The following is a 355,265-nucleotide window of genomic DNA, read 5'->3' as shown; positions in this document are numbered from 1 at the left end:
AACGCATCCGAGTACTCGGCCTCCGCATCGACCGCAAAATCACTGTCGTCCACCACCAGCCCAAGCGAGGCTCCGGTCGCGGTGACGCTGGGCACATCGTCGGTCACGTCGATCGTGATCGTGCCCTGCACCGTGTTCCCGTTCTCGTCGGTCGCGGTATAGGTGAAGGTCTCGATATTGTCGTAGACGTTCGCGCCGTTGTCGCCGCCCTGGCTGGGCGACAACGCGTCGCCGTCCACCGGCCCCGTCAGCGTATAGGTCCAATTGCCGTTCGCATCGATCGAGATCTGTCCGTAGGCCCCGGTCTGCCCGGGATCGAGCGCATAGGTGATCGTCCCCACGCCGCCGGTCACGGCCAGCGTGCCGCCGACCGTCTCGCTCGGCGAGGACGGGTTCGAGCCCACCACCGTGCCGGGCGCAAGATCGCCGGGATCCTGCACCAGATCGAGCGCCGCTTCGAACACCAGCGCATTGCGATCGTCGGCCACCAGCGTAACCTGGTTCACATCGATGGTCAGCGTCGCGGTCGCGATATCGCCATCGCCGTCGACGAAGGTGTAGACGAACACATCGCTTGCCGGATCGTCCGGGATGTCGCTGTTCGCGGTATAGCTGTAGGTGCCGTCGGCATAGAGCATCAGCGTGCCGTAATCGCCCGCGATCGCGGTACCGAGGCCGCCGGTGACGCTGCTGGTCGTATCCGCCGGATCGCCATCCGCACGAACGCCGACCACCCGGCCGATACCGTCCGCACCGCCCCGGTCGTTCGCCAGCACGCTCGCTTCGCTGCCGCGGGCGATCGCGCCGCCTTCGGTCACATCCGCGCTGTCGGCAACCGCCACCGGACTGTCGTCGTCGACCGTCACGGTCAGCGATCCGGTAGCCGTAACGCTGTCGCCATCGGCGTCGGTGCCGACCACGAGGCCGCCGAAGTCGATTGCGATGTCGTCCTCGGTGCCCGCCACGGTGTGGTCGAGCACGCCTTCAAGCGTAAACTGCCATGCGCCTGCTGCACTCAGCGTGAGCGTGAACACCGGAGCGCCGCCGGCGGTCGCCACGATCGAACCGGCGGTCACCGCATAGCTCAGCGGCACGCCGCCCGAGCTCAGGCCCAGCCCTTCCAGATAGGCCGTGCTCGAGGCCGCGGTCTCGAACGCGTAGCTCAGCGGGCTGTCCGCGCCGCTTGCGAACAGCGCTGCAACGCTGCCGCCCGTGGTCAGGCCCACCACGCCGATATCGCCCGGACCGCCCTCGATCCCGCCGCCCAGCGCATCCTCGTCCACCGAACCGGTCAGGCTCGCGCCCGGGGTCGCGGTCGGACTGTCGTCATCGACCGTCACGGTCAGCGAGCCGGTGGCCGTGACGCTGTCGCCATCGGCATCGGTGCCTACCACGAGGCCGCCGAAGTCGATTGCGATGTCGTCCTCGGTCCCGGCCACAGTGTGGTCGAGCACGCCTTCCAGCGTAAACTCCCATGCGCCCGCCGTGCTCAGCGTGAGCGTGAACACCGGAGCGCCGCCGGCGGTCGCCACGATCGAACCGGCGGTCACCGCATAGCTCAGCGCCACGCCGCCCGAGGTGAGCCCCAGTCCTTCCAGATAGGTCGTGCTCGAGGCTGCGGTCTCGAACGCATAGGTGAGCGGACTATCCGCACCGCTCGCGAACAGCGCCGCGACGCTGCCGCCCGTGGTCAGGCCCACTACGCCGATATCGCCCGGACCGCCCTCGATCCCGCCCGGCAGCTCATCCTCGTCCACCGAACCGGTCAGGCTCGTACCCGGAGTCGCGGTCGGCGTGTCGTCGTCGACATTGATCGTCAGCGTGCCGTCGGCCGTGTCGTTGTCGCCATCGGTCATCCGGTAGGTCAGCGTGAACGACGTATCGTTCTCCTCCCCGCCATCGGCATGCAGCACATTGGCGTTCTGCGTGACCGTATAGGCGCCCGTCGCCGCATCCAGCGTCACCGTCACCAACGTGACCCATGCTCCGCCCTGCCACTGCTGCACCAGGATATCGCTGCCGCTCGCCACATACTGGAAGCCGGCCGGCGCGCCGCCGGTCAAAAAGGCGATCGAGCCGCCGTCATTGCCGAAGTCGTGCGCCAGCGTGCCGATGGTGTTCGCCGTATCGGGATCGACATCGCCGATACCGCCCGCGATCCCGCCACCCAGCGTCTCGTCGTCGAGCTGGACATCGTCATTGGTCCCCGCCACCGGCGCATCGTCGCGGAACACGAGGTCGCCGCCGATCGCGATGGTCGCGCTGTCGGTATCGCCGTCGCCATCGGTCGCGGTCGCGGTCAGCGTGACGAGATCGCCGCTCGCAAGCCCGGTCGGCTCGTTGTCGGCATTCGGATTATCGTGCACCACCGAACGCCGCTGGTCGAGCGTCACCGTCCCGTCGCCATCCACTGACAACACGAACACGATCTCGCCGCCGGCACCGGCCCGGCCGACCACCTGGCCGCCCTCCAGGCTCAGTACCACCGCCGCGCCCGACAGCGTATCGGTCAGACCGCTCGCGCCCGCACCAAGCCCCAGCGCATAACTCTCGCCGCCACCTGCAGCCGCACCGTCCGCACCGAACGCAAACGCGAACGCATCCGAGTACTCGGCCTCCGCATCGACCGCAAAATCACTGTCGTCCACCACCAGCCCAAGCGAGGCTCCGGTCGGTTCGACCACCGGCCCGTCATCGGCGAAGCGAATGTTGCCGCCGAGGTCCAGCGACACCGTCTCGCTCGCGCGGTCGCCATCCCGGTCGACAATGGTTGCAGTACCCTCGAGCGACAGGATCCCTGTGCCCAGTATCGCGAACTGGTCGTCGTATGGGGCGCCGTTGGCGCCGGGCAAGGGATGATCGATTTCCTCATATTGGGTCAGTGTCACAACGCCGGTCGCAGGATCGACCGAGAGCCGGAAAACCTCGATTCCGTTGGCCGAGCCGACAACATCGCTACCGTCGAATGCCAGCGTCACAGCCGCGCCGTTGCTGATCAGGCCCGAGGCAGTGTTCTCGATCACCAGCGCATAGGTCCAGGAAACGGAGCCGGCGCCATCGGCACCATAGGCCTGACTGGCGACGGAAAATGCGCCGCCGAAATCGGCAGTAGTCGTATCGGTATCGAAGGCCGCGCCAATGGTATCGGCGTCCTGCGTGGTCAGCAGGATCGTATCGCCATCGACGGCGCTCGCGTCTATTGACGGTCCGTCGTCGCGGAAAGACAGCGCGTTACCGATCGCGACGGTTGCCGTGGCGGTGTCGCCGTCGCCGTCCGTAACGGTCGCCGAGAGAGTGATGAGACCAGCGTTCGCAAGCCCGGTCGCGTCGTCCGGATCGGAACCGTCGGCATGCACTACGGCGCGCTGCTGATCGAGCGTAACCGTGCCTGCCGCATCGACGGTCAGGACGAAGACGACATCGCCGCCGACTTCGGTTCTCCCGACGACCGCGCCATTCTCCAGCGACAGCACGACGGCTTCGCCCGACGCGGTATCGACGAGCCCTGTCGACCCGGCCGTAATGCCGAGCACGTAATCCGATACGCTACCTGGGCCATCGGCATTGAAGGAAGGAACGAACAGACCTGCGAAACCGGCAACGGCATCGATTGACAAGTCGCTCTCGTCGACTTCGAGCGAGCCGATTGCAGGAGACGTGGTGCCGAGGGTGGGAACATCGTCCGACACGCCGAGGGAGACAGAAGCACTCGCTCGATCTCCGTCGATATCCGTTGCTACGACGAGCACCGAACCGAGATTTGCAAGATCGTCGCCAAGCAACGGATGCGCCGCGTAATTATCGTTCAGGGTCATGGTGACGATAGCATTGTCGCCATCGACGGTCAGATCGAGCGTGACGATATCTTCGCCGCAGCTTCGCCCGACGATCTGCGTATCCGAAATACGCACCCAGGTGAGGCCGCCCCCGAGGTTGTCGAGCGCTCCGGCCGTGTCATCGAATGCGATGGCCACGATGGCGTCCGACCCCGGCGTAAAGGAGATCGTCGCACTATCGGTGACCGGCGTTGCCGGGTCGGAACCGTCCGGCAAATTCTCGTCGTCGACCACGAGCGATACCGGATCGCCGGCCGTGGGGCCGAGACCGTCCGTGATGGTGATCGGCTGCGTTGCCCTATCGAAATCGTCGTCGCCATCCGTCAGCGTGTAGGTGAACGAGGCATCGATCGGGCCATCGGATTGATCGAGACCCGCTGCGGGGTCGAAGGTCCAGTTGCCCGAGGCGTCGAACGTGTAGACACCGGTATCCGTCGTCACGGTCGTGATCCCGGTGGCAGCGACGACATAGTCGGTGCCGCCGATCGAGACCGAGGTAACGCTTGCACCGTCTGCGCCCTCGACATCGTTTGCCAGGACATTGCCCGCGAGGCCGGAGTTGGCGCCCTCGACGATCGACAGGGCAGCCTCGTCGACGGCATCGGGAACGTCATCGACGATATTGACCGCGATCGTACCCGATCCGACAAGATTGCCGGCCGTATCGTAGACTTCGTAGCCGAAGCTATCCGCCCCGTTCACGACATTGCGCGAATTTTCGCCAGTGTCGCTGTCGCTGAACGGTGCCGAGAGAGTATAGCTATAGGCACCCGTATCGCTGTCGAGCGTGAGCGTGCCGTAGGTTCCATCGGCCGGGCCGGTGAGCACATAGACGAATGGACCGGTGGCATCGGATACGACGATCTGCCCGCCTGCCGTCTCACTTCCCGATCCCGGATTGCTGCCCGTCGCAAGACCGGCTTCGTCGGCTGTCAGATCGGTATCATCGACTGTGCCTTCGATATTTGCGACATCGATCGTGAGCGTTGCGGTGGCCGTGTCACCGTCCCCGTCGACGATCGTATACGTGAAGACGTCGACCGCGTCGGCATTGGTCGAATTCGGCGCAGCGACATAGGTGTAGACGCCGGTCGCTGCATTGAGCGTGAGGGTACCGTATTGACCGACGAGCACGAGGTTGCCGTCGACCAGAGCAACCGTATCTGTCTGCTGGTTTTCGCTCGACAAGGCCACGATGCCGCCGAAACCGTCGGCCCCCGCGATGTCGTCCGTGCCGTCGGTCAGAACATTTCCGCCGATGGTGCCACCCTCGTCGGTGGACGCGACATTGTCGTAAGCGGTCGGCGCATCGTCGTCGAAGACGATGGTGAGCGTGGTTGTGACCTCGTCCCCGTCGCTGTCCGTGACGAGGAAAGAAACGACCGTGGACGCATCCACCGCTTCGGCATTCGGCCCGCCTTCGTGCAAGACGTTATCGACCAGCGTCACGCGATAGGCGCCGGTGGCGTCGTCCAGCAGCTCGACCGTGAACAGCACGCCGCGCGGACCGGTAGCGGTCAGCACATTGCCGGAGATGGAATACGTAACGGTTTCGGTACCGATTATCGCGGTGCTGCCATCCAGTGAGGCGTCGAAAGCGATATTCGCCGGAGCATCGCCGCCGACATCGAATTCAAGCGTACCGGTGAAGGTCGCCTCGCCGACGTCCGAAGGATCGTCGCCCTCATCCGCGTCGAGATCGCCTTCGTCCGATACCGGATTGCCGCGGGCAAGCCCGTCGTCGTCGACAGTGGCCGTCGTATCTCCACCGTCGGGCTGCGTATCGTCGACCAGGGTGAGCGTCGCTGTCGCGCGCGAGACATCGCCATCACCGTCGGTGATCGTATAATCGAAGGAAACCGTTCCTTCTTCGCCCGGAGCGGGGAAATAGGTGAATGTGCCGTCGCCGTTGTTGACCAGCAGACCCGCACCACTCAGCGTTCCTGCGACGAGCGCAACAGTGCCGATTGCAACACCGTCGGCCCCCGGAGTGTCGTTCGCGAAAACGTCGATGGTAACCGGTGCGCCTTCCGATGCCTGATCGGCTGCATCGTCCCGCGCGATCGGAGCGTCGTCGACTATGCGGATGTCCAGGCTGGCATCGGCAGTGTCGCCATCGAGGTCGGTCACGGTAACCGCGAAGCTGTCGACTTCGACTCCGATCGTGTTGTCGTTGAGGACGTACCGGTATTCGACCCGGCCTGCACCGATCGCGGTGATCGTCAGCGTGCCGTATTCGCCTTCGATCGTCTGGCCGACCCGGGTGATCTCGATACCGTTGATGCTGAGGGAAGCGAACCCGTCGGGCGTCGTGTAGACGATGCTTCCATTGGTGATTTCAGCGTCGCTCGCCGCTCGCGTGCCGGCAGGCTCGTCGCCGCGCGCCGGAAGCCCGGCCTCGTTTACCTCGTCGGTTGCATTCACGGCGCCGACCGGATTGTCGGGCGTGACGATCACGATGTCCGGATCGTCTTCGGCAAGGTTCGGAATGATCTCTTCTTCGCGCCGTTCGGGGAACGACAGTTCGGTATAGGGCAGGAGATCGCCCAGCGCGTAGGCATCCTGGATATCGCCGACATTCTGTCCGAAATTACCGCCCGAGCTCTGGGGCGCGCCGGCCGCCGGTTGAGGTTCGTTGCCCGTCAGCAACGCAGCGATGTTTTGCGGAGGGATCTGAACATCGCCGATCACGAATTGCGGGACGATGATCGCCCCGTCGGGCACGCGAATGACCGAACCGTCATCGAGAACGACAATCAGGTCGCTACCCTCGGCCCGCAACTCCTGGATAGCAGAGCCTGCCGGGAGGCGAATTACCTCGGTGCTCTTGATTTCGGATTGTGCGACATCGGAGACCGAGCCCGACCGACCGGCGTCCACCTGCTGGAGATCCGCAGGGTCCGCATCGGTCGAACGATCCATGAAACCATCCTGGCCGTGCCCTTCGAAATCAACCATCACGTCACCTCCGCTTTCGCAATCGAGCACTGGCTCGGCGAGGCCCGCGAAGCAGACGATGGAACGGCACTTGTTGCTCGAACCAGGCCCCCCGCAATCCAAATTGCGGAAGCTGCTTCGCGGCCCCTGTGTTTTGGCGAGACGAGTCGAGCCCGAATCGCGTTTAATTGAGTCCGTTCAAACATCGTTTCACAGGTTGTTGCAATTCAATTAACCTATTCTGGAAACGAAATGTTCGGTCGGGTAGAAAGACGAGATAGCCTTTCAACCCTTGGAATTCTCATCTTTTTTGAAGTGCAAGCCGATTGAACGCAACAGTCCCATTTCGGGATTTGACGAAAATGTAGAGCTTTCGGTTAACCCTGGTTGCAGGCAGAAAACGCCAATTCAGAAAAACCCGGCCAACGAATAGGCCTGGATCAGGAAGCCGCAGCAGATCGGAAGCCCGTATGGCAGCGTCCAGCTCCGCCTCTCCTTGCCCGCCGACATCTTGAAACCCCGATACCAGATCAGCATCGCGACAACGGCAACAAGACCTGAGATCGCTGTAAAAGCCAGCAAGCCCAAGGCCCCGGACAAAGGCACCCCGAAAGCGGCAGCGCTATAGAATTTGGCGTCTCCGCCCCCGATCGCGCGAAGGGCGAAAAGCGCCATTCCCGCGAGAAGAGCGATGAGCGCGTGCAAAGCCGCCGAACCAAGGGCCACCCAACCGAAACTGGCAAGTGTCGCCCCCGCTGCGGCAATGGCCAACGCAGCGACCAGGCGGTTGGGTATGCGACGGGATCGAACATCCAGCGCAGCGCCGATTACCGCGATAAGCGCGGCAGGCAGGAAAACGATTTCGGGCGTCATTGTGTAAACGAAACGAGTTTCTGCTTGCCTTCGTCTTCGCTGCCGAGGTCGGTTGCCGAGGTCTGCTCGTCCTGCAATTCCGGCTCGGCCTTCGTCTCGCGCTCGAGCGAAGGCTTTTCCAGGAACGCGACAGTCATCTTCGGACCTTCGCCCAATTGTTCACGCGTCGCGATCTTCACGATACCGTCGGAAATTCGATGGGGCCGCATGGCCAGAGGCGCCGAATCGGTTTTCGGCGCCGGCGCTGCAACCACTCTCTCCGCGGGCCAGGTCGCCTTGCGCGCGAGCATCACGTGGCGTTGCAGGCGCAGCAGGTTCGCCGTGAAGCGCATGTCCTGCGGGTCGCGAGCCACCGCGGCCCTGAAATACCGGTCCGCTATGTCGAACCGTCCCAGTTTTGCGTAGGCTACGCCGAGGCCGTTCTCCGCTGCGGCGGCGGTTGCCGGGTCGAGACGTGCCAGGCGCAGCGTCGCAACCGCGGCCGAGATATGGCCGTCGCGCAGTTGCGCTCGCCCTTCCTCGATGAGCTGGGCGCCGACGATCTCGGGCGGTGCTTCCGCAGCAGGCCGCTTGTTCTGCTTCTTGGCGAAACCCCAACCGGAAAACGGCGAGGACTGGCAGCCCGCCAACAGCATGGCAGCAACAGCAATCGTTCCGAATTTGGCGATCTTCGTCATCTCAACCCCCTCCCATCGCAGGTATCAATTCACGGAAGACCCGAATCATCCCGGGCATCATGAGTACGCCGATCATCGTGGGCAGCATGTTCACCACCAACGGGATCGATATCAGCACCGGCAGACGGTGCGCTTTTTCCTCTGCGCGCAGTCTGCGTTTCTCGCGCATCTCGGCCGAATAGACCCGCAAGGTATCGGCAACGCTGGTGCCGAGCTTGTCGGACTGGATCAGCAGCGTCGCGAAGCTTCTGATTTCGACGACGCCACTGCTTTCGCCCATCTTGCGAAGCGCGTCTTCGCGCCGCGCACCGGCACGCAATTGCAAGGTCACTTCGGACAGGATCTTGGCAATCAAGGGATGCGACTCGACCATCTCGCGACCGACCCGGTCCATCGCCGCTTCCATACCGAGGCCGGCCTCGACGCAGACGAGCATCAGGTCCAGACAATCCGGGAAGCCGTGCGTTACGGCCTCGCGCCGCCGGTCCGCCTTGGCGGTGACGACCAGGTTCGGGAGATACAATCCAAGCAGCGCACAGAACGCGGCGCCGAGGTAGAGGGTGAACGTCGAAAGTTCCGCATCGAGCAACCGCATATAGGCAAGGAATAGCAGCGGGACTGCGAAGACCAGGATGAAGCGCAGCAGGGTGAAGATTTTCGGCGCCGCTGCCGACTGATAGCCCGCCGCCCGCAGCTTGTCGCGCAACACGTCGCCCTTGGAATCGGCAAGGCTCAATCCCGCACGCTCGACCCGTTCCGCAAGTTCGGCCCAGGCATTGGTGCGCTTGTCCTGGAGCGTCTCGCGGCGACCAATCCCGCCTCCCGCAATCTCGCGGATGTTCTGCCGCGCCTCGACCCGGCGAGCGGACAGGCGGCCTACCGAGACGACGCCGATGATGACCACCGCGAAGATGAGAGCGAGAACCGCAAAGCGTGCCAGCTGGTTGGTGACGAGAAAATCGAACATGTCAGACCTTCAGATTGACCATTTTCTTGATCACGAAAACGCCGATCAGGAACCACACGATCATCGCCGGGAATCCGAACATGAAAATCGGATCGGTCGCGACCTCGAGGTAAAATTGCGGGTTCATGGAGAACAGGAGGACGAATGTAATGATCGGCAAGGCGGTCAGCAGCCAGCCCGTCATCCGCCCTTCCGAACTCAATGCCCGAACCTTGAGGTACAGGCTGGCGCGCTCCCGGATCACTTTCGACAGGCCGTCGAGTATCTCCGCCAGGTTGCCACCGGTTTCGTTCTGGACCGACAGCGAAACGGCAAACATCCGCATATCGTCGAGGTCCCAACGCTCCGCCATGTCTTCCAGCGCTTCGTTGAGATCGGCACCGTAAGCGATCTCGTCCGAAATCAGGCCGAATTCCGATCCGATCGGATCGGTCATTTCCTGGGTCAGCAGGTCGATCGCTGAGGCGACCGGATGGCCCGCACGCAACGCTCGCACGAATATGTCGAGCGCCACGGGAAACTGTTCCTGCATCTTCTTGCGGCGTCGCTGGGCGAGATAGCCGACCGCCAGCACTGGCAGACCGATGGCAACGGCCGCCGCGACTGCCACGATCAGCTGGATCACGCCGAATGATAGCGCGAAGCCGGACGATATGGCCAGCATGGTTACGGCCAGCACGACCAGGGCGAAAATCGCCGCCATGCCCAGGACGATCTGCGAAAAGTTGAACGGCACCGCCGCCATCATCAGGTTGCGACGGAAGCTGTTGTACGGTGCCGTGAGGAATCCAGCGCTGACGGGATTGCTGAGCGGATCGTGCTTGCGCAAGCTCCCGAGCACGTCTTCGCGGCGCTTGCCCGTTGCGATCAGCTTCAGGCGCTTGTTCACCGCACCGGCATGTTGGCGGTTTTCGATACCGAACCTCAACACGACCTGCGAGATCAGGAATATCGAGGCGAACACCGCCGACAGGACGAGAATTCGGGTAACCTCGGCGCTCAGCATCAGACCCTCCCCAGATCGAGGTTAGGCCGGAACAGTTCGGGCGAAAGGGCGATGCCGTGATCTGCAGCGGTATCGAGGAACTTTGGACGGATGCCGGTTGCCTCATGCCGCCCGAGCACGCTTCCGTCTTCGCCGCGGCCTTCCATCTTGAAGCGGAAGATTTCCTGCATCGTGATGGTCTGGCCTTCCATGCCGACGATCTCGGACAGGCTCAGCAGACGCCGCCTGCCGTCGGCCTGGCGCCCGATCTGCACGACGACATTAATCGCCGACGCGATCTGCGCACGGGCCGAAGTGGGCGAAATCTCGATCCCGCTCATGCCGATCATCTGCTCGACACGCGACAGGGCGTCGCGCGCGGTATTGGCGTGAACCGTCGTCATCGAGCCGTCGTGGCCCGTGTTCATCGCCTGGAGCATGTCGAATGCCTCGCCGGAGCGAACCTCGCCCACGATGATGCGATCGGGACGCATGCGCAGGGCGTTCTTCACGAGATCGCGCTGCGAGACCTCGCCCCGCCCTTCGATATTGGCAGGGCGGGTTTCCAGCCGGGCGACATGTTCCTGTTGAAGCTGCAGTTCTGCGGAATCCTCGATCGTGACGATCCGCTCCCGCCCGTCGATATTCGCGGAGAGGGCGTTCAGCAGCGTGGTCTTGCCCGAACCGGTACCCCCGGAAATCAGTACGTTGCGCCGCGATTTGACGATTGCGGCAAGGACGTCCGCGACCGCTTCCGGAACACTGCCGAGCTCGACCAGCTTGGCCATGTCGATCCGGGTCTTGGCGAATTTACGGATGGAGAGCAGCGAACCATCGATGGCCAGCGGTGCGACGATGGCGTTGACGCGCGAACCGTCCGCAAGGCGAGCATCGACGAAAGGCGAGGATTCGTCCACGCGCCGGCCGACGGCGCTGACGATCTTCTGGATAATCCGCAGCAGGTGCCGCTCGTCCTGGAAACGCACGGAGGCTCGTTCGAGCAGGCCGAATTTCTCGACGAAGACGTCGCGGTGGCCATTCACAAGAATATCCGTGACGGATTCATCGGCCAGCAGCGGCTCAAGCGGCCCCAACCCGAGCAGCTCGTCCAGCACCTCCCCGGTGAGCCGTTTGCGCTCGGCCCCGTTCAGCGCAGCGTCTTCCTCGAGCAATAGCGCCAGAATGATATCGCCGATCTCTTCCTCGATCTGCTCGCGAGACATCCGTTCGAGCAGCGAGAGGTTGATCCGGTCCAGCAGTTTGCGATGGATCGTGGTTTTCAGGTCGAGCAGCTTCTCGGCTTCCTTGTCGACCTCGAAAGTGGTTATGCGTTGCGGCGCGAAGCCTTCCTCTTCGATCTCGACTTCGGAGGCTGCGCCGTCCTGCGATCCGAACTGCCACTTCATTGCTCGCCTCCATCCATACGCGCGGTGATCGCATCTGCGAGCGCAGCGACATCGGCGACGAACGGGCTCTTGCGACGGATATGTCCGGCCAGCACACCGCGGTCTTGCGCAGCCTCCAGCGTCTGGGTGTCGCGCGCCAGTTTGGCAGTCACCGGCCGGCCGAGAGCTTCCTCCACGTCATCGATCCCGATCGATTTGAAGAGTTTCTTCTCCACCCGGTTGACAACGACAGAGACGAGCCGGTGATCGAGGCCGAGGTTTTTGAACAGATCCAGCCTGCGGCGCGCCTGACGCAGACTGGGAAGGGACTGCTCGACGAGCATCACGATGCTGTCGGCTTTCGCGAGGATTGCGAGGCCCCAATTGGTCAGGCCGGATGGCATGTCGAGAACCACGTAATCGTATTCGGCACGCGCCAGATCGAGAACCCGCGCGAGATCCTCGCTCTTCAGCGCCTCTATCGGGATGATTTCGTTGGGCGCTGCAATCAGGTCGACGCCGCATTCGTGACGTTCGGCAACCGTATCGAGCATCGATGCATCGAGCCTTGCGCCAGCTTCGAGCAGATCGGTCAGGGTCCGGCGCGGCGAAACGCCGAACACTTCGCAGATCCGCCCGGCCTGGATATCGAGGTCGAACAGGCAGACGGTCGGTTCGCCGGGTTCGTTCGCCAGTTCCGCTGCCAAATGGCTGGCAATCGTCGTCGCGCCGGCCCCGCCGATCGGCTTGGTGACCGCAATCAGCGGCGCGAGCGAAACGTCCTTCCCGACCGATCCCGCATGCGTTTCGAGCACGGCGATAACGGTTTGCAGGATTTCTTCGGCGTTGAAGGGCAGTTCGACGACATCGGCCACACCTTCGCGGATCAGTGTCCTCACCAAGCGCATGTCGACATCGCGCATGGCGACGATCTGCGGCATTTCCGGATACATCCGGCGAATATTGCGAATCCGGTCCATGCTGGCGGGGCTGGCCGGGTCGACTTCGAAAAGCACGACACCGGTTGCATCCAGCGCATTGCCCGGAATGGGCTCGTCCGGCTGCAACGAAATGAATTGCGCATCGCTTATCCAGCCTGCCCCGGAGGAAGAGCGTAAGTTCTCAAGCTGGCGTTCCGATGCGATCACCGTCAGCGGTGCGTTCAATTGCAACTCGGACCCCTTCCTTTGGCCGAATATCGTGTGGTCGCGGCCCATCAGTTCGACACCGTTCCTGCGCCGTCTTCCATCGTCAGCGTATAATCGAAGCCGGGAAAATCGACGGTCGAGCCGAAGAGAAGGATCGAAGTGAACTCCATGTTCGTCAGGCGAACGGTCACGAAAGGAGAAACATCCATCCCGTTGGGATTGCCTGCAAAGCCCAGACCGGAACCGGTGTATTCCACCGTGATGTCCTCGTCCGCCACATCGGGCCAGAATGCCTGTATCCGCTCTGCGAGCTTATCGAAGGCGTTGGAATTAACAGTCAGGGGGACGTCGTCGAGACAGAAGCCGGAAATACACTCACATTCCGTACTCGTGCAGCTGATCGTGCCGAGCGCATCGACCGGGATCCGGTCGCCCTGCCCCAGCTGGACGCCGCCGACTGTCCGGCCGGAGAAACTGTAGGTCGCCAGCTCCTGCACCAGCGGATCCGTAACCACGGCAAAGCGCGCGCCGACCTGGCTGGCTTTCTCTCCGCGGTTGAAATCATAGGCGTAGCGGCCCGCATCGATGATGCCGACCAGGAACAGCACGATCAGCGGCAGCACGAGTGCGAACTCCGCGGCCGAACCGCGCTGGTCCCGGCAGAACCGGGCGAGGAACGCCGCGCAGCTCATATGCCCATCACCGGCGATTGCTGGGTGGCATTCAGCGAATAGCTGTCGGTGATGATGCCGACGCCGTCGAACAGGCTCTGGTAATTCACATTCGCCGTCACGGTTACCACGGGCGCATTGGTCTGCCCGTCGTAAATGCCGGTGGTCACTGCCGTTGTCGGGCATGACACCGCCACGGTCACCTCCGCATTTTCCCAGCCCGGCACGCGGGTGGTGCCGCCCGAGGGGCGCCCCGTGCGGGTCACCTCTTGGATCGCCGTCTGGACGCCGCTGTCCATGGTGGCGCCGCTCTCGCAATTGATCGTGGCGAAGCTCTGCCGGCTGGCATAACGCGCGCCGTCGCGAACGCCCTTCACTACCTGGTGCTGGCTGTAGAAATAGTAGGCAACCTCGATCGCCCCGAACAGCATGCCAGCCAACAGTGGGAGCAGCAGTGCGAGCTCTGCGGCAGCGGCGCCCTGACGGCAGATCCAGAGATCGCGCAGTCGCATCACTTCACCAGGAACGGAACATCGCGCCGGATCACGGTGCCCGCCGTCTCCCCAGTGCCGCCGGCATCGGATTCGCCGATGATCTCGACGTAGATATCCTTCTTGTCGGTCCGGTCGGGGCGATTGAGGCTCGGCTCGACGAGGAAGATGTCGATGAAGCGACGGATGGCGTAGGGTCCGCTCTTCCCTCTCACGTTTTCGGCATGACAGTTGATGACCGCGACCGACATCCGGCGGCGATCCGCCACGGTGGATGAAGGCGTGGTTCCGCCGGCGCCGCCCTTGCTGGCGCTGCAGATCGGCTGGGCATAATTGCCGCGCGTCCCGTTGGTCCACTGGCCAAGGATCGTCGCTCCGTCGATGACGTTGCCCTTGTTCGCGATTTCCCACTGATACACTTCGTAGCGGGTCGGGCGGTCGGGGCGCGTACCGCTGGCGGTGAAGCCGGTGTTCGTCTGCCAGGCGGCGGAATCCCACCCGTAACGCGAGCGGAAATAGGCGTCGCGATCCCAGAACCCGTCACCGAAACGGCCGCAGGTATTGTCGTCCGGACCAAGCGAATGGCAGACGTCGCGCGGGTGCCCCATGGGCGACGGCGTGGTCGTCACCGGCAGCGCGGCATCGGTCGTCGGTGCGTAGGGATTGGCGGGGACCTGCCACCCGGCCGTCTCACCGTTATTGCTGAACTTGCACGCTTTTCCGTCAGAGATGTCCGGAACGCCCGCAGCGTCCGACTTGTGGGTCACGTCCTTGATAGAATTGATCGAGGCCGGGCACGTGCCTGGTGAAGTCCCGTCCTTGGGGCAGTTGTCGTAGATGTCGAAGCGGGTGTTGATGGCGTCGATGGTCGAAGTCTTGAGCCCGGGTTCGATCTCCACATCGATCACCTCGGGCCCGTTTACCGGCACGCAGTTCCCGGTCGGCGAAACCCAGGCGAGCGCTTCTTCCACGCCGTTCGCGCCCAGCCCCAGGTCTAGGAAGCCGAAAGCACCCGGATCCCACTTGCCCTGCTGCACCACCAGCAGCCCGTCGCCGATATAGTTGTTGGCGTTGAAATCGACCGTCGGATCGGTGTTGTTGAGCGGCTCGTCCGGATTGCAGATCATCAGCGGCGGGATGCGGCATACGGCCGATCCTATGCCCGCCACCGCTTCGGCATCGATGGTGTCGGAAATCGCCCCGGCGATCGGCGTGAGCGCGTAATTCGCCGTGCGCGTTTCCACCTGCACGCGAATGAAGCGCGCCTGCTCGTCGGCATCCGGTAGCAATCGATTGAGGTCTCTTTCAGCATCGTCAACGTTGGCGTAGAAATAGATCTGGCCGTCGGGGATGCCGACTGCCGCTTCGCCATCGTCATTAGCAAAGCGCGTATCGTTGATGACCAGGCTGCGCGCCTGTGCCGTGGCCCGCGCGATGGAGCCGGGCAGCTGGTCCAGCTGGGTCGCCCCGGCCAGCGCAGCCTGATCGGCCGCGTTCTGGAGTTCGGTATCCATGGAAACCAGGCGCGAATAATCGAAGCCGAGGCCGACCATTCCGACAAGTGCAGGCAGCGCGAGCGCATAGAGCGCCGCGCTGGCCCCGCTTTCGTCTCTTAGGAACTTGCCGAACTTACCCATCTTCGCCTCTTTCGACCCTCAATTCGGGCCTTCGCCCCCTTCGCCTACATCGGTCGTGCGGATCGATTCCGGCTGCTTGACCGCATCCTCGCGATAGCGCTCGACGGCATCGGCAGCGTGTTCGCCGCTGGTCACCAGCTCATCGGTATAGACCGGGTCCGGATTGACGACCTGCGCCATCATCGTCTGGCGGTTGGCCTCCCCGAAGGAGGCATCGCCGGGTGCTTCGAAGATCGACTTGTCGGCACAGCCTGCCAGCATCACCAGCGGGAAGGCGGCGAAAATCGCCAGCCGGGCGGATCGTTCAATATTCATAATCGCTGCCTTCCTCTATCGTCACGGGGGTTTGCGGCGCGGCCAGTTCGCTGGCCGGGACCGGATCGTAAGGTTCGCCCGTCAGCACGGTGCCCGCTGCTGTCGGATCGCGCACGCGATCGGTCGGCAGACGCACCTGGTCGGGGCGGATCGGCTTCACCAGTCGCGGCGTCACTACGATCAGCAGTTCGGTCTCGCCCTTCTGGAATTCGGTCGAGCGGAACAGCGCGCCGAGGATCGGGATATTGCCGAGCAGCGGCACCTGGTTGACCGTGGTCTGGAAATCCTGCTGCAGCAGCCCGGCGATGGCGAAGCTTTCGCCGTCGCGCAGTTCCAGCGTGGTGGAGGCGCGTCGGGTCTGCAGGCCGGGAATGGCGAGGCCATTGATCTGGATCGAGGCCGCCGGATCGATCTGGCTGACCTCAGGCTCCACCACCAGGTTGATGGTGTTGTCGCCCAGCACAGTGGGGGTGAAGCCCAGGCTGACGCCGAAGGGCTTGAATTCGACTGTTACCTGGCCAGCGACGTTTTCACCGCCTCCGCCTCCGCTCGACTGGACGACGGGGATGGGGAATTCCCCGCCGGCCAAGAACGATGCTCTTTCACCCGACAACGCTACGAGGGTCGGTTCAGCGAGCGTCTTGGCGAAGCCCTTCTCTTCCAGCGCGTTCAGGAAGACATCGAAATCGATGCCCAAGGCGCTGAAAGTGGCCCCTATCGCGCCAAAGCTGTTCTGAATTGCGGCTGCATCGAAGACGCCGCCCACCACTTCGGAACCCGGACCGAACACGCCGCGGAAATCGCCACCGCGATCGGTAAGAAATCCACGCGCGCCTACATCTTCGCCTATTGATCGGTTCACTTCCGCGAACTTGACTTCCAGCATCACCTGCTGGCTGCTGCCGAGCGCGATCATGTTGACCACCTTCTCACCTGCGTAGGTGCCGGCTAGCCGCACCGCCCGGTCGATCATGCCGACATCGGTGGCGAGGCCCGTCAGCACCAGCGAATCGCCGCTGATATGCGCGTCGATCTGGCCGCCGGGAATCAGGCGGGCCGCCTGGCTGCGGAAGGCTTCCGCATCGGGGCCGACGGCGATGTCCATCACCGACAGAACCCGGCCGCGCGCGTCGTAGAGCGTCAGGCTGGTGGTGCCCATGCCCTTGCCCAGCACGTAGATCGAATTTTCGGTGAGCGCGACGATATCGGCGATATCGGCATTGCCGACCAGCGCCTTGGCGATCGGCCGGTCGGCGGTGACCACCTGGCTCTTGTTGACCGGGATCTCCAGCGTGCCGGCATGGATCTCTCCGGCGGCCGCGAATTGCGCCTGCGCCGGGCTGGCGGCCATCAGGGCGATCGGAAGGGCCGCGGCAAGCGCACGGCGCATGAAATCAGTTCGTGCCACGGGACACCTCCTGGCGCGCACCGTCGGTGCCGCGATAGATCGTCATGGTCGGGCCCGAGAAGACGGGCGCGGATGGCTGGGATGTCCCTGCCGAAGCGGGCGCCGGGCGATAGGCGACTTGCTGGCGCGGTGCGGGCGCAGGGGCGGATCGCGCCGTGCTGCTGCGAGAGTCATAGCGCAGGCGGCCACCGGGCAGGTCGCGCGTGGTTACCACTTGTGCACTGCCGACAGACTGGTTCTCGACATTGCGCAGTGCCAGCGTCAGCCGCCCGCTCTGCGCCGCCAGCGCCAACCGCTGGGCATCGTATTGATTGGTCAGCAGCGTCGCCATTTTCAGTTCCTGCGGTTCGGTGCTGTCTTCCGAAGCGCGGCGGTCGATCGCGAGCACCTGCGCGTTCTCCAGCACGACCGATGTCATGAGGTCATCGTCCCCGCCGGGAATCTCGCGCGTCATCATCACGTCGACGACATCGCCGGGCGTCACGAAACCGGCCACGCCGGCGACGTCGTTTACGGGAATGGTCGTGGCGCGCATATCGTCGGGAATGTTTTCCGACAGGATGGCTCGCGCCGAAATGCGGGAGCGGAGGATCGGCTCACCCGCCGCAATTGGGCGAATGGCGACATTGCCGCCCGCGAAACTGTTGATGTCGTTGAAGGCGCCTGCGGGCACCGATTGCGCGGGCCAGTTGACCAGCCGGACGGTGTCGGTCGTCAGCGGTGCGCCGAACGGAAGATCCTGCGATGCGACCGCGACGCGAACGAGCTGCTGCTCTTCCGCGATCCGCTCCTGCTCTTCCTCGACGCCGGAAAAATAGGCGTTGGTCAGGTAAACGGCCAGCACGCCCAGAACCAGGGCCGCGCCGATGATGATGATATTGCGCCGCTCCATGCGCCGCTCCCCCCGAATAGCTCCTTACAAGCGCAGAAACCCCCGCTGCGCCGGGTAAAGTCCGGCCCCGGCACAAAGCCAGGGCCGGAAGGTGAATTAGTTGCCGCCAGTGCTGGTGCTACCGGGGCAAGTTCCAGTAGAGTCACCATCCGGATCAATACACTTGGAAGTGTCTTGAATGGCGTTACTAATTGAGCCCGAGAGCGTAGTCGCGGCCAATACGATTCCAAGGCCGACCACGACGAGTATCAGTGCGTATTCGGCAGCCGAAGCGCCGGATTCGTCGGCGGCGAAGTTCTTCAGGAAATTGGTCATGATGTTTCTACCCTAGTCCAAGCGGGGATCGTCCCCCCTTCATTCACATGAGGGCTCCGGCCTCTATTTCCGGCTCGCCCTGTCCGTGCGGGTAATGCTCTGGAACCGGCGCGACCTTGGTTTATGTTTTTCCGACGGTTACGCCGGATCAGACGCCTGTTCCCTCACGGAACGCCCTAAGAATCCATCTTATGGCAACCATAGTCAAGATTTTGGCAACCGCGAAAATTTCGGGTTGTTTTCCAAAGCGATAAGGCCGAAAAGCGTTAAGTGCGACGGTTAACGGCGAATAGATTGTATATTTTCGCCACGTATTCCGAATCAAAAATTTCAGTCCGATTCGCAATTTGTTAACTAAATTCTCGCAGATTTCCGGCGGTTTCGCGCAAAAGTTGCACCGTTCGAAACCCGATCTAGAGTTCGACGTTGGATTTGAACATGGTTCCAGAACGACACACAAAAGCAATAATTGCTGCGTTTTTACGCTATGCGGACGTGCTGGAAGCGAAATCCCGCGCCATCGTCGCGAACCTTCGCCCGTTCGTGGACCGCGCGATTCCATGGTGGATCGTCGGCTGGCTCGCGCTTGCCAGCCTGCGCATCGCACTCAGCCCTCCGCCCGTGACCGGTATCGCCGACTTCGCCAGCATCTTCCTGCCCTATGCCCTCATCGCGCTGGCCCCGCCGATGGCCTTCCGCCTCGCCGAAGCCGCGTTTCCGGAAAACGAAACCAAATGGGACAACCGGGTCAGCCTGGCCTTCGTCGGCCGCTGGACCAAGGTCGATCGCGAAGCTGCCCGCGGCCATCGCATGTTCGGGCCGGTGGGCTTCATGGCATCGCTGATCGTCGGCATGCTGCTCAACGTCGTAATCCGCAGCGCCGAGTTCCTGCTCGCGGTCCCGGCGATTACCGCCGCTGGTCCCGACTGGGCTCGCGCCATCTTCCTCGCCATGGCCTTCGAAGCCGTCGCGATGAACTTCCTCTATGTCGTCTGTTTCGTAATGGCCCTGCGGACGATCCCGCTGTTCCCGCGGATGCTGGCCCTTACCTGGGCCTTCGACATCGGCCTTCAGCTGACGACCGCGAGCGTCGTGAAAGCGCAGGCCGACCTGCCGCCCGAAGTCGGCGCCTCGCTCGCAGGATTGCTGGAGGGCAATATCACCAAGGTGCTCATCAGCATCATGATCTGGCTGCCCTATCTGCTGCTGTCGGACCGGGTGAACGTCACCTATCGCAGCCGCCTTCCCGGCTGAGCGAAGCCCCATCCCGATTCGCCTGGCGCGCGAAACGGTGTTACAGCGGCATCGCATTTCGGTGGGGCACGGGGAATGGACAGGGTTCGAAACAGGGGAGTGAAGTACCCTTTCGCAGTCGCGCTGGCTGCGGTGGTGGCCATCGCCGGCGTCTGGCTCGCGATCGACCGCGCGACCGCTACCGGCCCCGTCATGCGGGTGGCAGTACCTCACTTTACCCGGATAGAATTGCCCAAGACGACTGCGGCTCGTCCGGTCGGTAACGAGGCCCTCGCTGAACTGGACGCAGGCGATGCCGCCGACGCCGTCGTAGCCCTGATGCAGAACCCCGACGCAGCGCGGGACATGGCCGCCGCTTCCGAAGGCAATCGGATGGCTACCGGTCCGGCAATGACCGCAGAGGGCCTGATCCCGCTAAGGTTCGATCTGGTGCAGCCGGGGTCCTCCGGCGAGAGCGTCAGCGCCGATGCCGTCATCGTGCGCAAGCCGCTCAGGATCGGCGCGCGCGAAATCGGCAGCCTGCCCGTGCATATCGATGGCGATTCGCGCCTGCTGGTCGATGCCACGGACATCGTCCGCATGCTGGAACGCGCCGGCCGGCCGCGCACAGTGCGGAAACCGCGCAGGGCGGACAATCTGCTCACATTCACCGAGCTGCGAAACGACGGTGTCGACCTGCGCTACGACCCGAACAGCGACAGTCTCGTGATGACCGCCGGGTGATCCGGACGACCGACGCTTATCTCAAGGAAGCAGGATCGACGGGACGACCGTCCACCCGCGTTTCGTAATGGAGATGGGGTCCGGTCGAGCGCCCGGTGGAGCCGACATAACCGATCGTCTGCCCCGCCTGGACGCGATCGCCTGCCCTCACCGCAACGGCGGAAAGATGGGCATAGCGGGTTTCGACCGTCCCGCCGTGTGAAAGCCTGACGAGGATGCCGTAACCTCCGCGCCATCCTGCGGAGAGTACCACTCCGCTCGATGTCGCGGCCACCGGCGTGCCCGTTGCCGCGGCAAGGTCTATCCCGCCGTGAAAGCGTCTGCCGCCGAGCACGGGATGGCCCCGCATACCGAAGCCGCTGGTCAGTCGTCCCGCTGCGAGCGGCCGTCCCGACGGCATCGCACCCGCTTCGAAATCCGGCCCCCCCATGGCCGAAGACTCGGGCTCGATGTCAGCACCCATCAGATCGACGGCGCGACCGAATCGGACAGCGGGACGCGAGGGCGGCTGCAAGGGTTGCTGCTGGACTTGCGGAGCCCCGCTTGCGGCCCCTGCCTCGTCGCCCTCCTCCGCAAGGGCAGCGGGCGCGAACGGACCGTAGGTGATAGCGAGGCCGATCAGCCCGAAGGCGATACTTGCATTCCCCATGACAGCTTCCCCCTCGGATGCAGGGCCAGGCCAATACCATGGAAACCGCGGTTTCGCGAATCGCAACCGGCAGGCTGTCTTGTTTCGGGATCAGTCCCAGTCGATATCGATGGAAACTTGGGACTCTTCGGTTCCCGCGAGCCGTGCTATTTTCGCCCGGCTCTGCGAAATGACTTTCGCCAAGGTCTCGGTCGGGGCGTTCGTCGAAGCATTGCCAGGGGTTTGCGGCGAATGGCCGGCCTGCGGAGCGTCCAGAGCAACCGGTTTGCCATAAAGCAGTTCGGTCGGCGTCACTTCGAGCGCTGCGGCCAAGCGCTGCAAGGCGGCTTCACGCGGCCGGACCTTGTCGGTTTCCCATTTCCAAAGGGTCGGTTTCGTTACGCCTGCCTGCCGAGCCAGTTCGACCATGGAGAATTTCGACCGCGTCCGCAGCAGCTTCAGCCTCTCGCCGAAAGTTGCTTCCTCCTGACGTGGCGGCAACCGGCGGGGGCCTTCGGGCATCGAATAGGCGAGGCAGGCTGCTACCTCCGCGCTGTCGAGAGGCTCGGCAAAACGGCATCCGTAGAGATTTTCGGAATGCCAGACGATCGTCGCCAGCCTCTCCCCGATATCGGGCAGGACGACGGTGATGGGCTCGTCGAGGTCGAGAGTGCCGGACGTCCCGAGCAGAATTCCGGTTTCGGAGATGTTGAATACATCGACATCGCAACCGGCATCGGTCTGCGAAATGGCGGTGGCAAGATACAGGCGGCGGCGCGGCGAGGCGCGAGACCGGCCCTTCTCTGCCGAAACTTCTGACTTGTCTTCCAAACGCCCGAGCATGAGCAAACCGCCTTTCCCGTTCGGGAAGGAGTGAAACATTGCGACCTCTTTTCTCGTCCGGGTTAACCCGGCATCGTTAATTTTTGGTTTTGCCGACTTTCGTCGTTGCGTGGATAGGTAGACCTTAACCGGCGACGGTTAAAGCGAAATCACGGGGAAACCGCCCGACTAGGACACTTGAACTAGCGCCTGAACCTGTGTCCGGCTCGCCTCTTCAGACTGGGAAAATTCCCGTTTCCGCGCGCCACGCTTTCGCAAACGAAAGACTGCGCCTATCCGGGCCGGCTTCATGGCTTACGACCTGCCCCCCGAGCCCCTGTCGTCCGATCCGGGCACCGGCAGCGACGGCTGGCGCGACGAGATCCGCGCGACCTTCCGGCTGAGCTGGCCGCTGGCGGCTGCCAATCTGCTCCAGATGCTGACCTATGCCATCGACGTGATCTTCATTGCGCGGCTGGGAGAGGAACAGCTGGCCGCATCGGCGCTGGCGATCGCGCTGTTCGGGCTGGTCATGTGGGCACTGTCCGGCCTTACCGGAGCGGTCGCGCCCGTCGCGGCGGCGGAACTCGGCGAGCGCGCGCCGGCATTGCGGCCCGTCCGGCGCACGGTTCGCATGGCCCTGTGGCTGGCCGTTTTCTCGGGCCTCGGTGGCGTTGCTTTATGCCTGCTGCTCGGCCCGCTGATGCGGATGACCGGCCAAGAGCCGCGCATCATCGCGCTGGCGCTGGAGTACAACACCGTCCTCGTCATTTCGATGGTGCCGTTCCTGATCAACAACGTGTTGCGCAGCTTCGTCTCGACGCTCGACCGGCCGATCTTCGCGACGGCGATCACGGCGGGCGGCATCTTCGTCAACGCACTGGCGAATTATGCCTTTATCTTCGGTAATCTGGGCGCGCCCGAGCTGGGCCTGCGCGGCGCGGCGGTGGCGACGATCATCACCACGCTCGTGACGCTGCTCGCTTATGTGGTCGCGATCCGCATCGACCCGCGCCTCCACCGTTATCGCATTTTCGGACGCTGGTGGTCGCCGGACTGGCCGCGCTTCATGCAGATCGTGCGGGTGGGCACACCCATTGCGCTGACGATCACAGCGGAGGCCGGAATTTTCGGCGCGGCCGCCTTCCTGATGGGAAATATCGGCGCGACCCAACTGGCTGCACACACGGTCGCGCTGCAGATCGCCGCGCTCGCCTTCCAGGTGCCGTTCGGCGTAGGCCAGGCGGCAACTATCCGCGTCGGCTACTTCTACGGCGCGCGCGACACCGACGGCATGAAGCGCGCCGGGTGGAGCGCAATCGTGATCGGTACCGGCTTCATGCTGCTGACGGCGATTGCCATGGTCGCGATCCCCAAGCCGCTGTTGGCGATCTATATCGACCCGTGGGACCCGGCCAATGCGGAACTGGTGGGCTTCGCGCTTACCTACATCGTGGTCGCCGCGGCCTTCCAGCTGTTCGATGGGATGCAAGCGGTCGCTGCCGGGGCCCTGCGCGGGCTACAGGACACGCGCATCCCGATGTGGATTGCCGCCTTTGCCTATTGGGTGCCGGGGATCGGCACGGCGCTGGTGCTCGGCTTCGCCACACCGCTCGCTGGCATGGGCGTATGGATCGGACTTGCGACGGGGCTCACATTTGCCGCGCTGTTGCTCGGCTGGCGCTGGCACCGGCGCGATGCACTGGGCCTGACGGTCAGGCCTGTGGGCGTGCCGCCTATGCCGCCCGCTGCGTGATCTCGCGCTGCGGGAACGGGATCGAGATACCGACATCGTCGAAGCGCGCCTTGGCCGCTTCTGTGAGATCCCACCCCAATTTCAGATAATCGCCCGTGGCGCACCAGACGCGCATACCGATACCGACGGAACTGTCATCGAGCGACGCAACGAAGGTAACAGGGGCGGGATCGTCGATAATGCGCTCGTCCGCGGCGGCCAGCGCCAGCAATTCGGTACGTGCCTGCTCCATACTGTCGTCATAGCCGATTCCCACCACCAGCTCGAACCGGCGGATCGGGTGGCGATTGAAATTGACGATGGCTTGATTCCATAGCTCGGAATTCGGGACCATTACGAACAAGCCGTCGAACTGCTTGAGCTCCGTGGTAAAGAGGCCGATCTGCATGACGGTACCGGTAACCGAACCGGCAGTAATTCCCTCGCCCACCTTGAAGGGTTTTTGCACCAGGATCATCACCCCCGACGCGACATTGCTCAGCGTGCCTTGCAGGGCGAGGCCGATAGCCAGCGCCATGCCGCCAAGCGCGGCGAGAATGCTCGTGGTCTCGACGCCAAACTGGCCGAGTACAGTGATGAGGACCAGCGCCCACAGCGCATATTTGACGAGATTGGACAGGAAGTTCGCCACCGTCGGTTCGAAGCGCGGCGATTTCGTGAGGGCTTTTTCAACCCAGCCCGATAAGAGCTTGGCGACGATCAGGCCGATGACGAGCACGGCGAAGGCTCCGGCAATATCCATCATGTTGAGCCGCAGCCACAACAGGATCTGCTCGGGCACGGTCAGGGCGGATACGGTCTGATCGGTCGTCATATGAGGCGGTCTCGTCATTGAAAAACGTCGGATTTGCGCGGCCAATAAGGAATCCAAGGCCATTTGGCCACCCTCGGGCACGGCTCGTCCGGGCGAGCGAAAATTTTTACATGAACCCCCGTTGACTCGCCGAAGGCGCAACCCCAAATGCGCCGCGCTGGCACTCTCGCCGAGTGAGTGCCAACACCTGTTTCACACTCTACAGAAGAGGTCACACACATGGCATTTCGTCCGCTTCACGACCGCGTACTGGTCCGTCGCATCGAAGCCGATCAGAAGACCGCCGGCGGGATCATCATTCCCGACAGCGCCCAGGAAAAGCCGAGCGAAGGCGAAATCGTCGCCGTCGGCAACGGGGCCAAGGCGGATGACGGCAAGGTCACTCCGCTCGACGTCAGCGCCGGCGACCGTGTCCTGTTCGGCAAATGGTCGGGCACCGAAGTCAAGATCGACGGCGAAGACCTGCTGATCATGAAGGAAAGCGACATCATGGGGATCATCGGCTGATGAAGCCGTCAGCCCAGCGGAAGCTGGGGTCGCTGGCCGCTCTCGTCAGCATCCTCTGATCAAGAACAACCCGATCCCAGCCTTCGCTGGGATGACGCAAACGGAGAAACACCAATGGCAGCCAAGGACGTAAAGTTCAGCCGCGACGCGCGCGAAGGCATTCAGCGCGGCGTCGATACCCTCGCCAATGCCGTCAAGGTCACGCTCGGCCCCAAGGGCCGCAACGTCGTGATCGACAAGAGCTTCGGCGCACCGCGCATCACCAAGGACGGCGTCACCGTCGCCAAGGAAATCGAACTGAAGGACAAGTTCGAGAACATGGGCGCGCAGATGCTCAAGGAAGTGGCATCGAAGTCGAACGACGCCGCCGGTGACGGCACCACCACCGCCACCGTGCTCGCTCAGTCGATCGTGACCGAGGGCATGAAGTCGGTCGCCGCCGGCATGAACCCGATGGACCTCAAGCGCGGCATCGACCTCGCGGTCGAGAAGGTCGTCGCGGACCTCAAGGGCCGTTCGAAGGACGTGTCGGGCTCGGGCGAGATCGCCCAGGTCGGCATCATCTCCGCCAATGGCGACCGTGAAGTCGGCGAGAAGATCGCCGAAGCCATGGAAAAGGTCGGCAAGGAAGGCGTGATCACCGTCGACGAGAGCAAGGGCCTCGAATTCGAGCTCGAAACCGTCGAAGGCATGCAGTTCGATCGCGGCTACCTCAGCCCCTACTTCATCACCAACCCGGACAAGATGACGGTCGAGCTCGAGAACCCGTACATCCTGATCCACGAGAAGAAGCTGTCGAACCTGCAGTCGATGCTGCCGGTCCTCGAAGCGGCCGTCCAGTCGGGCCGTCCGCTGCTGATCATTGCCGAAGACATCGAAGGCGAAGCGCTGGCGACCCTCGTGGTCAACAAGCTGCGTGGCGGCCTCAAGGTCGCAGCGGTCAAGGCGCCGGGCTTCGGCGATCGTCGCAAGGCCATGCTGCAGGACATCGCGATCCTGACCAAGGGCGAGATGATCAGCGAAGATCTCGGCATCAAGCTGGAAAACGTCACGCTGGGCATGCTGGGCGAAGCCAAGCGCGTCACCATCGACAAGGACAACACCACCATCGTCGACGGTGCCGGTGACGAAGGCGACATCAAGGCTCGCGTTTCGGAAATCCGCACGCAGATCGACAACACCTCGTCGGATTACGACCGCGAGAAGCTGCAGGAACGCCTTGCCAAGCTCGCTGGCGGTGTTGCCGTCATCAAGGTCGGCGGGGCCACCGAAGTCGAAGTGAAGGAACGCAAGGACCGCGTCGACGACGCGCTGCACGCCACCCGCGCAGCCGTCGAAGAAGGCATCGTCCCGGGCGGCGGTACCGCGCTGCTCTACGCTTCGAAGGCCCTCGACGGCCTGACCGGCGTAAACGACGACCAGACCCGCGGCATCGACATCGTCCGCCGTGCGCTGGCCGCTCCGGTCCGCCAGATCGCCAGCAACGCCGGCCATGACGGCGCGGTGGTTGCCGGCAAGCTGACCGACGGCAATGACGAAAGCCTCGGCTTCAACGCCGCGACCGACAGCTACGAGAACCTCGTCAACGCCGGCGTGATCGACCCGACCAAGGTCGTGCGTACTGCGCTGCAGAACGCTGCCTCGGTTGCCGGCCTGCTGATCACGACCGAAGCCGCGATCGTCGACAAGCCGGAAGACAAGTCGGCTGCGCCTGCCATGCCCGATATGGGCGGCATGGGCGGCATGGGCGGCATGGGCTTCTAAGTCCAGCCATCCAGCCTACAGGCTTAAAACAGGAAGGCCCGGCGGAGCGATCCGCCGGGCCTTTCTTGTGTTACGTGCATGCTTAACCCGCCGGTAAGTCCGATGGGCTATCGAACCCTGTAACATGGGGAATTTCTTAATGATCCAATTGGCTTACAGCAGCGACGCACGCGGCGATCTTGCTTCGAACGAGGTTTTCGAAATCATCGAAACCTCGGCCAGAAACAACCTGCGCGACGATCTTACGGGAATGCTGATTTTCGCAAACGATCGGTTCTTCCAGATTATCGAAGGCGAACCCGCTGCGATCGACGGCCTGATGGCGCGTCTTCAGGCCGATCCCAGGCATCACTCGATCGAGGTCCTGCATCGGCAGGAAATCGGCGAGCGGAGCTTCCCGCGGTGGCGGATGGAGCGCGTGCAGATTGCGAACGGGTCCGTCCCCGAAGCGGCTTTGGCCAATGTCTCTTCCAATATGCGGGCACTGGTAAGGCAGTTCCTCGATGGTTCGGTCGCCAACGAGAAAGCCGCCTGATCTAGTGGACTTACCCTGAGGGCATAACTCTTTAGCTGTCGCCAGTCGGTAGAACGCTGCCCACATCGGCATCCTCCGACATCGGATCGACGCAGACCTTCGCCAGTACGGGCAGATGATCGGATCCGACATCCTCGCCGATCTCCAGTGTTTCGACCTTCACCCCCTCCTTCACGAAAATCTGATCGAGGGGCCAGCCGAACAGGGCGTAGTCCGCCGGAAAGGTCGCGAAACTTCCACGCCCAGCGCGCGGGTCGCTAAAGCCGCCGTCATGGACGAATTTCTGGGTGGTGCTCGACCAAGGCACATCGTTGAAATCGCCGATCGCCAGCACATTGGACAGCATGTCCGGCGTGCGCGACCCGGCGCGGGCGATATTGGCATCGCGTTGAGCGGTGCTCTCTCCGGGCAGGGGCGGGCGCGGGTGCAGGCCGATCAATTCGAACCGTGCGCCGTCGCCCATCCGCAGCGTTGCGTAGAGTGTGGGCGTATTCGAACTCGTGTTGGCCACCATTTCTGCGCGGTCGACTTGGAGCGTGGTCGCAAAGACCATGCCGTATTTGTTCTCCAGCGGCCGGGCCAGCGTATAGCCGTAGCGTGCGAGCTGGGGCTGGAGCGCGTCGAGCCACACCTGGTTCGTTTCCATCAGCAGCAGGATGTCGGGTCGTTCGGCCTCGATCAGCTTCGCCGTCGCATCGTGGCGGTCATTGGTCTGAAGCACATTGAACGACAGCACTTTGGCGCAGCTCATGCCATTTACTTCGTCTGGCAGCGGGACCTGCGCGGGAGCAAGGAAAGTGTACGGCCAGATGCGCCAGAGATTGATACCGATGGAGATAAGTCCGAGCGCCACAACAAGCGCCATCTTCGATCTCGCGACGAACAGCCCCAAGACGACGAGCGTCGCAGCGAGATAGATCGACGGTTCGCGCAATGTGTCGAGCAGGCGCACCGCGCCGCGGTTGGTACCCCATAGCGACACCAGTGCTGCTATCAGCAGCACAGCCAGCCCACCGATCACGATCTTCCCTGCGACGGATCGCATGGTCATTGGTCTTCCCCTGTTTTTGCCCCGGGCCCGAAAGAGAACGGGCCGCGGCACCATTACTGCCGCGGCCCGTCCATGTTCCGAATTCTACTCTGCTTGGTCAACCGCCCATGCGGCTCGCTTCCGCTGCGGCCACCACCTCGTCCGGCCAGGTCACCTGCGTCTGCGTTTGCGGATTGAACACGTCTCCTTCGTAGACGGCTGCTTCCGCCGCCGCGATCTCTTCCGCCGTCAGGAATTCGCTCGGCTCGAGCGCGAAGACGTCGAGCCCGCGGCTGATCTCGGTCGCGTAGATTCGGCCCTTATACCAATAGGCCGACCAATACCCGCCGGTGACCAGCTGGTCTTCGTCCACCGGACCGCGGTCGAAATAGGCGATTTCGAACGGATTGGTGGCATCGGTGAAATCGATGATCGACAACCCGCCCTGGTACCAGGCCTGCACGAAGATATCGCGCCCGGGCACCGGGATGATCGAGCCGTTGTGCGCGACGCAGTTCTCTTTGTCGCCCTGCGGCGCGGGCAGCTTGTACATGCCACGATATTCGAGCTTGCCGTTCTCGATCGCGTAGAAGGCATCGGCACCCCAGTTCATCGGATCGCCAGCCTGGCAGCGCGGCCGCCCGCCGCCGCCCCATTCGTCGGTGAACAGCACCTTGGTGCCGTCATTGTTGAAGGTGGCCGAGTGCCAGTAGGCGAAGCCCTTGTCGGTCACGTCGTCGATGCGCTGCGGCTTGAGCGGATTGGAAATGTCCATGATGATGCCATTGCCCGAGCATGCCCCGGCAGCGAGGTTCTTCGCCGGGAACACCGTGATATCGTGGCACTGGTTGGTGTCATTGGTTTCCTGCGTCCGGCTGCCGTCCGGGTTCAGGCCGTGGTCGCCGCCCCGCCACAGGCCGGCGATCTGCCCGTCCTTGGCGAAGACGCGCGGGCTGTCGACGATGCGGGCCTTGGAGGGATCCGCCAGCGGGATTTCGATCACGTCGATGCTGAAAAGCGCGGTTTCGTCGCCCGCCGTATCGAAACAGCCGGGCAGTTCCTCGGCATCGCGGACATAGCTGGTGCCCGAGTTATAGACGATCAGGCGCGTGTCGTCGGCGCTGACGATGGAGTGAGTGTGGCTGCCGCGGCAGGTCTGCACCTGGCCAATCTGGCGCGGGCGGGTGATGTCGGAAATGTCGAAGATGCGGATTCCGCGGAAGCGCTCTTCGCTGACATTGCCGGTGACCCCCTGCAACCCGCAATCGATCCGCGCGCGGCTGTCCTGAACGCTCATCACGAGAATATCGCCTGCGATGGAGACGTCGCCCTGACCGCCGGGGCAGACGGTCGAGCTGACCAGCGTCGGCACCCCGTCATCACCGAGGCGATAGGCGTTGAAGCCGTGATAATTGCCCGCGACCATGATGTCGCCGGAGAAGGCAATGTCGGTATTGGCGAAGCTCAGCAGCGAGCCGCGCTCGCCGAAGCGGGGCTCTTCTTCCTCTGCATCGGCATCGGCTTCGGCGCTGTCGGTCGGTTCTTCGACCTTCGTATCGGCGGCTTCCTCGTCTTCATCGTCTTCGATCAGCGGCTGGAGCTGGGCGGGATTGGCAGGATCGAAAAAGCCGGCAGGCTTGGGCTGCGCTGCAACGAGCCGCAGGTTCAGGATCGCCTCTTCGGCATCGCGGAAGCCTGCTGCGAGCGTCGCGCGCGGATCGGTGGAGAGGTTAGCCGCGACCGCGTTCATCCGGTCGATCTCCGCCTGCTGGTCGGTCACCACCTCGTTGGTGAACTCGAACATCACCGGCTCGTAAGCGCTGCCCGGCGCCTTGTGCAGTTCATCGACCATGTCGATCGCGCCGAGGTGGTGGGCGGTCATCAGCTGGAGGAACATGCGGTCGAATTCGGTGCCGTTGGCGGCAGCGAGCGCCTGCATCTGGCTGGGGGTTGCCATCCCCTTCATCAGGCTGTGCGCGCCGTGGCCCATGTGCATCGAATGCGGTCCCTCGAGCTTCTCTCCGCGCTCTTCGAGCCAGGTCGTCATGAACCCGATCTCGTCCTTCTGGCTCGCATTGATCCGCTCGGCGATCTTGACGATAGCGTCGTTGTTCGTGCGCCCTTCGACGAGGTCGGCCATGGCCACGGCCTGCCGGTGATGGACGATCATGCCCTGCATGAAGGCGACGTCGGCCGGCGAGTAGGCCGTCTTCGACAGGGCGATCGCCTCGTCCTCGCCGATAACGCGCGGCGCCTCGCCCGGTGCGCCGGGCAGCACGATGGGCACCTCTTGAGCCAGTGCGGCTGTGGAGGTCGTAAGCAGCAGGCCGGCGGCCAGCGCCCGGAACGAATGTGTCATGATGTGCAGTCCCCGAAGTATGAAAGTGCGATAAGCCCCCCGCGCGCCCGCGCGGTCAAGCGATTGTTCTACGAACGGCGCTCTCGCCCTGATAAAAACGGATGCAATCAACCGGATGCGAACTTGCCGCGCCGCGGGCCGAGATAGCCGAACAGATATGCGCCCACCTTGCGCATCTGGATTTCCTCGGCCCCCTCGGTGATGCGATAGCGGCGGTGGTGGCGGTAGATATGCTCGAACGGCTTGTGCCGCGAATAGCCGATACCGCCGTGCACCTGCATCGCGCGATCCGCCGCCTCGCACACCAGCCGGTTCGCCCAGTAATTGCACATGCTGACCTTGTCGGAGATCGTTTTCTCGATCTCCTCATGCGGCAAGTTGTCCATTTCCCAGGCCGTCTTGTAGATCAACAGGCGCAGCATCTCGCACTGGGTCGCCAGCTCGACCAGCGGGAACTGGATACCCTGGTTGCGCGCCAGCTCCTGCCCGAACGGCTTGCGTTCGCGGGCGTACTTAACGCTTTCCTCGACACAATACTGCGCCGCGCCGCAGCTGCTCGCGGCCTGGCGGATGCGGTTCTGGTGGACGAAGCTCTGTGCCAGCGAAAGGCCCCTGCCCTCGACGCCGAGGATGGCGCTGTCGGGCACCCAGACGTTCGTGACGCTGAGGCGCGGGTGGTCGGTGGGCATGTTGAAGGTCCACAGCCACTCCTCGATCTCCAGCCCCTCGGTCGGGTTGGGGACGAGGAAGCAGGTGATCCCGCTGGCATCGCCATCCTCGCCGGAGGTGCGGGCGAACATCGCGCAATGGGTGGCGACATGCATGCCGGTGATCCACATCTTCTCTCCGTCGATCCGCCAGCCTTCGACCCCGTCGCGCGTTTCGCGCACCGCCTTGGTCTCCATATGCGTGGCGTCGGAACCGTGATGCGGTTCAGTCAGGCCGAAAGCGACGCGGCGCTTGCCTTCGAACCCGCCGAGGATGAATTCCTGCTTCTGCTCCTCCGTGCCCCATTGTTCGAACATTTCGACGAAGGGGAAGTTGCCGACGATGCTGTGCTCGTTCTGCAGGTCGTTATGCAGTCCCAGGCCACGCTGGGCGAAGCGATCGCGGATTACCGCCATCCAGAGGTTCGAGCCATCCTTGCCGCCGTATTTCTTCGGCGCGCTGAAGCGCCAGTGGCCGGCGGCATCGGCACGCTTGCGGGCTTCGCGGAGCAGCTCTTCCCAATCCTCGCGCGGCAGGCCGCCCTTCTCGAAGTCGGTGCGTGCATATTCGCGGCGGTGGTCGAAGAAGCGGATGTTGTCGTCCTGCTGTTCGAGCGGGATGATTTCCGTCTCGATGAAGCCGACCAGCTCCTCGTAATACTTTTCGAGATCCTCGGGGATCGTGAAGTCCATCAGTCCTCTCCAGTCCATTTGGCGCGGGCTAGCGCGAGCATCGGGTATTTCGGCACGTCAGCCGCCAGCTTGTCCAGCGCGGAGCGGCGCAACAGCGCGAGCAGGCCGGGGGTCGCCAGCGAGCGTTCCCCGTCCAGAAGCTCCTGCGCCAGCAGATCGTCGGCGAATTCGACATCGACCCGGTCGCCGCGCGAAATCATGCCCAAAGCATTACGGGCGACAGCCAGCTGGAAACGGTTGTGCCCTTCCATGCGGTCCTTGATTGTGGCGAGCCATTCGGAAATCGCCTCAGCGATCTCGCCGACGCTCGCTTCGCCCATCGGATCGAGCTTCACATCGCTTGGCGGGAGCGGCCGAGCCTGTTCTTCCTCCGGCGCCTCGTCCTCCAGCAGCAGCAAAAGATCGAGCTCCTGTTCGCTGGTGCGACGCGAGATCACGACGCGCTCCAGCATCCGGTCTTCGCCGCTGCGCCAGAAATCGGCCATGCGGATGCAGCCGAGCGCCCACCACACGGTGCGGTAGACCAGCCAGAAGCGGAACCGGCCGGCATCCAGCGACACGCCGCTTTCCGCCTCATAGGCTTCGACATAGTCTTCGAGCGAGCCGAGACCCAGCGCCGGGCGATCGACCCTGGCGAAGCGCCAGACCGCCATGCAGCCGAAAGCGAGATCCTCGTGCCGGTCGCCGAAATGCGCGAGCTCCCAGTCGAGCACGCCGGTGAGGTGCGAATCCTCGGCCAGCAGATTGCCGAGGCGGAAATCACCATGATTGAGGACTGGCTCGACGCGCTCGGGCAGATTGTCGCGCAACCATTTGAGGCCCAGCGCGATGATCGGGCGGTCGCCGCCCACTTCTTCGAACTGCTCCGCCAGCCCTTCGACGGCCTCGGCATAGTCCATTTCGGGGACGTCGTCGGGGAGCGTCGCCGGATCGAGCGCATGGATGCGCGCCAGGTCGCGGGCCACTTCGCGCAGCAATTGCACGGGATCGTCCATCGCCAGGATCGCGCGGGGATCGGGCGTGCCGGGGAGAGCGCGCATCACGAAGCCGCTGCCTATCCCGTCATCCGGCTCGAGCACCAGGACGACTTCGGGTGCCGTGACCCCGGCCTCGAACGCCGCGCCGATGATCGCCGCTTCGCTGTCGTGACCGTAGGGCCGACCTTCCATGAACTCGAGGCTCGGCGCGCGGCGCAGGACGTAGTCTTCCCGGTCGCAAGCAAAACGCCAGCTTTCCATGGTTGCCCCGCCGGTTAGGCGCGCGAGCCCGCTGGCCTCCCCCATGTCCGCCCGCGCGAGCGCCTCGTTCAAGCCGCGCTCGATCGCGCTTCGGCTGCCATCCGTTCCCATGCAGTCGATGCTTGCAGGCAAACGCTTCGCCGCTCAAGCCCGGACCCCTCCAAGGCCTCGTTCGTTGATGGTGCAGAAACAGACACAGCAGGAGAAATCTGGATGAAACTTCCCAACAAGGCGCATGTCGCAATCGTGGACGGCGAGAACTTTACGGTGATGCGCAATTCGGGGCAGATGTTCGAACCCAAGCTGGAGGATGCCCAGAAGCCCGATCTGACGGCGACCAACTACAGCGCCGGTGTGAAGCACCAGGACGATATCGGTCAGGAGCATGGTCGGACCGATTTGGAAGAACTCGCCCACGGCGCGGCTGCCGCCAAATGGCTGAACGCCAAGGCCATCTCCGGGGAGATCAGCGACGTGCTCGTCATTGCCGACCCGAAGACGCTGGGCGAAATGCGGCGCCACTATCACGGCGAACTCGAGAAAAAGCTGGTCGGCGAGATCGACAAGACGATGACGGGGGAGCCTGTCGACCGCATCGAAAAGGCTATCGCCGACGCTTAACGTTCGCGCCGCATCCCGTTTGTTCCCGTTGTGACGAATCGATTGTCGTATTCGCGCCACTTTCTGTCGCTATATCCCTTGTTGCCGACGCTTGAGCTATCTTAAGCATCGGTAAACCACGTAAAGGGTAACAGGACGGGATGCGGACAGGACTTTTCGGAAAGATTATTGCGGCGGGGGCCATCGCCCTGGCATCTCCCGCTATTGCCAACAGCGATACGCAGGCGTTCGAATCAGCCTTCGACAGGACCCTCGGGACCGAAGTTCGCGAACCTTCGTCGATGGTCGCACGCTACGAGACCGACTTCGAGCGGCAGATTGCGCGTCTCGCAGAAGGTTCACGCGGGCGCATCGGCGTTTACGCCGTCGACCTGACGACGGGCCAGGAAGTCGGCGTTCTCGCCGACCAGCGCTTTCCGATGGCCAGCACCAGCAAGGTCGCGATCGCCGCGACCTATCTTGCCGGTGTCGATGCGGGCAAATGGAGCCTGACAAGCGAATGGCAGCTGCCACGTCCGGGCGGTGCCTATATGCCTGCGTCTCGTCACATCAGCCTGATGATCAGCAAGAGCTGCAACGATTGCACCGACGCCATGCTCAATGCCGTCGGTGGCCCTGCTGCGGTGAATGCGTGGATGCAGAAGGCCGGGATCGAGGGCTTTACGCTTTCGCGCGATATCAAGACGCTGATCCGCGAAGACGGACGAAGCGATCCGGCATCGTCGATCGACATCCGCGACAGCGCGACTCCGCGCGCGATGGGCCAGCTGCTCGCGGGGATATACCAGGGCCGTTGGCTGAGCGACAAATCACGCCGCGTTCTGGTCGATGCCATGCTGGAGACGACGACCGGCAAGCGGCGGATGCGCTCCGTCCTGCCGATGAGCGCCATGCTCGCTCACAAGACCGGGACGCTCAGCCGCACCGCAAGCGATATCGGGATATTCCATATGCCGGACGGACGCGCGATCGCGGCCGCGATATACGTAACCGGGCAGAGCCCTTCGATGGCGGTCGAGAACGGCAGCAGGGCGCAGAAGCTGGAAGCGCGGCGCTTGCGCGACGGGCGGATCTCCACGATCACCGATGCGCTGTATCGTGGGTTCGGGCGCGCAGCCAATGATGGCCGCGCCTGGGCCAATGCGGATTATGGCGGCGAGTAAGGCTCGCCAGGCCAGCTTACCGGACCTCTTCGACCAAGTGTGATGACAAAGGAAAAGGGCGGTGCCTTGCGGCACCGCCCTTTCCTGTTTCGAAACGATAAACCGTTCCGAAGCGCTGGCGCGATTAGTCGGCCTGTGCTTCAGCTTCGGTTTCGCCTTCGACTTCAGCTTCGACTTCAGCAGCGGCTGCGTCGGCGTCGGCGGCCATTTCTTCAGCACCGGCTTCCATTTCGGCGCCAGCAGCTTCCATGGAGTCGCCAGCGGCTTCCATGTTTGCTTCGGTGTCGGCAGCAGCCGAATCCATGGTGGTTTCAGCCGAGTCTTCGGTGGCTTCCGAGCAAGCGGCGAGCGAGAGAGCAGCGGCCGAAGCGGCAGCAACAAGAGCGATCTTACGCATAATATAATTCCTCAAACAGCGAGTTTGGAGCATCGGGGCGACCCTTGGCCGACCCTTTGCGCGAGTCCCAAATCAGGCCTCACGATGTCTAAATAAGGGCGACAATGTGGCAGCGCAAGCGATTAGCGACCAATTTCGCCTTTTTTCTGCCTTATTTTTTCGAAAATGCCGGATTTCTGCCATATTTTGGTAGGCGTGAAATTTCTCCCCATGCCGCAGTCACGCTGCTAAGTCGCCCCGATGGCCGCTCAACCGCACCTCTATCTCGTCGATGGCTCCGCCTACATATTTCGAGCCTACCATCGGCTGCCGCCGCTCACCGACCCGGAAGGCACTCCGGTCGGCGCTGTATACGGCTACACGACAATGTTGTGGAAGCTGGCCGAGGATCTCGACAAGGCCGACGGCCCGACGCATCTGGCGGTGGTCCTCGATAAATCGAGTTATTCCTTTCGCAACGAGATTTACGACCAGTACAAGGCCAATCGCCCCGATCCACCGGAGGACCTCGTCCCGCAATTCCCGCTGATCCGCGATGCCACCCGCGCCTTCAGCCTGCCCTGCATCGAGGAACCGGATGTCGAGGCGGACGACATGATCGCCTCCTACGCCCGCGCCGCGCAGGAGCAGGGCTGGAATGTAACGATCGTCAGTTCCGACAAGGATCTGATGCAGCTCGTCGGCGAGAAAGACGGCGCCAAAATCGACATGCTCGACACGATGAAGAGCGCGCGCATCTATATCGAGGAGGTCGAGGAGAAATTCGGCGTGCCCCCCGAAAAGGTGGGCGATGTCCTCGCGCTGATGGGCGATTCGGTCGACAACATTCCCGGCATCTTCGGCGTCGGACCGAAAACCGCGAGCAAGCTGATCGCGGAACATGGCGACCTCACGGCTGCACTCGATTCCGCCGAAGGCATGAAGAAGTCCAAGCTGAAGGAGCGGCTGATCGAGCATCGCGCGGATGCGCAACTCAGCCGGGTGCTCGTGACGCTGAAGGAAGATTGCGAACTGCCTGTCGCGCTCGACGACATGAAGCTGGATGGCGTACCGAGCGAACCTCTGGCCGCTTTCCTCGAAAAGCATGGCTTCACCAGCCTTCTGAAGCGCCTCGAAGCAGGCACCGGCAGCCCGACGCGCGCCAACAATCTCAATCCGGCTAAACAGGACACGAAAGGGGCGGAAGCGAGCAGCGACGGCAATCGCCAGCCGCTGCCGGACATGCCGGATGTCGACCGGTCCGCCTACGAATGCGTGCAGACGATGGAGCGGCTGGAGCACTGGATCGCGCGCGCCAAGGCCGCGCGGCTGGTGGCGGTGGACACGGAAACCAGCTCGCTCGACTGCATGCAATGCGATCTCGTCGGCATCAGCCTCGCGCTTGGTCCGAACGATGCCTGCTATATCCCGCTGCGGCACGGCGGAAGCGACATGTTCGCCGACAGGCCGGAGCAGATCGAGGTATCGGCAGCGCTGGATGCCCTACGCCCGTTGCTCTCCGACGACGCCGTGCTCAAGGTCTTCCACAATGGCAAATACGACCTCAATGTCCTCGCTCGCAACGACGTGGCGGTCCATCCGATCGACGATACCATGATCATCAGCTTCGATCTCGACGCCGGGCGCGCGCTCGACGGGATCGGCGGCGGGCACGGGATGGACGAGTTGGCCGAACGGCACCTCGGCCACAAATGCCTGACCTTCAAGGAGCTGTGCGGCACGGGCAAGAAGGCGATCCCCTTCGGCGAAGTCCCGCTCGACAAGGCGACCGAATATGCCGCCGAGGATGCCGACGTGACCTGGCGGTTGCACACCATGCTCAAACCGCGGCTGGCGACCGAAGGAGGTACGCGGGTTTACGAGCGGGTCGATCGCCCGCTGGTCCCGGTCGTCGCGCAGATGGAGCGCTATGGCATCAAGGTCGACCGTGCGCGGCTGGCCAGGCTGTCGGAGGAATTCGCCAAGGAAATCGGCCGGCTCGAAGGCGAAATCCACGAGATCGCCGGGACCGAATTCACCGTCGGCAGCCCCAAGCAGCTCGGCGAGGTGCTGTTCGATACGCTCGGCTACAAGGGCGGCAAGAAGGGCAAGAGCGGGCAGTATTCGACCGACCAGAGCGTGCTTGAGCGCCTGTCCGGCGAAGGGGCGGAGATCGCCGACAAGGTGCTCGAATGGCGCCAGCTGGCGAAGCTCAAATCGACCTATACCGACGCGCTGCAGGAAGCGATCAACCCTGATACAAGCCGCGTGCATACCAGCTACAGCCTGGTGGGCGCGCAGACCGGGCGGCTCTCCTCCACCGATCCGAACCTGCAGAACATCCCGATCCGCACCGAGATCGGCCGCCAGATTCGCGAAGCCTTCGTGGCCGAAGAAGGCAACGTGCTGCTTGCCGCCGACTATTCGCAGATCGAGCTGCGCCTCGCTGCCCACATGGCGGACGTGCCGAGCCTCAAGGAAGCTTTCGAGGAGGGCGAGGACATCCACTCGCGCACGGCGAAGGAGATGTTCGGCGAGGTCAATCGCGACACGCGCGGCCGGGCCAAGACGATCAACTTCGCCATCCTTTACGGCATCTCTCGCTGGGGCCTCGCAGGCCGTCTGGGCGTGGAGGCGGACGAGGCGCAGGACATGATCGACACCTATTTCCAGCGCTTTCCCGGCATCCAGCGCTACATCCTCGAAACCACCGAGCGGGTGCGCGAGTGCGGCTATTCGGAGACGCTGTTCGGCCGCAAGACGTGGTTTCCGCGGATCAATTCCAAGAACCCGAACGAGCGGCAGGGCAGCGAACGTGCCGCGATCAATGCGCCGATCCAGGGCACCAGCGCCGATATCATCAAGCGCGCAATGGCCCGCATGATGCCCGCGCTGGAAGAGGCGGGGCTCGGCCATGTCCGCATGCTGCTGCAGGTGCATGACGAACTCGTCTTCGAACTGCCCGAGAGCGATGTCGAGCAGGCCAGGCCGGTGATCGAGCGCGTGATGGCCGAGGCTGCGCAGCCTGCGGTCGAGCTCACCGTGCCGCTGGGCGTCGAGATCGGCACTGGCAAGAGCTGGGGCGCGGCGCATTGAGACAGCTTGCCAAGACCCTCAAGCGCACGCGGCGCTGGCCGAATGCGATCATTCTCCTGGTCCTCTTCGGGGCGATGGTCGGGCTAATCTACCTCGTATACCAGACCTTGGAGGCGGAGCGCCGCCAACGCGAGCAGGCGACGCAGACTGCCTCCGTGGTGCGGGTTCTGGAAGAGATCGACCGCGCCGCATTGCGGGCCGAAACCGGACAGCGCGGCTATATCATCACGCTCGATCGGCGATACCGATCTTCCTACGAGGAAGGCAGCGAGGAAATCGATCCGGCGCTCGATGAATTGCGGCGTCTGCTCGGGACCGAGATCACCCCGCGCCAGGAAGTGCTGGTCGACCAGATCGACATGCTTGCTCGCCTGAAATTCGACGAGATGGAAGAGACGGTCGGGCTGGTGCAGGAGGGCCGACTGCTGGACGCTCGCCGCGCGGTCCTGTCCGACGAGGGGCAGGAAGCGATGGAGCGCCTGCGCCGCTCGCTCGACGAGATGCGCGAGATCGAACGGCAGATCCTCGGCGAACAGGCTGCGGACACCGCGCGGCTGGAGGCCCGCGTGCTGCCGTTGCTTGCCGGGCTGATCTTGTTGATCCTCGTCGCCATCCTGTTCGGCATGCGGGTGGTGTCGCGCGCTGCCCTGGCCGAAGCCCAGGCTGCCCAGGCCGCCGCCATCGGCGAAGCGCGAGACCGGGCCGATCTCCTGGCGCGCGAACTCAACCACCGGGTCAAGAACCTGTTCGCCGTGGTCCTCGCCATCGTGCAGATGAGCGCACGCGACAAGCCGGAAGCGAAAGAAGTTACCGAGAGCATCGCCCAGCGCATTCGCGCGCTGCTGACCGCGCATGAAGTAAGCCAAGGCGAGTTGGAGCGCCCGGTAGCATCGCTTTACCAGCTCGTCGAAACCTCGCTCGCGCCCTATCGTTCGTCGTCTCAGATTGCCGAAATCGAAGGCGACGAAGTTCTACTGCCGGCCAAGCACGTCACCCCGCTCGGCCTGGTCCTGCACGAACTGACCACCAATGCCGTCAAATACGGCGCGTGGAGCGAAAAGGGCACGGTGCGGGTCAGTTGGGAGGAGCGCGACGGCCGCGTCTTCATTACCTGGCGAGAAACGGGCAAGGCCATCGAAGGCGAGCCCGACCGACGCGGCTTCGGCAGTATGCTGATGAACAGCGCGGCGCGCCAGTTCGGCGGTAGTGTCGAGCGCGAGTTCGGAGCCGACGGGCTTGTCGTCGATATCGACCTCCCGCTCGACGACGCCTGACCGGTCGGGGTTGTCAGCCCGCGCGGCGGGCCATAAGCGGTCGCCAAATGCTTGAACGCTTCGACCCGCGAAACTGGCCGATTTCCTACGAGGCCCTTCTCGAGCATCTGATCGTGCTCGGTGGGTCGGTGGCGATTGCGCTGCTGGTGCACTGGGTCGTGTTCGCCCTGCTTCGGCGAATAGTTCGCAAATCCTCGAGCCAGGTCGACGACATCGTCTTCGACACCGTCCGTCGCCCCTTGCGCTGGGCGATGGTCGGCTTCGCGATTTCCGTCGCCGCCGAGAACGATGCACTGGTCGGGCGCGGCTGGGACATCTTCGCATCTTTCATAGTTCCGGCGCTGGTCGGGTGGCTCGCGTTTGCCGCCGTAAAGGGCGCGGCGCTCGGCTACGAAAAGCAGTCGCTCGAAAGCGAAGACCCGGTTGCCCAGCGCGGGCGGATGACGCGCATCGCGATACTTTCGCGCACTCTGCGTGTCGCGATCATCATCATCACAATCTCGCTGATCATGCTGAACATTCCCGGAGTGCGGGACGTTGGCACGACCATGCTGGCCTCCGCCGGTCTCGCCGCTCTCGCGGTCGGTGCAGCCGCACAGCCCGCGCTCAAATCGCTGATCGCGGGCTTGCAGATGGCGCTGACCCAGCCGTTGCGGATCGGCGATCTCGTCAAGGTCGACGGGCAGGCCGGCCGGGTCGAGGAAATCCGCATGAGCTTCGTGACCGTGCGGACCTGGGACGAACGGGTCCTCGTCGTGCCGACCAGCCGCTTCCTCGACCAGAGTTTTGAAAACTGGTCGCGGGTCAGCGAGAAGCTGACCGCTCCGGTGATGCTTCATCTCGATCCGATTGCCGACATCACGCCGATCCGCGAGGAATTCGAGCGGTTCGTAACCGATCATCCGTTATGGGACGGGCGCAATCTCGCTTTGCAGATGACCGAAGCTTACCCCGAGAGCATCGAATTGCGCCTGGCAATGAGTTCGGCGACGATCGGCGATCTGTGGACGCTGCGCTGCGACGTGCGCGAGCACATGCTCGGCTGGCTCAAGGAAAACCAGCCCGAAGCGCTGATCCGCCACCGGCTCGAAGTCGAGGCGGCGAACCAGCGCGTCATGGGCGGTTAGTCTGCGGCGTTTTCGCTGCCGTCGGCATCGACCTCGACGCCATGCTTCCGGTCGCGCGTCGGCTCGACCATCCCTTCGTGGATGAAGCCGATGGGCTGGATGTCGGCGGCGCGTTTCTTCAGTTCACCGCGCATCTTCTTGTACTCCGCCTCCATCTTGCTGGTGACGGTCGCACGGCTGTCCTTCAGCGCCTCGGTGAAGTCGGCTGCGGTGACGTTCTGCACGTCCCCGCCCGCCCGCTGGAGCGCGTTGAGGCCAGCGCGACGGACGACATCTTCGAGGTCCGCCCCGGTAAAGCGCGCCGTCTCGCCAGCGACATCGGCAAGGCTGACATCGTCGGCGAGCGGCATGTCCTTGGTATGGATGCCGAGGATCTGCTCGCGCCCTGCCTTGTCGGGCGTACCGACATAGACGAGCTCGTCGAAGCGGCCCGGGCGTAGCAACGCCGGATCGACCAGCGTCGGCCGATTGGTGGCACCGATGACGACGACCGATTGCAGCTCTTCCAGCCCGTCCATTTCGGCAAGGATGGTGTTGACGACACGGCCGGTGACCTGCGGTTCGCCCTGCCCCGACCCGCGGGCGGGCACGAGGCTGTCGATCTCGTCGATGAAAACGACGCAGGGCGCAACGGCCCGCGCGCGCTTGAACATGCGGGCGATCTGCTGCTCGCTTTCGCCATACCATTTGCTGAGCAGGTCGGAGCTTTTCATCGAAATGAAGTTCGCTTCCGCTTCCTTGGCGACGGCCTTGGCCAGCAGGGTCTTGCCGGTGCCGGGAGGGCCATAGAGCAGGAAGCCCTTGGCCGGACGAATGCCGAGCCGGTGGAAGGCGTCCGGGTTCTTCATCGGAAGCTCGATACCTTCCTTCAGCTTCTCGATCGATTCGCCGACGCCGCCGATGTCGGACCAGCCGACATTGGGAACCTGCACCATCACCTCGCGCATGGCCGAGGGCTGGATGCGCTTCAGCGCGGAGAGGAAATCTTCGCGGCCGACGTAAAGCTCGTCGAGCACTTCGGGCGGAATGGTCCGCTCGTCGAGGTCGATCTTGGGCATGATCCGCCGCACCGCGTCGATCGCAGCCTCACGCGCCAGCGCGGCGATATCCGCGCCGACGAAGCCGTAAGTGCCCTTGGCCAGCTCGTTGAGATCCACCTTGTCGCCGAGCGGCATGCCGCGCGTGTGGATGCCGAGAATTTCGCGGCGACCTTTTTCGTCGGGTACGCCGATGATGATCTCGCGGTCGAAGCGGCCGGGACGGCGGAGCGCCTCGTCGATGGCATCCGGGCGGTTGGTCGCCGCGATGACCACGAGATTGGATCGCGCCTCCAGCCCATCCATCAGCGTGAGCAGCTGGGCTACGAGGCGCTTTTCCGCCTCACCCGGCACGCGGTCGCGCTTGGGAGCGATCGAATCGATCTCGTCGATAAAGACGATGGCGGGGGCGGACTTGCTCGCCTGTTCGAACACTTCGCGCAGCGCCTTCTCGCTTTCGCCATAGCCCGAACCCATGATTTCGGGGCCGTTGATGGTGAAGAAGTTGGCGTCGCTCTCGTTGGCGACCGCCTGCGCCAGCCGCGTCTTGCCGGTCCCCGGCGGGCCGTGCAGCAGCACGCCCTTGGGCGGATCGACGCCGAGGCGCGTGAACAGCTCGGGATAGCGCAGCGGCAGCTCGACCATCTCGCGAAGTTGCTGGATCGTATCGCCCATGCCGCCGACGTCGTCGTAATTGATGATCGCGCGGGCATCGCGCGGCTGCTCGAATTCGGCGCGCAGCTCGACCTCGGTATTCTCGTCGATATGGACGATACCCTTGGGCGTGGTCGACACGACGCTGAGGCGGATCTGGGTGAGCGCGTAGGCAGGCGCGTTGAACATGCGGCGCACTTCCTGCGGCATGTTCTGCACCGGCTGCTGCCCGGTCGTGGCGACGAGATCGCCCGCGACGAGCGGCTTGCGGAAAAAATTGCGCTTCAGCGCCTGGGCCGGGCCTTGCAGCCGCATCTCGCGCTGGGCGGGCGCAAATACTACGCGCGTCGCAGGGCGCGATTCCGCCACGGCGACCTTCACATGCTCGCCCGAGCCGACCTCGGCATTACCCCGCTGGAGGCCATCGAGACGGATGACCTCGAGGCTCTGGTCCTCGTCGTAGGCCGCCATGGCGACGGCGGCGGTCGTGCGCTTGCCGGTGATCTCGACGACATCGCCTTCGGTAATGCCCAGCGCCTGAAAGGTGGTTCGCGGCATGCGGGCGATGCCCTGTCCGCTTTCCTCGTTCCGCGCGGCTGCAACCTGCAACCTGACCGTCCTGTCCGCTACTGCGGCGTCCGCATCTGCCATGTGGGCAATTTCCCTTCGTCCATTGTCGTATCCGGCCCTAGCTGGGAACTGGACCTCTTCGATGCAATGAACGAGCCCCTGCGAGAGGTCCGCAGCAGCCAGAAAAAAGCCCGACTGGAAAACCAGCCGGGCTATGAAAGTCTTGGGAGAGGATGCCTAAAAGGCACGCTCTATGTGCACTGCAGCATCGATTTGTGCAAATGCGAAAAGAACAAGCTATGTTGCGCGGATTGCAACTGGTGACTCGATCGAATCTCCAATGTCAGCTTACTCGCAATCGACGACCCTACGGCATGCAGGTGACAGGGCTTCGCGAAGCGGTTAAGCGCTCGGCGCATGAACAAGCTCTATCCCGACGCCGCCGCCGCCCTCGATGGGCTTCTGAAGGACGACATGCTGATCGCCAGCGGAGGTTTCGGCCTCTGCGGCATCCCCGAACGCCTGTTGGAAGCGATCCGCGATTCGGGTGTGAAGAACCTGACCTTCGCCAGCAACAATGCCGGCATCGACAATGAAGGCATCGGAATGCTCCTGCGCACGCAGCAGGTAAAGAAGATGATCTCCAGCTATGTCGGCGAGAACAAGGAGTTCGAACGGCAATTCCTCTCCGGCGAGCTGGAAGTCGAATTCTGCCCCCAAGGCACGTTGGCCGAGCGCATGCGCGCCGGCGGTGCAGGCATCCCCGGTTTCTACACCAAGACCGGCGTCGGCACGCAGGTGGCCGAGGGGAAGGAGGTGAAGGAATTCGCCAACCGGGACGGGCAAATGGAGGAGTATATCCTCGAGCGGGGCATCTTCGCCGATCTTGCCATCGTCAAGGCGTGGAAGGCGGACGAGACCGGCAATCTCGTCTTCCGCAAGACCGCGCGCAACTTCAACCTGCCCGCCGCGACCTGCGGCAAGGCCTGCGTCGTCGAAGTCGAAGAAATCGTGCCGACCGGCAGCCTCGACCCGGACTGCATCCATTTGCCCGGCGTCTATGTCCAGCGCATGATCGTGGGCGCGCCCTACGACAAGAAGATCGAATTCGTCACCACGCGCGAGCGGGAGACGGCGTGATGCGGAGCCTGCTCGTCACGGCCGCGGCACTGGCGCTATCGGCCTGCGCCACGACGGTCGCGGACCCGGTCACGCCGCAAGTCGCGGCGGATGTCCCGCCCTCTCTCCCGGCAGGAGAACGCGCAGCGCCCGACGGCATGCGCTGGCTCTATGCCTCGGGCGAAGCGGCCGGTGCGTCGATCCAGACATGGCGGCAGCTGGCCGACTATGCGATCGCCGTCAGCCGCCAGCGCAAGGTCCCGCAATCGGTTCCGATGGGTCTGCCCGATGCGCAAGGCGGCATCGGCACCCCGTCCTGCGTCGCTGCCGACGGAACCATGAAGCCCTTCGCCGCCGTTTTCGATGTCGACGAGACGGTGCTGCTCAACAACGGCTACGAGTATTGGGCGGCCTATTCCGGTAAGCCTTTCGTGCCCGAGGAATGGGCACAATGGGCCGATGGCGGTGCCGGGATCGCCGCGCCGGTGCCGGGCGCCGTCACCGGCCTGCGCCGCCTGCGCGACGCCGGAATAACGGTAATCTTCAACACCAATCGCAATAGCGAGAATGCTACCGGGACCGCAGCCGCGATCGAGGCCGTCGGTGCCGGACCTGCCGTCCATCTCGACAACCTCTTCCTGCGCGGCGACGACGCCATGGGCGGGCGCAAGGACGGCCGCCGCGCGACCATCGCGGAGCGGTTCTGCGTCATCGCGCTGGCAGGCGACAATCTCGGCGACTTCGCCGACGTCTTCAATGCCGACGAGGATGCGATTCAGGCCCGCCGCGCCATGGTCGCGCGCGGAGAATACGCACAGCTCTGGGGCAATGGCTGGTTCCTCATGCCCAACCCCGTGTACGGCGCATGGCAGAAAGGCTCGCTGGACGAGGTCTTCCCGCCGGAAACGCGTTGGATGCCTTCCGACGCGAGCACCGCACCGAATATCATGAACGAAAGCGAATAAGCATGAGCGAGACCGCAGAAAAGACCGGCTGGGACCGCAACCAGATGGCCGCCCGCGCCGCGCAGGAGCTGGAAGACGGCTATTACGTCAATCTCGGCATCGGCATCCCGACGCTGGTCGCCAACCACATTCCCGACGGCATGCATGTCACGCTGCAGAGCGAGAACGGCATGCTCGGCATCGGCCCGTTCCCTTACGAGGGAGAAGAGGACGCCGACCTCATCAACGCCGGCAAGCAGACCATCAGCGAGCTCGACCACAGCGCCTATTTCGACAGTGCGGCAAGCTTCGCCATGATCCGCGGCGGGCATATCGACCTCACCGTGCTCGGCGCGATGGAAGTGGCCCAGAACGGCGACATCGCCAACTGGATGATCCCCGGCAAGATGATCAAGGGCATGGGCGGCGCGATGGACCTCGTCGCCGGGGTGAAGAAGATCATCGTGGTGATGGACCACACTGCAAAGGACGGCAGCCCGAAGTTCATTCCCGAATGCACCCTGCCGCTGACCGGCACCAACGTGGTCGACATGATCGTGACCAATCTCGCCGTGTTCCAGCGGCCCGATCACGATAGCCCCTTCAAGCTGATCGAGCTCGCTCCGGGCGTGACGGCAGACGAAGTGGCGGCGAAGACGACGGCGGAATACGTTTCGTAACGCAACGGGACTTGCCAGCCCCGGTCCGATCTCGCACTCTCCCTCCCGAGAAATAAGGAGAGAGATATGCCGATGAACCGCGTGTGCGAAATGACCGGGGCGGAGTTTCCGCTATTCGCTTTCAGCCATTGCCGGGATGTCGTGGCGGCGGTCAGCAAGGCGGGCGGGTTCGGCGTGTTCGGCGCGACGCGGTTCAGCCCCGACCAGCTGGAGGAAGAACTCGCCTGGATCGACGCGCATGTCGATGGCGCTCCTTACGGCGTCGATGTGCTGGTGCCGGAGGTCGTCGATGCCAGCGTGCGCGAACTGGCCGACAACAAGAGCCGCGCGGCGGCGATCGATCCGTCCTACCAGGGCTTCGTCAACCAGATGCTCGGCCAATACGGCATCGCGCCGGAAGCCGAAATGCCGATCCTGAAGGAGCGGATGGGGATCACGCCCGAGAACGGCCTGGCGCTGATGGAGGTGGCATTCCGCCACCCGATCAAGCTGATCGCCAACGCTCTCGGCATCGCCCCACCCGCGATGATAGAGGAGGGCAAGGCGCGCGGCGTGCCGGTCGCGGCATTGGTGGGCGCGAAAGAACATGCGATCCGGCAGGCCGAGGCAGGCGTCGATATTATCGTAGCCCAAGGCGGCGAGGCCGGTGGTCATTGCGGCGAAGTCTCGACTCTGGTGCTTATACCCGAGGTCGTCCGTGCGCTGTCACGGGCCGGCCATAACATCCCGGTGCTGGCGGCTGGCGGCATCATGACCGGCGGGCAGATGGCCGGGATGATGGCGGCGGGCGCGCAGGGCGCGTGGACCGGCTCGGTCTGGCTGGCGACGCCGGAAGCGGAAACCAGCGAAGCCTTCCGAGACAAAATGGTAGCCGCGCGCAGCCGCGACACAGTCCGCTCGCGCAGCCGCACCGGCAAGCCCGCGCGCCAGCTCAAGACCGCGTGGCACGATGCCTGGGACGCGAGCGACGGCCCCGGCACGCTGCCCATGCCGCTCATGGGGATGGTCTCCGAACCAGCCTTCGCCCGCATCGAGCGCGAGGCGGCAACCGGCAACGCGGAAGCCCGAGAGCTCGTCAGCTATTTCGTCGGCCAGGGCGTCGGCCTTGTCGAGCAGGTGCGGTCGAGCAGGCAGGTGGTGCAGGATTTCCGCGAGGAATTCCTCGACGCCGTCGGCTCGCTCGTCGCCAGCGTCGGCATGGAGTGACTTGACCGGGCGCGCGCAGCCCCGCACGGCACGCCCATGTGGCTCGATACCCCGCGTAATCCGAAAGCTCCGCTCGCCGGGCTGAAAGTCCTCGAACTCGCCCGCGTGCTGGCAGGGCCGTGGGCGGGACAAATACTCGCCGATCTCGGCGCGGACGTCATCAAGGTAGAAAGCCCCGATGGCGATGGCACCCGCAAATGGGGGCCGCCGTGGATCGAGCGTGACAATGGCGATCGCGAAGCGGCCTATTATCACGCGACCAATCGCGGCAAGCGCAGCATCGTCGCGGATTTCCGGGACGAGGGCGATCTCGATCGGGTCAGGGAATTGGCTGGCAGCGCCGACGTGGTGCTGGAAAATTTCAAGACCGGCGCGCTGGCCAAATTCGGGCTCGATTACGATAAGCTGGCGAAGGCCAATCCGCGGCTGGTCTACTGCTCCATTACCGGGTTCGGCCAGACTGGCCCGCGCGCGCAAGAGGCGGGCTACGATTTCGTCATTCAGGCGATGGGCGGCTTCATGTCGCTGACCGGAGAGCCCAACGGCCAACCGATGAAGATGGGAATCTCGATCTCGGACCTGACTTGTGGCCTCTATTCGGTGATCGGCATCCAGGCGGCCCTGGCGATGCGGGAGCGGACGGGGCGCGGGCAGCATGTCGACATGGCCCTGCTCGATTGTTCGGTCGGCCTGCTTGCCAGCCAGGCGACGCATTTCTTTAGCACCGGGGAAAACCCGCCGCGCATGGGCAATGAACATGCGCAGGTGAGCGCTTACGGGGTTTTCCCGACCGCCGATGGCGAGGTCGTGCTCGCGCCCGCGAACGACGGACTGTTCCGCAAGCTGCTCACCCTGCTCGGGCGGGACGACCTGCTGGGTGACTTGCGCTTCGCAACCAACGAGGCCCGGCTCGCCAATCGCACGGAACTCGACGAAATCATCGCTGCGGAAACGGCCAAGTGGGAAAGCGCCGAATTGCTGAGCGATTGCGCGGAAGACGGCATCCCGGCAGGGCCGATCAACGCCATCGATGCGGTCTTTGCCGACCCCCAGGTGCAGGCGCGGCAGATGCAGATCGAGCTCGGCGGGATCCCGGGCGTGCGCAGCCCCTTCACCTTCTCCGAGGCCGAACTGGCCCTAGACGCGCCGAGCCCACGCAAGGGACAGCACGGCTAGTTCAGCCTAGCGCTGCCTTCAGATCTTCGACGAGGTCGGTGCGCTCCCACGGGAAGCGATCGCCGTCGGCCTGCCGCCCGAAGTGGCCGTAGGCTGCGCTTTCGCGATAGATCGGCTTGTTTAGACCCAAATGCGTGCGAATGCCGCGCGGGGTCAGGCCGCCGAGCTTTTCGATTCCCCGGATCGCGTTCTCGAGAGCTTCGTCGGACACGCCATCGGCAGCAGTGCCGTGGGTATCGACATAGAGCGATAGCGGCTTCGACACGCCGATCGCATAGCTGAGCTGGATTGTGCAGCGCGTGGCAAGGCCGGCGGCGACGATGTTCTTGGCCAGATAGCGCGTGATATAGGCGGCCGAGCGGTCGACCTTGGTCGGGTCCTTGCCGCTGAACGCACCGCCGCCATGCGGGGCTGCGCCGCCATAGGTATCGACGATGATCTTGCGGCCTGTCAGGCCGGCGTCGCCATCGGGGCCGCCGATCTCGAAGGCGCCGGTGGGATTGATGTGCCATTCCGTGTCGCCGGAAATCCAGCCATCGGGCAGGATTTCGGTGACGACCTTCTGGACATAGGCCTTGAGCTCGGCCTCTTTCTCGCCCTCGTGATAGCCCTTGCCGTGCTGCGTCGAGACGACGATCGCGGTGCAGGCGACGGGCTTTCCGTCTTCATAGCGCAGCGAGAGCTGGCTCTTGGCATCGGGCTCAAGGAAGGGTGCCGCGCCGCTCTTGCGGTCGGCTGCGAGGCGTTCGAGAATCTTGTGGCTGTAATCGAGCGTCGCCGGCATGAGATCGGGCGTCTCGTCGCAGGCGAAGCCGAACATGATACCCTGGTCGCCCGCACCCTCGTCCTTGTTGCCGCTGGAATCGACGCCTTGGGCAATTTCCGAAGACTGACCGTGAAGGTGGTTTTCGAACGTCAGCGTCTTCCAGTGAAACCCGTCCTGCTCGTAGCCGATCTCGCGGACAGTCTGGCGCACCGCCTGCTCGATTTCGTCCTTCGCGCCGGGAGCCCAGCCGCCATTGTCGGCCCAGTCGGGATTGTTGTTGTCATACATCGGAGCGCAGCGAATTTCGCCGGACAGGATCACGCGCTGGGTCGTCGTCATCGTTTCGCAGGCCACGCGAGCTTCGGGATCCTTGCCGAGCATGAGATCGACGATGGCGTCAGAAATCTGGTCGGAAACCTTGTCGGGATGGCCTTCCGAAACGCTTTCCGAAGTAAAGAGATAACTTTTACGCATGCAGCCGATCGTCCCGATATAAAGATGTCTTTATGTGCTCGTGTCGACCTAGCCGCGCCGGTGCCGCATTACAACCAGCGATCCGGCACACAGCAGCAGCCCCCATGCAAGAGTCAGCCAATGGCCGAGCTGCGCAAACCAGGTAGGCTCGTGCGCGGGCGGCACCAGCGTATCGACCCGCGCGGCGATATTGCGCCCGATATGCTCGCGCACCACCCCGCGCGCGTCGATCACCGCGCTGATCCCGGTGGTGGTGGAGCGGAGCACGGGCAGCCCTTCCTCCGCCGCACGCATCCGCGCCTGGCCGAGATGCTGGGGTGGGCCCCAGGCGCCGAACCAGCCGTCGTTCGACGGGTTGAAGATATAGTCGGGCCGGTTGTCGCGATCGGTCACTTCGCCGGAGAAGACGATCTCGTAGCAGATCTGGATGCCAGCCTTGCCGTAGCTTCCGAGGTCGAGGCTCTGCGGCCCGGGCCCCGGCAGGAAATCGATCGTCCCTGCCACCAGTCGGGTCGCGCCGAGTGGCTCCAGCAGGGCCCGCATGGGGAGGTATTCGCCATAGGGCACGAGGTGCGACTTCGCTGCGCTGTCGATGATCTCTCCCTGTCCGTCGATTGCCAGAACGACATTGTAGGCGCCGGTGGCCCGCCGCAGGCCGCCCACCTCCTCGAGTTCGAGATCTTGCGCGCCGGTCAGCAAAAGCGAACCTTCGCCGATGGTGCTGCCAATGCGGGCACGGGCGAAAGCCGGGTTCGCGCCAGCCGTCATCCGGTCGTAATAGCGCTGCGGATAGCCGTCGCGCAGGTAGTCAGGGACGCCACTTTCGGGCCACAGAACAAGCCTTTGGCTGACCGGTCGCTGCGGCGTGCTGAGACCGGCGATGGTCTGGAACTGGCTTTCGTATTTCGATGCGTCGTCGATCTCTTCCTGCCGCAAATTCGGCTGGACGAGCGTCAGGGGAAGATAGCCCTCGCGCTCCTCACCGGCAGGTAGATACATTCCTGTGACCAACACCGCAGTTGCCGCAGCGAGCGGGACCCAGCGCTTCGCAACCACCAGCATCGCCAGCAGCGCGGCAGCACAGACCGCCATGCCCGAGAGGGCGTAAGTTCCCGCAAAGGGCAACAGCGCGCCAAATCCCGGGCGGTCCCACGGCCCCATCAGTGCAAGCGAGAACGGCCCCCAGGAATAGCCGGTGAAGACCCAGCTGCGCAGCCATTCGCCGAGGATCCAGCTGGCACCCAGTGCCAGCGCGAAGGCTGGACCCGAACCATTGCGAACCAACGCCTTCGCGAGACCGGCTGCGATCGCGGGATAAACCGCGAGGTAGAGCGACAGAAGCGGCACCGCGAGCCAGCCGAGCGTGGGCGGCATTTCGGCCTGATAGGTGAAGGCCGTCGCGATCCAGTTGTTGGTGACGGTGAAATGCGCGACGCCGAACAGCCAGCCGCGCTTTGCGGCGATGCCGATAGTCGCGCTGTCGGCAACAATCAGCGCGAAGGCCCCCATAGCGACAATAGCGACGGGCCACAGGCCGAGCGGCGGGTAGCCGAGCGCGGCCAGCGCGCCGAGCAGCAGCAGCGTTACATTGGGATGACGGCGGGCGAAACCGAGAAGCATATCCATCGGTCTCGCCCTATTCGATCGATCCCGCCGATCAAGCGCGATCAGGCGGCGTTGGCCTCTTCGTCGGCATCTTTCTTGCGGCGACGGCGCGGGGCAGGCTTGGCCTCGCCCTCGTCGGCGGCGCTGATCGAGGGCGGCAGCACGGTCGCGTCGATCTCGCCTTCGCTACCGGCCTGGCCTTCTTCATTCTTCTTGGCCTTGCGCGGAGCCCGGCGCTTCTTGGGCTGATCGTCCTCGTCGTCGCGGCGCACGAAGGGGTTCTCGTCGGGCTCGTAGGAATTGGAGTCGTCCTCGGCGTCCTTCTTGCGCGAGCGCTTGGGGGGCTTGTCCCCGCGATCCTTCCGGCCGCCCTCGTCGTGATCGTCACGACGCGAGCGCTGGCGGCGATTGTTGTCGCGGCGATCGTCATTGTCGTCGCCATCGTCGTCGTCCGACTGGTTCTGGCCGCGATCGTCCTGGCGCTTGGCCTTCTGCTCGTCCTGCCGTGCCTTGTTGTCGGCGATCACGCGGAAATAGTGGTCGGCGAACTGGAGATAATATTCCGCCTGCACCCGGTCGCCGTTGTGCTGGGCGTCCTGGGCAAGCTTCTTGTACTTGTCGAGCAGCTGGGGCGCATTGCCCCGCGCGCGACTGTCGATCCGGTTGGCCGAGTTGCCGCCGCCCTGGTTACGGTTGTTGCGACCGCGACGACGGTTATTGCGATTGTTGTTCAAGGGTAGGTAATCCTCATTCATGGCGCGGCGCGGACCCTCGGTCCGCCTATGGCCGCCTTGCCCCTTGCGCGCCCGCGCTTGTCGCATGGCGCGTGCCCCGTTTTCCTGCATGGTATGCGAGGCTTGAAAGGCCGCGCACCGGAACTGCATATGTCGGGGCTTAGGCCACCGGGTCGGACATGCCGCGCACCACTGGCCTGTGGCCAGAGGTAAAGTGTCGAATCGGCTTTGCCAACCCCTATCTGAGAATCAGTGCACGGGGGCGGCCCGCTAGGTCCCTGCGCAGCTCGGTTCCGAACCCCGATTCGCGGGCGATAGCCGACACCGCGTTCGCCTGCTTCCAGCCGATTTCGAGCACGGCGATGCCGTCCGGCAAAAAGAGCTTGCCAAGGTCCGGGACGATCGCGCGATAGTCGTCAAGCCCCTCGGGACCGGCGAACAAGGCGGAGGCTGGCTCGAAATCGCGCACATCGGGATCGAGCTGGGCATCGTCCTCGACATAAGGCGGGTTGCACAGGATCAGATCGAACTTGCCGAGATCGTCGGCCCAGCCATCGTCCAGCCAGCTTGTGACGCGGAATTCCGCTCGATCTTGAAGCCCGAGCGTTTCGCTGTTGCCCTGCGCCACGGCCAGCGCCGCACTTGAAATATCGATCCCGATACCCGTCGCGACCGGGCGCGCGGAGAGAAACGCCAGCAGCAACGCGCCGCTCCCGGTGCCCATGTCCAGCACCCGCGCATTGAGTCTCGCATGATCGAGAGCGGCCTGCACGATGGTCTCGCTGTCACCGCGCGGGATGAGCGTGTCTTTCGTGACGACGAAGTCGAGCCCGAAGAACTCCTGCCGCCCGAGAATATGAGCAACGGGTTCATTTGCCGAGCGCCGCTCGACATAACCACCGAAGCTGGCAGGCGCCTCGTCCCGCATATACTTCATCAGCAAGTCCGAGCGCGATGTACCGAGCGCATGCGCCATCAGCAGTTCGGCATCCAGCCGTGCGGTGTCGCTAGTGGCGGAGAGGCGCTGTGCGGCTTCGCGGATTGCCTGGTGGACGTTCAACTCCGCATACCCGGTGCCTGTCCTTCGACAAGCTCAGGACGAGCGGAAATGGTTCGCAATTTTCCCTCCACCCGCTCAGCCTGAGCCTGTCGAAGACCACGCGCAGCCGCCGGAAACACGCTCACTCCGCCATCGCCGCGAGGCGCTTGGCCTCGTCCTCGGCAATCAGCGCGTCGACCAGTTCGCCCAAGCCAGGCCCGGCGATGATCTGCGGCAGCTTCTGCAGCGTCAGGCCGATGCGGTGGTCGGTCACGCGCCCCTGAGGGAAGTTGTAGGTGCGGATGCGTTCGGAGCGGTCGCCGCTGCCGACCATCGCCTTGCGCGCCTCGGCCTCGGCACCCTGCGTCGCCTCGCGCTGCTGCTCGTAAAGCCGCGCGCGCAAGACCTGCATCGCCTTTTCCTTGTTCTTGTGCTGGCTGCGCCCGTCCTGGCAGGTGACCACCAGGCCGGTCGGCTCATGCGTGATGCGGATCGCGGAATCAGTGGTGTTGACGTGCTGGCCGCCCGCTCCGCTGGCGCGATAGGTGTCGATCTTGAGATCGCCCGGATCGATCTGCACATCGACCTCGTCCGGCTCCGGCAGCACCGCTACGGTCGCTGCCGAGGTGTGGATCCGCCCGCCGCTCTCGGTTTCGGGCACGCGCTGGACGCGATGGACGCCGCTTTCGAACTTGAGCTTGGCGAAGACCCCGCTGCCAGTGACGTTCGCCACAATTTCCTTGAAGCCGCCCACCTCGCTGGCGCTCATGCTGACCGGCTCCACCCTCCAGCCCTGCTCGGCAGCAAAGCGTTCGTACATGCGATAGAGATCGCCTGCGAACAGCGCCGCCTCGTCTCCGCCAGTGCCCGCGCGGATTTCGAGCATCGCAGGCTTGTTGTCGGCCGAATCGCGCGGCAGCATGGCCACGGCCAGTTCGCGCTCCGCCTCGGGCAGGCGCTTGCGGAGGGAGCCCAGCTCCTCCTCAGCCATCGCTTTCATTTCCGGATCGGCAAGCATCTCCTCGAGGCTCGCAATCTCCTCGCGCGCGGCCTTTACCTCGGCGGCGACCTTCGCCACCGGCTCCAGCTCGGCATAATCGCGCGATGCCTGGACGAACGCCTCCCCCTCGAGCTGGCCCGACGCCATGCGCGCCTCGAGCTCGGCGAAGCGATGGGCGATCTGGTCGAGACGTTCTGCTGGGATGGTCATGGGTCATTTCGGGCGACAGATGGGCGACAAAGGCGACAGTGTGTCGCCTGCGTGAGATTGAATTAAGTGACTATTCCAAAGAGCTTTTCATAGTCCAGAAGCGGGTTGACATACTGCGGGGGACCCCCCGCCCATGCCTTTCCCGGCAGCTACCGGGCTTCCCCTAGCGAATGACCCGGCCAGTAGGAAAGGCTTTCGAATACTCGTCCTCCCGGTCCCCAAGACGGGATCCCGCCTTTCTGCTAACGCCCCGCCGAAGCCGCTGGACCCCGGATCGAGTTCGGTGTGACGATAGGAAGTGAGGGTCAGTACTGCCTTATTGCCTTAAGAACGGACTCGTCAGAATTGTCATGCGAGACGCTGTGTCCACCTTCCGGCTGGAGGGAAAGAATGACTTTGGGAGAACGTTTTACCGCTTTATCATAGCGTTTCTTGCGTGAGCCACCGGACACCATTTCACCAGTGAAGCCTGCAGCGCGGATATCCTTGAGGACGCCGATCGCTTCCGAGATTCTCTCGTCGTCCTCTACAACCACGATCAAGTCGCACTCCGGTTCGCCCTTCTCTCCTACCAACATCGCCAGCCGCTCGATGCCGGCAGCCCAGCCGACAGCGGGCGTTGGCGATCCGCCGAGGCTTTCCATCAGCCCGTCGTAGCGGCCGCCGCCCAGGATGGTGCTCTGCGAGCCCAGTTTTCCCGCAGCCTCGCTGACCTCGTCGGGAATGAATTCGAACGCCGTGTGCCGGTAATAGTCGAGGCCGCGTACGAGGCTTGTCGCGCGCGTCCACTTCACGCCCGCAGCATCGAGGCCGCTCGTCACCGCATCGAAGAACGCGCGTGCATCGTCGGACAGGAACTGGTCGATCTTAGGCGCATCCGCCACGAACCGCTGGTCGCGGCGATCTTTGCTGTCGAGGATGCGGAGCGGGTTCTTCTCGAGCCGCTCCTGCGAATCCGCCGAAAGCTCGTCTTTCACCGCGCGGAAGTGCTCGACCAGCGCCGCGCGCCAGGCTTCGCGGCTGTCGCCGTCGCCCAGCGTGTTGAGGTGTAGCGTCACGCCCTCGATGCCGAGCTCCTTCAGCAGCTGATCGGCCATCGCAAGCAGTTCGACATCCGCTTGCGGCTCGGCCGCGCCGATGATCTCCGCGTCGATCTGGTGGAACTGGCGATAGCGGCCTTTCTGCGGCCGCTCGTAGCGGAACAGCGGGCCGTGCGTCGCGATCTTGAGCGGCGCGTGCTGCTGCCAGCCGTTCGAGAGGTAGGCGCGCGCGATCCCGGCAGTGAACTCGGGGCGCAGCGTCAGGCTGTCGCCGCCGCGATCCTCGAAGCTGTACATTTCCTTGGAGACCACATCGGTCGTCTCGCCGATCGCGCGGCTGAACACCTCGGTCTTCTCGAACACCGGCATCTCCACCCGGCGAAAGCGGTAGAGCTTGCGCACGCGCTCGAAGGTCTCGACGACGAAGGCGAAGGCTTCGGCATCGGGGCCGAAGATGTCCTGCGTACCGCGGATGGCTTGGGGTGTTTTCGACATGGCGCGCCTTTAGGTGCGTTGGCCGCCAGCAGCAAGTTGCTGGCTCGCACTGTTCCATTCCGCCCCCCTCTCGACCCCACGGAAGTATGCTCAACGGGTAGTCGGGAGGGGGAGCGGGTTGGAACAGTCAAAGGGAAGTGCGGATGCTCTTCACGCACGCAGTAAACAGACTGTTGCCGCAATATACACACGAGGCTAGAGGCCCCCGCGAAGTCTTTCTGGGGAGAGGGCCGGTGCGGCAACCTGTAAATAACGAGAGCATCAATGCGCATCGACATGATCCCCGTGGGCGACAATCCGCCCGAAAGCCTCAACGTCATCATCGAAGTGCCGACCGGGGGCGAACCGGTGAAGTACGAGTTCGACAAGGACAGCGGCGCGCTGTTCGTCGACCGGATCCTGCACACCCCGATGCGCTATCCGGCGAACTACGGCTTCGTGCCCCACACACTCAGCCCCGATGGCGACCCGCTCGATGCGCTGGTGATCGCCCGCTCGCCCTTCATTGCCGGCTGCGTCGTGCGCGCCCGGCCGATCGGCGTGCTGAACCTGGAAGACGAGCATGGCGGCGACGAGAAGCTGATCTGCGTGCCGGTCGACACGACCTTCCCTTATTATTCCGATGTCGGCGAGACCAAGGACCTGCCGAGCATCATCTTCCAGCAGATCGAGCACTTCTTCACCCACTACAAGGATCTCGAAAAAGAGAAGTGGGTCCGCATCGGTGCCTGGGGCGACGCCGCCGAAGCGCGTCGGATCGTGCTCGAAAGCATCGAGCGTTACGAAAACGAAAAATAGGCGTTACTCGACCGGGCGGCTTTGATCGAGCAAGTCCTTTTCCTGCTCGCTGCCGCCCTCGCGCCGCTCGGCGTCGACCATCTGCGCGATCTCGTCTGTCGGGCGGACGTCCTCGTCTGCTTCGGTCACGGTTATCTGGCGGACGGGTTTGGTTGGCTGCCCGTCGCGCGGCTTCGCCTCGGCCGATGCCGTTCCGCTCTCGAACGGTACGCTGGCGGAGCGCGGGTCGAAGCGAAGGCGATAGATCGGCTCGGGCAGGCCGAATCCGGCATCCTCGAGCGCGGTTTTTACCGCCGGGATCGCGATGGTTTGCGCCTTCCACCAATCTGTCTGGCCCTGGTCGATCCAGCCGAGGAAGCGGATCACCACGTTGGAATCGCCCACTTCGATGATCCGCGCTTCGGGCGGTGGATCGGCGAGCACGAAGTCCAGCCCCGCCAGCGTATCGCGGCCAAGCTTGCGCGCAGCCCGTGCATCATCGTCCGCATCGACGCCCAGGTCGAACTCGAAGCGGCGCTGCGGATTGCGGGTGTAGTTGGTGATGACCGCCTTGAATACCTGACCGTTCGGAATGCGCAGGTGATTGCCGTCGAGCGTCATCAGAACCGTTGCCCGGCTGGTCAGGCGGATGACGCGGCCTTCGAGATCGTCGATCAGCACGTGGTCGTTGGCGCGGAAGGGCTGGCGCAGGCTCAGCATCAGCGAGGCGACGTAGTTCTCGACCGTCTCGCGCATGGCGAAGCCCAATGCGAGGCCGATGACGCCCGCCCCGCCCAGCACTGCGCCGAGCAGCGCCGTCGCCCCGATCATGTCCAGCGCGATCACGAGACCGCCGACGACGGCAATGAAGCGGATGGCGCTCGCGATCAGTTCGGCAAGGAAGCCGTTGGGCGCGATCCGGTGCCAGAGCGATCCGAGGCCCGCGATCAGATAGCCGAGCAGCACGATCGCCGCCCACACCAGCAGCGCGACGGCAATCAGCGGCAGCATCCTGACCAGATCGCTCCACCGGTCAGCAAGGCTGGTCAAGCCCGCCGTGCCCGCAGCCAGCGAAACGTCGCGCTCCAGCCCGTTCTCGACCGTCACCACGCCTGCAACGCGCGATGCAATTTCCTCCGCGCGGGCGACATCGTCCTCCGCCGGCACGGTGCCCGCCAGAGAAACGACACCTTCGTTCACCTCGACCGACACCTGCTCGAAGGCTGGCAGCGCGGCGAAGATGCCGGAGATGCGGTTTGCAATTCGCTCGTCGTCGCCCGCGCCTTGCGTCGCGGCGATCGTTTGCGTCGGTGTGGGCTGCGGCTCCTCGCTCGGCGCAGGTTCTACGAGTTGCGCGGACAGCGGAGCGGCAATCAGCAGCGCAAGGAGGAAGATGAGCCGCACGATCACTCTCCCGCCACCGCCATGCCGTCGATGCGGAAGGTCGGCACATCGATGCCACGCTGCAATTCGAGGTCGTTCGCCGGGGTCAGCGCGCGGAACATCTCCGGCAGTGTACCGGCAATCGTGATCTCCGATACAGGACCGGCGATCTCCCCGCCCCGTATGCGAAAGCCGCTCGCCCCCCGGCTGTAATCGCCGGTCACGAGGTTGACCCCCTGGCCGAACAGCCCGGTGACATAAAGACCGTCTTCGATGTCGGCGATAAGCTCTTCGACCGAGACCGTGCCGGGATCGAGCACGATATTGCTGGCCGATACGCCCGGCGCCCCGCCTCCGCCGCGTCCGGCATGACCCGTCAGGTCGAGATCGAGCTGGTTGGCCGATGCGACATTGGTCAACCAGCCACCGATCTTCCCGTCCTCGACCAAGAGACGCTCGCTGCACGGCACGCCTTCGCCGTCGAAATGGCGCGAGCGCAGGCCACGCGTGCGGAACGGTTCCTCGCGTACGCGGATAGCGCTGTCGAACAATTGCTCGTCCTCGCGCCCGATCAGGAAGCTGGATTTGCGGGCGATCGCAGGTCCGCTCATCGCGGCGAGTAGGTGCCCGAGCACGCCATTGCCGACTCGCGGTTCGAACACGACCGGCATCTTGCGCGAGGGCATGGAGGTCGAGCCTGTCTTGCGCACCGCCCGCTCGCCCGCCTCGCGGCCGATTTCCTCCGCCCCGGGCAGGTCGGAGCGAAAGCGCTGCGTGCGGTAGGCGTAATCGGTTTCCATGCCGCCGCCCTCGCCCGCGACGACGCTTGCGGATAGCGTGTGCGATCCGCTGGCATAGCCGCGCGCAAAGCCGTTCGAAGTGGCGAGGCCGAATACGCTGCGCGAGGCACCGGCACTGCCCCCGTTGGAATTGGTTACGCCATTCACCGCGCGGGCGGCATCTTCTGCTGCCAATGCCGTAGCGCGCAACTCTTCGGGCGACGGATCGTCCGGATCGAGCAGCTCGAGATCGGGCGCCTCGCCGGTGAACAGCCGGTCTTCCGGGGCGAGCCCGCCATAGGGATCCTCCGGAGCCAGCCGCGCCATTTCCACCGCACGCTCGGCAAGGATGGCGAGGCCCTCGGGCGCGAAGTCGCTGGTCTGGATGGAGGACGATCGCCTGCCAACGAAAACCCGCAGGCTTATCTCCTCGCTTTCGGAGCGCTCGACCTCTTCCAGTTCCCCCAGTCGGACCGAGACGCTTTCCGATGCTCCGGCGCGACAGGCGGCGTCGGCAGCATCGGCACCGCGTGCCCGGGCGAGGTCGACGAGTTCCTGGCAGCGCGCAACCGCGGCGGCGCTATCGATCATTGCGAAGGCTTACGGATAATAGTCATCCGTTTGCAGGTAGGCACGGGCGGATGGCGTGGCAACTGCCAGCCAGCACGGAGCGATTGCCTCGCTCAGCCGAAAATGAGCCGGAAGAAGGCGGTCAGCGCCAGCGGCGTGACGATTGCCAGCGCCCACAGCGCGATCTGGTCGCGGCGAAAGGCGCCGGACAGTGCTGGGTCGTGCGCGTCCTCATCCGAAAGACGTGTCCAGCGATGCTCGAACTTGCGGCAGAATGGAATGATGCCGACAACAAGGGCAACGAGAAGAAGATACGGCGCGATCGAGCTCATGCCCTGCTTCATCGCATGGACGGTCACGAAAATCTGGAGGCCGGTATAGACCAGCAAAGCGAGCGCGACATTGTCGCTCATCGATTTGCGCCAGTCCCGCAGATACGCGCGGCGGCCGGTGTGTGCGTCGTGCTCGTCGTGTAGCGCCTTGTTCACGGCACTCTCCCCGAATGTCTCTACCCGAGTCGCATTGTTTCAAACTTATTGCGGGCTGGCAAGCGCACGCAATGAACGTGCGCAAATCCGTCCCGGATCGGCATGGAAGTCGTCCATGCAGGATTCCTGCCAATTCGTCGAAGAACACGCGCCCGAGGGTTTTCACCTGCGATCTGTCTGCGTATGGCGCGCAACATGGCCGATATCGATCCCGCCGCCGTCGCCGACCCGGTTCACGACGCTGCCCCGCCGATCCCGCAGGGCGGCCTCGAAGTCGTTTCCATTGCGAAGAGCTACGATAAGCGCGCCGTTCTGACCGACATTTCGCTGAGCGTCGGGAAGGGCGAGGTGCTCGGCCTGCTCGGTCCGAACGGGGCCGGCAAGACGACCTGCTTCTATTCGATCATGGGCCTCGTGCGCCCTGACGCCGGGCGCATCATGATGGATGGGCAGGACGTCACCAACCTGCCGATGTACCGCCGCGCGATCCTGGGCCTCGGCTACCTGCCACAGGAAACCAGCATTTTTCGCGGCATGACGGTGGAGCAGAATATCAACTGCGTGCTCGAAATGGTCGAGCCCGATGCAGATACGCGCGCTGCCGAACTCGAACGCCTGCTCGACGAATTCGGCCTGACGCGGCTGCGCACCAGCCCGGCCATGGCGCTGTCCGGCGGTGAGCGGCGCCGCTGCGAAATCGCCCGCGCGCTGGCCGCCAAGCCATCGATCATGCTGCTCGATGAGCCATTCGCCGGCATCGACCCGCTCTCGATCAGCGATATCCGCGATCTGGTGAAGGATCTGAAGACGCGCGGCATCGGCGTGCTGATCACCGACCACAATGTGCGTGAGACGCTGGAGATCGTGGACCGGGCCTGCATCATCTACGGTGGTCAGGTTCTGTTCGCGGGCACACCGCAGGCACTGGTGGCCGATGAGAACGTGAAGCGGCTGTATCTGGGCGAGAACTTCACGCTGTGAGTGCGGCAGGACCAGCGCGTGTGCTTCGACAGGCTCAGCATGAGCGGGTGCGGCACATGGAGGCCGCGAAAAGCCCGCTCAGCCTGAGCCTGTCGAAGGCCGCGCGCTAACCTGAGGACTTCCGATGGCGCTGACCCCTCGCCTCGACCTCCGGCAAACCCAGTCGCTGGTGATGACGCCGCAATTGCAGCAGGCGATCAAGCTGCTGGCGCTGTCGAATCTCGAGATCGAGACCTTCGTCGGCGAGGCGCTGGAATCCAATCCCCTGCTCGAAATGGGCGAAGTGCGGCGCGAGGCGGGCGAGGACGCTCCGCAGCGTCCGGACGAGCACGACAGCGCGCCGGACATGGGTGGCACCGAGGCGCTCGACGTTTCCGACCGCGCGCTCGACCCCGAAGCGGCCCCCGGCGACGGCGGGGACTGGGGCCGCGCCGCCAGCGCAGGAGCCTTGTCCGGCGACGAGCTGCCGGACCTCGAAAACCGCTCTTCCGACGGCCCGACGCTGGCCGAGCACCTTTCCGACCAGGTCGGCGCGGCGTCCTATTCGCAGGCCGAAGCACTGATCGCCCTGCGGATCATCGGCGAGCTCGACGAGGCAGGATACCTCCACACCGATCTGGGCAGGATCGCGCAGGAACTCGGCGCAAGCGAAGAGGACGTCGAAGATGCGCTACTGCTCGTCCAGTCGCTCGACCCGACCGGCGTCGGCGCACGCAGCCTGGCGGAATGCCTGACACTGCAGGCGAAGGAAGCCGATCGCTACGACCCTTGCATGGCGGCGCTGATCGAGAATCTCGATCGCCTCGCCGCTGGCGATGTTGCACGCCTCAAGCGCATCTGCGGCGTCGACGACGAGGACTTCGCCGATATGCTGGCCGAACTGCGCAGTTACGATCCCAAGCCCGGCTGCCGCTACGGCGGAGGGCGCGAGGCCGCGATCGTGCCGGATGTATTGCTCAATCCGAAAGGCGAAGGCTGGGACATCAGGCTCAACGAAGCGAGTCTGCCGCGCCTTGTCGTGAACCGCGAATATTATCTCGAGCTCAAGGCCGGTGCGCGCGACAAGGCTTCGACCGCATGGCTCAACGAGCAATTGGGCGAAGCCGACTGGCTCATCCGCGCGCTCGACCAGCGTCAGCGGACAATCCTGAAGACCGCCGCCGAAATCGTAAAACGACAGGAGGGCTTCTTTCGCCAAGGCGTCACCGCCATGCGGCCACTGACCTTGCGCGAAGTTGCCGAAGAAATTGAGATGCACGAAAGCACGGTCAGCCGCGTGACCAGCAACAAGTACCTCGCCTGCCCGCGCGGGACCTTCGAACTGAAGTATTTCTTCTCCAGCGGGGTGGCTGCGGCCGATGGCGAAGGCGCCAGCAGTGAAGCGATCAAGGCACGCATCAAGGCGCTGTGCGATGGCGAAGACCCGAAGAAGGTCCTGTCCGACCAGAAGCTCGCCGACACGCTCAACGAGGAAGGCTTCGACCTCGCCCGGCGCACGGTGGCCAAATACCGCGAAGCCATAGGAATCGGATCATCGGCACAGCGCCGGCGCCAAAAAAAGCTTAAGAATCTGTGACGCGTTAATGCCACAGCCAAAAAAGTTAACGCGCTTTACCCGCTGTTAACCTTTTCCCTTCAGACCTTGTGTGGTTAATACAGGTCAACACCTCTTAGCGAGGGGTTACCGGACACTAGGGACCAACGGGGGATTTCCCATGCGTGTACTGCTGATCGAAGACGAACCGACCACCGCCAAGGCGATCGAGCTCATGCTCACGACCGAAGGCTTCAATGTCTATTCGACCGATCTTGGCGAAGAAGGCCTCGATCTGGGCAAGCTGTATGATTACGATATCATCCTGCTCGATTTGAACCTGCCCGACATGCATGGTTACGATGTGCTCAAGAAGCTGCGCGTTGCCAAGGTGCAGACCCCGGTCCTGATCCTGTCCGGCATTGCCGAGATGGACAGCAAGATCCGCAGCTTCGGCTTCGGTGCCGACGATTACGTGACCAAGCCCTTCCACCGCGAAGAGCTTGTTGCCCGCATCCACGCCGTGGTGCGCCGTTCGAAGGGCCACAGCCAGTCGGTCATCCGTACCGGCAAGCTGGCCGTCAACCTCGACGCCAAGACCGTCGAAGTCGATGGCGCCCGCGTTCACCTCACCGGCAAGGAATACGCCATGCTGGAGCTGCTTTCGCTCCGCAAGGGCACCACGCTGACCAAGGAAATGTTCCTCAACCACCTTTATGGCGGCATGGACGAACCCGAACTCAAGATCATCGACGTCTTCATCTGCAAGCTGCGCAAGAAGCTCAGCCACGCATGCGGCGGCGAGAACTATATCGAGACCGTATGGGGCCGCGGCTATGTTCTGCGCGACCCGAACGAAGAGGCGGAAGCGGCTTAATTTGATTAGCCTCAAGCGCCGGCGGGGCCATCCGGCCCCTTAGGCTACCGCGCCAGCAGGCGCGACGGCCAGTCGGCCTTGCCGATCGCGAGCGATCGGAAACGAAGATTACTCTTGGACGGGAATAGCGAGGACGCCCGGCAGCCACTGGCCGCCGGGCGTTTTCGTATCTTGCATGCTGCGCAATCTATCTTGGCAGCCCTGATGTTCTCTGCGATTTGGCGCCGACAACATGCGAAGGTGCATCGGGCCGTATGGCGATTCTCTCGGATTACTCGGCCCAGATCGGCTGCTTGCTACTGGCCGCTACCTTTATCGCCTTCCTGCTCGAGCGCCAGCCGCCGGTCGTCATCGCCATCGCCTCGGCCGCGCTGATGATTGCGCTGGGCTATCTGCCGGCGAAAGACATGCTCGGCACATTCGCCAATTCCGCGCCGATCACGATTGCAGCGATGTTTATTCTCTCGGGCGCGCTGCTGCGGACCGGAACCCTCGAGTGGGTATCCGGCTGGGTCATCCGGCGCACATCGCGTAGTCCGAAGACGGCGGTAGCGGAGATCGGCGCGGGCACCCTGCTCGCCTCGGCCTTCATGAACAACACCCCGGTCGTCATCGTGATGATCCCCGTCGTGCGCAAGCTGGCACAGGTTCTGAAGGTGGCCGCAACCCGGTTGCTGATCCCGCTGTCCTACATCACCATTCTCGGCGGCACGATGACGCTGATCGGCACCTCGACCAACCTGCTGGTCGACGGCGTCGCGCAGGAAGCCGGTCAGCGCCCCTTCGGCATTTTCGAGATCACCGCAGTCGGTGCGGTGGCGCTCGTTTCCGGCCTTGCCACTCTCATAATACTCGGCCCTTTCCTGCTGCCCAATCGCGGGAAGCGGATCGAGGACGACGAACGGGAGAGCGATCTCTACCTCACCCACCTCATCCTGGAAGGCAAGAGCCGCTATGTCGGACGGCAGCTGGCAGAAACCGACATCGGCCGCCGGCCCCAGGTCAAGATCGTCGGCATTCGGCGCGGGTCGGAAATGCGACGCCACAATCTCGACGAACACGTGCTGCAGGCCGAGGACCAGCTGATCGTCAGCGCCAGCCCGGAGGAAATCAACTCCCTCGCCGAGGCACCCGACTTCCGCACCGGATTGGTGGGCGTGGGAGGCGGCGTCGCAACGTCCCGCACCGACCGGCCATCCGACCTTCGCATCGTCGAGGCCGTTATCTCTTCCTCGCATCCCATCGTCGGCAAACGGCTTGCGGATATCCCGCTCCTGTCGCGCCTGCGCGTACGCGTGCTAGGCCTCTCGCGTCCGCGCCATATTCCCGGTCCGACGCTGGCGGAAGCAAGGGTGCGCGCCGGCGACCGGCTCCTGATCGCCGCCGGCAGCGATGCGGCCCAGGCACTGCAGGGCAATATGCAGCTGACCCATGTGGGCGCGACCAGCGCCCGCTCGTTCCGGCGCGACAAGGCACCGATTGCCATCGCCACCATCGCCGCCGTCGTCGTCGGCGCGGCAGTGTTCGGCTTCCCGATCGAAGCGCTTGCCGTGTGCGGCGTGGCCGTCGTCCTCCTCACCCGCTGCGTCGAACCGAGCGACGCGTGGGGCAGTCTGGACGGCAATACGCTGGTCCTGATCTTCGCCATGCTGGCTTTCGGCAAAGGGCTGGAGAATGCCGGTTCGATCGAGCTGATCGTGGCCGCGATCGAGCCCTATCTCGGAGCAAGCTCACCCCTCGTCCTCATCCTGATCGTCTATGCGCTGACCAGCATCCTGACCGAAGTGGTGACCAACAACGCGATTGCGGTCATCATGACGCCGATCGCGATCGGTCTGGCGGAAAGTGCCGGAGTGGACGCGCGCGCTTTGATCGTGGCGGTTATGTTCGGCGCCAGCGCCAGCTTCGCGACCCCAATCGGTTACCAGACCAACACGCTGGTCTATGGCGCGGCGAATTACCGTTTCGCGGACTTCCTGAAAATCGGCGTTCCGATGAACATCGGTGTCGGCATCGCGACGTCCTTCGCGATCTGGGCGTTCTTCGCGTAGCGCACATCTGGACCGGCCCTGCCGACACCGCTAACGCGCGGCCCATGTCTGCATTCAAGGAAGGCGACCCGACCACGCTCAACCGGCTGTATGGCCGCAGCCAGGGCAAGCCTTTGCGCGCCAGCCAGCAAGAGCTGGTCGACAAGCTGCTGCCGCAGATCAGCCCCCCGGCGGAAGGACCGGTCACGTCCCAGACGCTGTTCGGCTTCGACCGCCCGCTGCATTTCGAGATCGGCTTCGGCGGCGGCGAGCACATGGCCGAGCGCGCCGACCTGCTCCCCGACCATGGCTTCATCGGTGCAGAGCCATTCCTCAACGGCGTGGCGCAAGCCCTGACCCATGTGCGTGAGCGGACGCTTGCCAATGTCCGCATCCATCACGGCGACGCGCTGGAGGTGTTGGGTCGCGTGCCCGATGGCGCGCTCACCATGCTTTACCTGCTGCACCCCGATCCCTGGCCCAAGAACAAGCATGCCAAACGCCGGATGATGAACGACGGGCCGGTGCGGATGTTTGCCGACAAGCTGAAACCGGGCGGCGAGTTCCGTTTCGGCACCGATCACCCGGTATACCTGCGTCATGCCCTGATGGTCATGCGTCGCTTCACCGATGAGTTCGAGTGGGTCGTCGAAGGACCCGGCAGCTGGCAGAACCGCCCCTCCGGCTGGCCCGAAACCCGCTATGAGCACAAGGCGCGCACGGTATACGGCCACGAGGTCTGGTATTTCCGCTTTCGCCGACGGTAGCGCGGAACGACACCGGGTAGGCGGCGATTGATAGGGCGAGACCTATCGGAGCCGCTCCCATGATTACGACTACCAACCCCGCGACCGGCGAGACCATCGGCGAATACGAAACGCTCGATGAAAACGGTATCGATGCGAAGCTCGAAGCCGCCAGCCGTACATATCGCGACTGGCGCATAAGCTCGCTCGACAAGCGAACCGAAGTGCTTTCGAGACTCGGCGATCTTTACGAGGCGAATAAAGACGAGCTGGCCAAGCTCGCCGTCACCGAGATGGGCAAGCCGATCACGCAAGCGCGCGCAGAGGTCGAGAAATGCGCGAGCCTCTTGCACTATTATGCCGAGCATGGCCCGCCGATGCTGGAGTCGAAATTCTGGGATCTGTCGGACGGCGGCCGGGCGGAAGGCCGTTGGCTGCCGCAGGGTCCGGTTCTCGCGGTGATGCCGTGGAACTTCCCCTATTGGCAGGTCATCCGGTTCCTCGCGCCGACGATCCTCGCCGGCAATGTCGGCGTGCTCAAACACGCAAGCATTGTGCAGGGCGTTGCTGCACGCATGGAGGAATTGGTGCTGGAAGCCGGTGGACCCGAAGGGCTGTTCCAGAACCTGTGCGTGTCCTCCGACCCGATCGGCTCGGTCATCGACGACGACCGCATCGTCGCCGCGACCCTGACCGGGAGCGAGGGCGCGGGTAGCGCCGTGGCCGAGCGGGCAGGCAAGAACCTGAAGAAAGTGGTGCTGGAACTGGGCGGCAGCGACCCCTTCATCGTCATGCCGTCTGCGGACATCGACAAGGCGGTAGAAGATGCCGTGACCGCCCGCATCCAGAACAACGGCCAGTCCTGCATCTGCGGCAAGCGAACCATCGTCCACGCGGACATCTATGACGATTTTGCGGAGCGCTTCATTGCGGCGCTGAAAGGTGCGAAGCTTGGCGATCCGATGAAGGAAGACACCGATCTCGGCCCGCTATCGAGCGAAAGCCAGCGCGACACTGTGCTGGAGCAGGTCGACAAGGCCAAGCAAGAGGGCTGCACCCTGCTGTTCGGCGCGGAGAAGATCGACCGGCCCGGCGCGTGGATGACTGCCGGTCTGCTGACCGAGGTGCCGCTCGCCAGCGAGACCGGGACCGACGAAATTTTCGGTCCGGTCGCCCAGCTCTACAAGGCGAAGGACATCGAGGAGGCGACGACCATCGCCAACGCCATTCCCTACGGCCTCGGCTCGGCGGTGTTCACGAATGACGACGACGAGAAGGAGCATTTCGCCAATGCCATCGAGGCAGGTATGACGACCTTCAACGCCGTCAACGGCTCGAAAATCGAAGCGCCCTTCGGCGGGATCAAGCGTTCGGGCCATGGGCGCGAGCTCGCAGAATTCGGGCTGCACGAATTCATGAACCTCAAGACGCTGGTCCACCCGGCATAGGAGATACGAAATGAGCAAGACCATCCTAATCGTCGGCGCATCGCGCGGCATCGGCCTCGGCCTCGCAAGGGAATTCACCTCGCGCGGATGGACCATTGTCGCGACCGAGCGATCGAAGAGCGACGAGCTCCATGGCGTCGATGGCGTCGAGATTGCCACGCTGGACGTTACCGATCCTTCCACCTTCGATAGTGTCGACGGGTCCTTCGATGCAGTGATCATCAACGCCGGCATCACCGGAGCGAAACATCAGGACAGCGCCCAAGCAACCCGCGACGAAGTGGCGGACGTGATGATGACCAATGCCTTCGGCCCTGCTCATCTGGCAAAAACACTGCTGCCGAAGATCGCCGAGGGCGGGACGCTGGCGTTCATGTCCTCGCTCATGGGCTCGATCGACGACAGTTCAGGCGGCTACGAGCTGTATCGCACCAGCAAGACCGCGCTCAACATGCTGGCGAAGGGCATTGCCGAACAGGATGCTGGGCCGCGCAATATCGAAGTTCTCGCGCTGCATCCCGGCTGGGTCCAGACCGACATGGGCGGACCGAATGCGACGCTGACGATAGATGAAAGCGTCAGCGGCCTGGCCGATGTGATCGAGGGCGCGGGCGGCGGCGGCTTCCGCTATGTCGATTACAGCGGGAAAGAACTCGCCTTCTAGCCGAGGCACTGCGCAAGCGTCGCAAGCAGTGCGTCGTGGTCGGCTTGCGTATTGTAGAGGTGCGGGGTCAACCGGAGCGATGCTGCGCGTAGCGACACATGCACGTGGTTGTCCGCCAGCCGCTCGGTGAGGCCGTCGGGTACGCCGTGCGGAAACTCAAGCGACAGGAAATGCGCTGCGCGGGTACCGATAGGGGCGGAGGTGAGGCCGAGCTTGGCCGCTGCTTCAGCGATTGCGCTCGTTCGCTCTGCCAACTCTTCGGCGATGCGGTCGACGCCGGATTCCATGAGGAAATCGATCCCGGCGCTCGCACCACGCAATAGCGGAGGATTGGACTTCTCGCCCATGTCGAAGCGCCGCGCGCCGGGCTGGAAATCGCTCCGGTAGTCGACCAGCCGGGAAAAATCTTCCGCTCCGCCGCGGTTGATCCAGTTGTGCTCGATCGGCTGCCCGTCATGATACTTCGGAGCAACATACAGCATGCCGATCCCATAGGGCCCCATCAGCCATTTGTAGCAGGCGGCGACGGCGAAATCGGGTTGTACCTGCGCGAAGTCGATCGGCATGGCGCCAAGCGACTGGGTGAGATCGAGCACCAGCGCAGCGCCATGCTCGCGGCATTTCTCGCCGACTGCGACAAGATCGACCACCCGCCCGTCGGCCCAATGGCAATTGGGCACGGAGACGATGGCGGTATCCGGTCCGATCGCGTCCAGCACTGCATCGGTCCAGCAGGATTGCGATGCTCGCCGCACGGCAAGCACTTCCGCGCCGGTCCTGCCGGCGAGGTCTTGCCATGCGTAGACGTTGGACGGAAACTGGTCGGCCAGCGTGACGATCTGCTGGCCCTTCGCGACCGGCAGGTTCTTTGCGGCCACTGCAAGGCCGTAGCTGACCGAAGGGACGATCGCGATATCGTCCACCGGCACGCCCGCCAGCCCGGCGGCATCAGAGCGAAAGTCCTCTGCCACGCTGAAGAAGTCCGCCGGGCGGAAATTCCACGGCTGCTCTTTCAGCCGCGCTGCCGCCACCATCGCTTCGCTCACCTCATGCGAGAGCGGCGCCATATAGGCGCAGTTGAGGTAATGAACCTCGTCGGGAATGCTGAAGCGATGGCGCTGCGAAGCTATCACCAGATCAGCCGACCACACCCGCGCTCGCCAGTACGGCCAGCGTCAGCACATCGGGCGCAATGGAGGTCATCGGCGCGATCTGAACCGGCTTTTCCATCCCGATCATCATTGGTCCGACCGTGGTCTCGCCCGCCAGCTCTCGCAGCAGCTTGGCCGAGAGGTTGGCCGACTGCAGGCCAGGCATGATCAGCACATTGGCGGGGCCCGACAGGCGGCTGAAGGGATAGAGCTTCATCACCGTCGGGTTGAGCGCGGAATCGGGCGCCATCTCGCCTTCGTATTCGAAGCCCGGCTCCTCGGCATCGAGGATCGCGACCGCATCGCGGATATTGTCGAGCCACTGGCCCGACGGGTTGCCGAAGGTAGAGTAGGACAGGAAGGCAACGCGCGGTTCGTGCCCCATGCGCCGCGCGACGGCTGCGGTTTCCCTGGCGATATGCGCCAACTGCTCTGACGTCGGACGCTCGTTTATCGTCGTATCGGCGAGGAAGACGGTCGAGTTCTTGCCGATCATCATGTGGATGCCGAAGGGTACCGCGCCCGGCTTGGGATCGAGCACCCGGCCCACCTCGCGCGCCGTCTGCGCGAATGTGCGCGTAAGGCCCGAGATCATTGCATCGCCATGGCCGAGGGCCACCAGCAGCGCGGCAAAGACATTACGCTCCTGATTGACCATCCGGCCCACGTCGCGCTCGGTATAGCCGCGGCGCTGCAGGCGCTTGTAGAGGAAGTCGACCATCGCCGGCACCTTGTCCGACACGTTCGAGTTCTCGATGATCCAGTCGTCGGGATCGTCCACCGCCAGTTCGCGTAGCTTTTCGAGCACCTTCTCGGTCCGCCCGACGAGGATCGGCTCGCCATAGCCGAATTCGCGATACTGGATCGCCGCGCGCAGGGCGACGTCTTCCTCGGCTTCGGCAAACACCATGCGTTTCGGATTGGCCTTGGCCTGCGCGTAGATGTTGGTGAGCGCTCCGGTCGTCGGATTGAGCCGCGCCTTCAACTGGTGGCGGTAAGTCTCGAAATCCTCGATCGGCGCCTGAGCGACGCCGCTGTCCATGGCTGCCTTCGCGACAGCACTCGAAACGACTTCCATAAGACGCGGATCGAAGGGCGCGGGGATGATGTATTCCTCGCCGAACTGGTGCGTCACGCCATAGGCCGCCGCGACTTCCTCGGGCACGCGTTCGCGGGCAAGCTCGGCAATGGCGCGGGCGGCGGCGACCTTCATTTCCTCGTTGATCGCCGTCGCCTGCACGTCGAGCGCCCCGCGAAAGATGAAGGGGAAGCCGAGCACGTTGTTGACCTGGTTCGGATAGTCGGACCGGCCCGTGGCGATGATCGCATCGGGGCGCACGGCCTTGGCATCTTCAGGCATGATTTCCGGGACCGGATTGGCCATGGCGAAAATGATCGGGCGTTCGGCCATCTTCTCGACCCATTCGGGCTTGAGCGCGCCAGCCGCCGACAGGCCGAGGAAAACGTCCGCCCCCTCCAGCGCTTCTTCCAGGCTACGCGCCTCGGTCTCAGTCGCGTGGGCGCTCTTCCACTGGTCCACGCCCTCGCGGCCCGGATAGATCGGGCCCGACCGGTCGCAGACGATGACGTTCTCCGGCCGCACGCCGACCGACTTGATCAGCGCGGTGCAGGCGAGTGCGGAAGCGCCCGCGCCATTCACCACCATCTTCACATCCTCGAGCTTGCGCCCGGTGAGGTGGCAGGCATTGATCAGTCCGGCGGCGGAGATGATGGCGGTGCCGTGCTGGTCGTCATGCATGACCGGGATGTTCATCCGCTCGCGCAGGGCCTGCTCGATGATGAAGCATTCGGGCGCGGCGATGTCTTCCAGATTGATACCGCCGAAACTCGGCTCCATCAGCGCGACCGCCTCGATGAACTTGTCCGGATCCTCGGTATCGAGTTCGAGATCGATGGAATCGACATCGGCGAAGCGCTTGAACAGCACTGCCTTGCCCTCCATCACCGGCTTCGATGCCAGCGCACCGAGATTGCCGAGGCCGAGGATGGCGGTGCCGTTGGAAATCACCGCGACGAGGTTGGAGCGAGCGGTATAGCGCGCGGCGTCCTTGGGATTTTCCGCAATCGCTTCCACCGGCGCGGCGACACCCGGCGAATAGGCGAGCGAGAGGTCGCGCTGCGTCGCCATCGGTTTCGAGGCGATAATCTCGATCTTACCCGGGCGGATCGTCTCGTGGTAAAACAGCGCTTCGCGCCGCTTGAATGCGCTCGTATCGTCTTCGGACATGCAGACCTCGTTGCCAGTTGCCCCGCCCCTAACCTGCTTGTCCGCCCAGCGGTAGGGGAAACCTGCCGCTCCGCCGCTTCCCGAATCGGAAGCGCACAAGCTACGGCATAGGGCATGTCCGGACAGCCGACCCCGATGATGCAGCAATATCTCGCGCTCAAGCGCGAGTCCGGCGATGCGCTGCTGTTCTATCGCATGGGCGATTTCTTCGAGCTGTTCTTCGAGGATGCCAAGATGGCGGCAAGCATCCTCGACATCGCCCTGACCAGCCGCGGCGAGCATGGCGGAGAACCGGTGCCGATGTGCGGCGTGCCTGTGCATTCGGCGGAAGGCTACCTTGCGCGGCTGATCAAGGGTGGCTGCCGCGTCGCCATCGCCGAGCAAACCGAAACGCCCGATGAGGCCAAGGCCCGCGCCAAGCGCGAAGGCACGCCGACGTCCAAGGCGCTGGTCGCGCGCGATATCGTGCGCTTCGTGACCGCGGGCACGTTGACCGAAGAAGCACTGCTCGAACCGCGTCGCGCGAACTTGTTGGTCGCGGTTGCTCCGGTGCGCGAGGGCGTGGGGCTGGCAAGCTGCGACATCTCGACCGGTCGCATGGAGCTGGAAGAATGCGAAGCCAATGCGCTCGATGCCGCTCTGGCGCGGCTGGGTGCTAGCGAAGTTGTGGCGCCGGAGGACTGGGAAGACGGCACCGGAGGCGTGATCGCCCGCCCGCGCGCCGACTTTCGCAGCGAGGACGGCGAAGCGCGGCTCAAGGACCTTCACGGGGTCGCGACGCTCGACGGGCTCGGAGACTTCACGCGTCCGATGCTGGCTGCCGCTGCGGGCCTGATCGCTTATCTCGACCATGCGGGACGCGGGGAGCTGCCATTCCTGCTTCCGCCCGTAGCGCGCGGATCGGGCGCGCATTTGGTGATGGACGCGGCAACCCGCGCGAGCCTCGAGATTCTCGAGGCGCAGGCCGGCGGGCGCGCCGGAAGCCTCATCTCCTGCATCGACCGCTGCGTCACCGGCGCGGGGGCGCGGCAGCTGGCGGAGGATCTGGCTGCGCCGCTGGCGGATCGCGGACAGATCGAGGCGCGGCATGCCGCTATCCATCATTTCCACATCGACCCGCTGCTGCGAGCCGATCTGCGCGCGCTGCTACGGCAAGCTCCCGATATTGGTCGCGCTCTGGGGCGGCTGGTGGCAGGACGCGGCAGCCCGCGCGATCTCGGCCAGATCCGCGATGGCCTGTCCGAAGCGCGCCGCGTGCGCGGGATGCTGGGAGCGAGCGCGGACCTGCCTGCCCTCCTCCGGGACGCGCTGACGGCCTTGGGCGGCCATTCGGCGCTCATCGACCATCTCGATCGCGCCCTCGTTCCCTCGCCACCGACGGAGCGCCAGCAGGGCGGCTACATCGCCAGCGGCTACGACCACGCGCTCGATGCGCTGCGCGAGACCAGCGGCAATGCGCGCAAGGCGATAGCCGCGCTGGAAGCCAGATATCGCGAGGAAACCGATACCGCCTCGCTCAAGATCAAGCACAACAAGGTGCTCGGCTATTTCATCGAAGTGCCTGCCAAGCACGGCGACAAGCTGATGGCGGCAGACAGCGGCTTCACCCATCGGCAGACCATGGCGGGCGCGGTGCGGTTCAACTCCATCGGCCTGCACGAGGAAGCGACCCGCATTGCGGAAGCCGGTGCGCATGCGCTGGCCGCGGAAGAAGCGCATTTCGAGGAACTGGTCGGAGAGGTCGTGACCGCGCGCGAGGCGATCGCCGCCACCGCCGCGGCGCTCGCCCGGATCGATGTTGCCGCAGGGCTGGCGGAACGCGCGGTCGAGAGCGACTGGGCGCGCCCGGAAATGCTCGACTCGCCCTGCCTCGAAGTTGTCGGTGGACGTCATCCCGTGGTGGAGCAGGCGCTAGCGAAATCCGGCGAACGCTTCGTCGCCAACGATTGCTCGCTGGGCCAGGACGACCGGCTCTGGCTGATCGGCGGCCCGAATATGGGCGGCAAATCGACCTTCCTGCGCCAGAACGCGCTGATCCTGCTGCTGGCGCAGGCGGGCAGCTATGTGCCGGCGAGCAGCGCGCGCATCGGTTTGGCGGACCGGTTGTTCAGCCGCGTCGGTGCGAGCGACAACCTTGCGCGCGGGCGCTCCACCTTCATGGTGGAGATGGTCGAGACCGCCGCGATCCTTTCGCAGGCCACGCAGCGCAGCTTCGTCATCCTCGACGAGGTCGGGCGTGGCACGTCGACCTATGACGGCATGGCGCTGGCATGGGCGGTGGTCGAGGCGGTGCACGAGCAATTGCGCTGCCGCTGCCTCTTCGCGACGCACTATCACGAACTCAGTCGCCTTGCCGACAGCTGCGATGCCCTTAGTCTGCATCACGTCCGAGCGCGCGAGTGGAAGGGCGACCTGGTGCTGTTACACGAACTTGCCGGAGGCGCCGCCGATCGCAGCTACGGCCTCGATGTCGCGCGTCTGGCGGGTGTGCCCAAACCCGTACTGAACCGCGCCAAGGCGGTTCTCGCCAAGCTGGAAAAGGGCCGCGCGGAGACCGGGGGGCTCGCCGCAGGGTTGGGGGAATTACCGCTGTTCGCCGCAAGCTTGCAGGCCGAGAACGAGCCGGACGATGCGCTGCGCGACGCGCTCGACGCGCTCGATATCGATACGCTCAGCCCGCGCGAGGCCTTGGACACGCTCTACGAACTCAAGGCGCTGGGAGGTTCAACCAAGCCTTAACTTCCTGGGCTGTAATGTTGCGCACGATGGAAGACGGTCTCCTCACGACGCACGGCAAGAAGTTGCTGATGATTGGCTTGTTCCTCTGGTTCGTCGCCGTAATGATCGGCGGGGAGGACGATCCGGGTCTGCTTGCTCAGCAGGTGGACGCTTCGGGGAATGGTCCTGCAAGTGCCGCCGCTTACGAGCCTGCTCCGCAAGACGCCATGAAAGTAACGCAGCCCCCATCTGTGGCACCCCGACCCGGCAGGCAAGACGATGCCGCGCTGGATGCATGGTATGCCGCGTCGGGTGCTGGGAGCGATCGGGGCACCCCGCCCGAACCGCAAGCGCCGCAAGTTGTGGTGCCGCGCCCTGTCGATGAAAGTCACCTGATCAACGACACACAGCCTCTGGTCGTTGCCGCTCCCGAAGTCCGCTAGCGGAACCTTGCTCGGCGTCTACCGCTTATACCGGCATGGCGCAGGACGACCCCCCCGCAAAACCCGACAAGAGCACCGAGTGGGCGGAATTCCGCACGGACCTCGCCGAAGATCGCAATATCATGGCGATGGAGCGCACTTTCGCCGGCTGGATGCGGACGGCGTTCGCCGCGATCGGGATCGGGCTCGGCTTCAGGGCGCTGTTCGGTGCATGGGACCCGTCATGGATGCCCAAGCTCATCGCGACGGTGTTCATTCTCGGTGGTGGGTGGGTTGCGGTAAAAGCAGAAAGGCGGGCATGCAAAACGCTGGCCCGCCTGGATACGCATAAATTCGAGGCCATCTCGACCGTGAACTTCCGCGCGATGGCCTATGCCGTGGCAACTGGCTCAATTGTCCTCAGCATCGGTCTTTGGGTGATGACCGACAACGGTTAGGTGCCGTCGCCCCGCAGGCCATCCGGCTTCTTGTCCTTGCCGTATTTATCGACATTGTCATCATGGTTCGGCTCGCCCTTGTAGGCATCCATGTCGATCCGGCCCGAGCTTTCCATGTCGCGCATGTGATCGATCGTGTCCTGTGTCGAATCGCCCATCAGGCCGGACTTGTTGTCGCCCTTGACGCTTTCGGTCGGCGAGGTGGTCTCGGTAGTGGTCGACTGCGCTTCCTCAGCGACTTCTTGCGCCTGGTTGCGGTGATCGTCCTGCTCGTCATTGTGCATCTCGGGCGCGAGATTGGCCATACGCGCCTCCTTGCTTTCGCCGACGGGGGTGTTGGTCTTGGTGGTATCGCTCATCGCGGGTGATCTCCTTTCCAGGGTCAACGGCGCGGCGGGGGCGGGGGTTCCGTGGTTTGTTGGGTGCGGGCCGGACATCCGTCCTGACCTTGCTATTCCGCCCCACGCCCCTCCCGGAGTTTTGTCGGGTGCGCCTTCGACATCCGTCGAAGGCTTGCGGCACCAGCCCACTCCCCCACCCGGCCACCCACGGCACTATACTGATTGGGTGGCCGGGTGGGGGAGTGGGCTGGTGCCGCCGCAAGGTCGGGACGGATGTCCCGACCGCACGCAAACCAAAATCACCTCGTCGCGACAGGGTCGTCGCCCGAGTAGTCGTAAAACCCACGTCCGGTCTTGCGGCCGAGCCAGCCGGCTTCGACATATTTCACCAGCAGCGGCGCGGGCCGGTATTTCGCGTCGCGGGTGGTCTTGTAGAGCACCATGATGATGTCGAGGCAGGTGTCCAGCCCGACGAAATCGGCCAGCTGGAGCGGCCCCATCGGGTGGTTGAGGCCGAGACGGCAGCCTTTGTCGATGTCTTCGATGCCCGCCGTCGACTGGCCGAGCACGAACACCGCTTCATTGATCATCGGCAACAGGATGCGGTTGACTACGAAGCCGGGCTCGTCCTGGCTCAGCACCACTTGCTTGCCCAGTCCTTCCGCGAAGGCGGTGATGCGGTCGGTGGTCGTCTGCGCAGTGGCGAGGCCGGGAATGACCTCGATCAGGCCCATCACCGGAACGGGATTGAAGAAGTGCAGGCCGATGAAGCGCGCCGGGTCGGGCGAATAGTTGGCCATGCGCGTGATGGGGATGGAACTGGTGTTCGAGGCCATGATCGCATCAGGCGCGAGCACGTCGCCCGCCTTTTCGAAGATGGCCTGCTTGATTTCTTCCTTCTCGGTCGCTGCCTCGATGATGATGTCTGCGTCGGACATTGGCGTGTAGTCGCCCACCGGAGTGATCCGCTTCAGCGTCGCTTCGGCGTCGGCAATCTCGATCTTGCCCTTGCCGACCAGCTTGCCGAGAGCCTTGTCGATCCCGGCATGGGCTTTCTCGGCGACTTCGAGGCCGACATCAGCCAGCAGCACCTGCATGCCATGCGCGGCAACCGTCTGGGCGATCCCCGACCCCATCTGTCCGGCGCCGATAATGCCGATCGTCTTGCTCATCGAAAATTCCTTCGCACTTGCAGCAAAGCGCTTGCACTAGCGAAGGCGACAAGGGCTGGCTAGCCGCGTTTCAGCGGTTCTGGCCGGGCACCCATTTGACGTCGTCCGCCCCGTCGCGATTGGCAACGCGAGCGAGCACGAAGAGATAGTCCGACAGGCGATTGATATAGGCGAGCGCCTGGGGATTGGTGCGGACCTCGGTGGCCATGGCCGTCATCGCCCGTTCCGCGCGGCGAACGGCGGCTCGCGCAACATGCAACCGCGCCGCGCCCTCGCTGCCGCCGGGAAGGACGAAACTCGTCAAGGGTTCCAGACGTTCGTTTGCAGCGTCGATCGCCTGTTCGAGCCAATCGACTTGTGAGGAGACGATCCGCAGCACCATCTCCGACGGTGTAAAATCGTCGTCATCGGGAGCCGGCGTCGCCAGATCGGCCCCAAGGTCGAACAGGTCGTTCTGGATACGGAACAGATCGTCGGCATGGCCGCTCTGCGCCAGCGCTACGGCTGCATGGCCGAGCGCGCTGTTGGCTTCGTCCACGACACCGATCGCCTCCATGCGCGCGTCGTGCTTGGGGAGGCGCGATCCATCGACGAGACCGGTTGTGCCGTCGTCGCCGGTACGCGTGTAGATCTTGTTGAGCTTGACCATGTCGCGAGGCCCTGACCGGGCTCAGTTCGCGATGGCAAGTATGATCGCGACCACAGCGATCGCCAGTGCCTGGTATTTCACACGGGCGAACATCGCGCGGTTCTGCGCCAGCTGCATCTCGGTCGCATCGACCTGCTCGCCGCTTTCGAGATCGACTTTCGTGCTTTTCAGGAACGCCACAATGCCGCGCACGAGGCTGACGACGACGAGGATCATGAGGACGACGAGGACGATGGCGAGGAATGTGTTCATAGTGCCCATGACTTAGGTGCTGGTGAGCGAAATACCAGCCGGAAAACGGTGCAAGCGCAGTTGCTCGGCAAGCAACGGTCCATCCTCCCCGCCCGTTCTGCGGTCCGCGAGAGATGGCGAGCCGCGCCGCTTGGCGAGTTTCTTGCCACTCTCGTCCATCAACAAGCCATGGTGGTGCCAACGCGGCACGGGCAGGCCTAGCAGCGCCTGAAGCAGGCGATGGATGTGGGTTGCAGGGAACAGGTCCTGACCGCGCGTGACCAGTGTCACGCCGTCCGCCGCATCGTCGAGCGTCGCGGCGAGATGATAGCTGGCGGGCGCGTCTTTACGTACAATCACTACATCGCCGGCTTCGCGCGGGTCGGCCGTCATGCGCCCGGCCAGTTCGTCTTCCCAGTCGAGATCGCCGGCGTGCGCCATCGCGCAGTCCACATCGAGGCGCAGCGCCGCCGGTTTAGCAGGATCGAGCAGGCGGCCCTTGCAGGTGCCCGGATACACGAGGCCTTCCGGTCCCAGCCGTGGTTTCAAGGCTTCGATTTCAGCCCGTGTGCAAGTGCATGGATAGAGCAGTCCTGCCTCCAGCAGCTCTCGAGCAGCCTCGTCGTAGCTCTCCAGCCGGGTCGATTGCGCGGGCACTTCATCCCATTCGAGCCCGAGCCATTCGAGGTCGCGGCGGAACTCGTCGCCGAGTTCGGGGCGGGAGCGCGCACCGTCGATATCCTCGACCCTCAGCAGGAATTTCCCATCCCGCTCCTTCGCCAGATCGTGCGCGACGATCGCCGAATACGCATGGCCGAGATGCAGCGGGCCGTTGGGACTGGGGGCGAAGCGGGTGACGGCCAAGGTGGCGATTCTCGGGACAAGTTTGTGGATAGCCTGTCTGTAACAGTCTTGACGCTTCCCGATGCAAGTGCATTTTCAGATCCATCGGGAGGAGCGTGTCGCATGTTCAGGGCCGAACTGCTGGAACGGGCCGCGAGGTTTCGAAGTAGTGCCGAGGATCCGACGCGCAATCTGCAGTCGTGTCCGTCCCTCGTCCTGAATGCCGATTACACTCCCCTATCCTACTACCCGCTCAGCCTGTGGCCCTGGCAGACTGCGATCAAGGCGATCTTCCTCGACCGGGTCGATGTGATCGCCAGCTACGAGCGGGAGGTCCATTCGCCCAATCTCGACATGAAGATCCCCAGCGTTATCGCGCTAAAGCAATATGTGAAGCCGAGCGAGTTTCCCGCCTTCACACGCTTCAACGTGTTCCTGCGCGATCGCTTCAGCTGCCAGTTCTGCGGCGACATGGGCAATCTGACCTTCGACCACGTGATCCCCCGGCGCCTCGGCGGCAAGACTACGTGGGAAAACATCGCCACCGCCTGCGCGCCCTGCAATCTCAAGAAAGGCGGGCGCACACCGCAGCAGGCGAATATGCAGCTCTATGCCAAGCCTATCCGGCCGACGCACTGGCAGTTGCAGCAGTACGGCAAGCAATTCCCGCCGAATTACCTGCACGAAACCTGGCGCGATTGGCTCTATTGGGACATCGAGCTGGAAGAGTGAGAAAGCGGGGACCGGTAGATAAAGGACGTGTCGCGCTCAAAGCGATTATCCTCGCAGGGACATTCCTCGGAACGATCTAAATTCTTTTGATGTTCCTGGCCGTAGAAGAGTGCCGAGCAGACTGGAACCCACTCGACTGCGACGATCTTGACCTCCGCACCGTCGTGCCTGCACCGAAAGCAAATTGAGTTTGGGGTGCCAATCGAGAACTTGAGCCGAGTATTAATTCATACACTGAAAAGCGGCGCCGGTCCGAAGACTGGCGCCGCCTGAATTCCCGATGGTAGTATTCCAGCAGGCCAGCCGATTACATGCCGGTTTCGTCCATCGCGCCTTCGTCGACGGCGTCTTCCGCTGCATCGCCGGCTTCGCCCATGGCATCGGCTTCGGCGTCGAGAGCTTCTTCAGCTGCTTCGTCGCCCTGTGCTTCGGCGAGGTCGGCCTGTTCTTCAAGCAGGTCTTCCTGCGATTCGGCCTGCTGTTCGACCAGATCTTCCTGAGCTTCCTGCTCGCTTTCGGCGCAGGCGCCTAGCGCTGCGAATGCGAAAGCCGAAGCGACGAGAGTTACGTGGTTGAATTTCATGAGGTATCCCCTTGATTCTGCCAAACGTGGCAGGTGGCGCAATTGTGGCGAAAATAAGGAGGTCGGTCAAATCCGAAATGCGCGATTGCGATAAAGCGAGGCCTTGCAGCTCAGGTGACAGCCGCCCGTTCGCGAAATTCCGCACGTTGCCATTCGCCGGTTTCGAGCACTTCCGCCAGATGCCGTACGGCTTCCGCCATGTCCGCGAACCGCAAATAGGCGGGCGCAAAGCCGAAGCGCAGGATGTCGGGATCGCGGAAATCGCCAATCACCCCTCGGGCGATCAGCGCCTGACATATGGCGTAGGCTTCCGGGTGGCGGAAGGATAGCTGGCTGCCGCGCTCCGCAGGATCGGTCGGGCTCACGAGATCCATATCGAGGTCCGCTTCGGCGAGACACTGCCGGAAAAACTCGGACAAGGCCTGTGACTTCGCATGAAGCCGCTCGATGCCGATCTCGGCAATCAGGTCTACCCCGACCTCCAGCGCCGCAAGGCCGAGGATGCCGGGCGTGCCGCAGAGGAGGCGGTCGACCCCCGGTGCGGGCTCGTAATCGTCGCTGAAGGCGAACGGACGGGCGTGCCCCATCCATCCGCTCAAGGGCTGGCGTACATCGCCGTGATGCCGCTCAGCGATAAAGGTATAGGCCGGTGCGCCGGGGCCGCCATTGAAGTATTTGTAACCACAGCCGACGGCGAAATCCGCTCCGCGCGCATTCAGATCGATCGGGAGGGCGCCGCCCGAATGCGACAGATCCCATAACACCAGCGCGCCCGCCTGCTGCGCGGCTTCGGTCAGCGCGGCCATGTCGAACAGTTCGCCGGTCTTGTAATGGGCATGGGTCAGCAGCAGCAGCGCGACGTCGTCGTTCAGCGCGTCAAACAGGTTCTCGCGCGATGCCAGCCGCCGCTCGGCCAATCCCTGCGCCTCCAGCCCTTCGATCATGTAGATGTCGGTCGGGAAATTGCCGGGCTCGCTCAGCACCACCTTGCGGCCGCGCCGCATCATCAGCGCTGCGCTGATTAGCTTGAACAGGTTCACCGAGACGCTGTCGGCGACGATCACTTCATGCGGCTGCGCGCCGATCAAAGGCGCGATCTTCGCGCCGACACGCTGGGGCAGGTCGATCCAGCCGGCGGCGTTCCAGCTGCGGATCAGCCCCTCGCCCCACTCATCCTGCACGACCTTGGCCAGCCGGCCGGGCGTCGCTTTCGGCAGGCAGCCGAGCGAATTGCCATCGAGATAGATCACGCCCTCGGGCAAGTGGAACCGATCGCGGTACTGGGCTAGCGGGTCGCCCGCGTCGAGGATGCGCGCGCGCTCGATCATTCGGCCAGCTCCCGCAGGATCGCGCGGCACAGGCCCGCATCGCCGCCCGCCACTTTCAGTGGCAGCGCGACCAGCTCGTAGCGCCCCTCCGGCACTTCATCGAGCACCAGCCCTTCGAGGATGCGCATGTCGTGGTCCAGCACCGCCTTGTGCGCAGCCATCGTCTTGCTGTCCTGCGGATCGACGCTCGGCGCGTCGGTCCCGATCAGCTTGACACCCTGCAGCGCGAGCCATTCGATGGTTTCGGCGGCAATCGCCGTGAAGCCGCTGTCCCAGTCGTCGTGCGGGAAGCGCGCGAAGGTGCGGAACAGTACGCGGTCTGCGCTTTCGATATGCGGCAGGTCGCCGACATCAACCTCGCCGCCGGTTACGGCGGTTGCGTCCACGACGAGGCATTCGCCGATATAGGGATCGAGCTCGACGCTAGCGATGTCCGGCGCATCGGTGGAATAATGTAGCGGCGCATCGCCATGCGTGCCCGAGTGGGTACTCATGGTCATCCGCCCGACGTTGACCGACGATCCGTCCTCCATTTTCCATGTCCGCTCGAAGGCGAAGTCGGTATCGCCGGGCCACACGGGCAATCCCGGGCGGAGCGTCTGCGAGATGTCCCAGATCCGCCGCTTGCTGCGCCACGAACTCATATCGCCGTCCTTACACTGAGCAGTTCCGGGAAGAAGGCAGCCTTCAGCACGCCTGCCAGATAGGGCACGCCGGGCGTCCCGCCGGTGCCCTTCTTGAAGCCGATAATGCGTTCGACCGTCTTCAGATGGCCGAAGCGCCAGCGCTGGAAGTGGTATTCGAGATCGACCAGCTTTTCGGCCAGCTCGTAAAGATCCCAGTGCTCCTGCGGATCGCGATAGATTTCCGCCCACGCGGCTTCGACCTCGCGAGAATGGTCCCACGCCTCGTCGACCGGCCGATCGAGTACGTTTTGTGGTATTTCGAAGCCTCGCCGCGCCAGCAGCGCCACAGCTTCGGCGTAGATGCTCTTGCGCGCCAGTTCCTCGCGCAGCTCCGCCGCGACCTCCGGCGTCGCTTCGTGCATAGTCACCATGTCGGGCTTCCGCCCGCCGAGCATGAATTCCATCATCCGGTACTGCGCGCTCTGGAAGCCGCTGGAACTGCCGAGATGCGGGCGGATGGTCGAATAGTCATGCGGCGTCATGGTGCTGAGCACGTCCCAGCTCTGGATCAGCTGCCCCTGTGCGCGCGCCACGCGGGCGAGCATCTTGAAAGCCGGGCGCAGCCGGTCTGCGATGATGCAGGCGCGCGCTTCCTCCAGTTCGTGAAGGCAGAGCTTCAGCCACAATTCGCTGGCTTGGTGGACGATGATGAACAGCATTTCGTCATGCGCATCGGAAGCGGGATGCTGCGCGGCCAGAATGCGGTCGAGATCGAGATAGCCGGAATAGGTAACGTCTTGCGCCATCCCTGCGCTCTAGCGCGCATTCGCGGCGTGCGAAACTGTGGGGGCGAAACTATGGCGGCGAAACTACCGGTCGATCACCATGGTGTGCGGATGGTGCTTGTCGAGATGCTTCTTCACGATTCGCAGGTTCCGTGTGTTCGACCGGAAGGCGAGGTCGAAGGCGTCGCCGACGAGGGGGACGGCACCCACCGCGCTGTCGAACGCGATATTGCCGGCCATGCGCCACAGCTTCCACTTCGGAATGCCGAGGTTGCGGGCTTCCCAGACGATGTAAGCCCCCATGGCAGCCGTGACCACGTCGCCGATGACCGGGACAAGTCCGATGATGGAGTCCAGTCCGACGGGGTATTTCGTGCCCGGGATGGTAAAGCTGCGTTCGAGCAGGTGTTCCATCGCTTCGATCCGCTTGCGGATCGACACGAGGTCGTTGCCCGTCGGCAGTTCGATGCCCATCGGGCGCAGGGGTTCAGGTCCATCGGCCATGCGTTCTAGATGGGAGCGCGCGTGAGCGGGAACAAGGGATGGACGTTCCAGCGGTTTTCCAGGAACCCGTCGACCTCACCGCGCACAAGGGACCACCGGATCGGCGCGCCGAGCGGGATGTAGGTGTTGGCCGCGAGCAACGCCGTCTCGGCTTCGGCGAGATAGGACTCCTCTTCAGCCAGATTGCGCGCATCGACACCCAGCCCGACGAGATAATCGACATCTTCGAGGCATACGGAGGCGGAAACCCGGCAGTTGAACTGGTTGAGGAACCAACGCGCTGCGCCGTAGCGAGCAACCCGGTCGCGCAGCGCAAGGTCCGCCTCGCGCCGGTTCGCGCTGCGCGAACTGGCCACTCCGATTGTCGCAAAATCGCGCGCCAACGCTTCGAACAGCAGGTCGGAGCCGGGGCCTTCCGGCAGCCAGATCGATACTGTCGGCACATCTGCTTCGCCAGCGCGCCATTGCTGGACGCGGGCGGACGCCGTTCCGCGTCGCTCGTCGATGGACTGCCCCTCCCAACGTTCCGGCACTGTCCCCGTATCGCCCGGCAGGTCCGGCGATACGATCCGCGTCGTCGGGATCCAGCCGCCGATATTGAAGGCGCTCATAAGGGTCGATCGGTCGATTGCCATGGCCAGCGCTTCGCGGTTTTCGGCCTCGGCAAGAAAGCCACTGCGACGCTGGACGTCGAGGCCGAACAGGCCGAGCGCCGCGTCGAGTCGGATCGTGCCGCGACTGAGCGGTCCGACATCCGCCAGCGGCAGCGAGGCCAGGTGCCCACCCAGAACCAGCTCGTAACGCCCCTCGGCGAAGCCTTGGGTCGCCGAGCGAGCATCGACGGCAGAAATTTTCACCGCCGCAAGCCCCTCGTCCCAATCCGGCTGGCTCGGGAGGCCGCGGCTTTCAGGCGGCATCGCCTCCAGCAGCACGCCGCCATCCTCGCCACGAACCGTCATCGGCCCTGCCTGCGCCCCGTCGAGCACCAAGCCCAGTTCCGGCTGGGCGAGGAGTTGCAACAGGTCCGGCATCGAGCCCCGGAGGCGGATTTCGATGACCCGCCCGGTCATCGCGCGCACTTCGCGGATTTTTGCAAGGTCGAGCCCGAGCGAGGTGCCTTCGAGCCGGCGCAGGGTCGAGGCGAGATTGTCGCGCACCGCCTGCGCGGTCAGGCGGGTTCCGTCGGGCAGGTCGAATTCGCGAATGCGGAAGATGTAGCTCGATCCGTCGTCGGTGACGATCCAGCGTTCGGCGATCGCCGGAATGACCGCCCCGTTGGCGGACAGGGTGACCAGGCCTTGCGATTGCGCAGCGCGAACATGTTGCGCGGCGGGCCCGAGCCGCAGCCCTTCGCCGTCCAGTTCCTCCTCGCTCGAAATGAATGCAACATCGACGACACCGTCATCGATCCCGCTCGAACAAGCCGCGAGAAGAATCGTCGCAAGGAGAGCCAAGGCGAAGCGCATGGCCTTCGCCTAGCAGGGAGAAATCATTGCGTCAGCCGCGAGTTTCGCGCGGCCTGATAGGAAGTAACGGACCCGCTCAGACGACCCGCATCGGACCTTCGCTATGTTTGGAAGCGGCGGCAATCGGCCGGGTAAACCGCGGACTGCTGGCTCCCTCCGCGCTACCGACGGGAGCGCGCGCGACGCGGGGATCGATTTCGGTATCGAAGGAGACCCCGAAACGGTCCCCCTGAACCCAGGCGATGGTGCCCTTTACCGCATCCAGATTGCGCAATTTGATAGTGAGCCGTTCGCCGCGAGCTGTCGAAATCGGGGCTTCTGCCATCATGCCACCGGCAGACAAATTACGCACTTTCACCCGGACAGAGTCGGCCCGGCCTTCGAATTCCAGTTCTGCAAAAAGAAACAGGCTGTCGCGGCCGACATTTCTAGTTTCCACCGATTGCATTGCTGGTTTCGACTCCGTTTTTGCGCTTGATCGCCGACATCGGATGCCGGTCGATGGTGGATAGGCGCCAACGGTTAACAGTCCGCAAAGAATTGGCCGCGAAACTCAGTCGTCGCGGGAAACTTTTTCGCGCCGTTCATGCGCTTCCTGCGCTTCGACGGTCATCGTTGCCACCGGGCGCGCAATCAGCCTTTTCAGGCCGATCGGGTCGCCGGTCACCGCGCAATAGCCATATTCGCCTGCGTCGATCAGCCGGAGGGCGGAATCGATCTTGGAGATCAGCTTGCGCTGGCGATCACGGGTTCGGAGTTCGATACCCCAGTCGGTCTCCGACGAGGCACGATCATTGAGATCGGGTTCGCGGATCGGGCCGTCCTGCAGCGACTGCAAGGTCTGACCGGCAGCATCGTGGATCGATTTCTTCCAGTCGAGCAGCAACACGCGGAAATAGTCGAGCTGGCGCTCGGACATGTATTCTTCGTCTTCGCTCGGCGTATAGTTTGCGCCGATCGCGGCCTTCGCTTCCGCGAGCCTTTTTTCCGTGTCGCTGTTAGCCAGTGAGGCCATTCGCTTTCTCACCCAAATACTGCACTCGGATCGCCGTCGTCCTGCAGGCCCGGATGTTTCCGGTGCCTCGCCGTCCCGATGGGCGCGGCCTATAGGCAAGCGCCCCTATGCACACAAGCAGCAATCCCGACGTATCCGCGGTTCGCCGTTTAGGCGGTGCAAAAGCGCACTCGTCGACTCGCGGCGCGCAGTTATTCGCGTGTCCGTTAACCTTTTATTGACCATAATTCGCGAACCCATGGAAACCGGCAGGGGGCCGGAGAAGAAATGGGGGAGTAACGATGGCACTGATCGAAATCGAAGGTGGCGCTGGCAGGATCGAACAGGGCGCGGAGGCGACGAGCCTGATCGCCCGCTCGCTCGAAGCCTATGTGAACGGAAAGATCGACGCGCTGTATGCGCTGGGAGTAGCTTTCTCGACCGGCAGCCACGGTTGCATCTGCGACATGATCGAGGCGCACAAATGGTTCAACATCGCCGCGTCGAAGGGTCATGAAGAGGCCGCCTGGTGCCGCGCCGATGTTTCGGACGAAATGACCGCACGCGAAATCGCCGAAGCGCAGCGCCGCGCCCGCGAGTGGCTGGCAGACGGCCAGCGGAAGGTCGCCTGACGCTCAGCCCTTCCTGAAGGGCGTGCGGGCCCGGAGATAATTGCGGTCCGCCGCGACGCCCGTCCGCTCCCGCTCCAGGAAATCGGCGACCGCCTCGCGGAATCCCGGATCGGCGAGCCAGTGGGCTGAAATAGTCTCGACCGGTTCGTAGCCCCGCGCCAGCTTGTGACCGCCCTGTGCGCCGGCTTCCACTCGCGAGAGGCCCAGTTCGATCGCCGCGTCGATCGCCTGGTAATAGCACAGCTCGAAATGCAGGAAGCGAATGTCGCGCGAGCAGCCCCAGTAGCGGCCGTAGAGCGCATCGCCGCCAATGAAATTCAACGCACCGGCGACCGGCTTACCCTCCTGCAGAGCCAGCACCAGCAAGAGACGGTCCCCCATTCGCTCGGAGAAAAGATCGAAGGCCTCGCGTGTCAGATAAGGCCGTCCCCATTTGCGCGCGCCGGTGTCCTGGTAGAAATACCAGAAGGCGTCCCAATGCTCGGGAGCGATCTCCTCGCCGAGTAAGCGAACGATCTCCACCTCGTTTTGCGCCGCTGCGCGTTCCTTGCGCAGATCCTTGCGCTTGCGCGAGGCGAGGCTGGCGAGGAAGTCGTCGAAATCTGCGAAGCCGCGATTGTGCCAGTGGAACTGGATATCCGATCGCAGCATCCAGCCGGCATCCTTGAAGAAAGCATGCTGGTCCGGCTCGACGAACGTCGCATGGGCGGAGGAAAAGCCGTTCTGAAGGCAGAGTTGCTCGGCGGCCGACAGTAGCGGCGCCGCAAGCGCGTCGTCCGCCAAGAGCAGACGGGGCCCGGTTGCGGGCGTGAATGGCGCGGCGATTTGGAGCTTGGGGTAATAGCTTCCGCCTGCCCGCTCGTAAGCATCGGCCCAGCTATGGTCGAAGACGTATTCGCCCTGGCTGTGGCTTTTCAGATAGGCGGGCATTGCAGCCAGCAACGGACCGCCTTCCGCCGAAACGATGATAGGCGCGCTCTGCCAGCCGGTGTTCGCACCGACGCTGCCCGAATCTTCCAGCGCGGTCAGGAATTCGTGACGGACGAAGGGATTGTCGCCGGCCAGCGCGTTCCATTCCGATTTGTCGAATGCCCCGACCGAGCCCGCAACGCGGGCGGCAAGCTCTGTATTTCCCTCGCTCACCCGATGCCCTCGCCTTCCGCGATCAGTAGATCGGCGTTGGCCTGCGCGCGCTCTGCCAGTGCCGGAGTGCTCACGGTCCATGTCGCTATCGGCAGGCCCGCTTCCCGCAAGGCCGACACCATCGGATTGGGGAGCGCCTCGACATGATAGGCGAGAAACTCGGGCCGCGCCGCCCATAGCGTCAAGCGCCGCTGCCAGGCTTTCTGCGTGTAGCCCTTGTCATCCTCGCGCATCACCAGCCCCTGCACTGTCTTCGGGCTGTGTTTGCGAAACCAGCGCGAGACGCGGGGATCGAAGCTCATCACGGCATGCAAGCCGTCATAGTTCTCAAGGCATTCGGCGACCGCCTCGCAGCTCCGCTCGACATCGTAGCCGCGCTTCGACTTGATCTCGACAAGGATCGGGACGCTTCCGGCGACCAGTTCGAGCAGGTCGGCCAAAGCGATCGGCGGCTCCTCGCCCTCCAGATAGCTCAGCGTCTTCCACTCTGCGGCGGTCAGGCTGGCGGATTTTTCCGGTCGCCCGATCAGGCGCGTGAAATCCCAGTCATGGAACACCATGGCGACATCGTCGGCGCTGCGCTGGATGTCGCATTCGATGCCGAAGCCTGCTGCGATTGCGGCGCGGAAGGCGCTGGCGGAATTTTCGATGCGGCCCGCGCCATGCAACCCGCGATGGGCATAGGTCCATTCGGCCAGCCAGCCGACCCGTCCCGGATCGAGCTGCGGGACGAAGCGCTGATCAAGCCTTGAGAGCAATGATCGCATCGACCTCGACTGCGGCATCGAGCGGGAGAACCGGCACGCCGACGGCGGCGCGGGCATGGCGACCGCAATCGCCGAAGACTTCGTACATCAGGTCGCTGGCGCCGTTCACCACCTGCGGCTGCTGGGTGAAGTCGGGCGTGCTGGCGACAAACCCACCGAGCTTCACCACCCGCTCCACCTTCTCGAGCAAATCGGCTTCGTTCAATTGGGCGAGGATCATCAGCCCGCAGGCTCGGGCCGCCTCGCGGCCTTTTTCCAGATCGATCTCGGCCCCCAGCTTCCCGGTCACGATCTTGCCAGAAACGAAGGGCAACTGGCCCGAGACGTATGCCATCCCGCCATGAACGACGAGCGGCTTGTAGCTGGCCACCGGAGCGGCAGCTTCCGGCAGTACGATCTTCAATTCCTCGAGGCGTTCGGCAATGCTCATGCAGGCTCCTTTCCCAGTCGTTCCATCAGCCAGGGCAGCGCGTGGTCCCACATATCGATCCGCGCGTCGGCATGGCCCGAGTTGTGCGCGCAGTCGATGTGCGGGGCGATCATCGGCTCGCCGCAGAGGTGAAGGGTCGTGATCTCGTCCAGCGTCTCGCGCGCCGAGCGGTGATGCTGCGCCAGGTCGTCGATGAAGATCGCCTTGCTCGGCCGGTATTCGTCGAGGATCGCTTGCAGCGCCGGCCCTTTGGGACCCTGGTTGGTAAACACCCGCGCTTCCAGACCATGATCGGCGAGCTGCTCGCGGCGCATCTCCTGCCGCTTGTCGACCAGATTGGTGAGCACCACGACATCGGCGTGGTCGGCCAGTGCGTTGAGGCCCTCGATCGCGCCGGGAATGGCGGTCTGGCGGTGCATCTCGGTATCGAAGAACCCGCCCAGCTTGCGCCAGATTTCTTCTTGCGGGAGCACTTCGCCGCTATCCTGCCAGCGCAGCGCGCTGCCGAAGTCGTTGCCCTCCATGCGGAATTCGACGCCCTGCGTCTCGGCCAGCCAGTCGCGGAAGGGCGAGACCATGTAGAGCAGGACCTCGTCGCAGTCGGAGATGATCAGCGGGCGGCTCATGCGGACAGCTCCCTATGGGCGGCAACGAGGGCTTCGGGCGTGGTCTGCAGATTGTCCGCCGCCAGCACGAGGTCGGGCTCGTGATTAGCGAGGAATTCCAGCACGGCGGCCTGCACGGCGCGGTCCTCAATCCCGTGGCGCAGATGCTCCGGCGTGAGACCGGTCAGGGAAAGCAGCCGGTCCGCCCGTGCTTCGTCCGCCAGCGCCCAGCCGAGCGCTTCCAGCGCCAGCACTTCGGGGGCGCGGGTTTCGCCGTGTCTGCTCGATGTCTCGCGAATGATTGTCACGTCCTGTCGTTTTCCATATGGCGCAGCCCCAAGGCAAGGAGGCATCGCCGCGTGGCTAAGAGAATTCTGGTTGTCGAGGACAACGATCTCAATCGCAAGTTGTTCTGCGATGTCCTCAAAGCCAACGGCTATGAAGTCGTTCCCGTTGCCGACGGCTCCAACGTGGTCGCGACGGCGAAGAAATTCACCCCCCATCTCGTCATCATGGACATCCAGCTGCCGAATATCAGCGGGGTCGATTTGATCGCCCAGCTGAAGCGCGACACGGCGATGGCGGAGGTCCCGATACTCGCCGTCACTGCCTATGCAGGCAAGGGCGACGAGGAACGCATTCGCGAAGCGGGGGCGGCGGATTACCTGGCGAAACCGGTCTCGATCACCCCGTTCATGGCCAAGGTGCGCAGCCTGATTGCGGATTGATCCGCGTCTTCCGGCGCGCGCGAAACCTTGACAAAGACCCCCTTAGACCGCTTTGCCGCGCGTCTATCTTGCAGCATTGATGCTGCCCACCAACAGAATTGGACCACCTGCATGGACCGCGCCGAAGTCGACACCAAAATCCGCTCGCTGATCGAGCCGTTCAACAAGAAGGGCATCGCGATCAAGGACGAGACGACTTTCCAAAACGATCTCGAATTCGACAGCCTGACGGTGATGGATTTCGTGGCCGAGATCGAGGACGAGTTCGATATCATCATCTCGATGAACCAGCAGGCCGAGATCGAGAATTATGGCCAGCTGGTCGACGCCGTGACCAAGCTGCAGGCCGACTGATGAGCGAGGGTATCAGCCAGCCGGACCAGCCGCAGGCGCTCGAGGGCGAAGGCAAGGACCTGTTCTCGAAGTTCGACGACGTCATCGCCCTGCGTGAAGGCTTGCTGTCGAGCGGGCAGGAAGACCCTTTCAACCTGGTCATGGAAAAGGTCCTGTCGCCCACCCGTGCGATCTGCAACGGGCGCGATACCATCTTGCTCGGCACCTACAACTACATGGGCATGACCTTCGACCCCGACGTGGTCGAAGCGGGCAAGCAGGCGCTGTCCGATTTCGGTACCGGGACCACCGGCAGCCGCGTGCTGAACGGAACGTACCAAGGCCACAAGGAAGTCGAGCAGGCGCTGATGGACTACTACGAGATGGACCATGCGATGGTCTTCTCGACCGGTTACCAGGCCAATCTCGGGATCATCAGCACCATCGCCGGCAAGGGCGACTACATCGTCCTCGACATCGACAGCCATGCCAGCATCTGGGACGGCTGCGCCCTGGGCCAGGCCGAAGTCGTGCCGTTCAAGCACAACGATATCGAGGCGATGGAAAAGCGCCTCAAGCGCATTCCCGAAGGCGCGGGCAAGCTGGTGATCCTGGAAGGCGTCTACTCGATGCTCGGCGATGTCGCGCCGCTGAAGGAAATGGTCGCGGTCGCCAAGAAATACGGCGCGATGGTGCTGGTCGACGAAGCGCATTCGATGGGTTTCATCGGCGAAAACGGCCGCGGCGTGGTCGAGGATGCGGGCGTGATCGACGATGTCGATTTCATCATCGGCACCTTCTCCAAGAGCGTTGGCACGGTCGGCGGCTTCTGCGTTTCGAACCATCCCAAGTTCGAGATCATGCGCCTCGTCTGTCGCCCCTATGTCTTCACTGCCTCGCTGCCGCCCAGCGTAGTGGCGACCGCCTGCACCTCGATCCGCAAGCTGATGCATGGATCGAACAAGCGCGCGCATCTGTGGGAGAATTCGAAGGCGCTGCACAAGGGCCTGAAGGATCTCGGCTTCAAGCTCGGCACCGAGGAACCGCAGAGCGCGATCATTGCGGTGATCATGCCCGACCTTCAGCAGGGCGCCGCGATGTGGGAGGCGCTGATCCAGGGCGGGCTCTACGTGAATCTCGCGAGGCCGCCGGCGACGCCTGCCAACATGACGCTGTTGCGCTGCTCGCTCTGCGCCGAGCATAGCGAGGAGGAGGTCGGAGAGATCCTCTCGATCTTCGAGAAAGCAGGCAAGCAAATCGGCATAATCTGAGCCGTTCGGCCCGCATGAACCCCGCCTGACCGCGGGTTCACAACGCGTTCAATGCCCACCCCCTAGACCGTCTCCAACGAATTCAGGAGATTACGGGATGGGACTATCCAAACGAACAGCGCTGGCGGTTGCCGCCGGCACCACATTGCTCGGCGCCTGCAGCGTCGGATCCTACGGCGGCTTGTCGGTCGGTAGCGCCGGATATTACGGCGACGGCTATTACGACGACCGCTATTACGGCTGGTACGACGACTTCTACTATCCGGGCACCGGCTACTACGTGTACGACCGGGACCGCCGTCGCCATCGCTGGAACGCGCGCCAGCAACGCTATTGGCTGGCCCGCCGTGCCCAGATCCGCGACCAGCGCCGCTTGCGCAGCAATTGGGACCGGTGGGAACGCCGCGCCGAACGTCGTGCGGATCGTAGGCGCGATTACCGGCAGGAGCGCAGGGCCGAACGTCGCCGCGAAGTCCGCCGCGAACGCCGTCAGGAAGCACGCAGGGATTATCGCCAGCAGCAACGCGCGGAACGCCGCCGCGAGGCACGCCAGGAAGCGCGGCAACGCGTGCGCCAGCAAGCAAGACAGCAGCAGCGTCAGCAAGCACGCCAGCGCGCCCGTCAGGAAGCGCGGCGCGAGGCTCGGCAGGACCGCCGACGAGACGCGAGGCGCGAAGCCCGGCGCGATCGCCGACAGGAAGCGCGCAGGGACCAGCGTCGCGACCGGCGCGAGAGGCGCAGGGATCGTCGCCGCGACGACGATTGATCGCACAACGCAAGAGGGCGGCCATCGCGGTCGCCCTTTTCTTTCGGCCGGTCTTCTAAATTGAAGGATGAAGGTTCGGATCATGATGTAGGAAGAGGCGGAACCCTCTCGCCTGCCGCTCGCTGGGGAGGCGAAAGGAGTTTCCCAATCATGACCATCACGAAACACGGCAGCGCCACTTACGAAGGCCTCGGCAAGGACGGCAAAGGCCACGTCTCGACCGGCTCCGGGGCCCTCGCCGCCCAACCCTACGGGTTCCAGACCCGCTTCGAGGACAAGGCCGGGACCAACCCGGAAGAACTCATCGCGGCGGCCCATGCCAGCTGCTTTACCATGGCCCTCTCGTTCAGGCTGGCGGAAGCCGGCCATACCGACGGCAGCGTCACCACCAGCGCCGAAGTCAGCCTGGAGAAGGACGGCGACGGGTTCACGGTGACCAAATCGGCGCTGTCCACCAAGGGCAAGGTCCCCGGAATGGATCAGGCGAAGTTCGAGGAATTGGCCGCCGATGCCAAGGCCAATTGTCCGATCTCGAAGCTGCTGAATGCCGAGATCACGCTGGAGACCAAGTTCGAAGGCTGATTGCTATGCGGCCCGGCCGGATGCGATATCTAGCCGGGCCCTTGGTCAGGCAGCCTCGGGTGCCGCCTCCTCTCCAACCGGTTCGCAGGTCTCGCCCTTGTTTTCCGGGATGATCGGCCACAGCAATTGCTGGCCGAGCGTCGCCGGAGCGAGGTTCTCCACGCCGTAGCTTTGCGGATAGGTGCGCGTGATCTTTGCGGTGCCGAACAGCACGTCCCAGAAGAACAGCAGATTTCCGTAATTGCCCTTGTACTGCACCGCCGGATCGTCCGCATGGCGACCGTGGTGGGCATGGTGCGTGGCGGGTGTCGAGATCGTCCGCTCCACCACCCACATGACGGGCGAGAGCCAGCCGATGCGGTAGAGCGGCTTGTCCCAGGCAACATCCGAATGCGCGCCGGTGATCACCAGCAGCTTCACCACGATATAGCCCGCATAGACCCAGCCCAGCCCCAGCCAGATCAGCACGCCCGACATCCACAGGCTCGGCATCAGCGCGTAATAGATCACGTTGTTCCGGTAGACGAGCCGCACGCTAATGTAGCGCGCGTTGTGATGGGCGCGGTGGAGGTTGTAGAGCCAGTGCGTCGAATGGCTCGCGCGGTGCCACCAATATTGCAGCATGTCGTCCGCCACCAGAAACAGCGCGATCGCCGCAAACACATTCAGTCCCGACAGCGCACCGGCATAGTGCGGAGCGATCATGTCGGCGATGGTGCCTGCCGAAAACAATACCGCAGGCTGGGTCACCGCCAGCAGCATGGTCATGCTGACTGCTTCGACGATCCCGTCGTCGCGGGTCTGCTCCGCCTTGCCGAAGAGGTTGGAGCGCCACAGTTCGAGCGCGGCATAACCGAAATAGATCGCGACGATCGCCAGGGTTGAGGTGGGCATTGCGGGTCTCCGACAAAATTGCGTGTGCTTGTCTATTCCCGGGTTAGCCTTTACCGAAGCGAAAGAATGTCGGGATTTTTACAATCTTCCGCCACTCGGCGATCGCTGGCTGCACCGATGCTGTTCGCCAGCCTCGATGCGGGGCTTCAGGCGCATTTGAAGCGCGGGGCACAGCTGCGACAATTCGCCGACGGACAGATCATCCAGCAGCGCGGGCAAGTGGCCGACGGCTTTTGGCTGATCGAAGAGGGCGCGGTCATGGTGGGCCAGTTCGGGCGCGACGGCGATTTTCGCGCAGTCGCCCTGCTCGGCCCGGGCGATTCCTATGGTGAGCTGGCAGTCTTCGCGCGGCGACCGCGGATCGTCGATGCGGTGTCGCGCGGGGAAAGTAGCTTGCGGCTGATCGGCGCGAAGACCTTCCTCGATGCGCTGGGCAATTACCCCGCCTCGATGCGCGCGCTGCTCGGCGCGCTGTCGGAGCAGTTGCAAGACACGCTCGGCCAGCTGGCCGGTATGCGGCGCGGCACCAATCCGGCGCGCATGGCGGGGCTGCTCGCCAATATGGCCGGTCCGGGCGACGGGCCTGCGAGCGTCGCCATCACCCAGCAGGAACTCGCCGAGCTGCTCGGCATCACCCGTGCCACCGCCAATGCGGCGCTGGGCGAATTGCAGCAACACAAGCTGGTGACGCGCGGCTACGGCAGCATCGCGATCCCCGACCGCGCGGCGCTGGGGCTGTTCGCGCTGGAGTAGATCGCCAGTTTCAAGCCACGCGCAGCGTCAGCGCTGCGCTTCATCGTCCAGCAGCGAGAAGAGCGTTTCGACCGGCTCGCCCAGCACCGCTGCAAATTTCAGCGCAACTGCCACGGAGGGCTGGAATACTCCGTTTTCGACAGTGTTCACCGTCTTGCGGCTGACCGCCATTCGCGCCGCCAGTTCGGCCTGGGTCAGCCCCGCTTCCTCGCGATAGCGGCGAATGCTGTTTTCAATCTCCAGCGGCATTGCCCAGCGCTTCCCTGAGACCGTAGGCAACGAAGGCGGTGCCGAGGCTGGTGGAAACGATCATGTTCGCGGCGCGCTGCGCATGAAGCGGCTCGAATGGCGAGATCGCCCAGACCAGCAAGCAGACCACCATCGCGACGATATAGCCCGTGACGATCGCGACCTGGCGATTGGCGCGCGAGACCTCGTCATCGGCGATGCGCCGCACGCGCGCAGGCAGGATCCACGCCCCGCCGGTAAGCAGCAGGGCCAGCATGACGATGGCGAAACCCAGCCACACGAAAATCTGCACCAGCGAATCGCTGCCCCAATCGAAGACATAGAGCGTGCCCTGCTGCGCCAGCAGCACCAGCAAGCCGAGGAAGGGCGCCGCCAGTGCGCGGCCATGCGAAAACCGCTCCGCTTTCTCGAAATCGTCGTTCATCGCCTGCTCCTTGTAACTTACAGGTTACATGTAACCTTGAGGTTACTCAGAAGTCAAGCGCGATTCTGCCGCACTACGACAGCCTAATCGTCAGAGGTTCGCGCCGCACGCCGGTTGCCCAGAAAGGTCAGGATCACGCCGGGGATCAGGAACACCAGCGTCCAGTTCCCGATCCGGTCCATGTCCAGAAACCACTTGGCCAGTGCCAACAGAAGACCGATCGCCACGAAGATGCGCCCGAAGGTGGTCATATCGAGGCGGTCGAAAATGTTCATTGGCGGACTCCGTTGGGCGACAGGGGAATGAGAGCACCGAGCTATCACGGCTATCCGCCACGGCATAGCGGGCGGCAGGGACATCGCCAGCGCCTCAGGGTCCGGCGCGCACCTCGCTCACATTCGCGCACGGCCCGCCGTCCTCGTCCTCGCTGCCGCCGAGCTGGGTCAGCACCAGGATGCCGCCGACCACCAGCAGCACGAACACCGTCGTCACCGTGCCGAGGTATTTGTCGATCACCCGCTTGATCGGTGCGCCGAAGACGCGGAACAATATGCCCACGGTCATGAAGATCAGCGCGCGGGCGAACAGGCTGGAGAGCACGAAGGTCACGAGGTTCATGCCGACGAAGCCGGCGGTGATCGTCAGCAGCTTGAACGGCACCGGCGTCGCGCCGGCGATCAGGATCGCCTCGAAATCGTACTCTCGCAGATGGCAGGCGGCGACAGGGAAGGCCTCGGTCAGGCCGAGCGTGCCGATCAGCCACACGCCGACCGTATCGTAAAGCCCCCAGCCGATCGCATAGCCGAGCAGCGCGCCCGCCACCGAGGACAGCGTGGCGATCACCGAGAAACGGATCGCCTTGTTCGGCTCCGCCAGGCACATCAGGCCGAGCAGCGGGTGCGGCGGGATCGGGAAGAAGCTCGATTCGACGAAGCAGAAGAACGCCAGCCACCATTCCGCATGGGGATGCGAGGCCTTTTCCATGGTCCATTCGTACAGACCGCGCAGCGGTTTCATGAGCATGATGTTGGCAGGACCCCAGGCGTTGAAGACTTTGCGAGGTAGGGCAAGGTCGGGCCATGGGCAACGGAGGAATCCTTGTTTTTCGTCCCCGCATCCGCGGGCGCGTCCTCGCTAGATGTACGGCAAGCCGTACCCTCTGCGGGCGGGCGTGCAGGTGGCCTTTGGCCAGCGCACCAAAGGTGCACTTCCGCCCTTGCCTCGCCTGCGGCTCGGAACACCTCGTTGGAAACGCCGATGCACGAACCTATTTGGCACTTTTTCATTGACATCGTCACGCTCTTTGGGTACATAACTGGAACATCGCGATAGTGTGATTCACCGGCCACCCGGCTGGAGCATGCGGCCCCCCTACCCCCTCGGTCGGCGGGCCGCTTTTGCGTTCCGCCATCGACAATCGGCCACATTCCGGGAGGGACGGATGACAAACGAACGTTCGGGCGATCGCCCCTGGTGGGAGGATAGCTTCATCGAAGGGCTCAAGCAGTTCGGCAAGGTGACCGCCGCCGCCAGGGCCGCCGGCATCACCACCGCCGGCCCCTATGCCCGCAAGAAGGTGTGCAGCAGCTTCAGCCGAGCCTGGGACGAGGCGCTGGAGATCTTCGCCCTCAGCGGGCGCAAGGCGAACACCCACAGCGCGGCCCGGCGCAAGGCGGACCGGTGGAAGACCGTGTTTCTCGAAGAACTGGCGGCCACCTCCAACGTCTCTGCCTCTGCCACGGTGGCCGGGGTCAAGCCGGGTGAGGTCTATCGCACCCGCCGCGCGGATAGCGGTTTTGCCGCTGCGTGGCGCGAGGCGCTGTTCGAAGGCTATGCCAATCTGGAAATGGAAGTGCTGGGGTACCTGCGCAATCCGTCTCCCGACCGCAAGATGGACGTCGCCGTGGCGCTGCGCCTGCTTGCCGCGCACAAGGAAACCATCGCGAAGGAGCGGGCCCAGCGCGCCAATGTCAGCGCCGCGCAGATCCGCGAAACCATCGATCGCAAGGTCGAGGAATTGCGCAGGAAGGTGGCTGGCCGGGACATCGCACCGGCATGAGCGATACCGTTTCGCGACCCGGCATATGGGCGCGCCTCACCCCGGTCGAGCGCGAGGTTTTCATCCACGGCCTGAGCGAGGAAGAACGCAACGCCTTCCACGGCGACTTCCGCAATCACGCACATGCAGGCCAGCTGCCGCGCGACGATCAATGGTTCGTCTGGCTGATCATGGCCGGGCGCGGGTTCGGCAAGACCCGCGCCGGGGCGGAGTGGGTACGCTTCGTCGCGGAGAAGAACCCCGAAGCGCGCATCGCGCTGGTGGCTGCCAATCTGGGCGAAGGCCGGGCCGTCATGGTCGAAGGCGAAAGCGGGCTGCTGGCCTGCTGCGCGGAAGCGGCGGGCGGCGCGCCGGTATTCGAACCTTCGCTACGGCGACTCAGCTGGCCGAACGGAGCGCAGGCCACGCTGTACTCCGCAGCCGAGCCGGAGGGTTTACGAGGCCCGCAGCACAGCCATGCCTGGTGCGACGAGATCGCGAAATGGCCGGCCAGTCACGACCGCGCCATCCGCACATGGGACAATCTCCTGATGGGCATGCGTCTTGGGGACGACCCGCGCATCACGGCGACGACGACGCCGCGCGTGGTTGCGCTGATCCGCCGCCTGCTCGATCCGGGCCGGACACAGGGACTTACGCTGACACGCGGCACGACGCACGACAATGCCGCCAATCTGCCCGCCAAGTTCCTCGTCACGATGGCCGCGGAATATGGCGACACCGCGCTGGGGCGGCAGGAACTGGGCGGGGAATTGCTGGAGGATGTCGAGGGCGCGCTGTGGTCGCGATCGCTGATCGAGCGGTGCCGCGATACGGACAGCGCCGTGCCGATGGCGCGCGTGGTGATGGGCGTCGATCCGCCCGCCAGCGAGCGCGGCGACGAATGCGGCATCGTGGTGTGCGGCGTGGGCGAGAACGGCGTGGCGCAGGTGCTGGCCGATTGCTCGCTCGCCCGCCCCTCGCCCGAGCGCTGGGCGCGGGCCGTGGCCGAGGCGGCGAACGCCTGGCAGGCCGACCGCGTAGTGGCCGAAGCGAACCAGGGCGGCCAGATGGTCGGCAGCGTATTGCGCGCCGCCGACCTCGCCCTGCCGCTGACGCTGGTCCACGCCAGCCGCGGCAAGGTCGCGCGCGCCGAGCCGATCGCCGCACTCTACGAAAGCGGACGGGTGCGGCACGCCGGCCTGTTCGCGAAGCTGGAGGACCAGCTGTGCGGGCTGATGACCGGCGGCGGCTACGAAGGACCGGGGCGAAGTCCGGACCGTGCCGACGCGCTGGTCTGGGCGCTGAGCGAGCTGATGCTGGGGCGGCGCGGTCGGCCCCGAATACGAAACGTCTGACTTAAGGAATTCCCATGTCCTTCCTCACCAGTATCGCCTCCGCCTTCAAGGGCGGGGGCCAGTCGCGCGTGCCTGTTTCGCGTGGCTTTATCTCCCCCTGGGCGACGGCGCTCGATGCGGGGCCGATGCCGTTCGATTATGCCAGCGCGGTGCGCGCGGGGTATCTCGCCAATCCGATCGCGCAGCGGTCCGTCAGGATCGTGGCCGAGGGGGTCGGCGGCGCGCCCATCGCCTGCGAGGACGAGCGGCTGGCGCAGCTGCTCGCCTGTTCCTGCGGGTCGCAGCCGCTGCTCGAGGTGCTGGCGGCGCAATTGACGCTGCACGGCAATGCCTATGTGCAGATCGTCAAGGACGGCGCAGGCGTGCCCATCGAGCTCTATCCGCTGCGGCCCGAGCGCGTGCAGGTGGTGGCGGGCGAGGATGGCTGGCCGAGCGCCTATCGCTACGTCCTCGCCGATCGCACGCTGACCATTCCGCTGGAGGACGAGGACGGATGGCCGAACGTCGTCCACCTCAAGGGCTTCCACCCGGCGGACGACCATTACGGCGCAGGCTGTCTCGCCGCCGCCGCTCCTGCCGTCGCAATCCACAATGCGGCGAGCGAGTGGAATCGCGCGCTGCTCGCCAATGCGGCGCGGCCGAGCGGCGCGCTGGTCTATGACGGCGGAGATGCGGCGGGGCTGACGAGCGAACAGTTCGACCGGCTCAAGGCCGAACTGCAGAGCGCCTTCCAGGGCCATGCCAATGCGGGGCGGCCGATGCTGCTCGAAGGCGGGCTCGACTGGAAGGCGATGAGTCTTTCGCCCGCCGACATGGATTTCGCCACGCTCAAGGCCGCGGCGACGCGCGACATCGCGCTGGCCTTCGGCGTGCCGCCCATGCTGCTCGGCCTGCCGGGCGACAACACATACGCCAACTACCGCGAGGCGAGCCGCGCGCTGTGGCGGCTCACGCTGCTGCCGCTGGCGGGCAAGATCCTGAACGGCCTCCACACCGGGATGAGCGACTGGTTCAAGACCGCGCCCAGCGTCGATCTCGACCGCGTGCCTGCGCTGGCGGAAGACCGCGAGAAGCTGTGGGAGAGGGTCAGCGCCGCCGATTTCCTCAGCGCCGAAGAAAAGCGCGCGATGCTGGGCATTGCGCCGCAGGAGACCATCCGATGACCAGAGAAGACATGCTCGCCCGCCTGATCGCGCAGGCGGCGACCGAATGGGGCGAGCTCATCACACTGCGCGCCATCGTGGAGGAGGCGAGCGAGCTCGGTGCGAACCGTGTGCTCGACCGGCTCGGCCTGTCGGACGCGCGGGCGCAGGACGATATCGACGAGCTGCGCGAGCTGCTCTCCGCCTGGCGCGATGCCAAGGCGAGTGCGTGGAAGGCGGCGGTCGAGTGGCTGGTCCGCGGGGTGCTGGCGCTGCTGCTGGTCGGCATCGCGGTGCGGCTGGGCGTCGGGGAGATGCTGTCGTGACGGCGCTCCAGAAGACTTTGCGCATCGCTGGCTATGCCGCCCTGTTCGACCGCGCCGATGGCGTGCGCGACACGATACGTCCCGGCGCTTTCCGCAGGACCCTCGCCGAGCGCCGCGCGCCCTTCCCGCTCTATTGGCAGCACCGCCCCGACCAGCGCATCGGCTGGGTCGAAACCGCGGGCGAAGACGAGCGCGGGCTGCGCATCGTCGCACAGATAGACAACCCCGATGGCCGCGCTGCGAAACTGCTCCGCGACCGCGCGGTGAACGGCCTCAGCTTCGGCTATCGCGCACGCGCCTATTGGCATACCGAGGCCGGGCGCGAGCTCGCCGATATCGAACTTTTCGAGGTCAGCGTCGTGACGCATCCGTTGCAACCGGATGCTCGCATTCATCTCACCACTTGAAACCGACCTACACCAGTTTCCCCCGCCGCCTTCCGGGCGGCTTTTTTGTGCCCAGAAGAAAGGCGAATACCTCTATGGATATTACCGTGACCCCCGCCGCGACGGCCGTGGCGACCGACCCCGCTGCGAGCCAGGCCGAGGCGAGCTTCGACATCGTCGCGCGCCAGGACAAGACCGAGGCCGACGTCTCTGCCCTGCGCTCCGATGTCGACGAGGTGAAGGCCCGCGTCGACAAGATCGCCCAGGCCGCAACGCGCCCCGCCCGCCCCGTCATCGGCGGTGCCGAGCAGGCCGCGCCCGAAGTGAAGGGCTTCGTGGACAGCTATCTGCGCCGCGGCGCGACGGCGGAATACAAGTCGATCAGCGGGGCCGTGCCGTCCGACGGCGGCTATGCCGTGCCGCGCCAGATCGATGCGATGATAGCTCGCGAGCTAACCGAGATCAGCCCGATCCGCGCCATCGCGCAGGTCGTGCAGACCGGCAGCGCGGGATATCGCAAGCTCGTCTCCACCGGCGGCACCGCCTCGGGCTGGGTCAGCGAAACCGATGGCCGTCCCGAAACCGACACGCCGAGCTTCAGCGAGATCGCACCGCCGACGGGCGAACTCTACGCCAATCCGGCGGCATCGCAGGCCATGCTCGACGATGCGGGCTTCGACCTCGAAAGCTGGCTGGCGAGCGAGATCGCGATGGAGTTCGCCCGCGCCGAAGGAGCCGCCTTCGTCAACGGCACCGGCTTCAACCAGCCCGAGGGCTTCCTCAATGCGCCGGTTTCGGCGCAGGCCGACGGCAGCCGCAATTTCGGCGCGCTGCAATATGTCGGGAGCGGCGATGCGGACGGGTTCGACACCAATCCCGATGCGAAGCTGATCGACCTCGTCCACACGCTGAAAGCCGGCCATCGCCAGGGCGCGAGCTTCGTGATGAATTCCGCGACGCTGGCCGAAGTCCGCAAGCTCAAGACCGCCGATGGCGTGTTCCTGTGGCAGCCGGGCCTGGTCGAAGGCCAGCCCGATCGCCTTCGGCAATTTCCGCCACGGCTATCTGATTGCCGAACGCAGCGCCACGCAGGTGCTGCGCGATCCCTTCACCAACAAGCCCTTCGTCCACTTCTACGCCACCAAGCGCGTGGGCGGGCAGGTGCTGGACAGCAATGCGATCAAGCTCCTGAAGATCGAGCTGTAAGGAGCTGGCAGACGGGCTCGGGGTCCCCTTTTCGGGCCCGTTTGTTTTTTGCTTTTCGCAGCCGCATCCGCGGCTGCGTCCTCGCTAGACGTGCAGCAAGCTGCACCCGCTGCGGGCGGGCGGTCGCCCTTGCCGGGCCTCCGCCGGCCCGGATCCAGCGCAGACATTTCCTCTCCCAGAGAACCGAGGCGAAGCCGAGGCAAGGCCGACTGGCCGCCCGCAGCGACGCGGACGCAGTCCGCATGAGCGAGGATAGCCAAGGCTGCGGATGCAGCCGCCGGCGCTTGAGGCCCAAACAAAGGACACCAATTCCATGCGCCAAATCGTGACGCAGGCCGAGTTCACCCAGCTCCCGCTTGCCGAGCTCAAGACCTGGCTGGCGATCGGGGGGACGCGGGACGATGCCGTTCTTGCGAACCTGCTCGATGCGGCCGGGGCGATGTGCGAAAATTTCACCAGGCTGGCGCCGCTCAAGATAACGGTGCGCGAGCGCGTGCCGGCCTCTCGCGAGTGGCAGACCCTGCATACGCGTCCCTTCGTGGGGCTCGGAACGGTCGAGGCCGTCGGATCGGGCGGTTCATCGCGGCTGCTTGACCCGTCCGACTTCGAGATCGGCAGCGAGACGGATACCACGCGCATCCGGCTCACCGGGAACATCGCCGAAACCTCTCTCGACGTCAGTTACACCGCCGGTCTGGCAGAGGACTGGGCGGCGCTCGATTCCGGCCTGCGCCATGGCATCGTGCGCTTCGCCGCCCATGCCTATCGCGAGCGCGATCAGGGCGGCGATACGGCCCTGCCCAGCGCCGTTGCAGCGCTCTGGCGGCCATGGCGCAGGATGAAGCTGTGAGCTTCGCCGCCGTGACTCGCGCCCTCACTCGCCGCGCCGCAAACATCGCCAAGGCCCGCGCCGAACTTCACCGTCGAAGCGATCCAGCCCGTTGGCGCCAGCCGCGCCTGCTGTGGCCCGACTTCACCCGGAGGCCCGAATGAGCATCCTAATGATGGAAAGCGCCCTGCGCCGCGCGCTGGTCGACTGGCTGCGTGCCGACAGCACGCTCGCCGGACTGCTCAATGCGGTCGAGGAGGAAGGGCCGGTCGCCGCCAGCCCACCTTCGCTTGCCATCGTCGCCTCCGCAGCGGCGGATCGCAGCCACAAGAGCGGCGCGGGCCGCGAAGTCCGCATCGCCTTCGAATTGGTCGACCGGACCGACGATCCGGCCGCAACCGCAGCCATTGCAGCGCAGATCGAACATCGCATTGCCACGCTCGCCCCCGGCCAGACCGGCTTCCGCGTGGCGACCACGCAATTCCTGCGCAGCCGCGTCGAACGCCGCGCCCGCAGCGCCCGCGCGGTGCTGCTCGAATATCGCTTCCTCATTTTCGCAACGGAGTAATTCGCCATGACAGCCCAGAAAGGCGCCGCCTTCCTCCTCAAGATCGGGGACGGCGGATCGCCGGAGACTTACGAGACCGTCGCCGGCCTGCGCACCACGCAGATGTCGATCAATGGCGACACCGTCGTCGTCACCACCAAGGAATCGGGCGGCTGGCGCGAGCTGTTGTCGGGCGCAGGAACGCGCTCGGTCTCGGTTTCGGCGAGCGGGATTTTCCTCGGCTCCGATGCCGAGGACCGGATGCGCGCCAACGCGCTCGCCGGAACGCTCGATGCCTATGAGCTGTCGTTCGAGGACGGCGCAAAGATGCGCGGCCAGTTCCTCGTCCAGCGGCTCGATTACGCGGGCGATTTCAACGGCGAGCGGACGTACTCGGTCCAGCTCGAAAGCTCGGGCCAGGTGGTGCCGCTATGAGCAATAAGGTTCGCGGCGAGGCGACGCTCAGTATTGGCGGAAAGGACCACCTCCTTCGCCCCAGCTTCGATGCGCTCGTCCGCGCCGAGGAAGAACTCGGCCCCCTATTTGCGCTGGTCGAGCGGGCGGGCGCGGGCAAGTTGCGCCTCGCCGAGATCGTCGCGCTGTTCTGGCATTGCCTTGCGGATCGCGAGCACATCGGGCGCGAGGCGGTGGGCGACGCAGTCATGGCGCAGGGCCTGGCCGCCAGCGCCAAACCGCTGCGCGTGCTGCTCGGCGAAATCCTGAAAGGGTCGGGATGAGCGAGCGCTTCGCGGACATGGCGCTGCGCTGTGCAGGGTTGGCCGCGAGCGCGCTTAGCTGGACGCCCGACACCTTCTGGAACGCGACCCCGGCGGAGCTGCTTGCCAGCCTCGCGCCGCCACAAGACAGCACGACCCCACCCAGCCGCGACCAGATCGCGCGGATGATCGAAAGGGACGACAATGGTTGACGATATCGACGAGCTAATCGTCTCTGTCCGGGCCGATACGCAGGCCTTTGCCGCCGACATGCAACAGATGCGCGGCACCTTCGACGGCACGCTGATGGACGGCTTCGATAAGGCCGGCGATGTGCTCGAACGCGGGCTGCTGAGCGCGCTCCGCAAAGGCAGCCTCGGCTTCGACGATCTGAAGCGGACCGCCACCGCGGCGCTCGACCAGATCGCGGCGCAGGCGCTGCAATTGGGGCTGGACTCGCTGTTCGGTGGCAAGGGCGGGCAGTCGGGCGGTTTCGGCGGCCTGTTCCAGGGCGCACTCGGCGCTCTGTTCGGCCTCCCCGGCCGTGCGACCGGCGGCCTCGTCGGCCCCGACAAGCCTTATCTCGTGGGCGAGCGCGGGCCCGAACTGTTCGTGCCCACCAGCGCGGGCCGCGTGGAGCCGAATACCGGCAGCAGCAGCAAAAGCACTGATGTGCGTGTCGCCATCAACCTCTCCACGCCGCGCGGCACCAGCGCACCGGTCGCCATGCAGCGCAGCTCGCGCCAAGTGGCAGCGGCAGTGCGGCGGGCGTTATCTGTTTAGCCTCAAGCGGGGTGTTTGTTTTTCGCACCGACATCCGTCGGCGCGTCCTCGCTAGACGTGCAGCAAGCTGCACCCGCTGCGGGCGGGCGGTCGCCCTTGCAGGGCCTCCGCCGGCCCGGATCCAGCACGTACTTCACCCCTCCCAGAGCACCGAGCCGAAGGCGAGGCAAGGCCGACCGGCCGCCCGCAGCGACGCGGACGCAGTCCGCATGAGCGAGGATAGCCAAGGCTGCGGATGCAGCCGCCGGCGCTTGAGGCCAACAAAAAGGAAAACTTATGCCCTTCTGGCTCGCTCGCAAACGCCACGGACAGCATAGCGACTGGATCACGCGGTTCGATCCGCGCTTCTGGACCGTCAATTTCCCCCGCCCGATGATGGCCAGCGTGGTCAGCACATCGCATGACGCGATGCGCATCGATTGCGAGTTCCATCACAAGGGCGAGCTGGCCGGGCTCATCTGGGACAGCGCGGACACGCTCGACCATCCGCTGCTCGCCTACGAGACCAGGCGCGACTATTCGCATTGCGTGCTGCGGTTCCGCTGGCGCAGCGACGGTATCCTGCCGCTCGACGTGCCGCACGGGCCGACGCTGACCATCGAGGGCCGCGATGCCGCGGGCAATCCGCACAGCTGGTATGTGCGCCTGTGGAACTATGCCAGCGGCACGCCGACCGATGCGCGGATCGAGCTGCGTTTCTCGGAGCTCGAATCCGGATACGGCCTGCCCGGCGAGCGGGTTCATCCCGGCGACATCGATCGCATGTTCATCAGCTTGGTGCCGCAGGGCTATGTCGAGGGCAGCAGCGCGCTCCTGCCCGCGCGCGTCGACGGCTGGGCCGAGATCACCAACATGGACTGCCAAGGCGAACGCGCGATGCTCGCGATCGGCGACGTACTGCTGCCCCCGCATGGCGAGCAGATTGCCACCGCTTATGACGACAGCTTCAACCAGACGCCGGCGCGCCTGGTGCGCTCGATCATCGGGCTCGGTTATCGTGGCCGGGTCATCCACTATGTCGGGATGAGCCACTACTTCCGGCTCAATCCCTTCGGCGACTCACTGCTGGTTGCGTTTGCAGGTCGGCTCTGCACCCCGGCCGAGCGCTGGCATGCCGCTTATTTCGAGGCTGCGGTCGAGGCCGAACTCGCGCCGATCGTTTCGCTGTCATACGAGTTGCTGGCAGACCACTGTCCCGACTGGTGGGCGCAGCGGGCATGGGACGGCAGCCCCGGACTGACCGGCTGGGATCCGCCGTCGATGCTCCTCTCGCCGGCGCATGCAAGTGCGATGCGGTTCCTGCAATCCATCGCCACGCAATTCGTCGCCCTGCTCGAAGCGGCCGGGGGGAAGCCCCTGTTTCAGATCGGGGAGCCATGGTGGTGGGTGCAGCCCGATACGGGTGCGCCCTGCCTTTACGACGCGAAAGCGAAAGCCGCGTTCGGAGGAGGGCCTCCGATCATTACCGATCTGCGCTTGCCACTGGACGACGGACAGAAGCAGCTGCTGGATCAGGCGGGTTCGCTGCTTGCCGCCAGCACGACGAGTCTCGCTCAGGCCGTGCGCGATCAGGCGCTTGGCGATGCCGAAATCCTGCTGCTGACCTTCACCCCCACCATCCTGTCCACCGATATGCCCGAACTCTACCGCGCTTCGCTGCCGAAAGAATGGGCCTGGCCGGCCTTCGATCGCCTGCAAGTCGAAGATTACGACTGGCTAACGGGCGGCCACGAAGGCGCGCGACGCGATGCCTATGCCTTTGTCGACGCGCATCTCGGCTATCCGGTAGAGGCGACCGACTACATGTCCGGCTTCGTCCTGCTGCCGGAAAATGCGGAAAGCTACTGGCCGATCATCGACCGCGCGCTCGACGAGGCGCGGGAACGCGGCATCTCCCAGCGCTTCGTCTGGGCGCTGCCGCAGGTCGCGCGCGACGGATACACCAGATTGCCCACCATGGAGGACGATGTGCAACCTTTCGACGATGTCTCCTACCCGCTCGCGCTGGGGCGCGACGCCACGGTCAGCCCCGAGTTTTCCACCACGGTCGCGGTGACGGCCTCGGGCCACGAGCGGCGCAACGCCCTGTGGTCCGACGCGCGGCTGCGTTACGATGTCGGGCCGGGTGTCCGCTCGGAAAAGGAGCTTGCTTCGCTGCTCGCCTTCTTCCGGGCGCGGCACGGGCCTGCGCGCGGCTTCCGCTTCCGCGAGCCCTACGACTTCAGCTCGAGGGGCATGACCGATGCGCCGGGCGCGGCGGACCAGCCGCTCGGCACCGGCGATGGCGGGACTACGCGGTTCCAGCTCGCCAAGCTCTACGACGAGCAGCGGCGTACCATCACCCGCCCGCGCGAGGCGACGATCCGCGTCAGCGTGGACGGTGCCGAGACGAGCGGATGGACGCATGACGGCAAGGGCTGGATCCGCTTCGATACAGCCCCGCCCGACGGCGCGGAGCTGCGCGCAGGGTTCGCATTCGACGTGCCCGTGCGCTTCGCCGAAGATCGCCTCGACGTGAGCGGTGCGGCCTTTGCAGCGGGTGAGGCACCATCCGTGCCTCTGATCGAAATTCGCGAGGACGCATGAGTAGGGTCTTCTTCGCCCGCGATCTTGATACGGCGGCCGCCTGGTGGCGGGTCTATCGCAAGGACGGGGTCGCGCTCGGCTTCACCACGCACGACCGCGATCTGTGGTTCGACGGCCTGCTCCACCGCGCCGCGCCGGGGATGCTGCCCAGCGCCGTGCGCCGCAGCATCGGCTTCGAAGACGACGAGAGCGAGGTCGAAGGGGCGCTCACCCACGATAGCATCCGGGCAGAGGATCTTGCCGCCGGCCTGTTCGACGAGGCGCGCGTAGTGAGCGGGATCGTGGATTGGGAGACGCTCGAGCGCGCGCAGCTCTATGGCGGCTCGATCGGATCCATCGCACAGGAGGCAGGAGGGTTCAGTGCGCAGCTGCGTTCGGCCAAGGCCGACCTCGATGTCGACCCGGTACCGGTTTCGAGCCCCACCTGCCGCGCGCGCTTCTGTGGGCCAGGCTGCGCGCTGTCGCCCGTCGCCTTCGAGCGGGAGGCACATGTCCAGGCCTTCGATGCGAGCCGCAATCGCCTGACGCTCGATATCGAAGATCATCGGCCTCATGCGCTCGGTGAACTGCGCCCGATGGAAGGGCCGCAGACCGGCTTGCCCATGCGGATCATCGCAGCGTCTGCCGATGGCATCACGCTCGACCGACCGCTCGATCCCGCCATCGCCATCGGCCTGCGCGTTCGCATTCGCGAGGGCTGCGACCGCACCATCGCGACCTGCGCTTCGCGCTTCGACAATGCCGCCAACTTTCGCGGCGAACCGTTCCTGCCGGGCAACGATCTGCTCGCCCAGTACCCGCAGCCACGATGAGTGCGCGTGCCGATGCTTTCGCCCGGGCGGCGGAGGCGCTCATCGGAACCCCCTTCGCGCTTCATGGCCGCTGCCCGCAGCATGGGCTCGATTGCGTGGGCCTTGTCGCCTGCGCGCTGGCGGACTGTGGCATCGCGCCGCGTATTCCCGAGGGCTACGGTCTGCGGAATGCGAATATCGCGCGCTTCCTCGTGCTGGCTCACGGCAACGGCTTCGATGCTGCAAGAACCCCCAAATCCGGCCAAATCACACGTGGCGACCTGCTTCTCGTCACCCCCGGACCAGCACAGAGCCACCTGCTCATAGCGCTCCGCCCGGATTATTTCGTGCACGCCCATGCCGGGCTGCGGCGCGTCGCGGTCCACAACGGTCCGCTCGGCTGGCCGATCGAGCACCACTGGCGCCTGCGCGCCTCCTGACAGGACAAACAACATGGCAACGCTTATCATCGGCGGCATCGGCACGCTTATCGGCGGCCCGCTGGGCGGCGCGATCGGCACGCTACTCGGTCGGCAAATCGACGGCGCGATCGCCGGCAGCCCCAAGCTGGAAAGCCCCCGCCTCAAGGAACTCGCAGTCTCGACCTCGAGCTACGGCCAACCGATCGCCCGCCACTACGGGCGCGTGCGCGCACCGGGCACGATCATCTGGGCGACCGACCTGGTCGAAAGTTCGGAAACCCAAGGCGGCGGCAAGGGTAGGCCGAAGACGACCGAGTACAGCTATAGCGTTTCGTTCGCAGTGGCGCTCTCCAGCCGCCCGATCGACGGCATCGGCCGCATCCGGGCGGACGGCAATCTGCTGCGCGGCGCGGCTGGCGACATGAAATCCGGCGGCACGCTGCGAATACACAAGGGCCATGCAGACCAGGACTGCGACCCGCTGTTGGCAGCCGCTCTCGGGGCCGAATGCCCCGCCCATCGCGGTTGTGCCTATGCAGTTTTCGAAGACCTGCAACTGGCCGATTTCGGCAACCGCATTCCGGCGCTGAGCTTCGAGGTGCTGGCGGGGTCCGGCAGCTCGCTGGTCGAGGCGCTGATAGAGGACGTTTCCGAAACCGCCAGCGCGGCTCCCATGCCCGTGCTCGAGGGGTTCGTTCACGACGGCGGGTCGGTTGCGCAAGTCCTCTCGCTGATTGATCGCTTCAACCCTCTTGCGCCCAAGCTGTCGGACGCGGGAGTAGAGGTTCTGCCGACCGTACGCGCAGACGAAACCATCCCCACACTGCCTGCCGCCGCGCGCTGGAGCGATGGGGATTTCGGACGCGAGGACGGTGTCGCGCAGGCACGAAAATCTGCTGGCGGCGCGGCGCTTTCGGCCCTGCGGTATTACGACCCGGCGCGCGATTACCAGCCGGGCCTGCAACGCTCGGAAAGCGCCTCGCCCACCGGGCGACGCGAGCAAGTCGAGTTCCCGGGCGTGCTTTCTGCCGAGAACGCTCGCGGCCTGCTGCGCGATGCAGCGGCGCGAGAGTCGATCGCACAGGAAACACTCTCGTGGCGCGTCGCCGAACTCGATCCGACGCTTCAGCCAGGTTCGCTGGTGCGCGCCCCTGGCGTGCCGGGCGAATGGCGCATCGCTTCGTGGGAATGGCGCGAGGCAGGGATCGAGTTGCAGCTCGTCCGCTCGCTCGACCTGCCGAGCGAATCGCTGCCTTCCGACCCCGGTTCGGGCTGGCATCCGCGCGACCTGCCGGCGCAGCCGAGCCGTCTGCGCGTGTTCGAATTGCCGTGGGACGGGTTCGGATCGCCCGATCGCGTGCGCGCGTTTGCTGCCGTCGGTGCGCCGAGCGGGCCATGGTCGGGCGCGGCGCTTTATACGCAGCAGGGGACATCGCTTGAGCCCGTCGGCGAAGCACCGCAGCGTCGCGCCATCGGCGGCAAGCTGGCGCAAACTCTCCCGCCCGGATCACTCTTCCGCTTGGATCCGGGGGCCAGTGCCCTCGTGCAGCTGGACGATACAGACGCGCGTCTCGCATCGGCGACGCCCGAGACGATTGCGCGCGGCGCCAACCGGCTGCTCGCCGGTTCGGAAATTATCCAGTTCGCAAGGGTCGAACCGCTTGGCGAAGGATTCTGGTGCATCTCCGGACTGCTTCGAGGTCGTGGCGCAACCGAGCATCACGCACGCGTGAGCCATCCTGCCGAAACGCCCGTTACACTACTCGACGAGCGCCTTCTTCCGCTGAGGGAGAGTGTCCTCCTCAAGGCCGACACCGGCAGCTTTGCTGCCATCGGCCTCGCCGATATGGCGCCTGTTTATGCGCAGCTAGAGAACGCGGGCAGCAGCAGGCGCCCGCCGTTCCCTTGCCATGGCTGGCTGCGCTTTGCAGACGGCGCGCTTTCCTGCGGCTGGACACGCCGCGCGCGTGGCGGGTGGACATGGCTGTACGATGCGGAAGTCCCGTTGATCGAACAGCAGGAAAGCTACGAGATCGGTATTGGCCCCATCGACGCCCCGCACCGCGTCTACACTTCGAAACAGCCCGGCTTCGCTCTGGACGCGACCGTCACGGTGGACTTGCAGACCCGGTTTGGCGGCGCGGCAGTCTGGGTCCGGCAGCAGGGCAGTTTCTCAAAGTCCGCCGCCCTCCGGCTCGGCACCCTACCACTCCTTTCCTGACAGGAGCGACCCATGATCCAACCGATCGTATTCGATGCCAAAACACCCAGGCATGCCATGCCTTATCTCGTTGCGGGACAAGCACAAAAAGAGCTGTTCGTGAACGAGAGCCTCGCGCTCATCGACATGCTGATGCACCCGGTGGTGACGGGCGCGGCGGCAACTCCGCCAAGCTCGCCGGCAGCAGGAGAGTGCTGGATCGTCGAGGCGGGGGCCGTCGATGCATGGGCGGGGCAAGACGATGGGATCGCCGGCTGGGATGGCGCGCAATGGACCTTCGCGAGCCCCCCGGATGGGCTCGCCGTCCATGACCTTTCCACCGGTGCGAAGCGCCACTTTTCCGGGGCTTGGACGAGCGCGCCGACGGTTGCCTCTCCGACCGGCGGGTCAGTGATCGATAGTGAAGCTCGTGCCGCCGTCGACTCATTGCTGGCGGCCGTTCGGCAAGCCGGCCTAATCGTCTGATCTGATCCGGGAACCCGGTGCGGTTTTCGGCGTTTCGGGGCGCATGAAGGGATCATCTTCTGTAAATTTGCACGGAGCAGTTCGTAAGAGCGGCATAAATGCAACAGTTTGCGGGCATTGCCCGCTTGCCACCTTTCGGGTGAAAAGTTAGAGATATTGCACTCGGTGGCTCTTATTCGCAAAAAGGGGAAACTATAATGCGGAAATTCGTCATAGGCATGGCGATGGCCTCTACGGCCCTTGCATCGCCTGCCCTCGCCAAGGACGACGCCTGGTACGTCGGCCTCGAAGGGGGCGCAATGATCGTCCAGGATGTCGATTTCGATCGCGACGGCGTGGCAAACAGCGATGTCGTCACGCTCGATCACGACGCTGGTTACGACTTCGGCGGTTTTGTTGGCTACGATTTCGGTGCGTTCCGTGCCGAAGCCGAAGTCAGCTATCGCGAAGCCGATCTCGACACCATCACCGTCGGCGCACTCGGCGGACTGCTCAGCAACGGCTTCACTGTCCCCGCTGGCCAGTACGAAGCTCCTGGTTCGACCAGCATCCTTTCGTTCATGCTCAACGGCCTGATCGACTTCGGTCCCGATGACGGCCTTCAGGGCTATGTCGGTGGTGGTGCCGGTGTGGCTCGCACCAGCGTCGACGTCGGCGGCTCGGGCCTCACGGCTCTAGACGATTCGGACAGCGGCTTCGCCTGGCAGGCTCTGGCCGGTGTGCGCGCTCCGCTGAGCGACAATTGGGACGTCGGCCTGCGCTATCGTTACTTCAACGCGACGGGCGTCGACCTCGTCGACCTGGCTGGCAACAGCCTCGACGACAAGGTTAGCACTCACTCGCTGATGGGCACGCTGACCTACAACTTCGGTGTGGCTCCGCCGCCGCCCCCGCCGCCGCCGCCCCCGCCGCCGCCGCCTCCTCCTCCGCCGCCGCCGCCCCCGCCGCCGGCTCCGGTTTGCGAGCAGGGTCCGTACATCGTCTTCTTCAACTGGGACGAATCGGACATCACTCCGGAAGCAGCGACGATCCTCGACAACGCAGTTTCGGCTTACGCCAACTGCGGTACGGCAGCAGTCATGCTGGCAGGTCACACCGACACCTCGGGTTCGGCGGCCTACAACATGGGCCTCGCCGAACGTCGTAACTCGTCGGTCCGTGACTACCTGACCAGCCGCGGCGTACCGGGTGGCCGGATCACCAGCGAAGCATTCGGTGAAAACCAGCTCCGCGTTCCGACCGCCGACGGTGTCCGCGAACTGCAGAACCGTCGCGTGGAAATCACCTACGGTCCGGGTTCGGGCATGTAAGGTTCGCGTTCCAAGCGAAAATGAACGAGGGGCCGGAGCAATCCGGCCCCTTTTTCGTTGCGTCATCGAAGTCTTTATTTTTGGAGGACAGCAATGATCGCACGCAACACAATGATGACCATCGGTACCGCTGCGCTTCTCGGTGCATGCAGCACGGTCGATTCCATTCCCGACGAACGCGTGGGTACGGCCACCTTGCAGACTGCGCAGGGCCTCCCGGCAGGTACGGCGCAATTGCTCAGGAACGGAAACACGGTCTCGGTCGCCATCGCCGCAGTGGGCCTTGCGCCCGGCGAGCATGGCTTCCACCTGCACACCACCGGTAGCTGTACCGCGCCCGATTTCACCAGCGCAGGCGGTCACCTCAATCCGGGCAACAACACCCATGGTTCGCTATCCGAAGGCGGTAAGCACCTCGGCGATCTTCCCAACCTCGTCGTCGGTGCCAATCGCACGGCCAGCGCCCAGGTGGATCTGGAAGGTAATGCCACGCAGGTCCTAGCCGACATCTTCGATGCCGATGGGACGGCGGTCGTAATCCATGCCGGTCCGGACGATTACGTCAGCAATCCGGCTGGAGACGCAGGCTCGCGAGTCGCCTGCGGCGTGATCGAACAGGCTTGAACTAGCTCGTCAAAAGGCCCACCGCACCAAGCGTCTTGAGACATCAATGCGGTGCGAGCAGGCTCCGGCCTGCTCGCACACACGTTTCCGTCGAAGTTTTGCGCCTCAAACCAGCTCGCCGGCCGCGCGTGCCCGTTCGATCACGGTTCGCTCTGCCGTTGGCACCGTCCGGTACGCTATCGCAAGCAGGATCAGGCCGATAGGCAGCGCTACGAGCAGGCTCAGCCCCCCGGTCGACAGGCTTCCCGTGATGCTGGACACCTGCCCGGCCATGTATGGGCCCAGCGCGAGCCCGACCAGCGTGGTTGCGAGAAAGAACGTCGCGGTCGCCGTCCCACGCATGCGCGGAAGAACCAGATCTTGCGTGGTCGCCGCTGCGCCGCCCAGAGCCGAACTGCCGAACAGTGACTGCATGAATGCAGCGATGTAAAACAGCGTCGGGTTCTGGGTGGTGAACATCAGGTAGAGGAACGGCGAGGCTGCGGCGAGACCGAAGGCAACCACGATGAGCCTTCCGGCAGGCAGGCGTTCCCTCAGCCAATCCGCCAGCCGGCCACCGAGAATGACGCCCAAGAACCCTGCGACTGCACCAGGTCCCCCGATCCACCAACCGGCGGTCGAGGGCGCCTCGCCCAAGATCCGGATCGCATAGGGTGCCGCCCAGAAGCTCGCCGCATAGGACATGAAGGCGACCATGCCGTAGCCGAGGATGGTCGTGAGGAACGCAGGGGTTCCCCAGATGAGCGAGAAGGTCGGCTCGTCCCGACGCTTCAATGTCGAGGCCCATGAAAAGATTGCGTAATAGCCGATCCCGACTGCGCCCCATTGCTGCGCGTTACCGGTAAAATCCGCCATTGCGAAGGCGATGCCGCCGATGACCGCGGCACCGAGCAGGTTGACGATTATCCCCCTTGCTCCTCCCTGCGCAGCGCCAATCAGCGTGAACGGCGGAATGACCGCGACGAGCTCTTTGAAGAAGCCACGAAAGGGATCTTTCGCCGGCGGGGTGACAATCCCTTCGCTCTGCCCGCGCACCGGCTCCCGTAGCGTGAAAACGAGAAGCGCGAGCAACAGCCCCGGGAGGCCGACGAGGATGAAGGCCGCCTGCCAACCGGCGAGGCCGAGCGGCGCATCGACTGGATACGCCTCGTTCCAGTTCTCGACGATGGCGCCGCCGATCAGCAGCGATATGCCACCGCCGATATACAGACCGGAGGAGTAGATCGCGAGCGCGGTGGCGCGCATTTTCTTCGGAAACCAGTCCGAGATCAGCGAGTAGGCGCTCGGGCTGGCAGTGGCTTCGCCGACACCCACGCCGATCCGTGCGATGCTGAGCGTCGTGAAGTTTTTGGCGAACCCCGAAAGAGCGGTGAAGGCGGACCAGATCGCGAGACCGGCCGTCATGAGCCTCACGCGATGCCAGCTATCGGCCAGCTTGCCCAAGGGGATGCCGAAGAGCGCATAGAACACGCCGAACGCCGTGCCGTAGAGGAAGCCGATTTGATCATCCCGAAGGCCAAGGTCGGCCTTGATGTCTTCTGCGAGGATCGAGATGATGTTCCGATCAACGAAATTCAGGACGTAGACGATCACCAATACGCCAAGCGCGTACCAGCTGTAGGCGGGGACCTTACCGGTCGCCTCGCTTGCGGTCTGGGCCTTGACTTCGGAAGCTGCGGTATTCTCGGTCAAATTCCTACTCCGTCACGCGAGGGGCATCCTCTGCGTAGACGGTGGTATCGACTAGCCCCGCTTCGGCAAAGCCCTTTCGGCGCAAACGGCACGAGTCGCATGCACCGCAGGCCTCGCCCGTCGGTGTCGGATCGTAGCAGGACCAGCTCCACGCCGGGTCGAGGCCGAGCCGGTCGCACTCGCGCGCGATGTCTGCTTTCGACATATTCTGAAGCGGCGCATGTATGGCAAAGGGTGCGCCTTCGACCCCCTGCTTCGTGCCGAGCCGCGCCGTTTCGGCAAAGCTCGCAATGAATTCGGGCCGACAGTCGGGATAGCCCGAATAGTCCAGCGCATTCACGCCGATAAAAATGTCACGCGACGCCGATGTCTCCGCGAAGGCTGTCGTCAGCGCGAGAAAGACGAGATTACGTGCGGGCACGTAGGTGACGGGAATATCGTCTCCGACGCCCGATTTCGGAACTGCGATGTCGTCGGTCAGCGCGGAGCCGCCGAATTTGCGCAAATCCAGGGGCAGTTCGACATGGCGGGCCACGCCCAGCTTCCCAACGATGGCCTTTGCCGACTGCAATTCGCGCACATGCCGTTGCCCGTAGTCGATCGTCAGCGCGTGAACCTCATATCCGCGCTCCGCGGCCAGTGCCGCGGTTACCATCGAGTCCAGTCCGCCCGAAAGCAGAACCACAGCGGGGACCTTCCCGCGATCGCTTGCAGATGTCGTCATGCGCCAAGCCGCTAGGACGCTTCAGCAGCGGCGGCAACCGTCAGTTGCAAGCCCCGGTGCGGCGCGCCTCTGCCGAGAATTCGAAGGGTTTGCCATCGGCAATGCCCTGGCTGTCGATCTGAACCAGGCTAGCTGTTTCCTTGCGGATGCTCGTCCGGCCATATCCGTTGCCGCGACAGGTGTATTGGATCGTCACTTCGCGCGCGCCATCTTCGACGACGAAGCGATTGCAGCCCGATCCGCGATGACGCAGCTGGATGAATTCGCGGCCGCTACGGACGCATACCTTGCGCACGGTGCTGCCATCACGAAAGCGCAGCTCCCAGCCTCCCTTGTCGAGCGATTCCAGCATGGCGAGTGAGGCCTGCGCAAGCGCCGGTGCCGCGACGACCGCGAGCGACGCACCGAGCGCGAGCATCAATCCATTCACCTTAGCCATGACATTCCTTTCGCGTGTCGGAAGAGACAAACGCGCCTGTGATTCGTGCAGCATACACCGAAACTGCGCCAAAGCGTTGTATAGTATCGACACACGTCATGCCGCGATGGCGAACTGCTTTGAGCAGAACGCGCAATCGACCAGGATCAGCCCTCGATCGTCGCGCATGTCCGCCCGGTCTGCTTCCGGAAAACGCGCGATCACGTCTTCGTAATGCTCGATCGAGCACCGGCAGCCACGCGCAATCTGCGCACCGCGCTGGATGCGAACTTCATCTTCCTCGTGGAACAGGCGCCACGCGATCGCTTCTAGCGAAAGCGCCGGGTCGAGAAGCTCATCGTGCCTGATCGATCCGGCCATAACGGCGACATGTTCCCACTCGGGGTGGTCGAGGCGCGCATGCAACCGTTCGCGCCCCTCCTCGCCATCGGGCAAATGCTGAACGAGCAATCCGGCTGCCGAGCAGGAATTGCCATCGCCGCGTACCGCGCAGCGTATCAACGTCGGCACCTGTTCCGACTGGAAGAAGTAATTCTCGCAGGCTTCGGAGAGACTATCGCCTTCGAGCGGGACGATCCCCTGGTACCGCCCGCGCCCGTCGGCCATATCGAAAGTAATCGCGAGATAGCCCTTGCCGAACAGCGCAAACAGCGACGGGTTCGCACCGAGTTCGGCAAGCCGAGCCTCATCGTAATCGACGTATCCCCGCAGATTACCGTCCTTGAAGTCGCACACCAGCAGATTGACCGCGCCCGCCTCGGTCTGGGCCTGCATCGTTACTTGCGATCCATCGTCCTTCAGCAGGCCGCCCATCAGGCTGGCGAGCACCAGCGCTTCCGCGAGGAGATGAGTGATCGGCGCGGGATAATCGTGCGCCGAAAGAATCTCGTCGAGCACGGAGTCGAGGCGAACGACGCGTCCCCGCGCGCTGCGCGACGGGATCGTGAAGCCGAGCAGTTGCCCGGCGTAGGTTTCATCGGAATGGGGGGTGGTTTGGTCCATCGCGCTCATATGGGTGGCGCGACAGGGATTAACAGAGGCGTATCACAACCGCCCGAAACACCAGAGCAGGATGGATTTCTGGGCGTGGATACGGTTTTCCGCCTCGTCGAAGACCACGGATTGCTCGCCCTCGAACACCTCCTCGCTAACCTCGTCGCCGACATGGGCGGGAAGACAATGGAGGAAACGGGCGTCCGGCTTGGCGTGCGCCATGAGTGCTGCATCGACCTGGAAGGGCAACATCGCCGCGAGCTTGTTGTGGACATGCTCCTGACCCATCGAGACCCACGTATCGGTGACCACGATGTCCGCGCCCCGCGCCGCTTGCGCTGCGTCCTGAGTCAGCGTCACCTGCGACCCCGCGGCGCGCGCCAATTCGACGAATTCCGCTTCGGGTTCGTAGCCTTGCGGCATGCCGACGCGGACGTTGAACTTGAACAGCGCCGCTGCCTCCAGGATAGAATGGAGGACATTGTTGCCATCGCCGAGCCAAGCAAGTTCAAGGCCGGGTAGCGCTTTGCCTTGCTCCACCATCGTGAGGAGGTCGGCGACGATCTGGCAGGGATGCGAGCGGTCGGTGAGGCCATTGATGACCGGCACGCTGGCGTGGTGGGCAAGTTCCTCGGCCTTGGCATGATCGTCGGTGCGGATCATGATCGCATCGACCATGCGGCTGAGTACCCGGGCTGTGTCGGCAATGCTTTCGCCGCGCCCAAGCTGGGTAGTGCCCGAGTCCAGTATCAGCGATGTGCCGCCGAGCTGGCGCATTCCAATATCGAAACTCACTCGCGTGCGCGTCGAATTCTTCTCGAAGATCATGCCAAGCACGTGCCCTGCGAGCGGCGCGTCCGCGTCGGCCCTGCCCTTGGGCCAATCGCGCCGGGCAGCCTTGCGGTCCTGGGCGTCGGCCAGCATCGCGGCGATCGCATCGCCGCCCGCGTCGGACAGGTCGAGAAAGTTGCGCGGGGCTGCAGTCGGCTCGGCCATCAGGCGGCCTCGGGCACCTGATAGCTCGCTGCACCGGCCGAGAGCTTGTCGAGGAATTCATCGAATTCCGCTTCGCCCGCCACCACCGGCGGCAGCACGCGCAGGGTGTTGTCGCCCGCGGCCACCGTCAGCAGCTGGTGATGATCGCGCAGGTGGACGAAGAACGGCCGGCTTTCGACCTTCATCTTGATGCCGAGCATCAGGCCTTTGCCGCGCACCAGTTCGAACAGGTCGGGATAATTACCGATGAACTGCTCGAGGCGCGCGCGCAGGCGCTCGCCCTTTTCGGTCACTTCGGCGAGGAATTCATCGTTCGCGACGGCTTCCATCACCGCCGTGCCCGCCGCCATCGCTAACGGATTGCCGCCATAGGTCGAACCGTGCGTACCGAAGCCCATGCCGCGCGCAGCCTTCTCCGTCGCCAGGCAGGCGCCCAGCGGGAAGCCGCCGCCGATGCCCTTGGCAGTGGCCATGATGTCCGGCTCCACGCCGTAGTGCTCATAGGCATAGAGCTTGCCGGTACGCGCAACGCCGCACTGCACCTCGTCGAACACCAGCATGAGATCGTGCTCGTCGCACAGGGCGCGCAGGCCGCTGATGAACTCCTGCGAGGCAGGACGAATGCCGCCCTCGCCCTGGATCGGTTCGACGAGGAAGCCGGCAGTCTTGTCGCTCACCAGCGCCTTCGCGCTCTCCAGATCGTCGAATTCCGCATATTGGAAGCCGGCCAGGAGCGGCATGAAGCCCTTGTGCATTTTCGCCTGGTTGGAGGCGCTGATCGTCGCCATCGTGCGCCCGTGGAAGGCATTGGTGAAAGTGATCAGCTCGGTGCGGTTCGCATCGCCTTCATCGTGCTGGTGATAGGCGCGCGCCGTCTTGATCGCGGCCTCGACAGCCTCGGCGCCCGAGTTGGTGAAGAACACCGTATCGGCGAAGGTTTTGTCGACGAGCCGCTGCGCCAGCGCTTCGCCTTGCGGGCTGCCGTAGAGATTGGAGACATGCATCAGCGTGGCTGCCTGCTGCTGGATGGCACCGATCAGCCCTTCGTGGCTGTGGCCGAGCAGGTTGACCGCAATGCCGCTCGCGAAGTCGAGATAGCGCGTACCGTCTTCGTCGATCAGATGGCAATGGTCGCCGCGAACGGGGCGAACGCCGCAGCGGGGATAGACGGGCATCAGCGGGGTAATCGACATGGGGCCTCCAGCGGGCATGGCTAAAATCGAAAGACAAATGGCGGCCCTTGCGGAACCGCCATCTGCGTGTTTGCCAGCGATCTATTGCCTCGCGCGGCCCGGGTCAAACCGGATCGCGGCAGGCGTTCGCACTCCTGCCCTTACTCTTGGACGGGAACGAGGTTGACCGCCGAATATTTGCCGCGTCGGTCGACTTCGAGGTCGAACTCGTAGCGCTCGCCCTCGTCGATACCCGACAGGCCCGAACGCTCGACAGCGCTGATGTGCACAAAGGCATCAGGCTGACCATCGTCGCGGGTCAGGAAACCGAAGCCCTTCATCGAGTTGAAGAACTTGACCGTACCCGTCGCTTTTTCGCCGGTGAGTTCACGGCGCGGAGCGGCGCTCTTCTGCTCGACCGCGATGACATCGCCGACGACCTGGAGGTCTTGCGCCGAAACCTTGCCGCCGCGATCGACGAGGTTGAATTCCAGCTCCTGCCCTTCGGCGAGGCCTTCGAGGCCGGCACGTTCGACGGCGCTGATATGGACGAAGACGTCCTCGCCGCCGGTTTCCTGCTGGATGAAGCCGAAGCCCTTCTGGCTATTGAAGAACTTCACCGTGCCTTTGCCGGTGCCGACGACCTGGGCGGGCATGCGGTTGAAACCGCCGCCACCACCACCGCCGCCGCCACGGTTGCCGCCGCCGAAGCCGCCACCACCGCCGCCGCCGCGATTGCCGCCACCAAAGCGGTCACCGCCGCCTCCGCCGCCGAAGCGATCGCCACCGCCGCGATTGTCGCGGAAAGAATCGTGTGGAGCAAAGTCCGCCGGCGGGCCGCCGAACGGATCGAAGCTATCCTCCCCAAAACCATCGCGCTTATCCCGTCCGCGACGGCGCCCTTTATCGTAACCCATAATTCGAACAGTACCTTCGTACAGCCAGTGTTCCTCAATCCCCGGCGCGTCGGCTGCCTTGCCACGCCGGACCGCGGAGGGTGCGCCCGCAGGGCAGCCCACCGCACATTTCGACACGCATAGCGCGAATCCGCGCGTCTTGCGAACGATTTAGCGTTTGGATGCCGTCTCGCGCAAAATTGTGACATTTTCGCATGCGCTTCTGCCACGTCGTTTCGCTTGCGCCCCCTCGGCCGACTTGGCATTGCGATGCCATGGAAATCATGGCCCTCCTATCCGACCCCGCTGCCTGGCTCGCGCTCCTGACGCTGATCGCGCTGGAAGTCGTGCTGGGCATCGATAATCTCATTTTCATCGCGATCCTCTCGAACAAGCTGCCCGAGCACCAGCAGCAGAAGGCGCGCCGCGTCGGCCTCGCGCTCGCGCTGATCCTGCGAATCGGCATGCTGATGCTGATCGGCTGGCTGGTGACGCTGCAGACCCCGATCTTCGATCTCGGCATCGTCGGACCGCCGGTCGAGGGCACGAACAAGGCCAGCTTCGAAACGGCGTTCTCCGGGCGCGACCTCATCCTGCTCGCAGGCGGCCTCTTCCTGCTGTGGAAGGCGACCAAGGAAATACATCACTCGATGGAGCCGGAGGACGACTCGGGCGATCTGCTGGACAAGACACCGGGCGTCGCCGCTGCTGCCACCGCGACTTTCGGGGCGGTCATCGTGCAGATCATCGCGATCGACTTGGTCTTCTCGGTCGATTCAATCCTCACCGCGGTCGGCATGACCGACGACATTCCGATCATGGTCGCCGCAGTGGTCATTACGGTCGGCATCATGATGGTTGCCGCCGATCCGCTGGCGAAATTCATCGAGAGCAACCCGACGCTGGTCATGCTGGCCTTGGCCTTCCTCGTTATGATCGGCCTGGTGCTGATTGCCGACGGCTTCGGCTTCCATGTGCCCAAGGGCTATATCTACGCAGCCATGGGCTTCTCGGTCGGCGTGGAAATCCTCAACATCGTCCAGCGCCGCCGCCGCGCAGGGCAACGTGCCGCAGCCAAGGGAGAAGCCGCATGACCGATTTCCGCAAGATCGACGAGGGGTTTTACGCCAGCCCGCAGATTTCCGTGGCCGACGTGTCGCAGGCAGCCGCCATGGGGATCGGCACCATCGTGAACAATCGTCCCGAAGGCGAGGCGGACGACCAGCCTGCAGGCAGCGACATCGAAGCGGCCACGAAAGCAGCCGGTCTGAACTATGTCGCGATCCCGATCGGCCATTCGGGTTTCAGCATGCCGCAGGTCGAAGCGATGTCGGAAGTTCTCGCCAAGGCCGACCGTCCCGTGCTCGGGTTCTGCCGCTCGGGCACGCGCTCGACCCTGCTCTGGTCGCTCGCTCAGGCAAAGCAGGGCCGAGATCCGGACGAGATTGCCGCAGCAGCGGAAGCCGGTGGCTATTCCATCGATCCCGTCCGCCCGACGGTGGACATGCTGGTGGGCAAATCCAGCGACTGATCAGCGGCGATAATCGAGCGGCGGGTCGCGGTCACCGAGGAGGGACTGGTATTCATACCCTTCGCCCCGCTCCGCGATGAATTCCGCCTTCGCCTGTTCGCGCAGCTGCGGATTGGTGTAGAGCTCTACCGCCGCCAAGATCATGGCCTTGGCCGCCTGCTGCGTGCCCTTCGCACCATAGCTGTGGCCGCTGGCGGCAACCGCCTGCCAGCTGTGCGCGGCGGTCCCCGGAACCCATGTAGCGGTGCGGACGCTGACGGTCGGCACCGCGCGCGACACGTCGCCGACGTCGGTCGAGCCGTAACCGGTCTTCACCTCGAATTGCTCGACCTCGCGCGCTTGCGACAGCTCGGGCGCGTCATCGCCGAAGGATTCGCGGATCTCGCGTGCCCAGGCGAGTTCTTCGGCGGTGTATTCGATCGGTTCGAGCTGGTTGAGCTTGTCCGTCATCATCCGCTGGAGCGATTCGAGCGGCAGGGTCGGATTGTTTCCGTGGATGATTTCCCAGTCGACATCCGTGCCGGTGCCCATCGCCGCGCCCTTGGCCGCCGCCTCCAGCCGTGGCCACAGCGCGCGGACTTCGTCGGCATCGGAATGGCGCACGTAATAGAACACTTCGGCGAAATCGGGGACCACGTTCGGGGCCGCGCCGCCTTCGGTAATGACGTAGTGGATGCGCGTATCCATGCTGGTGTGCTCGCGCATCATGTTGACCATCATGTTCATCGCCTCGACCCCGTCGAGCGCGCTACGCCCGCGCTCCGGCGCTCCGGCAGCATGGGCGGACACGCCACGGAAGCGGAACTTGCCCGACCGGTTGGCGAGGCTCATGCGCGAGGCAGCGGAATTGCGATCCGCCGGGTGCCAGTCGATCACGAAATCGGCATCGTCGAACAGGCCGGCGCGGGTCATATAGACCTTGCCCGAGCCGCCTTCTTCCGCCGGTGTCCCATAAAGGCGAACACGCCCCGGCGTGCCGGTCGCCTCCAGCCAGTTCCTGATCGCAATCGCGGCGGTGAGCGAACCTGCGCCGAACAAATTATGACCGCAGGCGTGCCCCGCATGCTTGCCCTCGATCGGATCACGATTGGGCGAGGTCGACTGGTTGATCCCCGGCAGTGCGTCGAATTCCGCGAGCAGTCCGATGACCGGCCCGCCACTGCCCCACTCGGCAACGAAGGCCGTCGGGATACCGGCAACGCCCGGCTGGATGGAGAATCCTTCCCGCTGCAATTCATCCACCAGCAGTCCGCTCGATTGCGTCTCGAGATAGCCGAGCTCCGCCAGCTCCCAGATTTCGCGGGCGACGCGGCTGGTGCGTTCGCTTTCGGCCTCTACTGCGGCGATGGGATCGGCCTCCTGCGCGGCTGCGGGCAGCGCGAACGTCATGGCGGTGGCGGCGAGTAGGACGGCGAATTTCATGCAGAATATCTCCCTGGTCGGCGCATGCTTGCCGTAAAATCCGCCCCATGCCAAATCGGCATTTGCATGACCCTGCCACCCGCCCTCCTGCAGTTTCTCGGTTCGCTTGCCGCAATCCTCGTGCTGGCCGCATTTGCGTGGCGGCTGAAGCTCGGCCCCGAGCCAAGGCTCGAGGATGAGAAGGCTGCATGTCGGGCCGCCGACGAGGCCGTCAGTGGGTTCGAACCCGTCGCAATCGGGCTGGACAGCGAGGGTCGCGGCGCCCTGTTACGCGATGTCGGGGGTCGGATCCTCCTGTTGCGGCCGCATGGCTCCCACTTCGCCGGTCGTTTGCTAACCGATCGGGCAGACGCACGGGTCGGAGATGGCGTGCTCTTCGTAGACACGGCTGAGAAGCGTTATGGCACCGCCCGGCTCGCGCTTGCCGACGCTTCAGCTTGGATGCAGGCGATCGAAGCGATAAAGAAGCGCTGATCATGCCCGATCTCTCGCCCACCGAACTCGCCGTGCCCGGCTTTGTCGCGCTGGTCCTGATCGAAATGATCTGGGCCTGGCGCAAGCGGCGCGAAGCCTATGAGCCGCGCGACACGCTGACCAGCCTCGCCTTCGGTCTCGGCAGCACGGTCAGCGGACTGATCTTCGGCGGGATGTTCTTCGCGCTGTTCCTGTGGGTGTGGCAGTTCCGCCTGTTCGACATCGGCTGGAGTTGGTGGGCGTTCGCGCTGTGCTTCGTGCTCGACGATCTCAAATACTATTGGGTCCACCGCTTCGGCCACCGCGTACGCTGGTTCTGGGCGAGCCATGTGAATCACCATTCGAGCCAGCATTACAATCTCAGCACCGCGCTCCGCCAGACCTGGACCGGCTTCATGACGCTGGGCTTCGCCTTCGCCCTGCCGCTGGTGCTGCTCGGCTTCCATCCGGGCATGATCGCGCTCGCAGGCGGGTTCAACCTGATCTACCAGTTCTGGATCCACACCGAGGCGATCGACAAGATGCCGCGCTGGTTCGAGGCGGTTATGAACACGCCGAGCCACCACCGGGTGCACCATGCGACCAATCCGCGCTATCTCGACCGCAATTACGCAGGCGTCTTCATCGTCTGGGACAAGCTGTTCGGCACTTTCGAGCCCGAAGTGAAAGACGAGAAAATCCGCTACGGGATCGTCAAGCAGCTCGGCAGCTTCAACCTGCTGTGGGCTGTATTCCACGAGTGGATCGGCATCGCGCAGGACATGTGGCGCGCGCCCTGGGGCAGCAAGCTGGGCTATCTGCTGCGCGAGCCCGGCTGGACGCATGACGGCAGCCGCGAGACCAGCGACCAGATCCGCGCTGCCTGGCTCGCGCGACAGGCGTCGGATGCGGAACCCGTTTCATCCGAAAACCCGATTGCGGGCGAGGCCGAGGCTGCCTAACCTCTCGAATCGAGAGGAGATATCATGGATGAATTCGACGTGGTCGTCGTGGGCGGCGGTAGCGGAGGCAGCGCGGTCGCGGGCCGGCTGGCAGAGGCCGGCAAGCGCGTGTGCCTGCTGGAGGCAGGAGGGCGCAACAATACTGCCCTGATCAAGACGCCGGGCTTCATGCCCTTCCTCACGGACAAGTCGAACTACCGCTACGAAACGGTGCCACAAAAGGGGCTGAACGGGCGCACCGGCTACCAGCCGCGCGGACGCGGGCTCGGCGGCTCCTCCGCGATCAACGCCATGGTCTATATCCGCGGCAATAGCTGGGATTACGACAATTGGGCCGCGCTCGGCTGCTCCGGCTGGAGCTATGATGACGTGCTCCCCTATTTCAAACGCGCCGAACACAATGTGCGGGGCGAGGACGAATTTCACGGCGACGATGGCCCGCTGTGGGTCAGCGACCAGAAATGGCCCAACCCAGGCAGCCTGGCATTCGTTGAGGCCGCCGCGCAGTTGCAGCTCCCGCGCAATACCGATTTCAACGGAGCCACCCAGGCAGGGTTCGGCCTCTACCAAGTGACGCAGAAGGATGGCGAACGCTGGTCCGCCGCGCGCGCCTATGTCGAGCCGAAGCGGAAGTCGAAAAACCTCGACATCCGCATCGGCGTCACTGTCCAGCGACTGGAGATCACCGACGGCCGTGTCACCGGGGTGACCTATTCGGTCGGCGGCAAGGAGCGTATGGTCTCAGCGCGCGGAGCCGTGGTGCTCTCCGCCGGAGCTTTCAACTCGCCGCAGATCCTGATGCTGTCCGGTGTCGGGCCGGCGGCGCACCTGCGCGAGCATGGGATCGAGGTGAAGCTGGACAAGCCCGCCGTCGGGTCGGACCTGCAGGACCATATCGACTACGTCTCCAGCTGGGAAACGCAGAGCAAGGACTTCATCGGCGACAGCCTCGCGGGCACCGTGCGCATGGCCAAGGCCATCGTCGAGCACCGGCGCAAGCGTACCGGCATCATGACCACGCCCTATGCCGAAGCCGGCGGGTTCTGGAAGGTCATGCCCGATGCACCTGCACCCGACATCCAGTGGCACTTCGTACCCGCCATGCTGGAGGATCACGGACGCGAGAAGGTGAAAGGCCACGGCTTTTCATTGCACGCCTGCGTGCTGCGGCCCGAGAGCCGGGGCACCGTGCGCCTCGACAGCCGCGAAGCGAGCCACGCTCCGCGCATCGACCCGAACTTCCTCGACGACGACCGCGATATGGCGACCTTGCGCGAAGGCGTGCGGCTGTCGCACCGGATTGCGTCCTCGCCGAGCCTTGCGCGCTACGAGCCGAAGGACCGCTACGCGATCGACCTCGACGACGATGCGCAGCTTGACGAACTGATCCGCAGCCGCGCCGACACCGTCTACCACCCGGTCGGTACGTGCCGCATGGGCGCAGATGCCGACGCGGTAGTCGATCCGACGCTGAAAGCGCGCGGGATCGACGGGCTCTACATCGCCGATGCCAGCATCATGCCACGTCTCGTCAGCGGCAATACCAATGCCCCGAGCATCATGATCGGCGAACGCTGCGCCGACTTTGTGAAGGACGCGTTGGCTGCATAGCAAAACAAAAAGAGGCGGGATCGAAGCCCGCCCCTCTAGTTTACTCGCGCCTCTTAAAACGACTGGCGCGCCGTTATGCCGAAGGTCCGCGGCGTGCTGACCCGATAGCCGAGACGCGCCCGGCCACCGCGCTCGCGGTCGAAGCTGAGCAGAGCATTCTCGTCGAGCAGATTGTTCACGTAGACAACCAGCGAGAAGCCCGAGTCGAAATCGACGCCTGCATTCAAGTTCACCAGATCGTAGGACGGCAGCAGCAGATCGACCGTGGTCGATGCGTCGGCCGGGGCTCCGCGGAACGGCAGGCCATGCACGAAGGTGCGCGGATTGTTCTCCTGGTCCGCCGGCTGCGTATAGCGATTGCCGACATGGCTGTAGGATGCCGCCACATAGGCATCCGCTGTGGCCGAAACCGGGAATTCGTAGCTGCCCGAGACCGAAAGCTGGAATTCCGGCACCGACGGAAGCCGGTTGCCCTCGCGAATGCCGGTGGCGGTGGCCAGCGGCTCGGGCAGGGTCGAATCGAATTCCGCTTCGATCAGGCTGCCTGAGAAGACGAAGTCCAGGCCCGGGGTGGGTGAGAAGCCGACTTCGGCTTCCACACCCGTCGAATGGGCATCCGGAACGTTGAACACCACGCGTGAAGAGCAACTGCCCGCATCGAGCGTAACCTGCAGGTCGCTGATGTCGTTATAGAAGCCCGCGACATTGGCATAGAGACCGCGCCCCTGCGCCTTTGCGCCGACTTCGTAGTTCCACAGGCTTTCGTCGTCATAGCTCTGGAACGAGCCGAACAGCGCTTCGTCGTCCGGCGAACAGAGCGTAACGTTGAGCGGATCGTTCACCCCACCGAGGCGGAAGCCCTTCGATGCCTGTGCGTTGAGCGTCAGCGTGTCGTTGACGTCGTAGCTGAGCAGAATACGCGGGCTCACGCCGTCGGATTTCGTGGTATCTGCCGCATTGTCGCCATTGGCGAACAGACCGCCCGAGATGAAGCGGCGGCTTTCCTCGAAGTCGTAATAACGCGCACCGACCGTCACATCGAAAGCATCGGTGATAGCGTAGGTCGCTTCCCCGAAAATGGCGATCTGCTCCAGTTCGTAGGGAATATCGGCATTGTAGGGCGAATCGAGGTTCGGGAAACCATTGGCGACTGCTGCCGAGGTTCCCGCGCCAAGCGTAGCATCGGTCGCCGCCGCGTAGCCCGGTGTCGGCAGGCGCTGGCGGTAGAAGCGATCGGTGCTCGAATAGAACCCGCCGACAACCCACTGGAACGGCCCGCTGCCATTGGACGACAGCCGCAGCTCCTGCGTGATCGCGTTTACATCGGTCGTATCGCGCAAGTTCGACGGCAGGTTGATCGCAGCGGTTGGATAGCCGAGATCGACCGAAACCGATCCGCTCAGCGCGCTGCCATCGCGGCTCACCAGGATATCGCGATTGGTGTAAGAGCTGACCGAGGTCAACGTGACCGCGCCGAGTTCCGCCTCGACCCCCAGGTCGGCGATCAGTGTTTCGTCCTCGAACGCCTCGCGCAGCTTCAGATATTGCTCGCGCTCGTCGAAGACGGTCGGATCGGCTTGGTCGGGGTTGGCGTAGAGGTTCCAGATCTCCTGCCGGTTGAAGCCGTCGGCGGTGATCTTCTGGTAGATGAAGCGCGGGGTGATGCTGAAGCCTTCGCCCGTGTCGATGGTCAGCGCCAGCCGGCCGCCATAGCGTTCGCCGCCATTGATGTCCTCGCCGCCAGCCGGGCCGATCGCATCGATGAAGCCACCATACTGCGTGTAATAACCGACGGCGCGGATGGCTGCACGTTCACCGAGCGGCAGGTTGACCATACCCTTGGCGTGCCAGCCTAGATCGTCCCCGTCGACGAGGTTCACATTGCCCTCGACAAGGCCTTCGGTCACACCGATCAGCGGCTGGTTGGTGATGTACCGGATTGTGCCGCCGACGCTGCCCGAGCCGAACAGCGTGCCTTGCGGACCGCGCAGCGTTTCGACGCGATTGAGATCGAACAGGTCGAGATCGGGCGTGAACAGCGAGAGCGAAATGACGCTTTCATCGAGATAGACACCGACCTGCTCCTTCACACCCGGCTGGTCGCGCACGACCTGGCCGGCGGAAACGCCGCGCACCGACACCTGGCTCTGGCCCGGCCCGAGGTTCTGGACCGAAAGCCCGGCGACGTTGCGCGACAGGTCCTCAAGATTGCCTGCGCCCGATTTCTGGATGTCTTCCTGCGTCTGCGCATTGATCGAAAACGGCACGTCCTGAATCGTGGAGTCGCGCTTGGTCGCAGTGACGATGATGACATCCTGGTCGCCTTCGACTTGCTCCGCGACCTGTGCGGTCGCCGGGCTCGCAATAGCGACGAGGCCGCAGCCTGCGAGCAGCGCCGCGGTGCGGCTCCTCCTGCGTGCGGGCGTTTTCAACCCTGCAACAACAAGCGGGATGAATCCGGGATGGAGACTTATCAATAGTTATAATATGCGAGCACTCATTTGACGGATACTGCGTAGCAATCGAGTCACATCGGCGTGGCGCGCAAAAAAGGGGCCGGAGAATGATCTCCGGCCCTTGAAGGCTCATGTTCGCAGGAGGAACATCGTTTGGCAGGGCCACCTCCGAGAGGAGAGGAGAGAGAAGAGGCGACCCCGCCTAACTCGTATGTTCGGGTCGCGTCGCGAAGGGCGAAAACCGGTGCCCACTTTTCGCGCGACGCTCCCGTATCAGTTGTAGGCCCGCTCCCCGTGTTCGGAGATGTCGAGGCCGTCGACTTCGGCTTCCTCGGTGACCCTGAGGCCGAGCAGCATCTTGACGACCAGTCCGACGACCAGGGTGCCGATACCGGCCCAGGCAATCGTCACTAGTACGCTGTAGATCTGGACCCAGAGCTGGGCGCCGAGTGCGGTCGAGCCGTCGCCAGGACCGGCAAGGAACGGCTGGTAGACCACCGCCGTGCCGATCGCGCCGACGATGCCGCCGATACCGTGGATGCCGAAGGCGTCGAGGCTGTCGTCGTAACCGAGCTTGGCCTTGATCTTCGCCACGAATACGTAGCAGACGGTCGAGCTGACGATGCCGAGCAGGATCGCGCCGAAGGGACCGCTGTTACCCGCTGCAGGCGTCACGGCGACGAGGCCGGCGATGACGCCCGAGCAGAAGCCGAGAGCCGAGCCCTTGTGCCCTGCCAGCTTCTCGATCACCATCCACGTCAGCGCACCTGCCGCCGTGGCGACGAAGGTATTAATCATGGCAAGTCCGGCCGAAGCATCCGCCTCGAGTGCCGAACCGGCGTTGAAGCCGAACCAGCCCACCCACAGGAGGCCCGTGCCGACCATGGTCAGCGTCAGGCTGTGCGGCGGCATCGGCTCAGCCGGATAGCCGCGACGCTTGCCGAGAAGGTAAGCAAGCACGAGGCCCGAGACACCGGCGTTGATGTGCACCACGGTACCGCCCGCAAAGTCGAGCGCGCCGTCTTCGAACAGCAGCCCGCCACCGGCCCAGACCATGTGGGCGATCGGGAAATAGACGATTGTCAGCCATAGCGGCACGAACAGCATGACGGCGCTGAATTTCATCCGCTCTGCCGTCGCGCCCAGGATGAGCGCCGCGGTAATAGCCGCGAAGGTCATCTGGAAACTGATGAACACGAACTCGCTGATCACCTCGTCGGTGAAGGTCGCGGCCGTGCTCGATGCGTCGGTCTGCGCCAGGAAGAGATTGCCCCAGCTGAAGAACGCATTGCCTTCCGGACCGAAGGCGGTGGAATAGCCCCACATCACCCAGACGAGCATCGCCAGCGAGGCGGTCGCGCCGATCTGGGTCATGGTAGAGAGCATGTTTTTGGAGCGGGTGAGGCCGCCGTAGAACAGCGCGAGGCCTGGCAGGATCATCAGCATGACCAAGACGGTCGCGGTCATCATCCAGGCATTGTTGCCGGGATTGGGCACGGCTGCCGCCGCTTCCGCGACTGCAACGGGCGCCTGGAGCCCCGGATCTTGCGCAAATGCCGCAACCGGCGCGAGGAACGCGAGGCCGACGGCGCTCACGCGGGAAAGAGTGCGAAGCATGGTTGGTTCCTTCATCGTCGTCACAGCGCAGTATCGCCGGTTTCGCCGGTGCGGATGCGGGTGGCGCTGGCGAGGTCGAAGACGAAGATCTTCCCGTCGCCGATCGCCTCGCTGCTGGCGGTTTGCTGGATGGTTTCGACCACTTGCGGCGCAAGGTCGTCGCTGGTCGCGATCTCCAGCTTCACCTTGGGCAGCATGTTGGTCGAATATTCGGCGCCGCGATAAATCTCGGTCTGCCCCTTCTGGCGCCCGAAGCCCTTGACCTCGGACACGGTCATTCCGGCCACACCCACCGCGCCGAGCGCTTCGCGCACTTCGTCGAGCTTGTATGGCTTGATGACGGCGATGATGAATTTCACGCGTTCACCCCCTGCTGGCTATCGGCCGGCCCCGATGCCGGCTCTCGCAGGTGCAGCATGAAGCGTGCCAAATTGAATTGTGAAGGCCACGGGCCCCAGGTCGGGGCCGAAAATCAGCCGGTCTGCCTAAATTATAATCGGCTGATCATTTTGTGTGCAGTTTCAGCCGCGCGACGATTGGGAGGTGATCCGATGCGATCGCAGCCAGGGAGGTGTGATGCACCTTCGTGTCGACGCATTCCCAGTGGCGCGTGGCGGCGATCCGGTCGAGCGTCGCAATCGGCTGGCGGCTCGGATAGCTGCGGCCCGGTGTGACCAGCTGCCAGCCCTTGCCGAATTCCCGCATGGCGCCGGTATGGCGGCCCCACTGATTGAAATCGCCGAGGATGACAGAGGGCAAATCGCGTTTGCAGGCCTCGACATAGGTCAGGAGCGAGCGAATCTGGTCGCGGCGACGCAGGCCGGAAAGGTCTAGATGCGTGCCGATCACGCGCAACAGCCTGCCCTCCACGGCGATCTCGCCGCACGCCGCGCCCCGCGGCTCGAGGGTCGGAATGTCGAGCGCGTGGCTCGCGACGATCTCCACATCCCGCCTGACCAGCAGCGCATTGCCGTGCCAGCCGATGCTGCGCGGCCGCCGCGCGACCTCGACCACCCGCCATCTGGTATCGTCGAGCGCAGCGCGCGGCAGCACCGTCGCCCGGTCGCCGATGCGCCGGTCCGCTTCCTGCAACGCGATGATATCAGCGTCCATCTCGTGCAGTACCGAGAGAATACGCTCGGGATCGCGCCGGCGATCGAGGCCCACTGCCTTATGTATGTTGTAGCTGGCGAAAGTGAGGTGCACCATCGATCAACGCAAACGGTGCTGCGATGGTGCCATCGTCAGAGGAAATCCTTGAGCGTCGCCATGAACCGGTCGAACTGGTCGTGGTGGAGCCAGTGCCCCGCATTCTCGAACTCGATCACCTCGGCGTTGGCGAAGTGGTCGAGCCGCCCGTCGCCTTCGGGGTTCGAGGCCCAGCTGTCGGCGCCGTAAAGCAACAGGGTGGGCGCGGTGATCGCGGCCCAGGTCTGGTGGAGGAACTCGTCGGCGATGTCCTCGACCGGCCAGACGTTAAGGTGCGGGTCGAACTTCCAGCTATAGGTGCCGTCCTCGTTGCGATTGACACCGTGGATGGTGAGGTGCCGGGCCTGTTCCTCGGTGAGGTAGCTGTTCTCCTCGATCATCCGCGCGAAGGCGGCTTCGATGCTCTCGTATTTGCGCGGGGATCGACCCGACGCGGCGCGCTTCTTGCCGATCCATTCGTTCAGCCGCTCGGGATAGGGCTTGGCGCGCATCTCTTCCTGCCGCTTGGGGCTGGGGCCGAGGCCTTCGATGGCGACGATCTTGGCGACCATGTCGGGAAAAGTCCCAGCATAGCGCAGTGAGACATTGCCGCCCATCGAGTGGCTGACGATAGTTACCGGGCCGACGCCGAGCTGGTGGATCAACTGCGCCAGATCATACACCATGTCGCTGGCAGAATAGTTGCCGTCCGAAACCCAGTCGGAGTCGCCATGGCCGCGGTGATCCATCGCGACCACGTGCCAGTCCTGACAAAGCTCTTCCGCCACCCAGTCCCAGCTGCGCGCATGGTCGCGCCCGCCATGGACCAGCACGAGCGGCGGCTTCCCCCGATTGCCCCAATCGAGATAGTTGAGGCGCAGGCGCTGCGAGATGAAGGTCTGGGAAGTCGGGCCGGGAATGGTCATGTGCGGGCTTTGCGACAAGCCCCGCGCAGTTTCAACCTCAACGCTCCTTCGTGGCGGAGAAGGTCAGGTCCGGGTTCTTTTCTTCCTGGTAGTTCACGTCCCACGGGCTCTTGGCCATGAACACCAGATCGCCATCGCGGTCGCGGGCAAGATTGGCGCGGTTGAATTTCTCGAATTCGTCCAGCGCCTTGTCGTCGCCCTTGACCCAGCGTGCCGTGGCGAAGGGCGAAGGCTCGAGATTGGCCTTTACCTTGTACTCTGCCTCCATGCGCGAGATCAGCACCTCCAGCTGCAGCTGGCCAACCACGCCGACGATATGCTGCGCGCCCAGCTCGGGATAGAAGACCTGGATCACGCCTTCCTCGGAAAGATCGTCGAGCGCCTTGCGTAGCTGCTTGGTCTTGGTGGGATCGGCCAGCACCACGCGGCGCAGGATTTCCGGCGCGAAGTTCGGCAGGCCGGTAAAGCGCACGTCGTTCTTCTCGGACAGCGTATCGCCGACGCGCAGCGTACCGTGGTTCGGAATGCCGATGATGTCGCCCGCGAAGGCCGTATCCGCGATCTCGCGATCCTGCGCAAAGAACAGGATCGGCGAGTGGACCGCGATCGGCTTGCCAAGCCCGCTCGGGGTCAGCTTCATGCCGCGTTTGAAGGTTCCAGACACCTGCCGCATGAAGGCGATCCGGTCGCGGTGGTTCGGGTCCATATTGGCCTGCACCTTGAAGATGAAGCCCGTGACCTCGTCGCGCTCCGGGCTGATCTCGTCCTCGCCGGCCGGCTGCGGGCGCGGCGGCGGGGCCCATTTGGCGATCGCTTCGATGAGCTCCTCGACCCCGAAATTCTTGAGTGCCGAGCCGAAGAACACCGGTGTAAGATCACCATTGCGATAGGCTTCGAGGTCGAATTCGGGATAGCCGATCTTCGTCAGCTCGATCTCTTCCTCGAGCTCCTCGGGCAGATCGCCCAGCGGCTCGCGCTTGCCGAGGAACTCCTTGCTACCACCTTCGGGCCGCGTGACCGTGTCGGTGGCGAAATCCAGCACGCCAGTGAACAGCCCGCCCATGCCGAGCGGAGCATTCTGCGGGCTGACATCGAGCGCCAGCGCATCGGCCACCTCGTCGAGGATCTCGAACAGCGGCCGCCCTTCGCGGTCCACCTTGTTGACGAAAGTGATGATCGGCACGTTCCGCAGACGGCAGACTTCGAACAGCTTACGCGTCTGGCTCTCGATCCCTTTGGCGACGTCGATCACCATGATGGCGGAATCGACCGCGGTCAGCGTACGGTAGGTGTCTTCGGAGAAATCCTCGTGCCCCGGCGTGTCAAGCAGATTGAAGGTGATGACTTCCCCGTCGATCTCTTTCTCGAAGGTCATCACGCTGGAAGTGACCGAGATGCCGCGCTGCTGCTCGATTTTCATCCAGTCCGACCGCGCCCGCCGCGCCGCACCGCGCGCCTTGACCTCGCCCGCGAGGTGGATCGCGCCGCCCTGCAGCAGCAGCTTTTCGGTGAGCGTCGTTTTACCCGCGTCGGGGTGCGAAATAATCGCAAAGGTGCGGCGATTTGAGGTCATCGGCTTTTCTTACTTGTCAAAATCGAACCCCGAACTGCTCATGCTGAGCCTGTCGAAGCATAGTCGCAGTGTTGCACCAAACCCCTCGACAGGCTCAGGGTGAGCGGGCCTTGGTGGCTAACTCTCCCGCGCCACGCGGAAGCCGGCGAAATCCTGGCTCACCGGCATCAGCTCGATACGGTTGATATTGAGGTGCGGGGGCAGCTCGGCGACCCACAGGATAGTGTTCGCGATGTCCTCGCCCGTCATCGGGTCGGAGCCGCGATAGAGATCGTCGCTGGCCTGCTGGCTGCCGGTGCGCACGAGCGTGAATTCGGTCTCGACCATGCCCGGTTCGATGCTGGTCACGCGCACGCCAGTGCCGTGCAGGTCGGCGCGCAGGGCGAGCGTGAAGTGGTTCGCAAAGGCCTTGGAGCCTGCATAGACATTGCCGCCCGGATAGACATAGCTCCCGGCGACCGAGCCGATCGCGATGATCGCGCCCTTGCGCTCGATCAGCACGGGCAGCAGTTTGCGCGTCAGCTTGACCATGGCCGTCACATTGGTGTCGATCATGGTCTGCCAGTCGTCGAGGTTCGCCTCCTGCGCGGGCGAGAGGCCCTGCGCGAGACCGGCATTGTTTACCAGCAGATCTATCCCGGTAAAGTCCTCGGGCAGGCTGGCAATTGCGGCATCCATCGCAGCCTCGTCGCGGACATCGAAGACGCAGGGAAGGACCTTGTCCGCCCCGAGTTCCGCAACCAGCGCTTCGAGCCGTTCCTTGCGGCGTCCCGTCGCCACGCAGCGCCAGCCCTTGTCGACCAGCGCACGGACGGTCGCCTCCCCAATTCCTGCGGTAGCTCCGGTAACGAAAGCAGTCCTGGTCATCCGCGTAGCTCCGCGCCCTGCTTGGCGGCGGCGGCTATCACCTTGTCCGAGATTGCCTTGATCTCCTCGTCGGTGAAGCTTTTCTCGCCCGGCTGGAGCACGACTTCGACCGCCACCGATTTCTTGCCTTCGGGGACGCCCTGCCCGGCGAAAACATCGAATACGCGCGCGGAGACGATCGCCTGCTTGTCCGCGCCCCTCACCGCACGTACGAGGTCGGCGGCGGCGAGATCGGCAGGGACGAGGAAGGCGAAGTCGCGCGTGATCGCTTGCAGCGCGGGCGGCGTATAGGTCGGGCGCGCGAAACCACTTCCGCCCTTCTTCGCCGGGATCGAATCGAGAAAAACCTCGACCGCGACCACCGGGCCGTCCACGTCGAAGGCCTTCAGCGTTTTCGGATGCAGCGCGCCGAAACGAGCCAACACGTTCTTCGGGCCGAGCCGCAACGTGGCGGACTGGCCGGGGTGGAACTGGTCGCCAGCCTCACTCATGACCATCAGATTGTCGACCGGCGCACCGGCAGCTTCGAGCAGGGCGAGCGCTTCGGCCTTGGCGTCAAAAGCGTCGAACTGACTTGCCTTGCCCTGCGCCCATCCCCGCGGTGTCTTCTCGCCTACGAGCACGACGCCCAGCGTCGGCTTCTCGTCGCTCGACCCATTCTTGCCCCGGAAATAACGTCGTCCGATTTCGAACAGGCGCGTGCCCGGCGCGCCGCGATCGGCATTGCGCTTGGCCGCGGCGAGCAGGCCCGGGATGAGCGAGGGGCGCATGGCCTTCATGTCCTCGCTGATCGGATTGTCGAGCACCCATAGCTGCGCGCCGTCCGCGAAATGCTCGGCGTCGGCGGTGGGAAGGAAGGACCAGGTTACCGCCTCGTTCAGCCCACGAGCGGCCGCCGCGCGGCGCAGTTTGCGCTCGAGCTTCTGTAGCGGCGAAGCGGTCGGTTGCGCGACCCCGTCGGCACGCGGCAGGGCGACGCTGGCGACCTTGTCGAGCCCGTGGATACGGACCACTTCCTCGACCAGATCGGCCGGGCCTTCGATGTCATGGCGACGCGGCGGGCAGGTGACCTGCCAGTCGGGGCCTACCTTGAAGTCGAGCTCGGTCAGGATGCGACGCTGCTCGTCCTCGGCCACGTCGACGCCGCCCAAGCGGCTCGTCAGTGCGGGATCGAACGGCACCACCATCGGCTCGACCGGCGGCTTTCCGGCGCGCGCCACTTCGGTGGGAGCGCCACCGCAGGTCTGAACTATCAGATCGGTGAGAAGCGCAAGACCGTCGTCCAGAAATGTCGGATCGACGCCGCGCTCGAATCGCGTACGCGCGTCCGATGCGAGGCCCAGTTTGCGACCCGTCACACCGATGCGCTCGGGATCGAAATAGGCGATCTCGAGCAATACGTCGGTCGTGCCCTCGGTCGCGCCCGAATGCTCGCCGCCCATGATCCCGCCGATGTCGTGCACGCCGGCATCGTCGGCGATAACCGTCATCGTGTCATCGAGCGTGTAGGTCTTCTCGTTCAGCGCCCCAATCGTCTCGCCATCTTGGGCGCGACGCGCGACGACAGGGCCGGACAGCTTGGCGACATCGTAAACGTGCGCGGGACGCCCGCAGGCGAGCATGAGGTAGTTCGTGCAATCCACCAGAGCGCTGATCGGTCGCTGACCCGCAGCCTTCAGGCCGCGCTGAATCCATTCCGGCGACGGCTTGGTGTTGTCGACTCCGCGGATGACGCGGCCATAAAACGCCGGGCAGCCCTCGGGATCGTCGGTGCGGATCTCGACCGGGCACGGGCCCTCGCCGTCGATGGTCGGGACCTCAACAGGTTTGAACGTGCCGAGCCCCCCGGCAGCGAGATCGCGCGCGATGCCCATCACGCCCATGCAGTCGGGGCGGTTGGGCGTGATCGCGACGTCGAACACCGGAGAGGCGTCGCTGTAATCTGCAAAGCTCTCCCCGACCGGCGCATCCTCGGGCAGTTCGATAATGCCGTCATGCTCGTCGCCGAGCTCGAGTTCGCGCACCGAGCACATCATGCCGTTGCTCTCGACGCCGCGGATGGCGCTCTTGCGCAATTCCATGCCGTTCGCGGGGACGACCGCGCCGGGCAGGCCGAGCACGCCCTTCATACCGCTGCGCGCATTGGGCGCGCCGCAGACGACCTGGAGCGGCTCGCCGTCACCGGTATCGACGCTGAGCACCTGCAGCTTGTCGGCGTCGGGGTGCTTTTCTGCCGTCAGCACCTTCGCAACGCGAAAGCCGGCGAGCTTGTCCGCCGGGTCCTCGATCCCCTCGACCTCATGGCCGATCCGGTTCAGCGCAGCCGCGATCTCCGCCAGCGAAGCGTCGGTGTCGAGGAAATGCTTCAGCCATTCGAGCGAGAACTTCATGCGCGCGCTCCTACGCCGGCAGACAGGGTGGGCTGATCGAAGGGCGAGAAGCCGTAATGCTCCGCCCAGCGATAATCGCCGTCGAAGAAGGCGCGCAGGTCGTCCATGCCGTATTTCAGCATGGCGAGCCGATCGACGCCGAGGCCCCAGGCGAAGCCCGAATAAACGTCCGGATCGACGCCTGCGAATTCCAGCACGCGGCGATTGACCATGCCGCTGCCGAGCAGCTCCATCCAGCCATGACCCGGCGCATCGCCGTCCCCGCCAAGCACGCGGCGACCATTCACATCTTGCCAGCCGACATCGACTTCGACCGACGGTTCGGTGAAGGGGAAATAGCTCGGGCGCAGGCGCAGCACGATATCGTCGCGCTCGAAGAAGGCCTTAAGGAAGGTTTCCAACGTCCACTTCAAGTGGCCGAGGTGGATGCCCTTGTCGATCACGAGACCTTCAACCTGGTGGAACATCGGTGTGTGCGTCGCATCGCTGTCACTGCGGTAGACGCGGCCCGGTGCGATGATGCGGATCGGCGCCCCCTGCTCGGCCATGGAGCGGATCTGGACGGGCGAGGTATGCGTGCGGAGAAGCATGCGACGGCCGTCGGTGTCCACATCCGGGAAATAGAACGTGTCGTGCATCGCGCGCGCGGGGTGCGTTTCCGCCATGTTGAGCGCGGTGAAATTGTGCCAATCGTCCTCGATCTCCGGCCCGGTGGCGACGGTGAAGCCGAGGTCCGCGAAAATCTCCGCCAGTTCGTCCATTACCTGGCTGACAGGGTGGACCGACCCCTTCGGCGTAGCGGGGGCAGGCAGCGTCAGGTCGAGCACCTCGCTCGCCAGTCTTGCTTCCAGCTCGGCCTCTTCGAGCTGCTCTTTCTTGGCAGCGATCGCGTCGGCCACGTCGCCGCGGAGGCTCTGGATCTTGGGCGCTTCGGTTTGGCGCTCTTCGGGCGTCATCTTGCCGAGCGTCTTCATGAGGCCCGAAATCGAGCCCTGCTTGCCGAGGAATTCCACGCGCAGAGCTTCGAGTGCAGCGGCATCGCCAGTATCATCAATACGTGCGAGCGCGGTGTCCCGCATATTTGCCAGATCGGTCATCTATTCCTCGGCTGTGTCCTGCGCGCTGCCTCTAGCGGCAACCGCCCGAATGCTAAAGCCCAGTTTGTGCCGCTTGCGCATGGTCCGGGTGATAGAGCGCCTGCATCGCTACACCGCCGCCTTGATGAATGACTGTCACTGCGGCGGTGACGATCGGATGCGGTCGCTTGGCATATTCACCCGGCGTCATGCCCATGGTCGCACGGAAGTCGCGAATGAAATGGGCCTGGTCCCAATAATGCGAGTCCAGCGAATTGATCCAGCGCATGGAAGGATCAAGCATGTATTGGCCGAGACTGCGCAGGAAGCGCTGCCGCCTGAGCAGGCTACGCGGCACGAACCCGAAGTGCCGCTGGCAGAAGCGGGCCAAAGTGCGCGGGTTCATGCCTGCTGCCTCGGCCAAAGGTGCCACCGCGTCATGGTCTTCGGAGACCAGCTGGCGATGGACAGCCTGGATTGCCTGCTCGTTCGCGGGGTCGGGTGTTAGCACGTCGCGCAGGGTTGCGTTGATCAGCTGGGCTGCACTCTCGAGATCGTCGCCTATGTCGCGAAGCTGGTGAAGCATCGGCGCCAAGGAAGGCGGCGCGTCCGAGGCGCTGATATCGACGAAGCGGTTGGCGCTTTTATGTGCCGGCAAACCGATCAGCCGCGACCATCCAGCCGGCGTGAGGCCGATGCCCCAGAACTTGCCGTGGGTGATCCGTAGCCGCGTCACCCGGTCCGTCGGCCCCGAGATGATCGCCGGCGGCACGTCGCGCATGTCCTCGTTTCCGATGGCGGCCTGATAATGCTCCGCCTCTCCTGTCCGCAGATTGGCTTCTTCGGGAGGCAGCCAGTCTTCGACCGTGGCACCCTCCGCCACCTCGGTGCGGTAGTAGCCCGAAAGATACGGAGCGAGATCGTTGGGCGGGGCGACCAGCCGCAGGCGCAACTTATCCGAGCTGAATTCCGTGATCGGCAACGATGGGCGCGACATGAAGTCCTTTCGATGCGACGGACGATTGGAGCAGCTTGAGACATCAACGCACAAGCTTCGCTATCGGGCCCGTGCACGCCGGATGTCAGTCTGCGGGCGGTTTGTGCAGCACCTGCATCGCTTCCCCCGCGATCGCCTTGCGGGCATGCGCGGCGGCTCCGAGTACGGGGTGAGGCTGTTTGGCATAGGCGCTCGGGCTCATGCCCATGAAACGCTTGAAGTCCCGCACGAAATGCGCCTGATCGTGATAGTGGCTGTCGAGCGTTTCGATCCATTTAAGCGAAGGGTCGAGCATGAACTGCGCGAGGCTGCGCAGGAATCGCTGACGTCGCAACAGCAGCTGCGGAGTGAAACCGAAGACGGATTTGGACAGGCGTTCGAGCGTACGAAGGCTCATGCCGGTATTCGCTGCAAGATGCGAAACCGTGTGCACGCTCTTGTCCACCAAGGCACGTTCCAACCCGACGATGTCGGTGTCGCGGGGCTGTGGGGAGAGCAACAGCGTTCGGATCGCGTCGGCGAGGCAATCCTTGAACGTTTGCGGATCGGACGGTTCGATCGCGAGACATGCGGTTATCGGCGCCAGCCGTTCGAGTGCGCGCTCCTGCGATAGATCGGCGAAACGATCGGCATACTCGTCTGCCGGCTGGTCGAGGATCCGCGCCCAACCGAGCGGCATCAGTCCGATGCCCCAGCTCTGCGCGGCCTCCGCGCGGAAGCGGGTTGCGCGGCTGGTCGGTCCGACAAGGATCGCTCGCGGCACGCGCTCCAGCCGCGCGTCACCGACCGAGGCTTCGATGTCGCCTTGGGTGATCAAGCGGATATTGGCCCACTCGGGATGCAGGGCATCCTCGATCGGTCCGGCCGGATCCGGGCTCACGTCGAGCCGGTAGATGGTAGTTACGAAAGGGCGCAGGTCTTCGGGTGGCAGGTAAAGGCGCACTTTGACCGCGCTGCCGAGCGCAGAGCCGCTCATGCGCGGGGCCCGCCCACGCGCAGGATCGATGGCGTTCGGATCAGCATCGGTACGGGCAGTAGCAAAATGCGACCGCTTTGCGAAAAACTATCCTCGCCTGTCCAAGGACTGGACGGGTGATCCCCAGACCCTGCGCCGTTCGGCAGCGAAGGCACCGAGCACGGGATGCGGCATCGCCACATACTCGCTCGGGCTCATACCAATGAAGGACTTGAATTCGTGAACGAAATGCGCCTGATCGTGATAGTGCCGATCGATCACCGAGGTCCATCTTCCGGGTTCGGTCAGGAAGGCACCCAATGTGCGTACCAAACGCTGCCGCCGCAGCAGCACGCGCGGACTAAAGCCGCAATGGCGTTTACACAGTCGCTCCAGCGTTCGTTTCGACAGGTTCAGCCTGTCAGAGAAATCCTCGACATGGGTAAGGTAGGGATCGGACATCGCCTCCTGTACGGCGATAATCCTATCGGCGTCTTTCGGCATGGGCGCTGCCGTTCGCAGGTGTTCGCACACTGACTCGAATTGCCGATCGAGGTCTCGCTCGGCGCCGCATAGCATTTCGCAAAGCGTGCTTAGCTTGGCGAACGCCTCTTCGGCCTCTCCATCGAAAACCAGGTTCACGAAGTCGGCCGCCTCCGCGCCCACATAGCGCGCCCAGCCCAGCGGACTGAGGCCCATGCCCCACACTCGGCTCCGCCCGATCTCGAAGCGGGTCGGCTGTGCGCTCGGCCCGGTTGCCTGGAAGCGTTGCGCCCCGGCGGACCGCAGCGCAGCCGAGTCCGGTCCTGCGACCGTATCGCTGAAAAAGCGCATGTTCGCCCACTCGGGCAGCAGCATATCGACCACTCGCTCGCCGGGCGGAAGATCGACAGTCATGAGATAGATAGTAGTAAAGCAGGGAGCGAGATCCGCCGGTGCGGCAAAGAATTGCACGTCGATCTGGCAATCGCTGGCCACTCGACACCTCCCTCCCTGTATCATTGTAGCGCCACGGAAGCATTCGACAAGTTGGAACAAAAAAGGGCGCCCGACCGGACGCCCTTTCTCATATAGACAATCGCTTGAGGCGAAGTTTACGCCGGCAGCGCTTTTTTGGCCTGTTCGATGATCGCCTTGAAGGCCGCGCCTTCGTTCATGGCGAGATCGGCCATGACTTTACGGTCGAGCTCGATACCGGCCAGCTTCGTGCCGTGCATGAACTGCGAATAGGTCAAGCCTTCGGCGCGGACCGCGGCGTTGATACGCTGGATCCACAGAGCGCGGAAGTTGCGCTTCTTAACCTTGCGGTCGCGATAGGCATACTGGCCGGCCTTTTCGACGGCCTGGCGCGCGACGCGGATGGTGTTCTTGCGGCGACCGCGATAGCCCTTGGCCTGGTCCAGAAGCCGCTTGTGCTTGGTGCGGGTGGTAACCCCGCGCTTGATACGTGGCATGCTGTTGTACTCCTAAAAAACGCAGACGGGCTTAGTCGAGGCCGTAGGGGGCCCACTTCTTCACCGCTTTCCAGTCGCTTTCGGACAGGACGGTGGTGCCGCGGTTCTGGCGGATGTACTTGGCATTGTGGCTCATCAGGCGGTGGCGCTTGCCGGCCACACCGTGCTTTACCTTGCCGGTCGCGGTGATCTTGAAGCGCTTCTTCACACCGCTCTTGGTCTTCAGCTTGGGCATTTTCATCTCCTTTGCAGAGACACGTCCGACCAGCCCTGGCAGCCCTTTCGGCCAGACCGGCGGTGATTCACGTGTCGGTGAAGGGCGCGCAGATAGCGATTCTGGGCGGAAATGCAAGCGCAGTTAGAAGTGGGTGACGTAACCGCCATCGACGATCAGCGTGTGGCCGGTGACGTAGGATCCGTCCTGTGAAACCAAGAATGCCACTGCGCCGGCAATTTCTTCGGGCTTGGCCCAACGGCCGAGCGAGGTGCGGCGCGCGAGATGGTCGGCGATTTCGCTCGATCCCTCGAACCACTCCGCATTCGCCTCGGTCAGCACGAAGCCCGGGGCGACTGCGTTGACCGTGATGCCATCGGGTCCGAGCTCCGCCGCGAGCGAGCGGGTCACGCCATCGAGCCCCGCTTTGCTCGCCGTATAGGACGCATCGCCGCGCGCGATCTCGCTGGCGATGGAGGTGACGTTGACGATGCGGCCATAGCCCCGCGCGCGCATCAGCGGCACCACGCGCCGCGCAAGATCGAACGGCGCGACGAGATTTGTGCGCAGCAGCCGTTCCATGTCGGCGCGTTCGATTTCGGCGAAACCGCGCCGGTCGCGCGCTCCGGCATTGTTAACAAGGATATCGAGCCCTGTGGCTCCCTCGATCTCGGCAAGAGCTGCGACACAGGCGGCTTCGTCGTCGATATCGAAGGCGAGCACCCGCGCCTCCCCGTCGATTGTAACTGTCACGTCTTCGAGCGCCGCCCGATCCCGACCACCGAGCCAAACGGTCGCCCCCTCGACTGCCAATCGCCGCACGATCTCAAGTCCCATGCCGCGCGCCGCGCCGGTCACCAGCGCGACCCTGCCGCGAAGTCTGCCCCCCAGATCCATGTCAGTCTTCGTAGATCATCTTGCGTGTCATGCCACCATCGACATTGAGGTGCTGGCCCGTGACGAAGCCCGCGCCATGCAAATATTCGACGGCCTCCGCGACGTCCTGCGGCGTGCCGACACGTCCGACAGGATGCTGGTCGCAGTCCTTTTCGCGGTGGTTAGCTTCGCGTCGTTCGCCGGTCTTCTGCCATGGTCCCGTCTCGATCCAGCCGGGCCGGATGGCATTGACGCGGATCTCGGGGCCGAGCGAGACTGCCATCGCATGGGTCAGCGCATCGAGCCCGCCCTTGGCCGAGGCGTAGGCGAAACATTCCGGCTCGCTCATCACCGCGCGCGTGCTGGAGATATTGACGATGCTCGCCCCGGTCTCGGCGCAGCGGAGCAGCGGCACAGCGGCCCGGCTGCACAGGAAGGCGGCAGTCAGGCTCGCATCGATCCACGCCTGCCAGTCGGACAACGCAAGGTCCTCCAGCGGCCCGCAATAGGGATCGGCGATGCCGGCATTGTTGACGAGGCAGTCGAGCGCCGCGCCATCGAGCCAATCCTCCATCCGCGCGAAGCTGCGCGTCACGTCGCCTTCCTTGCCGACATCGCAGGTCAGCAGCAGCGCAGTATCGCGCGGCAGGGCCGTTCGCAGTTCGGCCAGAGCTTCGGCATCCTTGTCGAGGCCGACCACCCGCCAGCCAGCTCCGTGAAAATGCATCAGGGTCGCCCGGCCGATGCCCGCGCCCGCTCCGGTTACGCAAATCGTTTTCATTGTGGCGGAACGTGCCGCGCCTCGCTCAGTGCCCGTCGTGATCATGGCTGTCGCTAGCGATACCGCCCATCGCTTCGAGCACGTCCTCGAGCCGGGCCGGCTCTCCCAGAGCCAGCACACGGCCATCGCTGTTCGCGTCGAGCGGATTGCCCTGCCAGTCGCTCATCGTTCCGCCGGCGCCCTCGACGACGGGCACCAGCGCGGCGAAATCATACAGCTTGAGCCCGCTTTCGATGACGATGTCGAGATGGCCCGCTGCAAGCAGGCCGTAATTGTAGCAGTCCCCGCCATATACCGGCCAAGGACGCTGCGGATAGGCTTTAGCCACCACCCGCAGATAGGCATCCACGTCGTCCTCGGCAAAAGCATGCGGGCTGGTGGTGGCGATCGACGCGCCTTGCAGGGCAAGGCATCGGCGCGTGCTGACAGCCTTGCCGTTGAGCGTCGTCGGTTGTCCGATGGCGCCCACCCAGCGTTCCCCCAGGATCGGCTGGTTGATGATGCCGAGGACCGGCCACCCGTCCTGCAGCAGGGCAATCAGCGTTCCGAAAATCGGCCGGCCGGCAACGAAGCTCTGCGTCCCGTCGATCGGGTCGAGCACCCATTGGCGCGCCGCGCCTTCGCGCACGCTGCCGTACTCCTCGCCAATTATGCCGTCATCCCGGCGTTCGACCTCCAGCAGGGAACGCATGGCTGCTTCGGCAGCGCGATCCGCTTCGGTCACGGCAGAGTGATCTTCTTTCTGCTCCGCCTGCCAATCCCCGCGAAAGAGCGGCCTGATCGCTTCGCCGGCAACCTCGGCGAGGCGCTGCGCGAGCGCTATGTCTTCTTGCATGTCCATGCCGCGCCTTTGCAATGCCCGCCACTGCGGTCAAGCAGCGCGTTCGGCATCAGTCGAACAGCGAGCTGACCGAACTTTCGTCGGCAATGCGGCGCACCGCTTCGCCGATCAGCGGCGCGATGGTGAGGATACGGATCCGGCTGGAATCCTGCGCCGCATCGGTCGCCCGGATCGTGTCGGTAATGACGAGTTCCTTCAGCGCCGAGCCGTCGACGCGGGCAACGGCCCCGCCCGAGAGGACGCCATGCGTGATATAGGCCGCGACCGAGCTTGCGCCCTGATCGAGTAGCGCCTGCGCGGCGTTGCAGAGTGTGCCGCCCGAATCGATGATGTCGTCGATCAGGATGCAGTGGTTGCCCTTCACGTCGCCGATGATGTTCATCACCTCGCTCTCGCCGGGGCGGTCGCGGCGCTTGTCGACGATGGCGAGCGGCGCATTATCGAGCCGCTTGGCCAGCGCGCGGGCGCGCACCACGCCGCCAACGTCGGGAGAGACCACCATCAGCGCTTGGTCGCCATAGCGCGCCTGGATATCGGCAGCCATGACGGGCGCGGCGTAGAGGTTGTCGGTCGGGATATCGAAGAAACCCTGGATCTGACCCGCGTGCAGGTCAACCGAGAGGACGCGGTCCGCTCCTGCCTCGGTTATCAGATTCGCCACCAGCTTGGCCGAAATCGGCGTGCGGGGGCCGGGCTTCCTGTCCTGCCGGGCATAGCCGAAGTAGGGCACCACCGCCGTGATCCGCCGCGCCGATGCACGCTTCAGCGCATCGATGCAGATCAGCAGCTCCATGAGATTGTCGTTCGCCGGATAGCTGGTCGACTGGACGACGAAGACATCCTCTCCGCGCACGTTCTCGTGGATTTCGACGAAGATTTCCTCGTCCGCAAAGCGGCGCACTTGCGCATCGACGAGCGGCATCTCGAGATAGGCTGCGATCGCGCGCGCGAGCGGCAAGTTCGAGTTGGCGGCCATGATTTTCATTGCTGGCGAATCCCCGTCGGCTGGCAGTGCCACTCGCCTAGCGACACGTCATGGGATTGCAACATGGGAAGGAGGGTTTTGAAGAGGAGCTGGTTGCTGGGGGCGGGAGTTTTGTATTTGTTTGGTGCGGGATATTTGTTGCGTGCGCCTTCGACATCCGTCGAAGGCTTACGGTACCGGCCCGCTCCCCCACCCGACCACCCATAGAATACCGTGCCGTGGGTGGTCGGGTGGGGGAGCGGGACGGCACAGCAAGGTCAGGACGGATGTCCTGACCGCACGCAACCAACTACCCTACCTTATGCTCGCCCTTGATCCAGCGCACCGTGCCGCTGCTGGCGCGCATCACCACGCTTTCGGTCGTCATCGTGCCGCCCCGGCGGTACTTCACGCCTTCGAGCAGGCTGCCGCTGGTCACGCCCGTCGCGGCGAAGATGCAATCGCCTTTGACGAGGTCGTCGCGCGTATAGATGCGGTCGAAATCCTCGATGCCCCATTTGCGGGCGCGAGCCTTCTCGTCCTCGTTGCGGAAGACGAGGCGGCCGTTGAACTGGCCGCCGACGCAGCGCAATGCGGCTGCAGCCAGCACGCCCTCTGGCGCGCCGCCCTGGCCCATATACATGTCGATCGTGGTGTCCTCGTCGGTCACCGCGATCACGCCTGCGACGTCGCCGTCACCGATCAGAACTACACCGCAGCCGATCGAGCGCAGTTCCGCGATGAGGTCCGCATGGCGCGGTCGGTCGAGCACGCAGACGATGATGTCGGCAGGCTCCACTCCCTTGGCGTCGGCCACTGCCGTGACGTTCTCGGTCGGCGTTTTCGCAAGGTCGATAATGCCGTCGGGATAGCCCGGCCCAACCGCGATCTTGTCCATATAGACGTCCGGCGCGTTGAGCAGGCAGCCCTCGGCGCTGGCGGCCAGCACGGCCAGCGAATTGGGGCCGGCCTTCGCGGTGATCGTCGTGCCTTCCAGCGGATCGAGCGCGATATCTATCTTCGGGCCTTCCCCAGGCGCACCGCCGACCTTCTCACCGATATAAAGCATTGGCGCTTCGTCGCGCTCGCCCTCGCCGATCACCACGGTGCCGTCCATGTAGAGCGTGTCGAACGCCTTGCGCATCGCTTCGACAGCGGCGGCGTCAGCAGCCTTTTCGTCGCCGCGACCGATCAGCTTCGACGCCGCGACTGCGGCCGCTTCGGTGACGCGGACCATTTCGAGCACGAGGATGCGGTCGAGCGGGTTGTCGGCAGGCGAATTCATAAGCGGTTCAGTCCCTCGTAGGTGTATCGGCCCCGGAAGTCGGGTGGCGCTTCGGTCATGCAATCGTATGCGCGAGCGCCCGATAGACAGGGAGCCATGCATTGTCGAGACGACTGGTCGTGCTGACCCCGGTCCTTGTCGTATTCGCTCCCGGAGCCGCGCAAGCGCAGGGGTCGACCTCCGAAGAGCTTTCTGCCGACGAGCGCGCGTGCCTGCGCAAACAGGAGGCCGCGCTTATCTCCGGCGAGATCGTCGTCTGCGGCGACCGGTCGGAGAACGATCGATACCGCCTCGGCCCGCTGGGCGAAGTGCGAAAGCGGTATGCCGAAGAGACGATGGATCGCGGCCTTGGCCTGGCCCCCGATTTCAAGCCGCCGCCGTGCCGACCCGGTCTGTTGACCTTGTGCCCCGAGCTGGGAGCCGCAGGTGAACGCCCGGTGACCGTGGATTTCGATGCCTTGCCCGATGCGCCCGAAGGCTCCGATGCGGACCGCATCGCGAAGGGCGAGACCCCGCAATGAGGTTCTCTTTGTTCGCAACTGTCCTTGTAGCAGCCGTCGCTTCACCGGTGGTAGCGCAGGACGCCGAAACTCCGCTACAGCCGCAGCAAGGCTCGCCTCCCGAACGGATCGATTTGCTTGCGGCAGCGCGCGAGGCCGACGAACCGCTCGAAGATTGTAGCGAAGAGCAGGAAGCGGCGCTTCTGTCCGGCGAGATCATCGTCTGCCGCCGCCGCAGCGACCTCGATGAGTATGGCTACGACAAGGAGCGGGCCGAACGTCGCTATGCCCGCGAGACGATGAACAAGGGCAACCCAAGCGCGCCCGATGTCTTCGGCATACCCGATCAAGGCGTGGTCGCGGCCCGCGGCTGCTTCATTCCGCCATGCCCGCCACCGCCGGCCTATATCATCGATTTCGAGAGCCTGCCGGACGCGCCGCCAGGATCCGACGCCGATCGCATCGCGCGGGGGTTGCCGCCGCTGGGGCGCGATGTCGCAACGCCCGAAGCCGCAGCAAGAGCGCGCGCCGAGCAACTCGGTCTTCCGGAGCCGGGGATTGGTGAGGTCAGTCCCCCAGAATCGGCATCACTAGAGGATCTGCCGCAAGACTAGGCGATCCTTCGAGCAATTCGAGCGCGGCGGTCACGCAGCGCTCGGGCCCCTCGTGCGTCACCATTGCGACCTGTACCTCGCCGCCGTCATGATCACGGCCGCGCTGGATGAGGCTTTCGATGGATACTCCCGCATCGCGCATCGCCGCAGTGATTTCTGCGAGTACGCCCGGCCGGTCGGCCACGGTAAAGCGGATGTAGTCACGACCCACGCGCTCGCCGGAATCGCCCTGCTCTGCCGTGGCCAGCTGGCTCACGGGCACTGAGAATGGCGCTCCGGCCTGCCCGCGTGCGATGTCGATCAGGTCGGCAACGACAGCGCTGGCCGTCGGCTTGTCGCCCGCGCCCGCGCCCTGAAAGAGCAGACGCCCGGAGAAATCGCCTTCCGCCACGACGGCATTGGTCGGTCCGGTCACCGCGGCAAGCGGGTGGCGGAAGGGGACGAGACACGGGCGCACGCGCTGGAGCAACCGTCCGGTCGCCTCGTCGCCGTTCTCCATGCTGGCGATCCCGACGAGCCTCACGACGTAACCGAGCGCATCGGCCTGCGCGATATCGGTCGCGCTGACCTGGGTGATGCCACTGCACCGTACCGCTTCGAAATCGATGCGCGTGCCGAAGCCGATTGCGGCGAGGATCGCCAGCTTGTGCGCAGCGTCCACGCCCTCGATGTCGAAGGTCGGATCGGCCTCGGCATAGCCCTTTTCCTGTGCCGCACTCAGCATCTCGCCGAAATCGGCACCGGTCCGCTCCATCTCCGACAGGATGTAATTGCAGGTGCCATTGAGGATGCCGTAGATGCGGGTAAGCGCATTGGCCGCCGTGCCTTCGCGCAGGCCCTTCACCACCGGAATGCCGCCCGCGACCGCCGCCTCGAAAGCGAAGGGCGCGGATTTGATCGCGGCCAGTTCGGCCAGCTCCATCCCGTGATGCGCCACCATCGCCTTGTTCGCGGTGACGAAGCCTTTGCCTGCATCGAGTGCGGAGCGGGCAAGCGTCAGCGCGGGTCCGTCCGATCCGCCGACCAGCTCGACCACCACATCGACATCGGCGCGGGTCGCCATGGCCTGCATATCGTCGACCCAGGCGAAGCGGGAGAGGTCGACGCCGCGATCCTTGCCGCGCTCTCGCGCATTGACTGCAACGACTTCGATCGCTCGCCCCGCGCGGCGCTCCACGACGTCGCGATTGGCTTCGAGCAGGCGGATGACGCCGGTGCCGACCGTACCGAGGCCGGCGATCGCAAGGCGCAGCGGCTCAGCCATGGGTCGGGTGCGCCACGGTCGGGAGTGGAAAATCGGAGTAGAAGCTCATGCGCTGGCGACTAGCCCAGCAGCGGGGCGCTTTGGAACCAGTTTGTCTTGCCCCGCGCCAAGGCGAAGCTGTCGGCCCTCAGCCCGGCGAACGTGTGCGCGGGCAGGTGCCCAATTGCTCGATAACCAGCGCGTAGTCCTGTTCCGCCAACTCACGGGCCCGCGGATCGCGCGAGATATTGGCCTCTCCCGGCAGGCCTGAAGGCAGGAAACAGGCAAGGCGATACCATTCGAGCGTGTCCCGCCGCGGCGGGCGGGCGGCCTGGTCGACGATTTCGGTCCATGAAACGCCCCAACGCGGTGCCTGGTTCGGCCGCCGCACGACGGTCACGGAAACCGGCCCGTCGTTCTCGGTATCGAGGAACAGCTGGGTTTCGGATTCGCCGACCAGCGTACCTTCGACTGCGAGCGCATCACGCACGCCGGTAACGCGTGGCGGGGCGTTTGGCGCAAGCAACGAAGCCAGAACCGACCGCAGGCTGGCGGCAAACGCGTCAGTATAGGGGAACTGTGCATCGGCCTCGACCAGCTGGATTTCGGCCGGACGTCCGGGCACGGTGCGCGCGAACAGGACGACGTCCTGCTTCTTCAGTTTCGGCGCCTTGCCTTTCTCGTCCAGCGGAAGATCAACGAGGTAGCGCAGCGATTCGCCAACCGGAACATTCCCGGCGATCAGAGCTGTAGTCTCCGCTTCGATGTAAAGCCGGACATGGCCCGGGGCGAGGCCCGGCGAGCGCTCCGGCTCGACCGTCGCCTGATCGCGGATTTTGGCACGAAGGACCAAGGGCGACTTGTCCGCCAGATCCACAATGTCAGCATAGGTCAGCTGCGTTTGCGGCGCAGGTTCCTGCGCAGCAAGCGGGGTTACTGCCAAAGCGGCAGCGAGCGCTATCGGGGTAAACAAGGTAGATCGGATCATGATGTTTCCAGCTGGGCGAATGCGAAATTACTCGTGCGGGCGACTCGGTCAATGGCGGGCGAGGCCCCGAGGTTCCCCAGCAGATTTCCGGGTAACGGACTGAATCGGTCCTTAACCGACAAAGGGTTTGCGGTGCGCGGGCATCGTGGGTAAGGGATGGGCGGGCCCAAGCGATGATACATTGTTGCTTGGGGGAGAGGTCTTGGGGTTCTTTCGGGAACTTCGGGTCTTCTGCATCGCTGTCGGCCTCAGGGTAAACACGATGTTCTGAATGAAAAACGAGGCAGCGGGTCGCATGCATGTTGCACCCTCCCGCATTAAGCCTCTCAATCCCGGCCTCGCACCGGGATGACCGATGGAGTGAAGCGACCGAATGGCATATGCTGACCAGGAGATGAGCGGCAATCGCATTGTCGCGATTATCATCGTTGCTCTCATCCATATCGCTCTCGGTTACGCTCTCATCACCGGCCTCGCATACAATGCGGTGCAGCAGGTGGTGGAACGCGTGACGACGATCGATATCGAAGAGCCGCCGCCGCCCGAGCCGGAGGACGAGCCTCCGCCGCCACCTGAACCCGATACGGCCCCGCCGCCGCCGGTGGCACCGCCGCCGCCGATCAGTATTGCGCCGGCCCCACCGCCGATCCGTACGCAGACGACGATTCCGCCGCCGGCACCCCCTGCGCTGCGTATTCCGCCGCCTGCACCGCCGGCGCCGCCGCCGCCTCCGCCCGCACCGCCCGCACCGTCCAAGGCTCGGGGCGCATCGCCCAAAGGCCAGGCCGGCTGGGCGCGTCGCATCCAGTCGAACTATCCCCGCCGCGCCGAGCGCGAGGGCACCGAAGGTAATGTCGGCGTCTCGGTCACCGTCGGTACGGACGGCCGCGTAGCCGGCTGCACGGTCACGAGTTCGAGCGGTTCGAGCGATCTCGACTCGGCTGCATGCGACGGTATGACCCGCTATGCGCGGTTCGACCCGGCGCTAGACCGCGCGGGCAACCCGATTACGGATACCTACCGGACGACGATCGTCTACCAGCTCAACTAGGCTTTCCCGTCGTCCCAGGCGGAACCCAATTACTCAAGAGGACTACTCGCTATGACCTTTCAAATCCTTGCTGCCGCCGGCGAAGCGGCCCCGCAGAACTCCTTCGGCTTCCTCGAAGCAATGGAACAGGGCGGCTTCGTCGCCTGGTTCATCCTCGGCGTCATGGTCATCATGTCGGTCGGCTCGTTCTACATCCTGTTCACCAAGCTGTTCGAACAGCGCAAGGTGATGAGCCAGTACGGCGCCGTCCGTAACCAGTTCTGGAAGCAGAGCAGCCTCAAGGAAGGCGCGACCAAGCTCGAGAAGAACAGCGCTTGGCGCCAGCTCGTCGATGATGCCCTCATGGCCGAAGACCAGCACTCGAAGATGACCGACAAGCTCGAAGCGCACGACTGGATGCACGGCTCCCTCGCGCGTTCGGAAGATGCGATCAACGCGAAGCTCGCCAGCGGCCTGCCGTTCCTCGCCACCGTCGGCGCGACTGCACCGTTCGTCGGCCTGCTCGGCACCGTGATCGGGATCTACCGCGCGCTGATCAACATCGGCATCGCCGGCTCGGCCTCGATCGACAAGGTTGCCGGCCCCGTCGGCGAAGCGCTCATCATGACCGCCATCGGCCTGCTGGTCGCGGTTCCGGCCGTGTTTGCCTATAACTGGCTGCAGAGCCGCAACCGCCGGATCGCCGAGATGCTCAACGGCTTCTCGACCGACCTGCTGGCGAACATCAACTCGAACGGCACCGTCAAGCCGGTCACCACGACGGCTTCGGCTCGTCCCGCAACGGCCAAGTCGGCCTCGGCAACCAAGACGACGACGACCACTGGCGCGAAGCCGGCCACGACCAACCCGGGCACCACCGGCGCGATCAAGAAGTAATTCGGTATCGGGCGGGAGCGCTGAGCGTTTCCGCCCATCCGCCGAATGAACCCAAGCTAGAACGATAGGATTTAAACCATGGCGATTTCGACAGGAGGGGGCGCTAATACGCCGATGTCGGACATCAACACCACGCCGCTCGTGGACGTGATGCTGGTGCTTCTCATCATCTTCCTCATCGCGGTCCCGGTCGCGATCCAGACGATCGAAAAGCTCGAGATTCCGGTTTTCGAATCGGTGGAATCGAAAGACAAGGTCGAGAATCTGCTTCTGACCGTAAGTACCACCGATAGTGCCGGCCGCAGTGCTGGGGAGCCTGGTTTCGAAGGTGCCTCGCGCAACGGCGATTGCCGCGTGTATTTCAACAATATCTCGCCGGTCACCTCGGAAGAGCTCTACGACCAGGCTTTCGAACGTCTCGATGCAATCGTGCAGCGCGCAGGCGGCCCGGAAGCCATCATGGACGATCCGGATGCCATTCCGCAGGTACACATCCGTGGTGATGTCAATGCGCCGTGGTCCTGCGTGGCCGGTGCCATCTACAACGTCCAGGCGGCCGGCTACCCGACCGTCGGCTTCATCTCGAACCCGGTCGACCCGAACGCGTAAAACCGGGTCCGGCAGAGAAGAACTAGGAGTAACCCACTATGGCAATGTCAGGCGGCAAGGATGATGGCGCCCCGATGATGGAAATGAACATGACGCCGTTGATCGACGTCCTGCTCGTGCTCCTCATCATGTTCATCATCACGATCCCGGTTGCGACCCACGCGGTCAATATCGACCTCCCGGCGCCGAGCCCGACCCCGCCCGACGTGATCGTCGAGCCGGAAAAGAACAAGCTCGTTCTCACCGCGACCGACGAGATCCTGTGGAACGGCAATACGATCAACGACGGCCAGTTGCGCACGCTCCTGGCACAGTCGACGCAGATGGCCGTCGAGCCCGAACTGCAGTTCGAACCTGAAGCGCTCGCCAGCTACGATCTGGCAGCGCGCGTGCTGCAGATCATCAAGGCCAGCGGCGTGACCAAGTTCGGCTTCGTCGGTAACGAGCGGTACCGGACCTTCGGCTCCGCCGGTTAATCCGAATAATCATCGATAATTGGGAAAGGGGCGGAGCGATCCGCCCCTTTTCTTTTGCGTGCAGTGACCGGAGCCCGGCACGTCAAAGCCCTCGGTGAGAGACAAACGCCAAACCGCTGCCTTTGACCGGATCGCTCATAGTCGAAGTCCGTGGCAAACACCACCGGCGCTTGCCATCCTGCCGTATCTGTGATGTTATCTCATTGCAACGAAGGAGAGCTTCCATGCCGTACCCTCACTCCCCTCGCAGTAGAGTCGGCCAGCCGATGTCCGAGATGAACATCACGCCGCTGATCGATGTCATGCTCGTCCTGCTGATAATGTTCATTATCGTGATCCCGATCGCAACGCATGCGCTCGCCATCCCGCTGCCCAATGGCAAAGGCATATTCCGGACCGAGGCCATTAATACGGTCCATATCGATGCGCGGCGCGACCGGCTGTTTTGGAATGGCCAGTCGCTCGATCGCCAGCAACTCCTGAACCAGCTCGCTGGAGCCGCGGCCCTCACCGATCAACCGCAAATCCGCTTCGATCCCGATCCCCGCGCCAGCTACGACCGTAGCGCACGCACGATCGCTCTCATCAAGGACTCGGGGATCGAGAAATTCGCCTTCGTCGGAAATGAACGGTATCGGGCTTTCGGTGCCCACTAAATGGGTCAACGGCCACGGCACCGCTATAGCCACGGCGAGCCGATCGGCAGGCCCGATAGCCTGCCGATCCTGCTCTTCGTCTTCACCCTCATTGCGGGCCTGCTCGCAATGTCCCCGCGCGCCACGCACATCCTAAAGGTGGACTTGCCGACGCCGTACCCGCCTGGTCATCTCGGTGTCCTGACGCCTAGCTATGACCGGATCGTAATCGACGCGAACGGTGCTGCCCGATGGAATTCGGTCCCGGTGAGTGATGAGCAACTTCACGCGATCCTCGATCAGTCCGCAATGCGTCCGCTGCAGCATAGCCTGCTTCTGACGCCGGACGGGCACGCTCCCTATCCGCGCGTTCTAGAGATACTCCGCCTCATCACAGCTACCGGCCTGAACGACCGTTGCTTCCGTTTTTCCGGCAACGCCCGCTTCGCGCGATATGACAGGTCCGAAACTTTCGATGACCTGGTCCCTGCCGAAACCGTCGAGTGCTTTCCCTCTTACGAGTAAGGCAGTTCGTCCACCCGCATCGCCGCGCCCGCCAGGCTCTCCGCCTCCAGCAGCAATTCATCGTCAACCGAGCCCTGCGGTGTCGCCTCGCGGCCGATCATGACCATCACCGGAACCGCCAGCGGGCTCACACGGTCGAGCTCGACATGCACCAGTTGCTCGGCCGAGCGATCGAGCAAGTCGCCCAGCCTGCCGACATCAGTCATTCGCGTGCGGGCGTCGGCCCAGGCGGCCTCCAGCAGCACGTGATCGGGCTCGTATTTGCGGAGCACGTCGTAGATCAGGTCGGTCGAGAAGGTGACCTGCTTGCCCGTCTTGCGCTTGCCCGGATGCTGCCGCTCTACCAGGCCGCCGATCACCGCGACCTCGCGGAAGGCCCGGCGCAGCAGGTGCGAATTCTGTACCCACTCGATGAATTCGTCCTGCAAGATATCCGGCGATAGCAGCGGCGCCGGGTCGGTCACCGGTTTCAAGCCCCACACCGCCAGCGAGTAATCGTTCGCCACGAAGCCGCCCGGCAGCAGCCCCATGTCTTCCATGCGCCGCGTGATCAGCATGCCAAGGCTCTGGTTCGCGTTCCACCCTTCGAACGTGTAATAGACGCTGTAGTGGCGCTTGGCGTGCGGGAAGCTTTCGACCAGCAGTTGGCCCGGCCCCGGCATCCGGCTGCGCCAGTCCTGCACCTCCAGCCATTCGCGCACGTCGTCCGGAAAACGCGCCCAGCCAGCGCGATCGACCAGCATTTCGCGCACCCGCTCGGCAAGGTGCGTGGTGAGCGGCATGCGCTGGCCGCCATAGCTCGGGATCATTACATTGGACGTCGCAGCCTTCACCAGCACTTCCATGTCCTGCAGCTTGATGACCTCCAGACTCATCCCGGCGAAGGCGAAGGTATCGCCGGGGGATAGCGAGGCGGCAAAGCGTTCCTCGATCTTGCCGAGGCTGCGCCCGCCCCGCCCACGCCCCGAATTGATCCGCACCTCCAGCATCTCGCTATCGATGATGATCCCGGCGTTCATCCGGTGCCGCTGGGCCTGCTCGGGATGAGTGAGCCGCCACACGCCCTGCCTGTCGCGCACGATGCGCTTGAACTTGTCATAGGCCTTGAGCGAATAGCCACCGGTCTCGACGAAAGAGAGCACCCGCTGCCAAGCCTCTTCGTCGACCCAGGCATAGGCGAGGCTGGAGCGTACTTCCGCGAGCAGCGCGTCTTCCTGAAACGGTGCTGCGCAGGCGCAGGCCATCACGTGCTGGGCGAGCACGTCGAGCCCGCCGGGGCGAAAATCCTCGCCGTCTCGCTGCCCCTCGTCCACCGCCTCGCGCGCTGCCGTCGCCTCGAGAAATTCGAAGCGGTTGCCCGGCACCAGCAGCGCGCGGCTTGGCTGGTCGAGCCGGTGATTGGCGCGACCGATGCGCTGCAGAAGGCGGCTCGATCCTTTCGGGGCGCCCATCTGTACGACGAGGTCGATATCGCCCCAGTCGACCCCGAGGTCGAGACTGGCCGTCGCCACAAGCGCACGCAGTTCGCCGCGCGCCATCGCGCCCTCCACCTTGCGCCGCGCCTCTTTCGAGAGGGAGCCGTGATGGACGCCGATGGGGAAGTTGTCCTCGTTGACGTCCCACAGGTGCTGGAAAATATACTCAGCAAGGAAGCGGGTGTTGGTGAAAATTAGCGAGGTGCGGTTGGTCTTGATCTGCTCGTAAAGCTGCGGGATCGCCCAGGTCGCGGCATGCCCGCCCCAAGGCACACGCTCCTCGTCGGGCAGGAGGATTTCGACCTCGGCGGGCGCGCCGGCCTCACCCTCGACGAGTTCGACCGTGTCGATGTCACCCCACGGCGCCAGCCATTCGCGAAACTTCTCCGGCTCGGCCACAGTGGCCGAGAGCGCGGCGCGTTGCAGGTCCGGGGCGATCGCTTGCAGGCGCGAGAGAGCCAGCGCCAGCAAATCACCACGCTTGCCGGTGGCGAAGGCATGCACCTCGTCGATGACGATGCGCTTGAGGCCGGCGAAGAGTTCGAAACTGTCGGGGTAGCTGAGCAGCAGCGACAGGCTTTCCGGCGTGGTCAGCAGCACATGCGGTGGCTTCGTGCGCTGGCGCTTCTTGCGATCCGACGGGGTATCGCCGCTGCGCGTCTCGACGCGGATCGGCAGGCCGATTTCCTCGATCGGCGTCAGCAGGTTGCGCTGAACGTCATGCGCCAGCGCCTTGAGCGGCGAGACATAGAGCGTGTGGAGGCCATCCGGAGGCGCGGCGCCATTCAGCCGCGAAGGCGCGAAATCGGCCAGAGTCGGCAGGAACCCGGCCAATGTCTTGCCAGCCCCGGTATCGGCCACCAGCAGTGCATGCCGCCCCGCATCGCTGGCGCCGAGCATCTCTGCCTGGTGTCGCCGAACGCGCCACTCGCGCGCCGCAAACCATTCGGCGATCTCGGGAGGGACGGCACCGGGCTTCATCAGGATACAGCGCTGGCGCAAGGCGAGCGTTCCCGTCAGATGGCGCGGAGCAGAGCAGTCGGCGCTTCGTCCGGATCGGCCAGCGCCGCCTCGACGACTGCGATGCGCGCGTCACAGGCGGCAGGATGGGTTTCGTCGCCGAGAGCCCGGGCGATTTCGGGCGCGCTCAAACCCGTTTCGGCAGCGACAACAGCTGCGATGTCTTCCGGTATGGTGTAGCCTTCCTCCTCTTGGAGCTGCGGCCGCAGCCACCCTCGATCGAGCAGGTCTCGCGCCACCTGCCGCTCGCGCTCGGTCGACTCGCCCGACAGCTGCGGTATGCCTTCGAAAAAGCTGCGACTGAGCACCTCGCGGCAGTTGCCATCGCCCGAAGCGCGCGCTGCGCGGAGCCAGTCGAAGTAGAGCGTATCGATGGCGACAAGCGTTTCCCGATCGGCAATGTCGCGCGCCGACAAGATTCCGACCCTCAGATCTTCGCGCAGTCTGAACTGCGGGTCGTTGCCGCGCATGATATTACCGAGCACTCCGGCAACCAGCCGTGCCTCTCGCTCGCCGACATAGGCCGCTGTCGCATTATCGCCGAAAACCTCGATCAGCAGACGGTCCGCCTCGGCAAGATTTCTCGGCGATACGCGGTCCTGCAAATCCTGGGCGACGCGCTCCGATGGGTCGGGTCTATCCGCCGCGTATTCGGCGAATTCGGTGAACGCGAAGACCGCCACAAGAAGGAGGACGAGCACGACGCAACCGGATAATGTCCGCTCCTTCGACGGGGTCCCGCTCGACTGCGCCACATTGTCCGGCCTCCCGACCACGAGCCGATTGTCCTGTTCGAAAGACGGATCGACATATTCGGCCGCTCGCACTTGGGAGACGGGCTGCGCTCTCGCTCCCGCCTCGGGTTCGGGAGCGGGAGCGGGAGCGGGAGCGGGAGCGGGAGCGGGAGCGGGAGCGGGAGCGGGAGCGGGAGCGGGAGCGGGCGGCTCTGTTTCGATAGGTGTCGCGTCAACCGGAGCGGGCCTGAAATCCTCCGGATCGAGTTCCTCGGCTTCGGGGAGGGCGATTTCGGGCGGAGCCGGGGGTGGTGCGAGATCCGCAATCGGCGGTGGCGCGACAACGCTCGGTCGCCCGGCAGGGCCACGATCTCCGCGCTCTGCCGCGCGGAGCATCTCCGATGCCAGGAACAGGGCCTTCTCGCGCGCCTCGGTCAGCCGCGCGAAGGCCGAGATCTGCATCGCCTTGTCGAGGTCGGCCTTCCGCGCTGCATAGGCCGCGCGGATTGCCTCCTTGTCGGAGGTTTCTGCGATTCCGAGGTCCGACCAGGGCCAGTCAGCCACGGCCTGTCAAATCCTCCCAGCGTTTCCCGAACACCGTGCCTCTACATTTCTTCCAGTTCGCCGTCGGCTTCGTCCATCGGTTTGGGTGGCTTGACCACGTCTTCCAATGCCGCTGCATCGACGCCCACCAATTCTGCCATCCTCGCTCGCTCTGCTTCGGTCAGATCGGCATAGCTACGCTCGGTCGGCAATGTTGCCATCGCCTCCGTCATTGCGGTCTCCATGTCCCCGAAACTGCCCATGATTGCGGGCAGTGCCTGCATGCTCGATTGCATGACCTGCGGATCGGCGAACAGCGCCATTTGCTCGCGCGCGTAGATCTCACCCGTCGGGGTCGCGAAAAACGCCGCAATGTCTGCCAACTGGTTCTCGTCGAACCGCGCCGCATAGGCCTTCGACAAGCCTTCCCGCATCGGTTCTTCCATTACCGAGAAGGCGCCGCCCATCTTGTCGGTCATTACGGTGATGATTGCATCGGCGCGTTCGGCATAAGCTGGATCGAGCAGGCCAGCGAGCTCGGCACGGCGTTCCTCGTCCAGTGCGTCGATCCGCTCTTGGTCGATCTCCAAGCGGCCCGCTAGGACGAACTTCGGCTGGGTGAACATCGACATCATCGGACGCATCATCTTGTCCATCATGTCGCTCATCATGGTGCCGTAGAACCTTTCCGGCATCATCGTGCCAACCAGCGCCTCGGCCTGCGGCAGCCGCGCCTCCTGCTCGTCAGTCAGTGGCTCGGTCTGAAAAATACCGCCCAACATCTTCGCGAAATCGGCCATGCCGTCGCCCGCCGGAATTTCGCTCGTAATCTCGGCTTCGTCCTGGGCCCAGGCCGGTGTCGTCATGGCTAGAGCCAGGCTAAAGATTGCCGTCTTCAGAACATTGCGCATTGTCGATCCCCCCGGTTGAATATCAGTGCCCCACGGTTTCACCGCGCTCCAGCCCGCTCAGCGCCAGTTGCTCGTCGATTTGGGCCATCAGGCGGGACAGCCCCGCCTGCGTTTCGCTTTCCGCGCGGGCGACGAGCACGTCCTGCGTGTTCGAGGCGCGTAGCAGCCACCAGCCATCGTCATTGGTCACGCGCACGCCGTCGGTCCCGTCGACCTCGTCCGAGCTGTCCTTCAGCCGCTCCTTGACCTCCTCGATCGCGGCGAACTTGCGGCTTTCATCGACCTGGAAGCGCATTTCGGGCGTGTTGATCATATCCGGCATCGCGCTGCGCAGATCGGTGACCGACTTGCCGAGCCGCGCCGATGCCGCGAGCAACCGCACCCCGGCATAAAGCGCGTCGTCGAAGCCGTAATATTCGTCGGCGAAGAACACGTGGCCGCTCATCTCACCCGCCAGCGGCGAACCCGTTTCCTTCATTTTGGATTTAATGAGCGAGTGGCCGGTCTTCCACATCAGCGGCTTGCCGCCGCAGACGGCGACGTGATCGTAAAGCGCACGGCTGGCCTTCACATCGGCGATAATCACGGGCGAATCATCGCGCCGCGCCAGCAGGTCCTCGGCATAGATCATCAGCAGCTGGTCGCCCCAGATGACCCGGCCCTGCCCGTCGATCGCCCCGATCCGGTCCCCGTCCCCGTCGAAAGCGACGCCGAAATCGAGCGACTTGTCCGCGACAAGCGCGCGCAGGTCTTCGAGATTGGCCTCCACGGTCGGATCGGGATGATGATTGGGGAAATTGCCATCGACTTCGGTAAACAGCAGGTGGTGTTCGCCGGGCAGCCGCTCGACGAGTTGCTCGAGCGCGGGACCGGCGGCGCCATTGCCCGCGTCCCACCCGACGCGCAGTTTTTCGAGCGCCGTTCCGTCGATATCGGCCAGCGCATCGACCATCTTGGCGATATAGGCGGCCATCACGTCGCGGGTTTCGACCTCGCCTCTCCCGTCGGCCCATTCGCCGGCGGCGGACCGGCGGCCCAGCTCCTGAATGTCCGCGCCGAAGAACGGACGCCCCTGGAATACCATCTTGAAGCCATTGTAATTGGCGGGGTTATGGCTGCCGGTTATCTGGATGCCGCCATCGATCTCCTCGTCCGATGCTTCGGCATAATATAACATCGGTGTCGGCCCCATGCCGACGCGGACCGCATCGCAGCCCGCCGCCGTCAGCCCTTCGACAAGCGCATGTTCCAGGATCGGCGAGGATACGCGTCCGTCGTAACCTACTGCAACGCGAGAGCCGCCCGCTTCGCGCAGTATCGATCCGAAGGTCCGCCCGATGGCACGCGCATCGTCCGGGCTAAGGGTTTCGCCGATGATTCCGCGAATGTCGTATTCGCGCAGCACGGTGGGGTCGAATTCATGGCTCATTCGGGTCGCTCCGGTGGTTCGTGGGGCATTTCGCCCAGAAGCAGGTCGCGCGCGGCGTTGAGGTCCTGCATTGCGGCATTTGTTCCGCCGCGATCCGGATGGATCATGGCGGTCATTCTTCTATGGGCGTCACGGATTTCCCGCGCATCGGCGCGCTTGCCCACTCCCAGCAATTTGCGTGCCTTGAACAGCGCTTGCGAGCGGGTGTCCGGGGCGCGAAGATATTCCCATGGCCAGCGCCCGAAAATCCACCGGCAGGCGACCGACAGCAGCACGGCCAGGGCGATCAGGCGAAGCATCAGGCGGCGCTTTCGGCAGGCGCGGCACTCGACGCACCGGGCAAGCGGAGATTGGCGATCAGCGTGCGCAGTTCCTGCCGTGCGACGAGGTGGCTGGTGCCGAGATCGCCCAGATGCCCCTTGTCCAGCAACGTCAGGCCCGAGGGGAACAGCTCGCGATAGATCACACGCTCGGACAGTCCCTTCGCGACGCGGAAGCCCACGCGTTTCGACATCTCTGACAGAGCCTGTTCGATGCGCGCCATGTTGCGCGCCTCGGTATAGCCGGTGCGGTTGCGCACGACGACCCAGTCCATCTCGCGCCGGTTCTGTTCGAGGCCTGCGCGGCTGCGCTTGATCCGCGCCTCCCAGATCAACTCGGCGTAGAAGGACAGTTTCTTGACCTTGAAGCTCTCGCCCTCGACCTGGCCGATGAGGTCGAAATCGACGAAGCTGTCGTTCATCGGGGTCACGAGCGTATCGGCCGTGGTCGCGGCATGGCGCGCCAGCGGATCGTCGCGGCCGGGCGTGTCGATCACGACGACGTCGGCACCCGCGGAATGCTCGCCGACGAAAGCCTCGAACTGGCTTTCGTCCATCCCTTCGGCGACGTGACATTCGGCGGTAGGCAACTCGATGCCCCGCCGTGCCATCGTATCGGCGCGGTTTTCGAAATAGCGGCACATCGTGCGCTGACGGTGGTCGAGGTCGAAAGCGACCACGCGGGCGCCGCGAAACGCCAGAGCGACGGCGACATGGACGGCGGTCGTCGACTTGCCCGTACCGCCCTTTTCATTGGCGAAAACAATACGGTGGGGGGCGGACGTCATCGAACGAGAATACCTGTAAAACGAGTTGTCGGCCTTTCCCCTATCCAACCCGCCGCCGGGCCGCAACGCACCGCAGCTGGCCGAACGAGGAATAATCGGGATTTGGCGTTGCTATACAAGCCTTCTGCATGAGACTGGCGTATCTCGAGCATCAGGGGCGCAATGGATCGGTGGTCGCGGCAAAAGCTGGCTGCCGTAAGATTGGAATGGGGGATACCTTACAATGAACAAGTTCGCAGTGGCGGCGTTGGCCGTGGTCGCGTCCTTCAGCATGGCAGCCGAGCCGGTCAATGCGCAGGGCCGCTCGTCCGGGCGCAAGGCGCAGGATCGCGCCACGATGGAAATCCCGCGTTGCACGCGCAATCTGGGCACGGTCGCGATCGTCGAGCCGGACAATCAATGGTGGCGCGAGTTCAATCTCGGCAGCCCCGAAGCGATCATCCGCGTGTTCGTACAACGGTCGGGATGCTTCACGCTCGTCAATCGCGGCCGGTCCATGCAGAGCCGCGCGATGGAGCGGGCGCTCGCCGACCAGGGTGAGTTGCAGGAAGGCTCGAACCTCGGCCGCGGCCAGGTGAAGGCCGCCGATTACTTCCTCCAGCCCGACATCGTTTCGGCCAATTCGAACTCCGGCGGCGGCGGCGGCGTCCTTGGCGGCGTGGTTGGCGGCCTGTTCGGGCGCACCGCAGGCGCACTGGCCGGCGGCATCCGGGTCAAGAAGGGCGAGGCCAATGTTACGCTCTCGATCGTCAATGCGCGCACCACGGTAGAGGAAGCGCTGGTCGAAGGCTATTTCCGCAAGAAGGACCTCGGCTGGGCGGCCGGTGGCGGCCTGTTCGGCGGCGGCGGCGGGGCCGCGGGCGGCTTCGGCAGCTATGAAAACACGGCGATCGGCCAGATCATCGTGCTTGCCTATCTCAATGCCTATAGCGACCTCGTCTACCAGCTGGGCGGATTGCCGGAAGATGCGGCTGCTGCGGCGCCAGAGGCCCGCTAGTCCAGCAGGTCAAGACGCGATAGAGGGGCGGTGCGGCTACGGTCGCGCCGCCCTTTGTCTATCCGCCGGAGAGATTGCCCTGGACACCATTACGACGCTCGCCGAGCTACGCTCCGCGACCGATACACTGCGAAGCGAGGGCACGCTGGCGCTGGTGCCTACGATGGGCGCGCTCCACGAAGGTCACCTCACTCTGGTGCGCGCGGCGAAAGCGGCAGCCGACCATGTGGCGGTATCGATCTTCGTCAATCCGCGGCAGTTCGGCGAAGGTGAGGATCTGGACGCCTATCCGCGTCAGCTCGCGCGAGATTCCGAACTGCTCGAAAATGAGGGCGTGGCGCTGCTGTGGGCGCCCCCACCGGCCGAGGTCTATCCGCCGGGCTATGCGACCAATATCACGGTGGCGGGCGTCAGCGAAGGGCTGTGCGGTGGCGACCGCCCGGGCCATTTCGACGGCGTGGCGACGGTGGTCTGCAAGCTGTTCAACCAGGTCGGGCCCGACATGGCCTTCTTCGGCGAAAAGGACTGGCAGCAACTGGCGGTTATCCGGCGGATGGCGCGCGACCTCGACCTAGTCCGGCCGCCCGTCGATGCCATCCATGGCATTCCAATCGTGCGCGAGAGCGACGGTCTCGCGATGAGCAGTCGCAATGCCTATCTATCGGCAGAGCAGCGGGAGGCCGCTGCGGCCCTACCCAGAGCGATGCGAGACGCGATTGCCGTCCTTGCGGAAGGTGGCGCTGCCGAAAGACCGCTCGGCAATCTGCGCGAGGTGCTGAACGTATCCGGCTTCGATTCGGTGGACTATGTCGAGCTACGCGATGCCGATAGCCTGGGCCCGCTGGACAGCGACAATGGCAATGCCCGGCTGTTCGTCGCGGCCCGTATCGGCGGCACTCGACTAATCGACAATATGGCGGTGGAATAAGGAGAGGATGGAGCGGGTAAGGGGAATCGAACCCCTCTAGCCAGCTTGGAAGGCTGGAGCATTACCACTATGCTATACCCGCCCGATCTCGGCGCGCATGACCTGTGCGACAGCAGCGCCCTTGCCACTGCTTCGGCCCTTTCGTCAACAAGGCTTCTTCGTCGGACTGCTATTGCGGAGAATCGTCCGCCTCGGCGGTCTCGGCTTCCAGTTCACCGGCCAGCGTTTCCGCAATAGTCGGCTCTTCCGGTGCGGCAGACGTTTCCTGGCCATCGGGCGCGGCGACGTAAATTTCGACGCGCCGGTTTCGGCGGCGCCCCTCTTCGTTGGGAGTTCCATCCGGCAGCGCGTTCGGAGCTACGGGATTCTGCTCGCCGAATGCAATAATCTCGATCCGGTCTTCAGCCACACCGCCATCGATCAGGAACGCCGCAATCGCTTCGGCTCGCTCCCGCGAAGCAGTCATGTTCGCCTCGTCGCTGCCGCCTGCGTCCGAATGCCCGCGCAGGACGATTTCCCCGCCTTGCGCGATCTGGGGCGAGCGCAGGATGGTCGCGAGTTCGGCCCGGGCCCCTTCGGTCAGCTCGGCTCCGTCCGGTAAGGCGATCGTCGTCTCGAGCGGGGCGATGAGCGGCGCGGTCTCGGCACCCTCGCCGGTTTCGCCATCGGTGAAGATGGAGCGCGGTTCCTCGCTCGGTTGCGGCGGCGGGGGCGGTTCGCTTTCACGGTCGCCGCACGCGACAAGCAGAGCCGACCCGGCGGCCAGCGAGAACATTGCTTTTAGAGTAATGATTGGCCTCACGCCGGTGCCTCCTTGCCACCTTCACGCGGCTTCTTCTTGCTTGCACGTTTCGCCGCGACGCCCCCCGGGCTGCGCTCCTGCGGCGGGGAGAAACTGATGATAGTGTCGCCGGCGCGCGGTTCGGGGCGCGCGGCATGGGTGAAGAAACGGATCGTCCCGTTCTCCCGCATCAACAGCAGCATATTGGCCGCTTCGGGCAACCGCTCCTGAGCTGCCTCGAAATCGAATTCGTCGGACAATTTGGTCTTGCGGAAGACCCAGCCTTGCGCCTGCCGTTCGTTTACGTCCTCGACGCCGAAACCGGATTCGAACAGCGCACGCCCGCGCAGACCGATCGGAAGCGCATGCTTGTCGTCCTCGTCGGCAGATTCGCCGAGTTGAAACACCTTGTCTCGCCCGATTTCATGCGCAAATTCATTGCAAACGAGCGTATTGTACGCCTCGTTTTCGGTTGCTGCGACGAGGTTCTGGTACGGCGCCAGCTCGAGATTGTGCTCGGTCGCCTCGTTGAGTATCTCGCCGTGATAGAACGGCAGGCCCTTCTGGCGCGCAAGGCCGAGGCGCTGCCAACTGGCATCGACGACCAGTACCGGCGCCTTAAGGTCGCGGATCTGTTCGGCCAAGGCAATCGTCCAAGGCGTGCTGCCGACGAACAGGATGCCGGGGCGGCTGGCTCCTTTCACGCCGAGCCATCGCGCAACGATGTCCACAGTGAAGCCATGGGCTACGATAGTCACGACGACGACGGCGAAGCTCAGCCCGATCAGCAGATTTCCGTCGCTGAAGCCCAGTTCAGACAGGCGCAGCGCGAACAGGCCGGAAATGGCGACCAACACGATCCCGCGCGGCGCGATCCAGGCGAGGAAGAGGCGCTCGTTCCAGGGGATCGAGCTGCCCAGCAGGCTCAGTATGATCGTCGCCGGCCGCACGACGAAGAGCAGCGCCAGCAGGAATGCAGCGATCGACCAGTTGAAATAGCGGACATCGGCCGGCTCCAGCGAGGCCGAGAGCAGGATGAATATGCCCGACACCAGCAGGACCGCGACATTTTCCTTGAAGGGATGAATGCTGCGTAGGCTGGAGACGTTCATATTTGCCAAAGCAACGCCCATGACAGTAACGGCGACGAGGCCGGCCTCATGCTCGATCAGGTTCGAGATCACGAAGACGCAGATCACCGTGGTCAGGAGCACTGGGACCTTGAGGTATTCCGGCACCGCCCCGCGCGGGAAGGCCCAAGCTATGGCTACGGCCGCGACATAACCGATGAGCCCTGCGATGATGGCTGCGATGATGAGCGGCGGGACGACTTCGAAGAGGCTGGCGCCTGGCGATTCGGCGACCTTGCGGAAGTATTCGTAAGCGATCACGGCGCAGAGCGCGCCGGTGGGATCGTTGACGATCGCCTCCCATTTGAGGATCGATGCGGGGCGCGCCTTGACCGAACTTTGCCGGAGCAGCGGAATGACCACGGTCGGGCCGGTGACCACCAGAATGCCGCCGAACAGGATCGCGACTTCGGGAGCGAGACCGGCGATATAGATCCCGGCCAGGGCGCCGAAGAGCCAGCCGAGAATGACGCCGATTGTCGCAAGGCGCATGACGGCGCTGCCGGTATGGCGGAGTTCTCGGAAATCGAGGCTCAGCCCACCTTCGAAAAGGATGAGGGCGACGCCGATAGCGACCATCGGTTCAAGCAGGCTGCCGAAAGCATGTTCTGGATCGAATACTCCCAAAACCGGCCCGGCAAGAAAACCTGCGGCGAGCATGAGGACGATGGCTGGCCAGCCGGTCCGCCAGGCGAGCCATTGGGCGCCGATGCCCAGTATGCCGACCATCGCAATGACTAGTGTCTGTTCCATGCCCCTCGCATTTATGGCTGAGCCTGCGAAAGGACTTCGCAGGTGCGTTCCTACGTCAATGCCCTAAGCCGAGGATATTTCCAAATTTCCGGCGAGGATCAGTCGCCTTCGAAATCCATCAGGGCGCGGACGGCTACGTCTTCTGCCTGCAGTCTGCTGCTGCCGCCCAGATCGGGAAGGTCGATCACGAATGCCGCGGTGGTGACCGCAGCCCCGGCCTCGCGCAACAGCTTCGTCGCGGCCCGCGCAGTCCCTCCCGTCGCCAAGAGGTCATCGACAATCGCAACGGATTGCCCGTCGCTCACCGATTGGGGATCGAGTTCGAGCCGGTCCATGCCATATTCGAGTTCGTAATCGACGCCGATGACCTCGCAAGGGAGCTTGCCGGGCTTGCGGATAGGAAGGAACGGCAGGCCGAGGCGCGCTGCCACCGCCGCTCCGAAGATAAAACCTCGCGCCTCCATGCCGGCGACCGCCTCGCTTCCCTCCACCTGCTCTGCGAGCCAGTCCACCGCAGCGGAGAAGCCCCGCCCGTGCCCGATGAGGGTCGTGATGTCGCGGAACTGGATGCCCTGCTTGGGAAAATCCGGAATGGTGCGCACCAGCGCTTTCAACTCAGCCGGGGTCATTTTCTTTCTCCCACAATCGAAAGCGCCCCTCGCATCCGGCTGGATGGAGGGGCGCCCGCTTGGCGATAATCGCGATGATCGGTCGGTCTACTTCTTCTTGGGCTTCACCGCGGCCCAGATCTGGTTCTTCGACAGATAGGCCAGCACGGTGGCGAACAGCAGGAAGATCAGTACCGGCCAGCCGGTCTGCTTGCGCTGCACCAGGGTCGGCTCGGCCGTCCAGGTCAGGAAGGCCGCCACATCGATCGACATCTGCTCAATGGTCGCTTCGGTGCCATCGTCATAGGTGACCTGTCCGGTCGACGTCAGGGGCGGAGCCATCGCCAGGTTGAGATTGGGGAAATAGGGATTGTGGTAGAGACCCGGGCTGGGTGCGGCCTCCGGATGCTCGGCCAGAAGCTCTGCACTCGGCTCCTGATAACCTGCAAGCAGCGAAGCGACGTAGTTCGTCCCGTCGCCACGCGCCTTTGTGATCAGCGAGAGGTCGGGCGGGATTGCGTTGTTGTTTGCCGCCGCAGCCGCAACTGCATTGGGATAGGGCGACGGGAAATAGTCGGTCGGCAGACCCGGACGCGTCGTGGCTTCGCCGGTGTTCGGATCAATGCCCGGGACCTGCTTGGAGGCGGCATAGGCTTTGACCTGGCCTTCATCGTAACCGATCTGCGAGAGGTTGCGGAAGGCGACGTATTTGAGGCTGTGGCAGGCCGAGCAGACCTCGTCATAAACCTTCAGGCCGCGTTGCAGCTGCTGCACGTCCCACTTGCCGGCAGGACCGTCGAAAGAAAAGGCAAAGTCGCGCGGTTCCTCGTACGGAAGGTGCGGGGCCGTTTCTTCGGTCAGGAAGGCGAAAGCGCCAACGACGAAGGAATAGAGCGCTACAAGCGCGAAGCCGAGCCCTGCGAGAATGGCAACGAGGCGGATGCTGAGAAGCTTGGTCATGTCTTTTCTCGTTACTCGCTTAGACGGCCGGCGAAGCGTTTTCGCCGAGCACTGCCTTCTTGTCCGATCCCAGCACGGCCTCCGTGATGGAATAGGGCAGCGGTTCAGGCTTCTCGATCTGGCCGACGATCGGCAGGATCACGAGGAAGTGAAGGAAGTAGTATGCCGTCGCCAGCTGGCTGAGCATGACATAGGGCTCTTCCGCCGGCGCGCCGCCGCAGATGAACAGGACGATCATCGCCGGAATCAGGCCGAACCAGAAGAATTTGCGGAACAGCGGGCGATAATGGCCGCTGCGCACCGGCGACCGGTCGAGCCACGGCAGGATGAACCACAGCAGGATCGAGCCGAACATCGCGATCACGCCCAGCAGCTTCGCCGGAATGAACAGGAAGTCGACCGTGAAGGCGCGCAGGATCGCGTAGAAGGGCCAGAAGTACCACTCCGGAACGATATGCGCCGGCGTCGAAAGCGGGTTCGCCTCGATATAGTTGTCCGGGTGACCGAGCGCGTTCGGGAGGAAGAAGACCATGGTCATGAACAGGATCAGAGCGACGCCGAGGCCGAAGCCGTCCTTCACCGTATAATACGGGTGGAAGGGCAGCGTGTCGCTCTCGCTCTTGATCTCGACGCCCGTAGGGTTCGAGGAGCCCGGGATATGCAGCGCCCAGATGTGCAGGATGACACAGCCCGCGGTCACGAAGGGCAGCAGGAAGTGAAGGCTGAAGAAGCGGTTCAGCGCGGCATTGTCGGGCGCGTAGCCGCCGAGCAACCAGATCTGGATCGGTTCGCCGACCAGCGGGATTGCGCCGAACAAGCCGGTGATGACCTTGGCGCCCCAGAAGCTCATCTGGCCCCAGGGCAGGACGTAGCCCATGAAGGCGGTCGCCATCATCAGCAGGAAGATCGTGACGCCGAGCAGCCAGATCATCTCGCGCGGGGCCTTGTACGAACTGTAGTAGAAGCCGCGGAAGATATGGAGGTAGACGACGATGAAGAAGAAGCTCGCCCCGTTTGCGTGGGCATAGCGCATCAGCCAGCCCCAGTTGACGTTGCGCATGATGTGCTCGGTCGTGGCAAAGGCAACCTGGGCGTTCGCGGCATAATGCATCGCGAGGATGATGCCGGTGACGATCTGCAGCACGAGGAAGAAGCCGGCGAGAACGCCGAAATTCCAGAAATAGCTGAGGTTGCGCGGCACCGGATAGCCGGCACCGACGGCATTGTAGACGAGGCGCGGCAATGGCAGCTTCTCGTCGAGGAACTTGGTGAAGCCGTTGGCCGGCGTATATTCCTTGGCCCAGGGAAAGCTCATGATCGTATCTCGCGTCTCTTGGCTCAGCCGACCTGGATGGTGGTGTCGGAGGTGAAGGTATATTCCGGCACTTCGAGGTTGGTCGGCGCCGGTCCCTTCCGGATGCGTCCGGCGGTATCGTAGTGCGATCCGTGGCAGGGGCAGAAATATCCGCCGAACTCGCCCTTGACCTCGCCCTCGGCAGCACCCAGCGGGACGCAGCCGAGGTGGGTGCAGACCCCCATGGTCACCAGCATGTCCTGATGCCCTTCCTGCGTACGCTCGGCGAGCGTCTGCGGATCGCGCAGCGCACCGACGGGCGTGGCGTTCGCTTCCTGGACTTCGGCAGGCGTCAGGCGGCGCACAAACAGCGGCTGCTTGCGGAACACGGCCTTGATCGCCTGCCCCGGCTGGATCGCCGAGACATCGACCTCGGTCGTGCTCGCAGCGAGCACGTCCTTCGACGGCGCCATCTGGCTGATGAGCGGATAGAGCACCGCCAGACCGCCGACGCCGGCGGCGCTCACGGCAGCGATGTCGATGAAATCGCGGCGACGGATGCCGTCGCCGGTTTCGCCTGTGGTTTCGGGTGTTGCGGTTGCAGCCGTGTCTGCCATCAGCGCTATGCCTTGCCTGCCTTGTCGATGCACCGGCGGGTCGCCCGCACAGTGCGTTTGCGATTGTTTCCGGCCCTGCGGAGAGCTCGATCGGCGCGCTTGTCAGAAACCTGCACGAAAGCCCCCGGCAAGCCGGTTTGGAGGGGCCTCTAGCGGGTCAGCGCTGCCTTGCCAACCGCGATTTTGGCAAGCTCCGTGGCACGTGGCGCAATCAGTGTGGCAGGCCGATGACACTGAGCTGTCGGCCTGTCGTATTCTCACCCCGATGGCTGGCCCGGCGAAACGAGTGGAAGCGATCGGGCTGGCAGTAGGTGTCCTCTTTCAGATCATCCACCTGCTTGACCCCCGCCAGAGCGAGACGATGGGCGGCAAAACCGGGCAGATCGAATTGCCAATGGCCCTTGCGCCCGGACACGAAGAATCGGTCGTCGGCCTCCGTGAAGTTCGCCCGGAACGCTTCATCTACCTCATAGCTGGCCTGCGCGATCGTCGGCCCGATTGCAGCGCGGATATCGGTCGGATCGCTTCCCAATCGCGCCATCGCCGCTACCGTATTTTCGAGTACGCCGGACACTGCACCGCGCCAGCCCGCATGAGCAGCTCCGACGACGCCCGCCTGTCCGTCCACCAGCAAGACCGGCGCGCAATCGGCGGTAACGATGCCGAGCAGCAAACCCGGCCGGTCTGTGACCAATGCATCGGCCTCGAGCGGTGCCGCCATGGCCTCCGTTACGAACACCACTTCCGGCGAATGGACTTGCTTCACACGCACAAGCACGCTGTCCGGCAGAATCTCCTGCAGATCGAGCGGCGCGCGTGCCGAAAAGGCGTGCGGGATCTCCTTCAGCAGGTTCGATCGAAGGGCCTCAGCCAAGCGAGCGGCTCACCTGCTCGTATGTGTCCCGCGACAACTTGGGTGCAGCGGCAATCCGCTCTAGCTGCTCGCGCATCAGCGCGGCGCGTCCGGGCTCGATCCGCCGCCAACGGCCAAGCGGCGGCACGAAACGCGCCGCCGTCTGCGGATTGATCGGATCGAGCGCGAGGATGAGGTCGGCGATGATGCGATAGCCTTCGCCATCTTCGGCATGAAACGCATGCGGATTGGCTGCGAACGCCATGTAGAGCGAGCGGACGCGGTTGGGGTTCTTCAGGGTGAAATCGAGATGGTCGGCCAGCGCCTTCACATGCTCGATCGCGTTCGGATGGAGCGACAAGGCCTGCAGCGCGAACCATTTGTCGATCACCAGCGCATTGCCCTGGAAGCGGTTGTAGAAATCGAGCAGCCGCGCCGTGCGCTCGGCGCTCTCGGTCCCGGCCAGCACCATCAGCGCGCCCTGCCGGTCGGTCATGTTGTCGGCGCGGTCGTATTGGTGCGCAGCCAATTCGACCGCTTTCGCCGGATCGCTGGCAGCGGCATAGGTCAGCAGCTGGGTCTTGACCTTGCGCGCGCCTCTCGCCGCCAGATCGAGCGAATAAGGTAGCTGCTCCGCCCGCTCGTAGAGCCGCTGCATTTCCCTTTTCAAGCGTTGGCCCAGCTCGCGTTTGAGCTCTTCGCGCTCTGCATGGATGCGAGCCGGATCGGCAACCAGCATTTGCTCGGCGAGATAGGTCTGGCTCGGCAGCAGCATCAGTTCGCCCCGCATCAGGTCGTCGAGCCTTTCGTCCACCAGCACAGCACGCATTGCCTCGGCGATATCGCCGACCGCTTCTTCGCGTTCTTGCTCCTCCAGTCCGCCGCCCGCTGCCGCGACCAGATGGCCGGTCATCAGCTCCTGCATAGCCTCGTAGCGAGCGAAGGGATCATCGTCATGAGCGGCGAGGAACACGAGATCCTCGCGCGGAATGTCGCGCTCGATCGTGACCGGCGCCGAGAAAGTGCGGTTGATCGAGAGGACCGGCGGGCTCTCGAAACCTTCGAACTCGAACTCCGCCTTCGCCGAATCGAGCACGAGCAGCTCCTCGCCCGAATGCATGCCCGTCTCGCGGTCGAACAACGCGATCTTGAGCGGGATCGGCATGGGCTGCTTGTCCGGCTGGCCAGGCGTCGGCGGCACAACCTGCGAGAGCGCAAGCTTGGCCGTCTGTCCCTCGTGCTGCAATTCGGCCGTGACCTTGGGCGTGCCGGCCTGCGAATACCACAGGCGAAACTGCTCGAGATCGAGGCCTGCGCCTTCCTCGATCGCGCTGACGAAATCTTCGCAGGTCGCAGCCTCCCCGTCGTGGCGCTCGAAATAAAGGTCGGTGCCCTGCCGGAAGCGCTCTTCGCCGGCCATCGTCCGCATCATGCGAATGACCTCGGCACCCTTGTTGTAGACAGTCGAGGTGTAGAAGTTGTTGATCTCACGATAGGAATCGGGCCGGATCGGGTGCGCCAACGGGCCGGAATCCTCGGGGAACTGCACGCTGCGCAGGATGCGCACATCCTCGATCCGCTTGACCGGCGCGCTGCCCATGTCGGCGCTGAACAGCTGGTCGCGCAACACGGTGAAGCCTTCCTTCAAGCTCAGCTGGAACCAGTCGCGGCAGGTGATGCGATTGCCGGACCAATTGTGAAAGTACTCGTGCCCGATGACGCCTTCGATGCCATCGAAGTCGCCGTCGGTCGCGGTTTCCGGGTCGGCGAGGACGTATTTTGTGTTGAAGACGTTGAGGCCCTTGTTCTCCATCGCACCCATGTTGAAATCGCTCACCGCGACGATGTTGAACAGGTCGAGGTCGTATTCGCGGCCGAACACCTCCTCATCCCACTTCATCGAGCGCTTGAGGCTCTCCATGGCATGCGCGGTGCGTTCCAGATCGCCGTCGCGGACATAGACGTTCAGCTCGACCTCGCGACCGCCCATGGTGGTGAAGCTGTCGGTCCGCGCCACCAGATCCCCGGCGACCAGCGCGAACAGATAGGACGGCTTGGGCCAGGGATCGTGCCATTCGGCCCAATGCTGCTCTCCATCTTCGCCGGTCTCGACGCGGTTGCCGTTGCACAGCAGGACGGGGAACTGCGCCTTCGGGCCGCGCATGCGGACGGTATAGGTACTGAGTACGTCGGGTCGGTCGGGGAAGAAGGTGATGCGGCGGAAGCCCTCGGCCTCGCATTGCGTGCAGAGCATGCCGTTCGAGGCGTACAGGCCCATAAGCTGCGAATTGGCCGAAGGATCGATCTCGGTGACGATCTCGATCGTGTGACTGCTGCCTTCGAGCGTGACCACCAGATCGTCGCCATCCATCGTGTGTCCAGCGCATTCGGCTCCGTCGCAGGACAGCGAAACCAGCTCCAGCCCGTCGCCGTTCAGGCGGATCGTGGGCGAGGCTTCGGCATCGGGATTGCGCTCAACCGAGAGGGTCGCGGTGACCCGGGTCCGTTCCAGCCCGAGCTCGAAATCGAGCCGCGTTTCGGTCACCAGCCAGGGGAACGGGGTGTAGTCCTGGCGCCGGATGGTCGCGGGCTCATGCGGCTCGGGCGCTGCATCGGCCATTGCGGCATTGCCTTCGGGCGTGGCGGGGCTGCGGGCGATATCCATGGAAATCCTGTGCTTTTGCGTGTCTTCGGGTAATACGCCCCGATGCCACAAATGTTCATCGTCGGGCTCGGCTACACGGCCAAACGGATCGCGCAAGCGCTGAGCACCGCCGGCTGGGCGGTCGAGGCTACCGGAAGCGACGGGACCATCGCTTTCGACGACGAGCCTGCCGTGCTTTCCGCACTGGCCGCTTCGAGCCATGTTTTGAGTTCCGTCCCGCCGTCCGATGGCAGCGATCCGGTGCTGGACCGCTATGGCGCGGCGCTCGGCGAGAAATGGCTGGGATACCTCTCCTCGACTGGCGTCTACGGCGACTGGCAAGGGGCGTGGGTGGACGAGGCAACCCCGACCGGCGGCGGGCGGCGCACCGCGCGCAGCGATTGCGATGCGCGCTGGCTGGAAATGGACGCGCGGGTCTTCCGCCTACCGGGAATCTACGGGCCGGGACGCAGTGCCTTTGACCGTATCCGAGAGGGCAAGGCCCACCGGATCGATCTGCCACAGCAGGTCTTCAGCCGCGTTCACGTGGACGATATCGTGAGCGGAGTGGTCGCCGCCGTCGAGGGCGACGTACCACCCGGCGCCTACAATCTCGCCGACGATCTGGCGACCAGCCAGAATGCGGTGATCGAGGAAGCGTGCCGCCTGCTCGGGGTCGAGCCCCCGCCGCTGCAAACGATGGACGAGGCCGAGCTGTCACCCATGGCGCGCGGTTTCTATGCCGAGAACCGCCGGGTGGCGAACGGCAAGGCGAAACGGGTGCTGGGTTGGCAGCCGGAATACCCGACTTTCCGAGAAGGTCTCGCTTCGATTATGGCGTCTAGTCGCGACTGACTTTGTCAGCCGCTGCGCCCTGTTCCATCCCACGCCCCCTCCCGGCCACCCATAGAATACCGTGCCGTGGGTGGCCGGGAGGGGGCGTGGGATGGAACAGCAAGGTCAGGACGGATGTCCTGACCGCACCCAGCAAATTACGGCTCGGGAGTAGCACGCCGGGGCGGCGGCGCGGCGCGGCCCCGCATGGCCACGACCATGCCGACCAGCGTGATTACGGCTCCCGCAGCCGGGAGTGGCCCCCACACGAAACCTTCGAACAAGGTCGACAAAATCATCGCGACAACCGGCACGATTACCGAGCTGTAGGCTGCTTTCCCCGCGCCGACCTTGCGAACGAGGCCGTAATAGAGCGGGAAAGTCACCACCGATCCGGCGAGGCCGAGATAGAGGATGCCGAGCGTATAGGCCGGACGCTGGTCGAACACCGGCGGTCCCGAGACGACCAGCGCGAACGCCGCATTGATGGCCACACCGACCAGCATCGCCCAGGCGAGCAGCGTGAGCAGCGGCTGTCGCTTGGCCCCCTCCATCGCCTGCACGATATTGGCAGCGCTTGCGGCGAGAATCCCGCCGATAGTCAGCGCCGCGCCGGTCAGCACTTCGCCGAGGGTCGCCGGAGAGGCACGATATTCCTGCGCGAACAGCATCGCTACTCCGACGGCAGCAATCGCCGAACCCAGCACGAATTCGCGGCTGATCGGCTGGCCGAGGAAGAGGCGCCCCAGCACCGCGTTCGGCACCACCAGCAGCGCGAACATTACCGCGACCAGCCCCGAAGTAATGAAGCGCTCCGCATTGTAGACGAAGCCGAAATTGAGCGAGAACTGGAACAGTGCCAGCGCGACAACCCAGCGCCAGCCGCCCGGCGCGACGCGCAGGCTTTCGCCGCGCAATTTCGCCAGCGCGAACATGCCGAGCGCGGCGACGATGAAGCGATAGGTGATGGACCAGGCAGGCGGGACGCTCGAGATCTGGTCGCGGATGACCAGCCAGGTCCCGCCCCAAATGACGCTGACGAGCAGGAAGGCCCCGAAGTTGCGCGGGGTGAACAGGCTCTCGCTTGACGTCATAGGTCGGCGATAGCCTTCGACAGTGCCCGCGCATCCTCTTCGCGCGTGTTCCAGGCGGTCACGAAGCGGGCGGCATCCGCGCCCCAGTCGTAGAAGCCGAAGCCCTGTCCGCGCAGTGCCTCGCGCTCGGCAGCGGTGCAGCGCACGAACAGTTCGTTCGCTTCGACCGGGTGCATCAGGCGCTCGCCGCACGCACCGGCGATCTCCGCCGCAGCCGCATTGGCTGAGCGTGCATTGGCGAGCCAGAGGTCGTCTTGAAGCATCGCATGGACCTGCGCGGCGAGGAAGCGGCCCTTGGACTGCAAATGGCCCGCCCGCTTCCGGCGATAGCGCGCCACATCGGCGGCCTGCATATCGAAGAATACGATGGCCTCGGCGCTCATGGCGCCGTTCTTCACGAAGCCGAAGCTGAGCGCGTCGACCGGGCCAGCGGCATCGGCGGCGCGGCAATCGAGGAAGGCCGCGGCATTGCCGAAGCGCGCGCCGTCCATATGCAGGCCGAGCCCGCGCTCCTTCGCCAGCGCGGCAATCGCGGCGACCTCGTCCGCACGATAGCTGCGGCCGTATTCGCTGGCCTGCGTAATCGAGATCGCATGCGGCTGTACCTGGTGCACATCGTCGCGAATCGGATCGATCACCGCGCGGATGCTTTCGGGCGTCAGCTTCGCGCCCTCGCCTTCCGCCAGGAGCAGCTTCGCACCGTGAAGGTAGAAACCGGGCGCGCCGCCTTCGTCCATCTCGATATGCGCCTCGCGGTGGCAGACCACCCCGCCATGCGGCTGCACCATGGTGGCGAGCGCGATGCAGTTGGCCGCCGTACCGGTTGCGACCCAAAGCCCAGCGCATTCGCGGCCGAACATTGCCGAGAGCTTCTCGTCGAGCGCGCCGCTCAGCGCATCCCCGTCGTAGGGGCTGTCCGGCTCGTCGGCAGCGCGCATCGCCTCCCACACGGCAGGGTGAACGCTGGCGGCATTGTCGGACAGGAACTGCATGGGAACGCGCATAACGAGGCAGGCATTGGTTGCACAGAAAGGAATTCATGCATGGGCCAGAGCAGCGAAATCACCGTCGAGAAGCAGGGAGACGAGAGCCGGGGTGCCTATACGGTCGACCTCGAGGGCGTCGAACGGAAGGCGGAACTGACCTGGGTTACGCGGAACGGCGTGCGCCATGCCAATCACACCTTCGTGCCGCCCGAGATGCGCGGCAAGGGGATTGCTGGAAAGCTGGTCGATGCGCTGATCGCCGACGCGCGCGAGCAGGGTTTCAAGATCGCGCCCGACTGCTCCTATGTCGAGGCCGCCTTCCGCCGCAATCCCGAATGGTCAGACCTGCGCGTCTGAGGGTTTGCGTTCGAGCATTTGCGAAAAATCGGTGGTGGCGATGCTGTCGAGGATCGCGCTGCGCCAGCGCTGCGCCTGTTCGACCGGCATCGCTTCGACCTCGAAGGTGCCGCCCGCAAGGCCGAGCTTCAGGACTGCATAACCACGTAGTTTCGCGAGCGGGCCCTGTTTGATCTCGACCGACTGAAAGCGGACTCTCGAGCCGATGGTGGTTTTCGGGGCCAGCCAGCCGTGGCGGGAATAGATAAAGCGGTCGCCGAGAGAATGACGGTCGAAGCGGTAGAGGTAATACTCGCGCACCGCGCCCAGCACGCCGATGCTGAGCGGCACCAGCGCGCTCCACCACAGCGGAGAGAACAGCCACACCGGTATGGCGATCGCGCCCGTGAAGGCAAGGTTGATCAGCGCGCCGTCGACGCTCGCCTTGGCGCTGCGCCTGTTCCAGCACATCTCACCGCTCGGCAGGGCGAAACCCGTGGTCGCTGCAATCGGCTCGATCTCCTGCATTCTAGCGAAAGGCGCAGCCTCGTGATTGGCGGATGCGCTGTCGCTCGCAAGACTGACGACCCCGAGCCCGTACCAGCCGAACAGCCGCCGCACGAAGCTTGTCTTGAGCCGCAGGGCCTGCACGCGGTGGATAGGCATCACGACATCGGTGCGCGTGACGAGGCCACGCCTGCGCCGCAGTCCGGTTTCGGTGCGCTCCAGCAGGAAGTTCCATTCGCGCAGGGCCGTGCGCACTATCCCTGTCGTGACTCCCACCGCGAGGAGCGCCGCGACCCCTGCCGCGATGCCGACGAACTGGGCGAGAGGGCCGAGTCCGGCGAGATATTGTTCCGGCCCTGCCAGCCGCTGCTGCCATTCGTCGATATCCCAAAGGTCGAAATCGATCAGGAAATCCAACTGCTGGACCGCGCCGAAAACCACGGCGACGACTGCCAGCGAAAACTCGAACAGGCCGAAGGTCAGCACGCGGCGGGGCGGCATGGCGAAAAGAACGTTGGCTTCGGCCCGCTCGACCTCGACCTCGACCGCTGCTTCCGAGACTTCGCGCCCCTCGCGCCGCGCCTTAACGGTGTCGCGCAGCCGGTCGCCTTCGGCCTCGGTGAGATAGGCGAGCTTGAGATCGTCGCCCCCGCCCGCGCCGGTTTCGAATTTCACCTCGACCAGGCCGAACAGGCGCGGGATCAGCTTCTGTTCGACGCTGACGTCCTGGATGCGCTCGTAGGGGACGGAGCGCGCGGCGCGCGACAGCAGGCCGCTTTCAACCCGGATGTCGCTCTCGCGCACCTCGTAGGTGAGGCGCGTCCATTGCAGGTAGGCGAGCACGAATTGAAGTCCGATCACGACCACGATCAGCGGCAGAAAATAGGTCAGCAGATCCGCCAGATCGCCGTCGTCGAGGATCGTGTAGCCGCCCACCACGATCGGGACGACCAGCTGCGTGAGCATGGTCGCCGCCTTGACTGCGAAGGTCTTCGGATGCGTGCGCTGCGGCCTAATTGCCGCTTCGAGGGTCATTGCGTGTCGCGCCGGATGGCAGCGCGGATTTCCTCGCGCATCGCGGCGGCGTCTTCCTGCGCGAGGCCGGGCAGTGACACAGACGCGTTGTGCGATCCGGCGGTATGCACGGTGAGCGTCGCAAGGTGGAACAGCCGCTCCAGCGGGCCCTGGTTCACGTCGATATGCTGCACGCGCCCAAAGGGCACGACCGTGTCCGAGCGGAACAATATCCCGCGCACCACGCGCAGCCGCTCTTCGGCCAGCGAGTATCCGCGCGCGGCATAGCGGCGCATCGGCATGCGGATCAGCAGCCAGAGCGAAAAGACGATGACCGGGATCCAGACCGCCCCGGTATAGCCCGGTATCGCGATTTCCGCCCCCGTCGCTCCGGCGAGCAGCACCAGCGCGACAATCGCGAATTGCAGGCGGAGCATGGAGGCATAGGCCGGGTCGAGCGGCGTGAGCGGTTGGTCTTCCATACCGTCATAGCTACGCAATACAGCGCGCGCTTTCAATTGTTTCCACTGCCCGACTCGTTAGGCTCCGCCAGCGAAGGAGAGAGACATGGAAATCGACAGACTGATGTTCCGCGACGGGCTGATGGAGGGGGAGCGCATCTTGGTGACCGGCGGCGGAACGGGCCTCGGCAAGGTAATGACCGAAGCCTTCCTCAAGCTGGGCGCGGAGGTCCACATATGCGGGCGGCGGCAGGGCAAGCTCGACGAAACCGCTCAGGCGCTGATGGACGCACACGGCGGCACGGTGATCGGCCATGCCTGCGACATTCGCGACGCCGATGCGATCAAGGCGATGGTCGATGCCATCTGGGAGCGCGGGCCGCTGACGGGCGTGGTCAACAATGCGGCGGGCAATTTCGTCAGCCGGACGGAGGATTTGTCGGTGAACGGCTTCAATGCGATTAGCGACATCGTCTTTCGCGGCACGTTCTACGTCACGCTGGAAGTCGGCAAGCGGTTGATCGCGGAAAAGCGCAAGGCAAGCTTCCTCTCGATCCTCACGACATGGGTCTGGAACGGCAGCGCTTTTGTTGTGCCTAGCGCGATGAGCAAGGCAGGTATCAATGCAATGACGCAGAGCCTGGCCGTCGAATGGGGCCGCTACGGCCTGCGTTTCAATGCGATCGCGCCCGGCCTCTTCCCGACCAAGGGCATGAGCGCGCGGCTTTCGCCCGGCGGACGCGGCGGCAATTCGAACGACGAGATGAACCCGATGGGCCGCCACGGCGAGATGCACGAACTGGCCAACCTCGCGACCTTCCTGATGGGGCCGGGTGCGGAATGGGTGAACGGCCAGACCATCGCTATCGACGGCGCTGGCTACCAGGCGACCGGCGGCACCTTCTGGGGCGCGCTCCACGGCCTCGGCGACGAGGAATGGAGCGCCATGCGCGACATGATTAAGGGGACGAATGCGCAGGATAAGGCTGAGCGGAGTACGTAGGTTTCGCTGCGCATTCTGACTTTTGGTTTTTCGCACCGACATCCGTCGGTCCGCCCTCGGCGCTGATCTTCCCTCGCTTCGCTCGGTCAGGCACCTGCGGGCGGGCGTGCAGGTGGCCTTTGGCCAGCGCACCATAGGTGCACTTCCGCCCTTGCCGGGCCTCCGCCGGCCCGGATTTTGCGCGAGCCCCCCCCCTCTTCGAGAGCACCGAGCGCAGCGAGGCAAGGCCGACCGGCCGCCCGCAGCGACGCGACCGCAGGTCGCGTGAGCGAGGATAGCCTAAGGCCGCGGATGCGGCCGCCGGCGCCTGAGGCTAAATCAACCCGGTATTACCGCGACCGCGGTCGCGCCGTCACCTTCGGGGGCGGCGATGATGTCGCGGGTGACCGAACCCTTGGCGACCGTCGCGGTGCCGGGATCGCCGACGCTGGAGCGGATGCCGGGTGCGGCTGCACCGGCGCGGTCGAGCACGCTGGTTTCCACGCTGGAGCGCGGGGCCGGGCCGCCGAACAGGGCGTCGAGCGCCTGTTCCGCCGTGGTGCCTTCGGCCGGGCGCGGAGCACCGGGTGCGGGCGGTTCGAGGTTGAAATCGGGCGGGACCACCAGCGGCGCCTGGCGCTGCACGGCGAATTCGTCGGGCCGGTCGCGATTGAGCAGGCCGCCGCTGCCGCAGGCTGCGGTCATGGTGCCGAGCCCGGCGATGAGGGCGATACGGGCGAATTTGGTCATCACTTGCTCTCCGCGGCATCGGCCGCCTTGGTGTTCATGAGGTCGTCGACCTCCTTGTCGTCATTGTCGCGCATGAAGAAGGCGCGCGCAAGGACGATGACAACGCCGATGGTAATGGCGGCATCGGCGACATTGAAGATCAGGAAGGGGCGGAAATCCCCGAAATGCAGATCAGCGAAATCGACCACATAGCCGAGTTCGTAGCGATCCTTGATATTGCCCAGCGCTCCGCCGAGGATGAAGGACAGGGCAATGATGTCGCCGAGCAGCTTCTCGCGCATCATCCACACCGTCACGACCAGCGCGATCAGGCCGGTGACCAGCACGAGGCCCCAGCGCATTTCCGGGCTGGTCGCCTCGAACATGCCGAGCGAGACGCCGAAATTGCGCGTGAAGCGCAGGTCGAAGATCGGCAGCAGCTCCATCGCCTTGCCGATCTCATTTATGCCGAGCGTCTTGGTGACGTAATTCTTCGACCACTGGTCGACCGCGAACAGCACCAGCGCGAAGACGCAGCCGATCAGGCGGTTCTTCATGACCGGATTCATGCGGCTGCGTCCTGCGTGGCCACGACGTCCTCGCAGCGGTCGCACAGCGCGCCGTCCTCGGCCACGCTGGGCAACAGGCGCCAGCAGCGCCCGCATTTGTTCTCGTTGGTCCGGCTCACACTCACTGCGTCGCCCTGCCCCCGCGTGACTGACGCGGTGATGAACAGTTCGGCGAGATCTTCGTCGCTGAAGCCGTCCGGCACCGCATCGGCAGGCACGGTGACATCGGCTTCGAGGCCGGAGCGGATCACCTTCTCGCGCCGCAGCGGCTCGATCGCTTCCATCACGTCTTCGCGCAAGTCGCGCAGCTTGGCCCACTTTGCACCATCGGCGGTGACGCCGGGCACCTGCGGCCATTCGAGCAAATGCACGCTGCCGCCATCCGGATAGCGCGTGCTCCAGACTTCTTCCGCCGTGAACACCAGCACCGGCGCGGCATAGCGGACGAGCGCGTGGAACAGCAGGTCGAGCACGGTGCGATAGGCGTTGCGCTTGGTGCTGTCCGGCCCGTCGCAATAGAGCACGTCCTTACGGATATCGAAGAAAAAGGCCGACAGGTCCTCGTTGCAGAAATCGACCAGCAGGCGCGTGTAGGCGTTGAAGTCGTAGTCATCGACTGCCTTGCGCAGCTTGCCGTCGAGATCGGCCAGCAGTGCGAGCACGTAAAGCTCCAGCTCCGGCACCTCGCCCGCATCGCCCATGTCGCCGACGAAACCGTCGAGCGCGCCGAGCAGGTAGCGGAAGGTGTTGCGCAGCTTGCGATACTGGTCGGCGACGCCCTTCAGGATCTCGTCACCGATACGGTGATCCTCGGTATAGTCGACCGAGAGGGCCCACAGCCGGATGATGTCCGCGCCGTATTGCTCCATCACCTTCAGCGGATCGATGGTGTTGCCGAGGCTCTTCGACATCTTCTTGCCCTTGGCATCCATGGTGAAGCCGTGGGTCAGGATCTGGTTATAGGGCGCACGGCCCCGCGTGGCGCAGCTTTCCAGCAGGGAGGACTGGAACCAGCCGCGATGCTGGTCGCTGCCTTCGAGATAGAGGTCCGCCGGCCACTGCATTTCCGGCCAGCGCCCGCTTTCGAGCACGAAGGCATGGGTGCAGCCCGAATCGAACCAGACGTCGAGAATGTCGGTGACCATCTCGTAATCGTCAGGGTTGTGGTCGGCCCCGAGAAATTCGGCCTTGCGGCTCTCGTCCCAGGCATCGACGCCCTGCTCGCGCACCGCCTCGACGACGCGCGCGTTGACGGCCGCGTCCTGCAGATACTCGCCGGTGCCGTTCTTGACGAACAGCGTGATCGGCACGCCCCACGCGCGCTGGCGGGAGAGCACCCAGTCGGGACGGCCTTCGACCATGGAACCGATGCGGTTGCGGCCTTTTTCGGGCACGAAACGCGTGTCGGCGATTGCCTTGAGGGCGCGATTACGGAGTGTCGAGGGCAGCGCGTGGCCTTCGACAGGCTCAGGCTGAGCGGATGTGGTGTTGTCCGCTTGCACCTCTCCCCGCTCATCCTGAGCTTGTCGAAGGATAGGCACATCGGGTTCGCCGAGAGGCTTGTCCATCGGCACGAACCATTGCGGTGTGCAGCGGTAGATGACCTTGGCCTTGGAGCGCCAGCTGTGCGGGTAGGAGTGCTGGTAGTCGTCGCTCGCCGAAAGCAGCGCGCCGGCTTCGCGCAGGTCGGAGCAGATCGGGCCGTCGGGCGAATTGAATGTTTTGTTGATCACCGCGCGGCGGCGGTCGTCGTCCCCGCCCAGCCACGGCCAGTCGTCGCGATAGCGCCCGTCGGCCATCACTGCGAATTGCGGCTCCAGCCCGTATTCGCGGCAAAGCAGGAAGTCGTCCTCGCCATGGTCGGGCGACATGTGGACGAGGCCCGTGCCGCTGTCGGTGGTGACGAAATCGCCGGGCAGGAAGGGCCGCGGTTTGGCGTAGAACCCGCCGAGTTGATGCATCGGGTGGCGCGCGACGGTTTCGGCGAGGTCGGAGCCTTTGCCGCGCCAACCGCCGAAATTTAGCGCTGCGCTATCTTCACTCTCAGATGCGCGGACAAAAAACTCGTCAACTAGCTCCTCAGCGACAAGATACTTTGACCCATCCGCGATGTCCTTCATCAAAGTGTATTCGATGTCAGGCCCATAAGCCAAAGCCTGGTTCACCGGGATCGTCCACGGCGTCGTTGTCCAGATCACCGCATATGCGCCGACCAGTTCCGAAATCCGACTCTCGGTGATCTCGAACGCTACGTCGATCTGGGTCGAGACGATGTCCTCGTATTCGACCTCTGCCTCGGCCAGTGCGGTTTCCTCGACCGGGCTCCACATCACCGGTTTCGAGCCGCGATAGAGATTGCCCGCTTCGGCGAATTTCATCAGCTCGGCCACGATGGTCGCCTCGCTGTCGAACTGCATGGTGAGATAGGGATTGTCCCAATCCGCCATCACGCCGAGGCGCTTCAATTGCTCGCGCTGCACGTCGACCCAGTGCTGCGCATAGGCGCGGCATTCGGCGCGGAATTCCGCCGGGGGGACGGCCTTCTTGTCGAGCTTCTTCTTGCGATACTGCTCCTCGACCTTCCATTCGATCGGCAGGCCGTGGCAATCCCAGCCGGGCACGTAAGGTGCATCCTTGCCCAGCAAGTTCTGCGTGCGGCAGACCATGTCCTTCAGAACATGGTTCAGCGCATGGCCGATATGCATGTCGCCATTGGCGTAGGGCGGGCCGTCGTGGAAGATGAATTTCTCGCGCCCGATGCGGGCCTCGCGCAGCTGGGTGTAGAGCTGCTCGTCCTCCCAGCGCGACTGGATGCCCGGCTCCTTCTGGGGCAGGCCAGCCTTCATGGGAAAATCGGTCTTGGGCAGGAAGACCGTGTCTCTATAATCGCGCTGTTCGGACATACAGGCGAGCCGTTAGGGGATTTGGCCCCCGGGGTGAAGCGTCAATCGCCCCGCCGCGCCCGCCTGCGGTCCAGCCCGGCCTGCAAGCGCTCGAATTCCTCCGGCGTGCGGTCGTCGAAGCGCTGGATCAGGGCGGGGATCACCGCGAGGCTGTCGTCCACCATGACATAGCCGTTGAAGCTCGCCGGGATTTCGCCGAGCTGTTCGGGCAGGTCGAGCCCGCGCGGGCGGCCTTCGCCCTGCGGTCCGAGCACCACGATGCGCGCGCCGACCGATTCCATGCGCGCGATCATGCGGTTGGGCCAGCCCCAGAACGCCCATTGATAGTCCAGCGGCACGAACGCGGTGCCGTTCCGGCAGCTGTCGGGCACATAGCCGCTCCAGCCGAGCAGGAGGTAATCGCGCGAGCATTGCTCGCCTTCCTCGAGCGAGAAGGCCCAGGCATCGGGGAAATGCGTGCGGATGCGATCCACCGGCGCTTGCGCGCCGTAAAAGGCATCGCCGCGCGGGCCGGTGTCGCGATCGGCCGCGTTCATCTTCGCCGCCAGTAGGTCTGCCTCCGCCGGGTCCCTGCTCTTGAAATTGTAGAGCAGCTGCGCCCGGCCCGAAGCCTGCATCGCTTCCTCGAGCGAGGGGATCGCGCCCACGCCCTCCCCACGGAACGGAAAAGTCTCGCCGCCATCCGCGGTGTAGCCATAGCCCGCGTCGAGCGCTTTCAGCTCTGCCAGCGTAAAGTACCGCGTGTCGCCGCTCGCCTCTGTCCGGCAATCGACGGTCCAGTCATGGAACACCGCCATTTCGCCGTCGCTAGTGGGGGCGATATCGACCTCTACCAGAGTGGCGCCAAGTTTCGCCGTGCGGGCAATCGAGCGAGTGGTGTTTTCGAGGTAATCGTGCACCGGCTGCTCGATCCGCGTGGCGGTGCAATCGTCGCGGCCCAGCCCGGTCTTGTCGTATTGCTGGTAGATCCCGCGATGGGCGATGATCTTGGCCGCGCCCTTGGGCTCTGGCGCAAGCCAACTGGCGTTGACTACGGTGAGGACGAGGAACAGCACCGCGCCCGCCATGCCGAGGATCTTGAGCCAGCGCTTCACGCGAGCAGGTCTTTCGCCCGCTCGCAATCGCGCTCCATCTGCTCGATCAGCGTATCGAGACTGTCGAATTTCGCCTCGCCGCGCAGGAAGTGGTGGAAGGACACCTCGATTTCCTGCCCGTAGAGATCGCCGGAGAAGTCGAAGAAATAGGGCTCGAGCAATTCCTTGGGCGGATCGAATTGCGGGCGCACGCCGATATTCGCCGCGCCTTTCAGCTCCTGCCCGGTCGAGAGGATCCTCCCGGTGACGGCGTAGATCCCGTATTTCGGGCGCAGGTAGTGTTCGATCGGGAGGTTCGCGGTGGGATAGCCGATCTCGCGTCCGCGCTTGTCGCCATGCTGCACGATGCCGCGAATCGCGAAGGGTCGGGTCAGCAGGCGCGCGGCCTCCTGCGGATCGCCTTCGCGCAAGGCATCGCGCACCCGGCTGGAGGAGACGGGCTTGTCGTGGTCCATCACCGGCGTCGCGGCGCGCGCTTCGATGCCGACCTCCTTGCCGAGGCTCACCAGCTTGTCGAAATTGCCGCCACGCGCCTTGCCGAAAGTGAAGTCCTCGCCCGTGACCACGCCCGCCACGCCGAGATGCTCGCCGAGCAGCTTGCGGACGAAATCCTCCGCCGTCGTCCCCGCCAGTTCGGCGTCGAAATGGAACACCAGCATCGCGGTGGCCCCGGCGGCGAGGTAGAGTTCCTGCCGCTGCTCCAGCGTCGTCAGGCGGAAGGGCGGCGCGTCGGGCTGGAAATGGCGCACGGGATGCGGATCGAAAGTGGCGATGATGCTGGGCCGGCCCTCGGCGCGCGCCCAGTCGATCGCCTGCCGCGCGACCGCCTGATGGCCGAGATGGAACCCGTCGAAATTGCCGAGCGCGATCACTGCGCCGCGCAGGCTCTCGGGCAATTCGTCGCGGTGATCGAGGAACCTCACGCCGCGCTTTCGCCGACGCGTTCGTAGGTGAGGAAGGAATAGGCCGGGATCTCGCCCTCGGCCTCGAAATCCTGCCGTCCGGCGATCTCCCATTCGGGGCCGAGCGGCTGCATGAACACGTCGCCGTCGAATTCCTGGTGGATTTGCGTCAGCTCCACCCGCTCTGCCTGCGGCAGGAAGACATCGAAAATCGCCGCGCCGCCGATGACGGCGATGTCGGTCTCCCCGGCGACGGCCAGCGCTTCCTCGACCGAGCGAACGACTTCCGCGCCGGTCGAGTCCCACCGCTCGCGCCGGGTCAGCACGAGATGGCGGCGGCCGGGCAGCAGGCCGGGCAGGCTCTCGAAGGTCTTGCGGCCCATGATCATCGGCAGGCCCCGTTTGTCCGGCCCCATCGTCAGCGTCTTGAATCGCTTGAGGTCGGCAGGCAGGTGCCAGGGCAGGCGGCCGTCCTTGCCAATCGCGCCATTGGCGGCGCGGGCGTAGATGCAGAACAGGCTCATGCGCGCGTCAGTCGCGTCAGATGGCCCATCTTGCGCCCCTCGCGCACCTCTCGCTTGCCGTAATCGTGCAGATGGCTGTCGGCATCGGCGAGGAAGGCGTACGCACCCTCGATCTCAGAGCCCAGGATATTGCGCATCTCCACGCCCGCCGCGGTGGTGGCGGTATCGCCGAGCGGCAGGCCTGCGACGGCGCGGATGTGATTCTCGAACTGGCTGGTGGCCGCGCCCTCGATCGTCCAGTGGCCCGAATTGTGCACTCGGGGGGCCATCTCGTTGAAGATCGGCCCTTCATGCGTGGCGAAAAATTCGCAGGTCAACACGCCGACATACTTTAGCGCATCGGCGACTTCGCCCGCCAGCCGCCGGGCTTCGACGACCTGCGCATCGACCAGCTCGCCCGCCGGCCATAGCGAGGCCGACAATATTCCGTCCTCATGCACGTTGCGCGTGCTGTCCCAGAAGCGGATTTCGCCATCCTGCCCGCGCACGAGGATGACCGAAAACTCCGCCCCGAACTCGACGAAGCCTTCGTAGATCAGCGGAGCGTCGGGGAGGCGCAGCGCGTCCGCATCGCGGCTCGATCCGATACGCCACTGGCCCTTGCCGTCGTATCCGTCGCGCCGGGTCTTGAGGATGCCGGGCGCACCGAGGCGATCGACCGCCGCCATCAGCTCGCCGGGCGAATCGACGCGGGCATAGGCTGCGGGCTTCCCGCCGAGACCCTCGACGAAGCGCTTCTCGTTCAGCCGGTCCTGCGCCGTTTCCAGCGCGCGCGGATGCGGGAAGATGCGGCCTTCCGGCATCGCCACGGCAGTGGCGACAGGGACGTTTTCGAACTCCCACGTCACGACATCGCATTTGGCGGCGAAGGCGGCGAGCGCGGCGGTATCGTCCCAGCGATTGGTGAACACATCGTCGCAGACGTCCTCGGCCACGGTGTCGCCGTCGGGTGCGTAGGCGATACAGCGATAGCCGAGCTGGACGGCACTCATCGCCATCATCCGGCCGAGCTGGCCGCCCCCGAGTATGCCGATCGTGCCCCCGCGCTTCAGCATCAGTCGACCGGCCGCTCGGTCACGGCCTCGCTGCGGGCGGCGCGCCAGTCCTGCAATCGCTGCGAGAGGTCTGCGTCGTGGTTGGCGAGGATCGCGGCGGCGAGCAGGCCCGCATTGGTCGCGCCTGCCTGGCCGATCGCCAGGGTCCCCACGGGGACCCCGGCAGGCATCTGGACGATGGAAAGCAGGCTGTCCTCACCCGACAGCGCTTTCGATTGCACCGGCACACCCAGCACCGGCAGATGCGTCAGCGCCGCGATCATGCCCGGCAGATGCGCCGCGCCGCCCGCACCGGCGATGATGACCTCGAACCCGGCCTTGGCCGCGCCTTTGGCGAAGTCGTACATACGGTCGGGCGTCCGGTGCGCCGAGACGATCCGCACGTCGCTCTCGACCTCGAGCTCATCGAGCACATCGGCAGCGCAGCGCATAGTGTCCCAGTCGGACTGGCTACCCATGACTATCGCGACTTTCGGCGAGCTTGGGGCAGCCATCTCAGCCATCCTTCAGATAGTAGCGCTCGCCCGCGACCTGGGTGCCGTCGAACTCGTAGACGATCGGCTGGCCGGTCGGGATTTCGAGGCCGGTGATCTCGTCGTCCGAAATGTTCGAGAGGTGCTTCACCAGCGCGCGCAGGCTGTTGCCATGGGCCGAGATGATGACGATCTCTCCCTCGCCCAGCTTGGGCAGGATCGCGCTGTGCCAATAGGGCAGCACGCGCTCGATGGTCAGCTTCAGGCTTTCGGTGCGCGGCACGTCGATCCCGGCATAGCGCGGATCGTCCGCCATTTCGAATTCGCTGCCCTGCTCCATTTCGGGCGGCGGCACATCGAAGCTGCGGCGCCATATATGCACCAGTTCGTCGCCGTGCCGGTCACGGGTCTCCTGCTTGTTGAGGCCGGTGAGCCCGCCGTAATGCCGCTCGTTCAGATGCCAGTCGCGCGTGACGGGGATCCATAGTCTATCACAGGCTTCCAGCGCGATGTTGAGCGTCTTGATCGCGCGCTTCTGCACGCTAGTGAAGGCGGTGGTCGGCAGCACGCCCTTGGCTTTCATCAGCTCGCCCGCCTCGCGCGCTTCCTCTTCGCCCTTTTCGGTCAGATCGACGTCCCACCAGCCGGTGAAGCGGTTGGCGAGGTTCCACTCGCTCTGGCCATGGCGGACTAGGATCAGTTTCGACATCGATGCTCCCCGGCTTGCGTGGCCTCGCGCGTTAGCGGTCCGGCCCATCCTTGGAAAGCCCGTCCTCGCCCGAGTCGCGCAATTCGCGGGTCTGGGCCTTGCGGCGGCGAAGGTTCTCCCGAAGTTTCGCGGCAAGGCGCTCTTCGCGGGTCGATTTGTCGGTGTCGGCGCTCATCGCGCAACCTTTTGCCAATTTCGCTGCGCGGCTCAAGCGAAGGTTGACTTTGCCGCCCGCTCTGCCATTAGCGCGCGCCTCCACCCCGCGAGGTTCTTGCGGTGGACCCGTGCTGCTGTAGCTCAGTGGTAGAGCGCACCCTTGGTAAGGGTGAGGCCGGGAGTTCAATCCTCCCCAGCAGCACCATTTTTCGAAGAAAAATGGTTTTCTTGTTTTGCGCATCGACATCCGTCGATGCGTCCTCGCTATGCGTGCAGCAAGCTGCACCCGCTGCGGGCGCGTGGTCACGCTTGCCGGGCCTCCGCCGGCCCGGAACCAACCACCTATCTAGACCTAGGCTTCTTCGGCGCTTTCGCTCGCGTCGGATACCAGCAGCTTGTCGATCCGGCGGCCGTCCATGTCGACGACTTCGAATCTCCAGCCCTGGTCGGTGAAATACTCGCCTTCTGAGGGGAGCCTCTTAAGGACATGCAGCGCGTAGCCCGCAGCAGTGCCGAATTCGCGATCCTCGCCATATTCGAGGTCGAGGCGGTCGGCGAGTACGTCGGCCGAGAGCGAGCCGGAGACCAATAGCGAGCCGTCCTCCCGCTCGACCACGCCGGGTGTGTCGCCGGGATCCTGGTCGCTGGCGAAATCGCCGACCAGCGCGGTGAGGAGGTCGACCGGGCTGACGATGCCGTCAAGATGGCCGTATTCGTCATGCACCATCGCCAGCGGCACTTCGGCCTGCTGCAACACCCGCAGCGCGTCCACCGCGTCGAGCTGGTCGGGCACGACTTCGGCTTTCTTCACGAGTGTGGCGAGATCGATCGGTTCGCCTGCCACCATGCGCGTCATGATGTCGCGCACCTTGACCACGCCGATAACCTTGTCGGGCGAGCCTTCGGCCACCGGCATCAGCGAGTGAGGCGAGGTTTCGATTGCGGCGCGAATCGCGTCTTCGTCTGCCGCAACGTCGAGCCAGTCGATCTCCGGGCGCGGGGTCATAACTTCCCGCACGGGGCGCTGGGCGAGGCGGACCACGCCCTGCAGCATCTGGTGCTGCTCGTGCTCGATCACCCCGCTCTGTGTGGCTTCGGCGAACAGCATGTGCAGCTCTTCGGCCGTCACCGCAGCCTGTCCGCTCTTTCGCACGCCGAGCAGCTTGATCAGCAGGCCGGACGACGTATCGAGCAACCATACAATGGGCGCGGCCACCTTCGCGAGCAGCGCCATAGGCCGCGCCATGACCAGCGAAATCGGCATGGCCGCGCGCAAGGCGATCTGTTTCGGCACGAGTTCGCCCACGACCAGCGTCGCATAGGTGGTCAGCGCGATGACCAGCGCAAAGCCGACCTCCTGCGCATAATCGGCAGGTACTCCCAGCATCGCCAGGCGCTCGCCAACCGGACCGCCAAGGCTCGCGCCCGAATAGGCACCCGAGACGATGCCCACCAGCGTGATGCCGATCTGCACGGTGGAGAGGAACTTGCCCGGATCGGCCGCGAGGTCGAGCGCGGTCTGCGCCGCGCCGCTGCCCTTGTTGGCAGCCTGCTGCAGGCGTGAGGTCTTGGCGGAAACGATCGCAAGCTCGCTCATGGCGAAGACGCCGTTGAGCACGATAAGGCCCGCGATGATGAACAGGTCGGTCCAGGGAAAGGGTGTCACGCCGCTGGCGCTAGCACAATTGCACCGCTCTGCCAGCGCCTGCGCGCACTTTCTGTGAAAGCGCCGTTAAACGCTCGCTTGGAACGGGGAGGCGCGATGACGGTTGATGGGGTACGACGCGGGATGGGCGCGTCCCAAACCGCATGCGGTATTTCCGGAGGATACCGGGCCGCCTTGAAGGAGGAATGACAATGAAGAAGTCGCGTGTTCTTACAGCCAGCCTCGCAGCCGTTTCGCTGATGACGGTGTCGGCCTGCGTTACCGATCCCAACACTGGCGAGCGCAAGGTTTCGCGCACCGTGCTCGGCGGGGCCGGCGGTGCCGTTGTGGGCGGCCTGCTGGGCGGCGTTATCGGCGGCAAGACCGGACGCATTATCGGTGCCGTCGGCGGCGCCGCAGCGGGCGGCTATGTCGGCTATCGCATGGACCAGCAGATCAAGGAACTCGAAGAGCAGACCGCCGGTTCGGGCGTCGATGTCAGTTCGGTCGATGGCGGAGACGCCATTCTCGTCAACCTGCCCGACGGCGTGACCTTCGCCACCGGCAGCTACACGATCACGCCGGGCTTCCGCGACCTGCTCGACCGCGTGGCCGACAGCCTGCGCCAGTACCCGAACAGCCTTGTCGACGTCTATGGCCACACCGATACGACGGGCCCGTCCGACGCCAACCAGCGCCTGTCCGAACAGCGCGCCCAGGCGGTCGCCAACTATCTCATCTCGCAGGGCGTCGCCTCGTCGCGCATTCGCTGGATGGGCTTCGGCGAAACGCGCCTCGCAGTGCAGACCGGCGACGGCGTGAACGAGCCGCTCAACCGCCGCGTCGAAATCAAGATCATCCCGTTCGATCAAGAAGATGTCGAAGCTGCCCAGCAGTCGCAAGGCTACTGATCGCAGCTGAACAGCAGGGGAAGGGCCGATCTTCGGATCGGCCCTTTTTCTTTGCAGAACCTATTTCTGCCCGATCTGTGCCGCGCGACCGGCCAGCCGCTCGACCGCGGCTTCGTGAATATTGGGGGAGCAGGCCAGTACGCCGAAAGCCCGCGGATCGCGCTTGTTGTACTCGAGCTTCTTGCCGAAGGCATCGGTGACGGCCGCGCCGGCCTCGCGCGCGATCAGACCGGCTGCGGCAATATCCCATTCGAAGCCCCAGCGCAGCGTTGCGACGAGATCGGCCTCGTCGGCGGCGACCATTGCGATTCGCAGGGCGATGGAATTGGGCTGATCGACGCTGACGAGATCGCGGTCGGTCTTGGGCAGCGAGGCTGCCGGTACGCGCGAACCGTCGAACCGATCGCGCATCGACGCCGTCAAAGCCGCGCCATTGCGCTCTGCACCGCGCCCGGCGACCGCGCTCCACATTTCTCCGCGCGCCGGGGCGGACAGCATGGCGATCAGCGGTCGCCCTGCGCTGATGAGCGCGACGGACACTGCCCAGCCGCTCCGGCCCCGGATAAAATCGCGCGTGCCGTCCACCGGATCGACCAGCCAGATGAGATCGCACCCGAGCCGGGCAGGATCGTCCGCCGTCTCTTCCGACAGCCACCCCGCCGCAGGCAACAGCGCGCCCAGCTCGCGCTTGAGAAAAGCGTCCACCGCCAGATCGGCTTCGCACACCGGGCTGTTGGGTTCCTTCTCCCAGCTACGTACCGAATTGCCCGCCCCCGGCCAAAGGTCGTGGGCGATCCGTCCCGCTTCGGAGACGATCGATTCGAGGCGCTGGCTGTCGATCATGAGAGCGGTATGGCAGTTGCACCCGAACGCGGCACTTTTCAAGAAGGCCTACGTATGCTTATGCGCCCACAAAACTTCCCACCCCCAGCCGCGCACCCGCGCGAAGGACAGACGCTCCCATGAACATTCACGAATACCAGGCCAAGGAACTGCTCGCGAAATACGGCATCGCCGTGCCCACCGGCCATGCGGCGATGACTGTCGAAGAAGCGGTCGAGGGCGCGAAGAAGCTTCCCGGGCCGCTCTATGTCGTGAAAGCGCAGATCCACGCCGGCGGCCGCGGCAAGGGCAAGTTCAAGGAGCTTGGTCCCGATGCCAAGGGCGGCGTGCGCCTCTCGAAGAGCGTCGATGAAGTCGAGGCGAACGCCAAGGAAATGCTCGGCAACACGCTGGTGACGATCCAGACCGGCGACGAAGGCAAGCAGGTCAACCGCCTCTACGTCACAGACGGCGTCGACATCGAGAAGGAATACTACCTTTCCATGCTCGTAGACCGTGCCAGCGGCCAGGTCGCCATGATCGCCTCGACCGAAGGCGGCATGGACATCGAGGACGTCGCACACGAGACGCCCGAGAAGATCACCACTATCACCATCGACCCGGCTCAGGGTTTCATGCCACATCATGGCCGCGCGGTGGCTTTCGCCCTCAAGCTGACGGGCGACACCAACAAGCAGTGCCAGAAGCTCGCCAAGCAGCTCTACACCGCCTTCATGGACCTCGACATGGAAATGCTCGAGATCAACCCGCTGGTCGAAGACAAGGACGGCAACCTCCTCGTCCTCGACACCAAGATGAGCTTCGACGGCAACGCGCTCTATCGCCACAAGGACGTGGAGGAGATGCGCGACGAGACCGAGGAAGACCCGGCCGAAGTCGAAGCCTCCGAATACGATCTCGCCTACATCAAGCTCGACGGCAACATCGGCTGTATGGTCAACGGTGCCGGTCTCGCCATGGCGACCATGGACATCATCAAGCTCAATGGCGCCTTTCCGGCGAACTTCCTCGACGTGGGCGGCGGCGCGACGACCGAGAAGGTCACCGCGGCGTTCAAGATCATCCTCAAGGACCCGGCGGTCGAGGGCATCCTCGTCAACATCTTCGGGGGCATCATGAAGTGCGATGTCATCGCCAACGGCATCGTCCAGGCGGCGAAGGACGTGAACCTCTCGGTTCCGCTGGTCGTCCGCCTCGAAGGCACGAATGTGGAAGCGGGCAAGGAGATCCTCGAGAACTCCGGCCTGCCGATCGTCAGCGCCGACGATCTGGGCGACGCCGCCCGCAAGATCGTGGCCGAGGTGAAGAAGGCGGCCTGAACCGGCTTTCTATCGATGGACTGGTTATCGAAGGGCGGGCCCGCGGCAGCGAGTCCGCCCTTTTCATTTGCGACGCGGGAACGCCCAGCTTTCCGCGGCTTTTTGAAAGTAAGCAACGCCGGCGGCCCACTTGACGTTTACGTAAACGCAAGGTAGGTGGGCCGCGAATTCATTCGAGAGGAAGGAACGCAATGAAAATCCTCGTCCCCGTCAAGCGGGTGATCGATTACAACGTCAAGCCGCGGGTCAAGGCCGACGGCTCCGGCGTCGATCTTGCCAACGTCAAGATGAGCATGAATCCGTTCGACGAAATTGCCGTCGAGGAAGCCATCCGCATCAAGGAAGCGGGCAACGCCGAGGAAATCGTCGCCGTTTCGATCGGCCCGGCGAAGGCGCAGGAAACACTGCGCACCGCGCTGGCGATGGGCGCCGACCGCGCAATTCTCGTCGAGACCGATAACGAAGTCGAACCGCTGGCAGTCGCCAAAATCCTCAAGGCCATCGCCGAGGAAGAGCAGCCGGGCTTGATCATGCTCGGCAAGCAGGCGATCGACGACGACTCGAACCAGACTGGCCAGATGCTCGCTGCGCTGATGGAGCGCCCCCAGGGCACGTTTGCAAACACGATCGAGGTCGATGGCGACAGCGTCACGGTGAAGCGGGAGGTCGACGGCGGCCTGCAGACCGTCAAGCTGACCATGCCGGCCATCGTCACTACTGACCTGCGCCTCAACGAGCCGCGCTATGCCTCGCTGCCGAACATCATGAAGGCGAAGAAGAAGCCGCTCGATACCAAGAGCCCGGCCGATTACGGCGTCGACACCGCGCCGCGCCTCAAGACCACCAATGTCTCCGAACCGCCGGTTCGCCAGGCAGGCGAGAAGGTCGAGGACGTCGACGCGCTGGTCGCCAAGCTTAAGGCGATGGGCGTCGCCTGATCCACTCCAACGAGAAGGAATACGAATATGAAAACCCTCGTTTGGGTCGAACACGACAATTCCACCATGGCCGACGCCACGCTGACTGCGGTCACCGCCGCATCGAAGCTGGGTGAAGTCCACCTGCTGGTCGCCGGTTCGGGCTGCCGCGCCGTGGCCGATGCCGCTGCCAAGATCGCCGGAGTAGGCAAGGTCCATCTCGCTGACGATCCGGCTTACGAGCACGCGCTGCCCGAGAACGTTGCGCCGCTGATCGCCGACCAGATGGGTCACCATGACGCTTTCGTCGCACCGGCCACCACCACCGGCAAAAACGTCGCCCCGCGCGTCGCAGCGCTGCTCGACGTGATGCAGATTTCCGACATCCTCTCGGTCGAAGGCGACAAGACCTTCACCCGCCCGATCTACGCCGGCAATGCCATCGCGACGGTCGAAAGCACCGAGGACAAGCTGGTCCTTACCGTACGCGGCACCGCCTTCGACAAGGCGGAACCCGAGGGCGGTTCCGGTACGGTCGAGGAAATCTCCGGGCCCGCTGACGCCGGCATCTCCAGCTTCGTGAGCGAGGAAATTGCCGAAAGCGATCGTCCCGAGCTGACAAGCGCGAAGATCATCGTTTCGGGTGGCCGCGCCCTCAAGGACTCCGAGACTTTCGACGAGATCATCACTCCGCTCGCCGACAAGCTCGGCGCGGGCATCGGCGCAAGCCGTGCAGCCGTCGATGCGGGCTATGTGCCCAACGATTACCAGGTCGGCCAGACGGGCAAGATCGTCGCGCCGGAAGTCTATATCGCCATCGGTATCTCGGGCGCGATCCAGCACCTTGCGGGCATGAAGGATTCCAAAACCATCATCGCAATCAACAAGGACGAGGACGCCCCGATCTTCCAGGTCGCGGACATCGGCCTCGTCGCCGATCTCTACAAGGCGGTACCGGAGCTGACCGAAAAGCTTTGATCGCCAAGCGATTTTGAATACAAATCCCTCCGAAGCATTGTGTTTCGGAGGGATTTTTCATGGGTCGCCGTTTTTCCTTTTCAGTCGCTCTGGCGGCTCTGTCTTTTACTGGTCTTGCAACAACTGCCACTGCGCAGGATGCGCCGATAGCATTGCAGCCGTCGAGCAACTGGCACCTCGACATGGCCGAGAACAAATGCCGCCTGCTCCGCACCTTCGGTCCGGAAGACAGCCGGACGATTTTCTTCCTCGAGCAATGGGATCCGTCCATGTCGGCGATCTGGGGGCTTGCAGGCCCGGCTGTCGACGACTTGAGAGTGTCGCGGGACGCTCGCTTCGCCTTCGGACCCGGCGGGGATACGGGGGATTTCCCTGTCGCCGATATGGACCTCGGCGAACAGAAGCTTGTGAGCGCGACCACGTCGATCGCATTCCACCCCGGCAAGAACGCCGATGGCGAATGGACCGAAGAGGAACGCGACTGGACCCGCGATCCCCGCGGACTGGCGCACCTCGATCACGAGAATGCGAAAGATGTTTCCACCTTCACGCTGACGCAAAGAGGTCGCGACGATATCGTTCTCGACCTAGGTCCGATGGACAAACCGCTTGCGGCGATGAACGTGTGCATGGAGGACCTTGTCACACATTGGGGTTTCGATCCCGAGCAACAGCGCTCGGTCGTCTCGCCGCCCGAGATCGTGAACATGAAGCGGGTCGTGCGCACGATCCAGTCGGAATATCCTGCAGAAGCACTGCGCAAGGGAGCGCAAGCCTATTTCGCGCTGCGGCTGACTGTCGACGAGAGCGGAAGAGTGGAAGCCTGCGAGTTGCTCAACCAGACCGTGGCCGAGGATTTCGACATGCGAAAGCATCCTTGCTCCGTCATGCAGCGGACTGCGCAGATCGAACCGGCGCGCGATGCGGCGGGCCAGCCGGTGCGGAGCTATCTGGCCCACCGGATATTCTACCGTATCCGATAAGCCCGCGGGCAGGACCCTAGCCGAGAGTTTCGCTGAGGAAATGGATCGTCAGGCCCACCAACCCGCCGACCATCGTGCCGTTGATGCGGATGAATTGCAGGTCGCGGCCGACGGCGCTTTCCACCCGGTCGGTGATAGTATGCGCATCCCAGCGGCGCACGGTTTCGGAGACTAGCCGCACGATCTGGTCGCCATAGCGGGTGGCGATCCCGACCGCCGTGCGGCGGGCGAAGCGGTTGATCTGGCGTTGCAGGCGCAGATCGTCGCGTAGCGCCCCGCCCAGCTCGGCCAGCGTCTCGCTGACATAGCCCGAGCCGAGGCCGCCCGATTCGCGGATCGAGACGATCAGATTGGCGCGGATGCGCTCCCACGTGCCCTGCCACCATTCGGCGATGGCCGGATTGCCGAGCATCTCCCGCTTCATCCGCTCGATACGGGCCTGCAATTCGGGATCCTCGCGCAGGCCGGTCGCGAATTCGGCAAGGCCTTCCTCGATCTTGTCGCGCAAGGGGTGGTTCGGATCGACCAGCACTTCGGCGAGCAGCTTGTACAAGCCGTCGATCACCGAATTTGCGAGCCGCTCGTCAAGTCCGGTGAAGCGGAGGATGCCGTTGGCCCGGCGATGGACCATTTCGCGTACCAGCTGCTCATTGTCTTCGAGCACCAGCCCCGCCCAGCGGATGATCTTGTCGATCAGCGGCTTATGCTTGCCGTCCGCCATCATGGCCGTGAGCATCCCGCCGATCAGCGGCGCGATTTCCAGCTTGTCGAGCTGCGACTTGATGCCGCTGCGCACCTGCGTACCGAGCCGTTCGGGGTCGAGCGATTCCAGCACTTCGACCGCCAGTTCCCCTGCGCCCAGCCGGATGCGCGAATCGCGCGTCGCTTTGGGATCGGCGAGATAGCTGCCGATCGCTTTCGCCAGATTCATCGACCCCATCCGCCGCCCGACGACAGCGGGGGTTAGGAAGTTTTCGCGCAGGAAGCCCGCCATCGTGTCGGCGATGCGATCCTTGTTCTCCGGGATGATCGCCGTGTGCGGGATCGGCAGGCCGAGCGGGCGGCGGAACAGCGCGGTCACCGCGAACCAGTCGGCTAGTCCGCCGACCATGGCGGCCTCCGCAAAGGCGTGGAGATAGCCCCACGCCGGATGCAGCTCGAGATTGCGGCCCGACAGCAGGAAGAGGCCGGCCATCAGGACTATCAGGCCGGTGGCGGTACGTCGCATGACCCGCGCACGATCCGGCGGTAGCGCTGGAGGCGCGGTGACTGAGCCGGCGTGGCGGGGATCGTTCACTCGGCGGGCTCGGCCCCCGGTTCGGCGGTCCCCGCGCCTGCCAGCCCGCGCTTGTCGTCACCCGGGCGATAGGTGAGCATGCGCTGGCGCAGCCACGGACCCGCGCGCTTCTCGAAGCCATCGGCGAGGCTGAAGCCTGCCGGTACGATCAGCAGCGTGAGCAGGGTCGAGAGGATCAGGCCCCCGATCACCACGGTACCCATCGGCGCGCGCCAGGCTCCGTCGCCCGAGCCAAGCACGCCGGACAAGGCGATCGGCACCATCCCGGCCGTCATTGCGACGGTCGTCATGACGATCGGCTGCGCACGCTTGTGGCCCGCATCGACGATTGCTTCCAGCTTGCGCGTGCCCTTGTCCATCTCCTCGATCGCGAAGTCGATCAGCAGGATCGAGTTCTTGGAGACGATGCCGAGGAGCAACAGGATGCCGATATAGACCGGCATCGATTGTGGCTGGCCGAACAGCCACACCAGCAGGATGCCCCCGAGCGGGGCGAGCGCGAGGCTGGCCATGTTCACCAGCGGGCTCATGAGACGTTTGTACAGCAGCACGAGCACGGCAAACACCAGCAGCACCCCCGACGCGATAGCGATCGTCAGGCTGGTCATCAGCTCGGCCTGCCATTCTTCTTCGCCGACCACGTCGCGGATCACGCCCTGGGGCAGGTCCTGCAAGATGGGCAACTGGTCGATTTCGGCCTGAGCTTCGCCCTTCACGACGCCTTGGGCCAGATCGGCCCCGACCAGCACGCGGCGGTTCTGGTTGTAGCGCTGGATGGTCGTCGGGCCGGAGCCGAAGCTGATCTCGGCCACTCGCGACAAGGGCACCGACCCACCGCTTGCCGTTTGCACCGGCAGATTGCGGATCGTGTCCAAGTTCTCGCGCGATTGCTCGGGTAGCTTGACCCGGATCGGGATCTGGCGGTCCGAGAGCGAGAATTTCGCCGCGTTCTGCTCGATCTCGCCCATGGTCGCGATGCGGATCGTCTGGCTTAGCGCGATGGTCGATACGCCGAGTTCCGCCGCAAGATCCTCGCGCGGAGAGATGATCAGCTCCGGCCGGTTGATGTCGGCACTCACCCGCGGGGCGACGAGCGAGTCGATGGTCTTCATCTGCTCAACCAGCTGGGCAGCCGTATCGTTGAGCAGCTCGGGATCCGAACCGGCCAGCATTACCGTCATGTCGCGGCCCGAGCCGAAACCGCCCGATTGCGACGCGAAGCGAACCCGCGCATCGGCGATCTGCGAGAGCTCCGGCGCGAGACTGCGCTCGAACTCGATCGAGGTCCGTTCGCGGTCGGGGCGCAGCGTGATGTAGATCGTCGCCTGGCCTTCGCGGACGCGCTCCAGTGCCAGTTCCACCTCCTGCTGCTTGTAGAGGAGGTCGGCGACCTGATCGACGACCCGTTCGGTGGTCTCGAGCGTCGTGCCCGGCACCATCTCGATCTCGATGCGGCTGTTCTCGTCGTCGATCACCGGCTGGAACTGGGTGGGCACGATGCCGAACAGCAGTACGGTCAGCAGCAGGGAGAAATAGCCGACGCCGAGCATCCATACCCGGTGGTCGAGGAAGCGCGCGTAGAGATACTGCCAGGCCTGCTTCATGTGGCTGCCGAACAGCCCGGTAATCAGGCCGAGGACCTTGAAGAACACAAGCGTCAGCAGGAAGCCTGCCAGCAGTGCGATGGCCAGCTGGATGATGCCGACGATTTTCACGATCGTTTCGGGCAGGAAGCCGGGATCGGGATCGCCCCCGGTGATCATCGCGGGAATGCCGAGGCCTTGCAGCAGGCCGGACACGGTGAACGTGCCGAATGCCGAAACGGCGAGCGCTCCGATAACAGTGAATAGCAGCGCCAGCACATAGAGCCAGCGATGGCGCGGGCCCTCCAGCCCCTCGCGCAGCCGGTGCATCTTGCCCCGGTCGAGCGACCAGCGCAGGACGCCCATGTAGCGATCCATCATCGGGCCCTCGCCATGCGCGGCCTGACCGTGGGACTTGAGGAAGTAGGCCGCCAGCATCGGCGTGATCATGCGCGCCACGGCGAGCGACATCAGCACGGCGACCACGACGGTGAAGCCGAAGTTCTTGAAAAACTGCCCCGAGATGCCGGGCATGGCACCGACCGGGAAGAACACCGCGACGATACAGAAACTTGTCGCGACGACCGGCAGGCCGATCTCGTCGGCCGCATCGATAGATGCCTGGTAGGCGCTCTTGCCCATGCGCATGTGGCGCACGATGTTCTCGATCTCCACGATCGCATCGTCGACGAGCACCCCAGCCACGAGGGCCAGCGCCAGCAGCGACAGCTGGTTCAGGTTGAAGCCGAGCAGGTCCATGAACCAGAAGGTCGGAATAGCCGAAAGCGGGATCGCCACGGCGGAAATCGCCGTCGCGCGCCAATCCCGCAGGAAGAAGAACACCACCACCACGGCGAGGATCGCACCCTCGATCATCGCGGCCATGGCGCTTTCGTACTGGTCCTTCGTGTATTTGACCGTGTTGAACAGCGGGATGAACTTGACGCCAGGATTGCTGGCCTCGATCTCTTCGATTTTCTCGAGCGCGTTTTCGTAGACGGTGACGTCCGATGCTCCCTTCGCGCGGCTCATGGCGAAGTTCACGACCTCCTTGTCGCCCACCTTGCTGATCGAGGTCCGCTCGGAATAGCCGTCGCGGACGGTGGCCACGTCGGAGAGTTTGACCGTCCGCCCGCCGCCGAGCTGGATGCGGCGTTCGCCCAGCTCGTAAGCCGAGTCGTTGTTGCCCAGCACGCGTACCGACTGGCGCGTGCCGCCGACTTCGGCCATGCCGCCGGCCGCATCGATATTGTTCTGGCGCAGCACGCCGTTGATCTGGCTGGCAGTAACGCCGAGCGCCTGCATGCGCGGCAGATCGAGAATAACTTCGATCTCGCGGTCGACCCCGCCGAAGCGATTGACCTCGGCCATGCCCTCGATCGACAACAATTGCTTGGCAATCGTGTCGTCGATGAACCAGCTCAGCCCCTCGATGGTCATGTCGTCGGCTTCGACAGCATAGATCGCCAGGAAGCCGCCGGAGATTTCCTGCTTGCTCACGCGCGGTTCAAGGATGCCGTCGGGCAGCGAGCCGCGGATCGTGTCGATCGCGTTCTTCACTTCCGCCGTGGCATCGTTGGGGTCGACGCCGATCTCGAATTCGATGAAGGTATTCGAATTGCCTTCGCTGGCAGTCGAATTGATCGAGTTCACGCCGTTGATCGAGCGCACGGCGGCCTCGACCCGCTGGGTGATCTGGTTCTCGATCTCGGTCGGCGCGGCGCCTGGCTGCGAGATATTCACGCTGACTGCCGGGAATTCGATGTCGGGATTGTTCACGACATCCATGCGCATGAAGCTGATCAGGCCGGCCAGCAGCAGCGCGGTAAACGCGACCAGCGGAATCACCGGGTTGCGGATCGACCAGGCGGAGATGTTACGGAAATTCATATGCCAGTCCCGCTCACGCGCCGTCGGCGATTGGGCGGACCGTCTCGCCCGGATTGAGGAAACCGGCGGCCCGCAGCACCACCCGCTCGTTGCCTGCAAGGCCGCCTGCGATGACGATGCCTTCGGATGTCACCTGGCCGAGCTCGATATTGCGCCGCTGCACCGTGTTTTCGGCATCCACGATGAAGACATAGCTGCCCTCGTCGTCAGACTGGATCGCGCTCTCGGGGAGGATCGGCGCGCTGACCGTGCCGCTCTTGATCACGACCGTCGCGAAGCCGCCGGGGCGCAAGCCCTCGGCATAGGGCAGCGCGATCCGCGCCGTACCCTGGCGATCCTGCGAGCTGATCAGCGGCGCGACCTGCCAGACGCTCCCGGTATAGCTATTGTCCGACCCGACCGGCGTGACGGTGGCTGTGGTGCCCACGTTGATCTGCGCGAGATCGGTTTCGCTGAGGCGTGCGAGCACCTCCATCTCACCACCGCGGGCGATGCGGAACAGCGGAGGGGAGCCGGCGCTGACCGTCTGACCGATTTCCACATTGCGTTCGAGCACGAGGCCGGAGGCTGGCGCGACCACGTTGAGGCGGGCGTTCCGGGCCTGCAATTCGCGGACCTGTGCCTGCGCCACGCGCACCCGCGCGACGGCCGCATCGCGCGTTGCCGTGAGGCGATCGACGTCTGCCTCGGAAACGAAACCGCGCTCGACGAGCTGCAGCGAGCGGTCGAGATTGGCTTGCGCGATATTGGCGTCCGACTGCGCGACCTGAACCTGGGCGGCGGCGCTCTGCACCTGCTGCGACTGGACCGAGCGATCGATCGAGACGAGCACCTGGCCCTGGCGGACCCAGTCGCCGGCATCGACGCTGATTGCCGTCACGCGGCCGCCTTCACCGACGACGCCCACCGGCAGATCACGCCGCGCGGCAAGCGTGCCGGTCGCGGAAATCTCGCCATCGACGGTGCTCTGGCCCGGCGCGATCACCGTGACGCTCGGCAATTGGGCCTCACCACCGGCGCTCTCTTCCGCGCTCCCCCCGGAGACAACGAAATAGGCCACGATCGCAAGCAGCAGGGCAAGGATCGCAGCGCCGATGTACCAGCGGCGGCGACGCGTCGCTTCGGCCGTTTCGTCGGATTCGAGCGACGCGCTGCCTGTCATCGGCTCTACCCGCTCCGCCTCGAAACCAGATTCGTAATTCATGGCCATATCGCCCCGGTATGCGTCTTTTCGGATCGCAGTGTATTATCCTGCTAGGTCACTTAGTGCAAGATACTAGCTCGATAGCCGCTAGACCACGCGCTCGGCGCAGGCAAAGAACTATCGACCGATGTGGACCATGAGCGGACGAAGGGCAACGAAAACGGGTGCCTCGACGACGAAAGCCGGAGATCTTTCGATCCCCGGCTTTCGGATTGTTCTGATGTAATCGCGCTAAGTTTAGCGAACGCGTCCACGCTGGACGAGGTTCGCAATTCCGAGAAGCACGATCGCGCCGATGATGGCGATGATGAAGCCGGTCAGGTTGAAGGTCTGGATAGTGCCTTCGATGCCGAAAACGGCGCCTGCAAGGAAATTGCCGATCAGCGCACCGATGATGCCGACGACGATATTCCAGAAGATGCCCATGGAGGCATCGCGGTTCATGACAAGGCTAGCCAGCCAGCCCGCTACACCGCCGACGATAATTGCAATAATCCAACCCATTGTATTCCTCCTGTTTTATCCTGCCCGCCCGATATTCACTTTCGGGCTTCGACAGGAAAACGGTCTCCTGCGTGGTGCAGGACTACCTAGAGGAGCGGATGGTGATGCGTTTTGTTCCCGGGCCCGTCGCCCGCCCCGGAAGGCTCAGTATTTCAACTGGCGTTCGTAGAGGTCGCGATAGTGCTGAATGCGGGTAACGCGTAGGCCCTGCATGCCGGAGCGATCGACGGCGCGCTGCCAGGAAGCGAACTCCTCCAGGCTCAAGCTATAACGATCCAGAACCTCGTCGATCGACAGAAGTCCGCCATTGACGGCAGCGACGACCTCGGCCTTGCGGCGCACGACCCAACGCTTGGTCTGGGGCGACGGCAAATCGTCGAGCGTCAGCGGCTCTCCGAGAGGGCCGATGACCTGCGCCGGCCGGATATCCTGGTTTTCAATCATTCCGTCTCTCTGTCGCCGTGGGTTTCATCACCTGCGGTGTCGCCAAGGCCTAGCGGGTCTGGTTTGCCATCCGTTGAAATATCGTGGTTAACAGCGCCTTCATTCTTTTCGCTGCCTTCGCGGCGGACGTCCGCGAAGGCCCCGAAGCCCCCTTCGACCTGCGCGATCTCCTCCCGGAGTTCGCGAGTCGCCGCCAAGCGCGCGACCAGATCGGTCCAGCGAAACCGGCGGAGATCCGCGGCTTCGCGCTTGTCGGCCAGATCGGCTCTTTGAAATTGCCCCTCGATCATTTGTACGAGGATAACGGCACATGGTGAACGAACCGTAAAGCGTCGCATGCGCGCTTGCGCGCTGCCCTCTGGTGGCAAGCCCCCCAGCCGTGTATGGGGCGCGCCATGCCCGAAAACATTGCTCTTTCCCCGGTTCAGGCAGCCGGTCTTTTCGACTTGCCGCGTGCCGCATCCGATTGCCGCATCGTCGTCGCCATGTCGGGCGGGGTCGACAGCTCGGTTGTCGCTGCGTTGGCCGCGCGCAGCGGTGCGGAAGTGATCGGCGTTACGCTGCAGCTCTACGATTACGGCGCGGCGACGGGGCGCAAGGGCGCGTGCTGCGCGGGCGACGACATTGCCGATGCCCGCGCCGTGGCAGACCGGCTCGGTATCGCTCACTACGTGCATGACCACGAAAGCGCGTTTCGCGAACACGTGGTAGAGGGCTTTGCCGATTCCTATCTCGCCGGGCAGACGCCGGTGCCCTGCATTCGCTGCAACATGGGCCCGAAGTTCACCGACCTGTTCGCCATGGCGCGCGAATTGGGCGCCGATTGCCTTGCCACCGGCCATTATGTCCGCCGCGTGATGGGCCCGGCCGGACCGGAACTGCACCGGGCCCACGATCCTGCACGCGACCAGTCGTATTTCCTTTATGCGACCACAGAAGACCAGCTCGCCTACCTCCGCTTCCCCCTCGGCGGCCTGCCCAAGGCCGAAGTCCGCCAGCTTGCCGAGGAAGCGGGGCTGCGAAACGCTGCAAAGCCCGACAGCCAGGACATCTGCTTCGTGCCCGACGGCGATTATGCGAAGATCGTCAAGAAAATGCGTCCGGAAGGCGTGCGACCGGGCAAAATCGTCCATGCAACGACCGGCGAGGAACTGGGCGAGCATCGCGGCGTGATCCATTACACAGTCGGCCAGCGACGCGGGCTGCAGATCGGTGGCCAGCCCGAACCGCTCTATGTGATCAGGATCGATGCCGAGAGCGCCGAGGTCCGCGTCGGCCCCAAGCGGCTGCTGGCAGTGACAGAGGTGCGCATCGGCGAAACCAACCGCATCGGCCCTCTGCCCGACAAGCCGCTGACCGCCAAGGTGCGCAGCCTCGCCAAGCCGGTGCCGGTCGAGCTCGACGGGCCCCTCAGTAAGGGTCGCAGCGCAAATCTGCGGTTCACGCAGCCTGAATACGGGGTCGCGCCGGGGCAGGCTGCTGTCATTTACGCAGACGACCGCGTGGTCGGCGGCGGCTGGATCGAGGCGACGGTGCCGGTCGAGGCGTAAACCCGTGCGTTTCGGGTCGCACGCTCTTGCGTGATACCGGCGGATATTCAATGCGCTTGCATAGATATAAATCGAGGTCGGCATGAGTGCGAAGCGCGCATTGATTACGGGTGTTACCGGACAGGACGGTTCGTTTCTCGCCCGCCTGCTGCTGGAAAAAGGGTACGAGGTTCACGGGGTCAAGCGCCGGTCCTCTTCCTTCAATACCGGCCGGATCGAGGACATTTACGAAGACCCGCATCGCGAAAATCCGCAGATGCACCTGCATTTCGGCGATGTCACCGATGCCACCAACATCATCCGTGTGGTGCAGGAGGTCCAGCCGCACGAGATCTACAATCTCGCTGCGCAAAGCCATGTGCAGGTCAGCTTCGAGACGCCCGAGTATACCGCCAATGCGGATGGCCTTGGCACTCTGCGCCTGCTTGAGGCGATCCGCATCCTCGGCCTGGAAAACAGCACCCGCTTCTTCCAGGCCTCCACCAGCGAGATGTACGGGCTGGTGCAGGAAACGCCGCAGACCGAAACCACGCCGTTCTACCCGCGGAGCCCATATGCCGCGGCGAAAGCCTATGCGCACTGGATCACGGTGAACTACCGCGAGGCCTACGGACTGCACGCAAGCTGCGGGATCATGTTCAACCATGAAAGCACGGTGCGCGGCGAGACCTTCGTTACGCGCAAGATCACCCGCGCGGTCGCCGCGATCTCCCTCGGGCTGCAGGACCGGCTGTACCTCGGCAATCTCGACGCCCGGCGCGACTGGGGGCATGCGCGCGAATATGCCGAGGGCATGTGGCGCATCCTCCAAAAGGAGCGGCCATCGGACTACGTGCTGGCGACCGGCGCCGCCACCAGCGTACGCGACTTCGCCCGCTGGGCCTTCGAGGAAATCGGTGTGTCGCTGGAGTTCCGCGGCGAAGGCGCCGAGGAGAAAGCCTTTTGCGCCGACAGCGGGCGCTGCCTGATCGAAATCGATCCGCGCTATTTCCGCCCGACCGAGGTCGACCGCCTGCTCGGCGATGCGAGCAAGGCGAAGGCGGAATTGGGCTGGGAAGCGAAAACGCCGCTGCGCGAACTGGTCCGCGAGATGGTGCAGGCGGACATCGCCGGGATACGGGGCTGCTGAGCGTGCCAAGCTTTGCGCTCGACGGTAAACGCGTCTGGGTCGCGGGCCATGGAGGCATGGTCGGGCAGGCGCTCCTCCGCCGGCTGGAACGCGAGCCCTGCACCATCCTCACCGCACCGCGGAGTGTCGATTTACGCGACCAAGGCGCCGTGCACGAATGGTTTGCCGCCAATCGGCCCGATGCGGTGATCCTGGCCGCCGCGCGAGTCGGCGGCATCATGGCCAATGCCGAGCGTCCGGCGGAATTCCTCTACGACAATCTCGCCATCGCAACGAATGTGATCCACGCTGCGCACCTGCACGATGCGGCGAAGCTGCTGTTTCTCGGCTCCTCCTGCATCTATCCGAAGCACGCCGAGCAACCGATCCGCGAAGATGCCCTGCTGACAGGCCCGCTGGAGCCGACCAATGAGGCCTATGCGATTGCCAAGATCGCCGGACTGAAGCTCGCTGCAGCCTACCGCGCGCAATATGGGCGGGATTTCATCTCCGCCATGCCGACCAACCTCTACGGGCCGGGCGACAATTGGGATCCTGCATCGAGCCATGTCGTCCCTGCCCTGATCCGCAAGGCGCATGAGGCGAAGCTGGCCGCCGATGACAGCTTCGTCATTTGGGGCAGCGGCACGCCGCGCCGCGAGTTCCTGCATGTCGACGATCTCGCCGATGCCTGCGTGATGCTGTTGCGGCGTTACTCGGACGATGCGCCGATCAATGTGGGCTCGGGCCACGACATCGCCATTGCCGATCTCGCGCGGATGATTGCGGATGTGGTCGGGTTCGAAGGCGCTATCAAGTACGACACGTCGAAACCGGACGGCACGCCGCGCAAGCTGATGGACAATTCCCGCCTGGCCGCGATGGGCTGGCAGCCGCGCATCGACCTGAGGGATGGCCTGCAGGATGCCTACGCAGCGCTCTTGCGCGAGACCGGCGCCTAGCCTTCCCACTCGTCCAGCACGCAAGCGTAACCCTCGCGCCAGGTGGCGGTCTCCGAAGCTACCAGTGGGATCGAGGCAGTCACGCTTTTCGCCTGCGGATTTTCGCTCAGGCTGACCAGCTCCATCCCGGCAAGCTTGTCTTTGGCGCAATCGTCCAGACTGCGCCCCGCGACGAAGCGGCAGGAACAGGCGACATGCGCGGCATAGGCCGTGCCGGTCGCGCCGGTCCGGCGCAGGCCGTCGCCCCAGACCGCCCAAGCGATCGCGCCCAGTCCGGCGATGATGATCGTGAGCCACAACCACAGGCGCAGTTTTCCAGAGCGTTTTTTGGCCGTTGCCAAGTCGGATTCCTTCGTGCGAGTGACGCGTCATGCCCCAGCGGACCGCCCCCCTTATCGCGCTTGTCCTCGCCGCCACAAGCCTTGCCGCGTGCGGCGGCTCCGGTCCTGCCGAAGAGCCGCCGCTGAGCGAGGAAGCGCTGGCGGCGGTGAAGGACGATCCGGGCGCGCCGACCAAGGCGTTGGCGCGCGAATCGGACCAGCTGTTCACGCTCGACGGGCTGGGCGACACGCGGGCGCTGGTCGTCATGCACGGCGGCGAGATCGCCGTCGAACGCTATGGCGAAGGCTACGGCCCGCAGACGCGCTTCATCAGCTGGTCGATGGCGAAGACGGTGACTGCGGTAATGATCGGCATGCTGGTAGCGGACGGGCAGCTGCGGCTCGATGCCCCCGCCCCCGTGCCGCGCTGGCAGCGCACCGGCGATCCGCGTGCCGAGATCACCTTGCGCCAATTGCTCCAGATGCGCTCCGGCCTCGAACATACCGAGGCGGGCGATCCGCCCTACGAGAGCAGCGAGGTGCGCATGCTGTTCCTCGACGGACGCGACGACATGGCCGATTACGCCACCGCCCAGCCGCTCGAAGCGGAGCCGGGTTCGCGCTTCGAATATTCCTCGAACACCACGGTGATCCTGGCCGATATCGCGGCGCGTGCGCTGACCGAGAGCACCAATCCCGACGCGCGCCGCAAGGCGGTCGCCGACTATCTGCAAGCCCGCCTGTTCGGGCCGCTGGGAATGACCAGCGCCGTGCCGGAATTCGATCGCGCGGGCACGCTGATCGCGGGCAGCCTGATTCACGCCAATGCCCGCGACTGGGCAAAGTTCGGCGAGATGCTGCGCAACAAGGGATCGGTGAAGGGCGAGCAGCTGGTGCCGCGCCAGTGGGTCGAAGAGATGCTCGAACCCAGCCCCGTCAGCCCGCACTACGGTCTGCAAACCTGGCTCAATCGCCCGTTACCCGATGGCGAGGAGCATCCATTGTTCCCCGACCGCGCGCCGCACAGCGCGTTTTCCGCGATCGGTCACATGGGGCAGTATATCTTCGTCTCGCCAAGCCAGAAGCTGACCGTGGTGCGCCTCGGCCATTCGGACGCGCCGCAGCGCAAGGCCATGCTCCAGCAGCTCGCGGACATCATCGAGCTTTACCCGGCAGGTTAGGGCAGCAGGAAACGCCCTTCTACTACTGTGACGCAGGGGCCGGACAGGACGGCCCGGTCGCCTTCGCGGCGGCATGTAGCGTGTCCCCCGCGCTGCGATGCCTGGAGCGCGGTGAAGCTTTCGCACCCGAGCCGGTTGGTCCAGAAGTGTGTGAGCGCCGCGTGGGCCGAGCCGGTGAAGCTGTCCTCGTCGACACCGCCGCCTGGCACGAACACGCGGCTGACGACGTCGGTCTCACCGCCCTGTGCCGTGCAGATGAACTGGTCGTTCCCCAATGCCCGCAACCCGCGCATGTCGGGGTCGAGCCCGCGCACCGTTTCCTCGCTGTCGAACAGATAGATCCCGTATCCTTCGGGATTGAGCCAAGTCTCGCGCGGCTCCGCGCCCAGCAACACCGCCGCCTCGTCCCACGATCCGGGTTCGGTGGGGATTATTGGAAGGCCCAGTTCGTAGGCCGAGACCGCTTGCCTGACCTCCAGATTGCCCGCGCGCCGCGTGCGGAAGGTCACCCGCTCGCCCCCGTCGCGACTCAGCAGCACATGGCCGCTCGCCAATGTCGCATGACCGCATAGTCGCACTTCCTCGGTCGGCGTGAACCAGCGCAATTCGAAATCGGCCTCGTCACTGGCATCGGGCACCACGAAAGCGGTCTCGGCGAAATTGTTCTCTTCGGCGATGGCCTGGAGAACGTCGTCCTCGGGCCACGCATCGAGCGGCATCACCGCGGCTTGGTTGCCGGCAAAGGGGCGGTCGGCGAAGGCGTCGACATGCCAATAGGGCAGTGCGGTGGTCATCCATCTTTCTCCAGCTTGGCGAATTCGTTGTCCTCGACCAGCGGATTGTCCGGCTCGTCGACATGACCCTCGGGATCGATATGGATCAGCAATTCGAGCCCGGGGAAGCGCTGGCACAGGTCGGCCTCCACCCGCTCGATAATGTCATGCGCTTCCTCCACCGTCATGATCGGCGGCAGGTCGACATGGAATTGCGCGAAGTCGCGATGGCCGCTGGTGCGCGTGCGCAGATCGTGCAGGTTCGTAAGCTCGGGGTGCCGGGCCGCCGCTTCGACGAAGGCGAGCCGCTTGTCCTCCGGCCATTCGCGATCCATCAGGTCATCGACCGCATCGCTTGCCCCGCGCCATGCGCCCCACGCGAGCCACGCAGCGATGGCGAGGCCGAACAGCGGATCGGCAATGCCGAGCCCTGCAAACTGGTCCATCGCGAGCGCGGCGATCACTGCGAGATTGAGCAACAGATCGGACTTGTAGTGCAGGTGATCGGTCTGGATCGCCAGACTGCGCGTCCGGCTCATCACATAGCGCTGCCACGCCAGCAGAGCGAAGGTCAGCGCGATCGCGATCAGCGAGACGGCGATGCCCTCTTCCGCTGCCGCCGTTTCGACCGCGCCGGACAATTGCATGATTGCCCGCGTCGCGATCCCGAAGGCGGACAGCGCGATCAGCATGACCTGGAAAACAGCCGCCAGCGCTTCCGCCTTGCCATGGCCGAACCGGTGATCTTCGTCCGCCGGCATGGAGGCGATCCAGACGCCGGTGAGCGTGGCGATACTCGCGATGAGGTCGAGCGCGGAATCGGCAAGGCTGCCGAGCATGGCGGTCGAGCCGGTCCGCCAGCTCGCCCAGCTCTTCAGCGCGACGAGAATCACCGCCACCGTGATCGAGGCGAATGCTGCGCTGCGAGCGAGTCGGGTGCGGTCGTCGGTCATCGATATTACGTCACGGATAGAGCAGCGTGTCGTCCCACGCTTCCGTCGCGCTGCTGCGCGTAAACAGGCGCCGGTCGTGCAGGCGATACTCGCGGTCCTGCCAGAATTCGATCCGGCGCGGGCTCAGCCGAAAGCCGGTCCAGTGCGACGGGCGCGGAATGTCGCCCTCGGGATAGCGTTCCTCCAGCGCGGCCACCCGGTCGAGATAGACTTGCCGATCCGGCAAGGGGCGCGACTGGTCGCTGGCGGCCGAGCCGATCTGCGAGGCGCGGGGCCGAGAGTGGAAATAATCGTCGGCCTGGGCAGGATCGACTTCCTCCAGGGGGCCTTCGATGCGGATCTGGCGGCGCAGGCTCTTCCAGTGGAACAGCAGCGCGGCGCGCATATTGGCGCGGATCTGCTCGCCCTTGCGGCTTTCGGCATTGGTGTAGAAGACGAACCCCCCGCCCTCGCCCTGATCGACGCCGCGCGCTTTCAGCAGCACCATCCGGACCGACGGCATCCCATCGGCAGTGGCCGTCGCCAGCGCCATGGCGTTGGGATCGTTCGGCTCGCTCGCCTTGGCCTCGCCGAACCACACCTCGAACAGCGAGAACGGGTCCGCCTTGGGAATTGCGCTTTCGTCGGTCTGCATCGGGCGGGTCCTAGGCAATGGGGATCGGTTCAGGAGCAAAACGCAGGCGCGCCCGTTTGGGGCAAAACAGGTTCGCATTATGGAGACAATCGCTGCGCATCGGCCACCCCCTAACCGCATCCGTCCGCGTGGGAAACCACTCGCGCTTGCACGGATCGGCTGTTGCACCTAGCTAACACGCCTGATGGCTACCAATTCCCGCGATCCCTATTCCACTCTCGGCGTCGCTCGCGGCGCGTCGGAGAAGGACATCAAGAGCGCCTATCGTAAGCTGGCGAAGGAGCTTCACCCCGACCGCAACAAGGACAATCCGCAGGCTTCTGAGCGGTTCAGCCAGGTCACGCAGGCTTACGACCTGTTGTCCGACAAGGACAAGCGCGCCCAGTTCGACCGCGGCGAGATCGATGCCGATGGCAATCCGGCCAATCCATTCGCCGGTATGGGCGGGGGCGGCGGCTTCGGCGGGGCCGGTGGCGGGCAGCGTGGCTATCGCGCCGAAGATTTCCAGGGGTTCGGACAGGAAGCCGATCTCGGCGACATATTCGAAGGCCTTTTTGGCGGCGGCAGGGCGCGATCGTCTGGCATGGGCGGCGGCCCGTTCGGCGGTGGCCGCCGTGCGCCGCCACCCAAGGGCTCTGATATTGGCTATCGTCTGCGCGTCCCCTTCGTCGAAGCGGCGACGCTCAAAGACCAGCGCATTACGCTCGCCGACGGCAAGACCATCGATCTCAAGCTGCCCAAGGGGGTCGAGAACGGCACCCAGATGCGCCTGAAGGGCAAGGGCGAGCAAGGGCCGGGCGGCGCGGGCGACGGCCTGGTCACGATCGAGATCGACCGGCACAAGCTCTACAAACGCGATGGTGACGACGTGCGCTTCGACCTGCCGATTACGCTCGACGAGGCTGTGAATGGCGGCAAGGTGCGTGTGCCCACGGTCGATGGCCCGGTAATGATGACGATCAAACCCGGCACGGACGGCGGCACGGTGCTGCGCCTGAAGGGCAAGGGCTTCACCAGAAAGAACGGCACCCGCGGCGATCAGCTCGTGACGCTGGAGATCCAGCTGCCCGGCGATCTCGCGGAGCTTGCCAAGCGGCTCGAAGGCTGGAAGGACGACAGCGACCCACGCAGCAAGCTCGGGGTATAGCCGTTTGAGTGCAAACGATCTTCCAAGCGAGGAAGAGCGCGAAGTCCAGTCGCTGTCCCCCGAGGCGCGCCGCCAGCACGCGGCGACCTTGCGTGGGCGCGTGGTCGAAAGGGTCGGACCCGGGACTAGGGCCTGGGAAGTCGCCAAGCGTACGGCCGTCGGCACCTTCAACGACGGCTTTATTCACGCGGGCAATCTCGCCTATCTGGCGATGTTCTCGATCTTCCCGTTTTTCATTCTCGGGGCAGCGCTGTTCTCGCTCATAGGAGAGGAAAGCGACCGCGCCGCATCAATCAACGCCATCCTCGTGACTCTGCCGCCCAGTGTCGGCAACGTCATCGAGCCGGTCGCGCGCGACGTCATTAATTCGCGCAGCGGCTGGCTGCTCTGGGCCGGTGCCGCCGTAGCGCTCTGGACGGTCGGCAGCCTGATCGAGACGATCCGCGACATCCTGCGCCGCGCCTACGGCACCAAGCTGACCCATGCTTTCTGGAAGTACAGGCTGTTCTCATCGGGCGTAATTCTGGGCGCGGTGCTGCTGTTGATGCTTTCCCTTATCGCGCAGATTGCGATCGGGGCGGCGCAGCAAGTGATCGAGGCCTATTTCCCCGATCTCGTCGACCGGGTCAGCGACCTGCGCCTTTCGCGCATCATTCCGGCGCTCGGCCTGTTCGGTTCGCTCTATCTCATCTTCTATACGCTGACCCCGTCACGATACCGCGCGCGTCGCTATCCGAAATGGCCCGGCGTGCTGTTCACGACCGTCTGGTGGATCCTAGTGACGACCCTGCTGCCCTTGGTGCTGCGCAGCTTCTTCACGTATAATCTTACCTACGGCAGCCTGGCCGGGATCATGATTGCGCTGTTCTTTTTCTGGCTTGTCGGCCTCGGCGTGGTTATCGGCGCTGAACTGAACGCGGCGCTCGCGGAGACGCCGGAAGAGGAAATGAATACCATAGGCCAAGCGGACGACCGGAGACGGGCGGAGCTGGCGAAGGAAGCGGAAGAAGAGGGCACGGCATGAGCGGATTGATGCAGGGCAAGCGCGGGCTGATCATGGGCCTCGCCAACGACAAGTCACTGGCCTGGGGCATCGCCAAGAAGCTCGCCGAGCACGGCGCGGAGCTTGCGTTTTCCTATCAGGGCGAGGCGCTGAAAAAGCGCGTCGGCCCGCTTGCCGAACAGCTCGGCAGCGATTTCATGTTCGAATGCGACGTATCCGACATGGAAGCGCTCGACCGGGCCTTCGACACACTGAAATCGCGTTGGTACACGATCGATTTCGTCGTCCACGCGATCGGCTTCTCCGACAAGAGCGAGCTGCGCGGGAAATACGTCGACACCAGTCTCGACAATTTCCTGATGACGATGAATATTTCCGCCTATTCGCTGGTGGCGGTGACCAAGCGGGCCGCGGAGATGATGCCGAACGGCGGATCAATCGTGACGCTGACCTATTACGGCGCGGAAAAGGTCATTCCGCATTACAATGTCATGGGTGTCGCCAAGGCGGCGCTCGAGACCAGCGTGCAATATCTCGCCAACGACCTCGGGCCGCAGAACATTCGCGTGAATGCGATCAGTGCTGGGCCCGTCAAGACGCTGGCGGCGAGCGGGATCGGCGATTTCCGTTATATCCTGAAGTGGAACGAGCTGAACTCGCCGCTCCGTCGCAATATCACGATCGAGGATGTCGGCGGATCGGGCCTCTATTTCCTGTCCGACCTGTCATCGGGCGTGACCGGCGAGACGCACCATGTCGATGCCGGCTATCACGTCGTCGGCATGAAACAGGAAGACGCGCCGGATATCGCCCTCGACAAGGGCTGAACCCCCAAAAATGCGCGCTCAGCCTTCGGGCGGGCGCGCCAGGTCTTCGACTTCGCGGTCGCCGTCCGTGTCGATCACGGAATCGGGCGTTTCGGTAGCCTCGCCCGGTGCGGCACCGTCGCGTTCGCGTTCGAGCCGTTCCATGTATTGGCGCTCGATCATCTCGACTCGCTCCTGCTCGGCAGCGGCTTCGGCATCGATGCCCTCGAGCCGTTCGGCCCGCGCTTCGGCGACGAGCTGGCCGAAGCGGACCTCCGACGAATTCTCCCGATCCGCGTAAGCCTCGCGGATAAGCTCCTGCGTGCAACCGGTGAAGCCACCCGCGCCGGTCGGCGAGCAGGACATGATGCCCGATGCGCCGACATATTCGAGCTGTTCGACCCGCTCGGCCCACGCCTGATTCGCCGGATCATCCGAGAAACGGAGACGCTCGGGGATCCGATAACGCTCGTTTTCATCCTTGCGGGCGCACACGACGATGACATCGCCCGTGCTTTCGGGGCATTGGTCGTCGCCATAGACGATGACCATGTTGTAGCTGTCGTCGCCGGTCTCGACCGTGGTCTGCGCCGCAACGGGCGCGGCCACGATGGCGGCGGCAAGCGCGGCTGCGGAAGCGATCGGGGTAAGCAGTCTGGTCATCATGGCCTCTCGGAACGTATGTGGCGCGCATAGGGCACGCCTGCCGGTGAACTGTCTATGAAGCGCGCGAAACGCCTGCGATGTTCCCTCAGATGCGCTGCGAAATGCCGATCGCGGCCCGGCAGCCTGCGCGGATGACTGCGGAGAGCAGCGGATAGGCCGGTGCGCGTTCGGCCCCTGCGGCCAGCGCGGCGTCGCGGTGCTCGCGTTCGTCTTCGCGGAATTCCTCGATCATGGCGGCGAGCTCCGGATCTTCGCCCGCTTCCATCAGCCGGTCGAGCTGGCGGGAATAATGATCGTCGATCTCGGTTTCGACTGCGGCGGTGCAGGCCATCGCGGCTTCGGGCCCGATCAGCGCGGTCACCGCACCCAGTGCGAAACCGGCGCGATCCCAGAACGGCTGCAAGAGCGTAGGCCGCACGCCGCGTCGCGCCATCAATTCATCGAACCTCTCACGATGCCCGGCTTCCTGCTCGGCCATGCCGGCGATCTCGGCGGAGTCGGGGCCACGGTCGCCCATCACGGCGAGCTGGCCGGCGTAGATACGCGTCGCGCCGAATTCTCCGGCCTGGTCAACGCGAATCATGCGGGCGATGTGGTCGGGGACCTTTTTCGAGGCTGGAGTCATACGCGGCGATCCTTTGCCAGCAGGGCGAGAATGGAAATGCCGGCTGCAGTAGAGATGAGAAAGTTGTAGCCCGCCAGGCTGATGCCGAACAGCGTCCACGCCGGTTCGTCGCAGCGCGTCAGCGGAGCATTCATGATATTGTCGAGCGCGCTTCCGCCCCCGCTCGTGACCGTGGCCGCGCAAGAGGTGATCCCTTCCCACCAACTATATTCGACTCCGGCATGGAATAGCCCGATCCCGCCCGAGACGAGGATGGCGATCGCCGCTAGGCCCGTCCAGAACCGCTGCGGCGGAGCGGCGAACGCCAGAAGAGCGAACCCGACCGCCGCGAAATGCGGCCAGCGCTGCCACCAGCACATTTCGCACGGGTACAGGCCAAAGCCGTATTGGGAGACGTAAGCTCCGCCCAGCAGGAGCGCCGGGACCGCAATGGCCAGCACGCGGGCCAGCCGCGAGGATGGAGACAGGCTCATGCCCAGTCGTTTAGCCTAGTTGGCGCGGCGGGCAACCGTGTTCGGCGAGGTGCGGCGCAGCGTCTCCAGCGCATAGTGCAGCTGAAAATCCTCGATCCCCTGCTCTTCGAGCTCCTCGGCGGTCAGCTGAAACCGCGGATCGTCGCGCTGGTCGCGCTCCATCGCCTCGTCGGCGAGACCCGCCTCGTTGACCAGATGGCCGCGCAGATCCGATTCGCGCACGGTGAAGCGCGATTTCTTCGCGAGGTCCGGGTCCGACAACTGCGGCACGGCGATGTCCGGCTTGATCCCGCCTTCCTGCACCGAGTGACCCGAAGGCGTGTAGTAGCGCGCCGTCGTCAATTTGAGCGCGGCATCGCGGCCGAGCGGCAGCAGCGATTGCACACTGCCCTTACCGAAGCTGCGCTGGCCCATGACGATCGCGCGGCGATGGTCCTTGAGTGCGCCGGCGACGATTTCGGATGCCGAAGCCGAACCTTCGTCGATCAGCACGATGATCGGTACATCCTGCGCGATATCGCCGCGGAACACGGTTTCGGCGTCGTAATAGATGTTTTCGCCCCTCGCGCGGCCGCGCTGAGACACGATCCGCCCTTCGGTGAGGAAGAGGTCGGAGAGCGCCACCGCCTCGTCGAGACTTCCGCCCGGGTTGGAGCGCAGGTCGAGAACCAGCCCGTTGAGGCGGCCCGAGGCCTTACTCTGCAAATCTTCCCACGCCGCAAAGACATCGCTGCCGACATCGCGCGAGAATTCGTTGATCATGATGTGGCCGATATTGCCGCTTTCGAGCTCCCAGGTGACGGGCTCGAGCTCGATCACGCCGCGCGTCACGGTCACATCGAACGGCTCGTCACGACCGGGACGGAAGACGGTCAGCCCGATAGAGGTGCCTTCGCGGCCCCGCATCTGGGCCACCGCTTCATCGAGGCTACCACCGACGATCAGCTTGCCATCGAGATGCGTGATGAAATCGCCTGCCTTCAGGCCGGCCTTGTCTGCGGGGCTGCCACGGAAGGGCGAGATGATCTTGACCGCGCCATCTTCCATCACGACCGACAGGCCGAGACCCGAGTAATTGCCGTCGATCATCGTCTCGAGCCGCTGGAGATCGCTGCCGTCCAGATAGCCCGAATGCGGATCGAGCGAAGTCAGCATGCCGTCGATCATGCCGCGCATCAACTTGTCGTCGTCGACCTCGTCGACATAGCTCGCCTTGATGCGCTGGTAGACCGCCATCACCTTGGCGAACTCCGGACCCGCCCGGCCTTCGACCTGCGCCATGCTCGCCGTGGTCGCGGGGATCAACGCGACGGCGGTCACGAGGGCGGCAGAACGTAGCAGGGCGGCGATTGTCATCGGCGGAGTTTCTCCAATATTCAGCGGCGGCTTATGGCAGGCCCGCTTAATACCACATGAGCGGGCGATTGCAGAATTGTGAAGCCGAAATCGACGGAAGCCTATTGCAGATAGTCGAGCGGGTTCACCGGTTCGCCGTCGCGGCGCAGCTCCAGCGAAACGCCCTGCGACCCAGATGCGGCGAGGCCGAGCGCCGTCCCCGCCGTCACATCCTGACCGACATCCACGTCCAGAGATCCCAGTCCGGTCACCAGGCTGGTCCAGCCATTGGCATGCTCGACGATCGCGATCCGCCCGTACCCGCGATAGGGACCGGCGAATACGACCCGGCCTGCCCCGGGAGCTACGACTTGTGCCTTTGGCCGGGTCACGAGAACGATGCCTGATTCGCGCGGACCACCCTCGCCGCTTTCTCCGAACCCGCGTGCAACACGCCCGGCGACGGGCAGTATATAACGTGCGGGCGGCGCGGTGGCGCTTGCTCTCGGTGAAGGTGTTGCGGACAAGCTGGCCTGCGAAGGATTCGCGGGACGGATGATCGGACCGGGCAAGGCCGCCAGTTCGCTGCGCAGCGATCCGGCTTCTTCGAGCTGTCCGACGAGAGTATCCAAATCGCGGGCCTGTTCGGCGAGGACCAGAGCGCGCTGAGCCTCCCGATCGGCGCCACCGGACGCCTGTTGTGCTACCAGACGCTCACGCTGGGCGGCCGCGACCAGTTCGGTGCGGCGTGCGGCAAGTTCCGCCTCGCTTTCCCGCCGGTCGACCAGCGCCGCACGCGCTTCGGCTTCGAGTGCGCGGGCGCGCTCCAGTTCCGAGCGCAGCGCTGCAGTCCTTCTGCGCACTTGCGGGATCGTACTGTCAAGCACTGCGCGAGTATGTACCAAGTCACGCAGCGAGCCCGGTTGCAGGGCCGAGAGCGTCAACGGCCTCCGCGACATGCTCTGCAATGCGCCCGTGAGCCGGATCAGCGGTTCGCGGCGCTGCGCCAAGCGGGAGTCTAGCGCGCGTCGCTGCCGGGTGGCGATGGCGTGGCGAGCTTCTGCTGCGGTGATCGCAGCCTCGGCCTGCTGAACGCGTGCCGCCAATGCGGCGGCCTCGGCAGCTTTCTTTTCCGCCGCTTCGTTCGACCGGGCCGCCTGCTGTTCCAGCCGTTCTCCGCGCGCGCGGGCATTGCGCTGCTGCTGGCGTGCGGCATCGAGCGCGTCGCGCGCCTCGCCCGCGGTGCGGAACTCGGTCGTCGATTGCGCGCCGAGCGGCTCCAGCGAGAATACGGCTGCACCGAGCGCCAGAACTGCGATCAGGGTGAGGGCCGGACGGATCATGGCGTCAGTCCTGCACCATCAGCCGCTTCGATGATAGGGGTGACCCGCAAGGATGGTGGTCGCGCGATAAAGCTGCTCGGCCAGCATGGCGCGCGCAAGAAGATGCGGCCAGGTAGCGCTGCCGTAGGCGAGCAGCAAATCGGCTTCCCGCCGCTCCTCCTCCGAGTGCCCGTCAGCCGCACCGAGGAAAAAGCGACATTCGCGCATGCCGTCGTCACGCCAGCGGCCGAGAATTGCGGCGAATTCCTCTGAAGTCAGGTCCTTGCCGCGTTCGTCGAGCAGGACGGTTCTGAACGGCGCTTGCGGCTCGGGAATGCGCCCGCCGGTTTCGGGCAGTTCGGTAAGCTTGAGCGGCCATGTCAGCCGCTTCTCATACCGCGCAACCAGCTCCGCCTCGGGCGACCGAGCTATCTTCCCGCGCGCGATGATGTGCAGGAGAATGCGGCCCCCTTTCAGCATGGTCGATCCGGCCCGGTGGAGGGTCGGCAAGGGCGACTGTCCGCCCGCAGGCGCCCGCAGCGTAGCGGAGGAACAGCGCCGAGGACGCTCGCGCGGATGCGCGAGCGGAAGACTGCTACGCCGTACCGGCCACCGGCGGCGCGTCTCCGAAGGCCCACATCCGCTCCAGATTGTAGAAGCTGCGCACTTCCGGGCGGAACAGGTGAACCACGACGTCACCGGCATCCAGCAAGACCCAGTCGGCGGCGGGAAGGCCTTCGAGTTTGACGGGGCCGAAACCTGCCTGCTTGATCTTCTCGGCCAGTTTCTGCGCGATCGAGGCGACCTGCCGGGTCGAGCGGCCCGACGCGATGATCATGTGATCGGCGATCGAGCTCTTGCCTTCGAGAGGAATGGAAACGACGTCCTGCGCCTGGTCGTCGTCGAGCTGCGCGAGCACGAGGTCGAGCAGCGGATCGGTGTCAGCCTTGGTCATCGGGATCACCTTGGCCTGCCCGGTCTGTGCCGGGTCGGTGTGCGCCTGAGTCATAGGCGAATGCAGTACTCCTGGATCGAGGGGCGTAGAAGGACATGGAAGAAACAACGCGCATCATGGCGCAGGGGTTTCCTCCTGCGCCAATATGATCCGGTGTGTCAGCTGGTCCCGCACGGGTGGCCCGGTAAAGCGAGCGGCCCAATCGGGATCGCCGCGGCGGATGGCCGTGGCCGATCTGGGATCGGGATCGAAACGCAAAGTCACCAGTGCCGGTGCACTCCAAGCGCCCCCATTGGTAAGACTGGACAGCGGCACGCGGAAGCGCCTCAGCCAGGCCATCGCGGGGCTTGCGACGACGGCATCAGTATAACCGGGACGCGCAATGACTGCAATCGGCATAGTGCGCGCTATCCTGCGCCAGTCGCGCCAGCGGTGGAACTGGGCGAGATTGTCGGAGCCCATGAGCCAGACGAATTGCTTCTTCGGGTAGCGGCGAGTGAGCGCTGCCAGCGTATCGACAGTATAGCGCGTGCCCAGCTGCCGCTCGATCGCCGTCACCCGGATCGGCGCGCGGCGTGCCTGGGCGATGGCGGAGCCAACCCGTGCCGGAAGGGGCGCCATACCCTTGCGCGGTTTGAGCGGATTTCCGGGCGAAACCAGCCACCAGACCTCGTCGAGCTTCAGCGCGTCGCGGGCGAACAGCGAAATCCTACGATGGCCGCCGTGCGCCGGATTGAAGCTACCACCGAGCAATCCGATTCGCCGATTCCCACCCAAAGAGAAGCTCCCGCCGATAATTGTCGTTTTTATACAAAGCTTTGCACAAAGCCTGACCGGTGCGCTGCAAGCCACTGGTAAACAAGCACTTAATCTTTCGTTCCCAAATCGCGCAGCAAAATTCCGCGGCGACGAAACGACTCATCGCACCAAGGCTTCGACTCGTAGATTAATCGGGAACTCGATTAGATTTGGTCGGGAACCGCTGGTAACGATCTCACCCAGGGACGTAAGACCATAAGGGACGGGTCGTTTTGAACAACACAAAAGCCTCCACCGGCTGGGGGAGCCGCTTGCGTAGCTGGTTCCCGGATCGCGAATTTTTCATGCGATCGGAAGGCCAGGTTCGCTTCATCACCATTTCATCGCGGGTGCAGATGACCGCTGCGGCCATCGCCGTCGTGGTCTTCACGATCTGGGCCGTGTCGATGGCGGTTGCCGGCTGGACGCAGTATCGCGCGACGGCCGATCGCCTCTCGTTGCTCGACCGCGAAGCCAAGGTTGCCACGGCGACCGAACGCGTCAACGCCTATCGCGGCAATCTCGACGCGGTCACCAGTGATCTCGTCAAGCGGCAGGAATTCATCGAGGACATGGTCGCCTCGCTGCCCGAAGACGTGAAGTCTGTCGAGAACGTGTCCGATTCCACGACCGAAGCGGCAGCCACGGTCGACAAGGTCAGCGCATCGATCCCCGAAGCCGCAGAACTCGCCCGCATCGAAGCCCGCCAGCTCGCCTTCGTCGAAGGTCTGACCCGCTATGCCGACTGGCGCGCGAAGAAGGCGGCATCGGCCCTCAAGCAGCTCGGCCTCAATCCCGACAGCATGATCCGCAGTGCCGATCGCAGCGCGATGGGTGGTCCGTTGGAGAAGCTCGCCACCTCCGCCGACGGCACAATCGACCCGCGCTTCGAGCGCCTGGGTCTGTCGATCGCCCGCATGTCGGCGCTCGAGAACGGCCTCGCCGGCGTGCCGCAGGTCGCTCCGGCCTCGGTCGATATGGTCACTTCGAGCTATGGCTACCGCCGCGACCCGTTCACCGGCGCAGCCGCGATGCACAGTGGCCTCGATTTCCGCGGCCCTCTTGGCGAGCCGATCTATGCCGCCGCCGCCGGTCGCGTGAGCTACGTCGGCTGGAAGTCGGGTTACGGCAAGACCGTTGAGATCACCCACGGCAACGGCCTGATGACCCGCTACGCCCACATGTCCGCCTTCCGTGCGAAAGTGGGCGAGCGCGTCGAGCCCGGCCAGACCATTGGCGCCATCGGCAGCACCGGTCGCTCGACCGGTCCGCACCTCCATTTCGAGGTCCGCATCAACAATCGCGCGGTGAACCCGCGCACCTTCCTGGAGACCGCCCCCCATGTTCTCGAAGAAATCCGACGAGCTCCCCAGCTCGCCCGCGCCGACTAGCGGGGGACGCAGCATGGCCAGCAAGAACAACTCGACCTTCTCGGTCCTGGGATCGGACCTGTCGATCAAGGGCGACATCAAGGCCTCGGCCGATTTGCATATCGACGGCTCGGTAGACGGCGACATCGCCTGCGACAGCCTGGTCCAGGGCGAGACCAGCAAGGTCACCGGCGCGATCACGGCGGAAACCGCCCGGCTCGCCGGCACGGTGACCGGATCGATCACGGCGCGTGAACTGGTGATCCTCAAGACCGCCAAGATCGACGGTGACGTGTTCTACGACGCGCTCACGATCGAGCAGGGTGCGCAGGTTGAAGGCCGCTTCGCCCATCGGGACGCACAGAAGCCTTCGCAGCCCGCCGCCACGCCGCAGGGCAGCAAGCCGGAGCTTTCGGTCGCCAACTGATTTTCCCGTTTTGAGGGGACGAGGGCCGCCCGCGCTACGACGCCGGCGGCCTTCTTCTTGTGAGGCTTCAGGCAAAGACTCGGACGCGCGTACTTACGGCCACCTCAGCCGAAGACTTCCGCGCGCAGGGCCTTGCGGTCGAGCTTGCCGATCATCGTCTTGGGCAATTCCTCACGCACAACCACGCTCTCGACGCGTTCGTGCTTGCCGACGCGGGCGTTCATCCATTCGGCCAATTGGTCGCCATTCGCGTCCGCATCCGCGTTCAGCGTCACATAGGCGCGCGGGCGTTCGCCGAGATAATCGTCGGGCACACCGATCATGAGCGCTTCCTTCACGGCGTCGTTTTCCAGCAGCACATCCTCGACCTGACTGGGGAAGACCTTGAAGCCGCCCACCGAGATCATGTCCTTGATCCGGTCGACGATCTCGAGGAAGCCATCGCTGTCGAGCGTCGCGACATCGCCGGTCCGCAGCCATTGCTTGCCGTGATGTTCGACGAAGACATCCTTCGCAGCCTCGGGCCGTTTCCAGTAACCCTGCATGATCTGTGGGCCAAAGAGCGCCAGTTCGCCCGGTTCGCCCTCCGGTGCCAGCACCGTGGGATCCTCCTTGTCGAGCAGCAGCACCTCGGTGCCCATGACGACCTGCCCGATCGTGCCGAGCTTGCGTTGGCCTTCATAAGGGTTGGCCGAGACCACGCCCGAGCTTTCGGTGAGGCCATAGCCCTCGACCAGCCGCACACCCGTCGCAGCCTCGAATTTTTCGCGCAGCGGGCCCGGCAGCGGCGCACCGCCGGAGATGCAGACCTTGAGCGTGGAGAGATCGGTTTTCGCCAGATCCGGATGGTCGAGCAGCGCCTGGAACATCGTCGGGACGCCGGGAAAGCCGGTCGCGCCGTAGCGCTCGATCGTCTGCAGCACTTGCTTGGTTTCGAAGCGAGGCACCATGGCGATGGCGGCGCCGGTGACGACGGCATGGTTCAAGAGCGTGGTGTTGGCGAAAACGTGGAAGAACGGCAGCGCGCCCATGAACACCTCACCCTCGGGATCGCCGAACGGGTTGAGGCCGGCCGTTTGCTGGGCATTCACGCTGAGATTGGCGTGCGAGAGCATCGCGCCCTTGGGTACGCCGGTGGTTCCGCCCGTATATTGTAGCAGCGCGATCGACTGCGGCTCCACATGGGGCAAGTCCGCTTGCTGCGGCGCCCCGTCGATCAACGCCGTCCAGTCGAGGACGTCTTCGCCGAATGTAACCGAAGCAATCTTGCTGCGGCCGAAAATTCGCAGCGCAATGCCCTTGAGCTTCGGCAGCATCGCCGAAAGCCTGCTCACGACCAGCGTTTCGAGCGCCGAGCCACGCAGCACTTTCTCGGCTGTCGCATAGAGTTCGGGGACATCGACCGTCACGAGCAGCCGCGAGCCCGAATCCGCCACCTGCTGTGCCAGCTCGTCGACGGAGTAGAGCGGCGAGAAATTCACCACCACTGCCCCGGCCATCATCGCGCCATAGTAAGCGGAAACGTAGCTCGGCACATTGGGCAGAAAGAGGCCGACGCGGTCGCCCGGCGCGATACCGCGGGCCTGCAGAGCGCGGGCGAAGGCGTGCGCCTCGATGAAAAGCTCGTTATAGCTATAGCTGCGGCCTAGGAAATGCAGCAGCGGCGCATCGCCTCGTCGCTCGACCGTGCGCGCGAACATGTCGGGAAGAGCCATGGGCTCGAATTCGGTATCCCAAGGCAGGGGATGGAAATTCGGGAGCTTGCTTACATCCATGTCAGTTACATGCGGCATCCCGCCCTAAAGGCAAGTAAAAAGGGCAGAAGAAGCGGTCTGCCTCCCCTGCCCTGATTTAGGTTTGGCGCTACCCGCGCTATTGTCAGGCGTCATGCCTCGGGTGCGGCAGCTGCTTCTCCGGCCTCTTCCGCAGCGCGCTTGGCCCGCAGCCATTCTTCGGCTTCGGCTTCCTGCGCGGCTTCGGCCGCGGCCTTTTCATTCGCGTCGCGTTCGGCGCGCAGTTCCTCGATCAGGCGCTCGCGATCGCTGGTGCCGCTGACGGGTGCTTCGACTGCCGCTTCCTCGCCTTCTTCCTTGGCGACCTTCTTGGCGGCCTTGGCGACGACGGCGTCTAATTCGCGCTGCGAGCACAGGCCCAGCGTCACCGGATCCTTGGGCTGGATGTTCTGGATGTTCCAATGGCTGCGATCGCGGATCGCGCCGATGGTGTTGCGCGTCGTGCCGATCAGCTTGCCGATTTGCGCGTCGGAGATTTCCGGGTGGTTGCGCAGGATCCAGGCGATGCCGTCGGGTTTGTCTTGGCGCTTCGAAACAGGCGTGTAACGCGGCCCCTTGGTGCGGCTGACCGCGACCGGCGCGCGCTGCATGACGAGCGAATATTCGCTGTCCTTCTCGCCCTTGGCGATCTCGTCCTGCGTCAGCTCGCCGGCATGGACCGGATCGCGGCCGGTATATTTGCTGCCCGCCAGATCGTCCGCCATGGCCTGCACTTCGAGAATATGGAGGCCGCAGAATTCGGCGATCTGTTCGAAGGACAAGCCGGTGTTGTCGACCAGCCAAGTGGCAGTCGCATGCGGCATCAGCGGTTTGGGTTGGTCGACCATATCTATGCCCTTTTCGCGGGGTCTGAAAATAGAGAGGCCGCCCCTCGCGGGACGGCCGGTATGCTTTCGATGTAGGCGAGCGAACCGGATTCGGCAAGCGAATCCCTAGGCCGAGGGCAATGCGCCTTCCGCGGCGGGGGCGAGGCCGGAGAGGAACTGCGCGGTGGCGGCCTCCCAGCTGAAGGTCGCGCCATAGGCAGCGCAAGCCTTACGGTCGCAAAATAATGCTGCGGCCATAGCTCGGTCCAGCTCGTCAGACAGCGCGCCGACATCGTCGGTCACGAGGTCGCGCGGCCCGGCCACGGGATAGGCTGCGACGGGTGTCCCGCAAGCTAGCGCCTCGATCATGACGAGGCCGAATGTGTCGGTACGGCTTGGGAAAACGAAAACGTCCGCTCCGGCGTAGCATCCGGCAAGCTCTCGGCCCGATCTTCGGCCGAGGAACACAGTATTGGGAAACTTTGCACGAAGCTCGTCGATTTGTGGCCCATCGCCGACGATGACTTTGCTTCCGGGGTAGCTGCCCGACAGGAACGCCTCGATGTTCTTTTCGACTGCGACCCGACCGACGTAAAGCTGGATCGGTCTCGGCAGGTCGGCGAATTCGGGCGGAGGCAGCGCGTCCGGTGTGAAACATCCGAGATCGACCCCGCGGCTCCAGTGATGAAGCTGGTTCAATTCGTGCTCGCGCAACTCTCCGCGGATACTCTCGGTAGCGACGAAGACCCGGCTCGCCGGACGGTGGAACCAGGTAATGTAGCGCCAGAACCATTTCGCAGGCAGATGCGTGCGCCGCGCGACGTAATCCGGAAACTGCGTGTGATAGGCTGTGGTGAACTCCACTCCGGCGCGGGCGCAATAGCGCCGTGCCGTCATGCCGAGCGGGCCCTCGGTGGCGATGTGGATCGCTTCCGGCGAAAACTCTTGCAGCAAACTCGCGACCTTCCCCGGTAGAGCAAGAGCCAGGCGGATTTCCGGATAGGTAGGGCAGGGAAGGCTTGCGAACAGGTCGGGCGAGATCACCAGCACCGCGTGACCCTGCTCGCGCAGAAGGTCGCAGGTTGTGGTCAAGGTGCGGACTACGCCGTTCATCTGCGGCAGCCAGGCATCGGTGACGATGGCGATTCGGCGCGCCAACCCTGGCGCAGGCGCCAATCGCACCCGCTCGCCGAGCGCCTCGAGCGGCAATGCCGTCACGCCGCCTCCGGCTCGGGATGCGTTTCGGCAGTGCGTTCGGCAATGTCGCGCCGCGCGACTTCGCCGGCCCAGTCGAGAATTTCCATGCGCCCGTTGTGATGTTCGACCAGCGCATTGCAACCTTCGACCCAGTCGCCGTCGTTCCAATACTCGACGGGACTGCCGTCGTGCAGGAAAACTCGCGATTCCGCCGTATGAATGTGTCCGCAGACCACGCCGTCCACGCCCCGCTCCCCGACAGCACGAGCCACGACTTCCTCGTACTTGCCGATGAACTCGACCGCATTCTTGACCTTGTGCTTGGCTGCCTTGGAAATCGACCAGTAGGGCAGGCCGAGCCGCTTGCGGGCATTCGCCACCCAGCCGTTCAGCTTCATCATCACGTGATAGGCCGCGTCGCCGACAAAGGCGAGCCAGCGGTGGGCCAGCATGACCGCATCGAACTCGTCGCCATGCAGGACCATCAGGCGCCGCCCATCGGCGGTATCGTGGAAGGCTGCGCGACGGATTTCGACCCCGCCGAAATTCATGCCGCAGAAGGGGCGCACCATCTCGTCGTGATTGCCCGGGATGTAGACGATCCGTGTGCCGCGCTTCGCGCGCTTGAGGATGCGCCAGACGATGTCGTTGTGCTCGGCCGGCCAGTAGAACTTCTTCTTCAGCCGCCAGCCGTCGATGATGTCGCCGACGAGATACATGGTGTCGCTGTCGGTATGGTCGAGGAAGTCGATCAGCAGCTCGTGATTGCAACCCTTGGTGCCGAGGTGGACATCGCTGATCCAGATGGTGCGGAACCGCCGCCGCTCGCCCTTGGTGACTTCCGGCACGGCCGGTTTGATCGAGGGAAAATTCGCGACGTTGTGAAAGGCTTCGAACCCGCTTGGCAGTTCGGTCATGGTCGGACTCCCCGCTGCATGATGGGGAAAGCACTGCCGCAGGAATGTTACGCGCGTCGCACAGCGCGGTTACCGATCCGAGACTTTGCGACGGTTCGGAGTCAGTCCCCCCCGACCGCGAGCACGATCTTGCCGATGTGGTCGCCGCCTTCCATGCGCGCATGCGCCGCGCCCGCTTCGGCGAGCGGGAAGGTCTGGTCCATCACCGGGCGGATCGTGCCGTCTTCGAACAGCGGCCAGGCGTGATTGTAGATTTCATCCGCGAGCAGCGCCTTGAACTCGTCCGAGCGGGGCCGCAGCGTGGAGCCGGTCAGCATCAGCCGCTTGCGCATCACTGTCGCCATATTGATCTCTGCCTTGAGCCCGCCGAGCACCGCGATCGTCACGTGGCGGCCATCCTCGGCGAGGCATTCGATATTGCGCGCGACGTAATCGCCCGACACCATGTCGAGCACGACATCCACACCCTTGCCATCGGTGAACGCCTTCGCCTTTTCGACGAAATCCTCGTCCTTGTAGTTAATCGCCAGATCCGCGCCGAGGTCGCGTGCCGCCTGGCATTTCTCTTCGCTTCCCGCCGTAGTGATGACCGTCATCTCGAACGCCTTGGCGAGCATGATCGCCATGGTGCCGATGCCCGACGTGCCGCCGTGCACCAGCAGGGTTTCGCCATCGCGCGCGAATCCGCGCTCGAACACATTGTGCCAGACGGTGAACAGCGTTTCGGGAATCGCCGCCGCGACGTCCATCTCCATGCCGGCCGGCACGGCGAGGCAATGCGCGGAATGGGCGAGGCAATATTCGGCATAGCCGCCGCCGGAGACCAGCGCGCAGACCTTGCGATTGAGCATTTCGGGCGGCGCGCCGTCACCGAGGGCGACGACCGTGCCCGAAACCTCCAGCCCCGGGATCGGCGAGGCGCCGGGCGGCGGCGGATAGAAGCCCTGCCGCTGGATGACATCGGGCCGGTTGACGCCTGCATGGCTGACCTTGATCAGCACCCGGTTCTTGCCCGGTTGCGGCACCGGCAGTGTCTCCGGCCGCAGGACATCGGGGCCGCCCGGATCGTCGAAACCCATCGCCGTCATCGTCTCGGGTAGATCGTCAGTCACGCAATTCCCCTGTGTGCCCGCCCCTGGTCCGGTCGCGATGCGGCGCTGCAACGCCTCATCGCATTTGAGGGGGCATTACCCAAGCGCCCCGTTGACAGCAACCGGAGAGAGGGGAACACTGGCAGGCAATGGAAGACGAGGATCGTCCCCGCCCTAAAGGCGACGCCGCGAGCAAGCTCGCCGCGGAAGACCTCGGCCCCTATTCGCAGGACGAACTCGCCGAGCGGATTGCCATGCTCCAGGCCGAGATTGCCCGCGTGGAAAGTCACCGATCGAAAGCTGCCGCACACCGCGATGCTGCGGAGGCCCTGTTCGGGCGGAAGGAATAGCGCGGTGGTCGGGGCGGGGCAGCAGGGGCTAAAAAATCCGGACCCCGTTCCCATATCTGCGGCACATACAGCTTTGGGCAAGTTTCCCGGCCTAGGCTGCTTCCATCTCGCCCATCGCGAGTCCCACGAAAGAGACCTCTGAATGCCAAGCTTTGCAGCAAACCTCGAGAAAACCCTCCACGCAGCGCTCAGCGACGCGGGCGAGCGGCGGCACGAATACGCCACGCTCGAACACTTGCTGCTTGCCCTGATCGAAGACGACGATGCGGCGCAGGTCATGAATGCCTGCGGCGTGGACCTCGGCGAACTCGGCGCAGTGGTGAAGCAATATCTCGAGCAGGAATACCAGGCGCTGCAATCGGACGAGAGCGCCGACCCGCAGCCGACCGCCGGATTCCAGCGCGTGATCCAGCGCGCGATCCTGCACGTCCAGTCTTCCGGCAAGGACACGGTGACCGGTGCGAACGTGCTGGTTGCGCTGTTCTCCGAACGCGATTCCTACGCGGTTTATTTCCTGCAGCAGCAGGACATGAGCCGCCTCGATGCGGTCAGCTTCATCAGCCACGGCATCGGCAAAGGCGGCAAGCAGATCGAGAGCCGTCCTGCCGAAGGCGCGGCGGAAGGCGAAGCGCAGGATGGTGAAAAGGCTGAAGGCAAGGGCAAGAAGGAAACCGCGCTCGACCAGTTCACGGTCGATCTCAACAAGAAGGCCGAGGACGGGCGGATCGACCCGCTGATCGGCCGCGGCCCCGAAGTCGATCGCACGGTCCAGATCCTGTGCCGCCGGAGCAAGAACAACCCGCTCTATGTCGGCGATCCGGGCGTCGGGAAGACCGCTATCGCGGAGGGCCTGGCACGCAAGATCGTCGAGGGGGATGTGCCCGAAGTGCTGCAGGATGCAGTGATCTATTCGCTCGACATGGGCGCGCTGCTGGCCGGCACCCGCTATCGCGGCGACTTCGAGGAGCGCCTGAAGCAGGTGGTCAACGAACTCGAAGGCATGCCCGAGGCGATCCTGTTCATCGACGAGATTCACACGGTGATCGGTGCGGGCGCAACCAGCGGCGGCGCGATGGATGCGTCCAACCTGCTGAAGCCGGCCCTTTCCAGCGGCGCAATCCGCTGCATCGGTTCGACCACCTACAAGGAGTTCCGCAACCACTTCGAAAAGGATCGCGCGCTGCTGCGCCGGTTCCAGAAGATCGACGTGAACGAGCCGACGATCGAGGACACGATCAAGATCCTCAAGGGCCTCAAGAGCGCGTTCCAGGATCATCACAAGGTGACCTACACGCAGGACGCGCTGAAGACGGCGGTCGAACTGTCGGCGCGCTACATCAACGACCGCAAGCTGCCCGACAAGGCGATCGACGTGATCGACGAGGTCGGCGCGATGCAGATGCTGGTGCCGCCGAGCCGTCGCAAGAAGAAGATCACTGCGCGCGAGATCGAGGCGGTGATCGCAACGATGGCGCGCATCCCGCCCAAATCGGTCAGCAAGGACGACAAAAAGGCGCTCGAGAATCTAGAACGCGATCTCAAGCATGTCGTCTTCGGTCAGGACTCGGCCGTGAACCGGCTGTCGACCGCAATGAAGCTCAGCCGCGCGGGCCTGCGCGATCCGGACAAGCCGATCGGCTCTTTCCTGTTCAGCGGCCCGACCGGCGTCGGCAAGACCGAAGTCGCGCGGCAGCTCGCCAGCATTATGGGCATCGAGCTCAAGCGCTTCGACATGTCCGAATATATGGAACGTCACAGCGTCAGCCGCCTGATCGGCGCGCCTCCAGGATATGTCGGTTACGATCAGGGCGGTCTGCTGACCGATGCGATCGACCAGAACCCGCATTGCGTGCTGCTGCTCGACGAGATCGAGAAGGCGCATCCGGACCTGTTCAATATTCTGTTGCAGGTAATGGATAATGGCCGCCTGACCGACCACCACGGCAAGACGGTCGATTTCCGCAATGTCGTGCTCATCATGACGACCAATGCCGGGGCTGCCGACATGGCCCGTCAAGGTATCGGCTTCGGCGATGTATCGAAGGAAGATGCGAGCGAGGAGGCGGTGAAGCGCATGTTCACGCCGGAATTCCGCAACCGTCTCGATGCGATCGTGCCGTTCGGCTATCTCGGCAAGGACACCGTCGCCCGCGTGGTCGACAAGTTCATCCTCCAGCTCGAACTGCAGCTGGCCGAGCAGAATGTCGACATCCAGTTCGACAAGGAAGCCCGCGCCTGGCTGGCGGACAAGGGTTACGACCGCCTCTATGGTGCGCGCCCGATGGGCCGCCTGATCCAGGAGAAGATCAAACAGCCGCTGGCCGAGGAATTGCTGTTCGGCAAACTCGCCGATGGCGGCGAGGTGTCGGTGACGATGAAGGATGGCAAGCCATCCTTCGAGCTCACCCCCGCCCCGCCCAAGGCGAAGGCCAAGCCGAGGAAGAAGGCGGCGTCGAAGAAAAAGCCTGCGGACAAGAAGCCCGAAGCGGGCACCAGCGAGAGCACCGACGAGAGCAAATAAGCCCTCGCGCTTTTCGAACCATCGAGGGGTCGGCGTTTGTCGGCCCCTTTTTGTCGTCTGCCCGATAAATGCTTGAGGCTTTGGCGTCGCTCCCATACCGCTCAAAAGCGATATAGGGGGATTGCACAGTGTCGGTTCTAAGGGTCGAGAACCTTACCAAGCGCTTCGGCGATGTTCTGGCGGTGGACGATCTGTCCTTCGCGGTACAGCCGGGCGAAATTTTCGGATTTCTCGGCGGGAACGGAGCGGGCAAGACGACCACGCTGCGCATGGTGCTCGACATCATCCGGCCGACCGCGGGCCGGATCGAGGTGCTCGGCGCAGCGCCGGACAAGCGCAAGTCCGATGCGATCGGCTTTTTGCCCGAGGAACGCGGGCTCTATTCCCACATGAAAGCGATCGAGACGATCGTCTATTTCGGTCGGCTCAAGCATATGGACCCGGCGGACGCCCATTCGCACGGGATGGAATTGCTCGAACGCTTCGACCTTGCCGACCGCGCGAAAAGCCAGATCGGCGACATGTCGAAGGGCATGGCCCAAAAGGTCCAGCTCGCCTGTTCGCTGGTCAACCGCCCCGAACTGCTGATGCTGGACGAGCCGTTCTCGGGCCTCGACCCGGTCAACCAGGGCTTGCTCGAGGACGAGATTCTGCGCGCATCGAAGCGCGGGGCAGCGGTCATTTTCTCCACCCACGTGATGCAGCATGCCGAGCGATTGTGCGACCGGCTGTTGCTTTTGAAAAAGGGCGCGAAGCGGTTCGAAGGCACGCTGGAAGAGGCGCGTGATACGCTGCCGGCGCGGATCACCGCCGTGGCACACCCTGCGATTGCTTCGGTAGATGGAGTGGCAAGCGCGGAGCCTGTCGAGGATGCGGGCGACGGCTTCCATCGCTACGATCTGCGGCTCACCCCCGGGACGAGCTCCGAAGCCGTGCTGGAAGCCTGCACGGCCAAGGGCATCGCGCTCCGCCGGTTCGAGGAGCAGCGCGCGTCGCTGCATGAAGTATTCGTGAGCATGGTCGGCGAAGGGGAGGTCCAGCGATGAACCGCAATGTTCTGCTCGTAGCGGCACGCGAGTTCCGCCAGATCGCCGCGATGAAAAGCTTCTGGCTGACGCTTCTGCTCGTCCCGGTCGCGCTGGCTATCGGTCCGCTTTTGGGAAGTTCGCTGGACGAGGAGGAGGCGACGCGCGTCGTCGTCCTCGACCGCGCAGGAGGATCGGCCGCGACCGCGCTGGAACAGCGCTTCGGGTTCGAGGAAGACCGCTCCGTCCTGCGCTCGCTCTCGCGGTACGTGCGGCGTCACGGCCTCGAAAATGCAGATCCCGACGCTCCCTGGGCCCAGCACGACCGCTGGTACACCGATGCCGATGTGCTGACCTTCCGCCAGTCCGGCGGCGTGGACGCGGCTCTGGCGCAAATCGACAAAGTGCGGCCCGACGACACGCCCGAGTTCGATATTCCCGAGCCCGAATATAGCTTTACACCTGCGCCGACCGCACTGGCGTCGGCCCAGGGCGACGAGTTGCAGAGCCGCGTCGATGCGCTGCTCGATGGCGGCGAAGATGCGCCCGACGGCGAAGCAGCCGATTACGTATTGCTGGTCGGAGAAGGCTACCCCGCCGATCCGACAATCCGGCTCTGGTCCAATGACCAGCCACGCTCGAACTTCGTCTCCCAGGTGCAGGAGGTGCTGACTGCGGATTTGCGGCAACGCCTGCTGGCCGACCAGGGCATTCCCGCATCGCAAGCCGCCGCCATCCAGGGCGCAGCGCCCGCCATTGCGGTCACGACGCCGCCACCCGGAGGCGGGGCGCGAGAGGCGCTGCTGATCCGCTCGATCGTGCCGCTCGCGCTGTCCTATATCCTGATGCTCAGCCTGATGCTGTCGGGCAGCTGGATGTTGCAGGGCTCGGTAGAGGAGCGCTCGAACAAGCTGCTCGAATCGCTGCTCGCCTGCATTCGGCCAGAGGAACTGATGCAGGGCAAGCTGCTCGGCGCACTCGCCGTTGGCTTCTCGATGATCGGCGTCTGGGTCGGCTGCGCAATCGTCGTCGCTTTCTTCACGCAGGGCGAGATCGCCGACATGATCCGCCCGGCGCTGGAGCCGGTGTCCTCGCCCACCGCCATCGTCGCGATGATCTATTTCTTCGTCATGGGCTACATCGCCGTATCGATCATCTTCGTGGCGATCGGCGCGATGGCCGACTCGATGAGCGAAGCGCAGGGGTATTTGATGCCGGTGCTGATCGGCATCCTGCTGCCGATCACCTTCCTGCTGTCCTCGCTCGTGGCGGGCAAGGACGGGCTGCTCGTGCAAATCCTCACCTGGGTCCCGCTATGGACGCCCTTCGCAGTGCTTGCGCGCCTCGGCATGGGGATCGAGTGGTGGGAGATGATCGGTTCGGGCATCCTGTTGGCAGGCTTCGTCGCGCTGGAAGTGGTTTTCCTCGGCCGCCTGTTCCGCGCCAGCCTGCTTGCGACCGGTCAGAAGCCGGGTTTCAAGCAGCTGATGGATCGCTTCAAGGCGCCTGCGTAACGCCGCAGCGGGAACGGTTGGCGCGCTGCCCGCTTGAGTCGGGGTGAGCGCGCCCTTCTCCTGGATCAAGCCGGAACCGCACGGCATCTATATCCCGCCAGCCGATTGCTGGGTCGATCCGTCGAGGGCCGTCGGCAAGGCACTGGTCACGCACGGCCATGCCGACCATGCGCGCGGCGGGCATGGCGAGACCGTCGCTACGCCCGAAACGCTCGCAATCATGGAGCTGCGCTATCGCACCGGGGCCGAGGACGATGCAGGCGAAATCCCGCACAAGGCCGTGCCCGTCGAATATGGCGAGACGATCCGGCTGACGGGCGGTGTCGATGCGACCTATATCCCGGCAGGCCATGTACTCGGCAGCGCGCAGATCCTGCTGGAACACGCGGGCGAACGCGTGATCGTGACCGGCGATTACAAGCGGCGCGAAGACCCCACCTGCCCGCCGTTCGAAGTCACGCCCTGCGACATCTTCATCACCGAAGCCACCTTCGGCCTGCCGCTGTTTACCCATCCGCCGATCGAGGACGAGATGGCCAAGCTACTCGACCGCCTCGCCGCCCATCCGGATCGCTGCGTGCTCGTCGGAGCCTATGCGTTGGGCAAGGCACAGCGCGTGATCGCCGAGCTGCGCCGTGCAGGTCACCGGGATCCGATATATCTCCACGGTGCGATGGAGAAGATGTGCCGCCTGTACGAGGAGCATGGCGTCGACTTGGGAGAACTTCGACTGGTGGCCGATTATTCGAAGGACGACATGCGCGGCGCAATCGTCGTCTGCCCGCCCTCCGCGCTGAACGATCGCTGGAGCCGCCGCCTGCCCGATCCGATCACCGCCATGGCCAGTGGCTGGATGCGCGTGCGCCAGCGCGCCCGCCAGCGTAATGTCGAATTGCCGCTGGTCATTTCCGACCACGCCGACTGGGGCGAGCTGACGCGCACGATCAAGGAGGTCGACGCGCAGGAGAACTGGATTACGCATGGGCGCGAGGACGCACTGCTGCGCTGGTGCCAGCTCCACCAACGCCGGGCCCGGGCGCTCGCGCTGGTCGGCTATGACGACGAGGACGACTGAGACGTGGAAGAGTTCGCCGCCCTCATCGACGCGCTGGTCTACACGCGCAGCCGCAACGAGAAGCTGCGCTTGATCGCCGAATATCTCCGCGCGACGCCCGATCCCGACCGCGGCTGGGCGCTGGCCGCATTGTCCGACGGGCTCGATTTCCCGGCGGTAAAAAGTTCGACCATCCGCAATCTGATGAAGGACCGAATCGATCCGGTGCTATGGTCGCTCAGCCGCGATTTCGTGGGCGATACGGCGGAGACGGCCAGCCTGCTTTGGCCCCAAAAGCAACTGGCGCCGGATCAGCCGCCCTCGCCGCCCTCGGTCAGCGAAACGGTCGAGCTGCTCGAAGCGATGAATCGGAAGAGCGTGGTGACCGAACTGCCGAAACTGCTCGACCGGCTCGATCCCTCGGGTCGCTACGCGCTGCTGAAGCTAGCGACCGGGGGCATGCGCATCGGCGTCTCCAGCCGCCTTGCGAAGACGGCCTTCGCTCAGGCCTTCGAGGTGTCGGTCGACGAGGTCGAGGAGTATTGGCACGGCCTCACCCCGCCCTATCCCGAGCTGTTCGCCTGGGCGGCCGAAGGCGAAGACCCGCCGGACATCGACCATTTGCCAACCTTCCGGCCCTTCATGCTCGCCCATCCGCTGGAAGAGACGGTGGTCGATCTCGGCGATTACGCAGCCGAATGGAAATGGGACGGCATTCGCGTGCAGCTGGTCCGCGCCTGCGATGAGACCCGCGTGTATTCACGATCCGGCGACGATATTTCGGCGACCTTCCCCGAACTGCTCGACGTGTTGCCTTTCCCAGCCGTGCTCGACGGCGAGCTTTTGGTGCGCGGCACGGTGCAAGGAGGCGAGGAAGACGGAGCGGCCAGTTTCAATGCCTTGCAGCAGCGGCTCGGGCGCAAGACCGTCAGCAAGAAGATGCTGAAGGAAGCTCCGGCTTTCGTGCGACTTTACGATGCGCTGCTGGTCGAGGGCGAAGACTTGCGCCCTTCATCCTGGACGCAGCGCCGCGCCCGGCTCGAAGCGCTGATGGAGCGCCTGCCCGACAGCCATTTCGACATCAGCCGCATCGTCGAGGCGAAGGACTTCGAGCACCTTGCCGCCATCCGCGAGGGCAGCCGCGACGATGCCATCGAAGGGCTGATGCTGAAGCGCAAGGATAGCCCCTATATCGCCGGACGACGTGTCGGTTACTGGTACAAATGGAAGCGCGACCCCCTCCTGGTCGATTGCGTGCTGATGTATGCCCAGCGCGGCAGCGGCAAACGCTCTAGCTTCTATTCGGACTACACCTTCGGCTGCTGGGACGGCGATCCCGATGCGGGCGCGGACCTGCTGCCGGTCGGCAAGGCCTATTCGGGCTTCACGGACGAGGAATTGAAAAAGCTCGACCGCCATGTGCGCCGCAACACGGTCAACCGCTTCGGCCCGGTGCGCGAGACCGATAAGAGCCTCGTCTTCGAAGTCGCCTTCGACAGTGTGCACGAAAGCAAACGCCACAAGAGCGGCCTCGCCATGCGATTCCCGCGCATTCACCGCATTCGCTGGGACAAGCCGCCGCATGAGGCGGATCGAGTGCAAGCGCTAAGGGCGTTGGTGCGGGATTAGGTTGGTATTTTTCGGGTGCGGTCGGGACATCCGTCCCGACCTCGCTGTTCCGTCCCACGCCCCCTCCCGGCCACCCATAGAATACCTTGCCGTGGGTGGTCGGGAGGGGGCGTGGGATGGAACAGCCAAGGAAAGCGCAGATGCGCTTTCCGCACGCAAACAAGAAAGTCGCGCCGCGCGACTTACGTCAGGTCCGCTTCCCCGATCGCTTTGCCATGCGCCTTGGCGTTCTCCGCATAATGCGCCACCCCCATGCGCATCCCGGCGATGGCGGCATCGTCGAGGTCGCGCATCTTGCGCGCCGGTCGGCCACCCCAGAGTTCGCGCGCGCCCATCACCTTGCCCTCGGTGAGCATTGCCCCCGCAGCCAGCATCGCGTCCGAGCCGATCACCGCCTTGTTCATCGCAATCGCGCCGAGGCCGACGAAGCCGCGGTCCTCGATGGTGCAGCCGTGGACCATCGCCATGTGTCCGACCAGCACGTCGTCGCCGATGATCAGTGGCGAACCGTCGGGGTCTCCTGGGCGCTCAGGGTCGCAGTGGCAAACGCTGCCGTCCTGGATGTTCGAGCGTTCGCCGATCACGATCCGGCTGACATCGGCGCGCAGCACGCAATTGTACCAGACCGAGCTGTCGGCCCCGATCTCGACATTGCCGATGATCGTGCAGCCGGGCGCGATGAAAGCGCTGTCGTGAATTTTCGGCGTGTGGCCGTGGATCGGGATGATGGTCACTCCGGGGCGATGGATACTCAAGCCGCGCTCTCCCATTGGTCTGCGGTCAGCGAATACTGGATCAGCGGGCCGTGCTCGGCTTCGAAGTCCAGATCGTCACGCCGCACCATGCCGAGTTTTTCCATCAGCTTCCAGCTTGCCGTATTGTCCGGAGCGGTGATGGCGACGACATGCGGCGCCCCGACACGGGTGAAAGCCCAGTCGATCACCGCGCGCATGGCCTCCCTCGCGTAGCCCCTACTCCAGCGGTCCTCGCGGATTTTCCAGCCGATCTCGTGGTCGCCGGCATTCGGCGCGGCGGGGTCGTCGACGCGCTTGATCCCGCAATAGCCGACCATTTCGCCGCTGGCCTTCTCGATCACGAACAGAAAGCTGAAACCTTCACGCGCATACATCGCCATGGCCTTGGCGTGCCGCTGCTCGATCTCGGCGGGCTCCATCACGCCGCCGATGAATTTCATGATCGTCGGGGAGTTGAGCAGGCGGGCGTGGTCGGCTTCGTCACCCTCCTCCACTGTGCGCAGGATGAGGCGCTCGGTTTCGGCGACGATATCAGCCATTGCGCGCCAGCCACGCGTCGCGGTCGATCGCATAGACGATGGTCGGGTTGAGCTCCGGCCCCCATCGCGGATCGGTGAAGTCCAGATCTTCCCGGCGCGTCATGCCGAGACGCAGCATCAGACCCCAGCTTGCCGCATTGCCGGCTACGGTCAGGGCGACGATCTCTTCCCCTCCGAAGCGCCCGAAGCCGAGATCGAGCGAGGCGATGGCAGCCTCCTTGGCGTAACCGTGGCCCCAGGCGTCTTCACGCAAGCGCCAGCCGACCTCCATCATGCCGAAGACGGGCTCGTTCTCGACATTGGAGCGCTTCAGTCCGCAAAAACCGAGCATCTCGCCGGACAGGTGGCCGCCATCGGCCTTGCGTTCGCAGACCCAGAACGTGTGCCCGTGATCGCGGCGATAGCCCTCGAGCCGCTCCTGCGCTCCCGCCCGCGTTGCCTCATCCGCCACACCGCCAAGCCAGCGCATCACCGCTGGTGTGTTGCAAAGATCCCAGAACCGTGGCCAGTCCTCGTCGCGCCAGTCACGCAGGACCAGCCGCTGGGTCTCGTGCCGGAATGCGTCAGCCATTGAGGATACGCGCGGCGAACGGCGCGTGATAGGTCAGCACGCCCGAGCAGCCGGCGCGCTTGAAGGCGAGCAGCTTCTCCATCAGCAGCGCCTCGCGGTCCGCCACGCCAGCCGCCGCCCCCGCCTCGATCAGCGCATATTCGCCGCTCACCTGATAGGCGAAGACGGGCACGTGGAACTGCTCCTTCGCGCGCCAGATCACGTCAAGATAGGACAGGCCCGGCTTCACCATCACACTGTCCGCACCCTCGGCGATGTCCATGGCAATCTCGCGCATCGCCTCGTCGCCGTTTGCGGGATCCATCTGGTAGCTTTTCTTGTCGCCTTTCAGCAGCCCGCCAGACCCCACGGCGTCACGGAACGGGCCGTAGAAGGCCGAGGCGTATTTGGCCGCATAGGCCATGATCTGGATATTGTGGTGCCCACCCATTTCCAGCGCCATGCGGATCGCCCGCACGCGGCCGTCCATCATGTCCGACGGGGCGATGATGTCCGCGCCCGCTTCGGCCTGGTTGACCGCCTGTTCCACCAGCACCGCCACCGTATCGTCGTTCACGACATAGCCACTCTCGTCGAGCAGCCCGTCCTGCCCGTGGCTGGTGTAGGGGTCGAGCGCGACGTCGGTGAGGATGCCGATGTCGCTGCCACAGGCATCGCGCACCGCCTTGATCGCGCGGCACATCAGATTGTCGGGGTTGCAGGCTTCGGCACCGTCGTCGCTGCGCTTGTCGGGCTGCGTATTCGGGAACAGCGCGATGCACGGAATGCCTAGCTCGACCGCCTCCTTCGCACGCTGTGCAATCCCGTCAACCGACCAGCGTGATACGCCGGGCAGGCTCGCAATCGGCTCCTCGACCCCGGAGCCGTCTGTCACGAAGAGCGGCCAGATGAGGTCCGCCGAGGTCATCACCGTCTCGCGGTGCATCCGCCGGCTCCAGGCGTGGGCACGCGTGCGGCGTAGGCGGGTGTTCGGATATGTAACGTTGGTCATGGAGTGCAAATGCCGCAAGCCATCGCGCGGCGCAATCGCAAGCCGGTCAGCGCAGCGTTTCTTTACGCTCCACCTTGTCGATCTCGCGTTGCGGGGTTTCCGCCGCCGTTTCGCTCGCAGTCGGTGCGAGTTCGGCCAGCGCAGCACCGGCTTCGACCTGGCGCAGCTTCTCCAGCGCACCTTTGAAGCGAGCGAGTTCCGCACCGCTCAACTGGGCGCGCGTGACGTATTTGACCGAAGCCGGGTCGATGGAGCGCCCGCCGCGATACATCTCGTAATGCAAGTGGGGCCCCGTCGAGAGGCCGGTGGAGCCGACATAGCCGATCACCTGCCCGCGCCGCACGCGCTGGCCGCGGTCCACTGCCATGCGGCTCATGTGACAATAGCGCGTGTCGATCCCGCCATCGTGGCGCAGCTTCACCGCATTGCCGCACCCGCCCGCGCGTCCGGCCGAGAGCACACGGCCATCGGTGACGGCGACGATCGGCGTGCCGTGGCGTGCCTTGTAGTCCAGACCGGCGTGCATCCGCTTGTAGCCGAGGATCGGGTGGCGGCGCATGCCGTAGCGCGAACTCATCCGGCCCGGTACGGGAGCCATCAGCCCGCCCCGCTGTTCGCCGATGCCGGAGGCTTCGTAAAACTCGCCATCCGTGCCCCAGCGCATCAGCTGGATACGCGGTTCGTCGCCGCGCTCGACGCCGGCATACAGCAACTGCCCGGCCTGGCGCTCGCCCGTGACCGCACGGCGATGGGCGATGATGAAGTCGAACGTGTCGGTGGAACGGATCTCACGGTCGAGATTGACGTGCTGGCCGAGCGTCTTGAGGTAGGCCTGCACAGCACTGGCAGGCGCTCCGGCAGCGCGGGCGGAGCGATAAAGGCTGTCGCCGACGACGCCACGAATGCGTAGCGGCGTGTCGTCGACGCGGATCGGCTTGCGAACGAGAGTGAGCGGTCCGCCTTCGTCCAGCCGCCCGACGGACAGCTCCAGATCGAAGCGGGCCCGGAAGGCGAGCTCTTCCAGTGGGCGCGGCTCACCGGTGCCGTTTCTGCGGCCGAGCACAATGTCGATTCGCGTACCGGGCTCGATCTCGCCCAACGGCATGGCCCTGCCGACCATATCGGCAACGCGCTGAGTATCCTCGCGCCCCAGACCTGCCCGGCGCAACATACGCTCGAAATCGTCGCCGCGCGAGAGCGTCGCGACCAGTTCGATCCGCGGGCGCTCGGGCGCTTCCGCCAATGGTTCGACCAGCGAGGTCGCCCCCATGCGGCGGCCGCTGTCGGCCCCGAGCGCAAGCGGGAGGATCATCTGGCTGCGGTATTCGGAGCGCACGGCATCGTCGACATGCGCTGGCGGCGCGGCTTCCAGCGGCGCGAAGCTCGGCCAGAAAGCCAAAGCCGCAGCAGAGAGACCAACGAAAGTGCCCAGTCCGCGAAACCAGCGGCGGCTGCCGATTTCGCTGCCGAGGTCCGGGGCGAAGTCCACCGAAGCGATGCGTGCCGAGAGCTGATCGCGCAGAGTGGCGAGCGAAAATCTTGGCCCGCGCTGGTCGGAAATTATCTGATCATGCGCGAGCACAGCGGCACCCGCACCGGCGGTTGCCGATGCGGTGTGCAGATCGCTTTGCTCGCTGTCCCCATGGGACCTATACACGCGTGACCCTCCGTCCATGGTCGACCCGTGCGTGAGCGATCGACCCGACCCTTGCGGGACCTTTGCCCGCTTTCCCTGCCAAAACAAAGTAAACGCACACTTAAACTGCGCCGACCCGAGTCCGGTATGCGACGAGTCGACATCTCGATCGCCCGACGGTTGCGGGCTGGGCGCGAGCCTGCCACTGACGACCGCGTGCAGGATAGCGCGATCAAAGCGGTCCTCGGGCCCACCAATACCGGCAAGACGCATCTCGCCATCGAGCGCATGTGCGGCCATTCCAGCGGATGCATGGGCTTCCCGCTGCGGCTGCTGGCGCGCGAGGTTTACGACCGGGTGCGGGCGATCAAGGGCGATGCGAATGTCGCGCTGATCACCGGCGAGGAACGGATCGAACCGCCCAATGCGCGATACATGTGCTGCACGGTCGAGGCGATGCCGCGCGACGGGGCAGGCGCGGCCTTTGTCGGGCTGGACGAAGTGCAACTCGCCGCCGATCGCGAGCGCGGGCATATCTTCACCGACCGGCTGCTGAATACACGCGGTCGCGAAGAAACGATGCTGCTGGGCAGCGCGACGGTGGAGCCGCTGGTGCGCGAACTCGTGCCCGACGCGGAGGTCTCCGATCGGCCGCGCTTCTCCACATTGACCCATGTCGGCCCGCGCAAGCTCTCCCGCCTGCCGCCGCGCAGCGCCATCGTCGCCTTTAGTGCGGAGCAGGTCTACACAGTGGCGGAAATGCTGCGGCGTTTTCGCGGCGGTGCGGCTGTGGTCATGGGCGCACTCAGCCCGGAGACGCGCAACAAGCAGGTCGAACTGTTCCAGAACGGCGAGGTCGATTACATCGTCGCCACCGATGCGATCGGCATGGGGCTCAACCTCGATGTATCGCATGTCGCCTTCGCGGGCCTCTCCAAGTTCGACGGGCAGCGAATGCGGCGGCTGCTGCCGGCGGAGATGGCCCAGATTGCGGGGCGCGCAGGACGCCACCAGCGCGACGGGACTTTCGGCACGCTCGGCGGGCAGAACCGTGGCAGCGCAACGCCCGAGTTCACCGAGGAAGAAGTCTATGCGATCGAGGAGCATCGCTTCGTCCCGCTGACACATCTGTTCTGGCGGGAGCCGGAGCCGCGTTTCGATTCGCTCGGAACGCTGATCGCGGATCTCGAAGCCTCGCCGAACGATCCCGTCCTGCGCCTGGCACCAGAAGCGATCGATCTCGCGACGCTCAAACGCCTGGCCGAAGAGCCGCTCGGCCAGACCATTCGCGGGCCGGGGAACATCCGCCGCTTCTGGGAGGCCTGTTCGCTGCCCGACTTCCGCCAACGCGGGCCGGATGTCCACGCGCGCTTCGTCGCGCGGCTGTGGCAGGATTTGCGCGGTGGCTATCTCGGGGCGGACTATGTCGCCGCGCGGATCAGCGAACTCGACAATATGTCCGGCGACATCGATACGCTGCAGGGGCGCATCGCCGCGATTCGCAGCTGGGCCTATATCTGCCAGCGGCCCGACTGGGTTCTGGCGCGTGACGAAATGGCGTCGCGCGCGCGGGCAGTCGAGGCCAAGCTGTCGGACGCGTTGCACGCGCGGCTTACGGAAAGATTCGTCAATCGGAGGACGGCAATACTCATGAAATCGCTGGGCGAGAATCCCGACCTGTTACCGATCGAACTGGCCGAAGACGGCGCGGTAAGCGTGGAAGGCGAGCCGATGGGCACAATCGAGGGGCTGCGCTTCACCGTCGACCCCTCGGCCCGGCACGAAGACCGCCGCATGTTGCTCGCCGCCGCAGAGAAAGCGCTCCCCCGCCTGCTGGGCGACAAGGCAGAGGCTCTGGCGGCGTCGGCGCTCGAAGATCTCGAAATCGCGCGCGGCGAACTGCGCTGGAACGGCCAGCCGCTGGCCAAGCTCGAACAGCGCGACGGTACCGTGACGCCGTTGCTGCAACCTGTGCCGGAGGTGAAGGCCCTGCCGGAAGGACCGCGCACCAAATTGCTCGCAGCGCTCGAGTCATGGCTGGCCGCGAAGCTCGAACCCCTCGCTCCGCTCGAGAAGATGCACCACGCGTCCGCCAATCCGGAGGCGGGATCGCAGGCGCGTGCCCTGCTCCTCAATCTCATTGCCGGACATGGCTACACCAGTCGCGAGAAGGCCGGGATCGAACATCTGCCGAAGGAAATGCGGCCTTTCCTGCGCAAGATCGGCGTGACCTTCGGCGCGCTGGACATCTTTTCGCCGCTGCTGCTCAAGCCGGCGTCGCGCCAGCTGCTGCATGCGCTCGGCGTGGATCGTCGTCCGCTGCAGGAGGCGATGTTGCCGGTCATCCCGGGCGGCAAGAAGCTGCCGTCCGGCTATCGTCCCGCCGGCGACCAGGCGATCCGCATCGATCTGGCGGAGAAGATCCTGCGCGCGGCGCACGAAACCCGCGCCAAGGCACAAGCCAAGGATCGCAGGCGTAAATTCGTCCTCGATCTGGCGCTGCCGATTTCGATCGGGCTGGAAGAGAACAACGCCATTCGCTTGTTGGGTGTCGCAGGCTTCCGCGTTCAACGCGCTAAGCCGCTCGCCGAAGGGCAGTTTGGCCCGCCGAGCCCCGACCGCTGGGAGTGGCGCCCCTCGCGCCGCAAGCAGCAGCGCGCAGCCCCTGCCAGACCGCGCGAGGGCAGTGCTTTTGCCGGCCTCGCCGACCTCCTCAGCTGACATGACGGCATGAGCGCCGCATGAGGATCGACCGGCTGATCTGCACCCTGCGCTTTGCTAGAACGCGCAGCGCGGCACAGAAGCTGGTCGACCAAGGCTATATCCGCCGTAATGGCGAGCGAGTGCTACGCGGCTCACTCGATGTCCGGGTCGGCGACGTCCTTACGATCCCGCTCGGCAATCAAGTGCGGCTCGTCGAAGTATTGGTCCTTCCCGAGCGCCGCGGCCCGCCGCGCGAAGCGCAAGCCTGCTATCGGGAGCTTGACCCGAACGGATGATCGGCCCTAGCAGCAGCGAACCAGGTAAACACTTCGCGAAGGATCACCGACCCAATGACCTATGTCGTCACCGACGCCTGCATCAAATGCAAATATACCGACTGCGTCGAAGTGTGCCCGGTCGACTGTTTCTACGAGGGCGAGAACATGCTCGTCATCAATCCCAGCGAATGCATCGACTGCGGCGTGTGCGAACCGGAATGCCCGGCCGAGGCGATCCTGCCCGATACCGAGGACAATCTCGAAAAGTGGCTCGAGCTCAATACGAAGTTCTCCGCCGAATGGCCGAACATCACGCAGAGCAAGGAACCGCCCGCCGACGCCGATGAGCATAAGGACGAGGAAGACAAGTACGAGAAGTACTTCTCCGCCGAGCCCGGCGAGGGCGATTGATCCAATCCATTGCTTGACCGTTTGGAAGCCGCCTGGGCCGCGGGGAGCGAGAACAATATCTCGCTCGTCGCAGCCGGGATCGCGCATTACGCGCTGCTGGCGCTCGTTCCGGCATTGGGCGCGGTCGTGCTGGGCTACGGGCTATTCGCCGACCCGGCGACGGTCTCGCAGCACATTACGACACTAGCCGACGTGCTGCCGCCGAGCGCCGCGAGCCTGATCGGCGACCAGCTGGAGCAGATTTCCGAAGGGTCCGGCGGCGCGAAGGGCCTCGGCTTGCTCATCGCCCTCGCGCTGGCCCTCATCGGAGCACGCGGCGCCGCCAATGCACTCCTGACCGGCCTTAATATCGCTTTCGAAGTCAGCGAACCGCGCACCTTCCTGCGAAGCAACCTGGTCGCGCTGGCGATCACCCTGGCCGGTATCGCCGGTATCGTCGCCCTGGCTGCCCTCATCGCTGCGAGCGCCGCCCTTTCCGGGCCGTTGGCCTCGATCATCGGGCTGGTCTTGCTGGCGATATCCGCCGTGGCCGGAGCGATGCTGCTTTATCACTATGCACCGGCCGGACCGCGGGCGGACTGGTCGGCAGCGCTGCGCGGAGCCGTGATCTTTGCCATACTCTGGATCGTAGCGACCGGGGCATTCGCGTTCTACGCCTCGAACTTCGCCGATTACAATGCGACCTACGGCTCGCTCGGTGCGGTCGTCGCGCTGATCACCTGGTTCTGGGTCAGCGGCTTCGCGCTGCTTTTCGGTGCCGAAATCGTCGCTGTCACAACGAAATCCAACGCCGGCGGATAAGCGCTTCATTACAACGACTCGCAATATCCGCCCTTTCATGCTATATAATGCAACAACTGTACCGGTTTGCTCCCGGGCAGGTGTGAAAGAAGAAAGGGCAGGCCACCCGCAACGCGATATTCGGTACCGCCCCGCAACCCGCTCAGGGTCGCGGCAAAGGCACTGTCGACGTTGTCCCCCACCCCGGCTGCGCCCCACGAAAGGATGGATTGCATGGCAAGCAAGGCTGATGCCTTCGACGTTGGCGATTACGTTGTCTACCCCAAGCACGGTGTCGGCCGTGTGATCGAACTGCAAAGCGAGGAAATCGCCGGCATGCAGCTCGATCTGTATGTTCTGCGCTTCGAGAAAGAACGCATGACGCTGCGCGTCCCGGTGAACAAGGTCGAATCGATCGGCATGCGCAAGCTGTCGAGCGACAAGACGCTCAAGGAAGCGATGGAAACCCTCAAGGGCAAGCCCAAGGTGAAGCGCACCATGTGGTCGCGCCGCGCCCAGGAATACGAAGCCAAGATCAATTCGGGCGAAATCGTCCTGATCGCCGAGGTTACCCGCGACCTTTTCCGCCCGGACGACCAGCCGGAGCAGAGCTATTCGGAGCGCCAGATCTTCGAAGCCGCATCCAGCCGCCTGGCGCGCGAACTCGCCGCAATGGAAAAGACCGACGAGCCCACCGCACTCGAGAAAATCCTCGACGTCCTGCGTGAACACGCGCCGCAATATTACGAGAACACCGAAGACGCCTGATCGACAGGCAGTCCTCGTGGCTCGATCAAGGGGCCGCTCCGCAAGGGGCGGCCCCTTTTCTTCGGGTTGAAGATAACGCCACGCTGTATTATATCGGCAATACGGACTGTCCGGGGGTTAGCAGGAGGATTTGCTCGATGCCGGTACAGACTTTTTTCAAACGACTCGCACCGGCGGCAGCGCTGGCAGGCGCAGCCCTGGTGGCCGGGTGCGACGGGATGAACATCCAGTTCGGCGATACGGAAGGCGTGCCGTTGGCGGAACTCGACATGACCGGCGCGGCCCCGACGGAGCTGGTGCTCGCCGGCTCGGACGAGGTAATCGTGACCCGCGGCGACAGTTTCGATATCGACGTGTCGGGCGATGATTCTGCCGTCGATGCCCTCCGGTTCGCGCTCAGCGACGAATCGCTCGCCGTGCACCGCGAGAAGGATAGCTGGAGCGACAAGGGCAAGGCCACGGTTCGCGTCACCCTGCCCGGATTGACGAGCCTGGTGCTGGCTGGATCGGGTGATATCCGCGCCGATCGCATGGACGGGCGCGTGGATGTCAAGATTGGCGGTTCAGGTCGCATCGCGATCGACGAAGTCGACGCCGAACGTTTCGAAGTGAAGATTGCCGGATCGGGCGACCTTGAAGCAAACGGCCGGGCGGAGCGGCTGGAGCTGACCATCGCCGGATCGGGCGATGCGCGCCTGGGCGGCCTGCAAGTCGATCGGGCGGACGTATCCGTCGTTGGTTCGGGTGATGCGGAACTGAGCTCCGACGGCAAGGTCGACGCGTCGATTGCGGGATCGGGCGACATCACGGTGAACGGCAGCGCCGACTGCGATGTCAGTTCCATGGGCTCCGGCTCGCTGAACTGCCGCAATGCCGCGCAGCGAGCGGCCGACACGTGATGCGAGCGAGGCACCGGACGCCCCGCTTCCTCCAGAAGCCCCCGAAGGCCCCGAGGCTCCCAGCGCGCCGGAAGCTCCTGACGCCTGAGTTCATCGACGGTTACAGCAAAACCCGCTAGGCGGCGCAGCGAAAGGAATTTTCCATGCGTCGCCTAGCCCTCATTGCTCTCTTGCCTGGCTGCGTGCTGGTACAAGGTTGCCTCGCCAAAACCGCTTACGATGTCGTAACGGCCCCGGTGAAGGTCGTCAGCAAGGGCGTCGACCTTGCCACGACCAGCCAGTCCGAAGCCGACGAGAACCGCGGGCGCGAAATCCGCAAGCGCGAAGAACGGCTCGCGCAGCTGGAGCGTGAGTACAACCGCCAGATGGACGATTGCACCGACGGAAGCCGCCGCGCCTGTAACGAGGCCCGCGACACCTATGCAGAGATGCAGCAGATCATCCCGACGATTCCGGTCGAACCGGAGCGCTAATCCGGCGGGGTAGCAGCGCGCCGTAGCCGGTCGTTAATGGCAATACCGATGCCCTCATCAGGGATTGGCGCAACTGCGATGCGAGGTTTCCCCGAACGCGCCCCTTCGTGCAGGCAGGCATAGAGGCGCGCGGCTGCTTCTTTGAGGCTGCCGCTTGCGGAGAGCGTGCAGTCTCCGCTCATTGCGCCGAATCCGATCATAAAGTCGTCTGGCGCGACTTCCGTCGCATTGAGGCGCACGGGCTTGCCGGGCGCGTAGTGGCTGGCGAGCTGACCGGGTGCCTCGATATTCCCGTCGCTTGATAAAGCCCCCATCTCAATCGGACCGGGCCGTAAAACGTCGAGCCGGCCATCATCACGCACAGCGACAATCGTCGATTCCACCCCTGCTTCGCATGGTCCGCCGTCGAGGACCGCGTCGATCCTCCCGTCCAACGATGCGAGGACATGCGCAGTCGTTGTGGGGCTGATGAAACCGCTTCGATTGGCCGACGGCGCAGCGAGCGGAAAGTCGCACTGTGCAAGCACCGCCCGCATAACCGGATGGGCCGGACACCGCAGGGCCACGGTCGCCAATCCCGCCGACACGGCATCGGCGAGTGCGGCCTTGCCCCGACGGGGAAGGACAATGGTGAGCGGGCCGGGCCAGTGCTCCGAGGCTAGCTGGGTGGCTTCTTCGCCGAATTCCGCCAACTCCCGCGCCTGGTCCATATCCCGGACATGCACGATCAGCGGGTTGAAGCTCGGTCGCCCCTTCGCCTCGTAAATGCGCGCCACTGCCTCATCGCTATCTGCGCGTGCTGCAAGGCCGTGGACCGTCTCCGTCGGCACGGCGACAAGCCCGCCATCGCGCAGAACCTGCGCCGCGCGCGCGATTCCTTCCGCATCTGCCAGTATCGTTTCCGTAACGTATTTGCCGACCATGCCCGCGCGCTATATCTGGGCGTCAGGAAAGCCAAGAGGGAAGCCACGTGACCTATACCGCCGCCACCCAGGACCAGCTGCTCGCCATCCGCGTGAATGCCGGGATCGAAGAGCTCGCGCAGAGCGAGAAATTTGCCGCGGCCGAGCCCGACATGGTCGAGGCCATCGTCGAAGGCATCGGGCAATTTGCCGCTGGCGAATGGGCGCCGCTCAACCGCGTCGGCGATCTCGAGGGGGCGAAGCTTGAGAACGGCGTGGTCCGCCTGCCCGACGGGTTCGCCGAAGCTTACGAGGCCTATGTCGAGCAGGGCTGGAACGCGATCGCCGGTCCGTTCGACTTCGGCGGCCAGGGCCTGCCCTTCACCCTGTCCTGCAATGTGCTCGAGAATCTCGGCACGGCGAATATGGCGTTCAACCTGCTCCCGATGCTGAGTGTCGGCGCGATCGAGGCGCTGGAGCATCACGGTTCGCCCGAAATGCAGGGGAAGTACCTGCCAAAGCTGGTCAGCGGCGAATGGTCGGGAACGATGAACCTCACCGAGCCGCAGGCCGGGTCCGACGTGGGTGCTCTGCGCACAACGGCAACGCCGATCGAGGACGGCGAGCACGCCGGGAAGTACCTCATCAAGGGCCAGAAGATCTACATAACCTGGGGCGAGCACGAGCTTTCGAAGAATATCATCCATCTTGTGCTCGCGCGCTTGCCCGATGCGCCGGAGGGCAGCCGCGGCATCTCGCTCTTCATCGTGCCAAAGTATCATGTGAAACCGGATGGGACGCCGGGTGCCCGCAACGATGTTCGATGCGTCAGCATCGAGCACAAGCTCGGCATCAATGCCTCCCCGACCTGCGTGATGAGCTATGGCGACAATGACGAGTGCATCGGAGAACTCCTCGGCGCGGAAAACCGCGGCTTGGCGGCCATGTTCACGATGATGAACAATGCGCGCATCAATGTCGGCAACCAGGGCGTGCAGATCGGCGAGCGAGCGACGCAGCAGGCGCTGGATTACGCGAAGGAGCGCATCCAGTCCGCCCGCGCCGGATCGCCCGATCGCGCGCCTGTCGCCATCGTCGAGCACCCCGACGTGCGTCGCATGCTGCTGCGGATGAAATCGCTGACCGAGGGCGCACGCGCCCTGCTCTACTACACCGCCGGGCAAGTCGATCGCGGCGTGTTGGGCGACGAGGCCGCCAAGATGCGCGGCGAAGTCCTCACCCCGCTGATCAAGGCTTGGGGCACCGATATCGGGATCGAAATCGCCAGCCTTGGCGTGCAGGTGCATGGCGGCATGGGCTTCGTGGAAGAAACCGGCGCAGCCCAGCACTGGCGCGACTCGCGTATCGCCCCGATCTACGAAGGCACCAACGGCATCCAGGCGGCCGACCTCGTTACCCGCAAGCTAGGCATGGACGACGGGCAGGCTGTTATCGGGCTGACCGAAGAGATTGCCCGCGATTGTGCCGACCAGCCCGCGCTCTTCGCCCTCGCCGGAGATTGTGCGGCGGTTGCGCGCTGGATGCGCGAGGAAGCCAGCCTTGAAGATCGGCTGTCCGGGTCGGTGCCCTTCTGCACGATGCTCTCGGTCGCTGTCGCTGGTTGGCAGTTGCTGCGCCAATTGCGCGCCGTCGAAGCAGGCGCCTCACCTGCACTGGCCGCCACGAAGAAATCGACCGTTCGGTTTTTCCTCGACCGCATCGCACCGGAAGCCGCAGGCTTGAAAGCTGCAGCGACTGCCGGGTCGATCGGCCTCTACGAATTGGAGACTGCGCAACTCCTTGGCTGAGAAGTCGCGCCGCGCGACCTACTCGGCAGTCACGCTCCGGGCGTAGTCGTCTTCACCGAAGGTCGCTTCCTGCCCGCGCAAATTGCGCTGCGGCGGCAAGCGATTGCCCGTGACCTGCTCGATCGCGCCCTGCCGGGTTCCTCGGGGTGCAATGACGCGCCAGATGATGCCGGCGGTATCGTCGCTGACCAGCAGCGCACCATCGCCGGCCCATTCGACCCAGGTCGGGCGTCCGCGCGTCGTGCCATCGTCCTGGAGAAACCCGGTCAGCACCGGAATCGGCTTACCGGTCGGGTTACCGCGTTCGTCGAAGGCGACATAGACCACGTCGTAACCGGATGGCGGCTTGCGGTTCCACGAGCCATGCCGCGCGACGAAAGCGCCGCTCGAGAAGTCCTCGCCCATCTGGGCGCCCTCCGCACTGAACACGAACCCCAGCGCCGCGACGTGCGGGCCGAGCGCATATTCGGGCGTGCGCACGTAGTTGATGTAGGCCGGGATCGGATAGTCGACGCGGCGGTCGAAATTGTCGCCCCAATAGACCCATGGCCAGCCATATTGCGCGCCGACGGGGACATTGGTGAGATAGTCCGGCACCAGGTCGGAGCCGAGCATGTCGCGCTCGTTGACCGTGGTCCAAAGCTCGCCGGACCATGGATTGAAGTCGAGACCGTTGGGATTTCGCAAACCCCCGCCGAAAATCCGACGCCGACCGCTTTCGAGATCGACCTCCCAGATCAGCGCGCGCCCTTCCTCGGCTTCCATGCCTTTGTCCGCGATGTTGGTATCCGATCCGACCGCGACATAGAGCTTCGTGCCCTCCTCGTTGATCGCGAGATTGCGCATCCAGTGCCCGCCGGCAGCGGCCAGATCGGTGATCTTGCGGGGTTCGCCCGACACCATGGCGGCGCCCAGTTCGTAGGGGTAGGCAAGCACTTCGTCGTGATTGGCGACATAGAGCGTGCCGTCATGCCATGCGAGGCCTGAGGGCGAGTCCAGACCGTCGAGCAGCACTTGGCGCACTTCGGCACGGCCATCCCCATCGGCATCGCGAAGCAAGACGACCTGATTGGGCGACTCGCCACCTGCGCCTGCGCGATCCATCAACAGACCTGCAATCCAGGCCGTTATCCCGCCATCGTCCTCCTTGGCCGGCGCGCGCGTCAGCGAAACGAGGATATCTCCATTCGGCAGCGCCTGGAGGGTGCGCGGGTGCTCGAGCCCGTCGGCAAAGCGCATGACGGCGAGGCCTTCGGCAGCGACCGGTACTTCGTCGGCAGCCCAGCCGACCGGTTCGGCAATGGCGACTGTGGGAATTCCCTCGGCGTTCGGCTCTTCCAGCGTGGGATCGGTACCGACCACCTCTTCCCAAGGAACACTCGCGGTGTCGCCGCGGGTCAGGAACCAGAATGCCGCAGCGAGGATGATGAGGATGACGACGAGGGCGATGCCCAGTTTCTTGGCGAGGCTCATGGCCATAGCGAATAGGCGAGGCTAGCGGACGCGGCAATGGGCTTGCCCTTCGCTTGGTGCGCATTAGATCACGCCCATGTTCGATTTCCGCCCCGCCCCCGATTGTCCGAAACCCGAAGCCTATCGCCAGTTACGCGAGGCAGCCGACGCTTTGACTGCAGGCGAACCCGATGGCGTGGCGAATATGGCGAACGTCGCAGCGCTACTGTGGGATTTCCTGCCGGACCTCAACTGGGCCGGTTTTTACCGCATGATCGATAGCGAACTCGTACTTGGCCCGTTTATGGGGCGCCCGGCCTGTATCCGCATTCCGCTCGGCAAGGGCGTGTGCGGCGTGGCGGCCAAGGATGCAGCATCGCAATTGATCGAGGACGTTCACGCCTTTCCCGGCCATATCGCGTGCGATTCGGACACGAATTCGGAGCTTGTGGTTCCGGTCGTGCGCAATGGGGCGGTGATTGCCGTCATCGATCTAGACAGCCCGCAAAAGGCGCGCTTCGATGAACAGGATTTGCACGGAATCGAAAAGTTGGCCGACGTTATAGCCGAGCGGATTTAGTCAGGATCGGCCCACGACGGCACAAGTTAGGGAGCGCTGTGGCATCGGGTGGAGCAAGAGCTATTCTTTCTGCAACTCCGTCGAGCGGAGGTGCCGATCGGACAGCTGGACCATGACAATGCGCACCATCATCGCACTGACGAGCGGGATCGCAATGCTTCCTGGGGCGACATTCGCCCAAGAGACGCTTGAGTATGAACTCGGCGGATATGAATATGCGGAGCCATTGCCGGAGCAAGTTATTGACGAAGAAGTCGAGCCCCCGATTGTCCTCGAGCCTACCGAGGAATGGGGTGCACAGCGAGCCATTGACGCGCGGCAGGACGGCACCGCCCCCACATTCGTCGAACGACCGATCCTTCACCCGCTCCGCACAGTGGACCCAGACCGCACCGGCATGATCGGCACCACCGCTGCCGGAGCAGACTTCGCGCAGGATAGTGCAGTGCAAGACCCTGTGACTTACACCGATGCGCCTCCGGTGGCGAGCGGCGCGATCGGTTCGACCGTTACCCCGATGCCAGCTCCTGCTGGTCGCAGCGGCGCAGGACGAACCTATGTCTATCGCGCCGGCCAAGAGCCACGCCTGCCGCTTGGCGGGCGGGTCGTACAGTTCGATCGCGCGGCGTGGTTGCAGCAATGCTCCCGTCGGCTTGCCCCGCAGCGTGGCTATACCGACAATACGGAGGAGTATTACGATTACGGAGAGATCGAGTATGATCCGGAGCGGGCAAACGCCGCAACGCGGCGGTGCGAGACATATCTCGACAACTATATGGCCAGCGCCCGAAGCGGCGGACTGCGGAACAGCGCCTCGCCCACGGGCGATTACATGCTGGTGCCGGTGACCGTCATGCAGATGCAGCAGGCGCGATACAGAGATGGGACGCCGGTTCGCGCCAGCGACTAGAAGTCACGCGGCGCGATTTTCTCAAGTATCTGAAATAACTATATATCCCCGCCCGTAAGCCGCTGGCAGATCAAGTCCAGTTGGTCCAGCGTGCGATAGCGAATGGTGACGGTGCCCGTATTCGGGGTGTCCTCCGTCCTGATCCGCACCTGCATGCCGAGGAATTCTTCGAGATGGCCCTGAACGGCCTCGATATCGGCATCGCCCGACCCGGCGGCGACGCCCTTCGACGCTTTTTTGCGGGGGGCAGCCTTCGCAGGATCGCGGGCAAGCTTTTCTACGTCTCGCACAGATAGCTTTTCCGCGACCGCGCGGCGCGCGAGATCGGAAGCGTCGTCATTGCCGATCAAGGCGCGGGCATGGCCCATCGACAAACTGCCCTCCGCGACCAGCGCAAGGACGTCGTCAGGAAGCGCCAATAGCCGCTGGAAATTCGCGACGTGGCTGCGCGATTTGTCGACCAGCTTGGCGATCTCTGCCTGGGTCATACCCTCGGTATCGGCTAGCTTCTGGTAGGCTCGCGCTTCTTCGATGGGGTTGAGATCCTCGCGCTGCAGGTTCTCGATCAGCGCCAGCGCCATGATTTCGCGCTGGTCCAGCTTGCGTACAATTGCCGGAATTTCATGCAAGCGAGCGCGCTGCGCGGCGCGCCAGCGGCGCTCCCCGGCGACGAGCTGGTAGCGTCCCGACCCTAGCGGCCGCACGATGATCGGCTGGATCACCCCACGCGAAGCGATCGAGGATGCGAGTTCGTCCAACGCTTCTTCGCGGAAGTGGGTACGGGGCTGGCCCGGCAGGGGCTCGATATCGGCGACCGGAATCGACGCGAGACCCTCACCATCCACTGGCTGGACCAGAGCCGGCGAAGCATCGGGTGCAAGTTCGCCTGTGATTTCACGCTTAACCAGCGGCTCTTCCCGGCGCGTTTCGCCGAGCAGGGCGTTCAGGCCCTTGCCGAGTTTCTTCTTGCGGTCGATCGGGCGTGATGTTTGCGTACTGTCGCTCATGCGGCTTTCCTTGTTTCGGGCAACCGCCCGATCAGTTCGCGGGCCAAGCCGATATAGGCGCGGCTTCCTGGGCATTGATGATCGTAAACGAGAGCCGGCAAGCCGTGGCTCGGCGCTTCCGAAAGGCGAACGTTTCGCGGAATGACGTTCTCGAACACCAACGGGCCAAGGCAATCACGCACATCGTCGGCAACCTGATCAGTCAGCCGATTGCGGCGATCGAACATGGTGAGCACCACGCCGACGATGCCGAGGTCGGCGTTGAAGCCTTGCTGCACGCGCTCGACCGTCTGAAGGAGTTGGCTCAGCCCCTCGAGGGCGAAAAACTCGCATTGCAGCGGGACCATCAGCGTGTCGGCCGCGCACAATGCGTTCAGCGTCAACAGTCCGAGCGATGGCGGACAGTCCACGAAACACACATCGTAAACGGCAGCGGGATGGTTCAATGCGTTTTTGAGTCGATGGGTCCGATCTTCGACCGACACGAGCTCGACTTCCGCCCCCGAAAGGTCCTGTGTGGCCGGCACGATCTCGAGATTTGGTATCTCGGTTTCTAGAGCGCATTCGCCAAGGGTCGCCTGATCGAGCAGCAGATCATAACTGCTGTTTTCGCGCGATGCGGCATCGATGCCGAGACCCGTGGAGGCATTCCCTTGCGGATCGAGATCGACCAGCAAAGTCTTCCACCCGGTCGCAGCCATTGCAGTGGCGATGTTGATCGCCGTCGTTGTCTTGCCAACTCCACCCTTCTGGTTGGCAATCGCGATGGTGATCATGTCGAACCCTTCCACTTACCCTTGCCGACGATGATGCCGGCCTCGGTGTCCGTCAACGATTGTTCCACGTGGAACATTCGTCGATACCGTCTCGGCAATGCCTGTACTTCTTGCTCTGCAGACCGGCCTTTGGGCAACACCCATTGCGTACTGCTTGTGGAGAAGCGTGCGGATAATCGCAGCAAGCGGTCGAGCGGTGCGAAGGCTCGCGCCGAGATTACTCCAGCGTTCAGTTCGTCGACATGTTCGAGGCGTCGGCCCTGGACGCGGCAATTGTCGAGACTCAAATCGTGCGCCACTCGCTGGAGCCACTCGATCCTTCGTTTGCGGGGTTCGACCAGAGTTACAGACTGTTGCGGGCGCATTACCGCAATTACCAAACCAGGGAAGCCCGCACCCGCGCCGAGATCCATCCAGATACCTCGCGGCTCGGAAACCCAGCGCAACAACTGAGCGGAGTCTGCAATGTGGCGAAGCCAGATCTGCTCTATTGAACTTTTGGCGACCAGGTTCTGCCGCGAATTTTCTTCTTTGAGCGCACTGACTAACTGATCCAGACGCTTCAGCGATTCGCCCGAACATTGCTGCGATACGAATTCCCGCGCTTCTTCTTCAGTCGCGATCACGCGGCGATCCGCCCGATACGCTTGGCATGGACCAGCAGGGCGGCAAGTGCGGCAGGGGTCACTCCCTGAACGCGGGAAGCAGCAGCCATGCTTTCCGGCCGGGAAGCTGAAAGGCGCTCAATCATCTCGTTGGAAAGGCCAGGGACTTCCGAATAGGGAAAATTGCGCGAAAGGCGAAGAGACTCGCTGGTGCGGAGCTCTGAAAGTTCCGCGTCCTGTCGCGCCAGATAGGGCGCGTAAAACGCGTCCTCGGCCATCTCGACTGCGAGCTCATCGAAAGGATCGAGGTCCGGATATAGTGTCCCCGCGTTGCGGAGCGTGACGTTACCCGTCCCGAGCCAATCGGCTAGCGACTTGATTCCGGCATCGCGTTTCACGTGGAGCCCCGCGTCGGCGAGGTTCTTCGAGTGGATGCTTGCAGAAAATAGCGCTTCGTAGCGCTCCTTACGCTCAGTCCGGGCATCGAACCATGCTGTCCGCTCTTTGCCGACAAGGCCGGCTTCGATTGCCAGCGGGGTCAGGCGACTGTCGGCATTGCTTGCCCGTAGTCGCAGGCGGTACTCCGCACGTGCTGTCAGCATCCGGTAGGGCTCGGTAATGCCGTGCAGCGTCAGGTCGTCGATCATGACGGCTATATAGGAATTCGCCCGGTCAAGCGCGACGGGCTCCTTGCCAACCGCTTCGGCCGCAGCGTGCATGCCCGCGACCAGGCCCTGAGCGGCCGCCTCTTCATACCCTGTCGTGCCATTGATCTGACCGGCGCAGTAAAGGCCCGGAATGGCATGCAGTTCGAGCGACGCTTTCAGAGCGCGCGGGTCAATATGGTCGTACTCGACGGCATATCCCGGCACCTCCACCTCTACACGACCCAGCCCGAGCATCTCGCGGAGGAAATCGACCTGAACGTCGGTCGGTAGCGAGGTAGATATGCCGTTCGGGTAGACCAGATGCGTGTCGAGGCCCTCGGGCTCGAGGAAAACCTGATGTCCTTCCCGGTCACCGAACCGGTGGATCTTGTCCTCGATAGACGGACAATATCGCGGCCCCGCCGCCCCGATCGCGCCGGAAAACAGCGGAGACCGGTCCAGATTTGCGCGAATAATGTCGTGTGCGCGGGTGTTCGTGCGCGTAACGGCACAGAAAATTTGCGGATTACGACGCGTCTTGGTGAGGGATGACATCGTCCAGGCTTCGCCGTCCGAAGGCTGTTCTTCAAGCACAGCCCAGTCGATCGTCCGCCCGTCGAGACGCGGCGGCGTGCCGGTCTTCAGGCGACCCATCGGCAAGTCGGCGCCCCTAAGCTGCTCTGCGAGACGCCGAGCAGCGTTTTCGCCTACCCTACCCCCTTCGAAACGCTCCTCGCCGCGAAACAGCACTCCTCCGAGGAATGTGCCCGTGCAGAGAACCACCGCGCGCGCACGCAGGAGCGTACCGTCAGCCAATTCAAGCCCCGTGACCCTGCCCCCCTCAAGAAGCAGTGCCGCCGCCTCACCCTCAATGCATTCGAGTTTCGGCTCGAGGGCGATCAGACGCTGCACTTCCGCCTTGAACAGCCGACGGTCGGCCTGAACCCGCGGACCCCAAACCGCGCTGCCCTTGGAGCGGTTGAGCATACGATAATGGATAGCGCCAGCATCCGCCGCTCGACCGAGTACGCCGTCGAGCGCATCCACCTCGCGCACGAGGTGACCCTTGCCGAGGCCCCCGATCGCCGGATTGCAACTCATCGCGCCGATTGCCGCAAGATCGAAAGTGACCAATCCGACACACGCCCCCATCCGCGCGGCCGCGCAAGCCGCCTCGACACCGGCATGACCGCCGCCGACAATCAGGACATCGTAATGGTGCATGCCGACCCTTTATCGTGGTCGTTCTGGCGGGTCAAAGGCGCAGTGTTTCACGTGGAACACTGACTTAGCTCACAGGATCGACGGAGTTATTTTCCGATACAGAAGCGCCCGAATAGCGCATCGAGCATGTCTTCTGTCGAATTCCGGCCCGACATAGAATCGAGCGCCACGCGCGCCAATCGCAGCTCTTCCGCAATCACCAACGTGTCGGTCACCCGGCACGCCGCAGCGAGATGCTCGCCGCACGTGGCGGCCAATCCCTTCTGACGCCGGTTGAAGGCGATGCGATCCGGCGGGGGAAGAAGGTCTTTGGCCCTGTCTACCAGCAGCCGCCCCAAATCATCAAGGCCCAAACCGGTAACAGCCGAGACTGCATGGCCCTCGTCTCCGGCATCAGCCAAATCCGCCTTGGGGGCGATCTGGATTCCGCCAGCCGGACAGTCAGCCGGAGGACCAAGCCAAAGCACGATGTCGGCCTTCTCCACCTCCCTTTGCGCACGATCGATACCGATCGCCTCGATCTCACCGGCACCCTCTTCGCGAAGCCCGGCGGTGTCGACGAAGACGAATGGGATCCCGCCAATCGCTACGGGGCGTTCGATGACGTCACGGGTCGTTCCGGCCACGGGCGACACGATCGCGGCGCCTTCGTCCAGCAGGGCGTTGAAAAGGGACGATTTTCCCGCATTCGGCGGCCCCGCGAACACGACCCGCACGCCATCGCGTAGGCGGTCCGCCGAGGGGCGCGACAAGACGTTGTCGATCTCACCCCTCAGCGTCGAAAGCTCATCGACGAAGTCGGTCGGCAGCGCTTCCACATCGTCCTCATCAGAAAAGTCGATCGCGGCTTCCACTTGGGCCGAAAGGCCGAGCAGCCGCGTCCGCCACTCCTCGATACGGCGGGAGAGTCCGCCTCCAGCCGCCGACATGGCTCCGCGCCTTTGCCATTCGGTTTCAGCTGCAAGTAAATCGCCCAGCCCCTCGGCCTCGGCCAGATCGATGCGCCCATTGGCAAAAGCACGCCGGGTAAATTCGCCAGCCTCCGCCTCGCGGAGATCCGCCAGCGTCGCGAGATCGGCCATAACGGCCGCGACTACAGCGCGCCCGCCATGGCAGTGCAGTTCCGCAACATTCTCACCAGTCACTGTCCTCGGTGCAGGAAACCACAGGACCAGAGCCTCATCGAGCGCACGCCCGCCGCGATCGCGAAGGGTGCGAAGGCTAGCCAAGCGTGGCTCCGGTAAGTCGCCAACGAGCGCTTCCAGAGCGGCCCCGGCACCCGGGCCGCTGATGCGTATGACCGCTATTCCGGCAGGAGGCGCGCCGCTCGAAAGCGCAAAAATCGTGTCTTGCATCGAAATTTCGGAAAGATCAGTCTTCTTTCGCCGGTTTGTCGCCCGGAGCCACCGTCCGCGCCGAATTGGCGCCTTCCATGAAGCTCTGGAACAGCTTGAACCCGGCTTGCCCCATGGGCGCGAGCTGCTTGGCATATTCCTGCAACTGGTCGGTGCTGGAGACGCCCTTCATGGCCTTGGACATCATGTCGACATAGACCGCATTGGCCTTCCCCACATCGGGCAGCCCCATGAACGTCCGCGCCTCTTCGGGGGTGCAGTCGATTTCGATATGGACCTTCATGGCGCTTCCTCCGTTATGGCGCTGTACCGCCTATCTGGGTTTGCCAAGCCGTCGAGGCAAGCGCTAAGCCCGAAACACCAGAGGAGATGCCACGCATGAGCGAGACCGTCCAGATTTCCACCCTTACCGGCGACGATAGTTTCAAAGGATACGTTGCCCGCCCCTCCGGCACCGCGAAGGCCGCCATCCTCGTCATCCAGGAAATCTTCGGCATCAATGCCGGCATCCGGCGCAAATGCGACAAGCTGGCCGAAGACGGCTATCTCGCCGTAGCGCCCGACCTGTTCTGGCGCCTTGAACCGGGCATCGAGCTCGATCCCGACATCGAGCCCGAATTCCAGCGCGCGCTCGACCTGATGGGCAAGTTCGACCAGGATCAGGGTATCCGCGACATCGAGGCAACGATCAATTACATCCGCGAGACCGAAGGCGTCGCCAAGGTCGGGGCGGTGGGATACTGCCTCGGAGGCCGGCTTGCCTACATGACCGCGGCCCGCACCGATGTCGATGCGACGGTCGGCTATTACGGCGTCGGAATCGACGGCTTGCTCGGCGAGAAGCATGCCATCGCAAATCCGTTGATGCTGCACATCCCGACCGAAGACGGCTTCGTCGACAAGGATACGCAGAAGGCCATGCACGAGGGGCTGGACGACCATCCGAAGGTCACGCTCTACGATTACGAAGGCCTCGACCACGGCTTTGCCACCGAATTCGGCGAACGCAGATCGGAAGAGGCGGCACAGCTCGCGGACAGCCGCACGGCGGAGTTCTTCGCCGAGCATCTCGGCTGACGCGTGGAGCGCCTTCCGTTTCGCTATATCTTCCCGGGGCTTTTCCTGCTGCTGTGCGCGGCGGCATGGCTCTGGGAACCGGCGCGGTGGGCGCTGGTGGGTCTCGTTCCGCTCGCCGCCGTCGGGCTATGGGATTTTTTCCAGCACGATCATACGCTTAGGCGGAATTATCCGCTTGTCGCGCGTATCCGCTGGCTCATGGAAGACCTGCGGCCCTTCGCCCAAGCCTATATCGTCGAAAGCGATCTCGAAGGACGGCCCTTCAGCCATCAGGCCCGCGCTCTCGTCTATGCGCGCGCCAAGGGCGATCTCGACTCGCACCCCATGGGCACGGAGTACGACGTCTATTCGGACGAATACGAATGGCTGAGCCACTCGATCGCGCCCAAAGCCGATGCACCGGAATTCTGGCGGCTTACGGTCGGCGAACAGACTTGCGCCAAGCCCTACTCGACCGCAATGCTGAATATTTCGGCGATGAGCTTCGGGTCTCTTTCCGCCAAGGCCATCGAAGCGCTCAATGCCGGGGCGGCGCTGGGCGATTTTGCGCATAACACCGGCGAAGGTTCGATCAGCAAATATCACCGTTCCCACGGGGGCGACCTGGTCTGGGAGTTGGGCAGCGGATATTTCGGGGCACGAAAGTCGGACGGCAATTTCGATCCCGAACAATTTCGCGAGCGCGCTGCCGACGAACAGGTCAAGATGATTGAGCTCAAATTGAGCCAGGGCGCGAAGCCGGGGCACGGCGGCGTGCTTCCCGCTGCCAAGGTCACGCCGGAAATCGCCGAAGCTCGCGGCGTTCCCGCCGGGGTCACGGTCACCTCTCCCGCCGCGCATCCCGCCTTTTCCACGCCCATCGAAATGCTCGAATTCGTCGCGGAACTGCGCGAGTTGTCGGGCGGCAAACCCGTCGGCATCAAGCTGTGCGTCGGCCAGCCGCACGAGCTTTTCGCCATGGGCAAGGCGATGCTCGAAACCGGCCTGCACCCCGATTTCATCACCATCGACGGCGCGGAGGGCGGGACTGGGGCTGCCCCGCTCGAATTGTCCAATTCCGTAGGAATGCCCTTGCGCGAAGGGCAAATCATGGTCCGCAACATGCTGGTCGGCCTGAACCTCAGATCGAAGGTGAAGATCGCCGCCTCGGGCAAAATCCATTCGGGCGCGCAGATGGCCAAGGCCTTCGCGCTGGGCGCCGATTGGTGCAATGCCGCGCGCCCCTTCATGTTCGCGCTCGGCTGCGTGCAATCGATGAACTGCCACAAGGGGACTTGCCCCACGGGAGTAGCGACGCAGGAAGCCTGGCGTCAGCGCGGCCTAGTGGTCGAAGACAAAGGGCCGCGCGTCGCCCGCTTCCAGAAGCAGACCCTCCATTCGCTGCGGGAAATCGTGGTCGCGATGGGGCTGTCCAGCCCGTGGGAGATCACGCCGCAGGACATGCGCGAGCGCTTGAACGGAGCGCGCTCCGATGCCATCGACCGGATCTACACCTTTCTCGAGCCGGGAGAACTGCTCGAGGATCCCGATTCCACTGCCTATGCGCGGCACTGGCACGCAGCCCGGGCCGATAGCTTCAGGAGGACACAATGAGTTCCGCAAGAACCGGTCTGGGAAATTGGCATCGCGTGATCGAGGGTGGCAGCAAGCCCGAAGAACTCGCCGCAATGATCCACAAGGACGCCGTATTCCACTCCCCCGTCGTGCATACGCCGCAACGCGGGCAGACGATCGTGGTCGCCTATCTCTCGGCCGCAGGCGAAACGCTTGGCAACGACAGCTTCGAATATGTTCGGGAGCTGGTCGACGGCGACAATGCGATGCTCGAATTCACGACCGAGATGGACGGCATCCACATCAACGGCATAGATCTCATCCGCTTCGACGACGAGGGGAAGATCGTCGATTTCAAGGTCATGGTGCGTCCGCTGAAAGCAGTGAACAAGGTGTGGGAGCAGATGGCGGCACAGCTGGAGCGCATGAAAGCGGGCTGAACCGCAAGTCAGCGCTACGCGTTCACCGTTAGCGCTCGTTTAACCATATCCTGCGATAGCGGCGGCGTGTACGAGCCGAAATCCGCCAGCTGGACCGACAAACGCGTGTCGAAGGGCGAGTCCCCCGACGGGACCTCCACTGCGCTGCGTGTATTGCTCGCCGAAGACACGCAAATCAGCGCCGATGTGCTCATGGCGATGACCCGCCACCTTTCCGTACAGATGGATCACGCGGTCAACGGCGTAGAGGCGATCGTCATGATCAAGGCGGCGGAAAATGCTGCCAAGCCTTACTCGATGCTGCTGCTCGACGTGAATATGCCGATCCTCGACGGGGTCGAGACCGCCAAGCGACTGCGCGCGCAAGGCTACGACGCAGAATACCTGCCGATCATCGCCGTCACGGCCGCCACCGATCTCGACGAAGTGCGCACCTACCGCGGAGCGGGCATGCAGGCTTATTTGGAAAAGCCCATCGCGCTGGACGATCTCCGCGCCACGCTGAGGGCCTGGGGGCACCGCACGAGCAATACTCCGCAGCGCAAGCGCAGCGCCGCTCTCGAAGCGCTGAAATTGCGCTTCGACGACCGTACGCTCGGCCTGCTCCGGCAGATCGACGGTGCGCTCGACCGCTCCGACATCGACGAGGCCCTGATCATGGAATTGCGCAATTTGCTGCACCAGCTTGCCGGCACTGCAGGCTCCTTCGGTCAGCGCCGGTTGGGCGAGGTGGCGCGCAACCAGGAAGCGGCGCTGCTTGCTGCGTTCTTTGCGGGCGAGGATGTGAAACCTGTCCTCGAGAATGCAAAAAGTGCTTTGAAGGCAGAGATCTAAATGACGCGCGCCATATTGCTTCAGCATCTCCGCCACGCAACCGGCTTGCTGTTTTTCGCAGCGCTCGCGCTGATCGCCGCACCCGCCATCGCCCAGAACGGAGATCCCGTGGAGGTCGAGGCGCGGGTCGAAGCAATCGGGATCCAATCGGACATAATGATCGAAGACGGCGACGAATTCGACAGCTCGGGCTACGGCATTCGCGGCGATCTGGCACTCGACTGGAGCCTGAGTCCGCGCACGACAGCACGGATCGAGGTGGATGCGGGGGTCTTCGACTATGAAGGCCTCAACCGCGACACGCTGACCAGCTACGGCGTTTCGGCGAGCGTCGAACACGAAGTATCGGAGACGGTGACGGTCCAGCTCCGCGCGCGCAGGATCGAAAATATCGCTGTCCTGGAGGCGTTCAGCGCAGACCAGACCTCCGTCGCAGCCCAAGTGGAATGGTCGAAAGGCAACGACCGTGTGCGCGTCGAAGCCGATTATCGCCAGCGCGAATATGACACGACGCGTGCCGGAACCGGCGAAGGCTATCGGGTCGCTGCCCAATACAATCGGCGGCTCGGTTCCTACCACTGGCTTCGCATCGAAGCGCGTGTGGAGGAAATGACCAGCGATGACGAGGAACGCCGCAGCTACGATCGGCGCGTGGTGCGTTTGAAGTACAGCCATCCGGTTACTCGGATGCTGAGGGTACGCCCATCGATCGAATATCGCGAATGGGATTACGCCGGCCGTATCGCGCGGGGAGATCCCGATCGGGCCTTGCGCGAAGACAGCTACGTCGCAACGGCAGTCGACCTGTCCTACGGCCACTGGAACCGCGGCCCCTATGCCCGCGCCAGCGCCGAATACCGCTTCAGGGGCTCGAACGACTCCCGCTACGATATGGATGGCGCGCGGTTCGGCCTGGTGGTCGGTTACCGCTTCTGACTGTAGCGGCAGGACCTCGAGTTGGCGGATGAGCTCCGCTGACAGCAATTACTCGAGCGGCCCGCCCCATCCTCGCACCATCATTTCGGATATGGCTTAGGCCGCCCGGCGCTCCCGCCGTGCCTTTATCGACTTGGCGAGCCAGCCACCCTTTTGTCGTGACGTCAGCTCCTTCAGCTCCGACGCGGCGCGCTGGTTAGAGATCTGCTCGGCGATCAGCGAGGCGTAAATGCGATCGGAAGCCTTGCGCCGGCGCACCGCATCGCCCGCATCGATGAATGCCTCCACCGTCGTGACAAGGCTGGAACCGATCTTCGCCAGCTGGCCGCCGGACGCCCCCTCCCCGCCGCCGGTTTCGATCGACAGGCCGGACAGTTTCTCCATCTGCTCGTTCAAGCGCGCTTCGAGTACATCGCATTGCGCGGCGGAGAGCGCAGCCTGCATGCCCTGTTCGCGCAATTCGGCCAGCAGGGCGCGCAGTTCCGCCTCACTCAGGACGCCGAATTCGTGGAAGCTGGCGAGCATGCGATAGCCGCGCTCGACCGTAGCCGGGTCTTCCTCACGCAATTGCTGGCACGCTTTCCAGGCCGCCTCCCATGCCTGCCAGCGATAGACCCAATCGAGCCCGGTGCCCTTGATGTTCTGCATGCCCATGATGCGATTAAGTAGACCGGGCGGCGTGTTTGCGGCTACCAGACGAACGATCGCCTCGCCTTTCATGTAATAGTCGCGCACCGGGACCAGCTTTGCGTGAAAGGCCTTGTGTAACAGAGCTCTCAGCGCCTGATCCTGCGATGCCGGATCGCCGCCGCCCGCCACGGCCTGCTCGATTGCAAGGTATTCACGGTGCAACTCTGCAACCGCTTCATAGTGCGCGAGAATAGCCTCGGCGTGGTCTACGTTCGCCAGAGCTTCGCCCAGTTTGCCGTCCTTCGCAGCTGCAAGCGCGTCCTCCGGCGCCAGCTTGTGCGCTTGTGGGGCAAGCATCGCCGTCAGCAGGCCATCGAGTGCGTCCTGGCTGAGCGGGATGCGCTGATGGCGGGCCAGCGCACGCAATTGCTCCAGCGGCTCGACATCCTTGGCAACGAGGCTCAGCGACGCCGCATATTCCGCCCACTCCTCCTCGATGAAGCCGAGCAGCCCCTCGATATTGCTGCCGATCAGGAAGTGCCGGTCGGCTGCCACATCGCGCACCAGCATGCGCGCGAAGACCCGGCTGCGCGGCACGCGGTCGGCGCGGTTGTTGACCACGGTGGTCACGAAGATCTCCGGGTCCTTTTCGAGGTCGTGATCGGCAAAGCCCATGCGGGTCCAGTTGCCCATCGCGCCGAAGCGTTCGTTGGCCGACATGCCCATGACGAATTGCAAGCTGCGCCCGTCGATTTCCGCGCGCGGATAGGTCTTGAGCACGCCAAGGTCGGCTACGACCCGATCGGACATTTCCTTGATGCAGAAATCGGGCTCCAGCCACAGCTCGTCGCCCATTGCGGTGACCAACGCGATGTTGAACGGGTGCTCTTCATAGGGGAACCGGTCGAGCAGGTTCTTGTGGATCAGCCCGGCCTCTTTCCACCCGACCGAGCGCATGCGCGTGCTCGCCCTGGCCGCCCCTTCGGCCAGGATCGGCAGCATTTCCTCCTCGGTCGTCAGCAGCGTCGAATTGTGCGGGATGAACTCGCACATGACCTCGGGAATATTTCGGCCGGCGGGGCCCTGTACGTCTTCGTGGTCGGGGTAGGTATTGGTGATGGTCCCGATATCGTCGCGCATCCAGTCCTGCTGCAGTATGCGGACATAGGAGGGGTTGAGCCCCATGCATTCCCACAGGAACACGCGCGCCTTCAGCCCGCGCGAAGTCTTGAGCAGGTTGAACTGCTCCCAGATCGTTGCCTTGTCGTATGGGCGGAACAGGAACATCTCGGTCAGCTCGCCATAGGGATTGCCGAGCAGGAACATCGCCTCGCAGCCGGTGGTCTTGGAGACGATCGAGGGGCCAAGCGCATTGATGAGGCCGGCCTTCAGCCGCTCCGTGCCGGATTTCCCGCGTGTCCCCCAGCCGCCGAGCACCAAGGACAGCCCGTCCCGCAGCCGCCGCGCTTGCCAGCCGAGCCATATGTGCCGTCCGAGAAACCATGCGCTCGCCAGCAGCACGAAGACACCAAGCTCGACGAGATTGTTGGCAAAAACCGTCGAAACATAAGCCGATGCGCGGTCCCAGAAAATCGGCAGCGCTGCAAAAACACCGCCCGCGCTGTAGAGCTTGACGATATGCGGCGTCGGTGTGCCCTCCGTGTCGTGATACGCCCGGAAGACCAGATCTAGGTCGAGTTCGCGGAGCTTGGCGATATAGGCCTCGGGATCGCGATTCCTCAGGCTCGCCAGCTCGGGAAAGCTACGAGTCACCTTCCAGAACGCCTTCATCCGGGCGGAAATCCCCGCAGGTGCGCTTATCTCGGTTATCCCCGCGCTGGTGAAGATCTTGGTCGTGCCGCCGCGGTCGAGCGCCGACAGTACCTGGTCGACCAATGGGAGGTAATTGCGCCAGCCCCCCTCGCCGCTTTCGAACAGCGGTTCGCCCGGCACCTTGGTCGGGGCGAGTTCGGCCATGCGCGCGCTCGGTGCGATCAGGCTGCCGTGATAGTGGCGACCCTTGGTGTGATAGAACGCTTGGCGCTTGTCGGTTGCGCTGTGCCGGCCCTCGAACAGCATCCGCCAGGCACGGCGGCGGAAATACTCACCGCGCTGGATCGACGGCACCGGGCCCGATTTTAACGCAAGGCCGAAATCGCGCTGCGCCAGCACCGCCATCACCCGGCCGACCTTGTCCTCATCCTCGGCCAGCCATTGGCGCAGCGCCGGGATCCTTCGCAACGCCCCTTCGCGCATCGGATGAACCGTTTCGGCGAGATTGCGGCGAATCTCGCGCGCCTCGGGATTGGTCCAGAACCAGATGCGCTCACGTACCTCGTCGCTCCAGCGCCATAACTTCGGTGAGGGATTCCGGTTCCGAAGCCCTTCGACCGCGCCCAGCAATTGGCCGACCAGTGCCGCCGGAGCATCGCCCGCATCGCTTGCGGCATGCTGCGCGATGTCGGCGCAGGCTTCCAGCGCGATCCGCAGGACGAATTCGTCGTCGTCGCGCTTCAGGGTCGATGCGATGGCCCGCAAATAGAGGTTTGCGCTAAGCGCTTCGAGATTGGCGGCGGGCGCAGCGAAGAAAGCGGCGCGAACCTGGGCGTCTTCGTCACGCAGCAGATCTTTGGCAGCCTGCGTGGCGCGGCCTGGAGGCAGGATGGGGAGGCATTCGGCCACCACCTGCCGCACGGCGCCGTCGGGGTCGTTGCAAAGAATGTCGAAGGCTCTCTGCAAGCGGTTCGAGGTGTGGAGGAGGCCCGCGATCCGCCGAACGAGGTGGCGGCGAACGAAAACCTCGCCATCGCGCTGCGCCGGCGCTTTCGTGTCGAGATCGACGGCCAGCCGCCGCTCGACGAGCGAGTGCACGGTGTGCGGCGAAAGCGCGAACATGACGTCGAACGCCTCACACTGGGTCCAGACATCTTCGGAAAGATCGAGACACGCCCGGCGCGTCGCACTGAGAACCGCATCAAGCCATAGGCCCCCGGTCCTCGGTGGCAGGTTCTCGGCGATGCGCCGCATGCAGGCATGGGCCGCCCGGCGGATGCGCGCATCGCCATGCCAATTCCGCGTGGCGGGGAGGAGGACCTCGAAAATCTCGGTCATCGTCTCGCCTTCGGTCAGGGCGAGATCGTAACGGACCGCTTCACCGGCCACCCATCCCAACCGCTCCAGCGCGAAGGCCAGAACGCGCTCGCGCTCGCCGAGCCGCTTGGTGAAGCGTTCAACCACCGCGTCGGCATCGAAGAAGTCCCGCGTGGCCTGTTCGTCGCGCCTGATCTGGCGGGCGCGCGAACCGAGGGCCCGGGCGAAATCGAGGATCGCCGCCCGCTGCTCCGCCGTGTCGAGTGCGCTGGCGAAGCGCGACTGGAACCGCTCTTCCGCTCTGCTCATTCGGGCGATCTCGTCGCGCTGCAACAGGCAGAAATCGGCAAGGACCGTCGCATGGCGGGCAGCTGGCCGGGCGTCGCCCCTTTCCCCGGCATAAGCGAGAATTTCCTCCCGCAAGTCGGCATAGACCGGCAGCAGCTTGTCTGCGAAGCCATGATCGAGGCGCTCGCCCAGTGGGACCTCCACCGGTCGCGCTTGTGCCACATCGATATTGGCCGCCGCATTCATGCCGCAGCTTCCTCGAGGCACGCGGCAAAGGAAGCGAGAAGCTGCTCATCGCTTATCATTGCTTCGCGCAAATCAGCCGAGAGTTCGATGTGCGCAAAGCGTGCGCCGCCTTCCTTGCGCAGGGCCTTCCCTTGGGCATTGTCTTCGGCCCCCAATTCGTTCGTTTCCGCCGGGTACAATAGTACGGCGTGCGGAGCGAGAGCGCGGCTGAGGCAATCCGCAAGATCGAGTGTATCCAAACCGGGGGAAGGCGTTCCATTGCTCACTATGGCCGCAGCTTCTTCCGCACGCGCGGTAGAGCGTCTCGCGCCGTCGAAACCATGCAGTTGGACGACGAGGCCGTCCGGAAAGCGATCGGAAAATCCCAACGCGAATTGCGTGAACAGATGCTCGTCTTCACGCGCGACATCGAGCGCTTTGCAACCGTCGCTGCCGTCGCGTGCGACGGTGTTCTGCGCAGCAGCGGCCGCCCGGCTGCGCAGCAAAATACCCATCGCAAGCTCACCCGTGCCGCGATCGTGAAAGGCGTGGGGGGCGGTGACGGCAAGCGGGACTGCCGCGCCATTGCGGAGCCGGTACTCGCCGCCGTCACCGCAATGGCGCGTGTCGCGCATCACGATGAACTTGTCCTCTTCAGTCCGGGTCAGGCCGAGGTTTGCCGCATCGCGCTCTTGCAGAGCTTCCTGCGCGAAAAACCCACGCGCCTTCTCGCTGCTGCATGCACAAGCCGAGAAGCCGGATAGCATGAGGATGGCCCAGCGGATCACGATCCGGGCTCTCCGGCAGCTCTGTCGGCTTCGTAGATCACGAGGGCATTGTAGTCGCGCCCTTCGATACCGACGGGACCGACAGGGCGCCAGAGATTACCGGCAAGATTAGCGATCTCGGACTCCGACAACATTTCTGGCGGGAACGGACTGAAGGCGGTCAGGGCCGCGCGCTCCTCACTGCTCCGACGCAGGAAGACGGCGCGCCCGTCACCGGCGGAAACGGGGCGCTGCTCGTAAAGCCGCGCATCGACGCCCGCGACCATGTTCTCGGCATCCTCAAGCGTCACTTCCACCCGCGTGAAAGGTTGATCGTCCTGGATAACGAGCTGATCCTGGCCCCAGATCTCCTGTCCGCTGGCGCGGTAGAACCGACGCGCGCGGCCGTCGGGCAGATATCCATCGTCACGGCCGGAGAGAAGTGTCCGCCGATACTCCGCAATTTCTGCGCCCTGCGCATCGAACAGGGCAACGCGCAACGTGTAGTACGCGCCTTCCGATGCTCTCGAGGGTTCTACCACTGCCGCATGCGCGAGAAGCTTCACCTCGTCGGCGGGCTGCGACAAGACGAAGGTCATCGGCCTGTCCCGCTCCAGCCGATAGGCGAGAGTCCGCCCTACGATGCGCAGGTCCATCTGAGTAGAATCCTGCGCGGCCACGAGATAGCGTGCCAATGGTACCGCCCAAGCCCATCCGCCATAGGCGGCGAGCGCCGCGAGGATCGCGAACACGATGCTACGGCCGACGAAGGTCAGGCTCATTGCGCGACGCCTCCGTAGTTGAGCACCCACCCGATCGCGGAGCGGCGTCCGCTCGTAGCATTAAAGTAGCGCTCGGCCTGCGCCGGACGGGCTTCGTACCCTGCAAAGGCCCGGCTGCCGTCCGAAAGCTCGGTGCGAATGCCGGCTTCGCGCAAGGCCGATGCGAGGCCTCCGAGTTCGGAATACTCCGGCCCCAATACGTCCTGCACCAGCAGGACTTCGGGACGTCCTTCGGGAAAGGCAGAGCCCTTGGGTCGCTGGCGCAGGTGGAAGGAGAAGGCTTCCTCTTGCCCCTCCTGCTGTCGAACGATTTCCTGCCAGAGCACCGTCATAGCCGAGCGCGGCGAGCGGGAAAAACCGTCGGGCTGCGCTGCGACCAGCAAAACATCGCTTGCCCAGTTGCGATGCACAGCGACACCGAGCCGGGCGGCCTTGCCATAGTCTTCCTCGCGCCAGGTAAGCACGCTCTTGGCGAGGGGCGCACCTTCGGCGAGGAAGATCTGGCCCTCGTCCCGCCGCGCCGAAAAGAGTGTCCAGTGATAGCGCCCTCCGAGCGTGCATCGCGCGACGCCGAAGCCTGCGATCGTGGCAGAGGCGCGTGCGTGGGTTGCAACTTGTCCTTGGCGGACTGAGGCGATGAAAGGCGCGGCGATTTCATACCGTACGAAGGCGAGGCGTTCGACTTCCCGCCATTTCGGATCCGCGTTGTCATTGGCCACGAGGCGACAGGCAGCATCGTCGCGCAAGCGTGGCAGACGCATCCTGGCGAGTTCTTCGAGCGCCGTGTCGCTCAGCGAAAGGACTGCACGGTCCCCGCCCCCATTGCGTGCACCGATATCGATGCCGGCGCGGATATCCGGCACTGCGGCCTCCAGGCTCGGAAGATCGAGGACCCCGGCCGATGCATTGGCATAGGCGATCTCGGACGTTTCGCCCGGACCGACCTGTAATTCGAGCAGGACGGTGTCGCTGGCGTCGGCGAATACATCGGCAACACTGAGCCCAGCGATCGTCCCAGTGCCTCCGGGCGCCGATATAACGAGCCACCGTGCATCGAGCTGTCGCCTTAGTGCCAAGGCGGCCACGCCGAGACCGGGCCAGCTTGCCGGATCCCGCAGAACGATAGCTGCATCTCGCGCTGCCGCCGGATCGAACAGCAGCATTTCGTGGCCGGCGTCGTCGGCCCGGACAATCGCCAGCCGACCATCGCCGACCGCCATCAACCGCCAGCCCTCTGCCTGCATGTCGAAATCGGGAGAGGATGCGGGCACCCCTTGCTGCAAGGCATAGACCAGCTCCGCCAGATCTTCACGCGCAGTATCCGACAATGGCGCCGCCTTGCCCGAGACCCTGCGGATATGCGCGTCGCCGATTGCGTTCACGACAAGCATCTCGATGCGCTCTTCGCTGCGAGACACCCCGTCCACTTCGGCCCTCTGCTCGCCGCCTGGGACCCGCGAGACCGCCGCCGAGAGCGCGAAGCCGACGATATTGCCGAAGACGGCGCCCATGAAGCTCACCTGCAGGGTCGAACGGGCGAGACGCGGGAAGATGTTCTTGTCGTGTGCCTTGATCGCAATGAGCGTGGAGAGAAGGTAACCGAAGCCGTAAAAGTCGGTCGTCTTCACATCGTAGCCCTGCCAGACGATGAACCAGCCCAGCGCCATCTTCCAGGCGAAGCTGATGTTGAAGAACAGCAGCAGTTTGCGCCCGCCCTCGATCGTCGCATTGGCCATGCTCGGCAGCTTCAGGACGAGCCGCGCAATCACGTAGATCACGATCGCTTCGAGGAAAGAGGTGACGATCTTGGTCGGCTGATACCATTGCAGCGCAATCAGCGCCGGGATCAGGATGCCCGAGAAATCCCAGCCATAGCGCACGTTCATATGGCTGGCGATCAATGCCGTCAGCGTCAGGATGATATAGGCCTTCGGGCTGGCCAGGATCGAGCTGGCAAGCCCTTCGTACATATAGGTCACCGCGCTCATGCGGAAATTGGTGAACTCCATCAGGCCGTAGCGGACCACCAGATAGGTGATTCCCATCGTCACCACGGCAGCGCCCAGCCCGCGCACCAGCCCCGGCTTCCAGAACTGGTTGGCCAGCAGCGAGATGATGACGAGGCCGAAGCTCTGGAGATTGTCGCGCCAGTCGAAGCGGCGGTCGAAATTGGTCTCCAGCCAGCCGGCAAACTCCGGCAGGATATAGCCATCCATCACCAGGCGCACGGCAATGCTGGCGAGGATGAGCCCCATGAACCGGTCGCGGCCGAACAGGCTGGGATAGCGACCGCGGCTCAGCTTTTCGGAGAACACCCACACCAGCACATAGGCGAGTACGGCTTCAAAGATGATCACGAAGCCGGCCACCGGCTTCACGATCAGCAACGGCACGATATAGCCCGGCACGACCAGGCCGGAGAGGACCCAGCCGTAGCGCAGGTTGAAAAAGCACAGCACGAACACCCCGACCCACACGGTCGTGATGATCGAGCTTACGAGGCCGCCCTCGGGGAATATGGCGAGCGGGAAAAGGCTCATCCGGCGTTCGCGGCTCCTTGTCCGAGGGCGCCCGCGATATTGTGCACGAGCCAGCTCGGCTCGACCGGCTTGCGGGCGATGGCAACGACACCGAGCGCACGGAATTCATCGGATACGGCGTTGCCCGCAGTCGAGGAGATGACGATTACCGGAGGACGAGCCTCGCCCTGTTCGTTAAGGACGCGCAGGAAACGCACTCCGTCCATTTTAGGCATCACGAGGTCGAGTACGACCAGATCGATCCCACCCTCGGCCAGCCTCGCCAGAGCGGCTTCGCCATCGGGTACGGTCGATACCTCGTAACCCTCGACTTCCAGCGTGATCTGCAAGAGACTGGCGAGGATTTCGTCATCGTCAACGATGAGGATATGCAACAAAGTCATCCGATGCGCCTTAGTTTTACGTTAAATCCGAATCCATTGGCCTCGCGGCCCCAGTAGGAGACGCTGCCGCCCCACTTGGCGGTGCGAGCGATGCCGCGATTGATCTGGCGGTACTCGCCCACCGACTGGTCCTCGCCCTTGGTGAGCAGATAGACGAGCCGACCGAAACCGATCCCGAAACCGCCGGCAATATGGACCTGCGTTTCGGTATTTTTCTCTTCGAGCCGGACCTTCACCGTCTCGCCTTGCGGCGTATCGGCCACCACGACGCGCAGCATGGCTTCCAGCATGTCGCCCAATGCACGCGGCTCGGCGATGGTGAAGCCGCTCATCGCCGGCAGCTGAATGTCGATCCCGACTTCCAGCTCCTCGGCCAACTCGGCGGTTTTCTCGAGCGTCTGGAGGACCAGCGCGCGCGCATCTACGGGATAACAGGCCTCGACCAGCTCCTCGTTCTCGCCTCTCACGAGCTGTGCAACTTCGTCCAGCCGCCCGGTCGCGCGGCGCGCCGCCTCGCCGATTCGCCCGACGATCGGGTTGATCTTGTCGGCGCCGACCCGCGGATCCCGCGCAAGGTCGGCGGCAAGCAGGATCGCCTCGAGATCGTTGCGAAGCTGGAGGTCGATGAAGAGCCCGACCGACTGGCGCAAGTCCGCCGCGGCGTGCAATTCGGTGATGTCGACCGCTTCGATCACGATCACCCGGTCCATGCCCCGCGCCATGCTATCGGGGGCTGCCACCCGCAGAATCCGCTCGACCGGACCGAACTGCCGCATCGGCAAGCGCATTTCACCGCCGCGGAACACCAATTCCTGCAGCAGGGCCTCCACCCGGACGACATCGAGCTGGGTCAGTGCCACGATCGCATCGACCAGCGGCGTCTCGTTCACGGCGATCTCGGCTTCGCGATAGAGGTCTTCCATCGCGCGGTTCGCATGGAGTGGCGATCCGATAAGGTGGAAAATCATCACCGCGGTATCGATCGTGTCGAAACCGCGGCGGACCTGGTCGGATTCACGAGCGACAAGCGAGACCGCGCTGGCGACCTTCTCGTCGATCGGGAGGTAGCGTTCCTCCTGTCGCTCGCGCGCATTGAGATCTCCGCGCCAGCGAAACAGCTCGCGGAAGGAAGCGGCGGCTGCGCGCACCAATAGTCCGCGCTTGCCGCTGCGCCCGCCAGGGGGAACAGCGTAGAGCCAGAAGAGGTTGCGCTCGGCCCCGCCGATCCAGGTCAGCCGCGCCTCGCAGCCCCAGCCAGGCACCAGAGCGGCGGCATCGAAGCCGACGTGCCGTCCACGCATTTTCGCGAGTTCTTTCGATAGCTCGGCAGTATCCATCGCGATATCGTCGAGCTTGGCGTCGATAGCGCTCACGAGCTGCAGTTCGCCGGTGCGGGTTAGCTCTAGCAGCAGGCTTTTCTCGACCCCCGCGATGCGCGCCGTCGGATCGACAAATTGCGGCAGCCTTGCTCCTTCGCGCAGGGCCGAGCGATGCACCGAATGCTGGACCGCGCGCGCTGCAACTCGTTCCAGCCGGTTATCCTGGCGGCGCTCGCGAATGAGAATGCGCTGGATGGCAATGATCCAAGGGGCCAGCAGCAGCGCCGTCATCGGCAGCAGGCGCCCGGCGAATTCGAGCGCGAGCCAACCGCCGGCGGCGATCAGCACGCTGGCAATGAACGAAACGCGCAGGATAAGCTGCTTTGGATCGCTTCGGCGATAGGTGATCGCCAATGCCAACCCGACAGCGAGCAGCAAGATCCAGCTGTTCCAAGCGGCTGCACGGACGACCTGCCGACCGGTCCGCAAATCATGGACTGCATGGGCGCGGAAGATCGCTTCGGACATGGTGCGCATGTCGGGATCGCGTGGCGTAGCAAGCGAAAGCTCGAGCGCGGACGATGGTGCGACCAGGGCCACGGTTCCGGCAAGGTCGGCAGCCGAAAAATCGCCTGAGACCAATTGGCTCGCCGGAATGACGGGGATCGACTGCGCCCGCGGCATGCGAACCAGGAACTCGCCCTCGCTTGGCTCGACACCGGCCAGCGCGGCTTCGAAGGATGGCATGACAGTTCCGCCACCCGACAGGCCGCGATACTGGCTGCGCTGAATTCCATATTCGGAGGGCGCAAGATTGGAAGCCGCTCGAACTGCGCCAAGCTCGGGGCCATCGGGTGTGGAATCGAACCGCCAGCGTCCGCTGAGGGGCACTTTGTCGGCGCTTCGGCCCACTATCACCGGCACGCTCGCTCCCGGCCCCGGCGTGTCGCGGGCGCCGAGGTAGCCGATCCGCTCGATACCCGACCCGGCAAGGACGCGGTTGAGATCAGCGAAGCGGTCCGCTCCTATTGCGACGAAGCGCGGATCGCGTTCCACTACGACCACCGTGGGGGCCGTGGCACTCCCGACGACAGCAAGGCGATCGAAAATCCGCCCGTCGATATCGCGAAAGACCTGCGCCTGGTGGAGGATGCCGAGCAGGATCACGGTCATCATCGGCAGGAGCACGCTGGCAAACCGCTCGCGTGTGAGCACGCGCGCGCTGCGCGAAGCAGTCACCTTGTGGGGGAGTGCAAGAGAGCCGAGCGACGCCACGTCAGATGCGATATGCGGCGCGGCCGAAGGCTTTCGGGAGCACGCGCAGGCTGGCGCGAAAACCGATCATCGTGGCCCCCGTGAAAAGCTATCAGGGCAGACCGCCTGCCCGGCGATGCCGGGTCGTCACCCGCCACAAGGCTTTCCTAGGGGAAACAGGGTTAATTTTGCGTTAGAGCAGTTCGCCTGCCGCTATCGCGAAGCTGGCAGCGGGACCGGCATTAGGGAGGGCATGCCTAATGGCCCGCCCTCCTTGACGCAAACCTACTGGTTCATGTTCGCGAAGAAGTCTTCGTTGGTTTTGGAATCCTTCATCTTGTCGAGCAGGAATTCCATCGCATCGACGGTGCCCATCTGCATGAGGATCCGGCGCAGGACCCACATCTTCGACAGCTGGCCCTGATCGACCAGCAGCTCTTCCTTGCGGGTGCCGGACTTGCCGACGTCGAGCGCCGGGAAGATGCGCTTGTCGGCGACCTTGCGATCGAGCACGATTTCGCTGTTGCCCGTCCCCTTGAACTCTTCGAAGATGACCTCGTCCATGCGACTGCCGGTATCGATCAGCGCGGTGGCGATGATGGAGAGCGAGCCGCCCTCCTCGATATTGCGCGCCGCACCGAAGAAGCGCTTCGGGCGCTGCAGGGCATTGGCGTCGACACCGCCGGTCAGCACCTTGCCAGAGCTCGGCACCACTGTGTTGTAAGCGCGGCCCAGACGGGTGATCGAGTCAAGTAGGATCACCACATCCTTTTTGTGCTCGACGAGGCGCTTGGCCTTCTCGATCACCATTTCCGCCACCTGGACGTGCCGATTGGCCGGCTCGTCGAAGGTCGAGGAGATGACCTCGCCATTGACCGAACGCTGCATGTCGGTGACTTCCTCGGGTCGCTCGTCCACGAGCAGGACCAGCAGGAAGACTTCCGGGTGATTGTCGGTGATCGCCTTGGCGATGTTCTGCAGCAGCACCGTCTTACCCGTGCGCGGCGGGGCGACGATCAGCGCGCGCTGACCCTTGCCCTGCGGCGAGATAATATCGATGACGCGGGCCGACTTGTCCTTCACCGTCGGATCGAGCGTGTCGAGCGTCAGCTTCTCTTCGGGATAGAGCGGCGTGAGATTGTCGAAATTGGTGCGCGTGCGGACCTGATCAGGATCTTCGTAATTGACGGTCGTCAGCCCGGTCAGTGCGAAATAGCGCTCGCCTTCCTGCGGCGCGCGGATCTGGCCTTCGACGGTATCGCCGGTGCGCAGGCCCCATTTGCGGATCTGGTTGGGCGAGACGTAGATATCGTCGGGACCTGCGAGGTAATTCGCTTCCGGGCTACGCAGGAAGCCGAAGCCGTCCTGCAGCACCTCGATGGTGCCGATGCCCATGATTTCCTCGTCATATTCCTCGTCGTCGGCGAGTTCGCGCAGGATGCAGAACATCAGGTCCTGGCGGCGCATAGTGCCGGCCGCTTCGACGCCCAGTTCCTCGGCCATCGCGACCAGATCTGCCGGGGCTTTTGCTTTCAAATCCTTGAGATGCATGATGTTTACTCGGTATTTGGCTAGGGATGGCCGGCAGGTCGGTATGTCCGTGCGGTTGGCATGGGACTGGGCTTGGAGAAAGCGGACCCGGCCCTGTCTGATGCAAGGCCTTCAGCCGGATTGATGGGCGTTCAAATACGGGGCCTGCGCGAAGCCGTCAATTCGGAATCAGGCCCTGTCAGCATCAGGCCATACGGCGCTCAAAACGGTTTGACGACCACCAGCACGACGATCAGCGCTAGCGCGATCCCGGGGAATTCGCCCCACAAGCGCAGCTGCTTTTCGGTCAGGGGACGCGCGCCCGCAGTCATCTTCTTCGCGTTCGCCACCATGTAGCCATGGAAGCCGGTAAGCGCGATCACGATCAGCAGCTTCGCATGAAACCACCCCTGGTCCCAGGCACCGATGGTCATCGCCAGCAGCAGGCCGAGCACCCACACGACGATCAGGCTGGGCGTCAGGATGACCTTGCGCAGCAGCCCCATCCGCTTCGTCCAGATCGCAGTCTCGTCCGATTCTGCAGCGGCCGGGTGCAGATAGATCATCTGGCGCGGCAGCATGAACAGGCCGGCCATCCAGAACACCATGAAGATGATATGGCCAGCTTTGAGCCAGAGATAGGTCATCGCGAGAACGTCCTGCATCGCCGGTGCATGTAAGCGCTGCTCACGCGCGCGTCACCCCTCGAAACCGCGGACCGCTGCAATCAGCCGCTCGACATGCTTGATCGGCGTACGCCGGTCGATGCCATGCCCGAGGTTGAACACATGCGGTCGGTCGGCGAATGCTTCGAGGATAGTGCGAATACGCGCTTCGAGCGCCTCGGACCCAGCCAGCAGCAGCAGCGGATCGAGATTGCCCTGCACTGCCATGCCAGCGGGCAGCTCGCGCGCCACCCACGCAGGATCGAGCGTCTCGTCCACACCGACGGCCCTCACGCCGGTTTCCCGCGCATAGGCCGGAAGCTTCTCGCCGGCGCCCTTAGGAAAGCCGATCACCGGCGTGTCCGGATGACTTTCGCCCAGCGCCGCCACGATGGTCGCATTGGGCGCGATCACCCAGCGCTCGAACTCGTCCGGGGCGAGGCTGCCCGACCAGCTGTCGAACAATTGCACCGCTTCCGCACCCGCATCGATCTGACCGCGCAGATATTCGATCGTCTGGTCGGAAATTGCATCCACGATTCCCTGGAGCGCCGCCGGATCGCGATAGGCCATGGCCCGCGTCTCGTGCTGGTCGCGGCTCCCCTCGCCAGCGACCATATAGGTCGCGACGGTCCATGGGCTGCCGGCAAAGCCCAGCATGGTCGTTTCCGGGCTGAGCCGCTGGCGGCACAGGCGCACCGTTTGATAGATCGGTTCGTAGCGCGAAGGATCGGGCTCGAGGCTTTCGAGTGCCGCATCGACGAGGGGCGGCGAGAGCTTCGGCCCTTCGCCCGTCAAAAACTCGAGATGCTGCCCCAGCGCATGCGGCACGATGAGGATGTCCGAAAACAGGATCGCGCCGTCAAAACCGAAACGGTCGATGGGCTGGAGCGTGATTTCGCACGCCGCCTCGCTATCGTAGGCCATCGCGAGGAAGCCGCCTTTCTCCGCCCGCAATGCGCGATATTCGGGCAGGTAGCGACCGGCCTGGCGCATGAGCCAGAGCGGCACGCGTCTCCCGCGTTTTCCGTTCAGCGTATCGAGGAGGAGACCGGGCATCGGAGAGTCCAATCCAATAATAATAGTATTATTTATAAGAGATGATGGAGTCTGTTGGCCCTGTGGATTTCAGGGATAAGCCGCCCCTGCCCGATTTCTCCCGCCGTGCAAAGGGTGTGTCCCGGATCGCGACTCGGCTGCGGGGTTGAGTCGAGTCAAACTTATCCTCGCTGTTCCACCCCTTGCGCAAAACTTACGTTTGGTGTGCGGGAATCGGCCCGCGAAGGACTCGGATCGGGCACACAATCCGCTCCCGAACTTGTCGGCAGCTTTCTCCCGTGGTTTATGCCGGTGCTTCTCCACAGGCAGGCAGGCCCGCAATTCCCGATCGCATCCATCTCCACCTTCTGTCCGATTCCACCGGCGAAACGCTCGAAATGTTGGCCAAGGCCGCGCTCGCGCAATTCGAGGATGCGGATGTGATGCGCCATTTCTGGCCGATGGTCAGGAGCAGGCAGCATCTCGAGCGGATCGTGCCCGAACTCAAGGCCAATCCCGGGCTTGTCCTGTTCACGCTCGTCAACCCCGACACCCGAGCCCGGCTGGAGGAGGTCTGCGCCCAGCAAGGCCTGCCCGCCGTGCCGATCCTCGACCATGTGACGGCGGCGCTCGAAAAGGCGCTCGGCCAGGAGGCGCACGGCCGGCCCGGTCGCCAGCACACTATGGACAAGGCCTATTTCGAGCGGGTGGAGGCAATCCAGTTCACCATCGCGCATGACGACGGGGTTGGCTGGGAAAACTGGGAAGAGGCCGACATCGTCCTCGCCGGCGTGTCGCGCAGCTCGAAGACGCCGACCAGTATCTACCTCGCCAATCGCGGCTATAAGGTGGCGAACATTCCGTTGGTCGTGGAAAGCCCGCCGCCGCCAGCACTTTACTCGCTAAAGAATCCAATGGTGATCGGCCTCACGACGGCGCCGGAGCGGCTGGTGCAGATCCGCCGCAACCGACTACTCAGCCTCAACGAACAGGCGCAGACCGATTACGCCGATCAGGAGAAGGTGAAGAGCGAAGTGGCGTTTGCCCGGCGGATGTTCGCCGACAATGGCTGGGCTGTGATCGATGTGACGCGCCGGTCGATCGAGGAAACCGCCGCTGCGGTGATCCGCCTCTATAACGAGCGCGAGATGCGCGGCACATCGCAAGGGGCGAAGCCGATATGAGCGGGATTGCCGGGAGCGGAATCGTCCTTGCCTCGAACAGCGCCTCGCGCAAGGCGATGCTGGAGGCGGCTGGCGTGGCCTTTACGGCGGAGACCGCCGATATCGACGAGCGCGCGCTCGAAGCCGAGATGGAGGGCGCGGAGCCTGCCGAGATCGCCCAAGCGCTGGCTGCGGCCAAGGCTGCGGCGGTGACGGCGAATGGCCTTGTGCTGGGGTCGGACTCACTGGTCGAGGTCGATGGTAGGCGTTTCGACAAGCCGCAATCACGCGAGCAGGCGGCCGACCATCTTCGCTTTTTCTCCAGCAAGGTAATGACGCTGCACAGCGCGGCGGCGTTGGCGCGGGAGGGGCAGATCATCTGGGTCGGCTCCGATTTCGCGCGGCTGCGTGTACGGGCACTGAGCGAGGATTTCATCGAAGCCTATCTCGACGCAGAGTGGCCTGAAGTGTCCTACTGCGTCGGCGTGTTCCGCATAGAGGGACCGGGCGTGCAGCTGTTCGAGAGCATCATGGGCGACCAGTTCACCGTGCTCGGCATGCCATTGCTGCAGGTGCTTGACGCGCTGCGCGAAGAAGGTGTGTTGCCCGCGTGACTCCGGATCGTCGTCCGGGGCAGGCTTATGCCGAAGTCATCGGCGATCCCATCGCCCAGTCCAAATCGCCCGTGATCCACGGGTTCTGGATCGAGAAGCTCGGCCTCGATGCGGAGTATCGCGCCACGCGAGTGACGACCGACGAGCTTGAAGATTATTTTGCTGACCGGCAAAACGACCTGAGTTGGCGCGGCTGCAATGTCACCATGCCGCACAAGCAGACGATCATGCCGTTGCTCGACCGGATCGAGCCGCTCGCGAAGCGCGTCGGCGCGGTCAATACGGTCGTGAAGGCCGGAGACGGAGCTCTCGTCGGGCGCAACACCGATGTGGCGGGGTTTCTCGAACCCTTGCTCGGCCAGCTTCGCGATACGCACTATTTTCGCATGGCCCGCATTCTCGGAACCGGGGGTGCGGCGCGCGCTATTGTCGCCGGACTAGCGGGCGAGAGCTTCACCCTCGTCCTCGCCGGGCGAAATACCGACAAGGCCCGCGCGCTGCTGGACGAGCTCGATCCTGGCGGTGAGCATCATGTCGCCCCGCTCGATCATTTTGCCACGCCGACGGATTTTGCTTTCGACGATCGCGAGGGCTGCTGCGATCTCGTCATCAATGCATCGCCACTCGGCATGCGTGGCCAGCCGCCGCTCGCTTTCGATTGGAGCCACGCGCCACCCGGCTCGATCGCTTACGACATCGTCACCGATCCGGTGGAGACCGAATTCCTCGCCAATGCGCGGGCTGCCGGATTTGCGACGATCGACGGTCTCGCCATGCTGATCGGGCAGGCAGCCGCCGCCTTCACTCACTTTTTCGGCGTTGAGCCTCCGCGCCAGTTCGATGCTGAATTACGCGAAAGGCTGCTTGCATGACGCGGCCGCTGATCGTCGGTCTCACAGGTTCTATCGGCATGGGCAAATCGACCGTGGCCGCCATGTTCGAATCAGCCGGCGTCCCCGTATTCGATGCCGACGCCGAAGTCCGCGCCATGCAGGGGCCGGATGGCGAATTGTTGCCGGCTATCGAAGCGGCGTTCCCCGGCAGCGTCGGGCCGGAAGGTGTGCTTCGTGATGCACTCGGCGCGAAAGTGTTCGGCGACAAGGAAGCTCTCGCCCGGCTCGAAAGCATCGTACACCCCGCCGTCGCCCGCAAACGCGCGGCATTCCTGATCGAGCATTCGGGCGCGCCGGTAGTGGTGTTCGACATTCCACTCCTGTTCGAGAAAGGCGGCGCCGAGGCGGTCGATCGCGTGGTCGTGGTCTCCGCCCCTGCCGAAGCCCAGCGCAAGCGCGTCCTTGCACGGCCTGGAATGACCGAGGAAAAGTTCGCGCATATTCTCTCTCTCCAGGTTCCGGATGCCGAGAAGCGCGAGCGGGCCGATCATGTGATCGACACGGGCACCTCGCTCGAACGAACCGAAGACGCAGTCGTTGCGCTTGTCGGGCAATTGCGTGACGCAGCCGCCGCTCGCTGACCGATCGGCCCTTGAAATCGCCGCAATTGGGGCCGATAGGATAAGCAATGCGTGAGATCGTGTTCGATACCGAAACCACCGGCCTAGACCCCAAGACGGGGGACCGGATGGTCGAGATCGGATGTGTCGAGATGGTCAATCTCGTGCCCACGGGCCAAACCTACCACGCCTATTTCAATCCCGAGCGAGACATGCCTGCCGGCGCGGAAGCGGTGCACGGGCTTTCGGCGGCCTTCCTGTCGGACAAGCCCTTGTTCTCGGATGCGGCAGAGGAACTCCTCGCGTTCATCGGCGACTCTCCGCTGGTCGCGCACAACGCCGGCTTCGATTTCGGCTTTCTCAATGCCGAACTTGGAATCTGCGGGCGCGATGCAGTGTGCACCAGTCGCATGGTCGATACGGTCGCACTCGCGCGCAAGCGGCACCCGGGCGCGAAGCTTTCGCTCGACGCGCTGTGCTCGCGCTACGGGATCGATCGCAGCCACCGCGTGAAGCACGGCGCGCTGCTCGATGCCGAATTGCTCGCGCAGGTCTATGTCGAGCTGAAGGGCGGACGGCAAATCGGGCTGGAACTCGCGGCCGAAATCGAAGTGCAGCAGGGCGGGGCGGTCGAGGAGGTTGTTGCCGTGAGCCGCGCGCCGGACCGACCGCGCCGTGAACCGCGCCCACACGCGGCATCTGCCGCAGAGCTGGCGCGCCACAGGGAGTTCATGGCCGGGATCGAAAACCCTCTGTGGGGATAGATTGTGGACCAGTGCCGGCGGACGGGGCCGGCCGGGATCGTCAGCGGGGACGAACTAAGGAGAACGAAGCCAATGGATATCCGCGTTTCCGGCCACCAGATCGATACGGGCGCCGCTCTGCAGGAGCATGTCGACGAGCGCATGAACGCCATCGTCGACAAGCATTTCAATCGCGCGATCTCCTCCCACGTCACCTTCGGTAAGGGGCCGGGCGGCTCGTTCACTGCGGATATCGTCACCCATGTGATGCAGGGCCTGATTCTCAAAGGCCATGCCGAGGCGCATGACGTCCACCAATCCTTCGATCAGGCGGCGGCCAAGATCGAGAAGCAGCTGCGCCGTTACAAGCGACGAATCCAGGACCGGCACGAACAGGCGGCCCATGCCCTGCGCGAGGAAGAGGCGGCCTATACCATCCTCGCCGCACCCGATGCCGACGACGACGAGGAAGTAACGGTCGACAGCCCGCCGGTCATCGCCGAAACGCGCGCCATCATCCCCGAATGCAGTGTCGCCGACGCGGTGATGATGCTCGATCTGCAGAATGCCAATGCGCTCCTGTTCAAGAATGCCGGGAGCGAGCAGCACAATATGGTCTATCGCCGCCACGACGGTTCGATCGGCTGGGTCGAGCCGCGCTAGGCGGATCGGAATCATGACGGACGGGGCGGCAAATACCGGGGCCGAGCGGCATTATCGCGCGCTCGAGGCGCTCTATACGTCGGCGCCGGTCAATTCCCTGTTCGCCTCACGCCTTTTGATCCCTGACGAGGGCCATGCCCGGATCGCCTTCGATGTGACCGAGGAAGTCTATCACGCAGCCGGCGCTGCCCACGGCACGATCTACTTCAAGATGCTCGACGACGCGGCCTTCTATGCCGCAAACACGCTGGCGACCGATCGCTTCCTGCTGACCACGTCCTTCAACCTCCATTTCACCAAGCCGGTCCGGACGGGGAAGGTGATCGCGGAGGGCAAATGGGTAAGCGGGCGCAAGCGGGTATTCGTCGCGGAGTCGCGGCTGGTGGATGAGGAAGGGGACGAGATCGGTCGTGGGACCGGCACATTCATGCGCTCGCGAATCGCCCTGTCGAGCCTGCCCGGCTACATCGGCAAGGGCTGAGCGAGATGGATGCGCGGCTCCCCGCCCATGTCGAGGTCTCGGGTCTGGTGCGCTCGGTATCGGCTGCAGGCGGCTTTGCGACCGTCTTGCAGCGCGGGGAGAAGGACGCAGGCACACTCCTCGTCATCACGCTCGACCGCGGCGAAAGCGCGGTTTTATGGGAGCGCATGCCCCAGCTCGACGGATCGCGCAGTTTCACTCGCTCACGCGAGCAAGACCCTGAAAAGCCACAAGAATTTAACGAGTACATCGCTCGCAGAAAGCAGTCGGATCCCGATTGCTGGGTGGTCGAGCTGGATATCGCCAATGCGGAACGGTTCATCGATTCCGCAGTGCAATAACTTGACTTGGTTTCGGATGTGACTATTTGGCCGCCCAACTTCGATGCGTAGGCGGCTTGCTTCGGCAATGGGGTCGGTAGGCTAGCACGCAGACGGGGGATGGGCGGCAGGCCCGTAACGGATCCAGTCCAACGACGCGAACAACGCGCACGGATCCCAGTCTGCGTCTGGCCATCAACCGCTTAGTTTAGCAGAAAAATGGTCCGTAAATTTACCGGTTTCACCGCGGCTGTCGCGGCGATCGCCCTTACCACGCTTGCCGGAGCGGAAAGTTCCGGCGCCAACGCCCAGGTTGCGGCGCAAGCAACCGAAATCGCCACCGCCGAACCCGAAGTGACCGAAGAGGTCGTCCCGGTCTTCGTGCAGAACGAAGTGGTGCAAGAGCTTCCCGAGGAAGCCGAACCCGAAATTCCCGTCGTCGAAGAAGCGCCCCGCGCCCAGAGCCTGCGCGAGCTGGTCGACGCGATGCCCGCCACCGGCGAGCTCTCGCCCGAACTCCAGTGCCTCGCCGGTGCGATCTATTTCGAATCGCGCGGCGAACCGCTGGCCGGCCAGCTGGCCGTAGCGCAGGTCATCATCAACCGCGCGGAAGACCGCCGCTTCCCGTCGAGCTATTGCGGCGTGGTTTACCAGCGCGCGCAGTTCTCATTCGTGAAGGGCGGCCGCATGCCGCGCATTCGCACCGGCACCGCAGCGTGGACCAAGGCCAAGGCCCTTGCCCGTATCGCACACCGCGGCTTGTGGGAGAGCGAAGCCGGCGATGCCCTGTTCTTCCATGCGAAATACGTGCGGCCGAGCTGGAGTCGCAAGAAGATCGCCACCGCGACCATCGATACGCACATTTTCTACCGCTGATTGGCGGATCGGAAACGTGAGGGGTCGTCGCGCGAGTGGTGGCCCCTTTCGCTTGGCGTTCAGTCGCGCAGCTCCACCCAGACGGGCGTGTGATCGCTGGCCTTCTCGCGCCCGCGATATTCCTTGTCTACGCCAGCCGCAGTCATCCTGTCCGCGGTCTCGGGCGACAGCAGCAGGTGATCGATGCGGAATCCGTGGTCGCGCTGCCAGGCACCGGCCTGGTAGTCCCAATAAGTCCACACGCCGCCGCGCGGATTGAGCGCGTCGATCGCATCGGTCCAGCCATCGTTGAGGAATCGGCGATAGGCATCGCGCGATTCGGGTTGCATCAGCGCATCGTTTGCCATCGCGCGGACGGACCAGACGTCCTTGTCTTCGGGGATGACGTTGAAATCGCCCAGCACGACCGCCGGAACCTCTTCGCGCCAGATTTCGCGCATGCGGGCACGCAGCTTGTCCATCCAGGCAAGCTTGTAGTCGAATTTGAGCCCCGGATGCGGATTGCCGTTGGGCAGGTAGAGGTTGCAGATGCGCACCCCGTTCACCTCGGCTTCGAGATAGCGGGCCTGTTCGCCCTCGCCGTCCTTCGGGCCATCGATGCCGAGGCCGCGCTGCACTTCGACCGGCTCGACACCGTCGGCCAGGATCGCGACGCCGTTGAAGCTCTTCTGGCCGTGCCAGATCGCCTTGTATCCGATCGCCTCGAACTCGTCGGCGGGGAAGCCGTCGTCCATCGTCTTGATTTCCTGCAGGCAGGCGACGGTGGGGCGTGTTTCCTCGAGCCATTCCTTCAGGCGCGGCAGGCGGGCCTTGATGCCGTTGATGTTGTAGGTGGCGATACGCATTCAGGCGTGATGCCCGAAAGGCGCGCGCGGGTCTAACTCAAATCCCGAAGCTCGATCCGCAGCCGCAGCCAGCGGCCGCCTGGGGGTTCTCGACCTTGAAAGCCGCACCGCCGAGATCTTCGACGAAATCGACCTTGCTCCCGGCCAGCAGGTCCAGGCTGACGGGATCGACGACCAGCTTCACGCCATCGGTTTCGCTAACGGCATCATCGCTGTCCGGCGCCTGCGCCAGATCGAACTTGTACTGGAAGCCAGAACAACCGCCCCCCTCGACGGACAAGCGCAAGATCGCGGGCTTCGCCTGCTTCTGCGCGATTGCTGCGACGCGCGTTGCCGCCGCTTCTGTCAGTGTGGGTATGCCGGTCATAACTTGAATGTAGGGTGCGCTGCGCCCGCGCTCAAGCGTGCGCGATATAATCGCGCATGGCTTCGGCTTCGTGCTGCACTTCGTCGAAGCGCGATTTCACGAGATCGCCGATTGAGATGAAGCCGCACATGGTTTCGCCATCGACCACGGGCAGGTGGCGAATGCGGCGCTTGGTCATCAGCGCGAGCGCCTGGTCGATCTTGGTCGCGCGATCGACCGTTATCGGCGGCGAGGTCATCACGTCACCGACCGGGCGAGCGAGGCAGGCGTCGCCCTCCTCGGCCAGGCGGTAGAGCACATCGCGTTCGGAGAAGATGCCGACGACTTTGCCACCCTCCATCACAGGCAAAGCACCGATGCGCTTGGATGCCAGCAATCGCACCGCATCCCTGACCTGGCCGTCGACCGAACAGGAAATTACGTCCGAGCTTCTGCGATCTGCAATGAGCGATCCGATATCCATGGCGCTGTCGTCTCCCTATTTGCCGAGGGAGAATGCCATCAAACGGCGCAAATTGCGAATCCGCGCGGCACCCCGCCCCAGCAAGGTTATTGCAAGGCGCGGGGCAAGCGGCCAGAGGAGACACGATGGTCAAGAAATCTCGCCTCGACGATCCGCAAAGCGCCGCCTTCGCCTGGGCGCGGTTCCGGCGGATCATGCGCTTCATGTTCCTGCTGACGCTGGGCGTGGTCGCGATTTCGCTGGCGCTGTTGTGGAAGTTCGGCAGCGAAGCCGTCTCGATCCATTACTACATTGCCGCGGCGCTGGGGATCGGTTTCACCATGTTGCTGGCGAGCGCGCTGATGGGGCTGGTGTTCCTTTCATCGGGCACCGGCCACGACGAATCGATCGACGATCCGCTCGCCGACGACCGCGACGATCAGTCCGCCGGATAGAGCCGGAATTCCTCCACCGGCACGCCGCCGATGAGGTGACGCTGGATGATCGCTTCCAGCACCTCTTCGTTGCAGGAGTGATACCAGACGTTCTCCGGCCAGACGACCGCGATGGGTCCCGCCTCGCAGACCTGCAGACAATCGGCCTTGGTCCGTTGCACCGTCGCTCCCGGCCCAACGAGCTTTAATTCCTTCAGCCGCTTCTTGAGGTAATTCCAGGCGGCCTTGCCCTCGTCGCGCTTGCAGCACTTCTGCTTCTCGGACACGGCGCACAGGAAAATCTGCCGCTCTGCCGAGGCACCGCCGATCTTGGTCAGCGCCCTGCGCGCCTTGTGCAGCTTCTTCTCTTTCCCACTCATTCTTCGGGCTTCAGCCAGCGATCGAGCCAGGCGAACACGGTATTGTGCCACTGCAGCGAGTTCTTCGGCTTCAGCACCCAGTGGTTCTCGTCGGGGAAGACGAGTAGCTGGCTGGGAATATGCTTCTCCTGCAGCGCGGTAAAGCTGGCGATCCCTTGCGTGTACGGCACGCGGAAGTCCTTCATGCCGGTGATGACCAGCATGGGTGTTTGCCACTCATCGACGTGATTGACCGGATTCCATTTCTCGTAGGCTTCGGGGTTTTCCAGATAGCCACCGCCGAAATCCCAGCGCGGGAACCACAATTCCTCGGTCGTGAAATAGAAGCTGCGCATGTCGAACAGGCCGTCGTGCTGGACGAGGCAGTCGAAACGGTCGGGCCAGTTGCCGGCGATCCAGTTCATCATGTAGCCGCCGTAGCTTGCGCCCATGGCGCAGGCGCGGCTGCCGTCGATCTGTGTGTCGAATTGCAGCGCGGCGGCGAGGCCCTTCTGCAGGTCCTCCAGCGGCTTGCCGCCCCAGTCGCGATTGATCGCATCGGTGAAGGCCTGGCCGTATCCGGTGGATCCGTGGAAATCGACCGAGATGACGGCATAGCCTTGGCTCGCGACGACACGCGGGTTCCAGCGGCTCGACCAGCCATCGTTGAACGAACCCTGCGGGCCGCCATGGACGTAAAGGATTGCCGGGAGCTGCCCGGATACGCCGTCCGGCTTGGTGATCTGGCCCCAGACGGTGTCGCCCCCCGCACCGGTAAAGCTGAACCGCTCGACCGAGACGGGTGTCAGATGGCCCATCAGGCTCATCGCGATATCCGTCAGCGGCGCGGCCTGATCCCAATTGCGGGCGAGGTACATTTCCGCAGGCGCGCCGATCGAATCGCGGGTGAAGACCAGCCCGCCGCCATCGAGCGGCACCACATTGCCGATATGCGCCTCGTTCCCCGCCATCAGGTCGAGCCGTACGACCTCTCTGGTGCGCGGATCGATGCGGAAGGCCGGCGTATCGAGCACATCCTGCGCCGTGGCGACGATCCAGCGGGAATCGGGCGTCCAGGCGAGCGAGCCGAAGCTGCGGTCGAAGTCCTTCGTCAACGGCGTGACGACACCGGTGCGCAGGTCGCGGAGCATGACTACCTGCCGGTCTGCCTCGTAGGTCGGCCGTTCCATGGCGACATAGGCGAGATACTGGCCGTCGGGCGACGGGGTCGGCAGCGCGTCGAGAGCCTCGTTGGCGTCGGTCAGATTGGTCGGTGCGTTGCCGGAGAAATCGGAGAACCAGATGTCGAGATTGGTCGAGTATGGCTCGGTCTGCCCGCTCTCGCGCGCGGTGAAATAAAGGCCCTGTCCATTGGGTGCGAAGGCGACATCCTCACTCCCGCCGAAGGGCGCGGTGGGCGTATCGCCGCTGGGTCCGCCTGCTCCGATAGCGCCATCCACCGGACTTGCTGCGCCGGCCTGCCTGCCGCCTTCCAGCGGCACCACAAATACGCGGCTATAGGTGCCGGGCGTTTCCCAGCTGTCCCAATGTCGGATGAAGCCGCCGTCGCCTTCGAACAGTAGCCCGGTGCCGGGTCCCGGCTCGTAAGTCTTCGCGCTGTCATCGCAGGAAAGGTCGGTGCAGCTGCGTGCAACATCGGTCCAGATCGCCAACTGCGATCCGTCGCGCGCTACCTGAAAGCCGTTCACGGCGCGGGGCAGGTCGGTGACCTGCGACGTCTCGGAAACACTGCCGTCGAGGCCGATCCGGGTGCGCCAGACCTGATCGTCATGCAGGTAATAGAGCCAGCCGTCGCCGCCGAACCTTGCGTCGCCACCCGTGAGATCTAGCGCAACCGGCGCGGCATCCATGTCGGCGAGCGAACGCATGTAGAGCGTGCTGCTCCGCTCATAGGTTTCGGGATCGGTCGTCGTCACCGAATAGACCGCCATGCGTCCCGACGGATCGACGCTCGGCGCACCGAGGCGTGGCATGGTGACGAGGTCCTGAGCGCTCATCGGCGCGCGGTCCTGCGCGACGAGGGGTGAAGCGAGAAGCGCAATGGCGCTGGCGAGCGGGAAAGCGACCCGGTTGCGTGCAGTCATGGGCGCAGGGCTTATCTGCGCCGCGCGGCAAAGTTAAGCGTTTAGATTGCGCTCCGCGATCAGGAGCGTTTGCCGGCGATCCGCGCGATCTCCGCCTTGACCATATCCTCGACCATGCCGGGCAGGTTGGCATCGAGCCATTCGCGCAGCATCGGGCGGAGCATCTCGCGCACCAGGCCCTCCAGCGAAGTCTCCCCCGAGCGGACGATCTGCGGCTGCTTGCTCGGTTGCGACAGCATGGCGAGCGCGGCGAAATTTTCCTGCATCGCCTTGCGCGTATCGCCGCGGGTCAGCGCATCCTCTTCCTCGTCGTCGGGTTCGTCGCCCGCATCTTCGACGGCATAATCGGCATCGAGTTCGAGGACTTCTTCGGCCTCTTCCTCATCCGCCGGTTCGTGAGTGGCCACGGGCGCAGACTTGCGGCGGCGATCCGCGATGATCGCATCGCGATTATCTCGCGCAATCACTTTCTTGATCGAGTCGAGGATTTCTTCGACCGAAGGTTCGCCAGCCTGATTCATAATTGATTGCACCCCTGCTTCACGAATCGACGCTTTTGCAGCGTTCGGACGGTGTGCTTAATCGATTCTATCCGCGAAATCATCTTCTTCGGCGATGTCGGCGTTCGCCGCCGGCAGATCGATGGTGCGAGTCGCCTCGGCAACGGGCTCGGGATCGCGGTCCCAGTCCCAGATCTTGCCGCGCACGCGCTGGTAGTTGAGCTCGGGATCGTAGAGCACGCCCGCATCGCCAAGATTGAGGTCGCGCGCTTCGGCCCGACCCATGGCCGCCAGCAGGGTGAAGCCTGCGACATAGGCGTTACGCCGCGCGGTCACGAGCTGGACCTGCGAATTCAGCAGCTCCTGCTCCGCATTCAGCACGTCGAGGATGGTGCGATTGCCGATCGAGTTTTCCGCCCGCACACCTTCGAGGCTGAGCGCCGCCGCATCGACGGCGACCTGGCTGCTCTCGATCACGGCAAGCGAGGCTTGCCAGCTCGACCAGGCTGCGCGGACCTGCGCGATCACGTCACGCTCCGCAGCAATGACCTGCTCCAGCGCGGCCGTCTCGCGTGCCTGTGCCTGACGTTGTCGCGCGGCGGGGAGGCCGCCCTGGAAAATCGGAAGCCGCAACTGGACACCGACATTGGCCGTCGTTTCCGCTTGCGAAATGCCTGCCTGTCCGCCGGCCAGCGTGCCGAAGTAATTGTTGTACCCGCCATTGGCGAAAACGCCGACATTGGGGAGGCGGCCCGATCCGGCGACTTCGGTGTCGAAGCCGGCAGCCTGCGCCCGCTCCTTGGCGGCAATCAGGTCCGGATTGTCTTCGAGCGCGACAGCCACGGCGGTTTGGACGTTTTCCGGCAGGCCGGGCAGGGCCGGTGGCGGCTGGAGATTATCGGGCGTTTCGCCGACCAGCTGGATATAAGTCTCGCGCGCTGAAATCAGATTTGCCTGTGCATTGCGGAAGTCACCGCGGGCGAGCGCCAGTCGCGCCTCCGATTGCGCCACGTCGGTCCTTGTCAGGTCGCCGATTTCGAAGCGGTCGCTGGTCGCCTGTGCATTGACTTGTAGGACGTCGATCTGGTTGGCGCGCAGCGATGTTACCGCCTGGCCGAGAAGCACGTCCATATAGGCCGCGACGACCTGGCTGAAGAGCGCGCTTTCGGTGCCGCGGAGATCCGCTTGTCCAGCTTCTACCCGCTGTTCCGCGGCAGCGATGGAATTCTTGATCGCGCCGCCGGAATAGATCGGGACGTTGAGCTGCGGACCGATTTGCAGCACGCGGTCGGGCGAGGTGAAGCTGTTGGTCGAGGTCTTGACGAACTCCGTATAGGTCGCGGTCGCATCGGCGCTCGGCAGGCCCTGCGCGCGGTTGATCGGGACATTCTCGTCGGTCGCCCGCTGATTGGCCTGTGCAGCGAGCAGGACAGGATTGTAGAGGTAGGCCTGGGTCAGCGCTTCCTGCAGAGTGTCGGCCGCAGCGGGTTGGGCAAGCGCGACGCTTGCCAGGGCGCTACCCGCCAGCAGGCGCTTGATGGGGGGCATCGACGCCATCAGAAACTCCAGCTGGTCGGCCGATCGAACTGCGCAAGCCGCGGAACGCCGAGCTCTGCCAGCGGCAATAGGGCGAGCGCATCGGCGGTCTTGCGACCCGTCGCGAGCCGCGTGACATTGCGCTCTACCAGGCCGGTGACGATCCGGCCGCCGTCGGCAACCAGCTTGGCGAGACCCGCCGGGACATGCTCGATCGCGCCGTCGATAAGGACCAGCGAAAAGGCACCCTTCTTTCGGCCCCCGGCAGCGTCCTCCGGGGTCATCACCCGCACCGATTTGACCATCGGCTCGACAAGCGCGGGCAGATATCCGCTACCGCCGTCGACTACGAGCACTTCGTCGCTTGCGAGTGGCTGGGCTTCGGACAGCATCATGCCGTGGAACAGCGGCTGCGGCAGAACCTTGCCATCGCCCAGACGCACGGCGCGATCGCTATACGCGACGCTGCGCATCGATTCGGGCACGAATTCCTCGCGTGCAACCGTGCCCATGCGTTCGATCACGAAGGGTTCGTTCACGCCGCTGGTGCGCAGCTGGCTGTCGAGCATGGCCTTGCGGGCGGCGGCGAAATCGGTCTTGGGGGCGAGGGTAGTGGTCATGGTGGGTCGCTGTATTGCTCTAATAACACGCTGGGTCAAGCCGGCTTGCTGTAGGCGCAAGAGCTTTTGTGTCCAAGCGCTTTGACCGATGGCGGCAAACACGCCTATCGGGGAGCGCAATTCTGCAACATGGGATTTTCCGGCGATGAGCGACATGACCGTCATCAGCGAAGACGACCTGATCGAAAGCGTGGCCGACGCGCTCCAGTATATTTCATACTACCACCCGATGGATTACATCCGCGCGCTGGGCGACGCCTATGAGGCCGAGAAGGGCCCGGCGGCGAAGGATGCGATCGCGCAAATCCTCACCAACAGCCGGATGTGCGCCGAAGGGCACCGGCCGATCTGCCAGGACACCGGCATCGTCAATGTGTTCGTGCGCTGGGGCATGAACTGCCGCCTCGACAGCGAACGATCGCTGCAGGAGGTCGTCGATGAAGGTGTACGCCGCGCCTATAACCATCCCGACAACAAGCTCCGTGCCTCGATCCTCGCCGATCCGGCCTTCACCCGTCGCAACACGCGTGACAATACGCCATCCGTACTATCGGTGGAGATGGTGCCGGGTAGCACGGTGGGCGTGGACGTTGCAGCCAAGGGCGGCGGCAGCGAGAACAAGTCCAAGTTCAAGATGATGAACCCGTCCGACAATATCGTCGAATGGGTCCTCGAACAGATCCCTTCGATGGGCGCGGGTTGGTGCCCCCCGGGCATGCTCGGCATCGGCATCGGCGGCACGGCGGAGCATTGCATGCGGCTCGCCAAGCTCAGCCTGATGGAGCCGATCGACATGGGCCAGCTGAAGCAGCGCGGGCCGCAGAACGATATCGAGCAACTGCGGATCGACATATTCGATGCGGTGAATGCGATGGGGGTCGGCGCGCAGGGACTGGGCGGCCTCTCGACCGTGCTGGATGTGAAGATCCTCGATGCGCCCTGTCACGCGGCAGGCAAGCCGGTGGGGATGATCCCCAATTGCGCGGCCACACGCCACGCCCATTTCACGCTCGACGGCAGCGGTCCGGCCTATCTCGAACCGCCCAAGCTGGACGACTATCCGCAGGTCACCTGGAAACCGGACAGCGCGGCCAAGCGGGTCGACCTCGATGCGCTGACGCCCGAAGAAGTCGCGAGCTGGAAGCATGGCGACCGCTTATTGCTGACGGGCAAGATGCTGACCGGGCGCGACGCAGCGCATAAGCGCATCCACGACATGCTGGAGGCTGGCGAGGAACTGCCGGTCGATTTCAAGGGCCGCGCAATCTATTACGTCGGCCCGGTGGACCCGGTGATGGGCGAAGTCGTCGGGCCCGCCGGTCCGACCACCGCCACTCGCATGGACAAGTTCACGGAAATGATGCTCGATCTCGGCCTGCTGGCGATGATCGGCAAGGCCGAGCGGGGGCACAATGCCGTCGAGATCATCAGCAACTTCAAGGTCGCCTACCTCATGGCGACCGGCGGCGCTGCCTATCTCGTCAGCCGCGCGATCAAGGGCGCGCAGGTCGTGGCCTTCGAGGATCTCGGGATGGAAGCGATCTACGAGTTCGAGGTCGAGGACATGCCGGTGACGGTCGCCGTCGACGCCAAAGGAAACAACGTCCACACGCTTGCGCCTGCCGAGTGGCGCCGCCGGATCGCCGAAGGTGATCTGGAGCCCGCCGAATAGCATTCCGCTCGACCAACGTGTGAACGCTCTCGACCGCCGGACTGGCTTTCCGCGGTTCGAACGGCCACATCGGGGCATGATTTTGATGCTGAACGCCTGATGAATTCTACGACGCCGCACTTGCCGGCCCGAACGGTGCTGGGATCGATCCTGGCCGTCTGGGGAATCTACTTTCTTCTCGTTACCGTTCGGGGTGAGCTTTCCGGATTCGGCTTCGAATGGGAAGTGCTGTGGCGGCGTGCCCTGGTCTGCGCGATCGGCATGGCCGTGACAATCGTGATGTGGCTTATATTGCGCCTGTTCGATCGGAGGGCGCTGGCCGCCAAGGTGGCCGTAGCCGCGATCATCGCCTTTCCCGCGGCCATCGCGATTGCCCAGGCCAATCAGTGGGTTTTTGCGAACATTCAGGAAAAAATCGAGAAGCGCATCGGCGAAGAGCGCGGGATAGCAATCCGTCGCGACGAGTCCGGCAATCTCCTGGTGGACCTGCCGCGGCCGCAGATCGCCGGCGATGTTGAGGAGGCTGCAGAGGACCTCGCGCCCCCGGAAAGCGTCGTCATCGCCCCGGCACCGACGACAATGGACAAATGGCGCATGACCTTCGACATCGCGCTGGGTCGCTATTTCCTGCTGCTGGCTTGGGCGGCGCTCTACATCGCCACGCAGGCGCGTGCGCAGGCGCTTGCGGCAGAGCGCGAGGGCGAGAGGTTCCGGAGTGCAGCCAAGGCGGCAGAGCTGCGCTCGCTGCGCTATCAGGTAAATCCGCACTTCCTCTTCAATACGCTGAATTCGCTGTCAGCGCTGGTAATGACCGGCAAGTCGGATCGGGCGGAGGAGATGATCCAGACGATCTCGCGCTTCTACCGCCACAGTCTGGCCGACGAATCGACCGGCGACGTGACGCTGGCCGACGAAGTGGACCTGCAAGAGCACTATCTCGAGATCGAGGCGGTGCGTTTCCCGGAGCGTTTACGCGTCCACGTCGACATCCCGCGCGAGCTGGAGCATTACCGGGTGCCGGGCATGATCCTGCAGCCACTGGTCGAGAATTCGGTCAAATACGGCGTGTCGGCCAGCGCGCGACCGGTTACCGTATCGATCGTCGCGCGCGAGGAGTATGGTCGCCTGGTCATTACCGTCGCCGATGACGGGCCGGGTGTTCCCGCAGGTCACAGCGGCGGTTTCGGTATCGGCCTTGCCAATGTCCGCGACCGGCTGGAGGCACGGTTCGGCGCGGAGGCGACGGTCACGTCCGGCCCGGGATTGCAGGGCTATGAAACCGAACTCAGGCTACCCGTGGTGAAATGAGCATGGCTGAAGAAACATCGGATAAACTGCGCACCCTGATCGTCGATGATGAGCCGCTGGCAGTCGAGCGGATGCAGGTCATCTGCGCCCGGATGGAGGACCTCGCCGTCGTCGGTACGGCAAGCGACGGGGCGCAGGCGTTGCGGCTGATCGAAGCGTTGAAGCCCGATCTCGTGTTGCTCGACATGACCATGCCGGAGGTCGACGGCCTTTCGGTTGCCAAAGCGCTCGCCAAAGAGGAGCAGCGGCCCGCCGTGGTATTCGTTACCGCGCATGACAATTACGCGGTCGAGGCATTCGATCTGGACGCGGTGGATTATGTGCTCAAGCCGGTGAAGCCGGATCGTCTCGAGCGCGCGATCAAGCGCGCGATGGCCCGGCGCGGAGATGGCGAGCGCGAAGAGAGCCAATGGCTCGAAGAGCTATGGATCCCCCACCGGTCCGAGCTAATCCGCATCGCCACCAGTGAAGTCGGTCGCATCGATGCCGAGCGCGACTATGTGCGGCTCTATGTCGGCGAAGGCGACGAGGCGCGCACTTACCTGCTGCTGCAGACGATCGCCGGCCTGGAAAAGCGCCTCGATCCGGCAAAGTTCATCCGCATCCACCGCTCCACTATCCTGCGTAAGGATCGCATCCAGGGCCTCCGCCATGATGGCCTGGGAGTCTGGTCGGTGGAACTGGAAGATGACGAGGCTCTCCGGATCGGCCGGACCTATCTGCCGAAGGTTAAGGCGATGGCCGGTCGCTGACTGCATGCATTGGGCTCGCTTGCGACCATCGCGCTAGCCCCAAAACAAAGGCGGCCCCGACCGGGAGACTGCGTCCGGTCGAGGCCTAGTTTGGGTTTGGCTGGGGGTTTCTCAGCCACCCGTCTCGCGCTGCTCTGAGGCAGCTACAACTGTTTATTTCGTGCTGGCGTCATCCGCCCCTTCCGGCGGAAGCAATCGCCGCTGCGACATATTCGCGCGTACTGTTGCGCGCGTAGGCAAGGCATTCGGTAGCCTTATGGTCCCCGATCCGTGTGCCGGTGCGCTGGCGATCCAGCCCGCACACCTGGCGAGCGGCCTTTTCGATCCGCCGATCGAGTTCCTTCTGGCCCTTGGCGGTGTCCAGATCGAGATCGTCGTAAGTCACGATGATGTCAGTGCCTTCCTGCGCCACTGCCGGCGCTGCTGTGGCAACGAGGCCAAGCGCGGCCATTGCTGCGAATCCTTTATTCATGAAATCTCTCCTGCGATGGCGGAGGGCCCGAAGGGTTTTGGGGGACTGTTGGAAGGCCCTCCGCAGGAACTGTATTACCCAGCTACACCTGTAATCGCACGGCGCATTCGACGGACGACTCGCGCATTGGACGGAAGGCGCGAACTGGCCGACGAAGCGCGCTTGGCAATCGGCGGGCGTCGGGACTATGCCGTCAATCGATGATGCTTGCGGTTCTCTTTGTATGCGGCGTGGCCAATTTCGCGCTCAGCAAAGCGCTGATCGAGAGCGATCACCCGATCCTCGAGACTTTGCCGGCTGCTTTCCGCCGCAACGGCGGACGCGTGTCCTTGGCATTCGAGTTTGTCGTGCTGGTGGTCGCGATGCTCCTTGCCGCCAATGGATGGCCTTCGGCGGCTTGGCTATATGCCGGTTATACAATCGCCAATGGAGCCTTCGGCTGGCTGGTCGCAACCGGAAGGCTTTGATCGGGAACCAAAAGACGCGACCGCGCGCTTGCCCGGTATGGCCGCCTGTCCTCCGAGCTGGTTGATCGTCAACACCCGCAGCGGGAGCCACAGCACCGCGCGCGAGGAAGAGTTGAAACGGGTCATGGCCGAACAGGGGCTGGACTGCGACCTCACCGTATCCTTTCCCGATGCCGACCTGCCTAGCAGGTCGCTGCTCGAGGAAAGCGGCATAGAACGACTCATCATCTTCACCGGCGACGGCACCGCCAATGGCGCAATCGCCAAACTTGCCGGATGGGGCGGAGAGATACTCTTTCTCCCGGGCGGGACCATGAACCTGCTCAGCGCCCGGCTTCATGGCGAAGAGGTCGAGGCCGAGGAAATACTCGCGCGCGTAGCCCAGGGCGCATACCGGCGGATTCGCCTTCCGGTCGTTCGTTGCGAGAAGGGGATTGCCTTGGCTGGGTTCCTCGCGGGCCCGGGGACCGCATGGGCCAATGTACGCGAAGCGATGCGCGATATCGATGTCGCCGGACTTGCCGAGCATACGAGCGATGCCGTGACCGAAACCACATACGGCGCCCGCGTGCGAATGGCCGATCCGGCGCAAGGTCGATCCGACGGGTATCCCCTTCTCGAGATTACGCCCAGCGCTCGGGGTATGCAGGTCGGCGCCTACTGCGCCGACGATGCCGCCAGTTATCTGCGGCAGGGCTGGGCACTGCTTCGACGCCGCTTTCGCGAGGGCCCGCATGAGCGCCTCGGCTTGTTCGACGAACTCGAAATCGCAAATTGCGAAGGCGAGCCGCTCGATGTCTTGCTGGACGGGGAGCCCGAAACGCTCGGCCCCGAGGCGGTATTGCAACTGGCCGAAACCGAAGTCGATCTGCTAGCGACCGATCATGGCTACTGATTTCCGGCGCATTTTCCACCTCAGCGACATTCACTTCGGACTGGAAGACAATCGCGCGCTCGATTGGGTAAAGCAGGAAATTGCCGAACGGCGTCCCGATGCGGTAGCCATTACCGGTGATCTTACCATGCGCGCGCGGCACCGCGAATTTGCGGCGGCGACGCACTGGATCAATTCGCTCGATGCGCCGGTGACTGTCGAGGTCGGCAACCACGACATGCCCTATTTCAATCCGTTCGAGCGCTTCTTCACGCCCTACAAGCGCTTCCGCGGCATGGAGGAAAAAGTCGAGAAGGAACTCGATCTCGGCAGCCTCGCGATCGTGCCGCTCAAGACCGCCGTCCGTGCGCAGCCGCGCCTCAACTGGTCGAAGGGATGGGTGACCGATGCGGCGCTGGAAAAATGCCTGGCAGCAATCGATGCGCTTCCTGAGGGGAAGGAAGCGCTGGTCGCCGTGCATCATCCGCTGCGCGAGGTCGGGACAGAGGGCACGGCGCTGACCAAGCATGGCGAGAAGGCGCTTCGGGCGTTGGCGAAACGGCCTGTACAAGCGGTGCTCTCCGGCCATGTCCACGATGCCTTCGACATCATGGAGCAGACGCCAGACGGCCCGGTACGGATGATCGGTGCCGGGACGCTGTCGCAACGCACCCGCTCGACACCGCCGAGCTTCAACGAGATCGAATTCGACGGACAGAACCTCAAGGTGACCGTCCGCAACCTAGAAGACGTCGAGACGCGCGACATGCAGATCGACGACGTGCCGGAAGATGCGATGCCCCCGCGGAAGGGCGGCGAACCGGTCGCGCCGGTCAGGCAGGTCCCGCGCGTCGATCCACCTGTGCACTGATCGCATGCGAAAAGGGCGGCCCCTCGCGGGACCGCCCTTCCTCGGTGACCGAAAAACTCGGTAAGCCGGTTAGCGCTTCGAGAACTGGAAGCTGCGGCGTGCCTTGGCGCGGCCGTACTTCTTACGCTCGACCACGCGGCTGTCGCGGGTCAGGAAGCCGGCGGCCTTGACCGTGCTGCGCAGGGCCGGCTCGTACTTGGTGAGCGCCTGGCTGATGCCGTGCTTGACCGCACCGGCCTGGCCCGAAAGACCGCCACCCTTGACGGTGGCGACGACGTCGTACTGACCCTGGCGCTCGGTGATGGCGAAGGGCTGGTCGATGATCAGGCGCAGCGTCGGACGTGCGAAATAGACTTCCTGGTCCTTGCCGTTGACGGTAACCTTGCCGCTGCCGGGCTTCAGCCAGACGCGAGCCGTCGCGTCCTTGCGGCGACCGGTAGCATAGGCGCGGCCTTCCTTGTCGAGCTCCTGCTCGCGCAGCGGAACCTCGGCAGTCGCAGCGATATCCGCGGCGTCGCCCTGAGGGGCGTCGGAGGCGATGTCCTTCAGATCGGCGAGATCCGAGACGGTGTCGTTCTTGGTTTCGTCAGCCATTATGCAACAGCCTTGTTCTTGCGGTTCATCGAGGCAACGTCGAGCTTCTCGGGCTTCTGGCCGTCATAGGGATGCTCGGTGCCGGCAAAGACGTGCAGCGCACGCATCTGGTCGCGGCCCAGCGGACCGCGCGGAATCATGCGTTCCACGGCCTTTTCGAGCACGCGCTCGGGGAAGCGGCCGCCCAACACCTTGGCGGGGGTCGTTTCCTTGATGCCACCGACCCAGCCGGTGTGCTTGTAATAGACCTTGTCGGTCATCTTCTTGCCGGTGAACTTCACCTTGTCGGCATTGATGACGATGACATGGTCGCCGCAATCGACATGCGGCGTGTAGATCGGCTTGTGCTTGCCGCGCAGGATGTTGGCGATGATCGCCGCGACACGACCGACGACGAGACCTTCGGCGTCGATGATGTGCCACTTCTTTTCGACCTCGGACGGCTTGACCGACCGGGTCACCTTGCTGAGAGCCTTCATGGCTGGTTTTCCGTATCTAGTGTTCATGCCGCCTGGTCGGCGGCCTTTCCTGCGAATCCGGCGTTGCCGCATTCGCGAAGCGGGCGGCAAATGGCGGTGAAGGGGCCGCAAGTCAAGCGATTCCGGGGGCCTTCGGGGCGGTAAAATAATACCTCGCAAGAACCTGGCGCAAATCGTTACCCTCGCGGGGCTACCTAATCATAAGCGCTCCGATCCCATCGAGCCACTCCTGCGTCGCCGCACCTGCACCATCGCAAATCTAGCCTAATATTGCCGGAGCATCATAAGGGTGCAGTCTCTCCAGACGTGCGATTGCCCTATCGAGCAACCGCGCATTAGCCTTGAGCAGCGACGGAACTTCCGTTCCCTCCCCACGCTCGCCGTCCCATGCGAAGAAGGAGCGGATGGGTCCGCCGATATTGATACAACCGATGAGCTCTTCATCGAGTAAGGTCGCCCCAATTTCTTCTGCTATTTCCTGGTCGGGAAAAGGGCAATAGATCAGCGCTGTCATCGCTCCCGGCCCAGCGCGTGCGCGCCCCAAGCGAATGCGGCGACGAGCAGCGCCCCAACGACCTGGTGCGCCACAGCGATCCACAGGGCGACACCTGTCATCACGGTTGCGATACCGAGCAGGATCTGCGTTCCGAACGCTGCGTGGATCGCAATCGAAGCCTGCCGCTGCACCGGTTTCACCTTGCGCGCCATGACCACGAGCGCAATCACGGCGATCCAGGCCCACCAGCGATGCAGGAAATGGAGCAGGTAGGGGTCATGAGTGAGCGCCCAGAAGGGCCCGCGACTGGTGTCGTATTCCGGCACCAAACGACCCTGCATCAGTGGCCAGGTGTCGCTTGCCAGCCCGGCATTGAGGCCCGCCACCCATGCGCCCAGCAACAGCTGGATGAAGAGGATGAAGCCGACCCAGCTCGCGGTCTTGGTCCAGCGGGCGGGCGGTGCGCCGCTCGCCTTGAGCCGCAGCAGGTCCAGCGCCGTCCAGATCAGGCCGCCAAGAGTGAAGAGCGCGGTCAGCAGGTGGATGGACAGCCAGAAATGGCTGACATCGGTCATCGTGCCCGCCAGGCCGCTCCGCACCATGAACCAGCCGAAGACACCCTGAAGCCCGCCAAGCGCGAGGAGCGCGACCAGCCGCCATTTGTAGCCCTGCGGAATAGCGCTGCGCACCCAGAACCACGCGAGCGGAAGCGCATAGACCAGTCCGATGACACGACCGAGCAGGCGGTGGAACCACTCCCAGAAATAGATGAACTCGAAGGCTGCGAGATCCATGCCCGCCGGGCCGGTCACGTTTTTGTATTCCCCAGTCGCCTTGTAGAGGTCGAACTCCGCCTGCCATGCGGTGTCGTTCAGCGGAGGAATCGCCCCGCTGATCGGTTTCCACTGGGTGATCGACAGCCCGCTTTCGGTCAGCCGCGTGATTCCGCCGACCGATACCATCAGCACGACCAGCGCCGCTACGACGAAAAGCCATATCGCTATAGCCCGCGGGCGCGAGGATTCGGTATCTACCGTCATGCGCGCCCATGTGCTGCGACCCCCGCACTTTCGCAAGTGCAAAGCAGGCAACCGCTGTCGCTCGCCATGAAAGCACCGACTATCGCTTTGGCGCGCGGTTCTGCTTGAATTATGTTACATCGTCACATAAGTGGCAAATCGCAATGTTCGAGCGCGCCACACTTCCGATTCGACGCCGGCTCGACCGGCTCGGCATCTTCCTGTCCGGTGCCTGCGCGCTGCACTGCCTGCTGTCGATCGTCATCGTGTCCGGGCTGGGCATCGGCGGGGAATTCTTCCTGTCGCCCGACATCCACCGTTACGGCCTGTTGCTCGCCACGCTAATCGCGGGTGTCGCCATCGGCTGGGGCGCATTGCGCCACCGGATGGCTGCCCCCTTCGTGATCGCCATGACCGGCCTCACCTTCATGGGCGCTGCCTTGGCCGTTCCGCACGGCTACAAGGAAGCGATCCTGACGATCATCGGCGTCGCGCTCGTGTCGCTGGGGCATATCCTCAACCTGCGCCATGTACATTCCAGCGCTTGCAAGGAGCGTTGCGGCGACTAAGTCGGGCGGCATGATTGCCCTTACCATCAATGGCGAAAGCCGCCGCACCTCCGCCACCACCATCGCCGAGCTGGTTCGCGAACTCGACCTTGCGCCCGAGAAGGTCGCGGTCGAGCACAATGGCACGATCGCGCCGCGCAGCGAGCTGGACCAGCACATGCTGAGCGAGGGCGATACGCTGGAGATCGTTCATTTCGTCGGCGGTGGTCAAGGTGACGACGACACGTGGAGCGTGGCGGGGCGCACCTTCAAAAGCCGCCTCATCGTCGGCACGGGCAAATACAAGGATTTCGAACAGAACGCCGCCGCGCTCGAAGCGAGCGGAGCCGAGATCGTCACCGTGGCAGTGCGGCGGGTGAATGTCAGCGACCCCAAGGCGCCGATGCTGACCGACTATATCGACCCGAAGAAAATCACCTACCTGCCGAACACCGCGGGCTGCTTTACTGCCGACGATGCCATCCGCACGCTGAGGCTGGCCCGCGAAGCGGGCGGCTGGGACCTCGTCAAGCTGGAGGTGCTGGGCGAGGCGCGCACGCTCTATCCCGACATGCGCGAGACGCTGAAGGCTACCGAGACGCTGGCGAAGGAAGGCTTCCTGCCGATGGTCTATTGCGTGGACGATCCCATCGCTGCGAAGCAGCTGGAAGACGCAGGCGCTGTCGCGGTGATGCCGCTTGGCGCGCCGATCGGCTCGGGCCTCGGCATCCAGAACCGCGTGACCATCCGCCTGATCAAGGAAGGCGCAAGCGTGCCCGTGCTGGTCGATGCCGGAGTCGGTACGGCCTCGGACGCGGCGGTTGCCATGGAGCTTGGCTGCGACGGCGTGCTGATGAACACTGCCATCGCGGAGGCGAAGGACCCCATCCGCATGGCGCGCGCGATGAAGCTGGCGGTCGAAGCTGGGCGAGATGCCTATCTCTCCGGCCGCATGGCAACGCGCAAATATGCCGACCCGAGCAGTCCTTTGGCCGGGCTAATTTAATCCCGCTTACCGCTTGTTAACCATCTTCGGTGACATTCGCCCTGACACAACGGGGGCACCGATCATGGCCGTTACCAATACCGCTTCGCTGACCATCGCCGAAATGCGCGAGTTCGCCGGCTTCACCGCCGCCGAGCAGCGCTATATCCGTCGCAGCCTCGATATCGGGCTGGGGCGCTGCGATGCGTTCCGCATCTGGGGCCGCGATGCGGTGGAGAATGCCGCCATTCGCGGCCAGTATGTCGCCTATCAGGAGCTGAAAGCGCTGCGCCAGTCGATCCCGGCGGCGTCGGGCTTCGATGCGATCGAACCCTTCGTCGGCAAGCTGACCCGCGTGGCGGCCTTCGACCTGGCGCAAGAGCGGATCGACAGCTTCTCCGCCTTCCGCTTCCTCTACGAACGCCTGATCTCCGCCGAAGCCCGGCCTTGGCTGCCGAGCGCCTTCTGCGCCGCTGCCGCCCTGCCGCATATTCGCCCCGAACGCCGCAAGATGCTGCTGCAAAGCCTCAGCGAAGCCGCCGCGACCGCCCCCGGCTGGAGCGACCGCGCGCCGAGCTTCTATCCGGAGTTCATCGAGGAAGTGGCGGCTTAGTCCCGTGAGCAATGAAAGCGGGGATGATCCCACCGCACACGCCATCGCGGTCAATTGCTGAAGAGGCGCTTGTATTGGCTACTTCGCTCGAGCTGAGGCGTCGGTTTCCAAATCAATGGACGCAGCTTTTGCAGCAGGTCGCATCAAGCAAATTCGTCACCTTGCCGGACAGCGACTGGCGGACCTTCTAAAGCTATCCGAGGACATTCCCGGCTCGGCAAAGCGGCTACAAGCTTTCTCTAAAACGCTCAGCCACTGGCAGACGATTGAAACTAAGCGCCAATTCTTTGCTCACGGCACTGTCATCCTAGGCTCGAACACGAACGGTTGGATCGCGCTGTTCGATACCGTCGATTACCGGGGCAAGGAGAGGACCGAGCAGCGATGGGCGGTGACCGAAGCCGAGGCGACAGAATTTACAGACGAGCTAAAGCACGCATTCGAGTGCTTGGGCGGGCAATTAGGGCACTTCCGCAAGCGTCTTGATACGGCCTAACCCCGATACAGCCCGTCCAGCCGCTCGCCGTAGCGTTCCTTGATCTTGTGGCGGCGGATTTTCATCGAGGGGGTCATTTCTTCGTTCTCAATGGTGAAGGGCTCGTCCGCAATCGCGAACTGCCGGACCTTTTCGACCACCGACAGGTCCTTGTTCACCCGGTCGACTGCGGCGCGGACGGCGGCCTTGAATTCGGGCAGGTCCTGCAACTCCTTGCAGTCGAACTTCTTGCCTTGCGCCTGGCACCATTCGAGCTGCCATTCGGGATCGGGCACGATCAGGCCGACGATGTAGGGCCGCTTGTCGCCCGCAACCATGGCCTGACCGATCTCGGGCTGCAGGGTCAACATGCCTTCGACCTTCTGCGGGGCGATATTGTCGCCCTTGTCGTTGACGATCATGTCCTTCTTGCGGTCGGTGATTACGATCCGGCCCTTGTCGTCGAGATGGCCGATATCGCCGGTATGCAGCCAGCCGTCCCTGATGGTCCGCTCGGTCTCGCCCTGGTTCTGCCAGTAGCCATGCATCACGAGCTCGCCGCGGCAGAGGATTTCGCCATCCTCGGCGATCTTGATGTCGACGCCGCGCATCGGCGGGCCGACCGTGTCCATCTTGATGCCGGCGGCGGGGCGATTGCAGCTGATGACCGGCCCGGCCTCGGTCTGGCCGTAGCCCTGTAGCATGGTGAGGCCCATCGATTCGAAGAATACGCCGACTTCGGGATTGAGCGGCGCGCCGCCCGACACCATCGCCTTCATCCGTCCGCCGAACCGCTGGCGGATCTTCGGCTTGAGGAGTTTGCCGATCACGAAGTCCTTCGCGCCGTCGCCGAATTGCTTGCGCCCTTCCGCCCGCCGCTCGCCGACTTCCAAGGCGGTGTTCATCAGTTTTTCTGCCAGTCCGCCCTGCTTCTGGACCTGCTTCATGATCCGCGTGCGCAGCACCTCGAACAGGCGCGGGACGACGACCATGATGGTCGGCCTGGTTTCCTCGATATTGCTGGCGAGCTTTTCCAGCCCTTCCGCATAATAGATCTGCGCGCCGACGCCGATCGGCAGGTACTGGCCGCCGGTATGCTCATAGGCATGGCTGAGCGGCAGGAAGGAGAGGAAACGCTCGTCATCGTCGATGCCGAAATCCTCGCTCAGGATTTCCGCCGCCCCGGCAGCATTGCACAAGATCGCACCGTGATGCTGCTTGACCCCGCGCGGCGCGCCGCCGGTGCCACTGGTGTAGATGATGCAGGCGGTGTCGCCGCGACCGATGGACGCGATCCGCTGGTCGACAGCCTTGCGCGCGGCAGCGGCATCTCCGGCAGTCATCTTCTCCCAGGTATGGAATTCGAAACTGCCCGATTGCTGGCGGTGGAGGTCTTCTATGCCGATGACGTGTTCCGCCACGCCCGATGCCTGCAGCGCGCCATGCAAGGGGCGCAGCAGCTTCTCGGTCGATACGATGACCGCCTTGGCGCCCGAATTGTCGAGGATGTGGACGTGATCGCGCTCGGTATTGGTGACATAGGTCGGCACGGTGATGCAGCCAGCCGCCATGATTGCGAGGTCGGCGATGCACCATTCGGGACGGTTCTCGGAGACGAGGCACACCCGGTCTCCATCGCGCAGGCCGAGCGCGCGCAGGTTCTCGGCCAGCAGGCAGACCCGGTTGGCGGCTTCGGCCCAGCTGATCGTCTGCCAGCTTCCGTCGATCTTGGCGCCGAGGAAGGCCCTGTCGCCCTTTTCGTCGGCGCGCTTCAGGAAAAGCTCGACGAGATTGTTCGCTGTATCGATGTCGGCCAGCACGGCTCCGCTCCTCGAAGTAGTGTAGGGTCTGCGCCCCGTTGAGCGCGGGGCTTAAGCGTCCGGCATCGTCACGGCAAGCGGCGGCGCGATCACGGCGTCTCCAGCTGGCCTTCGAGCCGCGGATCGCGGGCGCCCACCCAGCCGTTGGCGCCGCGCAGGATCGCGCCCGCCTTGACCGGCGCCTCGCGGATCATGACGTCGCCATGGCCCAGCGCGCGAAAGGCATCGGCCTGTGCTTCGAGCCAGGTGCCCTCTTCCAGCAGCACACGGTCCCCGAAGGCCATCAGGAACGGCAGGCCGAGCGCCTCTTCCGCGTCTAGGCCGAAATCGATCGCCCCGATGATGCTGCGCGCGGTTTGCACCGGGATCGTGCCCCCGCCCGCTGCGCCGACCACCATGAAGGGCTGGCCGGAGGGATCGTAAGCGAGGCTGGGGGACATCGAGCTGCGCGGTCGCTTGCCCGGTTCGACGCGATTGGCGACCAGCCGCCCGTCCACCTCCGGCGCGCGGCTGAAATCGGTGAGCTCGTTGTTGAGGTAGAAGCCGCCGACCATCAGGCCCGAACCGAACGGCCCCTCGACGGTCGAGGTATAGCTGACCATGGTTCCTGCATCGTCGACCACCGCGAAGTGCGTGGTGCCTTGCTCCTCCGGCTCGTCGCCGTCGGCAAGCGCTTGCGGTGCGCCCGGCGGCGTACCGGCAGTAACTTCGCCCATGGTGCTGTCGGCGGAAATCAGCGCCGAGCGCGAGGCGAGGTAGTCCGGATCGACGAGGCCGCGCGCCGGAACGGATACGAAATCGCTGTCGGCCGCGTAAAGCTCGCGATCCGCATACGCGAGGCGCTGGGATTCGAGGAAGAGGTGCCAGGTGACCGGATTTTCGGCACCCAGCGCGGTCAGGTCGAACCGCTCCAGCTGACCGAGGATTTGCAGCACGACGATCCCGCCCGATGTCGGCGGCCCCATAGAGCAGACGCGATAGCCGCGATAATCGCCGCACAGCGCGTCGCGCTCCTTTGCTTCGTAGGCGGCGACGTCCGCGGCGGTCATCGCGCCAGCTCGCGGCGTGTCCGCGGCGACGGTCGCGGCGATCTCCGCGGCGAGATCGCCGGAATAGAACGCGGATCTGCCCCCTGCGGCAATCGCCTCGAAGGTCCGGGCGAGCGGCTCGTTCACGACACGCGTGCCGACGGCCAGCGGCTCGCCGGCTGCGTCGTAAAACAGCGCCCGGCCGCTCTCGCTGAACGCCGCGCGGTTCTTTGCGCTCGTCAGCGAATTGTGCATGCGCGGATTGATTTCGAAGCCGTCTCGGGCCAGCGCGATCGCCGGTCCGAACAGTTCCGCCCAGGGCAAGCGTCCATGCTCGGCATGTGCCTTTGCCGCCAGCGCGATATTGCCCGGCACGCCGACGCTGAGACCGCTGCGGACCGATTCGATGAACGGTGGCAATTCACCGTCCTCGCCGAGGAACCACTCAGGCGTTGCGCCGGACGGAGCGGTTTCGCGCCCGTCGTAGCTGGTCACGGCTCCATCAAGCGTGCCGCGAACCATGAAGCCGCCTCCTCCGATGCCCGAACTCTGCGGCTCGACTACGGTGAGGGCGAGCATGGTCGCGATGGCTGCGTCCGTTGCGCTACCGCCTTTGCGCAGAATGCTCTCCCCGGCCTCCTGCGCGCGCGGATCGGCGGCGCTGACCGCCCAGCTCGGCGTCGGGGTAACAGCAACGTTTTCAGGCGCGGTATCGGCAGGATAGGTGGCGCAACCGGCGAGCGGGAGCGCGAGAAGCGAAGCGAGTGTGAGGCGGTTCATGCGGCCGCTTGCTATTCGCTTCCGACCGCTTCGGCAATCGAAGCGAAGCCGTCACGCTGCATCATCCGCTCCAGGCCGCGGAGGATGCGCCGCGGCAGGCCCGGCCCTTCATAGACCATCGCACTATAAAGCTGCACCAGGCTGGCACCGGCGCGGATGCGCGCCCAAGCATCCTCTGCGCTGGCGATTCCGCCGACTCCCACCAGCGGAAGCGCGCCGCCCGTGGCTCTGCGGAAGTCACGCAATCGCCGTTGTGCGAGGTCGCGCAGCGGCTTGCCGGACAGGCCGCCCGTTTCCCTCGCATCGGGCGATCGCAGCGCCGGGCGCTGGATGGTCGTATTGGAGACGATCAGCGCGCCGAGACCCTTATCTATCGCAATGCGCGCGATCGCGTCGATGTCCGCATGCTTGAGGTCCGGCGCGACTTTCAGGAACACCGGTGGGCCGTTGCTGCCCCGGGCCTCCAGCACGGCATCGAGCAGGCCGGTCAGCGCGCCTTCATCCTGCAGCGCGCGCAGACCGGGCGTGTTGGGGCTGGAAATGTTGACCGCTAGATAGGATGCCAGCGGCGCCATGATGCGGGTCATTTCCGCGTAATCGGCAGTCCGGTCCTCGCTGTCCTTGTTCGCGCCAACATTTACACCGACGATTCCGGGGCGACCTCGCCGCGCTTCGAGTCGCCCGCGCGCTATCTCCGACCCGGCATTGTTGAAGCCCATCCGGTTGATCACCGCACGGTCCTCGATCAGGCGGAACAGGCGCGGTTTGGGATTGCCGGCTTGCGGGCGCGGAGTGAGCGATCCGACCTCGGTAAATCCGAAACCCAGCCCCAGCAGCTGGTCGGGCACTTCGACATCCTTGTCGAAGCCGGCTGCCATGCCGAGAGGGTTGGGAAAGTCGATCCCGGCAACGCTAATGCACAGCGCGCTCTCCCGCGCCTGGCTGCCGTCAGTGCGGATCGGCATCGCCGCCAGCGCCCGGATCGTCAGCCGATGGGCGCGCTCCGGGTCGAGCAGGAAAAGGGCGGGACGCGCGAGATCGAACAGCATGGCGCGCCTATGGCGAAGGCCCGCAAACTTGTCGAGATTCCGCGCAATGGCCGGTCTCGTCGGCACATATTGCGCGCCATCAGTAACGAATTTTGCGATAGTGTCGCTTGCATACAATCAAATGTAACAGACTCGGTCTATCACACTCCTGCGACCCGAAGGGCTCGGAGCAGCATTGCAACGAGTTCTCGACTTCAAGGGGCGGCTCTCTATTGGAGCCGCCCTTTTTTTCAGCTGTCATGCGCATGGGGGGCTGGATTGTTTGTTGACAGCGGGTTGCGCTTCGCAGCAATGACGTATTTATACAATTCGCTACGGGGGCAAAGCGGCGGGGGCGCACTTGGCTGAAAGTTCGACAGACGAAGAGCAGCATCTTTTCAATTTCGTCGCCGCACCCGACGATCTTTCGCGGTACCTGAACTCTCTTTACGTCTGGCGCTGTGATGACAGCGATCTGGTCGATGTCCTGCCGGCCTATTCCGGCCAGATGACGGCCTTTGTCGAAGGCGTCGGCCGGATGCAATTCGACGACGGCCAGGTCGGCGAGACGAGCGACGCGTTCTTCCTCGCCCCGCTTTGCCAGGCGCGCGAATTCCATATCAAGGGTCCCGCCAAGATGTTCGGGGTGTCGCTGAACTTCCGCGGCTGGGCCGCGATGACCGGCTTGCCGGTGAACGACCACCACGACTGCTTCCTGGAGCCGGACCGTGTGCTGAGCGAGGATCGCGCAAAAGTGTTCGAAGGCTTGGCGCAGCGCTGGCGCAAGGGCGAACTCGACGACGAGGGCATTCTCGATGCCATGGCCGATGTCGTGCGGCACAGCCTTTCGCGCCTGCCGGAGGCACATCTTAACGTCATCGACCGGACGCTGGAATGGCTGTCGGCCTCCTTCCGGCCGGATCTGGAAGAACTGTACGAGAGCTTGCCCTATTCGCGGCGGCAGGTGCAGCGACTCGTGGCGCAATTCTTCGGACAGTCCCCCGTGCGGCTCGTCCGGCGCTATCGCGCAGTCCGCGCGGCGACCCTTCTTTCGCTGCCGGAGCTTTCGGAGGAAATGGAGGCTGACATCCGCGAGGCCTTTTACGACCAGGCGCACCTCATCAAGGAAATCCGCTTCTTCACCGGGCGGACGCCGAAGCGGCTGCTGCCGAAGGGTGCGTCGCCCGTCCGCGACATGCTCGGGCCGCAAGGCTACGGTTCGGTCGACCTGTTCGGATCGGGCGAAGCCAAGCAGCTCGGCAAGGAAATCCGCTAGCTGCTAACGACTCGCAACTGGCGGAAATGCGTTGAAAATGCGCGTCTCGGCCATTAGCTCGGCAATCGGAACGATTTGGTCCGATTTAATACGAACGAGCTATGCGCCTATCCAATCTTGCAGACTATGCTGTCGTCACGATGTGCGCCGCGTCGCGCCATTGTGGGGGTGTGCGGACGAATGCTGCGGAACTGGCGGGAGAGACGGGACTGCCTCTGCCGACGGTGCAGAAGCTGGTGAGCAAGCTCTCGGCGGCCGGGCTCATCCGCTCGACACGCGGTGCGGGCGGCGGCTTGCAACTGGCGCGCCCGGCGGCGGCGATCAGCGTGGCGGATATCGTCGAGGCCGTCGAAGGACCGATCGCTTTGACCGCCTGCGTCGAAGGCACGGAATGCTCGGTCGAGCATGAATGCTCTGTCAAGCCGCACTGGCCGGTCGTGAACGATGCATTGCGCGGCGCGCTGGCGGCCATTCCGCTGACGCAGCTCGCACGAATGGAAGAAATGGCATGAGCGAAGACGTCGATTTTCAGGATCGGGACATTCAGGACCGCGAAGCCCGTGAAGCTGCCGAGAAGGCGGCCGAATACGAGCACGGCTGGTCGTCCGACATCGAGACCGAGTTCGCCGAGAAAGGCCTGAACGAGGACACCGTCCGGTTCATTTCGGCCAAAAAGGGCGAGCCGCAGTGGATGCTCGACTGGCGGCTCAAGGCTTTCCGCCTGTGGCAGGAGATGGAAGAGCCGAACTGGGCGAAGCTCGGCTATCCCGAGATCGATTACCAGGATGCCTATTACTACGCGGCGCCGAAGAAGAAGGTGGAGCTCGATTCGCTCGACGACCTCGATCCCGAGATCAAGCGCGTTTACGACAAGCTCGGCATCCCGCTCGGCGAGCAGGAAGTGCTGGCCGGGGTGAAAGGCGCCAAGAAGGTGGCTGTCGATGCCGTATTCGACAGCGTCAGCGTCGCCACCAGCTTCCGCGAAGAGCTGAAGCGCGCCGGCGTCATCTTCCTTTCGATCAGCGAGGCGATCCGCGAATATCCGGACCTCGTTAAAAAGTGGCTCGGCAAGGTGGTGCCGCAGCATGACAATTATTTCGCCACGCTCAACAGCGCGGTCTTTTCCGACGGTACCTTCGTCTACGTGCCCGAAGGCGTGCGCTGCCCGATGGAGCTCAGCACCTATTTCCGCATCAATGCGGAGAACACCGGCCAGTTCGAACGCACGCTGATCGTGGCCGAAAAGGGTAGCTACGTCAGCTATCTCGAAGGCTGCACCGCGCCCATGCGCGACGAGAACCAGCTCCACGCCGCCGTGGTCGAGCTGGTCGCGATGGAAGATGCCGAGATCAAATATTCGACCGTGCAGAACTGGTATCCGGGCAATTCGGAGGGCGTCGGCGGGATCTACAATTTCGTCACCAAGCGGGCCCTGTGCCAGGGTGCGCGCAGCAAGGTCAGCTGGACGCAGGTCGAAACCGGCAGCGCTGTGACTTGGAAGTATCCCAGCTGCGTGCTCAACGGCGAAGACAGCGTGGGCGAGTTCTACTCGGTCGCGGTGACCAACAATTACCAGCAGGCCGATACCGGCACCAAGATGATCCACAACGGCAAAGGCAGCCGCTCGACGATAATCTCAAAGGGCATTTCGGCTGGCAAGAGCGACAATACCTATCGCGGCATGGTGCGCGTGGCGGCCAATGCCGACGGCGTGCGCAACCGCACCGAATGCGACAGCCTGCTGATCGGCGACCGGTGCGGCGCACACACCGTGCCCTATATCGAGGTGAAGAATCCCACCGCCCAGATCGAGCACGAGGCGACCACCAGCAAGATCAGCGACGACCAGCTGTTCTACGCGATGCAGCGCGGCCTCGACGACGAAGAGGCGATGGCGCTGATCGTCAACGGTTTTGCGAAAGAGGTGCTCAAAGAGCTGCCGATGGAGTTCGCGGTCGAGGCGCAGAAGCTGCTGGCGATCTCGCTAGAGGGGAGTGTGGGGTGATCTTTAACGCACTCATGGCGGTGACATTCGCGCTCATCGCAATGATTTACCTTTCCCGCCTTTTCTTCGCGATTAGCAAGCGGAAGGCTTCTTGGCGTAGCGTTGATTACCATCGCTCAGAGCAACCGACACAGTATCGGTTGTTTTTCCTACTTTTTGCTTTCGTGGGCATGACTTCCGCTTTGTGCGCGATCGCGCTCGGCCATAGCGTTGTCATAAATCTTATCGGGCGTGGATAATGACCGACCGCAAAACCCTCCAGCTTCGCGATCCGTCTGAGACCGCCGACGACACCCCGCCCGCGCTCAAGAAGAAGGGCCGCGGGTGGGAGATTTCGGAGAAGCGACTCGATGCGCTGCATGATCGCGCGCGCATTTTGCGGCGGCATTCGACTCCGGCGCACAAGGCATTGGCGAAGAAATTCGCGGAGGCCGACATGGGCCGCTACAAATTTACTCGCCATGCCGTGGTCGGCAGCGCGATCGTCGATTTCAACTGCCACAACCTCGGCCTCGCCGTGATGATCGACGAGGACGATGCGGACGATACGCTGGCCAAGCGCCGCGACAAGAGCCTCGAGGCGGTCGACATCCGCGTGATGCGCATCCCCGCCGCCGAAATCCTCGAGAACATGGACGATGTGCTCCAGCGCCTCACCGTCGTGATGCGCGAGCGGATCGCCGACAAGAAAGCCCGGGCCCGCGCCCATCGCGAGGCCAATCCCAACCAGCACTATTCGCGCCCGAACCGCACCGGCGGTCCGCGCAGGAATGACAGGTAAATGCTCGAAATCGAAAACCTCACTGCCGAGATCGACGGCAAGACCATCCTCAACGGCCTCACGCTCACCGTGCCTGCGGGCGAGGTCCATGCGATCATGGGCCCCAATGGCGCAGGCAAGTCCACGCTGTCCTACGTGCTTGGCGGCCGCCCGGGCTATGAAGTGACCGGCGGCAGCGTGCGCTTCAACGGCGAGGATCTGCTCGACATGGAGCCGCACGAACGCGCGGCGGCGGGGCTGTTCCTCGGCTTCCAGTATCCGGTCGAGATTCCCGGCGTCTCCAATGTGCAGTTTCTGCGCGAGGCGCTGAATTCGCAGCGCAAGGCGCGTGGGGAAGAACCGCTGACCGGCGGCGAATTCCTGAAGCTCGCCAAGGAAAAATCCGCGCTGCTCAAGCTCGATCCGGAAATGCTCAAACGCCACGTCAACGTCGGCTTCTCCGGCGGCGAGAAGAAGCGTGCGGAGATGGTCCAGATGGGTATTCTCGACCCGAAATTCGCCGTGCTGGACGAGACCGACTCCGGCCTCGATATCGATGCGCTGCGCGTCGTGGGCGAAGGCATCAATTCGATCATGCGCGCCCCGGACAAGGCGGTGCTGCTGATCACCCACTACCAGCGCCTGCTCGAAGTGGTGAAGCCTGACAAGGTCTCGATCCTGTCGCAGGGCCGCATCGTCCAGACCGGCGGGCCGGAGCTGGCCGTGCGTCTCGAGGAAGAGGGCTACGATGCGGTGATGGCGGCATGAGGACGCTCGCGATTGCCCTGATGCTGGCCTCGTCCGGCGCAGCTGCAGCGCAGGATACCGCGCCCCAGCCCCAGACCGAAGTCGAAGAACAGATCGTCGTCATCGGCGAGCGGATGCACACCTGGAACGGCGGCCTTGCCAAGGTCGACGGCAAGCTCACCTGCCGCACGAAGAAAAGCAGCGGCGACGAAATGGTCGATGCGATCCGCTGCGGCGCGATGCTGACCTGCATGGGCGAACTCGCCCCGCAGATCGACGAGGTGATGGCGTCCGACATTGCCCGCAAGGAAAAGCAAGCGCAGGTGCAGGCCATCGCGGAAGGCGCGGTGCCCTGCATGGATGCCTATCACAAGACGGCCGTCATGCGCCTCGCGCAGAGCCGGGCAGGCAAGCTATGAGCGAAACCGCCGATCTCCCCACTCGCAAGGACGAAGCTTGGCGCTATTCGCGCGTCGAGCGACTGCAGGGCGTGCCGCTCGACGACTGGCGCACCATCGACGTGGCCGCCGGCGAGAACTTTCGCGACACGCTGGTCGTCGCCGATGGCGAGGCGACCAAACCGACCGAATTGCACCGCTGGCGCGTGACCGTAGGCGAAGGCGCGACCTGCGAGCTCTTCGCCGTTCTCGCCTCCGCCGAATTCGCGCGGCTGGAGATCGAGGTGGTGCTGAAGAAAGGCGCGCATTTCGAGCTTGGCGGCATCACCGTTGGCGGGCGGGAAACCGTGCGCGAATTCGTGACTCACATGACCCATGCCGAACCCGAGGCTACCAGCAATCAGGTCGTCCGCGCAGTTCATTGGGGTCACGGAACGGGCAACTTCCTCGGCCGGATCGATGTAGTGCGCGATGCGCAGAAGACCGATGCGGCGCAGGACTTCAAGGGGCTGTTGTTGGAAAAGGGCGCAAGCGTAAATGCCGTGCCGCAGCTCGAGATTTTCGCCGACGACGTGAAGTGCGCCCACGGCGCCAGCGTCGGCCAGCTGGACGAAAATGCGCGCTTCTACCTGGCCGCGCGCGGCGTCTCGCCGGAGCTTACGCAGCGTCTGCTCGCGCAGGCCTTCCTCGGCGATGCGCTGGTCAATCTCGACGACGAGGCTCTGCGCGACGAACTGATGGACGTTGCGCTGGCCAAGGTGGACCGGAACCTGTGAGCGAGACGGCAACCCTCACGCGCAAGGCGGATTTCCCCGGCCTCGTGACGGGCGACGGCGCGCCGTGGCACTATCTCGACACGGCGGCGACGGCGCAGAAGCCGCGGGCGGTGATCGACGCCATGGGCAACGCATTGGGCCGCGACTATGCGACCGTGCATCGCGGAGTCTATGGTCGCTCGGCGCAGATGACGCTGGGGTATGAAGCAGCCCGCCGCAGGGTCGCAGACTTCATGGGCGCACGGAGCGAGAACGAAGTCGTGTTCGTGCGCGGCGCGACCGAGGCGATCAATCTCGTCGCCGCCAGCTGGGGCATGACGCAGATCGGCGAGGGCGACCGGATCGTCCTGTCCACGCTGGAGCACCACTCCAATATCGTCCCCTGGCAGATGGTCGCGGAGCGGACCGGTGCGCAGATCGACGTCTGCCCCCTGACCGAGGACCACCGGATCGACCTAGGTGCGCTCGAGGAGCTGCTGACGCCGCGAACCAAACTGGTTTCTCTCGCGCACGTATCGAACGTTTTGGGTTCGGTGCTCGATGTGCGAAAGGCGGCGGACCTCGCGCATTCGATCGGCGCGAAGATCATGCTCGACGGCTGCCAGGCGGCACCGCGCATGGCGCTCGACATGGCCACGCTCGATTGCGATTTCTATGCTTGGTCGGGTCATAAGCTCTACGGCCCCACCGGCATCGGCGTGTTGTGGGCGCGCGAGGAGATCCTCGATGCGATGCCCCCGTGGCAGGGCGGCGGCGCGATGATCGACAAGGTCACTTTCGACAAAACCACCTATGCCCCGCCGCCCCAGCGTTTCGAGGCAGGCACGCCGATGATCACCGAGGCGATCGCGCTCCATACGGCGATCGACTATGTCGCCGGGATGGGGCCCGACAGGCTCTTCGCCCACGAGAGCGTCCTCGCGCGGCAATTGCGCGACGAACTCCGCAATCTCAATTCGGTGACGCTGTTCGGGCCCGACGATAGCGCCGGGATCGTCAGTTTTGCGATAGAGGGGGTTCATCCTCACGATCTCGGCACCATATTGGATGAAGAGAATGTCGCGATCCGTGCCGGACACCACTGCGCACAGCCGCTGATGGAGCACCTCGGCGTCCCCGCGACCGCGCGGGCAAGCTTCGGGCTCTACTCGGACGAAAGCGATATCGCCGCCCTTTTGCGCGGCATAGACCGTACCCAAAGGATCTTCGGATGAGCGAAGAAACGAATAACGATCAGGATTTCATTGCGGCTCCCTCGCCGGCGGATACCGTCGTGGGCAAGCCTCCCCGCGCCCGTGTGGAGGATGCCGTCGATCCAGACGAGACGCCGCGCGAGAGCATGGAGCGCAAGCGCGACTATCTCGAAGGCTTCCTGCAAAAGAAGCCGGAGAATGTGCCCGCAGGTGCGCCGGGCGGTGATCTTTACGAGGCGGTCGTGGCCGCGCTGAAAGAGATTTACGACCCCGAGATCCCGGTGAACATCTACGATCTCGGCCTGATCTATGGCGTGGACGTGGACGACGAGAGCGACGTAACCGTCACCATGACCCTGACAACGCCGCATTGCCCGGTCGCCGAAACCATGCCGGGCGAGGTCGAACTGCGCGCCGCCAGCGTGCCCGGCGTCCGCGACGCCGAGGTCAATCTCGTCTGGGATCCGCCCTGGGGTCCCGAAAAGATGACCGATGAGGCCCGCCTCGAACTGGGGATGCTCTGATGACCGAGACCACTACACGTCCGGCTCCAAAAGCTGCCGTCCTTCTCACCGAGCGCGCCGAGCAGCGTGTCGCCGACCTGATGGCGAAAGCGCCCGATGATGCCATCGGCGTGAAGCTATCGACCCCGCGCCGTGGCTGTTCGGGCCTTGCCTATTCGGTCGACTACGTCACCGAAGAGGCGAAGTTCGACGAGAAGATCGAAACCCCGGGCGGGATCTTCTACATCGACAGCGCAAGCGTGCTCTACCTGATCGGCAGCACGATGGACTGGGTTGAGGACGACTTCACCGCCGGCTTCGTGTTCGACAATCCCAACGCCAAAGGCGCTTGCGGCTGCGGCGAAAGCTTTATGGTCTAGATCGACCGGGTATCGGCTACGATTGCACTCGGCCAGTAAGGCCAAGTCAGTCCTCGGCGAGAAAGTCGAGCAGCGCCTGTTCGTATTCGTCGACCTTGCCGTCGGCCTCGATTTTCGTCGCCAGCCATGCCGATTCGTCGCTGGTGACCTCTTCGGCCTCTGCGACAAGCTCTTCGCGCGTCGGCTCGTAATCCTTTCGACCGAAGACGACGCCGAAGGAGTTCGGCGCTGCCCGCGCCATGCGGCCGAGAAAACCACCGACGCTGGAGGAGGTGTCGGCCATGAAGGCCTGCAATTCGCCGGCCCGCTCGCGGCTGATCTGCGCGTTCTCAGCGCTGTAGCCCTGCAAATAATTGGCAACGCCCTGCACGAACAGTCGCTTCCATTCGGGATCGTTGTCCGCGCCCAGCGTCGCATCTTTCAGGCGGAACAGCATGCTCGCCTCGTTCGGACCGACCGCAGCGGGTCGCTCGCTAGCTGGCGCAAAGATTGCGCGGCGGAGCAGCTTCGCTTCGGTTGCGTTGACATTGCCCGCTTGCAGCGCGCCGCCATCGCGTGTCGGACCGGTGCCTTCGAGCACGGCCTTTTCCATCTGTTTCAGCGCGTACTCCTTCAGGGACTGCGGCACGTTCTGCGCCCGCTTGAACACGCGGACCAGCAGTTCCAGCTCGGCCATCGAGCCCAGCTGTCCGTCGGCATCGATCTGGCCCATCAGCCATTGCGCGTTCTCGGCATCGACATAGCCTGCCGGCGCGCGCTGGTTAATCACATATTCGCCCAGTGTCTCGACGAAAAAATCGACCCATTCGGCAGGCTTGGTCGCAAGCTCGTGATTGAGCGCGAAAATCGCCTCGGCTTCGCCTTGCGAGATGCGCCCGTCCGGCCAAGCCTCGCGCCGCAATGCAAGCACGTCCGCGCCTGTAATCGCGCCGTCCGCGCCGACCTTCTTCGCCAATTCGCCGAAATGCACGCTCATTGCCTGCCCACTTCCCGTAATTTTCACGTCGCGAGGAAGCTAGCGCGGTTTGCTTAAGACCGGGTTAGCGTCGCAGCGCCTTCACGCAGGCGGCGCGGTCCACGTCCAGCCCGTCGCTCGCCCGGCGCGCATCGACATAGGTCGCGCTCGGCTCGCCGCGCGGCTCGAGCGGATAGAGATAGATGTCGAGCACGCAGGCCGGGCCGACGAATTGCAGCTTGCGCGCGTCGCCTTCATTCACCGTCAGCCGGGGCGGGCCGAACAGATTGGCTAGGGCGGTTTCGTTCTTTCCTATCACGCCCTCCAGCCCCGGCAGGTTCATGACGCGGGGGGCGATGAAACCGCCGCTCGAGGGCGCGGTGACGATGTCCTGCGGCGGAGGCGCTGCTCGCGGCTGTTGCGCCGGTGCCGCGGGTCCGCTCGGCGTGGTCGCGCAGGCAGCGAGGAGTGGGAGGACGAGGAGGACGCTACTGCGCATGGTCGATCGGTTTCCGTGTGCTGCGGTGGACCAGGTGCGTCGCACTCGCCGCGCCGATAATGGGCGCAAGAAGGTTGATGAAGGGTATCGCCAGCAGCCCGGCGACAACGCCGCCCAAAGCGAAACGGGTCAGGCCGCCGATCGGCTGGACTTCCACTGCGTCACGCCTGTGCCGTAACCAGACCATGTCCTGCAATTCGCGGCCCAGTAGCAGCGCGTTGACGAACCAGAACACGATCGCAGGGCCGATGGCGGTGAACAGCAGCGCCACGGCGATGGGCGCCGCAAGCAAGTTGAACAGGATGACCCGGCTTGTGGCGCGCAGGCTGTTCGACAGCTCCTCCCCGAAAGGCACCTTGCGCGCCCCGGCGGCGTGGGCGGGATAGTGCTTCGCCTCGACGGCATGAACGACTTCGTCGGCGAAGAACTGCAACACGGCCAGCGCGACAATGCGGAACAGCAGCCAGGCACCGATAACGAAGATGAGGATCGACAGGACAGCATAGACCTCGCCGCTGAGGTCGATCCAGCGCGACAGAAGCCACGGCAGGGCCGCATTCAGCGCGAATGCCGCTGCCACGAAGATCGCCAGCGTCACCGCCAGGCTCTTGCCGAGCCCGCGCAGTATGGCCGGATCGCCAAGCTGGCCGAGGGCGAGTGACAGGGCGCGGGGCAGCGAAACCATTGCCATGCCGATTGGGCGGCGGCGGGCATCAAGTCAACGCCGCGCTTGGCCTTCCCCCGATGAACCGCTAACCGCGCCCGACATATCGAAAATCCAGACCACCGGAGTACCCATGACCCAGCCCCGTTACGACGTTATCGCCATCGGCAATGCGATCGTCGACGTGATGTCGCCCTGCGAAGACGAACTGATCGAGGACCTCGGCCTCGCCAAGGGCGGGATGACGCTGGTCGATACCGATCGCGCGGAGGAGCTGTATTCGGCCATGGGTCCGGCCAAGGAGATTTCCGGCGGTTCGGCTGCCAATACGCTCGCCGGGATGAGCGCGCTGGGCGCGCAATGCGCTTTCGTCGGCCAGGTCGCGAAGGACCAGCTGGGCGATGTCTTCAGCCACGACATTCGCGCCGTCGGCATCGATTTCGACACGCCCGCCCGCGACGAAGAGCCGCCGACCGCCCGCTGCCTGATCTTCGTGACGCCCGATGGCGAGCGGACGATGAATACCTTCCTCGGCGCGAGCCAGTTCCTGCCGCCCAAAGCGCTCGACGACGAGCTGATCGCCAGCGCGGGGATCCTCTATCTCGAAGGCTACCTCTGGGACCCCGAAGAACCGCGCAGCGCCATGCGCCATGCGATCGACGTTGCACGCAAGGCCGGGCGCAAGGTCGCCTTCACCGCCAGCGAAAGCTTCGTGATCGACCGCCACGGCGACGATTTCCGCGCGCTGATCGAGGAAGGGCAGATCGACATTCTGTTCGTCAATGAAAACGAACTCGCCTCGCTGACCGGCGAGAGCGATTTCGACGCCGGCCTCGCCGCGCTGGAGGGCAAGGTCCCGGTGATCGTCGCCACCCGCAGTGCCAAGGGAGCCGTAGCCATCGCCGACGGCACCCGCGCCGAAGTGGCCGCCGAGCCTGTCGAGAAGGTGGTCGACACCACCGGCGCAGGCGATCTCTTCGCTGCGGGCTTCCTCACCGGCCACGCGCGCGGCGATGATCTCGAAACCTGCCTCCGCATGGGCGCAATCTGCGCGGCGGAGATCATCAGCCATTACGGCGCGCGGAGCGAAGCGGATCTGAAGGCGCTGGTGAGCAAGAAGCTGGGCTAGGTCCGTATTCTAGTGTTATCCCGTGAGGGCCTGTTGTGCGAAACGCAAGTTGACGAAACACGGCCCCGCCGCCCCCGATATATTTACAAGAACACATTCCGAAAATGCGAAAGCCCCGCTGGTTCGGCGGGGCTTTTTGCGTTGGGAGTGAGCATGATTTCAAAGAGCATCCCGACCATACCGTGCTGGCTCACCTGTAGGAAAGAGCGGAAGACGGCGTCCTTGAGATTGACCGCTATCCTACAAAAAGCAGCCAAAAATCTGTCATTCCGATAGCGACCCGATAGCGGAAGTTCACTCGACGGGTGATGGCCAGCATTCGAAACGCGCGTTGTCGGTCGAGTTCATTCCCCGTATTGAAAAGCCAGGCAGTTGTTGCAGTCGAGCAAGTGCCTCCGTATCGCCGGTCGCCATCTGAGGAAAGGCGACCTTTGTTTGGCCGGTGTTGTCGTTGAGAAGCCACCAAACGTCTGCTCCCCAAGGGCCATCGTCGTTTGTCTCGACATAAACAGCAGCAAGGTCTGTCATCTTGATGCGCTGCTCGGCCTGCTTGGGCGCTCGACAGACAATCTCATCGTCCGCTGTCACTTCGACGACAAATTGCGCTTCAGGATGCTTCATGCGAGCATGATGCCTTCGAGAGGGTTCTGGCGCAACGGCCGATCACCACCCAAATTCGGTCAAGCGGCCCTACCCAAAACCTCCCCGAAAGCGGCCCCAAGCCGTTCGGCACGCCTCACCCATGCTGCTCGCGCCGCACCTCCCTTTGGCCGATGTCGCGGCGGCAGAAGCCGTCCGGAAAATCGACCGCGTCGACTGCGGCATAGGCGGCGCGCTGCGCTTCGGTCGCGCTTGCGCCGGTGGCCGTGACGTTGAGAACGCGGCCGCCGCTCGACACCAGCTTGCCGTCCTCCATCGCGGTGCCAGCGTGGAAAACCTTGGCACTGCCGGCCTCCGCCTGCCCCAGATCGATCGTCCCGCCTGTCTTCGGCGTGCCCGGGTAGCCTTCTGCCGCCATCACCACGGTCAGCGCGAAATCGTCCGACAGCGCGGGCGTGGCGACCTCGGCCAGCGTTCCACGCGCACAGGCCTGCATCAGTTCGACGAGGTCGCTTTCCAGCCGCATCATCAGCACCTGGCATTCGGGATCGCCGAAGCGCGCATTGTATTCGATCAGCTGTGGGCCGTCCCTGGTCAGCATCAGCCCGGCATAGAGCACGCCCGAATAGGGCATGCCCTCGGCGGCCATGGTGCGCACGGTCGGCTCGACGATTTCGCGCATGACCTGCGCCTGCAACTCCTCGGTCAGCACCGGGGCGGGGGAATAGGCGCCCATGCCGCCGGTGTTGGGGCCGCGATCGCCTTCGCCAACGCGCTTGTGGTCCTGCGCGGTGCCGATGGGGACGATGGTCTCGCCGTCGGTGAGGGCGAAGAAGCTCGCCTCCTCGCCGGTCAGGAACTGTTCGATCACCACCTCGCTGCCCGCGCTGCCGAACTTGCCGTCGAACATCTCGTTCAGCGCTTCCTGCGCCTCTTCATAGGTCTCGGCGATCACCACGCCCTTGCCCGCGGCCAGCCCGTCGGCCTTGAGCACAAAGGGCGGCTTGAACCGTTTCAGCGCGCCCCACGCCGCCTCCAGCGAGGTGCAGCGTTCGTAGCGCGCGGTGGGGATGGTCGCGCGCTGGCACAGCTCCTTGGTAAAGCCCTTGCTGCCTTCGAGCTGCGCTGCCTGCTGCGAAGGGCCGAAGGTATCGATGCCTGCGGCGCGCAGCGAATCGGCGAGGCCGCCCACCAGCGGAGCCTCCGGGCCGATCACAACCAGGCCGATGTCGTTCTCTCGCGCGAAAACGATGACTGCCTCGTGGTCGGTGGCATCCAGCGTGACGCAGCTCGCATCCTGTGCGATGCCGGGATTGCCTGGCGCCGCCCACAGCTTGTCGCACAGCGGCGATTGCGCCAGTTTCCATGCCAGCGCATGTTCGCGCCCGCCCGACCCGAGCAACAGGATATTCATGGCTTCCGATTTCCCACCAGATACTGACGATGCGAACTTGGTAGCGAAGGGCCGCGCAGGCGACAACGCCGAGCCGCTGACGGTGAGCGAAATATCGAACGCGTTGAAGCGCACGGTGGAGGACCGCTTCGGCTTCGTGCGCCTGCGCGGCGAACTGTCGGGCGTGAAGCGCGCGGCGAGCGGGCATATGTATTGCGCGCTCAAGGACGAGAAAGCCGTGCTCGACGGGGTGATGTGGCGCGGCAATGCGGGCCGCCTGCCGTTCAATCCGGAAGACGGGCTGGAAGTCGTCGCGAGCGGGAAGCTGACGACCTATCCCGGGCGCTCCAAATACCAGATCGTGATCGAGCGGATGGAACTGGCGGGCGAGGGCGCACTGCTGGCGTTGCTCGAAAAGACCCGCGCGCGATTGCAGGCAGAGGGATTGTTCGACAGCGAGCGCAAGCAGGCGCTGCCGTTCCTGCCGCGCACCATCGGCGTCGTGACCTCGCCCACCGGCGCGGTGATCCGCGACATCCTCCACCGGCTGGCGGACCGCTTTCCCAGCCGCGTGATCGTCTGGCCGGTGCTGGTGCAGGGGCAGGGCGCGGCGGAGCAGGTGGCAGGCGCGGTGCGCGGCTTTTCCGCCATGCCCGAAGGCCATCCCGAACGCCCCGACCTCGTAATCGTTGCGCGCGGTGGCGGCTCGATCGAGGATCTGTGGAGCTTCAACGAGGAAGCGGTGGTGCGCGCCATCGCCGACTGTCCGATTCCCACGATCAGCGCGGTGGGGCACGAGACCGATACGACGCTGGCCGATTATGCCGCCGACCGCCGCGCGCCGACGCCGACGGCTGCCGCAGAAATGGCGGTTCCGGTGCGCGCCGAGCTTGCCGCGGTGCTGGCGGATTTCGAGGCACGCAAGAAACGCGCGATCCTGCGTCCGGTCCAGCTGGGCCGCGAGCGGCTGGAGGCGCGCGTGCAGCGCCTGCCGAAACGCGAGGCATTGCTGCAACCGCAGGCACAAAAGCTCGACGATCTGGCCGCGCGATTGCAGCAGGGGCTGCGCGATCGGGCGGCCATGGGGCGGGAGCGGCTGGGCGAATTGCGCCTGTCACCCGCCTTGGTGGCAGGGCGGCTGCGCGAGGCGCGCGGGCGGTTCGACAGCGTCCGCCTCGCACCCGCGATGATCCAGAGGCCCCTGGCGGAGCGGCGCGAGCGCCTCGCATCGCTGGTGCGACTTGTCGAGCAGTTGCACCCCGACCGGCCTCTGGAGCGCGGATATGTCCGCGTGATCGGGTCGAGCGGCACGGTGACCGACCGGGCGGAGGCAGCGAAGGAAGCGGCGCTCACGCTCAAATTCCGCGATGGCGAGTTGGAGGTAACGACCGGCAAGGCACCGGCCGCGCCGAAACCGAAGCGAAAGCCCCCTGCCAGCGGAACGCCGCCGAAACAGGATGATTTGTTCGGTTAAGGTGGACCTGCTAGGATTTGCGCCATGCTGATGAACAAAAATTCCTCACCGTCGAACGGCGAAGCCAAGCTGCAATACGGGCCCAGCGGCTTTCGCGTCCTGCGCCCCGGCCAGCACGTGATCTGCGCCATGAGCGGCGTGCCGATCCCGCTGGACGAATTGCGCTACTGGTCGGTCGAGCACCAAGAGCCTTACGCGACTCCGCAGCTTGCCACCGAGCGGCTGAAGCCGTGAGGTTTGCACGGGTCGCGCCGCTACTCCTGATTACTGCCGCGTGTGTATCGCTGCCGGACCCATCGGAAACCGTTCAGCCTGCAGGGCCGACGGAGGTCGTCCAGCCTGTTCGCACGCCGACTCCCGCACCTAGCTCGACCCCGTCCGAGCCGACCCGTCCGGCCACTTTCAGATTCGATGGAGAACTGACGCAAGGCGGCTGGATACGCGGCACTGCGCCGGGCGGCGCGACGAAATTGCAGCTCGGTGGGGAAGAGGTGGCATTCGATGACGAGGGTTGTTTCTTCGCCGCGTTCGACCGCGATGCGGGCGCCGCGGCAGAACTCGTCGCGACGCTGGCGGATGGCCGCACGATCCGCAGTCCGCTCACCATCGCCCCGCGCGACTGGGACATCGAGCGCGTGAATGTCGCACGGCGAGCTGGCGGCGCTTCGGAAAGCTTCATGCAACGCCGCCGCCCCGAACTCGCCGCGATCTGGGATGCGCGCCAGCAGCGCACTGGCGCCGAAGGTTGGCGGCAGGATTTTATCTGGCCGGTCACCGGGCGCATTTCGGGCCGCTTCGGATCGCAGCGCATCTACCGCGGCGAGCCGGGGAGCTATCACTCGGGCCTCGATATCGCGGGTGGCGCGGGCACGACTTATGTCGCCCCGGCGGACGGCATAGTAACGCTGGTTGAGCGCGATTTCAGTCTCGAGGGCCAGCTGCTCATCATCGACCATGGACAGGGCCTCAACAGCGCGTTCCTGCATTCTTCGGAGCTGTTCGTGCGCGACGGTCAGGCGGTGAAGCAAGGCCAGCCGCTCGGACGCATCGGAGCCTCGGGCCGCGCCACCGGGCCGCATCTGCACTGGAGCATTAAGTGGAAAAATGCGCGGCTCGACCCGCTGCTCTTCCTGGGGCCGATGCCCTGAACCGAACTGCACCTTTCCGATGAGGGACGCTTTCTGACATGCGCCCCGTACGGCTCGCGCTCGCGCTGCTGGTTGCGGCAGCACTTGCGCCTGGCACCTTCGTGCACTCGCCGCCCAAACCGAAGGTGCGCAACCCCACGGTGGCCATCGCGCCCCTGACAATCGAGCAGGGCCGTTTCGGGCCGCTGGTGCTCGACGGGGGCTGGACCCTGCATGGTTTTCGCAACATGTTCGGCGGCTATTCCGCGCTTGTTTCTTTGCCAGACGACAGGCTCATCGCAGCCAGCGATACCGGCCGCCGTCTGATTTTCACCCGTCCGGACCGAAGAGGGCCCTCTCCGGATCTGCTTTGGTTGGGGACGGCAAGCGACACCGACAAGATCCTGGCGGACCTCGAATCGCTTACGCGTGATCCTGAAAGCGGGACCTTTTGGGGCGCATACGAGGGTACGAATTCCATTCGCCGGTTCGGACCGGAGCTGGATGTTCAGGGGACTGTCGAACCGGCACTAATTGCTAATTGGGGCGACAATACCGGTGCAGAGGCGTTCGTTCGTTTGAGCGACGGTCGCTTCCTGGCGATCGAGGAAGACCCGGAAAGCTGGGGTGACGAGATCCACCGAGCAGTGGTCTTCGAGGACGATCCGGTGGACGGGGCGAGCGGCGCGCCGCTCCGCGTGATCGTACCGGATGGATATAGCCCGGTCGATATGGCGGTACTCGACGAGAACCGTATTCTCATGCTGTTGAGGCGACTGGTTTTTGCGATCCCGCCCGCCTTCGATACGGCCTTCGCGATCCTCGACACGGACGAGATTGCCCCCGGAAACACCGTCGAACTACGACTTATTGCCGAAACCGGAGACGAAATTCCCAAGGAGAACTACGAAGGCCTGGCAGTGACCGAAGATGCCGAGAGCCGGAACGTCTGGATCATTTCCGACGATAATATGATGCGTTACCAACGCACCCTGCTGCTCCGCTTTCGCTGGGACGAACCGGAAAGGTTCCCACAACAAAAAGCGCGCAAGTGACCCCGCGCGCCCTTTCGTCTGCTCGTCAGGAGTAGCGCCGCAGCGCTCGACCTTAAGCGGCTTCGGCGTTCGCCTTCTTCAGCTCGCGCTTCACCTTGAGCGCGTTGGCCGAAAGCTTCTCGTCCTTGGTCTTCAGCAGCCAGTTGTCGAGGCCGCCATTGTGTTCGACCGAGCGCAGGCCCTGGGTCGAGACGCGGAACTTGAAGCTGCGATCGAGCTTCTCGCTCATCAGCGTGACGTTCTGCAGGTTCGGCAGGAAGACCTTCTTGGTCTTGTTGTTGGCGTGGCTCACATTGTGGCCGACCTGGCGACCCTTGCCGGTGAGTTCGCAAATGCGCGACATGATACGTCTCTCGTTCGATTCGAATGGTTGGGCGCGTTCCCTTGCCCGCGCGAGGCGGATGCGGGGTTCGTTTATCCCGGAAAGCGGCGCGCATAGCGGCGGGGGCGCGAATCGTCAAGCACGTTGCGCCGCCCCTGCGCGGGGGCTAGCGATGCCTGGATATGCCCGCCTGGACCCTCCCGCAACCCATGCAACGCGCGCTCGAACTGGCCGAAGCCAGCGCGGCGGCAGGCGAGGTGCCGATTGGGGCGGTGGTGACGCGCCATGGCGAGGTAATCGCAGAGGCGCACAACGCGCCGCGCCAGACGCACGACCCTACCGCCCACGCGGAAATCCTCGCCATCCGCCGCGCCGCAGAGGCACTGGGCGACGAACGCCTGACCGACTGCGAACTATGGGTCACGCTGGAACCCTGTGCCATGTGCGCCGGCGCCATCGTCCACGCGCGCATTGCCAAGCTGTATTATGCCGCGAGCGACCCCAAGGGCGGTGCCGTCGAGCACGGAGCGCGGGTTTTCGACCAGCCGCAATGTTTGCATAGGCCCGAGGTTTATTCGGGCATGGGCGAGGGGCGCGCGGCTGAAATGCTGCGAGACTTTTTCAGGAAGCGAAGATGAAGCTGACCTCGATCACTGCGGAGAGGCACTATTTTAATAAGAAGCCGAATGGCCCACCTTTTCGCCTACTCTTAGGTTTTTCGAACGGGGGGACTCTGCGCTTGCAGGTCGCCGGCGATGGCCAGAGGATGATCCTCGATAACGACCCGCTACCTGGCCCCATGAAGATGGACGAGTTCGGCAGGACAGAACTGTCCGACGTGACGCGGAATCTTTTCCCGAGGCTCTGTGAGCTTGTAATTGAGCGGATCGTTGAACTTGTTTGGCACCGAAAAACGGTAGGGATTTGCTTGGAATTCCAAACCTCCAGCCCATTCTACTTCTGGGTTGACGGCGACGAGTTGCGCTGGGGTGACCCCACAGCTTTGCGAGCCCATGACTGGCTCGACAATGTGCTCCCATCAGCCACGGAGAAGGCTGTTTTGGTGGAGTAGCTACAACCCCCGCCAGATCTTCGCCTGCGCCGCATCCCGCGCGCCGAACCGAACCCGGTCGCAGGCCTTCGGCATGAAGCGCTTGTCGTAGCAGAGCCGCAGTTCCTGCAGCCAGCCGCGGGCATTCAGCTTCACCCCCAATGCCTCGCGCGTCCAGCCGGGGTTTGCGTCGACGAACCGCGTGCGGATCGTGCCGGCGGTCAGATCGTCCTCGCGGCTGATGCGGTCGAAGTCCGGCCAGTAAAGGCCGTTCCACAATATGCGCGTGACCTTGAAATAGGTCGCCGGGCGGCGCGTCATGCAGCTGCCGTGCTTGGCCCATTGCCGCGTGAGCAGGCTGGCGGAGGGCGAGAGGCACATGTTCGGGCGCAAATCGCGCGCGGTCAGCAGCCGCTGCGATCCGCACCATTGCGGCCACGTGCGTCCGCTCTCCGGCCACAATCCATGCACTACCATGCCGAAGCGGCCAGCACGGTGCGAGCATTGCCGCGCATGGCGCGCCTGCCCCTCACGGCCCTTGCAGAACTCCGGGCTCCAGCTGACCGCTAGCGTGTAGCCTGTCACCGGCAGTCTGCGCGGCGGCGCATCCGGCGTGATTTCGGGCACGCTCAGCTTCGCGGGGAGGCGACACTGGTAAGCTTGGGCAAGCGCCGGGCTGGCGATACTGCCCAGCCAAAGCGCAGCAATTGCAGCGCGGGCGAGGCTAAACCTGATCGGAAACCTGCCCGTCATCCTTGCCGAACCATGCCCTAGCATCCGCCCTGAACAGGAAGGACACGGCGATGGCCGCGCTCGCCACGGCAGCGATGTCGGCGATGAGGCCGAGACCCATGGCAGTATTGGCGATGCGCATGCCAACCGAATAGGCCGCATAGGCGATCAGAACGGCCAGCACCCAACGGGCAGCGCCAAGGCGCGAGAGCACGATGGCGGCCCAGAAGATGAGTGCCAGCACGAGGAACATCGCCACCGAGGAGAACAGCAGGACTATGCCCATGCCGCGCGAATTAGCGCCGAATTCGTCGATGACAGCATCGGTATAAGTGGACATCTCCGACCAGCCCAGCGCAGTCGACACGAGGCTGAGCGCGACTGCGAGGAAATACCACCCCTCGAACCGGCTGATCGACCTTGGCTTCAATGTTCTCTCCCCACCCGTCCATCTGGGGAATGGCCGATTACTTGTTTAGCGTAAAGATGGCACAACACAGTGTCACACAAGCTGGAGGTGTCATTCGCTGGCGGCAGCGTCGCCTTCGAGCCAGGCGCGGGCATCCGCACGGAAGAGCAGGACGATGGCGACCACCTGCAGCAGCGTCACCACGAGGCCGAGCACTGCCGGCAAGCTGAATCCATCGCTGAAGCTGAAATTGCCGAAGAACAGACCGATCGCAACCATGGCGACCAGCAGCCACTTTGCGATGTTGCTGGCGCGGTGCGCGATGAAATACCACAGCGCCAGCGGTATCAGCAGGCTGGTTAGCACCACTCCCATGACGATCGGCCCGCCACCGATTTGCGCCAGCGCGGGGTCGGCCTCGACCTCTTCGACAAGCGTCGAATAGGCAAGCACGGCATTGATCAGGGCCAGCACGAGCGACGCCAGAAACAAGCGATCGAACAGGACTATGGATTGGGGGCGCACCCGGTCTCTCCCGCATAGTTTGCGTTACCGGACGGCAGATGCCGCGTATTCAGAGCGGCGTAAAGTCCAGTCCGATATCGGCAGCGGGCGCGCTCTGCGTCAGACGTCCGACGGAGACGTAATCGACACCCGTGGCGGCTTTAGCCTTGATCGTGTCGAGATTGATCCCGCCGCTCGCCTCGGTCGGCACGCGGCCTGCTACCAGCGCGACCGCTTCGCGCAGGGTCGGCGGTTCCATATTGTCGAGCAGCAGGCGGGTGGCACCGGCTTCGAGCGCGGGTTCGATCTGGTCGATGCGGTCGACTTCGCAGATGATGTCTTCCACGCCCGCCTCGACCGCGCGGCGGACCGCTTCGCCCACGCTGCCGGCGACGAGCACGTGATTGTCCTTGATCATCGCGGCATCCCACAGACCCATGCGGTGATTCGCGCCGCCACCCATGCGAACGGCGTATTTCTCCAGATGGCGCAGGCCGGGGATGGTCTTGCGCGTATCGAGTAGGGTGCACTCGGGATTGTCCATCACGGCGACATATTCGGCGACCATCGTCGCTATGCCGGACAGGTGCTGCACGGTGTTCAGCGCAGCCCGCTCGGCGGTAAGCATGGCGCGGGCATTGCCTTCCAGTCGCATGAGATCGGTGCCTGCGGATACGCTCGCACCGTCCTCGACGAGGATGTCGATCCGCATATCCGCATCGAGCGCGCGGAAGAACGCCTCGGCCACCGGTAGCCCGGCGACATGGATCGCATCGCGCGTGTCCATCACGCCCGCGAAGCGCGCTTCGGCGGGGATCACGCTCTCGCTTGTTACGTCCACCCCGCCGTCGGGCAGGGCCTCGCCCAAATCCTCGGCCAGCGTGTCGCGGACGAATTGATCGAGATCGAAGCCGGGGAGTTTGAACAACAGAATTGCTCCGTTCGTGCTGAGCCTGTCGAAGCACCGTTCTTACTTCTGGCGCAGGTATCGAAAAGAAGGGCGGCCCTTCGACAAGCTCAGGGCAAACGGACTCATCCAAGGTTTTTAGTGGACGAACCTAGCGACGACATCCCTGTAGGAGCGGCTCACCTTCACCTCCGCGCCGCTATCCAGCACAAGGAAGCATTCGCCGTTCGTATGCGGCTTCACCTGGCGCACCTGGTCGAGATTCACGATGGTGGAGCGGTGCACCCGCTGGAACTTGCGCGGGTCGAGGCGGCGCTCGAGATCCTTCATCGTCTCGCGCAGAATCAGCGAATTGTCGCCGGTGTAGATGCACATATAGTCGCCCGCGGCCTCGATATGCTCGATCGTGTCGGTCTCGACGCGGAAGATCTGGCCGCGATCCTTTACGTTGATCAGCTTCTCGTACCGACCGGCGGTCTCGGCATCTTCGCCGGACGCCAGCTCTTCGGCCGCTTCGGGCGCAACTTCGGAGAGGACGTTCTTGAGCCGCTCGACATCATCGGTGCTCTTCTTTTCGGCGAGGCGCTGGCGGACGCGTTCGATCGTATCGGCCAGCTTGTCTTCGTCCACCGGCTTCATCAGGTAATTGACCGCGTTCGCCTCGAAGGCACGGATCGCGTGTTCCTGGAAGGCGGTGACGAAAACGAACAGTGGCGGATCGATTTCCATGACTCCCTGAACGACGGAAAAGCCGTCGAACCCGGGCATCTGGATGTCGAGGAAGACGAGGTCGGGTTTCTGCGTCTTGATCGCGCGGATCGCCTCGCGTCCGTTCTGGCAGGTTTCGATGATCTCGACGTCCTCGAACGCTTCGAGGCGCAGTTGGAGACCCTGGATGGCGAGCTTTTCGTCGTCGACGAGGATGGTGCGAATAGTCATGTCGTTTGCGGTGCTTTCCGGGGAGGTTGCAGCGGTTCAACGGGTGAGGGGCCCGCGGGTTTCTGGGATGCTGCGGTTTGGGGGGCGGATTGTGGCGCTGCGGTTAACGCGGCCGGCTCCTCGTCCGATTCCAGGGGCAATTCGATGAGAACCGAGAAGCCCCCGCTTTCGGGCGAGCGAATTTCGAAGCGATGTTCCTCGCCATAGGCCTGGGCGAGGCGGTCGCGGATATTGGTGAGGCCGACGCCGGTCGAATCGCGGCGCGCGCGGCTGGGGCGTACGGCGGGGAGCCCGTCCTCGACGTTCTGCGCATTCATGCCCGGGCCGGTGTCCGAGACGGTCACACGCAGGCGCGGCCCGACGACTTGCGCCATCACGGCCACTTCTGCGCCTTCCTCCTGTGGGCTGACGGCATATTTGATCGCGTTCTCGACCAACGGCTGCAGCAGCATGGCAGGGAGAGTGGCCTTGGCGGCCTCCTCCTCGATGCGGAAATCGGTGCGGAGCCGCTCTTCGAAGCGCATGCGTTCGATATCGAGATAGAGCTTCAGCGTCTCCACCTCTTGCGCCACCGTCACCTTGCCGCCGGGCTGCGTGACCAGCGTATGGCGCAGGAAGCTGGACAGGCGCGTGAGCATCGCATTGGCCGTCTCGGTCTGCTTCAGCAGCACCAGCGTGCTGATCGAATTCAGCGTGTTGAACAGGAAATGCGGATTGAGCTGGTAACGCAGCATCGCGAGCTGCGCGCTCGTCGCCTGCGCTTCCAGCCGCTCCAGCCGGTCTGCCTGCTCCTCCACCTGGAGGAAGAAATTGATCGCGTAATAGAGCGCCGACCACGCGCCGAGCAGAGTGAGGTCGAAGAAAAAGATGCCGACGAAGAGGCTGGCGAAATTGCCCGTATTGGCGCCGCCTGCCACCTCCAGCACCCAGCTGTCGATGAAGGCATAGACGCCGGTCGCGCCGCCTAGCACGACAGCAGTCACGCCCCAGGTCACCAGTGGTTTCTGCTTGATGAGCTGGCTGTAGACGACAGCGAGGATCAGGCTGATCGAGAAGCCGGTGATAGTCGCGATCAGGATGATGACGAGCCGGTCGGCCGGCTGGCCATTGGCGAGCGCGGACATAGCGCGCAGCATCGTTGCCCCGCCCCAGCCGGCCAGCTGGAGGTTCCAGAACGCCTGGTTCTTGTTGGCGAAGAACGGCGTCGGACGGATGGGCAACACGGCCATTACCCTGCTCCCTAGCCCAATTGCGACGAACTGCGCCAGCCGCTACACTGCTCGCAACAGGCAAAGCGAGAGAGGCATGCGATGGGTATTCAGGAAAGCATAGGCCATTCGGTCGCGGAACGCGCGAAATTCCGCGAGATGAAGGAAGGCACCAAGGAAGACTGGGGCCTGATCGCAGGCGAATACCGCGCCTTTGCGAAGGGTTTGCCCGATCGCGTGCTCGAACATCTGAAGCTGCTGGACGGCGATTTCGGCGGCTTCCCGGTCTGCCGACTGGAGCATTCGCTGCAAACCGCGACTCGCGCGCATCGCGACGGGCGCGGCGAACAATATGTCGTGATGGCGCTGCTGCACGATATCGGTGACACTCTGGGCAGTTACAACCATCCCGAGGTTGCAGCCTCGATCATCAAGCCCTTCGTGACCGAGGAGATCCACTGGATCTGCCAGAACCACGGCGCCTTCCAAGGCTATTATTATTTCCACTTCCTCGGGATGGACCAGAACGCGCGCGACCAGTTCAAGGACAACCCGCATTACGAGGCGTGCCGCGAATTCTGCGAGAAATACGATCAAGCGGCGTTCGACCCGGATTACGAAAGCGAACCGCTGGAATACTTCGAACCGATGGTGCGCCGGGTAATGGAACGTCCGCTGGCCTCGTCCTATGCCAAAGCGCTTGACGAATAGTTTCTAGGCCTCGCCGTCGAGCGCGTCCTGCAGGCGCTCGGCGGGGACGAGCCCTTCGATAGCCTCGTCGCCGGCGATCCAGCTCGGCGTGCCGCTGAAGCCGAGAGTGCGGGCCAGGCCCATATTGCTAGCGAGCTCGGCAGTCGCCTCCTCCGAAGCCGCAAAGCGCTGCGCCGCTTCCATGTCGAGTTCTGCGATCCGTCCCGCCTGCGCGATGGTTGCCTCGCTCGGTGGGCCGAGTTCGAACATGGCGTGGTAGAACGCAGGATACTTGCCCTGTCGCGCGGCGGCGAGAGCCATGCGCGCCGCCTGCTCGCTGCCGTCGAAAATCGGCCATTCGCGTACTACGACTTTGAGCTCGGGATCGGCGGCGATCATCTCGTCGATCTGTGCGATGGACTGGCGGCAATAGGTGCAGCCGTAGTCGGTGAACTTGACCAGCACCTTCGACCCGTCGGGATTGCCCAAAACTGCACCGGGAAACGCCTCGCGCACGCTGTCATCCACTTGCGCCAGCCGATCGCTTGCCTGACCGCGCTGATAGGCCTCCGCCATCTCGGGCAAAATGTCGGGATTGGACACGAGGTATTCGCGCATCTGCCCGTTGCCGAGCCCGCTTGCCGACCAGATGGCGGCACCCAGGAAGCCGAAGACGAGCGCCAGCAGCGCGGTGACGAGGTTGCGTTTCATATCGCCTGCGACCCTAACGCCGTCCGTCGCAATTGCGACCCTTTTCCATTTCGCATTGTCGTTCCAGCAAGGCGCGGGCCTGCATGCCGATGTCCTGCGCGCGCAGCCAGTCGGGCGAACCATGGGGCAGCGCCGCCTCGGCAAATTGCGCGCTGCGCATGGCGAGGCCATATTGCCCGCTCATCACCTGTTGCTCCGCGCTGGCGAGGCGGGCGCGCGGCATGTCGCCACGTTCGGCATAGACCACGCCAAGCTGGTACCACGCGAAGGGATTGTAGCGGTCCCGCCCCACGGCAGCACGCAGCACCTTCTCGGCCTCTTCGTAATTCATCCGGTCCTCGGTCGCGATCAGCGCATGGCCCAGCATGCTGGCGATCAGCGGCTGCGAATTGGTGAGAGTCGTCGCGCGGCGAAGCGGATCGAGCGCTTCGGAAGGCCTGCCCGATTCGAGCAGCACCTGGCCTTTCAGCTCGAGAAAATACGGGTCATCCGGATCCTTCGCCAGCAGCGCATCCGCCGTTTCCAGCGCGCGGTCGACGCGCGCGTTTTTATGATAGGCATAGGCGCGGGCGTAGAGCGCGGGAATGGTGTTCGTCGTTTCGGGATAGTCGCGCAGCGTCTCGTTCGGCTTGGCGATATAGCCGGTGAGCTTGGCCTTCACCCGCTCGAACCTGGCCTGTTGCGCGGCATTGCGCGGCGCGTCCCAAGCCGTGTCTTTCTCATACACCTCGGTCAGCGTGCGGATGCGATCGCCGGAAAGCGGGTGGGTGCGGTAGAAACCCGCTTCGTCGGACTGGCTGTAGCCATAACGAAACTCGCGATTCAGAAGCTTGCCGAAAAAGGTCAGCGAACCGCGGCCGGAAATGCCCGCTTCGGAGAGGTATTCGGCTCCCGCAAGGTCGGCAGAGGCTTCCTGCGTACGGGTGAAGGCGAGGAACTTGCCCATCGCCGCCTGCTGGCCGAGCGCCATGATCCCCGCCGCAGCTTCTCCCGCGCCCGCCAGTGCCGCGCCGATGCCCGCCAGCACGGAAAGCAGCGAAATCTTCGAGGCCGTGCCGATACCTTCGCTGTAGCGAATGATGTGCCCACCGGTGATGTGGCCGAGTTCGTGCGCGATGACGCCCTGGACTTCTTCGGCGCTGTCGGCGGCCTCGATCAGGCCGCTATGAATATAGACTGCCTGCCCGCCCGCAACGAAGGCGTTGATGGAGGGATCATTGACCAGAATGATGTCGACATTCGCCGGCTCCAGCCCGGCGGCTTCGATCAGCGGTTCGGATATTTCGTCGAGGAACTGCTCGGTTTCCGCATCCCGCAGAATGCTTTGCGCGGCGACCGGCTGCGCGGCCAGCATGGCGGCGGCGAGAATGGCGAGCAGGCGGGCGAGAAAGCGCATAATGCCGTGCTAAGGCCTCGCGGCCTGAACCGGAACTGAAACGTCGGTGGTCCGGCGCAGGAATTGCGTCACGCGGTCGAACACTTGCGGGTCGCGACGCCACGGATTGGTGAGAGCGAGCAGCGGCGCGTTGTGCGAGGCATCGGACAGGTACAGTGTGTCGACTTGCGATCCAGCCTCGTCCAGACCGCGCGCCAGTGCCTGCGAATTGCGGATCTTTACGACCGTGTCGGCTTCGCCATGGACCAGCAGCATGGGAGGCGCGGCGGCGAGGGGCTGATTGACCGGCTGGCTTTCCGGCCCGGCCCCGACGCTATCGAACGCCGCCTTGCTGCGATCGGTGTCGAAGGGATAAAAGTCGTAAGGCCCGGAGAGACCCACCACGCCCCTGATCGCCCCACCCGACACTCCGGCATTGTCGAGCCATTGCTTATCCAGCGCGACCTGCACCGCATTATAGGCGCCGGCGGAATGACCCGACAGGACGATATGGTCGGGATCGCCGCCGAGTTGAGCGATATTGGCACGCGTCCATGCGATGACGGACGCCGTGTCCTGCAGCATCGCGGGATAGCGGCCCGCTTCGTTCATGCGATAGCCGCCGAGCACCACGACAAAGCCTTCCGGCGCGATGTTGCGCGCGATAAAGCCGTAATCGTCCGGGTCGCCATGCGCCCATGCACCGCCGTGATAGAAGATGAACACGGGGAGCGGGCCCGCCGCCGTTTCGTCGCGATAAACGCGCAGCTTCTGTTCGGGATTGTCACCATAGCGCGCAGTTTCGACCAGTTCGACATCGTTCGATGGGCCGGCGATCCGGTCGACCGTGTCGAGGACGGCAGGCCAGTTCGCTCGCACTGCTAACCACAGGCCGATCCCCAGCAGCACGAGTATGCCGACCAGCACCGCGAGTATCTTCAGCATGCGTTTCACTTCGCTTTCGGGTCCGTTTCCTCGATCGTATCGACGATCGCGCGCGTTTCTTGGTCGCCGAGCAGGCCGATCGAGGCGAGAAACTCGTGCCCTGTCTCATAACTGTCGCCCAGCCACAGCGGGATTTTGGCCGCTTCGATAGCGGCCTTGGCGGCAGTTTCCTCGGGGCTCATCGATTCGCCGACCTTGCGGATGAAGATTGCCCGGATGCGTCCGGGATTATCGACGGCGATGGCGCCGAATGCAGTCAGATCGCCCTGGCTGTCGTCGCCGATCATGGCGAATTTGAGATCGGGATAGGTCGCCAAGATGCCCTCGATAGCGGCGCGTTTATGCGCTCCGTGGCTGCCCGATCCGAAAGTGTCGCGATTGAGGCCCCAGTCGCGCAGCATGATGGGGCCCAGCGGCAGCCCGCGGCTTCGGATGTAGGTGACGAGGTAGCTGAAGAGGTTCCACGGGCTCGAGGAAACGTAGAAGAACGGCCGGTCGCTTGCTCTCAGATGCTCGCCCGCGTGACCCTGCCCTTCGGAAAGGGGCTCACCACCGCCGAGCGCGTTGTAGAAAACATCCGCACCCGGCACGAGAATGCGTTCTTCCGGCATTTGCAACAGCACCCGACGCCAGTTGCGCAGCACCGCGCGAAAATCGCCGGTAATGCCGGTTTCGATGATCGTATCGTCGATGTCGGAAATGACGCCGAGGCCTGTATTTCGCCCGACGGCAAGCACATGTCCGTCCACGCAATGTTCGCCCTCGCCATTGCTCCAGTGGAAGACCACCGTTTCCCACTCCGGCGTTTCGGCCAGCGGCCAGTCGCCGTCGAGCGGTATGTCGAAGCGCACGAAGCCTTCCTTGTCGGTCAGGCCCTGATGCCGCCGGCTCTCGCCGGAGGGACAGACGATCTCCAGCTGGACCGGCAGTTCGGGCACCTCGTGGCTGGCGAATTGCGCCAGCATGGTTTTCGCGGCGCGCCATTTGCTGCGCTTCTCGAAGGCGCCCACACGCGATCGCAGAGCGCGGCCCGTGATGAGAAGGCGGGTCTCGTTGCGATAGCCGAAATAGGGCTGGATACGAACCTGAGCGGTCGGGAGGAAGGGCATCGCCGCCGGAGCTAGCGAAGCGCGGGCCCCCTAAGCAACTGCAAACTTGGAAAGCGTAAGCGGCGTCAGGCGAGCAGCTTGCGTGCGGCGCGCTCCAGCGCCGGGATATCCTCCGGCAATTCGCCCAGCACCACCAGTTCGCCTTCCGGCGTGCGGCGAATCATCACCAGCGCGAATTCCGGGCCGTGCTCGTCGAGATCGGCCAGCGCCAGTTCGTCCAGCTTGCGCAGCTTGCGCGCCAGCGCGGGCTTGACCGCATTGTGATCGTCGACCTGCTTGCCCTGCTCTTCCTTGCGCGCCCGGCGTTCGGCCTGGACGACGCCCTTGAGCCCGCCCTCGGCTTCGTGGAGGAAGGTTGCCAGCGCGCCGCGCTCGACGTTGAGGCGATGGGCGTGCGACAGGACGGCGGCATATTCGGTAAGGCGCGTCTTGTCGTAATCCGCGCCGAAGACCAGCTTGACCACCGGCGTCATTGGCGCCCGGTCCTGAACGGTCAGGCCGTTGTCCGACAGCAGGTCTTCGAAGCCGTCGGGATCGTCCTGCGATTCGAGGCTGAAGTCGTATGCCAGAGCGACCGCGGCATAGAGCGCCTTGCGGCTGCGATCCTCGGTATTCTGTGCAGCCTGCGCCTGCTCGCGCGCGGCTGCGAGGCAATCGTAGAGGCCTTCCGGCGCATCTTCGGGATCGACCACGACGGCCGGCTGGTAGTCCGGTTCGCTTGGGACGGAGTCGGCTTCAGGCTCCGCCTCGACCGCCGTTTCCTGTTCGGGTTCCGGCACGATTTCGGCGACCGGTTCGGGTTCTGTTGTTTCTTCGGGCGCGAATTCCGGCTCTAGGTCTGCGACCGCCTCGTCAGCGCCATCCCAATCCGACCAATTGGAGGCGGCATCTGGCTCGGCTTCGTCTTCCACCGGCGGCGTATAGGCCTCGGGCATGGCAAAAGCCGTTTCGCGCTCTTCGCTTTCGTAGGCTTGGGGCATGGTCGGCGCGGCTTCGCTGGTCGATAGATCGACGGCTTTCTTCCTCCGCTCCCCGCGGCTGACGAGCGACATCAGGCTGCTCGAGGCTTCCTCGTCGTCGAGCGGATCGACCAGGTCGTCTACATCGTCGGCTTCGGGATCTTCGTCCCAATCGGGCAGGCCGTAGTCGGCCGCCGTCTTTATGCTGTCGAAATCGTCGAACCCGCCGTCATCGTCGACATAGTCGGTGTCGTCCTGGCCTGGATGCGCGCCGATCGGATTGCCGAGCGCGTCGATCCGGCTCGAGCCGATGTCCTGATCGCCCGGGGCGCTTGTTCCGAAGGCGGGCAGCGGCAGTGTGTCATCGCTTTCTTCCACGACCATCTCCGCGCTGCCGAGGTCGAGAATGTCGTCGCTCACGTCCTCGCTCTCAACAGCTTCTTCAGCACCATCGGCGGCTGTCAGGGTCTCGGCGGTTTCGAGCGTATCCGGCTCGGCGGCGCTGGCCGCTTCTTCCTCGTGTTCGCCCAGCGACTGGCCGATTTCGAGCAGCAGCTCGTCCGCCGTGGACTGGTCGGCCATCTCTTTCCAGTTGATGACGCCGTAGATGAAATCGATCGTCTCGTTGTCGCTCGAGTAGGGCAGCAGGATCCCGCGATAGAGCACGGTCGATCCGCGATCGTTGACGAATTCGGCCTCGAAGCCGATCGGCGCCTGGTTGGCGAGGATCTGCATGTAGTGGTCGGTGATGCGGCTGAGCACAGAGCGGCTTGGCACGTCAGACAAGCGGATGATCAGCTCGTCATGGCCGCATTCCTCGGCCAGGTCCGCGCCGACATATTGTACGGCCGGATCCTCGATCCCGTCCGTGAAGTCGAGCAGGACGGAATAGGGGCCGAAGTCGTCGAGCCGGTCGGGCTCGAGATCCTCGATGTCGGGGTAGTTGCGATCGCCGAGCAGGCTGGCCCAGTGATTGTAGGCGCGCACCTGCATGCGCCGCTCGTCCTGGCCGACGGGAGACGGCGGCGGCTGGATACCGGCATCGTCCTCGTCGACGTAGTCGTCGACCGGATCGTCCGATTCATGCGCGCCGAAATAGCCGCCTAGCCTGTCCATCGTTTCCTACGCCCCCGAAGAGTTGTGCTCGTTCACGGGGAGGTATGAAGGGTGCGTGGTAAACATATGGTTAAATACGTTTACCAACCTTTGCCGCGCGAGCGGCGTCGCACGGCTAAAGCATGTAGCGCATGCGGATGGTCAGTCTCTCGTTCGCGGCACCGACCGGGAACACCGCATCCTCGAAGCTGGGCGGTCCCATGCGGACCTTCGCATCGCGCGAGAAACCGAAGCCTTCTTTTGGCATCATGCCGAGCGCGCGATCGGCCTTGCCGTTGCCGTTCTCGTCATGCAGAAGCGCGATGGCATAGCGGCCCGGTTTCACGTCGGAGAAGGTGAAAGTGACGGTCCCCTCACGCGCATCGGCCGTGGTGGCATAGGCACCCGGGACGCCGCGGCATTTGGGGAACTTGGTCTCGTCCTTCGTCATGCAGGCTCGCACCACGCCCTCGGCATTGCGAAGGTCGGTGACGGTCACCGTGACCTTGGCCTGATCGATATGCGGCGATGTGCCGGCCAGCGCCAGTCCGAAGGGAAGCGCCAGCAGGGCGACGGCTCTGGTTTTGTGTGCCCGCATCATATGCGTGCGCTCAGGCCGCGGTCGGTTCCGCACAGCCGGTCCCAGAAGCGAAAGTAGAGGCCGTAGTTGCATTTGTATTCTTCGTGGTGACGCTGGTGATGGCTGGCGGTTATCAGCCACCCGCCTAACCGTGAATGAACCAGCCGGCGGGGAAACATCTCCCAGCCCATGTGATTGGTGACGCCCATCACCGTCATCACCAGCAGGACGACACCCAGCATGGCGACATGGATCGGGATCACGAAGACGAGCAGGGGGATGACGATCGCCCCGGTCAACGCTTCCCATGGATGGAAGCTCATCGCCGCCCAGGCCGTCGGCGGGCGGCTGGCATGGTGGACGGCATGAGCGATGCGGAACAGGCGCGGCTCGTGCATCCAGCGATGGATCCAGTAGAACCAGGTATCGTGCGCGAACAGGTAAAGCAGCGGAGCGAGGGCGAGATACCAGAGCGGATACTCGTTCCAGCCAGTGTAGATCTGCGTCCAGCCGCGCTCCTGCCAGCCCCACGCGACTATCCCTGCCGGAATCCCGTAAATCGCCGCCGAGGCAAGCGACCACCCGATCTCTCGCTTAATCTGCGGGCCGAGCTTGGCATGATAGCCCGGTTTCACGCGCCCGGTAATGGCCGCGAAGAGCCCGCTTGTGGCGGCATAGCGCGCAGCGACGATCAGCGTCATCGAAACGGCGGAAAGGATGATGGCGGTCCACATGGCTTAGTCGGACCATGCCCTAACCCGAAGCCGGTTAACAGGTCCTGTGTCAGTCCCCGCCGCCCCAGGGCGCGCAGTGTGGATCATAGGCAACGGTCGTGCGCCGCATGGCGGCACGCGCCAGCCGCTCGACCTCGACCTTGCGGCGCGCCGCGGCGAGCGGGCGGAGCGGCGCGGGGCGCAGAATCTCGCCGTCGTAGCCATCGGCCACGATGATGCCGCAGCAATCCGGCTGATAGTCCAGACCTTCCAGCGGTGCGCGATCGAGCCCCGGCGGCACGCCCCAATAAAAGCGGTCGCAATGGTCGAGATAGTCGGGCCATTTGCCGTCACCCAGCAGGTCGCCGCGCTGGACCTTGATCTCGACGATGATCACCTGGCCCTTGGGATCGATGCCCATCAGGTCCGCCCGCCGCCCGTTGCGCAGCGGCATCTCGGGAATGCACCAGATGTCGTTGCGCGCGAAAAGCCGCGCGATCCCGCGCGCCACGCTGGCGGCCGTATCTGTTTGGGCGAGAGCCGGTTCGGTCATCTCCTCCAATTGGAACAGAGCGCGAACGCAGTCAAGCGTCGCGACCGGTAATTCAATTTGCAGAGGCTATTCGACCGGGACCAAGCCCAGAATGGCCGTGCGCGCCATATGGAATTCGCGCCACAATGTGAGCGCGGCGGCAGTCGTATCTTGCCCGCCGGCCGTCAGCGACAGCAGCGCGCGCAGGCCCGGTTGCATGACGGCGGCCAGATCGTCGATTCCGCGGGCGACCATCTCGTACTGCCAACCGCCCTTTTCTGCCGCGCGAAGCGGAAGCGAAACGATGTCCTCGGTCAGTGTCTCGCGCCCCAGCTGCGCCAGCTTTCCGACCGCTGCGGCAGCTTCGTGCACCGCCTCCCAGCGGGCAGCGAGCTCCTCGACCTCGGGCACGGCGCGCGGACCCGGATCGGCCGGCGGCAGCATGGTGGCTTCACTCAGATCGAATTCGTGGGAGATCGCGCTCATGTTGCAAGAATTACGCCCCGCTCCTTGCCAAATGGCTAACGCGGCGCGCCGATCCCCGGGAATGCGATTTGTACTGGCGAGCCCCTGCCCGCTTTGCTAAGCGGCCCGCTCGCCGACGGGCTTACCGGCCCCGCAAGCACCCGTAGCTCAGCTGGATAGAGCGCTGCCCTCCGAAGGCAGAGGCCACAGGTTCGAATCCTGTCGGGTGCGCCACTTTTTCAATGACTTAGCATCATGCCCAGTGGCGAGTATGCAACTAGTATGAAAAAGGCAGGTAGCCCTCTCTTGGTTTGACAAGACAGCCGCAGCCTAAATTCGGGCTTCCAATTTCATGCGAGATTCAGTCGGAAAGCCTGAGCATCTTGCGCGTATCTTCACTCAACTCACTAGCGTTCGTGATGCAAATCTTGCGATCCGCATTGATCGCTCTGATGCCGCTGACCAGCTCGACCTTTAGATCTGCTGAGATGGCGCTAATGCCAGTTACAAACTCCACTTCAATGTTGGGAGCGTTGCTGCAGACACCTACCACTTCCCACTTTTCGTCGACAGTTATCGCGGAGATCCCGGACACAACCTCGACCTCTAAGTCGGCGCCAATCGCAGTAATTCCGCTCACCGCTTTAACCGCAAAATCGACCCTTTGCGCTGACGCCACGGTGGGCCAAGCCGTCGCTGTGGCGAGCAAGATGGTATAAACTAGGGTGCGAGTGGCCATATGACCCCCTCCGATAAATCTAACTTACAGTTTGCGGCTTGAAGCCCCGATAGATCCAGCGGATTGTCAGTCCAACTACGAGCATAAATAGCCCGGGAATGAGAGCGAAAAGCAATGCCTCGATAAAGACGTCGGTAGGCTCTCTCTCGCAGCTCACCGAGTAATATTGTCCAAAGCTCTCCATCCTCACGGTCGAGATTAGGCAACTGCTGGTAGAGCGCTCTTCATGCAGGGATTGCTCAAAGAGTGCGTCCCAGAACTCCTGGCCTTGAAGCGATTGGACGTACTCGTTCGGTTCTAATGTGGTGTAAATCCGAGAGCGGTCATCATAAGCAATGGCGAACATAGGGATGCCGAGAACAATCGATAGGACGATCCACAACCTTCTCCAACCACTCATCGGCTTACTCTTCTCTTTCCGCAGCCTCTTTGCCTCCTCGCGCCTCTGCTGCTCCTTCTGCACTCTCTCAGACTCCAGCTTCGCGCGCCTCTCTCTCGCTGCGGCTCGTTGTTCTGGGGATCGCATAAGCCATTCAAGAAAATCAGAGAGGCCGGTAGCTAAGCCAGCCAAGATACCGGGGCCGATGAAAAGCAACCACCAGACCCGATCAAGCTTGAACAGTTTGTGCGGCGCGCCATCCAATCGTATAAATTGCCAAAACGGCTCACCGGCGAAGTCGTGACCCCAGATCATCGGCCACAAACTCTTGGCCAAAGAAACTAGGCCGAGACTTACCGACAGCATACCTGCCAGAAAAATTGCCGAAACAGCTGCCCCGCCAAACGCGCGCAGCCTCCTTGATTGTGTCTCTTCGTGCAATTCTATCTCGCCCCCCAAAAGCGCGTATGGAATCGTAGCACCTCCCAAGAACGCCGCAATACAATTGAATAGCGCTTCTACAAGCGCGTTTCCACGCGACTAATGTCCTGAGATATAGAAATACCGTTATCTAGGCTACTTCCAAGACTACATCCATCGTATAAAATCGATGGGACCAACCTAAAGTTGCAGATGCTCTGTGACGGCATGCCCAGTGCTTTCTCTCAAGCGATAAATCGAACAATGGCGCGAATCCTCAAATTCAGGAAGAAACGGGCTGGTTTGGTTCGCCGCCATTTTCCCCAAGCCTATACCGAAACGAAGTCTCGCCGATCTCGGCAGAAGTGGCGATGGGGATACTCGCAGTCGATGATCGCGACCATGGGAGTCGCGCTTGGCGGCCTTGCTGGCCTTTATGCGTTCAGCGATACTCGTACGCTGACCACTGGGGGAGATCGCTTCTCCTGCTCGAATGTCCGAGTCATCGACGGCGATACTTTTGATTGCGGTGGGATACGCATCAGAATGCAGGGAATAGATGCCCCAGAGATGCCTGGCCATTGTCGCCCAGGTCGCAATTGCACTGCCGGCGATCCTTGGGCTAGCACGGCTAATCTTAGGCGATTGACCACCTCTGGCCCTGTTACCTGTCGCAAGACCGATATTGATCGATACGGGCGCACGGTTGCACGATGCTACGCGGCAGACGTTGATCTCTCCTGCGAGCAGGTCGAGGACGGGTTCGCCGTAAGGCGCTATTCCATGATCTGGTGCTAATCGCTGGAGCGTTTGATCTTTGGTAAGCAATTGGGTTCTAGGCAGTATCCGTGGCTGCCGAAGCAAAGCAGACCCTCAGTCAAGCGAAGGGGGGTGAGCCTGCCGGAATGTAGGCTATTTCGGCAGCCACACGACCTTTGGATTTGCTAATCTGAAGTGCCGATCCCGGCAGAGTTTCGTTTATAAGCAGAGAACGTCAGCGTAAGCGCTGACCTCGTTACGACGGCATCGAATCTATCGAAAGCTGCTCAATTAACTTTGCCATAACTGAGGCTTCTGCTGATCGGGCGCCATGCTTCCAGGCATTCTTATTGCCCTTCGGAGCGCCCGGATTTGTCCCGCCGTGCATTCGGCAACGCTTCTTGCCATTCACCGCAGGCGATTGGCACTCCGTGCCCTTCCGTGTTTGAGCTAAACAGCGAGGCGCGCTTGCCAGCCGCTTCGGTTGCATGGGATTGTTTGTTGGTTTCGGCATTTGCGCCCCTCCCGAAGGCGTTCTACTTTTTGAAGACCTTATCGTACAACGCTGGCAGATCGTGATGAGAGAGCAGTATCACATCGGTGGATGCAGCGAGTTCCTGCGCGCTTGGCGTAAATCTAGAATTGGAAATTACCGCGACCTTTTCCACGCGGTGATAAGAGCGGCCTGCGAACGCCTCTTGGACTGCCTTATTTCCGACAGGTCCGGAATAGAGCTTGCACTGCAAGCCGACGGTTCGGCCACTACGACTTGCGATCACATCTATTCCTTGGTCGCCGGACCCTGACGTGACGCTTGCACTCCACCCGAAGCTTTTGAGGGCTGACGCCACCCAGTGCTCGAATTCATGGCCATCTGTGGGGATAGAGGACACATCAAATCCGCTTTCGATATGGTGTTCTTGAAGCGAAGACAGTTCACAATCGATAATCGAAACAGCCTCATCTATCGGTACAAGGTGCTCGCTGATCCCTGTGCTGTCTAGGAACTCTAAGATGGCTCCATGGCGATTGTCGCTAACAACTGCGCCGTAATCATTTCTCACTACGGCTCTATGTAAATTTTTGGAAAGCGCACCGTGGTGCTCTCGTATTGAGGCGCGCAATCTTTCTCTCTCATTGGCTCGGTTGGTAAGAACTCTTTGCGCCCTGTCTTCATCGAACTGCGCCTTCCGCTCTTTTGCCAGTCGGTCTTTCTCTTTCTTCCACTTTGCCCAAATCCAAACCCCTACTATCAGGGGGCTCCCAAAAATAAGGCCTACGGCGAGCGCAAGTACAGAGATCGCGAGACCCGAAGGCGTGGCACCGTCGAGACTCAGCGCCACTATGATCAGTAATACCACTCCGATCAGCGATAGCGCTGCCATGTAGGCTAGGACTTTGAGAACATTCCTAGCCGTCAAATTTGCTACCCACATTCTCAGCCCCCCCAAAAAACAGTTCGATCGGCATTTCTGGCTAACCTGCATCCCGGCCTATCAATGAGGCCCCTTCGATGGCGGCCCCACTTGCAAAGGTCTTTCCGTCAAGAATTGCACGGCCTCCTTCGTCGTTAACATTGTAAAAATGCTCTGCAACCACGGCTTGCCCGCCTTCATTGACGTGCACGCGTCGCACAGTCTGCTCGCGCGGCTGGTGCAGTTTGGCCAATGCTTCCAGAGTGGTTCTACAATTCGTTTGCGCGCGGAGTGCTAAACGCCCGTATCGCTCGGACGCGTCCATGTATTCGCCCATATTGAGTGCGGCTCTGCGGGCTAGCTCCGCGAACATGCTGTCGAGAGCAATAGCTTGGGAAGCAAGGATGCGGCTGGCCATCGCTAATTCGCCTTCCGCAGCTTCATTTGCAACCAGTTGCACGTGCAAAGCATAGTCGCTGATCCCCGGCGCTTCGATCTTGTCTCCGATCATGCGTCCGGTAAAACCCGCCGCCGCCGCCGCATTCTTAAATGTGGGTTCGAGCAATTTGCGAGCGACCGCTTGCGCCCCGGTTTCATCGGCCGATTGCTCGACGTGGAGTGCGTTGTCGGGCTGCATCGGGTCGGTTGCCTTTGCTCTTGGTTTCCTTGCCACAACTCAATTCCTTTCTCACGATTGACCTACTTCACGGGACGGGCAGATGGCCTTTGCAGTTCGCGCCTAAGCGGCTAAGTCTTTGGCGAAGGGGATTTTGATGAGGATACGACTTACGTTAGCCGCCCTTGGCCTCGCGGTTGGGGGTTGCGTCTCGACAACCGACCCAATGCTCGAAGCGCCGACGCAAGTGGTCTATTCTGAGCGCAACCCTGATGACATCGATTACTGCCTCGCAAACGCCTATGCAGCAGTTCACCAAGTCACCCGACAAAAGCGCGAGGATGGATCGACACGTCTTGTCTTCCGCAACGCCGCGACTGGATGGGTTCGCTTTGCCGTGCGCATTTGGCCCAACGATCAAGGTAGCAGAGTAGAGTTCTGGAAAGGCCAAGACGGTATCAGTTGGGTTGAAGGCTGCCTTTAAAGTTCCGGATCTAAGCCTCATAAATCTGCATCCCCATCTGCGCGTCCGAAGGGGACAAAACTGGACGCCTCGTACCTCGCTTTTCGATTGATGTTTTGCGAGGCACTGCATCGCTTGCCGATCACAAGCCCGCCTGCCTCCAGCCGCTCCAGGCCCAGCTTTGACCCCGCCTCGCGATCTGCTCCTTTGCTCAGATAAGACAGCGCCGCCGTTACGTTCACGGCGTGCAGTTCCGGGTTTCCGTGCTCCAGTCCCAACCGTCCTCCAATGGGCTTGCTGTGGATCACGCGCGAACGATACGGCCTGCCGGTGATCTTATGCAGCCAGCGCCGTTGATGCGCCGTTAGTGTTGCCACGAGGTCCGCTGGTACGTGGCTAAGCATGTGGCAGTGCCCTCCCTTCTTTTCGCCATTCTCCATTACCCAGAGCCAAGCCGAGCGTCTGCCGTGTCGCGCCAGCAGTTTGCCTAGCAGGTCGGTAAATCGCCCCGTCGCTTTCACCATGCCCTCCAAGGGCACTCCAGCGGCCTCCCAGTGGATTGTAATCATCCGAGTAAACGGGAGGCCGATCTGGGCAGCATGGCGCTTTGCAGCCCTCAGATTGGCGATCTGGGCGGCTGTCAGTGCATGACTCTCACGGCTGGCACAGTTGCGCGCTCCGCCGCGTCCGCTGCCCTGAGGCAAATCGGCTGGCACACCTAGAGTTAGACTATCTAATGCAGGTAACGTGCCAGTTGCGCTGCAAGCCCGTTTTCTGCCGTCTTCTATCGGTGGCCGCACCCGTGAAACTTCACCGTTTCCGCGTTCCGGTGAAGTTTCAAAGGTGCCGCCATGGCTTTTAGAGAACCGCTTCTCAACCATGGCGGCGCACCTCATTTAGCTACCCAGACAATAGCGAGCTTGCCTGAGCTATTTGGCCTGCGCTGCCCGCTGTCGCGGATCAGCCCCTTCCGTTTCAATTCGCTCGTGCGCGGCTGGATCGAGTAACGGTCCTTCTTCAGCCTCTCGGCGAGTTCGTCGGCTGTAAGGCCGTACCTGCCAGCCTCACGAATAGCCTTCTCTGCCATGCGTTGTAGTGGCCCAAGCTTGGAGGCGAGAGCCTGAGCAGCCGCAATCGACGTTTCCACCCCGCGGTGGCCGGGAGCATCAGGATAGGTGCTCATAACTGATCTCCCTTCGTCAATGGGGGGAGATCGGCTCGCTCCAGCAGCTTGCCCAGCCAATCGGCCTGGGCCTCGCTTAGCGGAGTGGCATCGACCGCTAGTTGGCCGAGAAACTGCCCGGCCTTGCGCGTCAGGCGAACGTCCCCGTTAAGCAGCGCCAGCGCTGCTACTCGATGATTGGGAAAGCGACCGTCAGTCATTTGCCGCCTCCCCAAAGCAATGCAGTTCCACTTGGCGCGCAATCGCTGTGGGCAGACGATAGCGCGTTGCTATGAGTTGCCAGCGCCAGCCCGGAGCGGTAAGGGAATGTTGCGACCTGAGACCAATAGGATCGTGCGAGACCGGGGCGGTACCAGCGCCCCGGTTTTTTCGTGTCCGCTCCATCGCTCAACCCTCCACCTGATAGGTGGGAAGGTTTGCGAGATAGGCCTCTAGGTCTTTCGCCAGTATCAGTGTGCGCTTGCCCGCCTTGCGGGCTGGCAGCCCGTCGCGGAATGCTTGATAAATAGCGGTGCGGGACAGTCCGGATACTTTTACGGCCTCTGGAATACTTAATGCGAACGGAGTCATAACCGCTTCTCCTGCGTCATTACCTTGCCCGAGGTCCGTTGCCGGACCCGAACATTTCGGTTTGTAAGGGCGGTTTGGAAGGGGTATGAGGGTCGTGCGAATGACGTTCCAAGTTTTCGCACGGAGCCTCGCCCCTTGGGTGGGGCTTCGTCTTTAGGGGTCCATTGTTTCACCCCCCCTTCGCGCTCTGTATTCCTCCAAGAATTTTTGCCGCCTCTCTTCGTAGAGGCTCTTTGCTGACACGAGTCGGTCAGACCAAATTCTTGCGATTAGTTTCGAAACAGGGATGTAAAAAGCTGCATCGGGACCATCTCCGCTCTCTAGGACCCAGGCGTTAGTGTCCTCGAATTGGGCAGCACCGTTCTCATCTAGCCAAGCTATCCACCGAGATCCGTAGGTTCCAGTGTGGGTTAGGTGGGCGTGGTCAATTAAGATGCGCGCCCAACTAATCGCGCGGCCTTGCTGAGGGGAAAGCGAGCGGACAAATTCCGCAAGTTCAATCGAGGCTCCGTCCTGACTGTCGCTATTGATCCAGCCCCGAATGACGTCGGCTTCACTTTTGGCTAGTTCGTCGTTTTCTGGATCGCGCGCGGCATCGTAGATCTTGATCTCAGTACCTTTAGAAAAACGGTCTAGGCTGTTAGCCAAACGTGCTGCCGCTCCGAGGGCATCGGAATCAAACTCGCTTTCTCGAATAAGCTTAAGGCCTTCTTGGAGTGCGTCTGAGAAAACCCTCAAGACACCGATGTTCGCCCCGAGCGCTCGCATCGAGTTCATCACGGCAGCCACATGCAACTGCTCAAATTGAAACCGGCGATGAGCACGAGGTGCAGCTGGAAGCGGCTGGAGGATCCCCTGCTTAATCCAAAATGCCAGGACATCATCTGAAACACCAGTGCGGTCACGCACTTGCTGCCGCGAAAAGGTGTCGCGAATCGGGTAGTAATCTTTCTGGCCATCCAACATGGGTCCATTGAACCCAATTGCGCGCCCGGGGTCAATAGGTGCATCGAACCTAATTGCGGAAAACTGACTTTGCCGTCAGTTCTTGACCCCTGCTGCGGGAGATTGCCGCCCAGAAATTGTTTTTACTCCGACATAGAACGGATCGAGGAAGGAACTTACGCCCTTGTCCGCAATCAACTCCCCGATCGCGAGGCAGTCGAAATGAAAACCATTAACTTCGCGACTGCGGTCTAGGGTGGACTCAACAAACCCAGCAGACCAGCGCTTCTCCAGCTCATCGACGGTAATCGTGTTGGAATGACCAGTGCCCAAAATTCGTTCGGTTATGGTGCGTGGTCCTAAACTCTCAGAAGAAGAGGCTTCAACCAAACAGCTGTAATCATTCCGGAGAGCGAAAGCCCGATTGATGTCTAAAACATAGCCAGACCTGATACTTACTGCGCTTCTCTCATCGCTCCCGGTCTCAACGACTGCGCAAATATATAGCCCAATTTCCGATGGCCAGCATCGCGACATTCGGATGAAATGGTCGACCACTTCAACATTGTTCACCGAGCCATCGTTTTCTGCCAGCCAAACGGGGCCGGCGTCGGAAACTGGCCAATCAGCGTTTACTTTCGCCTCGACGGCCATTGGTAACAAAGCGAGGGAAATTGCAGCTAAAGTCGCAAACCATTGTTGAACCATAATTGCCCGCCCCAAATCGCATTTATAGAGATAACGTGGCTAATGCTACCAAAGCTGCCGCACTTGCAAGATGTCCGTAATGGCGCTCAATCATCTCGGCGCTCGTGCCGCTTATCTGCGCTATCGTTAGCAAGGGTAGCCCGGACCTGACGAGGTCGGTGATCGTACTGTGGCGCAGCGTATAGGCCGTCGCATCCTTCGGCAGGTCGGCAGACCTCACGGCTGCTGCAATCGGCTTTTTCCACGTTTCCTTGTCCCACGCCTTACCGTTGGGGCGCATGAATAGCGGAGCGGCTGGCAGTTTGTTTTCGGCCTGCTTGGCAAGAAGCTCCGCCGCTTCGGTCGGCAACTGGATACGGCGCGGCTTCCCGTTCTTGTCCTTCCCGATGGTCAACTCCGATGTGCGCTTGTCGAAGTCGCCAGCTGTAAGCCCTGCCAGAGCTCCTGGCCGCAACGGCAAGAGGCAAAGAGCACGAACGAAAGGCCTCGCTTCTGAGTCTGTCGCCCCAACCAGCTTCCTGCGCTGCTCTCGATCGAGATAGAGGGTGCGCCGTCCGTTCGCATTGGGAATGGCCTTCAAGGCCTCTTGCCAAGCCGCCTCGCTATTCGGAGTGCCCGGGGACATCACCTTCGTCAGTGCTGCCCTTACGGACGCCATATCGCGATTGATGGTGGAGGGCGCCCGAGGGCGAGTCCGTTTTTCCTTGCCCTTGTTTCTGCTGACCAGCGCGGGCTTGTCCTCCAAACGCTTGCGCCAATCGGCAAGATGACGGCGCCGCAGTTTCTCAAGCTTAACCTTGCCGATCGGATCGTCGTAAACATAGCGTTTGAAACGGGACTCGGCTTCTGGGCGGCCTTCAGCGTAGCTGCGGCAAGCGCCCGCGACCGTTTCCACCTTGGCCCGGATCTCCCCGCCCGCCTCTACCAGCTCCGCCAGCGCCTCCGCCTCCTTCTTTGCCGCAGCAAAACGTGCGTTTCCGGGCAACTCGCCAAAGTCGCCTAGAGATTTTGGCCGATAGCTTCGGGTGTCCTCATCATAGATCCGCGCAATCCAAGTTCCCGGCCCGCCGCGCTTGGAAGGGCGATAACCCAGAAAACAACCGGCCCTGAGGCGCTGCCAATGTGGCTCGCGCCGCACCTTCAGCTTTTCACGCTCTCCAACTTTGCTGAGATCCAATGCCACTGCGAGCTACCTTTTCCGCACGTATGAAATGAGTACGGAAAATAATGCCGGATAGAACGGGACCACACAAGACTGAGATGCGCCGTTTTTCAGTGCTTTCAGTGTTCTGCATTGTCCAGCTGCATCGCCTTTCTCTGCACTCCGAAGGCAGAGGTCACAGGTTCGAATCCTGTCGGGTGCGCCATATTTTCGGTCTGGCTGTCGCTTTGGTTCACACACCTCGGCGCAAGCATGAGCTCTATCGCAGTCTTTTACCTCTAGGAATTGGCCCGTCTTAACGGTTAAGGCTCTGGGCGACCATGGATCAAACCGTCTACCGTTTCGACCCGCTGGCGATGACCGCAGCAGCCGAGGGGCGCCCTGCCGCGCCGACCAGGAGCAGCGGCGCGTCTATTTCGCGCGAGCCGCGGATCGGGGTGATCTACAATCCGCGCAGCCATCGCAACAAGGGCCAGGACCTCGACTGTACCGAGCGGCCCGGCATTACCGTGGCCCAGCCCGACCGGCGCGAGGATATTGCCAGCGCGCTTGCCGATTTTGCGCAGCAGGGCATCGACTATCTCATCATCAATGGCGGCGACGGGACCGTGCGCGATGTGCTGACGATGGGGCAGGCCGTGTTCGGCGAAACGTGGCCTGCTCTCGCGATCCTGCCCAAGGGCAAGACCAATGCCCTAAATGTCGATCTGGGCGCGCCTGCCGGGTGGAACCTGCCCGATGCGATCGCCGCCTATGCGACCGGCCGCCGGATTGTGCGCCGACCGCTGTCCGTGAAGCGCGAGGGCGCGGGCGACACCCCGATGCTCGGCTTCATCTTCGGGTGCGGCGCTTTCACGCTCGGTGTCGAGGTCGGGCAGGATGCGCATGACCTCGGGTTCTTCAATTCGCTCGCCGTCGGGGCGACGGGGGCCTGGGGCGTGCTGCAGGCGCTGTTCGGCAGCGATACCAACCGGTGGCGGCGCGGCACGCCGACGAAGCTGACCTATCTGCCGTCCGGCGAGCCGATGCCGCGGTCGGAGCATGGCGATCCCGGGCGGCGCACGCTGGTCCTCGCAAGTACGCTCGAAAAATTGCCGCTCGATATCAAGTTATTCGCACCGGGCGGCGAGGGCATCAGGCTGGCCGTGCTCGATACGGCACGGCGGCGGATCATGGGAATGGCCCCGGCGATTCTTCTGGGATGGCGACCCGAATGGCTGGCGAAAGGCGGCTTCCATCAGCTGTCCGCGGAAAGCTTTGCGATCGAGGTGGGGGAGCCGGTCATCCTCGACGGGGAAAGCTTCCCGCCAGGTACCTATGTCGTCGGACAGGGGCCCGAGCTAACCTTCATCGCCCCGTGACCGATGCGCTGGACGAGCGGGTGCGTGAGAGCCTTGCGCGCGATGTCCGCGAGGAAGTGGCCGTCTATGCGAGGATGCTCGGCGAAGAGGCGGACGCGCTCGGCGTGCTCTTCTATGGCTCGAACCTGCGGACCGGTTCGCTGGAGGGCGTGCTCGACTTCTACGTTCTCCTGCCGGGGCCGCAGCGCGAGCGGATCTGGCCGCGCGTGAGCTATCGCGAGTGGGACTATCGGGGTGAGGTCCTGCGGGCCAAGATCGCCACCCTGTCATTTGAGCAGTTTACCAAGGCAGCGCGCGGACAATCGCGCGACACGACGATCTGGGCTCGATTCGTCCAGCCGAGTGCATTGATCTGGGCGCGCGACGACGATCGACGAAAAGAGATCGCGGAATCAGTCTCGCAAGCGGCGCAAACCGCGGCTCGGCTGGCCGCTGCGCTAGGCCCGGAAAGCGGAACGGCAGGAGATTTCTGGCGAGCGCTGTTCCAGGCGACCTATCGCGCGGAATTCCGCGTTGAGAAGCCTGGGCGCGAGGACTCGATCCTGTCGGTCAACCGGGCGCATTTCGACGGGCTGTTGCCGCTGGCGTGGGAGGCTCAGGGGATCAAATTCACGCATGATGGCGAGCGCCTGTCGCCCAACCTTATCGCGCGGAGGAAGGCCGAAATCCTGCGCTGGTGGCATGCTCGCGCGCGTGCGGGCAAGGCGCTCAACCTGCTGCGGCTGGCCAAGGCGACGACGACTTTCGACGGCGCGGCGGACTATGCCGCCTGGAAGCTGCACCGGCACACCGGCATCGCGCTCGAAGTCACGCCATTCCGCGCAAAGCATCCGCTGCTTGCGGCGCCGGGCGCGCTGGTCGAGCTCTGGCGCAAGCGCCGCGCTCAGCGATAGCGCATCCGGATGCTGATCGATTCGACGCCCGATCCGACAGTGAAGGCGGTCTTCTTGTAGCTCGGTTTGCCGAGGTTGAAGATATTGATGCTGGGGTTGTTCGACATCGCTCCGCCGTCGGAGAAGATGTCGGTCTCGCCATTGCCGTTGATGTCGTGGCGCACGGCGATGCCATAGGTGCCGGGCCGCGGCACGGGCATGCAGAAGGTCATCGTGCCGGCCCGCGCAGGCGCTTCCATGCGATTGATCCAGCGGCCCTTCTCGAGCCAGTCTCCCTTGGTCCCGCGATAGCTCTGCACGCGGATCGTACCGCTCGATTCCTTGATGCCGGTGATGGTCACGCGCACGGCGGGCCCTGCGCCAGCGGCGCATTTTGCCGGGTTCTCGGTAATTTTCTGGCGATATTGCGCGGCGGCAGGCGCGGAGAATGCTCCAGCGGCAAGGGCAGCGGTGGCGGCAAGGCCGGTAAGGGTCTTCAAGCGACGTGTCATAACAATCCCTGTTGTCGTCTCTCGCGCCCGGTCGCGGGCGGAACGGGTGCGCAATCCGCGCACCTTCGATATGCTCCGTTTGTAGCCGGACAGCTCTGAATTGCGGCTGAACTTTTCAAGGACGCGGTGTTCAGGAAGGCAGGAGACATCCGTTTTCAAGCGCGAACCTGCGCGATGCCATTTCTGCCAGCCCTCCACGGTGACCGATGACGAGCACGGTGCATTTGCCTTCGAGCCCCGCTACCGCTTGCGCGATCTTTTCTTCGCTGGCCGGATCGACTGCGCTGGTCGCCTCGTCGAGGATGAGCAGGTCTGGCTCACGCAGCAGCGCCCGGGCGAGGGCGATCCGCTGGCGTTCCCCGCCAGAGAGCGCCCGGCCTGCTTCGCCGATCCGGCAATCGAAGCCGCCCGGTAGGTCGAGAACGAAGTCTGCCGATGCGCGGCGTAGGGCTTCGCAAATCTGGTGCTCGTCCGCCTCCGGCTCGGCCCAGCGCAGATTGTCGCGCACGCTTCCGGAAAACAGCACTGCATCCTGTTGGACATAGGCCACGCGCGATCGCCAAGCCTGCCGCGCCCCTCGCTCGAGCGGCACGCCATCGATAAGGACCGCTCCCCGGTCGGGGGACACGAGACCTGCGGCCAGATCGGCCACAGTGCTTTTCCCGGCGCCTGAGGGTCCTGTCAAAGCGGCAATCTGTCCCCGCGGAATATTCAGCGACACATCCATCAGAGCAATCCGGCCATCGGAATGGACGAAACGGACGTTCTGCAATTCCACTGAGCGGCGAAGGCGAGGGGTGCCGACCGGCCCTGTCTGCAGGGGTTCGGCGTTTTTCTCCGCTTCTCCGATAAGGGCTAGTGATTGCTCCAGCGAAGGTGCGGCATGGTTCCAGCCCTGCGCTGCAGCCTGGATCGATTCGACCAGCGGTATCGCGCGGACGGCAAGAGCGACGAATGCGAGCAGGATCGCAGACGACGCCGAAAACCCCTCGATGGCGAACCAGACGGCGATGGCCAGAAGTACTGCAGCGCCGATCTGTATAGCACTCCGCGCCGCCATGGTGGTCAGGATATAGCGCCGCTCGACCTGGCGCATCGCTTCGAATTCAAGCACCGTCCCGTCGACTTCCCGCCGTCCACGCGCGTGCATTTTTGCCAAGCGAAGCGCGGCAAGCCCCTCTTCCAGCTTCCGGTATATCCCCTCGTATCGCTGGACCAGCGCTTCTCCGATCCGTCGGGCATCGCGCCGTAGCCAGCGCAACAAAGCGAGTGCTGCGATGCCCGCCAGCACCATCCCGAGCGAGAACATCGGAGAAAGCGTAAGGCCTGCAATGGCAAGCGCGACGAGTGTTACGCCTGCCCGAAGGAGGCTGGTGAGGTACTGTACTGCCTCGCCGACCCGGTCGATCGATGTCACGATCATCGCCCTGTTGCGGCTCTGGGCCTGGCCCGAGAGGAAGCGCCAGTCAGCCCCGAAGAGCGCCGCGAGCGCGCGGCGGCGCAACCCGTCGACGATCGAAACCGTTACGCGCTGGGCTAGCAAGGCGCGGGCGATCTCGGTGCCGGCCCGCACGGCCACCAGCACCACGTATATCGCCAGTAAAATTGCGAGGGGCACCTGCGTCAGCTCGAAGGGCAGTTGCGTGAAACGTGTTTCGCCGGACAAAAGGATTAGCAATGGCACCAGCAGGACGACGCCCAAGCCCTCGGTCGCCGCGCCAATGACCGCGAGCGCGCCGAGCACTACCAGGTCCTTGCGTCCGGCAAGTTCGACCAGCTCTTTCGCTGCCGAACTCATATGGAGTTGCTGCCACTGCTGCGTGCGATCATGCGCCCTGCGGCTATCGCGGCCGGCAAACCTGCCGAGCAGAATGCCTGATCGGACGGGGTCAGCTCGGCCTTGCCATCCAGCTCGCGCAGGCGCTCGGCCATGCCCATCGTATCGATCACCCGCGGTATCTCGGGATGCTCCGCCATCAGCTCCAGTTCCGCCAGAAGCTCGGGACGAGCGCGGAGAATCCTAGCGCGCGCATCTGCCGGACCGAATTCGGGCAGCTGCCGGAGCCGCTGTTCCTCCGGCATCGCTCCGCGCGCGAGCTCGCGCGCAAGATGACGGGTCTCGCCATCTTTCAAGAAGGCGGAGGCGGGTAGCGAGAGGCAGGCTTCGGTCAACGCCCGCGTTATCGTGGGGTCGCGATAGGGAAGGCCATGACGCGCTTCGAGCGCCTTGAGCGCATCGCTTCGGCCGAGATCGTCTTCTGCCGCCAGCAGTTCCGCCGTCTCGCGTGGATCGGGCGGCCTTGCTTTTGAGGTGAACTGGTGCCGCAGCCAGCGACTGTCATCCAGGCCGAGGCTCTGCCGCGCGCCCCGGGCGATGCCCAGATCGGCGAAATACCGCTCGGTCGCTTTTGCATCCCGTCTCGAAGGCATCATTGGGCGCAGGACAAGCGAGGCAAGCCGGCGCCATAATGGCCGTCGATCATTTTGCCGCAAGCGAAGCTCTTTCGCCAAACGCCGCCATTGCAGGGATCGGAACCAGTGGCGATACGCCCAGCTACCGCTTGCACTGATCGTCGAATTGCCCTCGTCCCCGCCAAGCATCACGGTGCAGCCTGCGGCGGCGGCGCGGGCCATGCACCGGTCGAGCTGATATACGAGCGCCATCTCGCGCGGCGCGCAGCGGGAGATGGCGAGCAAATCATCCAGCGGCGCGCGAAAATCGGTGCCTTCGGCCCGAACGATGTCCAGCTCGATGCTTCCCTCATGGAATTGGGTGAAGGCTTCTGCCGCTTGCGCTTCGTCGGTGACCCAGTCGCCGGGCGGCGCTGTGGCGGCACCTTTTTCCGGTGCATAGCACCAAGCTTTAAACGCGCGTTCGCCCGGCAAATCATCGGCAGATCGCAGCGCGCTGTCGGCTACCAGACCGGAATCGAGTCCACCGGACAGGGACAGCGCGACGGCAGCATGTCCGTCGATAGCCGAGGCAACCGAGCGATCGAGCAAGGTGCGAATTGCGCGCACATGATTACCATCGGGAGTGTCGGCGATGTTCGGCCCCGGATAGCGCCACACGTTTTCGGCTCGGCCTTGGTCCGGACGAACGAGGATCGCTTGGCCAAGCGGGACGCGATGCGTTTCAGTATACCACCCACGAGCGGAATAATCCTGGTCTCCAGCCAAAGCGGCGGCCTGAAGTCCGGTATCGAGCTGGCCCAGCGCACCATATCCCGGAATTTCCAGCGAGCGCAGCAGCGAAGCTGCCGCGACAAGCGAGTTGCACCGCCGCCAGTGGAGCGGGGGCGCTGCCAATGGACTGCGCGCCAGCCTCAGCGTCTCGCCATCCGTAGCGATGGCCGCGTAATGGCCGTCGCACATGGTATCGGCATTTTCGCCCCAGCTCTTCAGCGCGTGGCAATAGAGCAGCGCGACGGGCGTATCGGACGCAAGGCCCAGCTGTCGAAGCAAGTCGGCCCTATTGGACAGCCAGCCGTCGAATGCGACGGTAAGCCCGTCATGGCGCGCGATGGCAGATCGCCATGTTCCCGGCTCGCTCCAGCCGGCAAATGCACCATTTCCGCCGTGCATTTGATCGACCCGGCGCAGAGGCGAGCTTCCGAGAGTAATGGCAAGTCTGGCGGGATCGACGGATGACAGAGCCGAGAGGCAGGCCGCAATCATCTGTCGGGCCGGAGTATTCTATCGCTCAGGTTGGAATGCGATTCGCATTGATGCCGTTGACCAGAGTGCCACCCTTGGGTCCTGCGATTTCGCGGATCGTTCCCAGGCGCACAAGGTCGGGCGCTGCCCATTCGCGCTTGGCTGTCTTGATTGGGGCTTGCCGGTCTGTCATCGATATTCCTCTGCCAGCTCAATATCATGAATGGTTGGCGGATGAAAGGTTCGTATCGGCGACCAACGCCGCGTCCCTGAGCTGCGCGACGAAACGCGCTACGTCGCGTTGCAATTGCTTCTCTTCGACGGAGTAGCCGCGTGCGACTGTATCCGCGATTTCGTCCAGCGTTTGCTCCCCGTCGATCAGCCGCCAGATCTCGCGCGCAGTTCCCGACAGCGAGAACAGTTCGCCGCCGTCGAGATCGACCAGGAGGATTTCGTCGTCGATCTCGGTCTCGACATAATTGGCGGTGATCTTGCGCGGCTTGGTCATAAACCGACCCTAGGCGCATCGCGCGATGTGGAAAAGGCATGGTGGCTCGCTTGTTAACCGCCGTTTCGCGCGCGTAGGGCTGGCCGAGGCTCACACGCGACCAAGGCCCGCGCCCGCATGACCCAACCGTTGATCTCCCCTTCCATCCTCTCGGCCGATTTCGCGCGGCTGGGCGACGAGGTGCGCGCTATCGACGAAGCGGGGGCGGACTGGATCCATGTCGACGTGATGGACGGGCATTACGTGCCCAACATCACCATCGGCCCGGCGGTGGTGAAGGCGCTGCGCCCGCACACCGACAAGCCGTTCGACGTGCATTTGATGATCGCGCCGATCGATCCCTATCTCGAAGCTTTCGCCGAAGCCGGTGCGGACATCATCACCGTCCATCCCGAAGCCGGGCCGCATATCCACCGCACGCTGCAGGCGATCCGCGGGCTCGGCAAGAAGGCCGGCGTGGTGCTCAATCCGGGCACGCCCGCCAAGATGCTCGACTATCTCATCGATGAAGTCGACCTCGTGCTGGTGATGAGCGTCAATCCCGGGTTCGGCGGGCAAAGCTTCATCCATTCGCAGCTGCGCAAGGTGGAGGCGATCCGCAAGATGATCGACAGGACCGGGCGGGATATCCACCTCGAAGTCGATGGCGGCGTCAATGAAGAAACCGCGCGACTGTGCGTCGATGCGGGCGCGGATGTGCTGGTCGCCGGCTCGGCCACTTTCAAGGGCGGGCCTGGGCAATATGCCGCGAACATCGCCGCGCTGAAGGGCGACCAATGAGCGAAGGCGTCCACACGCTGCTGCGCGAGGACGACCGCACGCTCGACACCGCCGATGCGCTCGCCCTGCCGCTGGGCGATGCGGACGAACCACTGGTCACCGACGGCGAGGCTGTGGCGGCGGGCGACATGCCGCAGGAGCCCGGACGGGCGCTTGCTCTCTCGGATTTCAAGCCTCCGCAAGCCGGGCCGGTCGATGCCGCGCTGCGCTGGGCATACCGGCTGGGCGTGCCCGGCAGCTTGCTGGCGGCGCCGCTGCGCAAGCCCGCCGCGCCGCGGATGCTCGGCACGGTCATGTCGCCGCTGGAGGGCGACCGGGCCGCAGGCATGGCGCTGCGGGCGGGGCAGTTGCAGGTCCATGGGCTCAAGGCGCCGATCGAC

366 protein-coding genes, 3 tRNA genes and 1 pseudogene (1 of these 370 only partly in view) are annotated in these 355,265 nt (G+C 64.0%); 153 read left to right on the top strand and 217 right to left on the bottom strand.

Going from position 1 to position 355,265, the window contains the following annotated elements; all coding sequences use genetic code 11:
* The 14 genes from ACSH0F_RS04775 to ACSH0F_RS04710 form a co-directional block, all read right to left on the bottom strand.
* Positions 1-6,794: DUF5801 repeats-in-toxin domain-containing protein (locus tag ACSH0F_RS04775; protein ID WP_435200393.1), on the bottom strand; the 6,794-nt coding region annotated here is incomplete at its 3' end.
* 387 nt (positions 6,795-7,181) lie between these two features.
* Positions 7,182-7,646, bottom strand: a complete 465-nt coding sequence (locus ACSH0F_RS04770; RefSeq protein ID WP_435200391.1) for an A24 family peptidase — start codon at positions 7,644-7,646, stop codon at positions 7,182-7,184.
* Positions 7,643-8,323 (bottom strand): hypothetical protein, encoded by a 681-nt coding sequence (locus ACSH0F_RS04765; RefSeq protein ID WP_435200389.1) that lies wholly within the window; start codon positions 8,321-8,323, stop codon positions 7,643-7,645. The genes ACSH0F_RS04770 and ACSH0F_RS04765 overlap by 4 nt, the downstream gene beginning before the upstream one ends.
* A 1-nt stretch (position 8,324) precedes the next feature.
* Positions 8,325-9,290 (bottom strand): type II secretion system F family protein, encoded by a 966-nt coding sequence (locus ACSH0F_RS04760; RefSeq protein WP_435200387.1) that lies wholly within the window; start codon positions 9,288-9,290, stop codon positions 8,325-8,327.
* Between the two features lies 1 nt (position 9,291).
* Positions 9,292-10,296, bottom strand: a complete 1,005-nt coding sequence (locus ACSH0F_RS04755) for a type II secretion system F family protein (RefSeq protein WP_435200385.1) — start codon at positions 10,294-10,296, stop codon at positions 9,292-9,294.
* Complete coding sequence (locus ACSH0F_RS04750) at positions 10,296-11,498, bottom strand: CpaF family protein (protein WP_435200565.1); 1,203 nt, start codon at positions 11,496-11,498, stop codon at positions 10,296-10,298. The genes ACSH0F_RS04755 and ACSH0F_RS04750 overlap by 1 nt, the downstream gene beginning before the upstream one ends.
* Positions 11,499-11,677: 179 nt before the next feature.
* Positions 11,678-12,832 (bottom strand): AAA family ATPase, encoded by a 1,155-nt coding sequence (locus ACSH0F_RS04745; RefSeq protein WP_435200383.1) that lies wholly within the window; start codon positions 12,830-12,832, stop codon positions 11,678-11,680.
* A gap of 44 nt (positions 12,833-12,876) precedes the next feature.
* Positions 12,877-13,500 (bottom strand): TadE/TadG family type IV pilus assembly protein, encoded by a 624-nt coding sequence (locus ACSH0F_RS04740; RefSeq protein WP_435200381.1) that lies wholly within the window; start codon positions 13,498-13,500, stop codon positions 12,877-12,879.
* Complete coding sequence (locus tag ACSH0F_RS04735; protein WP_435200379.1) at positions 13,497-13,991, bottom strand: TadE/TadG family type IV pilus assembly protein; 495 nt, start codon at positions 13,989-13,991, stop codon at positions 13,497-13,499. Before ACSH0F_RS04735 ends, ACSH0F_RS04740 begins: the two co-directional genes overlap by 4 nt.
* On the bottom strand, positions 13,991-15,607 hold the full coding sequence (locus tag ACSH0F_RS04730; protein ID WP_435200377.1) for a pilus assembly protein TadG-related protein: 1,617 nt from the start codon (positions 15,605-15,607) through the stop codon (positions 13,991-13,993). Before ACSH0F_RS04730 ends, ACSH0F_RS04735 begins: the two co-directional genes overlap by 1 nt.
* 18 nt (positions 15,608-15,625) lie before the next feature.
* Positions 15,626-15,922, bottom strand: a complete 297-nt coding sequence (locus ACSH0F_RS04725; RefSeq protein ID WP_435200375.1) for a hypothetical protein — start codon at positions 15,920-15,922, stop codon at positions 15,626-15,628.
* Positions 15,912-17,330 carry a type II and III secretion system protein family protein gene (locus ACSH0F_RS04720; protein ID WP_435200373.1) on the bottom strand — a complete coding sequence of 473 codons (1,419 nt, stop codon included), beginning with the start codon at positions 17,328-17,330 and terminating at the stop codon, positions 15,912-15,914. Before ACSH0F_RS04720 ends, ACSH0F_RS04725 begins: the two co-directional genes overlap by 11 nt.
* Entirely contained in the window at positions 17,317-18,222 is a 906-nt protein-coding gene (gene cpaB / locus ACSH0F_RS04715) for a Flp pilus assembly protein CpaB (RefSeq protein ID WP_435200371.1), read from the bottom strand. Before cpaB ends, ACSH0F_RS04720 begins: the two co-directional genes overlap by 14 nt.
* Before the next feature lie 96 nt (positions 18,223-18,318).
* Positions 18,319-18,537: a Flp family type IVb pilin gene (locus tag ACSH0F_RS04710; RefSeq protein WP_435200369.1), complete on the bottom strand. Its 219-nt coding sequence runs from the start codon at positions 18,535-18,537 to the stop codon at positions 18,319-18,321.
* 495 nt (positions 18,538-19,032) lie between these two features.
* On the opposite strand from ACSH0F_RS04710, the gene ACSH0F_RS04705 reads away from it, so the two are divergent.
* Both ACSH0F_RS04705 and ACSH0F_RS04700 read left to right on the top strand, forming a co-directional pair.
* Positions 19,033-19,791 (top strand): DUF2569 domain-containing protein, encoded by a 759-nt coding sequence (locus ACSH0F_RS04705; RefSeq protein WP_435200367.1) that lies wholly within the window; start codon positions 19,033-19,035, stop codon positions 19,789-19,791.
* 99 nt (positions 19,792-19,890) lie between these two features.
* Positions 19,891-20,514 carry a hypothetical protein gene (locus tag ACSH0F_RS04700; RefSeq protein ID WP_435200365.1) on the top strand — a complete coding sequence of 208 codons (624 nt, stop codon included), beginning with the start codon at positions 19,891-19,893 and terminating at the stop codon, positions 20,512-20,514.
* 16 nt (positions 20,515-20,530) lie between these two features.
* Here the strand turns inward: ACSH0F_RS04700 and ACSH0F_RS04695 are convergent, their stop codons facing one another.
* A complete protein-coding gene (locus ACSH0F_RS04695) occupies positions 20,531-21,163 on the bottom strand; it encodes a M23 family metallopeptidase (protein ID WP_435200363.1) in 633 nt (210 codons plus the stop codon).
* A gap of 90 nt (positions 21,164-21,253) precedes the next feature.
* Positions 21,254-21,985 carry a helix-turn-helix domain-containing protein gene (locus tag ACSH0F_RS04690; protein ID WP_435200361.1) on the bottom strand — a complete coding sequence of 244 codons (732 nt, stop codon included), beginning with the start codon at positions 21,983-21,985 and terminating at the stop codon, positions 21,254-21,256.
* Between the two features lie 289 nt (positions 21,986-22,274).
* Here ACSH0F_RS04690 and ACSH0F_RS04685 point away from each other — a divergent pair, with 289 nt between their 5' ends.
* Positions 22,275-23,720, top strand: coding sequence for an MATE family efflux transporter (locus ACSH0F_RS04685; protein WP_435200359.1), 1,446 nt, complete (start codon positions 22,275-22,277; stop codon positions 23,718-23,720).
* On the opposite strand, the gene ACSH0F_RS04680 is transcribed toward ACSH0F_RS04685, so the two are convergent.
* The gene (locus ACSH0F_RS04680) at positions 23,701-24,615 is read right to left on the bottom strand and encodes a mechanosensitive ion channel family protein (protein WP_435200357.1); all 915 of its coding nucleotides are present in this window, start codon (positions 24,613-24,615) and stop codon (positions 23,701-23,703) included. The two genes, ACSH0F_RS04685 and ACSH0F_RS04680, sit on opposite strands and share 20 nt — an antisense overlap.
* A gap of 138 nt (positions 24,616-24,753) precedes the next feature.
* Between ACSH0F_RS04680 and groES the strand changes: the two genes are divergently transcribed.
* The 3 genes from groES to ACSH0F_RS04665 all read left to right on the top strand — a co-directional run bounded on the left by groES (position 24,754) and on the right by ACSH0F_RS04665 (position 27,340).
* Entirely contained in the window at positions 24,754-25,041 is a 288-nt protein-coding gene (gene groES / locus ACSH0F_RS04675; RefSeq protein ID WP_305931038.1) for a co-chaperone GroES, read from the top strand.
* A gap of 114 nt (positions 25,042-25,155) precedes the next feature.
* On the top strand, positions 25,156-26,805 hold the full coding sequence (gene groL / locus ACSH0F_RS04670) for a chaperonin GroEL (protein ID WP_435200355.1): 1,650 nt from the start codon (positions 25,156-25,158) through the stop codon (positions 26,803-26,805).
* 139 nt (positions 26,806-26,944) lie between these two features.
* Positions 26,945-27,340 (top strand): BLUF domain-containing protein, encoded by a 396-nt coding sequence (locus tag ACSH0F_RS04665; protein WP_435200353.1) that lies wholly within the window; start codon positions 26,945-26,947, stop codon positions 27,338-27,340.
* A gap of 31 nt (positions 27,341-27,371) precedes the next feature.
* Here the strand turns inward: ACSH0F_RS04665 and ACSH0F_RS04660 are convergent, their stop codons facing one another.
* From ACSH0F_RS04660 to ACSH0F_RS04645, 4 genes are all read right to left on the bottom strand, one after another.
* Complete coding sequence (locus ACSH0F_RS04660; RefSeq protein ID WP_435200351.1) at positions 27,372-28,391, bottom strand: endonuclease/exonuclease/phosphatase family protein; 1,020 nt, start codon at positions 28,389-28,391, stop codon at positions 27,372-27,374.
* Between the two features lie 97 nt (positions 28,392-28,488).
* Positions 28,489-30,729: a DUF305 domain-containing protein gene (locus ACSH0F_RS04655; protein WP_435200349.1), complete on the bottom strand. Its 2,241-nt coding sequence runs from the start codon at positions 30,727-30,729 to the stop codon at positions 28,489-28,491.
* Positions 30,730-30,836: 107 nt separating this feature from the next.
* Entirely contained in the window at positions 30,837-32,129 is a 1,293-nt protein-coding gene (locus ACSH0F_RS04650; RefSeq protein ID WP_435200347.1) for an acyl-CoA dehydrogenase family protein, read from the bottom strand.
* Positions 32,129-33,478, bottom strand: coding sequence for a phosphotransferase (locus ACSH0F_RS04645; protein WP_435200345.1), 1,350 nt, complete (start codon positions 33,476-33,478; stop codon positions 32,129-32,131). The genes ACSH0F_RS04650 and ACSH0F_RS04645 overlap by 1 nt, the downstream gene beginning before the upstream one ends.
* Before the next feature lie 102 nt (positions 33,479-33,580).
* On the opposite strand from ACSH0F_RS04645, the gene ACSH0F_RS04640 reads away from it, so the two are divergent.
* The gene (locus ACSH0F_RS04640; RefSeq protein WP_435200343.1) at positions 33,581-33,988 is read left to right on the top strand and encodes a host attachment protein; all 408 of its coding nucleotides are present in this window, start codon (positions 33,581-33,583) and stop codon (positions 33,986-33,988) included.
* Positions 33,989-34,128: 140 nt separating this feature from the next.
* Positions 34,129-35,151 (top strand): serine hydrolase, encoded by a 1,023-nt coding sequence (locus tag ACSH0F_RS04635; RefSeq protein WP_435200341.1) that lies wholly within the window; start codon positions 34,129-34,131, stop codon positions 35,149-35,151.
* A 124-nt stretch (positions 35,152-35,275) separates the two neighbouring features.
* Here the strand turns inward: ACSH0F_RS04635 and ACSH0F_RS04630 are convergent, their stop codons facing one another.
* Positions 35,276-35,548, bottom strand: coding sequence for a hypothetical protein (locus tag ACSH0F_RS04630; protein ID WP_435200339.1), 273 nt, complete (start codon positions 35,546-35,548; stop codon positions 35,276-35,278).
* A 240-nt stretch (positions 35,549-35,788) separates the two neighbouring features.
* Here ACSH0F_RS04630 and polA point away from each other — a divergent pair, with 240 nt between their 5' ends.
* From polA to ACSH0F_RS04615, 3 genes are read left to right on the top strand one after another with little or no spacing between them, the layout of a single operon-like run.
* Entirely contained in the window at positions 35,789-38,623 is a 2,835-nt protein-coding gene (gene polA, locus ACSH0F_RS04625) for a DNA polymerase I (protein WP_435200337.1), read from the top strand.
* Positions 38,620-39,897: a sensor histidine kinase gene (locus tag ACSH0F_RS04620; RefSeq protein ID WP_435200335.1), complete on the top strand. Its 1,278-nt coding sequence runs from the start codon at positions 38,620-38,622 to the stop codon at positions 39,895-39,897. Before polA ends, ACSH0F_RS04620 begins: the two co-directional genes overlap by 4 nt.
* Before the next feature lie 47 nt (positions 39,898-39,944).
* Positions 39,945-41,024: a mechanosensitive ion channel family protein gene (locus ACSH0F_RS04615; protein WP_435200333.1), complete on the top strand. Its 1,080-nt coding sequence runs from the start codon at positions 39,945-39,947 to the stop codon at positions 41,022-41,024.
* Here ACSH0F_RS04615 and ACSH0F_RS04610 read toward each other — a convergent pair.
* Complete coding sequence (locus tag ACSH0F_RS04610; protein ID WP_435200331.1) at positions 41,021-43,366, bottom strand: CDC48 family AAA ATPase; 2,346 nt, start codon at positions 43,364-43,366, stop codon at positions 41,021-41,023. The genes ACSH0F_RS04615 and ACSH0F_RS04610 overlap by 4 nt on opposite strands.
* A gap of 336 nt (positions 43,367-43,702) precedes the next feature.
* Between ACSH0F_RS04610 and ACSH0F_RS04605 the strand changes: the two genes are divergently transcribed.
* The 5 genes from ACSH0F_RS04605 to ACSH0F_RS04585 all read left to right on the top strand — a co-directional run bounded on the left by ACSH0F_RS04605 (position 43,703) and on the right by ACSH0F_RS04585 (position 48,410).
* Complete coding sequence (locus ACSH0F_RS04605; protein WP_435200329.1) at positions 43,703-44,425, top strand: CoA transferase subunit A; 723 nt, start codon at positions 43,703-43,705, stop codon at positions 44,423-44,425.
* On the top strand, positions 44,425-45,369 hold the full coding sequence (locus tag ACSH0F_RS04600; protein WP_435200327.1) for a 5'-nucleotidase, lipoprotein e(P4) family: 945 nt from the start codon (positions 44,425-44,427) through the stop codon (positions 45,367-45,369). Before ACSH0F_RS04605 ends, ACSH0F_RS04600 begins: the two co-directional genes overlap by 1 nt.
* Before the next feature lie 2 nt (positions 45,370-45,371).
* On the top strand, positions 45,372-46,028 hold the full coding sequence (locus ACSH0F_RS04595) for a CoA transferase subunit B (RefSeq protein ID WP_435200325.1): 657 nt from the start codon (positions 45,372-45,374) through the stop codon (positions 46,026-46,028).
* A gap of 66 nt (positions 46,029-46,094) precedes the next feature.
* Positions 46,095-47,234 (top strand): NAD(P)H-dependent flavin oxidoreductase, encoded by a 1,140-nt coding sequence (locus tag ACSH0F_RS04590; protein WP_435200323.1) that lies wholly within the window; start codon positions 46,095-46,097, stop codon positions 47,232-47,234.
* A 36-nt stretch (positions 47,235-47,270) separates the two neighbouring features.
* Positions 47,271-48,410: a CaiB/BaiF CoA transferase family protein gene (locus tag ACSH0F_RS04585; protein ID WP_435200321.1), complete on the top strand. Its 1,140-nt coding sequence runs from the start codon at positions 47,271-47,273 to the stop codon at positions 48,408-48,410.
* A gap of 1 nt (position 48,411) precedes the next feature.
* Here the strand turns inward: ACSH0F_RS04585 and metK are convergent, their stop codons facing one another.
* The 6 genes from metK to hisS all read right to left on the bottom strand — a co-directional run bounded on the left by metK (position 48,412) and on the right by hisS (position 55,773).
* On the bottom strand, positions 48,412-49,650 hold the full coding sequence (gene metK, locus ACSH0F_RS04580; RefSeq protein ID WP_435200319.1) for a methionine adenosyltransferase: 1,239 nt from the start codon (positions 49,648-49,650) through the stop codon (positions 48,412-48,414).
* A 48-nt stretch (positions 49,651-49,698) separates the two neighbouring features.
* A complete protein-coding gene (gene lnt / locus ACSH0F_RS04575; RefSeq protein ID WP_435200317.1) occupies positions 49,699-51,276 on the bottom strand; it encodes an apolipoprotein N-acyltransferase in 1,578 nt (525 codons plus the stop codon).
* A 41-nt stretch (positions 51,277-51,317) separates the two neighbouring features.
* Positions 51,318-51,989: a DUF4167 domain-containing protein gene (locus ACSH0F_RS04570; protein ID WP_435200315.1), complete on the bottom strand. Its 672-nt coding sequence runs from the start codon at positions 51,987-51,989 to the stop codon at positions 51,318-51,320.
* 238 nt (positions 51,990-52,227) lie between these two features.
* On the bottom strand, positions 52,228-53,049 hold the full coding sequence (gene prmC, locus ACSH0F_RS04565; RefSeq protein ID WP_435200313.1) for a peptide chain release factor N(5)-glutamine methyltransferase: 822 nt from the start codon (positions 53,047-53,049) through the stop codon (positions 52,228-52,230).
* Between the two features lie 121 nt (positions 53,050-53,170).
* Entirely contained in the window at positions 53,171-54,238 is a 1,068-nt protein-coding gene (prfA, locus tag ACSH0F_RS04560; RefSeq protein ID WP_435200311.1) for a peptide chain release factor 1, read from the bottom strand.
* 305 nt (positions 54,239-54,543) lie between these two features.
* Positions 54,544-55,773 (bottom strand): histidine--tRNA ligase, encoded by a 1,230-nt coding sequence (hisS, locus tag ACSH0F_RS04555; RefSeq protein ID WP_435200309.1) that lies wholly within the window; start codon positions 55,771-55,773, stop codon positions 54,544-54,546.
* Positions 55,774-56,037: 264 nt separating this feature from the next.
* Here hisS and ppa point away from each other — a divergent pair, with 264 nt between their 5' ends.
* Entirely contained in the window at positions 56,038-56,571 is a 534-nt protein-coding gene (gene ppa, locus ACSH0F_RS04550) for an inorganic diphosphatase (RefSeq protein ID WP_435200307.1), read from the top strand.
* 3 nt (positions 56,572-56,574) lie between these two features.
* On the opposite strand, the gene ACSH0F_RS04545 is transcribed toward ppa, so the two are convergent.
* The 3 genes from ACSH0F_RS04545 to ACSH0F_RS04535 all read right to left on the bottom strand — a co-directional run bounded on the left by ACSH0F_RS04545 (position 56,575) and on the right by ACSH0F_RS04535 (position 59,770).
* Positions 56,575-57,954 carry a mechanosensitive ion channel domain-containing protein gene (locus ACSH0F_RS04545; protein ID WP_435200305.1) on the bottom strand — a complete coding sequence of 460 codons (1,380 nt, stop codon included), beginning with the start codon at positions 57,952-57,954 and terminating at the stop codon, positions 56,575-56,577.
* A gap of 2 nt (positions 57,955-57,956) precedes the next feature.
* A complete protein-coding gene (locus ACSH0F_RS04540; RefSeq protein WP_435200303.1) occupies positions 57,957-59,303 on the bottom strand; it encodes a TldD/PmbA family protein in 1,347 nt (448 codons plus the stop codon).
* Between the two features lie 92 nt (positions 59,304-59,395).
* Entirely contained in the window at positions 59,396-59,770 is a 375-nt protein-coding gene (locus tag ACSH0F_RS04535; protein WP_435200301.1) for a hypothetical protein, read from the bottom strand.
* Positions 59,771-59,965: 195 nt separating this feature from the next.
* On the opposite strand from ACSH0F_RS04535, the gene lptB reads away from it, so the two are divergent.
* From lptB to ACSH0F_RS04500, 7 genes are all read left to right on the top strand, one after another.
* Positions 59,966-60,751, top strand: coding sequence for an LPS export ABC transporter ATP-binding protein (gene lptB / locus ACSH0F_RS04530; RefSeq protein WP_435200299.1), 786 nt, complete (start codon positions 59,966-59,968; stop codon positions 60,749-60,751).
* A 124-nt stretch (positions 60,752-60,875) separates the two neighbouring features.
* On the top strand, positions 60,876-62,327 hold the full coding sequence (rpoN, locus tag ACSH0F_RS04525; RefSeq protein WP_435200297.1) for an RNA polymerase factor sigma-54: 1,452 nt from the start codon (positions 60,876-60,878) through the stop codon (positions 62,325-62,327).
* 139 nt (positions 62,328-62,466) lie between these two features.
* On the top strand, positions 62,467-63,162 hold the full coding sequence (gene ctrA / locus ACSH0F_RS04520) for a response regulator transcription factor CtrA (RefSeq protein ID WP_050601718.1): 696 nt from the start codon (positions 62,467-62,469) through the stop codon (positions 63,160-63,162).
* A gap of 254 nt (positions 63,163-63,416) precedes the next feature.
* On the top strand, positions 63,417-65,213 hold the full coding sequence (locus ACSH0F_RS04515; protein ID WP_435200294.1) for an SLC13 family permease: 1,797 nt from the start codon (positions 63,417-63,419) through the stop codon (positions 65,211-65,213).
* Positions 65,214-65,257: 44 nt separating this feature from the next.
* The gene (gene trmB / locus ACSH0F_RS04510; RefSeq protein ID WP_435200292.1) at positions 65,258-65,959 is read left to right on the top strand and encodes a tRNA (guanine(46)-N(7))-methyltransferase TrmB; all 702 of its coding nucleotides are present in this window, start codon (positions 65,258-65,260) and stop codon (positions 65,957-65,959) included.
* Between the two features lie 59 nt (positions 65,960-66,018).
* Entirely contained in the window at positions 66,019-67,386 is a 1,368-nt protein-coding gene (locus ACSH0F_RS04505) for an NAD-dependent succinate-semialdehyde dehydrogenase (protein ID WP_435200290.1), read from the top strand.
* A 10-nt stretch (positions 67,387-67,396) separates the two neighbouring features.
* Positions 67,397-68,050: an SDR family NAD(P)-dependent oxidoreductase gene (locus ACSH0F_RS04500; RefSeq protein WP_435200288.1), complete on the top strand. Its 654-nt coding sequence runs from the start codon at positions 67,397-67,399 to the stop codon at positions 68,048-68,050.
* On the opposite strand, the gene ACSH0F_RS04495 is transcribed toward ACSH0F_RS04500, so the two are convergent.
* Both ACSH0F_RS04495 and ACSH0F_RS04490 read right to left on the bottom strand, forming a co-directional pair.
* Entirely contained in the window at positions 68,047-69,183 is a 1,137-nt protein-coding gene (locus ACSH0F_RS04495; protein WP_435200286.1) for an aminotransferase class V-fold PLP-dependent enzyme, read from the bottom strand. The genes ACSH0F_RS04500 and ACSH0F_RS04495 overlap by 4 nt on opposite strands.
* A gap of 4 nt (positions 69,184-69,187) precedes the next feature.
* Positions 69,188-71,449 carry an NADP-dependent malic enzyme gene (locus ACSH0F_RS04490; protein ID WP_435200284.1) on the bottom strand — a complete coding sequence of 754 codons (2,262 nt, stop codon included), beginning with the start codon at positions 71,447-71,449 and terminating at the stop codon, positions 69,188-69,190.
* 114 nt (positions 71,450-71,563) lie between these two features.
* Here ACSH0F_RS04490 and mutS point away from each other — a divergent pair, with 114 nt between their 5' ends.
* From mutS to ACSH0F_RS04475, 3 genes are read left to right on the top strand one after another with little or no spacing between them, the layout of a single operon-like run.
* Complete coding sequence (gene mutS / locus ACSH0F_RS04485) at positions 71,564-74,188, top strand: DNA mismatch repair protein MutS (RefSeq protein WP_435200282.1); 2,625 nt, start codon at positions 71,564-71,566, stop codon at positions 74,186-74,188.
* Positions 74,189-74,214: 26 nt separating this feature from the next.
* Positions 74,215-74,610: a hypothetical protein gene (locus ACSH0F_RS04480; protein WP_435200280.1), complete on the top strand. Its 396-nt coding sequence runs from the start codon at positions 74,215-74,217 to the stop codon at positions 74,608-74,610.
* Positions 74,611-74,645: 35 nt separating this feature from the next.
* Positions 74,646-75,047 (top strand): YidH family protein, encoded by a 402-nt coding sequence (locus ACSH0F_RS04475; protein WP_435200278.1) that lies wholly within the window; start codon positions 74,646-74,648, stop codon positions 75,045-75,047.
* On the opposite strand, the gene ACSH0F_RS04470 is transcribed toward ACSH0F_RS04475, so the two are convergent.
* The 5 genes from ACSH0F_RS04470 to gluQRS form a co-directional block, all read right to left on the bottom strand.
* Positions 75,044-75,406 carry a hypothetical protein gene (locus ACSH0F_RS04470; protein ID WP_435200276.1) on the bottom strand — a complete coding sequence of 121 codons (363 nt, stop codon included), beginning with the start codon at positions 75,404-75,406 and terminating at the stop codon, positions 75,044-75,046. The two genes, ACSH0F_RS04475 and ACSH0F_RS04470, sit on opposite strands and share 4 nt — an antisense overlap.
* 281 nt (positions 75,407-75,687) lie before the next feature.
* Complete coding sequence (locus ACSH0F_RS04465; protein WP_435200274.1) at positions 75,688-76,560, bottom strand: 3-hydroxyacyl-CoA dehydrogenase NAD-binding domain-containing protein; 873 nt, start codon at positions 76,558-76,560, stop codon at positions 75,688-75,690.
* A gap of 70 nt (positions 76,561-76,630) precedes the next feature.
* Positions 76,631-77,209, bottom strand: coding sequence for a cob(I)yrinic acid a,c-diamide adenosyltransferase (locus tag ACSH0F_RS04460; RefSeq protein WP_435200272.1), 579 nt, complete (start codon positions 77,207-77,209; stop codon positions 76,631-76,633).
* A 21-nt stretch (positions 77,210-77,230) separates the two neighbouring features.
* A complete protein-coding gene (locus ACSH0F_RS04455; RefSeq protein WP_278329604.1) occupies positions 77,231-77,461 on the bottom strand; it encodes a hypothetical protein in 231 nt (76 codons plus the stop codon).
* Positions 77,462-77,473: 12 nt separating this feature from the next.
* On the bottom strand, positions 77,474-78,304 hold the full coding sequence (gluQRS, locus tag ACSH0F_RS04450) for a tRNA glutamyl-Q(34) synthetase GluQRS (protein WP_435200270.1): 831 nt from the start codon (positions 78,302-78,304) through the stop codon (positions 77,474-77,476).
* Between the two features lie 102 nt (positions 78,305-78,406).
* On the opposite strand from gluQRS, the gene ACSH0F_RS04445 reads away from it, so the two are divergent.
* The gene (locus tag ACSH0F_RS04445) at positions 78,407-79,015 is read left to right on the top strand and encodes an HNH endonuclease (RefSeq protein WP_435200268.1); all 609 of its coding nucleotides are present in this window, start codon (positions 78,407-78,409) and stop codon (positions 79,013-79,015) included.
* Between the two features lie 307 nt (positions 79,016-79,322).
* On the opposite strand, the gene ACSH0F_RS04440 is transcribed toward ACSH0F_RS04445, so the two are convergent.
* The 8 genes from ACSH0F_RS04440 to dksA form a co-directional block, all read right to left on the bottom strand.
* Positions 79,323-79,598, bottom strand: a complete 276-nt coding sequence (locus ACSH0F_RS04440; RefSeq protein ID WP_305931085.1) for a hypothetical protein — start codon at positions 79,596-79,598, stop codon at positions 79,323-79,325.
* Positions 79,599-79,708: 110 nt separating this feature from the next.
* Positions 79,709-80,926 (bottom strand): kynureninase, encoded by a 1,218-nt coding sequence (gene kynU / locus ACSH0F_RS04435; protein ID WP_435200266.1) that lies wholly within the window; start codon positions 80,924-80,926, stop codon positions 79,709-79,711.
* The gene (kynB, locus tag ACSH0F_RS04430) at positions 80,923-81,570 is read right to left on the bottom strand and encodes an arylformamidase (protein ID WP_435200264.1); all 648 of its coding nucleotides are present in this window, start codon (positions 81,568-81,570) and stop codon (positions 80,923-80,925) included. The genes kynU and kynB overlap by 4 nt, the downstream gene beginning before the upstream one ends.
* Positions 81,567-82,358, bottom strand: coding sequence for a tryptophan 2,3-dioxygenase (locus ACSH0F_RS04425; protein ID WP_435200262.1), 792 nt, complete (start codon positions 82,356-82,358; stop codon positions 81,567-81,569). Before ACSH0F_RS04425 ends, kynB begins: the two co-directional genes overlap by 4 nt.
* Positions 82,359-82,421: 63 nt before the next feature.
* Positions 82,422-82,841 (bottom strand): DUF4112 domain-containing protein, encoded by a 420-nt coding sequence (locus tag ACSH0F_RS04420; RefSeq protein ID WP_435200260.1) that lies wholly within the window; start codon positions 82,839-82,841, stop codon positions 82,422-82,424.
* A 5-nt stretch (positions 82,842-82,846) separates the two neighbouring features.
* Complete coding sequence (locus ACSH0F_RS04415; protein ID WP_435200258.1) at positions 82,847-84,307, bottom strand: ABC transporter substrate-binding protein; 1,461 nt, start codon at positions 84,305-84,307, stop codon at positions 82,847-82,849.
* A 76-nt stretch (positions 84,308-84,383) separates the two neighbouring features.
* On the bottom strand, positions 84,384-84,755 hold the full coding sequence (locus ACSH0F_RS04410; protein ID WP_435200256.1) for a PilZ domain-containing protein: 372 nt from the start codon (positions 84,753-84,755) through the stop codon (positions 84,384-84,386).
* A 105-nt stretch (positions 84,756-84,860) separates the two neighbouring features.
* Entirely contained in the window at positions 84,861-85,322 is a 462-nt protein-coding gene (dksA, locus tag ACSH0F_RS04405; protein ID WP_278329593.1) for an RNA polymerase-binding protein DksA, read from the bottom strand.
* A 281-nt stretch (positions 85,323-85,603) separates the two neighbouring features.
* Between dksA and ACSH0F_RS04400 the strand changes: the two genes are divergently transcribed.
* A complete protein-coding gene (locus ACSH0F_RS04400; RefSeq protein ID WP_435200254.1) occupies positions 85,604-85,933 on the top strand; it encodes a hypothetical protein in 330 nt (109 codons plus the stop codon).
* A gap of 3 nt (positions 85,934-85,936) precedes the next feature.
* Here the strand turns inward: ACSH0F_RS04400 and ACSH0F_RS04395 are convergent, their stop codons facing one another.
* From ACSH0F_RS04395 to ACSH0F_RS04375, 5 genes are read right to left on the bottom strand one after another with little or no spacing between them, the layout of a single operon-like run.
* Positions 85,937-87,076 (bottom strand): GNAT family N-acetyltransferase, encoded by a 1,140-nt coding sequence (locus ACSH0F_RS04395; RefSeq protein WP_435200252.1) that lies wholly within the window; start codon positions 87,074-87,076, stop codon positions 85,937-85,939.
* Positions 87,073-87,843 (bottom strand): glycerophosphodiester phosphodiesterase family protein, encoded by a 771-nt coding sequence (locus tag ACSH0F_RS04390; RefSeq protein ID WP_435200250.1) that lies wholly within the window; start codon positions 87,841-87,843, stop codon positions 87,073-87,075. The genes ACSH0F_RS04395 and ACSH0F_RS04390 overlap by 4 nt, the downstream gene beginning before the upstream one ends.
* Entirely contained in the window at positions 87,818-88,273 is a 456-nt protein-coding gene (locus ACSH0F_RS04385; protein WP_435200248.1) for a RidA family protein, read from the bottom strand. Before ACSH0F_RS04385 ends, ACSH0F_RS04390 begins: the two co-directional genes overlap by 26 nt.
* Positions 88,270-88,899 carry an HAD family hydrolase gene (locus tag ACSH0F_RS04380; protein ID WP_435200246.1) on the bottom strand — a complete coding sequence of 210 codons (630 nt, stop codon included), beginning with the start codon at positions 88,897-88,899 and terminating at the stop codon, positions 88,270-88,272. Before ACSH0F_RS04380 ends, ACSH0F_RS04385 begins: the two co-directional genes overlap by 4 nt.
* Complete coding sequence (locus ACSH0F_RS04375) at positions 88,896-89,186, bottom strand: DUF3572 domain-containing protein (RefSeq protein ID WP_435200244.1); 291 nt, start codon at positions 89,184-89,186, stop codon at positions 88,896-88,898. Before ACSH0F_RS04375 ends, ACSH0F_RS04380 begins: the two co-directional genes overlap by 4 nt.
* Before the next feature lie 51 nt (positions 89,187-89,237).
* Here ACSH0F_RS04375 and ACSH0F_RS04370 point away from each other — a divergent pair, with 51 nt between their 5' ends.
* From ACSH0F_RS04370 to ACSH0F_RS04350, 5 genes are all read left to right on the top strand, one after another.
* Positions 89,238-89,606, top strand: coding sequence for a response regulator (locus tag ACSH0F_RS04370; protein WP_435200242.1), 369 nt, complete (start codon positions 89,238-89,240; stop codon positions 89,604-89,606).
* A gap of 111 nt (positions 89,607-89,717) precedes the next feature.
* On the top strand, positions 89,718-89,960 hold the full coding sequence (locus ACSH0F_RS04365; protein ID WP_435200240.1) for an acyl carrier protein: 243 nt from the start codon (positions 89,718-89,720) through the stop codon (positions 89,958-89,960).
* Entirely contained in the window at positions 89,960-91,210 is a 1,251-nt protein-coding gene (spt, locus tag ACSH0F_RS04360) for a serine palmitoyltransferase (protein WP_435200238.1), read from the top strand. Before ACSH0F_RS04365 ends, spt begins: the two co-directional genes overlap by 1 nt.
* Positions 91,211-91,307: 97 nt before the next feature.
* Entirely contained in the window at positions 91,308-91,976 is a 669-nt protein-coding gene (locus ACSH0F_RS04355; protein WP_435200236.1) for a hypothetical protein, read from the top strand.
* A gap of 150 nt (positions 91,977-92,126) precedes the next feature.
* Positions 92,127-92,558 carry an OsmC family protein gene (locus ACSH0F_RS04350; protein ID WP_435200234.1) on the top strand — a complete coding sequence of 144 codons (432 nt, stop codon included), beginning with the start codon at positions 92,127-92,129 and terminating at the stop codon, positions 92,556-92,558.
* A 45-nt stretch (positions 92,559-92,603) separates the two neighbouring features.
* Here the strand turns inward: ACSH0F_RS04350 and ACSH0F_RS04345 are convergent, their stop codons facing one another.
* Positions 92,604-93,452 (bottom strand): sterol desaturase family protein, encoded by an 849-nt coding sequence (locus tag ACSH0F_RS04345; protein ID WP_435200232.1) that lies wholly within the window; start codon positions 93,450-93,452, stop codon positions 92,604-92,606.
* A gap of 117 nt (positions 93,453-93,569) precedes the next feature.
* On the opposite strand from ACSH0F_RS04345, the gene ACSH0F_RS04340 reads away from it, so the two are divergent.
* Positions 93,570-94,205, top strand: a complete 636-nt coding sequence (locus ACSH0F_RS04340) for a Crp/Fnr family transcriptional regulator (protein ID WP_435200231.1) — start codon at positions 93,570-93,572, stop codon at positions 94,203-94,205.
* A 27-nt stretch (positions 94,206-94,232) separates the two neighbouring features.
* Here ACSH0F_RS04340 and ACSH0F_RS04335 read toward each other — a convergent pair whose 3' ends face one another.
* From ACSH0F_RS04335 to ACSH0F_RS04320, 4 genes are all read right to left on the bottom strand, one after another.
* Positions 94,233-94,454 carry a helix-turn-helix transcriptional regulator gene (locus ACSH0F_RS04335; protein ID WP_435200229.1) on the bottom strand — a complete coding sequence of 74 codons (222 nt, stop codon included), beginning with the start codon at positions 94,452-94,454 and terminating at the stop codon, positions 94,233-94,235.
* Positions 94,438-94,878, bottom strand: a complete 441-nt coding sequence (locus ACSH0F_RS04330) for a hypothetical protein (protein ID WP_435200227.1) — start codon at positions 94,876-94,878, stop codon at positions 94,438-94,440. The genes ACSH0F_RS04335 and ACSH0F_RS04330 overlap by 17 nt, the downstream gene beginning before the upstream one ends.
* An 83-nt stretch (positions 94,879-94,961) precedes the next feature.
* Positions 94,962-95,153, bottom strand: coding sequence for a hypothetical protein (locus ACSH0F_RS04325; RefSeq protein ID WP_435200225.1), 192 nt, complete (start codon positions 95,151-95,153; stop codon positions 94,962-94,964).
* A 94-nt stretch (positions 95,154-95,247) separates the two neighbouring features.
* Positions 95,248-95,901: a YqaA family protein gene (locus ACSH0F_RS04320; protein ID WP_435200223.1), complete on the bottom strand. Its 654-nt coding sequence runs from the start codon at positions 95,899-95,901 to the stop codon at positions 95,248-95,250.
* 418 nt (positions 95,902-96,319) lie between these two features.
* Here ACSH0F_RS04320 and ACSH0F_RS04315 point away from each other — a divergent pair, with 418 nt between their 5' ends.
* The 19 genes and pseudogenes from ACSH0F_RS04315 (at position 96,320) to ACSH0F_RS04225 (ending at position 112,628) form a co-directional block, all read left to right on the top strand.
* On the top strand, positions 96,320-96,937 hold the full coding sequence (locus ACSH0F_RS04315) for a hypothetical protein (RefSeq protein ID WP_435200221.1): 618 nt from the start codon (positions 96,320-96,322) through the stop codon (positions 96,935-96,937).
* Positions 96,934-98,274, top strand: a complete 1,341-nt coding sequence (locus ACSH0F_RS04310; protein WP_435200219.1) for a DNA-packaging protein — start codon at positions 96,934-96,936, stop codon at positions 98,272-98,274. The genes ACSH0F_RS04315 and ACSH0F_RS04310 overlap by 4 nt, the downstream gene beginning before the upstream one ends.
* A 14-nt stretch (positions 98,275-98,288) precedes the next feature.
* The gene (locus ACSH0F_RS04305; RefSeq protein WP_435200217.1) at positions 98,289-99,437 is read left to right on the top strand and encodes a phage portal protein; all 1,149 of its coding nucleotides are present in this window, start codon (positions 98,289-98,291) and stop codon (positions 99,435-99,437) included.
* The gene (locus ACSH0F_RS04300; protein ID WP_435200215.1) at positions 99,434-99,742 is read left to right on the top strand and encodes a DUF6127 family protein; all 309 of its coding nucleotides are present in this window, start codon (positions 99,434-99,436) and stop codon (positions 99,740-99,742) included. Before ACSH0F_RS04305 ends, ACSH0F_RS04300 begins: the two co-directional genes overlap by 4 nt.
* A complete protein-coding gene (locus ACSH0F_RS04295; protein ID WP_435200213.1) occupies positions 99,739-100,149 on the top strand; it encodes an HK97 family phage prohead protease in 411 nt (136 codons plus the stop codon). The genes ACSH0F_RS04300 and ACSH0F_RS04295 overlap by 4 nt, the downstream gene beginning before the upstream one ends.
* A 74-nt stretch (positions 100,150-100,223) precedes the next feature.
* Positions 100,224-101,334, top strand: a pseudogene (locus ACSH0F_RS04290) (phage major capsid protein).
* 313 nt (positions 101,335-101,647) lie between these two features.
* Positions 101,648-102,184, top strand: a complete 537-nt coding sequence (locus tag ACSH0F_RS04285; protein WP_435200211.1) for a head-tail connector protein — start codon at positions 101,648-101,650, stop codon at positions 102,182-102,184.
* A gap of 139 nt (positions 102,185-102,323) precedes the next feature.
* Positions 102,324-102,731 carry a tail completion protein gp17 gene (gene gp17 / locus ACSH0F_RS04280; RefSeq protein WP_435200209.1) on the top strand — a complete coding sequence of 136 codons (408 nt, stop codon included), beginning with the start codon at positions 102,324-102,326 and terminating at the stop codon, positions 102,729-102,731.
* A 6-nt stretch (positions 102,732-102,737) separates the two neighbouring features.
* Positions 102,738-103,145, top strand: a complete 408-nt coding sequence (locus tag ACSH0F_RS04275) for a phage major tail protein, TP901-1 family (protein WP_435200207.1) — start codon at positions 102,738-102,740, stop codon at positions 103,143-103,145.
* Complete coding sequence (locus tag ACSH0F_RS04270; protein WP_435200205.1) at positions 103,142-103,447, top strand: gene transfer agent family protein; 306 nt, start codon at positions 103,142-103,144, stop codon at positions 103,445-103,447. Before ACSH0F_RS04275 ends, ACSH0F_RS04270 begins: the two co-directional genes overlap by 4 nt.
* Complete coding sequence (locus ACSH0F_RS04265) at positions 103,444-103,638, top strand: phage tail assembly chaperone (protein WP_435200203.1); 195 nt, start codon at positions 103,444-103,446, stop codon at positions 103,636-103,638. The genes ACSH0F_RS04270 and ACSH0F_RS04265 overlap by 4 nt, the downstream gene beginning before the upstream one ends.
* The gene (locus tag ACSH0F_RS04260) at positions 103,631-104,209 is read left to right on the top strand and encodes a tail tape measure protein (protein WP_435200201.1); all 579 of its coding nucleotides are present in this window, start codon (positions 103,631-103,633) and stop codon (positions 104,207-104,209) included. Before ACSH0F_RS04265 ends, ACSH0F_RS04260 begins: the two co-directional genes overlap by 8 nt.
* Before the next feature lie 276 nt (positions 104,210-104,485).
* A complete protein-coding gene (locus ACSH0F_RS04255) occupies positions 104,486-106,795 on the top strand; it encodes a DUF2460 domain-containing protein (RefSeq protein ID WP_435200199.1) in 2,310 nt (769 codons plus the stop codon).
* A complete protein-coding gene (locus ACSH0F_RS04250) occupies positions 106,792-107,607 on the top strand; it encodes a DUF2163 domain-containing protein (protein ID WP_435200197.1) in 816 nt (271 codons plus the stop codon). Before ACSH0F_RS04255 ends, ACSH0F_RS04250 begins: the two co-directional genes overlap by 4 nt.
* Positions 107,604-108,026, top strand: coding sequence for an NlpC/P60 family protein (locus ACSH0F_RS04245; RefSeq protein WP_435200195.1), 423 nt, complete (start codon positions 107,604-107,606; stop codon positions 108,024-108,026). Before ACSH0F_RS04250 ends, ACSH0F_RS04245 begins: the two co-directional genes overlap by 4 nt.
* Positions 108,027-108,039: 13 nt before the next feature.
* A complete protein-coding gene (locus ACSH0F_RS04240; RefSeq protein ID WP_435200193.1) occupies positions 108,040-110,229 on the top strand; it encodes a phage tail protein in 2,190 nt (729 codons plus the stop codon).
* A 12-nt stretch (positions 110,230-110,241) separates the two neighbouring features.
* On the top strand, positions 110,242-110,694 hold the full coding sequence (locus tag ACSH0F_RS04235; protein ID WP_435200191.1) for a DUF2793 domain-containing protein: 453 nt from the start codon (positions 110,242-110,244) through the stop codon (positions 110,692-110,694).
* Positions 110,695-110,891: 197 nt separating this feature from the next.
* On the top strand, positions 110,892-112,004 hold the full coding sequence (locus tag ACSH0F_RS04230) for an OmpA family protein (RefSeq protein ID WP_435200189.1): 1,113 nt from the start codon (positions 110,892-110,894) through the stop codon (positions 112,002-112,004).
* A 93-nt stretch (positions 112,005-112,097) separates the two neighbouring features.
* A complete protein-coding gene (locus tag ACSH0F_RS04225; RefSeq protein WP_435200187.1) occupies positions 112,098-112,628 on the top strand; it encodes a superoxide dismutase family protein in 531 nt (176 codons plus the stop codon).
* A gap of 105 nt (positions 112,629-112,733) precedes the next feature.
* Here ACSH0F_RS04225 and ACSH0F_RS04220 read toward each other — a convergent pair whose 3' ends face one another.
* The 7 genes from ACSH0F_RS04220 to ACSH0F_RS04190 form a co-directional block, all read right to left on the bottom strand.
* Positions 112,734-114,320, bottom strand: a complete 1,587-nt coding sequence (locus ACSH0F_RS04220) for a spinster family MFS transporter (RefSeq protein ID WP_435200185.1) — start codon at positions 114,318-114,320, stop codon at positions 112,734-112,736.
* Positions 114,321-114,324: 4 nt separating this feature from the next.
* Positions 114,325-115,044, bottom strand: a complete 720-nt coding sequence (gene queC / locus ACSH0F_RS04215; protein WP_435200184.1) for a 7-cyano-7-deazaguanine synthase QueC — start codon at positions 115,042-115,044, stop codon at positions 114,325-114,327.
* A gap of 40 nt (positions 115,045-115,084) precedes the next feature.
* Positions 115,085-115,483, bottom strand: a complete 399-nt coding sequence (locus ACSH0F_RS04210; RefSeq protein ID WP_435200182.1) for a hypothetical protein — start codon at positions 115,481-115,483, stop codon at positions 115,085-115,087.
* 96 nt (positions 115,484-115,579) lie between these two features.
* A complete protein-coding gene (locus tag ACSH0F_RS04205; RefSeq protein ID WP_435200180.1) occupies positions 115,580-116,485 on the bottom strand; it encodes an Hsp33 family molecular chaperone HslO in 906 nt (301 codons plus the stop codon).
* Positions 116,486-116,527: 42 nt separating this feature from the next.
* Positions 116,528-117,472 carry an ornithine carbamoyltransferase gene (argF, locus tag ACSH0F_RS04200; protein ID WP_435200178.1) on the bottom strand — a complete coding sequence of 315 codons (945 nt, stop codon included), beginning with the start codon at positions 117,470-117,472 and terminating at the stop codon, positions 116,528-116,530.
* Positions 117,472-118,665: an aspartate aminotransferase family protein gene (locus tag ACSH0F_RS04195; RefSeq protein WP_435200176.1), complete on the bottom strand. Its 1,194-nt coding sequence runs from the start codon at positions 118,663-118,665 to the stop codon at positions 117,472-117,474. Before ACSH0F_RS04195 ends, argF begins: the two co-directional genes overlap by 1 nt.
* 140 nt (positions 118,666-118,805) lie before the next feature.
* Positions 118,806-119,561, bottom strand: a complete 756-nt coding sequence (locus ACSH0F_RS04190; protein WP_435200174.1) for a cold-shock protein — start codon at positions 119,559-119,561, stop codon at positions 118,806-118,808.
* Positions 119,562-119,815: 254 nt separating this feature from the next.
* On the opposite strand from ACSH0F_RS04190, the gene ACSH0F_RS04185 reads away from it, so the two are divergent.
* Together ACSH0F_RS04185 and ACSH0F_RS04180 are read left to right on the top strand one after the other, a co-directional pair.
* Positions 119,816-120,634, top strand: coding sequence for a TerC family protein (locus tag ACSH0F_RS04185; protein WP_435200172.1), 819 nt, complete (start codon positions 119,816-119,818; stop codon positions 120,632-120,634).
* Complete coding sequence (locus ACSH0F_RS04180; RefSeq protein ID WP_435200170.1) at positions 120,631-121,071, top strand: TIGR01244 family sulfur transferase; 441 nt, start codon at positions 120,631-120,633, stop codon at positions 121,069-121,071. The genes ACSH0F_RS04185 and ACSH0F_RS04180 overlap by 4 nt, the downstream gene beginning before the upstream one ends.
* On the opposite strand, the gene ACSH0F_RS04175 is transcribed toward ACSH0F_RS04180, so the two are convergent.
* A complete protein-coding gene (locus tag ACSH0F_RS04175; protein WP_435200168.1) occupies positions 121,072-122,493 on the bottom strand; it encodes an amidohydrolase in 1,422 nt (473 codons plus the stop codon).
* 66 nt (positions 122,494-122,559) lie between these two features.
* Here ACSH0F_RS04175 and ACSH0F_RS04170 point away from each other — a divergent pair, with 66 nt between their 5' ends.
* From ACSH0F_RS04170 to ACSH0F_RS04160, 3 genes are read left to right on the top strand one after another with little or no spacing between them, the layout of a single operon-like run.
* A complete protein-coding gene (locus ACSH0F_RS04170; protein WP_435200166.1) occupies positions 122,560-122,967 on the top strand; it encodes a hypothetical protein in 408 nt (135 codons plus the stop codon).
* Between the two features lie 2 nt (positions 122,968-122,969).
* A complete protein-coding gene (locus ACSH0F_RS04165) occupies positions 122,970-123,908 on the top strand; it encodes a sterol desaturase family protein (RefSeq protein ID WP_435200164.1) in 939 nt (312 codons plus the stop codon).
* Between the two features lie 24 nt (positions 123,909-123,932).
* Positions 123,933-125,519, top strand: coding sequence for a GMC family oxidoreductase (locus ACSH0F_RS04160; RefSeq protein ID WP_435200162.1), 1,587 nt, complete (start codon positions 123,933-123,935; stop codon positions 125,517-125,519).
* A gap of 53 nt (positions 125,520-125,572) precedes the next feature.
* On the opposite strand, the gene ACSH0F_RS04155 is transcribed toward ACSH0F_RS04160, so the two are convergent.
* The 19 genes from ACSH0F_RS04155 to glpX form a co-directional block, all read right to left on the bottom strand.
* On the bottom strand, positions 125,573-127,951 hold the full coding sequence (locus ACSH0F_RS04155) for a TonB-dependent receptor (RefSeq protein WP_435200160.1): 2,379 nt from the start codon (positions 127,949-127,951) through the stop codon (positions 125,573-125,575).
* A gap of 297 nt (positions 127,952-128,248) precedes the next feature.
* Positions 128,249-129,592 (bottom strand): ammonium transporter, encoded by a 1,344-nt coding sequence (locus tag ACSH0F_RS04150; protein ID WP_435200158.1) that lies wholly within the window; start codon positions 129,590-129,592, stop codon positions 128,249-128,251.
* Between the two features lie 20 nt (positions 129,593-129,612).
* Entirely contained in the window at positions 129,613-129,951 is a 339-nt protein-coding gene (locus ACSH0F_RS04145; protein ID WP_278329546.1) for a P-II family nitrogen regulator, read from the bottom strand.
* 145 nt (positions 129,952-130,096) lie between these two features.
* A complete protein-coding gene (locus ACSH0F_RS04140) occupies positions 130,097-130,801 on the bottom strand; it encodes an endonuclease/exonuclease/phosphatase family protein (protein ID WP_435200156.1) in 705 nt (234 codons plus the stop codon).
* A 35-nt stretch (positions 130,802-130,836) separates the two neighbouring features.
* On the bottom strand, positions 130,837-131,706 hold the full coding sequence (locus ACSH0F_RS04135; RefSeq protein ID WP_435200154.1) for an alpha/beta fold hydrolase: 870 nt from the start codon (positions 131,704-131,706) through the stop codon (positions 130,837-130,839).
* A 37-nt stretch (positions 131,707-131,743) separates the two neighbouring features.
* Positions 131,744-133,279: a peptide chain release factor 3 gene (locus ACSH0F_RS04130; protein ID WP_435200152.1), complete on the bottom strand. Its 1,536-nt coding sequence runs from the start codon at positions 133,277-133,279 to the stop codon at positions 131,744-131,746.
* Positions 133,280-133,396: 117 nt separating this feature from the next.
* Positions 133,397-134,146, bottom strand: coding sequence for an SDR family NAD(P)-dependent oxidoreductase (locus ACSH0F_RS04125; protein ID WP_435200150.1), 750 nt, complete (start codon positions 134,144-134,146; stop codon positions 133,397-133,399).
* Entirely contained in the window at positions 134,143-136,536 is a 2,394-nt protein-coding gene (pheT, locus tag ACSH0F_RS04120; protein ID WP_435200148.1) for a phenylalanine--tRNA ligase subunit beta, read from the bottom strand. The genes ACSH0F_RS04125 and pheT overlap by 4 nt, the downstream gene beginning before the upstream one ends.
* Positions 136,533-137,633, bottom strand: coding sequence for a phenylalanine--tRNA ligase subunit alpha (gene pheS / locus ACSH0F_RS04115; protein ID WP_435200146.1), 1,101 nt, complete (start codon positions 137,631-137,633; stop codon positions 136,533-136,535). Before pheS ends, pheT begins: the two co-directional genes overlap by 4 nt.
* A 52-nt stretch (positions 137,634-137,685) precedes the next feature.
* Positions 137,686-138,609 (bottom strand): helix-turn-helix domain-containing protein, encoded by a 924-nt coding sequence (locus ACSH0F_RS04110; RefSeq protein WP_435200144.1) that lies wholly within the window; start codon positions 138,607-138,609, stop codon positions 137,686-137,688.
* A gap of 85 nt (positions 138,610-138,694) precedes the next feature.
* Entirely contained in the window at positions 138,695-139,585 is an 891-nt protein-coding gene (locus tag ACSH0F_RS04105) for a helix-turn-helix domain-containing protein (RefSeq protein ID WP_435200142.1), read from the bottom strand.
* 87 nt (positions 139,586-139,672) lie between these two features.
* Positions 139,673-140,542 (bottom strand): helix-turn-helix domain-containing protein, encoded by an 870-nt coding sequence (locus ACSH0F_RS04100; protein WP_435200140.1) that lies wholly within the window; start codon positions 140,540-140,542, stop codon positions 139,673-139,675.
* 116 nt (positions 140,543-140,658) lie between these two features.
* Entirely contained in the window at positions 140,659-141,018 is a 360-nt protein-coding gene (gene rplT / locus ACSH0F_RS04095; protein ID WP_278329537.1) for a 50S ribosomal protein L20, read from the bottom strand.
* A 31-nt stretch (positions 141,019-141,049) separates the two neighbouring features.
* Positions 141,050-141,253, bottom strand: a complete 204-nt coding sequence (gene rpmI / locus ACSH0F_RS04090; protein ID WP_435200137.1) for a 50S ribosomal protein L35 — start codon at positions 141,251-141,253, stop codon at positions 141,050-141,052.
* 123 nt (positions 141,254-141,376) lie between these two features.
* Positions 141,377-142,129, bottom strand: a complete 753-nt coding sequence (locus ACSH0F_RS04085) for an SDR family oxidoreductase (RefSeq protein WP_435200135.1) — start codon at positions 142,127-142,129, stop codon at positions 141,377-141,379.
* A gap of 1 nt (position 142,130) precedes the next feature.
* On the bottom strand, positions 142,131-142,889 hold the full coding sequence (locus ACSH0F_RS04080) for an SDR family NAD(P)-dependent oxidoreductase (protein WP_435200133.1): 759 nt from the start codon (positions 142,887-142,889) through the stop codon (positions 142,131-142,133).
* 25 nt (positions 142,890-142,914) lie between these two features.
* Positions 142,915-143,730, bottom strand: a complete 816-nt coding sequence (locus tag ACSH0F_RS04075; protein ID WP_435200131.1) for an inositol monophosphatase family protein — start codon at positions 143,728-143,730, stop codon at positions 142,915-142,917.
* Positions 143,731-143,779: 49 nt separating this feature from the next.
* Positions 143,780-144,715 carry a ribose-phosphate pyrophosphokinase gene (locus tag ACSH0F_RS04070; RefSeq protein ID WP_305931140.1) on the bottom strand — a complete coding sequence of 312 codons (936 nt, stop codon included), beginning with the start codon at positions 144,713-144,715 and terminating at the stop codon, positions 143,780-143,782.
* Positions 144,716-145,004: 289 nt separating this feature from the next.
* Complete coding sequence (gene glpX / locus ACSH0F_RS04065) at positions 145,005-145,979, bottom strand: class II fructose-bisphosphatase (protein ID WP_435200129.1); 975 nt, start codon at positions 145,977-145,979, stop codon at positions 145,005-145,007.
* A 101-nt stretch (positions 145,980-146,080) separates the two neighbouring features.
* Between glpX and ACSH0F_RS04060 the strand changes: the two genes are divergently transcribed.
* Both ACSH0F_RS04060 and ACSH0F_RS04055 read left to right on the top strand, forming a co-directional pair.
* Positions 146,081-146,500 carry a hypothetical protein gene (locus ACSH0F_RS04060; RefSeq protein ID WP_435200127.1) on the top strand — a complete coding sequence of 140 codons (420 nt, stop codon included), beginning with the start codon at positions 146,081-146,083 and terminating at the stop codon, positions 146,498-146,500.
* Between the two features lie 47 nt (positions 146,501-146,547).
* On the top strand, positions 146,548-147,093 hold the full coding sequence (locus ACSH0F_RS04055; RefSeq protein ID WP_435200125.1) for a hypothetical protein: 546 nt from the start codon (positions 146,548-146,550) through the stop codon (positions 147,091-147,093).
* Here ACSH0F_RS04055 and ACSH0F_RS04050 read toward each other — a convergent pair.
* A complete protein-coding gene (locus ACSH0F_RS04050) occupies positions 147,047-148,357 on the bottom strand; it encodes a homoserine dehydrogenase (protein WP_435200123.1) in 1,311 nt (436 codons plus the stop codon). The genes ACSH0F_RS04055 and ACSH0F_RS04050 overlap by 47 nt on opposite strands.
* A 127-nt stretch (positions 148,358-148,484) precedes the next feature.
* A complete protein-coding gene (locus ACSH0F_RS04045; RefSeq protein WP_435200121.1) occupies positions 148,485-149,324 on the bottom strand; it encodes a hypothetical protein in 840 nt (279 codons plus the stop codon).
* Positions 149,325-149,697: 373 nt separating this feature from the next.
* Here ACSH0F_RS04045 and ACSH0F_RS04040 point away from each other — a divergent pair, with 373 nt between their 5' ends.
* The 6 genes from ACSH0F_RS04040 to ACSH0F_RS04015 all read left to right on the top strand — a co-directional run bounded on the left by ACSH0F_RS04040 (position 149,698) and on the right by ACSH0F_RS04015 (position 153,496).
* On the top strand, positions 149,698-150,375 hold the full coding sequence (locus ACSH0F_RS04040) for a TonB family protein (protein ID WP_435200119.1): 678 nt from the start codon (positions 149,698-149,700) through the stop codon (positions 150,373-150,375).
* A gap of 51 nt (positions 150,376-150,426) precedes the next feature.
* Positions 150,427-151,251, top strand: coding sequence for a MotA/TolQ/ExbB proton channel family protein (locus ACSH0F_RS04035; RefSeq protein WP_435200117.1), 825 nt, complete (start codon positions 150,427-150,429; stop codon positions 151,249-151,251).
* A gap of 78 nt (positions 151,252-151,329) precedes the next feature.
* Positions 151,330-151,860, top strand: coding sequence for an ExbD/TolR family protein (locus ACSH0F_RS04030; RefSeq protein ID WP_435200115.1), 531 nt, complete (start codon positions 151,330-151,332; stop codon positions 151,858-151,860).
* 38 nt (positions 151,861-151,898) lie between these two features.
* Positions 151,899-152,336, top strand: coding sequence for an ExbD/TolR family protein (locus ACSH0F_RS04025; protein WP_278329523.1), 438 nt, complete (start codon positions 151,899-151,901; stop codon positions 152,334-152,336).
* Positions 152,337-152,602: 266 nt separating this feature from the next.
* Entirely contained in the window at positions 152,603-152,992 is a 390-nt protein-coding gene (locus ACSH0F_RS04020) for an ExbD/TolR family protein (protein WP_435200113.1), read from the top strand.
* Positions 152,993-153,496: an ExbD/TolR family protein gene (locus ACSH0F_RS04015; protein WP_435200111.1), complete on the top strand. Its 504-nt coding sequence runs from the start codon at positions 152,993-152,995 to the stop codon at positions 153,494-153,496.
* On the opposite strand, the gene ACSH0F_RS04010 is transcribed toward ACSH0F_RS04015, so the two are convergent.
* From ACSH0F_RS04010 to ACSH0F_RS03985, 6 genes are all read right to left on the bottom strand, one after another.
* Positions 153,487-155,952, bottom strand: a complete 2,466-nt coding sequence (locus ACSH0F_RS04010; RefSeq protein ID WP_435200109.1) for a ligase-associated DNA damage response DEXH box helicase — start codon at positions 155,950-155,952, stop codon at positions 153,487-153,489. The genes ACSH0F_RS04015 and ACSH0F_RS04010 overlap by 10 nt on opposite strands.
* Positions 155,953-155,987: 35 nt before the next feature.
* On the bottom strand, positions 155,988-157,289 hold the full coding sequence (locus ACSH0F_RS04005; RefSeq protein ID WP_435200107.1) for a hypothetical protein: 1,302 nt from the start codon (positions 157,287-157,289) through the stop codon (positions 155,988-155,990).
* A gap of 41 nt (positions 157,290-157,330) precedes the next feature.
* Positions 157,331-158,134: a DUF2059 domain-containing protein gene (locus ACSH0F_RS04000; RefSeq protein WP_435200105.1), complete on the bottom strand. Its 804-nt coding sequence runs from the start codon at positions 158,132-158,134 to the stop codon at positions 157,331-157,333.
* Positions 158,135-158,201: 67 nt separating this feature from the next.
* Positions 158,202-159,608, bottom strand: coding sequence for a phosphoglucomutase/phosphomannomutase PgmG (gene pgmG / locus ACSH0F_RS03995; RefSeq protein WP_435200103.1), 1,407 nt, complete (start codon positions 159,606-159,608; stop codon positions 158,202-158,204).
* Positions 159,605-159,907: a molecular chaperone DnaJ gene (locus ACSH0F_RS03990; RefSeq protein ID WP_435200101.1), complete on the bottom strand. Its 303-nt coding sequence runs from the start codon at positions 159,905-159,907 to the stop codon at positions 159,605-159,607. Before ACSH0F_RS03990 ends, pgmG begins: the two co-directional genes overlap by 4 nt.
* A complete protein-coding gene (locus ACSH0F_RS03985) occupies positions 159,907-160,716 on the bottom strand; it encodes a division plane positioning ATPase MipZ (RefSeq protein WP_435200099.1) in 810 nt (269 codons plus the stop codon). The genes ACSH0F_RS03990 and ACSH0F_RS03985 overlap by 1 nt, the downstream gene beginning before the upstream one ends.
* A 223-nt stretch (positions 160,717-160,939) precedes the next feature.
* On the opposite strand from ACSH0F_RS03985, the gene ACSH0F_RS03980 reads away from it, so the two are divergent.
* Both ACSH0F_RS03980 and panC read left to right on the top strand, forming a co-directional pair.
* Complete coding sequence (locus ACSH0F_RS03980; protein ID WP_278329515.1) at positions 160,940-161,713, top strand: CsgG/HfaB family protein; 774 nt, start codon at positions 160,940-160,942, stop codon at positions 161,711-161,713.
* A 79-nt stretch (positions 161,714-161,792) separates the two neighbouring features.
* Entirely contained in the window at positions 161,793-162,641 is an 849-nt protein-coding gene (panC, locus tag ACSH0F_RS03975; RefSeq protein ID WP_435200563.1) for a pantoate--beta-alanine ligase, read from the top strand.
* A gap of 8 nt (positions 162,642-162,649) precedes the next feature.
* Here panC and ACSH0F_RS03970 read toward each other — a convergent pair.
* From ACSH0F_RS03970 to pepN, 9 genes are all read right to left on the bottom strand, one after another.
* Positions 162,650-162,723: transfer RNA gene (locus ACSH0F_RS03970), tRNA-Gly, on the bottom strand.
* Between the two features lie 87 nt (positions 162,724-162,810).
* Entirely contained in the window at positions 162,811-163,443 is a 633-nt protein-coding gene (locus ACSH0F_RS03965; protein WP_435200097.1) for an OmpA family protein, read from the bottom strand.
* Positions 163,440-165,305 (bottom strand): cation:proton antiporter, encoded by a 1,866-nt coding sequence (locus ACSH0F_RS03960; protein ID WP_435200095.1) that lies wholly within the window; start codon positions 165,303-165,305, stop codon positions 163,440-163,442. The genes ACSH0F_RS03965 and ACSH0F_RS03960 overlap by 4 nt, the downstream gene beginning before the upstream one ends.
* A gap of 98 nt (positions 165,306-165,403) precedes the next feature.
* On the bottom strand, positions 165,404-165,934 hold the full coding sequence (locus tag ACSH0F_RS03955) for an adenine phosphoribosyltransferase (RefSeq protein ID WP_435200093.1): 531 nt from the start codon (positions 165,932-165,934) through the stop codon (positions 165,404-165,406).
* A gap of 87 nt (positions 165,935-166,021) precedes the next feature.
* Positions 166,022-166,873, bottom strand: coding sequence for a cytochrome c1 (locus ACSH0F_RS03950; RefSeq protein ID WP_435200091.1), 852 nt, complete (start codon positions 166,871-166,873; stop codon positions 166,022-166,024).
* Positions 166,874-166,892: 19 nt separating this feature from the next.
* The gene (locus ACSH0F_RS03945; protein WP_435200089.1) at positions 166,893-168,188 is read right to left on the bottom strand and encodes a cytochrome b; all 1,296 of its coding nucleotides are present in this window, start codon (positions 168,186-168,188) and stop codon (positions 166,893-166,895) included.
* A 23-nt stretch (positions 168,189-168,211) separates the two neighbouring features.
* Positions 168,212-168,784 (bottom strand): ubiquinol-cytochrome c reductase iron-sulfur subunit, encoded by a 573-nt coding sequence (petA, locus tag ACSH0F_RS03940; protein WP_435200087.1) that lies wholly within the window; start codon positions 168,782-168,784, stop codon positions 168,212-168,214.
* 211 nt (positions 168,785-168,995) lie between these two features.
* Complete coding sequence (gene pgeF / locus ACSH0F_RS03935) at positions 168,996-169,658, bottom strand: peptidoglycan editing factor PgeF (protein WP_435200085.1); 663 nt, start codon at positions 169,656-169,658, stop codon at positions 168,996-168,998.
* Positions 169,651-172,302 carry an aminopeptidase N gene (pepN, locus tag ACSH0F_RS03930; protein WP_435200083.1) on the bottom strand — a complete coding sequence of 884 codons (2,652 nt, stop codon included), beginning with the start codon at positions 172,300-172,302 and terminating at the stop codon, positions 169,651-169,653. Before pepN ends, pgeF begins: the two co-directional genes overlap by 8 nt.
* A gap of 42 nt (positions 172,303-172,344) precedes the next feature.
* Between pepN and ACSH0F_RS03925 the strand changes: the two genes are divergently transcribed.
* Positions 172,345-173,136 (top strand): SDR family NAD(P)-dependent oxidoreductase, encoded by a 792-nt coding sequence (locus ACSH0F_RS03925; protein ID WP_435200081.1) that lies wholly within the window; start codon positions 172,345-172,347, stop codon positions 173,134-173,136.
* A 137-nt stretch (positions 173,137-173,273) separates the two neighbouring features.
* On the opposite strand, the gene ACSH0F_RS03920 is transcribed toward ACSH0F_RS03925, so the two are convergent.
* Both ACSH0F_RS03920 and ACSH0F_RS03915 read right to left on the bottom strand, forming a co-directional pair.
* Entirely contained in the window at positions 173,274-174,209 is a 936-nt protein-coding gene (locus tag ACSH0F_RS03920; RefSeq protein ID WP_435200079.1) for a DMT family transporter, read from the bottom strand.
* A complete protein-coding gene (locus ACSH0F_RS03915) occupies positions 174,206-175,201 on the bottom strand; it encodes a threonine aldolase family protein (protein WP_435200561.1) in 996 nt (331 codons plus the stop codon). Before ACSH0F_RS03915 ends, ACSH0F_RS03920 begins: the two co-directional genes overlap by 4 nt.
* Before the next feature lie 51 nt (positions 175,202-175,252).
* Here ACSH0F_RS03915 and ACSH0F_RS03910 point away from each other — a divergent pair, with 51 nt between their 5' ends.
* Positions 175,253-175,552, top strand: a complete 300-nt coding sequence (locus tag ACSH0F_RS03910; protein ID WP_435200077.1) for a GNAT family N-acetyltransferase — start codon at positions 175,253-175,255, stop codon at positions 175,550-175,552.
* On the opposite strand, the gene ACSH0F_RS03905 is transcribed toward ACSH0F_RS03910, so the two are convergent.
* Together ACSH0F_RS03905 and ACSH0F_RS03900 are read right to left on the bottom strand one after the other, a co-directional pair.
* Positions 175,535-177,073 (bottom strand): PH domain-containing protein, encoded by a 1,539-nt coding sequence (locus ACSH0F_RS03905; RefSeq protein WP_435200075.1) that lies wholly within the window; start codon positions 177,071-177,073, stop codon positions 175,535-175,537. The genes ACSH0F_RS03910 and ACSH0F_RS03905 overlap by 18 nt on opposite strands.
* The gene (locus ACSH0F_RS03900) at positions 177,070-177,534 is read right to left on the bottom strand and encodes a PH domain-containing protein (RefSeq protein ID WP_435200073.1); all 465 of its coding nucleotides are present in this window, start codon (positions 177,532-177,534) and stop codon (positions 177,070-177,072) included. The genes ACSH0F_RS03905 and ACSH0F_RS03900 overlap by 4 nt, the downstream gene beginning before the upstream one ends.
* Positions 177,535-177,619: 85 nt before the next feature.
* Between ACSH0F_RS03900 and ACSH0F_RS03895 the strand changes: the two genes are divergently transcribed.
* On the top strand, positions 177,620-178,516 hold the full coding sequence (locus ACSH0F_RS03895; RefSeq protein ID WP_435200071.1) for an SDR family oxidoreductase: 897 nt from the start codon (positions 177,620-177,622) through the stop codon (positions 178,514-178,516).
* A gap of 318 nt (positions 178,517-178,834) precedes the next feature.
* On the opposite strand, the gene ACSH0F_RS03890 is transcribed toward ACSH0F_RS03895, so the two are convergent.
* Genes ACSH0F_RS03890 through ACSH0F_RS03845 form a run of 10 tightly spaced genes read right to left on the bottom strand, consistent with a single transcriptional unit; the run spans position 178,835 to position 187,628 of the window.
* The gene (locus ACSH0F_RS03890; protein WP_435200069.1) at positions 178,835-179,245 is read right to left on the bottom strand and encodes a DUF3035 domain-containing protein; all 411 of its coding nucleotides are present in this window, start codon (positions 179,243-179,245) and stop codon (positions 178,835-178,837) included.
* A complete protein-coding gene (gene lspA, locus ACSH0F_RS03885; protein WP_435200067.1) occupies positions 179,245-179,793 on the bottom strand; it encodes a signal peptidase II in 549 nt (182 codons plus the stop codon). The genes ACSH0F_RS03890 and lspA overlap by 1 nt, the downstream gene beginning before the upstream one ends.
* Positions 179,790-182,696, bottom strand: a complete 2,907-nt coding sequence (ileS, locus tag ACSH0F_RS03880) for an isoleucine--tRNA ligase (RefSeq protein ID WP_435200065.1) — start codon at positions 182,694-182,696, stop codon at positions 179,790-179,792. Before ileS ends, lspA begins: the two co-directional genes overlap by 4 nt.
* A 41-nt stretch (positions 182,697-182,737) precedes the next feature.
* Positions 182,738-183,790 (bottom strand): glycerophosphodiester phosphodiesterase family protein, encoded by a 1,053-nt coding sequence (locus tag ACSH0F_RS03875; protein WP_435200063.1) that lies wholly within the window; start codon positions 183,788-183,790, stop codon positions 182,738-182,740.
* Positions 183,787-184,713: a bifunctional riboflavin kinase/FAD synthetase gene (locus ACSH0F_RS03870; protein ID WP_435200061.1), complete on the bottom strand. Its 927-nt coding sequence runs from the start codon at positions 184,711-184,713 to the stop codon at positions 183,787-183,789. Before ACSH0F_RS03870 ends, ACSH0F_RS03875 begins: the two co-directional genes overlap by 4 nt.
* Positions 184,710-185,216, bottom strand: coding sequence for a dihydrofolate reductase (locus ACSH0F_RS03865; RefSeq protein WP_435200059.1), 507 nt, complete (start codon positions 185,214-185,216; stop codon positions 184,710-184,712). Before ACSH0F_RS03865 ends, ACSH0F_RS03870 begins: the two co-directional genes overlap by 4 nt.
* Positions 185,213-186,271, bottom strand: a complete 1,059-nt coding sequence (locus ACSH0F_RS03860) for a 5-(carboxyamino)imidazole ribonucleotide synthase (protein ID WP_435200057.1) — start codon at positions 186,269-186,271, stop codon at positions 185,213-185,215. Before ACSH0F_RS03860 ends, ACSH0F_RS03865 begins: the two co-directional genes overlap by 4 nt.
* Positions 186,271-186,765, bottom strand: a complete 495-nt coding sequence (gene purE / locus ACSH0F_RS03855) for a 5-(carboxyamino)imidazole ribonucleotide mutase (protein ID WP_435200055.1) — start codon at positions 186,763-186,765, stop codon at positions 186,271-186,273. The genes ACSH0F_RS03860 and purE overlap by 1 nt, the downstream gene beginning before the upstream one ends.
* Before the next feature lies 1 nt (position 186,766).
* Positions 186,767-187,453: a 2,3-diphosphoglycerate-dependent phosphoglycerate mutase gene (gpmA, locus tag ACSH0F_RS03850; protein ID WP_435200053.1), complete on the bottom strand. Its 687-nt coding sequence runs from the start codon at positions 187,451-187,453 to the stop codon at positions 186,767-186,769.
* A 31-nt stretch (positions 187,454-187,484) separates the two neighbouring features.
* Entirely contained in the window at positions 187,485-187,628 is a 144-nt protein-coding gene (locus ACSH0F_RS03845) for a hypothetical protein (RefSeq protein ID WP_435200051.1), read from the bottom strand.
* A gap of 111 nt (positions 187,629-187,739) precedes the next feature.
* Here ACSH0F_RS03845 and ACSH0F_RS03840 point away from each other — a divergent pair.
* Positions 187,740-187,814: transfer RNA gene (locus tag ACSH0F_RS03840), tRNA-Thr, on the top strand.
* Positions 187,815-187,961: 147 nt separating this feature from the next.
* On the opposite strand, the gene ACSH0F_RS03835 is transcribed toward ACSH0F_RS03840, so the two are convergent.
* Entirely contained in the window at positions 187,962-189,275 is a 1,314-nt protein-coding gene (locus ACSH0F_RS03835; protein ID WP_435200049.1) for a hemolysin family protein, read from the bottom strand.
* A gap of 191 nt (positions 189,276-189,466) precedes the next feature.
* Here ACSH0F_RS03835 and ACSH0F_RS03830 point away from each other — a divergent pair, with 191 nt between their 5' ends.
* Positions 189,467-190,165, top strand: coding sequence for an OmpA family protein (locus tag ACSH0F_RS03830; protein ID WP_435200047.1), 699 nt, complete (start codon positions 189,467-189,469; stop codon positions 190,163-190,165).
* Between the two features lie 60 nt (positions 190,166-190,225).
* Here ACSH0F_RS03830 and ACSH0F_RS03825 read toward each other — a convergent pair whose 3' ends face one another.
* Complete coding sequence (locus ACSH0F_RS03825; protein WP_435200045.1) at positions 190,226-191,008, bottom strand: 3'(2'),5'-bisphosphate nucleotidase CysQ; 783 nt, start codon at positions 191,006-191,008, stop codon at positions 190,226-190,228.
* A 119-nt stretch (positions 191,009-191,127) separates the two neighbouring features.
* On the opposite strand from ACSH0F_RS03825, the gene sucC reads away from it, so the two are divergent.
* The 4 genes from sucC (at position 191,128) to ACSH0F_RS03805 (ending at position 195,205) form a co-directional block, all read left to right on the top strand.
* Positions 191,128-192,327: an ADP-forming succinate--CoA ligase subunit beta gene (gene sucC / locus ACSH0F_RS03820; protein WP_435200043.1), complete on the top strand. Its 1,200-nt coding sequence runs from the start codon at positions 191,128-191,130 to the stop codon at positions 192,325-192,327.
* Between the two features lie 191 nt (positions 192,328-192,518).
* Positions 192,519-193,265 carry an electron transfer flavoprotein subunit beta/FixA family protein gene (locus ACSH0F_RS03815; protein ID WP_435200041.1) on the top strand — a complete coding sequence of 249 codons (747 nt, stop codon included), beginning with the start codon at positions 192,519-192,521 and terminating at the stop codon, positions 193,263-193,265.
* Positions 193,266-193,292: 27 nt separating this feature from the next.
* Entirely contained in the window at positions 193,293-194,222 is a 930-nt protein-coding gene (locus tag ACSH0F_RS03810) for an electron transfer flavoprotein subunit alpha/FixB family protein (RefSeq protein WP_435200039.1), read from the top strand.
* Between the two features lie 182 nt (positions 194,223-194,404).
* Positions 194,405-195,205: an energy transducer TonB gene (locus ACSH0F_RS03805; protein ID WP_435200037.1), complete on the top strand. Its 801-nt coding sequence runs from the start codon at positions 194,405-194,407 to the stop codon at positions 195,203-195,205.
* A gap of 16 nt (positions 195,206-195,221) precedes the next feature.
* On the opposite strand, the gene ACSH0F_RS03800 is transcribed toward ACSH0F_RS03805, so the two are convergent.
* The 6 genes from ACSH0F_RS03800 to ACSH0F_RS03775 all read right to left on the bottom strand — a co-directional run bounded on the left by ACSH0F_RS03800 (position 195,222) and on the right by ACSH0F_RS03775 (position 202,417).
* Positions 195,222-196,433: a DUF445 domain-containing protein gene (locus tag ACSH0F_RS03800; protein ID WP_435200035.1), complete on the bottom strand. Its 1,212-nt coding sequence runs from the start codon at positions 196,431-196,433 to the stop codon at positions 195,222-195,224.
* A gap of 65 nt (positions 196,434-196,498) precedes the next feature.
* On the bottom strand, positions 196,499-199,975 hold the full coding sequence (locus ACSH0F_RS03795) for an efflux RND transporter permease subunit (RefSeq protein WP_435200033.1): 3,477 nt from the start codon (positions 199,973-199,975) through the stop codon (positions 196,499-196,501).
* A 13-nt stretch (positions 199,976-199,988) separates the two neighbouring features.
* On the bottom strand, positions 199,989-201,179 hold the full coding sequence (locus tag ACSH0F_RS03790) for an efflux RND transporter periplasmic adaptor subunit (RefSeq protein ID WP_435200031.1): 1,191 nt from the start codon (positions 201,177-201,179) through the stop codon (positions 199,989-199,991).
* Positions 201,180-201,416: 237 nt separating this feature from the next.
* Complete coding sequence (locus tag ACSH0F_RS03785; RefSeq protein WP_278329478.1) at positions 201,417-201,683, bottom strand: GlsB/YeaQ/YmgE family stress response membrane protein; 267 nt, start codon at positions 201,681-201,683, stop codon at positions 201,417-201,419.
* A 144-nt stretch (positions 201,684-201,827) separates the two neighbouring features.
* Complete coding sequence (locus tag ACSH0F_RS03780) at positions 201,828-202,127, bottom strand: DUF1153 domain-containing protein (protein ID WP_435200028.1); 300 nt, start codon at positions 202,125-202,127, stop codon at positions 201,828-201,830.
* Positions 202,124-202,417: a hypothetical protein gene (locus ACSH0F_RS03775; RefSeq protein ID WP_435200026.1), complete on the bottom strand. Its 294-nt coding sequence runs from the start codon at positions 202,415-202,417 to the stop codon at positions 202,124-202,126. The genes ACSH0F_RS03780 and ACSH0F_RS03775 overlap by 4 nt, the downstream gene beginning before the upstream one ends.
* A gap of 105 nt (positions 202,418-202,522) precedes the next feature.
* Between ACSH0F_RS03775 and mnmA the strand changes: the two genes are divergently transcribed.
* The 3 genes from mnmA to ACSH0F_RS03760 all read left to right on the top strand — a co-directional run bounded on the left by mnmA (position 202,523) and on the right by ACSH0F_RS03760 (position 205,747).
* Positions 202,523-203,677, top strand: a complete 1,155-nt coding sequence (gene mnmA, locus ACSH0F_RS03770) for a tRNA 2-thiouridine(34) synthase MnmA (RefSeq protein WP_435200024.1) — start codon at positions 202,523-202,525, stop codon at positions 203,675-203,677.
* 82 nt (positions 203,678-203,759) lie between these two features.
* Positions 203,760-204,806, top strand: a complete 1,047-nt coding sequence (gmd, locus tag ACSH0F_RS03765) for a GDP-mannose 4,6-dehydratase (protein ID WP_435200022.1) — start codon at positions 203,760-203,762, stop codon at positions 204,804-204,806.
* Positions 204,803-205,747 (top strand): GDP-L-fucose synthase family protein, encoded by a 945-nt coding sequence (locus ACSH0F_RS03760; protein ID WP_435200559.1) that lies wholly within the window; start codon positions 204,803-204,805, stop codon positions 205,745-205,747. The genes gmd and ACSH0F_RS03760 overlap by 4 nt, the downstream gene beginning before the upstream one ends.
* On the opposite strand, the gene ACSH0F_RS03755 is transcribed toward ACSH0F_RS03760, so the two are convergent.
* Positions 205,744-206,088, bottom strand: a complete 345-nt coding sequence (locus ACSH0F_RS03755; protein WP_435200020.1) for a hypothetical protein — start codon at positions 206,086-206,088, stop codon at positions 205,744-205,746. The two genes, ACSH0F_RS03760 and ACSH0F_RS03755, sit on opposite strands and share 4 nt — an antisense overlap.
* Before the next feature lie 29 nt (positions 206,089-206,117).
* Here ACSH0F_RS03755 and ACSH0F_RS03750 point away from each other — a divergent pair, with 29 nt between their 5' ends.
* Complete coding sequence (locus tag ACSH0F_RS03750; protein ID WP_435200018.1) at positions 206,118-207,248, top strand: serine hydrolase domain-containing protein; 1,131 nt, start codon at positions 206,118-206,120, stop codon at positions 207,246-207,248.
* Here ACSH0F_RS03750 and ACSH0F_RS03745 read toward each other — a convergent pair.
* From ACSH0F_RS03745 to pdxH, 3 genes are read right to left on the bottom strand one after another with little or no spacing between them, the layout of a single operon-like run.
* Positions 207,245-208,042: a PhzF family phenazine biosynthesis protein gene (locus ACSH0F_RS03745; RefSeq protein WP_435200016.1), complete on the bottom strand. Its 798-nt coding sequence runs from the start codon at positions 208,040-208,042 to the stop codon at positions 207,245-207,247. The two genes, ACSH0F_RS03750 and ACSH0F_RS03745, sit on opposite strands and share 4 nt — an antisense overlap.
* The gene (locus ACSH0F_RS03740) at positions 208,039-208,974 is read right to left on the bottom strand and encodes a cation diffusion facilitator family transporter (RefSeq protein WP_435200014.1); all 936 of its coding nucleotides are present in this window, start codon (positions 208,972-208,974) and stop codon (positions 208,039-208,041) included. Before ACSH0F_RS03740 ends, ACSH0F_RS03745 begins: the two co-directional genes overlap by 4 nt.
* 10 nt (positions 208,975-208,984) lie before the next feature.
* Positions 208,985-209,608, bottom strand: a complete 624-nt coding sequence (gene pdxH, locus ACSH0F_RS03735) for a pyridoxamine 5'-phosphate oxidase (protein WP_435200012.1) — start codon at positions 209,606-209,608, stop codon at positions 208,985-208,987.
* A gap of 184 nt (positions 209,609-209,792) precedes the next feature.
* Here pdxH and ACSH0F_RS03730 point away from each other — a divergent pair, with 184 nt between their 5' ends.
* The 3 genes from ACSH0F_RS03730 to fabI are packed head-to-tail and all read left to right on the top strand — an operon-like array spanning position 209,793 to position 212,585.
* Positions 209,793-210,755, top strand: coding sequence for a DnaJ C-terminal domain-containing protein (locus ACSH0F_RS03730; protein ID WP_435200010.1), 963 nt, complete (start codon positions 209,793-209,795; stop codon positions 210,753-210,755).
* 4 nt (positions 210,756-210,759) lie between these two features.
* Positions 210,760-211,779: a YihY/virulence factor BrkB family protein gene (locus ACSH0F_RS03725; RefSeq protein ID WP_278329467.1), complete on the top strand. Its 1,020-nt coding sequence runs from the start codon at positions 210,760-210,762 to the stop codon at positions 211,777-211,779.
* A complete protein-coding gene (fabI, locus tag ACSH0F_RS03720) occupies positions 211,776-212,585 on the top strand; it encodes an enoyl-ACP reductase FabI (RefSeq protein ID WP_435200008.1) in 810 nt (269 codons plus the stop codon). Before ACSH0F_RS03725 ends, fabI begins: the two co-directional genes overlap by 4 nt.
* Positions 212,586-212,603: 18 nt before the next feature.
* On the opposite strand, the gene ACSH0F_RS03715 is transcribed toward fabI, so the two are convergent.
* From ACSH0F_RS03715 to ACSH0F_RS03680, 8 genes are all read right to left on the bottom strand, one after another.
* Positions 212,604-213,227, bottom strand: coding sequence for a hypothetical protein (locus tag ACSH0F_RS03715; protein ID WP_435200006.1), 624 nt, complete (start codon positions 213,225-213,227; stop codon positions 212,604-212,606).
* 88 nt (positions 213,228-213,315) lie between these two features.
* Positions 213,316-213,855: a demethoxyubiquinone hydroxylase family protein gene (locus tag ACSH0F_RS03710; RefSeq protein ID WP_435200004.1), complete on the bottom strand. Its 540-nt coding sequence runs from the start codon at positions 213,853-213,855 to the stop codon at positions 213,316-213,318.
* Positions 213,852-214,328, bottom strand: a complete 477-nt coding sequence (locus tag ACSH0F_RS03705) for a disulfide bond formation protein B (protein ID WP_435200002.1) — start codon at positions 214,326-214,328, stop codon at positions 213,852-213,854. Before ACSH0F_RS03705 ends, ACSH0F_RS03710 begins: the two co-directional genes overlap by 4 nt.
* Positions 214,329-214,343: 15 nt before the next feature.
* Entirely contained in the window at positions 214,344-215,684 is a 1,341-nt protein-coding gene (locus ACSH0F_RS03700; protein ID WP_435200000.1) for a S41 family peptidase, read from the bottom strand.
* Positions 215,685-215,785: 101 nt separating this feature from the next.
* A complete protein-coding gene (locus ACSH0F_RS03695) occupies positions 215,786-217,006 on the bottom strand; it encodes a murein hydrolase activator EnvC family protein (protein ID WP_435199998.1) in 1,221 nt (406 codons plus the stop codon).
* An 18-nt stretch (positions 217,007-217,024) separates the two neighbouring features.
* Positions 217,025-217,447 carry a 23S rRNA (pseudouridine(1915)-N(3))-methyltransferase RlmH gene (locus ACSH0F_RS03690; protein WP_435200557.1) on the bottom strand — a complete coding sequence of 141 codons (423 nt, stop codon included), beginning with the start codon at positions 217,445-217,447 and terminating at the stop codon, positions 217,025-217,027.
* Positions 217,448-217,580: 133 nt separating this feature from the next.
* Positions 217,581-217,940 (bottom strand): ribosome silencing factor, encoded by a 360-nt coding sequence (gene rsfS / locus ACSH0F_RS03685; RefSeq protein WP_278329570.1) that lies wholly within the window; start codon positions 217,938-217,940, stop codon positions 217,581-217,583.
* A 114-nt stretch (positions 217,941-218,054) separates the two neighbouring features.
* Positions 218,055-218,717, bottom strand: a complete 663-nt coding sequence (locus ACSH0F_RS03680; protein WP_435199996.1) for a nicotinate-nucleotide adenylyltransferase — start codon at positions 218,715-218,717, stop codon at positions 218,055-218,057.
* Between the two features lie 254 nt (positions 218,718-218,971).
* Between ACSH0F_RS03680 and ACSH0F_RS03675 the strand changes: the two genes are divergently transcribed.
* Together ACSH0F_RS03675 and ACSH0F_RS03670 are read left to right on the top strand one after the other, a co-directional pair.
* The gene (locus tag ACSH0F_RS03675; protein ID WP_435199994.1) at positions 218,972-220,129 is read left to right on the top strand and encodes a peptidoglycan DD-metalloendopeptidase family protein; all 1,158 of its coding nucleotides are present in this window, start codon (positions 218,972-218,974) and stop codon (positions 220,127-220,129) included.
* Positions 220,130-220,142: 13 nt separating this feature from the next.
* Positions 220,143-220,535 carry a bactofilin family protein gene (locus tag ACSH0F_RS03670; protein WP_435199992.1) on the top strand — a complete coding sequence of 131 codons (393 nt, stop codon included), beginning with the start codon at positions 220,143-220,145 and terminating at the stop codon, positions 220,533-220,535.
* Positions 220,536-220,639: 104 nt separating this feature from the next.
* On the opposite strand, the gene ACSH0F_RS03665 is transcribed toward ACSH0F_RS03670, so the two are convergent.
* The 5 genes from ACSH0F_RS03665 to ACSH0F_RS03645 form a co-directional block, all read right to left on the bottom strand.
* Positions 220,640-222,310: a long-chain-fatty-acid--CoA ligase gene (locus ACSH0F_RS03665; RefSeq protein ID WP_435199990.1), complete on the bottom strand. Its 1,671-nt coding sequence runs from the start codon at positions 222,308-222,310 to the stop codon at positions 220,640-220,642.
* Between the two features lie 110 nt (positions 222,311-222,420).
* Positions 222,421-223,155: a DUF1013 domain-containing protein gene (locus ACSH0F_RS03660; protein WP_435199988.1), complete on the bottom strand. Its 735-nt coding sequence runs from the start codon at positions 223,153-223,155 to the stop codon at positions 222,421-222,423.
* A gap of 105 nt (positions 223,156-223,260) precedes the next feature.
* Complete coding sequence (locus ACSH0F_RS03655) at positions 223,261-224,247, bottom strand: glycosyltransferase family 4 protein (RefSeq protein WP_435200555.1); 987 nt, start codon at positions 224,245-224,247, stop codon at positions 223,261-223,263.
* Between the two features lie 101 nt (positions 224,248-224,348).
* Positions 224,349-225,248, bottom strand: a complete 900-nt coding sequence (locus ACSH0F_RS03650; RefSeq protein ID WP_435199986.1) for a UDP-2,3-diacylglucosamine diphosphatase — start codon at positions 225,246-225,248, stop codon at positions 224,349-224,351.
* 101 nt (positions 225,249-225,349) lie between these two features.
* The gene (locus tag ACSH0F_RS03645) at positions 225,350-226,327 is read right to left on the bottom strand and encodes an NAD(P)H-quinone oxidoreductase (protein WP_435200553.1); all 978 of its coding nucleotides are present in this window, start codon (positions 226,325-226,327) and stop codon (positions 225,350-225,352) included.
* 161 nt (positions 226,328-226,488) lie between these two features.
* Between ACSH0F_RS03645 and ACSH0F_RS03640 the strand changes: the two genes are divergently transcribed.
* From ACSH0F_RS03640 to ACSH0F_RS03615, 6 genes are all read left to right on the top strand, one after another.
* A complete protein-coding gene (locus tag ACSH0F_RS03640; protein ID WP_305931210.1) occupies positions 226,489-226,689 on the top strand; it encodes a DUF1192 domain-containing protein in 201 nt (66 codons plus the stop codon).
* A 142-nt stretch (positions 226,690-226,831) separates the two neighbouring features.
* Entirely contained in the window at positions 226,832-229,210 is a 2,379-nt protein-coding gene (clpA, locus tag ACSH0F_RS03635) for an ATP-dependent Clp protease ATP-binding subunit ClpA (RefSeq protein ID WP_435199984.1), read from the top strand.
* 128 nt (positions 229,211-229,338) lie between these two features.
* Positions 229,339-230,256, top strand: coding sequence for an ABC transporter ATP-binding protein (locus ACSH0F_RS03630; RefSeq protein ID WP_435199982.1), 918 nt, complete (start codon positions 229,339-229,341; stop codon positions 230,254-230,256).
* Positions 230,253-231,749, top strand: coding sequence for an ABC transporter permease (locus ACSH0F_RS03625; RefSeq protein WP_435199980.1), 1,497 nt, complete (start codon positions 230,253-230,255; stop codon positions 231,747-231,749). Before ACSH0F_RS03630 ends, ACSH0F_RS03625 begins: the two co-directional genes overlap by 4 nt.
* Positions 231,750-231,792: 43 nt before the next feature.
* Positions 231,793-232,824, top strand: a complete 1,032-nt coding sequence (locus ACSH0F_RS03620) for a ligase-associated DNA damage response exonuclease (protein WP_435199978.1) — start codon at positions 231,793-231,795, stop codon at positions 232,822-232,824.
* 3 nt (positions 232,825-232,827) lie between these two features.
* Positions 232,828-234,432 (top strand): cisplatin damage response ATP-dependent DNA ligase, encoded by a 1,605-nt coding sequence (locus ACSH0F_RS03615; protein ID WP_435199976.1) that lies wholly within the window; start codon positions 232,828-232,830, stop codon positions 234,430-234,432.
* A gap of 182 nt (positions 234,433-234,614) precedes the next feature.
* Here ACSH0F_RS03615 and ACSH0F_RS03610 read toward each other — a convergent pair whose 3' ends face one another.
* The 5 genes from ACSH0F_RS03610 to ACSH0F_RS03590 are packed head-to-tail and all read right to left on the bottom strand — an operon-like array spanning position 234,615 to position 238,963.
* Positions 234,615-235,181, bottom strand: coding sequence for a gamma carbonic anhydrase family protein (locus tag ACSH0F_RS03610; RefSeq protein WP_435200551.1), 567 nt, complete (start codon positions 235,179-235,181; stop codon positions 234,615-234,617).
* Between the two features lie 2 nt (positions 235,182-235,183).
* Positions 235,184-235,726, bottom strand: coding sequence for a GNAT family N-acetyltransferase (locus ACSH0F_RS03605; RefSeq protein WP_435199974.1), 543 nt, complete (start codon positions 235,724-235,726; stop codon positions 235,184-235,186).
* Positions 235,719-236,297 carry a GNAT family N-acetyltransferase gene (locus ACSH0F_RS03600; RefSeq protein ID WP_435199972.1) on the bottom strand — a complete coding sequence of 193 codons (579 nt, stop codon included), beginning with the start codon at positions 236,295-236,297 and terminating at the stop codon, positions 235,719-235,721. Before ACSH0F_RS03600 ends, ACSH0F_RS03605 begins: the two co-directional genes overlap by 8 nt.
* Complete coding sequence (hemB, locus tag ACSH0F_RS03595) at positions 236,290-237,288, bottom strand: porphobilinogen synthase (RefSeq protein ID WP_435199970.1); 999 nt, start codon at positions 237,286-237,288, stop codon at positions 236,290-236,292. Before hemB ends, ACSH0F_RS03600 begins: the two co-directional genes overlap by 8 nt.
* Before the next feature lie 46 nt (positions 237,289-237,334).
* On the bottom strand, positions 237,335-238,963 hold the full coding sequence (locus ACSH0F_RS03590) for a M23 family metallopeptidase (protein ID WP_435199968.1): 1,629 nt from the start codon (positions 238,961-238,963) through the stop codon (positions 237,335-237,337).
* A 108-nt stretch (positions 238,964-239,071) separates the two neighbouring features.
* Between ACSH0F_RS03590 and ACSH0F_RS03585 the strand changes: the two genes are divergently transcribed.
* From ACSH0F_RS03585 to ACSH0F_RS03555, 7 genes are all read left to right on the top strand, one after another.
* Positions 239,072-241,645, top strand: coding sequence for a helicase-related protein (locus ACSH0F_RS03585; protein WP_435199966.1), 2,574 nt, complete (start codon positions 239,072-239,074; stop codon positions 241,643-241,645).
* Between the two features lie 20 nt (positions 241,646-241,665).
* Positions 241,666-241,923, top strand: coding sequence for an RNA-binding S4 domain-containing protein (locus ACSH0F_RS03580; RefSeq protein ID WP_435199964.1), 258 nt, complete (start codon positions 241,666-241,668; stop codon positions 241,921-241,923).
* A 54-nt stretch (positions 241,924-241,977) separates the two neighbouring features.
* Positions 241,978-242,316, top strand: a complete 339-nt coding sequence (gene fdxA / locus ACSH0F_RS03575; protein ID WP_278329439.1) for a ferredoxin FdxA — start codon at positions 241,978-241,980, stop codon at positions 242,314-242,316.
* Positions 242,317-242,325: 9 nt separating this feature from the next.
* Complete coding sequence (locus ACSH0F_RS03570; RefSeq protein ID WP_435199961.1) at positions 242,326-243,117, top strand: YihY/virulence factor BrkB family protein; 792 nt, start codon at positions 242,326-242,328, stop codon at positions 243,115-243,117.
* Positions 243,118-243,330: 213 nt separating this feature from the next.
* Entirely contained in the window at positions 243,331-243,864 is a 534-nt protein-coding gene (locus tag ACSH0F_RS03565) for a CarD family transcriptional regulator (RefSeq protein ID WP_050601467.1), read from the top strand.
* A 137-nt stretch (positions 243,865-244,001) separates the two neighbouring features.
* Positions 244,002-244,763 (top strand): head GIN domain-containing protein, encoded by a 762-nt coding sequence (locus ACSH0F_RS03560; protein ID WP_435199959.1) that lies wholly within the window; start codon positions 244,002-244,004, stop codon positions 244,761-244,763.
* A gap of 143 nt (positions 244,764-244,906) precedes the next feature.
* Positions 244,907-245,236, top strand: coding sequence for a hypothetical protein (locus ACSH0F_RS03555; protein WP_435199957.1), 330 nt, complete (start codon positions 244,907-244,909; stop codon positions 245,234-245,236).
* Here the strand turns inward: ACSH0F_RS03555 and ACSH0F_RS03550 are convergent.
* Positions 245,233-246,159, bottom strand: coding sequence for an L-threonylcarbamoyladenylate synthase (locus ACSH0F_RS03550; protein WP_435199955.1), 927 nt, complete (start codon positions 246,157-246,159; stop codon positions 245,233-245,235). The genes ACSH0F_RS03555 and ACSH0F_RS03550 overlap by 4 nt on opposite strands.
* Positions 246,160-246,206: 47 nt before the next feature.
* On the opposite strand from ACSH0F_RS03550, the gene ACSH0F_RS03545 reads away from it, so the two are divergent.
* Positions 246,207-247,946: an acyl-CoA dehydrogenase gene (locus tag ACSH0F_RS03545; protein ID WP_435199953.1), complete on the top strand. Its 1,740-nt coding sequence runs from the start codon at positions 246,207-246,209 to the stop codon at positions 247,944-247,946.
* 18 nt (positions 247,947-247,964) lie between these two features.
* Here the strand turns inward: ACSH0F_RS03545 and ACSH0F_RS03540 are convergent, their stop codons facing one another.
* Complete coding sequence (locus tag ACSH0F_RS03540; protein ID WP_435199951.1) at positions 247,965-249,419, bottom strand: PQQ-dependent sugar dehydrogenase; 1,455 nt, start codon at positions 249,417-249,419, stop codon at positions 247,965-247,967.
* A gap of 76 nt (positions 249,420-249,495) precedes the next feature.
* On the opposite strand from ACSH0F_RS03540, the gene ACSH0F_RS03535 reads away from it, so the two are divergent.
* Both ACSH0F_RS03535 and ACSH0F_RS03530 read left to right on the top strand, forming a co-directional pair.
* A complete protein-coding gene (locus ACSH0F_RS03535; RefSeq protein ID WP_435199949.1) occupies positions 249,496-249,978 on the top strand; it encodes a GAF domain-containing protein in 483 nt (160 codons plus the stop codon).
* 112 nt (positions 249,979-250,090) lie between these two features.
* Positions 250,091-250,888, top strand: coding sequence for a hypothetical protein (locus ACSH0F_RS03530; RefSeq protein ID WP_435199947.1), 798 nt, complete (start codon positions 250,091-250,093; stop codon positions 250,886-250,888).
* A 38-nt stretch (positions 250,889-250,926) separates the two neighbouring features.
* Here ACSH0F_RS03530 and ACSH0F_RS03525 read toward each other — a convergent pair whose 3' ends face one another.
* The 6 genes from ACSH0F_RS03525 to ACSH0F_RS03500 form a co-directional block, all read right to left on the bottom strand.
* Positions 250,927-251,895 carry a ParB/RepB/Spo0J family partition protein gene (locus ACSH0F_RS03525; protein ID WP_435199945.1) on the bottom strand — a complete coding sequence of 323 codons (969 nt, stop codon included), beginning with the start codon at positions 251,893-251,895 and terminating at the stop codon, positions 250,927-250,929.
* Positions 251,892-252,671: a ParA family protein gene (locus tag ACSH0F_RS03520; protein WP_435199943.1), complete on the bottom strand. Its 780-nt coding sequence runs from the start codon at positions 252,669-252,671 to the stop codon at positions 251,892-251,894. The genes ACSH0F_RS03525 and ACSH0F_RS03520 overlap by 4 nt, the downstream gene beginning before the upstream one ends.
* A complete protein-coding gene (gene rsmG, locus ACSH0F_RS03515) occupies positions 252,668-253,297 on the bottom strand; it encodes a 16S rRNA (guanine(527)-N(7))-methyltransferase RsmG (protein ID WP_435199941.1) in 630 nt (209 codons plus the stop codon). The genes ACSH0F_RS03520 and rsmG overlap by 4 nt, the downstream gene beginning before the upstream one ends.
* Complete coding sequence (mnmG, locus tag ACSH0F_RS03510) at positions 253,294-255,147, bottom strand: tRNA uridine-5-carboxymethylaminomethyl(34) synthesis enzyme MnmG (protein ID WP_435199939.1); 1,854 nt, start codon at positions 255,145-255,147, stop codon at positions 253,294-253,296. The genes rsmG and mnmG overlap by 4 nt, the downstream gene beginning before the upstream one ends.
* Before the next feature lie 86 nt (positions 255,148-255,233).
* A complete protein-coding gene (gene mnmE / locus ACSH0F_RS03505; RefSeq protein WP_435199937.1) occupies positions 255,234-256,502 on the bottom strand; it encodes a tRNA uridine-5-carboxymethylaminomethyl(34) synthesis GTPase MnmE in 1,269 nt (422 codons plus the stop codon).
* A gap of 16 nt (positions 256,503-256,518) precedes the next feature.
* Positions 256,519-256,785, bottom strand: coding sequence for a DUF6489 family protein (locus tag ACSH0F_RS03500; protein WP_435199935.1), 267 nt, complete (start codon positions 256,783-256,785; stop codon positions 256,519-256,521).
* A gap of 95 nt (positions 256,786-256,880) precedes the next feature.
* Between ACSH0F_RS03500 and ACSH0F_RS03495 the strand changes: the two genes are divergently transcribed.
* The 5 genes from ACSH0F_RS03495 (at position 256,881) to ACSH0F_RS03475 (ending at position 261,343) form a co-directional block, all read left to right on the top strand.
* Positions 256,881-257,579 carry a dienelactone hydrolase family protein gene (locus ACSH0F_RS03495; protein WP_435199933.1) on the top strand — a complete coding sequence of 233 codons (699 nt, stop codon included), beginning with the start codon at positions 256,881-256,883 and terminating at the stop codon, positions 257,577-257,579.
* Between the two features lie 3 nt (positions 257,580-257,582).
* Positions 257,583-259,172, top strand: a complete 1,590-nt coding sequence (locus ACSH0F_RS03490; RefSeq protein WP_435199930.1) for an FMN-binding glutamate synthase family protein — start codon at positions 257,583-257,585, stop codon at positions 259,170-259,172.
* Positions 259,169-259,573: a nuclear transport factor 2 family protein gene (locus tag ACSH0F_RS03485; protein ID WP_435199928.1), complete on the top strand. Its 405-nt coding sequence runs from the start codon at positions 259,169-259,171 to the stop codon at positions 259,571-259,573. The genes ACSH0F_RS03490 and ACSH0F_RS03485 overlap by 4 nt, the downstream gene beginning before the upstream one ends.
* A 66-nt stretch (positions 259,574-259,639) precedes the next feature.
* Complete coding sequence (locus tag ACSH0F_RS03480; protein ID WP_435199926.1) at positions 259,640-260,407, top strand: response regulator; 768 nt, start codon at positions 259,640-259,642, stop codon at positions 260,405-260,407.
* A complete protein-coding gene (locus ACSH0F_RS03475; RefSeq protein WP_435199924.1) occupies positions 260,408-261,343 on the top strand; it encodes a hypothetical protein in 936 nt (311 codons plus the stop codon). It abuts the gene before it with no gap.
* A gap of 96 nt (positions 261,344-261,439) precedes the next feature.
* Here ACSH0F_RS03475 and ACSH0F_RS03470 read toward each other — a convergent pair whose 3' ends face one another.
* The 9 genes from ACSH0F_RS03470 to hemE form a co-directional block, all read right to left on the bottom strand.
* Positions 261,440-265,597, bottom strand: coding sequence for a hypothetical protein (locus ACSH0F_RS03470; protein WP_435199922.1), 4,158 nt, complete (start codon positions 265,595-265,597; stop codon positions 261,440-261,442).
* A complete protein-coding gene (locus tag ACSH0F_RS03465) occupies positions 265,594-266,364 on the bottom strand; it encodes a hypothetical protein (protein ID WP_435199920.1) in 771 nt (256 codons plus the stop codon). Before ACSH0F_RS03465 ends, ACSH0F_RS03470 begins: the two co-directional genes overlap by 4 nt.
* Positions 266,361-267,125 carry a hypothetical protein gene (locus ACSH0F_RS03460; protein WP_435199918.1) on the bottom strand — a complete coding sequence of 255 codons (765 nt, stop codon included), beginning with the start codon at positions 267,123-267,125 and terminating at the stop codon, positions 266,361-266,363. Before ACSH0F_RS03460 ends, ACSH0F_RS03465 begins: the two co-directional genes overlap by 4 nt.
* Positions 267,122-269,665, bottom strand: a complete 2,544-nt coding sequence (locus tag ACSH0F_RS03455) for a poly-gamma-glutamate biosynthesis protein PgsC/CapC (protein WP_435199916.1) — start codon at positions 269,663-269,665, stop codon at positions 267,122-267,124. The genes ACSH0F_RS03460 and ACSH0F_RS03455 overlap by 4 nt, the downstream gene beginning before the upstream one ends.
* Positions 269,662-270,048: a response regulator gene (locus ACSH0F_RS03450; RefSeq protein WP_435199914.1), complete on the bottom strand. Its 387-nt coding sequence runs from the start codon at positions 270,046-270,048 to the stop codon at positions 269,662-269,664. Before ACSH0F_RS03450 ends, ACSH0F_RS03455 begins: the two co-directional genes overlap by 4 nt.
* Positions 270,045-272,606: a hypothetical protein gene (locus tag ACSH0F_RS03445; RefSeq protein ID WP_435199912.1), complete on the bottom strand. Its 2,562-nt coding sequence runs from the start codon at positions 272,604-272,606 to the stop codon at positions 270,045-270,047. The genes ACSH0F_RS03450 and ACSH0F_RS03445 overlap by 4 nt, the downstream gene beginning before the upstream one ends.
* 300 nt (positions 272,607-272,906) lie before the next feature.
* A complete protein-coding gene (gene rho / locus ACSH0F_RS03440) occupies positions 272,907-274,172 on the bottom strand; it encodes a transcription termination factor Rho (protein WP_278329412.1) in 1,266 nt (421 codons plus the stop codon).
* Positions 274,173-274,372: 200 nt separating this feature from the next.
* Positions 274,373-274,816 carry a CopD family protein gene (locus tag ACSH0F_RS03435; protein WP_435199909.1) on the bottom strand — a complete coding sequence of 148 codons (444 nt, stop codon included), beginning with the start codon at positions 274,814-274,816 and terminating at the stop codon, positions 274,373-274,375.
* 33 nt (positions 274,817-274,849) lie between these two features.
* Positions 274,850-275,875, bottom strand: coding sequence for a uroporphyrinogen decarboxylase (gene hemE, locus ACSH0F_RS03430; protein WP_435199907.1), 1,026 nt, complete (start codon positions 275,873-275,875; stop codon positions 274,850-274,852).
* A gap of 377 nt (positions 275,876-276,252) precedes the next feature.
* Here hemE and ACSH0F_RS03425 point away from each other — a divergent pair, with 377 nt between their 5' ends.
* The 9 genes from ACSH0F_RS03425 to ACSH0F_RS03385 all read left to right on the top strand — a co-directional run bounded on the left by ACSH0F_RS03425 (position 276,253) and on the right by ACSH0F_RS03385 (position 282,167).
* Entirely contained in the window at positions 276,253-277,038 is a 786-nt protein-coding gene (locus ACSH0F_RS03425) for a pyruvate, water dikinase regulatory protein (protein ID WP_435200549.1), read from the top strand.
* Positions 277,035-277,631, top strand: coding sequence for a Maf family protein (locus tag ACSH0F_RS03420; RefSeq protein WP_435199905.1), 597 nt, complete (start codon positions 277,035-277,037; stop codon positions 277,629-277,631). Before ACSH0F_RS03425 ends, ACSH0F_RS03420 begins: the two co-directional genes overlap by 4 nt.
* On the top strand, positions 277,628-278,503 hold the full coding sequence (locus ACSH0F_RS03415) for a shikimate dehydrogenase family protein (protein ID WP_435199903.1): 876 nt from the start codon (positions 277,628-277,630) through the stop codon (positions 278,501-278,503). The genes ACSH0F_RS03420 and ACSH0F_RS03415 overlap by 4 nt, the downstream gene beginning before the upstream one ends.
* Complete coding sequence (gene coaE, locus ACSH0F_RS03410) at positions 278,500-279,105, top strand: dephospho-CoA kinase (protein WP_435199901.1); 606 nt, start codon at positions 278,500-278,502, stop codon at positions 279,103-279,105. The genes ACSH0F_RS03415 and coaE overlap by 4 nt, the downstream gene beginning before the upstream one ends.
* Before the next feature lie 47 nt (positions 279,106-279,152).
* Positions 279,153-279,848, top strand: a complete 696-nt coding sequence (gene dnaQ, locus ACSH0F_RS03405) for a DNA polymerase III subunit epsilon (protein ID WP_435199899.1) — start codon at positions 279,153-279,155, stop codon at positions 279,846-279,848.
* 72 nt (positions 279,849-279,920) lie between these two features.
* The gene (hpf, locus tag ACSH0F_RS03400) at positions 279,921-280,490 is read left to right on the top strand and encodes a ribosome hibernation-promoting factor, HPF/YfiA family (RefSeq protein WP_435199897.1); all 570 of its coding nucleotides are present in this window, start codon (positions 279,921-279,923) and stop codon (positions 280,488-280,490) included.
* A gap of 13 nt (positions 280,491-280,503) precedes the next feature.
* Positions 280,504-280,971: a PaaI family thioesterase gene (locus ACSH0F_RS03395; RefSeq protein ID WP_435199895.1), complete on the top strand. Its 468-nt coding sequence runs from the start codon at positions 280,504-280,506 to the stop codon at positions 280,969-280,971.
* Between the two features lie 5 nt (positions 280,972-280,976).
* Positions 280,977-281,312 (top strand): DUF1491 family protein, encoded by a 336-nt coding sequence (locus ACSH0F_RS03390; RefSeq protein ID WP_435199893.1) that lies wholly within the window; start codon positions 280,977-280,979, stop codon positions 281,310-281,312.
* A gap of 198 nt (positions 281,313-281,510) precedes the next feature.
* The gene (locus ACSH0F_RS03385) at positions 281,511-282,167 is read left to right on the top strand and encodes a cell wall hydrolase (protein WP_435199891.1); all 657 of its coding nucleotides are present in this window, start codon (positions 281,511-281,513) and stop codon (positions 282,165-282,167) included.
* Positions 282,168-282,226: 59 nt separating this feature from the next.
* Here ACSH0F_RS03385 and xth read toward each other — a convergent pair whose 3' ends face one another.
* Genes xth through ACSH0F_RS03370 form a run of 3 tightly spaced genes read right to left on the bottom strand, consistent with a single transcriptional unit; the run spans position 282,227 to position 283,842 of the window.
* Positions 282,227-283,012, bottom strand: coding sequence for an exodeoxyribonuclease III (gene xth / locus ACSH0F_RS03380; protein ID WP_435199889.1), 786 nt, complete (start codon positions 283,010-283,012; stop codon positions 282,227-282,229).
* A 37-nt stretch (positions 283,013-283,049) separates the two neighbouring features.
* On the bottom strand, positions 283,050-283,379 hold the full coding sequence (gene erpA / locus ACSH0F_RS03375; RefSeq protein ID WP_435199887.1) for an iron-sulfur cluster insertion protein ErpA: 330 nt from the start codon (positions 283,377-283,379) through the stop codon (positions 283,050-283,052).
* 31 nt (positions 283,380-283,410) lie between these two features.
* The gene (locus ACSH0F_RS03370) at positions 283,411-283,842 is read right to left on the bottom strand and encodes a CBS domain-containing protein (RefSeq protein WP_435199885.1); all 432 of its coding nucleotides are present in this window, start codon (positions 283,840-283,842) and stop codon (positions 283,411-283,413) included.
* Between the two features lie 125 nt (positions 283,843-283,967).
* Here ACSH0F_RS03370 and ACSH0F_RS03365 point away from each other — a divergent pair, with 125 nt between their 5' ends.
* Complete coding sequence (locus tag ACSH0F_RS03365) at positions 283,968-284,276, top strand: hypothetical protein (RefSeq protein WP_435199883.1); 309 nt, start codon at positions 283,968-283,970, stop codon at positions 284,274-284,276.
* Here the strand turns inward: ACSH0F_RS03365 and ACSH0F_RS03360 are convergent.
* From ACSH0F_RS03360 to ACSH0F_RS03340, 5 genes are read right to left on the bottom strand one after another with little or no spacing between them, the layout of a single operon-like run.
* The gene (locus tag ACSH0F_RS03360) at positions 284,261-284,635 is read right to left on the bottom strand and encodes a (2Fe-2S) ferredoxin domain-containing protein (protein ID WP_435199881.1); all 375 of its coding nucleotides are present in this window, start codon (positions 284,633-284,635) and stop codon (positions 284,261-284,263) included. The two genes, ACSH0F_RS03365 and ACSH0F_RS03360, sit on opposite strands and share 16 nt — an antisense overlap.
* Positions 284,632-286,719 carry a prolyl oligopeptidase family serine peptidase gene (locus tag ACSH0F_RS03355; RefSeq protein ID WP_435199879.1) on the bottom strand — a complete coding sequence of 696 codons (2,088 nt, stop codon included), beginning with the start codon at positions 286,717-286,719 and terminating at the stop codon, positions 284,632-284,634. Before ACSH0F_RS03355 ends, ACSH0F_RS03360 begins: the two co-directional genes overlap by 4 nt.
* Before the next feature lie 59 nt (positions 286,720-286,778).
* The gene (locus tag ACSH0F_RS03350) at positions 286,779-287,240 is read right to left on the bottom strand and encodes a DUF2497 domain-containing protein (protein WP_435199877.1); all 462 of its coding nucleotides are present in this window, start codon (positions 287,238-287,240) and stop codon (positions 286,779-286,781) included.
* Between the two features lie 57 nt (positions 287,241-287,297).
* Entirely contained in the window at positions 287,298-288,776 is a 1,479-nt protein-coding gene (locus ACSH0F_RS03345) for a TolC family outer membrane protein (protein WP_435199875.1), read from the bottom strand.
* Positions 288,776-289,375 (bottom strand): protein-L-isoaspartate O-methyltransferase family protein, encoded by a 600-nt coding sequence (locus ACSH0F_RS03340; RefSeq protein ID WP_435199873.1) that lies wholly within the window; start codon positions 289,373-289,375, stop codon positions 288,776-288,778. Before ACSH0F_RS03340 ends, ACSH0F_RS03345 begins: the two co-directional genes overlap by 1 nt.
* A 154-nt stretch (positions 289,376-289,529) precedes the next feature.
* On the opposite strand from ACSH0F_RS03340, the gene ACSH0F_RS03335 reads away from it, so the two are divergent.
* The 3 genes from ACSH0F_RS03335 to ACSH0F_RS03325 all read left to right on the top strand — a co-directional run bounded on the left by ACSH0F_RS03335 (position 289,530) and on the right by ACSH0F_RS03325 (position 293,107).
* A complete protein-coding gene (locus ACSH0F_RS03335) occupies positions 289,530-291,047 on the top strand; it encodes a fumarate hydratase (protein WP_435200547.1) in 1,518 nt (505 codons plus the stop codon).
* A gap of 99 nt (positions 291,048-291,146) precedes the next feature.
* Positions 291,147-292,355 (top strand): sensor histidine kinase, encoded by a 1,209-nt coding sequence (locus ACSH0F_RS03330; protein WP_435199871.1) that lies wholly within the window; start codon positions 291,147-291,149, stop codon positions 292,353-292,355.
* A 2-nt stretch (positions 292,356-292,357) separates the two neighbouring features.
* Positions 292,358-293,107 (top strand): LytR/AlgR family response regulator transcription factor, encoded by a 750-nt coding sequence (locus tag ACSH0F_RS03325; protein ID WP_435199869.1) that lies wholly within the window; start codon positions 292,358-292,360, stop codon positions 293,105-293,107.
* A 169-nt stretch (positions 293,108-293,276) separates the two neighbouring features.
* Here ACSH0F_RS03325 and ACSH0F_RS03320 read toward each other — a convergent pair whose 3' ends face one another.
* Complete coding sequence (locus ACSH0F_RS03320; RefSeq protein WP_435199867.1) at positions 293,277-293,579, bottom strand: UrcA family protein; 303 nt, start codon at positions 293,577-293,579, stop codon at positions 293,277-293,279.
* A 230-nt stretch (positions 293,580-293,809) separates the two neighbouring features.
* Between ACSH0F_RS03320 and ACSH0F_RS03315 the strand changes: the two genes are divergently transcribed.
* The 3 genes from ACSH0F_RS03315 to ACSH0F_RS03305 are packed head-to-tail and all read left to right on the top strand — an operon-like array spanning position 293,810 to position 295,791.
* Positions 293,810-294,046 (top strand): hypothetical protein, encoded by a 237-nt coding sequence (locus ACSH0F_RS03315; RefSeq protein ID WP_435199866.1) that lies wholly within the window; start codon positions 293,810-293,812, stop codon positions 294,044-294,046.
* A gap of 37 nt (positions 294,047-294,083) precedes the next feature.
* A complete protein-coding gene (locus tag ACSH0F_RS03310) occupies positions 294,084-294,941 on the top strand; it encodes a diacylglycerol kinase family protein (RefSeq protein WP_435199864.1) in 858 nt (285 codons plus the stop codon).
* Positions 294,931-295,791: a metallophosphoesterase family protein gene (locus ACSH0F_RS03305; RefSeq protein WP_435199861.1), complete on the top strand. Its 861-nt coding sequence runs from the start codon at positions 294,931-294,933 to the stop codon at positions 295,789-295,791. The genes ACSH0F_RS03310 and ACSH0F_RS03305 overlap by 11 nt, the downstream gene beginning before the upstream one ends.
* A gap of 69 nt (positions 295,792-295,860) precedes the next feature.
* Here ACSH0F_RS03305 and rpsI read toward each other — a convergent pair whose 3' ends face one another.
* The 4 genes from rpsI to ACSH0F_RS03285 form a co-directional block, all read right to left on the bottom strand.
* Positions 295,861-296,385 (bottom strand): 30S ribosomal protein S9, encoded by a 525-nt coding sequence (gene rpsI / locus ACSH0F_RS03300; protein ID WP_278329387.1) that lies wholly within the window; start codon positions 296,383-296,385, stop codon positions 295,861-295,863.
* Entirely contained in the window at positions 296,385-296,864 is a 480-nt protein-coding gene (gene rplM / locus ACSH0F_RS03295) for a 50S ribosomal protein L13 (RefSeq protein WP_278329386.1), read from the bottom strand. The genes rpsI and rplM overlap by 1 nt, the downstream gene beginning before the upstream one ends.
* A gap of 259 nt (positions 296,865-297,123) precedes the next feature.
* Positions 297,124-297,378 (bottom strand): divalent-cation tolerance protein CutA, encoded by a 255-nt coding sequence (gene cutA / locus ACSH0F_RS03290; RefSeq protein WP_435199858.1) that lies wholly within the window; start codon positions 297,376-297,378, stop codon positions 297,124-297,126.
* Positions 297,375-298,400 (bottom strand): COX15/CtaA family protein, encoded by a 1,026-nt coding sequence (locus ACSH0F_RS03285; RefSeq protein ID WP_435199856.1) that lies wholly within the window; start codon positions 298,398-298,400, stop codon positions 297,375-297,377. The genes cutA and ACSH0F_RS03285 overlap by 4 nt, the downstream gene beginning before the upstream one ends.
* 143 nt (positions 298,401-298,543) lie before the next feature.
* Here ACSH0F_RS03285 and ACSH0F_RS03280 point away from each other — a divergent pair, with 143 nt between their 5' ends.
* The 4 genes from ACSH0F_RS03280 (at position 298,544) to ACSH0F_RS03265 (ending at position 301,021) form a co-directional block, all read left to right on the top strand.
* Positions 298,544-298,948, top strand: coding sequence for a MerC domain-containing protein (locus ACSH0F_RS03280; RefSeq protein ID WP_305931271.1), 405 nt, complete (start codon positions 298,544-298,546; stop codon positions 298,946-298,948).
* Positions 298,949-298,958: 10 nt separating this feature from the next.
* Positions 298,959-299,933 carry a sulfur carrier protein ThiS gene (gene thiS, locus ACSH0F_RS03275; protein ID WP_435199854.1) on the top strand — a complete coding sequence of 325 codons (975 nt, stop codon included), beginning with the start codon at positions 298,959-298,961 and terminating at the stop codon, positions 299,931-299,933.
* A gap of 64 nt (positions 299,934-299,997) precedes the next feature.
* A complete protein-coding gene (locus tag ACSH0F_RS03270; RefSeq protein ID WP_435199852.1) occupies positions 299,998-300,525 on the top strand; it encodes a hypothetical protein in 528 nt (175 codons plus the stop codon).
* Positions 300,526-300,640: 115 nt separating this feature from the next.
* The gene (locus ACSH0F_RS03265) at positions 300,641-301,021 is read left to right on the top strand and encodes a hypothetical protein (protein ID WP_435199850.1); all 381 of its coding nucleotides are present in this window, start codon (positions 300,641-300,643) and stop codon (positions 301,019-301,021) included.
* Here the strand turns inward: ACSH0F_RS03265 and ACSH0F_RS03260 are convergent.
* The 3 genes from ACSH0F_RS03260 to ACSH0F_RS03250 form a co-directional block, all read right to left on the bottom strand.
* Positions 301,018-302,820: an AMP-dependent synthetase/ligase gene (locus ACSH0F_RS03260; RefSeq protein WP_435199848.1), complete on the bottom strand. Its 1,803-nt coding sequence runs from the start codon at positions 302,818-302,820 to the stop codon at positions 301,018-301,020. The genes ACSH0F_RS03265 and ACSH0F_RS03260 overlap by 4 nt on opposite strands.
* 89 nt (positions 302,821-302,909) lie before the next feature.
* Positions 302,910-304,628 (bottom strand): gamma-glutamyltransferase, encoded by a 1,719-nt coding sequence (gene ggt, locus ACSH0F_RS03255; RefSeq protein WP_435199846.1) that lies wholly within the window; start codon positions 304,626-304,628, stop codon positions 302,910-302,912.
* A gap of 11 nt (positions 304,629-304,639) precedes the next feature.
* Positions 304,640-305,677 (bottom strand): quinone-dependent dihydroorotate dehydrogenase, encoded by a 1,038-nt coding sequence (locus ACSH0F_RS03250; RefSeq protein ID WP_435199844.1) that lies wholly within the window; start codon positions 305,675-305,677, stop codon positions 304,640-304,642.
* Between the two features lie 340 nt (positions 305,678-306,017).
* Here ACSH0F_RS03250 and ACSH0F_RS03245 point away from each other — a divergent pair, with 340 nt between their 5' ends.
* From ACSH0F_RS03245 to ACSH0F_RS03200, 10 genes are all read left to right on the top strand, one after another.
* On the top strand, positions 306,018-306,932 hold the full coding sequence (locus ACSH0F_RS03245; RefSeq protein WP_435199842.1) for a hypothetical protein: 915 nt from the start codon (positions 306,018-306,020) through the stop codon (positions 306,930-306,932).
* 101 nt (positions 306,933-307,033) lie between these two features.
* Positions 307,034-307,444 carry an SUF system Fe-S cluster assembly regulator gene (locus ACSH0F_RS03240; RefSeq protein ID WP_435199840.1) on the top strand — a complete coding sequence of 137 codons (411 nt, stop codon included), beginning with the start codon at positions 307,034-307,036 and terminating at the stop codon, positions 307,442-307,444.
* Positions 307,441-308,937, top strand: coding sequence for a Fe-S cluster assembly protein SufB (gene sufB, locus ACSH0F_RS03235; RefSeq protein ID WP_435199838.1), 1,497 nt, complete (start codon positions 307,441-307,443; stop codon positions 308,935-308,937). Before ACSH0F_RS03240 ends, sufB begins: the two co-directional genes overlap by 4 nt.
* A gap of 238 nt (positions 308,938-309,175) precedes the next feature.
* Positions 309,176-309,718: an endonuclease domain-containing protein gene (locus ACSH0F_RS03230; RefSeq protein WP_435199836.1), complete on the top strand. Its 543-nt coding sequence runs from the start codon at positions 309,176-309,178 to the stop codon at positions 309,716-309,718.
* Complete coding sequence (gene sufC, locus ACSH0F_RS03225; RefSeq protein WP_435199834.1) at positions 309,719-310,465, top strand: Fe-S cluster assembly ATPase SufC; 747 nt, start codon at positions 309,719-309,721, stop codon at positions 310,463-310,465.
* Entirely contained in the window at positions 310,462-310,863 is a 402-nt protein-coding gene (locus ACSH0F_RS03220) for a hypothetical protein (RefSeq protein ID WP_435199832.1), read from the top strand. The genes sufC and ACSH0F_RS03220 overlap by 4 nt, the downstream gene beginning before the upstream one ends.
* Positions 310,860-311,618: a SufD family Fe-S cluster assembly protein gene (locus ACSH0F_RS03215; RefSeq protein ID WP_435199830.1), complete on the top strand. Its 759-nt coding sequence runs from the start codon at positions 310,860-310,862 to the stop codon at positions 311,616-311,618. Before ACSH0F_RS03220 ends, ACSH0F_RS03215 begins: the two co-directional genes overlap by 4 nt.
* Complete coding sequence (locus tag ACSH0F_RS03210) at positions 311,615-312,832, top strand: aminotransferase class V-fold PLP-dependent enzyme (protein ID WP_435199828.1); 1,218 nt, start codon at positions 311,615-311,617, stop codon at positions 312,830-312,832. The genes ACSH0F_RS03215 and ACSH0F_RS03210 overlap by 4 nt, the downstream gene beginning before the upstream one ends.
* Complete coding sequence (locus ACSH0F_RS03205) at positions 312,829-313,335, top strand: SUF system Fe-S cluster assembly protein (protein WP_435199826.1); 507 nt, start codon at positions 312,829-312,831, stop codon at positions 313,333-313,335. The genes ACSH0F_RS03210 and ACSH0F_RS03205 overlap by 4 nt, the downstream gene beginning before the upstream one ends.
* Positions 313,335-313,694, top strand: coding sequence for a HesB/IscA family protein (locus ACSH0F_RS03200; RefSeq protein ID WP_435199824.1), 360 nt, complete (start codon positions 313,335-313,337; stop codon positions 313,692-313,694). Before ACSH0F_RS03205 ends, ACSH0F_RS03200 begins: the two co-directional genes overlap by 1 nt.
* A gap of 46 nt (positions 313,695-313,740) precedes the next feature.
* On the opposite strand, the gene ACSH0F_RS03195 is transcribed toward ACSH0F_RS03200, so the two are convergent.
* The 3 genes from ACSH0F_RS03195 to ACSH0F_RS03185 all read right to left on the bottom strand — a co-directional run bounded on the left by ACSH0F_RS03195 (position 313,741) and on the right by ACSH0F_RS03185 (position 315,839).
* Entirely contained in the window at positions 313,741-314,670 is a 930-nt protein-coding gene (locus ACSH0F_RS03195) for a hypothetical protein (protein ID WP_435199822.1), read from the bottom strand.
* 64 nt (positions 314,671-314,734) lie between these two features.
* Positions 314,735-315,148 (bottom strand): hypothetical protein, encoded by a 414-nt coding sequence (locus tag ACSH0F_RS03190; protein WP_435199821.1) that lies wholly within the window; start codon positions 315,146-315,148, stop codon positions 314,735-314,737.
* Positions 315,138-315,839, bottom strand: a complete 702-nt coding sequence (locus tag ACSH0F_RS03185; protein WP_435199819.1) for an EI24 domain-containing protein — start codon at positions 315,837-315,839, stop codon at positions 315,138-315,140. The genes ACSH0F_RS03190 and ACSH0F_RS03185 overlap by 11 nt, the downstream gene beginning before the upstream one ends.
* Positions 315,840-315,945: 106 nt before the next feature.
* On the opposite strand from ACSH0F_RS03185, the gene ACSH0F_RS03180 reads away from it, so the two are divergent.
* Positions 315,946-316,941 carry an adenosine kinase gene (locus ACSH0F_RS03180; RefSeq protein WP_435199817.1) on the top strand — a complete coding sequence of 332 codons (996 nt, stop codon included), beginning with the start codon at positions 315,946-315,948 and terminating at the stop codon, positions 316,939-316,941.
* A 294-nt stretch (positions 316,942-317,235) separates the two neighbouring features.
* On the opposite strand, the gene ACSH0F_RS03175 is transcribed toward ACSH0F_RS03180, so the two are convergent.
* A complete protein-coding gene (locus ACSH0F_RS03175; RefSeq protein ID WP_435199815.1) occupies positions 317,236-317,562 on the bottom strand; it encodes a hypothetical protein in 327 nt (108 codons plus the stop codon).
* A gap of 115 nt (positions 317,563-317,677) precedes the next feature.
* Positions 317,678-318,955, bottom strand: a complete 1,278-nt coding sequence (purD, locus tag ACSH0F_RS03170; protein WP_435199813.1) for a phosphoribosylamine--glycine ligase — start codon at positions 318,953-318,955, stop codon at positions 317,678-317,680.
* On the opposite strand from purD, the gene xseA reads away from it, so the two are divergent.
* Genes xseA through ACSH0F_RS03150 form a run of 4 tightly spaced genes read left to right on the top strand, consistent with a single transcriptional unit; the run spans position 318,954 to position 322,590 of the window.
* Entirely contained in the window at positions 318,954-320,408 is a 1,455-nt protein-coding gene (gene xseA / locus ACSH0F_RS03165) for an exodeoxyribonuclease VII large subunit (RefSeq protein WP_435199811.1), read from the top strand. The genes purD and xseA overlap by 2 nt on opposite strands.
* Before the next feature lie 24 nt (positions 320,409-320,432).
* Positions 320,433-320,642 carry a DUF2093 domain-containing protein gene (locus ACSH0F_RS03160; RefSeq protein WP_305931292.1) on the top strand — a complete coding sequence of 70 codons (210 nt, stop codon included), beginning with the start codon at positions 320,433-320,435 and terminating at the stop codon, positions 320,640-320,642.
* The gene (locus tag ACSH0F_RS03155; RefSeq protein ID WP_435199808.1) at positions 320,639-321,556 is read left to right on the top strand and encodes a M23 family metallopeptidase; all 918 of its coding nucleotides are present in this window, start codon (positions 320,639-320,641) and stop codon (positions 321,554-321,556) included. The genes ACSH0F_RS03160 and ACSH0F_RS03155 overlap by 4 nt, the downstream gene beginning before the upstream one ends.
* A gap of 38 nt (positions 321,557-321,594) precedes the next feature.
* Positions 321,595-322,590, top strand: a complete 996-nt coding sequence (locus ACSH0F_RS03150) for an esterase-like activity of phytase family protein (protein ID WP_435199806.1) — start codon at positions 321,595-321,597, stop codon at positions 322,588-322,590.
* Between the two features lie 52 nt (positions 322,591-322,642).
* On the opposite strand, the gene rpmB is transcribed toward ACSH0F_RS03150, so the two are convergent.
* The gene (rpmB, locus tag ACSH0F_RS03145; protein ID WP_278329355.1) at positions 322,643-322,933 is read right to left on the bottom strand and encodes a 50S ribosomal protein L28; all 291 of its coding nucleotides are present in this window, start codon (positions 322,931-322,933) and stop codon (positions 322,643-322,645) included.
* A 161-nt stretch (positions 322,934-323,094) separates the two neighbouring features.
* Here rpmB and ACSH0F_RS03140 point away from each other — a divergent pair, with 161 nt between their 5' ends.
* A complete protein-coding gene (locus tag ACSH0F_RS03140) occupies positions 323,095-323,550 on the top strand; it encodes a nucleoside deaminase (protein ID WP_435199804.1) in 456 nt (151 codons plus the stop codon).
* Positions 323,547-323,984 (top strand): hypothetical protein, encoded by a 438-nt coding sequence (locus ACSH0F_RS03135; protein WP_435199802.1) that lies wholly within the window; start codon positions 323,547-323,549, stop codon positions 323,982-323,984. The genes ACSH0F_RS03140 and ACSH0F_RS03135 overlap by 4 nt, the downstream gene beginning before the upstream one ends.
* On the opposite strand, the gene ACSH0F_RS03130 is transcribed toward ACSH0F_RS03135, so the two are convergent.
* From ACSH0F_RS03130 to ACSH0F_RS03105, 6 genes are all read right to left on the bottom strand, one after another.
* Positions 323,985-324,716: a ribonuclease T2 family protein gene (locus ACSH0F_RS03130; protein WP_435199800.1), complete on the bottom strand. Its 732-nt coding sequence runs from the start codon at positions 324,714-324,716 to the stop codon at positions 323,985-323,987.
* Positions 324,688-325,125: a hypothetical protein gene (locus tag ACSH0F_RS03125; RefSeq protein WP_435199798.1), complete on the bottom strand. Its 438-nt coding sequence runs from the start codon at positions 325,123-325,125 to the stop codon at positions 324,688-324,690. The genes ACSH0F_RS03130 and ACSH0F_RS03125 overlap by 29 nt, the downstream gene beginning before the upstream one ends.
* A 90-nt stretch (positions 325,126-325,215) precedes the next feature.
* Positions 325,216-325,629 carry a hypothetical protein gene (locus tag ACSH0F_RS03120; protein ID WP_435199796.1) on the bottom strand — a complete coding sequence of 138 codons (414 nt, stop codon included), beginning with the start codon at positions 325,627-325,629 and terminating at the stop codon, positions 325,216-325,218.
* Between the two features lie 49 nt (positions 325,630-325,678).
* A complete protein-coding gene (nadC, locus tag ACSH0F_RS03115) occupies positions 325,679-326,542 on the bottom strand; it encodes a carboxylating nicotinate-nucleotide diphosphorylase (RefSeq protein ID WP_435200545.1) in 864 nt (287 codons plus the stop codon).
* A 111-nt stretch (positions 326,543-326,653) separates the two neighbouring features.
* The gene (locus ACSH0F_RS03110; RefSeq protein WP_278329349.1) at positions 326,654-327,454 is read right to left on the bottom strand and encodes a LytR/AlgR family response regulator transcription factor; all 801 of its coding nucleotides are present in this window, start codon (positions 327,452-327,454) and stop codon (positions 326,654-326,656) included.
* Positions 327,451-328,683: a sensor histidine kinase gene (locus tag ACSH0F_RS03105; RefSeq protein WP_435199793.1), complete on the bottom strand. Its 1,233-nt coding sequence runs from the start codon at positions 328,681-328,683 to the stop codon at positions 327,451-327,453. Before ACSH0F_RS03105 ends, ACSH0F_RS03110 begins: the two co-directional genes overlap by 4 nt.
* Before the next feature lie 81 nt (positions 328,684-328,764).
* On the opposite strand from ACSH0F_RS03105, the gene ACSH0F_RS03100 reads away from it, so the two are divergent.
* Positions 328,765-329,373 carry an HD domain-containing protein gene (locus ACSH0F_RS03100; protein WP_435199791.1) on the top strand — a complete coding sequence of 203 codons (609 nt, stop codon included), beginning with the start codon at positions 328,765-328,767 and terminating at the stop codon, positions 329,371-329,373.
* Positions 329,374-329,376: 3 nt separating this feature from the next.
* Here ACSH0F_RS03100 and ACSH0F_RS03095 read toward each other — a convergent pair whose 3' ends face one another.
* From ACSH0F_RS03095 to ACSH0F_RS03055, 9 genes are all read right to left on the bottom strand, one after another.
* A complete protein-coding gene (locus ACSH0F_RS03095; RefSeq protein WP_435199789.1) occupies positions 329,377-330,063 on the bottom strand; it encodes a DsbA family protein in 687 nt (228 codons plus the stop codon).
* Between the two features lie 13 nt (positions 330,064-330,076).
* Entirely contained in the window at positions 330,077-331,459 is a 1,383-nt protein-coding gene (locus ACSH0F_RS03090; protein ID WP_435199787.1) for a M48 family metalloprotease, read from the bottom strand.
* Positions 331,460-331,468: 9 nt separating this feature from the next.
* Positions 331,469-332,383: an alpha/beta hydrolase gene (locus ACSH0F_RS03085; RefSeq protein ID WP_435199785.1), complete on the bottom strand. Its 915-nt coding sequence runs from the start codon at positions 332,381-332,383 to the stop codon at positions 331,469-331,471.
* Between the two features lie 5 nt (positions 332,384-332,388).
* Entirely contained in the window at positions 332,389-333,492 is a 1,104-nt protein-coding gene (locus tag ACSH0F_RS03080) for a phosphatase domain-containing protein (protein WP_435199783.1), read from the bottom strand.
* Positions 333,493-333,557: 65 nt separating this feature from the next.
* Entirely contained in the window at positions 333,558-335,567 is a 2,010-nt protein-coding gene (locus tag ACSH0F_RS03075) for a PAS domain-containing protein (protein WP_435199781.1), read from the bottom strand.
* A gap of 115 nt (positions 335,568-335,682) precedes the next feature.
* Positions 335,683-336,147: a DUF2141 domain-containing protein gene (locus tag ACSH0F_RS03070; protein WP_435199779.1), complete on the bottom strand. Its 465-nt coding sequence runs from the start codon at positions 336,145-336,147 to the stop codon at positions 335,683-335,685.
* Positions 336,144-336,860: a sterol desaturase family protein gene (locus ACSH0F_RS03065; RefSeq protein ID WP_435199777.1), complete on the bottom strand. Its 717-nt coding sequence runs from the start codon at positions 336,858-336,860 to the stop codon at positions 336,144-336,146. Before ACSH0F_RS03065 ends, ACSH0F_RS03070 begins: the two co-directional genes overlap by 4 nt.
* Before the next feature lie 49 nt (positions 336,861-336,909).
* Positions 336,910-337,392 carry an MmcB family DNA repair protein gene (locus ACSH0F_RS03060; protein ID WP_305931309.1) on the bottom strand — a complete coding sequence of 161 codons (483 nt, stop codon included), beginning with the start codon at positions 337,390-337,392 and terminating at the stop codon, positions 336,910-336,912.
* A gap of 66 nt (positions 337,393-337,458) precedes the next feature.
* On the bottom strand, positions 337,459-337,857 hold the full coding sequence (locus ACSH0F_RS03055) for a hypothetical protein (protein ID WP_435199775.1): 399 nt from the start codon (positions 337,855-337,857) through the stop codon (positions 337,459-337,461).
* 136 nt (positions 337,858-337,993) lie between these two features.
* On the opposite strand from ACSH0F_RS03055, the gene ACSH0F_RS03050 reads away from it, so the two are divergent.
* A tRNA-Arg gene (locus tag ACSH0F_RS03050) sits at positions 337,994-338,070 on the top strand.
* 127 nt (positions 338,071-338,197) lie between these two features.
* Here ACSH0F_RS03050 and ACSH0F_RS03045 read toward each other — a convergent pair.
* The 3 genes from ACSH0F_RS03045 to ACSH0F_RS03035 all read right to left on the bottom strand — a co-directional run bounded on the left by ACSH0F_RS03045 (position 338,198) and on the right by ACSH0F_RS03035 (position 339,956).
* Entirely contained in the window at positions 338,198-338,575 is a 378-nt protein-coding gene (locus ACSH0F_RS03045; protein WP_435199773.1) for a hypothetical protein, read from the bottom strand.
* 19 nt (positions 338,576-338,594) lie between these two features.
* Positions 338,595-339,395: a hypothetical protein gene (locus tag ACSH0F_RS03040; protein ID WP_435199771.1), complete on the bottom strand. Its 801-nt coding sequence runs from the start codon at positions 339,393-339,395 to the stop codon at positions 338,595-338,597.
* A gap of 180 nt (positions 339,396-339,575) precedes the next feature.
* On the bottom strand, positions 339,576-339,956 hold the full coding sequence (locus ACSH0F_RS03035; protein ID WP_435200573.1) for a hypothetical protein: 381 nt from the start codon (positions 339,954-339,956) through the stop codon (positions 339,576-339,578).
* Between ACSH0F_RS03035 and ACSH0F_RS03030 the strand changes: the two genes are divergently transcribed.
* Positions 339,921-340,172, top strand: a complete 252-nt coding sequence (locus ACSH0F_RS03030; RefSeq protein ID WP_435200543.1) for a thermonuclease family protein — start codon at positions 339,921-339,923, stop codon at positions 340,170-340,172. The genes ACSH0F_RS03035 and ACSH0F_RS03030 overlap by 36 nt on opposite strands.
* Before the next feature lie 217 nt (positions 340,173-340,389).
* Here the strand turns inward: ACSH0F_RS03030 and ACSH0F_RS03025 are convergent, their stop codons facing one another.
* The 3 genes from ACSH0F_RS03025 to ACSH0F_RS03015 all read right to left on the bottom strand — a co-directional run bounded on the left by ACSH0F_RS03025 (position 340,390) and on the right by ACSH0F_RS03015 (position 342,185).
* Positions 340,390-340,623 (bottom strand): HGGxSTG domain-containing protein, encoded by a 234-nt coding sequence (locus ACSH0F_RS03025; RefSeq protein ID WP_435200541.1) that lies wholly within the window; start codon positions 340,621-340,623, stop codon positions 340,390-340,392.
* Positions 340,624-340,669: 46 nt separating this feature from the next.
* The gene (locus tag ACSH0F_RS03020; RefSeq protein ID WP_435199769.1) at positions 340,670-341,518 is read right to left on the bottom strand and encodes a restriction endonuclease; all 849 of its coding nucleotides are present in this window, start codon (positions 341,516-341,518) and stop codon (positions 340,670-340,672) included.
* Positions 341,519-341,609: 91 nt separating this feature from the next.
* The gene (locus ACSH0F_RS03015) at positions 341,610-342,185 is read right to left on the bottom strand and encodes a hypothetical protein (RefSeq protein ID WP_435199767.1); all 576 of its coding nucleotides are present in this window, start codon (positions 342,183-342,185) and stop codon (positions 341,610-341,612) included.
* 205 nt (positions 342,186-342,390) lie between these two features.
* Here ACSH0F_RS03015 and ACSH0F_RS03010 point away from each other — a divergent pair, with 205 nt between their 5' ends.
* On the top strand, positions 342,391-342,648 hold the full coding sequence (locus ACSH0F_RS03010) for a hypothetical protein (protein ID WP_435199765.1): 258 nt from the start codon (positions 342,391-342,393) through the stop codon (positions 342,646-342,648).
* 17 nt (positions 342,649-342,665) lie between these two features.
* On the opposite strand, the gene ACSH0F_RS03005 is transcribed toward ACSH0F_RS03010, so the two are convergent.
* From ACSH0F_RS03005 to ACSH0F_RS02975, 7 genes are all read right to left on the bottom strand, one after another.
* Positions 342,666-343,508 (bottom strand): hypothetical protein, encoded by an 843-nt coding sequence (locus tag ACSH0F_RS03005; RefSeq protein WP_435199763.1) that lies wholly within the window; start codon positions 343,506-343,508, stop codon positions 342,666-342,668.
* A gap of 11 nt (positions 343,509-343,519) precedes the next feature.
* The gene (locus ACSH0F_RS03000) at positions 343,520-343,810 is read right to left on the bottom strand and encodes a hypothetical protein (protein ID WP_435199761.1); all 291 of its coding nucleotides are present in this window, start codon (positions 343,808-343,810) and stop codon (positions 343,520-343,522) included.
* On the bottom strand, positions 343,807-344,010 hold the full coding sequence (locus ACSH0F_RS02995) for a hypothetical protein (protein ID WP_435199759.1): 204 nt from the start codon (positions 344,008-344,010) through the stop codon (positions 343,807-343,809). Before ACSH0F_RS02995 ends, ACSH0F_RS03000 begins: the two co-directional genes overlap by 4 nt.
* 187 nt (positions 344,011-344,197) lie before the next feature.
* Positions 344,198-344,380: a helix-turn-helix domain-containing protein gene (locus ACSH0F_RS02990; protein WP_435199757.1), complete on the bottom strand. Its 183-nt coding sequence runs from the start codon at positions 344,378-344,380 to the stop codon at positions 344,198-344,200.
* A gap of 153 nt (positions 344,381-344,533) precedes the next feature.
* Positions 344,534-345,346, bottom strand: coding sequence for a MerR family transcriptional regulator (locus ACSH0F_RS02985; protein WP_435199755.1), 813 nt, complete (start codon positions 345,344-345,346; stop codon positions 344,534-344,536).
* A gap of 75 nt (positions 345,347-345,421) precedes the next feature.
* Positions 345,422-345,979 (bottom strand): hypothetical protein, encoded by a 558-nt coding sequence (locus ACSH0F_RS02980; RefSeq protein WP_435199753.1) that lies wholly within the window; start codon positions 345,977-345,979, stop codon positions 345,422-345,424.
* Positions 345,980-346,055: 76 nt separating this feature from the next.
* Entirely contained in the window at positions 346,056-347,216 is a 1,161-nt protein-coding gene (locus ACSH0F_RS02975) for a tyrosine-type recombinase/integrase (RefSeq protein ID WP_435199751.1), read from the bottom strand.
* A gap of 299 nt (positions 347,217-347,515) precedes the next feature.
* Here ACSH0F_RS02975 and ACSH0F_RS02970 point away from each other — a divergent pair, with 299 nt between their 5' ends.
* Entirely contained in the window at positions 347,516-348,556 is a 1,041-nt protein-coding gene (locus tag ACSH0F_RS02970; protein ID WP_435199749.1) for a diacylglycerol/lipid kinase family protein, read from the top strand.
* Positions 348,553-349,449, top strand: a complete 897-nt coding sequence (locus tag ACSH0F_RS02965; RefSeq protein WP_435199747.1) for a hypothetical protein — start codon at positions 348,553-348,555, stop codon at positions 349,447-349,449. The genes ACSH0F_RS02970 and ACSH0F_RS02965 overlap by 4 nt, the downstream gene beginning before the upstream one ends.
* On the opposite strand, the gene ACSH0F_RS02960 is transcribed toward ACSH0F_RS02965, so the two are convergent.
* The 5 genes from ACSH0F_RS02960 to ACSH0F_RS02940 form a co-directional block, all read right to left on the bottom strand.
* Positions 349,440-349,940 (bottom strand): DUF2141 domain-containing protein, encoded by a 501-nt coding sequence (locus ACSH0F_RS02960; protein ID WP_435199745.1) that lies wholly within the window; start codon positions 349,938-349,940, stop codon positions 349,440-349,442. The two genes, ACSH0F_RS02965 and ACSH0F_RS02960, sit on opposite strands and share 10 nt — an antisense overlap.
* Before the next feature lie 130 nt (positions 349,941-350,070).
* A complete protein-coding gene (locus tag ACSH0F_RS02955) occupies positions 350,071-351,738 on the bottom strand; it encodes an ABC transporter ATP-binding protein (RefSeq protein ID WP_435199743.1) in 1,668 nt (555 codons plus the stop codon).
* Positions 351,735-353,525: an asparagine synthase-related protein gene (locus ACSH0F_RS02950; RefSeq protein ID WP_435199741.1), complete on the bottom strand. Its 1,791-nt coding sequence runs from the start codon at positions 353,523-353,525 to the stop codon at positions 351,735-351,737. Before ACSH0F_RS02950 ends, ACSH0F_RS02955 begins: the two co-directional genes overlap by 4 nt.
* A 118-nt stretch (positions 353,526-353,643) precedes the next feature.
* The gene (locus tag ACSH0F_RS02945) at positions 353,644-353,790 is read right to left on the bottom strand and encodes a hypothetical protein (protein ID WP_435199739.1); all 147 of its coding nucleotides are present in this window, start codon (positions 353,788-353,790) and stop codon (positions 353,644-353,646) included.
* A 24-nt stretch (positions 353,791-353,814) separates the two neighbouring features.
* On the bottom strand, positions 353,815-354,105 hold the full coding sequence (locus ACSH0F_RS02940; RefSeq protein WP_435199737.1) for a PqqD family protein: 291 nt from the start codon (positions 354,103-354,105) through the stop codon (positions 353,815-353,817).
* 117 nt (positions 354,106-354,222) lie between these two features.
* Between ACSH0F_RS02940 and rpe the strand changes: the two genes are divergently transcribed.
* Complete coding sequence (rpe, locus tag ACSH0F_RS02935; protein ID WP_435199735.1) at positions 354,223-354,885, top strand: ribulose-phosphate 3-epimerase; 663 nt, start codon at positions 354,223-354,225, stop codon at positions 354,883-354,885.
* Positions 354,882-355,265, top strand: the 5' portion of a protein-coding gene (locus tag ACSH0F_RS02930) for a heparinase II/III family protein (protein WP_435199733.1). The gene runs 1,479 nt beyond the window's last position; the window shows 384 of its 1,863 coding nt (coding positions 1-384); the start codon lies at positions 354,882-354,884; its stop codon lies off the right edge, out of view. The genes rpe and ACSH0F_RS02930 overlap by 4 nt, the downstream gene beginning before the upstream one ends.

The sequence above is a fragment of the Qipengyuania sp. 902 genome (assembly GCF_051195295.1).
Lineage (GTDB): Bacteria > Pseudomonadota > Alphaproteobacteria > Sphingomonadales > Sphingomonadaceae > Qipengyuania.
Note: the sequence above shows the minus strand (reverse complement) of the source record. Positions and strands in the feature narration are given on the sequence as shown.

What these genes read in the sequence shown, in the direction of transcription:
- ACSH0F_RS04770 (WP_435200391.1), bottom strand. Translation starts at nt 7,646, where the DNA reads ATGACGCCCGAAATCGTTTTCCTGCCTGCCGCGCTTATCGCGGTAATC.
- ACSH0F_RS04765 (WP_435200389.1), bottom strand. Translation starts at nt 8,323, where the DNA reads ATGACGAAGATCGCCAAATTCGGAACGATTGCTGTTGCTGCCATGCTG.
- ACSH0F_RS04760 (WP_435200387.1), bottom strand. Translation starts at nt 9,290, where the DNA reads ATGTTCGATTTTCTCGTCACCAACCAGCTGGCACGCTTTGCGGTTCTC.
- ACSH0F_RS04755 (WP_435200385.1), bottom strand. Translation starts at nt 10,296, where the DNA reads ATGCTGAGCGCCGAGGTTACCCGAATTCTCGTCCTGTCGGCGGTGTTC.
- ACSH0F_RS04750 (WP_435200565.1), bottom strand. Translation starts at nt 11,498, where the DNA reads ATGTCTCGCGAGCAGATCGAGGAAGAGATCGGCGATATCATTCTGGCG.
- ACSH0F_RS04740 (WP_435200381.1), bottom strand. Translation starts at nt 13,500, where the DNA reads ATGAGCTGCGCGGCGTTCCTCGCCCGGTTCTGCCGGGACCAGCGCGGT.
- ACSH0F_RS04735 (WP_435200379.1), bottom strand. Translation starts at nt 13,991, where the DNA reads ATGCGACTGCGCGATCTCTGGATCTGCCGTCAGGGCGCCGCTGCCGCA.
- ACSH0F_RS04730 (WP_435200377.1), bottom strand. Translation starts at nt 15,607, where the DNA reads ATGGGTAAGTTCGGCAAGTTCCTAAGAGACGAAAGCGGGGCCAGCGCG.
- ACSH0F_RS04725 (WP_435200375.1), bottom strand. Translation starts at nt 15,922, where the DNA reads ATGAATATTGAACGATCCGCCCGGCTGGCGATTTTCGCCGCCTTCCCG.
- cpaB (WP_435200371.1), bottom strand. Translation starts at nt 18,222, where the DNA reads ATGGAGCGGCGCAATATCATCATCATCGGCGCGGCCCTGGTTCTGGGC.
- ACSH0F_RS04710 (WP_435200369.1), bottom strand. Translation starts at nt 18,537, where the DNA reads ATGACCAATTTCCTGAAGAACTTCGCCGCCGACGAATCCGGCGCTTCG.
- ACSH0F_RS04695 (WP_435200363.1), bottom strand. Translation starts at nt 21,163, where the DNA reads ATGGGGAATGCAAGTATCGCCTTCGGGCTGATCGGCCTCGCTATCACC.
- ACSH0F_RS04690 (WP_435200361.1), bottom strand. Translation starts at nt 21,985, where the DNA reads ATGCTCGGGCGTTTGGAAGACAAGTCAGAAGTTTCGGCAGAGAAGGGC.
- ACSH0F_RS04685 (WP_435200359.1), top strand. Translation starts at nt 22,275, where the DNA reads ATGGCTTACGACCTGCCCCCCGAGCCCCTGTCGTCCGATCCGGGCACC.
- groES (WP_305931038.1), top strand. Translation starts at nt 24,754, where the DNA reads ATGGCATTTCGTCCGCTTCACGACCGCGTACTGGTCCGTCGCATCGAA.
- groL (WP_435200355.1), top strand. Translation starts at nt 25,156, where the DNA reads ATGGCAGCCAAGGACGTAAAGTTCAGCCGCGACGCGCGCGAAGGCATT.
- ACSH0F_RS04665 (WP_435200353.1), top strand. Translation starts at nt 26,945, where the DNA reads ATGATCCAATTGGCTTACAGCAGCGACGCACGCGGCGATCTTGCTTCG.
- ACSH0F_RS04660 (WP_435200351.1), bottom strand. Translation starts at nt 28,391, where the DNA reads ATGACCATGCGATCCGTCGCAGGGAAGATCGTGATCGGTGGGCTGGCT.
- ACSH0F_RS04655 (WP_435200349.1), bottom strand. Translation starts at nt 30,729, where the DNA reads ATGACACATTCGTTCCGGGCGCTGGCCGCCGGCCTGCTGCTTACGACC.
- ACSH0F_RS04650 (WP_435200347.1), bottom strand. Translation starts at nt 32,129, where the DNA reads ATGGACTTCACGATCCCCGAGGATCTCGAAAAGTATTACGAGGAGCTG.
- ACSH0F_RS04645 (WP_435200345.1), bottom strand. Translation starts at nt 33,478, where the DNA reads ATGGGAACGGATGGCAGCCGAAGCGCGATCGAGCGCGGCTTGAACGAG.
- ACSH0F_RS04640 (WP_435200343.1), top strand. Translation starts at nt 33,581, where the DNA reads ATGAAACTTCCCAACAAGGCGCATGTCGCAATCGTGGACGGCGAGAAC.
- ACSH0F_RS04635 (WP_435200341.1), top strand. Translation starts at nt 34,129, where the DNA reads ATGCGGACAGGACTTTTCGGAAAGATTATTGCGGCGGGGGCCATCGCC.
- ACSH0F_RS04630 (WP_435200339.1), bottom strand. Translation starts at nt 35,548, where the DNA reads ATGCGTAAGATCGCTCTTGTTGCTGCCGCTTCGGCCGCTGCTCTCTCG.
- polA (WP_435200337.1), top strand. Translation starts at nt 35,789, where the DNA reads ATGGCCGCTCAACCGCACCTCTATCTCGTCGATGGCTCCGCCTACATA.
- ACSH0F_RS04615 (WP_435200333.1), top strand. Translation starts at nt 39,945, where the DNA reads ATGCTTGAACGCTTCGACCCGCGAAACTGGCCGATTTCCTACGAGGCC.
- ACSH0F_RS04610 (WP_435200331.1), bottom strand. Translation starts at nt 43,366, where the DNA reads ATGGCAGATGCGGACGCCGCAGTAGCGGACAGGACGGTCAGGTTGCAG.
- ACSH0F_RS04605 (WP_435200329.1), top strand. Translation starts at nt 43,703, where the DNA reads ATGAACAAGCTCTATCCCGACGCCGCCGCCGCCCTCGATGGGCTTCTG.
- ACSH0F_RS04600 (WP_435200327.1), top strand. Translation starts at nt 44,425, where the DNA reads ATGCGGAGCCTGCTCGTCACGGCCGCGGCACTGGCGCTATCGGCCTGC.
- ACSH0F_RS04595 (WP_435200325.1), top strand. Translation starts at nt 45,372, where the DNA reads ATGAGCGAGACCGCAGAAAAGACCGGCTGGGACCGCAACCAGATGGCC.
- ACSH0F_RS04590 (WP_435200323.1), top strand. Translation starts at nt 46,095, where the DNA reads ATGCCGATGAACCGCGTGTGCGAAATGACCGGGGCGGAGTTTCCGCTA.
- ACSH0F_RS04585 (WP_435200321.1), top strand. Translation starts at nt 47,271, where the DNA reads ATGTGGCTCGATACCCCGCGTAATCCGAAAGCTCCGCTCGCCGGGCTG.
- metK (WP_435200319.1), bottom strand. Translation starts at nt 49,650, where the DNA reads ATGCGTAAAAGTTATCTCTTTACTTCGGAAAGCGTTTCGGAAGGCCAT.
- lnt (WP_435200317.1), bottom strand. Translation starts at nt 51,276, where the DNA reads ATGGATATGCTTCTCGGTTTCGCCCGCCGTCATCCCAATGTAACGCTG.
- prfA (WP_435200311.1), bottom strand. Translation starts at nt 54,238, where the DNA reads ATGACCATCCCAGCAGAACGTCTCGACCAGATCGCCCATCGCTTCGCC.
- hisS (WP_435200309.1), bottom strand. Translation starts at nt 55,773, where the DNA reads ATGTCGAAAACACCCCAAGCCATCCGCGGTACGCAGGACATCTTCGGC.
- ppa (WP_435200307.1), top strand. Translation starts at nt 56,038, where the DNA reads ATGCGCATCGACATGATCCCCGTGGGCGACAATCCGCCCGAAAGCCTC.
- ACSH0F_RS04540 (WP_435200303.1), bottom strand. Translation starts at nt 59,303, where the DNA reads ATGATCGATAGCGCCGCCGCGGTTGCGCGCTGCCAGGAACTCGTCGAC.
- lptB (WP_435200299.1), top strand. Translation starts at nt 59,966, where the DNA reads ATGGCCGATATCGATCCCGCCGCCGTCGCCGACCCGGTTCACGACGCT.
- rpoN (WP_435200297.1), top strand. Translation starts at nt 60,876, where the DNA reads ATGGCGCTGACCCCTCGCCTCGACCTCCGGCAAACCCAGTCGCTGGTG.
- ctrA (WP_050601718.1), top strand. Translation starts at nt 62,467, where the DNA reads ATGCGTGTACTGCTGATCGAAGACGAACCGACCACCGCCAAGGCGATC.
- ACSH0F_RS04515 (WP_435200294.1), top strand. Translation starts at nt 63,417, where the DNA reads ATGGCGATTCTCTCGGATTACTCGGCCCAGATCGGCTGCTTGCTACTG.
- trmB (WP_435200292.1), top strand. Translation starts at nt 65,258, where the DNA reads ATGTCTGCATTCAAGGAAGGCGACCCGACCACGCTCAACCGGCTGTAT.
- ACSH0F_RS04505 (WP_435200290.1), top strand. Translation starts at nt 66,019, where the DNA reads ATGATTACGACTACCAACCCCGCGACCGGCGAGACCATCGGCGAATAC.
- ACSH0F_RS04500 (WP_435200288.1), top strand. Translation starts at nt 67,397, where the DNA reads ATGAGCAAGACCATCCTAATCGTCGGCGCATCGCGCGGCATCGGCCTC.
- ACSH0F_RS04490 (WP_435200284.1), bottom strand. Translation starts at nt 71,449, where the DNA reads ATGTCCGAAGACGATACGAGCGCATTCAAGCGGCGCGAAGCGCTGTTT.
- mutS (WP_435200282.1), top strand. Translation starts at nt 71,564, where the DNA reads ATGTCCGGACAGCCGACCCCGATGATGCAGCAATATCTCGCGCTCAAG.
- ACSH0F_RS04480 (WP_435200280.1), top strand. Translation starts at nt 74,215, where the DNA reads ATGGAAGACGGTCTCCTCACGACGCACGGCAAGAAGTTGCTGATGATT.
- ACSH0F_RS04475 (WP_435200278.1), top strand. Translation starts at nt 74,646, where the DNA reads ATGGCGCAGGACGACCCCCCCGCAAAACCCGACAAGAGCACCGAGTGG.
- ACSH0F_RS04470 (WP_435200276.1), bottom strand. Translation starts at nt 75,406, where the DNA reads ATGAGCGATACCACCAAGACCAACACCCCCGTCGGCGAAAGCAAGGAG.
- ACSH0F_RS04465 (WP_435200274.1), bottom strand. Translation starts at nt 76,560, where the DNA reads ATGAGCAAGACGATCGGCATTATCGGCGCCGGACAGATGGGGTCGGGG.
- ACSH0F_RS04460 (WP_435200272.1), bottom strand. Translation starts at nt 77,209, where the DNA reads ATGGTCAAGCTCAACAAGATCTACACGCGTACCGGCGACGACGGCACA.
- ACSH0F_RS04455 (WP_278329604.1), bottom strand. Translation starts at nt 77,461, where the DNA reads ATGAACACATTCCTCGCCATCGTCCTCGTCGTCCTCATGATCCTCGTC.
- ACSH0F_RS04445 (WP_435200268.1), top strand. Translation starts at nt 78,407, where the DNA reads ATGTTCAGGGCCGAACTGCTGGAACGGGCCGCGAGGTTTCGAAGTAGT.
- ACSH0F_RS04440 (WP_305931085.1), bottom strand. Translation starts at nt 79,598, where the DNA reads ATGAAATTCAACCACGTAACTCTCGTCGCTTCGGCTTTCGCATTCGCA.
- kynU (WP_435200266.1), bottom strand. Translation starts at nt 80,926, where the DNA reads ATGATCGAGCGCGCGCGCATCCTCGACGCGGGCGACCCGCTAGCCCAG.
- kynB (WP_435200264.1), bottom strand. Translation starts at nt 81,570, where the DNA reads ATGAGTTCGTGGCGCAGCAAGCGGCGGATCTGGGACATCTCGCAGACG.
- ACSH0F_RS04425 (WP_435200262.1), bottom strand. Translation starts at nt 82,358, where the DNA reads ATGGCGCAAGACGTTACCTATTCCGGCTATCTCGATCTCGACCGCATT.
- ACSH0F_RS04420 (WP_435200260.1), bottom strand. Translation starts at nt 82,841, where the DNA reads ATGGCCGATGGACCTGAACCCCTGCGCCCGATGGGCATCGAACTGCCG.
- ACSH0F_RS04415 (WP_435200258.1), bottom strand. Translation starts at nt 84,307, where the DNA reads ATGCGCTTCGCCTTGGCTCTCCTTGCGACGATTCTTCTCGCGGCTTGT.
- ACSH0F_RS04410 (WP_435200256.1), bottom strand. Translation starts at nt 84,755, where the DNA reads ATGCAATCGGTGGAAACTAGAAATGTCGGCCGCGACAGCCTGTTTCTT.
- dksA (WP_278329593.1), bottom strand. Translation starts at nt 85,322, where the DNA reads ATGGCCTCACTGGCTAACAGCGACACGGAAAAAAGGCTCGCGGAAGCG.
- ACSH0F_RS04400 (WP_435200254.1), top strand. Translation starts at nt 85,604, where the DNA reads ATGGCACTGATCGAAATCGAAGGTGGCGCTGGCAGGATCGAACAGGGC.
- ACSH0F_RS04390 (WP_435200250.1), bottom strand. Translation starts at nt 87,843, where the DNA reads ATGCGATCATTGCTCTCAAGGCTTGATCAGCGCTTCGTCCCGCAGCTC.
- ACSH0F_RS04385 (WP_435200248.1), bottom strand. Translation starts at nt 88,273, where the DNA reads ATGAGCATTGCCGAACGCCTCGAGGAATTGAAGATCGTACTGCCGGAA.
- ACSH0F_RS04380 (WP_435200246.1), bottom strand. Translation starts at nt 88,899, where the DNA reads ATGAGCCGCCCGCTGATCATCTCCGACTGCGACGAGGTCCTGCTCTAC.
- ACSH0F_RS04365 (WP_435200240.1), top strand. Translation starts at nt 89,718, where the DNA reads ATGGACCGCGCCGAAGTCGACACCAAAATCCGCTCGCTGATCGAGCCG.
- spt (WP_435200238.1), top strand. Translation starts at nt 89,960, where the DNA reads ATGAGCGAGGGTATCAGCCAGCCGGACCAGCCGCAGGCGCTCGAGGGC.
- ACSH0F_RS04355 (WP_435200236.1), top strand. Translation starts at nt 91,308, where the DNA reads ATGGGACTATCCAAACGAACAGCGCTGGCGGTTGCCGCCGGCACCACA.
- ACSH0F_RS04350 (WP_435200234.1), top strand. Translation starts at nt 92,127, where the DNA reads ATGACCATCACGAAACACGGCAGCGCCACTTACGAAGGCCTCGGCAAG.
- ACSH0F_RS04345 (WP_435200232.1), bottom strand. Translation starts at nt 93,452, where the DNA reads ATGCCCACCTCAACCCTGGCGATCGTCGCGATCTATTTCGGTTATGCC.
- ACSH0F_RS04340 (WP_435200231.1), top strand. Translation starts at nt 93,570, where the DNA reads ATGCTGTTCGCCAGCCTCGATGCGGGGCTTCAGGCGCATTTGAAGCGC.
- ACSH0F_RS04335 (WP_435200229.1), bottom strand. Translation starts at nt 94,454, where the DNA reads ATGCCGCTGGAGATTGAAAACAGCATTCGCCGCTATCGCGAGGAAGCG.
- ACSH0F_RS04330 (WP_435200227.1), bottom strand. Translation starts at nt 94,878, where the DNA reads ATGAACGACGATTTCGAGAAAGCGGAGCGGTTTTCGCATGGCCGCGCA.
- ACSH0F_RS04325 (WP_435200225.1), bottom strand. Translation starts at nt 95,153, where the DNA reads ATGAACATTTTCGACCGCCTCGATATGACCACCTTCGGGCGCATCTTC.
- ACSH0F_RS04320 (WP_435200223.1), bottom strand. Translation starts at nt 95,901, where the DNA reads ATGCTCATGAAACCGCTGCGCGGTCTGTACGAATGGACCATGGAAAAG.
- ACSH0F_RS04315 (WP_435200221.1), top strand. Translation starts at nt 96,320, where the DNA reads ATGACAAACGAACGTTCGGGCGATCGCCCCTGGTGGGAGGATAGCTTC.
- ACSH0F_RS04310 (WP_435200219.1), top strand. Translation starts at nt 96,934, where the DNA reads ATGAGCGATACCGTTTCGCGACCCGGCATATGGGCGCGCCTCACCCCG.
- ACSH0F_RS04305 (WP_435200217.1), top strand. Translation starts at nt 98,289, where the DNA reads ATGTCCTTCCTCACCAGTATCGCCTCCGCCTTCAAGGGCGGGGGCCAG.
- ACSH0F_RS04300 (WP_435200215.1), top strand. Translation starts at nt 99,434, where the DNA reads ATGACCAGAGAAGACATGCTCGCCCGCCTGATCGCGCAGGCGGCGACC.
- ACSH0F_RS04285 (WP_435200211.1), top strand. Translation starts at nt 101,648, where the DNA reads ATGCGCCAAATCGTGACGCAGGCCGAGTTCACCCAGCTCCCGCTTGCC.
- gp17 (WP_435200209.1), top strand. Translation starts at nt 102,324, where the DNA reads ATGAGCATCCTAATGATGGAAAGCGCCCTGCGCCGCGCGCTGGTCGAC.
- ACSH0F_RS04275 (WP_435200207.1), top strand. Translation starts at nt 102,738, where the DNA reads ATGACAGCCCAGAAAGGCGCCGCCTTCCTCCTCAAGATCGGGGACGGC.
- ACSH0F_RS04270 (WP_435200205.1), top strand. Translation starts at nt 103,142, where the DNA reads ATGAGCAATAAGGTTCGCGGCGAGGCGACGCTCAGTATTGGCGGAAAG.
- ACSH0F_RS04265 (WP_435200203.1), top strand. Translation starts at nt 103,444, where the DNA reads ATGAGCGAGCGCTTCGCGGACATGGCGCTGCGCTGTGCAGGGTTGGCC.
- ACSH0F_RS04260 (WP_435200201.1), top strand. Translation starts at nt 103,631, where the DNA reads ATGGTTGACGATATCGACGAGCTAATCGTCTCTGTCCGGGCCGATACG.
- ACSH0F_RS04255 (WP_435200199.1), top strand. Translation starts at nt 104,486, where the DNA reads ATGCCCTTCTGGCTCGCTCGCAAACGCCACGGACAGCATAGCGACTGG.
- ACSH0F_RS04250 (WP_435200197.1), top strand. Translation starts at nt 106,792, where the DNA reads ATGAGTAGGGTCTTCTTCGCCCGCGATCTTGATACGGCGGCCGCCTGG.
- ACSH0F_RS04245 (WP_435200195.1), top strand. Translation starts at nt 107,604, where the DNA reads ATGAGTGCGCGTGCCGATGCTTTCGCCCGGGCGGCGGAGGCGCTCATC.
- ACSH0F_RS04240 (WP_435200193.1), top strand. Translation starts at nt 108,040, where the DNA reads ATGGCAACGCTTATCATCGGCGGCATCGGCACGCTTATCGGCGGCCCG.
- ACSH0F_RS04235 (WP_435200191.1), top strand. Translation starts at nt 110,242, where the DNA reads ATGATCCAACCGATCGTATTCGATGCCAAAACACCCAGGCATGCCATG.
- ACSH0F_RS04230 (WP_435200189.1), top strand. Translation starts at nt 110,892, where the DNA reads ATGCGGAAATTCGTCATAGGCATGGCGATGGCCTCTACGGCCCTTGCA.
- ACSH0F_RS04225 (WP_435200187.1), top strand. Translation starts at nt 112,098, where the DNA reads ATGATCGCACGCAACACAATGATGACCATCGGTACCGCTGCGCTTCTC.
- queC (WP_435200184.1), bottom strand. Translation starts at nt 115,044, where the DNA reads ATGACGACATCTGCAAGCGATCGCGGGAAGGTCCCCGCTGTGGTTCTG.
- ACSH0F_RS04210 (WP_435200182.1), bottom strand. Translation starts at nt 115,483, where the DNA reads ATGGCTAAGGTGAATGGATTGATGCTCGCGCTCGGTGCGTCGCTCGCG.
- ACSH0F_RS04205 (WP_435200180.1), bottom strand. Translation starts at nt 116,485, where the DNA reads ATGGACCAAACCACCCCCCATTCCGATGAAACCTACGCCGGGCAACTG.
- argF (WP_435200178.1), bottom strand. Translation starts at nt 117,472, where the DNA reads ATGGCCGAGCCGACTGCAGCCCCGCGCAACTTTCTCGACCTGTCCGAC.
- ACSH0F_RS04195 (WP_435200176.1), bottom strand. Translation starts at nt 118,665, where the DNA reads ATGTCGATTACCCCGCTGATGCCCGTCTATCCCCGCTGCGGCGTTCGC.
- ACSH0F_RS04190 (WP_435200174.1), bottom strand. Translation starts at nt 119,561, where the DNA reads ATGGGTTACGATAAAGGGCGCCGTCGCGGACGGGATAAGCGCGATGGT.
- ACSH0F_RS04185 (WP_435200172.1), top strand. Translation starts at nt 119,816, where the DNA reads ATGGAAATCATGGCCCTCCTATCCGACCCCGCTGCCTGGCTCGCGCTC.
- ACSH0F_RS04180 (WP_435200170.1), top strand. Translation starts at nt 120,631, where the DNA reads ATGACCGATTTCCGCAAGATCGACGAGGGGTTTTACGCCAGCCCGCAG.
- ACSH0F_RS04175 (WP_435200168.1), bottom strand. Translation starts at nt 122,493, where the DNA reads ATGAAATTCGCCGTCCTACTCGCCGCCACCGCCATGACGTTCGCGCTG.
- ACSH0F_RS04170 (WP_435200166.1), top strand. Translation starts at nt 122,560, where the DNA reads ATGACCCTGCCACCCGCCCTCCTGCAGTTTCTCGGTTCGCTTGCCGCA.
- ACSH0F_RS04165 (WP_435200164.1), top strand. Translation starts at nt 122,970, where the DNA reads ATGCCCGATCTCTCGCCCACCGAACTCGCCGTGCCCGGCTTTGTCGCG.
- ACSH0F_RS04160 (WP_435200162.1), top strand. Translation starts at nt 123,933, where the DNA reads ATGGATGAATTCGACGTGGTCGTCGTGGGCGGCGGTAGCGGAGGCAGC.
- ACSH0F_RS04150 (WP_435200158.1), bottom strand. Translation starts at nt 129,592, where the DNA reads ATGCTTCGCACTCTTTCCCGCGTGAGCGCCGTCGGCCTCGCGTTCCTC.
- ACSH0F_RS04140 (WP_435200156.1), bottom strand. Translation starts at nt 130,801, where the DNA reads ATGGTGCACCTCACTTTCGCCAGCTACAACATACATAAGGCAGTGGGC.
- ACSH0F_RS04135 (WP_435200154.1), bottom strand. Translation starts at nt 131,706, where the DNA reads ATGACCATTCCCGGCCCGACTTCCCAGACCTTCATCTCGCAGCGCCTG.
- ACSH0F_RS04130 (WP_435200152.1), bottom strand. Translation starts at nt 133,279, where the DNA reads ATGACCTCAAATCGCCGCACCTTTGCGATTATTTCGCACCCCGACGCG.
- ACSH0F_RS04125 (WP_435200150.1), bottom strand. Translation starts at nt 134,146, where the DNA reads ATGACCAGGACTGCTTTCGTTACCGGAGCTACCGCAGGAATTGGGGAG.
- pheT (WP_435200148.1), bottom strand. Translation starts at nt 136,536, where the DNA reads ATGAAGTTCTCGCTCGAATGGCTGAAGCATTTCCTCGACACCGACGCT.
- pheS (WP_435200146.1), bottom strand. Translation starts at nt 137,633, where the DNA reads ATGACCGATCTGGCAAATATGCGGGACACCGCGCTCGCACGTATTGAT.
- ACSH0F_RS04110 (WP_435200144.1), bottom strand. Translation starts at nt 138,609, where the DNA reads ATGTCGCGCCCATCGTTGCCGATCACGGAATTCAGCTCGGATAAGTTG.
- ACSH0F_RS04105 (WP_435200142.1), bottom strand. Translation starts at nt 139,585, where the DNA reads ATGAGCGGCTCTGCGCTCGGCAGCGCGGTCAAAGTGCGCCTTTACCTG.
- rplT (WP_278329537.1), bottom strand. Translation starts at nt 141,018, where the DNA reads ATGCCACGTATCAAGCGCGGGGTTACCACCCGCACCAAGCACAAGCGG.
- rpmI (WP_435200137.1), bottom strand. Translation starts at nt 141,253, where the DNA reads ATGCCCAAGCTGAAGACCAAGAGCGGTGTGAAGAAGCGCTTCAAGATC.
- ACSH0F_RS04085 (WP_435200135.1), bottom strand. Translation starts at nt 142,129, where the DNA reads ATGGATCTGGGGGGCAGACTTCGCGGCAGGGTCGCGCTGGTGACCGGC.
- ACSH0F_RS04080 (WP_435200133.1), bottom strand. Translation starts at nt 142,889, where the DNA reads ATGAAAACGATTTGCGTAACCGGAGCGGGCGCGGGCATCGGCCGGGCG.
- ACSH0F_RS04075 (WP_435200131.1), bottom strand. Translation starts at nt 143,730, where the DNA reads ATGGACATGCAAGAAGACATAGCGCTCGCGCAGCGCCTCGCCGAGGTT.
- ACSH0F_RS04070 (WP_305931140.1), bottom strand. Translation starts at nt 144,715, where the DNA reads ATGAAAATCATGGCCGCCAACTCGAACTTGCCGCTCGCGCGCGCGATC.
- glpX (WP_435200129.1), bottom strand. Translation starts at nt 145,979, where the DNA reads ATGAATTCGCCTGCCGACAACCCGCTCGACCGCATCCTCGTGCTCGAA.
- ACSH0F_RS04050 (WP_435200123.1), bottom strand. Translation starts at nt 148,357, where the DNA reads ATGGCTGAGCCGCTGCGCCTTGCGATCGCCGGCCTCGGTACGGTCGGC.
- ACSH0F_RS04045 (WP_435200121.1), bottom strand. Translation starts at nt 149,324, where the DNA reads ATGATCCGATCTACCTTGTTTACCCCGATAGCGCTCGCTGCCGCTTTG.
- ACSH0F_RS04040 (WP_435200119.1), top strand. Translation starts at nt 149,698, where the DNA reads ATGGCATATGCTGACCAGGAGATGAGCGGCAATCGCATTGTCGCGATT.
- ACSH0F_RS04035 (WP_435200117.1), top strand. Translation starts at nt 150,427, where the DNA reads ATGACCTTTCAAATCCTTGCTGCCGCCGGCGAAGCGGCCCCGCAGAAC.
- ACSH0F_RS04030 (WP_435200115.1), top strand. Translation starts at nt 151,330, where the DNA reads ATGGCGATTTCGACAGGAGGGGGCGCTAATACGCCGATGTCGGACATC.
- ACSH0F_RS04025 (WP_278329523.1), top strand. Translation starts at nt 151,899, where the DNA reads ATGGCAATGTCAGGCGGCAAGGATGATGGCGCCCCGATGATGGAAATG.
- ACSH0F_RS04020 (WP_435200113.1), top strand. Translation starts at nt 152,603, where the DNA reads ATGTCCGAGATGAACATCACGCCGCTGATCGATGTCATGCTCGTCCTG.
- ACSH0F_RS04015 (WP_435200111.1), top strand. Translation starts at nt 152,993, where the DNA reads ATGGGTCAACGGCCACGGCACCGCTATAGCCACGGCGAGCCGATCGGC.
- ACSH0F_RS04010 (WP_435200109.1), bottom strand. Translation starts at nt 155,952, where the DNA reads ATGAAGCCCGGTGCCGTCCCTCCCGAGATCGCCGAATGGTTTGCGGCG.
- ACSH0F_RS04000 (WP_435200105.1), bottom strand. Translation starts at nt 158,134, where the DNA reads ATGACGACACCGGCCTGGGCCCAGGACGAAGCCGAGATTACGAGCGAA.
- pgmG (WP_435200103.1), bottom strand. Translation starts at nt 159,608, where the DNA reads ATGAGCCATGAATTCGACCCCACCGTGCTGCGCGAATACGACATTCGC.
- ACSH0F_RS03990 (WP_435200101.1), bottom strand. Translation starts at nt 159,907, where the DNA reads ATGCTTCGCCTGATCGCCCTGGCCGTGCTGCTGTCGGTCGCCTGCCGG.
- ACSH0F_RS03985 (WP_435200099.1), bottom strand. Translation starts at nt 160,716, where the DNA reads ATGACGTCCGCCCCCCACCGTATTGTTTTCGCCAATGAAAAGGGCGGT.
- ACSH0F_RS03980 (WP_278329515.1), top strand. Translation starts at nt 160,940, where the DNA reads ATGAACAAGTTCGCAGTGGCGGCGTTGGCCGTGGTCGCGTCCTTCAGC.
- ACSH0F_RS03960 (WP_435200095.1), bottom strand. Translation starts at nt 165,305, where the DNA reads ATGGAACAGACACTAGTCATTGCGATGGTCGGCATACTGGGCATCGGC.
- ACSH0F_RS03955 (WP_435200093.1), bottom strand. Translation starts at nt 165,934, where the DNA reads ATGACCCCGGCTGAGTTGAAAGCGCTGGTGCGCACCATTCCGGATTTT.
- ACSH0F_RS03950 (WP_435200091.1), bottom strand. Translation starts at nt 166,873, where the DNA reads ATGACCAAGCTTCTCAGCATCCGCCTCGTTGCCATTCTCGCAGGGCTC.
- ACSH0F_RS03945 (WP_435200089.1), bottom strand. Translation starts at nt 168,188, where the DNA reads ATGAGCTTTCCCTGGGCCAAGGAATATACGCCGGCCAACGGCTTCACC.
- petA (WP_435200087.1), bottom strand. Translation starts at nt 168,784, where the DNA reads ATGGCAGACACGGCTGCAACCGCAACACCCGAAACCACAGGCGAAACC.
- pepN (WP_435200083.1), bottom strand. Translation starts at nt 172,302, where the DNA reads ATGGATATCGCCCGCAGCCCCGCCACGCCCGAAGGCAATGCCGCAATG.
- ACSH0F_RS03925 (WP_435200081.1), top strand. Translation starts at nt 172,345, where the DNA reads ATGCCACAAATGTTCATCGTCGGGCTCGGCTACACGGCCAAACGGATC.
- ACSH0F_RS03920 (WP_435200079.1), bottom strand. Translation starts at nt 174,209, where the DNA reads ATGACGTCAAGCGAGAGCCTGTTCACCCCGCGCAACTTCGGGGCCTTC.
- ACSH0F_RS03915 (WP_435200561.1), bottom strand. Translation starts at nt 175,201, where the DNA reads ATGCAGTTCCTGTCCGACAATGCCGCCAGCGTTCACCCTGCCGTGTGG.
- ACSH0F_RS03910 (WP_435200077.1), top strand. Translation starts at nt 175,253, where the DNA reads ATGGGCCAGAGCAGCGAAATCACCGTCGAGAAGCAGGGAGACGAGAGC.
- ACSH0F_RS03905 (WP_435200075.1), bottom strand. Translation starts at nt 177,073, where the DNA reads ATGACCCTCGAAGCGGCAATTAGGCCGCAGCGCACGCATCCGAAGACC.
- ACSH0F_RS03900 (WP_435200073.1), bottom strand. Translation starts at nt 177,534, where the DNA reads ATGGAAGACCAACCGCTCACGCCGCTCGACCCGGCCTATGCCTCCATG.
- ACSH0F_RS03895 (WP_435200071.1), top strand. Translation starts at nt 177,620, where the DNA reads ATGGAAATCGACAGACTGATGTTCCGCGACGGGCTGATGGAGGGGGAG.
- ACSH0F_RS03890 (WP_435200069.1), bottom strand. Translation starts at nt 179,245, where the DNA reads ATGACCAAATTCGCCCGTATCGCCCTCATCGCCGGGCTCGGCACCATG.
- lspA (WP_435200067.1), bottom strand. Translation starts at nt 179,793, where the DNA reads ATGAATCCGGTCATGAAGAACCGCCTGATCGGCTGCGTCTTCGCGCTG.
- ileS (WP_435200065.1), bottom strand. Translation starts at nt 182,696, where the DNA reads ATGTCCGAACAGCGCGATTATAGAGACACGGTCTTCCTGCCCAAGACC.
- ACSH0F_RS03865 (WP_435200059.1), bottom strand. Translation starts at nt 185,216, where the DNA reads ATGAGCCTGTTCTGCATCTACGCCCGCGCCGCCAATGGCGCGATTGGC.
- ACSH0F_RS03860 (WP_435200057.1), bottom strand. Translation starts at nt 186,271, where the DNA reads ATGCTGAAGCGCGGGGGCACGATCGGCATACTCGGGGGCGGCCAGCTC.
- purE (WP_435200055.1), bottom strand. Translation starts at nt 186,765, where the DNA reads ATGGCTGCCCCAAGCTCGCCGAAAGTCGCGATAGTCATGGGTAGCCAG.
- gpmA (WP_435200053.1), bottom strand. Translation starts at nt 187,453, where the DNA reads ATGTCGAAACTGATCCTAGTCCGCCATGGCCAGAGCGAGTGGAACCTC.
- ACSH0F_RS03845 (WP_435200051.1), bottom strand. Translation starts at nt 187,628, where the DNA reads ATGAGCGCCGACACCGACAAATCGACCCGCGAAGAGCGCCTTGCCGCG.
- ACSH0F_RS03830 (WP_435200047.1), top strand. Translation starts at nt 189,467, where the DNA reads ATGAAGAAGTCGCGTGTTCTTACAGCCAGCCTCGCAGCCGTTTCGCTG.
- ACSH0F_RS03825 (WP_435200045.1), bottom strand. Translation starts at nt 191,008, where the DNA reads ATGATCGACAGCCAGCGCCTCGAATCGATCGTCTCCGAAGCGGGACGG.
- sucC (WP_435200043.1), top strand. Translation starts at nt 191,128, where the DNA reads ATGAACATTCACGAATACCAGGCCAAGGAACTGCTCGCGAAATACGGC.
- ACSH0F_RS03815 (WP_435200041.1), top strand. Translation starts at nt 192,519, where the DNA reads ATGAAAATCCTCGTCCCCGTCAAGCGGGTGATCGATTACAACGTCAAG.
- ACSH0F_RS03810 (WP_435200039.1), top strand. Translation starts at nt 193,293, where the DNA reads ATGAAAACCCTCGTTTGGGTCGAACACGACAATTCCACCATGGCCGAC.
- ACSH0F_RS03805 (WP_435200037.1), top strand. Translation starts at nt 194,405, where the DNA reads ATGGCCGAGAACAAATGCCGCCTGCTCCGCACCTTCGGTCCGGAAGAC.
- ACSH0F_RS03800 (WP_435200035.1), bottom strand. Translation starts at nt 196,433, where the DNA reads ATGCGACGTACCGCCACCGGCCTGATAGTCCTGATGGCCGGCCTCTTC.
- ACSH0F_RS03795 (WP_435200033.1), bottom strand. Translation starts at nt 199,975, where the DNA reads ATGAATTTCCGTAACATCTCCGCCTGGTCGATCCGCAACCCGGTGATT.
- ACSH0F_RS03790 (WP_435200031.1), bottom strand. Translation starts at nt 201,179, where the DNA reads ATGAATTACGAATCTGGTTTCGAGGCGGAGCGGGTAGAGCCGATGACA.
- ACSH0F_RS03785 (WP_278329478.1), bottom strand. Translation starts at nt 201,683, where the DNA reads ATGGGTTGGATTATTGCAATTATCGTCGGCGGTGTAGCGGGCTGGCTG.
- ACSH0F_RS03780 (WP_435200028.1), bottom strand. Translation starts at nt 202,127, where the DNA reads ATGATTGAAAACCAGGATATCCGGCCGGCGCAGGTCATCGGCCCTCTC.
- ACSH0F_RS03775 (WP_435200026.1), bottom strand. Translation starts at nt 202,417, where the DNA reads ATGATCGAGGGGCAATTTCAAAGAGCCGATCTGGCCGACAAGCGCGAA.
- mnmA (WP_435200024.1), top strand. Translation starts at nt 202,523, where the DNA reads ATGCCCGAAAACATTGCTCTTTCCCCGGTTCAGGCAGCCGGTCTTTTC.
- gmd (WP_435200022.1), top strand. Translation starts at nt 203,760, where the DNA reads ATGAGTGCGAAGCGCGCATTGATTACGGGTGTTACCGGACAGGACGGT.
- ACSH0F_RS03750 (WP_435200018.1), top strand. Translation starts at nt 206,118, where the DNA reads ATGCCCCAGCGGACCGCCCCCCTTATCGCGCTTGTCCTCGCCGCCACA.
- ACSH0F_RS03745 (WP_435200016.1), bottom strand. Translation starts at nt 208,042, where the DNA reads ATGACCACCGCACTGCCCTATTGGCATGTCGACGCCTTCGCCGACCGC.
- ACSH0F_RS03740 (WP_435200014.1), bottom strand. Translation starts at nt 208,974, where the DNA reads ATGACCGACGACCGCACCCGACTCGCTCGCAGCGCAGCATTCGCCTCG.
- pdxH (WP_435200012.1), bottom strand. Translation starts at nt 209,608, where the DNA reads ATGCAGACCGACGAAAGCGCAATTCCCAAGGCGGACCCGTTCTCGCTG.
- ACSH0F_RS03730 (WP_435200010.1), top strand. Translation starts at nt 209,793, where the DNA reads ATGGCTACCAATTCCCGCGATCCCTATTCCACTCTCGGCGTCGCTCGC.
- fabI (WP_435200008.1), top strand. Translation starts at nt 211,776, where the DNA reads ATGAGCGGATTGATGCAGGGCAAGCGCGGGCTGATCATGGGCCTCGCC.
- ACSH0F_RS03715 (WP_435200006.1), bottom strand. Translation starts at nt 213,227, where the DNA reads ATGACCAGACTGCTTACCCCGATCGCTTCCGCAGCCGCGCTTGCCGCC.
- ACSH0F_RS03710 (WP_435200004.1), bottom strand. Translation starts at nt 213,855, where the DNA reads ATGACTCCAGCCTCGAAAAAGGTCCCCGACCACATCGCCCGCATGATT.
- ACSH0F_RS03705 (WP_435200002.1), bottom strand. Translation starts at nt 214,328, where the DNA reads ATGAGCCTGTCTCCATCCTCGCGGCTGGCCCGCGTGCTGGCCATTGCG.
- ACSH0F_RS03700 (WP_435200000.1), bottom strand. Translation starts at nt 215,684, where the DNA reads ATGACAATCGCCGCCCTGCTACGTTCTGCCGCCCTCGTGACCGCCGTC.
- ACSH0F_RS03695 (WP_435199998.1), bottom strand. Translation starts at nt 217,006, where the DNA reads ATGATCCGTCCGGCCCTCACCCTGATCGCAGTTCTGGCGCTCGGTGCA.
- rsfS (WP_278329570.1), bottom strand. Translation starts at nt 217,940, where the DNA reads ATGACCAAGGCTGACACCGATCCGCTGCTCGACCTCGTGCTCGCGCAG.
- ACSH0F_RS03670 (WP_435199992.1), top strand. Translation starts at nt 220,143, where the DNA reads ATGGCCAGCAAGAACAACTCGACCTTCTCGGTCCTGGGATCGGACCTG.
- ACSH0F_RS03665 (WP_435199990.1), bottom strand. Translation starts at nt 222,310, where the DNA reads ATGGATGTAAGCAAGCTCCCGAATTTCCATCCCCTGCCTTGGGATACC.
- ACSH0F_RS03660 (WP_435199988.1), bottom strand. Translation starts at nt 223,155, where the DNA reads ATGGTCGACCAACCCAAACCGCTGATGCCGCATGCGACTGCCACTTGG.
- ACSH0F_RS03655 (WP_435200555.1), bottom strand. Translation starts at nt 224,247, where the DNA reads ATGAACGGCGTAGTCCGCACCTTGACCACAACCTGCGACCTTCTGCGC.
- ACSH0F_RS03650 (WP_435199986.1), bottom strand. Translation starts at nt 225,248, where the DNA reads ATGACCGAACTGCCAAGCGGGTTCGAAGCCTTTCACAACGTCGCGAAT.
- ACSH0F_RS03645 (WP_435200553.1), bottom strand. Translation starts at nt 226,327, where the DNA reads ATGGGTTTCGACGATCCGGGCGGCCCCGATGTCCTGCGGCCGGAGACA.
- ACSH0F_RS03640 (WP_305931210.1), top strand. Translation starts at nt 226,489, where the DNA reads ATGGAAGACGAGGATCGTCCCCGCCCTAAAGGCGACGCCGCGAGCAAG.
- clpA (WP_435199984.1), top strand. Translation starts at nt 226,832, where the DNA reads ATGCCAAGCTTTGCAGCAAACCTCGAGAAAACCCTCCACGCAGCGCTC.
- ACSH0F_RS03625 (WP_435199980.1), top strand. Translation starts at nt 230,253, where the DNA reads ATGAACCGCAATGTTCTGCTCGTAGCGGCACGCGAGTTCCGCCAGATC.
- ACSH0F_RS03605 (WP_435199974.1), bottom strand. Translation starts at nt 235,726, where the DNA reads ATGGCTGATATCGTCGCCGAAACCGAGCGCCTCATCCTGCGCACAGTG.
- ACSH0F_RS03600 (WP_435199972.1), bottom strand. Translation starts at nt 236,297, where the DNA reads ATGGCTGACGCATTCCGGCACGAGACCCAGCGGCTGGTCCTGCGTGAC.
- hemB (WP_435199970.1), bottom strand. Translation starts at nt 237,288, where the DNA reads ATGACCAACGTTACATATCCGAACACCCGCCTACGCCGCACGCGTGCC.
- ACSH0F_RS03590 (WP_435199968.1), bottom strand. Translation starts at nt 238,963, where the DNA reads ATGGACGGAGGGTCACGCGTGTATAGGTCCCATGGGGACAGCGAGCAA.
- ACSH0F_RS03585 (WP_435199966.1), top strand. Translation starts at nt 239,072, where the DNA reads ATGCGACGAGTCGACATCTCGATCGCCCGACGGTTGCGGGCTGGGCGC.
- ACSH0F_RS03580 (WP_435199964.1), top strand. Translation starts at nt 241,666, where the DNA reads ATGAGGATCGACCGGCTGATCTGCACCCTGCGCTTTGCTAGAACGCGC.
- fdxA (WP_278329439.1), top strand. Translation starts at nt 241,978, where the DNA reads ATGACCTATGTCGTCACCGACGCCTGCATCAAATGCAAATATACCGAC.
- ACSH0F_RS03565 (WP_050601467.1), top strand. Translation starts at nt 243,331, where the DNA reads ATGGCAAGCAAGGCTGATGCCTTCGACGTTGGCGATTACGTTGTCTAC.
- ACSH0F_RS03560 (WP_435199959.1), top strand. Translation starts at nt 244,002, where the DNA reads ATGCCGGTACAGACTTTTTTCAAACGACTCGCACCGGCGGCAGCGCTG.
- ACSH0F_RS03555 (WP_435199957.1), top strand. Translation starts at nt 244,907, where the DNA reads ATGCGTCGCCTAGCCCTCATTGCTCTCTTGCCTGGCTGCGTGCTGGTA.
- ACSH0F_RS03550 (WP_435199955.1), bottom strand. Translation starts at nt 246,159, where the DNA reads ATGGTCGGCAAATACGTTACGGAAACGATACTGGCAGATGCGGAAGGA.
- ACSH0F_RS03540 (WP_435199951.1), bottom strand. Translation starts at nt 249,419, where the DNA reads ATGAGCCTCGCCAAGAAACTGGGCATCGCCCTCGTCGTCATCCTCATC.
- ACSH0F_RS03535 (WP_435199949.1), top strand. Translation starts at nt 249,496, where the DNA reads ATGTTCGATTTCCGCCCCGCCCCCGATTGTCCGAAACCCGAAGCCTAT.
- ACSH0F_RS03530 (WP_435199947.1), top strand. Translation starts at nt 250,091, where the DNA reads ATGACAATGCGCACCATCATCGCACTGACGAGCGGGATCGCAATGCTT.
- ACSH0F_RS03525 (WP_435199945.1), bottom strand. Translation starts at nt 251,895, where the DNA reads ATGAGCGACAGTACGCAAACATCACGCCCGATCGACCGCAAGAAGAAA.
- ACSH0F_RS03520 (WP_435199943.1), bottom strand. Translation starts at nt 252,671, where the DNA reads ATGATCACCATCGCGATTGCCAACCAGAAGGGTGGAGTTGGCAAGACA.
- mnmG (WP_435199939.1), bottom strand. Translation starts at nt 255,147, where the DNA reads ATGCACCATTACGATGTCCTGATTGTCGGCGGCGGTCATGCCGGTGTC.
- mnmE (WP_435199937.1), bottom strand. Translation starts at nt 256,502, where the DNA reads ATGCAAGACACGATTTTTGCGCTTTCGAGCGGCGCGCCTCCTGCCGGA.
- ACSH0F_RS03500 (WP_435199935.1), bottom strand. Translation starts at nt 256,785, where the DNA reads ATGAAGGTCCATATCGAAATCGACTGCACCCCCGAAGAGGCGCGGACG.
- ACSH0F_RS03495 (WP_435199933.1), top strand. Translation starts at nt 256,881, where the DNA reads ATGAGCGAGACCGTCCAGATTTCCACCCTTACCGGCGACGATAGTTTC.
- ACSH0F_RS03485 (WP_435199928.1), top strand. Translation starts at nt 259,169, where the DNA reads ATGAGTTCCGCAAGAACCGGTCTGGGAAATTGGCATCGCGTGATCGAG.
- ACSH0F_RS03475 (WP_435199924.1), top strand. Translation starts at nt 260,408, where the DNA reads ATGACGCGCGCCATATTGCTTCAGCATCTCCGCCACGCAACCGGCTTG.
- ACSH0F_RS03470 (WP_435199922.1), bottom strand. Translation starts at nt 265,597, where the DNA reads ATGAATGCGGCGGCCAATATCGATGTGGCACAAGCGCGACCGGTGGAG.
- ACSH0F_RS03460 (WP_435199918.1), bottom strand. Translation starts at nt 267,125, where the DNA reads ATGAGCCTGACCTTCGTCGGCCGTAGCATCGTGTTCGCGATCCTCGCG.
- ACSH0F_RS03455 (WP_435199916.1), bottom strand. Translation starts at nt 269,665, where the DNA reads ATGAGCCTTTTCCCGCTCGCCATATTCCCCGAGGGCGGCCTCGTAAGC.
- ACSH0F_RS03450 (WP_435199914.1), bottom strand. Translation starts at nt 270,048, where the DNA reads ATGACTTTGTTGCATATCCTCATCGTTGACGATGACGAAATCCTCGCC.
- rho (WP_278329412.1), bottom strand. Translation starts at nt 274,172, where the DNA reads ATGCATCTCAAGGATTTGAAAGCAAAAGCCCCGGCAGATCTGGTCGCG.
- ACSH0F_RS03435 (WP_435199909.1), bottom strand. Translation starts at nt 274,816, where the DNA reads ATGCAGGACGTTCTCGCGATGACCTATCTCTGGCTCAAAGCTGGCCAT.
- hemE (WP_435199907.1), bottom strand. Translation starts at nt 275,875, where the DNA reads ATGCCCGGTCTCCTCCTCGATACGCTGAACGGAAAACGCGGGAGACGC.
- ACSH0F_RS03425 (WP_435200549.1), top strand. Translation starts at nt 276,253, where the DNA reads ATGTTGGCCAAGGCCGCGCTCGCGCAATTCGAGGATGCGGATGTGATG.
- ACSH0F_RS03420 (WP_435199905.1), top strand. Translation starts at nt 277,035, where the DNA reads ATGAGCGGGATTGCCGGGAGCGGAATCGTCCTTGCCTCGAACAGCGCC.
- coaE (WP_435199901.1), top strand. Translation starts at nt 278,500, where the DNA reads ATGACGCGGCCGCTGATCGTCGGTCTCACAGGTTCTATCGGCATGGGC.
- dnaQ (WP_435199899.1), top strand. Translation starts at nt 279,153, where the DNA reads ATGCGTGAGATCGTGTTCGATACCGAAACCACCGGCCTAGACCCCAAG.
- hpf (WP_435199897.1), top strand. Translation starts at nt 279,921, where the DNA reads ATGGATATCCGCGTTTCCGGCCACCAGATCGATACGGGCGCCGCTCTG.
- ACSH0F_RS03395 (WP_435199895.1), top strand. Translation starts at nt 280,504, where the DNA reads ATGACGGACGGGGCGGCAAATACCGGGGCCGAGCGGCATTATCGCGCG.
- ACSH0F_RS03390 (WP_435199893.1), top strand. Translation starts at nt 280,977, where the DNA reads ATGGATGCGCGGCTCCCCGCCCATGTCGAGGTCTCGGGTCTGGTGCGC.
- ACSH0F_RS03385 (WP_435199891.1), top strand. Translation starts at nt 281,511, where the DNA reads ATGGTCCGTAAATTTACCGGTTTCACCGCGGCTGTCGCGGCGATCGCC.
- xth (WP_435199889.1), bottom strand. Translation starts at nt 283,012, where the DNA reads ATGCGTATCGCCACCTACAACATCAACGGCATCAAGGCCCGCCTGCCG.
- erpA (WP_435199887.1), bottom strand. Translation starts at nt 283,379, where the DNA reads ATGACCGGCATACCCACACTGACAGAAGCGGCGGCAACGCGCGTCGCA.
- ACSH0F_RS03370 (WP_435199885.1), bottom strand. Translation starts at nt 283,842, where the DNA reads ATGGATATCGGATCGCTCATTGCAGATCGCAGAAGCTCGGACGTAATT.
- ACSH0F_RS03365 (WP_435199883.1), top strand. Translation starts at nt 283,968, where the DNA reads ATGGTCAAGAAATCTCGCCTCGACGATCCGCAAAGCGCCGCCTTCGCC.
- ACSH0F_RS03360 (WP_435199881.1), bottom strand. Translation starts at nt 284,635, where the DNA reads ATGAGTGGGAAAGAGAAGAAGCTGCACAAGGCGCGCAGGGCGCTGACC.
- ACSH0F_RS03355 (WP_435199879.1), bottom strand. Translation starts at nt 286,719, where the DNA reads ATGACTGCACGCAACCGGGTCGCTTTCCCGCTCGCCAGCGCCATTGCG.
- ACSH0F_RS03350 (WP_435199877.1), bottom strand. Translation starts at nt 287,240, where the DNA reads ATGAATCAGGCTGGCGAACCTTCGGTCGAAGAAATCCTCGACTCGATC.
- ACSH0F_RS03345 (WP_435199875.1), bottom strand. Translation starts at nt 288,776, where the DNA reads ATGGCGTCGATGCCCCCCATCAAGCGCCTGCTGGCGGGTAGCGCCCTG.
- ACSH0F_RS03340 (WP_435199873.1), bottom strand. Translation starts at nt 289,375, where the DNA reads ATGACCACTACCCTCGCCCCCAAGACCGATTTCGCCGCCGCCCGCAAG.
- ACSH0F_RS03335 (WP_435200547.1), top strand. Translation starts at nt 289,530, where the DNA reads ATGACCGTCATCAGCGAAGACGACCTGATCGAAAGCGTGGCCGACGCG.
- ACSH0F_RS03330 (WP_435199871.1), top strand. Translation starts at nt 291,147, where the DNA reads ATGAATTCTACGACGCCGCACTTGCCGGCCCGAACGGTGCTGGGATCG.
- ACSH0F_RS03325 (WP_435199869.1), top strand. Translation starts at nt 292,358, where the DNA reads ATGGCTGAAGAAACATCGGATAAACTGCGCACCCTGATCGTCGATGAT.
- ACSH0F_RS03320 (WP_435199867.1), bottom strand. Translation starts at nt 293,579, where the DNA reads ATGAATAAAGGATTCGCAGCAATGGCCGCGCTTGGCCTCGTTGCCACA.
- ACSH0F_RS03310 (WP_435199864.1), top strand. Translation starts at nt 294,084, where the DNA reads ATGGCCGCCTGTCCTCCGAGCTGGTTGATCGTCAACACCCGCAGCGGG.
- ACSH0F_RS03305 (WP_435199861.1), top strand. Translation starts at nt 294,931, where the DNA reads ATGGCTACTGATTTCCGGCGCATTTTCCACCTCAGCGACATTCACTTC.
- rpsI (WP_278329387.1), bottom strand. Translation starts at nt 296,385, where the DNA reads ATGGCTGACGAAACCAAGAACGACACCGTCTCGGATCTCGCCGATCTG.
- rplM (WP_278329386.1), bottom strand. Translation starts at nt 296,864, where the DNA reads ATGAAGGCTCTCAGCAAGGTGACCCGGTCGGTCAAGCCGTCCGAGGTC.
- cutA (WP_435199858.1), bottom strand. Translation starts at nt 297,378, where the DNA reads ATGACAGCGCTGATCTATTGCCCTTTTCCCGACCAGGAAATAGCAGAA.
- ACSH0F_RS03285 (WP_435199856.1), bottom strand. Translation starts at nt 298,400, where the DNA reads ATGACGGTAGATACCGAATCCTCGCGCCCGCGGGCTATAGCGATATGG.
- ACSH0F_RS03280 (WP_305931271.1), top strand. Translation starts at nt 298,544, where the DNA reads ATGTTCGAGCGCGCCACACTTCCGATTCGACGCCGGCTCGACCGGCTC.
- thiS (WP_435199854.1), top strand. Translation starts at nt 298,959, where the DNA reads ATGATTGCCCTTACCATCAATGGCGAAAGCCGCCGCACCTCCGCCACC.
- ACSH0F_RS03270 (WP_435199852.1), top strand. Translation starts at nt 299,998, where the DNA reads ATGGCCGTTACCAATACCGCTTCGCTGACCATCGCCGAAATGCGCGAG.
- ACSH0F_RS03265 (WP_435199850.1), top strand. Translation starts at nt 300,641, where the DNA reads ATGGACGCAGCTTTTGCAGCAGGTCGCATCAAGCAAATTCGTCACCTT.
- ggt (WP_435199846.1), bottom strand. Translation starts at nt 304,628, where the DNA reads ATGAACCGCCTCACACTCGCTTCGCTTCTCGCGCTCCCGCTCGCCGGT.
- ACSH0F_RS03250 (WP_435199844.1), bottom strand. Translation starts at nt 305,677, where the DNA reads ATGCTGTTCGATCTCGCGCGTCCCGCCCTTTTCCTGCTCGACCCGGAG.
- ACSH0F_RS03240 (WP_435199840.1), top strand. Translation starts at nt 307,034, where the DNA reads ATGCGCCTATCCAATCTTGCAGACTATGCTGTCGTCACGATGTGCGCC.
- sufB (WP_435199838.1), top strand. Translation starts at nt 307,441, where the DNA reads ATGAGCGAAGACGTCGATTTTCAGGATCGGGACATTCAGGACCGCGAA.
- ACSH0F_RS03230 (WP_435199836.1), top strand. Translation starts at nt 309,176, where the DNA reads ATGACCGACCGCAAAACCCTCCAGCTTCGCGATCCGTCTGAGACCGCC.
- sufC (WP_435199834.1), top strand. Translation starts at nt 309,719, where the DNA reads ATGCTCGAAATCGAAAACCTCACTGCCGAGATCGACGGCAAGACCATC.
- ACSH0F_RS03220 (WP_435199832.1), top strand. Translation starts at nt 310,462, where the DNA reads ATGAGGACGCTCGCGATTGCCCTGATGCTGGCCTCGTCCGGCGCAGCT.
- ACSH0F_RS03215 (WP_435199830.1), top strand. Translation starts at nt 310,860, where the DNA reads ATGAGCGAAACCGCCGATCTCCCCACTCGCAAGGACGAAGCTTGGCGC.
- ACSH0F_RS03205 (WP_435199826.1), top strand. Translation starts at nt 312,829, where the DNA reads ATGAGCGAAGAAACGAATAACGATCAGGATTTCATTGCGGCTCCCTCG.
- ACSH0F_RS03200 (WP_435199824.1), top strand. Translation starts at nt 313,335, where the DNA reads ATGACCGAGACCACTACACGTCCGGCTCCAAAAGCTGCCGTCCTTCTC.
- ACSH0F_RS03195 (WP_435199822.1), bottom strand. Translation starts at nt 314,670, where the DNA reads ATGAGCGTGCATTTCGGCGAATTGGCGAAGAAGGTCGGCGCGGACGGC.
- ACSH0F_RS03190 (WP_435199821.1), bottom strand. Translation starts at nt 315,148, where the DNA reads ATGCGCAGTAGCGTCCTCCTCGTCCTCCCACTCCTCGCTGCCTGCGCG.
- ACSH0F_RS03185 (WP_435199819.1), bottom strand. Translation starts at nt 315,839, where the DNA reads ATGGCAATGGTTTCGCTGCCCCGCGCCCTGTCACTCGCCCTCGGCCAG.
- ACSH0F_RS03180 (WP_435199817.1), top strand. Translation starts at nt 315,946, where the DNA reads ATGACCCAGCCCCGTTACGACGTTATCGCCATCGGCAATGCGATCGTC.
- ACSH0F_RS03175 (WP_435199815.1), bottom strand. Translation starts at nt 317,562, where the DNA reads ATGAAGCATCCTGAAGCGCAATTTGTCGTCGAAGTGACAGCGGACGAT.
- xseA (WP_435199811.1), top strand. Translation starts at nt 318,954, where the DNA reads ATGGCTTCCGATTTCCCACCAGATACTGACGATGCGAACTTGGTAGCG.
- purD (WP_435199813.1), bottom strand. Translation starts at nt 318,955, where the DNA reads ATGAATATCCTGTTGCTCGGGTCGGGCGGGCGCGAACATGCGCTGGCA.
- ACSH0F_RS03160 (WP_305931292.1), top strand. Translation starts at nt 320,433, where the DNA reads ATGCTGATGAACAAAAATTCCTCACCGTCGAACGGCGAAGCCAAGCTG.
- ACSH0F_RS03150 (WP_435199806.1), top strand. Translation starts at nt 321,595, where the DNA reads ATGCGCCCCGTACGGCTCGCGCTCGCGCTGCTGGTTGCGGCAGCACTT.
- rpmB (WP_278329355.1), bottom strand. Translation starts at nt 322,933, where the DNA reads ATGTCGCGCATTTGCGAACTCACCGGCAAGGGTCGCCAGGTCGGCCAC.
- ACSH0F_RS03140 (WP_435199804.1), top strand. Translation starts at nt 323,095, where the DNA reads ATGCCCGCCTGGACCCTCCCGCAACCCATGCAACGCGCGCTCGAACTG.
- ACSH0F_RS03135 (WP_435199802.1), top strand. Translation starts at nt 323,547, where the DNA reads ATGAAGCTGACCTCGATCACTGCGGAGAGGCACTATTTTAATAAGAAG.
- ACSH0F_RS03130 (WP_435199800.1), bottom strand. Translation starts at nt 324,716, where the DNA reads ATGACGGGCAGGTTTCCGATCAGGTTTAGCCTCGCCCGCGCTGCAATT.
- ACSH0F_RS03110 (WP_278329349.1), bottom strand. Translation starts at nt 327,454, where the DNA reads ATGACTATTCGCACCATCCTCGTCGACGACGAAAAGCTCGCCATCCAG.
- ACSH0F_RS03105 (WP_435199793.1), bottom strand. Translation starts at nt 328,683, where the DNA reads ATGGCCGTGTTGCCCATCCGTCCGACGCCGTTCTTCGCCAACAAGAAC.
- ACSH0F_RS03100 (WP_435199791.1), top strand. Translation starts at nt 328,765, where the DNA reads ATGGGTATTCAGGAAAGCATAGGCCATTCGGTCGCGGAACGCGCGAAA.
- ACSH0F_RS03095 (WP_435199789.1), bottom strand. Translation starts at nt 330,063, where the DNA reads ATGAAACGCAACCTCGTCACCGCGCTGCTGGCGCTCGTCTTCGGCTTC.
- ACSH0F_RS03090 (WP_435199787.1), bottom strand. Translation starts at nt 331,459, where the DNA reads ATGCGCTTTCTCGCCCGCCTGCTCGCCATTCTCGCCGCCGCCATGCTG.
- ACSH0F_RS03085 (WP_435199785.1), bottom strand. Translation starts at nt 332,383, where the DNA reads ATGCTGAAGATACTCGCGGTGCTGGTCGGCATACTCGTGCTGCTGGGG.
- ACSH0F_RS03080 (WP_435199783.1), bottom strand. Translation starts at nt 333,492, where the DNA reads ATGCCCTTCCTCCCGACCGCTCAGGTTCGTATCCAGCCCTATTTCGGC.
- ACSH0F_RS03075 (WP_435199781.1), bottom strand. Translation starts at nt 335,567, where the DNA reads ATGGACAGGCTAGGCGGCTATTTCGGCGCGCATGAATCGGACGATCCG.
- ACSH0F_RS03070 (WP_435199779.1), bottom strand. Translation starts at nt 336,147, where the DNA reads ATGATGCGGGCACACAAAACCAGAGCCGTCGCCCTGCTGGCGCTTCCC.
- ACSH0F_RS03065 (WP_435199777.1), bottom strand. Translation starts at nt 336,860, where the DNA reads ATGTGGACCGCCATCATCCTTTCCGCCGTTTCGATGACGCTGATCGTC.
- ACSH0F_RS03060 (WP_305931309.1), bottom strand. Translation starts at nt 337,392, where the DNA reads ATGACCGAACCGGCTCTCGCCCAAACAGATACGGCCGCCAGCGTGGCG.
- ACSH0F_RS03055 (WP_435199775.1), bottom strand. Translation starts at nt 337,857, where the DNA reads ATGAGCGCGATCTCCCACGAATTCGATCTGAGTGAAGCCACCATGCTG.
- ACSH0F_RS03045 (WP_435199773.1), bottom strand. Translation starts at nt 338,575, where the DNA reads ATGGCCACTCGCACCCTAGTTTATACCATCTTGCTCGCCACAGCGACG.
- ACSH0F_RS03030 (WP_435200543.1), top strand. Translation starts at nt 339,921, where the DNA reads ATGCAGGGAATAGATGCCCCAGAGATGCCTGGCCATTGTCGCCCAGGT.
- ACSH0F_RS03035 (WP_435200573.1), bottom strand. Translation starts at nt 339,956, where the DNA reads ATGGCCAGGCATCTCTGGGGCATCTATTCCCTGCATTCTGATGCGTAT.
- ACSH0F_RS03025 (WP_435200541.1), bottom strand. Translation starts at nt 340,623, where the DNA reads ATGCAACCGAAGCGGCTGGCAAGCGCGCCTCGCTGTTTAGCTCAAACA.
- ACSH0F_RS03020 (WP_435199769.1), bottom strand. Translation starts at nt 341,518, where the DNA reads ATGGCAGCGCTATCGCTGATCGGAGTGGTATTACTGATCATAGTGGCG.
- ACSH0F_RS03015 (WP_435199767.1), bottom strand. Translation starts at nt 342,185, where the DNA reads ATGCAGCCCGACAACGCACTCCACGTCGAGCAATCGGCCGATGAAACC.
- ACSH0F_RS03010 (WP_435199765.1), top strand. Translation starts at nt 342,391, where the DNA reads ATGCTCGAAGCGCCGACGCAAGTGGTCTATTCTGAGCGCAACCCTGAT.
- ACSH0F_RS03005 (WP_435199763.1), bottom strand. Translation starts at nt 343,508, where the DNA reads ATGGTTGAGAAGCGGTTCTCTAAAAGCCATGGCGGCACCTTTGAAACT.
- ACSH0F_RS03000 (WP_435199761.1), bottom strand. Translation starts at nt 343,810, where the DNA reads ATGAGCACCTATCCTGATGCTCCCGGCCACCGCGGGGTGGAAACGTCG.
- ACSH0F_RS02995 (WP_435199759.1), bottom strand. Translation starts at nt 344,010, where the DNA reads ATGACTGACGGTCGCTTTCCCAATCATCGAGTAGCAGCGCTGGCGCTG.
- ACSH0F_RS02990 (WP_435199757.1), bottom strand. Translation starts at nt 344,380, where the DNA reads ATGACTCCGTTCGCATTAAGTATTCCAGAGGCCGTAAAAGTATCCGGA.
- ACSH0F_RS02985 (WP_435199755.1), bottom strand. Translation starts at nt 345,346, where the DNA reads ATGTTGGATGGCCAGAAAGATTACTACCCGATTCGCGACACCTTTTCG.
- ACSH0F_RS02980 (WP_435199753.1), bottom strand. Translation starts at nt 345,979, where the DNA reads ATGGCCGTCGAGGCGAAAGTAAACGCTGATTGGCCAGTTTCCGACGCC.
- ACSH0F_RS02970 (WP_435199749.1), top strand. Translation starts at nt 347,516, where the DNA reads ATGGATCAAACCGTCTACCGTTTCGACCCGCTGGCGATGACCGCAGCA.
- ACSH0F_RS02960 (WP_435199745.1), bottom strand. Translation starts at nt 349,940, where the DNA reads ATGACACGTCGCTTGAAGACCCTTACCGGCCTTGCCGCCACCGCTGCC.
- ACSH0F_RS02955 (WP_435199743.1), bottom strand. Translation starts at nt 351,738, where the DNA reads ATGAGTTCGGCAGCGAAAGAGCTGGTCGAACTTGCCGGACGCAAGGAC.
- ACSH0F_RS02950 (WP_435199741.1), bottom strand. Translation starts at nt 353,525, where the DNA reads ATGCACGGCGGAAATGGTGCATTTGCCGGCTGGAGCGAGCCGGGAACA.
- ACSH0F_RS02945 (WP_435199739.1), bottom strand. Translation starts at nt 353,790, where the DNA reads ATGACAGACCGGCAAGCCCCAATCAAGACAGCCAAGCGCGAATGGGCA.
- ACSH0F_RS02940 (WP_435199737.1), bottom strand. Translation starts at nt 354,105, where the DNA reads ATGACCAAGCCGCGCAAGATCACCGCCAATTATGTCGAGACCGAGATC.
- rpe (WP_435199735.1), top strand. Translation starts at nt 354,223, where the DNA reads ATGACCCAACCGTTGATCTCCCCTTCCATCCTCTCGGCCGATTTCGCG.